This window comes from Sorangium sp. So ce834 (genome assembly GCF_051521425.1).
GTDB lineage: Bacteria > Myxococcota_A > Polyangia > Polyangiales > Polyangiaceae > Sorangium > Sorangium cellulosum_D.
The window spans coordinates 10,473,119-10,934,491 of record NZ_CP150351.1 but is presented as its reverse complement, the minus strand read 5'-3'; the positions used below and the strand labels follow the sequence as shown (position 1 = coordinate 10,934,491).

347 protein-coding genes, 1 tRNA gene and 2 pseudogenes (2 of these 350 only partly in view) are annotated in these 461,373 nt (G+C 71.9%); 169 read left to right on the top strand and 181 right to left on the bottom strand.

What is annotated here, in order from left to right:
- The 3 genes from WMF20_RS40235 to WMF20_RS40225 form a co-directional block, all read right to left on the bottom strand.
- A protein-coding gene (locus WMF20_RS40235; RefSeq protein WP_437607032.1) for a DNA polymerase beta superfamily protein crosses the window boundary here: on the bottom strand, positions 1 to 554 show its 5' portion. 748 nt of this gene lie to the left of the window's left edge; only the first 554 of its 1,302 coding nucleotides appear in the window; its start codon is at positions 552 to 554; its stop codon lies beyond the left edge, outside the window.
- A gap of 250 nt (positions 555 to 804) precedes the next feature.
- Positions 805 to 1,989, bottom strand: coding sequence for a hypothetical protein (locus WMF20_RS40230; RefSeq protein WP_437607031.1), 1,185 nt, complete (start codon positions 1,987 to 1,989; stop codon positions 805 to 807).
- A 448-nt stretch (positions 1,990 to 2,437) separates the two neighbouring features.
- Entirely contained in the window at positions 2,438 to 2,632 is a 195-nt protein-coding gene (locus WMF20_RS40225) for a hypothetical protein (RefSeq protein WP_437607030.1), read from the bottom strand.
- Positions 2,633 to 2,834: 202 nt separating this feature from the next.
- Here WMF20_RS40225 and WMF20_RS40220 point away from each other — a divergent pair, with 202 nt between their 5' ends.
- From WMF20_RS40220 to WMF20_RS40175, 10 genes are all read left to right on the top strand, one after another.
- Positions 2,835 to 3,590, top strand: a complete 756-nt coding sequence (locus tag WMF20_RS40220; protein WP_437607029.1) for a hypothetical protein — start codon at positions 2,835 to 2,837, stop codon at positions 3,588 to 3,590.
- Between the two features lie 338 nt (positions 3,591 to 3,928).
- Positions 3,929 to 5,068, top strand: a complete 1,140-nt coding sequence (locus tag WMF20_RS40215; RefSeq protein WP_437607028.1) for a PAS domain-containing protein — start codon at positions 3,929 to 3,931, stop codon at positions 5,066 to 5,068.
- An 851-nt stretch (positions 5,069 to 5,919) separates the two neighbouring features.
- Positions 5,920 to 6,222 carry a hypothetical protein gene (locus WMF20_RS40210; protein ID WP_437607027.1) on the top strand — a complete coding sequence of 101 codons (303 nt, stop codon included), beginning with the start codon at positions 5,920 to 5,922 and terminating at the stop codon, positions 6,220 to 6,222.
- 201 nt (positions 6,223 to 6,423) lie between these two features.
- Positions 6,424 to 6,723 (top strand): hypothetical protein, encoded by a 300-nt coding sequence (locus tag WMF20_RS40205; protein WP_437607026.1) that lies wholly within the window; start codon positions 6,424 to 6,426, stop codon positions 6,721 to 6,723.
- A 59-nt stretch (positions 6,724 to 6,782) separates the two neighbouring features.
- A complete protein-coding gene (locus WMF20_RS40200; RefSeq protein ID WP_437607025.1) occupies positions 6,783 to 7,484 on the top strand; it encodes a phytanoyl-CoA dioxygenase family protein in 702 nt (233 codons plus the stop codon).
- 394 nt (positions 7,485 to 7,878) lie between these two features.
- Positions 7,879 to 9,138: a pectinesterase family protein gene (locus tag WMF20_RS40195; RefSeq protein WP_437607024.1), complete on the top strand. Its 1,260-nt coding sequence runs from the start codon at positions 7,879 to 7,881 to the stop codon at positions 9,136 to 9,138.
- Positions 9,139 to 9,177: 39 nt separating this feature from the next.
- Positions 9,178 to 11,904 (top strand): hypothetical protein, encoded by a 2,727-nt coding sequence (locus tag WMF20_RS40190; protein WP_437607023.1) that lies wholly within the window; start codon positions 9,178 to 9,180, stop codon positions 11,902 to 11,904.
- A gap of 78 nt (positions 11,905 to 11,982) precedes the next feature.
- Positions 11,983 to 12,855: a DNA-formamidopyrimidine glycosylase family protein gene (locus WMF20_RS40185; protein ID WP_437607022.1), complete on the top strand. Its 873-nt coding sequence runs from the start codon at positions 11,983 to 11,985 to the stop codon at positions 12,853 to 12,855.
- A gap of 230 nt (positions 12,856 to 13,085) precedes the next feature.
- The gene (locus WMF20_RS40180) at positions 13,086 to 13,841 is read left to right on the top strand and encodes a glutamate ligase domain-containing protein (protein WP_437607021.1); all 756 of its coding nucleotides are present in this window, start codon (positions 13,086 to 13,088) and stop codon (positions 13,839 to 13,841) included.
- Positions 13,841 to 14,752 carry a cyanophycinase gene (locus tag WMF20_RS40175; RefSeq protein WP_437607020.1) on the top strand — a complete coding sequence of 304 codons (912 nt, stop codon included), beginning with the start codon at positions 13,841 to 13,843 and terminating at the stop codon, positions 14,750 to 14,752. The genes WMF20_RS40180 and WMF20_RS40175 overlap by 1 nt, the downstream gene beginning before the upstream one ends.
- A gap of 84 nt (positions 14,753 to 14,836) precedes the next feature.
- Here WMF20_RS40175 and WMF20_RS40170 read toward each other — a convergent pair whose 3' ends face one another.
- The gene (locus tag WMF20_RS40170; protein ID WP_437607019.1) at positions 14,837 to 16,009 is read right to left on the bottom strand and encodes a hypothetical protein; all 1,173 of its coding nucleotides are present in this window, start codon (positions 16,007 to 16,009) and stop codon (positions 14,837 to 14,839) included.
- 415 nt (positions 16,010 to 16,424) lie between these two features.
- On the opposite strand from WMF20_RS40170, the gene WMF20_RS40165 reads away from it, so the two are divergent.
- Positions 16,425 to 17,258, top strand: coding sequence for a LamG-like jellyroll fold domain-containing protein (locus tag WMF20_RS40165; protein ID WP_437607018.1), 834 nt, complete (start codon positions 16,425 to 16,427; stop codon positions 17,256 to 17,258).
- Positions 17,259 to 17,496: 238 nt separating this feature from the next.
- On the opposite strand, the gene WMF20_RS40160 is transcribed toward WMF20_RS40165, so the two are convergent.
- On the bottom strand, positions 17,497 to 17,898 hold the full coding sequence (locus tag WMF20_RS40160) for a hypothetical protein (protein ID WP_437607017.1): 402 nt from the start codon (positions 17,896 to 17,898) through the stop codon (positions 17,497 to 17,499).
- Between the two features lie 1,139 nt (positions 17,899 to 19,037).
- Here WMF20_RS40160 and WMF20_RS40155 point away from each other — a divergent pair.
- From WMF20_RS40155 to WMF20_RS40145, 3 genes are all read left to right on the top strand, one after another.
- Positions 19,038 to 23,048, top strand: coding sequence for a serine/threonine-protein kinase (locus tag WMF20_RS40155; protein ID WP_437607016.1), 4,011 nt, complete (start codon positions 19,038 to 19,040; stop codon positions 23,046 to 23,048).
- A 289-nt stretch (positions 23,049 to 23,337) separates the two neighbouring features.
- Positions 23,338 to 24,180 (top strand): hypothetical protein, encoded by an 843-nt coding sequence (locus WMF20_RS40150; protein WP_437607015.1) that lies wholly within the window; start codon positions 23,338 to 23,340, stop codon positions 24,178 to 24,180.
- A gap of 94 nt (positions 24,181 to 24,274) precedes the next feature.
- Entirely contained in the window at positions 24,275 to 25,177 is a 903-nt protein-coding gene (locus tag WMF20_RS40145) for a LysR family transcriptional regulator (protein WP_437607014.1), read from the top strand.
- On the opposite strand, the gene WMF20_RS40140 is transcribed toward WMF20_RS40145, so the two are convergent.
- The 3 genes from WMF20_RS40140 to WMF20_RS40130 all read right to left on the bottom strand — a co-directional run bounded on the left by WMF20_RS40140 (position 25,158) and on the right by WMF20_RS40130 (position 27,322).
- On the bottom strand, positions 25,158 to 25,475 hold the full coding sequence (locus WMF20_RS40140) for a putative quinol monooxygenase (protein ID WP_437607013.1): 318 nt from the start codon (positions 25,473 to 25,475) through the stop codon (positions 25,158 to 25,160). The two genes, WMF20_RS40145 and WMF20_RS40140, sit on opposite strands and share 20 nt — an antisense overlap.
- A complete protein-coding gene (locus WMF20_RS40135) occupies positions 25,472 to 26,134 on the bottom strand; it encodes an RNA polymerase sigma factor (RefSeq protein ID WP_437607012.1) in 663 nt (220 codons plus the stop codon). The genes WMF20_RS40140 and WMF20_RS40135 overlap by 4 nt, the downstream gene beginning before the upstream one ends.
- An 87-nt stretch (positions 26,135 to 26,221) precedes the next feature.
- On the bottom strand, positions 26,222 to 27,322 hold the full coding sequence (locus WMF20_RS40130) for an RNA polymerase sigma factor (protein ID WP_437607011.1): 1,101 nt from the start codon (positions 27,320 to 27,322) through the stop codon (positions 26,222 to 26,224).
- Between the two features lie 215 nt (positions 27,323 to 27,537).
- Here WMF20_RS40130 and WMF20_RS40125 point away from each other — a divergent pair, with 215 nt between their 5' ends.
- From WMF20_RS40125 to WMF20_RS40105, 5 genes are all read left to right on the top strand, one after another.
- Complete coding sequence (locus tag WMF20_RS40125) at positions 27,538 to 28,650, top strand: PEGA domain-containing protein (RefSeq protein ID WP_129579225.1); 1,113 nt, start codon at positions 27,538 to 27,540, stop codon at positions 28,648 to 28,650.
- A 17-nt stretch (positions 28,651 to 28,667) separates the two neighbouring features.
- Positions 28,668 to 30,314 carry a DUF1565 domain-containing protein gene (locus WMF20_RS40120; protein WP_437607010.1) on the top strand — a complete coding sequence of 549 codons (1,647 nt, stop codon included), beginning with the start codon at positions 28,668 to 28,670 and terminating at the stop codon, positions 30,312 to 30,314.
- Positions 30,315 to 30,357: 43 nt separating this feature from the next.
- Positions 30,358 to 31,923, top strand: coding sequence for a hypothetical protein (locus WMF20_RS40115; protein WP_437607009.1), 1,566 nt, complete (start codon positions 30,358 to 30,360; stop codon positions 31,921 to 31,923).
- 493 nt (positions 31,924 to 32,416) lie between these two features.
- The gene (locus WMF20_RS40110; protein ID WP_437607008.1) at positions 32,417 to 33,238 is read left to right on the top strand and encodes a hypothetical protein; all 822 of its coding nucleotides are present in this window, start codon (positions 32,417 to 32,419) and stop codon (positions 33,236 to 33,238) included.
- A 221-nt stretch (positions 33,239 to 33,459) separates the two neighbouring features.
- The gene (locus WMF20_RS40105; protein WP_129579222.1) at positions 33,460 to 34,179 is read left to right on the top strand and encodes a hypothetical protein; all 720 of its coding nucleotides are present in this window, start codon (positions 33,460 to 33,462) and stop codon (positions 34,177 to 34,179) included.
- Between the two features lie 28 nt (positions 34,180 to 34,207).
- On the opposite strand, the gene WMF20_RS40100 is transcribed toward WMF20_RS40105, so the two are convergent.
- Positions 34,208 to 35,068, bottom strand: a complete 861-nt coding sequence (locus tag WMF20_RS40100; protein WP_437607007.1) for an MBL fold metallo-hydrolase — start codon at positions 35,066 to 35,068, stop codon at positions 34,208 to 34,210.
- Positions 35,065 to 36,249 (bottom strand): thiolase family protein, encoded by a 1,185-nt coding sequence (locus WMF20_RS40095; RefSeq protein WP_437607006.1) that lies wholly within the window; start codon positions 36,247 to 36,249, stop codon positions 35,065 to 35,067. The genes WMF20_RS40100 and WMF20_RS40095 overlap by 4 nt, the downstream gene beginning before the upstream one ends.
- Positions 36,250 to 36,573: 324 nt before the next feature.
- Between WMF20_RS40095 and WMF20_RS40090 the strand changes: the two genes are divergently transcribed.
- The 3 genes from WMF20_RS40090 to WMF20_RS40080 all read left to right on the top strand — a co-directional run bounded on the left by WMF20_RS40090 (position 36,574) and on the right by WMF20_RS40080 (position 40,811).
- Complete coding sequence (locus WMF20_RS40090; RefSeq protein WP_437607005.1) at positions 36,574 to 37,437, top strand: DUF2515 family protein; 864 nt, start codon at positions 36,574 to 36,576, stop codon at positions 37,435 to 37,437.
- Between the two features lie 172 nt (positions 37,438 to 37,609).
- The gene (locus WMF20_RS40085; protein WP_437607004.1) at positions 37,610 to 38,311 is read left to right on the top strand and encodes a peroxiredoxin; all 702 of its coding nucleotides are present in this window, start codon (positions 37,610 to 37,612) and stop codon (positions 38,309 to 38,311) included.
- Positions 38,312 to 38,684: 373 nt separating this feature from the next.
- The gene (locus WMF20_RS40080; protein WP_437607003.1) at positions 38,685 to 40,811 is read left to right on the top strand and encodes a glycosyl hydrolase; all 2,127 of its coding nucleotides are present in this window, start codon (positions 38,685 to 38,687) and stop codon (positions 40,809 to 40,811) included.
- Between the two features lie 65 nt (positions 40,812 to 40,876).
- On the opposite strand, the gene WMF20_RS40075 is transcribed toward WMF20_RS40080, so the two are convergent.
- From WMF20_RS40075 to WMF20_RS40055, 5 genes are all read right to left on the bottom strand, one after another.
- Complete coding sequence (locus WMF20_RS40075) at positions 40,877 to 42,622, bottom strand: class II glutamine amidotransferase (RefSeq protein WP_129579217.1); 1,746 nt, start codon at positions 42,620 to 42,622, stop codon at positions 40,877 to 40,879.
- A gap of 21 nt (positions 42,623 to 42,643) precedes the next feature.
- Positions 42,644 to 43,678, bottom strand: a complete 1,035-nt coding sequence (locus WMF20_RS40070) for an alpha-E domain-containing protein (RefSeq protein ID WP_129579216.1) — start codon at positions 43,676 to 43,678, stop codon at positions 42,644 to 42,646.
- On the bottom strand, positions 43,675 to 45,348 hold the full coding sequence (locus tag WMF20_RS40065; RefSeq protein WP_437607002.1) for a circularly permuted type 2 ATP-grasp protein: 1,674 nt from the start codon (positions 45,346 to 45,348) through the stop codon (positions 43,675 to 43,677). Before WMF20_RS40065 ends, WMF20_RS40070 begins: the two co-directional genes overlap by 4 nt.
- A gap of 45 nt (positions 45,349 to 45,393) precedes the next feature.
- Positions 45,394 to 45,861 (bottom strand): response regulator, encoded by a 468-nt coding sequence (locus WMF20_RS40060; RefSeq protein WP_129579215.1) that lies wholly within the window; start codon positions 45,859 to 45,861, stop codon positions 45,394 to 45,396.
- Between the two features lie 347 nt (positions 45,862 to 46,208).
- The gene (locus WMF20_RS40055) at positions 46,209 to 48,056 is read right to left on the bottom strand and encodes a chloride channel protein (protein ID WP_129579214.1); all 1,848 of its coding nucleotides are present in this window, start codon (positions 48,054 to 48,056) and stop codon (positions 46,209 to 46,211) included.
- Positions 48,057 to 48,331: 275 nt separating this feature from the next.
- On the opposite strand from WMF20_RS40055, the gene WMF20_RS40050 reads away from it, so the two are divergent.
- A complete protein-coding gene (locus WMF20_RS40050; protein WP_129579213.1) occupies positions 48,332 to 48,700 on the top strand; it encodes a hypothetical protein in 369 nt (122 codons plus the stop codon).
- Positions 48,701 to 48,814: 114 nt separating this feature from the next.
- Positions 48,815 to 49,201, top strand: a complete 387-nt coding sequence (locus WMF20_RS40045; RefSeq protein ID WP_129579212.1) for a hypothetical protein — start codon at positions 48,815 to 48,817, stop codon at positions 49,199 to 49,201.
- Between the two features lie 177 nt (positions 49,202 to 49,378).
- Here WMF20_RS40045 and WMF20_RS40040 read toward each other — a convergent pair whose 3' ends face one another.
- A complete protein-coding gene (locus WMF20_RS40040) occupies positions 49,379 to 50,083 on the bottom strand; it encodes a hypothetical protein (RefSeq protein WP_129579211.1) in 705 nt (234 codons plus the stop codon).
- Between the two features lie 470 nt (positions 50,084 to 50,553).
- On the opposite strand from WMF20_RS40040, the gene glgC reads away from it, so the two are divergent.
- From glgC to WMF20_RS40015, 5 genes are all read left to right on the top strand, one after another.
- Positions 50,554 to 51,822 (top strand): glucose-1-phosphate adenylyltransferase, encoded by a 1,269-nt coding sequence (glgC, locus tag WMF20_RS40035; protein WP_061621780.1) that lies wholly within the window; start codon positions 50,554 to 50,556, stop codon positions 51,820 to 51,822.
- A gap of 236 nt (positions 51,823 to 52,058) precedes the next feature.
- On the top strand, positions 52,059 to 52,754 hold the full coding sequence (locus WMF20_RS40030; protein ID WP_437607001.1) for a metallophosphoesterase: 696 nt from the start codon (positions 52,059 to 52,061) through the stop codon (positions 52,752 to 52,754).
- Between the two features lie 122 nt (positions 52,755 to 52,876).
- On the top strand, positions 52,877 to 53,830 hold the full coding sequence (locus tag WMF20_RS40025; protein ID WP_437607000.1) for a 50S ribosomal protein L11 methyltransferase: 954 nt from the start codon (positions 52,877 to 52,879) through the stop codon (positions 53,828 to 53,830).
- Positions 53,827 to 54,585, top strand: a complete 759-nt coding sequence (locus WMF20_RS40020; protein WP_437606999.1) for an RsmE family RNA methyltransferase — start codon at positions 53,827 to 53,829, stop codon at positions 54,583 to 54,585. Before WMF20_RS40025 ends, WMF20_RS40020 begins: the two co-directional genes overlap by 4 nt.
- The gene (locus tag WMF20_RS40015; RefSeq protein ID WP_437606998.1) at positions 54,582 to 55,559 is read left to right on the top strand and encodes a hypothetical protein; all 978 of its coding nucleotides are present in this window, start codon (positions 54,582 to 54,584) and stop codon (positions 55,557 to 55,559) included. The genes WMF20_RS40020 and WMF20_RS40015 overlap by 4 nt, the downstream gene beginning before the upstream one ends.
- A gap of 60 nt (positions 55,560 to 55,619) precedes the next feature.
- Here WMF20_RS40015 and WMF20_RS40010 read toward each other — a convergent pair whose 3' ends face one another.
- From WMF20_RS40010 to WMF20_RS39990, 5 genes are all read right to left on the bottom strand, one after another.
- Positions 55,620 to 56,492 (bottom strand): RHS repeat domain-containing protein, encoded by an 873-nt coding sequence (locus WMF20_RS40010; protein ID WP_437606997.1) that lies wholly within the window; start codon positions 56,490 to 56,492, stop codon positions 55,620 to 55,622.
- Positions 56,493 to 56,591: 99 nt separating this feature from the next.
- Entirely contained in the window at positions 56,592 to 56,927 is a 336-nt protein-coding gene (locus tag WMF20_RS40005; RefSeq protein WP_437606996.1) for a DUF7668 domain-containing protein, read from the bottom strand.
- A gap of 15 nt (positions 56,928 to 56,942) precedes the next feature.
- Positions 56,943 to 63,680 (bottom strand): RHS repeat-associated core domain-containing protein, encoded by a 6,738-nt coding sequence (locus WMF20_RS40000; RefSeq protein WP_437606995.1) that lies wholly within the window; start codon positions 63,678 to 63,680, stop codon positions 56,943 to 56,945.
- Between the two features lie 446 nt (positions 63,681 to 64,126).
- Positions 64,127 to 65,005 (bottom strand): hypothetical protein, encoded by an 879-nt coding sequence (locus tag WMF20_RS39995; RefSeq protein ID WP_437606994.1) that lies wholly within the window; start codon positions 65,003 to 65,005, stop codon positions 64,127 to 64,129.
- Between the two features lie 1,236 nt (positions 65,006 to 66,241).
- Entirely contained in the window at positions 66,242 to 67,279 is a 1,038-nt protein-coding gene (locus WMF20_RS39990; RefSeq protein WP_437606993.1) for a hypothetical protein, read from the bottom strand.
- 266 nt (positions 67,280 to 67,545) lie between these two features.
- Here WMF20_RS39990 and WMF20_RS39985 point away from each other — a divergent pair, with 266 nt between their 5' ends.
- The 5 genes from WMF20_RS39985 to WMF20_RS39965 all read left to right on the top strand — a co-directional run bounded on the left by WMF20_RS39985 (position 67,546) and on the right by WMF20_RS39965 (position 71,398).
- Positions 67,546 to 68,427, top strand: a complete 882-nt coding sequence (locus WMF20_RS39985; RefSeq protein WP_437606992.1) for a hypothetical protein — start codon at positions 67,546 to 67,548, stop codon at positions 68,425 to 68,427.
- A gap of 876 nt (positions 68,428 to 69,303) precedes the next feature.
- Complete coding sequence (locus WMF20_RS39980) at positions 69,304 to 69,771, top strand: hypothetical protein (protein WP_437606991.1); 468 nt, start codon at positions 69,304 to 69,306, stop codon at positions 69,769 to 69,771.
- Positions 69,772 to 69,816: 45 nt separating this feature from the next.
- Complete coding sequence (locus WMF20_RS39975; protein ID WP_437606990.1) at positions 69,817 to 70,212, top strand: hypothetical protein; 396 nt, start codon at positions 69,817 to 69,819, stop codon at positions 70,210 to 70,212.
- Between the two features lie 443 nt (positions 70,213 to 70,655).
- Positions 70,656 to 70,859, top strand: coding sequence for a hypothetical protein (locus tag WMF20_RS39970; protein WP_437606989.1), 204 nt, complete (start codon positions 70,656 to 70,658; stop codon positions 70,857 to 70,859).
- An 89-nt stretch (positions 70,860 to 70,948) separates the two neighbouring features.
- Entirely contained in the window at positions 70,949 to 71,398 is a 450-nt protein-coding gene (locus tag WMF20_RS39965; RefSeq protein WP_437606988.1) for a hypothetical protein, read from the top strand.
- Here WMF20_RS39965 and WMF20_RS39960 read toward each other — a convergent pair.
- Positions 71,386 to 71,667, bottom strand: a complete 282-nt coding sequence (locus WMF20_RS39960) for a hypothetical protein (RefSeq protein ID WP_437606987.1) — start codon at positions 71,665 to 71,667, stop codon at positions 71,386 to 71,388. The genes WMF20_RS39965 and WMF20_RS39960 overlap by 13 nt on opposite strands.
- A 148-nt stretch (positions 71,668 to 71,815) precedes the next feature.
- On the opposite strand from WMF20_RS39960, the gene WMF20_RS39955 reads away from it, so the two are divergent.
- The 4 genes from WMF20_RS39955 to WMF20_RS39940 all read left to right on the top strand — a co-directional run bounded on the left by WMF20_RS39955 (position 71,816) and on the right by WMF20_RS39940 (position 75,666).
- Positions 71,816 to 72,460, top strand: a complete 645-nt coding sequence (locus WMF20_RS39955) for an RNA polymerase sigma factor (RefSeq protein WP_129579205.1) — start codon at positions 71,816 to 71,818, stop codon at positions 72,458 to 72,460.
- Positions 72,453 to 73,748, top strand: a complete 1,296-nt coding sequence (locus tag WMF20_RS39950) for a tetratricopeptide repeat protein (RefSeq protein ID WP_437606986.1) — start codon at positions 72,453 to 72,455, stop codon at positions 73,746 to 73,748. Before WMF20_RS39955 ends, WMF20_RS39950 begins: the two co-directional genes overlap by 8 nt.
- The gene (locus WMF20_RS39945; protein WP_437606985.1) at positions 73,745 to 74,953 is read left to right on the top strand and encodes a hypothetical protein; all 1,209 of its coding nucleotides are present in this window, start codon (positions 73,745 to 73,747) and stop codon (positions 74,951 to 74,953) included. Before WMF20_RS39950 ends, WMF20_RS39945 begins: the two co-directional genes overlap by 4 nt.
- A gap of 107 nt (positions 74,954 to 75,060) precedes the next feature.
- Positions 75,061 to 75,666, top strand: coding sequence for a hypothetical protein (locus tag WMF20_RS39940; RefSeq protein WP_437606984.1), 606 nt, complete (start codon positions 75,061 to 75,063; stop codon positions 75,664 to 75,666).
- Between the two features lie 67 nt (positions 75,667 to 75,733).
- On the opposite strand, the gene WMF20_RS39935 is transcribed toward WMF20_RS39940, so the two are convergent.
- From WMF20_RS39935 to WMF20_RS39920, 4 genes are all read right to left on the bottom strand, one after another.
- Entirely contained in the window at positions 75,734 to 76,657 is a 924-nt protein-coding gene (locus WMF20_RS39935; RefSeq protein WP_437606983.1) for a hypothetical protein, read from the bottom strand.
- A 123-nt stretch (positions 76,658 to 76,780) separates the two neighbouring features.
- Positions 76,781 to 77,296, bottom strand: coding sequence for a hypothetical protein (locus WMF20_RS39930; protein ID WP_437606982.1), 516 nt, complete (start codon positions 77,294 to 77,296; stop codon positions 76,781 to 76,783).
- Positions 77,293 to 78,078, bottom strand: coding sequence for a hypothetical protein (locus WMF20_RS39925; protein ID WP_437606981.1), 786 nt, complete (start codon positions 78,076 to 78,078; stop codon positions 77,293 to 77,295). Before WMF20_RS39925 ends, WMF20_RS39930 begins: the two co-directional genes overlap by 4 nt.
- Complete coding sequence (locus WMF20_RS39920; RefSeq protein WP_437606980.1) at positions 78,075 to 80,696, bottom strand: TonB-dependent receptor domain-containing protein; 2,622 nt, start codon at positions 80,694 to 80,696, stop codon at positions 78,075 to 78,077. The genes WMF20_RS39925 and WMF20_RS39920 overlap by 4 nt, the downstream gene beginning before the upstream one ends.
- Positions 80,697 to 80,978: 282 nt before the next feature.
- Between WMF20_RS39920 and WMF20_RS39915 the strand changes: the two genes are divergently transcribed.
- The 7 genes from WMF20_RS39915 (at position 80,979) to WMF20_RS39885 (ending at position 87,260) form a co-directional block, all read left to right on the top strand.
- Positions 80,979 to 81,395, top strand: a complete 417-nt coding sequence (locus WMF20_RS39915) for a hypothetical protein (RefSeq protein ID WP_129579198.1) — start codon at positions 80,979 to 80,981, stop codon at positions 81,393 to 81,395.
- Positions 81,396 to 81,461: 66 nt separating this feature from the next.
- On the top strand, positions 81,462 to 82,271 hold the full coding sequence (locus WMF20_RS39910; protein WP_129579197.1) for a ParA family protein: 810 nt from the start codon (positions 81,462 to 81,464) through the stop codon (positions 82,269 to 82,271).
- Positions 82,246 to 83,079, top strand: a complete 834-nt coding sequence (locus tag WMF20_RS39905; RefSeq protein WP_129579196.1) for a hypothetical protein — start codon at positions 82,246 to 82,248, stop codon at positions 83,077 to 83,079. Before WMF20_RS39910 ends, WMF20_RS39905 begins: the two co-directional genes overlap by 26 nt.
- Entirely contained in the window at positions 83,076 to 83,993 is a 918-nt protein-coding gene (locus tag WMF20_RS39900) for a hypothetical protein (protein ID WP_437606979.1), read from the top strand. Before WMF20_RS39905 ends, WMF20_RS39900 begins: the two co-directional genes overlap by 4 nt.
- Positions 83,990 to 85,297 carry a hypothetical protein gene (locus WMF20_RS39895; protein WP_437606978.1) on the top strand — a complete coding sequence of 436 codons (1,308 nt, stop codon included), beginning with the start codon at positions 83,990 to 83,992 and terminating at the stop codon, positions 85,295 to 85,297. Before WMF20_RS39900 ends, WMF20_RS39895 begins: the two co-directional genes overlap by 4 nt.
- Before the next feature lie 64 nt (positions 85,298 to 85,361).
- Positions 85,362 to 85,952: a Uma2 family endonuclease gene (locus WMF20_RS39890; protein WP_437606977.1), complete on the top strand. Its 591-nt coding sequence runs from the start codon at positions 85,362 to 85,364 to the stop codon at positions 85,950 to 85,952.
- A gap of 462 nt (positions 85,953 to 86,414) precedes the next feature.
- Entirely contained in the window at positions 86,415 to 87,260 is an 846-nt protein-coding gene (locus WMF20_RS39885) for a fibro-slime domain-containing protein (RefSeq protein WP_437606976.1), read from the top strand.
- Positions 87,261 to 87,336: 76 nt separating this feature from the next.
- On the opposite strand, the gene WMF20_RS39880 is transcribed toward WMF20_RS39885, so the two are convergent.
- The 4 genes from WMF20_RS39880 to WMF20_RS39865 all read right to left on the bottom strand — a co-directional run bounded on the left by WMF20_RS39880 (position 87,337) and on the right by WMF20_RS39865 (position 92,220).
- A complete protein-coding gene (locus tag WMF20_RS39880; protein WP_437606975.1) occupies positions 87,337 to 88,734 on the bottom strand; it encodes an MFS transporter in 1,398 nt (465 codons plus the stop codon).
- 335 nt (positions 88,735 to 89,069) lie between these two features.
- Positions 89,070 to 90,875 carry a fatty acyl-AMP ligase gene (locus WMF20_RS39875; RefSeq protein ID WP_437606974.1) on the bottom strand — a complete coding sequence of 602 codons (1,806 nt, stop codon included), beginning with the start codon at positions 90,873 to 90,875 and terminating at the stop codon, positions 89,070 to 89,072.
- Entirely contained in the window at positions 90,872 to 91,138 is a 267-nt protein-coding gene (locus WMF20_RS39870) for an acyl carrier protein (protein WP_012239660.1), read from the bottom strand. The genes WMF20_RS39875 and WMF20_RS39870 overlap by 4 nt, the downstream gene beginning before the upstream one ends.
- Positions 91,139 to 91,230: 92 nt before the next feature.
- Positions 91,231 to 92,220, bottom strand: a complete 990-nt coding sequence (locus WMF20_RS39865; protein WP_437606973.1) for a helical backbone metal receptor — start codon at positions 92,218 to 92,220, stop codon at positions 91,231 to 91,233.
- A gap of 232 nt (positions 92,221 to 92,452) precedes the next feature.
- On the opposite strand from WMF20_RS39865, the gene WMF20_RS39860 reads away from it, so the two are divergent.
- Positions 92,453 to 93,937, top strand: a complete 1,485-nt coding sequence (locus tag WMF20_RS39860; protein ID WP_437606972.1) for a serine/threonine-protein kinase — start codon at positions 92,453 to 92,455, stop codon at positions 93,935 to 93,937.
- Positions 93,938 to 93,994: 57 nt separating this feature from the next.
- Here WMF20_RS39860 and WMF20_RS39855 read toward each other — a convergent pair whose 3' ends face one another.
- Positions 93,995 to 94,594, bottom strand: a complete 600-nt coding sequence (locus WMF20_RS39855; protein ID WP_437606971.1) for a DUF2231 domain-containing protein — start codon at positions 94,592 to 94,594, stop codon at positions 93,995 to 93,997.
- A 487-nt stretch (positions 94,595 to 95,081) separates the two neighbouring features.
- Between WMF20_RS39855 and priA the strand changes: the two genes are divergently transcribed.
- Positions 95,082 to 97,523, top strand: coding sequence for a replication restart helicase PriA (gene priA / locus WMF20_RS39850; RefSeq protein WP_437606970.1), 2,442 nt, complete (start codon positions 95,082 to 95,084; stop codon positions 97,521 to 97,523).
- 64 nt (positions 97,524 to 97,587) lie between these two features.
- Here priA and WMF20_RS39845 read toward each other — a convergent pair whose 3' ends face one another.
- On the bottom strand, positions 97,588 to 98,163 hold the full coding sequence (locus WMF20_RS39845) for a hypothetical protein (protein WP_437606969.1): 576 nt from the start codon (positions 98,161 to 98,163) through the stop codon (positions 97,588 to 97,590).
- A gap of 441 nt (positions 98,164 to 98,604) precedes the next feature.
- Here WMF20_RS39845 and WMF20_RS39840 point away from each other — a divergent pair, with 441 nt between their 5' ends.
- On the top strand, positions 98,605 to 99,054 hold the full coding sequence (locus WMF20_RS39840) for a helix-turn-helix domain-containing protein (protein WP_437606968.1): 450 nt from the start codon (positions 98,605 to 98,607) through the stop codon (positions 99,052 to 99,054).
- Positions 99,055 to 99,066: 12 nt separating this feature from the next.
- Here the strand turns inward: WMF20_RS39840 and WMF20_RS39835 are convergent, their stop codons facing one another.
- On the bottom strand, positions 99,067 to 99,675 hold the full coding sequence (locus WMF20_RS39835; protein ID WP_437606967.1) for an RNA polymerase sigma factor: 609 nt from the start codon (positions 99,673 to 99,675) through the stop codon (positions 99,067 to 99,069).
- Positions 99,676 to 100,202: 527 nt separating this feature from the next.
- Between WMF20_RS39835 and WMF20_RS39830 the strand changes: the two genes are divergently transcribed.
- Positions 100,203 to 101,117, top strand: a complete 915-nt coding sequence (locus tag WMF20_RS39830; protein WP_129579179.1) for a prephenate dehydratase — start codon at positions 100,203 to 100,205, stop codon at positions 101,115 to 101,117.
- Between the two features lie 172 nt (positions 101,118 to 101,289).
- The gene (locus WMF20_RS39825) at positions 101,290 to 103,395 is read left to right on the top strand and encodes a hypothetical protein (protein ID WP_437606966.1); all 2,106 of its coding nucleotides are present in this window, start codon (positions 101,290 to 101,292) and stop codon (positions 103,393 to 103,395) included.
- Positions 103,396 to 103,556: 161 nt separating this feature from the next.
- On the opposite strand, the gene WMF20_RS39820 is transcribed toward WMF20_RS39825, so the two are convergent.
- The 5 genes from WMF20_RS39820 to WMF20_RS39800 form a co-directional block, all read right to left on the bottom strand.
- Positions 103,557 to 105,389, bottom strand: a complete 1,833-nt coding sequence (locus WMF20_RS39820; RefSeq protein ID WP_437606965.1) for a bifunctional metallophosphatase/5'-nucleotidase — start codon at positions 105,387 to 105,389, stop codon at positions 103,557 to 103,559.
- 172 nt (positions 105,390 to 105,561) lie between these two features.
- Positions 105,562 to 106,845, bottom strand: a complete 1,284-nt coding sequence (locus WMF20_RS39815) for a diaminopimelate decarboxylase (RefSeq protein ID WP_437606964.1) — start codon at positions 106,843 to 106,845, stop codon at positions 105,562 to 105,564.
- 226 nt (positions 106,846 to 107,071) lie between these two features.
- Positions 107,072 to 108,049 carry a protocatechuate 3,4-dioxygenase gene (locus WMF20_RS39810; protein ID WP_437606963.1) on the bottom strand — a complete coding sequence of 326 codons (978 nt, stop codon included), beginning with the start codon at positions 108,047 to 108,049 and terminating at the stop codon, positions 107,072 to 107,074.
- Between the two features lie 337 nt (positions 108,050 to 108,386).
- Positions 108,387 to 109,478, bottom strand: coding sequence for a hypothetical protein (locus tag WMF20_RS39805; RefSeq protein ID WP_129579175.1), 1,092 nt, complete (start codon positions 109,476 to 109,478; stop codon positions 108,387 to 108,389).
- 307 nt (positions 109,479 to 109,785) lie between these two features.
- Complete coding sequence (locus WMF20_RS39800; protein WP_437606962.1) at positions 109,786 to 111,129, bottom strand: glucuronyl esterase domain-containing protein; 1,344 nt, start codon at positions 111,127 to 111,129, stop codon at positions 109,786 to 109,788.
- A 526-nt stretch (positions 111,130 to 111,655) separates the two neighbouring features.
- On the opposite strand from WMF20_RS39800, the gene WMF20_RS39795 reads away from it, so the two are divergent.
- Positions 111,656 to 112,063 carry a response regulator gene (locus WMF20_RS39795; protein ID WP_437606961.1) on the top strand — a complete coding sequence of 136 codons (408 nt, stop codon included), beginning with the start codon at positions 111,656 to 111,658 and terminating at the stop codon, positions 112,061 to 112,063.
- Positions 112,064 to 112,128: 65 nt separating this feature from the next.
- Positions 112,129 to 113,022 carry a dienelactone hydrolase family protein gene (locus tag WMF20_RS39790; RefSeq protein ID WP_437606960.1) on the top strand — a complete coding sequence of 298 codons (894 nt, stop codon included), beginning with the start codon at positions 112,129 to 112,131 and terminating at the stop codon, positions 113,020 to 113,022.
- Positions 113,023 to 113,087: 65 nt separating this feature from the next.
- On the opposite strand, the gene WMF20_RS39785 is transcribed toward WMF20_RS39790, so the two are convergent.
- From WMF20_RS39785 to WMF20_RS39775, 3 genes are all read right to left on the bottom strand, one after another.
- A complete protein-coding gene (locus tag WMF20_RS39785) occupies positions 113,088 to 113,945 on the bottom strand; it encodes a Uma2 family endonuclease (protein WP_437606959.1) in 858 nt (285 codons plus the stop codon).
- Between the two features lie 124 nt (positions 113,946 to 114,069).
- On the bottom strand, positions 114,070 to 115,341 hold the full coding sequence (locus WMF20_RS39780) for a hypothetical protein (RefSeq protein WP_437606958.1): 1,272 nt from the start codon (positions 115,339 to 115,341) through the stop codon (positions 114,070 to 114,072).
- A complete protein-coding gene (locus tag WMF20_RS39775; protein ID WP_437606957.1) occupies positions 115,338 to 119,630 on the bottom strand; it encodes a VIT domain-containing protein in 4,293 nt (1,430 codons plus the stop codon). The genes WMF20_RS39780 and WMF20_RS39775 overlap by 4 nt, the downstream gene beginning before the upstream one ends.
- A 601-nt stretch (positions 119,631 to 120,231) precedes the next feature.
- On the opposite strand from WMF20_RS39775, the gene WMF20_RS39770 reads away from it, so the two are divergent.
- Positions 120,232 to 120,939: a thermonuclease family protein gene (locus WMF20_RS39770; RefSeq protein WP_437606956.1), complete on the top strand. Its 708-nt coding sequence runs from the start codon at positions 120,232 to 120,234 to the stop codon at positions 120,937 to 120,939.
- 603 nt (positions 120,940 to 121,542) lie between these two features.
- A complete protein-coding gene (locus WMF20_RS39765; protein WP_437617213.1) occupies positions 121,543 to 122,883 on the top strand; it encodes a cytochrome B6 in 1,341 nt (446 codons plus the stop codon).
- Here WMF20_RS39765 and WMF20_RS39760 read toward each other — a convergent pair.
- The 3 genes from WMF20_RS39760 to WMF20_RS39750 form a co-directional block, all read right to left on the bottom strand.
- The gene (locus WMF20_RS39760) at positions 122,880 to 123,278 is read right to left on the bottom strand and encodes a hypothetical protein (protein WP_437606955.1); all 399 of its coding nucleotides are present in this window, start codon (positions 123,276 to 123,278) and stop codon (positions 122,880 to 122,882) included. The two genes, WMF20_RS39765 and WMF20_RS39760, sit on opposite strands and share 4 nt — an antisense overlap.
- A complete protein-coding gene (locus tag WMF20_RS39755) occupies positions 123,275 to 124,426 on the bottom strand; it encodes a zinc-dependent alcohol dehydrogenase (RefSeq protein WP_437606954.1) in 1,152 nt (383 codons plus the stop codon). Before WMF20_RS39755 ends, WMF20_RS39760 begins: the two co-directional genes overlap by 4 nt.
- Before the next feature lie 623 nt (positions 124,427 to 125,049).
- The gene (locus tag WMF20_RS39750; RefSeq protein ID WP_437606953.1) at positions 125,050 to 125,394 is read right to left on the bottom strand and encodes a hypothetical protein; all 345 of its coding nucleotides are present in this window, start codon (positions 125,392 to 125,394) and stop codon (positions 125,050 to 125,052) included.
- Positions 125,395 to 125,943: 549 nt separating this feature from the next.
- On the opposite strand from WMF20_RS39750, the gene WMF20_RS39745 reads away from it, so the two are divergent.
- Both WMF20_RS39745 and WMF20_RS39740 read left to right on the top strand, forming a co-directional pair.
- Positions 125,944 to 126,300 carry a hypothetical protein gene (locus WMF20_RS39745; protein ID WP_437617266.1) on the top strand — a complete coding sequence of 119 codons (357 nt, stop codon included), beginning with the start codon at positions 125,944 to 125,946 and terminating at the stop codon, positions 126,298 to 126,300.
- Positions 126,301 to 126,740: 440 nt separating this feature from the next.
- Entirely contained in the window at positions 126,741 to 127,220 is a 480-nt protein-coding gene (locus tag WMF20_RS39740) for a YbhB/YbcL family Raf kinase inhibitor-like protein (RefSeq protein WP_437606952.1), read from the top strand.
- A 108-nt stretch (positions 127,221 to 127,328) separates the two neighbouring features.
- Here WMF20_RS39740 and WMF20_RS39735 read toward each other — a convergent pair whose 3' ends face one another.
- Positions 127,329 to 127,697, bottom strand: a complete 369-nt coding sequence (locus tag WMF20_RS39735) for an MmcQ/YjbR family DNA-binding protein (RefSeq protein ID WP_437606951.1) — start codon at positions 127,695 to 127,697, stop codon at positions 127,329 to 127,331.
- 424 nt (positions 127,698 to 128,121) lie between these two features.
- On the opposite strand from WMF20_RS39735, the gene WMF20_RS39730 reads away from it, so the two are divergent.
- Positions 128,122 to 128,766 (top strand): hypothetical protein, encoded by a 645-nt coding sequence (locus WMF20_RS39730; RefSeq protein WP_437606950.1) that lies wholly within the window; start codon positions 128,122 to 128,124, stop codon positions 128,764 to 128,766.
- 10 nt (positions 128,767 to 128,776) lie between these two features.
- On the opposite strand, the gene WMF20_RS39725 is transcribed toward WMF20_RS39730, so the two are convergent.
- On the bottom strand, positions 128,777 to 130,324 hold the full coding sequence (locus WMF20_RS39725) for a sigma-54 interaction domain-containing protein (RefSeq protein ID WP_437606949.1): 1,548 nt from the start codon (positions 130,322 to 130,324) through the stop codon (positions 128,777 to 128,779).
- A 177-nt stretch (positions 130,325 to 130,501) separates the two neighbouring features.
- On the opposite strand from WMF20_RS39725, the gene WMF20_RS39720 reads away from it, so the two are divergent.
- Both WMF20_RS39720 and WMF20_RS39715 read left to right on the top strand, forming a co-directional pair.
- A complete protein-coding gene (locus tag WMF20_RS39720) occupies positions 130,502 to 131,737 on the top strand; it encodes an RtcB family protein (protein WP_437606948.1) in 1,236 nt (411 codons plus the stop codon).
- Entirely contained in the window at positions 131,734 to 132,393 is a 660-nt protein-coding gene (locus WMF20_RS39715) for a peptide chain release factor-like protein (RefSeq protein WP_437606947.1), read from the top strand. Before WMF20_RS39720 ends, WMF20_RS39715 begins: the two co-directional genes overlap by 4 nt.
- 1,105 nt (positions 132,394 to 133,498) lie before the next feature.
- Here WMF20_RS39715 and WMF20_RS39710 read toward each other — a convergent pair.
- Complete coding sequence (locus WMF20_RS39710) at positions 133,499 to 133,882, bottom strand: hypothetical protein (protein WP_437606946.1); 384 nt, start codon at positions 133,880 to 133,882, stop codon at positions 133,499 to 133,501.
- Between the two features lie 79 nt (positions 133,883 to 133,961).
- Between WMF20_RS39710 and WMF20_RS39705 the strand changes: the two genes are divergently transcribed.
- The 5 genes from WMF20_RS39705 to WMF20_RS39685 all read left to right on the top strand — a co-directional run bounded on the left by WMF20_RS39705 (position 133,962) and on the right by WMF20_RS39685 (position 140,492).
- A complete protein-coding gene (locus WMF20_RS39705; protein ID WP_437606945.1) occupies positions 133,962 to 134,912 on the top strand; it encodes a glycoside hydrolase family 43 protein in 951 nt (316 codons plus the stop codon).
- Positions 134,913 to 134,951: 39 nt separating this feature from the next.
- On the top strand, positions 134,952 to 135,194 hold the full coding sequence (locus WMF20_RS39700; protein ID WP_437606944.1) for a hypothetical protein: 243 nt from the start codon (positions 134,952 to 134,954) through the stop codon (positions 135,192 to 135,194).
- Between the two features lie 14 nt (positions 135,195 to 135,208).
- Positions 135,209 to 137,518 (top strand): family 43 glycosylhydrolase, encoded by a 2,310-nt coding sequence (locus WMF20_RS39695; RefSeq protein WP_437606943.1) that lies wholly within the window; start codon positions 135,209 to 135,211, stop codon positions 137,516 to 137,518.
- A 180-nt stretch (positions 137,519 to 137,698) separates the two neighbouring features.
- Complete coding sequence (locus WMF20_RS39690; protein ID WP_437606942.1) at positions 137,699 to 138,847, top strand: multiheme c-type cytochrome; 1,149 nt, start codon at positions 137,699 to 137,701, stop codon at positions 138,845 to 138,847.
- A gap of 40 nt (positions 138,848 to 138,887) precedes the next feature.
- A complete protein-coding gene (locus tag WMF20_RS39685; RefSeq protein WP_437606941.1) occupies positions 138,888 to 140,492 on the top strand; it encodes a hypothetical protein in 1,605 nt (534 codons plus the stop codon).
- Positions 140,493 to 140,622: 130 nt separating this feature from the next.
- Here the strand turns inward: WMF20_RS39685 and WMF20_RS39680 are convergent, their stop codons facing one another.
- Positions 140,623 to 141,678 (bottom strand): hypothetical protein, encoded by a 1,056-nt coding sequence (locus WMF20_RS39680; protein WP_437606940.1) that lies wholly within the window; start codon positions 141,676 to 141,678, stop codon positions 140,623 to 140,625.
- Positions 141,679 to 142,104: 426 nt separating this feature from the next.
- Between WMF20_RS39680 and WMF20_RS39675 the strand changes: the two genes are divergently transcribed.
- Positions 142,105 to 145,047 (top strand): nSTAND1 domain-containing NTPase, encoded by a 2,943-nt coding sequence (locus WMF20_RS39675; RefSeq protein ID WP_437617212.1) that lies wholly within the window; start codon positions 142,105 to 142,107, stop codon positions 145,045 to 145,047.
- A 299-nt stretch (positions 145,048 to 145,346) separates the two neighbouring features.
- On the opposite strand, the gene WMF20_RS39670 is transcribed toward WMF20_RS39675, so the two are convergent.
- The 6 genes from WMF20_RS39670 to WMF20_RS39645 all read right to left on the bottom strand — a co-directional run bounded on the left by WMF20_RS39670 (position 145,347) and on the right by WMF20_RS39645 (position 154,651).
- The gene (locus WMF20_RS39670) at positions 145,347 to 146,774 is read right to left on the bottom strand and encodes a patatin-like phospholipase family protein (RefSeq protein ID WP_437606939.1); all 1,428 of its coding nucleotides are present in this window, start codon (positions 146,772 to 146,774) and stop codon (positions 145,347 to 145,349) included.
- Positions 146,775 to 147,256: 482 nt separating this feature from the next.
- Positions 147,257 to 148,420: an SUMF1/EgtB/PvdO family nonheme iron enzyme gene (locus tag WMF20_RS39665; protein WP_437606938.1), complete on the bottom strand. Its 1,164-nt coding sequence runs from the start codon at positions 148,418 to 148,420 to the stop codon at positions 147,257 to 147,259.
- A gap of 104 nt (positions 148,421 to 148,524) precedes the next feature.
- Positions 148,525 to 149,166: a LolA family protein gene (locus tag WMF20_RS39660; RefSeq protein WP_129579142.1), complete on the bottom strand. Its 642-nt coding sequence runs from the start codon at positions 149,164 to 149,166 to the stop codon at positions 148,525 to 148,527.
- Between the two features lie 34 nt (positions 149,167 to 149,200).
- Positions 149,201 to 151,816 carry a cytochrome c peroxidase gene (locus tag WMF20_RS39655; protein WP_437606937.1) on the bottom strand — a complete coding sequence of 872 codons (2,616 nt, stop codon included), beginning with the start codon at positions 151,814 to 151,816 and terminating at the stop codon, positions 149,201 to 149,203.
- Between the two features lie 411 nt (positions 151,817 to 152,227).
- Positions 152,228 to 153,802: a C45 family autoproteolytic acyltransferase/hydolase gene (locus WMF20_RS39650; RefSeq protein ID WP_437606936.1), complete on the bottom strand. Its 1,575-nt coding sequence runs from the start codon at positions 153,800 to 153,802 to the stop codon at positions 152,228 to 152,230.
- 24 nt (positions 153,803 to 153,826) lie between these two features.
- A complete protein-coding gene (locus tag WMF20_RS39645) occupies positions 153,827 to 154,651 on the bottom strand; it encodes a glycosyltransferase family 2 protein (protein WP_437606935.1) in 825 nt (274 codons plus the stop codon).
- Between the two features lie 12 nt (positions 154,652 to 154,663).
- Between WMF20_RS39645 and WMF20_RS39640 the strand changes: the two genes are divergently transcribed.
- From WMF20_RS39640 to WMF20_RS39630, 3 genes are all read left to right on the top strand, one after another.
- The gene (locus WMF20_RS39640) at positions 154,664 to 156,010 is read left to right on the top strand and encodes an MFS transporter (RefSeq protein ID WP_437606934.1); all 1,347 of its coding nucleotides are present in this window, start codon (positions 154,664 to 154,666) and stop codon (positions 156,008 to 156,010) included.
- A 12-nt stretch (positions 156,011 to 156,022) separates the two neighbouring features.
- The gene (locus WMF20_RS39635; RefSeq protein WP_129579139.1) at positions 156,023 to 157,018 is read left to right on the top strand and encodes a phosphotransferase enzyme family protein; all 996 of its coding nucleotides are present in this window, start codon (positions 156,023 to 156,025) and stop codon (positions 157,016 to 157,018) included.
- 238 nt (positions 157,019 to 157,256) lie between these two features.
- Positions 157,257 to 158,636, top strand: coding sequence for a glycoside hydrolase family 16 protein (locus tag WMF20_RS39630; RefSeq protein WP_437606933.1), 1,380 nt, complete (start codon positions 157,257 to 157,259; stop codon positions 158,634 to 158,636).
- A gap of 16 nt (positions 158,637 to 158,652) precedes the next feature.
- On the opposite strand, the gene WMF20_RS39625 is transcribed toward WMF20_RS39630, so the two are convergent.
- From WMF20_RS39625 to drmA, 4 genes are read right to left on the bottom strand one after another with little or no spacing between them, the layout of a single operon-like run.
- Entirely contained in the window at positions 158,653 to 160,359 is a 1,707-nt protein-coding gene (locus WMF20_RS39625; RefSeq protein ID WP_437606932.1) for an adenylate/guanylate cyclase domain-containing protein, read from the bottom strand.
- Positions 160,360 to 160,382: 23 nt separating this feature from the next.
- Positions 160,383 to 161,174, bottom strand: a complete 792-nt coding sequence (gene drmC, locus WMF20_RS39620; protein WP_437606931.1) for a DISARM system phospholipase D-like protein DrmC — start codon at positions 161,172 to 161,174, stop codon at positions 160,383 to 160,385.
- Positions 161,174 to 163,048 (bottom strand): DrmB family protein, encoded by a 1,875-nt coding sequence (drmB, locus tag WMF20_RS39615; RefSeq protein ID WP_437606930.1) that lies wholly within the window; start codon positions 163,046 to 163,048, stop codon positions 161,174 to 161,176. The genes drmC and drmB overlap by 1 nt, the downstream gene beginning before the upstream one ends.
- Positions 163,048 to 166,422, bottom strand: coding sequence for a DISARM system helicase DrmA (drmA, locus tag WMF20_RS39610; protein ID WP_437606929.1), 3,375 nt, complete (start codon positions 166,420 to 166,422; stop codon positions 163,048 to 163,050). The genes drmB and drmA overlap by 1 nt, the downstream gene beginning before the upstream one ends.
- Before the next feature lie 549 nt (positions 166,423 to 166,971).
- Here drmA and WMF20_RS39605 point away from each other — a divergent pair.
- Together WMF20_RS39605 and WMF20_RS39600 are read left to right on the top strand one after the other, a co-directional pair.
- The gene (locus WMF20_RS39605; RefSeq protein WP_437606928.1) at positions 166,972 to 170,802 is read left to right on the top strand and encodes an RHS repeat-associated core domain-containing protein; all 3,831 of its coding nucleotides are present in this window, start codon (positions 166,972 to 166,974) and stop codon (positions 170,800 to 170,802) included.
- A complete protein-coding gene (locus tag WMF20_RS39600; RefSeq protein ID WP_437606927.1) occupies positions 170,799 to 171,641 on the top strand; it encodes a hypothetical protein in 843 nt (280 codons plus the stop codon). Before WMF20_RS39605 ends, WMF20_RS39600 begins: the two co-directional genes overlap by 4 nt.
- Positions 171,642 to 171,756: 115 nt before the next feature.
- On the opposite strand, the gene WMF20_RS39595 is transcribed toward WMF20_RS39600, so the two are convergent.
- The 5 genes from WMF20_RS39595 to WMF20_RS39575 all read right to left on the bottom strand — a co-directional run bounded on the left by WMF20_RS39595 (position 171,757) and on the right by WMF20_RS39575 (position 182,516).
- Positions 171,757 to 172,455 (bottom strand): hypothetical protein, encoded by a 699-nt coding sequence (locus WMF20_RS39595; RefSeq protein WP_437606926.1) that lies wholly within the window; start codon positions 172,453 to 172,455, stop codon positions 171,757 to 171,759.
- The gene (locus tag WMF20_RS39590) at positions 172,452 to 173,717 is read right to left on the bottom strand and encodes an AAA family ATPase (RefSeq protein WP_437606925.1); all 1,266 of its coding nucleotides are present in this window, start codon (positions 173,715 to 173,717) and stop codon (positions 172,452 to 172,454) included. The genes WMF20_RS39595 and WMF20_RS39590 overlap by 4 nt, the downstream gene beginning before the upstream one ends.
- 56 nt (positions 173,718 to 173,773) lie before the next feature.
- The gene (locus WMF20_RS39585) at positions 173,774 to 177,772 is read right to left on the bottom strand and encodes an Eco57I restriction-modification methylase domain-containing protein (protein ID WP_437606924.1); all 3,999 of its coding nucleotides are present in this window, start codon (positions 177,770 to 177,772) and stop codon (positions 173,774 to 173,776) included.
- The gene (gene drmD, locus WMF20_RS39580; RefSeq protein WP_437606923.1) at positions 177,772 to 181,044 is read right to left on the bottom strand and encodes a DISARM system SNF2-like helicase DrmD; all 3,273 of its coding nucleotides are present in this window, start codon (positions 181,042 to 181,044) and stop codon (positions 177,772 to 177,774) included. Before drmD ends, WMF20_RS39585 begins: the two co-directional genes overlap by 1 nt.
- A 665-nt stretch (positions 181,045 to 181,709) precedes the next feature.
- Positions 181,710 to 182,516: a hypothetical protein gene (locus WMF20_RS39575; protein ID WP_437606922.1), complete on the bottom strand. Its 807-nt coding sequence runs from the start codon at positions 182,514 to 182,516 to the stop codon at positions 181,710 to 181,712.
- A 394-nt stretch (positions 182,517 to 182,910) separates the two neighbouring features.
- On the opposite strand from WMF20_RS39575, the gene WMF20_RS39570 reads away from it, so the two are divergent.
- The 5 genes from WMF20_RS39570 to WMF20_RS39550 all read left to right on the top strand — a co-directional run bounded on the left by WMF20_RS39570 (position 182,911) and on the right by WMF20_RS39550 (position 197,511).
- Positions 182,911 to 193,455, top strand: a complete 10,545-nt coding sequence (locus tag WMF20_RS39570) for a SpvB/TcaC N-terminal domain-containing protein (RefSeq protein WP_437606921.1) — start codon at positions 182,911 to 182,913, stop codon at positions 193,453 to 193,455.
- Between the two features lie 3 nt (positions 193,456 to 193,458).
- Complete coding sequence (locus WMF20_RS39565) at positions 193,459 to 194,013, top strand: hypothetical protein (protein ID WP_129579128.1); 555 nt, start codon at positions 193,459 to 193,461, stop codon at positions 194,011 to 194,013.
- A gap of 26 nt (positions 194,014 to 194,039) precedes the next feature.
- A complete protein-coding gene (locus tag WMF20_RS39560) occupies positions 194,040 to 195,293 on the top strand; it encodes an RHS repeat domain-containing protein (protein ID WP_129579127.1) in 1,254 nt (417 codons plus the stop codon).
- Positions 195,262 to 195,750, top strand: a complete 489-nt coding sequence (locus WMF20_RS39555; RefSeq protein WP_129579126.1) for a hypothetical protein — start codon at positions 195,262 to 195,264, stop codon at positions 195,748 to 195,750. The genes WMF20_RS39560 and WMF20_RS39555 overlap by 32 nt, the downstream gene beginning before the upstream one ends.
- 177 nt (positions 195,751 to 195,927) lie before the next feature.
- A complete protein-coding gene (locus WMF20_RS39550; RefSeq protein WP_437606920.1) occupies positions 195,928 to 197,511 on the top strand; it encodes an RHS repeat domain-containing protein in 1,584 nt (527 codons plus the stop codon).
- A gap of 381 nt (positions 197,512 to 197,892) precedes the next feature.
- Here WMF20_RS39550 and WMF20_RS39545 read toward each other — a convergent pair whose 3' ends face one another.
- Positions 197,893 to 198,027 carry a hypothetical protein gene (locus tag WMF20_RS39545; RefSeq protein ID WP_257792744.1) on the bottom strand — a complete coding sequence of 45 codons (135 nt, stop codon included), beginning with the start codon at positions 198,025 to 198,027 and terminating at the stop codon, positions 197,893 to 197,895.
- A gap of 197 nt (positions 198,028 to 198,224) precedes the next feature.
- Here WMF20_RS39545 and WMF20_RS39540 point away from each other — a divergent pair, with 197 nt between their 5' ends.
- A complete protein-coding gene (locus tag WMF20_RS39540; protein WP_437606919.1) occupies positions 198,225 to 199,235 on the top strand; it encodes a hypothetical protein in 1,011 nt (336 codons plus the stop codon).
- Between the two features lie 497 nt (positions 199,236 to 199,732).
- Here the strand turns inward: WMF20_RS39540 and tnpC are convergent, their stop codons facing one another.
- The 4 genes from tnpC to mscL form a co-directional block, all read right to left on the bottom strand.
- Positions 199,733 to 201,775 (bottom strand): IS66 family transposase, encoded by a 2,043-nt coding sequence (gene tnpC, locus WMF20_RS39535; protein ID WP_437605679.1) that lies wholly within the window; start codon positions 201,773 to 201,775, stop codon positions 199,733 to 199,735.
- A 257-nt stretch (positions 201,776 to 202,032) separates the two neighbouring features.
- The gene (gene tnpB, locus WMF20_RS39530) at positions 202,033 to 202,377 is read right to left on the bottom strand and encodes an IS66 family insertion sequence element accessory protein TnpB (RefSeq protein ID WP_165374362.1); all 345 of its coding nucleotides are present in this window, start codon (positions 202,375 to 202,377) and stop codon (positions 202,033 to 202,035) included.
- Complete coding sequence (locus WMF20_RS39525) at positions 202,374 to 202,787, bottom strand: helix-turn-helix domain-containing protein (RefSeq protein WP_129575099.1); 414 nt, start codon at positions 202,785 to 202,787, stop codon at positions 202,374 to 202,376. The genes tnpB and WMF20_RS39525 overlap by 4 nt, the downstream gene beginning before the upstream one ends.
- Before the next feature lie 186 nt (positions 202,788 to 202,973).
- Entirely contained in the window at positions 202,974 to 203,423 is a 450-nt protein-coding gene (gene mscL / locus WMF20_RS39520; protein ID WP_129579122.1) for a large conductance mechanosensitive channel protein MscL, read from the bottom strand.
- A 346-nt stretch (positions 203,424 to 203,769) separates the two neighbouring features.
- On the opposite strand from mscL, the gene WMF20_RS39515 reads away from it, so the two are divergent.
- Positions 203,770 to 204,375: a 5-formyltetrahydrofolate cyclo-ligase gene (locus tag WMF20_RS39515; RefSeq protein WP_129579121.1), complete on the top strand. Its 606-nt coding sequence runs from the start codon at positions 203,770 to 203,772 to the stop codon at positions 204,373 to 204,375.
- A 16-nt stretch (positions 204,376 to 204,391) separates the two neighbouring features.
- A complete protein-coding gene (locus WMF20_RS39510) occupies positions 204,392 to 207,103 on the top strand; it encodes a hypothetical protein (RefSeq protein ID WP_437606918.1) in 2,712 nt (903 codons plus the stop codon).
- 420 nt (positions 207,104 to 207,523) lie between these two features.
- Here WMF20_RS39510 and WMF20_RS39505 read toward each other — a convergent pair whose 3' ends face one another.
- Positions 207,524 to 207,853: a PilZ domain-containing protein gene (locus WMF20_RS39505; RefSeq protein WP_020740063.1), complete on the bottom strand. Its 330-nt coding sequence runs from the start codon at positions 207,851 to 207,853 to the stop codon at positions 207,524 to 207,526.
- Between the two features lie 155 nt (positions 207,854 to 208,008).
- On the opposite strand from WMF20_RS39505, the gene WMF20_RS39500 reads away from it, so the two are divergent.
- Complete coding sequence (locus WMF20_RS39500) at positions 208,009 to 208,185, top strand: hypothetical protein (protein WP_159397796.1); 177 nt, start codon at positions 208,009 to 208,011, stop codon at positions 208,183 to 208,185.
- Positions 208,186 to 209,331: 1,146 nt separating this feature from the next.
- Entirely contained in the window at positions 209,332 to 211,233 is a 1,902-nt protein-coding gene (locus WMF20_RS39495; RefSeq protein WP_129579120.1) for a hypothetical protein, read from the top strand.
- Positions 211,234 to 211,331: 98 nt separating this feature from the next.
- On the opposite strand, the gene WMF20_RS39490 is transcribed toward WMF20_RS39495, so the two are convergent.
- From WMF20_RS39490 to WMF20_RS39475, 4 genes are all read right to left on the bottom strand, one after another.
- Positions 211,332 to 213,209, bottom strand: coding sequence for a PEGA domain-containing protein (locus tag WMF20_RS39490; RefSeq protein WP_437606917.1), 1,878 nt, complete (start codon positions 213,207 to 213,209; stop codon positions 211,332 to 211,334).
- Between the two features lie 487 nt (positions 213,210 to 213,696).
- Complete coding sequence (locus WMF20_RS39485) at positions 213,697 to 215,751, bottom strand: M3 family metallopeptidase (RefSeq protein WP_437606916.1); 2,055 nt, start codon at positions 215,749 to 215,751, stop codon at positions 213,697 to 213,699.
- Between the two features lie 212 nt (positions 215,752 to 215,963).
- Entirely contained in the window at positions 215,964 to 217,148 is a 1,185-nt protein-coding gene (locus tag WMF20_RS39480) for an acyl-CoA dehydrogenase family protein (protein WP_437606915.1), read from the bottom strand.
- Between the two features lie 79 nt (positions 217,149 to 217,227).
- Entirely contained in the window at positions 217,228 to 217,785 is a 558-nt protein-coding gene (locus tag WMF20_RS39475) for a CAP domain-containing protein (protein WP_437606914.1), read from the bottom strand.
- 391 nt (positions 217,786 to 218,176) lie between these two features.
- Between WMF20_RS39475 and WMF20_RS39470 the strand changes: the two genes are divergently transcribed.
- Positions 218,177 to 219,370, top strand: a complete 1,194-nt coding sequence (locus tag WMF20_RS39470) for a hypothetical protein (RefSeq protein ID WP_437606913.1) — start codon at positions 218,177 to 218,179, stop codon at positions 219,368 to 219,370.
- Between the two features lie 28 nt (positions 219,371 to 219,398).
- Here WMF20_RS39470 and WMF20_RS39465 read toward each other — a convergent pair whose 3' ends face one another.
- Positions 219,399 to 220,442: an AraC family transcriptional regulator ligand-binding domain-containing protein gene (locus WMF20_RS39465; RefSeq protein ID WP_437606912.1), complete on the bottom strand. Its 1,044-nt coding sequence runs from the start codon at positions 220,440 to 220,442 to the stop codon at positions 219,399 to 219,401.
- A gap of 77 nt (positions 220,443 to 220,519) precedes the next feature.
- Here WMF20_RS39465 and WMF20_RS39460 point away from each other — a divergent pair, with 77 nt between their 5' ends.
- On the top strand, positions 220,520 to 221,545 hold the full coding sequence (locus WMF20_RS39460) for an aromatic ring-hydroxylating oxygenase subunit alpha (RefSeq protein WP_129579113.1): 1,026 nt from the start codon (positions 220,520 to 220,522) through the stop codon (positions 221,543 to 221,545).
- Between the two features lie 45 nt (positions 221,546 to 221,590).
- Here WMF20_RS39460 and WMF20_RS39455 read toward each other — a convergent pair whose 3' ends face one another.
- The 5 genes from WMF20_RS39455 to WMF20_RS39435 form a co-directional block, all read right to left on the bottom strand.
- Complete coding sequence (locus tag WMF20_RS39455) at positions 221,591 to 222,061, bottom strand: response regulator (protein ID WP_437606911.1); 471 nt, start codon at positions 222,059 to 222,061, stop codon at positions 221,591 to 221,593.
- Positions 222,062 to 222,535: 474 nt separating this feature from the next.
- The gene (locus WMF20_RS39450) at positions 222,536 to 223,918 is read right to left on the bottom strand and encodes a sigma-54-dependent transcriptional regulator (protein ID WP_437606910.1); all 1,383 of its coding nucleotides are present in this window, start codon (positions 223,916 to 223,918) and stop codon (positions 222,536 to 222,538) included.
- A gap of 51 nt (positions 223,919 to 223,969) precedes the next feature.
- Positions 223,970 to 225,514, bottom strand: coding sequence for a sensor histidine kinase (locus WMF20_RS39445; protein WP_437606909.1), 1,545 nt, complete (start codon positions 225,512 to 225,514; stop codon positions 223,970 to 223,972).
- Between the two features lie 132 nt (positions 225,515 to 225,646).
- A complete protein-coding gene (locus tag WMF20_RS39440; protein ID WP_437606908.1) occupies positions 225,647 to 226,651 on the bottom strand; it encodes a pyridoxamine 5'-phosphate oxidase family protein in 1,005 nt (334 codons plus the stop codon).
- Entirely contained in the window at positions 226,648 to 227,271 is a 624-nt protein-coding gene (locus tag WMF20_RS39435) for a glutathione S-transferase family protein (RefSeq protein ID WP_437606907.1), read from the bottom strand. The genes WMF20_RS39440 and WMF20_RS39435 overlap by 4 nt, the downstream gene beginning before the upstream one ends.
- A gap of 146 nt (positions 227,272 to 227,417) precedes the next feature.
- On the opposite strand from WMF20_RS39435, the gene WMF20_RS39430 reads away from it, so the two are divergent.
- Together WMF20_RS39430 and WMF20_RS39425 are read left to right on the top strand one after the other, a co-directional pair.
- Positions 227,418 to 228,317: a LysR family transcriptional regulator gene (locus tag WMF20_RS39430; protein ID WP_437606906.1), complete on the top strand. Its 900-nt coding sequence runs from the start codon at positions 227,418 to 227,420 to the stop codon at positions 228,315 to 228,317.
- A gap of 377 nt (positions 228,318 to 228,694) precedes the next feature.
- A complete protein-coding gene (locus WMF20_RS39425) occupies positions 228,695 to 230,680 on the top strand; it encodes a hypothetical protein (RefSeq protein WP_437606905.1) in 1,986 nt (661 codons plus the stop codon).
- Positions 230,681 to 230,770: 90 nt separating this feature from the next.
- Here the strand turns inward: WMF20_RS39425 and WMF20_RS39420 are convergent, their stop codons facing one another.
- The 4 genes from WMF20_RS39420 to WMF20_RS39405 all read right to left on the bottom strand — a co-directional run bounded on the left by WMF20_RS39420 (position 230,771) and on the right by WMF20_RS39405 (position 235,407).
- Positions 230,771 to 232,681: a PAS domain-containing protein gene (locus tag WMF20_RS39420; RefSeq protein WP_437606904.1), complete on the bottom strand. Its 1,911-nt coding sequence runs from the start codon at positions 232,679 to 232,681 to the stop codon at positions 230,771 to 230,773.
- A 91-nt stretch (positions 232,682 to 232,772) separates the two neighbouring features.
- On the bottom strand, positions 232,773 to 233,558 hold the full coding sequence (locus WMF20_RS39415; RefSeq protein WP_437617211.1) for an ABC transporter permease: 786 nt from the start codon (positions 233,556 to 233,558) through the stop codon (positions 232,773 to 232,775).
- A 5-nt stretch (positions 233,559 to 233,563) separates the two neighbouring features.
- A complete protein-coding gene (locus tag WMF20_RS39410) occupies positions 233,564 to 234,370 on the bottom strand; it encodes an ABC transporter permease (RefSeq protein WP_437606903.1) in 807 nt (268 codons plus the stop codon).
- A complete protein-coding gene (locus WMF20_RS39405) occupies positions 234,367 to 235,407 on the bottom strand; it encodes an ABC transporter ATP-binding protein (RefSeq protein WP_437606902.1) in 1,041 nt (346 codons plus the stop codon). Before WMF20_RS39405 ends, WMF20_RS39410 begins: the two co-directional genes overlap by 4 nt.
- A gap of 109 nt (positions 235,408 to 235,516) precedes the next feature.
- Here WMF20_RS39405 and WMF20_RS39400 point away from each other — a divergent pair, with 109 nt between their 5' ends.
- Positions 235,517 to 237,922 (top strand): protein kinase domain-containing protein, encoded by a 2,406-nt coding sequence (locus WMF20_RS39400; protein ID WP_437606901.1) that lies wholly within the window; start codon positions 235,517 to 235,519, stop codon positions 237,920 to 237,922.
- A gap of 61 nt (positions 237,923 to 237,983) precedes the next feature.
- Here the strand turns inward: WMF20_RS39400 and WMF20_RS39395 are convergent, their stop codons facing one another.
- On the bottom strand, positions 237,984 to 239,165 hold the full coding sequence (locus tag WMF20_RS39395) for an FIST signal transduction protein (RefSeq protein ID WP_437606900.1): 1,182 nt from the start codon (positions 239,163 to 239,165) through the stop codon (positions 237,984 to 237,986).
- Positions 239,166 to 239,297: 132 nt separating this feature from the next.
- On the opposite strand from WMF20_RS39395, the gene WMF20_RS39390 reads away from it, so the two are divergent.
- The gene (locus WMF20_RS39390) at positions 239,298 to 240,053 is read left to right on the top strand and encodes a PP2C family protein-serine/threonine phosphatase (protein ID WP_129579100.1); all 756 of its coding nucleotides are present in this window, start codon (positions 239,298 to 239,300) and stop codon (positions 240,051 to 240,053) included.
- 33 nt (positions 240,054 to 240,086) lie between these two features.
- Positions 240,087 to 240,350 (top strand): hypothetical protein, encoded by a 264-nt coding sequence (locus WMF20_RS39385; RefSeq protein WP_061607276.1) that lies wholly within the window; start codon positions 240,087 to 240,089, stop codon positions 240,348 to 240,350.
- A gap of 48 nt (positions 240,351 to 240,398) precedes the next feature.
- Here the strand turns inward: WMF20_RS39385 and WMF20_RS39380 are convergent, their stop codons facing one another.
- From WMF20_RS39380 to WMF20_RS39365, 4 genes are all read right to left on the bottom strand, one after another.
- Positions 240,399 to 242,456: a PrkA family serine protein kinase gene (locus tag WMF20_RS39380; protein WP_129579099.1), complete on the bottom strand. Its 2,058-nt coding sequence runs from the start codon at positions 242,454 to 242,456 to the stop codon at positions 240,399 to 240,401.
- 256 nt (positions 242,457 to 242,712) lie between these two features.
- Positions 242,713 to 243,906, bottom strand: coding sequence for a YcbK family protein (locus WMF20_RS39375; RefSeq protein WP_437606899.1), 1,194 nt, complete (start codon positions 243,904 to 243,906; stop codon positions 242,713 to 242,715).
- A 607-nt stretch (positions 243,907 to 244,513) separates the two neighbouring features.
- Positions 244,514 to 245,503, bottom strand: coding sequence for an L-threonylcarbamoyladenylate synthase (locus WMF20_RS39370; RefSeq protein ID WP_437606898.1), 990 nt, complete (start codon positions 245,501 to 245,503; stop codon positions 244,514 to 244,516).
- A gap of 717 nt (positions 245,504 to 246,220) precedes the next feature.
- Positions 246,221 to 246,385, bottom strand: coding sequence for a hypothetical protein (locus WMF20_RS39365; RefSeq protein ID WP_237244517.1), 165 nt, complete (start codon positions 246,383 to 246,385; stop codon positions 246,221 to 246,223).
- 1,571 nt (positions 246,386 to 247,956) lie between these two features.
- On the opposite strand from WMF20_RS39365, the gene WMF20_RS39360 reads away from it, so the two are divergent.
- Positions 247,957 to 248,211 (top strand): DUF6968 family protein, encoded by a 255-nt coding sequence (locus WMF20_RS39360; protein WP_437606897.1) that lies wholly within the window; start codon positions 247,957 to 247,959, stop codon positions 248,209 to 248,211.
- Positions 248,212 to 248,494: 283 nt separating this feature from the next.
- On the opposite strand, the gene WMF20_RS39355 is transcribed toward WMF20_RS39360, so the two are convergent.
- From WMF20_RS39355 to WMF20_RS39335, 5 genes are all read right to left on the bottom strand, one after another.
- Positions 248,495 to 249,508, bottom strand: a complete 1,014-nt coding sequence (locus WMF20_RS39355; protein WP_437606896.1) for a tetratricopeptide repeat protein — start codon at positions 249,506 to 249,508, stop codon at positions 248,495 to 248,497.
- A gap of 278 nt (positions 249,509 to 249,786) precedes the next feature.
- Positions 249,787 to 250,638, bottom strand: coding sequence for a hypothetical protein (locus tag WMF20_RS39350; protein WP_129579092.1), 852 nt, complete (start codon positions 250,636 to 250,638; stop codon positions 249,787 to 249,789).
- Between the two features lie 48 nt (positions 250,639 to 250,686).
- Positions 250,687 to 251,340: a hypothetical protein gene (locus WMF20_RS39345; protein WP_437606895.1), complete on the bottom strand. Its 654-nt coding sequence runs from the start codon at positions 251,338 to 251,340 to the stop codon at positions 250,687 to 250,689.
- Between the two features lie 257 nt (positions 251,341 to 251,597).
- Positions 251,598 to 253,175, bottom strand: coding sequence for a serine/threonine protein kinase (locus tag WMF20_RS39340; RefSeq protein WP_437606894.1), 1,578 nt, complete (start codon positions 253,173 to 253,175; stop codon positions 251,598 to 251,600).
- Complete coding sequence (locus WMF20_RS39335) at positions 253,169 to 254,101, bottom strand: hypothetical protein (protein ID WP_437606893.1); 933 nt, start codon at positions 254,099 to 254,101, stop codon at positions 253,169 to 253,171. Before WMF20_RS39335 ends, WMF20_RS39340 begins: the two co-directional genes overlap by 7 nt.
- Positions 254,102 to 254,814: 713 nt before the next feature.
- Here WMF20_RS39335 and WMF20_RS39330 point away from each other — a divergent pair.
- Positions 254,815 to 255,657, top strand: coding sequence for a hypothetical protein (locus WMF20_RS39330; protein ID WP_437606892.1), 843 nt, complete (start codon positions 254,815 to 254,817; stop codon positions 255,655 to 255,657).
- A 25-nt stretch (positions 255,658 to 255,682) separates the two neighbouring features.
- Here WMF20_RS39330 and WMF20_RS39325 read toward each other — a convergent pair whose 3' ends face one another.
- Positions 255,683 to 255,916 (bottom strand): hypothetical protein, encoded by a 234-nt coding sequence (locus tag WMF20_RS39325; protein WP_437606891.1) that lies wholly within the window; start codon positions 255,914 to 255,916, stop codon positions 255,683 to 255,685.
- A 269-nt stretch (positions 255,917 to 256,185) separates the two neighbouring features.
- Between WMF20_RS39325 and WMF20_RS39320 the strand changes: the two genes are divergently transcribed.
- The 3 genes from WMF20_RS39320 (at position 256,186) to WMF20_RS39310 (ending at position 258,200) form a co-directional block, all read left to right on the top strand.
- Positions 256,186 to 256,404 carry a hypothetical protein gene (locus tag WMF20_RS39320; protein WP_437606890.1) on the top strand — a complete coding sequence of 73 codons (219 nt, stop codon included), beginning with the start codon at positions 256,186 to 256,188 and terminating at the stop codon, positions 256,402 to 256,404.
- Positions 256,405 to 256,468: 64 nt separating this feature from the next.
- Complete coding sequence (locus tag WMF20_RS39315; RefSeq protein WP_437606889.1) at positions 256,469 to 257,179, top strand: hypothetical protein; 711 nt, start codon at positions 256,469 to 256,471, stop codon at positions 257,177 to 257,179.
- A 10-nt stretch (positions 257,180 to 257,189) separates the two neighbouring features.
- Positions 257,190 to 258,200 carry a Uma2 family endonuclease gene (locus WMF20_RS39310; protein ID WP_437606888.1) on the top strand — a complete coding sequence of 337 codons (1,011 nt, stop codon included), beginning with the start codon at positions 257,190 to 257,192 and terminating at the stop codon, positions 258,198 to 258,200.
- An 86-nt stretch (positions 258,201 to 258,286) separates the two neighbouring features.
- On the opposite strand, the gene WMF20_RS39305 is transcribed toward WMF20_RS39310, so the two are convergent.
- The 3 genes from WMF20_RS39305 to dnaB form a co-directional block, all read right to left on the bottom strand.
- A complete protein-coding gene (locus tag WMF20_RS39305) occupies positions 258,287 to 261,136 on the bottom strand; it encodes a CehA/McbA family metallohydrolase (RefSeq protein ID WP_437606887.1) in 2,850 nt (949 codons plus the stop codon).
- A 38-nt stretch (positions 261,137 to 261,174) separates the two neighbouring features.
- A complete protein-coding gene (locus WMF20_RS39300) occupies positions 261,175 to 261,603 on the bottom strand; it encodes a hypothetical protein (RefSeq protein WP_437606886.1) in 429 nt (142 codons plus the stop codon).
- A 200-nt stretch (positions 261,604 to 261,803) separates the two neighbouring features.
- Positions 261,804 to 263,306 (bottom strand): replicative DNA helicase, encoded by a 1,503-nt coding sequence (gene dnaB / locus WMF20_RS39295; RefSeq protein ID WP_129579079.1) that lies wholly within the window; start codon positions 263,304 to 263,306, stop codon positions 261,804 to 261,806.
- A gap of 342 nt (positions 263,307 to 263,648) precedes the next feature.
- On the opposite strand from dnaB, the gene WMF20_RS39290 reads away from it, so the two are divergent.
- Entirely contained in the window at positions 263,649 to 264,644 is a 996-nt protein-coding gene (locus WMF20_RS39290) for a PfkB family carbohydrate kinase (RefSeq protein WP_437606885.1), read from the top strand.
- Between the two features lie 140 nt (positions 264,645 to 264,784).
- On the opposite strand, the gene rplI is transcribed toward WMF20_RS39290, so the two are convergent.
- From rplI to WMF20_RS39260, 6 genes are all read right to left on the bottom strand, one after another.
- Positions 264,785 to 265,237: a 50S ribosomal protein L9 gene (gene rplI, locus WMF20_RS39285; protein WP_061629313.1), complete on the bottom strand. Its 453-nt coding sequence runs from the start codon at positions 265,235 to 265,237 to the stop codon at positions 264,785 to 264,787.
- Positions 265,238 to 265,247: 10 nt separating this feature from the next.
- Positions 265,248 to 265,568, bottom strand: a complete 321-nt coding sequence (gene rpsR / locus WMF20_RS39280; protein WP_012239546.1) for a 30S ribosomal protein S18 — start codon at positions 265,566 to 265,568, stop codon at positions 265,248 to 265,250.
- Positions 265,569 to 265,570: 2 nt separating this feature from the next.
- Entirely contained in the window at positions 265,571 to 266,110 is a 540-nt protein-coding gene (rpsF, locus tag WMF20_RS39275) for a 30S ribosomal protein S6 (protein ID WP_437606884.1), read from the bottom strand.
- A gap of 112 nt (positions 266,111 to 266,222) precedes the next feature.
- Positions 266,223 to 266,894, bottom strand: a complete 672-nt coding sequence (gene pth, locus WMF20_RS39270; RefSeq protein ID WP_020740022.1) for an aminoacyl-tRNA hydrolase — start codon at positions 266,892 to 266,894, stop codon at positions 266,223 to 266,225.
- A 138-nt stretch (positions 266,895 to 267,032) separates the two neighbouring features.
- The gene (locus tag WMF20_RS39265; protein WP_129579076.1) at positions 267,033 to 267,719 is read right to left on the bottom strand and encodes a 50S ribosomal protein L25/general stress protein Ctc; all 687 of its coding nucleotides are present in this window, start codon (positions 267,717 to 267,719) and stop codon (positions 267,033 to 267,035) included.
- Positions 267,720 to 267,923: 204 nt separating this feature from the next.
- The gene (locus tag WMF20_RS39260) at positions 267,924 to 268,886 is read right to left on the bottom strand and encodes a ribose-phosphate pyrophosphokinase (RefSeq protein ID WP_129579075.1); all 963 of its coding nucleotides are present in this window, start codon (positions 268,884 to 268,886) and stop codon (positions 267,924 to 267,926) included.
- A 157-nt stretch (positions 268,887 to 269,043) separates the two neighbouring features.
- Between WMF20_RS39260 and ribF the strand changes: the two genes are divergently transcribed.
- From ribF to WMF20_RS39245, 3 genes are read left to right on the top strand one after another with little or no spacing between them, the layout of a single operon-like run.
- Positions 269,044 to 270,045 carry a riboflavin biosynthesis protein RibF gene (ribF, locus tag WMF20_RS39255; protein ID WP_129579074.1) on the top strand — a complete coding sequence of 334 codons (1,002 nt, stop codon included), beginning with the start codon at positions 269,044 to 269,046 and terminating at the stop codon, positions 270,043 to 270,045.
- Between the two features lie 49 nt (positions 270,046 to 270,094).
- Positions 270,095 to 272,416 carry a tetratricopeptide repeat protein gene (locus WMF20_RS39250; protein WP_437606883.1) on the top strand — a complete coding sequence of 774 codons (2,322 nt, stop codon included), beginning with the start codon at positions 270,095 to 270,097 and terminating at the stop codon, positions 272,414 to 272,416.
- A gap of 57 nt (positions 272,417 to 272,473) precedes the next feature.
- Positions 272,474 to 273,454, top strand: coding sequence for a hypothetical protein (locus WMF20_RS39245; RefSeq protein ID WP_437606882.1), 981 nt, complete (start codon positions 272,474 to 272,476; stop codon positions 273,452 to 273,454).
- Between the two features lie 9 nt (positions 273,455 to 273,463).
- Here WMF20_RS39245 and WMF20_RS39240 read toward each other — a convergent pair whose 3' ends face one another.
- The 3 genes from WMF20_RS39240 to WMF20_RS39230 form a co-directional block, all read right to left on the bottom strand.
- Positions 273,464 to 274,393, bottom strand: coding sequence for a hypothetical protein (locus WMF20_RS39240; RefSeq protein WP_437606881.1), 930 nt, complete (start codon positions 274,391 to 274,393; stop codon positions 273,464 to 273,466).
- Positions 274,394 to 274,424: 31 nt separating this feature from the next.
- Positions 274,425 to 275,849, bottom strand: coding sequence for a protein-disulfide reductase DsbD family protein (locus tag WMF20_RS39235; protein ID WP_129579070.1), 1,425 nt, complete (start codon positions 275,847 to 275,849; stop codon positions 274,425 to 274,427).
- A 64-nt stretch (positions 275,850 to 275,913) separates the two neighbouring features.
- Entirely contained in the window at positions 275,914 to 276,828 is a 915-nt protein-coding gene (locus tag WMF20_RS39230; protein ID WP_437606880.1) for a tetratricopeptide repeat protein, read from the bottom strand.
- Positions 276,829 to 277,018: 190 nt separating this feature from the next.
- Between WMF20_RS39230 and WMF20_RS39225 the strand changes: the two genes are divergently transcribed.
- The 7 genes from WMF20_RS39225 (at position 277,019) to WMF20_RS39195 (ending at position 285,565) form a co-directional block, all read left to right on the top strand.
- The gene (locus WMF20_RS39225; RefSeq protein ID WP_129579069.1) at positions 277,019 to 277,399 is read left to right on the top strand and encodes a hypothetical protein; all 381 of its coding nucleotides are present in this window, start codon (positions 277,019 to 277,021) and stop codon (positions 277,397 to 277,399) included.
- Entirely contained in the window at positions 277,387 to 277,731 is a 345-nt protein-coding gene (locus WMF20_RS39220) for a hypothetical protein (RefSeq protein ID WP_437606879.1), read from the top strand. The genes WMF20_RS39225 and WMF20_RS39220 overlap by 13 nt, the downstream gene beginning before the upstream one ends.
- 214 nt (positions 277,732 to 277,945) lie before the next feature.
- Positions 277,946 to 279,052: a hypothetical protein gene (locus WMF20_RS39215; protein ID WP_437606878.1), complete on the top strand. Its 1,107-nt coding sequence runs from the start codon at positions 277,946 to 277,948 to the stop codon at positions 279,050 to 279,052.
- 79 nt (positions 279,053 to 279,131) lie between these two features.
- Entirely contained in the window at positions 279,132 to 280,787 is a 1,656-nt protein-coding gene (locus WMF20_RS39210) for a DUF2254 family protein (RefSeq protein WP_437606877.1), read from the top strand.
- A gap of 195 nt (positions 280,788 to 280,982) precedes the next feature.
- On the top strand, positions 280,983 to 282,602 hold the full coding sequence (locus WMF20_RS39205) for a protein kinase domain-containing protein (protein WP_437606876.1): 1,620 nt from the start codon (positions 280,983 to 280,985) through the stop codon (positions 282,600 to 282,602).
- Between the two features lie 609 nt (positions 282,603 to 283,211).
- Positions 283,212 to 283,784 (top strand): hypothetical protein, encoded by a 573-nt coding sequence (locus WMF20_RS39200; protein WP_129579065.1) that lies wholly within the window; start codon positions 283,212 to 283,214, stop codon positions 283,782 to 283,784.
- A gap of 275 nt (positions 283,785 to 284,059) precedes the next feature.
- A complete protein-coding gene (locus WMF20_RS39195; protein ID WP_437606875.1) occupies positions 284,060 to 285,565 on the top strand; it encodes a carboxypeptidase regulatory-like domain-containing protein in 1,506 nt (501 codons plus the stop codon).
- Between the two features lie 211 nt (positions 285,566 to 285,776).
- Here the strand turns inward: WMF20_RS39195 and WMF20_RS39190 are convergent, their stop codons facing one another.
- Both WMF20_RS39190 and WMF20_RS39185 read right to left on the bottom strand, forming a co-directional pair.
- A complete protein-coding gene (locus WMF20_RS39190; protein WP_437606874.1) occupies positions 285,777 to 287,357 on the bottom strand; it encodes a helicase HerA domain-containing protein in 1,581 nt (526 codons plus the stop codon).
- Positions 287,358 to 289,393: 2,036 nt separating this feature from the next.
- Entirely contained in the window at positions 289,394 to 289,831 is a 438-nt protein-coding gene (locus WMF20_RS39185; protein WP_237244511.1) for a hypothetical protein, read from the bottom strand.
- A gap of 937 nt (positions 289,832 to 290,768) precedes the next feature.
- On the opposite strand from WMF20_RS39185, the gene WMF20_RS39180 reads away from it, so the two are divergent.
- Together WMF20_RS39180 and WMF20_RS39175 are read left to right on the top strand one after the other, a co-directional pair.
- Positions 290,769 to 291,221, top strand: coding sequence for a nuclear transport factor 2 family protein (locus tag WMF20_RS39180; protein ID WP_129579062.1), 453 nt, complete (start codon positions 290,769 to 290,771; stop codon positions 291,219 to 291,221).
- Between the two features lie 128 nt (positions 291,222 to 291,349).
- The gene (locus WMF20_RS39175) at positions 291,350 to 292,222 is read left to right on the top strand and encodes a sulfurtransferase (protein WP_437606873.1); all 873 of its coding nucleotides are present in this window, start codon (positions 291,350 to 291,352) and stop codon (positions 292,220 to 292,222) included.
- 57 nt (positions 292,223 to 292,279) lie between these two features.
- Here WMF20_RS39175 and WMF20_RS39170 read toward each other — a convergent pair whose 3' ends face one another.
- Genes WMF20_RS39170 through cobT form a run of 4 tightly spaced genes read right to left on the bottom strand, consistent with a single transcriptional unit; the run spans position 292,280 to position 295,911 of the window.
- Positions 292,280 to 293,413, bottom strand: a complete 1,134-nt coding sequence (locus WMF20_RS39170; protein ID WP_437606872.1) for an arginase family protein — start codon at positions 293,411 to 293,413, stop codon at positions 292,280 to 292,282.
- Positions 293,414 to 293,435: 22 nt separating this feature from the next.
- A complete protein-coding gene (locus WMF20_RS39165; protein ID WP_437606871.1) occupies positions 293,436 to 294,044 on the bottom strand; it encodes a histidine phosphatase family protein in 609 nt (202 codons plus the stop codon).
- A gap of 17 nt (positions 294,045 to 294,061) precedes the next feature.
- Positions 294,062 to 294,829, bottom strand: a complete 768-nt coding sequence (locus WMF20_RS39160) for an adenosylcobinamide-GDP ribazoletransferase (RefSeq protein WP_437606870.1) — start codon at positions 294,827 to 294,829, stop codon at positions 294,062 to 294,064.
- The gene (cobT, locus tag WMF20_RS39155) at positions 294,826 to 295,911 is read right to left on the bottom strand and encodes a nicotinate-nucleotide--dimethylbenzimidazole phosphoribosyltransferase (protein WP_437606869.1); all 1,086 of its coding nucleotides are present in this window, start codon (positions 295,909 to 295,911) and stop codon (positions 294,826 to 294,828) included. Before cobT ends, WMF20_RS39160 begins: the two co-directional genes overlap by 4 nt.
- A gap of 196 nt (positions 295,912 to 296,107) precedes the next feature.
- Between cobT and WMF20_RS39150 the strand changes: the two genes are divergently transcribed.
- Genes WMF20_RS39150 through WMF20_RS39140 form a run of 3 tightly spaced genes read left to right on the top strand, consistent with a single transcriptional unit; the run spans position 296,108 to position 300,281 of the window.
- Positions 296,108 to 296,848: a hypothetical protein gene (locus WMF20_RS39150; protein WP_437606868.1), complete on the top strand. Its 741-nt coding sequence runs from the start codon at positions 296,108 to 296,110 to the stop codon at positions 296,846 to 296,848.
- On the top strand, positions 296,845 to 298,965 hold the full coding sequence (locus WMF20_RS39145; RefSeq protein WP_437606867.1) for a TonB-dependent receptor plug domain-containing protein: 2,121 nt from the start codon (positions 296,845 to 296,847) through the stop codon (positions 298,963 to 298,965). Before WMF20_RS39150 ends, WMF20_RS39145 begins: the two co-directional genes overlap by 4 nt.
- The gene (locus WMF20_RS39140) at positions 298,962 to 300,281 is read left to right on the top strand and encodes a hypothetical protein (protein ID WP_437606866.1); all 1,320 of its coding nucleotides are present in this window, start codon (positions 298,962 to 298,964) and stop codon (positions 300,279 to 300,281) included. Before WMF20_RS39145 ends, WMF20_RS39140 begins: the two co-directional genes overlap by 4 nt.
- Positions 300,282 to 300,437: 156 nt before the next feature.
- Here the strand turns inward: WMF20_RS39140 and WMF20_RS39135 are convergent.
- Both WMF20_RS39135 and WMF20_RS39130 read right to left on the bottom strand, forming a co-directional pair.
- A tRNA-Ala gene (locus WMF20_RS39135) sits at positions 300,438 to 300,510 on the bottom strand.
- Positions 300,511 to 300,677: 167 nt separating this feature from the next.
- Positions 300,678 to 301,847: an acyl-CoA dehydrogenase family protein gene (locus tag WMF20_RS39130; RefSeq protein ID WP_437606865.1), complete on the bottom strand. Its 1,170-nt coding sequence runs from the start codon at positions 301,845 to 301,847 to the stop codon at positions 300,678 to 300,680.
- Positions 301,848 to 302,146: 299 nt separating this feature from the next.
- Between WMF20_RS39130 and WMF20_RS39125 the strand changes: the two genes are divergently transcribed.
- Genes WMF20_RS39125 through WMF20_RS39110 form a run of 4 tightly spaced genes read left to right on the top strand, consistent with a single transcriptional unit; the run spans position 302,147 to position 307,618 of the window.
- Positions 302,147 to 303,196 carry a RimK family alpha-L-glutamate ligase gene (locus tag WMF20_RS39125; protein WP_437606864.1) on the top strand — a complete coding sequence of 350 codons (1,050 nt, stop codon included), beginning with the start codon at positions 302,147 to 302,149 and terminating at the stop codon, positions 303,194 to 303,196.
- Positions 303,193 to 303,948, top strand: a complete 756-nt coding sequence (locus WMF20_RS39120; protein ID WP_437606863.1) for an enoyl-CoA hydratase/isomerase family protein — start codon at positions 303,193 to 303,195, stop codon at positions 303,946 to 303,948. The genes WMF20_RS39125 and WMF20_RS39120 overlap by 4 nt, the downstream gene beginning before the upstream one ends.
- 2 nt (positions 303,949 to 303,950) lie before the next feature.
- Entirely contained in the window at positions 303,951 to 307,016 is a 3,066-nt protein-coding gene (locus WMF20_RS39115) for an ATP-binding protein (RefSeq protein ID WP_437606862.1), read from the top strand.
- Positions 307,017 to 307,045: 29 nt separating this feature from the next.
- Entirely contained in the window at positions 307,046 to 307,618 is a 573-nt protein-coding gene (locus WMF20_RS39110) for an AAA family ATPase (RefSeq protein WP_437606861.1), read from the top strand.
- Between the two features lie 62 nt (positions 307,619 to 307,680).
- Here WMF20_RS39110 and WMF20_RS39105 read toward each other — a convergent pair whose 3' ends face one another.
- Together WMF20_RS39105 and WMF20_RS39100 are read right to left on the bottom strand one after the other, a co-directional pair.
- Positions 307,681 to 308,421, bottom strand: a complete 741-nt coding sequence (locus tag WMF20_RS39105; RefSeq protein WP_437606860.1) for a Uma2 family endonuclease — start codon at positions 308,419 to 308,421, stop codon at positions 307,681 to 307,683.
- Between the two features lie 54 nt (positions 308,422 to 308,475).
- A complete protein-coding gene (locus WMF20_RS39100) occupies positions 308,476 to 309,642 on the bottom strand; it encodes an AAA family ATPase (RefSeq protein ID WP_437606859.1) in 1,167 nt (388 codons plus the stop codon).
- Positions 309,643 to 309,702: 60 nt separating this feature from the next.
- On the opposite strand from WMF20_RS39100, the gene WMF20_RS39095 reads away from it, so the two are divergent.
- Entirely contained in the window at positions 309,703 to 310,419 is a 717-nt protein-coding gene (locus tag WMF20_RS39095) for an RNA ligase family protein (protein WP_437606858.1), read from the top strand.
- Between the two features lie 17 nt (positions 310,420 to 310,436).
- Here WMF20_RS39095 and WMF20_RS39090 read toward each other — a convergent pair whose 3' ends face one another.
- Both WMF20_RS39090 and WMF20_RS39085 read right to left on the bottom strand, forming a co-directional pair.
- Positions 310,437 to 311,045 carry a hypothetical protein gene (locus WMF20_RS39090; RefSeq protein ID WP_437606857.1) on the bottom strand — a complete coding sequence of 203 codons (609 nt, stop codon included), beginning with the start codon at positions 311,043 to 311,045 and terminating at the stop codon, positions 310,437 to 310,439.
- A gap of 25 nt (positions 311,046 to 311,070) precedes the next feature.
- Positions 311,071 to 311,766: a DNA-binding protein gene (locus WMF20_RS39085; RefSeq protein WP_437606856.1), complete on the bottom strand. Its 696-nt coding sequence runs from the start codon at positions 311,764 to 311,766 to the stop codon at positions 311,071 to 311,073.
- 298 nt (positions 311,767 to 312,064) lie between these two features.
- On the opposite strand from WMF20_RS39085, the gene WMF20_RS39080 reads away from it, so the two are divergent.
- Positions 312,065 to 312,811, top strand: a complete 747-nt coding sequence (locus tag WMF20_RS39080) for a hypothetical protein (protein ID WP_437606855.1) — start codon at positions 312,065 to 312,067, stop codon at positions 312,809 to 312,811.
- A gap of 100 nt (positions 312,812 to 312,911) precedes the next feature.
- On the opposite strand, the gene WMF20_RS39075 is transcribed toward WMF20_RS39080, so the two are convergent.
- Positions 312,912 to 313,346 (bottom strand): YciI family protein, encoded by a 435-nt coding sequence (locus WMF20_RS39075; RefSeq protein WP_437606854.1) that lies wholly within the window; start codon positions 313,344 to 313,346, stop codon positions 312,912 to 312,914.
- A 9-nt stretch (positions 313,347 to 313,355) separates the two neighbouring features.
- Positions 313,356 to 314,036: a dihydrofolate reductase family protein gene (locus WMF20_RS39070; protein ID WP_437606853.1), complete on the bottom strand. Its 681-nt coding sequence runs from the start codon at positions 314,034 to 314,036 to the stop codon at positions 313,356 to 313,358.
- A 434-nt stretch (positions 314,037 to 314,470) separates the two neighbouring features.
- On the opposite strand from WMF20_RS39070, the gene WMF20_RS39065 reads away from it, so the two are divergent.
- A complete protein-coding gene (locus WMF20_RS39065; protein WP_437606852.1) occupies positions 314,471 to 316,972 on the top strand; it encodes a beta-glucosidase H in 2,502 nt (833 codons plus the stop codon).
- Between the two features lie 18 nt (positions 316,973 to 316,990).
- Here WMF20_RS39065 and WMF20_RS39060 read toward each other — a convergent pair whose 3' ends face one another.
- The gene (locus tag WMF20_RS39060) at positions 316,991 to 318,343 is read right to left on the bottom strand and encodes a sigma 54-interacting transcriptional regulator (RefSeq protein WP_437606851.1); all 1,353 of its coding nucleotides are present in this window, start codon (positions 318,341 to 318,343) and stop codon (positions 316,991 to 316,993) included.
- Positions 318,344 to 319,034: 691 nt separating this feature from the next.
- Here WMF20_RS39060 and WMF20_RS39055 point away from each other — a divergent pair.
- The 5 genes from WMF20_RS39055 to WMF20_RS39035 all read left to right on the top strand — a co-directional run bounded on the left by WMF20_RS39055 (position 319,035) and on the right by WMF20_RS39035 (position 325,182).
- Positions 319,035 to 320,792: a protein kinase domain-containing protein gene (locus WMF20_RS39055; protein WP_437606850.1), complete on the top strand. Its 1,758-nt coding sequence runs from the start codon at positions 319,035 to 319,037 to the stop codon at positions 320,790 to 320,792.
- Between the two features lie 7 nt (positions 320,793 to 320,799).
- The gene (locus WMF20_RS39050; protein WP_437606849.1) at positions 320,800 to 321,744 is read left to right on the top strand and encodes a hypothetical protein; all 945 of its coding nucleotides are present in this window, start codon (positions 320,800 to 320,802) and stop codon (positions 321,742 to 321,744) included.
- Complete coding sequence (locus WMF20_RS39045) at positions 321,741 to 322,703, top strand: hypothetical protein (RefSeq protein WP_437606848.1); 963 nt, start codon at positions 321,741 to 321,743, stop codon at positions 322,701 to 322,703. Before WMF20_RS39050 ends, WMF20_RS39045 begins: the two co-directional genes overlap by 4 nt.
- A gap of 460 nt (positions 322,704 to 323,163) precedes the next feature.
- Positions 323,164 to 324,234: a Kelch repeat-containing protein gene (locus tag WMF20_RS39040; protein ID WP_437606847.1), complete on the top strand. Its 1,071-nt coding sequence runs from the start codon at positions 323,164 to 323,166 to the stop codon at positions 324,232 to 324,234.
- Between the two features lie 78 nt (positions 324,235 to 324,312).
- Positions 324,313 to 325,182 carry an alpha/beta hydrolase gene (locus WMF20_RS39035; protein WP_437606846.1) on the top strand — a complete coding sequence of 290 codons (870 nt, stop codon included), beginning with the start codon at positions 324,313 to 324,315 and terminating at the stop codon, positions 325,180 to 325,182.
- A gap of 67 nt (positions 325,183 to 325,249) precedes the next feature.
- Here the strand turns inward: WMF20_RS39035 and WMF20_RS39030 are convergent, their stop codons facing one another.
- The 4 genes from WMF20_RS39030 to WMF20_RS39015 form a co-directional block, all read right to left on the bottom strand.
- The gene (locus WMF20_RS39030; protein ID WP_437606845.1) at positions 325,250 to 325,498 is read right to left on the bottom strand and encodes a PDZ domain-containing protein; all 249 of its coding nucleotides are present in this window, start codon (positions 325,496 to 325,498) and stop codon (positions 325,250 to 325,252) included.
- 566 nt (positions 325,499 to 326,064) lie between these two features.
- Positions 326,065 to 327,663 (bottom strand): FAD-binding oxidoreductase, encoded by a 1,599-nt coding sequence (locus WMF20_RS39025; RefSeq protein WP_437606844.1) that lies wholly within the window; start codon positions 327,661 to 327,663, stop codon positions 326,065 to 326,067.
- Between the two features lie 286 nt (positions 327,664 to 327,949).
- Positions 327,950 to 329,518 (bottom strand): SulP family inorganic anion transporter, encoded by a 1,569-nt coding sequence (locus tag WMF20_RS39020; protein WP_437617210.1) that lies wholly within the window; start codon positions 329,516 to 329,518, stop codon positions 327,950 to 327,952.
- A gap of 94 nt (positions 329,519 to 329,612) precedes the next feature.
- On the bottom strand, positions 329,613 to 330,281 hold the full coding sequence (locus tag WMF20_RS39015; protein ID WP_437606843.1) for a carbonic anhydrase: 669 nt from the start codon (positions 330,279 to 330,281) through the stop codon (positions 329,613 to 329,615).
- A 260-nt stretch (positions 330,282 to 330,541) separates the two neighbouring features.
- Between WMF20_RS39015 and WMF20_RS39010 the strand changes: the two genes are divergently transcribed.
- Positions 330,542 to 330,727: a hypothetical protein gene (locus WMF20_RS39010; protein WP_437606842.1), complete on the top strand. Its 186-nt coding sequence runs from the start codon at positions 330,542 to 330,544 to the stop codon at positions 330,725 to 330,727.
- A gap of 214 nt (positions 330,728 to 330,941) precedes the next feature.
- Here WMF20_RS39010 and WMF20_RS39005 read toward each other — a convergent pair whose 3' ends face one another.
- From WMF20_RS39005 to aroA, 11 genes are all read right to left on the bottom strand, one after another.
- Entirely contained in the window at positions 330,942 to 331,367 is a 426-nt protein-coding gene (locus WMF20_RS39005; RefSeq protein ID WP_437606841.1) for an HIT family protein, read from the bottom strand.
- Between the two features lie 126 nt (positions 331,368 to 331,493).
- Positions 331,494 to 332,435: a hypothetical protein gene (locus WMF20_RS39000; protein WP_437606840.1), complete on the bottom strand. Its 942-nt coding sequence runs from the start codon at positions 332,433 to 332,435 to the stop codon at positions 331,494 to 331,496.
- An 87-nt stretch (positions 332,436 to 332,522) separates the two neighbouring features.
- Positions 332,523 to 333,470, bottom strand: coding sequence for a hypothetical protein (locus WMF20_RS38995; protein ID WP_437606839.1), 948 nt, complete (start codon positions 333,468 to 333,470; stop codon positions 332,523 to 332,525).
- A gap of 124 nt (positions 333,471 to 333,594) precedes the next feature.
- Positions 333,595 to 335,061: an AI-2E family transporter gene (locus WMF20_RS38990; protein ID WP_437606838.1), complete on the bottom strand. Its 1,467-nt coding sequence runs from the start codon at positions 335,059 to 335,061 to the stop codon at positions 333,595 to 333,597.
- On the bottom strand, positions 335,058 to 335,606 hold the full coding sequence (locus WMF20_RS38985) for an HIT family protein (RefSeq protein WP_437606837.1): 549 nt from the start codon (positions 335,604 to 335,606) through the stop codon (positions 335,058 to 335,060). Before WMF20_RS38985 ends, WMF20_RS38990 begins: the two co-directional genes overlap by 4 nt.
- Before the next feature lie 177 nt (positions 335,607 to 335,783).
- Complete coding sequence (locus WMF20_RS38980; RefSeq protein WP_437606836.1) at positions 335,784 to 336,341, bottom strand: hypothetical protein; 558 nt, start codon at positions 336,339 to 336,341, stop codon at positions 335,784 to 335,786.
- 195 nt (positions 336,342 to 336,536) lie between these two features.
- Positions 336,537 to 338,342 (bottom strand): 30S ribosomal protein S1, encoded by a 1,806-nt coding sequence (locus tag WMF20_RS38975; protein ID WP_257792742.1) that lies wholly within the window; start codon positions 338,340 to 338,342, stop codon positions 336,537 to 336,539.
- Positions 338,343 to 338,512: 170 nt separating this feature from the next.
- Positions 338,513 to 339,649, bottom strand: coding sequence for a hypothetical protein (locus WMF20_RS38970; protein WP_437606835.1), 1,137 nt, complete (start codon positions 339,647 to 339,649; stop codon positions 338,513 to 338,515).
- A gap of 4 nt (positions 339,650 to 339,653) precedes the next feature.
- On the bottom strand, positions 339,654 to 340,619 hold the full coding sequence (locus WMF20_RS38965; protein WP_437606834.1) for a hypothetical protein: 966 nt from the start codon (positions 340,617 to 340,619) through the stop codon (positions 339,654 to 339,656).
- A complete protein-coding gene (cmk, locus tag WMF20_RS38960) occupies positions 340,603 to 341,436 on the bottom strand; it encodes a (d)CMP kinase (protein ID WP_437606833.1) in 834 nt (277 codons plus the stop codon). Before cmk ends, WMF20_RS38965 begins: the two co-directional genes overlap by 17 nt.
- Before the next feature lie 32 nt (positions 341,437 to 341,468).
- The gene (aroA, locus tag WMF20_RS38955; protein ID WP_437606832.1) at positions 341,469 to 342,836 is read right to left on the bottom strand and encodes a 3-phosphoshikimate 1-carboxyvinyltransferase; all 1,368 of its coding nucleotides are present in this window, start codon (positions 342,834 to 342,836) and stop codon (positions 341,469 to 341,471) included.
- A gap of 158 nt (positions 342,837 to 342,994) precedes the next feature.
- Here aroA and WMF20_RS38950 point away from each other — a divergent pair, with 158 nt between their 5' ends.
- Both WMF20_RS38950 and WMF20_RS38945 read left to right on the top strand, forming a co-directional pair.
- On the top strand, positions 342,995 to 343,933 hold the full coding sequence (locus WMF20_RS38950) for a nucleotidyltransferase domain-containing protein (RefSeq protein WP_437606831.1): 939 nt from the start codon (positions 342,995 to 342,997) through the stop codon (positions 343,931 to 343,933).
- Positions 343,934 to 344,146: 213 nt separating this feature from the next.
- Complete coding sequence (locus WMF20_RS38945; protein ID WP_437606830.1) at positions 344,147 to 344,425, top strand: cupin domain-containing protein; 279 nt, start codon at positions 344,147 to 344,149, stop codon at positions 344,423 to 344,425.
- Between the two features lie 40 nt (positions 344,426 to 344,465).
- Here the strand turns inward: WMF20_RS38945 and WMF20_RS38940 are convergent, their stop codons facing one another.
- From WMF20_RS38940 to WMF20_RS38930, 3 genes are all read right to left on the bottom strand, one after another.
- Positions 344,466 to 346,172: a CotH kinase family protein gene (locus WMF20_RS38940; protein ID WP_437606829.1), complete on the bottom strand. Its 1,707-nt coding sequence runs from the start codon at positions 346,170 to 346,172 to the stop codon at positions 344,466 to 344,468.
- A gap of 421 nt (positions 346,173 to 346,593) precedes the next feature.
- A complete protein-coding gene (locus tag WMF20_RS38935; protein WP_437606828.1) occupies positions 346,594 to 347,496 on the bottom strand; it encodes an MBL fold metallo-hydrolase in 903 nt (300 codons plus the stop codon).
- A 683-nt stretch (positions 347,497 to 348,179) separates the two neighbouring features.
- Complete coding sequence (locus WMF20_RS38930; protein WP_437606827.1) at positions 348,180 to 349,007, bottom strand: hypothetical protein; 828 nt, start codon at positions 349,005 to 349,007, stop codon at positions 348,180 to 348,182.
- Between the two features lie 530 nt (positions 349,008 to 349,537).
- Between WMF20_RS38930 and WMF20_RS38925 the strand changes: the two genes are divergently transcribed.
- The 4 genes from WMF20_RS38925 to WMF20_RS38910 all read left to right on the top strand — a co-directional run bounded on the left by WMF20_RS38925 (position 349,538) and on the right by WMF20_RS38910 (position 352,849).
- On the top strand, positions 349,538 to 350,509 hold the full coding sequence (locus WMF20_RS38925) for a hypothetical protein (protein ID WP_437606826.1): 972 nt from the start codon (positions 349,538 to 349,540) through the stop codon (positions 350,507 to 350,509).
- A 53-nt stretch (positions 350,510 to 350,562) separates the two neighbouring features.
- Positions 350,563 to 351,921: a protein kinase domain-containing protein gene (locus WMF20_RS38920; protein ID WP_437606825.1), complete on the top strand. Its 1,359-nt coding sequence runs from the start codon at positions 350,563 to 350,565 to the stop codon at positions 351,919 to 351,921.
- A 113-nt stretch (positions 351,922 to 352,034) separates the two neighbouring features.
- On the top strand, positions 352,035 to 352,361 hold the full coding sequence (locus WMF20_RS38915) for a hypothetical protein (protein WP_437606824.1): 327 nt from the start codon (positions 352,035 to 352,037) through the stop codon (positions 352,359 to 352,361).
- Positions 352,358 to 352,849, top strand: a complete 492-nt coding sequence (locus tag WMF20_RS38910; protein ID WP_437606823.1) for a hypothetical protein — start codon at positions 352,358 to 352,360, stop codon at positions 352,847 to 352,849. Before WMF20_RS38915 ends, WMF20_RS38910 begins: the two co-directional genes overlap by 4 nt.
- 312 nt (positions 352,850 to 353,161) lie before the next feature.
- Here WMF20_RS38910 and WMF20_RS38905 read toward each other — a convergent pair whose 3' ends face one another.
- On the bottom strand, positions 353,162 to 354,223 hold the full coding sequence (locus WMF20_RS38905; RefSeq protein ID WP_437606822.1) for a hypothetical protein: 1,062 nt from the start codon (positions 354,221 to 354,223) through the stop codon (positions 353,162 to 353,164).
- Positions 354,224 to 354,225: 2 nt separating this feature from the next.
- Positions 354,226 to 354,627 (bottom strand): hypothetical protein, encoded by a 402-nt coding sequence (locus WMF20_RS38900; protein WP_437606821.1) that lies wholly within the window; start codon positions 354,625 to 354,627, stop codon positions 354,226 to 354,228.
- A 381-nt stretch (positions 354,628 to 355,008) separates the two neighbouring features.
- Here WMF20_RS38900 and WMF20_RS38895 point away from each other — a divergent pair, with 381 nt between their 5' ends.
- From WMF20_RS38895 to WMF20_RS38885, 3 genes are all read left to right on the top strand, one after another.
- Positions 355,009 to 355,650: a hypothetical protein gene (locus tag WMF20_RS38895; protein WP_437606820.1), complete on the top strand. Its 642-nt coding sequence runs from the start codon at positions 355,009 to 355,011 to the stop codon at positions 355,648 to 355,650.
- Between the two features lie 96 nt (positions 355,651 to 355,746).
- Positions 355,747 to 358,539, top strand: coding sequence for an ATP-binding protein (locus WMF20_RS38890; RefSeq protein ID WP_437606819.1), 2,793 nt, complete (start codon positions 355,747 to 355,749; stop codon positions 358,537 to 358,539).
- A gap of 277 nt (positions 358,540 to 358,816) precedes the next feature.
- Positions 358,817 to 360,298, top strand: a complete 1,482-nt coding sequence (locus WMF20_RS38885) for a hypothetical protein (RefSeq protein WP_437606818.1) — start codon at positions 358,817 to 358,819, stop codon at positions 360,296 to 360,298.
- A 217-nt stretch (positions 360,299 to 360,515) separates the two neighbouring features.
- Here WMF20_RS38885 and WMF20_RS38880 read toward each other — a convergent pair.
- A pseudogene (locus WMF20_RS38880) lies at positions 360,516 to 362,045 on the bottom strand (ATP-dependent DNA ligase); the annotation flags it as partial.
- A 1,069-nt stretch (positions 362,046 to 363,114) separates the two neighbouring features.
- On the opposite strand from WMF20_RS38880, the gene WMF20_RS38875 reads away from it, so the two are divergent.
- Positions 363,115 to 364,152, top strand: coding sequence for a D-alanine--D-alanine ligase (locus WMF20_RS38875; protein WP_437606817.1), 1,038 nt, complete (start codon positions 363,115 to 363,117; stop codon positions 364,150 to 364,152).
- A gap of 96 nt (positions 364,153 to 364,248) precedes the next feature.
- On the opposite strand, the gene WMF20_RS38870 is transcribed toward WMF20_RS38875, so the two are convergent.
- Together WMF20_RS38870 and WMF20_RS38865 are read right to left on the bottom strand one after the other, a co-directional pair.
- Positions 364,249 to 368,352 (bottom strand): kelch repeat-containing protein, encoded by a 4,104-nt coding sequence (locus WMF20_RS38870; RefSeq protein ID WP_437606816.1) that lies wholly within the window; start codon positions 368,350 to 368,352, stop codon positions 364,249 to 364,251.
- 135 nt (positions 368,353 to 368,487) lie between these two features.
- Complete coding sequence (locus WMF20_RS38865; protein WP_437606815.1) at positions 368,488 to 368,973, bottom strand: hypothetical protein; 486 nt, start codon at positions 368,971 to 368,973, stop codon at positions 368,488 to 368,490.
- A 224-nt stretch (positions 368,974 to 369,197) separates the two neighbouring features.
- Here WMF20_RS38865 and WMF20_RS38860 point away from each other — a divergent pair, with 224 nt between their 5' ends.
- On the top strand, positions 369,198 to 370,220 hold the full coding sequence (locus WMF20_RS38860; protein ID WP_437606814.1) for an NADP-dependent oxidoreductase: 1,023 nt from the start codon (positions 369,198 to 369,200) through the stop codon (positions 370,218 to 370,220).
- 96 nt (positions 370,221 to 370,316) lie between these two features.
- Here the strand turns inward: WMF20_RS38860 and WMF20_RS38855 are convergent, their stop codons facing one another.
- Positions 370,317 to 372,695 (bottom strand): alpha-amylase family glycosyl hydrolase, encoded by a 2,379-nt coding sequence (locus tag WMF20_RS38855; RefSeq protein ID WP_437606813.1) that lies wholly within the window; start codon positions 372,693 to 372,695, stop codon positions 370,317 to 370,319.
- A gap of 353 nt (positions 372,696 to 373,048) precedes the next feature.
- Here WMF20_RS38855 and WMF20_RS38850 point away from each other — a divergent pair, with 353 nt between their 5' ends.
- Positions 373,049 to 373,756 carry a glutathione S-transferase N-terminal domain-containing protein gene (locus WMF20_RS38850; RefSeq protein ID WP_437617209.1) on the top strand — a complete coding sequence of 236 codons (708 nt, stop codon included), beginning with the start codon at positions 373,049 to 373,051 and terminating at the stop codon, positions 373,754 to 373,756.
- Between the two features lie 791 nt (positions 373,757 to 374,547).
- Here WMF20_RS38850 and WMF20_RS38845 read toward each other — a convergent pair.
- A pseudogene (locus tag WMF20_RS38845) lies at positions 374,548 to 375,198 on the bottom strand (right-handed parallel beta-helix repeat-containing protein); the annotation flags it as partial.
- Positions 375,199 to 375,804: 606 nt separating this feature from the next.
- On the opposite strand from WMF20_RS38845, the gene WMF20_RS38840 reads away from it, so the two are divergent.
- A complete protein-coding gene (locus tag WMF20_RS38840; protein ID WP_437606812.1) occupies positions 375,805 to 376,656 on the top strand; it encodes a glycoside hydrolase family 11 protein in 852 nt (283 codons plus the stop codon).
- A gap of 174 nt (positions 376,657 to 376,830) precedes the next feature.
- Positions 376,831 to 377,250: a peptidase inhibitor family I36 protein gene (locus tag WMF20_RS38835; protein ID WP_437606811.1), complete on the top strand. Its 420-nt coding sequence runs from the start codon at positions 376,831 to 376,833 to the stop codon at positions 377,248 to 377,250.
- A 331-nt stretch (positions 377,251 to 377,581) separates the two neighbouring features.
- On the opposite strand, the gene WMF20_RS38830 is transcribed toward WMF20_RS38835, so the two are convergent.
- The 4 genes from WMF20_RS38830 to WMF20_RS38815 form a co-directional block, all read right to left on the bottom strand.
- Positions 377,582 to 378,646, bottom strand: coding sequence for a glycoside hydrolase family 11 protein (locus WMF20_RS38830; RefSeq protein ID WP_437606810.1), 1,065 nt, complete (start codon positions 378,644 to 378,646; stop codon positions 377,582 to 377,584).
- A 556-nt stretch (positions 378,647 to 379,202) separates the two neighbouring features.
- Positions 379,203 to 379,502, bottom strand: a complete 300-nt coding sequence (locus tag WMF20_RS38825; protein ID WP_437617208.1) for a hypothetical protein — start codon at positions 379,500 to 379,502, stop codon at positions 379,203 to 379,205.
- Between the two features lie 99 nt (positions 379,503 to 379,601).
- Positions 379,602 to 380,783, bottom strand: a complete 1,182-nt coding sequence (locus WMF20_RS38820) for a cytochrome P450 (RefSeq protein ID WP_437606809.1) — start codon at positions 380,781 to 380,783, stop codon at positions 379,602 to 379,604.
- A gap of 181 nt (positions 380,784 to 380,964) precedes the next feature.
- Entirely contained in the window at positions 380,965 to 382,062 is a 1,098-nt protein-coding gene (locus WMF20_RS38815; RefSeq protein ID WP_437606808.1) for a sigma 54-interacting transcriptional regulator, read from the bottom strand.
- Positions 382,063 to 382,452: 390 nt separating this feature from the next.
- Between WMF20_RS38815 and WMF20_RS38810 the strand changes: the two genes are divergently transcribed.
- The 6 genes from WMF20_RS38810 to WMF20_RS38785 all read left to right on the top strand — a co-directional run bounded on the left by WMF20_RS38810 (position 382,453) and on the right by WMF20_RS38785 (position 390,977).
- A complete protein-coding gene (locus WMF20_RS38810) occupies positions 382,453 to 382,797 on the top strand; it encodes a DUF2934 domain-containing protein (RefSeq protein ID WP_437606807.1) in 345 nt (114 codons plus the stop codon).
- Between the two features lie 280 nt (positions 382,798 to 383,077).
- Positions 383,078 to 386,959 carry a protein kinase domain-containing protein gene (locus WMF20_RS38805; RefSeq protein WP_437606806.1) on the top strand — a complete coding sequence of 1,294 codons (3,882 nt, stop codon included), beginning with the start codon at positions 383,078 to 383,080 and terminating at the stop codon, positions 386,957 to 386,959.
- Positions 386,960 to 387,331: 372 nt separating this feature from the next.
- Positions 387,332 to 388,180, top strand: a complete 849-nt coding sequence (locus WMF20_RS38800) for a hypothetical protein (protein WP_437606805.1) — start codon at positions 387,332 to 387,334, stop codon at positions 388,178 to 388,180.
- 410 nt (positions 388,181 to 388,590) lie between these two features.
- On the top strand, positions 388,591 to 389,064 hold the full coding sequence (locus tag WMF20_RS38795; protein WP_437606804.1) for a hypothetical protein: 474 nt from the start codon (positions 388,591 to 388,593) through the stop codon (positions 389,062 to 389,064).
- Complete coding sequence (locus tag WMF20_RS38790; protein WP_437606803.1) at positions 389,061 to 389,774, top strand: hypothetical protein; 714 nt, start codon at positions 389,061 to 389,063, stop codon at positions 389,772 to 389,774. The genes WMF20_RS38795 and WMF20_RS38790 overlap by 4 nt, the downstream gene beginning before the upstream one ends.
- A 105-nt stretch (positions 389,775 to 389,879) precedes the next feature.
- Positions 389,880 to 390,977 (top strand): hypothetical protein, encoded by a 1,098-nt coding sequence (locus WMF20_RS38785; RefSeq protein ID WP_437606802.1) that lies wholly within the window; start codon positions 389,880 to 389,882, stop codon positions 390,975 to 390,977.
- A 43-nt stretch (positions 390,978 to 391,020) separates the two neighbouring features.
- On the opposite strand, the gene WMF20_RS38780 is transcribed toward WMF20_RS38785, so the two are convergent.
- Genes WMF20_RS38780 through WMF20_RS38770 form a run of 3 tightly spaced genes read right to left on the bottom strand, consistent with a single transcriptional unit; the run spans position 391,021 to position 395,151 of the window.
- Positions 391,021 to 392,550, bottom strand: coding sequence for a hypothetical protein (locus tag WMF20_RS38780; RefSeq protein WP_437606801.1), 1,530 nt, complete (start codon positions 392,548 to 392,550; stop codon positions 391,021 to 391,023).
- A gap of 37 nt (positions 392,551 to 392,587) precedes the next feature.
- Positions 392,588 to 394,228, bottom strand: a complete 1,641-nt coding sequence (locus tag WMF20_RS38775; protein WP_437606800.1) for a hypothetical protein — start codon at positions 394,226 to 394,228, stop codon at positions 392,588 to 392,590.
- Between the two features lie 20 nt (positions 394,229 to 394,248).
- Positions 394,249 to 395,151, bottom strand: a complete 903-nt coding sequence (locus tag WMF20_RS38770) for a PEGA domain-containing protein (protein WP_437606799.1) — start codon at positions 395,149 to 395,151, stop codon at positions 394,249 to 394,251.
- A gap of 444 nt (positions 395,152 to 395,595) precedes the next feature.
- Here WMF20_RS38770 and WMF20_RS38765 point away from each other — a divergent pair, with 444 nt between their 5' ends.
- Positions 395,596 to 396,681 carry a sigma-70 family RNA polymerase sigma factor gene (locus tag WMF20_RS38765; RefSeq protein ID WP_437606798.1) on the top strand — a complete coding sequence of 362 codons (1,086 nt, stop codon included), beginning with the start codon at positions 395,596 to 395,598 and terminating at the stop codon, positions 396,679 to 396,681.
- A gap of 124 nt (positions 396,682 to 396,805) precedes the next feature.
- Here WMF20_RS38765 and WMF20_RS38760 read toward each other — a convergent pair whose 3' ends face one another.
- The 3 genes from WMF20_RS38760 to WMF20_RS38750 all read right to left on the bottom strand — a co-directional run bounded on the left by WMF20_RS38760 (position 396,806) and on the right by WMF20_RS38750 (position 402,546).
- The gene (locus tag WMF20_RS38760; protein WP_437606797.1) at positions 396,806 to 398,275 is read right to left on the bottom strand and encodes a glycosyl hydrolase family 28-related protein; all 1,470 of its coding nucleotides are present in this window, start codon (positions 398,273 to 398,275) and stop codon (positions 396,806 to 396,808) included.
- A gap of 920 nt (positions 398,276 to 399,195) precedes the next feature.
- Positions 399,196 to 400,602 (bottom strand): sensor histidine kinase, encoded by a 1,407-nt coding sequence (locus tag WMF20_RS38755; RefSeq protein ID WP_437606796.1) that lies wholly within the window; start codon positions 400,600 to 400,602, stop codon positions 399,196 to 399,198.
- 441 nt (positions 400,603 to 401,043) lie between these two features.
- Positions 401,044 to 402,546 carry a hypothetical protein gene (locus tag WMF20_RS38750; RefSeq protein WP_437606795.1) on the bottom strand — a complete coding sequence of 501 codons (1,503 nt, stop codon included), beginning with the start codon at positions 402,544 to 402,546 and terminating at the stop codon, positions 401,044 to 401,046.
- A 234-nt stretch (positions 402,547 to 402,780) separates the two neighbouring features.
- Between WMF20_RS38750 and corA the strand changes: the two genes are divergently transcribed.
- From corA to WMF20_RS38735, 3 genes are all read left to right on the top strand, one after another.
- Positions 402,781 to 403,980, top strand: coding sequence for a magnesium/cobalt transporter CorA (gene corA / locus WMF20_RS38745; protein ID WP_437606794.1), 1,200 nt, complete (start codon positions 402,781 to 402,783; stop codon positions 403,978 to 403,980).
- Between the two features lie 304 nt (positions 403,981 to 404,284).
- A complete protein-coding gene (locus WMF20_RS38740; protein WP_437606793.1) occupies positions 404,285 to 405,355 on the top strand; it encodes a PHP domain-containing protein in 1,071 nt (356 codons plus the stop codon).
- Between the two features lie 393 nt (positions 405,356 to 405,748).
- Positions 405,749 to 407,110: an MFS transporter gene (locus WMF20_RS38735; RefSeq protein WP_437606792.1), complete on the top strand. Its 1,362-nt coding sequence runs from the start codon at positions 405,749 to 405,751 to the stop codon at positions 407,108 to 407,110.
- Positions 407,111 to 407,131: 21 nt separating this feature from the next.
- On the opposite strand, the gene WMF20_RS38730 is transcribed toward WMF20_RS38735, so the two are convergent.
- Genes WMF20_RS38730 through WMF20_RS38720 form a run of 3 tightly spaced genes read right to left on the bottom strand, consistent with a single transcriptional unit; the run spans position 407,132 to position 410,485 of the window.
- Positions 407,132 to 408,013 (bottom strand): LysR family transcriptional regulator, encoded by an 882-nt coding sequence (locus tag WMF20_RS38730; protein WP_437606791.1) that lies wholly within the window; start codon positions 408,011 to 408,013, stop codon positions 407,132 to 407,134.
- 21 nt (positions 408,014 to 408,034) lie between these two features.
- Entirely contained in the window at positions 408,035 to 409,501 is a 1,467-nt protein-coding gene (locus WMF20_RS38725) for an MATE family efflux transporter (RefSeq protein WP_437606790.1), read from the bottom strand.
- Between the two features lie 6 nt (positions 409,502 to 409,507).
- Entirely contained in the window at positions 409,508 to 410,485 is a 978-nt protein-coding gene (locus WMF20_RS38720; protein ID WP_437606789.1) for a phosphotransferase family protein, read from the bottom strand.
- A 442-nt stretch (positions 410,486 to 410,927) separates the two neighbouring features.
- On the opposite strand from WMF20_RS38720, the gene WMF20_RS38715 reads away from it, so the two are divergent.
- Positions 410,928 to 411,977 (top strand): PEGA domain-containing protein, encoded by a 1,050-nt coding sequence (locus WMF20_RS38715; protein ID WP_437606788.1) that lies wholly within the window; start codon positions 410,928 to 410,930, stop codon positions 411,975 to 411,977.
- A 112-nt stretch (positions 411,978 to 412,089) separates the two neighbouring features.
- Here the strand turns inward: WMF20_RS38715 and WMF20_RS38710 are convergent, their stop codons facing one another.
- From WMF20_RS38710 to WMF20_RS38700, 3 genes are read right to left on the bottom strand one after another with little or no spacing between them, the layout of a single operon-like run.
- Positions 412,090 to 413,316 carry a DUF790 family protein gene (locus WMF20_RS38710; RefSeq protein ID WP_437606787.1) on the bottom strand — a complete coding sequence of 409 codons (1,227 nt, stop codon included), beginning with the start codon at positions 413,314 to 413,316 and terminating at the stop codon, positions 412,090 to 412,092.
- Positions 413,303 to 414,784 (bottom strand): DEAD/DEAH box helicase, encoded by a 1,482-nt coding sequence (locus WMF20_RS38705; RefSeq protein WP_129578976.1) that lies wholly within the window; start codon positions 414,782 to 414,784, stop codon positions 413,303 to 413,305. Before WMF20_RS38705 ends, WMF20_RS38710 begins: the two co-directional genes overlap by 14 nt.
- A 54-nt stretch (positions 414,785 to 414,838) precedes the next feature.
- Positions 414,839 to 415,249 carry a 6-pyruvoyl trahydropterin synthase family protein gene (locus tag WMF20_RS38700; protein ID WP_129578975.1) on the bottom strand — a complete coding sequence of 137 codons (411 nt, stop codon included), beginning with the start codon at positions 415,247 to 415,249 and terminating at the stop codon, positions 414,839 to 414,841.
- 164 nt (positions 415,250 to 415,413) lie between these two features.
- Here WMF20_RS38700 and WMF20_RS38695 point away from each other — a divergent pair, with 164 nt between their 5' ends.
- Both WMF20_RS38695 and WMF20_RS38690 read left to right on the top strand, forming a co-directional pair.
- Entirely contained in the window at positions 415,414 to 416,010 is a 597-nt protein-coding gene (locus WMF20_RS38695) for a YqgE/AlgH family protein (protein ID WP_129578974.1), read from the top strand.
- Positions 416,011 to 416,169: 159 nt separating this feature from the next.
- On the top strand, positions 416,170 to 416,637 hold the full coding sequence (locus tag WMF20_RS38690; protein WP_437333322.1) for a Dps family protein: 468 nt from the start codon (positions 416,170 to 416,172) through the stop codon (positions 416,635 to 416,637).
- A 50-nt stretch (positions 416,638 to 416,687) separates the two neighbouring features.
- Here WMF20_RS38690 and WMF20_RS38685 read toward each other — a convergent pair whose 3' ends face one another.
- Positions 416,688 to 417,545 (bottom strand): CvfB family protein, encoded by an 858-nt coding sequence (locus WMF20_RS38685; protein ID WP_437606786.1) that lies wholly within the window; start codon positions 417,543 to 417,545, stop codon positions 416,688 to 416,690.
- A 418-nt stretch (positions 417,546 to 417,963) separates the two neighbouring features.
- On the opposite strand from WMF20_RS38685, the gene WMF20_RS38680 reads away from it, so the two are divergent.
- The 13 genes from WMF20_RS38680 (at position 417,964) to WMF20_RS38620 (ending at position 430,523) form a co-directional block, all read left to right on the top strand.
- Complete coding sequence (locus WMF20_RS38680; RefSeq protein ID WP_437606785.1) at positions 417,964 to 419,709, top strand: hypothetical protein; 1,746 nt, start codon at positions 417,964 to 417,966, stop codon at positions 419,707 to 419,709.
- Between the two features lie 196 nt (positions 419,710 to 419,905).
- On the top strand, positions 419,906 to 420,865 hold the full coding sequence (locus WMF20_RS38675) for a DUF4202 family protein (protein WP_437606784.1): 960 nt from the start codon (positions 419,906 to 419,908) through the stop codon (positions 420,863 to 420,865).
- A 17-nt stretch (positions 420,866 to 420,882) separates the two neighbouring features.
- Entirely contained in the window at positions 420,883 to 421,953 is a 1,071-nt protein-coding gene (locus tag WMF20_RS38670) for a CgeB family protein (protein WP_129578971.1), read from the top strand.
- Positions 421,954 to 421,969: 16 nt separating this feature from the next.
- Positions 421,970 to 422,698 carry a sugar phosphate nucleotidyltransferase gene (locus tag WMF20_RS38665; RefSeq protein ID WP_437606783.1) on the top strand — a complete coding sequence of 243 codons (729 nt, stop codon included), beginning with the start codon at positions 421,970 to 421,972 and terminating at the stop codon, positions 422,696 to 422,698.
- A 20-nt stretch (positions 422,699 to 422,718) separates the two neighbouring features.
- Positions 422,719 to 423,555: a TIGR04290 family methyltransferase gene (locus WMF20_RS38660; protein WP_437606782.1), complete on the top strand. Its 837-nt coding sequence runs from the start codon at positions 422,719 to 422,721 to the stop codon at positions 423,553 to 423,555.
- Positions 423,552 to 424,439, top strand: a complete 888-nt coding sequence (locus WMF20_RS38655; RefSeq protein WP_437606781.1) for a glycosyl hydrolase — start codon at positions 423,552 to 423,554, stop codon at positions 424,437 to 424,439. Before WMF20_RS38660 ends, WMF20_RS38655 begins: the two co-directional genes overlap by 4 nt.
- A 305-nt stretch (positions 424,440 to 424,744) precedes the next feature.
- Positions 424,745 to 425,611: a PIG-L deacetylase family protein gene (locus tag WMF20_RS38650; RefSeq protein ID WP_437606780.1), complete on the top strand. Its 867-nt coding sequence runs from the start codon at positions 424,745 to 424,747 to the stop codon at positions 425,609 to 425,611.
- On the top strand, positions 425,602 to 426,657 hold the full coding sequence (locus WMF20_RS38645; RefSeq protein WP_437606779.1) for a glycosyltransferase family 4 protein: 1,056 nt from the start codon (positions 425,602 to 425,604) through the stop codon (positions 426,655 to 426,657). Before WMF20_RS38650 ends, WMF20_RS38645 begins: the two co-directional genes overlap by 10 nt.
- 203 nt (positions 426,658 to 426,860) lie before the next feature.
- Positions 426,861 to 427,496 carry an HD domain-containing protein gene (locus WMF20_RS38640; RefSeq protein ID WP_437606778.1) on the top strand — a complete coding sequence of 212 codons (636 nt, stop codon included), beginning with the start codon at positions 426,861 to 426,863 and terminating at the stop codon, positions 427,494 to 427,496.
- Positions 427,497 to 428,114: 618 nt separating this feature from the next.
- Positions 428,115 to 428,414 carry an RNA recognition motif domain-containing protein gene (locus WMF20_RS38635; protein WP_437606777.1) on the top strand — a complete coding sequence of 100 codons (300 nt, stop codon included), beginning with the start codon at positions 428,115 to 428,117 and terminating at the stop codon, positions 428,412 to 428,414.
- 306 nt (positions 428,415 to 428,720) lie between these two features.
- The gene (locus tag WMF20_RS38630) at positions 428,721 to 428,903 is read left to right on the top strand and encodes a hypothetical protein (RefSeq protein WP_061628774.1); all 183 of its coding nucleotides are present in this window, start codon (positions 428,721 to 428,723) and stop codon (positions 428,901 to 428,903) included.
- Positions 428,904 to 429,319: 416 nt separating this feature from the next.
- On the top strand, positions 429,320 to 429,937 hold the full coding sequence (locus WMF20_RS38625; protein ID WP_437606776.1) for a sugar O-acetyltransferase: 618 nt from the start codon (positions 429,320 to 429,322) through the stop codon (positions 429,935 to 429,937).
- Between the two features lie 10 nt (positions 429,938 to 429,947).
- Positions 429,948 to 430,523: a TetR/AcrR family transcriptional regulator gene (locus tag WMF20_RS38620; protein WP_437606775.1), complete on the top strand. Its 576-nt coding sequence runs from the start codon at positions 429,948 to 429,950 to the stop codon at positions 430,521 to 430,523.
- A 181-nt stretch (positions 430,524 to 430,704) separates the two neighbouring features.
- Here WMF20_RS38620 and WMF20_RS38615 read toward each other — a convergent pair whose 3' ends face one another.
- On the bottom strand, positions 430,705 to 431,355 hold the full coding sequence (locus WMF20_RS38615; protein ID WP_437606774.1) for a trypsin-like peptidase domain-containing protein: 651 nt from the start codon (positions 431,353 to 431,355) through the stop codon (positions 430,705 to 430,707).
- 435 nt (positions 431,356 to 431,790) lie between these two features.
- Between WMF20_RS38615 and WMF20_RS38610 the strand changes: the two genes are divergently transcribed.
- Both WMF20_RS38610 and WMF20_RS38605 read left to right on the top strand, forming a co-directional pair.
- Positions 431,791 to 433,146 carry a hypothetical protein gene (locus WMF20_RS38610; protein ID WP_437606773.1) on the top strand — a complete coding sequence of 452 codons (1,356 nt, stop codon included), beginning with the start codon at positions 431,791 to 431,793 and terminating at the stop codon, positions 433,144 to 433,146.
- Positions 433,147 to 433,315: 169 nt separating this feature from the next.
- Positions 433,316 to 433,993, top strand: a complete 678-nt coding sequence (locus WMF20_RS38605) for an SIMPL domain-containing protein (RefSeq protein WP_437606772.1) — start codon at positions 433,316 to 433,318, stop codon at positions 433,991 to 433,993.
- Between the two features lie 121 nt (positions 433,994 to 434,114).
- Here the strand turns inward: WMF20_RS38605 and WMF20_RS38600 are convergent, their stop codons facing one another.
- Positions 434,115 to 434,540 (bottom strand): hypothetical protein, encoded by a 426-nt coding sequence (locus WMF20_RS38600; protein WP_437606771.1) that lies wholly within the window; start codon positions 434,538 to 434,540, stop codon positions 434,115 to 434,117.
- Positions 434,541 to 435,019: 479 nt separating this feature from the next.
- Positions 435,020 to 436,018, bottom strand: a complete 999-nt coding sequence (locus WMF20_RS38595; protein ID WP_437606770.1) for a formylglycine-generating enzyme family protein — start codon at positions 436,016 to 436,018, stop codon at positions 435,020 to 435,022.
- A 160-nt stretch (positions 436,019 to 436,178) separates the two neighbouring features.
- On the opposite strand from WMF20_RS38595, the gene WMF20_RS38590 reads away from it, so the two are divergent.
- Positions 436,179 to 436,817 (top strand): YdeI/OmpD-associated family protein, encoded by a 639-nt coding sequence (locus tag WMF20_RS38590; protein ID WP_437606769.1) that lies wholly within the window; start codon positions 436,179 to 436,181, stop codon positions 436,815 to 436,817.
- Between the two features lie 180 nt (positions 436,818 to 436,997).
- Positions 436,998 to 437,609 carry a GNAT family N-acetyltransferase gene (locus tag WMF20_RS38585; RefSeq protein ID WP_129578957.1) on the top strand — a complete coding sequence of 204 codons (612 nt, stop codon included), beginning with the start codon at positions 436,998 to 437,000 and terminating at the stop codon, positions 437,607 to 437,609.
- 26 nt (positions 437,610 to 437,635) lie between these two features.
- Here WMF20_RS38585 and WMF20_RS38580 read toward each other — a convergent pair whose 3' ends face one another.
- From WMF20_RS38580 to WMF20_RS38540, 9 genes are all read right to left on the bottom strand, one after another.
- Positions 437,636 to 438,949 (bottom strand): inositol-3-phosphate synthase, encoded by a 1,314-nt coding sequence (locus tag WMF20_RS38580; RefSeq protein ID WP_437606768.1) that lies wholly within the window; start codon positions 438,947 to 438,949, stop codon positions 437,636 to 437,638.
- Between the two features lie 76 nt (positions 438,950 to 439,025).
- A complete protein-coding gene (locus tag WMF20_RS38575) occupies positions 439,026 to 440,036 on the bottom strand; it encodes a UDP-glucuronic acid decarboxylase family protein (protein WP_129578955.1) in 1,011 nt (336 codons plus the stop codon).
- A 138-nt stretch (positions 440,037 to 440,174) separates the two neighbouring features.
- Positions 440,175 to 441,284, bottom strand: a complete 1,110-nt coding sequence (locus tag WMF20_RS38570) for a CgeB family protein (protein WP_437606767.1) — start codon at positions 441,282 to 441,284, stop codon at positions 440,175 to 440,177.
- Entirely contained in the window at positions 441,281 to 442,426 is a 1,146-nt protein-coding gene (locus tag WMF20_RS38565; RefSeq protein WP_437606766.1) for a CgeB family protein, read from the bottom strand. The genes WMF20_RS38570 and WMF20_RS38565 overlap by 4 nt, the downstream gene beginning before the upstream one ends.
- Complete coding sequence (locus WMF20_RS38560) at positions 442,423 to 443,559, bottom strand: CgeB family protein (protein ID WP_437606765.1); 1,137 nt, start codon at positions 443,557 to 443,559, stop codon at positions 442,423 to 442,425. The genes WMF20_RS38565 and WMF20_RS38560 overlap by 4 nt, the downstream gene beginning before the upstream one ends.
- Positions 443,560 to 443,562: 3 nt before the next feature.
- Positions 443,563 to 444,741 carry a glycosyltransferase family 4 protein gene (locus WMF20_RS38555; protein WP_437606764.1) on the bottom strand — a complete coding sequence of 393 codons (1,179 nt, stop codon included), beginning with the start codon at positions 444,739 to 444,741 and terminating at the stop codon, positions 443,563 to 443,565.
- The gene (locus tag WMF20_RS38550; RefSeq protein ID WP_437606763.1) at positions 444,734 to 446,035 is read right to left on the bottom strand and encodes a TIGR04295 family B12-binding domain-containing radical SAM protein; all 1,302 of its coding nucleotides are present in this window, start codon (positions 446,033 to 446,035) and stop codon (positions 444,734 to 444,736) included. The genes WMF20_RS38555 and WMF20_RS38550 overlap by 8 nt, the downstream gene beginning before the upstream one ends.
- Positions 446,032 to 447,150 (bottom strand): SDR family NAD(P)-dependent oxidoreductase, encoded by a 1,119-nt coding sequence (locus tag WMF20_RS38545; protein WP_437606762.1) that lies wholly within the window; start codon positions 447,148 to 447,150, stop codon positions 446,032 to 446,034. The genes WMF20_RS38550 and WMF20_RS38545 overlap by 4 nt, the downstream gene beginning before the upstream one ends.
- The gene (locus WMF20_RS38540) at positions 447,147 to 448,265 is read right to left on the bottom strand and encodes an NAD-dependent epimerase/dehydratase family protein (RefSeq protein WP_437606761.1); all 1,119 of its coding nucleotides are present in this window, start codon (positions 448,263 to 448,265) and stop codon (positions 447,147 to 447,149) included. Before WMF20_RS38540 ends, WMF20_RS38545 begins: the two co-directional genes overlap by 4 nt.
- Before the next feature lie 801 nt (positions 448,266 to 449,066).
- Here WMF20_RS38540 and WMF20_RS38535 point away from each other — a divergent pair.
- The 3 genes from WMF20_RS38535 to WMF20_RS38525 all read left to right on the top strand — a co-directional run bounded on the left by WMF20_RS38535 (position 449,067) and on the right by WMF20_RS38525 (position 451,384).
- A complete protein-coding gene (locus tag WMF20_RS38535; protein ID WP_061629153.1) occupies positions 449,067 to 449,423 on the top strand; it encodes an antibiotic biosynthesis monooxygenase family protein in 357 nt (118 codons plus the stop codon).
- Positions 449,424 to 449,598: 175 nt separating this feature from the next.
- The gene (gene pssA / locus WMF20_RS38530) at positions 449,599 to 450,576 is read left to right on the top strand and encodes a CDP-diacylglycerol--serine O-phosphatidyltransferase (protein WP_437606760.1); all 978 of its coding nucleotides are present in this window, start codon (positions 449,599 to 449,601) and stop codon (positions 450,574 to 450,576) included.
- A gap of 154 nt (positions 450,577 to 450,730) precedes the next feature.
- On the top strand, positions 450,731 to 451,384 hold the full coding sequence (locus tag WMF20_RS38525) for a TlpA family protein disulfide reductase (RefSeq protein ID WP_437606759.1): 654 nt from the start codon (positions 450,731 to 450,733) through the stop codon (positions 451,382 to 451,384).
- Between the two features lie 38 nt (positions 451,385 to 451,422).
- Here WMF20_RS38525 and WMF20_RS38520 read toward each other — a convergent pair whose 3' ends face one another.
- The 3 genes from WMF20_RS38520 to WMF20_RS38510 all read right to left on the bottom strand — a co-directional run bounded on the left by WMF20_RS38520 (position 451,423) and on the right by WMF20_RS38510 (position 456,380).
- Complete coding sequence (locus WMF20_RS38520) at positions 451,423 to 453,045, bottom strand: glycoside hydrolase family 30 protein (RefSeq protein WP_437606758.1); 1,623 nt, start codon at positions 453,043 to 453,045, stop codon at positions 451,423 to 451,425.
- 196 nt (positions 453,046 to 453,241) lie between these two features.
- A complete protein-coding gene (locus tag WMF20_RS38515) occupies positions 453,242 to 454,777 on the bottom strand; it encodes a lamin tail domain-containing protein (RefSeq protein WP_437606757.1) in 1,536 nt (511 codons plus the stop codon).
- Positions 454,778 to 455,057: 280 nt separating this feature from the next.
- A complete protein-coding gene (locus WMF20_RS38510; protein WP_437606756.1) occupies positions 455,058 to 456,380 on the bottom strand; it encodes an STAS domain-containing protein in 1,323 nt (440 codons plus the stop codon).
- A 390-nt stretch (positions 456,381 to 456,770) separates the two neighbouring features.
- Here WMF20_RS38510 and WMF20_RS38505 point away from each other — a divergent pair, with 390 nt between their 5' ends.
- Entirely contained in the window at positions 456,771 to 457,595 is an 825-nt protein-coding gene (locus WMF20_RS38505; RefSeq protein ID WP_437606755.1) for a tetratricopeptide repeat protein, read from the top strand.
- A gap of 91 nt (positions 457,596 to 457,686) precedes the next feature.
- Here WMF20_RS38505 and WMF20_RS38500 read toward each other — a convergent pair whose 3' ends face one another.
- The 3 genes from WMF20_RS38500 to WMF20_RS38490 all read right to left on the bottom strand — a co-directional run.
- On the bottom strand, positions 457,687 to 458,940 hold the full coding sequence (locus WMF20_RS38500) for a hypothetical protein (protein ID WP_437606754.1): 1,254 nt from the start codon (positions 458,938 to 458,940) through the stop codon (positions 457,687 to 457,689).
- Positions 458,941 to 459,088: 148 nt separating this feature from the next.
- A complete protein-coding gene (locus WMF20_RS38495) occupies positions 459,089 to 460,327 on the bottom strand; it encodes a cytochrome P450 (RefSeq protein ID WP_437606753.1) in 1,239 nt (412 codons plus the stop codon).
- A gap of 41 nt (positions 460,328 to 460,368) precedes the next feature.
- Positions 460,369 to 461,373, bottom strand: the 3' portion of a protein-coding gene (locus tag WMF20_RS38490) for a carbamoyltransferase family protein (RefSeq protein WP_437606752.1). 969 nt of this gene lie beyond the right edge of the window; 1,005 of the gene's 1,974 nt are visible here — the last part of the coding sequence; its start codon lies beyond the right edge, outside the window; the stop codon is at positions 460,369 to 460,371.

Here is a 461,373-nt window from a genome sequence, read left to right as displayed (position 1 = left end):
GCGAGGAGCCAGGCGCCGATCTCGTCGCGAGGCTCGGCGGTGCGGACGAAGAGGAGCTCGAGGGTGTTCGGGTCGGCGCGGAGGGCCTGGCGGATGGCCTTCTCGATCTCCCAGTACGACGCGCTGCCGTCGGTGCTCACGAGGTCGGTGGGCGGCTCGGCGAGGCCGGTGGTCCAGGGGAAGGGGAGCGCGAAGACGCCGCGTCGGTCGGTGTCGGACCCCTCGCTCGCGAGGCCCCAGGCGCGTGAGCCCACGACGGCCTCGAGGACCACGGCGGGCCGGAGGGCGTCCCAGGCGGCGCTCCGCCGCTCGGCGTGCCGCACCTGGCCGGCCTTGCGCGGGACGAGCTCGTCGCGGCGGTAGCGGACGACGCCGATGCCGATGAGCATCACGTCGAGCTCCGCGCCGGCCGAGCCGACGACGCGCCCGACGGCGCCCTGGGGGATGCGGCGGTCGCCGAGGAGGCGGTCAACCCGGGTGGTCACCTCGGTGCCGTGGGGAAGAGGGACGGCGAGCGGGTCAAGGCGGGTGAGGCCGCGCAAGCGGAGCTCCATGAGCGGACGCTACCACGTGAGCGGCGACTCGACCCAGGTTGGCACGGCGACCTGCGACCCGACCCAGGTTGAGCGGCCCGACCCAGGGTTGGGCGATCAGCGTTGCGAAACAACCTGGTCGAGGTAGCGGGGGTAGCATCGGCAGTAACCCCATACTACCCAGGTTGGGGTAGTACAGCCGTCCACCAGCGCCGACCGCCTGCCGGCCGCCACCCATGGCATGCGCGTCTCGCCTGGGTCGAGCCTCGGATCATCGCTCGACCAGCAGCACCGGGCTGCCCGAGAGGGCGAGCGTCACCTTGCCGTCGCGCGCGTCGGCTGATGTCTGCGCGCCGTCCCATGCATGGACATCGAACCCCGATGACGTCGCGAGCTCGACGTTCGCCGACGCATCCTCCGTGTCGCTCGGCGTCGCGGCCCAGAGGGCGATGCGGCGTTTGCCTCCCTTCTCGAACACCACACCTCGCGCGTCCCGTGGCAGCGCGAGCTCCTTCGTCGCGCCGTCATCGTAGGACGCGCCGAAGAGCACTTCGTTGAGCGTCGTGTATGCTTTGCCGAGGTCGGTCTTGGTCGCCTGATCCACGCTCGTGAGCGCGCCGACGTCATTGTAAAGTCCCATGTGCCCAAACACATCGTCGCTCCCCTCCTCGCCGTTGGACAGAATGAACCAGTCGACGCCGCCGATGCCGTGTGCCTGCGCCAGCGTCATCACCTTGATGAGGTAGTTGCGCGCATACTCCGGGCTCCCGACCTCCGGGTACTCCGGCGTGGGCGCGAGCGGCGCGCCGCTCTCCGAGACGTTCCACCCCTCCACCTGCACGCCGGCTTCGGCGAGCGCCGCGGCAAAAGCGTCCTTCGATGCGAGGAGGTCATCGACGGACGCGTCCGAGCTCTTCGGGCTGAAGATCGGGTAATAGTGGAAGTCGACGACGTCGATGTAGGCGCCGCCCTTCTCCGGGTAACTCGGCGTGATCGCCCCGCCCTCGGGATTGTCGGTGTAGCGCAGGATGGCCGAGAGGAACGCCGGGTATCCGATGCCCCCCGTCGCGATCTGCGCGCTCGGATCCGCCTTGCGCGCGGCCTCCTTCGTGACGCGCAACATTCTTATGTAATCAAATATCGATCCGTTGAACCGGGGGAGATCGGCGGCCTTCGGCGGCTCGGTGGCCCACGTCTGGGTGACGCGCCAGTCGGCCACCCAATCGGGCTCGTTCCACGCGTGCCACACATGGATCCAGGTCTTGTAGGTGTCCACCGTCCGGTACACGTAAGAGGCCCACGCGTTGTTCGGGTTCACCGTCCCGTCGGCCGCGAAGATCGGCTCGTAGAGGCTCTTCGGGATATAGTGCTCGTTCTGCCAGTCGGCCGCGCCGGGCGGCGCCGTCGTCAGCTCCACCGACTCGGATCCAATGAGAAACCCGATATGGTCGGCCATGCCCAGGGCCGCATACGACTGAATATCGCCGAGCTCGATATCGTATCCCCACGTAGCGAGGTGCGCCGCTGGGAGCTTGACGCGGAGGCTGCGGACGCCTGCTCGCGCCGCGAGCGTCCCCTCCTTGTCGTCGCCCCAAGCCGCATTGCGGTGACCGAGGTTGACGCCGTAGCGAAACGCGTGAGGGAGCCCACTGCTCCCTCCACCGCCGCTTCCCCCGGAGCCTGCATCGCTGCTGCTCGGCGACCCGTCCCCTGAACCACAAGCAACGACGGCTGAAGCGTACAGCAGAACGGACCATCGACGCATGAACACGCCTCCTCCCGGCTGATGCCGGGAGGTCAGCGTAAAGGATCCGGCGCAAACGCGGCTGTCCTGTTTCCGGCCGGCGAGCCGAGGTTGAGGATCCCACCCAGGTTGGCCGACCGACGCAAGGTAGGCGGCGATCTCAGGGCCCGACCGGCGCGAGCACGGCGGCCTTGTGGCGGGCGAGGAAGCTCCGCACGTCCTCCGCGGGCCTTCCGGTGAGCTCCTCCACCGCGTTCGTGGCCACATCCAGCGTCCCACGCGCGATCGCCTTGTTGCGCAGGACGGTGGCGCCGAGCCCGCTCTCCGCGAGCGCGTCCTCGGTGGCCTGGTTCACCGATTCGCGCGCGGCGATGGCACAAGCTGGCTGAGCCAACTTGAGCCACTGTCGCGGAGGCCCCTGGAAGCGAGCGCGGATCTCCCGCAATTTCAGGTTGGTTCGCGAATTGCTCCTGGCAGTGGTCGTGCTCGGGACCGCGGCAGACCGCGGCACACGCGACTGCTGGTCCCGAGCGGTAGCTTGTTGGGAGGATAGAAGAATGATGAAGATGTTCAGGGGGTTTGGGGCATTTGCGGTGGCCGGCATGGCGCTCGTGGCCGGGCTCGGCGGTTGCACCGCGCAGGCTGGCGATGACGAAGACGTGTTCGGCTCGATCAGCTTGCCGCTCGCGGCGGAGGCGCCGTCCGGAGCGCAGTATCGGCTGCGCAATGCCACGTTCGAGATCCGGAGCGGCTACTACTACTACTACGAGGACGAGAACGTCGGCGTCGGCGTCGTCACCAGCGGCGGCGGTGCCTCGTATCCCGGCAACCTTGTCTTGACGGTCAATAGCGAGGACGAAGATCCCGACGCGAGCTCCATCCTCGTCGATCTCGAGCAGGGCTCGTACAACGTCACCCTGCTGCCGGGCTGGACCTTCGAGAAGGTCCAAGGCGGGACCGTAACGCCGGTAGAGGCCACGCTGCTGTCGTCGCAGACGGTCTACACCTACGTCTCGCCGCACTCGACGACCTGGGCTCAGTATCAGTTCGGTATCGGGGACCGCGCGCTGTGGCTCAACGGCAAGCTGAACATCAACATCGACGTCTACGAAGACCCGAGCGAATACTACTACGGCCAAGGGGGCGCCGGGGGCGCGGGTGGCTTCGAGACCTCGACGGTCGGCGTGGGCGGCTCCTGGCCGGGGACCGGCGGCGCGGGTGGCTTCGAGACCTCGACCGTCGGCGTGGGCGGCTCCTGGCCGGGGACCGGGGGCGCGGGTGGCTATGCCGGGGCCGGTGGCGGCTCGCCGTAACGCGACGGCTCCCCCCGCGGCAGCGGCGATCGACGCCGGCCCGGAACGCTCAGCGACGCCGCTGGCCGCCCTCGGGAGCTCTGCCCCTCTCGAGCTCGTCCTGGCTTCGAGAGCCCCCAGGCGCGAGGCGCCGCTGCTCGTCGCGCGGAGCCGGGTCCCCCCGGCGCCGCGCCCCGCGCACGTTGTCGGACGAGCAGGGGCGCCGTGTTCAGAAGTGGTCTCCGCGCCCGCGCAGCCCTCCATCGGGGCTTGATCTGCCAACGGGGCCCAGGGTTACGCTGGCGCGTAGCCGAGCCGCCGGCACCCGGCGGACGGCGCTCCTGACGATGAGGGAACACGTGCACACGCTCGCCCGATCGCCGCTCGCGGTGGTCGAGTACGGCCTGGATCTCGCGATCACGGAATGGAACGAGAGCGCCGCGCGGCAGCTCGGCGTGCCGAGGCAGGAAGCCGTCGGCCGATCCATCGCCGAGCTGCTCCCCACGCCCGAGGACGAGGGCGTATGGCGGCGCCTGCTCGACGAGGACAGCGGCGAACGGCGCCTGCGCCACCCCCGGAGCGACGGCGGCCACGTCGCGTGCGCGTGGGCTCACCACCGCGTGCTCGATCCCCGCGGAGCGTCGGCCGGCGTGCTGTGCATCGGCCGCGACGTGACCTCCGAGGTCGAGGCGTCCCGGCGAAACGCCGAGCAGCAGGCGATCCTCCGCGCCCTGGTCGACAACCTCAGGATCATCGTCTGGGCCTCCGATGGCCGCGGCGTGTTCACCTACCTGGACGGCAAGGGCCTCTCGGGGACAGGCGTGAAGCCAGGCCAGCTCATCGGACGGAGCGTCTTCGACGTCTACAAGGAGCACGAGACCGAGGGGTTGCGCCGCGCCCTGCGCGGGGAGCAGCTCCACATCATCTCGGAGGCCAACGGCAAGCCCCTCGAGAACTGGTTCGTCCCGATCGAGGACGAGCGCGGCGAGGTGGGCGCCGTGGTCGGCATCACCCTCGATCTCACCGAGTCGCGGCGCGCGGAGCTGGAGCTCCGCGATCGGCTCGCCTTGATTGAGCGGCAGCAGCTGGTCATCCGCCAGCTCTCGACCCCCATCCTCCAGGTCTGGAACGGCGTGCTGACGCTCCCGATGATCGGCGTGGTCGACAGCGCGAGGACCGCGGAGGTGATGGACAGCCTCCTCCAGGCCGTCGTGCGCACCCAGGCCCGCTTCGCGCTCCTCGACCTGACCGGGGTCGAGGCGGTCGACACGAAGACCGCGAGCTACCTCGTCGATCTCGTCCGCGCGATCCGGCTCCTCGGCGCCGAGGGGATCATCACCGGGATCCGGCCGAGCGTCGCCCAGACGGTCGTCTCGCTCGGGCTCGACCTCGCCGAGATCACGACGCTCTCCGACCTCCAGGCGGGCCTCAAGCACTGCATCGGGCGCATGGTGGGCGAGGAGCGAGCGCGCGGCGGGAGGCCGCTCCGCGAGCGGTGAGCGGCCCCGCCGGGGAGGGCGCGCTCGACGCCCGCCCTCCGCGAGCGGGGTGCGCACGCCGCTCACCACCGGATCGCCGAGGACCTCGCGTCTCGCGATCCCTCCGCCGCATACGGCGCTGGGCCGTAAAAATATAGCGATAACGAAACGACAAGAATCGACACCGCTCCGTGCCCGAACCGGGCCCCCTGCGGTCTACCCAGGTTGAAGGGGCGAGCGACCCCCGGTTCCTTCCCGGGCGCCGCGCCATGGGACGGCAGGCGCCTCGCCGTCCGTCCACGAGAGCTCCGGCGACGACGACCGCCCCACGGCGGCGACGGCAGCGCTGCGCGCATCGCCCTCTCGCGGACGGCTGGCCCGCGCGCTCACCATCGCTCGTTGTCCTTTTCATTCACCCCGGAGAAGTGCCATGCGGCTTCGTTCGATCCTCTCGTTTGCTCTTCCGCTCCTGCTTGCAGCTTCGTTCGATCCTCTCGTTTGCTCTTCCGCTCCTGCTTGCCGCGTGCGGCGCCGTTACTTCGTGCGGGGTCGAGGCCCCGATTTCCTCCTCGAAGGGGGGATCGAGGCCGAGGCCGGGCAAACGATCGACGTGGGCGACGAGCGGCTGAGCCGCGTCATGTTCGCCCGGCTCGTGCGCAAGGGCGGCGGGGTCCGCGAGGTCGCGCACGGGCCCGTGGCCAGCTATCAGCTCAGGACGCCCCTCGTCGCGGGGGGACTCGCTCTGTCACGGCGGGTTCGTCGGCTACTGGATCGAGCTCCAGCAACTCGGCATCGCGCCCCATCTCAGCGCGTGCCGCAGCGGGTTCCAGAACGAGGGCCTCACGGCGCGCAACGACGAGCTCGGCCTGGACGTGCGCCTGTCCCACGCATGGGACCTCCCCGTGATCACCCTCGGCGTCGGCGTGGATCTCGGCCTCGCCGTCATGAGGCAGCGCTTCGAGACGTTCGGGCGCGCGCCCGAACGCCGCGGCCTCGCAGGCGCCTTCGGCGCCGGCGCCGGCGTCACCGTCGACCTCGTCCGAGGGCTTTACCTCCACCTCGAAGGGGGAGCACAGACGTACGTCCTCAAGCAGCGACGCGTGGGCAGCGAGGAGGCCGAGATGGCCCCTTCGTTGGCCGCGCGGCTCCGGGCGGGCATCGGCGTGAGCCTCTGACGTGCATTGACAGCGGCCTCGGTCCGGCGAATACTGCGCCTATCGGGCTGCTCCGAGCCCGGCTCCTCGCCTGCCGCCGGCACGGCTCGCGCGAGGGGCGAAGAGGGCGCTGCCCTTCGGGGTCCTGGCTCGTGATGCTGCCGCTCTCCGTCGGTGCCGGCCGACAAGGATCGATCTCGGCAGATCACCTGGACAGGCCCGATGGGGAACCGTCACCACCACAAGAAGCTGCGCGCGGACGTTCGGGCCAGGATGGCCAGGACCGGCGAGGGCTACCAGAGGGCCCTCGCGCGGATCCTCGACGAGCGCTCCGCGCCGGCGCCCGCGCGCGGCGTCGATCTCGTGCCGATCGAGTACTTCGGCGCGCCGGCCGCGCTCGCGACGTTCGAGATCGCGGGGCGGCTCGCGTGCCTCGTCGTCTCGAGCTCCCATCGTCCGCGGCCGTTTCCCCACGACCCCCTCGTCGCGCTGGCGATGCGTGGGCCTCGGACCGTCCATTGAGTGATCTTCGCGAGCTCGATCGCCGCGAGGTCATGATGAACACGTCAACGAGAGATCGAGTGGACGCCTTCCGCGCGCGCGGCTTCTTCGTCGTGCCCGCCTTCCTCGACGCCGAGGGCCGCGCCGAGCTCCGTCGCGCGTGCGACGCCGCGCTCCTTCGCACACGAGCGCTCTCCCAGGAGACGGGTCACTCGACCCCGAGGATCTCGCTCCTCACCGACGGCATCGTCTGCTTCCAGGACGACCCGCGCGCGCTTGAGCTCATCGCCGCGTTCGTCGGCTCCCCGCGCGTCTGCGAGCTGCTCTCCGGTCTCGCGCGTCCGAAGGAGGGAGACACGCCGCGCCTGAAGGACGCACACTACTACCACGAGCAGACCAGGCGCGACTGGGACGGGGACTGGCATCGAGATAGCCAGCTCGGCCAGCCCGATCCGGAAATCGAGCGCGCAGTCGTCGCGACGACGACATCGGTGCACTTCCGGGTGGCGCTCGAAGACGACGACCGGCTCGAGATCGTCCCCGGCTCCCACGCTCGCTGGGACACCCCGCACGAGCTCCGGATCCGGCGCGGCGCCGATCGGACCACGCCGGACATGCCGAACGCCGTGCGCGTCGCCCTGCGCGCCGGGGATGCGTGCGTCTTTCACGCGTGGTCCATTCACCGCGCGACCTACCTCCGCGAGCCTCCGCGCCGCACGCTCGACGCCCTCTACGCCTTCGGCCGTCCAACCGTGCGCCGCTGGGCGCCGCCGCGGACATGAGACGCGCCGCGATTCGCGCCGGCGGCGCTGTCACGCGCGGCTGTCAACTGTGTCAACCCGGAGTGGACACGGCGGGCGGGCCCGCGCGGCGTCGCGCCGCGTGGTGTGTGTCTTGCAGCGCCAGAGCTCCTCTCAACCTCAGAGCTTCTCTCAACCTCGGCAAAGGCAAGGTCGAACGGTGGACATGACCGGCAATTCCCGTCGGATGCTCTCGCTCCCTCTCGTGCTCGTCGCGCTCGGTCTCCCCGCGTGCGGCGGCGACGATTCGGGCGGCGGGGGCCCGGCAGACGCATCTTCCTCGGGTGGAGGTCCAGCCACTCCGGGCGCCTCCAGCAGCTCGTCCTCCGGCGGAGCCACCGGCTCTGGCGGCTCGTCGGACGGGGGCGCTGGCCCCGTGAGCAGCTCCACGGGCGACATGACCGGATCGGGCGGCTCCGGCGCAGGGGGCTCCGGCGCGGGCGGCGCCGGCGCAGGCGGCTCCGGCGCGGGCGGCTCCGGCGCAGGCGGCTCGGGCGCAGGCGGCTCCGCGCCAAGCACCGCGACCCGACCGCAGCTCACGAGCGCGCAGGCGGCGAGCCATACCGTCCTGAAGCACCTCGAGAAGGCCGGCGACCTCGCGTCGGGTCTCGTGACCGACCGCTGGGATCCCACCGCGGGCGCCGGCGACGTCGGCGGCTTCACGCCCAGGTACACGGTCGCCGCGAGCGGGGGCACCCACAGGACGGTGCAGTCCGCGATCGACGCGGCGGTGGCCGCCGGCGGGACGAGCCGCATCTACATCGAGGTCGCGGCCGGCGCTTACCGCGAGGTGGTCTGTGTGCCGGCGTCGGCCCCGCCGATCACGCTGTACGGCAAGAGCTCCGACGCCAGCCGGACGGTCATCGCGTACGACAACTACAACGGCAAGACCAAGCGGGCGGGCTCGCCCGCCAATCCCTGCAACCCGAACCTGAGCGGGACGACCTACGGGACCAGCGGCAGCGCGACCTTCGCCGCTTACGCCGACGATTTTCGGGCCAAGAACCTCACCATCGCGAACGACACCGACGAGGGCGCCGTCTCCGGCGGCGGCACGCAGGCCGTCGCGCTGATGACGCAGGCCGACCGGCTGATCTTCGAGAACGTGCGCCTGCTCGGCAATCAAGACACGCTCTACGTCAAGACGCCGAACGCAGGGACGGTGTCGCGCGCCTACTTCAAGGGCTGCCACGTGGAGGGCGACGTGGACTTCATCTTCGGGCGCGGCACCTTCGTGCTCGACGGCTGCACGATCAGGTACCTGACCGCGCGGCAGGGCAACAAGGGCGGGTACATCGTCGCTCCCAGCACGGATGCCCGCAACGACCACGGCATCCTCATCATCGACAGCGAGCTGACCGCCGAGGCCGGCACGCCGGCCGGGCTCGTCTACCTCGGCCGGGCCTGGGACGAGGGGCAGAACGACCTCGCGACGTACGCCGCGAGCGTCGCGAGCGGCGTCTACCCGAACGGCCACGCGATCCTCCGAAACTCGACCCTCGGCCCCCACATCCGCGCGGAGGCTCCCTGGCACGCCTCGACCGTCGATCGCCCCTACAGCTCCACGGCGGGCACCTACCCCGCGAACCGCTTCTACGAGCACGCCAACGCCGGTCCGGGCAGCGCGGCGCCCTGAGCGGCCGCGCGAGGGCGCCTTTCCTCTATCCTCGCGCCCATGGCGCCCCGCCAGCCCCTGCTCCTCCGCCTCGCCGGCGGGCTCGAGACCCGCCCCGTCAAGGCCGCGCTCTCGCTCCTGATCCTCGTCTCGGTCCTGCCCGTCCCGGGCCTCGAAGACGAGCTCCGCCCGTACTTCCTGGGGATCTTCGGCGTCGAGCTCCTCCTCCGGGCCGTCCTCCTGCGGCAGCGCGGGCGCGAGCGATCGCGCCTCGACGTCCTGCTCTTCGCCTTCGACGTCATCGCCTGGCTCAGCTTCCTGCCGCTCGAGCGGCTCCTCGACGCGCACGCGGCCCACGCCCTGCCGGTGCTGCGGCTCTCGCGGCTCTTCTTGCTCCTGCGCTTCACGCGCGAGATCGCGATCGACCTCTACGCGATCATGACCCGGCGCGAGCTGCTCGAGCAGTTCGGGCTCGTCACGCTGGCCGTCTGGGGGCTCGCGTTCGGCGCCTCCGTGCTGCTCAGCCACCTCGCGATCTCCCACGACTACGACGGCCGCGGCCCGGTCCCCGACACCACGTTCTTCGACCGGATCTGGTGGTCCTTCCGGCAGCTGGAGAGCGCCGACAACCTCGTCGCGAACCTCCACGTGCACCCCGTCGTCGCGGTCCTGTCGCTCGGCCTCACGGTGGTGGGCGTCTTCATCACGTCGTTCATCATCGGCATCGGCGCCAACGTGGTCGATCAGGTCGTGCGCGCGGCACGGCGGCGGCCGGTCGGCTACGCCGGGCACGCGCTCGTGATCGGGCCGGTCCACGAGGCGGAGATGCTGGTGCAGGAGTTCGTCCGGCTGTACGAGCGCCACCGGGCGCTGCGCAGCATCCGGCTCTCGGAGCTCTGGGTGTGGCTCGTCCGCCGCGGTCCGCCGCCGACCCGGCACGCGCTGCCGCGGATGGCGCTCCTCGGCGCGGAGGACGACCCGCCGGCGTACCTCTACGCGCCGAGGATGCGCTGGGTGGCCTACCGCAAGGGGGACAGCGCGCAGCCCGAGGCGCTCGAGCTCGTCGGCGCCGCCGGCGCGAAGCGGGCGCTGATCCTCGCGCGGCCCGACGCCGGGCCCGACGCGGACGCCGTGACGGCGATGGCCCTCTCCTCGTTCCGGACGCAGAACCGGCGCGGCCACGTGTTCGTCGAGGTGCAGGAGAGCAAGAACCGCGATCTCCTCCAGGCGGTGGGCGGGCCGGGGACCTATCCGCTCGACATGCAGCGGTTCCTCGGCTTCTTCCTGTGCCAGCACCTGATCACGCCGGGCGTGGAGGCGCTCTACACCGACCTCATGACCGCCGACGGGTCGGAGTTCTACACGCACATCTTCCTCGGCGAGGAGGCGGCCCGGACCGTCGCCGCGCTCGGCGAGGGGCCGGGCGGCGAGATCTCGTTCTCGCGCATGGCGCGCGCGGCCTGCCAGAGCAACGTCATCCTCGCGGGCGTCTTCCTCGGCGACGCGGCGCCGGAGCGCCGCGCGGGCGAGCTCGTGTCGACGGAGGGGCTCGTGCAGTGGCTGAACCCGCTGCTCGACCCGCCCGAGGGGTCGCCGGCGTGGGCGCTCGGCGCGCGGGCCGGCCGGGTGCCGGCGCGGCGGCTCCGGGGGCTCATCGGCGTGTCGGCCACCTACGCGCCGCTCCGGCGCTACGGGCGAGAGCTGCTGATGGGCCGGGGGATCGCGCCCGCCGAGGCGGCGAACGGCGCGGGGGCGCGCGCGGACGGCGCAGGGGCGGCGGCGAACGACGCAGGGCCGACGGACGGCGCGGGGGCGACGCGGGCGTGGGCGGCGACGCTCTCGCAGCGCCGCAGCCGCCTCGATCGGGTGCTGATCGTCGGGTACAGCCCCGCGCTGCCGTCGCTCTTGCACGCGCTCGCGCAGTTCGTCCCGGGGATCGAGGTGACGCTGGTCCTCGGCGAGCGCGGCGACGAGCGGATGCCGCTCGCCGATCGGCTCGCCTCGCTCGGCGTCACGCCCGCGCCGGACGGCGCGCCGCCGGGCCAGGACGGGGCCAAGCTCGCGCTTCCGCGCGGCGGCAGCGCCACGGTGCACACGCAGCACGGGCACGACCTCGCGTCGCTCGCGGTGCGCTGCGCGGCGCGCGGGGCGCCGGCCTCCGCCGCGGTGTTCCTGAGCGAGCCCGAGGGGCTCGACCGCGACGCGCGCACGGCGATGCGGCTCATCCGCTTCGCGCGGGCGCTGGAGAGCGGCGAGCTCGCGCACGGCGCGCGGCTGCACGTGCTCGCGGAGTTCTCCTCGGTGGCCAAGGGCGAGCACGTCCGGAGCCTCCTCGACGCCGGCAAGTGCGGCTTCGCCGGGCCCGATCGGCTGCGGCTCAGCCTCGTCAGCACCGAGCGCATCAAGAACTATTTCATGGTCCACAGCGCCTTCGTGCCGGGAGTAACGACCCTTTACGATGAGCTCCTCGGCGAGGGCGGGCAGGATCTCGTGCGCGTCGAGGCGCCGCCGTCCGGCCGCGGGGAGCGGGCGAACGGCGCGATCGCCTTCGAGGAGCTCCGGGCGGCGCTCGAGCCTCGGGGCGTGATCCCGATGGCGCTGGAGCTCGACGACGGCGCCGTGCTCCTGAACCCGGAGCCGGGGCCTGCCCTCGCGGCGGCGCGGATCCGCGCCGTGTACGCGCTCGCGCGCGGCCGGGATCTCGCGGCCCACGGCGATCGGCAGGCGGAGGAGGGCGAGGGGCGGGAGGCCGCGCGCGGCGAGCAGGCTCCGCGGATCAGCGCCTGAGCCGCTCGCCGCCTCATTTCTTTCCGCCAGGCCCGAGGTCGCGCGCGATCTCCGCGGCGAGATGGGTATCCTGGGCTCGTGCCGGAGCGACCCGACCTGGAGTACGTCGTCCCGATCCTCGCGCGCGAGCTCGCGGGCGCGACCGTGGCCGCGGCCCGGGCCGACAGTCCGGTGGTGCTGCGCGTCCTGCTCCCGGAGCGCCTCGACGCGCTCCTGCCGGGCGCGGAGATCCGGCGCGTGGGGCGGCGGGCGCACGCCGTGGTCTTCGAGCTCGCCGGGGCGCGGGCGCTCGATCTCGTGGTCGCCCCGATGCTGGCCGGGCGATTCTCGATCACGCTGCCCGGAGAGACGCGGATCCCGACCGATCTCGCGTTCTCGCTGGCCCTGAAGGACGGGCGCGAGCTCAGGGTCCGCGACGAGGTGCAGATGAGCAAGATCTACGTGCTCGCGCGGGGCGAGTTCGACAAGATCCCCGGGCTCGAGCGCGTGGGCCTCGACGTCCTCGATCCGCAGGTGTTCACGCAGGACGCGTTCCGCACGGCCGCGTGCGGGCGGCGCGGCCTGGTCAAGGACTTCCTGATGGACAAGGCGGCGCTCGACTCCCTGGGGAACGCGTACGCCGACGAGGTGCTCTTCGAGGCGCAGATCCACCCGAAGGCCACGGTCAAGGGCCTCTCCGAGGCGGAGCTCGACCGCCTGCACGCGGCGATCGCCCGTGTCCTCGGCGACGCGACCCGGACCATCGCCCAGCGGGCGCCGGCGCTCGACGAGAAGCTCCGCGACTTCCTCAAGGTCCGCGGGCGCCCGGGCCAGCCGTGCCCGCGCTGCGGCGACAAGCTCCGCCGCGCGAGCCTCCACGGCTACGACGCGATCTACTGTCCGACCTGCCAGCCCGAGGAGGGGAAGGGCGCGGCCGCGGAGCTCCGCCGCGCCAAGCGCACGCCGGGGTGAGGCGGGTTGGCGGCGGCGCGCGAGGTCGCGCGACGCTGCGCTCGACCATGCGCGCGACGCCGCATGCTCACCCCACGATCCTGGCGTGACGGGCTCTCGACTCTCGCCGGCAAGCAGCGAGAGCCGATGCAGGAGGCCGAGCAGGAGATCGGCAGTCAGCCGTGCGGCGGCAACGTCCGCAATCAGAATGCCAGCCTCAGCTGAAGCGGAGAGGGGCAATCGACCACCCTGTGGCAATTGGCCAGGGCGGCACGGGCTACGCGCTGAAGAACGGATCCATCGTGGAGCTCGAGGGCACCCGCGAGCGGCACATCGTCGGGGCGGCGGAGATCCCGGCGACCTTCGCGGGCGCGGCGCTCTTCCAGGTCCAGAACGCCATGGCGGCGATCGCCGCGTGCCGCGCCCAGGGGGTGCCGGTCGACACTATCCAGAGCGCCCTCCGGACCTTCGACGCGTGCGGCAAGAACCGCGGCCGCATGAACCTCTACCAGCTCGACGACAACTACGTGCTCGTCGACTACGGCCACAACCCCGGCGCCTTCCAGGCGACGTGCGCGCTCGCGGCCCAGTGGGAGGGGCGGCGGCTCACGGCCATCGTGAGCCTGCCCGGCGACCGCTCGAACGCGCTGCTCGAGGCGTGCGCCTGCGAGATCGCCAAGGGCGGCTTCCACCGCATCGTCGCGAAGGACGACGGCGACCGTCGGGGCCGCGCGCCCGGGGAGCTCCCGGCGCTCGTGCAGCGGGTCGTGGCGGAGGTGCGGCCCGAGCAGGCGAGCGCGGTCATCCCGGACGAGCACGAGGCCATCGAGCACGCGCTGGCCACCGCGGAGCCGGGCGAGGTCATCGTGCTGTTCACCGAGGAGGCGCCCGCGATGGAAGAGATGCTCACCCGGATGGGGGCAGTCGCGGTCAATGCGGTGCCCGAGCTCCGGTCCGGGACCCGGCTCCGCTCGCGCCGCCGCGAGGACGCGCTCCTGGCCGTCTGATGCTCGCGCTCATCGAGGGCGGGGAGGCCGTCGCGCCGGAGATGGTCGGAAGCAAAAGGAACGTTGAGGAGCCGGACAAGGGTCCTCCGGCGGGCGGGCCGCGCGCGCGGCCGGGCGGCGCGCTGGTGCTCATCGGGGGACACGAAGACAAGGAGGGCGCGCGGGAGATCCTGCGCGACGTGGTGGCGCGCGCCGCCGGGCGGCCGATCGTGGTGGCCACGGTCGCGAGCGACGTCGCCGGCGAGCTCTGGGTCGAGTACGAGCGGGTCTTCCGGGCGCTCGGCGCGGCCGAGGTGAGCCACCTCGACATCGCCCAGCGCGGCGACGCCGGCGAGGCGCGCTGGCTGGGGATGCTCGAGGGGGCAGGGTGCGTGTTCTTCACCGGAGGCGATCAGCTCAAGATCACGAGCAAGCTCGGGGGCAGCCGCCTCGCCGACGCGATCTGCGCGGTATACCGGCGCGGCGGCACCATCGCGGGCACCTCGGCCGGCGCCTCGGTCATGAGCGAGACGATGCTCGTGGGCGGCGCGGGCGAGGAGTCCGCGAAGGTGCGCGGCGCCGTGCGCATGGCGCCCGGCCTCGGGCTGGTGCGCGATCTCCTCGTCGACCAGCACTTCGCCCAGCGCGGCAGGCTCGGCCGCCTGCTCGGCGCCGTGGCCCACAACCCCCGCTTGCTCGGGATCGGCATCGACGAGGACACCGCCGCCGTGATCGAGCCGGATCGCCGCCTGCGCGCGCTGGGAACGGGCGCAGTCTACGTCGTCGACGCGCGCAATCTCAGCCATACGAACATCGGCGAGGAGGAGGGCGACCGCGTGCTCAGCCTCTTCGACGTGCGGCTCCACGTGCTGAGCGCGGGCGACTCGTTCGATCTCGAGAGCGGGCGGCCGGCGTGCGGACAGCCACGATGATGCCAGGCCGGTCGCGCTTCATCGCCATTTCTACGGTGGTGCCCGCGGGCTGAGCCGCTCGATCGCCTCACCCCCTCTCTGCCCTCAGCGCGCGGCGGCCGGCGGCGCCGTCGCCACCGCGTAGAGGCTGTCGAGGAACAGGGTCATGGTCAGGTACAGCTGCGCTCCGGGGCTGTAGAAGAAGGAAGGGCGCCGACCGTCCTCCGCCACGGTGGACGCGGTGTTGTCGTAACCGAGCTCGAACCAGGCGATGTCCGCGGCCGGGTAGCTCAGCGACACCCCGAACGTGGTGTACGCCAACGTCGCTGTCGACGAGCCGCGCGGCTCCACGGACACGCACCCGGTCACGGTCTGGACGCACTCGCCGTCGGACGGCGAATCGCGGAACCCGGCCCCGAGCCCCCATGTCGTGCCGACCGACAGGTCGCCCCAGACGTTGACCCAGAAGCTCAGCCCCGCGGAGAGCCGATCGCGCTCCAGGAAGCGACCCGAGAGCCGCTCGTCGAGGAGCACCTCGCCCGACGGGTCTTGCCGCGGGCGGTGGGCGCCGCCGTGCGCGGGCGTGGTGGCCTGCGAGAACAGGTGTTGCCAGCTGCCGCCGGCCGAGAAGAAGGCCCCGTTCAGCCACGCTCCCTCGAGCAGGGGGACGTTCCCGAGAGCGCCGAGCCCGAGCCGCGTGCGCGCGTAGACGCCGATGTGCTGGCTCGCCGCCGACGTCGGAAACAGGACGGCGAGCCGGGGCCCGCCGAGCAGGAGGAGGCCCCTGCCGTCCTGAAAGAAGGTGTAGTTGTACGCCGCCTGAAGGGGAAGGTCGGCCAGGGGGACGGCGCCCTCGCCGGGGACATCGCTGTCCGTGAGCTCCAGCGCAAGCGTGACGTCCGTGCCCACCCAGGCCCAGTGCTCCTTCGTGCTCACGAACGAGTACCGAGGAGCGAGCGAGAAGGACATGTCGGCGCGCTCGCCGTCGACCCCGTACAGCTCGCCGCCCAGGCCGAAGACGTCGGTGGTGGCGCTGGTGGTCCAGCCGAACCGGCTCGTGCGAAGCGCGTTGTCGCGCGCGCCGAGGTGGAGCAGCGGCGCCCCGCCCCGGAGCCCCGGCGCCCGCCCGGGACCCTGCTCGACGGGCGCCGGCTCCTCCGGGATCGGGGTGGCCGCCGGCTGGGCGAGCGCCGCGCCGCAGCGATAGACGACCGCCGCGGCGAGCGAGCCCGCGCGAAGCGCTGAGCCTGCGGCGCGACCTGAAGAGTGCCCCGGCATCCGGCGACAGCATACCTCATCGTCCGCTGGAATTGAACAGCCCGCGCCGCGATGTACGGGGCGCCCATCACCGAGGACGACGCCCCGTCGAGGCACATGAGCTCTCCCTTCATGGCCATGAAAAGTTATGCTCTCGATGTCCCAGAGACGGGTATTACAGAGAGGCTGTCCAGCGCCCCGACGCACGGCGATGGGCTCTCGAAGGGACGCGATTTCGGCGCGAGGCGCGCCTCAGGCAACCTGAAAGGGGGAGAGGCTCGGCCGGCGCGCCGGGCGGGCCCGGTGAGCGCGCTGCGTCGATCGAAGTCTCGTACGACTCTCGGTGACATGGCGCGGTCTTTTGGGATAGGCTGCCGGCCGCAGGAGACGCAATATGATTCATCCCTCTCGCCGGTCTCCACATTGCTTGGTCGGCATGGCCGCTCTGCTGCTGTCGCTGCCGGGCTGCGCCCTCGACGCGAGGGGCACACGCCAGCCAGAGCGAGCCGAGCCTCGACCGGAGCAACCCGCCGAGGAGCCCGCCGGAGACATCGGTGAAGCTCCCGCCGAGGCGCCGGTGGACGCGCCCGCCGAAGACCCCGTCGAGGTCCCTGGAGAGGAGCCCGCGGAAGAACCCGTCGACGAGCCCGCGGAGGAGCCGGCCGCGCTGTGCGACGCCGCGGATCCGTCGCTGATCGCGTGCTTCGCGTTCGAGGGGGACCCCGGCGACGGCTCGCTGCATCGCTTCAAGCCGGAGCAGGCGAAGAACCTGAGTTACGAGCCCGGCAAGGGCGGCCAGGCGCTCCGGGTGACGCGGGGGAGCCGCCTCCGATTCCGCCACGACGCCGCGTGGACCGCCCCGGCGATGACCATCGATGTCTGGATCAACCCGGCCTCCCTGCCGAAGAGCGGGCGATACGCCGTGATCGACAGCGGCGGGAAGCCCTCGATCTTCCTGATGCCGAGCGGGGAGATCCGCTGCACCATGGGGGTCGAGCGGAACGTGCCTTATTCCATCGTCCCCGGGGCGTGGACGCACATCGCGTGTCTCTCCGACGGCCAGACGCAGCGCCTCTACGTGAACGGCGTCGAGATCGACCGGAGCTCCTCCGGCGCGGTGCTCGCCTCGGGCGAACAGCCCATCTTCATCGGCTCGGAAGAGCCCTCGGGCGGAGACGAGTTCGACGGCCTGCTCGACAGCCTCCGCATTTTTGGCCGCACGCTCGCGCCCGAGGAGATCTGCGCGGCCGCCGGCGGCAACGCCTGCTGAGCGGCGCGGGCCGCGCGCCCGGGGGGAGCAGCGTCGATGGGGGGGAGCAGCGGCCCGCGCCCGCGGACCGAGGAGCGAGCCCCGGCCGATGGGCGGCCAGGGCCGGACGAGCGGCGTTTTGGCCGACAGCGGTTGCGGCGCGCCCTGGCGAGCGGTTGCGGCCAGGGCGGCCAGGAGAGCGCGCGCTGGGCGCGAGGGGTAGAGGAGGGAGGGGCGAGGGAAGGAGGAGAGAGACGCCTCAGAAGGCTGCGTCGCGGAGCTTCGCCTTGTACTCCGCCTTGTACAGATCGTGACAGGCCTTGCAGCTCGCCTTGGCGCCGTCGATGTCGCCCTTCTTGGCCTTCTCCACGCCGTCCTTCGAGATGGCGACCCACTTGGGCATCCCGGGCGGCGGCTTCGACGCGACGTATTCCAGCGCCGACGCGATCTTTGCGCCGTCGCCGCTCGTGGTCGCGGACTGCATGACCGTCTTCATCCAGCCCTGCATCGGACAGGCCTTCTGTCCCTTTGCACCGCAACCGAAATCCTTCCCCTCGGCAACAGAAGCGGGGACATCCGCAGCCCCACCCGCGGCCCACGCAGCGCCCGCAAAGCCAATGCCGACGGTCATCAACACGGCACTCATCAGCTTCATGCTCATCGACATCCGACGTCTCCTGTCAGGTAAGGGCAAGCTCCGCCCATTCATCGCAGCTCCATGGCTGGATGTCAATACACACCCTAGCCGCCGAGCGAGCCTGCGAACACCAACGGGGCGCAGACGAGGTCAGGGGGCAAAAACTTCAATCGCCGATCGAGTTCGCAAGCTCCACCGGTGCAGATAACGCCTCTGGGGGAAAACTTCATCCATGACGTTCGCCGCGCCATCTCACCCAGGCTGTCAGCGCGGCGCGATTGTGAAATATTTTGCTAAACATGCAACCGTCGCGGCGGCGCCCGCGGGTGCGCCCGTCCGCCGCCCTCGATGCACTCGAGGCGCCTGCTCGAGAGGTCGCCGAGCGGCGGTACCGCCCGGAGGGCGCGTCCGAGCGCTCCGATGAGCTCGTCCGCCAGGGGCGGCCAGGGGGCCGTCCGCGACGCGGAGCGCGGTCCAGGGCGCCGACGGAGGCCGGCCGGCCAACGAGCAGGCACGCAACCAGGTTGAGGTGACGCCAACGAGCAGGCACGCAACCAGGTTGAGGTGACGCAACCAGGTTGAGGTGGCGCGTGGACCGTGCATGAAAAATTCGCTGCAGCTGGAACCTGCGGCCGCCGCCGGCGCGCGCGTCCCTGCCGCCGAGCGGAGCACCAGGAGGTGGATGGCCCCCGCGCGGCGCGGCCGGCGATCCAGCAGCAGCCCCGGCGACCGCTCACCGGCGCTTTTCTTGGAAAACTGTGCCACACGAACGGAATGCCGCCTCCCGGGCGCGCGCTCCTCGCGACGAGGGTGTCTCGCGACATGGCGCGAGGTCACCCGACTCCGTCGCGTCCGCAGCGCGATGGCGCCGTCCACGGGACGCGACGGCGGGAAGGTAGGGAGAAAACCCGAATCATCGTCTCGCCTTCCCACCTGGGTAAGCGACCTCTCTGGCCAATGACCGCTTCACCCTGGCTGTGATCGCGGGAGGAACCATGAGCTGTCTTACGTAACGAGGCCCACCGGGGTCGTGATGACGCTCCGCGCCGGGCAGACGCGCTGACTCCGCATGTCGGTCGCTCGCCCACCCGCCATCGCGAAAGCAGGAATGCCCTACAGCGAAGCGAGCCTCGCGCGTGATATCGCTGGATCCACGGCCGCTGATGCGCGTGGGAGAGATCGTCGACGAGCGGTTCGAGATCGAGGGCCTCGCCGGCTCGGGTGGGATGGGTCACGTCTACCGGGCGCGCGACCTGGCGAGCGGCGACACGGTGGCTCTCAAGGTGCTTCGCCGCGCCGGCAAGGGCGAGCAGCGCCGCTTCTCCTGCGAGGTGGAGGCGCTCTCGGCGCTGCGCGTCCCCGGTGTGGTCCGGTACATCGCTCACGGCCTCACGGCCGGCGGCAAGCCGTATCTGGTGATGGAGTGGCTCTCCGGCGAGACGCTCGCCGAGCGCATGGTGCAGCGGGGGCTCACCGCCGCCGAGAGCGTCGATGTGGTCGCGCGGGTCGCCGGGACGCTCGGCGCCCTCCACCGGCAGGGCGTCGTGCACCGCGATCTCAAGCCGAGCAACCTGCTCCTCGCCGACGGGCGGCTCGACCGGGTGATGGTGCTCGATTTCGGGATCGCGCGCTTCCGCTTCGACCAGCAGATCACGATGCCGGGCACCGTCCTCGGGACCCCGGAGTACATGGCGCCCGAGCAGGCGCGCGGCGAGCGGAGCGTCGACGCCCGCGCCGACGTGTTCGCGCTCGGCTGCGTGCTCTTCAAGTGCCTCACCGGGCGCGCCGCGTTCCAGGGCGTCGGCGCGCTCGCCGTGCTGGTCAAGGTGCTCCTCGACGAGCCGCCGCACCTCCGCGAGCTCCGCCCCGAGCTGCCGGAGCCGCTCGACGCGCTGGTCGCCAGCATGCTCGCGAAGCAGCCGGACCATCGGCCCCGCGACGGCGCGGCCGTGGCCGAGGCGCTCGGCGCGATCGATCTCCGCAGCGCCGGCGCGGCGGCCGGGGGCGAGCCCGCCGCGCCGGTGCGCGTGCTGGAGCTCACGAGCAGCGAGCGGCGCGTCACGTGCCTCGTGCTCGCGCACGAGCGCTCGGAGCCCGACGAGGAGACGCGCTCGCACGAGGAGGAGCAGGCGCGGGCCCTGGAGCGCGCCGAGGAGGTGCGCGCGCTCGCGTCGCGCTACCAGGGCCAGATCGAGCTCATCGACGCGCGCTCGCCGCTCGTGGTGCTGACGAGCGCCGAGGCGGCCACCGATCTCGCGGCGCAGGCGGCCCGCTGCGCGCTCGCGCTGCGCGCGCTGCTCGGCGGCGCGCCGGTCTCTCTCGTCACGGGGCGGGCGGAGCTCACGTCGCGCATCCCGATGGGGGAGCTCATCGACCGGGCGGTGCAGCTGCTGCCCGCGCGGGGCGAGCCGGCGCCCGCGGCCGCGGTGCGCATCGACGACGTGACGGCCGGGCTGCTCGGCGGGCGGTTCGAGACGAGCTGCGAGGGGGGCGCGCGCTTCCTGCACGGGGCGCGCGACGACCACAAGGTGGCGACCGCGCCGGCGCTGCTGGGCAAGCCGGTGGCGTGCGTCGGGCGGGAGCGGGAGCTCGCGGTGCTGACCGCGGAGCTCGACCGGAGCATCGAGGAGTCGACCGCGGGCGCGATGCTGGTGGTCGCGGCGGCGGGGATGGGCAAATCGCGCCTGCGGCAGGAGTTCCTCGCCAAGGTGTCGGCGCGCGGCGCGAGCGGCGAGCGCGGGGCCGACGGCGCGAGCGGGGCCGACGGCGCGAACGGCGCCCACGGCCACAACGGCGCCCACGGTCCCAGCGGAGCCCACGGCGGAAGCGCAGCGCAGGTGGAGGTGTGGTTCGGCCAGGGCGACCCGATGAGCTCGGGCTCGGCGTTCGGGCTGCTCTCGCGCGCGCTGCGGGGCGTGATGGGCATCGTCGACGGCGAGCCGCTCGAGGAGCGGCGGCGCAAGGTGCGGGCGCGGGTCGAGCGCCACCCGGAGCTCGACGTGGGGCGGGTCAGCGCCTTCCTCGGCGAGCTCGTGGGCGCGCCGTTCCCGGACGACGACATCCAGGTCGGCGCCGCGCGGCGCAACCGGCTGCTGATGGGCGATCAGCTGCGGCTGTCGTGGGAGGAGTTCATCCGGGCCGAGTGCGCGAAGCAGCCGGTGATGCTCATCCTCGAGGACCTCCAGTGGGGCGACCTGCCCACGCTGACGATGGTGGAGGCGGCGCTCCGGAGCCTGAAGGACCTGCCGTTCCTCGTGCTCGGGCTGGGGCGCCCCGAGGTGCACGAGATCTTCCCCACGCTCGCGAACGGGAGGTTCGGCAACCAGCTGATGCTGCCGCCGCTCACGCGGCGGGCGAGCGAGCGGCTCGTGCGCGCGGCGCTCGGCGACGAGGTGCGCGCGGAGCTCGTGGCCACGCTGGTGGACCGGGCCGACGGCAACCCGTTCTACCTCGAAGAGCAGGTCCGGGCGGTGGCGGCCGGCCACGGCGCGGACCTGCCCGAGACGGTGCTGGCGATGGTGCAGGCGCGCATCGAGGCGCTCGACGCGGACGCGCGGCGCGTGCTGCGGGCGGCGAGCGTCTTCGGCCAGGCGTTCTGGCCGAGCGGGGTGAGCGCGCTGCTCGGCGGCGCCGGGGTCACGCGCTGGCTCTCCGAACTCGAGCGGCGCGAGGTGATCCACCGGCGCGGCCCCGGGCGGCTGCGGGGCGAGGTCGAGTACCGCTTCCGCCACGCGCTCGTGCGCGAGGCGGCGTACGGCATGCTGACCGAGGCCGACCGGCGGCTCGGCCACGCGCTGGCGGGCGACTGGCTGGAGGGCGCGGGCGAGCCCGACGCCATGGCGCTCGCCGAGCACTTCGAGCGCGGCGCCGTGCCCGCGCGCGCCGCGGCGGCGTACCTGCGCGCGGCGCAGCACGCCCTGGAGGGCAACGATCTCGGCGCGGCGATCGCGCGGGCCGAGCGCGGGCTCGCGTGCGCGCCGGAGCCCGCGGTGGTGGGGGCGCTCCGGCTGATCCAGGCCGAGGCGCATGTGTGGCGGGGCGACCTCGCGCTCGCCGAGGAGCGGGGCACGGCGGCGGTGGAGCACCTCACCCCCGGGTCGGCGCCGTGGTTCACGGCCGTCGCGCAGGTGGTCGCGCCGGCGAGCAAGCTGGGCGGCTTCGACCGCGTGGAGCGCTGGATGGGCGCGGCGATCGGCGCGCCCGCGCTCCCGGGCGCGGAGAGCGCGAGGAGCACGTGCCTCTGCGCGGGCGCCTCGACGCTGGCCTTCGCCGGGCGGCCCGCGGTGGTCGACGCGCTCATCGCGGAGGTGGAGCGCGCGCTCTCCGACGGGGCGTCGACCGGCGCCGGGACGGGCGCCGAGGTGGTCGCGGGGCTCCACCAGGCGCGCGCCTTCCGCGCCATGAGCGGGGGCGATCCCGGCGCCTGCGCCACCGGCCTGGAGGCCGCGCTCGCGGCGTTCGAGCAGGTCGGCGACCGGCGCAACGCGTGCATCACCCGCGCGAACCTGGGCTACTGCTACGGCGAGCTCGGCGACTTCGGCGGCGCCGAGGCGGCGCTCCGCTCCGTGATGGAGGCCGCGGAGCGGATGGGCCTCCACGAGGTGGCGGCGGCGGCGCAGGCCAGCCTCGGGCAGGTCCTCGCCTACCGCGGCAGGCTCGCCGAGGCGCGGGCCGTCGAGGAGGCGGCCCTCGCGTCGAGCCAGCGGCTCGGCGACCCGCGCGCCGAGGTGGTGTCGCGCTCCTACCTGGCGAAGATCGCCCTGCTCGCCGGCGATTTCGCGGGCGCGGAGCGCGAGGCGCGCCACGCCGAGGCGCTGGAGAGCGCGTCGCCGCTGCGCGTCGCGGCCACGGCGATCCGCGCCCGCGCGCTGATCGGGCTGGGGCGCGCGGCCGAGGCGCTCGCGGCCGCCGGCGAGGCCCTGGCGGCGCTCGAGTCGCTCGGCGGGCTCGAGGAGGGCGAGTCGATGATCCGGCTGGTCCACGCCGAGGCGTTCTCCGCGGTCGGCGACGCGGCCCGGGCCGCGGTGGCCATCTCCTCGGCGCGCGAAAGGCTGCTCGGCCGGGCCGAGAGCGTCCGCGACCCCGAGTGGCGCAGGCGCTTTCTCTCCCACGTCCCGGACAACGCCCGCACCCTGGAGCTCGCGGCGCAGTGGGTCGGGGCGGGTCGGAACTGAGCGCAGCTGAACGGAACTGCGCGGAATTACGCGGAACTGCGCTCAACTACGCTCAACTACGCTCAACTGCGCTCAACTGCGCTCAACTGCGCTCAAACAAGCGCCGCTTTCCTACGGGTGAATCTGCACGGGACGTCGATTTAAGGGCTGACAGACGACGTGAATCGCCGTACGATGTCCATAGACGTGGAGAGTTCCCGGTCGTCGTTGGGTTGAGCGACGGCCGGAGGGCGTGCTGCGATCGGGGAGCGTGAGCGCTCCCCTTGGCCCGCTACCGAGGTCTCATCACGTGAACATCAAAGCGGTACTTGGATGCGCTGGCGTCCTTCTCGTGGCGAATGGCTGCGTCGCGCCCGAGCTGGCGTTTGAAGAGGATGGTGAAACAGAGCAGCTCGGCTCGAGCGCTGACGCGATCGAGAGCGGCAATGCGCTGAGCTACAATGCGCTGAGCTACAACGCGCTCAGCTACAATGCGCTGAGCTACAACGCGCTCAGCTACAACGCGTTGAGGCCGGAGGCGGCCTCCGCCCTCAGGGCTCCCGGCGTGGGCGGCGATCTCTTTCGGACGCTGGTGAAGTACACGGTCAGCTGCGCGTTCAACGAGTCCCAGTCGTTCCGCTTCTCGTGGACCGACGCCGCGGGCGCGACCCACAACGAGGTCTACCCCGGGCACCTCGGCCTCGCCGACCGGTGGGACAGGCGCCCGCTCGACGAGGACGGCAAGCAGATGGTCTCCGCGTGCCTCGCGGCCCACACGAACCGTTACGGCGTATCGGTCCTCATCTCGATGCGCTCCCCGCAGAACCCGCTGCGCCACGAGGTCGAGTCGGGCGAGCTCGCCGAGTACCCGCATGTCGAAGGCGCCTTCTGGGGGAACCTCTTCGCGAAGACGCCCTACCTGAGCGCCTGTTACAACGACGCGAACGTCGGTGTCGCGCGCGCGGCGCGGCGCGACTGCGCCGCCGGCCACCCGGGCGCGGACGGGGATCTCGAGGGCTGCGGGATGATCGAGATCGTCGGGAGCTGCCAGGACATCTGCGGGAAGCTCCACCGGCCCGGACAGTATTACAAGCACTGCGATGATCCGGAGTCGGGCAAGACGCGGTATGTGATCACCACCGCGCTGAGGTGACCCCTGCCATCGCGACGAGCGGGCGGTCGCACCGAAGACGTCGAGATGGGCAACGGATGGCGCGGGCGGCGTCGCCGGGCGAAGATGCGCGGCCATGGAGATCCATCAGGTCCGGTACTTCCTGGCGGTGACCGAGACGCGCAGCTTCACGCGCGCGGCCGAGCGGTGCGCGGTCTCGCAACCCGCGCTCACGGCCGCCATCAAGAAGCTCGAGGAGGAGCTCGGCGGGCCGCTCATCCTGCGCGAGCGCGGCGGCGCCAAGCTCACCGCGCTGGGGCAGGGCGTGCTGCCGCGGTTTCTGCGGCTGCGGGACGAGCTGCAGGCCGTGCAGGTGATCGCGGAGAACCACCGGCGCCTCAAGCAGGTGCCGCTCCGGGTGGGCATCCTCTGCACCATCGGGCCCGCGCGGCTCGCGGGCTCGCTGGCGGCGTTCCGCGCGGAGGCGCCGGGGGTGGAGCTGGAGATCGCGGTGACCACGCAGGGCGAGCTCCTGCGGCGGCTGGAGGAGGCCGAGGTCGACGTCATCGTCTCGAACCTCGGCGACGCTGTCCCGGACTGGTGCGTGGTGGCGCCGCTCTACGAGGAGCGCTACGTCGTGGTCCTCCCGCCCGGCCACCGCCTGACCGCGCGCGAGGGCGTGCGGCTCGAGGATCTGGACGGCGAGCCCTACCTCGATCGGCTTGCCTGCGAGATGCGCGAGCAGGTCGCGGGCGCGTGCGCCGCGCGGCGCGTGGACCTGTATGCGGCCTACCGGACCGATCGGGAGGACTGGGTCCAGAGCCTGGTGCACGCGGGGCTGGGCTTCGCCTTCATGCCGGAGCACTCGCTGCTCCTGGCGGAGGCGTCGCAGCGCCCGCTCGTGGACCCGGCCCTGAGGCGCACCATCGCGCTTGTGCGCTCGGGCGATCGCGCGCCGGCGCCGGTCTTGCAGCTCTTCTGGGACGCGCTGCTGGCGCGCGCTGCCCGGCCGCGGCCGGTCAAGCCTTCGCGGCGATGATGTCGACGTGCTCGATGACGGGCGCAGCGGCGAGCAGCTCCGGCGCCTTGGCCATGAGCGCGGCCGCGATGCGGCCCTCGAGGTGCTCCTTGCGCCCCACCTCGTCCGCGAAGGTGTCGAAGACGCCGAACGTCGACGGCCCGAGGCGCAGCGCGAACCAGTGCACCGTCCGCGGCTCCTCGGCCGCGAGGCCGACGGCGGAGCGGAGGAGCGCCTCGACCTCGGCCTCCTTGCCGGGCTTGGCCTCGATGCGGGCCAGGAGGGAGAGTGTCACGGCCTTGGTGGGGTGAGCGGTCATGGGATCCTCCTCTTCGGCGGCGCACGGCGCGCCGCGCTTCGGTGAGGAGAGATATAACGGCGCGTCTCCGGCCGACCATTCGATGTTCTGGATGGATCCATCAGCGCCGTGGATGGTGCTCCCGGCGATCCCGCGCCGGCCACCGCCGGACGGCGCCTCCGCCACCTCCGGCGTACGCGCCGGAACCACAGCCGGCCGAGCCGCAGACGATTCCAGGTCGTGTTCGGGTTGTGCCCGAGCTCCGCGGCGATCTCCGCGATCGTGTATCCCTGCGCCGTGAGGGCGAGGACGGCTCGAAACCTGGGGTCGACGCGCCTCAGATCGTCCAGCGCTCTCCGGGCCTCGACCTGCTCGAGCGGCGCGGGCGCGTGATCCTGGCAGAGGCGACCCGCGCTCGGCACGAGGACCTCGTACCGCCGGTGTGCGCGCGTCACGTAATGGGAAGCGTGCCGCCAGCTGATGCCGACGATCCACCGCTTCAAGGCCACGGCGTCCGGGACCCCCGGCCGCGGCTGGAACCGCCCGGCGTGCATGCTTCGCCATGCGCCGAGCAGCACCTCCTGGACGATGTCGGCGCGATCCCCGCTCGGGATGCGCCAGCGCTGCAGTACATCGTCGATGGTCGCCGTGTGCCGGGCGATGGAGTCGATGTCCAGCATGACGGCGACTCGATGCATGCCTACAGTGAGGGGATTACCAATGAGGGGATTACGGCGCTGCCGTGCGCGACGCGATCACTCCTGCGCTCAGAGCGACCCGTGACGCTCGCAGCGCACCCGCCGGAGGAGCGCGTCGCGCTCCGCGGCGTGCTCTCCGCGACCACGACGCTCGCGGTGCTCGTGCAGGAGACGGCATGCCGAGAGCTGCCCCTCGGTGGTCCCGAGCTCGAGCATCGCTCGCGCGCGCTCGAGCCTCGGGTCGATCCGAGCGTGCTCCGCGCCGGTGCCTCCCCGGGACGACCTCTCGGCTGCGGCGGATGCCGCGCGGGCCGTCGTGGAGCTGCCCTGAGGGGCGGATACGACGGAGGCCGTCACGGCCTCTCGCCCGATCGCGCTCTCGGGCCCTCCCGGCCCCACGCCGCGCGCGTCCGCAGGCCCTGCCGGGATCTCGATCGCGGGCTGCGCGCGCCCCGAGGCGGCGAGCAGGGGCGCTTCGGCGGAGCCAGCCGCCGGGCCGGGCCAGGCGGCGCCCGCCCCGAGCACGAGCGCCGCTGCCGCCGCCCCATGCAGCTTGAATCGGCCAAGCCCGCGCAAGGCGTCGTGAAGCCAGGCACCGGAGAAGAACGGCACCAGGCACGGCACTGTGGCCTGCCCGCGCCACCGCTGCTCTGCCTGCCAGCGCGCCCTCTCCTGCTCGACGCTATCCCATGCGGCGGTGAGCCGTGACTTGACGGTGTTCTCCGAGAGCGCGTGCGCCAAGGCGATCTCGGCGAGCGTCCGGCCCAGGAGCTCGTGCTCGATGAAGACCGTGCGGCGCGCGTCGTCGAGCTTGTCGATGAAGCGCCAGAGGACGAAAGCTCGCTGGCGGGCGATCACCGAGGCTTCCGGGCCCGGCCGCTCGTCCGAAGGCTCCTCGTCCTGGAGCGGCGCGATCACCTCTTCCCGGCGGCGCGCTCGCCGCCGGCTGGTGCGCGCCTCATTTCTGACGATCTGGTCCGCATACGCCGCGGCGTCCCTCGCCAGGCCGACGCGCGCGCGGTTCTCCAGGATGCGAAGCCACGCCTGCTGGACGACGTCGTCGATGTCCTGAGCCGGCACGCGCATGGCGCGCGCGAGCCGGCGAAAGCGATCCGAACCGAGCGGACAAGGGGCTGTGACGTCCAGGCTCGTCGAGGTGGTCACGTCCATGCACGTCCAGATGCTTCAGGCCCGAAAACGGGTGACCCGATCGACCGGCGCGACGAGGAACGGTGCGCGAAGGTGCGCCCACACGGGGGTGACGATCGGGCGGCGTCTCGGTGGAATACGTTACGAGCGTGGCGTCGGATTTGTCATGCAAAGCGGAGCGCTCGGCGTGCAAGCGCGGTTGCTGGGCAGGCGGCTTCGTCGGTAGAGTCGGCCGCATGATGCGCTTGCGCTCGGTCGTGGGCGGGATTTGCTTTCTCGTCGCGCTGGGCAGCGGCGTCGGGCTCGCGCGCGCGGAGCCGGAGCCCGAGGGGTCGAGGGCGGCGGAGAGCGCGGCGACGAACGCGCACCAGCAGGCCCGGCGTGCCTTCTTCGCGCGGCGGTGGGCCGAGGCGGAGGCGAGCTTCGAGGCCGTCCTGGCGGTGCCCGGCGCGGCCTGGATGCCCGCGGCGCAGCGGGCCGAGGTGCTCGGGTATCTGGGGCTCTGCGAGCTGGAGCAGGGCAAGCACCGGGAGGCCGCCGAGCACCTCGGGCAGAGCCTCGAGCACGACGCCGCCCTGGATCAGGCGCTCCTTCGCAGGTTCACGCGCGCGTTCAACGGGGCCGTCGAGCGCGTCGGGAGGATCTACGTGGCGGCCTCCCCGCCGGACGCCGAGCTCCTCGTGGACGGGAAGCCCATCGGCACGGGCGCCGCGGCCCACGAGCTGTTCGTCGAGCCGGGGGCGTACACGCTCCGGGCCCGGCTGTCGGGCTATGGGGAGGCCTCGCAACGGGTCGAGGTCGCTGCGGGGTTGACGGTCGGCGCGGCGCTGCAGCTCGCGCGCGCGGCCGATGCGCCCGCGCGCGCACCGGATCCGGTCGCGGCGCGGAGCGCACCGGCCGCGCCGGCGGCCCCGCCGGACGCGCCGCCGGCGGCGCCGGGGCCGTGGGCGTCGTGGCCGGGGGCGCTGCGGATCGCGGGGATCGCCGTCGCGGCGGCCACCGTGTCGACGGGGGCGGTGTTCATGCTCCGGGCGAACCGCCTCGACGGGAGCCTCGACGAGCGCATCGACGGCCTCCACCGGGATCCGGCGTGGACCTCGGGCGCGTGCAGCGCAGCGCCGCAGCCCTCGGCGTGCCCGGAGCTCCGCCGCATGCGGGAGCAGCGCGATCTGTCCGGCGCCGTCGGAACGGCCCTCGTCGCGACGGGGGCCGTGGTCGGCGCGGTGACCGCCGCGTCGTTCTTCGTGGACTTCTCGTGGCTGCGATCGACGCCGGCGCGGAGCGGTTTTCAGGTCGTCCCGGCGATGGCGGCGCAGCAGGTCGGCCTGGTGGCGGTGGGGGTGTGGTGAGGGGCTTGGAGACCGGCATGGATGGCGAGGCGAGCGTGAGGCGGGCCAGGGCGGCGCGGAGGGCCGCGGTGTCGCTCGCGATCGCCGCGCTGGGCGCGTGCGGCGGGAGCGTGGTCTCGGGGTGCATGTACCTGGGGAACCACTGCTGGGAAGAGCAGACCTGCGACGAGCCCGCCCCCCCGGCGCCGCCGCCCGCGGCCTCGCCGTGCGACGGCGATCCAGGGAGGGCGCCGGCGCTGGACGCCTGCGGGGTGTTCGTGCGCGCGCAGGGCGACGACCGCAATCCGGGTACACGGGAGAGGCCCGTGAAGACCTTGCGGCGCGCCATCGTGCTCGCCGCGGGCGGACGCAGCGACGGGCAGGCGCCGACCCGGCGCGTGTACGCGTGCGGCGAGACGTTCGAGGAGGCGGTCGTGCTGCCCTCGGGCGTGGACCTCTGGGGGGGCCGCCGCTGCGCCGACGGGGACTGGTCGTTCGGGGGGGCCGACCAGCTGACCACGATCGCCCCGGGGCCGGCGGGGATCCCGGTCCGGGTCCTCGACGGGGGAGGGGCGAGGTCGACGGTGTTCGGGGTCCGGGTCGTGGCCGCCGAGGGGTCGGCGAGCGACGGGAAGTCGTCGATCGGGATGATCTTGAGCCAGGGGGCGAAGCTCCGGCTGTTGGAGAGCCACGTCCACGCGGCCGACGGGCGGGACGGGGAGCCGGGGGAAGACGCCCCGCGCATCCGGGCGAAGGACGGGGAGTACGGGGAGGACGGGGTGAACGCGTGCACGGCGGAGGTCGCGACGGGCGCGCCACCCGTCGTCACCGAGTGCGACGGGGGCATCGAGTCCACCGGCGGACAGGGCGGCGATGGCTACGTCGACGAAGGTGGCGACGGCCAGCCGGGCGCGCCTTCCTCGGCGGAGAATCCGGTGGAGTCCGGCGAGGGGGGGCTCGGCGCGGGCAGCGCGGGATGCACGGCCGGAGCGCCGGGCGCGGACGGTGAGCCCGGCCGGCATGGCCCCGGTGCGAGCGGCCTTGGCAGCCTCGACGCGACCGGGTGGGTGGGCGTTCGAGGCGCCGATGGCGGCCCCGGGGGCATCGGCCGGGGCGGCGGGGGCGGCGGCGGGAGTCGATCGAGGGTCGGCATGATCCAGTGCCGTCCCGGAGCGCCTCGGGGCGGCGCTGCCGGCGGCTCCGGAGGCAGCGGCGGCTGTGGTGGAAAGGCGGGCCAGGGAGGGGGCTATGGGGGATCGAGCATCGGGATCGTGGCGCTGGGGGGCGCCGAGATCACGGTCGAGGCCGGTACGGTGGTGGCCGGCCGAGGTGGCAATGGCGGGGCCGGCGGGACAGGCCAACTCGGTGGCGCTGGGCTCAAGGGCGGTCAAGGTGGGCTCGGCTATGGTCTCGACATGTGGGACGCGTGCCCCGGGGGCCATGGTGGCGACGGCGGCGAAGGCGGCAACGGCGGGGGTGGCCTGGGTGGACATTCGATCGGCATCGCCACCGTCGGTGTCACAAAGGTGAGCTTTGAACGAGGTGCGGATGTCAGGCTCAAGAGCGCTGGCGACGGCGGCCCCGGGGGAGGTGTCCGCGAGGACGAGGGCGGGGGTGAGCACGGCAGATCGGAAACCTGGGTCGTGTTCGCTGCGGCGGCCCAGGCCGAGGAGCCACCGCGATGAAGATTCCCACGCACGGCGCACGACATCGAGAGGCACCATGAGGATGGTTGAAGCCCAACGACTGCTTCTGCTGGTGCCGCTCGCGGCGGCGGCGTGCGGGATCGATCTCGGTCCCTATGAGGACGAGGAGCGCCCTCCGCCGTGCGGCGGCGCGACGTCGTGCGCGCCTGCTCCTCCGCCGGAGTCGGTCTGTCGCGCGTACCTCACCGCCGACCAGGCGGAGGCCGGCTGCGGCGTGTTCGTCCACTTTTTCGTGGGCGACGATGCACATCCCGGCACGCGGGACGCGCCGGTGCGGACCCTGCCGCGCGGCATCGAGCTCGCGCGCACGGGGAGCGGGCGCGTGTTCTTCTGCGGCGCGCATGACGGCGAGATCAAGCTGCCCTCCGGCGTCGATATCGTGGGGGGCTTCAACTGCTTGAACGACTGGAAGCGGGGGACCACGATCCCCGGTACCCGCGACCTCAACGATGCAATCCTCCAGACGACGCGCAAGGGGATCATCGCGCTGACCATCGAGCCCGCGAGCCCCGGCGACACAGGGGCCGCCGACGGCGTGTCCACGCTCGCCGACGTCCGATTGGACAGCGGAAACGAGGTCGGGCTCTTCGTTCGGTCCGGTACCGCCGTGGAGATCGTTCGTGGCGGGATCGAGGGGAATTACAGCTTCAGGACGGAGGGCGGGGAGGACGCGCCGCAGTTTCCGGTGGCGCCCGACGGCGCGGACGGCAATGGCGGTGTGGAGGGCTGCGCCGCGACCCCCGCGGCCGGCGGGGCTCCGGTGACGAGCCCATGCGACGACGGCGCCGTGTCGATGGGCGGCAAGGGAGGCGACGGCGGGATCGCCAGAGGCGGCGACGGCGGCGACGGTGCGCCCGCGCCGAGCCCCGATCCCGAGGATCCCTATCCCCGGGGTGCCGGGGGCATCGGAGACGGCGGCGATGGCCGCTGCGGGGACGGGGAGCAGGGGCGAAGCGGCGCGCCGGGCGTCGACGGGGCGCCGGGCCAGGGCATCGGGCGTATCGGCGAGGAGGGCTGGATAGGCGCCCGGGCCGGGGACGGACGCAGGGGGGCGCCGGGCCAGGGGGGCGGCGGCGGCGGCGGTCTTCGCGGGAGTGCCGCCCTCTGCGGCGCGGCCTCCCGATCGGGGCCGTCCGGAGGCTCGGGCGGCGGCGGCGGCTGCGGCGGCAAGGGCGGGAAGGGCGGCGGCAATGGCACGCCGAGCATCGGGATCCTCGCGCTCCACGCCAAGGTCACGGTGCGCGACAGCCGGATCGTCACGGCTCCGGCCATGCCTGGCGCGGACGGCGGGGAGCCTCGGAGCGGCGGCCGCGGGGGGCGCGGCGGGGGCGGCGCCTACTCGCCCAATGGGTACGACCGCGCGTGCAACGGCGGCGCCGGCGGCTTGGGGGGCCCGGGCGGTTATGGCGGCGGCGGGCGCGGCGGGGACTCCATCGGCATCGCCCACCTCGACGATACCGAGATCGTGCTGGAGAACGTCACGTTCGAGCTCGGCGAGCCCGGCAAGGGCGGCATCGGCAACCCCGCGGATCCCGCGACGTGGGGCGAGGACGGCATCGCGGTCGAGACATTGCGCTTCCCGGAGTGAGCCGCACGCACCGCCTGGGCGCGCGTGTCCAGCACGCGGGCCAGGGGCGGGCGCTCGGATAGAGCGACGCCCTCGATTCCTGGACGAGGCGGATCGGTTCCTGGACGGGGCGGATCGGTTCCTGGACGAGGCGGATCGGTTCCTGGACGAGGCGGATCGGTTCCTGGACGGGGCGGATCGGTTCCTGGACGGGGCGGATCGGTTCCTGGACGGGGCGGATCGGTTCCTGGACGGGGCGGATCGGTTCCTGGACGGGGCGGATCGGTTCCTGGACGAGGCGGATCGGTTCCTGGACGGGGCGGATCGGTTCCTGGACACCATCGCTGGATTCCTTCGTCGCTCCTTCACATTGCCACGCTCGCCAACTTCTTGCTTTGCTCGCGCCACCCCGTCTCGACCTCTTGTCGCTCCTCGCGAACGTCGTTAACCGAGGAACGCTCGGGGAGGACGTCACTCCCCATGAACAACCCTCTCGGTACATCAGGAGATTCCGATGCCCAAAGCCAAGACCGATCTGGACCTGTGGATGAACGAGGCGCTCGCCGCTCCGGGGAACGGCGAGCTCTCCCTCTCCGTGCCCCTTCACGTGCTGTTTGGCGAGGCGGTCGACGTCGCGAGGTTCCACAAGACCTACTGGAAGCCGGAGCTGAAGGACGGAAAGGTGGTGCGCCGCGGCCTCGAAATGGCCGCGAGCAAGAAGAAGAGCGCAAACACCCTGACCGCGAAGACCGGCGAGGAGATCCTCTCGCTCCAGCGCGCCGCCGTGGAGGCGGGCACGCGCTACCTGCTCGCCGTGGACCCGAAGAAGGCGAGCCCCTTCGAGCGCGGGCAGGTCGTCCTCGACGAGATCACAGCGACGCTCGAATGGCTGTTCGACGACGGCGTCGAGGACGAGAACGACAGGAGGCTCGCCAAGCTCGGACAGGCCCACGCGGACGACCCCGCCACCGCCGACGCGCTCGCGCTGGCCCTCGACGACTACGCCGCCCTCGCGGCGCCCCACCGCGAGGCGATGGACGGCCTCGGCGGGTTCGACGCGGCCATGCTCGACGAGGCCAAGGAGCTCGCGGCCGCGCTCCGGGCGCACGTCACCCAGAGCGCCGGGCTCGGTGAAAAGGCGCGCGACGCGCTCGTCCTCCGCAACAAGGTGATCGGGCTCCTGAACGCGCGGATATCGACGGTGCGCGCGGCGGCGCGGTTCGTGTTCCGGGACCGGCCGGACATCGTGCGCGAGTCGACGAGCGCCTACGAGCGGCGGCGCCGGGCCGAGGCCAAGCGCCGCGCGACGAAGGCCGACGCGCCCGTGCCCCTGTGAGCCCGACCTGAGCCGCCGTAACGCCGCCTCGTCCCGCGCGCGCCCGGCGGCGTTAGCGATGTGACGGTCCCGCCGAGAACCGCCGGATTTCCTGTACTTCCGTGCTGGTGCCTCTCTTGCTTGCGCCTCGATCACGGCGGGCGAGCACCCGCGAGCATGGCGCGCTCGCCGGAAACGACGTGGGTCGTCCACCCACGCTGCGTGGAGAGCGAGGAGCACCAATGAAAATATCCGCAATGGTTTCCACCCTCGTCGCGGTGTCCCTGTGCGCCGGGGTGGCGTTCGCCGAGGGCAGCCGCGCTCCGCGCGAGCCGCGGCACCTCCAGGTCCTCAGGTCGCGCGGCGACCTGGTCGATCGGGTCTATCACCACCGCGCGCCGCGGGAGCAGGCTGCCGGGCGGCACGCGCGCGCCGAGCGCCCCGAGCCGGTCCGCGTCGCCCGCGGGCACGCGCAGGAGCGGATCCGCTGCTCGGACACCGGCGTGGACTGCCCCTCCCGCGCGGCGATCCACAGGAGCCGCGCGGAGGCGCGCGCCGATGCGGCGGGGCGCAGGGCGGCGCAGCCGTCGCCGCTCAGGAGCAAGGCCGAGTCGCGCATGCGCTGCAGCGACGCGGGGGAGTGCTCCGCCTCGAGCGCCGGGGCGCGCCGCGCCTGGGCGGGTCGGTCGGCCGGGGCGCCGGCCGCGCAGGGGAAGGAGCGCGCGGCCGCGCCGCGGGACGCCGCGCAGCGGCAGAGCCCCCGCATGGCCTGCAACGAGGGCGAGGAGTGCGCCATGTCCAGCAAGGAGGCGGCGAAGTTCTGGGCCGCCCAGTCCATCAAGGCGGGCACCAAGTCCCCGAGCCAGATCGCCTCGGAGCGGTCCGAGCGGGCGCGCCGGGTCGCCGAGCGGCAGCGCGAGCGCGACGCGCAGCGCGCGACGAGCGACGCCGCCGCGAAGTGAGCCCTCCGTCAGGCCGTGCGGCCGGGCGTCATGCCCCGCCGCCGGCCGCTCGCCGCCATAGGCCGTCGCGGCGCGCGGCCCGACCCTCGCGCTCCAGCTTGATCAGGTGCGCCTCGAGGCTCAGCCGCGCGATCGGCCAGGCGAGGGGCGCCGTGTCCGCGTAGGCGACCGGCAGGAGCGCCTCGAGCGACGCGCCGCCCTCGCCGGCCGCCGCCTCGAGCGCCTCGAGCACCCGCTGCTCGCGCATGTGCCGGTGCGCGACGTAGCGCCGGAACAGCGCCTCGGGCGCGTCGATCGGCTCGCCGTGCGCGGGCAGGGCGACCCGGGCGCCGAGCGCCGCGAGCCGATCGAGCTGCGCCAGGTAGACCGCCATGTCCCCCTCCCGGGGGTCGATCAGGATGGTCCCCACGCCGGCTACCATGTCGCCGCAGACCAGGATACCCCGCGCCTCGTCGAGGAAGCAGAGGTGATCCGGCGCGTGCCCCGGCGTGTGGAGCACGCGCAGCGCCGTCGGCGCCGGCCCGTCGAGCCGCACGACCTCCCCGTCCGAGAGGCGGCGCGCGACCGGGACGCCAGGCAGGCGCGGCGCCGCCTCGGCGTGCGCCCAGATCGGCACCCCGAGCTCGGCCGCGAAGAAGCGCGCGCCCCCCACATGGTCGGCGTGGTGGTGGGTCACCGCGATCGCCACGATCGACCGCCCCTGGCCGGCGAGGCCGCGCGCCCACGCGAGCCACGCGCGGCGCTCGTCCTCGTACGGCGTGGCCGGCTCGACGAGCAGCACCTCGCGGCCGCCGAGCGCGTAGCTGTTCGTGTGGGTCGCCGGCGGCAGCGTCGGCGTGCGCGCGGCGAACGCCTCCGCGCCCGCCGCGATGGCCCGCGGCCGGATCACCGCTCCACGACGACCGCGAGCGCCTCGCCGCCGCCGATGCAGAGCGTGGCGAGCCCGCGCTTCGCGCCCCGGTCCTTCATCGCGAAGAGCAGCGTGGTCAGGATGCGCGCCCCGCTCGCGCCGATCGGGTGGCCGAGCGCGACCGCGCCGCCGCGGACGTTGACCCGCTGGGCGTCGATCCCGGCGAGCTTGTTCACGGCGAGCGCCACCACCGCGAACGCCTCGTTCACCTCGTAGAGGTCGATCTGGTCCGTCGTCAGGCCGAGCTTCTTCGTGGTGTTCGCGATCGCCGCGGCCGGCGCCGTGGTGAACCACTCGGGCGCCTGCGCGGCGCCGCCGTAGCCGACGATCCGCGCGAGCGGCGTGAGCTTGTGCTCCTTCACGGCCCGCTCGCTCGCCAGGACGAGCGCGCTCGCGCCGTCGTTGATCGACGAGGCGTTGGCCGCGGTGATCGTCCCGTCCTTCTGGAAGGCGGGCTTCAGCGAGGCGAACTTCTCGGGCTTGCCGGCCGGCGGGCCCTCGTCGTCCTTCACGACCACCGCGTCGCCCTTCTTCTGCGGGACGGCGACCGGCGCGATCTCCGCGGCGAAGAGCCCCTCGCGCTGCGCCGCGAGCGCCCGGCGGAAGCTCTCCCTCGCGTACTCGTCCTGCGCCTCGCGCGAGAAGCCGTGCTCCTTGGCGCACGCCTCGCCCGCCGTGCCCATGTGGAAGTTGCCGTACGGGTCCCAGAGGCCGTCGTGGATCATCCCGTCCACGAGCTTGCCGTCGCCCATGCGGTAGCCGGAGCGCGCCTGCGGGAGGTAGTAAGGCACGTTCGACATCGACTCCATGCCGCCGGCGACCACCACGTCGGCGTCGCCGAGCGCCACCGTCTTCGCGCCGAAGATGACCGCCTGGAGCCCCGAGCCGCACACCTTGCTCACCGTGGTGGCCGGGACCTTGCTCGGGATGCCGGCATAGATGGCGGCCTGCCGGGCCGGAGCCTGCCCGATGCCGGCGGACAGGACATTGCCCAGGAAGACCTCCCCGACGGCATCGGGGGAGAGGCTCGCCCGCTCGAGGGCCGCCCGGATGGCGACCTCGCCCAGGCGCGGGGCGGGCAAGGGCGAGAGCGCTCCCTGGAATGCGCCGATCGGCGTCCGGGCCGCTGCGACGATGTACACGGGGACGGGTAGGGTCATGATCTCCTCCGGCGGCGCTGGTGTCGTCTCGTTCGACGTCGCGTTCGACGACGCGCGATGACGCGGTCAGGCGCGTCGTGCGAACGTGCCTGTTGGTACCTCGGCTGCCCCGCTGCGGCAAGCCGGCCCAGGGCGCTCCTCCGCCGCGCCCCCAGGCGGCGTTCGCATCGTCACATCGGTTCGTCCTCCGCCACCCTCCGCCGCCCTCCGCGCTCCCCGCCGGCGCGCTCCCCGCCGGTCGGGCTCTTCCCTCCGTCGTCGACGCCGCGGGAAATCCGGAAAGCCGCGAAGTCGACGTGGCCGGCCTCATGCAGAGAGCCCGGCATGGTCGAGACGGTGTGCTCGGAAGCGTCGGGCCGCATCGGCACAGCGCGCCTCGCGGCGCTGCTCGACGAGCTCGACGCGCGAAACGTCGACAACGTGGCGCGCACGGAGAGCTACCTGGAGCTCTACGCGCTCACCCGCGCCCATCCGCCGGATCTGCCCTGGCTGCTCATGGCGCACCTCGTGTCGCGCAACGCAGGCGCCCTGATGACCGAGATCGCGGCGGCCCTGAACCGCGGCGACGGCGCGATCGCCCCGTCGGCGCTGCGGGAGAGCTTCCTCTTCCTGGAGCGCGCCAATCACCTCATCTTCTTCGACGCCTGGTATCATGTGCTCCACCACCTGCTCGGGCAGAGCGCCGAGCTCCGGCCGGGCCGGTGCTCGCAGTTCGTCCGCGACGCGTGGGCCAGGCACGAGGCCGCGCGGGGGGCCGGCCAGCCGCACCTCGCGCTCGAGCGCGCCCTCGTGCGAGATCTCGTGACCAACGAGCAGAACGTCATCGAGCGCCGCGTCGTGCACCACCCCCGGTTCTCCAACGCGCGGGCGCTCCTCGCGCTCGCCGAGGCGCTGGGGCAGGAGACCCCGGTCGTGCTGCCGTGCGCGCGGGCGCCGATCCGGGTCGGCGGCTTCGCGTTCCTCGACCGGCGCATCGCCGCCGGGATGCGCATCTACGGCGCCATGGCGGACCGCGCCGCGCGCGACGCGATGTACGAGTGGGCGCGGCGGCACCCGCACGACGGCTCGTGGGCGCCGTGGGGCGGCCCGCCGCGGCCGCGGCTCCGGGAGGCGTGGCCCGCGCCGGCCGTGCGGGCGCTCTGGGACGGAATTCACGCGCCGCCCGAGCCGGACCCGGGCTGGCCCTGACGCCCGCGCCTCGGGGGCCGAGGCCTCGCCGACTCGCCGCCTCGGACCGGCCGCGGGCGCGGCCCCGGGGCAGCTCTGTGGTGCGCCGGCGACGCCGCGTGTATCGTGCCCGCCGTGGGGCCGGAGGGGGTCAGTCCCCCCTGCGCCCGATCAGACAAGGAGCGAGCGAGCGATGGTGAATGTAGGCGACCGTGCCCCGGATTTCTCCCTCGAAAGCGACAGCGGCAAGAAGGTAGGCCTCGCGGATTTCCCGGGCAAGACGGTCGTCCTCTACTTCTATCCGAAGGACGACACGCCCGGCTGCACGCGGGAGGCCCAGGCCTTCTCCGCCGGGCTCGACGCGTTCGCCGAGGCCGGCGCCGTCGTGCTCGGCGTCTCCCGCGACTCCGTCGATCGCCACCGGAAGTTCAGGGACAAATACGATCTCGGGGTGACGCTCCTCAGCGATCCGGACCTCGTCGCGCACGACGCCTACGGCGCCTACGGCGAGAAGACGATGTACGGCAAGAAGGTGACGGGCACGATCCGGAGCACGTTCATCATCGGCCCCGACCGCGAGGTGAAGCACGTCTTCAGCGCCGTGAAGGTCGACGGCCACGCCGACGCCGTGCTCGCGCTCGTGCGCGGCGGCGACGCGCCCGAGGCGTCGCCCGCGCCCGCGCGCCGCGGAGCCACGAAGGGCGCGGCCGCGAACGGCGCCGCCAAGGCGCCCGCGAAGAAGGGCGCCGCCAAGGCGCCCGCGAAGAAGGCCGCCGCCAAGGCGCCCGCGAAGAAGGCCGCCGCCAAGGCGCCCGCGAAGAAGGCCGCCGAAAAGGCGCCCGCGAAGAAAACCACCGAAAAGGCGCCCGCAAAGCCCGCTGCCAAGCCCCGATGACGCGCCGCCCGGCGCGGGCGGGGACACGAGGGCGGGGATGTGCGATGAAATATCAATAAACTTGCCAGTTTACCGCCTTCATGCGAGCTGCCCTCCGGGCAGGCGCGATCGCGACCGTCGGACAATGACGTAGCGATTCGCGGCCTGTGGGACGGCGATCGCCTGATTGATGAGGTCGCGACGGCTTCCCGCGCGGCGTCCGCCGCGCGCGCCAAGCTGGACGGGCCCCGCGCTTCGTGAAAGAATCTTGCTCCGTTGCTTGCAGATCGATGAAATTACCACGACACCAGGGCTCATCTCTCGATCCGCTTCACATCAGGTGGAGCGATGAGCGCTGGAGCGAGGGAGCAAGAGAATGATGTTGAAGCATCCGATGCTACGGACTTTCACGTTGCTGAGCTGCCTGTGCGCCATCGCCGCCTGCGGCGACGACGATCCGCCGCCGCCCCCGCCGGCCAGCAATGACGGCGGCGGAGGCGGCGGAGGGGGCGACGGCGGCGCCGGCGGCGTGGTGATCGAGACGTGGGAGCTCGACCGCGACAAGCCGCTGTCGAAGGTCGAGCCGGAGTTCGAGCAGTCGGCGCACCCGCTCGAGCCGAGCGCTGCCCTGTCCCGCCTGAAGGCCCCGCTCCCCACGAACGCCACCTGGATGAACTTCGTGCTCGGCGCCGGCGATCAGCGGATCAACGCCGCGCCGTACGACCTCAAGGCGCTCGGACAGGGGCTGTCGATCGCCCGGCCGGACGTCGCGGTGGCGAGCAAGGCTGTCACGACGGCGGACGTCTCGCATCTCGGCCTCAGCGCGCGCGAGGCCTTCTCCGGCCACGCGGTCACGTCGTCCGACCTGCTCTCGGTCACCGTGGAGTGGAAGGCGCAGGGCGGCACCATGACCGCGCCCATCGTCTACGGGATGCCCTATGTCACGACCACCTACGCCGGGCTCCGCCCGTCCGTGCGCGCCGGCGACGGCGTGGCGATCACCTCGGTGAACGGCGAGTCGACGAGCCCGACCGAGGTCACGGGCGATCGATTCGAGATCTCGCTCAACAACGGTCAGACGTGGGTCCTCTACGCGTTCCCCGAGATCACCCTCGAGTGGGACGCGCTCTCCATGGTGGCGCGCGCGCCGTACGAGGGCTCGCTCCGCCTCGCGCTCGTGCCGGGGCCGAACGCGGAGGCCGAGCTCGACAAGCACGCCGCCGTCATCCCGGTCGGCGGCGACGTCGAGGCGACGGTCACCGAGGACACCGCCTCGGTGCGCTTCGTCTGGAAGACGGAGGGCGAGGGCGATCTCCTGACCATGGCCCTCCCGCACCACCTGGAGCGGCTCGAGATGGCGAAGGGCGCGGACATCGCGTATCCGACCGTGATCGGCAAGATGAAGGGCATCTCCGGGGCGAGCTGGGAGCTCGTGTACCCGCTCAGCACGATCGGCTGGGACTCGCCGCGCCGCGTCTCGGACGACTGGAGCGAGGCCGTCGTGGACGCGCTCGAGGACGAGAGGTCGTTCACGCCCGCTCAGGACGTCGCCGGCGTGGACCCCTATTTCGGGGGCAAGCAGATCGCGAAGCTGGCGCGCCTCGCGCAGATCGCCGAGGCGGTCGAGAAGGAGGATCTCGCCGAGGAACTCAGGGCGCGGCTCAAGTCGAAGCTCAACCCGTGGCTCAACGGCACGAACGAGAACCCCTTCGTCTACGACACGTCCTGGGGCGGCATCGTGACGACCAAGGGCCTGGAGAGCGAGACCGCCGACTTCGGCCAGGGGTATTACAACGATCACCACTTCCACTACGGCTACTTCCTCTATGCCGCGGCCGTCCTGGCGAAGGCCGACGCGGACTGGCGCGACGAGTACGCCGACAAGGTGCTCTGGCTCGTCCGCGACATCGCGAACCCGAGCGCGAAGGATCCGCATTTCACGCCGTTCCGCAACATGGATTGGTTCAGGGGGCACTCGTGGGCTTCGGGGCTGTTCCCGTTCGCGGACGGCCGCAACCAGGAGTCGACGTCGGAGGCCGTCAACGCCTGGTACGGCATGAAGCTGCTCGGCGAGGCGCTCGAGAACGACGACGTGAAGAACATCGGCCGGGTGCTCCTCGCCATGGAGACGGCCTCCGCGCAGACGTACTGGCAGATCACCTCGAACGGCACCGTCTACGACGTGCCCTTCAAGGAGAACGGCGCCGTCGGCGTCCTCTGGTCCACGAAGGCCGACTTCGGGACGTGGTTCGGGGAGAACCCGGAGTACGTCTATGGCATCCAGCTGCTCCCGATCACGCCGATCTCGGAGTCGCTGATCTCGAAGGCGTGGGTCAGCTACGCGTGGCCGGCGATGGAGGCTGTCTCGACGGGCGCGGAGGACCCGTGGAACGCCTTCCTCGTCGCGGCGCACGCGACCGTCGACAAGGAGGCGGCCTGGGAGGAGGCGCAGGAGCAGACCGCGCTCGACGACGGCCTCAGCCGGACGGCGCTCCTCTACTGGATCGCCACGCGGCCCTGAGCCGCGCCCTCTCAGAGCGGCCGTGAGCCGCGCTCTCCCTCAGCGGCCGTGAGCCGCGCCCTCCCTCAATCGATCGGCTCGACCCGCACGTCGACCTCGAGGCGCTCCGCACCACCCCCGACGAAGATGGTGCCCGACGTCGGCGTCGCGTCCATGTAGTTGCGCCCGACCGCGACGCGGATGTGCTCGGTCTGGGTGAGGATCCCGTTCGTCGGGTCGAAGCCCTTCCAGCCGATCTCCGGCAGGTACACCTGCACCCAGGCGTGCGACGCCTCGCTCTGCCGGTGGTTCTCGTGCTTCGGCCCCGTGTAGATGTACCCGCACACGTAGCGCGACGGCACGCCGAGCAGCCGCGTCAGGCAGATGAACAGGTTCGCGAAGTCCTGGCACACGCCGCGGCGGTTCGCGTACACGTCGAACGCCGTCGTGAACACGTTCGTCGCGCCCTGCTTGTACTCGTATTCGTCGAAGATCGACGCGTTCAGGTCGAGCAGCGTGTCGAGCAGGTCGTAGTCGTTCCGCTCGACGAACGTCATCGCGTACTCGCTGAGCTCCGCGAGCTCGCTCTCCGCCAGCTCCGGCGGCAGGAGGAACGGCTGCAGGATCTGCCGCTGCCACGGCATCCACACGAGCGGGATCGTCGAGCGGGCGCGCAGCGGGCGGAAGCTCAGCGGATCTGTGTCGAGGAGCTCCAGCCGCGACTTCGACTCGATGATGAGCTCCTTGAACGGCGTGTCGAGCAGCACCCGCCGCGCGCGGTTGCCGAAGACGTCGTCGTAATCGCGCTGCTGGCCCTCGACCGACAGGTTGATCTCGTTGTGGAGCAGCGTCTGCAGCCGGTCGTGCGCCGGCGTCAGCCGCAGGAGGTGCGTGCTGCGCTCGACCGCGGTCGCGTAGTGGTACGCCGTGCGGTGCACCACCTGGAAGCGGCGGATCGGCGCGTGCGTCGGGCGGCGGACCGGGCGCGACGAGAGCGGCGGCGTCGACGGCGCCGGCCGGCGGCGATCGACGTGCGGCGTCGCCGTGGCCCGCAGCGCGCCCTGCCGCAGCACCACGAGGTGGCCCGGAGGGACGCGCTTCCAGGTCGCGGGCTGCGCCCCCGCGTGGACCTTGAGCTCCTCCGACGAGACGATGACGCCCTTGCGGCTCTTGACCCCCCGGCGGGTGAGATCGACCTCGAGGTCCTCGTCCCCGAACGCGAGCCGCTCGTACGGCGGCAGCACCTCCCACAGGAACGCGTCCCCCTCGCGATCGCGGTCCGCGTAGACGACGAGGTCGCGGCCGTCGGCCAGCACCGACGTGAGCGGGCCGTGCTCGTTCATCTCGTCGAACCAGTCGCGCAGGACGGCCGGATCGATGTCGCCGAGGCTCCGGAGGCCCTCCGACGCCATCCAGCGGAGCAGCTCGCACAGGATGAGCTCCGTGTCCGTCGACCCGACCGGCTGGAAGAGCGACTTCGGATCGACCTCGATCCGGTCGACCAGGCTGCCGCTGTGCGCGAACAGCCAGTCGCGCCCGCCCCAGCTCCGGCTGAACGGCTGCGTGTTGGCGTCGTTGATGCTGCCCCACGTCGCCGTGCGGATGTGCAGCACGAGCAGCGACGACTCGAGGTGCTCCCACGCCTTCACGAGCTCGCTGCGGATGCTCCCCTGCGGCGGCGCCGGCTCCTTGAGCACCGTGGCGCTCGGCTCGCCGCCCGGGTAGTAGCCGATGCCCCAGCCGTCGGGCAGCTTGCCCCCGGGGCGCAGGCACGTGAGATCGAAGCACGGGGCGAGCTCGCCCTCGAACGACATCGCGAGGAGATTCGGCATGGATACGTCGGCGGGTCTTGGCTACTGGCTCGTGGCGGAGGGGCTGCTGTCGGGCGGCCCGTAACCGAGCAGCTCGCGACCGATACCGTCGCAGATCGTGGCTGTCTCGTCGACCACATGGGTGAGCGCCGCGTGGACCGTGAGCGGATCGAACGGCTCGGCCGCCCTGTCGGCGACCCACTGGTGCAGGAGGTGCAGCCGCGTGACGCTCTCGCCGCCGGGCAAGGTCGCGCTCTCCGGCGGCCGGATCTCGCAGAGCCGGGCGAACGCCGCGTGCACGCAGTGCCGGATCGAGCGCGGGAAGCGGGGCTCGAAGAGGAGGAACTGTGCGACCGCCTGCGCGTTCACCTGACCCTGATGCAGCTTCATGAACGGCTCGAACCCGGAGCAGGCGCGGAGGAGCGAGAGCCAGAGCGCCGTCTCCACCACCCGGTGGCGCCCGGGCACGCCGCCCTGCCCCGCGCCGTTTCCGTCGGACGTCGGCGGCTCCACGGCGGTGAGGGCGTGGTGGTGGACGTCGAGCGTGCGCGCGGTCTGCCCGACGCGCTCGAGCAGCACGCCGAGCCAGATGAAATCGAGCGGCGTGTCGTGGAGCATCGTGCTCTGGGTGAGCCCGAGGCAGAGCTGCGTGAGGTGCCGCACGCGCCGGTAGAAGGCGTAGCGGCTCGACCTGAACTCCTCGAGCGCCTGCTCGCCGTTCATCCAGAGGTGGAGCTCGTTGACGGCCTCCCACGCCTCGACGCTGACGACCTCGCGGATCGACCGCGCATTGAAGCGCGCCGCGGAGCTCGAGATGCGGAGGCTCGTCGGGTTGTCCTCGTCGAGGCTCATGTAGCGCTGCACGAGCTCGCCGTCGGCCGCGGCGTCCTCGCCGTGCACCTCGGCGAAGTGCGCCTTCTGCCCGGCCACGATGATGACCGGCAGCCAGCACTGCTGCGGCGAGAGCTCGGCGTCGAGCGCGAGGTTCTGCGTGACGGCGAGGATCCGGGCCACGCTCTCGATCCGCTCGAGGTAGCGGCCGAACCAGAAACAGTGATCGGCGACGCGGGAGATCACGGGGCCTCCGTGGGGTCGGACGGGGGCGGGGACGGTGGGGGCCGGGAGGGTGGGGGCGGGGAGGACGGCACCGGCGCGCTGGACGCGCCGTTGCTCGCGGCCCCGGGCGCCGGGCGCGGGGCGCCGACCGACGGGGGCCGCTCCGCGCCGTCCCCCGGGCCCTTCAGGACCCAGGTGTCCTTCGAGCCCCCGCCCTGGCTGGAGTTGACGACGTACGAGCCGGCCACGAGGGCGACGCGCGTGAGCCCGCCGGGCAGCACCCACGGGCCGTCGCGGCCCGTCAGCACGTACGGGCGGAGGTCGAGCCGGCGCGGGACCGCGACCCTGGCGGCCGGGTCCCAGGTGGGGCCGGTCGACAGCTCGACCCGGTGCTGCGCGATGTAGCGGCGCGGCGTCGCCTCGATGCGCGCGCGGAACTCCTCGCGCTGCGCGGCGGTCGACTGCGGGCCCATGAGCATGCCGTAGCCGCCGGCCTCGTCGACCGCCTTGACGACCAGCTCGTGGAGGTGCTCGAGCACGTAGCGGCGATCGTCGTCGCGCATGCACAGGTAGGTGGGCACCTGCTCGAGGATCGGCTCCTCGCCGAGGTAGTAGCGGATCATCTCGGGCACGAAGGGGTACACGGCCTTGTCGTCGGCGACGCCGTTGCCGGGCGCGTTCGCGAGCGCGACGTTGCCGGCGGCGTAGGCGCGCATCAGGCCGCGCACGCCGAGCAGGCTGTCGGGGCGGAAGGCCTCGGGGTCGAGGAACGCCTCGTCGATGCGGCGGTAGATGACGTGGACCCGGCGCGGGCCGCGCGTCGTCCGGACGAAGACCTGATCCTGATCGACGAAGAGGTCGGGCGCCTGGACGAGCTCGAGCCCCATCGTGCGCGCGAGGAAGCTGTGCTCGAAATACGCCGAGTTGTACGGCCCCGGCGTGAGCACGACCGCGCTCGTGCCGCCCGGGCTCACGGGGGACACCGAGCGCAGCGTCTCGGCGAGCCGGGCCGGGTAGTGGTCGACCCGCTGGACGCGCGCCTTGTCGAGCAGGTGCGGCAGCACGCGCTTGCTGATGAGCCGGTTCTCCAGGACGTAGGACACGCCGGACGGGGTGCGGAGGTTGTCCTCGAGGACGCGGAAGGTCCCGGCCGGATCGCGGATGATGTCGACGCCCGCGATGTGGATGCGCACCCCGCCCGGGGGCCGCAGGCCGTGGGCCTGCTTCAGGTACTGCCCCGAGCCGAGCACGAGGTCCCGGGGGACGCGCTCGTCCTTCAGGATGCGCTGGTCCCCGTAGACGTCGTCGAGGAACAGGCCGAGCGCGCGGACCCGCTGCTCGAGGCCGCGCTCCATGTGGGCCCAGTCGGCCGCGGAGAGCATCCGGGGGATGAGGCAGAGCGGGAAGATCTTCTCCGCGCCGCGCTGGTCCGCGTAGACCGAGAAGGTGACGCCCTGGTTGAGCAGGGCGAGCTCCGCGAGCTGCTGCGCGCGCGCGAACTCGTTCGGCGCGAACGCGCCGAGGAGCGTGGCAGTGCGCAGGAACTCGGGTCGTGGGGCGCCGTCTGGGCCAAACAGCTCGTCGTAGGCGCCGGGGAGGGGAGCGTAGCCGGCGAAGAGGCCGGCACCCGGGGTCTCTAACAACACTGGAGTGAAGCTACCGCCGGAGGGCCCTCGAGGTCCATGGGCCATTTGCGGTTTCGATTGGATGGAGCGCGCGCTCGCGAGCGGCGGGAGCTACTCGGCGCTGAGGATCTGACGCTCCCGGCAGTGCGTGAGCTCGTCGACCGCGGCCAGGAAGGCGTCGTAGTCGATCGGCTTGGGGAGCACGCGAGCGACACCGAGGCTCGTCGCGTCATGTTTTGAAGACGCGGATGAAACAATGACTGGTATACGCGCCGTCTTCTCGTTGTGCCGGAGCGCCGTGAGCAGGCCCCAGCCGTCCATCACCGGCATCATGATGTCGACGACGAGCAGGTCCGGCGGCGCGATCTGGTCGAGCAGCGCCAGCGCCTCCTCCCCGTTCGAGGCGCAGCGCACCTCGTAGCCGCCCTCGCTCTCCAGGATCATGCTCACGACCTCCTGGATGCTGGGCTCATCGTCGACGACAACCACGAGCTTGGCGCGGCTGTTGGGCGCGCTCGAGCGTGTTCGTACCTCTGCGTTGCGCCGCACCGTCCGACCTCCGAGCGTATCGACCAGCATGCCCACTCTCCCCTGCGCGCTCTCCGGATCGAATTCCAGGGATGAACCAGAGTATCCCCCACGCCCCTGGTTCCGTCGCTGCGTGGAATCCAAGATTGGTAGCTCAGGAGACTCCCGAAACGGGCCGCGGCCCTGCGCGTGGGCATTGCGCCCGAGACCGCGCTCGGCGGCGCGGCGCGACCAGGACATCCGCCCGCGTGCGCTCGTGAAGCCCGGGCGTTCGCGGCGAGGCCGCGCGGGCGCCGAAAAGTTGCCTTTTCCCGAGGGGCGCGCCCCGGGCGACGCGCGCGGATGACGCCCATGACGCGCGCGGATGACGCCCGTGACGCGCGCGACGCGCGCGGCTCCTACGGCGCCGTACCTTCGAGCTGCGCCGTGGTGTCGTGGTAGGCGCGCGTGATGTCGGACTCGTCCAGGATGCCGACGATCTTGCCGTCGCCGTCGGTGACCAGGAGCTCGCGCACGCGGAGCTCCAGCAGCACCTGGAGCGCGCGGTGCAGGTCCGCGGTCTCGCTGACCGAGGCGGGGCTCGCCATCATGTCGTGCGCGATCGCGAGCCCCGACAGCTCGGGGCTCATCGCGGTGGCGCGGAGGATCTCGGCGTCGATGGTCCCGATGACCTTGCCGTCCTCGGAGAGCACCGGGAAGGTGTCCTGCCACTCGCACGCCGCGATGCGCTCGACCACGACCGACGCGGGCGTCCGCGCCTCGAACGACACGAACGGGCGGCTGCGGATGACGATGTCGGCGACGCGGATGCTGCGGAGCACGTCGACGATGAGCTCGTCGCGGTGCGCCGGGGACTCGCGCTTCGTCGCGACCTGCGCGCGGTACAGGGTGCTGTGCCGCAGCGCCACGAAGGCGATGCCCTCGCACAGCATGAGCGGCACGAGCAGGTCGTAGCTGCCGGCGAGCTCGCAGACCATGACGAGCGAGGCGATCGGCACGTGCGCGATGCCGCCGTAGAACGTGCCCATCCCGACGAGCGCGAACGCGCCGGGATCGATGCGCGGGTCGCCGAGGAGGAGCTCCGCCGCGCGCCCGAACGCCCCGCCGGTGAGCGCGCCGAGCACGAGCGACGGGCCGAAGTCGCCGGCGCTGCCGCCCGAGCCCACCGTCAACGAGGTCGCGACGATCTTCGTGGCGAGCAGCACGAGCAGGAGCTGCACCGCCGTCCACCCGCTGGGCATCCACGAGGCCCCGGTGATCGCGACCTGGGCCGCCCCGTAGCCCGCGCCCAGCAGGCCGAACCCTTGCCCCGGCCGGTCGAAGCGCGGCCCGAGGAGCATCAGCAGCGGGGCCACGATCGCGCCGAGCGCGAGGCCGCCGAGCGCGGGCTTCGCCCAGATCGGCAGCCGGATCTGGTGCATCGTGTGCTCCACCGTGTGCAGCGTCCGGAGGAACACCGTGGCCACGAGCGAGACCACGAGCGCGAGGGCGGCGTAGAGCGGGAGGTGGCTCGGGATGAACGGGTAGCGGGGCGCGTGCGCGAAGAGGGTCGACTCGCCGAAGAAGTAGATGAAGACCGAGTACGAGACGACGCTCGCGAGGATGGACGGCACGAGCGCGTCGGCCTCGAAGTCGTCGCGGTGCAGCACCTCGACGGCGAGGAGCGCGGCCCCGAGCGGCGTCCGGAACACGGCCGACATGCCCGCGGCCGCGCCCGCGATGAGCAGGATCCGCCGCTCGCGCGGGCCCACCCGGAGGGCGCGCCCGATGATCGAGCCGATGGCGCCGCCGATCTGCATGGTCGGCCCCTCGCGCCCGCCGGAGCCGCCCGAGCCGAGCGTGAAGATCGAGGCGATCGCCTTCACCACCGGGACGCGGCGGCGCATGTTGCCGCCCAGCCGGTGGAACGCGTTGATGAACGCGTCGCTGCCGCCGCCGCGGGTCTCGGGCGCGAGCTTGGCCGTGAGCAGCCCGCCGACGAGGGCGCCGAGGGCCGGCACGAGGCAGACGAGCCACGGCCGGAACGGCCCGCTGCGCACGCCGGTGAGCACCGCCTCGCCCTTCGCGCGGAGCGGCCTGTAGCCGGTGATCGCGACGAGGAGCTCGTGCTCGGCGAGCTCGAGGGCGGCGAAGAACAGCGAGCCGGCGATGCCGGCCGTCACGCCGACGAGGATCGCGTGGAGCAGCACCCGACCGACGAGCTGGAACGCGATCAGCCCCTGCGCCCTGGGGATCGGCGTGCGCACCGCCGCTCCCATGCGGCTCGGGCGTGAAGCGTGGTCCTCGGGGGATGACATCGTGATCTCGGGGGCCCGCGCCCCCCCGCCGATGGGCCTGGCAGGGGCGGTAGCTTCCCTGATCTGGCCGCGGGTTGCCGCCTGAAATCGCCGCCGGGAGCGACTTCTCCGGCGGGGACGCCCCGGCGTCGGCTTCCGATCGGCGCTCCCCCGCTCCATAGCGTGGAAGGAAGGCCGTGCGGGTGCGGTCTGCGGACCGTTCCGGGCGCGGACGAGGTGGAGTCATGACGACCGATCGGAGCGCCGTCGAGTACGGCACCCTCATCACCGGAGACGAGAGCGTCGCGATGGGCGACGCGGCGGTCCAGACGACGGATGAGAGCGTCCGCACGACCGCCGAGACCGTGGTCACGCCCGTGGTGGCGCTGGACCTGGCGGCCGAGATCCTGACTGGCGCGCTGGGGCCGCTGATCGACGCGGACTACGTGCAGGGCAAGACGCAGTTCCGCGACGTGCTCTGCGACCGCATCGACATCTCGCAGCTCGAGGCGGAGGAGCTGGTCGACGACATGGAGCGGTCCGGGCGGATCCGCTTCATCGGCGCGGAGGAGGGCCGGGGGTGGCACGTGCATCAGGGGGTCGGCGCGCGCTGAGCGCCGAGGCGCCGCGCCCCGGGCGGCCGCGTCCCGGGCGGCCGCGCGCCGTGGTGTCCGATGAAACAATTCCCTTGCCGGCGTAGTCAAGACATGGCCTACGTTGAGGCGCCTATGGAGGACGGTACGAAGCCGCGCAGAGCCGTGGTGCCGAGCGCTCCGCCCATTCCGCTCGTGATCGTGGCCGGCTGTCCTGCCGAGTTCGTCGCCGTGTGCAGGGAGGTGGGGGCGCAGCTCGGGGTCGCGGTGCGCGAGTGCGATCTTCGCTCGCTCCGGCCGACGATCGCGGCCTCGCAGCCCTACGCGGTCATCGTGACGGAGGATCTGTACCGGTTCGAGCCGGCGTCGTTCGACGCGATCATCCGCCAGGCGCCGGCCTCGCTGGTGCGCATCGATTCCCGGGAAGCGCACGACGATGCGATGCGGCGGCTCCTCATCGACGCCATCTTCGAGTCCGCGGCGGCCGAGCCGGGCAGCGGGATCCGGGCGATCCTCACCTGAGGCCTCACCTGAGGCGCCGGCCGATCGGGGAGGCCGCGTCGGGGGCGGCGAGAGAGGAAGTCGCCAAAACGGAGAGGGCGCCAAGCGAGGAGAGACAGAGAAGATCGCTCGTCTCGCTCCGCTCGTGGCGCCCTTTCCGGTCCAGAGGCCCTCGCGCGAGCCGTCGACGTGTGGCCGTCAAGGCCTGCGCTTCATGCCGGGGAGGGTGGCCTTCTCGGTCGGGGGCTCGAGGTACTCGATCTGCTCGGCCGACATGATGCCGTACTTCGGGTTGGCCGCGGCGCCGCCGGTCGACTTCGTGAACGTCACGCCGTAGGTGCCGGTGACCTTCACCTTCGCGCCGACGGCCGGGATCGGGTTCGGCAGATCCTGGCCCCAGAACTCGTCGGTGAGCTTCGCCTCGTTCTCCTTGCCGCGCGGAGCCCGGTCGATCGCCTCGATCAGGCTGTAGATCTGCGCGAAGTTCGAGGCCCAGCCCATCACCTCGATCACGTCCTTCGTCTCGCCCTTCTCGTCGGCGATCGCGAAGCTCGGGACCGGCGCCTTGCAGTCCGGCGGGTCGGCCTTGCCCGTCTTGTGGACGGCGCAGGGCGGGGCCTCCGCGAGGTTCGTCTTGACGATGTAGCCGACGATCGAGAGCTTCTTGCCGTTCACGTCCTCGAAGTGGACGCGGCTCCGGAGGTCGTGCGTGACGCCCCACACCGTGTAGGCGTCGCCCTGCTTCTTGTTCTTCGCGGGGAGCGTCGGCACCGCGGGCAGGCTCGGCTTCTGGCCGCTGAATGCGGGCTTGGCCTGGTAGGGCTGCTCGTCCGTTCCGCACCCTGAAGTGCCCGCGACGAGGAGGATAGCGGCGGCGAGGGTTCGACCGAATCGGGCGTTCATGGCATCTCCAAGGTCAACGTGACGGGGGCATCCGGCAGGAAAGATCCAGCGCTGGAGTAGCCTCCGGACGGCGGTGCGCCGCGTGCGGATCAGGCGCCTCTCGCGTGCGCGCGCGGCGGCGGAAACGGCTAACACGGCCGCGAGCGGATCGTAAAGAGAAACGGAAACGTCCCCCTCTCTTCATCGGGCGGCGACGCGGCGGCGCGCCGCGGCGGAGGCCGACGCTCCCCCCGCCGGAGCGGCCGATCGCGGGCCGGCGAGGGAGCGCGCGGGGCGCCGCCGACGCGCGCGGGCTGGCCGCAGCGCAGGCCGCGCGGGGGAGGGCAGCCGGCTCGCTCGTTACGCACGTGGGCGCGCTCGTTACGCGGGCCTTCGCGGCGTTCTCCCGGCCCTCGGGTGTCCGTGAAACCGCGGAGGGCGCGTTTCCGCTCTTCGCGCTGGCAACATCGATCGAGTACCCTCTCCGTCCCATGCGCGAGACGACCCTGCGCGCCGCTTTCGAAGCGTCGAAGGTTTTGGTGATGATCCTCGCTGGCGGCGAAGGCCGCCGGCTCGGCCCCCTGACGCACGACCGGGCGAAGCCGGCCGTGCCGTTCGGCGGCCGCTACCGGATCATCGACATCGTCCTCTCGAACTTCGTCAACTCCGGCCTGCACCGAATCAAGATCCTCACGCAGTACAAGAGCGCGTCGCTAGACGAGCACATCGCCCGAGCTTGGCGCCTGTCGCCGATGCTCGACAGCTTCATCGAGACCGTCCCGGCGCAGCAGCGCACGGGCAAGAGCTGGTTCAAGGGATCGGCCGACGCCGTCTACCAGACGCAGCACGTCATCACCGACGAGTCGCCCGAGCACCTCTGCATCTTCGGCGGCGACCACGTCTACAAGATGGACGTGCGCCAGATGCTGCACGATCACCTCGCGCGCGGCGCCGACGTGACCGTGGCCGCCATCCCGGTGTCCAAGGAGGAGGCCCGCGCCTTCGGCGTCATCGAGTGCGACGAGGCGGGGCGCATCATCGCCTTCCACGAGAAGGTGCAGGATCCGCCGAGCATGCCGGGCAGGCCGGGCATGTGCCTCGCCTCGATGGGCAACTACATCTTCAAGACTCCGGCGCTGCTCGACGTCCTCGAGCAGGACGCCGCGACCGAGGACAGCGCGCACGACTTCGGCCGCGACATCATCCCGCGGATGGTGAAGAGCGGCAGCCGCGTCTATGTCTACGATTTCCACGAGAACCGCGTCCCCGGCGAGGACGAGGGCGCGGGGTACTGGCGCGACATCGGGACGATCGACGCCTACTGGGCGGCCCAGATGGATCTCGTCAGCATCCAGCCGGCGTTCAACTTCTACAACCCGCGCTGGCCCATCCGGACGGGCATCAGCCACGATCCGCCCGCCAAGTTCGTCTTCCGCGACGAGGCGAACGCGCGCGTCGGCATCGCGACGGACAGCCTCGTCTCGCTCGGGTGCATCATCTCCGGCGGCCGGATCCACCGGAGCGTGCTCTCGAACCGGGTCCGCGTGAACTCCTTCAGCCACATCGAGGAGTGCGTGCTGTTCGAGGACGTCAAGATCGGGCGCCACGTCAAGCTGCGTCGCTGCATCATCGACAAGGACGTCGAGATCCCCGCCGGCGCCGAGATCGGCTTCAACCTCGAGGAGGACCGCAAGAAGTGGTTCGTCAGCGAGGGCGGGATCGTCGTCATCCCGAAGCGCGCGAAGATCGACTCTCCGTAACGCTCCTGACCGGCGCGCCGCGCCGGCGCCCGGCGCCGATCCTGGGCCCGCCCGCCCGCCCGGCCGCGGCGGTGGAGGCCGGCGACACCGTCGTAGCTATCCGAAATTCAAGGAAAATGTGGCTCGTGACCCCCGGCGGCGGCGGGCGCTGCCGCTGGGAGGGCGCCGCCGAGCTCGGGGGGTTCCGGGGCCTGGAGGCCCCCTGAGCCGGGCGTCCCTGCTACGTTGGGTGTGCGATGCCGCGCACGATCATCATTGGTGACGTCCACGGCTGCCGGGATGAGCTGGCGCGGCTGATCGAGCACGTCGGCTTCGCGTCGGGCGATCGGGTGGTCATGGTCGGCGATCTGATCGTGCGCGGCCCGGATCCGTGCGGAACGCTCGATCTGCTCCGGGAGATCGGCGCGATCTCGGTGCGGGGCAACCACGAGGATCGGCTGCTCCGGTGGCGCGCCGGGCGCAGCGATCCGCGCGGCGAGCCGCTGGGGGAGCTCTCGAAGGAGACCGCGCAGCAGCTGCGCAAGCGCGACTGGGCGTGGCTCGAGACGCTGCCGTACTGGCTGGATCTGCCGGAGCACGGGCTCCGCGTCGTCCACGCGGGGCTGATCCCCGGGCTGCCGATCGAGCGGCAGGATCCGCACACGCTGATGTACGTGCGCTGCCTCGGCCGCTACGGCGAGCCGGTCGAGCGCCGCGGGGGCAAGACGCTGTGGGGCCAGACCTACCAGGGCCCGCCGCACGTGGTGTTCGGCCACAACGCGCGCAGCGATCCGCAGATGCACGCGTGGGCGACCGGGATCGACACGGGCGCCGTCTACGGGGGGCGCCTCACCGCGATGGTGCTCCACGACGGCGAGCGCGTGCCGCCGCCGGCGTTGCGCGGCGAGGTGCTCGTCTCGGTCCCCGCGCGTCGCCGCTACGTGGGCCGCTAAAAATGCTCCGTGTCCTCCAGGGCTTCCGCACGATCGGCGGCCCCGCCGCGCGGGATTTTCGTTAGGCTCGCGGCGCGCCGCCGCCGCTCTTCAGGCTGGCGGCCCGTCACGGAGCAAGCCAGGTGGAGCCTCGATACCCGTTCGTTGCAGTCGATGTCCCCGAGCCGGAGGCCGACGAGATCGCCGCCGCGCTCTTCGAGCTGGGCGCCTCGGGCGTCGAGCAGCGCGACGAGCAGACGCTCGTGCGCGGCGCGCGCTCGGGCCAGGTGACGCTCGTCGCGAGCTTCGAGGATCACGGCGAGGCGGAGGCGGCGATCGCGGCGCTCGGGGAGCTAGAGCCGCCGCTCGCCGCGCGGCTGGAGGAGGTGGTGGGCGACGCCTGGCGCGACGCGTGGAAGGAGCACTTCGCGCCGTTCGCGCTGACGCCCACGATCACGGTGGTGCCGCCGTGGGTGGAGCGCGCGCCGGAGCGCGAGGGCGAGCGGCTGCTCCTGCTCGAGCCGGGGAGGGCGTTCGGCACGGGCCTGCACGCGACGACCGGGCTCGTGGCGGAGCTGCTCGACGAGCACGCGGCCGAGCTCCGCGGCCGCGAGATCCTCGACGTGGGCACGGGCAGCGGGATCCTCGCGCTCGTCGCGCTGCTGCTCGGGGCGGAGCGGGCGGTCGCGATCGACAACGACGACGACGTGATCGAGGTGGTCCTCGAGAACGCGGCGCGCAACGGCCTCGAGGGCCGTATCGAGGCGAGCGCCGGCGTGGTCGAGCAGGTGATGCGGCAGTTCCCGTGGGTGGTCGCGAACATCGAGGCGCGGGTGCTCCGGCCGATGGCGCCCGAGCTCGCGCGCGTGCTCGCGCCGGGCGGCTGGCTGATCCTGTCGGGCATCCTCGAGAGCGAGCGGGACGATCTCGTGGCGCGGTACACCTCGCTGCCCGGCCCGCTCGCGCACGTCGCGACGCGGCCGGATCCCGCGTCGGGGCGGGGCGAGCGCGCGGCGGGGCGGGGCGACGCGGGCGGCGAGGGCTGGGTGGCGCTCCTGTTCCGCGCGCCGGGCGGCGCGGCGCCCGCGTCGGGATGAGCGGCCAGGGACTGCTGCGGGTGCCGCTCGGGTCGATCGCGGCGGGCGTGATCGCGCTGCCGCCGGACGCGGCGAGCTACGTCGTGCGCGTGCACCGCCTCCGCGAGGGGGACCGGTTCGTCGTGTTCGATCCGGAGCTCGGGGTCGAGGCGGACGCCACGCTCGAGTCGATCGGCCGGAAGAGCGCGGAGGCGCGCATCGACGCGCCCCGGCCGGCGGCGCTGCGGCCGGGCCGGCGGGTGACGTGGATCCAGGCGGTCGGCAAGGGCGACAAGATGGACGCGGTGGTGCGCGACGCGACCGAGCTCGGGGCGACCCGGATCATCCCGGCGATCTCGGCGCGCAGCGTGGCGCGCCCGGGCGAGGACAGGAGCCAGCGGTGGCGCCGCATCGCGGTCGAGGCGGCGCGCCAGTGCGGCCGCGGGGACGCGCCGCGCGTCGACGCGCCGATGAGCCTCGCGGCGGCGCTCGAGGCGGCGGGGGCGTCGCGGCCCGGCGAGGGCGGCGCGCTGGGGATGGTGCTGGATCCCTACGCGGAGACGCCGCTCGGCGCGCGGCTCGGCGCGCTGTCGCCGGGGGTGGAGGCGGCGTTCGCGGTCGGTCCGGAGGGCGGGTTCACGCCGGAGGAGCTCGGCGTGTGCGCGGCGCTCGGGTTCGAGCGCGTGCGCCTCGGCGCGCTGACGCTGCGCACCGAGACGGTGTGCGCGGCGGCGCTCGGGGCGCTGATCGCGGTGAGCGACGCGCGCGGGGGGTGATGGGCCGGCCCGCCGCGAGCGGCGCGCTGGCCGGCGTCGGCCTGCGCGTCATGGGGACCTCTTCTGGCTCGGCCGCGCGGTGGATCGCGCGGCTCGCCGCCGCGCTCGCGGTCGCCCCCTGCGCGTGCAACGGCGCGGCGGACGCGTCGAGGAGCGGGCGCGCGCCGCCGCAGGACGGCGCCGCGCTCGCCCCCGCGGAGCGAGGCCCGGCGCCGCCGCCGATCCCGACGGCCGCCGCGGCGCCCGCGAGCGCGCCGCCCGAGCAGGCGCCGTGGCCTCGAGCGCGCCCGCCGCGGGTCGAGACGGACTGGTGCATCGACGGCGTCGACGCGCTCGACGAGGAGACCTGCTACGTGCTGCCCGACGCGCCGACGCGCGCGCTGCTCATCTACCTCCACGGGATCGTCCCGCCGGGGAAGGAGAGCCAGCAGAAGACCAACTTCGAGACGGTCGTGTCGCGCGCCGCCCGGCGCGCGGGCGTCGCGGCCTTGATGCCGCGCGGCAAGGTCGGCCTCGCGCCGAAGGGGTACGCGAGCTGGTGGGGCTGGCCGACCGGCGGGCCGGCGTACGACGAGCACGCCGCCGCATTCGTGGCGACGTTCGCGGAGAAGCGGCGCACGCTCGAGGAGATCGCCGGCGTCGCGTTCTCGCGGGTGTACGTCGCCGGCTCGTCGTCGGGCGCGTTCTTCGCCGCGGCGCTCGCGCTGCGCGGCGGGATCGACGCCGACGGCTTCGGCGCGATGTCCGGCGGCGGAGGCCGGGCGACGCCCGAGCTCGCGACGCTCGCGCCCAGGCCGTTCTACATCGGCTTCGGCGCTCACGATTCGGTGGGCCGCTCGGCCCGCGCCCTCGCCGAGGTCCTGCGCGGCGCGGGATGGCCCGTGCGCGTCGCCGAGCACCCGGTCGGGCACGGCGCCAAGGAGGTCTACCTGGACGAGGCGTTCGCCTTCTGGCGCGAGCACGAGGCGCGGTAGGCGAGCGCCAGCGCGCGGGGAGGCGCTCGGGGGACGAGCGACCAGCTGAGGATCGAACTGTCACAGACCGGCCTCATGGCCCACGACCCGATCGGCAGAGCGGATCACGACTGGAGCGGTCCAGAATCCCCGCTCGGACCCCGTACCTGCCCTTCCACCACGCGGAGCGCAGCCCGTCTCGGCAGCCACGATGTTCATATCGGCGTCGGAGCGCGCCTCGTGCTCCGAGGACGGGACGACAATCAGCTTGAGTCCGATCGGCGACAGGTCGAGCACTTCCCAACGGAACTCCGCGCCGGCCGGCAGCGGTGAGCGAGCCCCGGCCTCCGGAAGCGCTTCTTGAAAGCCGCCCGGGTCGACGTACGCGAGAGGGTTGTTTAGCACGTAGCTGTACGGATTCCAGCTCTGCCCGAAGAACGGGAGGGAAATGATCGGGTCTGTGGTCAAGAACCGCCCGATGCTGGGATCGTAGAGCCTGCCCTTCATGTTCACGAGCCCGAGCTCGTCGTCGCTCTCGTGCCCGGTGAACCCCTGCGTCGTCTTGCTGGCGAACGACGCCGGCGCGGGCTGTCCCCACACGGGGTTTCTGCGCTGCCCGAACGGGTCGTAGCTCCGCCGTTCGATCACGTCGCCGTCCTCGTCGGTGAGCGCGTCGACCGAGCCGAGGTGATCGACATGCACGTAAGGGGTGCCGCCGTCCGAGCCTCCGCGGGTCACGATCGCCACCACGCGCTCCGGCGAGTGGACGTGGTACCGATGCTCCACGGTGCCCGATGCCGCCTTGGTGACCCGCTCGTACAGATCGCCGAAGTAGAGCGCCTCTCTTTCCGGCGTGGTCTTGTGGATCCGCTGCTGGTTGCCGTCGTAGCCGAACGTGATGGTGCTCGCGCCGTGCGTGCTCGTCGCTTCGCGGAGTCGGCCTGCGTCGTCCATGTCGGTCAGGCCAGTAGGGGAAGCGCGTGGCGCTGTCGGGCGGGTCGGTGCTCCTTCGGCGCGCACGTTGCCGAACGTACTGAAGTGCGTCGCCGAACGTCACAGGACGTGAAGATCATCGACGTGCAGAATCCACCTATCCGCTTGCTTAGTCGCGGTGAGCGACAGCGTAAGATCGCTGCGGCCTTCTTCCTTCGTCCACAGCGGCACATCGACGGCCACCGTGTTCGGAGCGTCAACTTGAGGGTATTCATCCACCAAATCCCATGCTCCATCAGGCAGGAGGAGCAACGTTCTTCCATATTGCTCTACAGCGGTGCGCAGCTCCTCGGCGGACAACCTCCCCGTACGCCCGTCCGCTGCTATTTCAGCGTAGCGTCCGGCGCTGAGGTCGGCAATCAATCGACTGATCTCATTCCTCAATTCGTTATTCATGGCGTCACCGGGTTCCTAGCGGCTACCAGGGATCCTCGTCGGCGTCGTTGGTGTAACGCCGATCGACTGGAAGTAGTTGTCTGCTTGCTCGATGAGTGCGCGCGCTTCGCTCGGGGACTGCCCTGCGCGTCTGAGCGCCTTATATCCGATGCGGCGCTCCGCCCCGTAGGTCCCGCCGCCAGGCTGGCGCTGAACCTGTGTTGCAGCGTAATGTGACGTTCCGACGCGCGTAGATGGTCCTGGAAGCTCAACGGCGGGCGCTGCGCTGCGGCTGTATCCAGGCAGTTCTCGGACGGCGGCGTCCTGAATCACGTGATGTGCGTCCTTAACGCCGGCAGCCCTCAAACCTCCATAGGTGCCCACCCTCGCAGCTCCCACGGCTGCAGACTCCTCTGCCAGCGTCCCCAGCCCTCTTCCCGCGCCGAAGACGGTGGCGGCTGCGAGGAGCACCGTCTTCGTCCCCGCCTCGCCCGCTGCCCGGTAATCGCCCCGGTCGATGGCGAGGGCCGTATCCGCGCCGCCCCGCCCGATCTGGTAGAGCGGGTTCACCGCGTTCAGCGCGCCGAGGAGCCCGCCCTCTTCGTACCCCGCCCACGCCGCGCTGCTGAGCTCGTAGCCGCTGTAGATCCCGAGCGTGAGCGCGCTCAGCGCCAGCGACCGCACGACCCCTGCCGCCAGCTCGACCGTCCCCTCCGCGGCGCCGAGCAAGCTCTGGCCAACCACGGCGTCGGCGCCCGTGTGCTCCGGCACCGCGATCACCGGCTGCGGCACGTACCCGGACGCGCTTCCGGTCGTGCTGACGTCGATCGGCGGCATGGCGCCGCCCGTATCGGCAGCCACGGTGTTTGTATCGGCGTCGGAGCGCGCCGCGTGCTGCGGGACGGGGCGGATGATCAGCTTGAGCCCGATCGGCGGCAGGTCGAGCACTTCCAAACTGAACTCCGCGCCGGCGGGCAGCGGTGAGCGGGCTCCGGCCTCCGGGAGCGCTTCCTGAAAGCCGCCCGGGTCGACGAACGCGAGCGGGTTGTTTAATACGTAGCTGTACGGATTCCAGCTCTGCCCGAAGGACGGGATCGAAACGATCGGGTCCGTGGTCAAGAACCGCCCGATGCTGGGATCGTAGAGCCGGCCCTTCATGTTCACGAGCCCGAGCTCGTCGTCGCTCTCGTGCCCGGTGAACCCCTGCGTCGTCTCGCTGGAGAACGACGCCGGCGCGGGCTCTCCCCACACGGGGTTTCTGCGCTGCCCGAACGGGTCGTAGCTCCGCCGCTCGATCACGTCGCCGTCCTCGTCGGTGAGCGCGTCGACCGAGCCCAGGCGATCGACATGCACGTAACGGGTGCCGCCGTCCGCGCCTCCCCGCGTCACGATCGCCACAACGCGCTCCGGCGAGTGGACGTGGTACCGATGCTCCACGGTGCCCGATGCCCGATCGGTGACCCGCTCGTACAGATCGCCGAAGTAGAGCGTCTCTTTTTCCGGCGTGGTCTTGCGGATCCGCTGCTGGTCGCCGTCGTAGCCGAACGTGATGGTGCTCGCGCCCTGCGTGATGCGCTCCGGCAGGTCGAACGGCGTATAGTGCACCGTCGTGCCGCCCGACCGCGCGATCTGGTTTCCGACAGCGTCATAACCAAAGTTGCTGCCTGTGCCCGCATCGGTAACGGCATGCGGGTGCAACGGATCGTCGTAGGCGAGCGTGCCGACGTCGGACTTGAAGATGAGGTTGCCGTTTGGGTGGTAGTCGTAGCGGAGCGCGCAAGGCGCCGACGCTCTCTCAACCTCGCTGAAGTACGCGCAGGTCAGCCGGTGGAGCGCGTCGTACCTGAAGCGCTCCGTCGTGTTCCGGGGCTGAAGCGCATCGGTGCGGCGCGTGAGATTCAGCAGATCGTCGAACCCATAGTCGAGGTCCTGCACCTCACCCGCGCCGCTCTGCGTCGCCACGTGCCTCAGGCGCTGCTTGTCGGCGAAATAGCTCCGCTCCGTGATGACGCCGTTGCCGAACACCTCCTCCTGGAAGCGCCCCGCGTCGTCCACGTCCGTCAAGCGCCAGTAAGCGGAGCCCGTTCCGCGGTCGCGCACGGCGATCACATGGCCATGCGTGTCGTGGTCGTAGGCCACGACGAACGGCGCCGCGCCGGCCGGCGCCGGATACGTGACCGCCTCGACGCGGCCGAGCTCGTCGTAGCCCAGCCTGGCCCCCAGGGGAGCGCGCTCGCCGTCGATGCGGAGCGAGATCGTGTCGAGCTGGCCGCGGTCGGTGTACCCGTACGTCTTCTCCGCGCCGGGGCTCGCGAGCGCGTGAAGCTTTCCGATCCCGTGCGCCGCGGTGTCCCAGGTCCACGTGGTCGTCACGCGCTCGGCGCCGTCCCGGTCCACGCGCGTGCGCGGTCGCCCGAGCGCGTCGTACGCCCACGTGGTTTCTCGCCCGAGCGCATCGGTCGACGAAACCAGCTCGCCGAAGCCGTCATGGATCGAGACCGTCGTGCCCCGATCGGGGTCGTCGAGCTGCCGGACGCGGCCGAACGCGTCGCGCGTCGTGCGCGTCACCGCATCGCCTGGATCGGTGACCGTGTGCAGCATGCCGAACGGGCCGTAACTGTAGCGGGTGCTCCCGTCGGCTGCGTCGGTGATGGACTCGGTTCGCCCCAGCGGATCCTGCTCGGTCACGGTCACGTGATCGAGCGGGTCGGTGACGCGCACGCGCGAGCCGTCGTACTCGGTCGTCGTGACCGCGTTCCACGGCGTCGTATGCCGCACCTCGCGGCCTACCGCGTCGTACTCATAGCGATGGTACAGCCTCTCGCGCTCGGGGGTATCTTCGCGGACCGGCACCGAGCGCCGCGCGATGTGCTCTCCGAGCGCGTCGTAGCCAATCTCTTGCAGGATGCGCTTCGCATCGCTCGCCCCCTGCGCCGGTTCCGGCTCGGGCCCGTACCACCACCACCGGATCGGGCGGCCGAGGCCATCGAGCTCGACCGTATCGTCGGCGCCGCCGGTCGTGGTGCTTCGCTGCCTCACCCGCCACGCGTCCTGCGCCGGGCCGCCGTCCTTGGTGCGGGAGAGCGCGACCGTCGTCGTCGTGCCGTCCGGGCGCGTCTCGACGCCGAGGCGCCCGAAGCCGTCGTGCGCCCACGTCGTCACGAGCTGATTCGGATCGACCCGCTCGAGGAGCACGCCGAGCGCGCCGTCGTACTCCACGAGCGTGGTGTGCCCGGCCGCGTTCACGTACTTCTCGGGGAACATGCCCTCCTCGTCGAAGTCCGTGCTGGATGTCCGCTGGTGCCCGAAGGCGTCCTTCGCCGTGACGCCGGTGATGTTCCCGAAGTCGTCGCGCGCATAGGCGATCGTCAGCTTCGTGTCCGGCAGGCCGTCGTCGCTCTCGGTGGACTCGGTCTCGACCTCGCCGTAGATCGTGGTCGTTCGCGTGACGTTCCGGCACTGCGACATCGCCGCCGCGGCGCTGCACTCCTTCTGCGTCTCGAGCTGGCCGAGGACCCAGCGCTTGGTGTCGTTCTTGAACGTCCGCGCGACCTTGAACGTCAGGTCGACGCCGCTCGTCGAGACCTCCTCGGCGCGCACATTGCCGAACGTGTCGAAGTCCGTCACCGTCGACACCGAGTCGCGCAGCAGCGTCGCGCCGTCGCCTCCGGCCTCGACTTCCCGCACGTACGCCTCGATCGTCGGCGTCGCGCCGTTCGGGGGTGGATAGATCCCTTGCGCTCGCCTCACCCGGCGCTCGGTCGGCAGCGTGAAATATGTCGCGCCGTCGTTCGTCGGAACGAGCGTCCGCATCACGTCGACGAACGAGAGCTCGATCTGCTCCGGCCTCGGCTGGCTCGGCAGCCCCGGAGCCCAGCGCCATGTCCGCTGGACGCTCCCCGCGAAAGGAAAGACCTGGAGCTCGTCGTCGAAGGTGACGTGATCGTACGCGTCGAGCGTCGCGGCGCCCGTATCCAGGTCGGTGACGATCCGCTCGCCGAAGCCGAGAAATCCCCGGCCCAGCCGGTGGTAGCGCCCGTCGCGGTAGCTGACCTTGAAGCGCCGCGGTCGGTCCGCCCCGTTGTTGAGGGCGTACGCGCTGACCACCCGCCGAGGCCCGACCACACAGCGCCGCGGGTAGCCGCAGTCGTCCGCAGCGCCGGAACGCGCGACGTACAGCGCGCTCTCCCGCGCCGGGTCCTCCGCCCTGTCGCCCGTCGCCACCGACGCGTCGGTCAGATGCCCGTACGAGATGCTCACGTTGGGCACGAAGCCCGGCTCGGTCGGGTCGTGCGCGTTCATCCCGTCGGAGACCGCGACCAGGAGATCTTGATCGGCCGAGAGGTTCTGGAAGACGTTGAACACGCCGCCGAGCGGCAGGATCACGTCCTGCGCGCCGTCGCCGTCGACGTCGCCGGTGCGCGGCCCGCGCGGATCGGCCAGGGTAACGGCATCACCGAGGCTGGCCTCGAACGGCAGCCCCGGGTCGACCAGCCTGAAGGGCGGCCCCGCGCGGTCGCCCGTCGCGAGCAGGACGGCCCACGACGGGAGCGCGTCGGAGCCGCCCAGCAGCATGCCTGGTGGAACCGGCATGAGGAGATCCTGCCGCCCGTCGCCGTTGACGTCGAGCGGCACGGCGAACCGGAAGAACGCGTCCTGATCGGGAAGACCGAACAGATCGCCAAAGCTGAACGCGTCGACGGTCCGGAACGGCGAGGCCACGAAGGTCGGCCCCGTGTTGAAGTAGGTATAGAGCTGGTGATCACCCGGGCCGGATTCGACGGCATCGGGCAGCCCATCGCCGTTCACGTCGAGAAAGACGACGCGGCCCCCGGGCCACACGACAGGCAGCTCGGTGTCGATCACCTCCCAGCGTCCCTCGCCCCGGCGCATGATCGCGTCGTAGCTCGATCCGAGGAGGACCGTCCCGTCACCGAACCGCCGCAGGGACGGCACGATGAGATCGATCTTGCCATCGGCGTCGATGTCGAGCGGTTGGAGCTCCGTATCGCAAGGATAGCCGGTGAGCAGCTCGATCGTTTCGCCCGCGGGGTCGAAGCCCGCGGGCGTCGCGCCGCGCGCAGGTCGCCAGGGGTGGACGGCCCACACGGCAGCGAGCGGGAGCGGCGCCTGTCCCAGGCGGTCGTGGTCCTCGCACTGGATCAGATCCGGCACGCCATCGCCGTCCAGATCGGCCAGGTGCATCGACGCGCCGGGGCTGCTCAGGCTCGGCGGCGCGGGCGTGACCCCGAGCGGGAAGGGCCTGCGGATGCCCGTGTCATGGAGCGCGAAGCTCCAGTCCGGTCGGGACAGGAGCACATGCCACGTGACCTCGGTGCCGTAGACGTCATGGAGCAGCACGTCTGCCCGCCCATCGTCGTCGTAGTCCAGGACCGTCCCGAGCTCGGGCTGAAGAAGGGCGGGATCGGAGGGCCCCATCGGATCGGCGACCGTGGGCCACTCTTCGAGAAAGGCGAGCTCCGCCCGTGCGAGAAAGGACGGCGAGACGCGGGGCCCGACGTTTCGCGCCACCCGCCATGCGGTGATCGGATTCCTCGGTGTGCTGAGACCCGCGACCATGTCCGGGATCACGAGGTCGTCGAGCCCGTCGGCGTCGATGTCGAACACCATCGGGCTCGCCCTCTCGGAGACCGGCTTGTCGATCTCCGTCGTCACCCGCTTGAATCCGGGCTTCGCGTGGCTGTACTGAAAACGTGTGGGAGGCTTGCAGACCCTGTCGCTCGCGCACTCTTCGACCTGGGTCAGGAGCGTGCGGCTCGTCGTCGGGCTAAGCTCATAGCGGAATCCGTAGCTCCGGACCAGCGCGTCGCCGGGACCGAGCATCTGGATCTCCTCCAGGCGAAGCGAGCGCTGGAGCGCCATGCCGCCCGAGTAGCCGGTGCGAATGGCGGCCGGGTCCTTGGTCCCATACACGAAGCGTACCGCCCGCGAAGGCTCGAGCGACGGCGTTCCCTCGAAAGCCGTGTAGCGGATCTCGTCCACCGCGTACTCCGCGGCATGCCCGTCCTCCGCCTCGGCGAGGCAATACGCGTAGTTCATGGCGTTGCCGCGGCCGTCGTGGGCCTTGTTCGCGAGCCAGGCGCGCGGGACGCCTCCCCGGGCAAGCGGCTTGCTGCCCTCGGTGCGCCCGTACTCGACGACGCGGCCGGTGGGCAGATGGGCCTCGAAGAAGAGCGCCTCAGCGGGCGCACCGCCTTCCGGGCCGTAGTGCCCGACCACCTTGACGAAGGTATCCGGGAACGTCCGGTACTCGATGGTTCCAGGTCCCTCTCCTACGGGGACGAGGCGCTGGCCGTCGAGGCAGAGCGCGTCGTCGCCGTCGTACCGCACGCCGCGGATCTCCCCATCCTGCGCGAGGCTCTTCGGACATCGCGTGATCGCGGACAGCCCGGCGATGGCGAAGCCGGCGCCGAGCACGCCGTCGCCGCCGTCGCTGCGATAGACGAGCTCGATCCGAGGACCCATGCCCGCGCGCGAGGGCGGGGAGGCCAGCTCCACGGTGTACACGGCCTCCCCGGTGCTCGTGATGGAGAACGTCCCCGGGATGGTGCCGGCGGCGACGGTCTCGACCGCCGGCGCGGGGCGAGCCGCGGCAGGGCTGCGTGCGCTCTGGGTCCGGCAGGCGACGAGGCCCGGCGGCTCCAGGGGCGGGTCGCCGGAGATGCACTGGCACCCCGCCTGCGCGAGCATGCAAGCGAGAAACATCACGAGCGGGGTGAGGGTCCGCAGCACATACAGCGGAACGAGCACCATTGCAGCCTCCGTCGCACCGAGGAGGCCATGGCGCCGCGACCCGAGTCAAGCGCTGATCATGAGCCGGTACCCCTTCCCTATGCCGAGCGCTAGGCATTCATCAGGGTGTCTGTGCTCGGTTGACGTCCATGCGGCAACAGGCCTTGCGCTGTGTCGAAAACGCTTTCGTCTGTCCGCGCTGCACGCTGGCTCCGCCCGCCCCTGTGCCCAGGAAGGGCCGCCCGGGGCCGCTATGTGGCTGAGGCGCGTCGCCGCGAGCGCCGAGGCAGGCGAGGAACTGCGCGTTGGGTTCGTGATGCTCGCCGCACGGAGTCGCTCCGTTCATCTTCGCCCGGTGTTGGATGGCCGAAGGCCGGGCGCGAGAGCGAGCTGACCAGGAGAGGCGGTGCGGTTCCAGCAAGTAGGCGGCGGCGCGTAGCGGGCGCGCCGACACCATGTCGCGCCGCCTACTCGCAAGGATGGCAGCTGGGCCCCCCGCAGTCCCAGCCTTTCTCGGGCCCGTTCCAGATGCCGTCGCCGCACCTCGGCGCCTGGCACACGCCGGCCAGGCAGACGGAGCTCCAGCAGTCGGCGCCGGATTGACAGCCGGCCCCATCGCCGCACAGCGTTTCGCAGGCGACCACGCCGCAGTCGACGTCGGTTTCCTTCCCGTTCTTGACGCCGTCGTCGCAGCGCGCTCCGGAACATGTCTTGCCAGGGCTACATACGCCTTCAGCGCAATCCGCCCCGGAGCTGCACCGGCTTCCGACGGGGCATAGATCGCAATCGCCACCGCAGTCGATAGCCGTCTCCCCACGATCCATGTCTACGGCGCCGTTGACGCACCACGGCGGGACACACTTCCCTCCGGGCGAGCACGACAGCGCCGTGTCCTCGCAGTCGGCCGTCGTGATGCACTCGATCTTGTGAAAGCCGTCGCAGAACCCGATCCCGTCGGGTGAAGGGCCTCTCGGTGTGCCAGGGAAGAACGGTACATCGCTGCGGCACGAGTCCACGGTGCAGGGATTGCCGTCGTCGGGCAGGTCCGCCGGGTCTGACGTCTCGCCGTTCGAGCCGTCGGCGAGGCAGGTGTATCTGATGCAATCGCCGCGCAGATCGCCCGTGAGCTTGTTGGCGATGACGAACCCACAGGTGCCGCTCTCGCACGCTGTCTTCTTGCAGAAATCGTAAGGGTATGCGACGCAGCATTCCTCCGTGGTGCTGCACGCCTCTCCTTGCTCGCGGCACTCCTCCGCCGGCGTCGGGGAGTAGGGGGTGCCCGAAGAGCACGTGAACGCGCTGCCGACAGCGGCAACGGCCAGGATCGCGGCGTAGATTTTTCTCACGGCGTAACCTCGCTCGCTACGGGTCTTGTCCTGTGTCGGTTTCGCAGTGGCAGGGGCCGCCGCAGTCGATCGAGCTTTCGCTGCCGTTCTCCACGCCATCATCGCACGATGGCGCGGCACACTTGCCGCGACGACAAACTCCGCTCGTGCAGTCGACGTGCGCTGCGCACCCTTGCCCGGCCGGGCACCGATCACACGACGGGCCTCCACAGTCGACGCCGGTCTCGGCGCCGTTTTGCTGGTGATCATCGCACACCGCGCGAGCACACCGGCCAGCGTCGCATACACGCTCCTCACAGTCCGTGCCGGTGTTGCATGGCTGCCCCGACGGGCACGGATCGCACGGTCCACCGCAGTCAAGAGCGGTTTCGCCGAGCATCGAATCAAATAATCCGTCTTCACAGTGGCGCAGGACGCATGAGCCTCCGTCGGAGCATACAAATTCCGGGTGTCCGCAGTCGTCGTCATGCAAACATTCGGTCCACTGCCCATTGCCGTCGCAGAAACCAGAGCTCTCTGGTGACGGACCTCTCGCGACAGGGGTGTGTATCCTCGTCATGAAGATCGGGTCGCAATGGTCGATCGTGCACTCGTTGCCGTCGTTGAAGACATCGTCGGGATCTGGTACGTCGTATCCCCTGCCCGTCTCGCTGCACGTGCGAACGGCGCAGTCGCCTTCTCGCTGGCTTCGAGCTTCGGGCACGATATCGAGGCCGCAGACGCCGTCGTTGCACGTTGCGATGCCACACTGCCGGTTGCTGGGTTTGGGGCAGTCCTCAGGCGTCTCGCACGTCGTCGGGGCCCCAGGCGTGGCCCCGGCATCCTGCGCGACGGCGCACTCGCTCGCGGGGCGGCACTCCCGCCCGCACGGCTCCTCATCGTGGAGGCAGCACACCCTGTCCCCCGCGGTCGGGCATAGGCAGGTTCCACGGATGCAGTCGAGGCCGAGGTGCGTCGCGCAGTCGTCCCGCGAGTCGCAGGGGCGCCCCTCGAGGTCGTCCACGCTCACGGACGTCTCACCGGCGCACGCGATCCACAGGACCGCGCTCACGACGAGCACCCCACCCGCTCCGAGCCTCCTCGACATGGGCCGGCAGATTACCAGACAACCGGAGAAGCGATCTCCCGGAACCGCTCAGCTCCGATCGATACGGCGGCACAGTGCGCATTGCGGATAGTGTTCGTAGATTCTCATCACAACGCCCGCTCTCGGAACGAATCGCGGCTCCTGCCTTGCTACCAGGACGTGGCGACTTGCACGTCGGCGCCCCCGGTCGTGACGCGAACCGGACCGGCAGCCAGGAGCAGGTAGGCGGCCGCCGCGCCCGCGGCGCTCAGGCCGGCCCCGACGAACGCGCCGGCCGAGAGCGCCGTCCAGGTCTTCGCGCGCCCGTCGGCATCCGTGAACTGGCCGCAGGCGGCGCCGCCGGGGCAGCCGCTCAAGCTGTCGGCCTGCACCCGCGCGAGGGCCGCGCCGCGTTCCTCGGCCGCGCCGCCGGCCACGCCGGCCGCGATCCCCCCGAAGACGACCAGCGCGGCCGAGGTGGCGGCCAGCCCGCCCACGGTCAGCCATCGACGCGCGGGGCCCGGCCCCGGCGATGGCGGGGCCAAAGGAGGCGCCCCGGCGGCGCCGCGAGGGCCGCGGGCCCTGTCGATCTGCGCCTCGGCGGGCGATGCCGGCAACACCAGCCGCACCGTGTGCTCGCCGCCCGCCGTCGCGGTGACGAGCTCCTCCTTCCGAGCGCCGCCGAGCCGCGCGCTCACCCGATGCTGTCCGGGCCACACGAACACCGGATCCCTGAGCGGCGACAGGCCGACCCGCCGTCCGTCCACCAGGACCTCGGCGCCCGGATCGCTCACGTTGATCTCCAGCGCGCCCACGTGCTCGCGCGCCGCCTGGAGATCCACGCGCGCCTGGCCGTGCTTCTGCCGGTCCTGCTCGGTCCAGGGCGCCGGGCCTCTCGGCGCTTCCGGCGACCCGACCAGGCCCAGCCAGAGCGTCAGGTACTCGGCCGCCGTCGGGTAGTCCCGGATCCGCTGCGACAGCGTCCCGACGTTGAACGCGTCCAGGGGGCGCCGGCCCACCCGCCACAAGGACAGGTGAACGTCCCGCGCCTCCGCGAGGTGACCTCCGCCGACGAGGCGCTCGGCCTGCGCGCGCATCTGCCGCTGTGCGGCCGGCTCCTGTGGCTCTGCGGGCGGCGGCGCGCCCATGGCCGAGCTCTCCATCAGCAGCGCGAGCGCGGGGATCAGCGTGTAGAGCGAGCTTCGCATGGTCTCGATCGGGGGGCTCAGGGGGAGGCGCGCCCCGTTCGTGGGGCGCGTCCTCTTCGCTACCTCCATCCGGGCCGGAGGCGAAGCGCTCTTTCCCTGTCGGCTCCGCCGCGCCTTATCTTCATCTTTCCGTCAGGTGCGGAGTCGCCGCGCGGACCGCCGGCTCACCCCCCGGCGCCGCGGCGACACGGGCGGCACGTTCCCGACGCACGCCGCCGATGACATGGGCTTATCCGCCCGTATAGCTTGCCACCCTGGAGGATCTCATGGGCAACCCCAAGACATCAAAGTCCCCAAAGGCATCCAAAGCTGACCGCACCGAGGCCGCGCCGCTCGACGAGGCGCTCGACGAGGCCACGCCGACGGAGCTCGACGCCGTGACCACGGCGTTCCTCGGACGTGTCCATACCTTGCTCTTCAACATCCCGAGGTACCTCGATCGGGCGCGGCGCCACGGGTACACGCAGAAGGAGCATGACCTCGGATGGGAGCTGTACACCACGGCTTCCGGCAAGAACCGCCGCTTCGAGCACTGGCTGGCGGAGAGCGACCAACGCGACGTCGCGGCCGGCGTCTCCGCGGAGCGGATGCGCCTTCTCCAGGAGATCGACGCGTTCGAGAACCTCTGGTTTCCGCGGATGCGGGCGCTCATCCCGCGGGTGCTGCCGCGCGACAGCGCGGATCGGTTCGCCGCCGCGTTCTTCAAGGACCTCGCGCAGCAGCCGCTCAGCCCCGCCGTGGTGGACTCGGTGAAGACGTTCCTGAACCGCGTCGACGAGCTCGCGTCGAGCGCCGAGCCCGGCGCGCGGAAGCTGTACGAGACGCTCGGCGAGCGTGGCCTCACGCCGAAGAAGATCGAGGCGATGCGCCGGCTGATCGCCGCCGCGGAGGAGCACAGGACGCCGGACAGGGCCACGCCCGCGCTGAGGCGGGAGGAGATCGCGAAGGCCAAGGAGGCGCAGCTCGCCGCGCTCGAGTCGCTCCGGCTCTGGTACAACGACTGGGCCACGACGTTCCGCGGCGTGTTCGGCACGCGCGCGCAGGTCACGCTCGGGCTCACGGCGCTCAAGCGAAGGAAGAAGGACGCGGCGCCGGAGGAGGCGGCGCCGGAAGGCGATGAGGAGGACGGCGACGCGGGCGACTTCTAGCCGCGCTGCCGATCGAGCTCGCGACGCCACCGGCGGACGAACGCGCTGACGAACCCCTCCCTTCGCATCGGCGCCGTCGACCGCGTTTCGGGCGCCATGACGACTGCTAGATAGCGTCTCCACCGCAATCCGGAGGGGTCCGGACTGCAATCCGAAGGGGTCCGGACTGCGATCCGGAGGGGTCCGGGCTGCAATCCGGAGGGGTCCGGGCTGCAATCGGGAGGCGTCCGGGCTGCAATCGGGAGGCGTCCGGACTGCGATCCGGAGGGGGCTGGACTGCGGTCGGGAGCGCTTCCACCGCAGTCCGGAGGCACCTCCGCCCCGATCCGACCGGCCTTCACTCCACATTGGACAGATCGACCAGCACAGCGCAGCACACGGCCTCCACGCAGGGCACGACCCCTCGCGGTCGAGAGCGGCGTCCCGCGTGCTCGCAGGCCACGAGCCGCGGCGCAGATTGACGCGGAGCGCTCGCCGGAGATACCGTCGCCGCGTGCGGTACGGTGCGCGTTCGATCTCGGTGTGCCGCATGCTCGGCGCGATGCCTTTCGCTCTCGGATCAGCGAAGGCGGCGGGCGGCCCTCCTGCGGCTGGCCGGCGCGATGGCGTAGAGGTCGGCGACCCGTCTGGCCACGAGCGGAGCGCGCGCGGTGCTCACCGGTGGACCCATGTGCAGGTCGCCCTCGAGCCGGCGCGTTCGGCGCTGCAGCTGCTGCGACAAGGACGGAACATGGGTGCACTGAGACCGCCGGATTGCCCGGCTGCGCGGCGGCCTCGTACGCGGTTGCGCCGGCCGACTCTCGCAGGCGCGCCGGCGAAGCGGACGATCTGGCGCCTCTCCGGCGCCGGAGGTGCGTGATGCGACGATGTGTCTCGTTGTTGCTGCTCGCTCTGCTGACCTGCTCTGTTCCAGACGACGGAGCGTCCGCTCGTGGACCAGCGTGGATTGCGTCGGTCGGTCCAGGCGCCGGCGCGATCGAGGGCCCGTACACCGGGACGGCCGAGGCGCCGCGCGGAAGCGAGGCATGGGAGGAGGACGAGCAACTCGAGCGATGGTTCGCTCGCGAGTCGGTGGTCGTCATCCATGGCGAGGTCGTCGACCACGAGGAGATTTTGGCGCGTCGCCGCGCCGCACGCCGCGAAGCCGACCGAAACGACCTCCCCGGATGGCTGTCCCGTACCGTCAGCGAGACGATGAGGGGGGTCAAGGTTCTGGGCTTCAAGATCTCCGATTGGGCCCAGGGGGTGCGCTGCGGGGGTAAACGATTCATGTCGGCGCGGCCGGCGCCGGCAGGCCACTGTCCGGACGGCGCCGAGGACTGCGAAGATGCCCCTCCGCGGTGACTGGCATTCTCTCGCTGTTCGCAGGATGTGAGCTGGGCTAGGGGTATGAGCGTTGAATGGTCAAAAGACATCCTTCTCATCTGGGAGATCGTGCGCAAGCTGCGGTCCAGCGGTATGTCGCCGGTGGAGCGGCGCGCTCTGGCCGAGCAGTTCGGCGTGAGCGAAGAGGTGGTGCTGCGTTACGAGCGTGCGAGAACCGCCTATAATGAGCAGATAGCCGACAAGCGGTGGCGCCAGGCCAAGCTGGAGACAATCCTTCGGATGACGGAGGGCGGAAAAACGCTCGAGCCCGAGAGATATGCGGATGAATTGGAGGCGACGTTGGAGCGTATGAGAGATGCGGAGCCGGAGAACGAGCTCACCCGCGAGCTCCGTGGCGCCAGGGACGCGATCAGGGCAGAGCTCGGGCTGCCGCCCGTACCGCCCGAAGACTACTCGTGAGTCCCCGCCCGCGAGCGCGTCGGAGCGATCGGGCTCGGACGATTTATCCACGTGCAGTGAGCCCATCGGGGTTGGCAGCGAAGCGGCAGATCTGGCGTGTCTGCAGCATCGGAGGTGCGTGATGCGACGTTGCGTGTTGTTGCTTCTGTCCGCTCTGTTGGGCTGTTCTGTTCCCGATGATACATCCGGTCGAGTCCGAGTATGGCTCGAATCCATCGATCCGAATGCTGACGTGGTCGAGGTCCGGTGCACCGGGAACCTTGAAGAACCCCCCCGGCAGCGGTACCTGGAAGCAGTATGAGCACGTTGACCGATGGACTGTTCGGGAGGTGCTCGGAGCCTTCAAAATAGATGGCATCGATTGGGCCGAGGTTGTGGCGCGTTGCATCAGCAACAGCGAGTACACCTTCCCTAAATGGCTTTTGGGTGAAATCAGCAAGGATATGTCGGCCGCGGATCGCTTGCTCTTCAAGATGAGCTTCCGGCTCGACGACGTGCATTGCGACGGCGAGCCGCTCAGGTCGCCGCCGGCGATGCCGGTGGGCAGCTGCCCGAACGACATCGACGGCTGCGACGACGCTCCTCCCATGGCGAGCGACCTGCCGCCGCTGCCGCTCCCGCCCCCGAGCGGGGGAGGGGATTTCTGAGCGACGGCCTCCTACAGCGCCAGGTCGCCGCCGCCGTCGCTATCGCCGTCACCTCGCTCCCCAGCGTCGCCCGTGCGGGCGGTTTTGACGTGGAGGCGGGCCTCGGCGTGGGCATCACGTCGCTGGGGCAGCGCCGCGCCACCGGCGGGATGACCCTGCAGCCCAGCGTATCGCTCGGCTGGCGGTTCGCCGAATGGGGGAGCCTTCGCTACCGCAATGCTGTCTCCTTCTTCAACCTGAAGGAGCTGCGCTGGCTCGGCGTCATCGACGTGAACGCCGCCCTGCTCGGGATCCACCTCCGCGATCTCACGCTGGAGATCGGGCCGAGCCTCGACGTGTTCGCCGTGCCGCTCTGCGCCGACACGTGGTGCCAGCGGGAGCACGGCCTGGCGCCGGCCGTCCATCTGGGCGCGATGCTGTTGCCCGCACGGGAGAGCGGGCTCGGCGGTAGAGGCACGGTACATACAACGTATATCCCGGGGATCGCATGGTCCGGGATCTCGGTCGGCGTGGCCGTCGAGGGCGTTTATCGCTTCTGAGGGTCCAACTCGCGTTGGAGCTCGGGAGCGAGCTTCGCCTCGAAGACGACGAGCCCGCCGTCCGTGCGGAAACGGCCATCCTGATCGAGCGCCATCTCGGCCTCGGCGTCGAGCCGGCCTTCCTCGGCGGCCAGCGGGTCCGCCGGTGCGTTCGGCAGCGAGACGAGGACGATCACCTCGGCCGGACCCACGGGCAGGTCCTCCGGGAGCTTCAGCTCGACGCGACGATCCACCGGGATCGTGATCTGGATCTTGGTCGCTGCCTGCATCGTGCCCTGAGTGTGCCATGACGGCCGGCGGAAGCCCGATCGAGGAACAGCCACCGGAGCGCCATCCGCGGCGCCGAGCGCGGCGATCGCCCCCTCGTCTCTTTTTTGAGCCACCCGGGCCGCCCCGCGACCACCTATTCCTGTTCCCGTGCTCCTGTCCAGCCCAGCCCTCGCCCCCCGGCTCACGCTCGTCCGCGCGAGCCCCCTGGCCGACCTGGATGACGCCGGCCTCGCCCGCGCGGCCGCCGAGGGGCAGCCGGGCGCCGCCGGCGCCGTGTGGGACCGCTACGGCGCGCTCGTGCACGGCCTGCTCCGCCGCGTGCTCGGCCCGGGCGGGGACGTCGAGGACCACGCCCAGGAGACGTTCCTGCAGTTCTTCCGCGAGGTGAAGAACCTGCGCGATCCCGCGGCCTTGCGCCCGTTCCTCCTCGGCATCGCCGTGCGCGTGGCGCGGTCGGCGCTGCGGCGCCGGCGGTTCCGGCGATGGCTCTCGCTCACCGACAGCGGCGTGCTGCCCGACGAGCCCGCCGCGGGCGTCGACGAGGGCGCGCGCGAGGCGGTCGCGCGGCTCTACGCGATGCTCGACGAGCTGGACGACCGGGCGCGGCTGCTCTTCGTGCTGCGCCACATCGAGGGGCTGGAGCTCGCCGAGACCGCGCAGGCGAGCGGGATGTCCCTGGCCACGGCCAAGCGCCACCTGGCCAAGGTGACCGCGCGCGTCCACGCGATGGCCGAGCGAGATCCGCTCCTCGCCGCCTACGTCGTGCCCGCGGAGGAGGCGAGCGATGGCTGAGCCGAAGCCCGAGGTTCCGCCGGAGGTCGCCCTGCAGCGGCTCACGGCGCTGGCGCGAGAGGCGGGGGCGGTCGCGCGGACGGACGCCGCGCTCGCCCGCGGGCGCGCGCGGCTCATCGAGGAGGTCGAGCGACCCGTGCTGCCGCTCGCGTCGCGGCGGGGCTGGCTCGTCCCCGCCGTGCTCGCGCCGCTGCTCCTGGTCCTCGGGCTGGTCTGGCTCCGCCCGGCGGCGCGCCTCAGCTACCAGATCGACGACGCCGCGCCCGCGGACAGCTACGTGCTCGCGGAGGCGAGCGGGGCGACGGCGCGCTTCAGCGAGGGGACGACCATCCGCTTCGCCCCGGGGGCGCGCGGGCGCATCGCCGCCGTGACGGAGCGCGGCGCGCAGATCCACCTCGAGAGCGGCGCCGCGCACTTCCAGGTCGTGCACCTGCCGGAGGCCGAGTGGGTCGCGGAGGCAGGGCCGTTCACCGTCACCGTGACGGGCACGGAGTTCGAGCTGCGCTGGCAGCACGAGCGGATCGAGCTGACCGTGCAGAGCGGCTCGGTCGCGGTCCGCGGTCCGCTCGTCTGGGGCGGCGTCACGCTCCAGGGCGGCCAGCGCCTGGTCGCCGACACCGGCCGCCGCGAGCTCACGATCGCAGGTCCGAGGGCCGACATCGATGCGTCTGCGCCGGAGGCCGGCGATCCCGTCGGCGCTCCAGTCGAGCCCGACGCACCGGCCGGGATCGATGCGCCCGCCATGGCCGATGCGCCCGAGCCCGATGCGCCGGCCAGGGTCGATGCGCCGGCCAGGACCGGCGCGCCGGCGGCGGCCGCGCCGGCCCCGCAGAGCTACCGCGAGCGCGTGGCCCGGGGCGATTTCGCCGGGGCCATCGCGGACGCGGAGGCCCGAGGCATCGACGCGACCATCGACGCGAGCCCGCTGCCCGAGATCGCCGCGCTGGCCGACGCCGCGCGCTACACGGGGCGGAACGACCTGGCCCGGCGCGCGCTGCTCGCCGCGCGTTCGCGCTTCGCCGGCTCGCCCGAGGCGCGCTCGGCCGCGTTCCTCCTCGGCCGCATGGCCGAGGCGGGCTCGCCCGCGGAGGCGATCTCCTGGTATGAGCAGTACCTGTCCGAGTCGCCCGGTGGACCGCTCGCGGCCGAGGCGCTCGGGCGGAAGATGATCGTGACGCGCACCTCTCGTGGCAAAGACGCGGCCCGGCCGATCGCCGAGGAATACCTCGCGCGCCACCCGCACGGGGCGTTCGCGGGCGCCGCGGTGGAGATCCTCGGTCCTCCATGAGGTTGTGCGGGCTCGCGTTCGCCCTGTGCGCGGCGCTCCTCATGCCCTGCGAGGCGAGCGCCGAGGAGGGCTTCCATGTGGTCGTGGTGCGCCCGCGGCGCGCTGGAAAGGTCGTCGAGGAGGCCACCGTCCGCCTGACGGGTGAGCTGCGCGCGGTCGGCTTCTCGGTCCGCTCCGCCGAGGGCACGTCGGGCACCGACGGGCGCGCGCAGGTCGAGGGGGCGGAGGGGACGCTCGCGGCGATCGCCATCCTCGAGTCCGATCGCGGCGCGGCGGCCGATATCTGGGTCGCCGACCACGTGATGAAGAAGACGGTCGTCCGGCGCGTGGAGCTCGGGGATCCGGAGGTGACCAACGCCGTGAGCGATCTCGCCGTGCGTTCGGCCGAGCTGCTTCGCGCCAGCCTGGTCGAGGTGAGCGGCGCGCGCAGGGGGGAGCTGCCGCCCGAGATCGCGCGGTGGATCGCGGAGGCGTCGCCGCCGGTCGAGCGAGCGTTGTCCGAGCCGGCGAAGGAGGCCGCCGGGGCGGCGACGGAGACCCCCGGGGCGAACGCGGATGCCCGGACGGCGCAGGAGGCCGCCGGGACAGCGCGGGAGGCCGCCGGGGCGGCGAAGGAGCCGACCGGGGGCGGACCTGCCTTGCCCGAGCGGCGCGGTCCTCACGAGGCCAACGCGGCGCCCCGCGTGGCCGAGCCACGCCGGGACAGCCTCGAAGCAGGCTCCGCGCACCTCATCGGCGAGCTCGGGGGCGTCTCCTCCGTGTATCTCCGGGTCGAGCACGCCTTGGCGGCGCGCCTCTCGCTGCGAGCGACCTTCGTTCCAGGGATCCTCGAACATCGCCTCGACGCACCGGCGGGCAGCGTGACGCTGCGGCAGACGCTGGCGACGGTGGGGCTCGCCTACGCCTTCGACGCGGAAGCGGCGCGGCTCTATCCCGTGATCGCGCTCGGGGTGGGGGCCTATCACGCCTCGATCGATGGCCATGCGAGCCTCCCAGCGGAGGGGAGGCACCAGGACTTCGTCACGGCGGGGGTCGCCCTGGGAGGCGGCCTCGGGGTCCGCATCACGCCCGAGCTCACCGCGCTGGCGCAGCTCGACGTGGTCATGCTCGCGACGGAGCCGGTCCTGGCCGTCGCGGGCACGGAGGTGGGGCGCACCGGCCGCCCCGCGCTGCTCTCCTGCGTCGGGCTCAAGCTGAGCTATTGAGGCGCAGAGCCTTCTTTCACGAGACTCGATTTTCGTGAGCCATCGCGGCGGCGTCACTTCCACTTACCGCTGGACGCCTCAAGCAACCTCACGACGGGGATCGGACCATGCGCAACTCTGCCTTTGATTTCCTCATGCGGCTCGCCGCGGCCGCGCTGTTCATCACGTCCGCGTGCGACGTCAAGGTGATCGATGTCGTCAATGTCACCGGCGGTGCGGGCACAGGGCCCTGCGTCGACAGCGGCTCACCGAGCGCCGGTTCGTGCTCACCCGACGCAAGCGGCGCCGTTGGATCCAGCGTGGTGAGCGTCGGCGTCGGCGGATTCGGCGGCGTCGGCGGCGTCGGCGGCGGGGTGGGCGGGCACGGCGGCGTCGGCGGGTACGACGGCGTCGGTGGGTTCGGCGGGTTCGACGGCGTCGGCGGCGCCGGCGGCGGGTTCGACGGCGTCGGCGGCGGCGACGTCGGCGGCGGCGGTGGATGGACGCCCGTGCCGAACTGCGACAGCCATGTTTACTGCGGAGGTGAAGAGAACGGCTGCTATTGCGAGGCCCCCTGCAATGGCCACTTTCTTAGCTTCACTTGCGAGTTCAACTCCGAGGACGTGCTCGAGTGCGAGTGCGTCGTGGATCGCGCCGTGGTCGGCACCTGCGAGGAACCGGGCCAGCTCTGCAGGCTCAGCCTCGGGTGCTGCGCACGGACGTTCCTTCGATGACCCGCTGATGCGAGGCCCAGGCGCGCCGCGCCGGTCGTGACCGGCGCGGCCGGGCACCGTCAGCCGATCACGGGAGCACCGCGCGCCTCGGGCACTCGCCGTCGCCCTGGAAGTCGCCGAGCGTGCGCGCTTGCGCGACCACGTAGTCGTACGCAGTCTCGATCTGCCCGAGGGCGCCGGCGAGGTTGTACTCCTGGCCGAAGACGTCGGCGACCTTCACCTCCTTGAGCTCCTCGATCGTCGTCTCGCCGTCGCCGTCGAGGTCGCAGTCGGCGACGTACTGCGCGTAGCGCTTCGTGAGCTCCACGCCCGCGGTGATGTTGTCGAAGAACCAATGATCGCCGTGGATGGTCGGCTTCACCGCGATCGTCCCGCCCGTCGGAACGCTGAACCCGGGCAGCTCGTCCTCGGTCGCGCAGTCGTCGAACGACGTGCCGGCCGAGAGACCCCAGCGGAAGCGCACCTCCTTCGCGGGGACGCACTCCCCGGAAGGCGGGCACGACTCGCCGTCCTCCTTCTCGATGGAGCCCTCGAAGAACACCGAGTAGCCGTTCTCGACCATGAAAGCGACGTCGTCCTCGGTGGTGGGCGCGAGCGTCTTCGCGCCCTCCCGCGCGTTCGGGAGGTCGAACCCGAAGCGGTCCCAGCGCACGGCGCTCACGCCCTCGAACTCCGCGATCACGTACCGCGTGGCCGGAGCGTTCTTGAGGTCGAGCACGAACACCGAGGGATCGCTCAGCGTCTCCTGCGCGTCCGAGCGCGCCGCGCGCACGTTGCCGATGGTCACGAGGAATCGATCGTAGGTGACCCTCCAGCCGTCCGCGATGTTCTCCGCCCCCGTGCCGGGCTCGAGGCCCTCGGGGATGGTGTCCTCCGGCTCCACGAAGATCTGCACGGTGCCGGTCCCGGACCCCGCGCCGCCGTCGTCGCCTCCGCACCCCGGGATGAGCGCGAGCGCGCACGCCGCGACCGCGATCGTTGCCTGTTCCATTCTCCGCATGATCCAGCTCCTCACTCGTTGAAAGTCCTAACGAGCGCGCACGGGCGCGCCCGGCGAGCGCAGCCCCGCGCCCCCCGCGCGCGCCGCGCCCGCATCACCCTGTCGCCTCGCCGATCAGGCCGCGGGCGGAGAGCTCTTCGGCGCCAGGATCAACAAGGGGATCGGGCGGACCTCCGGCGAGGGCCGGAGCGCGTCGAGGCAGAGCACCTCGAGCAGGGTGGCCTCCGCCACCCGGTGAACCGGCGCGCCGAGCTGGCCGCGCAGCGCGAACGCGTCGCAGTGATCGTGGTCGAGGTGGCGCAGCGCGCCTTCCTCGGCGACCTCATCGCCGGGGCCGGACGCCCGCCCGTCTGCCGGCTGCGGCGCCGCGGTCTCGGCGCGCGGCGCGGCGCGGGCGGCGCCCACCGCGTGGCCGGCGTGGACCAGCGCGCCCACGTGGACCAGCTCGCCGTGCTCGCAGCGGGCGTGCCGGACGAAGAGCGCGTGCGTCAGGCCGCAGAGCTGCGCGAGCAGCGCGAGCAGCACCAGGCAGAGCGCGCTGGAGCCCGCGCGAGGGCGCGCCCGTCGTGGGAGCGGCCGCGGCGGCGCCGGCGCGAAGGCGCGCGCGCCGGCGCCGCGGCGACCCCTCACGGCGACCTCGACCAGACGAGCTCGGGCGGGCTCTGCGCCGTCATGGCGATCACCAGCGCGTTGTGCGCGCGCGACCCCGGCGCGATCGCCGCACGGAGTGTCCTGCCGTCACCGCCAGCGCCGTCACCGCCAGCGCCGTCACCGCCAGCGCGCTCGGCCAGCGCGTCGAAGTCGACCCGCGCGACCCACGCGCCCACGTCGAAGCGGACCGCGAGGCGCACCGGCTCGGCGCCGACGGTCGCCGCGGCCGCGACGCTCGGGACCGCGCGCTGCCCCTGGAACTGCGGCACCGCGTCGACGTCGGCCACGAAGTCGAGCACGTCCGCGCCCCGCGTCGCGCGCCCGCGCAGGTGCGCCGAGTGGCCGCCGGGCGCCTCGGGCGACCGCACCGGCGCGGCCTCGGTCAGGAACCAGTGGATCCCATAGTCGAACGACGCGCTCCGGATCTCCCCCTCGAAGCCGCGGACCCGACCGAGCCGCTGCGGCCCGGGATCGAGCAGGTCGACGCGCGCGATCGAGAGCAGCTCGGCGATGGCGGTGCCGCAGAGCGTCGCCGAGCCCGACGCGGCCGCGCAGAACTGCACCGGCCCGAAGGCGACCGACGCCTCGTCGAGCACCACCGTCCAGGCGCCGGCGGCGATCTCGCCGGGCGGCGCGGGCTCGGCGACCGCGAGGTACGAGACCTCCGGCTGGCCCGTGCCCGCGCAGCCGAGCGCCGGCGCCGCGGAGAGCGCGAGGGCGAGCATGCAGCGGGCGGCCAGGCGGTCGTTGCGGGCGTTCATAGCGAGAGCGTCACGTTGCCGAGGAGGGTGAGCGGCGGCCCGGCGCTGATGTGCCGCGCCGGCAGCGACGACGGCAGCGGCGTGGTCTGCCAGTTCGAGACGAACGAGTACTCCGTGTCCGCGTGCTCGGCGTCGAGGAGGTTCTGCGCCTCCACGCCGACCTCGATCCAGGGGCCCTCCTGCGCCGGGTCGCCGCCCGCGCGCAGGCGGAGGCTGCGGCGAAGCGAGAGCGACGCGTCCATCACGAGGAGCGGCGCGGCGGTCTGCGCGTACGGCAGCGGCCGCGGCGAGAGGAACGTCGCGCCGTAGCCGAGCCGCCCCACGATCGGCCGGCCGGCGATCGTGACGAGCGGCCGCTTCACCGAGAGGTCGGCGCGCACCACCACGGGCGGCACGAACGGCAGCTGCTGCCCCTCGACGTACGGCGGCGTCGGGTTCTCGGGCGTCGGCGGCGGCGGCGCGTCCAGCGTGGCGTGGGCGAAGGTCGCGCTCACGCCCGCGGTCAGCGCCGGGCTCGGCGCCGCCTGCAGGTAGACGACGAGCCCGCGGCGGGTCGTCGGGCCGATGCGCGCGAGGCCGCCCTCCGCCGCGTCGAACGCGAGATCGTAGGAGAGGCGCGTCTCGTAGGCGGCCGCGGTCGCGCTCAGGCCGCCGCCGGGGCGCAGCGTCGCGCCGACCTCGTAGCTCCGCACGGTCGCGAACGGCGCGTTCTCGCCCTCCTCGAGCTGCCGCGCCTGCGGGGAGCGGTAGCCGTGGCCGTACGCGGCGGAGAGCCGCAGCTCGGGCAGCGGGTCGACCTCCAGCGTCACCCGCGGGCCGAGCGCGACGCCCGCCGCCGTGCGCCGGAACCCCTCGATGTGCGTCTCCTTCTGGAACGCCGGGATGAAGTTGCCGAGGCGGTCGTCCACGTCGAAGACGAGCACGTCCGCGCGCGCGCCGCCGCGCAGGCGCGCCCACCGCGACAGCTCGAGCTGCGCGTCGGCGTGGACGCCGATCCCGGTCAGCCGGATCGACGCGTCGACGCGCCGGTCCCACGTCTCGTTCTGCGGCGGCTGGAGGAGGTTCTGCGCCTGGTCGATGCCGTCGGTCTGCGCCTCGACCCCGACGGCGACCTGGCCGGTGAGCCAGGAGGCGAGCGGGACCCGCGGCGTGCGATAGGCGAGGCCGCCGCCGAGCGCGGCGTCCTCGTTCGACTGCTCGATGAGATCGCCGCGGCCGGCCCACGCGGGATGCACGCGCGAGCGCTGCGTGTAGCCGGTGAAGTTCATCCGGCTCCGGTACCCGGACGTCATCGCCCAGAGCCAGGCGCTCTTCTGCGAGCCGTCGTCGTCCGCCCGCTCGGCGAGGAGCGCGACCTGGAGCCGCGTCGACGCGGCCGACTGCGAGCGGGCCGACGGGTCGCTGTAGGTGTCGTAGAAGCCGACGCGCCCCGCCGCGATGTCGTCCCGCCGGAGCACGCCCGCGAGGTTCGCGCGGCTGCCGTGGGCCGCCACGTGGAGCAGCAGCGAGAACTCGTCGGGCAGGACCATCCGGTACTGGCCCACGGCGGCGCCCGAGACCGCCCCGCGCGTGCCGTCGCCGAAGCCGTCCGTGGCGCGCACCGCCGCGGCCCCGAACGTGTCCTCCGACTGCGCCTCCGGCGCCCAGATCGCGAGCAGCCGCCGCGTGCCGAACGAGCCGAGCGTGCCCTTGAGCGTGAGCCCGCGCTCCTCGACGCCGAGGTCGAAGTACGCGCTGCCCGCGACCGCGAAGTCGCCCTGCTGCGGGTCGTAGACGCCCTCGACGACGCGCAGCGACCGCACCACCTCCGGGATGATCACGTTGAGGTCCGCGTACCCCTGCCCGTGGAGGTGCGAGCGCTGGTTCAGCGGGATCGGCCCGACCCGGAGCTCGATGTCCTGGCCGTGCTCGGCGTCGAAGCCGCGGAGGAAGATGCGCTGCGCGACCGCCTCGCCCTCGGGGTGCGCGACGTGGACGCCGGGCGCGGTGCGGAGCAGGTCGGCGGCGCTCGCGTGCGGCGCGGCGGTGAGCGCCGCGCGGCCGATCCGGAAGTCGCTCGTCGCGCGCCGCGGCGGGTTCGGGCGGCCCTGCACGTGGATCTCGATCGGCTTGCCGGGCTCGGCCACGGCGTGCGGGCCCGCGACGCCCCCGGAGAACTCCACCGGCTTCGGCGCGGGCGGCGCGGGCGGCGGGGGCGCCGCCGGAGCGTCGGGCGTCGCGGGCGCCGGCTCGGGCGGCGCCTCGTGGGGGCCGGGCGCGAAGTGGAACGGCACCCGGATCCGCGCCCGCACCGGCGCGCCGCCGCGCATGGCCGGCGAGAAGCGCCACCGCCGCACGGCGCTCATGGCCGCCTCGTCGAACCCGGCGCCGCCGGACTCGGCCACGGCCGCGTCGCTGACGGTGCCGTCCTTCTCGACCGTGACGAACAGCGTGACCGTCGTGTCGACGCCCTCGGCGAGCCGCTCGGGCGGGTACACCGGGTCCACGTGCTCGAGGATCTGCGGCGCCACGGCCGCGTCGGGCGGCGGCGCGGGCTGCGCGAGCGCCGCCGGCGCGGCCAGCGCGGCGAGCGCGTTGGTCGACAGGCAGCAGGCGAAGAGCCAGCGGGGCGCGCGCATGGGCAATTGAGCCCCAGGTGACTACCACGGCGCACAGCGGTGCCGCAAGCGACGCCCCGCTGCGCGCGGCGCCTCGGAGCGGGCGCGAGCGACGGCGACGGACGCGCACGGAAGAGGCCGCGAACGACCGCGACACGACGGCGACGAAGTCGCCCACGGGCGCGCGTGTGCGAGCGACGGCGACGGGCGCGCGTGTGCGAGCGACGGCGACGGACGCGCGCGGCGCGCCGGCGGTGCAGCGGCGGCCTCCCCGCGGGGCGCCGGCCCGTGTATCGTCTCGTCATGGCGAATGAGGCGCTCGTTCAGGCGGTCAAGTCCATCGTCACCCACGCGCGCGGGGGCAATCTCGACGCCGCCTACCGGGGTTACCGCGATCTCTTCCAGAAGCCGGAGTTTCTCAAGCACCGGCCCGAGGACCAGCGGCAGGTCCTGCGGCTCATGATCCTCGCCAAGGGCGTCCCGTCGACGCCGACCGAGGCGATGATCGAGGCCCACCGCGCCGCGGTGCCCGCGCTGACCGAGCTCGTCTCGATCCACGGCGATCCCGGCGATCACGAGCTCCTCGGGCTCTGCCACGTGGTGCTCGGCAACCTCGAGAGCGCCGACAAGATCTTCCGCGCCGGCCTCGCGATCGAGCGCGAGCGGAACCCGCAGAGCGATCTGTGCGGCACGCTGATGAAGCGGATCTCGCTGCTCTAGCCCCTGGCGGCGTCCGTCCTGTTAGGATGCTCTCCGGCGCCGGCACTGCGCGCCGTCGGGGAGCCCATGTACGTCATTGCGGTCGCGAGCCAGAAGGGCGGCGTGGGGAAGACCACGATTTCCCTCAACCTGGGGCTCGCCCTTGCGCGCGCGGGTCACCGCGCGCTGATCCTCGAGCTCGACGCCCAGGGCAGCCTCGGGCTGTCGCTGGGCCTCGCCGACCGCGCGCGGCCGGGCGTGGCCGAGCTGCTCACGGGCACCGAGCGCCTCGAGTCGGTGCTGCTCCGGACGCGCGATCCGCAGCTCCAGGTGCTCACGGTCGGCCGGGTCGACCCCACGACGGTCCCGGGCTTCGAGGACGCGCTCGCCCGCGGGCCCGTGCTCCCGAGCGTGCTCGCGAGGATCGCGCCGGACTTCGACCTCGTGGTCGTGGACTGCCCCGCGGGGCTCGGCAAGGTCACGACGCGCGCGCTCGAGGTCGCGACGCACGCGCTCCTGCCGCTCCAGGCCGAGCCGCTCGCGCTCCGGTCGGTCGGCCAGCTGCTCGCGGTGATCGACCGCGTCCGCGCCGAGAAGAACCCGCGGCTCTCGCTGCTCGGCATGGTGCTGTCGATGTTCGATCGGCAGGCGCCCGCGTCGCTCGACGTCGCCGAGGCGCTCTGGACCCGGTTCCCCGACGGGATCATCCTCGATACCGTCATCCCGCGCGACGAGGCGTTCCTCGAGGCGTCTCTGCGCGGGGCGCCGCTCCTGCTCATGCAGAAGCGGCCTCCGCCGCTCGCGCGCGTCTTCGACCAGCTCGCGAACGACGTGCTGGTTCGCCTGGAGCCCACCTCGCCGGACGATGACGATGGCCCGATCTCGCTCCTCCTTTGACCTCGACGGCGCCGTCCTCACCGCGGCGGGGCTCGTCAAGCAGCCGAAGCCGCGGAAGCGGCAGGCGCCGTCGATCGCGCCCGCGGGCGCGCCGCTCGTGTCGTTCGACTCGCGGCCGCCGCCGACCGCGCGGGCGGACGTGGAGCCGGTGTCCGCGGCGCCGCTGTCGCCGTCGTTCGAGGAGCTCGCGCCCTCGAGCGACCTCTCGCCGATGTCGAGCGTGGGCGCCGGCGGCGAGCTCGGCCTGCGCAGCGCGCTGCCCCCGTCGGCCGACGACGGCGACGCGCGGCAGGCGCTCGATCTGCCGTCGCCCGCCTCGTCGGCCTCGTTCGCGGCGGCGCGCGAGCCGCTCGCGGATCGGCTCGACGTCGCCGTCGAGGCGCTCGCGGCGGGGCGCGCGGCGCCGCGCTTCCCGGACCTCGCCGCGGCGGGCGGGCCGGTCGCGCGCTGCGAGAAGGTGATCGAGTGGATCGCCGAGGCGACCGGCGCCGCCGACGTCTTCCTCGCGGACGCGGCCGGCCTCCCGTTCGCCGGCGCGATCCGCGACACCGAGGCGCGGCTCGCCGCCTCGGGCCTCATCGCGTCGGCGATCGGCTCGCTCGTGGCGGCGCTGCCGGGCGCGCCGTCGCAGCGGTTCGAGCTGTGCGTCGGCGACGGGCCGTTCTTCCAGCTCATCGGGTTCCAGGTGCGCTCGGCCGCGTACATCGTCGGTTTGATGCGCCCGGTCCCGCTCATGCCGCGCGAGGCGCACGCCGTCCGCATCGCGTGCCGGCACGCGCTCGACGCCGCGGTCGGGGTCGTCGGGTGAGCGAGGAGTACGGCGAGGCCTCGCTCGACCGTGAGATCGCGGCCGTCGCCGGCGCGCTGGACGACGACGATCCGCTCGCGCCGATCGCGCTCGACAGCATCGGCTACGGCGTCGACGGCCTCGACGGGATCGTCGTGTTCCACCTCAGCGACGCGCGCGTCCACGCCCTGTTCGTCCGCGAGGGCGCGGCCCTCTCGCCGGGCGACGTCGCCGCGGGGCTCCGCGACGCGTACCTCGGGAGCCAGCTCGCCGCGCAGCGGCTCGTCCCGGAGCGCGAGGCGTCGGCCCGCTCGAGCCGCGGCCGCGGCGCGCGGTCGTCGAGCAAGCCGCCGGGCTCGCACGGCCGCGGGGAGGAGCTGCCGGACCCGGTGGTCACCCTGGAGCTGAGCGGCCGGACCGTCCTCCTGCGCCGCGTCCGCGCGTGCGTGGTCGCGAGCCTGTTCGACGCCACGATGCCGCTCGGCATGGCGCGGCTCGTGGCGCAGCGGCTGGCCGCGGCGCTCGCGCCCGAGCTGCCGCTCGAGGAGCCGCCCGAGGAGATGCTGAGCGACCCGCCGGGGCTGTTCGAGGGGGCGCTCAGCGCGGACACGGTGGATGATCTCGTGCGGGGCGTCGCGCGCTCCGCGCCGCCGCGGGGCTCGTCGAGCATCCCGGCGCGCCGGACCGGGGGCACGCCGCCGCCGGCGGACCCGCCGTCGGCCGAGGTCGCGCGGATCGAGCGGCTGCTCGCGCTGCTCGAGGCCCGCGCGCCGGAGCCGCACGTCGCGCGGCTGCGGCTCGCCCTGCGCGCCGGGCTGACGCCGCTCGCGCTCGATCACCCTGGCGAGCTCGGGGCGGAGGCGACGGTGCTCATCGAGACGGCGGTGGCGGACATCCTGGGCCTGGAGCGCGCCGCGCTGCGGAGGCTCCTGTGACGGCGCTCCGGCGCGGCCTGCGGGGCCGCATCGACGGGCCGCTCGGCGATCTGCTCGGGCCGATCGCGCCGCACTGCCTGCTCCACGTGGCGGACCAGCTGGTGATCGCGCACTCGCACCACTTCTCGCTCTTCCTGGAGCAGACGATCTTCGACGCGCTCGGCGGCGAGAGCCGCGGCGTGCGCCGGCAGGCGGCGTTCGAGGCGGCGCACGCGCTGCTCGGCCCGCTGTACGCGGCGCGCCACGGCGCCTCGCCCGAGGAGAAGCTCGAGCTCGCGGCCGAGCTGTTCGCCGCGATGGGGCAGGGGCGGCTGCGCTTCGAGCTGAGCGCCGAGGGCGGCGCGGTGCAGGCGGAGGCGCTCTTCCACGGCACGAGCTTCCTCGCGAAGTACGGCGGCCTTATCCAGAACCGGATGGTCGTGGACGCGTTCGCGTCCGGCTACTGCTCGGCGGCGGCGAGCCTCGCGTTCCCGTCGGACTGGGGTCGGCTCGACGCCGACGAGGTGACGTGCGTCGCGCGGGGCGATGCGGTCTGCACCTTCCTGCTGGCGCGGCGCTCCGAGCGGCCGCGCTTCGGCGAGGCGCTGACGCGCAAGGTGGTCGAGTCGGCGCGGGTGAGCTGGGAGCCCGAGAGCGGCCCCGAGGCGCGGGCGCAGCGCACGGGGGACGCGATGCTGGAGGAGCTCGGGGTGCTCCGGTCGGACGAGCGCGGGCTCATCCCGGCGTACGGCGTGAACCTGGCGCTCTTGCCGGTGGGGTACATCGATCAGAAGACGTTCGACACGGTGCACCTCATCGAGCGGCGGACTCCGGAGCTGGTCCCGGTGTTCGAGGCGCTGGTGCGGGAGGCGGCGCAGACGGGCGCGTTCCATCTGCTCGGGGGGATGCTCGCGTCCGCGTCGTTCGAGGCGATGTGCGGTCCGGTGGGCAGGGATCAGCACGGGCGGCTCGAGCAGCTGCTCGGGCTCGCCCGCGCGCTCGGATGGGGGGCGCTCTCCGCGCCCGAGTTCCAGCCGGGCCGGGTGCTGGTGCTGCGGGCGCCGATCACGCACGAGAGCGCGTATTACGCGATGAAGCACGGGTCCACGGCGCGGCCGCGGCTCCTGTTCCAGCAGGGGACGGCGCTCGCGATCATGCAGCTGCTCCACCGCGTGGATTTCGGGACGGAGCGGCCGATCGACGCGGAGACGTACGGGGGGCTGTTCAAGATCGGGACGCGGTTCCGTGTGCAGGAGACGAAGTCGCCGCTGCGGGGGGACGACGCGTGCGAGGTGCGGGTGGAGGCGATCGAGGACCGGTGGTGATGGCGGCCAGCGCGGCTCGCCCGGCGTGCGGCGGCGCAGTACGCTGCGGGGGAAGGGGTTGATCATGGCCGAGCCGGTGCGGAAGCGGACGTTCACGTTCGTCGAGTACCTCGCCCGCGAGCAGGCGAGCGAGGCGAAGCACGAGCATGTGAACGGTGAGATCTTCGCGATGGCCGGGGGCACGCCGGAGCGCGGGCTCATGGCGGTCAACGTGGCCAGCGTGCTCCGCGGCCAGCTCGTCGATCGACGCTGCCGCGTCTACAACTCCGATGTTCGCGTGCGCGTCCAGGCGACAGGGCTCGCGACGTACCCGGACGTCAGCGTGGTGTGCGGTCGGCTGGAGCGCGATCCGGAGGACGAGAACAGCATCCTGAACCCGGTCATGGTCGTCGAGGTGCTCTCGCCGAACAGCGAGGCATACGACCGCGGGGAGAAATTCGCCCACTACCAGATGATCCCGTCGCTTCGCGAGTACGTGCTCGTCTCGTATCAGCGGCGGCGGGTGGAGGTCCTGCGTCGCAACGACGACGGCACGTGGACGCTCCACGACGTGCGGGAGAGCGGTGTCGCGGAGCTCGCGTCGGTCGGGTGCAGGCTCCCGCTCGACGAGGTGTACCGGGGCGTCTTCGATGGGCCGGAGGACGAGGCGGGCTGAACGGAGCCGAGGACGTCGCGCCGCGGGTGGCTAGAGCGGTTTTTCGCTGGGGCTGACACATCGTCCTCCGTCTCTCGTCCCCGTCCCCGTCTTCCGTCTATCGTCTTTGCTCTTCCGTGCGCGTGCGCGTGCGCGCTGATTCCGGGGAATCGCGCACGCGCACGAAGACGGGGACGAGAGACGGAGGACGGTATCTCAGTCGCAGCCGAGAACCGCTCTGGAACACCGATGTCGATGAACGACCGAGAAATAAACCGCCAAGAGCCCCAAGAAAAGAACAAGATCTCGGCGTCCTTGGCGCCTTGGCGGTTCGGTTTTCTGCTCCGTTGTATGCCGCCCAGGCCGCGTCGTTCCGGCGGAGCGCTCCGGTGCGCGTTGCCCGCAGAGGCTGCGGAGCAAGGACGCGCGCGAGCGCGCGTCGACCCGATATGCTATACGGCGTCACTGAAGATGAGCCGTGCCGTGTCAGGTCTTCCACCATCGCTAGCCGTCCTCCTCTCGGCGTTCGCGCTCGCCGCGTGCACCGCGACCCCCGAGATCATTGGGAAAACCATCGACCTCTCCGGGACGGGCGGCGGCTCCTCCGGGACCGGCCTGGGGGGCGACTTCTCGCCGGCCGGCGGCGGCTCCTTCCCGGGCGCGTCCTCCTCGAGCGGCGGGCAAGCCGGCTGCGCGCCGCGGCTCGAAGGGGTGGTGCGCGACTTCAAGGCCTACGACACGCCCGGCGGGCACCCGGACTTCGAGCGCTTCGAGGGCACGGGTTTACCGGGAATCGTCGAGCCCGTGCTCGGCCCTGACCAGAAGCCGGTGTACGCCCATGAGGGGGCCACGGAGTACACGACTGGGCCCGAGTACTTCGAACAATGGTTCCGGGACGTCCCTGAGGTCAACCGCTCGATCCGGTTCGTCGTCCCCCTCGACGTGAGCGATGGCGAGTTTCGTCTCTTCTCCAGCAGGGAGTTTTTCCCCATCGACGGCGAAGGCTGGGGCAACCAGGACAGGGACCACAATTACGGTTTCACGTTCGAGCTCCACATGAATTTCAGGTACAGGGGCGGGGACGACTTCATCTTCGGCGGCGATGACGACATCTGGGTGTTCATCAACAACCAGCTGGTGATGGATCTGGGCGGGGTCCACGGCGCCATGTTCGACACCCTCGATCTCGACGCGATGGCCAAGGATCTCGGCCTCGAGCTCGGGGAGGACTACCCGCTCGACATCTTCTTCGCGGAGCGCCGCAGCGGCGGATCGACGTTCATGATCTCGACGCTCAAGTACACGAACTGCGAGCCGATCATCCTGTAGCGGCGGAGCCGCCCTCGATCGCACGGGTGGGGTCGGATGAGGGCGCGCGTCCGTGCGCCGGAGCGAGCGCCGCGCGTCAGTGCGCCGCCGCCTGCCTCTGGGGCCTCGCGTTCCACACGCGCGTCGCCAGGGCGAAGCCGACGAGGGCGACCGGGAGCATGGCGAGGGGCCATGATATCCAGTTCCCCGGGTCCTTCGCCGCGTCGCCCGAGGGCAGGATGCTCCCGTAGAGGAACGATTGCGCCGCCGTGCCCAGGTAGACGAAGCCGTCGATGATGCCTGTCGCGACGCCGGCGTTCTTCTTTCCGCCGAAATCCATGCTCGCGGTCCCGGAGAGCATGCCGTGCACGCCGATCACGCACAGGGACATGAACACGACGGTCCACCCCGCGACGGGCAGGCTCAGCGTGAAGAGGACGATCGCCGCGCCGATCACGAGCCCTGCGTACAGCACCGACGCGACGGGGCCGCGGCGCGACTCGAACACATGGTCCGAGATGAAGCCGGCGAAGACGCCGCCCAGGATGCCGGCGATGCAGAGGAGCACGCCCCAGTGCGTCGACACGAAGCCCTTGAGGCCGGTCTTGTCGGCGAAGATGAGGTACCACTTCATGACGGCGTTGCGGAGGAAGCCGCTGCAGAACTCGATGGCGACGATGATCCAGATGACCCTTTGCGAGAACATGCGCCGCGCGACCTCGATCGCGCCCATGCGCTCGCCGGTGTCGCCCGAGGACGCGTCGGCCGTGTCGAAGTCCTGGAAGCCCGCCTGGCCCGGCGTGTCGCGGATGAGGAAGAAGTCGAGCACGAGGAAGCCGAGCAGCAGCAGGGCGGGGACGTAGAAGACCCACGGCATCGGCAGGTATCTGGCGATGAACCGGCTCCAGTCGTAGGCGAAGTAGAGCCCCAGCGAGATGAGGATGCCGAAGACGCCGCCGAGCATCCCGCGCTCGCGGACGTGGAACCAGGGCGCGTTCACCTTGACGATGGATACGGCGCCGAAGCTCTGGAAGTACATGTTGCCGGCGAAGAGCGCGGTCATCGCGGTGATGGCCGCGTCGTGGCCGAGCTGTCCATCCTGGGCGAGGCGGACGGCGCCCCCCATGAGCAGGTTCATGAGCGCGGAGCCGCCTGCGGCGAGGAGGATGGTGGCGCGCCCGCCCCACCGATCGGTGAGCGGCCCGTTCAGCAGGAAGGCGACCCCGTAGACGGCCGAGCCCCAGCCGTCGATGTTCCCGAACTCCTGCTTGCTGACGAGCTGCATCGCGTCGAGCGCCGACGCGTTGGCGGAGAAGTTGTACCGCCCCATGTAGAGGAAGGCGTAGGTGAGCCCGAGCGGAAACCAGTTGAGGAGCCGCCGGCGCTTGAACTCCTCCGAGTGTCCGAGGTCGATCTTCGGCAGCCGCCGCATGACGACCGCGATGGCCGCGAGCAGCAGAAGGATCGGCAGCAGCTGATTGAGCCAAGCAGGCATGGATCGCCCTCCGGCCGCCGACGATAACGGCCCCCCGCACCAGCGGCTACGCCTTCGCGCCCGCCCGCTTCACCGAGAGCCGTCGCGATCCAGCAGGCCGCCACTCTCCATCAAGCCGCGGCGCAGCGCCTCCCTGGCGGCCTCGAGCCGCCGGAGGGGGCAGGGAGCGCGTGCGGCGCGCGTGGGGACGGGCCGATGTCTGAGCACGCGCCCTGAGCCTTACCCGCAGGGTAAGGTTCAGGGCGCGTGCGAGTCCGGCGGGGCCCCGCGCGCGCCGCACGCGCTCCCTGCCCCCTCCGGCGGCCCCTGCGGTTCAGATCCCGCTGCCCCCCGGATCACCCCCCGCGCCCGCGGAAAATCGCGTGCCGGAAGTAGTTGATCTGGCTCTTGGCGAACTCCTTGGCCGCGTCCAGCCGGTCCCCGTCGCGCGACGAGCTCCGGATCAGGAGCTCCCCGTTCTCGTAGAGCTCCCGCGTCTTGCTCCGCTGGAGCTTCCCGCTCGACGTCTTCGGCAGAATGCCTGCCCCGACCGCCACCACGTCGTCGACCGTGAGCCCTATCGCCTGCTGCACCACGCGGCGCACCTCGCCCTTGAGCGATTGCTTCTCCTGCTCGTCCGACGCCGTCGTCTCGAACACGATGACCACCCGCTCGCGGTCGTTGTGCGGCTTCATCGTCCCGAACGCGATCACGTTCCCCTTCCGGACCCCGGCGACGCGGCTCGCCTCCCACTCGAGATCCTGCGGGTAGTAGTTGCGCCCGTTGACGATGATGACCTCCTTCGAGCGCCCACAGATATAGACCTTGCCCTCCGCGAGGTACCCGAGATCGCCCGTCCGCAGCCAGCCGCCCGCGAACGCCTCCTTCGTCAGGTCCGGGTCGTTGAAGTACCCGGGCATCACGCTCGGCCCCCGCAGCCGCAGCTCGCCGACCTCGCGGTCGCCGAGCGGGCGCGCGCTCTCCGCGTCGTCCGACGCGAACACCGCGATCTCGTGCCCCTCGAACGCCGAGCCGCACTGCACGAGCGACGACGCCCCGTCGCTGTCGGCCGGCACGGGCACCGCCTTGCCCTCCTTCCAGAGCGTCTCGCCGTCCACCGCGTCGGTCTGCAGCCCGGTCCCGAGCGCGCTGAACGACACCGCCAGCGTGCTCTCGGCCATGCCGTACGAGCAGACGAACGCCTTCTCGTCGAACCCGACCGGCGCGAACTTCTCGGCGAACGCGCGCAGGTTGTCCGCCCGGATCGGCTCGGCGCCGCAGCCGGCGACCCGCCACGTCGACAGGTCGAGCCCCGCCATCTCCTGCTCCCGGATCCGCTTCACGCAGAGCGCGTAGGCGAAGTTCGGCCCGAACGACACGTTGCCCCGGTGGCGCGTGATCGTCTCCAGCCAGCGCACCGGCCGCTTCAGGAACAGGAGCGGGGGCAGGAACGTCACCGTGTTCACGTGGTAGAGCGGCGCGATCACGAAGCCGATGAGCCCCATGTCGTGGTAGAGCGGCAGCCACGACACGCCGGTGTCCACCGACTCGCGCACCGCCAGGCCGAGCTCCACGATCGCCCGCACGTTCGCGGCCAGGTTCGCGTGCGTGAGCACCACGCCCTTCGGCCGCGACGTCGAGCCGCTCGTGAACTGCAGGAAGCACGCGTCGTCGAGCTCGACCTTCACCGGCTTGAGCTCCTCGCGCGAGCCCCGGATGCCCTCCACCGCCACGATCTGCTGGAGCTCCGGCGCCTGCGCCTGGATCGTGCCGAGCATGCGCTTGATCTCGCCGCTCGTGAGCAGGACCTTGGCCCCGCTCTTCGCGACGATGTGCAGCGTGTTCTCGAGGTAGCCGGTGAGCTTGCCGAGGCCCGTCGGCGGGTAGATGGGCACCGGGACGACGCCCGCGCGGATCGCGCCCAGGAAGGCGAAAATGAAGTCGGCGTTGTCCGGCAGGATCAACGCGACACGATCGCCCTTCTGCAGCCCGAGCGCCTGGAGCGCGCCGCCGAGGCGCGCGCTCGCCCGCTCGATGCCGCCGTGCGTGAAGAACGGCTCGTTTTCGCTCGACTCCTCGATGAAGCGATAGCCCGTCTTCGTGCTCGCCGCTGCGTCCTCGATCGCCTGTGCGACCGTCCGCGCTTTCCAAACAGCCGTCATCCCGAGAGCCTTCCTTCGTTCTTGAGCCTGAGCTCGATGGCCTTGACGACGTCGGCGACCGTGTCGACCTCGCGCAACATGTCGTCGGGGATCGAGAGGTCGAACTTATCCTCCATGTCCGCGACGATCTCCATCACCCCGAGCGAGTCGAGGCTGAGATCGGCGACGAGATGGCTCGACTCCTCGATCTTCACCTCGCCGGCCGTGTGTCCCTCCAGGAGCTGGATGATCTCTGCTCGCAACGTCTCCCGTGTCCACGTCATCGTACGGTCCTACCCCAACTGCGGCGTGGCGAGGAGGGGCTTGCTCGGCCGCGGGTGCTCGCGCGCCCCTGAACGGACGATCGCTCCGTGCATCAGGGACGGGCGGCGTCGATGATCTGTCGCAGCCGATTGAGCCCCTCGAGCGCCCGCGCGCCATACCACATGAGGTCCTTGCCATCGCATCGGATCACGCGGCCGCGGCGGGCGGCGGGGATGTCGAGGGAGCGAAATATTTCCGCGTCGGCGTCGGTGAAGGCGTGCGGCTCGTCGGGCAGCAGCACGAGCTCCGGGGCGCGGGCGACGACCTCGTCGAGGGTGACGCGGGGGTAGCGGTCGTCGCGGCCCTGGACGCGCTCGGGCGGGAGCGGCGGCGCCTTGCCCAGGTCGGCCGCGAGCGGGTAGCGCCGGGGCCGATCCGCGAAGACGTTCTGCGCGCCGGCGAGGCTGAGCATGTCGGAGATGAAGGTGTCGCCGTGCACGGTCATCAGCGGGTCCATCCAGATCGGGACGAAGGCGCGGAGCGGCGGGCGCTCGCCGCGCAGCGCCTCGGCCGCGGCGTGGGCGCGGTAGGCGGCCGCGACCTGCTCGCGCGCGGCGGGCGGCGGCTCCAGCGGGGCCGGGGCGCCGCCCTCCGGGGGCGCGGCCGGCGCGGCCTTCGCGCCGTGCCCGAGCAGGCGCGCCAGCCGGGCGAGGTGCGCCACGCCGTCGGCGACCCGCCTCGGGAACGAGACGAGCACGCGCAGGCCCGCCGCGTCGAGGCGCTCGATGTCGCGCTTGCTGTTCTCCTCCTGGTTCGCGACGACGACGTCGGGCTCGAGCGCGACGATGCGATCGACGTCGGCGTCCTTGGTGCCGCCGACGAGCTCGATGCCCTCGACGTCCCCCGCGGGCGCGACGCAGTAGCGGGTGCGGCCGACGAGGCGGCCCTGGGCGCCGAGCCGCACGAGCGAGTAGGTGTCGCTCGGCACGAGCGAGACGATGCGGCGCGGAGGGGTGCGCCACTCGTGCCGGCGCCCCCGGTCGTCGACGATGCGGATGAACGATCCGGCAAATGGCTGTCCCCAGCCTGCGCTGAACGTCATGCGCCGGATGTAGCCCGCCGCCGCGCGCGCTGCACGCGATCGGCGCCGCGCGCCGCGCGCTGCGCCGGGGGCGCGGGCGGGGGCGTCAGGGCGGCGGTGCTGGACGAAAAATCCACAGAGATCCGATAGTTACCGCCTCGCGCCGGCCCTCTGGGCCCGCGAGGCGGTGCCCGGGCATCCGGGCGGCGCGCGCTTAGTTGGCCCGTCCGCGCGAAGTCTGCGAGGAGGGGTCGTGCAGATCGATCGCCTCGATGTGCGTCGCGGAGGCACGCTCCCGTACCCGCCTTCCGGCCTGCCGCCGCTCGCCGGCGGCGCCGGCCGCGAGGAGCGCCCGCTGCGCCGGGCGGCGTCCCGCGGCGGGCGGCCGTTGCCGTGCCGGATCGGCCGCTACACCCTGTTCGACCACATCGGCCAGGGAGGGATGGCCGATCTCTACCTGGCGCGGGTGCGCACCGATCTCGGCGCCGCGCGCCTCGTCGCCATCAAGGAGGTCGCGCCGAAGTTCGCGCACGATCCGCGCTTCGTGGAGATGCTCGCGAGCGAGGCCAGGCTCGCCGCGGGGCTGCGCCACGCGTCCATCGTGCAGGTCGAGGACCTCGGCCGCGAGGACGACGCGCTGTACATCGCGATGGAGTACGTCGAGGGGTTCGACCTGCGCGAGCTGCTCCGCCGCTGCGCGCGCCAGAAGGTGAAGCTCCCGGTCGCGTTCTCGCTCCTGATCATCGCCGAGGCGCTGCAGGCGCTCGCCTACGCGCACCGGAAGGGCGTCGTGCACCGCGACGTCTCGCCGTCGAACGTGCTCCTGAGCTTCGAGGGCGAGATCAAGCTCTGCGACTTCGGCATCGCCCGCGCGCACGAGCGCTGCGGCGGGACGCTGGACGAGGCGCTGCAGGGCAAGGCCGGCTACATGAGCCCGGAGCAGGCCCGCGGCGAGGCGCTCGACGCGCGCTCCGACCTCTTCGCGGCGGGCATCCTGCTGTGGGAGCTGCTCGCCGGCCGGCGGATGTACAGCGCGGGCCCCGGGGCGGCGCTCTCCAAGGACGAGGCGCGCGTCGAGCTGCTCGAGCTCGCGCGGCGCGCGGAGATCCCGCCGCTCGCGGAGCGCGGGCTCCCCGACGAGGCGGCGCTCCACGCGATCGTGGCGCGGGCGCTCGCCGAGTCGCCCGAGGATCGCTACCCGAGCGCGGCGGCGATGCTGCGGGACGTCGCCGCCTACGCGGCGGCGGCCGAGCTGACGGCGAGCCCGCTGCGCTTCGGGGCGTGGCTGCGCGACAACTTCGGCATGGAGATGGTCGCGGCCCGCCGGGCGCGCGAGCGCGCGGTGCGCGCGCTGGAGCTCGGTCCGCCCGCGGTGATCGAGCCGGTCGCGACGGCGGCCGCCACGCCGCGCGCGATGGATGCCGGCGCGGCGCTCGCGCGGGATGTGGCGACGCCCGCGGCGAGGCACGAGGCGGCGGGGGAGGCGGTGGTGCCCGAGGCGAGCGAGGCGGCGCCCGCGGCGAGGGAGGCCGCCATGCAGCTCGCCTGGGCGGCCGGCGCGCAGGGCGGGGCGCTCGCCGTGCGGGCCGCGGTCGATCCGCCGTCGCCCTGGGTCAAGCCGCAGCGTCCGCTCGCTCCCCCGGAGCGGCAGGGGCTCGCGCCGCTGCTCCTGCACTGCGCGCTGCTGTTCGCCCTCGCCGCGCTCTGCATCGCGGCCTGCTACCTCGCGGCGCGATAGCTCCGCGGCCCGCCAGCCCGCTGGAGCGGCGCACCGGCGGCGCCCGTCGCCGCTCCGTCAACCGACCTCGGCGATCGGCGCCTCGGGCACGGGCACCTGCGTCTCCGGCCTCCGCTCGCACGCGTCCTGGCTGACGCCGACGCCGTAGCGGTAGATGAGCTCTCCCCCCAGCCAGCCGCTCGCGCCCGCGAGGCCGAACCCCGCGGTCGACAGCGCGATCCCGAGGGGCCGCAGCCCGACCGCGCGCGAGGCGAGCGAGGCGCCGTACACGCCAGCGATCGCCAGGTTCATGGCGCCGTGGACGAACCCGATCCGCTTCGCCGAGCCGAGCGTGGTGCTCCAGTCGGCGAGCCCCGCGAAGGCGGCCACGAGCGCCCCGCCGAGGCCGATGGCCGTGCTCGCGTCCGCTCCCCGGTGGAGCCGCCGCCCGCGGCGACCGAGGCTCGCAAGGTCGAGCACGAGCCCGCAGGACCACGCGCCGATGGGGATGGTCACCAGCACCGGATGCAGCGGGTGCCCGAGGAACTTGCCGTGGAGCACCTTCGCGACCACGGGCGCTCGCCTCAGGACGGACCGGATGCCGCGCTGAAGCGGGTCGGCGATCCGGTCGATCCAGTCCTGCCCCTCGATTCCTTCCAAGACCGCGGTTCCGATCATGTCCCCCCCTCGCAGGCGCCTCATCGCGCACATTTCCAGCGCATGGCGCCGGCCCCGCCGACCGTCCAGCGGTGAACCCCCTGACCCGGACACCGAGCAATCGGCGGACCCCGCGCGAGCGGCTCGGGCGTTCCCACCCCCTCGCGCGGTGCCTGCCGGCGCGATGCGCGGGCACGCCGGCGCAATTCGCTTCTGCAACGGTGCATCGCTGAAATTTCAGATTCGAAATCCAGGAGTGCCTCATCTGGAACGAAATCCGTTCAGATCGCGAACAGCAGAGATGGCACGGACGGTGCTCTATGTCCGGGCAGCGCTGCCGGCGCGGCCTTCCCCCCCCCGAGGCCCCGGCGGCGCTTTTTTTTGCCCGCTTTGCGGGGCTGCGGGACTGCACGGGCGCACCGTGCGCGCCCGTGCCGTGCATTCCTCGTCCTGAGCGGCGTTCTCTGGTATCTCGCCCGTGCCGCGCCGCGCGCGGCCTCCCGGAGCGATGCCCCTCCTCGCCGACGTCGCGGTGCCCGTCCCGCTCTCGCAGGCCTTCACCTACGAGGTGCCGGCCGCGCTCGCCGGCGAGGTGCGGCCGGGGGCGCGCGTGCTCTGCGAGTTCCACCGGCGCAAGCTGCTCGGCGTGGTGCTCGCCGTCAGCGAGCGCAGCGCGGCCATCGACCCGTCCAAGATCAAGCCGCTCGCGGCGCTCGTCGACGCGCGCCCGGCGCTGCCGGCGGAGCTGCTCTCGTTCCTGCAGGAGCTCGCCGCGTACTACTTCGCGCCGATCGGGGAGGTGCTCCGCCTCGCGCTGCCGGCGATCGAGCGCGAGCAGGTGCGGGCGCTCAAGGCGCAGGGCGAGCTCGGCGGGGTCCTCGATCTCGGCCGGGCCAAGCAGGTGGGCGGCCGCAAGGTGGCGTACGCCAGCGCGACGGACGCGGTCGAGGAGCCGGGCACGCTCCGCGGGCAGGCCGCCGCGGTGCTCGCGCTGCTCCGGGCGAACGGCGAGCAGCCGGTCGCGCGGCTCGAGGAGCGCTACGGCAACGCGCGCAGCGCCCTGAAGAAGCTCGCCGAGCGCGGCCTTGTCGCCCTCGACGAGCGCGAGCCGCCGCGCGACCCGTTCTTCCGCCTCCCCGAGGAGCGCGACGTGCCCCCCGAGCTCAACCCGGCGCAGGCCGAGGCCGCGGCGCGGATCGACGCGGCGCTCGCGGCGCTGTCCACGCCCGGAAGAGCGGCGCCGTCCGCGCCCGGAGGAGCGGAGGCGCGCGGGGCCGCCCCGCGCGAGCCGCGGCCCGCCGGGCCGAGCGCGTTCCTCCTCTTCGGCGTGACCGGCTCGGGCAAGACCGAGGTGTACCTGCGCGCCATCAAGAGCTGCCTCGATCGCGGCCGCGGCGCGCTCGTGATGGTGCCGGAGATCGCCCTCACCCCGCAGCTCGTCGCGCGCTTCCGCGCCCGCTTCGGCGACGAGCTCGCCGTGCTGCACAGCGGGCTGAGCGACGCCGACCGCCACGCGATGTGGGCGAGCCTCCACGGCGGCAAGGTGCGCGTCGCCATCGGGGCGCGCTCCGCCCTGTTCGCGCCGGTGCCGGATCTCGGCCTCATCCTCGTCGACGAGGAGCACGACGGCTCGTTCAAGCAGGAGGAGGGCGTGCGCTACCACGCGCGCGACATGGCGCTGCTCCGCGCCCACCGCGCCGGGGCGGTGTGCGTGCTCGGCTCCGCGACGCCCTCCATCGAGTCGGTCGCGCTGGTGCGCCGCGGCAAGCTCGTCGAGCTGCGCCTGCCGGAGCGCGCGCACCGCGAGGCCAGCCTCCCGGAGGTCACCCTGGTCGATCTCCGCCGCTTCGGCGCCGGCCCCTCCGGCGACCCGCTGATCTCGCTGCCGCTGCACCGCGCGCTCGAGCGGACGCTCGCGGCGAAGGAGCAGGCGATCCTGTTCCTGAACCGCCGCGGCTTCGCGCCGAGCGTCGTCTGCGGCTCGTGCGGGAACCTGACGACGTGCTCGGCGTGCTCGGTCGCGCTGACCTACCACCGCGGGCGGCGCCGCGACGCGCGCCCGCAGGCGCCGGCGGGCGCGCCGGCGCCGGGGCCGGCGGCGCCGCTCGACGAGCGGCCGCAGGGCGGGCTGCTGCGCTGCCATTACTGCGACTACGCGGGGCCGCTGCCGGAGCGCTGCGGGTCGTGCGGCTCGCGGACCCTGCTGCTCGAGGGCCTCGGCACCGAGCGGCTCGAGGCCACGATCGCCGCCTCGTTCCCGGAGGCGCGCGTGGCGCGCCTCGACCGCGACGTCGCGGGCAAGGACCGCTCGCAGGCGATCCTCGCGAGGATGCGCGAGGGCAAGATCGACATCCTGGTCGGCACGCAGATGGTCACGAAGGGCCACGATCTGCCCAACGTGACCCTGGTCGGCGTGGTGAACGCCGACGCCGCGCTGGGGCTGCCGGATTTCCGGGCGGCCGAGCGCGGCTTCCAGCTGCTCGTGCAGGTGGCCGGGCGCGCGGGGCGGCGCGACCGCCCGGGCCGGGTGCTCATCCAGACGCGCAACCCCGAGCACCCGGCGATCGCGTTCGCCGCGGCGCACGACGTGCCGGGCTTCCTCGATCGGGAGATCCGCGACCGCGAGGAGGTGGGCTACCCGCCGGCCACGCGCCTCGCGCTGATCCGGATCGACGCGGTCGACGAGGGCGTGGGCCGCGGCGCCGCGGCGAGGCTCGCGGCCCACGCGCGCACGTGTCCGGACGGGCTCGCGCGGCGCGTCGAGGTGCTCGGGCCGTCGGCGGCGCCGATCGCGCGCCTGCGCGGGCGGTACCGGTTCCGGGTGCTCCTCCGGGCGCGCGAGCGCGGGCCGCTGCGGGGAACGCTCGCGGCGCTCACCGGGCTGATGCGGGACGGGATCGACCGGAACGCGCGGGTGATCATCGACGTGGATCCGGTCGCGATGCTGTGACCGCCGCGCCGCGCGCGGCCCCGCGCGATGCCCAAGCGACCGCGCCCGCCGCGCCCGCTGCGCGCTACCCCGGCGCGGCGAGCTCGGCGAGCTCGCCGCGGGACGCGCTCGAGAGCCGCTCGAACTCCGCGCCCAGCCAGTCGAGGAACGCCGCGTCCCACGACGGCCCTTCCGGCCGGGAGGCGATCGCCTCGGCGAGCTCGCGGTCCCAGCGGCCGTACACCTCGCGGAGGAGCGCGTGCGCCCGGCGGCTCGCGGCCGAGGCCGGGTCGGCCTGGCCGTCGACGCGCTCGGCGAAGGCGTCCTCGCAGAGGAAGTAGTTGCATGTCGCCGCCCGCCGCTCGGCGGGGATCGTGCAGCCGCGCGCGCCGTGATAGACGCATTTCGAGCGCCGCGGGGCCGTGGGGCCCTCCCGCTTGCGCACGCGCCGGAGCTCGAGCCCGCGGCTCACGGGGAGCAGGTTGCCGGCGGCGATCTGCTCGAGCAGCCAGCCGCGGCCGGAGAGGGAGACGATGCGCCCGATGTCCGTCCAGTCGAGCTCGGGCGGGCTGACGCAGCACCCCGCGGGGCCTTGCGGGCACTGGCCGCACAGCGTCGAGTGCAGCCGGGTGTGCTCTCCTGATAGCTCCAGACGGATCATCGATGCCCTCGCCGTCCCCGAGGGGCCGAGACGGGCGCTCGGGATAGCGCACCTCCGGGACCACGGCTCGCCAGGAATGACAGAAGCGCCCCGCGGTCGCAACGGACGCTGGCCGAGCGGCGATCCGGCGCGGCCCGAGGCGGGGCCGGGCCGCGGCCCGATGTGGACCCGCGCGTCGGGCGGCGACCCGGCGAGAATCCCCCTCGAGCCGCGCGCGAGCCCGGCGCCAAGCTCACGTGCGCCGCGCGTCCGTCGTCGTCAACATGGTGTTCGAAAAGAGCGAGAACGCGCACTCCCGGGCGCTCGTGGAGGAGCTGAATCAGTTAAAGTAAGTAACGGCGCATCGACGCGCGCCGTCGCGGAGGGCGAGAGGCGGAGGGCGAGAGAAAGATGCGATCGTCCTTTTCTGGCCGCGGCGGGAGTTGATAGGCTGCGCCGGCCATGGGCGATGCGCTTCCCAAAGAGGTCGGTCGGGCCATTCGCGTGCTCCGGCTGCTGCACGGCCTCAGCTACGCCGAATTCGCCGAGAAGGCGCGCCTCTCTGCGACGTACCTGCGGCAGGTGGAGCGCGGGGAGCGCGATCTCGGGCTCGGCGCGCTGGCGCTCATCGCACAGGGGCTCAACTGCGATGCTCGGCTCCTCCTGCCGGGCGACGGGCGGAGCCCGGTCTCCGCCGTCGTCGCCGATCGCTTCGACCGCGCGCCCGAGGCGCTCCAGGAGGCGCTCCTCTTCCTGCTGATCGAGCCGGACGACTCGCAGAAGAAGAAGGCCATCCTCGCCCTCATCAACGATGATCCGGAGCGCGGGCGGCCGCGCTCCCGGCCGCGGCCCGAGGAGCGCGGCTCGCGCGGCTCCGCCCCCCCGTCGTCGAGCCGGAAGCCCGGGCGATGAGCCCATGCGCGGTCACGGCCGCGCGGACGAGATGAGGACGAGCACCGGCGGCGAGCGGGGCGCCAGCAAGCCGCTGCTCTGAAGGTCTATCCCTTCCATCGCCGCGAGCCGCTGCGCGGCCAGGAGCTGAAACGCCGCGAGGGCGCGCGTACGCCGCTTGTACGCCGTCGAGAGGGGGATTCCGGACTGGCTCGCGAAATCCGCCATCGGGACGCCCTCGATGTCGTGGGCCACGAGGACGGCGCCGAGCTCGGCGTCGAGCTCCCGGAGGATCGAGAGCGCAAACAGGCGATCGCACTCCGAGATGATCTGCTCCTCGGCCGACGGCTCCTCGAGCTCCGCGTCGAAGTCGTCCGGCAACGGCTCCTCCACGCGGCGCCGCGCGCGCTCTGCGTAGTGGGAGGCGGTGTGGACCGCGATCCGGTTGAGCCAGCGGTCGGGCGGGCCGCGCGCGGGGTCGTAGTTCGAGAAGCTCTCGTGCGCCGCGAGCATCACGTTCTGGGCGACGTCCCGGCGATCTCGGCGCGGCACCCCCAGGAGACGCAGCCAGCGCCGTACGAGCACGATCGTTTTCTTGTTGAAGAGCCGCCAGTAAGCCCCTTCCCTGTCGTTCGGCGGCATTCCACCGTCGCTTCCATGCCCTGTGCCCGGCATTGCGTAACGATCGTTATCACAAGAAACCAAACTTGCAAAACGCGACCGAAGCGATCCCAGGCAGAATTTCGCTCTTTCGGGTAGGCTAATGTGGGCGAGGGTGGGCGCCGTGTCGAGGGCTCGCTCTCGTGCGTATTGCGCAGATACAGGCCGAATCGTTCGGAAAAGCGTCGCTCGACGATGGTTTCTGAGATGTAACGATCGTTCATCGTCCGGCTCCGGCGGCGGGGACCGTGCGCCGCGCCGGCCGCGCTCGTTCAGCGGGCCGGCGGCGCGCGCTCTCGGTGGGCCGAGGGCGGACGCGGCCGGGCGCGGCGCCTTCGAAGCCGGCCGAGGCCCGCTTTCCTCGCTGGACGCCACGGCGCCGCGCCGGTAGACGGCGGGCTCGATGCATTCGCTCCACCGAAGGATGCCGGCCCCGCGGCGGGCGCTCGCGCCCCGCTGGGGGCGTGTCGCGATCGCGCGCGCGGGCTCTGGCGAGGCGCCCATCCCCCATGTCGGCTGACGCGGAGGGGCCGGGGGCGGCGCGCCGCGGCGAGGCGGCGGGGGCAGGCGACGCGGGGGAGGCCCCGGCGCCGCGCCCGCGGGTCGCCTACTTCGGGCGGCCGGGGACGTTCAGCCACGAGGTGGCGTCGCGGCGCTTCGGCGCGAGCGCGGACCTCACGCCCCGGCGCACCATCTCGGAGGTGTTCGACGCCGTGGCCGGCGGCGCGGCGACCTACGGCATCGTGCCGATCGAGAACGCGGTGGGCGGCCCGATCTACGACACCGTAGATCAGCTGATCCGCCGCGAGGGCACGGGCGCGCCGCTCGTCGTGTGCGAGGAGCTCTCGCTGCACGTCACGCTGTCGCTGCTCGGCAGGCCGGGCGCGGCGCCGAAGCGCATCTATTCGCACTTCGTCCCTCTCAAGCACGTCGGCGACTGGCTGCGCGCGAACTACCCCGACGCGCAGATCCTCGAGGCGGAGAGCACCGCCGAGGCGGTCGAGCGCGCGGCGCAGGACGGCGAGGCCTGGGCGATCGGCAACAAGGGCGCGGCGGCGATCTACGGGCTCGAGATCCTGGTGCCGAAGCTCGGGGTGAAGGGCGAGAACATCACGCGCTTCTTCATCGTCGGCAGGGCCGCCGAGCCGCCGCCCGAGGGCGGGCGGACGCTGCTCCTCTTCGGGCTCGACCACCGCCCCGGCGCGCTGGTGGCCGCGCTGTCCGCGCTCGGGAGACACCATATCAACCTCACGCGCATCGTCTCGCGCGCGCTGCCGGACAGCCCCGAGGAGTACCTCTTCCTGGTCGAGTGCGAGGGCAGCACGGAGGAGCCCGCGTTCAGGGACGCCCTCGCCCAGCTCGAGCAGCACGCGACGGGCGTGCGCTCGCTCGGCTCGTTCCGCGTCAGCCAGAAGTACGAATAGCCGAGTAGGCGCCCCCACCGGCGGGCGGAACAACGCCGCTCCGAAGCTGGAAATATCCTCGCGCGGGGTGGCCTGCGTGACTCCTCTGCTCTTTTCGATGGCCAGTTGCGCCTCGCCTGCGACTAGAACGCTCGCCGCGAGCGATCTTGCGTTCATCGACAGGCGAGGTGACATGAATCTACGTTGGCAATGGCTCTTCGTGGTTGTGCCGGCGCTCATGGGTTCCCTGGAAGCGTGTGATTTGGGCCCATGGAGGCTGGCGCCGCCGGGCGACGGCGACGGCGACGGCGACCTGCGCGGCGGGGCGGGGCCGAAGCGGAACCCCGCCGGCGCGCGCTGCAGCTGTGATGCGGATTGCGACGGCGACGCGGCCGTCTGCATGCTCGGCATCTGCATGCAGCGCGCGGAGGGGCCGTGCGCGGCGCCGAACAGCGAGGCGGGCTGCGCGCCCGGCTCGCGCTGCTTCGACACGGATATCCTGACGGACACGGGGGTGTGTTATCCCGTGTACGATCCCGAGACCTGCGAGGGCGTGGAGAACCGTCACGGCCTCTGCTCGCCTCGGCGCGGCGACGGGTGCAACGCGGCCTGCGGCGCGGCGTGCGCGGAGGACACGGTGGGCCCCGGGCGCGTGGGCGCGGCCTGCGACGCGGACGAGGCGTGCTCGCTGCCCGGCGCGACCTGCTACCGCGACGCGGACCCGGCGGCGCCGAACGGCTGGGTCGAGGGGTACTGCCTCGCGTTCGACTGCGAGAGCGACGACCAGTGCGGGCCGGAGGCGGGCTGCTTCCCTGCGGCCGAGGACGGCGCGCCCGTGTGCATGAACACCTGCGGCAGCGATCTCGACTGCCGGCCTGGTTACGTGTGCCACGTCATCGACGAGGCGCACGGGTCCGCGTGCTTCGCCGGCTGCGACGCCGCCGCGACCTGCCCGGACGGCGCGACCTGCCTCGGAGAGCTCTGCGTATCGGACGAGGTCGCGTGCTCGCCGGACGTCCCGTCCGGCTGGTGTCCGAGAGGCAGCCATTGCGACGACGGCGTGTGCCGCAAGGACGCCTTCGCCTGCGGGTCCGAGGGCGACGCGCTGGAGCCCAACGACGACGCGGGATCGGCGGTGAGCGCGCCCGTGGGCGTCACGAAGGAGCTCACCCTGTGCGAGGGGGACGAGGACTGGTTCAGGATCGTGGTGCCGGAGCGGACCATCGTCCGCGTGGGCATCCGGTTCCGTCACGCGGCGGGGGACATCGATCTCGTGGCGTACGACGGCGAGGGCCGCCTGCTCGGCTCGCGCTACGGCGAGCAGTACCCGTACTCGTACCGCGATCAGGAGACGAACACCGAGTTCTACGGGTTCTACTCGGAGCGAGGCGGCGCCGAGTACCTCGTCCGCGTCGTCGGCTACGACGGGGGGCAGAACGCCTATGATCTCGACGTGACCTCGTATCCTTATGTCGACGGCCCGAGCTGCGTGGGCGCCGGCTTCTCGCTCGACGAGTGCGCCGGCTTCGGCGACGGCGGCAGCGGGCTCTTGCCGTTCCCGTTCCCGGATCCGGACGACTCGGTCGTCGGCGGCGGTTACGTCTGGGAGACCTTCAGCAACTACCGCTTCGCGCGGCGCGAGCTCATCATGCTCGTCCGCGACGCGCTCTCCGAGACGCTGCGGGCGTTCCCTGGCACGGCGCCGCTCTCGCTGATCGACGTCTGCCAGATGAACGGCGTCACGCCCGGATACGACGTCGACGACCCGCGCCACCCCGAGTCGACGCACGACCAGGGGGGCAACATCGACATCGCGTATTTCCAGACGGACGGGTCGAACGACGGGCAGATCATCTGCGGGGACGGGTCGAAGCACGAGGACGGGTACTGCTCGTCGGCGGCGAAGCGGAAGCACATCGTCGATCTCGAGCGGGAGGCGTTCTTCATGGCCAGGCTGTTCCGCTCGGCGCGCACGCGCGTCATCGGGGTGGACAAGATCATCGCGCCGTTCCTCTCGAAGACCGCCGCGAAGCTGAACGCCCTTCCGGCCAGCGACCCGAGGAAGATCACCGACGGCGAGCTCGCGAGCTTCTCGGACCGGATGGCGTACGGCGAGGGGTGGCCGTACCACCATCATCACATCCACCTCAGCATGAACTGGTGGCCGAGGCGGGTCGCGGGCGACGGTGGTCAGGCGGGCGCGTCGTTCGCGGCGTCCCCTGGCATCCACCGCTCGCCCGAGCTCGCGGGCGAGCAGCGGATGGCGTGGCCTCCGCGTCCCGGCGCGATGAAGCGGTGAGCCGTTAGCTAAGAAGAACGACCACAGAAGCACAGAAGAGAGGGGAAATATCTTGTCCTATCTTCCTCTGTGCCCTCTGTGCCTCTGTCGTTCAGTCCCCTCTTCTCTCCCCCTGTCTCGCCGCTGACGAACGGCTCGTTCGTCGGCGGCGAGGCTCCCGCTCAGGGCACGACCGTGATCCGGTCGAGCGCGGGCGGCGCGACGGGCGAGCGCGCCGCGAAGTAGTCCCGCAGGGCGTCCAGATCGAGGGCGCCGCCGAGGCGATCGGCGCCGTCGTTGAGCACGGTGAAGCCGTCGCCGCCGGTGGCCAGGAAGCTGTTCACCGTCACGCGGTAGGTCCGCGCCGCCTCGATCGGGACGCCGCTTATCCGGATCGAGGCGATGTCGACCTTCGAGCCGATGGGCGCGCTCTGGCTGTACGTGTACGTGAAGCCGTCCGACACCTGGAGGATCAGGCTCCGCGGCGTGCCGGCCGAGTCCACCCGGAACTGCTGCTCCAGCAGCTGATCGATCTGCTCGCCCGTGAGGGTCATCACGACCAGGCTGTTGCCGAAGGGCTGCACGGTGAAGATCTCACCGAACGTGACCACCCCGTCCGTGGGCTCGGCCGGCGAGGCCGCGTAGGTCAGGTCGGCGCGGACGCCGCCCGGGTTCATCAGCGCGACCTCGGCCCCGCCTTTGCTCGCCTCGCGCGTGGCGGCGAGCTGGGCGTCGGCGATGACCGCGCCCATCGCGAACAGCCCCGCGCCCGTGGCCGGGACCGCGCGGTCGAGCGTCGCGGTGATCGTGCCGACCTGCACGTCGGCGAGCGGCGCCGAGAGGTCCTTGTAGCGCGTCACCAGGGCCTCCACGGCCGCGTCGGGCGTGTCGCGCGTCACGACGACGTTGTTCGCCGTCTTCGCCGTCACCTCGCCCGTGGTCCTGCTGATCTCCAGATCGATGTCGGTCACCAGCCGACCGAACGACGCCGCGCTCGTCACGATCTTGTCGCCGAGGAGGCAGTTGTACGCCTGGTGCGTGTGCCCGGTGACGAGCACATCCACGGCGGGGTCGACGTTCGTGGCGATCTCGATGATCGGGCCGGAGATGTCGGGGCACTCATTGAAGTGGCCTGTCGGGAGCCCCCCCTCGTGGAGCACCACCACGATCGCCTCGATGCCCTGCGCCTGGAGCTCCGGGACGATGTCGTTCACCGTGTCGACCTCGTCCATGAACGACAGCCCCGCGACGCCGACCGGCGTCACGATCGACGGGGTGCCCTCGAGCGTCATGCCGATGAAGGCGATCTTCACGCCGTCGAACTCGCGGACATCGTAGCGCGGGAAGAGCGTCTTGCCGGTCGTCGTGTCCACGACGACGTTGGCGGCGAGGAACTGGAAGCTCGCGCCGGCGAAGAACGAGCCGTCGGCGCAGCCGTCGACCGGGCTGCACCCGCCGTATTGCATCCGGAGGAGCTCCGCGGTGCCCTTGTCGAACTCGTGGTTGCCGACGCCGTTGATGTCGAGGCCGAGGAGGTTCATGGCCTCGATGGTGGGCTCGTCGTGGAACAGCGCTGACACGAGCGGGCTCGCGCCGATCAGATCGCCGGCCGAGACCACCACGGTGTTCGGGTTGGTGGCGCGGAGCGCGGCGACGCGCGACGCGAAGTAGGCGGCGCCGCCCGCGTTCACCTGCGTTTCGTCGGGCAAGGTGATCCTGCCGCTGCTACCCGAGGGGGGCTCCAGGTTGCCGTGGAAGTCGTTGAAGGCGAGGATTTGCACGCTCACGGTGTCGCCGCCGCTGGTGCCACCTGCGCCGCCGGTTCCGCCGCCCTGTCCGCCGGTGCCGCCGCCCTGCCCGCCGGTGCCGGCGGCACCGCCGGTCCCTGAACCACCGCCGCCCGAGCCGGTACCCGTGGTGCTGCCGGTGCTGCCGGTGCTGCCGGTGCTGCCGGACGCCTCGCTGGGGCCGATCGGCTCGTCGTCACCGCAGCCCGCGCCGGCGATCGGAGGCACGCACAGCAGGGCGCCAAGGAGCGTGACCCGCCACGCCCGCGCGCATCTCCCCAGGGCTCCGGAAGCACCGCTCGCTCTCATCTCCGCTCCTCCACTCCGCCGCGCTCGCCGCACCAGGCTCTCATATGCTGGGTTCGCGTGGAAACAGCCGTGTGAACGCACCGCGGCGCGTTCATGGCTGGCCGCGGCCACGGCTCCAGAACGCGACGACGTCCTCCGGCCGCTCGCGCTCCCGCAGGACCCGGATGTCGCCGCCGTCGACGCCGAGCACCGCCGGAATGCCGCGGCTGCAGTGGCGAGACCACATGCTCAACGTGTACGCGCCCGTGTCGCGGATGAGCACGAGATCCCCGGGCGACAGGTCCGGCAGCGGGAGGTCGCGGGCCAGCACATCGCCGCCGAAGCACAGCGGCCCCCCGAGGGTGCACGGCGAGAGCGGCCCCTCCTTCGGCGCGGCGTCGGGGTCGAGCGCCACGAAGTCGTGGTGCCAGTCGTCCGGGTGATAGGCGCGGCGCAGCAAGAAATCGGCCCCGAGGTGCAGGATCGCGGTGCGCCCGGCCGAGTCCTTCTTCACGTACTCCACGCGTGAGACGGCGAAGCCGCAGCCCGCCTGGACCCAGCGCCCGAGCTCGGTGATCAGCGTGGTCCCGCCCTCGAAGAGCGTCGGCACCTCGCGGCGCAGCGCGGCCGCGTACTCCTCCAGCGCGGGCGGGCGGTCCGTGCTCCGGTAGGCGACCGGCAGCCCGCCGCCGATATCCATGACCGAGGCGGCGTCCGACCCCCGCGCGCGCCGGATCTCCTGGCGCAGCGCCTCGACGCGGCGGATCCCGTCGATCAGCTGCGCCTGCGCGCACCCCTGCGAGCCGACGTGCACGTGCAGCCCGGCGAGCCACGGATACCGCGCGAAGGCGGCGCGCACCGCGTCGGCCTGCTCGAGGGGGACCCCGAACCTGGAGCGCCTGTCCGCCACGCTGGTGATGGCGATGCTGGACGCCCCGACCTGCGGGTTGATGCGCAGCCCGATGCGGCCGGCCGCCCCCTCGGGCCGGACGAGCGCGTCGATGCGCTCCAGCTCGTCGAGGTTGTCGGCGTTGAGCCGCACGCCCAGGCGGAGGGCCTCCGCGATCTCGGCGCGCGTCTTGGCGGGGGAGTCGTAGACGATGCGGCCGGGCGGGCAGCCGGCGGCGAGCGCGAGCCTCACCTCCTCGAGCGAGGCCGCCTCGAGCCCCGCGCCGCAGTCGACCGCCGCGCGCAGGACCTCCACGAGCGGGTTCGCCTTCATCGCCACCGCGTGGAGGGCGCCCGGCGGGAACGCCGCGCCGATCCGCCCGATCCGCGCCCGCATGCGCCCGAGGTCGTGGAACAGGACCGCAGGCTCCACATCCATCCCGCGGCGCCGCGCCTCGCGGAACGCGCGCGCCATGCTCGCTGGCTCCAGCCGATCCGTGTCGCTCATCGGACCTCCCTACCGCAGTCTGCCAGCCGGGAGAGCGATTGTCCGCCCCGCGCGACGCCCCGCGGCGCCGCGCGCGTGCGGCGAACAGGAGGGTTGCCTTGTTTCCAGGATGTCACGAGACGCCCGGCACACAGGGCCCGGGCGCCTCCCGGGCAGATCAAGGGAGATCCCGAGTCGGCCTCGGGCGGCGGCGCACCGCCCCGAGCACCGCCGGGGGCCCGTGCGCTCAGGCGCGGCCGACGACGATGACGATGTTGAGAATGCCGGTGACCAGGCCGGGGATGTACTGCATCCTCGGCATGGCCGGGCTGTCCGCCGGCGGGTGGAGGCTGGACGCCGGGATGTTCGTCGAGCGCCCCGCGTACGCCGGCTCTGCCTGGTACACCTGCCGGCTGAACTCGGCATCGAAATGGAGCTGCGTGGTGATCAGCCGGGTCGTCTGGCCGTTGATGCGAGCGACCAGGTGAACGTGGACGGGGCGCCTCCCGTCCCATCCGGGCCAGATCGACGTGAAGCCCACGATCCCGTTGCGGTCGGTGAGCTGGACGCCGCGGCAGAAGCGGTCCAGGTGCTCCGGCGCGCGCTCGAGCGCTCCCGTGTCCGGCGTGGAGGGATCCTGGTTGTTGAAGCCGCTGTAACGGCCGTCCGCGTCGCAGTGCCAGATGTACACCTCGGCGTCGGGGATCGGCTCGCCGTCGTTCCGGCCGTCGAGCAGGCGGAGATAGAGCCGGAGCTCGCAGCCGCGGTGACCGTCGCGGAGATCGCTGCGGAACAGGTTGATGTCGTTCGGAATCTCGCTGTCGTCGATGAAGAACGGCCCCTCGATGTCGGTGGCGGTCAGGTTGCAGCGCGCGCCGTTCTCGAAGATCCAAGGATCGATCGCGTCGACACCCCCTGCGCCCACGCCGCCGACGCCCGCGCCGCCGCCTCCGGTGCCCGCGCCGCCGCCTCCGGTGCCCGCGCTGCTGGTGCTCGCGCTGCTGGCGCCCGCGCCTCCGGTGCCCGCGCTGCTGGTGCTCGCGTCGCTGGTGCTCGCGCGGCCCATGCCGGTGCCTCCGCGGCCGGCGCCTCCGCGGCCGAAGCCCGCGTCGCTGGACACTTCGTCGCCCCACGACACGATCACGGGCGAGGTGACGGCGAGCGCCCCGAGCTTCATGAGGACCTGCCACCGATCGACGACCTCACCAGGACGATCACGTGTCACGGTATTTTTCTTGTCGCGCATAAGATAATCTCCTTGGATAAGTCGGTGACCTGCTAGGGAGCGCTGGTGGGCATCGGGGCCGGCGCCTCAGCGGGTGGTGCGGAGGCGAGGGGGATCTCGGCGCTTGCCGCTCGCGTGGCCGATTCAGAGAGCGCGGGGGCGCCTCCCCGACCGAGCTTCCCTTGCCTTTCAGCGCGGAGATCGCTCGAGCCAACGAAGACACGTTGTTCGTCTGGAGAGATTTCGAAAGGCTCGCGGCGCACGCACCACTTCGGGCGAGGGCGCCCAGGCGCGGGGGCATCGGTCTTGTTCTCGTCGAGAACAGCCGTGCCGCGCTCTAGGTCGGAGTCACGGCGATCTGCATCTGGGCGACCACGACGTCCCCTTCCATCCACGCCTTGGCACGAAGACCGCTGTTGCCCGGCTCGTCGGCCTTGATGGCGCCCGCGTACGCCGTCGCCAGATTGCCGGTGGTGCGCGCCTTGTACGGCTCGTACTTGGTATGAACGGAGTCGGTGAAGGCGGGATCGAAGTAGAACTGCGTCGTGAAAATGTGGTCTCCACCCTGGTAAGTGACGCGACCCTTCGACGTCGAGCCCTTCTTGAAGCAGACGAAGTGGATGTGGACATCGCGGCCGTTGTACCAGCCGGGGAAGATGCTTCGGAACGAGACGACACCGTTTGCGTCGGTGGTCTGCACGCCGCGACAGAAGCGTTCAGTGGTGTCGAGGTTGTTCTGACTCGGCCTGCCCGCGTACGGCGCGTCGGGGTTCTGCTCGTTGGCAGAGCCCCTGGCCCCGAAGCCGCTGTAGAACCCCTGTCCGTCCGTGTGCCAGATGTAGACGTCCACGTCCGGCACGCCCACGCCCTTGCCATCACAGTCGGGCTTGCTCAGGTCGAGCACGCGCAGGTGGAGATGCATCTCCACGCCGGGCGCGGCGCTCTCGTTGTAGCGACCACGAATGTCCTGTCGGACCAGGGAGATGTCGTCGTTCTTTTCGAGCTCGTGAATGAAGAAGGGGCCCTGACCGGCGCCGTCCGTCTTGTTCTGCGCCCTGCACATCGGCACGTCGTCGAACGGCGGCGGGATGAGGCTGTCGCCGCCGCCGCCGCCTCCCATGCCCCCCACGCCCGTGTCGCTGCCGCCCTCGCCTGCGCCGCCCGCGCCCCCGGTGCCCACGCTCGTGCTCGCGTCGGCGCTGCTCGCGCTGGTGGTGCTCGCGCTGGTGGTGCTCGCGCCGCTCCCGCCGGTGCCCCCGGAGCCGCCGGCGCCTCCGCCGCCTCCGGTCTCCGAGCCGGCCGACCCCTCATCCCCGCACGCGCCGAGCACGGGCACGGTGATGGCGAACGCGCCGAGCTTGATGAGCACCTGCCGCCGGTCGACCCCGCCGAGCAGATCACGAGCCGCGGGTTCTTTTTTTTCGCTCATACAGAAGTCTCCTTGACCTAAGTTATGTCCTGACCGTGGATCGCTCTCGTCGAGCTGGCGCGACGCGCAGAGGAGCGCCGTCTCCAAGGCGTTGAACCGCCAATGGGAATACCGTTGCGCTATTTTGTTGTCAATTAGAACTATTTCTTTTTGAGCGACGGCGACGCGAGAGTTGAATTTGCGCTGGTGCTCAGGTCGATTCGAATCGACGGTCGACCGGCGGGATCGGGCCGAGCGCCCGCGGGTATTCTGCTCGGCCTGTCGAGCGCTGCCCGGTCCTTGCCGGCCGGTACGGCGCGTGTCTCGTCTATGGCGCCGACCAAGAGAGGGTCGGCGGGCTGGCGCTCTCGTCCCATTGTTCCGTCGCCACGTCCTTTCCGAGCAGGAACTTCTCTGCGAAGCCGAGGATCGCGTTCGCCTCGCGGGTGGTCATCACGCCATGGCTGTGGTCGTCGGTGACCCAGCCGATGTGATCCTCGATGCCAAGAGCCGTGAAGACCTCTCTTGCGGCCCAGATCGCCTGGTAGGGGCCGCCGTTTCTGTTGTTGTTCCAGCCGTCGGACTTCCCCTCCTGCACGATGATCGGACGGGGCGCGACGAGGGCCACGATCGAGTGAGCGTCGAACGGGAGCGTCGTTGTCTTGCCGCTGAACGTGGCCCCGAAGCCGTCGCCGAACCACTGCGGGGCCTCGCCGTTGATCTGGCTGAGCGTCTGCACATCGGATTTGCCCTCGGCCGCTCGCCAGCTGCCGACGCCGCCGGCGCCCGACCCGGCGGGGACCGTGAGGGCGACGCGCTCGTCGAACGCACCGGCGACGAGCGCTGCCTTCCCGTAGCGGGAGTATCCGGTCACCGCGATCTTCGTCGGATCGATCCTGGCGTCGGGGGTCTTCTCGAGCGCGTCGATGACGCGGTGGGTCGCCCAGCCCCACGCCATCAGCGCGCCGGTCGTGGAGTCGCTGCCATAGAGGTCGTAAAACTTCCCCTTGCGCGGAGGCTTCGCGTCCGCGGCGATCCCGTTCGGGTCAATCGTGATGTACCCGATCCCCTTGTCGTTGACCGCCGAGGCCGTCAGTCCGGGCATCAGCGAGGAGATGACGATGAACGCGGGGAAAGGGCCGCTGCCGTTCGGGAGGGAGACGGTCGCATCGAAGGAGATCGATTTCCCTCCGTGCTCGACTTTCACCGTCAGCCTGTCGCCGTTCAGCGTCCCTGTGACGTTCTCGGGGGACGGCGGATAGGGGCCGTATTGGAAATGCTGGATAAGCTGGCTGAGCTCGGCGCGGCGGCATCGCCAGTCCGCTGCGCTGGCCATTCGTGTGCCATCGAGGAACGTGAACGGGTCTGGGGGCTCCGCGATGGGGGGCAGGGAGGAGACCTCGGGAACGACCGGAGCGGTGCAGGAAGGCTCGCTGCCGCCGGCGCCGGCGGATGCCGTGGTCGTCCCGCCGCCGCTCGTGGCGGCGGCGGAGGTGGCCGCACCGCCGCCTGCGGTGGCCGAGGAGCTGCCGGTGATCGTGGAGGCGTCAGCGCCGCCCGTCCCGCCGAGGCCGCCGCCAGCGTCATCTGCCCCCCCTGCGTCTTCGCCGCCGCAGCCCGCGAGGAGCAGCACGGCAGCCGTGACGAAGAAGTGCAATATGCTGGTACGCACTCGAGTCTCCCGTGTGACTCAGACGAATTCCCGGAGGGGGCGGGTGTGATCACGCGGGGCTCGAGGCGGAGCCGGATAGGCCGCCTCCCGGACCGATCCGCGGTGCCCCGAACCGGCCTGGCTCCCACGTCGGCGTGGAGGGTAGGCCCGAGAGGCCTAGTGCGTCGCGTCGCGCGGCGTGGGGAGGGCCGAGGCCCGAGCAGGGGGAGGGCAGGCCCGAGGAGGCCGAGCGCATCGCGCGGCGCGGGGAGGCCGATGTCCGAGGCCCGAGCGGTGGGCAGCTCGGAGCTCGGCGGAGCTCCCGCGACCTGCGAGAGCATGGATGGCGCCACACTCGGACCATGATGACGCGTTGTGTCATGACGCAACGCAGACCGACGGGCCCGCGAGGCGGGTGGGAGGACGGGATGGCGGCTGCCAGCGGGCGCGCCCGGGACGCCCTGGTGTCGGAAACGTGACGACCGCTTTTGCTTTTGCTGTTTCTGTTGTACCTAGGCGCCCCGAGAGCCCCTGCAGAGGCCCCGTGATGATCCGCATCCTTCTCATCGACGACTCCGCCGCGATGCGAGCGCACATGCGGGCCGCGCTCGCGCGGGCGCCCGAGCTCGGGCAGGCGGCGGAGGTCGCGGAGACGGCGAGCGGGTTCGAGGCCCTCCGGCTGATGCACCGCGGCGCGTACGACGCCGTGATCATCGACATCAACCTGCCGGACATCGACGGGCTGGAGCTCATCCGGTTCATCCGGCAGAGCCGGCATCACCGCGACGTCGCCCTCGTCGTCGTCTCCGCCCTGTCGTCGGCGCGCGAGCGCGAGCGCGCCTTCCGCCTCGGCGCTCACGCGTTCGTCGCCAAGCCGTTCTCTCCGGAGACCCTCGCGTCCGCCGTCCGGCGGGGGGTCGCGTCGAGCCAGCTGCGCCTGCGCGTCGCCACGTAGCCGGGCGTGGCCTCCCCGCGCCGAGGCTTCCGGCGCGCCGCCCCGAGCTGGTAGGGTGCGCGGCCATGACGCTCCGCCCCATTTTCCGCCGCCTGGCCGCGCCGCTCGCGCTGCTCGCGGCGACCGCCTGCTCTGCCTCGTCTCCCCCGCCTCCCGCCGAGCCGCCGCCCGGCGCCGCCGCCCCGGCGCCCGCGCCCTCCGGCGCCGCGGACAGCCCGACCGGGCTGCTCTCGGAGGAGGACTTCAAGGCGCTCCACCAGCTCCGGTCGGACAAGGCCCCGCCCGCGCGCGGGCAGACGGTCGACGTGGCCGGGACGAAGGCGTACCTGAGCCTGCCGAAGGACGCGAAGCCGCCGATCCCCGGCCTCGTGGTCATCCACGAGTGGTGGGGCCTCAACGAGCACATCAAGCACTGGACCGACCGCCTCGCGGAGGACGGGTACGCCGCCCTCGCCGTGGACATGTACGGCGGCAAGGTCGCGACCACGCCCGACGACGCGATGGCGGCGATGAAGGCCGTCGACGAGGCGAAGGGCCTCGAGGTCGTGCGCGCCGCGCACCGCTTCCTCTCGACCGACGCGCGCATCGCGGCGCCGCGCACCGGCTCGATCGGGTGGTGCTTCGGCGGCGCCTGGTCGCTCAAGCTCGCCCTGAACGAGCCGGAGCTCGACGCCGCCGTCCTCTACTACGGCCGGCTCGTCACCGACCCCGCGCAGCTCAAGGCGATCAAGGCGCCGGTGCTCGGGGTCTTCGGCAACCAGGACAAGGGCATCCCGCCCGAGGTCGTCAACGAGTTCGACAAGGCGCTCCACGACGCGGGCGTCGAGCACCAGGTGGTCCGGTACGACGCCGACCACGCCTTCGCGAACCCCTCGGGAGAGCGGTACGACACCAAGGCCGCGGCGGACGCCTGGGAGAAGGTGCGGCAGTTCCTGGCCGCGAAGCTGAAGGGCGGCTAGCCCTCCGAGGGCGTCGCCGTCGGCGGCTACGCTCTAAACACCACCGAGCGGCGGCGGCAGCGCGCTCAACGAGCCTTCAGCCGCTCGATCTCCGCGCGCGCCTGCTCGAGCTGCCGCTCCGCTTCCCCGCGCAGGCGCTGCTCCTGCTCGCGCAGGCGCCGCTCTCGGTCGAGCTCGGCCGCGAGCTCCTCGGCCAGGTGTTGCGCTTCTTCCTGGCGAGCGATGACCTGATCGAGCATGCCGCCGAGGCGCGCGATCATCTCGTCGGCATCCTCGAGGGGGGCGTTGCCCGCAAAGAAGCGGAGACGGGAGCCGTCGAGCAGCAGATCGAGGCCGAGCACCTCGGAGGCGAACCGGCCAGACTGGGGCACGATCCGCTGGTACACGCGCGGACGGGAGGGGTCGCCCTCCTGGGCCGCCGGCAGCCTGTAGGCGTGCAGGCGCAGGCGGGAGCGATCGAAGAGGAAGTACTCGCGGACGCCGAGCCGGGCGTAGCGCTCGACGTTGTCCTCATGATCCTTGGCGCGATTGCCGGCCACGTGGACCTCGAGAACGAAGTCGAGGCCCTTGCCCTCCACATCGACGACCCACCTCATGCGCTCGTGGGGCTCCACGTCGAGGACGGCGAGCACGTCGGGCGCGAAGCGCGGCTCGCCGGGGTAGAAGACGGCGAGCTCGGACGAGAGATAGATCTTGCGGCCAATCCTGCGGAAGAAGCCGTCGAGGGCGTCCAGCGCGTCGCGCTTGGCCTTGCGGTGCGCGTCTCCCTCGGGCGGCATGAGATCGAGCGGGACGTCGGCGGGGAGCATGTCCACGACGCGGGCGCGCTCGGCCGGGGTCATGCGAGACCACTGCTCGCTCGTCGGCGCGCGCGGATCTGCTGCATCGAAGACGTAGCTGGTGGTGGGGAACGCCTGAGCCACGAGCGAAGTCTACCCGACGCAACAGCCCTCCGCGAGGCTCCCGGAGCCGCTTCGCCGCGAGAGGAGCGCGTTACGTGCAGGCGTCCTCCGTCATTCGATCCAGGAGCGGTCGCCCGTCATTCCGTCACCGGAGCTCGCGCAGCGCCGCGATGAGCTCCGACAGCGACGTCGCGTCGCTCCGATCGAGCGCCAGCGAGCCCTCGGCGAGCGCCTCGGCGAGCGCGCGCGAGCCCCCGGCCTCCGGCGCGGCGGCGGCGACGGCCGACTCGGCCCGCGCGATCTCCGTCACGAGCGCGCCGAGCGCCGCCGGGTCGATCGCCGCGGCCCTCGCCGCCGCGGAGAGCGCGCCCGCGGCGCTCTCGACCTGCTCGACCGACGCGCGCGTCGAGGCGTGGAGCTCCGACAGGCGCAGCCGCTCGAGCAGCGCCCCGTACGCGGACTCCATCGCGGCGAGCTCGCCGAGCGCGACGGACGCCGGGCCCTCCGCCGCGCCCGAGCCGGCCCCGCCGCCCGCCGCGCGCCGCCCCGCGATCGCCGCGACCTCGGCGCGCGCCGCCCGCACCTCGCCCAGGAACGCCTCGATCGACGCCGCCGCCTGCGCGATCGCGCCCGCGCCCAGGGTCGCGAGCGCCTGCATGGCCTCGCGCGGCCGCCGCCGCAGGAGCCGGCGGAGCGGCGCGTTGCAGGCGATCCGCAGCGCCGCGGCCTCCGCGGCGGCGAGCACCCGCCGGCCCATCGACACCCTGGTCGCGGCCTCGTCGCACGCCCGCGCGAGGTCCTCGGCGAGCGCGCTCGCCCCCTCCGCCTGCTCCGCCCGCGGCCCGTCCTCAGCGCCGCGCTCGCCCCCGTCGCCGTCGTCGCCTCGGGCCGCGCCGCGCCTCGCCTCGAGCGCGGCGCGCGCGTCCTCCAGCCCCCCGACCGCGGCGCGCAGCCGCTCCACGGCGGCGTCGGCCGCCGCCGTCTCGGCGGCGAGGTCGTCGCCCTCGATGTAGGCGCGCTGGCTCGCCGCGAGCAGCCGGCGCCGCTCGTCGCCCGCCCGCAGCGCCGCGGCCCTCCGCCGGGCCCGCGCCGCCCCGAGCGCCGCCGCGCCGGCCGCGCCGAACGTCCACGCGCACGCCGCGGTCGCCCCGAGCGCCGCCGCCGCGGCGATCCCCACCGCGGCCGTCGACACGGCCGCGCCCGCGCCGGCGCCCACGCGCAGCCCGATCATCCCGGCCGCCAGCGCGCAGGCCGCCACGCCCGTGCCGATCGCGCGCGCCCCGCGCCGCGGGGGCGCGGCCGCGAGCGCGGTCACGCCGATGTAGGCCACCGACCCGAGCGCCACGACCAGCAGGACGAGCGACAGCGGCGAGGTCAGCGTGACGAGCAGCCAGCCGAGCAGCGAGACGTCGATCATGGCAGCGCGCCGCTCGCCAGCACCACCTCCCGCTCCCGCGCGCCGATCGACCCCGGCGCGCTCGCGACCCGGAACGCCGCCCCGTCCCACACGATCGTCGTCACCACGAAGCGCACGTCCCTGCCCGGCGGATCGCTGCGGAACCGCACGCGCCACTCGAGGCGCGCGAGCTCGGACGCGGGCAGCTGCACCGCCGCGAGCCCGACCGCCGGCGCGAAGAGGCCGTCGCCGAGCGCCGCGTCCACCTGGCCGTCGCGGGCCGCCAGGGCGAGCTCCGCCGCGTAGTCCTCCCAGAGGACGACGCGCAGCGCCCCCGGGCCGCTGAAGAGCTGCAGCTCCTTCAGCTTGCGGGCGAGGCTCTCGGCCTCGGCGCCCGCCGCGGGGGCCGCGGCGCCGTCGCCGGCGAGCAGCCGGCCGATGCGCGCCGCCGACAGGAGCCGCGCCCACGCGCGCGGATCGTCGGCCCCCGGCGTGCCCTCCGCGGCGGCGACCTTGCGCTGGATGCGGAGCGCCTCGTCGATGCGCCCGCTCCCCGCGGCCGCCGCGGCGAGCCGCAGCCAGCCCCGGGGCTCGGCCGGCGCGAGGTCCGTGAGCGTCGTGTACTGGCGGTACGCGGCCGCGTACCAGCCGTGCCGGAGGTGGACGTCGCCGAGCAGCTCGCGCGACGCGGGGCTCGTCGGATCGAACTCGACCACCTCCGAGTAGGTGCGGAGCGCGTCCGACGCGAAGCCGCTCGCGGCGAGCACGTCGCCGAGCTCCAGCGCCAGCGCCGGGCTCATGAAGCCGCGGTCGCGCAGCCTCCGCCCGTAGGCGAGCGCCTCGTCCTTCCGGCCCGCCTCGGCGAGCAGGCGCACCCGCCGGATCTCCCCCTCCGGGTCGTCAGGCCGCTCGGTGAGCGCCTGCCGCAGCAGCGCGAGCCGGTCCTCGACCGCCGGCAGCGCGGCGAGCCGCTCGTCGAGGAGCGCCCAGCTCGCCTTCGGATCGGCGCCCCCGAAGAGCGTGTGCCGCACCGCCGCGGAGATCGCGGGATCCACGCTCCGTCGGAGGAGCGCGTGCGCGATGAACCGCTGCGCCTCGGGCTCGCCGGCGAAGCGCGCGAGCAGCGCCTCGGCGCCGCCCTCGGTCGACACCTTCGCCTGGAGGAGCGACAGCAGCGCGGCCTTCGAGCGCCAGTCCGGCAGCTCGCAGGTCGAGAGCGCGCCCTCGTAGCGCGCGATGAGCTGCTCGGCCGCCGTGGCGCGGGCGAGGCGCTTCGACCAGACGACGATGCGCTCGGCGAGCGGCCGCCGCGCGGTGTCGCTGCACGGCGCCATCGCGACCGGCGGGGGCTTGGGCATCCCGATCGGACGTGGCCTCGGCGCGATCGCCGGCGCCGGCCTGGCCGCGGCGCCCGGCGGCGCGGCGCCCGCGGCCGGGACGACCGGCCCGCCGCCGCCGCGCTGCGGGGCGCTCGACTTGTTCGCGCCGGCCAGGCGGAGCGCCATCGGCTCGCTGGCCGCCTGGGGCCTCGCGGACGTGGGCCGCGCGTGGGCGATGGTCGTGCGGCTCGCCGCGACCTCCTGCGCCAGGGGCTCGGGCGGCAGCGCCGCCTCGTCCGCGGGCGCTGCGGCCGTGGGGGGCGGGGCCGGCAGCGGAGCTGCGGGCGAGGCGAGGTCCGCCCTCGGGGCTTCGTCCCGCCGCGCCGCGGTCTCTGCCATCGCCGGCGCCGGCGCCATCATCGGCGCCTCCGCCGCCTTCTGCGCGTAGCCGCCCTCTTTCCCCGGGCTCTCCTCGTAGCTCGGCTCGCTCCTCGAGCACCCGAAGGCGACCCCCGCGGCGGGCGGCGCGAGCAGCGCCGCGAGCTCGCGCTCCCGCTCGGGCGTGAGCGCCGTCAGCCGCTCGCCCCGGAGCGGCGAGCGCCGCCGCTGGATCCCCTGGTTCAGGTACGCCTGCTCGCTCTCCAGCGCCAGCGTGCTCGTGAACGGCGTGATCAGCCCGTAATCGAGCCCGAGCTCGACCACCTTGCCCCGGTGCGCCTCGATGTCGTCGCCGTCCGCGAGCAGCCGCCTCATCTTCTCGGCCGCCCAGAAGCGCGGCACCAGCGCCGCCCCGACGCCCCGGTCGATCTCGATCGGGTGCTCGCGGGCGTACTCCTTGCCGGCGAGCCGCCCCTTCACGACCGCCTTCGCGGGCAGCGCGTGGTGCGTGCGCGCGAGCAGCACGACCTCCTCGCCGCGCGACACCTTGCCGCTCGCGGTGAGCATCGGCTCGTCGAGCCCGGCGCCGAGGTCGATCGAGAGGTCGGTGATGGTCGGCGTCTTGATCGCGCCGGCGAGGCGCAGCACCTCGGACGTCGAGCCCTCGACCTCGTCGATTCGGAACGCCTGTCCGCCCCCGGCGCGCGCGAGCTCGCGGAGCAGCGCGTGGTTCGCGTTCTCGCCGACGCCGACGGTGAAGAAGCGCGCGCGCGAGTCCGTGAGCGAGCGGCGCAGGCGCTCGGCGAGGCGCGCGCCGGTCACCTCGCCGCTCGTCGCGAGCCCGTCGCCGATGTAGATGACGGCCGGCTGCTCCTTGCCGTGCACGCGCCCGAGCGCCGACTCGAACAGCGCGCCGAGGTCGGTCGCGCCCCCGGTCGCGTGCTCGGCCAGCCGCGTGAGCGCCGCGGAGATCTCCTTGTCCGACGCCTCGGCCAGCCCCTCCTTCGGGTGCAGGACCGCGGGGGCCGAGTCGAGCGCGATCAGCGCGAACCGGTCCGACGGCGACATCGTCCGCAGGATCGCCTCGGCCGCGGCCGCCTTCTGCTGCCGCGCCGTCTCGTCGGCCGACGCCGACGTGTCCACCACGACGACAAGGTCGGCGGGGAGCTCCTTGAGCTCGGCCCAGTCCACGTCGGGCACGTACCGCGCCATCACGTAGTCTGCGCGGTCCTCGCCCGCGGCGAAGCGCGACACGCGCAGCGGCGACGGCTTCGTCTTGACGGCGGCCTCGAGCTGGAAGTCCGCGCGCGGCTCGTAGCCGCTCCGCCGCATGCTCACCCGCCGCCCGCCGTCCTCGATCACCGCGTCGGCGAGGGTCGCGATCTGCATGCCCTGGCCGGCCTGGCCGAGGTCGACCGACAGGGAGAGCTCGCCGATCTGGACCGGCTCGCTCGAGCGCATCGGGTACACGTAGGTGAGCTTCCCGGCCGGCGCGCCCAGCATCTCCACGTAGCGCAGCACCACGCGCCGCGAGCCGCTCGCGGGCACCGGGAAGATGCGGGCGCGGTAGCTGCGCCCGTCGACCCACTCGAGCAGCGCCGGCTCGTGGCCGCTCTGCACGGCGGCCTGGTACCGCTGGGCCGCCTCCTTCCGCTCGATGACCTCCCCCTCGACGAGCACGCCGTTCGTCTCGACCGCGAACGAGCTCACGAACGCCCGTTCGGGCACGGTGAACCAGTACCAGCCCTCGACCTGTCGCCCGCCCGGGTTCGAGAAGGTCTGGTCCACCTCGGTCTCGGCGATGCCGTCGCGCACGACCGCGCGCACGGCCTGCCGGCTGATCTCGAGCGTGCGCGCCTGCGCCCCGGGGGCGCCCTGCAGGTCGACGCCGTAGATCCGGCCGGAGCCGCTGCCCTCGCCCGCGAGGGGCCGGTGGTCGCCCATGCCGCCGGTCCAGTCGTCCCAGTAGGCGAGCGGCGCGACCTTGGGCGCGGCGCCGCCGGCGACGGTGGCCTGTTCGCCGGCGTGCACCTCGACGCGCCCGCCGGGGGCGGTGACCACGGCGAGCCCGCGGGCCACGTACACGCTCACGGCGTCGCCGGCGCGCTTCATCGACAGGCCGGCGTCGGACGCCGTGACCCGGACCTCCCCGAGCGCGTGCGAAAGCTCGCCGCGCCCCTCGGGCGGGGCGTCGAGCCACACCTCGCCCTGGGCGACCGAGAGCCCCTCGGCGCCGAGCGCCACCTCCGAGTCCGCGCGGAGGAACACCGCGGAGCCGTCGGCGAGCCGCACGAGCGCCCGCGCGCCCTTTCCGGTCGCGAGCTCGGCCCCGACCGGGAGGGGGACGCCGGACACCACCGTCGACCTCCGGTCGTCCTGCTCCAGCGTGACCTCTCCCGAGGAGAGCTCGAGCCGGGCCCCGATGGCGCCGGCCCTCACGGGCGCCTTCTCCTGGGTCAGGACGAGCGCGGTCACGCTCGCGGCGAGCACGAGCGCGCCGGCCGCGAGCCGGAAGCGCAGGCCGCGCCTCTTTCGTGCCAGCTCGATGCTTGCCTCTGGCGCGCCATGTTCTGCCGGCGTCGCGGCCGGCTCCCTCTGTTCATGCGACGACATCCGAGACCTCCTCGCCGCGGTGGCCCTCGCCCCCGGAGCCAAGCGCGGGGCCGCATGCAGACGTCCCGTGCCCCGCCGCGATCTACCGAAGCGATCGCGTCGGTCATCGTAACGGGAAACGGCGCAGGAAGCGTAGCCTCCTCCCGGAGCCTGGCGGCGCGCGGAGGGCCCGCGGGCGGAGGCCTGCTGCGGGGACGGGAGGGGAGCGGCCAGGGGCACCTGCAGAAGAACAGAAGAAGAGAGTTTAACGCAAAGGCGCAAAGGCGCAAAGGCGCAAAGGCGCAAAGGCGCAAAGGCGCAAAGGCGCAAAGGCGCAAAGGCGCAAAGGCGCAAGGGAGAGAGAAGAAGAGAGGAATGATAATTTTTTTTTCTTCTTGCGCCTTTGCGCCTTTGCGCCTTTGCGTTGATTCTCTCTCTCTGCTCTCCTCCCGCCGCTCGGTGCTTCAGGTCACCTCCTGCCCCCCGGATCAGGGCTAGCGAGCTCTTTCAGCCGGCCCCGGCCCGGTCCATACCATGATGGAACAGGCCGCCTGGGCCGGGCGAACGTCCGAGCAACGCCGAACGTTGGTTTCTGGGAATCCATCCATCCTAGGAGGGGGCGATGACAGGACTGCTTCCGGGACTCCGGAGGTTCATCGGCTACGTGTCCCTTGTCTCCCGGCGGCGGGGGCTGCGCAGGGCGCCCGATTTGCCGGGCGCGAGCTTCCGCGCAGCGGTGGTCAGGACGGTCGATGGGGACACGCTCCACGTGCGGGACGAGCGGGGCGCGACGTATCCGATCCGCATGCTCTCGATCGACACGCCGGAGACGCACTTCCTCGGCGCCTCCCAGGGCCATTGGGCCGAGGCGGCGGCGGCGCGGCTCGCCGAGCTGCTCCCCGAAGGCGCCGAGGTCGAGATCCAGACGGATGAACAGCCGTTCGACGCGTACGGGCGCGTGCTCGCCTATGTGCTGTCACGAGGTCGGCTCATCAACCGCCTGCTCCTCGAGGAGGGCCTGGCGGTGACGTACACCGTCGCCCCGAACCTGCGCCACGCGCGGGATTTCTCGGAGGCCGCGCGGCGCAGCTTCACCGAGCGACGCGGCATGTTCAGCGATCCCGACCTCCTCCTCCCGTACGAGTTCCGGTGGAGCATGAGAGGTCAGTCGAGCGCGAAGCTCGTCGGCAGCCTGTCCCGAGGCGAGGTGTTCGATCTGTCGGAGCGCGAGCGCGTGCCGTGCTGGGATCGAGTGTTCTTCTTCGACGCCCGGGACGTCCGAGCTCCCTTCGTGCGCATCGCGACCGACGGGCGCGCGCGTGGCGGTTGATCGAGGACGTCCTCCACGTATGAGCTGCCCCTCTGTCCAGATCGTCTCAACGTGAGCGAGCCACCATGCCACGCCCTGTGGCAAAATGTCTCGTCCTGCGGGGCTCCTGCGCGCGACGACCCGCGCACCTGCTGAACCCGGGGCGCGGCGATCTCCGGCGGCTCGACGGAGGGACGGCTGCCGATCCACACGGGGAGGGAGAGGTTTCCCTCACCCGACGCCGCGCTCCGCTCCTGATCGGGATCCACGCGCATGGCGGACACGGCCTTGGCACAGGAGTCGCCTACGGGCGGAATTGCTCATGCGCCTGGCCTGCGAGCCCGGCGAGCCGCCATCTCATGTGAGCCGGACGGGAGCTCGGCGCGTCGCAGAGCGGGGCGCCCGTTCGGTCGTCCCCTGTCGACGTATTCCTTGCGAAGGAGCGCTTCTATGTCTGTGAAGAGAATGGATATCTCGTGCCTTGTCGCGTGCACCGCGGCGCTCTCGCTCGGCCTCGTGAATTGCGGCTCGGCGCCGGGCGCGCGGCCCGAAGACCCGACCGGCCCGCGGGACGCGCCCCCCGCGACGGCCGGAACGGTCGCGCCTGCGGGCCCGCGGGCGCCCATGAACGCGGACCCACCGCCCGGCCCCGAGACGCCGCGCACGAGCTACCTGCCGGTGGAGGACAAGGAGCCGTTCGCGGCCGTGGTCGCCCGCATGAAGGCCGACAAGCCCGCCGTGGCGAAGCGCCATCAGGCCCTGCTCGAAGAGCGGTACGACCTCTCGAACCGCGCCGCGCAGGGGGTCACCATGTCGCGCGGAAAGCCCGTCCAGGCCGGCGTGCGCGTGAAGCTCCCGAAGGGGACGACGTGGGAGGCGCTGGCCGCGCTCTCGCCCGACGCCATCCGGGAGCAGGGGCTCTGGCCGCGGGGCTTCCTGCCGCTGCCGCACGCGAACCACCCGGAAGGCGGCATGGTCTTCCCGAAGTTCCACATCGACGAGCTGAAGCGCCAGACGGGGCGCGACCTCACGCGCTTCGATCTCGATTTCGACCTGCCGGATCACATCGTCTCCGAGTTCCCGGCGCCCATCTATCTCACCACGCGGCCCGACCTCGGCGACGTCTCCAAGGGGCAGCTCGTCACGATCGACAACTTCTACGAGCTCTTCAACGGCATCCTGACGCCGAAGCAGCTCGAGGGGCTCCGGCTCCTCGTCACGCCGTTCCCGCAGATGCAGTTCAACGCGACCGCGGACCGGCGCTCGGAGAAGGCGAGCCTCGGCGTCGCCTGCTTCGATTGCCACGCGAACGGGCACACGAACAACGCATTTCACCTCGTGGGCGACACGAGGCCGCAGGAGTTCCGGCACCGGGTCGACACCCCCACCTTGCGCGGGGTGAACATCCAGCGCCTCTTCGGCTCGCAGCGCGCGCTCAAGACCGTCGAGGACTTCACCGAGTTCGAGCAGCGGGGCGCGTACTTCGACGGCGACATCGTCATCGCCGTCAAGAAGGGGATCAACATCCTGGACCGCGGGCACCAGGTCCACGCGATGGCCGAGTTCCAGGAGATCCTCGACTTCCCCCCTGCGCCGAAGCTCGGCGTGGACGGCCGCCTCGACCCCGCGAAGGCCACGCCGGAGGAGCTCCGCGGCGAGCAGGTCTTCCACGGCAAGGGCCGGTGCGGGACGTGCCATGTGGCGCCGTACTACACCGACAACCTGATGCACAACCTGCGGGCTGAGCGCTTCTTCAAGCCCGAGCTCATCAACGGCCGCATGGCCACCGCCGACGGCCCCATCAAGACGTTCCCGCTGCGCGGCATCAAGGACAGCCCGCCCTATCTGCACGACGGGCGCCTGCTCACGCTGGAGGACACCGTGGAGTTCTTCAACCTCGTGCTCGGCACGAAGCTGACGGCCCAGGAGAAGGCCGATCTCACGGCGTTCCTGCGGGTCCTCTAGCCCGTCCTGAGGGCCCGTCTCCTGCGCTTGAACAGGAGAGGGAGGCTCTCGACGATGTCGACCCGATCCGCGATCATCAGCAGGATCCAGTGCGGAAGCTTGTGATCCGGGACCTCGTAGGCGAGGCGACGCAGGACGCCGCTCGCTCCTCTCGGCGGCAAGGCCGTGCTGAACACCGGCGTGGGCCGGGCGAGCCCCGGGTGCCTGAGCACCCGGCCCTCGATCGGCTGCCGCTCGGGCTCTATCCAGTGCGCCCACGAGAGGAGGTGCGGCGGCGCCTCCCTCGGGACGCCGGGCCTGTCCTCCGGGCACAGATCGACCCCCCAGTACGGCAGCTCCTTCGGCTGCATGAACACGGCTTCCATGGTCGCCTCCTCCTCGGTGACAGCGCTCATTTGGCGTCCGACGGGATGAGCACGCATTTGATGATCCCGTCGGTCCTCGCCGCGAACAGGCGGTACATCTCCGCGGCCGCCTCCAGCGGGACGCGGTGGGTGATGAGCGCCCTCGGGTCGATGTTCCCCTTGCGGACGTGCTGGGCCAAGCGAGGCATGTACCGCTTCACGTCGCACTGCCCGGCCTTGATCGTCAGGCCCTTGTTCATGACCGCGCCCACGTCGACGAGGTTCCACGGCGGCCCGTAGACGCCGACGATGGAGACCCTCCCGCCGCGGCGGACCGACTGGATCGCCCAGTTGAGCGCGACCGGCGAGCCAGCCTCGAGCATGAGCGTCTTGCCCAGCAGGCCGTGCAGCGCGGAGCCGCTCGCCTCGAGGCCGACCGCATCGATGCAGACGTCCGGCCCGCGACCGTCGGTCATGTCCCGGAGGACGGACACGACGTCGGGGACCTTGGTGAAATCGAGCGTCTCTGCCTGGTTGTACCGGCGCGCGAAATCGAGGCGGTAGCCGACCGAATCGACGGCGATGACGCGGCGCGCGCCGAGGAGCCAGGAGCACCGCTGGGCCACGAGGCCGACGGGCCCGCAGCCGAAGACGGCCACCGTGTCCGCGGGGGTGATGTCGCCCATCTCCGCGGCCTGGTACCCCGTGGGGATGATATCCGAGAGGAAGAGCGCGTCCTCGTCCGAGAGGTCGTCGGGGATCTTCATGGGGCCGACGTCGGCGAAGGGGACGCGGACGCGCTCGGCCTGGCCGCCCTGGTAGCCGCCGGTGGTGTGGGAATAACCGAACATCCCGCCGGCGATCGTGGTGAGCGGGTTCGTGTTCTCGCAGGCGGAGGTGCGCTCTCGCTGGCAGAAGAAGCAGGTCCCGCAGGCGATGTTGAACGGCACCACGACGCGGTCGCCGCGCTGGAGGGTCTGCACGGATGGCCCGACCTCCTCCACGACCCCGGTGAACTCATGGCCGAAGATGGTGCCGACGCGCGTGTCGGCGATGTAGCCGTGATAGAGATGCAGATCAGATCCGCAGATCGCGGCGCGGCTCACGCGGAGGACCACGTCGTTCGGATGTTGAATCCGAGGCTCCGGGTTTTCCTCGACGCGGACGCACCTCGGCCCATGGTATGTAACCGCCAGCATTCGCAGTACCTCCCGCCCTGCTCGATGGGCGAAGCAAGGAGCGAACCCGGCGCGCGCGCTCGCGAGTGCGACCGGCGTAGACATCGGCCCTCCGCGGCTCGCCGAGCGGCGCCGAGGGAGAGCGGCTGTCCATCGTTTGCGGGAGCGCCCGCGCGCGGGCAGTTCTCCGTGGTCGCCATGCGAGGCATGGTCCCTTGCGACTCTCGCCGAGGTCGACGATGCTGGGCGCGTGGCGGCGTCGGCCGACGGCCCGGCCCCATGTCCGACCACGCTCGCCGCTCCACGCCGCTCGGTCAATCGTCTCACGCCGCTTCGCTCCAGAAGAAGCCGGACAGGGCCGCCTCGGCCGTCGCTGCGCGTCCGTGGACCGCCCCGGACGCCGGGGCGCCCTGAAGCCGGCCGACAGGATCTTGCCCGCGACGATCTCGAAGCAGAGCGCGCCGACCTGCTCGGTCGCCATGAGCTCGAGGACGCGGGGGAGAAACCAGCGGAAATCGCGCGGCTCGCCCCACGTGGTCATGGCCTTGAACGCAAAACGCCCGATGGCCTGTCGGATAAAAGCGAGGTGATGCCCCAGCCCTAGGACATGACCCCGGGATCCATCGAAGCCAGGGCAGGGCGGGTCAATCCCCGATCGCCATCCACGCGATGTTGGTCGTGTAGTTCGTCGCGGTAAAGTTCAGCGTCGTGGCCACGACCATCGCATCCTTGTTCGTCACGCTGTCGGTCTTGCAGAAGATCCAGTTGCCCGGGTTGTTCCACTCCGAGCAGAAGACGAGGGGCGGCGACGAGAAGGGGACTTTGAATTCCACGCTGGTGCGGGAATAAGCCGAGTTGGCGAACGCGGCCACGAACGACCCGGTGTCGACGCGTTGCCTGGTGGTGAAGTCGACCGTGTTGTTGGGCGAGGCGTCTGTGGCGAGGGCTGCTGCGAGCGCAAGGGTGGTGATATTCAGCAAAGAGCTCATGGTCCTGTTCTCCTCTCCTCGATTCCATCGAATCCAAGAGGTGGGCGCTCTCCGCGCGAGAGCACGCTCCAGACACCTTGGATCCGTTCACGGATCCTCTTGGGAAGTCGGGGGCCGATGTCGACTCCTGGCCACCATCGGGTGCCCGTTCTGCCCTAGCCGTGGCGAAGGCTTCGACCTCGCACCCCAAGGTCTCGGGGTGAGCAGCCGGTAGCGAGCCTTGCGACGGACGTGGTGACGCGGCCGGCGATGCGTAGGCGCGCGAGCGCGTTGGCCGTGGGGAATGCAGCCACGAAGACTATGTCTTCCCGGGCGCCGAGGGTGTTGTTTGTTCCGAAGGCGACAGCGGTCTCTCCGAGTCGGGCGAGGAGAGAGCGCACCCGGCGGGGTGTACGACCACGGCACGCAGCAAGAGGACGATCCAGGCACCTGGGAGGCCCAGGTTCCTCCTCGGCAATAAACGGAGCAACGGAGACCCGGTGATCCTCGACGTGCCGGCCCTGATGCGCGCCTATCGACGCATGCGAAAGGATGCGGCGGTGGGGGTGGATGGGGTCACGAAGGAGCAGTACGGACACGACCTGGAGAGGAATCTCCGCGACCTGCACGAACGGCTGGTGTCGAAGCGGTATCGGCACCAACACCATCCGACGTGTCCACATTCCCAAGGACAAGGGGAGCACGGGCCCGAAGAAGCTGCGCGCCCGGCTGGAGAGCATGGGCATCAATGGTCTGCCAGCGACGAGCACCATCGGCGAGCCGCTCAAGAAGCACCAGGGCAGCCGAGCTCGGCGTCCTGCCCTGAGGAGCGCCCGGCGGAGGCGTTCCGCGCGGGTCGGCCTCCGCGGCGGGCGCGACGCCGCCTCGCTCGGCTGGCCCGGCGCGGGCAGCACCTGGCGCTCGTAGAAGCGCAGGACCCTCGGCTGGTCCGGCCCGAACAACAGGCCGTGCCTGCGCTTCGATTGTCCCGAGCGCCCCTTGCCATGCTGCTGCGCGGCGCCAGATCGAGCGCGACTCCGAGAGGTAGCGTCCGCACCGAGGCCACGATGCGGGGGCGCGAAGGTCTGGCCGAACACGGAAATCAACCAATGCCCCTCGAGCGTTATCGACGCACCCGCATGGTGTTCCTCTCCACGACGAGGTTCGCGCGCTGCTTGAGCGCGCGGCGGCGGAGATCACGCCGGAGCCTGAGGTAGGCTCTGAAGCCTAGGAGATCTCACGTGTCCATTTCGTCCGCTCGGGTTCGGCAGGAACAAATCTGGGCACGCGTCCTCTCGCGCCTGCTTCGCACGTTGATCGCGCTGCTCTGGCCGCTCTGCTCCTGTAGCCCCGCTGGAGGTGCTCTCATGACGCTCTCGCTACGATCTCCCGACTTCCACGATGGCGGCGAGATCCCGATCAAGTACACCTGCGAGGGCGACGACGTGCCGCCCGCGCTCGCATGGTCGGGTGTCCCCGCCGGAACGAGGAGCCTCGCGCTCATCGTCGACGACCCCGACGCGCCCGATCCGCACGCGCCCAAGGTGACGTGGGTCCACTGGGTGCTCTACAACATCCCGCCAGACGCCGGCGGTCTGCCCGAGGCCGCGCGCAAGATCGAGCTACCGGCGGGCACGCGCGAGGGGCGGAACGACTGGAAGCGCACCGGCTATGGTGGCCCGTGTCCGCCGATCGGCCGGCACCGCTACTTCTTCAAACTGTATGGGCTCGACACGGTGCTGCCCCAGCGCGATGGGCTCGCGAAGGCGGAGCTCGAGAGGGCGATGGACGGCCACATCCTCGCACGCGCCGAGCTTGTGGGGACGTACCAGAAGAGGGGCACGTAGAAGACCGATTCGTGATCTTGACCCTTCTTTGACGGTCGAGGAGCGATCGAGCAGCACGAACTACCGCGCGGCCTCCGTCCGCCGGGCTCCCCACCGAACGGGCGCCCCTCAGGGGCGCTGCCGTCTCGGCTTCGCGGGCGCGCGCTGGTCGAGCTGCTTCACCAGGGTCTTCGGCGCCTTGAGGCGCCACGCGCGCTCGAGCCGCATGCGGCACTCGGGCGCGCGCAGCGCGGAGAGCCGCGCCAGGACCGCCGGATAGCCGCGGTAGTGGTCGGTAATGAAGTAGATGTCCGGCTGCGTCTCGATCAGGAATTCCTGCTCGTCCACGCTCTCGAGCGGGAAGACGACGGACTGGCCGTCCTCCTTGAGGCGCACGAACGCCTTGCCGCGGACCTTGAGCGCGGGCGTGCGGTACCAGACGTCCTCCACCGCCTCGGGCAGCGCGAGGCCGAGCTTGCAGAGCTGCTCCCAGTTCATGGCTCGTCGAGGTCGCTCACGTCGGGCTGCCCGCCTTCCCGCCGCGGCGGGTGGCACGCCACCACCTGCCGCCGCGGCTCCAGAAGGGAACACGAGCGGCCATCGACAGTCCAGATCGATGGGCGGCCCCGGCGTGCTCGCGGCGCGCCCCCGCGGCGTGCGCCGTGCCAGGGGCCGCGCGAAGCGCTGCCGGGACCGCGCCCTCTCGACGCGCCCAGGCGCGCCCCACGTATCGCAGATTCGCACATCGATTGGCCAATTCGCGCTATGGAATGTGCGAATGTGACCTGGCACCCTCGCGCGGGGGGGCCCAAGCTGCGCCGCGCGAGGTGCTTGGATGCACGGGGGACTGCGGCTTTCTTGGCGGGGTGCGCTGATGTTGAGCGCTGCGCTGCTCGGGGGCTCCGACGGCGCCGGCAGCGGTATGGACAGTCGCTCAGGCGCGCTCGGCGGCCAGAGCGGCGGCGTGCTCGGGCCGTGCACGGCGCGCTCGGAGATCGTCGGCGTGGAGGACGCCTCCCGGCTCGGCTTCTCGGCGAACGACGTGGTCTCCGCCATCTCCGGCGCGCGCTCCGCCACGCTCACGTGGGCGAAGGGCGGCAGCACGACAGTGACGGTCTCTGCCGGCGCGCCGCTCGCCGCGCGCTTCGTCCGCTTCACGAGGTCAGCGGTCGTGGCCACCGCGGGGGGCGCTGGGCCGCCCGACGACCCGGTAGACCTCAGGGCGACGGGCTGCCCCGGCGGCGATCCGCTCCTGGAGATCGACGTCCCGCTGCGCTTCTCGACGGAGGACGGCGCCTTCGCCGACTCGTTCCCGGTCACGCTCAGGGCCGTGCGTCGCGACGCTGTCGCGTACATCCACGTGATCCATCCGTCTCACATCCAGGGTTCCTACCGGATCAGCGGGATCGACCCCGCGGAGGTCGATGACGTGCGGCTCGTCCTCTTCGGCACGATCCGCAGCAGGATGATCACCGGAAAGCTGCAAGGGTTGGCCCCAGGCAACCCGAACGGGACCGGAGAGGGCCCGGACACGCACAGGCGAAGGCTCGACGTCGCGGAGTTCTGATCGCGGCGGATCAGGCCGCCTCGTCCCCGCGGAGGCCGTATGCCGCCATCTTGCGCTTGAGCGTGTTCCTGTCGATGGCGAGCGCGCGCGCCGCGCGCGAGATGTTGCCCTGATGCACCCTGAGCGCGCGCCCGATCGCCGCGCGCTCGGCCGACGCCACCGCCTCCGCGAGCGGCGTGACCTCCTCGCCCCCGGCCTCCCCCGCCGGCCCCCGCGCGACCCCGCTCGCGCCGCCCGCCGGCCCCGCGGCCGCCGCGGTGATCTCCGGCGCGAGGTCGCCGACGTCGACCGTGTGATCGCAGAACACCCCCCATCGGTGCACCTCGGCGCGCAGCTCGCGCACGTTGCCGGGCCAGGCGTGCTGGTACAGGCACCGGAGCGCCTCGCGCGTCACCTTGAGCCCGCGCCCCTTGCGCCGGGCCCGCACCTCGTCGAGGAACGCGTCGACGAGCATCTCGATATCCCCTCCGCGGGCGCGGAGCGGCGGAACGTCGATGATCGCGCCGCGGAGCCGGTAATAGAGATCCTCGCGGAACGTCCCTTGTTCGACCATCTTCGCCAGGTCGCGGTGCGTGGCCGCCACGACGCGCACGTCGATCTCGATCCGGGCCTCGCCGCCCACCCGGCGCAGCGTCCCGTCCTGGAGCACGCGCAGCAGCGAGGCCTGCACCCGCGGCGACAGCTCGCCGATCTCGTCGAGGAACAGCGTGCCGCCGTGCGCCTGCTCGAACACGCCGCGCCGCCGCCCCGCGGCCCCGGTGAAGGCGCCCGCCTCGTGGCCGAACAGCTCGCTCGCGAGCACCCCCTCGGCGAAGACGCCGCAGTTCTCCGCGACGAACGGGCCCCGGCCGCGCGGGCTATGCTCGTGGATCGCCCTGGCCGCGAGCTCCTTGCCGGTCCCCGTCTCGCCGAGGATCAGCGCCGGCACGTCGGTCGCGGCGACCCGGGCGATCCGGGCGCGGAGGGCGCGCATCGGCTCGCTCTCGCCGACGAGCACGGCGTCGCGCGTGCGCGCCTCGGCCCGTAGGCGCACGACCTCCTCGCGCAGCGCGCGGATCTCGGGGAAGCCCTCGATGTCCAGCCGGACCTCGCGCACCGGCCGCGGGTGCGGGTGCGGCACGAACGCCGCCGGGATCACCTGGAGCATGCGCGCGGGCAGGATCCCCGCCTGGACCAGGATGACCCAGAGCGTCTGCGCCTGCGGCGTGCCCGCCGAGAGCAGGACGTCCGTCGCCCACGCCGCCTGCGGAAAGGCGCGCTTGAGCTGCGCCGAGAGCTTGCCGAGCGCGCGGAAGAGCTTGGCGTGGTCCGACGGATCGTCGACGTCGACCACGCGGAGCTCGACCCGCGCGGCGCGCGCCCGCGCCCGCTCGACGAGCGCCCGCGACGGCGCCTCGCCGGCCGGGATGGTGAGGATCACGATCGCCTCGTAGCGGCTCTCCTCCTGGTCGAGGAGCCGCAGCACCGGCCCGCGATCGCCCTCCGCCCGGCGGCCGTGGTGCGCCGGCGCCGGCCCGAGCGTGCCCGCGTCCGACCAGGTGAGGAGGAGGCGATTCACCGGTGCACCGTACACCAGAAATGATGCGCCGTGCACCATGTTGTCTGGTGCATCGTGCACCATGTTGAAGCGTTCTGCGGGCGTCCCGGCGGGTCGCGCGCTGGCACGGGAGCCGCAAGGATCCGCCGCGTTCCCCCGCGCGGCCCGCCACGGGCTCGCGTTCGCCACGGAGATCTCATGAAAGCGCCCGCCGACAGCGTCGTTCTTCCCGCCCACGCCCGCCTGGTCGCCCGCGACGACGTCTGGCTCGAGGGCAACGCCGTCCAGCAGCTCGCGCGCGTCGCCGCGCTGCCCGGCTGCGTCCGCGCCGTGGGCATGCCGGACCTGCACGCGGGGCGGGGCATCCCGATCGGCGCGGCGTTCGCCTTCGCGGACCGCGTCGTCCCGCAGCTCATCGGCGGGGACGCCGGGTGCGGCGTGCGGCTCGTCGCGACGTCGATCGGCCGCGTGTCGGCGGACGTCCTCGAGCGGCGCGCCCGGCAGGCGATGGAGGACGATCCGCTGGCCGGCTGCGACCCCGCGGCCGTGTTCGAGCAGGTCTGGCGGCGCGGGGCGCGCGGCCTCGCCGAGGTCGACGGCGTGCCCGAGGCGCTCGCGCAGCTCGCGGCGGCGGAGCCCGAGGACGGCCTGCGCCCGAGCGGCGACGCCTCGCCGTACCGCGCGGGGTACGAGGGGGCGCTCGGCTCGGTCGGCGGCGGGAACCACTTCCTCGAGATCGCCCGCGTCGGCGCGCCGCGGGACGCTGCGGCGGCGGCGGCGCTCGGCCTCTCCGCCGGGGATCTCGTCGTCCTGGCCCACTCCGGCTCGCGCGGGCTCGGCGGCGCCCTCGGGCAGCGCTGGGGCGACGCGGTGCTCGAGGGCGACGCCGCCGAGCCGTACCTCGGCGAGCTCGCCGGCGCGTGCCGCTTCGCGCGGGCGAACCGGTTCCTGCTCGCCTACCGGATGCTGCGCGCGCTCGGCGCCGCGCGGGCGTCGAAGATCGCGGGCGGGCTCGACCTCACCCACAACGACGTCGCGCGGGAGACCGTGGGCGGCGCGCCGGCGTGGGTGCACCGGAAGGGGGCCGCGCCGGCGCGGGGCAGCGACTTCACCGTGGTGCTCGGGTCGCGCGGCGCGCCGTCGTGGGTGATGCGCGCGAGCGACGCGGAGGCCGGGCTGCGCTCGGTCGCGCATGGGGCGGGCCGCAAGATGGGGCGCAGCGAGGCGCGCGAGAAGATCGCGGCCAGGTACCGGCGGCGCGAGCTCGCCCGCACCGAGCTCGGCGGCCGCGTGGTGTGCGACGATCCGGCGCTGCTGCTCGAGGAGCACCCGGACGCGTACAAGCCGATCGCGCCGGTGATCGAGAGCCTCGTGGAGGCCGGCCTGGCGACGGCGGTCGCGCCGCTCGTCCCGGTGATCACGGTGAAGCGATGAGCCGGTCGTGGGTGCAGATCAGCGCGGGGCGGGGGCCGGTCGAGGTGCGGCGGTTCGTGGCGCGGCTGGCCGAGCGGATGGAGGCGCTCTGCCGGGAGCGCGGGCTGGCGGTGGTCGACGTGACGGTGCACGGCGACGAGGGCGCGCCGGCGTCGGTCGAGATCCTGGTGGAGGGCGACGCGCGGCGCTGCCTCGAGGGCGAGGTCGGGACGCACGCGCTGATCGAGAAGAGCGCGGACCGGGGGCGGGCGGCGCGCAAGCGGTGGTTCGCGGGGGTGGCGATCCACCCCGCCGGGGCGGACGCGGGCGCCGGGGCGGGGGCGGGGGCGGGCGTGGATCTGCGGGAGATCGAGATCTCGGCCTGCCTGGCCGGAGGGCCGGGGGGGCAGCACGTGAACAGGACGCGGTCGGCGGTGCGGGTCCACCACCGGCCGAGCGGGATCACGGTGCGCGTCGCCGACGAGCGCTCGCAGCGCGCGAACGTGCGCCGCGGGGTGGAGCGCATCGCGGAGCGGCTCGCGGAGCGCGCCGCGCGGCGCGCCGCAGAGGGGGAGGCCGCGCGCTGGAGCGAGCACGACCGGATCGTCCGGGGGGAGCCGGTGAGGACGTACCGGGTGGGGCGGAAGAGGGAGCTCGAGGTGGCGGGGGCGCGGTGAGGGGAGGCGCCCGCCCTCCTCGCCGGACTGCCCAGGCCGGCGTGCGACATGCGGGCGCGCTGGCACCTCAGGTCCACCGTGGTCCGCAGCGCCTTAGTACCGCGGGGCAGAAATCCCGCCAGGGACCGCTGGCGCGCGGTGGCGCGCGAAACCGGGGTCTCCGAGGTCCGTCCCCGATCCCCGCGAGGACCCGAGGCCCCGCCGATCCCGGCGTCTCTTTTTCAGGATGGCGGGATCGCATAGGAGAATGTTCTGTCAATCGACGACGCGCACGAAGATGGCGATGCGGTTGAAGTCCATCGTCGCCTCCTGCGGACGTATCGTTCGCGAGCGCCGTCCTAGTCCATCGGCGAGCAACGATGCATCTTCCTCCTCGCGACGCGCACCCCTGGGTGAGGAAGCGCGACGCGGACGAGTCGCCATGGCGCGATCGTGGGAGACTCCCCTGTCACGCTCGAAAGAGAGGGCCGTCTGGCCCGATGAAGCTACCGGCCTTTGTCCACCCGCAGGTGCTCGTTCAGCGAGGAGTGCATCGAGGTGGATGGGCTCCAGGGGAACGGCGGCCGTGAGCTCGTCGCCGGGCCATTTCGGTTGACGCCGCCGTTGTGAACGCTCACAATTGCTCTCCAACGACCTCTTCGCTTTGTCCAGGACAGGCCGTCGTGCGCGCAGGGCGCTCGTCCTCGGGCCCGATCCCGGCACGGCTCCGCTCGCTTGGTCATCGCGGACAAGGGTGCATGATTCACTGCGCCGCGCAACAAGGGTGGGCACTCCGTGGTCCGACATCGTCGCACGAAAGCCCGTGAGCTCCCGAGACGATCGGGATCAGGTTCAGCCATGAGAAGGCAAAGCCGGCCGAACCAGCTGTGGACCAGGATGTGCACGCCTCGCCCGCTTGAGCACCGGAGCACCTCACGCTAGCGCCCATCGGCGCAATAACTACGCGCGAACCGAGGAGCGAGATGGCACGTTTGGGAAGTAGCTCGAGAGCACGATTCCTAGTGGCGCTCTTATGGACTTCCGGGTGCAGCGACCCGGTGAAGACGACCGGCGGAGACGCAGGATCCGATGCCGAGCCCCCCGCGTGCTCCGAGGGCACCTGGGATCACGATGGCGATGGCGCGACGAGCTGCGTCGCATGGACAGGCTGCACCGCAGGCACCTTCGCGAGCGCCGAGGGCTCGCCTACGGCGGACCGGCGGTGCACGGCGTGCCCGGAGGGCACCTTCAGCGACACGATGAACGCGCCGAACTGCAGGATGCAAACGCCCTGCGCGCCTGGGACGAGGCAGACCGCGCCTGGGACGAGCACCACGCCCGCGCAGTGTGACGCCTGCTCGCCGGGCACGTACTGCGCAGGCGGGGCCGCCGCGCCTGTCGACTGCGCGGACGGCACCTGGGACGACGACGCCGATCCCGCAACGACATGCGTCGCGTGGACCGACTGCGTGCCAGGGGAGCTCGTCGGCACGGAGGGGAGCAGCACCACGGACCGCAGCTGCCTCAAGTGTACGAACGGCGAGCACACGGCCTCGATGAATGCAAGCAGCTGCTCCCCGGGTGCTTGGGTGCTGAGCTACTTCGGGCCGCATCAGGACGTGCCGAGCGATTCGCTGCATCTCGCCTACAGCACCGACGGGCTTCACTGGTCGACCCTCGCCGATGGACAGCCTGCGTACCAGCTCACCGGGATGGGAACGAATCACATCCGAGATCCGTTCCTGTTCCGCAAGAACGATGGAACGTACGTCTATATCGCCACGGACTGGACGCTCTCGATAAACGACTCGAACTACTGGAACAACCCGAGCTCCAAGATCTTCGTGGCGGACTCGACCGATCTCATCACCTTCACGAATCCCCGGTTGATCACGCTCACGAACCTTCCGGGCCCCGGGGCCACCCCGATGCACGCCTGGGCCCCGGAGGCTTACTACGACCCCGATCGTAAGCTCTATGCGATCATCTGGTCCGGAAACGACACCACGGGCGCGAACCACATCTACGTCAGCTACACCGAGGACTTCATCACCATCGTCAACCCGACACCCGACGTGCTCTTCGATCCGGGCTACAGCGTCATCGACGCGACGATCACGCAATGGAATGGCCGCAACTACCTCTTCTTCAAGGACGAGACGGACAGCAGCGGGAGCGCGCTCACCGGATCGGGCAAGGACATCCAGATCGCGCGCTCCTCGACGCTCGCGCTCGATCCGGCGACGTTCACGCGATGGAGTCCGGACTACATCACTCGCGGGTCGACCCAGAGCAGTAGACGAGCGACGGAGGGACCGTTTGTCATCAAGGATCCGCGGCAGAGTCGATGGTACCTGTTCGCCGACTACTACCTGAACGGCGGTGTGTTCGGGTGCTGGAGCACGACGGATCTCGACGCGGATCCGGGCTCCTGGACGGAGCTCCCGAGCGCGCAGTACCGCTTTCCGTCCGGCGTGCGCCACGCGAACGCGGTCCGGGTCACGCAGGCGGAGCTCGACGCGATCATCGCCCACTACTGAACATCCTACCGGATCCGCGGCACCTACAGCGAGGCGAGCGTGCCATTCTACGTCGCTCATTCGTGGTTACATGCCATCATCACCCAGGAGTCCGATCGCTCCGATGGACAGCTCGCGGACGATCTCCTCTGGAAGGCCGTCCCCGGGCTCGCCGACACGAGCGATCCGGATCTCGTGTCCTTCGAGGCGGTTAAACTCGACGCTATGTCAATAAAATATCTATTCGTCGAAGGGGCCGCACGCATGCCAGGCCCTCGTCTCGATATTTCCACTGATGGTTAGAGTCGCCCCTTACCATGCGCGCACCGAAATCTCCCCACCAAGAGTGCACTTCCCTCTCTGCGCCACGCGTTGCGCTCACGGCGGCAGCTTGCGCCTTCGCCGCGTCGCTCGTGGTGGTCGGGTGCTCGGATCGGCCCTCGACCGATGCGCCGGACGCGTCGACCAATTCATTGCGGATCATGACGGCGGGCACAGCGCTCAGCACCTCGGAGTCCGGCGGGCGGGTGACCGTGAGCGTGGCACTCGACGCCGCGCCGAGCGAGCCTGTCACGGTGCCGGTCTCGAGCTCGGATGCGACCGAAGGCTCCGTCTCACCGGCGACCATCTCCTTCACGGCGGAGGATTGGAGCATCCCTCGGGAGATCACGGTCACGGGCGTTGACGATGCGGAGAGCGACGGGGATCAGAGCTTCCGCGTCCGCTTCGGGCCCTCGGCCTCTGCAGACCCAGCGTGCGACGGCCTCGTCGCGGAGTCCGCTGACATCACGAACACGGACGACGACGGTCCAAGGACGGCAGCGATCGTCGTCAGCGACCCGTCGGGGACCCTCGCCGAGCGCGGCGCGCCCGTGACGTTCACCGTGCGCCTCGCATCGCAGCCGAGCGCGCCCGTGACGATCGCCCTCAGCGTCAGCGACACGACCGAGGCGACGCTGAGCCATGCGGACCTGACGTTCACGGAGGCGAACTGGAACGCGGCGCAGACCGTGACCTTGAGCAGCGTCGATGACTGGCAGGCCGACGGAGCTCAGCCCGTACGCGTCGTCTTCGACTCACCGGCCAGCGAGGATCCCGAGTATGCGGCCCTCGCCGCCCCCGCTGTTCTCGAGCTCTCCAATCTCGACGACGACGTCGGAGGGGGGTACCATATTCGCACGACGCACACGGAGGGCGCCCCGCTCTACGTCGCGCATTCCTATTATCATGCGATGATCACCAACCTCGACGACAGGGCGAACAACCAGGTCCCTGACGACTTCCAGTGGAAAGTGGTGCCCGGCCTCGCGAACCCGGATGACCCGACGCTGGTGTCGTTCGAATCTGTAGGTTTCGGCGGTCGCTACCTGCACGTCGACAGCGTGAATTCGACCCGATACCCGCCGCAGAATGAGACGTCCAACCGGGCTGGCGGGCTCTGGCAGACCCCACCCGAAGAGAGGAGTCACCTGCTGTGGCTCGACGTGTTCACGGATACCACCACGTTCCGGAGGGACGCCACGTTCCGGATCGTGCCCGCGCTGAACGGGGATCCGACGATGGTCTCGCTGCAGTGGTACTCAGATGCGACACGTTATCTCCGGCACCTGAACTACCAGATCCATGCGCACGTGCTCGACGGCACGGCGGTCAAGGGCTCGGAGGCGTCGTTCGCGCTCGAGCCGCTCGGCTATTTGATCTCGCAGCGCGCTGATCCCCACATCAATCGGCATACGGACGGTTACTACTACTACACCGCGAGCGTGCCGACGTACGATCGCATCGAGATCAGGCGCGCGACCACGATACGAGGCCTGGTCAACGCATCCCCGAAGGTCGTCTGGACGAAGCACGCGACCGGCCCGATGGCGGCGCACATCTGGGCGCCAGAGCTACATTTCGTCGACGGCAAGTGGTACATCTACTTCGCCGCCGGAAGCTCGACCGACATCTGGGCCATTCGCATGTATGTGCTCGAGAGCTCATCGGCCAACCCGATGGATGGCAGGTGGATCGAGCGAGGGCAGATCGTGACGGACTCGGACACCTTCGCGCTCGACGCGACGACGTTCGAGCACGACGGCAAGCGCTATCTCGTGTGGGCGCAGGAGGACCCCAGCGTCGCGGGCGACAACAGCAGCTTGTTCATCGCCGCAATGATGAACCCGTGGACGCTGGCCAGCCCCAACGTGCGGATCGCCAGACCCGAGCACGCCTGGGAGACGGCGGGGTTCGCGGTCAACGAAGGTGCTGCCGTGCTCGAGCGGAATGGGCGGGTCTTCATCAGCTACTCGGCGAGCGCGACGGACGCCCGCTACTGCCTCGGCCTGCTCACGGCGAGCGCGACGGACGACCTGCTGAGTGCCAGCTCGTGGACGAAGAGCGAGAATCCAGTGTTCGTCAGCGCGAACGGGCTGTATGGCCCGGGCCACAACTCGTTCACGACCTCGGCGGATGGATCGATCGACGTGCTCGTGTACCACGCGCGGAACTACGAGAAGATCACGGGGGACCCGCTCTACGACCCGAACCGTCACACGCGCGTCCAGCGGCTCGAATGGAATGCAGACGGAACGCCGAATTTCGGCGTACCGCTCCTGAACGGCGCGAATTCGATTGGCGATTGACTGTTTCGGTCCGCCATGGCGTTGCCAGGCATCATCGCGGCGCGAGGTTGAGCGCCGCGTACGCCCTCGCGCTCGCCTCCCCGGCACAGGCATGCTGCTTGCCGGTAGCACTTTGCGCGCGTCGCTCGGGGGTCTCGGACGTGACGCAGCGGCGGGGGCGTTGTAGCGGCAATGATCGCTGTGCGGCGCTCTGTCCCTGGCCTCGGCGTGCTGATCGCGGGCGCCCTCGTGGGCGCGTGCGCCGCCGCGCCGGACACGCCCGCGCGGCCGGGCGGCGAGGTCGGGGCGCCGGCTGGCAGCGCGCTGACGGGGGCCGCGGACGGGGCGCGGGTGCCCATGCCGAGGCCGGCGCGGGCGCGGCTCGGGGCGGCGGTGAGCGCGAACCAGGCCTGCGAGGGGTGCCACGAGGAGGTGGCGCGGGAGTGGCGCGCGTCGCTCCACCACCGGGCGAACACCGAGCCTGCCTACCGGCGGGCGTTCGCGATCGAGCCGATGCCGTTCTGCCGGGCTTGCCATGCGCCCGAGGCGAGGCCTGAAGCGCCAGAGCCGGAGGCGCTCGGGGCGCTCGGGGTGGGGTGCGTGACGTGCCACGTGACGAGCGACCGCGACGGCGAGCTCGCGGGGCCGGCGGTGGCGCCGGTGCTCGCTGCGCCGTGGGCGGGGAGCGGGGCGCCGCCGGCGGCGCCGCACGCGGTGATCCGGGACGCGCGGTTCGGGGGCGCGGACGCGTGCGCGGCCTGCCACGAGTTCGCGTTCCCCACGGCGCGAGGGCGGTCGACCGCGGAGCTGATGCAGTCGACCCTCACCGAGCACCGCGCGTCGCCGGCCGCGGACCAGCCCTGCGCGGCGTGCCACATGCCGCGCGGGCCGGGGCTGCGGCGCAGCCACGGGTTCGCGGGATCGCGGGACGAGGCGCTCGTGCGGAGCGCCGTGGCGGTGACGGCGCGGCGGCTCTCGGCGACGCGCGTGGCGGTGACGCTCGCGCCCGCGAACGCGGGGCACGCGTTCCCGACGGGGGACCTGTTCCGGAGGCTCGAGGTGTCGGCCGAGGCGCTCGGGCCCGACGAGCTGGTGCTGGGGCAGGAGGAGCGTTACCTGACGCGACACTTCGTGCTGCGGCCCGGGACGATCGGGCGGAAGCTCGTGGCCGACGATCGGGTGCACGCGGAGCCCGTGACGGTGGAGCTCGACGTCGGGGCCGCCGGCGAGGGGCGGACGATCGCGTGGCAGGTGGCCTACCAGCGGGTGGCGCACCCGAACGGGGTGGACCTGCGCGACGCGGAGATCGAGGGCGAGATCCGGGTGGCATCGGGGCGGCTCGCGCCGTGAGCGGACGCGGGATCGGCGCGGCGGGGGACAAGGAGGAGCGATGAGCGGGCGAAGGGCGTGGTTGGGGCTGGGCGGGCTCGTGATGGCGATGGCGGGGTGCGGGCCGGCGCCGGCGCCGCGGGCGGCGGACGGGCCGCGCGCGGAGGCGCCGGGGCCGGGCGCGGCAGGCGCGGCAGGCGCATCGAGCACCGCGGGCGCGGCGGGCGCGGCGGGCGCGGTGGAGGCGGACGACGCGGCGAAGCCGGCGCCGCCGCCGAAGTCGGCGTTCGCGCCGGTGGCGCAGGTCCCGGCGGAGATCGATGTGCGGCTGCACCCGGTGGAGGGGGCGCTGCTCGTGTCGACCGCCGACCTGATGACGCTCGAGGGGGAGCAGATGGGCTCCGCCGTCGGCGTGCTGAAGGATGGCAAGATCGAGTTCCCGAAGCGGCTGCACGTACCGGGGTGGGGGGTGGCCGTGGTCGGCGTCTACGGGCGCTATCCCGACCAGCTCGACCTGATCGCGACGGGCACCACGGGCCGCACCGGCGTCGCCGATCACTACGTGCTGGGGGCGCAGGGCTGGGTGCAGCGGGCGAGCGAGCCGGGGCTGTGGTTCACCGGGGTGGCGAGGATGGGCAGCTCGCTCGTGGGGCTGATGGGGCCGACGATGCTCGGCGTCCCGAGGTTCATCGCGCTGCGCGGGCCCAGGGTGGGGCTGACGATCACGCAGGCGCCCAGGAAGGAGCCGTGCCGCGGGTGGGAAGCGCCGCTGCCTTACCCGCAGGCCGAGATCCTCTCGCAGGCCTTCGGGGCGACGCGCGATGGGACCGCGCTGAGCTACGGGATCGACTGCGACGGGGAGAGCGCCCTGGAGGTATGGAAGCCGGGCGAAAACGGCGCGACCATCCTGCCCGTCCCGGCGCTGTCCGAGGGGCAGATCCCCGACGATGCGCGCACGCTGATCCTGCCGGGCCCCGGCGAGGGCGAGGCGTGGATCGTGGACGGGGGCGTGCTCCGCTACAAGGGCGGGCAGCCGAAGGAGATCGACCCGCCGGCGAAGGGCGCGCGCGTGCTCACGGCGTCGGCGGCGCCGGACGGGACGCTGTGGGCGATCGCGGACGGGGCGCTCTTCGCGCGCAAGGGTGAGGCCTGGGCGCAGGCGCCGCTGCCCGACGGGGTGAAGGCCCAGGACGTGGCCGTGGGGAGCGACGGGGCGGTGTGGGTGGCGGCCGGCGGGGCGATCCTGAAGCACGGCGGCGAGAGCGAGGCCGCGGGCGCGGCGCCGGGGACCCTCCCGCTCCAGAAGGGGCCGCCGCCGAAGCCCAAGCCGAACCGGCCCTTCCCCGAGCCCGGCGGGCCGAAGTGCCCGCAGAACCTCGTGGTGCTCTACACGTTCAGCAAGACGGCGCCGGACGACTACGATTTCCCGCTGACGCGAAAGGCGCTCAAAGGACGCACGGAGTTCTCTCCGGCGCGCTTCGTGGTGACGCGCGACATGGGGCAGCGCTTCTTCGCCGCGTTCGTGCCGAGCTGGGATCTCGCGAAGGAGCTACAGGAGCGGATCAAGGCCGATGTGAAGGGCTCGACGCCGCAAATCGTGTGCGCCGAGCCGGAGGTGGTGCGGGAGCTGAAGCTGGATCTGAAGACGGGCGAGGTCGCGCGGTGAAGGCGGGTGGCGGCGGCCGCCGCGGCCCAACGCCTCGGCGCGGCGCCGATTGGGTCGATCGAGCGAGAAATCGACCGCCGAGGCGCCAAGGACGCCAGGATATCGTCGTCTTCGTGCGTCCTTGGCCGGATCAGAACACGAGCCGGGCCGACAGCCCCGCAGGGCCGAGCGACGCGATGGGCCGGAGCTCGACCTCCACCTCGCCCCGATCGTGGGTGCGGTAGACCTGTGGCTTGTTCATGAGGAGCAGGACCGTCCCCGTGATCATCGTCGCTCCGCCGGCGACGAAGGCGCCGATCGCCGGGCCGCCGCCCTGATCGCCCTTGTCTGCCGCGCCGCTCAACATCAGCCCGCCGCCCGCGACGCCCAGGGTTGCGCCTGCCCCGAGCAGGGTCCAGGGGATCCACGCGGGCCACCGCGGCTGGCCGATGACGGTGTCGACGCGCCGCGCGAGCTGGCCGGACGCCTCTTTGCCGGCGATCACGAGGATGGGCTTGACGACCGTGGAGTAGCCGTCCCTCCTCACCATCACGACGTGCTCTCCGGGCGTGACCATCCGGCGCTCGGTGCCGGGGCCGACGAACCAGGGCTTGTCGTCGAGCAGCACGGAGGCGCCCGGCTCATCGCAGCGGATCTCGATGGCGGCGAGCTCGCGCTCCATGAGCGCGCGCATCGCCGCGCGCGCCTCCTGCTCCTTCTCGGGCGCGAGCGTGCCGGGCCCCCATCGCAGGACGAGCCGCAGGTTCTCATAGGCCAGGAGCGGCAGCCCGAGGCTCTTCAACACCCGCGCCAGATAAAGCCGGAGCTCGGGATGCTCCCAGGCGGCCAGCGCCTCTTCGTATTTGACCCGCGCCTCGGCGAACATCATGCGCCGGTGCAGCGCCCGCGCCTCGATGAAGAGCTCGTGCGCGCGCTGCTTTCGATCGTCGGAGATGCCCTGGTGCCATGGCCGCGGCGGCGGCGACGGACGGGGCGATGACGCCTCCACCGCCGCCGGCGGCGGCGACGGCGGATGCGGCGAGAGAGAAGGTGGATGCGGCGACAGCGACCCTGGCGGCGGGCTCGCCGTCCCCGGGCTCGTCCCTGTGCCCGTCCCTGTGCCCGTCCCTGTGCCCGTCCCTGTGCCCGTCCCTGTGCCCGTCCCTTGGGCCAGCGCAGGCGCGGCGCAGAAGGCGCACAAGGCCACGAGAGCGATCGATAATGAGAGCTTCGCTGCTGGAAGGCGGACGTGCATGGGTCGCGTGTGGGTCCTTTTGCTTTGCGGGTCGCCCGCGGTGATCCGCCGAGCCTTCACCCCGGCTCACCGGGCCGGCGAGCATGCCTCGCTCCCGAGGGTACGCCCTCGCATGTCCTCCTGTGAAGCGAGCTCGTCCCGGATCCGAGTACGCGCGCGTGCATTGGGCGCCTATGCTATCGTGATCGCTCTCGCAGCTCTCGCCATGGCAACCGCAGTTTCAGTGGCGGTGTTGTTTTATGCGCAGGGGGAAAGATGTCCACCGAGCTGATCATCCTGGGGCCGACGGGTCGATCGTCCGGCGCAGGCGAGCACCATCATGAGGGGTGCTTTCCAATGCGCACCGGAGCGCTCGAGGACGCAGGCTACACAAGCACGATGTTCGTCCGCGCAGCGCCCGCGCTGGCCGGCTCCGCGGCGGCGGCGGATGTCCTGCCGGCGGGCGCTCGCGCGATGAAGGCCGGCGGGGCGACGAGCGCGGGCGCTCCGCCGTCCTCGTCGCCTCCGCATCTCAAGCCGCTGCTCTCGGCCGGCGCCCGCATCGGGCACTACGAGCTCTTGCGCGAGCTCGGCCGGGGCGGCATGGGCCTGGTCTTCCTGGCGCGAGACACGAGGCTCGCGCGCCTCGTCGCGATCAAGCTCCTCACGAAGCTGAACAGCAACGGCGTGCAGCGCTTCCTGAACGAAGCGCAGGCGACCGCTCGCTGCAAGCACGAGCATATCGTGACGATCCACGAGGTGAACGAGCACGACGGATACCCGTACATGGTGCTCGAGTACATCGAGGGGCAGAGCCTCGGCGCCTGGATGAGGCAGCGCAGGCCCGCGGACGCGGGGGAGGAGGTGTCGACGGCGCCGGTGCCGCCCAGCCTCGCCGTGGAGCTGATGGTCCCGGTCGTGGGCGCGCTCTCGCGCGCGCACGCGTCCGGCATCGTCCACCGCGATCTCAAGCCCGAGAACATCATGCTCGAGGCGTCGGGGGCGATCAAGGTGGTCGATTTCGGGATCGCCAAGCTGCGCGAGGACGAGACGAGCCTCGCGCTCGCGGTCGAGCGCTCTGTCGCCGGCGCCGGCGCCGGCGCCGGCGCCGGCGATGCGCGCCTGACGGGCGAAGGAGCGGTCATCGGCACACTGCCTTATATGTCTCCCGAGCAGTGGCGAGGAATCGATATCGACCAGTCCAGCGATATCTGGGCGGTGGGCATCATGCTCCACGAGCTCGTGCTCGGCGCGCACCCGCTCGCGCCGGTCAGCATGGCGAGCCTCCTCCGGGTTCCGATCGTCGACGATCCGATGCCCGAGGTCGGCGCGCGCCGCCCGGAGCTCGGCCCGCTCGGCGCGATCATCGATCGCTGCCTGCGCAAGCGAAAGGCCGAGCGGTTCGCCTCCGCGCAGGAGCTCTTGGCCGAGCTGTTGCCCCTCCTGCCCGGGCGCCGGGAGGTCCGCCTCGCCGCCGACGAGAGCCCGTTCGCCGGCCTATCGTCGTTCCAGGAGGCCGACGCCGATCGCTTCTTCGGCCGCGCGCAGGTGCTCGCCGCCGTGATCGCGCGCCTCCGGAACCAGCCGCTGCTCGCGCTCGCGGGGGAGTCCGGCGTGGGGAAATCGTCGCTCGTGAGGGCGGGGGTGATCCCGGCGCTCAAGCGCTCCGGGGAGGGCTGGGAGGCGCTCGTCCTGCGGCCCGGGCGCGACCCCATGGCCGCGCTGGCGCACCTCTTCAGCCACCCCGCGGTGACGCCGAGCGCCGCCCCGCGCGCGCTCGCCGCGCAGGGCGGCGCGGCGACGGGCGCGGGCTTTGGCGAGCGGCTGCGCGCCGAGCCCGGCCTCCTCGGCGCCGCGCTGCGCGCGTGGTCGGACAGCGCGCAGCGACGCCTGCTGCTGTTCATCGATCAGTTCGAGGAGCTCTTCACGCTCGGCACCCCGGCCGGCGAGCGCGAGGCGTTCCTCGCATGTCTCGAGGGGGTCGCCGACGACGCCTCCTCGCCGCTCCGGGTCGTCCTGTCGGTGCGATCGGACTTCCTCGAGCGGATGGCCGAGCACGAGCATTTCATGACGGCGATGATCCGCGGCCTCGTGTTCCTCCGGCCGATGGGGCGCGAGGGGCTGCGTGAAGCGCTGATGAAGCCGGTGGAGGCGGCGCGGCACGAGATCGAGGATCCGGCGATGGTCGAGGGCCTCCTCGACGCCCTGGAGAGCACGCGCGGCGCGCTGCCGCTCCTCCAGTTCACCGCGGCGAGGCTGTGGGAGATGCGCGACCGGGAGCGCCGGATGCTCACGCGCGCGAGCTACGAGGCGCTCGGCGGCGTGGCGGGCGCGCTGGCGAGCCACGCCGACACGGTGCTGGCCGCGATGAGCGAGCGCCGGGCGAAGCTCGCGCGGGCGGTCCTGGAGCGCCTGGTGACGCCGGAGCGGACGCGGGCCGTCGCCAGCCTGGGGGAGCTGTGCGAGCTGCCGGGGGATCGAGGCGAGATCGAGCGGGTGGTGGGGCTGCTCGCCGACGCGCGGCTCCTGGCGATCGAGACGGGGAGCGACCGCGCGGGCACCACGGTGGAGCTCGTGCACGAGTCGCTCATCGAGCGGTGGCCGACGCTCAAGCGCTGGCTCGATGAGAGCCAGGAAGACGCGGTGTTCCTGGACCGCCTGCGCGCGGCGGCGAGGCTCTGGGAGTCGAGCGAGCGCGCCGCGGACACGCTCTGGCGTGGCAAGGTCGCCGACGACGCGCGCCAGTTTCGCAAGCGCTACCGGGGGGAGCTGCCCGAGCGGGAGCGGCTCTATCTGGACGAGGTGCTCCGGTTCGCCGATCAGCAGCAACGCGGGAGGCGCCGCCTCGTATCCGGGATCATGGCGGCGCTGTCGATCCTGATCGTCGCGGCGGGGGCCGGGATCGTGACGGTGACCCGCCAGAACCGGGTCATCTCGGCGCAGTTCCACGAGATCCAGAGCACCGAGCACACGCTGAAGGACGCGCTCGCGAGCGCGGAGGCCGCCCGGAGCGCGGCGGAGAGGGCGCGGCAGGAGAGCGAGGCCGCGCGGCAGGAGAGCGACGCGCAGCGGCGGCGGGCCGAGCAGCTGCAGCAGGAAGCCGAGGCGGCCCGGGACCGCGCGGAGGCCGAGGCCGAGAGGGCCCGCGTGGCGGCCAGCCAGGCACAGGCCGCGCGGGACGAGGCGCGGAGGTCCGAGGCGGAGGCGCGACAGGCCGAGCTCAAGGCCACCGAGGAGGAGCAAAAGGCCAGGGCGGCGTCCGAGGCGGAGCGTCGGAGCCAGCGCGAGCAGGAGCTGCTCATCGAGCGGAGCGTGGGGAAGATCGAGGATAAGTTGGACTAGTTCCGCCCGCCGAAGTTCGGCCAGGGATGGCCGGACTTCGGCGCCGCTTCGCGGCGGCCTCGCGCGGGCGGACCTGGCTTCATTTCCTCGGGGCTCCGCCCCGAGAGTCGATGTCCCAGAGGAGCACGGTGGGGCGCATGCCCCGCGTCGTCGGTCTGGCGCGCGCCGAGCGCGAGCGCCGAGGCGGTGCCCGAGGGCGAGCACGGGAGGGCGGCGGACGGCCGTCCGGCGGCCTCACCGCGCGACGCAGCAGGCGATCCGGGCGATGTGTAGCGGATTCAACCATGCAGTGCAGGCGACTAACGCACCTTGCATGACTCCACACGGACCATCTTCTCGTGCTGCCTCTTCTGCAGCACGTTCCAAAGCTTTTCCTCCGTATCGTCGCCTTCGCCGAACGTCTTGGCGTCTTCGATGAGCGCATCGGCGTCCTGGATGCCCGCCCGTATCGCGGCACTGATGAACAGTGGGTTGAACAGCACATAGCTGAGCACATCGGGACGGCTGTACGGGCTCACGGAGGTGAGCACGTAAAGGAGCCATAGGTCGCGATGCTGCAGCTTGCGCGTGCCACGCAGGATGTCCTCCAGGGCTCTCGCCGCCACGGAACCGACGGCTTCTTGCCCTGATGGGCCGCCGAAGATGATGGGGATGCAGGGGGGGCTGCACTCCTTCGTTTCGCCCTCCTGCTTCTGCAGGAAATCGGCGTTCACTTCCACCTGCTTGTGAACCTCCTCGATCATGCGATCGGAGGTGATCACGCGCATCACCTGCAATACGTGATCCTGCAGCGACGGCCACTCGTTGATGTTCACCGCTGCGGACGCCCCATATCGCCGTGAATCCGTCGAGATCACGATGATGGCCTCGGCGCCGAAATCGATCGCGGGCTGCAGCGGTGCGTTGAGGCGCACGCCACCGTCGACGTAGAAGCGGCCGCGAGCCTGCGAGCCGATCCGGATCGGAGGGAACAGGACCGGGATCGCGGCCGACGCCAGCACGTGCTCCGGGGACAGCCGGGTGGGGATGTATTCGATCGCCCGATCCTCGTCGTTCTTCGGTATTCTCGCGCAACTGTTGGCGCCCATCTGGTAGAATATCTTGGTTCGCCCCGACCCGGACTCGGTCGTGGCGACCGCGAGCACATCGACCTTGGCCCGTTTGCGGTCCACCGACCTGTCTCTCTTGCAGTCCTTGGAGCTGCCTTGCGGGTTGTCGCTGAGCTCGTTGCCGTCCACCGTCCCGTCGCCTTCGCAGTCCTTGGGGCTGACTTGCAGGTTGTCGTGGATGACATCCCAGTCGACCAGGGTCGGGTTCTCGAGGTTGGCCCGCAGCGGTCTCGTGTCGAGCAAGCTCGTGGGGCCGTTCGTGCCGTACAGCAAGCCGGCGAGGTACTTTGCGCCGGCGCTGAGCAAGGAGGGCACGACAGGGCCGAGGACCATCTCTTTGTGGATGCGTTGCCAGCGCTCCACGAGCTCGCGGCTGGCCTCCTCCGGGGTCCTGGCGGCCAGCGACGCGAGCAGGGCTGCGTTGATGGCGCCGGCGCTGGTGCCGATGAGGATGGTCGGTCGAGTTTCGAGCTCGGGCAGCAGCCTGGAAACGAAGCCGGCCTCGTATGCGCCGCGAGCCCCCGCGCCGGTCAACACGATGGCGATCGGAGCTTTGGGCCGTTTTACCTTCTGGAATGGCTGGATTTTGAATTGGGTCGTTTGGTGCTGCTCTGACACGACGTTCTACCTCCCCCCTGCCATCGCTTGCGATCGCTCCACGCCGAGCAAAAGCCAGGCCCCACGCCCCAGAGGAGGCGGCGTGGGCCCCACTGCAAAAGCTACCACGGTGAGGGTGGCTGTGGTAGCGACGCCATGACTCCTTCGAGTCCGCGCTCTCGTTCGTGCCCGGCAGATCGCCTCGGCGAGAGGGGCGCGCGGGCGTGCTTCACGGAGGTGAATCCGTCGATTTACGCCTTTGCTCGTCTGCGCCGAACTCTGGCAGCTCCGCGGGATCTGCGCTGTGCGTACGGAGAACGTCTCGGCCGGGGCCCGGCCCCGGTCCTGCGTCCCGTTGGGCCGCACCGGAGCCGCCCTCGGCGGCGAAACAGGCGGAAACTTTGAAGATCTCTGCTGGCTCTGGCGACCGCTCGTTATCGACCGGTTTTTCTGGCGGGATGTCTGACACGCGGAACTAGGCTAGGTCCGTGCGTCAGACAATCTCACCGCTTCTCGCCGCCCGTCGCCGGCGGCGCGCCGCCGCCCGGCGTCGCGTCCACGGCGTTGGGCCCGAGCAGCGTCCCGCACATCGTCTTGCACAGGATGTCCGTCGCCTTGCACTCGCACTTGCCCTGCTGCTTGAGCTCGAGCTTGCCGCGCATCTGCTCCACCGTGAACTGCGCGAGCCGCTCGACCCGGTCCATGTTCCACCCTTCCTGGATCTGGCGCGGCGTCCGCGGGTCGGTGGTCTTGCCGTCGGGCTCGGCGCAGCAGCGGAAGCTCAGGAAGTAATAATAGAACCCCTCGTCGTGCGTGTAGATCTTCGGCCGGCACTGGTTGCGCACGCCCTTGTACCAGGGGCCGCCGGTGTGGACGCTGTCGAACTTGCCGCGCCAGCCGCCGGTCGTCTCGCTCGCCACGACCTCATCGGTGTTCGCGGGCAGATCGGCGACGCCATAATCGCTGATGCACTGCGGCTGCGACCCGCTCCGCACCCCTTTCCAGAGGCGCGCCAGCTCGCCCGGGTCGCGCTTCGCCACCTTCTTCATGTCGGGATCGTCCCAGAGGTGGTCGCCGTTGCACTTCGTCGCGTCGCGCGAGTAGCCGTAGGGAAACGGCTTCAGCTCCGGCCCCTCGCAGGCGAGCGTCCACTCCGACTCGGTGCAGAGCCGTTTGCCGACGGCGGCGCACTTGACCTGCGCCTGGTGGAACCGGTTCATCACCTCGGGCCGCTCCCCCTTCTTGTTCGGCCACTCGTACGTGTCGATGCAATACCGCTTCTTCGTCTTGTCGCCGACGCAGCGGCCGGGGGTGGGGGCGAACTCCTCGCAGATCGTCTTCTTGTTCGACTTGTCGTACCAGCTGCGGAGGCAGCTGTGCTCGACCTCGGAGCAGTACTCGCCCTCGACGAGCTTCATGTCGGCCGGGCACGCCTGCTCCTCCGCGGCGGCGGTCTCCCCGCCGGTCGTCCCGGCCTCGGCGGCGGGCGCGCCGGGCTCTGCGGCCGGCGGCGTCGAGGCCGCGGGCCCGGCGGGGGACGGAGCGGCCGCGGGCGGGCGGTCGTCGTGCGCGCGCGGGGCGGCCGGCGTCTGGGCGGGCTCAGGCGGAGCGCCGGAGCAGGCCGCGGCGAGCGTCAGGGCGGGGAGGGAGAGGAGGAGGCGTCGCATGCCGGGCGTCATAGTCGAGATCGCGGCGAGAGGGCCAGGCGTCGCGCCCCGGAGCGACGCCGCGCCCGGCCGCGCCGCGGGCTCCTCCTCGCCGGCGCGCCCGCTCAGCCCTGCTTCGGCGCCCTCATCCGCGCCGGGTCCACGACCGCGTCCCGCGCCACCTTGCCGAACGCGATGACGCTCCGGTCGCCGTTCTTCTCCTCGATGACCACCCGCCGCACCGACCACAGCTCCGGCCCCGACGTCATCTCGAGGCTGCGCACGTGCTTCGCGACCTCCTCGGCCCGCGGCCGCGCCGCCAGCGTGATCCCGTCCGCGCGGCTCGGGATCGAGAGGTCGTAGCGCGCCCTGAGCTTCGCGAGGTCGCCGCCGAGCAGCACGAGCAGGTCCGAGAGCACCGCGCCGAAGCGCCCCGCCGCCCCCCGCCCCGCGCCCGCCGCGCCCTTCGGCGTCGCGAAGCCGAACCCCTCGGGCGTGATCCAGTAGGTGATCGCGTCCGGCGGCTTGAGCTCCCAGCGGAGCCGGTCCGGCAGGACCAGCGTCATCTCCCCGTCGCTCTTCACCGCCGTCGCGAGCAGCCCGATGCTCCGCTCCTGCGTGAACGGCGCGACCAGCGTCTTCACCGACGCGCGCGCCCTCGTGATCTCGGCGAGCGCGTCGCCCACCTCGTCCGCGCGCGCGCGGCCGGCGAGCGAGAGCGCGCCGCCGCACGCCGCGAGGCCCATCAGGAAAGATCGTCGCTGCATCCTCGTCCTCTTCCTTCAGACGGGCACGCCGCGCTCAGTCTGCAACCGGCTTCGGCGTGTTGGGCCCGCTCTCCGGCAGCGCCGGCTTCGCGATGTACTCCTTCGGGAGCTCGCCCGTCAGCGACTTGAGCCAGACCACGATCTGATGGACCTGGGCCTCGGCCAGATCCTTGCCGAGCTGGTGCTTCGCCATGAGCCGCACCGCCTCCTCCAGCGACGAGATGGACCCGTCGTGGAAGTACGGCGCCGTCGCGGCCACGTTGCGCAAGGTCGGCACCCGGAAGACCATGAAATCCGCCTGCTTCTTCGTGATCTCGAAGACGCCGCGGTCCATCGTGTCGGGCCACGACCGCACCAGGCCGAGCTTCTGGAACATCGTCGCCCCGACGTGCGGGCCGAAGTGGCACGTCACGCAGCCGACCTCGACGAAGGTGTTGAACCCCTCCTTCTCGGCGTTGGTCAGCGCGTCGCGCTCCCCCTCGAGGAACTGATCCCACCGCCCGCGCGTGAACAGCTTGCGCTCGAACGCGCCGATCGCCTTCGCCGTGTTGCCGACGGTCACGGGCCACGGGTCGTTCGGGAACGCCCTGCCGAACGCCTTCACGTAGTCGGGGATCGAGCGCAGCGTCGCCTCGAGCCGCACCGGCGTCATCGCCATCTCGCTCGGGTTCATCATCGGCCCGTTGGCCTGATCCTCGACGCTGTCGAAGCGCCCGTCCCACATGAGCGAGAAGAACCCCGCCGAGTTGTAGACGCTCGGCGTGTTGCGGCGGCCGCTCTGGTGGGCGTGCCCGATCGAGACCTTCGAGCCGTCGGCGCCGTAGCGGTCGAGCGGGTGGCACGAGTTGCACGACAGGTCGTGGTTCTTCGAGAGCCGCGTGTCGTAGAAGAGCATCCGGCCGAGGTGGATCTTCTCGTCCGTGAGCGGGTTGTTCGAGGACGTGACGACCGCCGGCAGCGGGTTGAAGCTCGCGAGCCGCTCCGGATCGATCTGCACGGCCGGCTCGGCCGGGGCCGACGCGGTCGCCCCCGGCGCGGCCGCGGTCCCGGCCGGGGCCACGGGCGCGGCCGGCGCGGCGCCGGCCGCGGTGGAGGGCGCGGCCGCCGTCGTCTTCTGCACGAGCCAGGCGCCGACGCCGGCGCCCGTCGCGGCGACCAGCGCCGCCGCCGCCACGAGCGGGGCCGCCTTGCTGCGGGGGCGCGCGGCCGCGGGCGGCGGCTCGCCCGCCACGATGATCGTCTTCTGGAACGGCACGGACGTGCCCGCGACCGTCCTCGACGAGGGCGGCCCGTCCGGCAGCCCGCGGATGACGGGGCTGCTGTGGCTCGGGTGCTGGCCGCTCTGGCCGAGGTGCTGGCCGCTCTGGCTCAGGTGCTGGCCGCTCTGGCTCAGGTGGCCTTGGCCGCTCTGCGAGAACGCCGTGACGTGCTCGGGCCAGCTGCGGGGCGTGGCCACGGGCGTGGGCGGGCGGCGGGTCGCGTGATCGCCGTGGTCCTGCCAGCTGCGGGGCGTGGCCACGGGGGTGGGCGGGCGCCGCGTCGGGTGATCGCCGTTGTCCGGCCAGCCGCGGGACGCGCTCCCGGGCGCGGGCGTGCGGGAGGTGTGGACGGGCGTCGGCGGGCGCCGCGTCGGCGCCTCGGGGTGCGCCGAGCGCGAGGGCGGCGGCATGTCGGCCTGCACCGACTCGGGCAGCGGCTGCAGCATGTCCTCCCGGATCGAGAAGCCGTGCGGCAGGAGGATCCGGCACTCCTCGAGCATCTCCTCCGCGCTCTGGAAGCGCAGGTTCCTGTCGATCTGGAGCGCGCGATGGACGATCTCGCCGACCTCGTAGGGGACCCAGGGCGCCAGGCTCTGGATGGGCGGCGCCGGCACCGAACAGATCGCGACGATGAGCTCGCCCAGCCCGCGCGAGTTCCGGTAGGGGGTGCGGCCGGCGAGCATCTTGAAGAGGACGATGCCGAGCGACCAGAGGTCGGTCCGGCCGTCGACGTCCTTCATGTTGCGCGCCTGCTCGGGCGACATGTAGATGGGCGAGCCGATCAGGTTGCTCGTGGCCGTGAGCTCCTGGTGGGACTCGAAGCTGTCGTCGGCCTGGATCTTGGCGACGCCGAAGTCGAGGAGCTTGACCGAGTAATCCCCCCCGTCGCGCCGGGTCAGGAACAGGTTGGCGGGCTTGATGTCGCGGTGGAGGACGCGCGCGTCGTGCGCCTTGATGAGGCCCATGCACGCCTGGGCCACGATGCAGAGCGCGAGCTCGGGCGACAGGGGGCCGAGCCGCCGGAGCAGCTGGTCGACGTCCTCCCCCGAGAGGAGCTCCATCACGAGGAAGGGCAGGCCGGTGGCCCGGTCCCTGCCGCTATCGAGCACGCTGGCGATGTGCTCGCTCTCGATCGCGCCGGCGGCCCTGGCCTCGCGCTCGAAGCGGGCCATCACCGCGTCGTCCTGCGCGAGCTTGCTGGTGATCACCTTGACGGCGACGCGGCGGCCGGTGCCGAGGTGCCGTGCCTCGTAGACTGCCCCCATCCCGCCCTCGCCGAGCAGCCCGAGGATGAGGTACCGTTGATCGAGGGTGGTGTTGATCAGGTTGATGTCCGTCATGGTCTGGTCGACCCGGTCGCCGCTCCGCTGCGGCGACCTTGCGCCCCGCATCGCATTGTCGGACGGAAGCTCCCGCTAGGCAATCTCGCGGTACGGGACCGCCGGACGAGAGGTGTCCTAGCCCCGGTGTACGGGCGTGGGAGAGGGGCCCTGTGAAACTGCGGCGAAACAGTTGCGCGCCGGGCTCGGCCATGTCTCAGGCGCGCCGCGGAGAGGACGGAAGCGGCGCGTCGACGGCGTTCGCCGCAGGACGGCGCGACCCGGACGGAGCGCCGTCCAGCCCGCCATGGGATGGACACGGCCCGGACGCAGCGCTGTTGCGCGGGCGCGGGGGGCGGCGTGGGGCTGTGGCGATCGGGCAAGGGAGGTTGCTTCGTTAAGTTGTTTGTCGTTGGGTGAAGATCGTTGGTTATTTAAGGAGCGTCGCGGCCGCCGCGCCCGACGAGCGACGCGGTCGTGCTTTCAGGGATCGCCCGGGTCGCGCTCGCGGTCCGCGGCGGAGGGGCCGGGGGCGTCGCTGCCGAGCTCGCCGCCCGCGTGGGGCGAGCCGGCGCGCTCCCAGGCGGCGTAGTCGCCGCTCGTGAGCAGCGGATCCTCGGGCAGGGCGACCGGCTCGGCGGTGTCGAGGGCGGGGTCGAACGCCGGGTCGAGCAGCCGCGCCAGGTCGAAGCGCAGGAAGCGGCCGGCGAGGTGGGGGCCCTCGCTGACCCAGAGGACGCGCGCCGTCGCGTCCATGACGACCGCGTGCGTCGCGATGAGGGCGTCGATCGCGCGCCGGTCGCCGAGCGGCAGCGGCGCGCCGCCGGGGCCGCGCCGGTCGCGCAGGACATCGACGGCGGCCTCGACGGTCGCGCCCTCGGGCAGCGCCGCGAGCCGCTCGTCGAGGCGGCGGCGGCGCGCGCGGGTCGAGGTCTCGGCCTGGACGCGGAGGTTGCGCGGGTCGCCGGCGAGCGGCCCCTCGAAGTGGTTGGTGAGCGGGACCTTGCCGCGGCCGCGGCGCGCGTGGAGCTTCGCGCCGGGCGCCCGCTCGGCGATCGCGACCTCGCCGGCCGCGTCGACGAGCATCACGAGGTGGGAGACCATCGGGGCGCGCGCCTCGAGGAGCGCGAGCGCCTCGTCGACGCCGCGCGCGCGGCCGAGCACCTCGCGCATCGTGTGCACGACCGGCTCGCCGGCGGCGCGCGGCTCGCCGGCGCGCCCGCCGTGGACGACGAGGGCGAGGCCGGCGGCGTTCATCCCGGTCACCGCGCCGACGAGGCCGGGCCAGGCCACCGAGGCGTACGGGATCTTGCCCTGCTCGTGGACGAGGAACACCGCCTTGCCCTCGTCGAAGACGGGCCCGGCCTCGAAGTCGAAGTTGCGGGCGAGCACCGCGTGCCCGCCCGCCGACGCGGCCCCGGTGAGGGCGAAGCTCGTGCAGCCGATGAGCGGGGAGTGCTCGAACGAGAGCGCGATGTCGTAGAGCGACTGGAGGAAGACGAAGCGGTGGTAGGTGGGGAGGACGCCGTCGAACGGGTCGGGCGAGAAGGCGCGGGCCTGGGCGGCGATCTCGCGCCGCGCGCCGTCGCTCATGCCCTCGTCGACGCCGCGGAACTCGAGGCGCGAGAGGTCCATGATGAGCCACCGGAGCGGGGCGACGGGCACGTAGCGGCGGAACTGCTCGTAGAGGGTGCCCTCGTTCTGGACCATCTCCGGGTAGAAGAGCCGGCCGTGCTGGTGGCCGATCTCCTCGGGCGTCCCGGCGAGGCGCGCCTCGAGGATGCGGCCGCGGCGGCGCGCGTAGGCGGGGCCGAGCACGCGCAGGCCCGCGGGACCTGCGGCGGGCTCGCCGGAGGCGGCGCGGATCGGCGGCGGCTCGATCCGCGTCGCGGCGGCGATGCCGAGGTGGGCGAGGACCGGCGCGGCGAGGAGCGCGGCGGCGGCGATGAGCTTGCGGCGGTGGCGGGCGAGGCGCGAGGGGCGTGGGGGCGCGGTCGCGCTGGCGGCGGGGGCCGCGGTGGCGGCGGGGGCCGCGCTGGAGCCGGCTGGGTCCGTCACGCGTTCCAGAGCGCTGGCCCCGGGTCAGGGAGGCGCGGCCGTCGGCTGCGACGGGTGGGGGTCGATCTCGGCGGCGAGGGCGCTCGCCACGGCGGAGCGGCGCGCGGCCGCGGGCGGCGTCGGCGCGGCGGGCACGTGGCGGAGGCCGCGCGTGAGCGCGAGCGTCGCCACCACGCGGCCCACGATCCGCGCCGGATCGCGCACGCTGTCGAAGTGGGTGAGCCGCTCCTCCTCGGGCGGGTAGATGACCCGGGTCGGCACCTCGACGATGCGGACATCGGCGGCGACGGCGCGCAGGAGGATCTCCGCCTCGAAGGCGTAGCCGTCGTCGCGCGCGCCGAGCGACAGCGTCGTCCGGAGCGGGTAGCGGCGCAGGCCGCACTGCGTGTCGGCGAAGGGGCGGCCGGCGAAGAGCGAGAGGAAGAAGTTCGAGATGCGGTTCGAGATCTGGTTGGCGCGCGGCGCGCCGGCCGACGCGAGATCCCGGATGCCGAGGACCAGCGCCTCGGGATCGGCGTCGGCCTCGATGAGGCGCCGCGCCTCCTCGGGCGGGTGCTGGCCGTCGGCGTCGATCGTGATCGCCACGTCGAAGCCGGCGGCGAGGGCGAGCTCCATCCCGGTGCGCAGGGCGGCGCCCTTGCCCTGGTTCTCGGGGTGGATGAGCACGGTGGCGCCGGCCGCGCGCGCGCGCTCGGCCGTGCGGTCGCTCGAGCCGTCGTCCACGACGAAGACCGCGCCGCCCAGGCCGTTGACCCGGAGCGCCTCCCGTGTGACGTCCCCCACGTTGCGCTCGGCCTGGTAGGCGGGAATGATGGCGCAGATCCGCATGAAGCAGAGCGCGATTACCATGGTGTGCCCTGGATGAACAGCGGCAGGCGCGATCCGTCCGCTGCGTCCGCGTCGCCACGCCCGAGCCTGCTCCGCCGCCGGCCCCAGTTCCGTCGCGTCTGGCTGAGCGAGATCGTCTCGCTCCTGGGCGACTGGATGAGCTTCGTCGCCGTGAGCTTGCTCGCGCTGGGCGGCGAGGGGGGCGGGGTCGTGGCGCTCGCGCTGGTGATGGTCGGGCATCACCTCCCGAACGCGCTGTTCGCGCCGGTGGCGGGCGTGCTCGCGGACCGGCTCGATCGGCGGTGGCTGCTGGTCGCGACGAGCGTGGTGCAGGGCGCGCTCACGGTCGCGATGCTCGGCGCCGCGGTGCTGGGCAGCGTGGTGGCGGTGCAGGTGCTCGTCTTCGCCCGCGCGTCGGTGGGGGCGCTGCGCCTGCCGGCGCAGAGCGCGGTCTTGCGCCACGTGGTGGAGGAGGACGAGCTCCTCGAGGCGAACGCGATCGCGTCGGCGACGTGGAGCGTGATGTTCGCGGTCGGGATGGCGGCCGGCGGCCTGATCGCGTCGCTCGGCCCCGCGGCGGCGCTCGCCCTGGACGCGGCGTCGTTCGGCCTGTCGGCGCTGTTCCTCTGGGGGCTGCCGCCGATGGTGGCCGAGGGGCGGCCGGCGGAGGGCGGCGTGCTCTCGGCGCTCGCGTCGGTGCGCCGGGACATCGCGCTCGCGTGGAAGCACGCGTGGGATCGGCCGCCGCTGCTCGACGCGGTGCTCGCGAAGACGCCGGTCCACCTGGCCAACGGCGGGGCGCTGCTCTTGCTGAACCTTGTCGCGGCGGAGCGCGCGTTCGCGGGCACGGCCGCGCTCACGCTGGGGGTGCTCCAGTGCGTGCGCGGCGCGGGGACCGGGGTCGGCCCGCTGGTCGGCGTCGCGCTGGTCCGCCGCGGGCTGCGGGGCGAGCTCGCCGCGACCGGGGCCGCCTGGATGACGTTCGCGGCGATCGCGGCGTTCTCGGTGACGGGGCACGCGGCGGCGCTGATCGCGGTGGCGCTCGTGTGGGGGCTCGGCAGCGGCGCGAACTGGGTGCTGTCGAGCGCGGAGATCCAGCGGCTGTCGCCGGACCGCTTCGTCGGCCGGCTGTCGGCGATCGACAACCTGGTGCTCACGGTCGGCCTGTGCGCGACGTCGCTCGGCGGGGCGGTGCTCGTCGAGCGGGTCGGGGTGCCCGGGGTGGCGGCGTGGCTGGGGCTCGGGGCCGGCGTGGTCGCGTGGCTCGGGTCGCAGTGGATGCTGCGCCGGCGGGCCGCGGCGGTGCGCGGGCAGGGCGCGGCGGAGGCCGCGGCGGAGACGGAGGCGCTTTCCTTGCGGCACGGGACGGAGCGCAGGTAGCTTGCCGAGTCGATGATCCCGGACGTGTGGGCGCCGCTGCGCGGTCTCTCGGTGGGCCGCTGCGACGATGAGGGCCTCATCAACGGAACGTGGTTGGCCGGCCTGGCCGGCGGTGGCCCGCCGCGGTTCGTGGTGCAGCGGGTGAGCCCGATCTTCGCCCCGGAGGTCCACGATGACATCGAGGCGGTGACCGCGCACCTGGCGCGCCGGGGCCTCGCGACGCCGCGGCTGCTGCGCGCGGAGGACGGCGCGCTCTGGGCGCGGGACGGCGCGGGCGCGGTGTGGCGGGTGATGGACTTCGTCCCTGGCCGCACGCACCACCGGGTCGGCTCGCTCGCGCTGGCGCGCGCGGCGGGGGCGCTCGTGGCGCGGTTCCACCGGGCGGTGGACGATCTCGAGCACGCGTACCGCCACGTGCGCGCCGGCGCGCACGACACCGCGCTGCACATGGAGCGGCTGGACGGCGCGGCGACCGGAGGGGAGGGGAGGCGGCAGGCGGACGCGATCCTCGACGCGTGGCGCACGTGGCAGGGGCGGCTGGATCTGCCGCTGCGGCACTGCCACGGCGACCTGAAGATCTCGAATCTGCGCTTCTCCGAGGCGGGGGAGGGGATCTGCCTGCTCGATCTGGACACGCTCGCGCTGCAGCCGATCGACGTGGAGCTCGGCGACGCGTGGCGATCGTGGTGCAACCCGGTCGGGGAGGACGCGACCGACGCGCGGTTCGATCTGGAGGTGTTCGCCGCCGCGGCGGCGGGCTACCGCGCGGTGCGGCCGTTCGGCGCGGAGGAGCGGGAGGCGCTCGCGGACGCGGTGGAGCGGATCGCGCTGGAGCTCGCGGCGCGGTTCTGCCGGGACGCGTTCGAGGACCGGTACTTCGGCTGGGACCCGGCGCGGTTCCCGACGCGGGTCGCGCACAACCTCCAGCGGGCGGCGGGGCAGCTCGCGCTGGCGCGCTCGGCGCGGCGGCAGCGCGGGGAGATCGCGCGGCTGCTCGCGGGCGGGTGACACGGGTCCGCGCCCGTCGGCCCGGACCTCGACCGCACCGCCCGGCGATCGCCCAGATCACCCGGGGGTGATCTCCCGGATCACCCGAGCGCGCGCGCGCGACCCCGTTTCCGCGTCGATCCGACCTCGGTGTTGGTCGCCATTGAATTTGTTGACCTCCACGGACCGGCACGGACGCTGCAAGTCGCAGCGACACGAGCGAAGCACGCGAGTCGCCGTGGAAACCAGAGGAGGACGCATGGATCGGAGAGACGGTTGCGCAGCGCTGCTGACCTGGGCTTGCCTCGGCGCCCTCGCGGGGTGCATCACGGCGGCCGACGCGCCAGGAGGCGCGGAGGACACGATGAGCCAGGAGCTCGCCGAGGTGTCCTACAGCCCCGGCGCGGGGTGGAACCTCGTGTGGTCGGACGAGTTCGATGGTTCGAGCCTGAACACGGCGAACTGGAACGTGCTCACGAGCAACTACGATCCGGTCACCAACAATTGCAACTTTGGCACCGGAGAGCTCGAGTACCCGCGCGCCGCGAACGTCGCCGTCCGCGATGGCAAGCTGATCATCTCCGCGCAGCGCACGAGCGACAACCCGGCCGCGCCCCAGTGTACCGGGTACGGTGGGCGCTCCTTCTATTCCGGTCGCATCCACACGAAGGGCAAGGTCGAGCGGCGGTACGGCAAGATCTCCGCGAGCATCAAGGTGCCCTCCGGCTACGGGATGTGGCCGGCGTTCTGGACGCTGGGCGCCAACATCGACTCCGGCGCCAACGCGTGGCCTCGCTCGGGCGAGATCGACATCCTCGAATGGAGATCCACCGAGCCCACCTGGATGCAGTCCGCGACCCACTGGTGGAACAATGGACAGGCGGACTGGGGGACCGGGGCGAACCGCGGCGCGAGCCTCGCCGACTCCTTCCACGTCTACGAGGTCGAGTGGTCGTCGAGCAGCATGATCTTCAGGCTCGACGGCAGCGTCGTGGCCAACAACACGTATTACCACAACGAGGCGGAGTTCCAGCAGAACCACTACATCCTCTTGAACCTCGCCATCGGCGGCAACTGGTACGGCAACCCGAGCCCCGCGAGCATCGATTTGCCGTCGGGCACCACGAAGACCATGGAGGTCGAGTGGGTGCGCTGGTACCAGCAGGGCGGCGGCGGCGGCGGCGGCTCGAGCGGCATCTCGCTCACCAACCCGAGCTTCGAGTCCGGGATGACCGGCTGGACCAACTGGAGCCCGAACGGCACCGGGGCAGCGGGCTTCAGCGAGACGTACAACGGCGCGCAGTCCGGCTCTTACCACCTCACCCACTGGACCAACGGCTCTCCGTTCGAGGTGTGGACGTACCAGACGCGCTCGGGGCTCGCGGCGGGCGACTACAAGGTCCGAGCGTGGGTGAAGAAAGGCGGCAGCTACGATTTCAGCCGGCTCCAGGCGAAGACGTGCGGCTCGTGCTCACCTACCTACACGACGATCGGGACCTACGGGGCCTGGACGCAGATCGAGACGCCGGCCATCCATGTCACCGGCGGCTATCTGGAGTTCGGCTTCCACACGAAGGCCACCACCGGCAACCCGGCCAACTTCATCCACATGGATAGCGTCGAGCTGATCCGCCTCTGACGGCCCAGCGCTGCCGTCACAGGTCCGCCACGGCGTAGGTCATCACCGGCTGCACGCGGCCTTTGACCGTGATTTCGCTGATGGGGCGCGTGTCGAAACGATCCTTCACGAGGCGGTGCGTGTCCTCGCTGAGGAGGACGCTCACGCCGAGCTCCTTCGTCGCGCTCTCCAGGCGCGAGGCGAGGTTCACGGCGTCGCCGATGACCGTGTACTCCATCCGCGCTTCGCTGCCGATGTTCCCCGCGACGACCTCGCCGGTGTGGATCCCGACACCGGTCTTGAGCGCCGGGGTGCCCCGCTCGGCGAGGCGCTCGTTGAAGCGCGCGAGCGCGGCGCGCATGCGGATGGCGGCGCGCACGGCGCGCACGGCGTCGTCGGGCCTGGGGACGGGCGCGCCGAACACCGCCATGATCGCGTCGCCGATGTACTTGTCGACGACCCCGCCCTCGTCGAGGATGATGGCCACCATCTCGGTGAAATACTCGTTCAGGAGCCCCACGAGCTCATGGGCGTTCATCCGCTCGCTGATGGTCGTGAAGCTCCGGATATCGGAGAAGAGGATCGAGACGGTGAGCGTCTCGCCGCCGAGCTGCACTTTGCCGGCGAGCAGGTGCTCGAGCACGGCCTCGGTCATGTACTTGCCGAAGGTGGTGCGGAGCTTGTCGCGCTCCTTGAGGCCGTCGACCATCGAGTTGAAGCCGGCGGCGAGGTCCTCCAGCTCGTCGCCGGTCTTCACCCCCTCCACGTGGACGTACTGCTGTTGCTCGAGCTGCTTGAGGGCCACGTTCACGCGGGAGAGCGCGCGCGACATCGTGCTCGCGAGGCGCGCGCCGAGGATCAGCGAGACGAGCGCCGCGAGGGTGAGCACGCCGGCCGCGAGCATCAGGTTCTGGCGCACGATCTTCCGGACGTCGCTCACGTCGAGCGCCATGACGATCGAGAAATCGCCGGCCTTGCCCCGCAGCGAGCGGGGCGCGAAACGGGAGAGGGCCCACAGCGAGCTGGCGTCCTCGACGATCGTGGGGTGGGTCTCGTCGCCGATGGAGGCGCCGTGGAGCAGCCCGGTCGGGAAGCGCGCCGTGCCCGTGATCCTCTTGCCCGACGGATCGACGAGCGCGATCTCCACGCCGAGCTTCGTCGCCGCCTCGTCGAAGTAGGTGTGGTCGATGGGGATGCAGGCGAGCAGCGATCCGGCGTCGCTCCTCGCGCGCTGGGCGACCATGTACGCGGGCGGCGCGCCTTGCTGTCCGTCGCATCCGTGGACGAGCACGTCCCGGAGGTCCTCCATCTCGTCGAGGTTCGAGAGGCCCTCGGCGAGCCCGGGGAGCTCGTCCGTGCTCGCCGGCGGCGCGTCGAGCCCTCGCGCGGCGACAAGGTCGCCGAGCTCGTCGAAAGCGGCGATGGCGACGTTGGGATGAGCGGCGATGACGGCCTCGAGCGCCGTCCCCACGGCCGCCTCGTCGCGGAGCCGGAGGCCGTCGACGAGCTCGCGCGTACGGGAGGCCTGGCGCGCGCTCGTCGAGATGGCGCGCTGCTGCTGCCGGAGCTCGAGGCGGAAGTTGCGGATCGCCTGCGGGACGCGCTCGCTGATCTGCGCGAGGAGCTGCCGGTGCATCACCCAGGACAGCACGGGGAGGGCCGCGAGGGTCGCGAGCGAGGAGAGCGCGACGAGGACGGTGAGCTTGGCGCGGACGGTGCCGAGGCGGAACATGAAGGGCTTCATCAAAGCAAATTTCTATTCGGCATTCATCGGGAGGCCGCCAACCCCTGAACGGGCACGAGCAGCCCTGCCGACACGAGATCATCGAACTGTTTCCCGAGCGCGAGGGCGAACAGCCGGTCCTCGATGAGCACGCCCGCCTCGATGTTCTCCTGCTGGGCGACCATCGAGGTGTTGGCCGACGTGACGAAGGCGATCTCATCGTCGATGACGATGCATTTGGCGTGGAAGCTGATTCTCTCGTCATCGATGGTACGCGGGTCATGGAAGACCTCGGGGACGCGTGCGCCCCGCCAGTGCCACTTACGGAAACGCTGGACGAAGCGCGCTTCGTACGCTTCGCGCGTGCGCGGCCCCGAGAGGCCATCGTCGCCGACCGTGAGGTCGAAGAACATCCGGACGCGCAACGCCGGGATTTCCGCCATCCTCGCGGCGAGCGGCGCAAACAGCGTCGCTCCTCCTCCGAGGCTGTAACTCGAGACGAGCACCGACCTCCGCGCCCGGGCGAAGAGCTCGGCGACGACCACCTTTGTATCGCGCGACGACGCGCCCACGCGCTCCGGTCCCGTCCACACCAGCTCCACCTTGGGCGCGCGCGCCATCGTGGCGGCCCGCTCCGCGACAACGAGGCGGCACATGGCGGCGAGCGCGGCCTCGCTCCCCGCCGTCTGCCGCAGCGCCTCCAACGCCCGCACTGCGCCCGCCGACGTCGTGAAGGCGCGCAGCCCGAATCTCGTGAGCGGGCCGCGCACATGGCCCGCCTCGAGCGCGTCGGCGAGCTGGAGCAGCGTCTCGCTGGGGATCTCGAGCGGCTCCATCACGCCTCCGTGAAGAAGGCAGCGCCGGAGTCCTCCACCGTGTCCACGACCAGCGATCGATCGAGCAGCTCGTTCGACCACTCGCACGACGGCTCCGAGATGAGCAGGCAGCCGTGGCACGCGGCGCCGTGGAGGAACCGCTCCTCGTGCGCGTCGTCCGGGTGATGCTGCGCGCACACCGGGTCGTTCGAGCAGAGCTTGCCGAGGTCGAGCGCCGCGTCGAGGTGGTGAGCGAGCTTCTTGCCCACCTGCACGAGGCCGCCCAGGGTCCCCTCGGCGTCGGGCGTGCCGGTGAACAGCAAGATGCCGCAGCGGTCCCCGTCGAGATAGATGCGCTCGCGGATCGAGCTGGCCGCGTAGCCGCACTCGAGCGAGACGGCCGTGAGCAAGAGGTGCGACAGCGAGTGCAGCATCACGTAGGTCACGCCTGGAAACCGTGCGTTCTTGGCCTGGCGGCGCTTCTTCCAGGCCTCGAACCCCGCGATGAGCTGCGTCTCCCGCGCCTTGACCTGAGGCCGCCTGTCGCGCCAACTGGCGATCGCGCCGGGGTCGAGCGCCAGGAAGATGCCCTCTCCTCGGTTCTCCACGGCGGGCAGCCAGGTCACCTCGCGCGCCAGCGGCGCCGTGCGCACGCCGAGCGACAGCTCGTAGTCGACGTCGCGCGCCGGCGCCTCGAAGCGCGTGAACCCGAGCTGGACGATCACCTCGCGCATCCGGTGAACGAGGACCACCCGCGAGATGGAACGCATGGCGCCGCGCCGCGCGGGATCGAGCGACAGCGCATGGGCGAAGAAATCCTGTTTATCAGGCGTGTCCTCGCCGGCCGACTCCGGAATCGTGAGGAACGTATCGAGCTCGGCCGCCTTGATCCCGCGCCGCTCCTCGCCCGTCCCCGACCGCTTGCGCTGCACCTCGGCCCACAGCTCGGGCGCGCTGAAGCGGTCGCGCAGGTGCTTGTACCTGGCCTTCTTCAGCTCGCGTGCGACGTCCTCCTCGCCCTCGGCCGACTCCAGATCTCCCCACGCCGCCTCGATCGCCTCGCGGAGCGCCTGCTTGGTCGCATCGGTGGGGATCGAGATCGCGCTCACGTTCTGCGGGAAATACGCGTTGGTCGCCGAGCGGACGAGGAGCTTGTTCCGGACCGGCTTCCCTTGCTCGTCGACGCAAGCGGGCTTTTCCCCGTCCCCCGGCGCCGCGTCGGCGAGCCAGGGCGTTTCCCCCCAGCAAGGCCCCAGGGGCGATTGCTCGCCCTTGAGCGTCGCGTCGACGAGCGAGCGGCTCGCCTTGCAGGCGCAGCGCACCATGATGTCGGCGAGATCGCCGCTCGTCCCGCGCTCGTCCAGGAAGAGCTCGCGCGTGCAGTCGGTGCGGCCTCCGTGGGCAAATCCACGCCAGTCGATGTCGCCGATGTGACCGTTCGGGCAGGCCCGGACGAACCGGATCGGGACGACCTTGCCGTAGCTGCCGCGCTCGATCGCCCTCCGGTGGAGCAGGCGGCGGGATCGGAAGCCGCCCTCGCCGGCCCGGCCCTCCGGCGGCTGCTCGATGAACCACTCCGGAAACTCGAAGGCCGTGATGCCGCGCGCCGGCGCGTCGAGCGCGTCCGGGCTCGACGGCGGCGCGAAGAGCCGCAAGCGGGGGTTCTGCTCGCGCGCCCGGAGGGCGGCCTCGAGCCGCTCCTCGAAGACCTGCTGAAAACCCTCCTTGTCCGGATCCCCCCACGACTCGAGCCCACCCATGATGGCGGCGTGCTTCGGGAAATCGACGAGCGCGCCGGGCCCGAAGGTCGTCAGCACCTGGCTCCGGCGTACCTGGCCCTCGGGGCGGATTCTCGCCTTGGGGGATCCGCTCGAACGCGGCTTGCGCGCTGCCATCAGCCGTCCTCCTGCCGGCGTCCGCCGGGCTTTCTCAGGTACACATCCACGCCGGGCTCGACGTCACGCAGCGAGCGCTGCGCCTTGAACTTGCGCAGATCGCGATCGTCCGGCTCGGGCTCGAGCGGATCGCGCAGCAGGTTCGGGTGGGCGGGCTCCTCGCGCTGGTACTGGAGGCTGGCGCTGACGGCGTGGTTCTTCTCGACCGTGCGCTGCCAGGAGTCGAGGAGATCGCTCGTCCGCTTCTCCACCCTGCGCCCGATCTCGGCGGCCTCGTTCGCGTCGACGTGCGCCTGCTCCGCACGCGCGCCCAGGCGCCGCGGGATGCGGCTCACGTGGTCGCGCAGCGCGCCCTTGCCGATCGCCTCGGCCCCGCGCGGCGGTGTCAGCTCCGAGATGCCGAGGCGCGCGAGCGCCACGGTGACGGCCGCGATCCCGCGGTCGATCGCGCGCGGCGAGAACGGGGTGACGCTCGTCGCCTCGACCGCGCGGTAGAACGACGCGTGGTACGCGTTGAACCGCTCGAAGTGTGAGCGGTCCCGCGGCTTGTGGCAGTTGAGCAGCGTGACGACGAGCCCCGGCCTCCTGTCGTCGCGGCCGACGCGGCTCGTCGCCTGGATGTACTCGGCGGTCGTCTTGGGCTGTCCGAACACGACCATCAGGCCCAATCGCTGGATGTCGAGGCCGACGGAGATCATGTTCGTCGCGAGCGCGACATCGACGTGCTCGGACCTGTCCATCGTGCACGCGAGGCGGTCCTTCGCGTTCGCGACGCGGTGCGTCGGCTCGCGGCTGGTGAGCTCGACCGGCTCGCCGAGCGAGCGCGCCGCGAAGTCGCCGGCCTCCTCTCCGACGCGCCGGCGCGTCTCGTAGCCGCGGACGCGGGAGGTGACCTCGTCCTCCACGATCCGGCGGCTCCCGCCGAGCTCGCGCAGGCTGTTGAAGTATCCGACCAGCGTCGTGTACGGGTCGGCGGCGAGCCCGGACTCGTCGTACGCCCTCTTTCCGGCCGCGAGGAGCGCGAGGTAGACGCGCAGCAGGGCCACCTTCACGCTCCGGCCGGGGGCGGCGACACCCACGTACTTCCGCGCGTGCCGCTCGGTCGCGGCCACCGTGCGCGCGAAGAACGAGTCGCGGCGATCCGGGCCGGGGGGCGGGAAGATCGTGACCGCGGAGCGGCCGAACAGGGCCTTGATCTGCGCCTCCGCGCGCCGCACGGTCGCGGTCGAGGCGACGATCTTCGGCCCGAACGCCTTGCCGGCCGCCGGGCGCTCGCAGAGCACGTCGATCGCCGTCTCGTAGAGCCCGACCATGGTTCCGAGCGGGCCCGAGATGAGGTGGAGCTCGTCCTGGATCACGAGGTCGGGCGGCGCGAGCTGCCCCCCCTCGATCGGGCGCCCGATCCCGGGATCGCAGGGGCCGTAGAACCCGGCCTTGTCGTGCCGGTCGACCCTGCCGAACAGCGCGCCCGTCCGGCCGACCCACGGCAGCTGCGCGAACTTGTCGACGGTCGCGATGAGGAAGCACGGCAGCCGCCGGTAAATCGGCTCATCGACGGTCAGCATCGGGAGCGCGCGCTCGCCGGAGAACGCGCAGTCGCGGTTCGCGCAGTAGACCTCGAGGTTCTGCGGGCGGGCCGGGGTCGGCGTCAGCCGGAACGAGCTTGGGACGAACTTCCTGTCGCACCAGGGGCACTTCTCGATCGGGATCGGCGAAGGGTTCCTGTCCGAGGCCTGCTGGTACGCGTTGACCTTCATCCGCGCCGTCGTCGGGTCATAATCCTTCTCGGAGCCCATCCGGTTCGGGGTCGCGCCCTTGCCGACCCAGAGGCCGATCTCGAAGGGCCACGCGCCGAGCCGCGCGTCTCCCTGCTTGGCGCGCTCCTGCCGCTCGAGCTCGAGGGCGCACACCAGCGCCGCGGCGCGGCCGAGCTGGTCGAGCGTCAGCAGCCGCAGCGTGTAGCGCATCACCACGCTGACGCCCGCCCCCGCGACCCCGCCGTTCCGCAGCCGGCGCAGGACCAGGGTGAACGCCGCGAGCCCGAGGTAGGCCTCGGTCTTGCCGCCGCCGGTCGGGAAGAAGAGCAGGTCGATGACGGCGCGGTCGTGGTGCGCCGGCTCGTGGATCGCGCGGAGGTTGATCAGCAAGAACGCGAGCTGAAACGGCCGCCACGTGGGCGGACCGTTCTTCTTCTCGGTGTCGCGCGCCCGCGCGGCCCGCGCCATCGCCCGGTTCGCGAGGCGGAAGGCCAGGAAGACGTCGTCGTCGTCCAGCGCGGCCAGGCCGTCGATCATCCGGCGCCGCACCGTCTCGGCCGCGTCGAGCAGCCCGGCCAGCACCTCGCGCTGGTGCTCGCCGACCGGCGTCCTCGCCTGGTCCGCGATCCACGCCGCGTACCTGGCCGGGAGCTCCTCGAGCATCGCCCGCACCTCGGCCGCCGACCCGGCGTCGGCGAGCGCCTCCATCCCGAGCTGGACCCCGGGGACGTCGCCGGGCACGACCTTCTCGACCTCCGCGGTCGGCAGCCAGGTGGTCCACACGCGCCTGCACGCCTGCCCCTCGACGACCTCGGCCTCGGCCGCGACCCCGTGCCCCACCGCGTGCTCGTAGACGTTGCGGTACTGGAGCTCCGCGATCTGCTCGTCGGGATCGTCCCCGTCCTGCCCTCGGACGTTCGGGCGCGGGAGGAACTGCTCCTCGGTGTGGAGCTCGAGCCTCGCCTGGAAGAGGAACGCCTGGTCCTTGGGCGCGCGCTCGGAGAGCTCCTTGTCGTTCACGAGGAACGCCGAGACCGCGCGCGCCCCCTTCTCGACGCCGGTGCCCTCCGGCACGCGCCGCACCGAGACGACGAGGTTCACGCCGTCGGCGAGCGGGTACGCCACCTTCCCGGTCGCCGGGATCGCGAGCGTCTGCGCGAACTCCCGGGGCGACCGCCGCCAGCGCTCCGGCGGGCGCGCGGCCGCCTGCGGCTCCGCGCCCTCTCCCTGCGGCATGGGACGGACCGACCCCTCCTCGCGCGCGTACTCGCCCCATGTAGCCCGCACCGACAGGGCGCGGGTCGCCGCCGGGACGAGCACGCTCAGGCCGATCGACGACGGGAAGAACGCCTTGCGCGCCGACGCGACCTCCGGGGGCGCCGCGTCGTCCCCGTCCTCGCCGTCCACGCTCGCGAGCTCCTCGTCCGGCTCCGGATCCTCGCGCACCTCGATGGGCGCCTCGCGCGGCACCAGGAACCCGGTCAGATACCAGCGGGACGGCGCCACCGAGAGCACCTCGTGCGGCGCGGCCCCCACGAGGTCGCGCCCGAGGACCTCCACGAGATGATCGCGGACCTGCACCGGCTCGGTGCGCTTCGTCCCTTCCGTCGTCGCCATCGGCGTCCTCCTCGTCGTCCCCCGGCGCCATCGCGCGGCGCGCCACCGCCGGCCCGCGCTCCCGCTCGTCCCCCGGTGCGTACGCGGTCGAGCTCGATTCGAGCCCTCCTCGCGAACCCACGGAATGGAGCCAGGATCCGCAGAATAGGAAGTACTAGGGGATTCACCCGAGTTATGTCCACCGGAAAGCCCGCGCCCCGGCGCCGCCGCCCGCGGTCCGGAGCGCGGGCTCGAACGACGTTGAAGCCCGGGGCGAGGTCCCGTTGATTTTCAGGTTCGAAACGCGCGTCGTGCCGGTCCCCACGACCCGGTGGTTCGGAGAACGCCTCGACCAGAAGCGCGGGGGCTGGATCTTCGGGCCGATGGGTACGGGGAAGTCGCACGCCGTGCGCATGGCGGTGCGCGACGGCATCCGGCTCGACGTGGCCTCGGGCCCATGCCACCCCCGGCGAGTGGCCCATCCGGCTCGAGGAGACCCATAGCGGTTATCGCAACTGGCCCACCCTGGTGGCTTGTCTCCGGGGGGACGTTCAAGCGAACCTCAAGGTTATGGCACGCACGGCCCCGGTCCCGAACATCCCGGCCATTCCCGGCATGAACCCCGGCGTCTTCGTGATGGGCGGCGGTGGCGGCGGGGGAGGAGCGGGAGGACCTGGCGGCGGCGCTGGAGCGGGCCGGCAGGGCGCGGGAGGCGGGAGCGGCGGGAACCAGGCGCAGGGCGGCGGCAAGGGCGCCCCGGATCCGCAGCGCTATCCGCTCTGCGGCACGAAGTCGCACCCGGTCGACGTCGCCACGGGGCGCGCGTTCACCCACCCGATCCTCATCGTCGAGCTGCCCGGCCCCTTGCCGCTGCAGTTGACGCGCAGCTACAGCTCCCACGCGCACCGCCGCGACGTCGGCCTCGGGTGGGGATGGGCCCACAGCCTCGGCTGGCGCATCGAGGAGCGCCGCCGCTCCGTCGACGTCTGGACGGACCAGGGCACGCGCGTCTCCTTCCCGAAGTCGCTGCGTGCGGGCGACGACGTGGTCTCCTCATTCGGCTTCCGCCTCCGCCGCGAGCCGTGGGGCTATGTCGTCGACCCGAACGATGGTCGACTCTACGCCTTCTCGGAGAAGCTCGGCGAGCACCTCTACCTGCTCACGGCGATCGAGGACAGGAACAAGAACCGTATCGCGCTCGTGTACGAGGACGGCCAGCTCGTCGAGGTGACGGACAGCGCCGGCCGGAAGCTCCGCGTGCGCAGGGACGGCGCTGGGCACATCGCCTCGATCGAGGTGAAGAACGCGCTGGAGCAGGGGCGGTGGATCGCCCTGGAGAGATACGATTACGACCCGCGCGGGCGGCTCGTCGGGGCGACCGACGCCGACGGCTTCTCCGCGCGCTACGAGTACGACGACGAGGCCCGGCTCACCGCCGACGTCGATCGGGCCGGCCTCTGCTTCCATTTCGTGTACGACGCCCAGGGGCGGTGCATCGAGTCCTGGGGCGACTACCTGTCCAGCCCCGATCCGAGCCTGGACCCGGACGTGCCCTCGGTGCTCGCGTCGGGCCGCCACCCCGCAAGGGGCGTCCACCACTGCGTCTTCGAGTACCTCGACGAGGACTACACGCACGTCATCGACTCGACGCACGTCGGGCATTTCGCGCACAACGCGCTCGGCCTGCTCACCATGGCGCACGACGCCGGGCCGTCGCCCGTGCGCGCCGTGTACGACGCGCGAGGGTTCCTCGCCGTCCTCGAGCATCCGGACGGCGGCTTCGAGCGCTTCGAGCGCGACGGGCGCGGGAACCTGCTCGGCTACACGAACCAGCTCGGCGCCCGCACGTCGATCGTCCGGGATGAGGCGGGCTCCCCCGTCGAGATCACCGACCCGCTCGGCGGGATGACCCAGATCTTCCGCGACGCGCGGGGCAACCCGGAGCACATCGCGAATCCGCTAAGGCAGACAACCACCTACCGCCACGACGAGCGGGGCTTGCTGCGCGAGCGGATCGATCCGAACGGCGCCAGGACATCGTACCAGTACGACGCGCAGGGCAACCTGACCGCGGTCGCGCCGCCGAACGGCGCGGTGTGGCGTTTCCGGTACGACGCGCTCGGCCGCGTCACGGGGCGCACCGATCCGGCGGGCGCAGAGACGCGCTTCGTCTACTCCGATCGCGGCGACCTCATCGAGGTGATCGACGCCCAGGGAGGCGTCTCCAGGTATCAGTACGACGGGGAGCGGCACCTCGTGCGGGCCCAGAACCCGAGCGGGCATGTCACCGAATGGGGGTGGGGCGGGTATCACCGGCTCTGCTGGCGCAAGGACGCGAACGGGCACGTGGCCCGCCTGCTTTACAACCGCGAGGGCGAGCTCACCACGGTCGTGAACGAGCTCGGGGAGAAGCACCAGCTTCTTTACGATATCTATGGTCGGTTGATCGAGGAGCGCACGTTCGACGGGCGCGTGCTGCGCTATCGCCTCGAGGCGGCGGGGCGCCCGACGCGGGTCACGACGGGCGGGTCGATGGCGGCCGAGGCGGCGGGGCCGGCCGCGCATACCGATCTCACGTACGATCTGGCGGGGCGCCTCGTCCAGCGGACGACCGAGGCGGGCGACGAGCATTTCGAATATGACATGCTCGGCAACTTGGTCGAGGCGCGCTGGCCCGGCGGGCGCATCGAGCTCGCGAGGGATCCGCTCGGCCGGATCGTCAAGGAGACCCAGGTCCTGGGGGGCGAGGCGCACGCAATCGAGGCGCGGTACGACGCTTTGGGCAACCGGATCTCGCGGCGCACCACGCTCGGGCACAGCGAGGCGATCGCGCGCGACGCGATGGGCTCGCGCGTGCGCACGGTGCTGGACGACGCGGCGTTGATCGAGCACGGGCTGGATCCGCTCGGACGCGAGGTCTTCCGGCGCCTCCCGGGCGGCGGTGCCATCGGAACCTCGTACGACCCGCTGGGCCGCCTGTCGCAGCAGCGCGTCACGCGCCCGGCGGAGCGCCCATCGACCGCGCCGGGCCACCCGGCGTGGGTGGGCGAGCTGCCCGACGCCGTCGTGGCGGTGATGAGCTACCACCACGACCCGACCGGCGAGCTCGTGGCGCGGAGCGGCGGCGCGCGCGGCGCGACGGAGCTCCGCTACGACCCCGTGGGCCAGCTGCTCGCGATGACGCCCGAGGTGGGGCGGCGCGAGGTGTTCCGGTACGATCCGGCGGGCAACCTGCACGAAGGAGACGGCGCTCCGGAGCGCAGGTACGGCAGGGGCGGCAAGCTCCTCCGGAAGGGAAACACGGAGTACCGCTGGGACGCCGAGGGACGGCTCGTCGAGCGGCGCGAGGACGCAGGAGGGGACAAGCCGCGCGTCTACCGCTACGGCTGGAGCGGAGCGGGGCTGCTCGACCACGTCGAGGCGCCGGACGGCGCCCGCGTCGAGTTCGAGTACGATCCGCTGGCGAGGCGTGTGCGGAAGCGAGTCCTCGCGTGGGACGAGGCGGCAGGCGCGCTGCGGCTCGCGCGAGAGACCCGGTTCGTGTGGGATGGTGACGTCCTGGTGCACGAGATCACGCGTTCTCCAGCGAAGAGCGCGGCCGCGCCTGGGGGCGCCGCGGCCTCGGTGCGGACCTACTGCTTCATGGACGACTCGTTCGTTCCGGCGGCGCACCGCGAGGCCGACGGGCGATGGGTCCATTACGTCAACGATCCTGTCGGCACGCCGGAGCGGCTCCTCGACGACGCGGGCGCGATCGTGGGCTCGCTGGAGCGGCGGGCCTTCGGGCTCGAGGCGCCGCACGACGGCGGCGCCAGCACCCCGCTGCGGTTCCCGGGGCAGTACGAGGATGCCGAGACCGGCCTCTACTACAATCGCTATCGCTATTACGACCCGGCCGACGGCATGTTCGTCTCTCCGGATCCGCTCGGCGTGGCCGGAGGGTCCGGGTACTACGGTTATGCGGTCAACCCGTTTGCGTGGATCGATCCCTTCGGCCTCGCGTCGCTGCGCGAGGCCGAGCGGCTGCTGGAGGACTCCGAGAACCGTAGCTTCGGGAACAACGTGGGGCACGCGCGCGCGCACGTGCCGGGCCCGGGGCAGGATCCGGCTGCGCTCGCGACCTCGCGACCGACCAAGCAGACGAACACGGTCTTCCGCTCGCGCAACCAGGCGCTGCGCTCGCTGCGGGACATCATGACCCGCGACGACGCGGCCCTCCGCTCCCTCGCGCCGGGGCAGGTGCATTCGGGCTCCTACACGCCCAGGGAGACGCTCGAAGGGCTGGAGTCCAGGTCAGGGCAGCCGGCGCAGCGCTCGTGCGTCAATCGCGTCACCTACTCGATCGGCCGCCTTCCGAACGGTCAGCTCCACCTGCTACATTTTGCCCCCCGCCAGTCATGAGCTCATCCAGCCAGAGAACCCTCGTCGTCCTTGACGAGCGCGGCGCCGCCGCGCGCCTCCCGTCGCAGATCGCGTCGCTCGTGCAGGGCTACCGCATCATCTACCTCTCCGACACGCGCCACGCCCCCTACGGCACGCTGTCGCGGGTGTCGGCGGCCCGCCTCGTGCTCCTCTGCCTCGACCTGGTGCGGGGGTACGGCATCTCCGCGGTGCTCCTGGCCAGCGCGGCGGCGGCCCGCGCGGCGCTCCCGGCCGTGCGGATCGGGTGCGCGCGCGCGGGAATCGCGCTCCACGAGGGCGCGTCGCTGGCCGCGAGGGAGGTGGTCCGCCGGCACCGCTTCGGCGACGTCGCCGTGATCGGAGGAGAGATCGTGGACGAGCGCGCCGTCGCCGAGGCGCTCGCCGAGGCTGGGCTCCCGGGCCGCACGCGGGCGGTGCCGCTCGAGCTCGCCGCGCTGGGTGAGGCGGGCAAGGACGCGCTGGGCCGGCTCGTGGAAGCGCAGCGCGCGCAGGTGGGGACGTACGTGCTCGGCTCGTCGTACGCCGCGCGTGTCGCGGATCTGATCCGCCGGTCCGATCCGGACGCCGCGATCGTCGAGGCGGACGCGGCGCTCGCGGCGGAGGTCGCCGTGGCGCTGGAGGCCGAGCCGGCGGTGGGGAAGACGGCGTCCACGGTGATCCGCTGCGCCACCGAGGCGTCCGAGCACTGGCAGGAGCGCATCGCGGAGCTCGCGGGCGTCGCGCCCGACGCCGTGGCCGGCCGGTGGGTGATGCCGGAGGGGCCGAGCGAGGGGCCCTTCGCCGTCGCCATGGACGAGGACGGGGATCCGCTCGACTGAGCCGGCCGCGCCCGGGTCGCGCGCCTCATTCCAGCAGCCGAGCGCGGTTCGAGCCCGATGGGCGCACCGTCGCGGCCACGCGCGCTCCCATGGGCCCGCGGGCGCTGCCCCGAGGTCAACGCGTGGATTCCCGATCTGCTGGCCGGAGGCGACCCTGGCGCTCGAGCTCGTGCGCCATGAACGGGCAATGACGGCGGATCCAGGCGAGCGGGAGCGGCTCGTCCGGGTCGTCGGGCTCCGTCTTCAGCCCGAGGTAGAGGTCGTGGTAACGGGTCCTGCTCGCGCAGAACGTCGGAGAGTTCAGCCCCAGCCGATCCCGCGTCGCGATCACCGCTGCGCGCAGGTCGTCGTCGAGCCCGTCCGCAGGCTCGACCTTGAACGTGCCCAGGTCGATGACGAACCAGCCGTCCTGGATCTCGAAGGGGTCGAGCACGTCCTCGTGGTCGCCCTTGTTCGTGTTGATCTGATGCGAGGCGAGCCGGAAGTTGCTCCATTCATAGGCGAGCGCCCTGTGATTCGACTTCGGCTTGAAGTGGTCGACCGTCGCGAGTCCGGTCGCCGGGTCGATGTACATGCCGAGATAGGCGCAGATGTCCCGGTAAGCCGCCCGCAGCTCCGGCAACGCCTGCGTCCAGAACGGGGGAAGCGCGTCGGAGGGGATCTCCTCGACCTTGTCGGCGAGCTTCGCCCGTGGGCGGCCGCGTCGTCTGGGCGCTTCGGCCGAGCCGATCAGCTCCTGGAGCGCCGCCTTCCCCCTCTGCCGGACCTTCGCGTCGAAGTCGGGGGGCTCGGCGGCTCGCTGGACGCGGATCACGCGGAGTCCCCGCCGGCGTGCTGCTGGACGTAGTACCGCCATCGCACCAGGAAGGGATCCATCTCGGGGAGCGTGCGGAGGAGGGCCTCGTTGACGCGCCGGAGCTCGGCCGCGTCGGGGCTCGATTCCCTGAGCAACCGCCGCGCCTGGCCGAGCACGGCCTCTGCCTCGGTGGATGTGGCGGCGTCGAGATCGAACACGTCGGACACCAGCCAGCGGTTGACGTCCCCGCGCTTGTGCCATGCGTCCCGTTCGATCTGCACGGCGCCGTCCACGAGATCAAGCTTCCAGAGCGCGTCGCACTCGGGATCGAACAGCGGCTCCACCGACGCGAGCACCAGCGGAGCGTGCGTGGCGGCGATCACCTGGACGCGCGGCGCATGGGCGCCCCACGCGCCGATGGTCTTGAGCAGCCCCGGGAGCACCGCGCGTTGCCACTTGGGGTGGAGGTGGGTCTCGGGCTCGTCGATGAGCAGGATGACCTGCTCCGAGAGCGGGAGCGCCTGCCGCCGCGCCGCCTCCTCGTGCTCCGAGAACGCCCAGGTGAGCAGGTACGCCAGCTTGAGCATGCGCTGCATCCCGGCCGCGGCGAAGATCACCGGGACCTCGTCGCCGTAAGGCATCTTGATGGTGGGGACGTCGCGGACGTCCTCCAGGAAGGGCCGTGTGGGCTTGCCGGCCTGCATGGGCCGCTCCGGATCCTCGGACAGCGCCTCGAGCATCCGGGAGAGCATCGCGAAGCGGGGGTCATGGGACTGCTGCCACCGCGTCCAGTCGTCGAGCAATCCCCGGCAGACCACCTGGTTGTCGCCGGCGCGGAGCTCATCGAAGACCTGACCCGGCGTGAAGTGGTAGGCGGGCAGCATCTCCCGCTCGCTGCCGTCCGCGCCGCGGTAGAGGCGGTAGTTCTTCGCCGGATCCCAGACCGAGAACGCCCCGTCCGAGCGCGCGTAGAGGACGAGGCCGGGGTTCGACGGCCGCCCTCGCTTGCGCTTCCAGTCCTGGGCCTTCGGGATCCAGGGGGACACGTCCTCGGTGAGCCCCTTGAGGCCGTCGAAGGCGAACCCGATGGACGCGTCGGGCCGCCTGGGGACGGCCGGGTACTGCGGCCAGGTCCGCGTGAGCGCCCACCAGGCGACGTCGAGGAGGAACGACTTGCCGAGGCCGTTGTCGCCGGTGATGAGGTTCAGCCGGGGGGCGAGCGGCCCGAACGTGAGCTTGTCGGCCGGACCGATGCCGTCGAGCTCCAGCCGTCTAAGCATGGCGTTCTCGGGGGGGCGGAGGGGGCGAGCTCCCGAGCGCGCGGAGCGCGCCTGCTTCAGCCGTCGCCATCGCCGTCCTCCTCCTCGTCCAGTGTGCGCGCGGAGCGCGCCACCGCCACCCCGCGCCTGCGCTCGTCCTCGGCGCGGACGCGGTTGAGCTCGATCAGCCGGGCCAGGACCTCGTCGCGCACGTCGTCGGGCCAGCGGTAGCGGTAGGGCTTTCGCTTCCGCTTCTTGCCGCCCTCGTCGTCGTCCTCGTCCCCGTCGTCGTGGTCGAGGAGGAACTCGCAGGCGGTCGGAATGTCCTGCCAGCCGTAGGCGTCGAGCACCGCGCGGTCCATCTCGGCGTGCAGCGCGCGGAGCTTCAGGATGTCGGGGGAGCGCTCGTCGGGGTCGTGGAAGCGGTTGTAGGTCTTGGTGAGGCCCTCGTTGTTCTTCACCATGAGGGCGGCGCGGAACTCGTAGTAGGTCTTGCCGCTTGCCTCGAGCACGGGATTGGACTGCCAGCCTTCGGGGAACGGGAAGGTCTCGAAGCAGTCGGAGGGGGTATAGCGGAGGTCGTCCTTCATTGACGAGGCGAAGAAGCGAGCCCAGACTTCGTGGATGCGCGATTGGAGGGTTCCGAGTGCCGCGTAAGAATCGAATGCGAGCACGATAAGCTGTTCGGAGAACACGCTGCCTGCAGGCACAAATGTGAACAGCGCATGCTGGCCAACTCTCGCGATAGCAATCACACGCGGCAGATCGCGGATGGCGTCTGTCAACTCACGCCGGACGCGCCAGAACTGCCACCACGGCCAGCGCGCCACTACCTGGGATTTTCGTTCACGCTCAGGTCTGACCTTGGTCTCCAAGAGTGCGACCAGGTCTGGCCATCTTCGTGCCTCGATCTCACTCATGTTCGCGAAGTTGATGACGAACCGATGGTGTGAGTGCGTGGGGCTCGTGTTTAGCTCTTCTCCGCCGAGGTAAGGGAAGATTCGTTCTGCGTTTTTGGGGTTTCTCTCAATCAAGCGCTTCATCGTGGCGACGCTGCTGGCGCGTCCCTTCTTGTCGGTGTCGTCGAACGTGAAACCCATGCCAAGCACGATGCTTCCCTGAAAGCTTCGATCCAGGTTTGCTGCGAGGCGTGTTGGGTCGTTGTCGACGTTGCCGGCTACCAAGAACGCGGAGATTCGCTCCACTTCATTGCTGTCGAGTATCGGAGTGAGCGTGCGTTCTGCTTTTTGAGTATGGACGATGCTCACGATGACCGCCGCGACTCCCGGCCACGTATGCCGACGGGTTGCGTTGTAGATCGTTCCGCCGTGCTGCGTAATCCAACGTAGTCCTGTGGCGCGCGTGTCTCCCTGGCTGATGGTGTTCGTTGCGATCAGGCCGAACGTTCCTTGATGCCGGAGCAGGGAGAAGGCGCGTCGAAAGAAATGCGCCACCAGGTCGGTGTTGCTGTTCGATTCCTGGTGGATCGTTGGAAGCCAATCCCGATATCCGTCGCCGTTGAATGAGCTTATCCGCTTTCCTCCAAGAAACGGCGGATTCCCCACGAACGCATCGAACCCCGGGTTCTCCCGCGCGAACGCCTCCGGGAACTCCAGCTCCCAGTGGAACGGCGTCACCGGCGGCGTGAGCGCCCTCAGCCCATCCGCCTGCTCGCGGAGCGTGTGCCCCGCGAGCCGCCCGGACAGGAACGGCTCCACCACGGTGTCGGCCAGCCGCTTCCGGTGCTTCTCCCGCACCGCGTCCTTCTTCTCGGAGAAGAACGCCAGCACCGCCAGATCGGCGATCGCCCGCACGTCGGTGACGAGGTCCTCCGCATCGCCCAGCAGCCGCGACTTCTCCGCCACGTCCGTCGAGTCGCCGAGCGCGTGGATCTCCGCGCGCTTCTGCTCGACCGCCTTCAGCGCCGTCGCGAGCCGCGGCCGGAGCAGGAGCGACGGCTTGCCCGTGTCCTTCCAGTCGAAGCACGCGATCTGCTCCTTCGACAGCCCGACCAGCGAGTCCCCCTGCCGGAGGGCGTGGTCGAGGAACGTGAACGGGTGGTCCTTGGCGAGCGTGAAGAGCCACAGCGACAGCTTGGCCAGGTCGACCGCGAACGGGTTCTTGTCGACGCCGTACAGGCACCGCTGCGCGACCAGCCGGCGCGCGTGGAGCTCGCGGTCCTCGTCCGGGGGGATCACCGGAGCGTCGCCGTGCTCGCCCCACGCGGCGTCGAGCGCGGCCGCGAGGAAGCGGCACGACTCGACGAGGAACGCGCCCGAGCCCATCGCGGGGTCGCACACCTTGAGGGCGAGGATCTGCTCGGCCCGCGGCGTCTTCCCCCCGGCGAGCCCGTCGAGCTGCGGCTGAAGGGTGGTCCGCACGATCGGCTCGGTGAGCTCGCGCGGCGTGTAGTGGCTCCCCGACCGCCGCCGCTCCTCGGTGGGCTGCAGGTAGAGCGCGCCCTGCGGCAGCACGTCCGGCGTCCGCGGCGAGACCTTGCGGCCGAGCGCCGCCAGCAGCGCGGCCTCGGTCTTCGCCGTCCTCCACGCCTTCTGCGCGGCGTCGGCGAGCTTGCAGCCGGCCTCGGCGAGGAGCTTGTCGCGCGCCGCCTCGGGCAGCGCGAGCGCCTCCTCCAGGTCGATCACCACGTGGTGCGGCAGGACCGGGATCGAGCGCCCCGTGGCCTGCTCGAGCGTGAACCCCATCATCGCCTCGTAGACCGACCCGATCTGCTCGACCTCGAGCGACCGGTACGAGAGCCGGTCCCCGTCGAGGTACAGCAGGAGCCCGAGCACCTCGTAGATCACCCCGTCCGACACCAGCGGCGGCGCGATCCGCTCGCCCTTCGCCCGGCGCGTCCCGTGGGGGCGCCCCTCGAGGAACGGGTACACGTCGGGATCGAAGAGGCGCCCCGCGCGCGCGGGGAGCTGCATGTCCCGGGCGCGCGCGCCGTCGTGCAGCACCCGGAACAGCGTGAGGAGCTGCGCCCACGCCCCGTACCGCGCGTGCATCGTGTCGGGGTGCCGGCCCGCGTCCTCGCGCAGCCGCTCGAACAGCCCCGTGACCGAGTAGCTCCCGGGGTAGATCCCGCCCGCGGGCAGGAGCTCGCGGTCCTCGGCGTAGAGCACGAAGACCAGCCGCATCAGCGTGGTGAGCAGCCCGCCGTACACCTGGGCGCGGTCCTCGACCATCACCTCGCGCAGGAGCTCGCCGCGCCCGCGCGGGTCGACCTCGTTCGCCGCCTGGAACCCGCGCACCAGGGCGTGGAGCGCGTCGAGCACCTGCCCGGCGAGCTGGGTCGAGACGGTGCTCTGGTACTTGCGGCTCTCGGCCACGATCGCCGGGAGCCGCTGCGCCTTCGGGCCGGTGAAGAGCCGGCTCTCGTGCAGCAGCATCACCAGGCCGGCGAGGATGGGGCGCCCGCCGACCTCGCACATCGCCCGCACCGGGAACGTGATGTACCCGGGGGTCTCCGCGCGCGGCGCGTAGACCAGCCGGATGCTGGCCCCGTTGAAGAGGATCCCGAGGGAGACCCCCGTGTCGCGCAGCAGCCGCTCGAAGCGCGTCTCGGGGCTCGCGCGCCACCCGCCGCCGTCCTCGCGCTCGGGCGGCGGCGCGTCGAGGTCGGTGTTCGTCGGCTCCTCCCGCACGAGGAGCAGCGGCGCGGCTGACGGATCGCGCGCGTCGGGATCCATCAGGACGTGCGTCGGCGAGAGCGTCTCGCGCTGCTCGCGGAGGTACACCGACCAGCGCGCGTCGTCCGGCGCCACCCGGCAGAGGTCGCCCGGCCGCCAGCCGAGCACCGCCTCGCAGAAGGGGCCGAGCCGCCGGAGGACCACGTCGCCGCTCTCCCCCCACCGATCGGCGATGGCGTCGCGGAGGTCGCGCGGCTTGTCGGTCAGGAGCGCGAGCAGCGCGTCCTGCGCGGGGATGACGTCGGCGTTCGCGTACGCCTGCGCCGCGACGAGGGCGGGCGGCGTGACGACGACGCCCACGCGCTGGCCCGCGAGGAGGCCGAGCCACGCCTTGTGGGCCTGGAGATCGCGGTTGTGGGCGGCGGTCGTGCTGCTTGCCATCAGCCTGTCCTCGGCCAGAGGTAGACGAGCCCGAGCGGATCGAGCCGGCGCGCCCGCACCTGGTAGGCGCGCTCGATGCGCCGCGGCTCCGACGTGATCTCGGCCTCGATGGTGCGCAGGCGCGCCTCCCAGAAGGCGCGCTCCGACGCGATCTGGCGCCGCTCGATCTCGGTGAACTGGAGCTCCTGCTGGGGCTCGTCGTGGTGCTTCCGGATGCGCGCGCGCTGCGCCTCGAGCACCTTGCGGATGTCCGCCGCCTCCTTCGCCGCCCGCTTGCCGAGCTCCTCCTCGGCGCGCTTGCCCGCGGACTCGCCGCGCTGGACGAGCAGCGGCAGGAGCTCCTCGACGTCGCGCTCGGCGGCGGCCGAAAGGTCCTCCCGCACCTTGTCGTGCGGCCGCTCCCCGCGCGCGAGCGCGTCGTCCATCTGCCGCAGGATCGCGTCGTGGTGGTCGAGCCCCATCCCGCGGAGCCTCGTCTTGCGCACCACGGGCGCGACCCAGGGCGCGGCCGCCAGGATGACCTCCTCGTGCAGGCGGGAGGCGTGGTCCCCGTACAGGCCGAGGCGCCCGAGCAGCACGACCTTCGGCTCGGCCTCGTCGATGACGACGGCGGTCGCGCGCGAGAGATCGTGGTGGAGGAACCCCTGGGACCGGAACCGGCCGAGCAGGCGCTGGACGATCCGGTGCTCCAGGTGGAGGTGGACGACCTCGGCGCCGAGCGTGCCGGTGTCCGCGAAGACGACGGGCCGGAGCGTCGCCTCCCGGCGCCATGCGCGGAGGTCGACGTCGCGCGGCCGCTCGGGCGCGCGCAGCGCGTCGAGGAGCTCGGCCCAGCCCGGGTCGGCGCCGGGCAGCCGGTCCAGCGCCGGGAACGCGTACGCGCCGGGCGGCGCCGGCTTGCCCGACGGGAGCCGGTCGCGCGCGGGGTCGAGGGCCCGCAGCGGCTCGGCGCCGAGCAGCCGGAGCGCCTCGGAGAGGGCGCGCTCCAGGTCCCCGCCGCGGAGGCCGAGGTGCACGCGCGACTCCTCGAGGAGCTGGCGGAGCGTGGCGAGCTGCTTCTCGAGCGGCGCGCGCCGCTCGCGCGAGGCCTCGAGCTCGTCGGGGGCGGGCGCCCCCTTCACCGCGCCGATCTTCCCGCAGAGCGCCGCCGCCTGCTGCAGCGGGATACCCGTCGAGAGCAGGCGCAGGAGCTCCCCCTCGACGACCGCCCCCAGGCTGCCGAGCTCCTTCTGGATCGTGCTCGTCTTCTGGACGAGCACCTCGAGCACGCGGTCCTCGGCGCGCTGCGCGAACAGGAAGTAGTGGCAGGTCACCACCTCCTCGCGCTGCAGCTTGCGGTCGATGCGCCCGTTGCGCTGCTCCATCCGGCTCGGGTTCCACGGGACGTCGAAGTGGAAGAGGTCCGCGCAGTGGCTCTGGAGGTTGACGCCTTCCCGCGCCGCGTCGGTGGCGATGAGGACGCGCACCGGGTGCTCGGCCGGATCGCCGTTGAAGGCCCGCTTGATCTCCTCGCGCTTGGCCTCGTCGGCGATCTCGCCGTGGAAGACCTCGACGCGCTCCTCGCCGCGGTCGGTGAAGGCGAGCGCGGCCTGGAGCTGCTGTTCCAGGTAGCGCTTGGTGTCGGTGTACTCGGTGAAGATCAGGACGCGCGCGGCGTGCTCCCGCCCCTTGCAGCGGTCGAGCCAGCGGGCGGGCCTCGCGGGCTGGACCCCGCGCGGGGGGAGGTCCGGGCAGAGGTTCTCCCGGATCCAGGCGAGGAGCCGCTCGATCCGCGCGTCGGGCGTGTTCGCGTGCGCCTCGGCGACCTCGATCATGCGGTCGAGCAGCGCGAGCTCCTCGGCCTCGGTCGCCTCGCTGGACGCGCGCGTCGCGGCCTCGACCTGCGCGCTCTCCTCGCGCCGCAGCTCGTCCTCGCCGACGCCGGCCCGCTCGTCGTCGGCGCCCGGCGCCTCGCGCAGGAGGTCGAGCCGCTCCTCGCGGACCGGCGCGGGGGGCCGGGCGCCCTGCTCCTTCTGCTTCTTCTCGCGCGCCTTGCGGAGCGAATCGCGGTGGGTGATCAGCGTGCAGCGGAGCGCCTCGATCGACGAGAGGAGCCGCTTCTGCAGCGAGATGTCGAGGAGCCCGGCCGCCGCCTGGGCGCTCCGCGACGCGCGCGCGAGCCGCCGCGCGCGCAGCTCGCGGTACTGCTCGAGCATGCGCGACAGCACGAGCTCGGGCGCGTCGTCGGGCAGGCCGTCGATGGTGATCTGCTTCACCTCGCGCCGCGGGAACGCCACCTTCACCTCGCGGAGGTCGGACTTGAGGCGGCGCACCATGATCGGCTCGAGCTGCCGCTGGGGCTCCTCGAGCGGGATCCCGCGCGTGAAGCGCTGCGGGTCGAGGATCTCGAGCAGGGCGGTGAAGCTGTTCGAGTGCCCGTTGTGCGGCGTCGCCGAGAGGAAGAGGCGGTGCTCGAAGAGCTCGGCCAGCTCGCGCACCGCGCCGGTGAGCTTGGAGTCGACGGCGTACTTCGCGCCGCTCGCGGGCGCCGCGTTGTGCGCCTCGTCGAGGATCATCATCGAGCCGCCGCCGTCCTTCTGGAGGCAGGCGCGGAGCGGCGCGACGTACGCCTCGTCGCGCGCGAGGGCGTGGGACACGATGAACAGGTTGTGGGTCAGCCACGGGTTGACGGAGTAGCCGCGCTCCCGGCGCTTCTTCGCGACGAAGTCGCGGTCGAGGGTCACGAAGGAGAGGCCGAAGCGGGACTCGAGCTCCTCGCGCCACTGGACGACGACCGAGGGCGGCGCCACGACGACGACGCGGCGCACGCGCTGGCGCATGAGGAGCTCGCGGAGGATGAGCCCGGCCTCGATGGTCTTGCCGAGCCCGACGTCGTCGGCGATGAAGAGGTTGACGCGCGGGAGGAGGAGCGCCTTGCGGAGGGGCTCGAGCTGGTAGGCGTGCAGCTCGATCCCGGCGCGGTGCGGCGCCTGGAACAGCCGGGGGCGCGTCGAGGTGACGCAGTGCCACCGCTGCGCGTTCAGGTACGCGGCGAACGTGCGGGGCGCGTCGAGCCCGCGGGCGGCGACCTCGCGCCAGCTCGCCGCATCGACGATCTGCGCGTCGACCTCGCTCTGCCAGAGCACGGAGAGCCGCGCGCCCTGCGCGTCGTCGTCGAGGCACGAGAGGTGGACGACGGCGTCCTCGTCGGGCGCGTCCTGCGCGACCTGGTCGACGAGATAGAGGCGCGAGCGCACGCGCACGAAATTGCCCTGCTGCGGGGTGACTGGCACCGGCGCATCCTAGGCCGCGGGGGCGCCGAGGAGGAAGGTGGTCACGAGCATCGAAGACCGTTCTCCTCGTGGGGACACGGCCGGACCGAGCGGGCGACGGGCGGATACGGGCAGGTGCGTCGGCGAGGAGGCGGCGGGCATGTCGGGAGTCGGGCGGTCGCCTCGCCGAGCAGGCGGCGGGCATGTCGCGATATGGGTGGGAGCCTCGCCGAGCAGGCGCCGGTAGTGGTCAAATTTGAACATGAAGGCGGGGAGGCGGGAAGAAAACCTTAATGATCTTCCCGCCTTCCCGCCTTCATGTGGACTCTCTCTGGGCAGAGTTGACCACTACCCAGGCGCCGGGCATGTCGGCACATGGCCAGTGCCTGGCCGAGCAGGCGCCGGGCATGTCGCGACATGGGCCGGTGCCTGGCCGAGCAGGCGCCGGGCATGTCGCGACATGGGCCGGTGCCTGGCCGAGCAGGCGCCGGGCATGTCGCGACATGGGCCGGTGCCTGGCCGAGCAGGCGCCGGGCATGTCGCGACATGGGCCGGTGCCTGGCCGAGCAGGCGCCGGGCATGTCGAGACATGGGCCGGTGCCTGGCCGAGCGGGCGCCGGGCATGTCGGCACATGGGCAGGTGCCTGCCGCGCAGGACCCCGCCCATGTCGACTGTGTGATGCGTGCTACAAATCCGGGTCGGCGACCACGATCGGCGCCGCGGGCGCCGGCTCGACCGGCGCCGCGGGCTGGTCGGGCGCCGCAGGACCGCCCGCCGCCGGCGCCGCGCGCCCGCGCGCCGCCCGCTCCCGGTCGGCGTTCAGCTTGTCGACGTACGCGAACAGCCGCGCCTCGTGGTCCGCCGGCAGCTTGCTACCGTCCTCCTGGACCTCGTCCCGGAGCGCCTCCCTGAACCGCCCCAGCAGCCCCACCACGGCGCCGCGGAGCGGCCCCGTGGCCGCGGCGTTCTCCCCCGTCGCGAGCAGCGTCGCGCGCCTGCGCAGCAGCTTGTCGATCTCGTCCCCGGCGCCGACGAACGCCTTCACCCACTCGTGCAGGCTCCCCCCGCCGGGCGTGGCCACGGACTTCAGCTCCGCCTTGAGCTTGGCGAGCTCGGGACGGTTGTCGAGCGCCGCCGACGCCTCGTCCGCGTAGGGCGCGCGCAGCACGTCGAGCCTCGGGACGAACGCCTGCTGCGCTCCGGCCGCCGCCGCCTTCACCTCCGGCGCCAGCGAGGGGTGCGCCTCGACGGCCTTGCAGAGGAAGAAGATGGCCGCCCCGAGGCCGTCGTGCCGGACGTCGGCCTCGGAGAGCTCCCGGGCGAGCGGCGCCTGCGTGCCCGCGGCGTCGGGGATCGCCTCGATCTCCTTCTGCCTCGCCCGGAGCCGCGGCTCGTACAGCCTGCCCGTGGCCGAGAGCCGCAGCTCCTCGACCCTCTCGTCGAGCAGGTCGCGCAGCGCGAGCTTCAGGTCTCCTATCGTGAGATTGCGCAAGGTCCCCTCCGTAAATGGCGTGGTTCGCTCGCCCCGTGAGGCACCGGCGGCCCAGAGAAGCGAGCTGCGGGTTGTTGCCGGAGCATGGCACGCTATCCGAGTTGCCAGCGGTTGAGTAGACGAATCCGGTCGCCCGGTGGAGGCACGAGGGAGGAGGCGCGGAAATCGTGCTGCGGATCGGGCGATGAGGGCGTGTTCATGGCGCTGCCTCGCGCCGACAAGATTTTGTCATTGCTATTTACATTCTCGATTGTTTCCCTCGCCGCCGCGGAGGGAAGCAATGGCATCCGGGTGGGTGAAATGGGTGTGGCGGTGGTGCGCGAGCTGCGTTGTCTTGCTCGTGGCGGTGAGCGCGCCGCTCGGCGCGTGGGCTCAAGCGCTGACGTTGCGTCGAATGGGCGATCCCCTTCGCGCGCGGCTCAGCGGCGCTCGCGCTGGCGCCGAGATGGCAGCTGCGCTCGCCGGCGGCGCCGCCACCCTCGCCCTCGCGACGCCAGGCGGGGCCTCGGAGGGCCCCGAGAACCGCGCCGTGGTCCCGATCGCCGCCCTTCCGGCGGACGTTCGCGCAGCCGGCGCCGGCCAGGGTGCGGATCCATGGGTCCTGTTCGACGGCCGCGCTGACACCGGGCTTCGCAGCGAGACCGGCGAGGTGATGCGGGTCCGCGTCTCGTTCCCGCAGCCGACCGCGCTCGAAGCGCTCGCGCTGTACGGGCGCATCGATGGCGCGCTCACGGTCTATGTGGAGCATGGCGCCGAGCTTCAGGCGGTGTCCGGCCTGGTCGACGTACCGCTCCACGACACGGGCGAGCGCTGGACACGCTTTCCGATGGCCATCACGGCGCAGCGACTCGTGCTCGAGTGGCTCCCTTCGGGCGAGCGCGGGCCGCAGGAGCTCGTGTTCTGGACCGCCGGCGCGCCCACGCGCAGCCTGGCGGAGGTGGAGCTGGCCGATCGCGTGCTCGCGGGGAAGCTGGCGGGCGCAACCCAGTTCCCGGCGATGTCCGAGCGGGCGGCGGTGACGCGCACGGGCGGCGAGCAGTCGCTGACATTTCACCTGGACACCGATCCACGGGCGCTCGCGCGCGCGTTCCTCGTCTACGAGCTCGAGGGGCGCGGGCACTGGTCGAGCGTGAGCCGGCGGCTGAACGGCGCAGCGCCGCGCGGCGGCTTCCGGGCGGATGCGCCTGCGACGGGAGGGCTTCAGGTCGAGGAGATCGCGCCCGCGTGGCTGAGGCGCGGCGATAACGTCGTGCGATTCCGGCCTCAGGCGGACATCGAGCAAGGATTCACCGTGAGCGCGCTCCGGGTGATCGGGATCCCGCACGCCGGCGTGCACGAGGCGCGCGCCGCCATGCGCTCCGCCGGGGGCGAGCGCGCGCGTCGCGATGAGCCGCTCCGCATCGATTTCGGCGCACGCGTGGCCCCGCACGCGCTCCTGTTCCAGCTGACGGCCGCGGGCGCCGGGGAGATCGAGATCGCGCCAGGCGCGGGGGCGAACGGGTTGCGCTTCGACCTGAAGGACCTCTCGCCGGGCTGGCATCGCCTCGACCTCCCGGTCCAATCGATCTGGCCGGAGACGGCCTCGGTGCAAATCCGGCCGGCGAAGGGCAGCCGCGCCGAGGTATCGGACGTCGCCGTGGCGGCCAGCCTCATCCCGTCCCGCTCCCCGAGGATCGCGCTGAGCACGCCGCTGCACGGCGAGTGCACCGACGGGAGAGCGTACGTGCGCGGTTTCCTCGACCTCCCCGGCGAGGGCACGCCGCGAGCGCGGCTCTTCGCCGACACAACGCCCGTGGAGCTAGGGGACGACGGCAGCTTCGAGCTCACCCTGCCGGAGCCCGAAGGCGCCCGTCATCGAGCGTGGAGGGCGCACCTCGAGGCGCGGCTCGAGGACGGCACGCGCCTCGGTCGAGCGGTGGAGCTCGGCCCGTGCGCCGAAAGCGCCGCCGCGAGCGCGCCGTCGGGCGGGCTCGTCGTGGATGAGGGCGCCCCGTACGGCGCGGTGGTGACCCCGGAGCAGGGCGGCGTGCTCTCGTTCGCGGGCGCCACGATCGAGGTCCCGCCGGGAGCGCTGGCGGAGGCGACGCGCATCACGATCCGGCCGCTGATGCCCGTCCAGGTGCAGCCGATGGGGCGCGCGATGCGCAACGTGACGCCCGAGGACCGCGCGTTCCGCTTCGGCCCACACGGCCTCAGGTTCAAGAAGCCGGTGAGGCTGACGCTCCCCATCGACGGCGAGCGCCTCCCGGACGGCGCCGGCGCAAGGGACGTCTTCGGCTTCTACTTCGATGAGACGGCGAAGCAGTGGACCAAGCTCGGGCGCGCCGACGAGGGCCGCACCCGCGAGCTCACGAGCCTGACGGACCACTTCACCGACTTCGTCAACGCGACGATCGCCATGCCGGACCAGCCGGGGGCGCAGTCGTTCGATCCCAACGCCATGAAGGGGATCGAGCTCGCGAGCCCCTCGGCCGGCGTGTCGTTCATCGAGCCGCCCGAGGCGAACAGCCGGGGCACGGCGCAGCTGACGTATCCGATCGAGGTGCCACCGGGCCGGCACGGCCTCGAGCCGGAGCTCGCCGTCACGTACGAGAGCGAGCTGAGCAATGGCTGGCTCGGCGTGGGCTGGGACCTGCGTATCTCCGCGATCGAGATCGACACGCGCTTCGGCGTCCCGCGCTACACCGGCGACGAGCTCTACACGCTCGACGGCCAGATGCTCCGGGCCATCCCCGATCAGCCGGGCCGATATGAACGGCGCGTCGAGGGCGCGTTCGATCGCATCGAGCGCCTCGGGGCCGATCCCCAAAGCTATCACTGGGTGGTCACGGACAAGAACGGCACCCGGTACACCTATGGCGAGAGCGCGGGCGCGCGCCTTTCGGACCCGTCGGGCGACGCCGGGATCTTCCGCTGGAACCTCGAGCGGGTGGAAGACACCTTCGGCAACCAGATGCGCGTCTCGTACTTCGAAGACGTGCCCGGTGGCGGGGAGTGGGTGCAGCTGTATCCGCAGCGGATCGACTACACGGAGCACGCGAGCGGCTCCCCCGCCGCCTACTACCACGTGCTCTTCATCCTGGACGACGGCGCGCAGCGGAGAGACATCCTCAGCTCGGCGCGCGCGGGCTTCGAGGTGCGGACGACGCGAAGGCTGGAGCGCGTCGACGTGACCATGGGCGAGGTGCCCGGCGCCGAGGAGATCATCCGGAGCTACCACTTCGCCTACCACGAGCCTGACACCCGGCATTATTCCAAGTCGCTCCTCAAGAGCATCGCTCTCCACGGGAACGGCGGCGCCGGGCAGCTCTACGAGCATACGTTCGAGTACTTCGGTCTCGAGCAGCAGGACGGCAGGCTTCAGGTCTTCTCCGCCCCGACCGAGTGGAGCCGTCCGGCGGAAGGGCGCGACGGCCTCGGGGCGACCAGCTCTATCGAAGGGGGGCTCAACGCGTTCGTCGGCGCGGGGCCGCCGGTCTGCGATCCGCACGGCGGGCTGGGCGTCGGCGTCTCGTTCGGCATGGACGAGGACGAGGTCGCCTTCACCGACATCAACGGTGACGGGCTCCCGGACTTCGTGGGGAGCAACGGGGTCTGGCTGAACGCGCTCCCGGATCGGTCGAGCCCGAACGCGTTCTCCCCGGAGAGCGCCGGCAGCACGCACCAGATCACGGCCAGCCTGCAGGGGGCGATCCACTTCTTCCAGGAGCTCGGGGGCGCCGGGATCAACCAGTCCTGGACCACCGCCACCGCGCAGCGCGTGCTGCTCGATATCAACGGGGACGGCTTCCCGGAGCTGTTCGGTCGGAGCGGGGCGACGCTGAACCCGAACAACGCGCGGCTCGGGTCGGGCGCGAGCGGCGCCGGCTTCACCGTCGACGAGGATTTCAGCGACGGCGAGCAGGTCGCGGAGCTCGGCAAGGCGTTCTACCGGACCAGCCCGCTGGTGAAGTGGACGCCGCCATTGGATGGCATCGTCGTCATCGACGGCGGCGTGTCGCTGGCCGGCGGCGGCGTGGGAGACGGGGTGACGGCGTCGATCACGAAGGCGATCTGGGCGGCGCGGCCGGGCGACCTGGGGCATCACGAGCAACAGCTGCTCTGGCAACGAGAGATCGGGCCGAGCGATGCGGCGTGTGTTCCCGAGGGCGAGGGTGGCTGCGGGAGCGGCATCCAGGTCCGCGTCCGTCGGATGGATGCGCTCTATTTCCGGGTGGATCCGAAGGAGGACATCGAGGGCGACAGCACGCGCTGGAACCCGCGCATCCGCTACACGGAGCGCTGCACGTCGGGGACCTGCGTGCCGATCGCCGGGCCCGACCTGAGGCGCCGCGACGCGCTCGGGCGTCGGCTGTACGTCTACACCTTCGCGGACGACTTCTCGGTGCTGGACCGGAGCGTGCCGGGCTGGGCCGCGGGCGCGGACGGGCAGGTCACGGTCCAGGCGAGCTTCGTCCGGACCGACGCGGACGATGCGTTCGACGTGCGGCTCGTGCGCCGGGACGTCGATTCGGGGGAGCGGGTCGAGCTTCACCGGACGACGGTCTCGGGAGCGCAGCTGAGCACCGAGATCGCCTGGCCTGTGGCGGTGCTCCAGGGAGACCTCCTGTTCCTGTATGCCGAGCTGAGCGACAACGCGGTCGACCCGTCGCGCGTCCAGTACCAGGGGTTCGCCAGGTACACCGAGGTGTGCGGCCACGACGCGGATCCGGGGAGGTGCCGCGCGGTCGAGTCGTGCGCGGAGAGGCCCGGCGCGCCCTCCGGAAGAAGGGAGTGCAGGCTCGAAGCGTTGCCGGGCGACGGCGGGCCGATCTCGGTGCCCGAGGCGTCGATCGTCGTGCCGGTGCAGCTGAGCGACAGCGGCCTCGGCGGGGCGCCGCTGGACCTGGCGCGGCTGGTCGTGCCCGAGGGCGGGACGGTCCGCCTGATCGGCGCCGTCTCCAAGGGCGAGACGCAAGGGCCGGTGAGCCTGCGGGTGGATCGGGGGAGCGAGCGGCTGTTCCGGGAGCTGCTCGGACGGGAGGCGATCTCGCCGGCCCGGAGCGTGCCTGATCCGAGCGATCCGGTGGTGTTCCCGGTGCAGGCGGGCGACGAGCTCGCGTTCACGAGGTTCTTCGAGCTCGACGAGGACATGGGCCCTGCCCTGCCGGAGCCCGGGGCACCGGTGTCGTGGCTGCCGCAGCTCGTGTTCGACGAGACGGGCACCGTGCTCGACGTGCCGACGGTGAACGCGCGGCTGACGCCGGACGGGCAGCTGGACGCCCGCATGGTGGGCGGGTTCCGGGGCTTCAGCTACGGCGAGTGGACGACGGAGTATCCGTTCGACGACAACCAGATCAACAAGCGGCCCGAGGAGAACAAGCCGCCTTATTTCACGCGCGTCGAGCCGCACTGGGAGGGCTATCACGCCGGCTGGTCGCCGGAGGACGCCGGCTTCCCGCTCGTGGGCAGCATCAGCGGCCCGGTGTTCCGCGGCTCGGGCGCGGACATGTACATCACGGCCGGGGAGCTCAAGCCGTCGCGCGTCGGCGGGGTCAGGCCGGAGGATGTGGCCAATGTGCCGGGGCTCCGGAAGAGCCAGAGCAGCTCGACGTCGCAGGATGTCGCGCTGATCGGGACGTTCCAGGTGACGACCGGGACGACGGAGTCGAAGCTGGAGCTGATCGACGTCAACGGCGACGGGCGGCCGGACGCGGTCACGCAGGGCAGCGTGCGCGTGCAGACGTGCGGCGGCGGCCGGTGCGACGGGCAGCAGCCGGGGGAGTACGGCGACCTGACGCTCGAGGGGCCGGGCGACTTCCGGGAGCTCGAGAACGCGAGCGCGCGGTTCGGGTTCGGCTTCGGGTCCGCGGCATCGTCGCTCGCGGACAAGATCAAGGCGAGCGGGAAGACCTCGGCGGTGCTCAGCGTGCTGCCCTCTCTCGGCAAGAGCTGGGGCACGTCGCAGACGACGCGCGACTTTTTGGACGTCAACGGCGACGGGCTCCCGGACAAGGTGAGGAGCGAGGGCGGCCTGCTCTACGCGCGCCTGAACCTCGGCTACCGCTTCGCGGACGAGCGCGCCTGGGCGGTGCTCGATCCGGGCGGAGATCCGTTCGAGCCCTTGCCGGAGGTCGAAGGGGATCCGCTCACCGCGCTGAGCCGGGTGTGGTCGGCGGCGCAGCTCGCGTCGGTGCGGGTGCAGGACAACACGACGAACAGCCTTCAGGTGGGCTACGCGGGGATCGGCGGCGGCATCGCGCACACGGTGAGCCGGACGCTGGCGGACTTCGTGGATCTGAACGGCGATGGGCTGCCCGACCGGGTGAGCAAGCAGCCTGGACAGGACTACTACCGGGTCCGGCTGAACCTCGGGGACGGCTTTGGGCCGGAGGAGAAGTGGAGCGCGCCGGCGGTGAGCGGTAGCCTGCCGTGGGGCGTTGCGCTGGAGAAGGACTTCACGAAGGAGATCAACGGCAGCAACGACGCGCTGTCGTTCTCCGAGACGACGGCGTTCAACGCGGGCTACGGCGTGCCGCTGAAGATCACGACGCCGTACGTGTGCATCATCGTCGAGATCGCGGCGCAGCTCGGGTTGAACGATGGTCGGACGGAGCTCGGATGGGACGACCTGGACGGCGACGGGACGGTCGATCACGTGCTGAAGCTGAGCGACGGGATGCTGCGCGAGAGCGACGGTGCGCTGCGGGCGCGGCTGAACCTGACGGGCAAGACCAACCGGCTGCGGCGCGTGGTCCGGCCGCTTGGCGGCAGCTTCCAGCTGGACTATGCCCGGGAGGGCAACAGGGTGTCGTATGCGAGCAGCCCGGACGAGCTGAGCGTGGACATGCCCGGCAGCAAGTGGGTGCTGTCGCGGGTCGAGGTGGACGACGGCATGGGCACGCCGGCGTATGTCCACACGTTCGATTACCACCAGAGCGGGTTCTACGACCGCGCGGAGCGCGAGGATTACGGCTTCGCGCAGGTGACGGCGACGCGCGAGGACGGCTCGCAGATCGTCACGCGGTACCACAACCAGGACTACTACCGCCGCGGGCTGGTGAGGGAGGTGCGCGAGCAGGACGCCGAGGGGCGGCTGTTCAGCCGAGAGCAGGTGGTTTACCGCTCGCCCGGGGCGTTGCCGACGATGACGGGCTCGTTCTTCCCCGAGGAAGAGCTGCGGACGACGTCCTGGTACGAGGGGAAGACCACGGACCCGAGCGCGCCTGGCAAGCAGACGAGCGAGGAGCGCGACTGGGACGACCGCGGCAACCTGATCCAGCTGACGGAGCACGGCGAGCCAGGCACGCTGGACGACGACGTCACGACCACGATCCACTATGTGACATTCGACGGGCCGCACATCGTGCGGGCGGACAGCGTCGAGGCGCGCGACGGCGCGGGCACGCTGCTGCGCAAGCGCACCGCGGGGTACGACGGCGTGACCGGGGCGGTGGAGTGGATCACGAGCACGGTGATCGGCGGCAAGGACCCGGCGACGGGCGCGCCGTACACGGGCGACGCGTCGACGAATCCAACATGGGAATTCTCGCACGACGCGTACGGCAACCTGGAGCAGGCGATCGACCCCGGGGAGTTCACGCTCACCTACGAATACGATGATGTTGCGGAGACGTACCTCGTTCGGGTGAGCGATTCGTTCGGGTACTCCTCGGAGAGATCACCGGATTATCGCTACGGCGCGATCAGCGCGGTCCAGGACGTCAACGGCCACGAGGTGCACTACGATTACGACGCGTTCGGCCGGCTGGCCGAGGTGTTCGGCCCGAACGACGCGCCCACGGCGGCGGAGGCGACGATTGCGTTCGAGTATGCGCTCCAGCCGGGGGCGAGCCCGGCTATGCCGGCGTGGGCGCGCACGCGGCACAAGGACGTGCAGCACCCGGGGGATCCGATCGACACGGTGACGTTCATCGACGGGCTCGACCGGGTGATCCAGACGAAGAAGGACCTCGAGAAGGATCAGGGCTCGGGGGCGGATCCGATCGTGGGCATGACCGTGAGCGGGCGGGTGGTGCTCGACGAGCGGGGGCGCGTCGCGCTGCAGGGGCAGCCGGTGTTCGATACGGGCGAGGCGACGGCGTTCGTGGACGTGCCGCTGAAGAACGCGACGGTGTTCGAGTACGACGTGCTCTCGCGGGTGATCGAGCAGCGGGAGCCGGATGACGAGGCCGGCGAGGCGGTGACCACGACGAGCTACGACATCGAGGAGCTCGATGGCGTGGCGATGTTCGTCGCGACGGAGGTCGACCCGAACGGGAAGGTGCGCAGGGCGTACCAGGACGTGGACAACGCGATCGTGGCGGTCGAGGAGCGCAATCGGCTGCACGGGTCGGAGGCGTGGGCCACGCTGGTGACGCGGTACGGGTACAATGCGGTGGACGAGCTCGTGCGGGTGACCGATGCGCGCGGGAACGTGACGACCGCGGAGTACGACTCGGTGGGGCGGATGGTTGCGCTCACGAGCCCGGACATGGGCCGTACCGAGTGGCGTTACGACCTGTCGGGCAACGTCGGCGCGCGGCAGACGGCGAAGCTGGCGGCGGAGAGTGCGAGCAAGCTGATCCGGTACGAGTACGCGTTCAACCGGCTCGAGCGGGTGGATTACCCGGACTCGACGGACGTGACGTACGTGTACGGCGCACCGGACGCGGAGGGCGACGAGCACGGCAACCGGGCCGGGCGGCTCGTCGAGGAGCAGAGCGAGGCGGGGACGAGGACGTTTGCGTACGACCGGCTCGGGAACGTCGCGCAGCTGACGACCGAGTTCCCCCGGATCCGCGAGCCGCACCGGGGGCCGTACGAGGCGACGATGGAGTACGCGTTCGACTCCTTCGGGCGGCTGCTGTCGATGAAGTTCCCCGGTTCCGGCGCGGAGGTGGTGACGTACGGCTACGACCGAGGCGGCCTGGTCCGGTCGGCTGTCGGGACGAACACCCAGCCGAACCCGCAGCACCCGGACGAGCCGGCGACGACGCAGTACCTGCTGCACATCGGCTACGACGAGTTCGAGCAGCGGGTGCGCGTGGTGCACGGCAACGGCATCGCGACGTCGTACAAGTACTTCGAGAAGTCGCGGCGGCTGGAGCAGATCAACGCCGATCACCGCGACCGGTTCCTCGTGGAACGAGGGTTGCCGGCGAGGCCGTTCCAGAGGATGCGGTATGCGTACGACGCGGCGGGCAACCTGGAGCAGGTGCGGAACGAGGCGCCGTACGACCAGGAGATGCCAGGCTCGGTGCTGGTCGGGCCGACGACGCACGATTACGGGTACGACGACCTCTACCAGCTGATCTCGGCGAGCGGGACGTACCAGGACCGGAGGGATTGGCAGTACCGGTACCGGCTGTCGTTCGACTTCGACGAGATCGGCAACATCCTGACGAAGGACCAGGCGAGCTACCGGTTCGTGCCGGATGGGAGCGGAGGATGGCGCGAGGACCACGCGATCCGGGAGCAGACGTACCGGTCGGTGTACCAGTACACGGGACCGCAGCCGCACGCGCCCAGGCACATCGACGAGCACCTCGTGGCGGAGTCGATGCCGTGGCCGCGGGTGATGAGCTACGACGCCAGCGGCAACCAGACGGGTTGGGTCTACCGGGACGCGACGCGGCGCACGACGGAATGGAACGAGGAGAACCGCGTCTCGCGGGTGAGCCAGAACGGGCAGGAGCTGTCGCGCGTGCTCTACGACGGCGAGGGCGAGCGGCGGGTGCACCTGCACCGCATCAGCGGCGAGGAGGAGACGGCCTACCACGACCAGCACCTGACGCTGCGGGACGGGCGGTTCATCACCAAGCACATCTACGCGGGGCAGACGCGCATCGCGAGCAAGATGGATCCGGACTGGTTCCGGGATCCGCCGACGATCTACTACCACCCGGACCACCTGGGCAGCACCAGCTTCGCGTCGAACAACGAGCAGACGCTGACGCAGCGGGACGAGTACTTCCCGACGGGCGAGCTGTGGATCGACGCGTCGGACTCGCGGTACGAGCTGCGGCGAGCGTACGTGTTCACGGGCAAGGAGCTCGACCAGGCGACGGGGCTCTACTACTTCGGGGCGCGGTACTACGACCCGCGGATCAACGTGTGGCTGAGCCCGGATCCGATCCTGGACGAGTACATGGCGGGAGGGCCGGGCGCGGGGGTGTTCAACCCGGGGAACCTCGGGCTGTACAGCTATGCGCTGAACAACCCGGTCAATCTGCTCGATCCCGATGGGCGGCAAGCGCAAGGGGGGCACCGGAACTTCCCGCCCGGCGGGGCTGGGATGGGAGGCTGCCGGAGCCCGAGCTGCTGGACCGGGCCCGAGGGCGCTCGCTTTCATCAGATGATGCAGATGCAGCGCATGGCGGAGCAGCGGGCGCAGGGCAAGGCGCCCGTCAGCCCGGCGGCGGCTCCTCCTCGGACGGTGCGCATGGGCGGCGTGAACCAGCAGCCGGTGCTGCCGCCGCGGCCTGCTGGCCAGCAGCAGGCGGCGGCGCAGCCGCCATCGCAGAAACCTGCGCAAGCGGCGCTGCCGGCGACGCCGCCGCAAGCGACAGCTCCATCGAAACCGGCGCAGGCGGGACCGCTCGCGAAGCCGGCGCAGGCGGCTGCCAAGCAATCGGAATCATCTAACGGACCCACAAGAGCGGCAGCCCTCAAGCCAGAGGCAAAGTATCTCGGGTCAAAGAAACATGGAATCAAATGGAAAGAGGGACCTGCCTTGGCAAGAACAGGCGGGCCGCAAGGTCAGTGGGGAAGCGAGGGGGATTTGCGATACGCAGGGGAGAAAGCAGCGACTCTCAAGCCAGGAGAAGGTGGTTGGTTCGAAATGCCGCCGGGGCACAGCTCCGTCGTCCATCGCCCTGATGGAAAAACCGTTCCAGCTACTAGGTTTTGGGTGAGAAACAACGGAACGGGAACGTTTCACGGATATCCAGCGGAGTGAGATATGGCAGTGGACTTTGTTATTCAAGCCAGCAACCCGCGTACACTTCGAGCGCATGATCAAGATGACTCAAGCCTGTCGGATGCTATTCAAACGGTGTTTCCTATGGAAACAGAGCGGGCAATATTGGTATGGAACCACGTATACCTGCCCCTGTCCTACAAATACGACATCAGCTTGATGGTTGACGATATCGTCAAAATTTGTGAAGACATGTTGTTGATGAACCATGGAACACGGCTCGTGCACTGGCCCTCGAACACCTTTGCCGCCGTTTGGGATATTGCATGGGAACCGATGGTGGTATCTGTTGAAGCTCAGTGGAGCCGCGTGATCGGCTCTACGGAATCGATCTTGGCATGCAGGCCGAGGATTTCGATTTCAAGAGAAGATTTTCTTGCCGAGTGGAAAGCACCGCTCGATGTGGTTCTCGTGGCCCTCGAAACGGCAGGTTACACGCCGAAGCAGATAGCTGAGCTTCACCGCTTGAAAACCGTGGTTGCACAGCTGCCGCAGTATGGTCATCTGTACCGCAACGACGATGCGTCTCGCGGGTAAGCCAGAACGGGCAGGAGCTGTCGCGCGTGCTCTACGACGGCGACGGCGAGCGGCGGGTGCACCTGCACCGCATCAGCGGCGAGGAGGAGACAGCCTACCACGACCAGCACCTGACGCTGCGGGACGGGCGGTTCATCACCAAGCACATCTACGCGGGGCAGACGCGCATCGCGAGCAAGATGGATCCGGACTGGTTCCGGGATCCGCCGACGATCTACTACCACCCGGACCACCTGGGCAGCACCAGCTTCGCGTCGAACAACGAGCAGGCGCTGACGCAGCGGGACGAGTACTTCCCGACCGGGGAGCTGTGGATCGACGCGTCGGACTCGCGGTACGAGCTGCGGCGAGCGTACGTGTTCACCGGCAAGGAGCTCGACCAGGCGACGGGGCTCTACTACTTCGGGGCGCGGTACTACGACCCGCGGATCAACGTGTGGCTGAGCCCGGATCCGATCCTGGACGAGTACATGGCGGGAGGGCCGGGCGCGGGGGTGTTCAACCCGGGGAACCTCGGGCTGTACAGCTATGCGCTGAACAACCCGGTCAATCTGCTCGATCCCGATGGGCGGCAAGCGCAAGGGGGGCACCGGAACTTCCCGCCCGGCGGGGCTGGGATGGGGGGCTGCCGGAGCCCGAGCTGCTGGACCGGGCCCGAGGGCGCTCGCTTTCACCAGATGATGCAGATGCAGCGCATGGCGGAGCAGCGGGCGCAGGGCAAGACGCCCGTCAGCCCGGCGGCGGCTCCTCCTCGGACGGTGCGCATGGGCGGCGTGAACCAGCAGCCGGTGCCGCCGCCGCGGCCTGCGGGCCAGCAGCAGGCGACGCGGCAGCCGGCGCAGGCAGCGCAGCCGGCGAAGCCCCCGCAGGCGGCACAGCCGGCGAAGCCACCCCAGCCAGCACAGCCGGGGCAGATGGCCGCGAAACCGCAGTCATCATCTGCAGGAGCCGCCAAGGGGGGACCGACCCGGCCCCTACCCGAGTTAAAGGTCGACAGCATTCAATTCGGAAAAAAAGTAGGCAAACATGCCAAGGATTTCGGGCTCGACGCAGGCAACCCAGCTCATCGCCAATGGGTTCGAGAGCGAATCAACACGGTAGTTCAGCAGTACGACGAAGTCCGTCAGGGACCGTGGAGCCCACGAGGTGGCGGAGGTAACGACTTCCTGTTTTTTAGGAAAGGTACCGACCTCGTGATCACCAAGCCGAGCGGCGAGTTTGTGACGATCTTTCCAGGAGGTCAGTCGAATGAGTGGTTCAAAGGCGCTTCCCCTCGCTAACCTTAAGTCGCTATGTGGAAAGCGACTTCGTCGAGTTGCGAGGATACTGTTCGAGCATGGCGGACAGATTGAGCCAGGCGACGGTCCGCTTGAACTCTACTTGGACGACGGAACCGTAGTTCTTTTTGACGGATCGGCGGACGGTGAGGGTCTTCGTGTTCAATATGCGCCATGGGTGGACCCATTCGAGCCACCGATTTCCGATGAAAACCGCGAATACATAGAGCAAAGCGGAAAGTGGAGTAGGGTCGAACAGTCGAGTATTCCGATGTTTGTTGGCATGCTCGGTGCGATTATCTCCTCTGTGACGATCTTGGAGAACGAGTTCGGTAGAGAAGCCGGAGTCCAGCTCTGTGCTGGGGGAACGGCCCTCTGGTTCGTAGTCGCAGGCGACGAGTGCCACGTCTATTGGGAGCAACCGATCGGATTCAGAAGAAGTGCCAGGTACGCTCAGTAGGTGCCGCGTCGCCCAATCGTGGCCATCCAGCGCAGCTCGGATTGAACGACGGTCGTAACGAGCTCGGATGGGACGACCTGGACGGCGCCGGAACGGTCGATCACGTGCTGAAGGCATGCGTACGACGCGGCGGGCAACCTGGAGCAGGCGCGGAACGAGGCGCCGTACGACCAGGAGATGCCAGGCTCGGTGCTGGTCGGGCCGACGACGCACGATTACGGGTACGACGACCTCTACCAGCTGATCTCGGCGAGCGGGACGTACCAGGACCGGAGGGACTGGCAGTACCGGTACCGGCTGTCGTTCGACTTCGACGAGATCGGCAACATCCTGACGAAGGACCAGGCGAGCTACCGGTTCGTGCCGGATGGCAGCGGCGGATGGCGCGAGGACCACGCGATCCGGGAGCAGACGTACCGGTCGGTGTACCAGTACACGGGACCGCAGCCGCACGCGCCCAGGCACATCGACGAGCACCTCGTGGCGGAGTCGATGCCGTGGCCGCGGGTGATGAGCTACGACGCCAGCGGCAACCAGACGGGTTGGGTCTACCGGGACGCGACGCGGCGCACGACGGAATGGAACGAAGAGAACCGCGTCTCGCGGGTGAGCCAGAACGGGCAGGAGCTGTCGCGCGTGCTCTACGACGGCGAGGGCGAGCGGCGGGTGCACCTGCACCGCATCAGCGGCGAGGAGGAGACGGCCTACCACGACCAGCACCTGACGCTGCGGGACGGGCGGTTCATCACCAAGCACATCTATGCGGGGCAGACGCGCATCGCGAGCAAGATGGATCCGGACTGGTTCCGGGACCCGCCGACGATCTACTACCACCCGGACCACCTGGGCAGCACGAGCTTCGCGTCGAACAACGAGCAGACGCTGACGCAGCGGGACGAGTACTTCCCGACGGGCGAGCTGTGGATCGACGCGTCGGACTCGCGGTACGAGCTGCGGCGGGCGTACGTGTTCACGGGCAAGGAGCTCGACCAGGCGACGGGGCTCTATTACTTCGGGGCGCGGTACTACGACCCACGGATCAACGTGTGGCTGAGCCCGGATCCGATCCTGGACGAGTACATGGCGGGAGGGCCGGGCGCGGGGGTGTTCAACCCGGGGAACCTCGGGCTGTACAGCTATGCGCTGAACAACCCGGTCAATCTGCTCGATCCCGATGGGCGGCAAGCGCAAGGGGGGCACCGGAACTTCCCGCCCGGCGGGGCTGGGATGGGGGGCTGCCGGAGCCCGAGCTGCTGGACCGGGCCCGAGGGCGCTCGCTTTCACCAGATGATGCAGATGCAGCGCATGGCGGAGCAGCGGGCGCAGGGCAAGACGCCCACAAGCCCGGCGGCGGCTCCTCCTCGGACGGCGCGCATGGGCGGCGTGAACCAGCAGCCGGTGCCGCCGCCGCGGCCTGCGGGCCAGCAGCAAGCGGCGCCGCAGCCGGCGCAGGCAGCGCAGCCGGCGAAGCCCCCGCAGGCGGCACAGCCGGCGAAGCCGCCGGAGCCGACGAAACCCGCTGGTCCCAGCGCTTCGACAGGATCTCGGCAAGCCTCCAGCGCGAAGCTTGTGGATCGGGCAAGAGCTGCGCGCGACGCGAAGGCTGCGGAGGTTGGAGGCTTGCGCTCACCTGCCCGGCCGGCGACAGTCACCGGCGGGTACAACAAAGAAACGGGAAAGTCGAAACAGGATGCTCAGGCGGCGGCCTCTGCGCCGAACAGCGTGTTGTCGAGGCACTCGGAGGAGATCCAAGCAAAGTAAAATTCACAGAAGCCGTGCGCCCACGAGCTGACGGACCTCCGTACAAGCAGGTTCCAGTGTGCACAAAATGTGAATCTCGATACGGTCGCGGCGCGTTTCCAGAGGGAACCCAATTCAAGAGTGATCAAGGGAAATGACATGATATGGGAGATTGAGCGCCATGATTGGTCAAACCTACGTGCTGAAGGCAGTGCATCTCAGATACCGCATGCCATCCGAGAGCTTCAGGCTGCCGCCACGGAATCGGAGGCGCTAGCTGCATACTGGAAGATCGATAATACGATTGTCGTACAGGGACAGGTTTACCAGGCGGCCCTTGCCGCGGTGCCATGCCTGTTAGGTGTTCTTCTGCGATGCCCCGATGCTGCTCGTCGGCATGTGCTAGAGCTCCTCGTCCAGATCGGCAGCGGAGAGGTGGCGGCGTGCGAGATCGAGCTTGGTGAGGCAGATCTTGTTCAGCGATGCTTGCGAGAAATCGCTAGAGGTTTGCCAATCTATGTCGATATAATTGAGCACGCGGCAAATGCTGATGAGTGCGCGTTTTGCGTTGATCTTTTGGGTCTCTCATGTGGGGTCGATCACGGTCTTCGAGAGAGGGTATTGTGGTACTTCGAGCGGGTTCGTGTTAATGCCTCGTTCGAGGGGGCACAGAGACTGATTCGTAGCTGGATGGAGGAGCTGAATTCATAGTTCGGTCATTCTGATTGACTTCGATGTCGGCCCATCGATCGCACTCCGATGGACGGGGTGGTGAGTTCTACTCCTTCGGGCGGCTGCTGCCGATCAAGTTTCCCGGCTCCGAGGCGGAGGTGGTGACGTACGGCTACGACCGAGGCGGCCTGGTCGGGTCGGCGGTCGGGACGAACACCCAGCCGAACCCGCAGCATCCGGACGAGCCGGCGACGACGCAGTACCTGCTGCACATCGGCTACGACGAGTTCGAGCAACGGGTGCGCGTGGTGCACGGCAACGGCATCGCGACGTCGTACAAGTACTTCGAGAAGTCGCGGCGGCTTCAGGAGATCAACGCCGATCACCGCGACCGGTTCCTCGTGGAACGAGGGTTGCCGGCGAGGCCGTTCCAGAGGATGCGGTATGCGTACGACGCGGCGGGCAACCTGGAGCAGGCGCGGAACGAGGCGCCGTACGACCAGGAGATGCCAGGCGCGGTGCTGGTCGGGCCGACGACGCACGATTACGGGTACGACGACCTCTACCAGCTGATCTCGGCGAGCGGGACGTACCAGGACCGGAGGGATTGGCAGTACCGGTACCGGCTGTCGTTCGACTTCGACGAGATCGGCAACATCCTGACGAAGGACCAGGCGAGCTACCGGTTCGTGCCGGATGGGAGCGGAGGATGGCGCGAGGATCATGCGATCCGGGAGCAGACGTACCGGTCGGTGTACCAGTACACCGGACCGCAGCCGCACGCGCCCAGGCACATCGACGAGCACCTCGTGGCGGAGTCGATGCCGTGGCCGCGGGTGATGAGCTACGACGCCAGCGGCAACCAGACCGGCTGGGTCTACCGGGACGCGACGCGGCGCACGACGGAATGGAACGAGGAGAACCGCGTCTCGCGGGTGAGCCAGAACGGGCAGGAGCTGTCACTTTGGGGCAGGGGATCGGACCGGGAACGCTCTTCTCCCATGATGAGGCCTGACCATCCACGGAAGCGCCTCCCTCACGGGGCGGTAGCCGCTCCGCAGAGCGCGTTCTGAAGCGTGCTTGTGGAAGGCGGCCACGTGCGTAGAGTCGCGGTGCGATGACGAAGCGACGGAGCGGGGAGGAGGGAGTCGAAGTCCCGAGCCTGACGACGGCGGTGCTGAAGCTGTCCGCGCCGCATGTCGCGTGGCAAGGCCGCGAGGACGCCCCCGCCCGCGCGAAGGGGCGCCCGCGTGGCGCGGCCGGGCAGGAGGAGCGCGCGGGATCTGCCGAGGCCACAGGCGTGCGGCGCCGCAAGAGCGCCGCCCAGCCGTCCGCGGACGAGGTGGGCGAACGGCGGCCGACCCGAGGCGCGGACAAGCAGCGCCGAAGCGAAGCGACCCGAAGGCGCCCCGCGAAGACGAGCTCGACGGTGGCGGGACGAAGCGACGACAGCACCGGCTCGACGCGCCGACGCACCTCGGCGCGGACGCGGAAAGGACGCGCGCCTGACTCGGCCGCTCCGGACGCGACGAGCGCTGTGGGCGCGACGGAAGCGGACGACGCGGCGCGATCAGCGGTCGCGGAAGGCGAGCCGCGAGCCGGTGATCCGAGCCAGGTCCAGGTACTTGAGCCGCCCCTCGGCGATGAGGCGTTGTCGCGTCGCGACCCAGTTGTTGGGACTCAGGTCGAGGATGCGACTGAGCGGATAGCTGGGAGCCACGGTCAGGATCTCCTGCAAGTACAGCTCGGGGTCGAGCCCGTGCATCTGGCAGGTCGCGATGAGCGACGTGATGGCACACGCCCGGACAGCATGCTCGTCGCTGCCGTGGAAGAGCCAGTTGCGCCGCCCCTTGACGACGCGGCGCAGAGCCCTCTCACTGGCATTGTTGTGGATGGGGATCTCCCCGTTGGAGAGGAACTCGCAGAGCGCCTCCCTCTGGTTGTGCAGGTAGACCAGCCCTTCGCGCAACGGCGAATGCTCCGGGACGACCTGCCGCTGCGCCTCGACCCAGGCGAAGAGCTTCTCAATCAGCGGTGCGGACTCGCGCTGCCGGAGCTCGAGACGCTCGTCCGGGCTGCACAGGGCGCATTCCTCCTCGACGCGGAAGAGCGCCTGGAGGGTCTGGAGCGCGAACGCCGCCTCCTTGCCCGCCCCGGCCTTGAACGCCTTGAAGAAGCGCCTTCGTGCATGGCTCCAGCAGCCGGCCTCGCGCGCCTTGCCCGGCCCGAACAGCACGTTGTGGTTGGCCGAGGCATCGGCGACCAGCGTCCCCTGGTAGCCGCCGAAGAGCTTCGCGACGGTGGGGCCGTCGTACGTCGGTGTGTAGCGAAACAGCACCCCATCGCCCGGCGCGACCAGGACGAAGACATGCCCATAGCGGTGCTTGTCCTTGGCCCGGATGGCGGTGCCCGTCGCATCCATGGCGAACCACGACCGCGAGAGCGCGTTGCTCCACATGGCATCGGCGATGCGCATCGCGATGCCACCGCAATCGTACTGCCAGCGTGTCATGTTGCCGCGGCCGATGCGGAAGCCGTGGCGATCCGACTCCACCTCTTGCCGGTAGTAGGGCATGTGGTAGTCGAGCTTGTGGACGAACAGGTGGGCCAAGAGGCTCGGGTCAGCAAGGCACCTGTCGATCGGGCGCTCCGGCAGCGCGGCGATCTTCACCGGTCCGCCGCTGTCCTCCGCAGCATCCGACTCGGGCGTGTAGCGTACGAGGACGCCGTCGACGAAGGGGCTTTGCTTGAAGCCCGTGTCCGCGGGGATCCCCAGAAGCTCGTGCTCTCGCACGACCAGGGGCTCGTCCAGCTCGTGCGTGAAGGCCGGTCCACCGGCTGGCGAAGGAGCCGGCTCCTCTTCAGCTCCGCTGCTCGCCGCCGGTGCCTCCGCCTTGGCCACGTACTTGGGGCGACGCGTGACGATCTCGATGGGGCCGCCACGCCGGTAGCCGATGACCGAGCTGTCTTCGGCGCCCACACGCTCGAAGCGCTCGATGCCTTTGAGCAGCACCTCCGGCGGCAGCGACTCGATGACCACCCTCGGGATGACACCGATGCGACGGCGCCCGTGCTCGTGGCGCTTGGCTCGCTTGCCGCCTCCGGGCTCCGAGCCGGAGGAGGACTCTGCCGCCGCCACGCGCTCCGGCGGGCTCGCGGGGCCCGGCGGCTGGATGCTGCCGTCGCTCGGGTCCGCATCAGGCGAGGCGCAGTGCTCGGCCTGCGACGAAGCTGGAGCCGGACAGCCGCCTGGCTCGCCGGCCAGCGAAAGCCGCAGCTGGTCAGGCGAGACCTGCTCGGAGACGTGGCGCCGGAACCCGATCTCCAAGGTCCGAATCGTCTCCTGCAGCTGTTGATTGTACGCCTTGAGCGACTCGACAGTGCGAGCGAGCTCTTGGGCCTGCTGCTCCGCCGTCGAGAGCTCGGCCAGCCTCGCCTCGAGCTCCTGCACCCGCCGGAGCAGCGCGTCGACCGCCGACCCGGGGTCGGCGGGGCTCCCCTGGGCTTGTCCCCTGGCCTGGAGGTAGCCGAGCACGAGCGCCGCACCGTCAAGGCGCTCTGGCTCCGCCGACTGCGGCAGCTCGGTCTCACCGGGGCGTGTCGTCGAGGTCAAGGCGCGCCATGGATGCCCCCTGCGCTTGCCCTTGACAAGTACCTTATGCAGCCGACTTGTCGCTACTTTCGATGAGAATCTCTCGCCGAAGACGGGAATGCAGGGCAGTCGTGGTGCGCCATCGGCGCCGCGCTCCCGCGAGGTCTTCGGGCGCGATGCAGCTCGCGCCCTGCTCCATCTCCGCATCCGGCTGCGCCGGCCGCCATCGGGCCGCGCTGGCGCCGGCAGCGTGGTGAACGAGCGCCGGCGCAGACGCCTCAGTGGACCAGCCGGCGGCGGCTTGCCAGCTCTTCCACGGGTAGACCGGCGAGCAGCTGCGCGAAGTCCTGTGCTGACAGCTCGATACACTTGCCGTCGGCCTCGGTGAACGAGGGCAGAGCAAACGCACCCTTCGAGAGACGCTTATACAGAATCGTATATCCGTTGCGGTCCCACCAAAGTGCTTTTAGCCGGTTGCGCCTCCTGTTGAGGAACAAGAACAGCGCGCCACTGGCCGGGTCCAGGCACAGCACCTGCCGGGTGATCGCGGCGAGCCGGTCGAATGCGCCACGCAAGTCCACTGGACCGACCGCCAGATAGACGGCTATCGTCGCGGGGGTCACCGTCCCCTCCGCAGCGCTTCGATCGCATCCACGAGGTCGCGCGCGCCTATCCCACATACCTGCATCCGCGTCCCATCGGCAAATGCGACGTTGAGCCGCACAGGCGGCGCTTCTCGGCGCTCCGGGCGCACCACGACGGGGAGAAACGGAACATGCTGAGCCGCATGGGTGGCTCTTGGCAACGCACCCTCCTCTGCGCGCTCACCGCCAGCTACCCATCGGTCGACGGTCATCTTGTGGACACCGAGCTCCGTGGCGATCTCGGTCGGCGTCGCCCCCGCGAGGGAACGCTCCTTGGCGTACGCCTCGGCTCGCTCCCGCAGCTCGCTCGGGTACTTCCCACGGCTCTTCTGCTCTCGATACCTCGACATCTCTGCACGCAGCTGCACCAGCTCCCTGCTTCCTGGCATCGCTCGCTCCTCTTCGCTCGGCGAGGGCGCGGCCCTCATCAGACGTCGCGTAGCGTGCAACCGAAGCTGGCTAGGGAAAAGACGCGGTCCGCGGAGCGGCTACACGGGGCGTGAGCGCGAAGAAGGGACGAGCGCGTTCCTGAGCCTGTTTGGTTACAACCCCCCGCCGCCGGCCCCTCCGCGGCCCTACGCCGCCTTCAGCGCCGCCGTGCAGTGCCCGCAGCGCACCGCCTTGATGGGGATGGTCATCGCGCACTCGGGGCACTCCTTGGTCGTCGCGGCCTCCTCGTGCTTTCTCTGGAGCTTCCCCATCAGCTGCATCAGCAGGAACACGCAGAAGGCGATGATGAAGAAGCTCACCAGGTTGTTGATGACCTGGCCATATTGAAGGAGGACCGCGCCCGCCTTCACCATCTCGTCGGGGTTCGCGTAGGGGCCGGGCCCGCTCGGCGCCTTCAGGACGATGTAGTGCCGGCTGAAGTCGATGCCGCCCGTCACCAGGCCTATCGGCGGCATGATCAGGTGATCGACGAGGGACTTGACGATGTTGCCGAACGCCGCGCCGATCACGACGCCGACCGCCATGTCGACGACGTTGCCACGAATCGCAAACTTCTTGAAATCATCCCAGAACATCGCTCACCTCCCATCGCCGAGGGCACCGGCTCGCACTGGCGACTCCGGCTCGGTCACCGCTTTATCGCAACTTCGGCGCTGCCAACAGCCTCCCTGTCCACGCCGTCCACGCGGCCGGCGCCGCCGAGCACAAACGGTGCCACCGAGCTCGTCCGTGCGCTCATCGCCTCCCGGCCCCAGAGCCCGCCGTCAGCCCCCTCTACCGCACCCGCCGCCTCGCCCCACCCCCCCGCAGAGCCGCCACACTCCTCGCCCCACCCTCCACCCCCCCGCCGATTTCTCACACACCGGTTCCCCGATCCCGCCTCGCCTCTCTAGGATGCCCCCCGGAGGACCCACCCCTACCATGGACCCCGATACCGAGGCCGCCCTGCGCTACCGCGCGAAAGCCGAGCTGCGGAAGCGCGCCCGGGCGGTCCGCAACTCCATCCCCCGCGACGCCATCCTCGAGCGCTCCCGCCGCATCGTCCGCGCCCTCGCCGAGCTCCCGGCGGTCGTCGCCGCCCGGCGCGTGGCGCTCTTCTGCCCGATCGAGGACCGCAACGAGGTCGACCTCCGCGAACTCGACCCGCTCCTGCGCGCCCGCGGCGTCCAGGTCGCGTACCCCGCCATCGACCCCGAGTCGCGCGCGATGACCTTCCGCTTCGTCGCCGACCCCGAGGCCATGCAGGAGCGCGGCCTCGGCTTCCGCGAGCCCGACCCCGCCGACGAGGAGGCCGCCGCGCTCGACGTCATCGTCGTCCCCGCCCTCCAGATCGACGCCCGCGGCCACCGGATCGGCTACGGCGCCGGCTACTACGACAGCACCCTGCCGCGCTTCTGCCCCCCGGCGCACGCCGTCGGCGTCGCCTTCGACTTCCAGCTCATCGCCGAGGTGCCCTCGACCGACGGCGACGTCCCGCTCGGGACCATCGTGACCGACGCCCGCGTGCTCGCCGCCGAGCCCGCCTAGGATGCCCAACGGACCGGTGCCCAAGAACCAGGTGGAAGGGGAGACCGACAGCGCAAGGCCCGTCCTCATCGCCGCCCTCGCGTCCGGCGCGATGATCGCCCAGCAGGTCGCCGGTCGGGCCACCCGCGACGCCCTCTTCCTCGCCGCCTTCGGCGCCGCCGACGTCCCCAAGGTCATGGCCGCCGGCGCGGCGCTCTCGTTCGCCGCGGTCCTCCTGCTCTCGCGCGCCCTCCTGCAGCTCTCGCCCGCGCGCGTCGTCCCCGCCACCTGCGCCGCGAGCTCCGTCTTCCTCGGCCTGGAGTGGGCCCTCGCCCTGCGCGCGCCCGGCGCCGCCGCCCTGGTCTTCTACCTGCACGTCGCCGTCTTCGGCGCGACCCTCATCTCCGCCTTCTGGTCGCTCGTCAACGAGCGCTTCGACCCCCACACCGCCCGCCACTCCATGGGGCGCATCGCCGGCGGCGGCACGCTCGGCGGCGTCGTCGGCGGCCTGTTCGCCTGGCGCGCCGGCCACCTCGTGGACGCCCCGACCATGCTCCTCGCCCTCGCCGGCCTGAGCGGGCTGGCCGCCCTGGCGACCTACCTCCTCGGCGCCGGCCTTCCGGCGGCGACCGCCACCGGCGCCGCCGCGAGCACCGCCGCCACCGGCGCCGCCGCGAGCACCTCCGCCGCGAGCACCGCCGGCGCCGACGCTGCCGCGAGCATCGCCGCCGCGAGCACCGCCGCCGCCGGCACCGCCGCCGCGGGGGCCGCCGCAGCCGGCACCGCCGCCGCCGCCGCCTCAGGCGCCGCCGCCTCCTCCACGGGCGCCGCCGCCTCCTCGGCCGCCGCCGCCACCGCCGCCAGCCCCTCCGGCCTCCGCGCCCTGCGCGAGAGCCCCCACCTGCGCGACCTCGCCCTGCTCGTCGGGCTCGGCGCCGTCAGCGGCGCGCTCTTCGACGTGGCCCTCAGCGCCGAGGCCGCCAACGCGATGCGCGACCGCAACGAGCTGCTCTCGTTCTTCGCCCTCTTCCACCTCTCGGTCAGCCTGCTCTCGTTCCTCGTGCAGTCGCTCGCCGCCACCTTCTCGCTCGACCGGCTCGGGCTCGCCGCCACCATCGGCATCCTCCCGGCCGCCGTCCTCACGAGCTCCCTCTCCGTCGTGGTCGCGCCGCGCCTCTGGTCCGCCTCCATCGTCCGCGCCACCGAGGCGGTGCTCCGGAACTCGCTGTTCCGGTCGGGCTACGAGCTGCTCTACACGCCCCTGCCCCCGGACCAGAAGCGGTCGATCAAGACCCTCATCGACGTCGGCTTCGACCGCATCGGCACCGCGGCCGGCAGCGGCCTCGCCATGGTCCTGCTCGCGCTCGCGCCGGACGCGTCGCTGCCGCTCCTCATCGGCCTCGGCACGGCGGCCGCGGGCGTCACCCTGCTCTTCACGCCGCGGCTCCACCGGGGCTACGTCGCCGCGCTCGAGGGCAGCCTGCGCTCCGGCGCCGTCTCGCTCGACCCGGCGAACGTCGTCGACGCGACCACCCGCCGCACCCTGAGCGGCACCGTCGACGCGCTCAGCCGCGACAAGGTGCTCGCCGAGCTCGCCGCCCTCCGGCGGGGGACGGCCGCGCGGGCCGACGCCGGGCGCGCCCACGGCGACGGCGAGCGCATCTCGTACGCCGGCCCGCCGATCTCCGCCCGGCCGCCCGTCTCCGCCCACGCCCCCGGCGACGGGCCGCGCGCCCCGGCGGGCGAGCGCAAGATCGCCGAGGGGCCGCTGTCGGCGCGCTCCGCGTCGGCCGCGCTCTCGTCCGACCCGGTGCTCGCGGCGGTCGCCGACCTCCGCTCGGGCGAGCCCGAGCGCGTCCGCCGGGCGCTCGCCCGGGAGCCCGACCCCGCCCTCGTCCCGCACCTCCTCCCGCTCCTCGAGCGCGACGGGCTCATCTCGGACGCGATCCGCGCGCTCCGCGCCGTCGCCCCCCGCGCGACCGGCCAGCTCCTCGACGCGCTGCTCGACCCGGCCGTGAGCCTCGCCGTCCGGCGCCGCATCCCGCGCGTGCTCCAGGCCTGCCCCACCCAGCGCGCCGCCGACGGGCTGATGCTCGGCCTCGCCGACGAGCGCTTCGAGGTGCGCTACCAGTGCGGCGTGGCGCTCGCGCGCCTGCTCCAGCAGCGCGCGCCGATCCACCTGCGCCGCGACGACGTGATCGCGGCGGCGATGCGGGAGATCGAGATCGACCGCCGGGTGTGGGACGCCCAGCCCCCGAACGCGTCCCCGCCGGCCGAGGCGCCCCTGGCCGCGCGCCTGCTGGTCGAGCGGACGAGCCGCAGCCTGGAGCACGTCTTCCGTGTGCTCTCGCTCTGCCTTGAGCGCGAGCCGCTCGAGATCGCCTACCGGGCGCTCCACGCCGACGACGCGCACCTCCGCGGGACCGCGCTCGAGTACCTGGAGAACGTGCTGCCGGCGCCCATCCGCGAGAGCCTCTGGCCGTACCTGGGCGCCCGCCCGGCCGCCCCCGCCGAGCCGCTGACCGCCGCCGAGCCCTGCGCCGGCGAGCCGGGCCCCGCGGCGCCGGCCGCCGCCGAGCCCCGCCCTGGGGAGCCGCGCGCCGCCGAGCCGCGCGAGCCGCGCGTGCCGCGCGTGCCGCGCGTGCCGCGCCTGCCCGAGGATGCGCTCGACGAGCTGCGCCGGTCTGCCGCCAAGTGGCCGCGGGCGTCGATCTCCGCCGCGCGCCGGCGCAGGGAGCCGCGCACGTAGCGCGTGCGCTCCCCACGTAGCGCGGGGCTATGTGGGCGGCGCTCCCCACGTCGCGCGCCGCTACGCAGCAGCGCGGCGCTCCCCTCCGCAGCGGCGCGCTCCCCCACGCAGCGGCGCGCCCCCTCGCACAGCGGCGCGCTCGGCGCCTGGCGGAGGCGTCACCGAGCGCCGAGCGGCCCGTCGATCCGGCGAGCGACAAAAAGAAAAAGCGTCGCCGGGGCCCGGGGGGGGAGAGGCCGCACCAGCAACGCTGCCCTATGAATTAGCAGCTCGCATGCCACCGCGAGAAGCTCAAAATTCGCTGCGAAATCGCATAGATGTCCCGGGCGCATTCCCTCGCGTTGCACTCCTGCGATTTCATCCTTGCAGGCGCGCATTGCGTCGGGGGCGGGCCGGCCAGCTCCGTGCTGACGCTCGGAGCTAGTGCAGCGGCTCGCGGCGCCGCGCTCTCTCGTCGAGGTGCTCGGCGATCGTGAGCCGGTCGGCGTCGCTCATGACCACGAAGCGGACGGCGAGCAGGTTGTCGCGGTCCCAGACCGGGCGGGCGCGCAGCCGGATGGGGCGCCCGACCCCGAGGTCGAGCTCGAACGGGGTGACCGCCGGCAGCGCCCGGCCCGCGAGCCCGGGCGTGCGCTCGACGACCATCCCGGTCGGGGAGAGATCGATCGCGCGGCACCGGTGCCTGTGGCCGTCGACGAGCGCCGAGACGGGGAAGTCGACCTGGGCGCGCGCGCCCTGCCTGCGATCCATGCGTTCCTCCTGGGTCCTCGTGAGGCGCCGAGCGTAGGTCGCGCGGCTCGTCCGGGCCAAACATCGGGCGGGCGAGCCCCGCCGGCACCCCGCAGCGCGGCGGCGCGATCCCGCCGCGGGTGCGATATGCTGGCGGGGCGAAAGGAAGGTCGGCGATGCCCACGTGCCGCGAGTGCGACAGCGAGGTCGACGAGCTCAAGACGATCAAGGTCGGAAGCAAAAAGAAGAAGGTCTGTGAGGACTGCGCCGATCGCGCGGCCCAGGAAGGCGCGATCGCCGAGGAGAGCGAGGCGGTGGTGCAGCAGATGATGGGCTTCAAAGGCAGGCGCTGAGCCCGCCCCGGCCCCCGCTCGGCCCGCCGGACGCCCCGAGTTCAGGAGGAAGACGGGAGTTCCCGAAAGGGAGCGAGATCTCCTCCTGAGCCCGATTCATCCTTTTCCGTATCCCTGCCAACCCGTTCAGTTTTCCCGCGAGGCCGGCGGCTTACTTTCCCGTGGCTGGCGGCGGCGGCGCGATGAACAACGACGCGGCCGTCGCGCGGACGCGCCGGATCTCGTCGTCGAACACCGCTCATTCGTGCCTCTCGGCGATCTCCCGCACGGTCGCCTCGGTCTCGCCGGCGAGAACGCACCGGCGAGCGCGCTCGGATTCCCCGGGAACGGGCGCGGCCGCCGGCCGAACGCGCGGCGCCTCGTCGAATCGCGAATGAGCCGACGCCCACGCGAGGTTGCGAGCGCCGCAATGGAATCTCTCCCCGGAGATCGGATCGGCGAATGACTCCGCTGCGCGAGCGCCGAGGCGCGCTGGGCAAAGCCGCGTCGCCGCGGAAGGAGCGCCCGGCGCGCGTGGCACCGCCGCGCGCGCTCGAGGCGCCGCGGCAGCGGCTCGAAGCGTGAAAGGCGCTGCTCCCATGCGGGCGCGATGAGATCGGCGCGACCACCGCGCCGCCCGTCGCTGGCGACAATCGCGGCGCGCTCCGGCGAAGAACACCGCACCAGCGCGGCGTGGACGTCGCCCGCGAGCGCGACAGATGCGGGGAGAGGTAGGCAGAGGTCGTTGGAGCGAATGGATATTTCGGTCGCAGTGCATGTTGGCCCACAATTCCACGGGATTTTGACCATGAAAGAGCGGGCGAGCGGGCACATCGCTCTACATTCCTCACATCAGCGGACGAGCTGCGCATTGCAGTTTTGCATCGAATTTTTGCAACCTTGATGTGAAAAGCGGCTGAGGTGTGCGACCTAATTGGCCGATCGTTTGATTTGCGAAAGCATTTCGTCTTGACCCTTTGCTCCAATCCAGGAATAAGTTGTCTCACGAGAGCGCCGGTATCCGCCCCTCTGGTGCTGAATGGTCTGCACCGATGGTTCGCGGCGCGAGGGTCTACAGCGGGAGGCTTCGCTTCTGCCCCCTGTAGCCTTCGGCCGTTACGGTCCTGTTCACCGCAGGGGTTCGACGACGCCGGGGGAGAAAAAGCCATGCATTCGATTTCTCAAGGCTTTGGGTCGCGGTCGTTCGCTGCCGGTAAGTTCATCGCCTCGCTGATGGCGATGTCGATCGTCGGCTCCGGCTGCGCGCCGCTCGACGAGGACGTGACCGCGGAGGACTGGGGCGCGGGGGAGCAGGCCGCCGGCACGACCTTCCTTGTCGGCCCCACGCGCACCTACAAGACCCTCAACGACGTCGTGGGCCAGCTGAAGCCGGGCGACATCGTGGAGGTCGACGGCAACGCGACGTACGCGGGCAATATCCGGATCACGAAGGGGGGCACGCCCACCGCGAAGATCACCATCCGTGGCAAGCGCGTCTCCGGGAAGCGCCCCGTCCTCAAGGGCGGCACCAACACCATCGAGATCAACGCGAACCACGTCGTGCTCGAGGGGTTCGATGTGACCGGCGGCACGACCCGGTGCGTTTTCCACCATGGTCACGACGTGACCATTCGCGACACGGTGGTCCACGACTGTCCTGCGCACGGCATCCTCGGCGCCGACAGCGACTCGGGCTCGCTGACGCTGGAGTACGTCGAGGTCTACAAGTGCGGGAACGGGACGCAGAAGCACCCGATCTACATGGCCACGGACGAGAGCGCGTATCCGGGCGCCGTGTTCCGGATGCAGCACAGCTACGTCCACGACGCAAACGGCGGCAACGCGGTGAAGTCCCGCGCGGAGCGGAACGAGATCTACTATAACTGGATCGAGGGCGGGCTCTACAAGGACCTCGAGCTGATCGGTCCGGACGGGCAGGATCCGGGGCTCGCGCGGGAGGACTCCGATGTGGTCGGCAACGTCTTCCGCAAGACGCACACGCAGTACGTGGTGCGCGTCGGCGGCGACGGCACGGGCGACACGAAGGGGCGGTACCGGTTCGTCAACAACACCTTCCTGCTGATGCAGGGGTCGAACGCGGCGATCCACCTGTTCGATGGGATCGAGAGCATCGAGCTGCACAACAACGTCTTCCACCGCGTCGGCGGCGGCAGCGTCCAGGTCTTCCGCGACGACGCGAAGTGGGCGACCGGCAGCCCGGTGATCAAGGGCGTCAACAACGCGGTGCCCACGGGCACGACCGTGCCTTCCGGCTTCGCGGGGACGCTGATCGTGGCCGATCCGGGCTTCGCGAGCGTCGCCAACCGCGACGTGACGCTGCTGCCGTCGAGCCCGCTCCGCAACGCGGGCGTGAGCCAGACGTCGGGGATCTCGGGGCGCCCGTTCCCGTCGCCGCTGGCGATGCCGCTCTTCCACCCGCCGAAGGGGGTGATCGGGGCCGTCGGCAGCGCGCCGCGGCGGACGGCCGTGGGCGCCGTCGACATCGGGGCCTTCGAGCTCGGCTCGGGGACGACGACGGCGCCGAGCGAGCCGACGCCGACGGAGCCGACGACGCCGACGCCCTCGGAGCCGACCACGCCGAATCCGGCGCCGTCGTGCCCGACGGTGAAGGCTGGCGAGTGGGTGAACACGCCGCTGACGACGCAGTGGGGCACCTTCACGGCGACGTGGGACGTGACGCCGAGCGCGGCGAAGATCGACGGGGTGGTCGGGCTGTCGAGCGGCGCGGCCGATCAGTGGACCGAGCTCGCGGCGATCGTGATCTTCGACGAGCAGGGCAACGTCCGGGTCCGGAACGGATCGAGGTACGAGGCGGCGACGGTGTTCCCGTACTCGGCCGGGACGACGTACACGGTGCGGATGGTGGTCGAGACGGCGTCGCGGCTGTACTCGGTGTACATCCAGCCGAAGAACGGCGCCGAGGTGCGGCTCGCGTACCGGTACGCGTTCAGGACCGAGCAGGCGCAGATCCGGTCGCTCAACAACTGGGCGATGACCCAGACGGTGGGGTCGGCGTCGCTCTCGGCGTGCAACTTCTCGATGAAGTGAGCCCCTCGGGAGGGGGCGGCCGGTGGGATGAGCGCCGGGGCCCCCTCCTCCTTTTGCTTTGCTGAGAGGCCCGCCCCGGGGGGGCGGACCGCGCTACGTCACCGCACGTTGAAGCCGTGGCGCAGGACCGGGAAGACGCCGAGGTAGAGGCTCCCCGAGGTCGCCCCGATGGAGGGCCAGTCCTGATCGGGCCGCATGGCTTCGAACTCGGCGACCTGACCGCGGAGGAAGTGGCGATAGAAGTACACGAAGTTGTGCTCGCCGTTGGAACCGTCGTAATAACCGTGGTTCGAGCTGCCGTGCAGCCCGTGGATCCCGTTGTACGAGCGCAGCACGTTGCGGTTGTACCCCTCGTAGTTATGAATCACCTCGTGGAGGAGCCCGGCGTTCGGGACGCCGATCCCTTCGCCGGTGTAGGTGGTGGGGATCGCGAGATACCGGTCGTCCCAAGCCCACGCGAGGTTGCTCTCATCATGCACCAACGATCCGTCGGCCCGGTGCTGCGGGATGTAGAGCACGATCATGTCGTAGTCCGAGAGCAGGTGCGCGGTCGGGTTCTCGCTCTGGAAGCGCCCGGTGTCCCACCCATCGTGGTTCGGCTCGTAGATCGGCACGTCCTCGACGGTGGGCAGGACATCGACGGTCCACTTGGCGAGCCCGTACGACAGCGGTTCGAGCCACCTGGCGCTGGTCGCCCTCGCCTGCGTCAAGAGCCTCTCGATGTCGCCCTCGGACAGCACGCCGACGTTCGACGGGTCCGCTCCACCGAGCGACGCGCGGTAGTTGATGCTCCTCCGGATGGGCAGGATCCCGATGCGCGTGTCCTCCTGGATCCCGAGTGGCGGGTTCGCGGTGACGTCGACGGTCATGGGCGACGCGCCGACGGTCACGCTCTGCTCCCGATAAGAGCCCGTGTAGTCGTAGGGCGGCGACTGGGTGCCGAGCCCGACGCCGATGGTGTAGTTGCCCGGCGGCAGCGAGAGCGTGGTTGGCGTGGCGCGCCCCGTGTAAACGTCGTTCACGTACACCTTGCCGGGCTGCGAGCTCGTCGCCGTCACGGTGACAGGCTGGAGCGCGGGCCGGTTCGGGGTGTCCACGGAGAACGTCCGATCCGCCACGATCCCCTGCCGCACCTCCTGGCCGTTGCACAGGGTCGCGGGGCACGTCGCGTTCACGACGCGCTGGTTGTCGACCCAGACCTCGACGCCGTAGCTCGTCGGGCCTTCGGTGTTGAGGGTCTGGATCCGGAGATCGTTGTCGCCGCTCCCGAACCAGTCGCTCACGTCGATGCGCTGGCCGATGCTCGGATCGGCGCTGTGGAACATCCTCCGCTGCAGGCCGTTCACGTAAAGGACGAGCCGGTCGTCCGCGCTCGAGACGCGCAGCTCCACCTTGGAATGGCCGGCCGGCGCGCCGCCCACGAAGCGGAGATTGTCGACCAGGTAATCGGTCGTCGTCTGCGGGACATTCAGGACGATCTTGAACGTCAGATCGCTGTACGTATTGCTCAGGGCGCTGACGACGCTCGCCGGCAGGCTGAACGATATCGGGCTGTACGTGCCCGCGGGCAGCCCGGCGAGGTTCACCTGACCCAACCACACGCTGTGCACCCCTTGGGACGGGATGTTCACGACGAGCTGCGCGTTGCCGAAGCCGGGCGACACCGGCGGCTTCAGGTCGAAGGCGATCGTCGAGGTCACGCCCGACACGGTGGTCAGCGGCACGGACTGGAGCTCGACGAAGTTGAAGTTCCGCAGGGCGAGCGCGGAGGTGCCCTCGGAGTGATCGGCGCTCGCGCTCTTCACGGCGCCGGAGGCCGTCCAGTCTGCGATGCTCTCGAACCCGAGCACCGACGCCGGGTTCACGAGGGCCTGCCCCACCTCATCAACGAACGGCTCGTCCGTGCTGGTCCCCTGTACGCAGGCAGCGAGCGCGAGCGCGCACGAGGTCGTGATCATGAAACGTAAACGTCGCATTCGATGATCTCCTTTGGATCGGCGGAGCGCTGGTGCTGCTCCGCCTCGCGCCGGTCCTGCGCGGCCCGCCTCCGTGAGGCGAGCCGCGCCCGTGGCAGCGCGGCTGGCAGGGCGCTATCGCAACCGGCGTGCCGCCCCGCCGCGCGAGGGGCATTTCCTGCGACGACGGGCGGCGAGACGCGCCGAGCGCGGCGCACGAGCGGCTGCCGCGCCATCGAGCTCGCCCACGGATCCAGCCTGCAGAGGCAAGCCTTGCCGCCCTGGCAAAGTTTGCCAGCGCTGAACAGCAGAGGCACGGCAAGGATTGCCATCCCGCCTCACGCCCGCGCCTCGGACACGCCAGGACGACGGCCGCAGCATCGCTCGCCCCGCGCCCGGACACGGACGCTGATATGAACCGGTTAAGAAAACGAGCGCGCGGGCTCTGGGAGGAGGCCGTGGAGAGCGCGGCGCCGGGCGGACCCCCGGGAGGGGCCGCCCCGGGGGCTCAGGCGAGGCCGCTGCGCTGGAGCAGGGCGTCGAGGGTGGGCTCGCGGCCGCGGAAGCTCTTGTAGAGATCCATCGGGTCCTGCGTGTCGCCGAGCGCGAGGATCTGGCTCCGGAACGCGTCGCCCACCTTCCGGCTGAACAGGCCCTCCTCCTGGAAGCGGGAGAAGGCGTCGGCGTCCAGCACCTCGGCCCATTTGTACGAGTAGTAGCCGGCGGCGTAGCCCACGGGGCTCGAGAAGAGGTGGGAGAAGCCGGCGATCATCGCGTAGCCCTCGGGCAGCGGGACCGGCGAGTAGCGCGCGAGGACCTCGCGCGCGAACTCGACGACGTCGCCGCGCTCGGGGGTCCAGTCCACGTGGAGCGCGAGGTCGATCTCGGCGAAGCCGAGCTGCCGCATCGTCACGGCGCCGGCGCGGAACGTGCGGGCGGAGCGCATCCGCTGGAGCAGGTCGTCCGGGATCGGCGCGCCCGTCTCGTGGTGGCGCGCGAACAGGTCGAGCGCCTCCCGCTCCCAGCACCAGTTCTCCATGATCTGCGAGGGGAGCTCGACGAAGTCCCAGGCGACGTTGGTGCCGGCGAGGCTCCGGATCGGCACCCGGCTGGAGGCGTGGTGCATCATGTGCCCGAACTCGTGGAACAGCGTCTCGACCTCGCGGTGGTTGAGCAGCGCGGGGCGGCCGCCGACCGGCGGGGTGAAGCTGCCCGCCAGGACCTCGAGGTGCCGCGCGTCCTCGCCGGCCGCGCGCCCGCCGTCGCTCGGCGCGCCCGTGACGAGCCCGTGCATCCAGGCGCCGTCGCGCTTCTGCTCGCGCGGCGTGAAGTCGAGGTAGAACGCGGCGCTCTGGGCGCCGTCCGCCTCGAGGAGCCGGTAGGCGCGGACGCTGGGGTGCCACGCGGGCGCGTCCTGCCAGGACACGATGCGCACGCCGTAAAGGCGGTGGGCGATCTCGAACAGGCCGGAGACGACGCGATCCAGCGGGAAGTACGGGCGGAGCGCCTCGTCGTCGAAGTCGTAGCGGGCGCGGCGCAGCTTCTCGGCGTAGTAGGAGACGTCCCACGGCTCGAGCGGCGGCGCGCCCGGGCCCTCGATCTCGCGGCGGAAGGCGGCGAGCTCCTCCTTTTCGCGGGCGAACACCGGCTCGGTGCGCTCCCGCAGCGTCGCGACGAAGCGGCGCGCCTCGGCGCCCGTCTTGGCCATGCGGTCCTCGAGCACGAGGTCGGCGAAGGTCGCGTAGCCGAGCAGCGCCGCCTTCTCGCGGCGGAGCTCGAGGATGCGGCGGATGAGCGGGCGGTTGTCGTGATCGCCCTCGGTCGCCCGCGTGTTGTAGGCGCGGTAGAAGCGCTCGCGGATCGAGGCGTCGTCGAGGTGCGTGAGCACCGGGATGTAGCTCGGCGCCTGCAGCGTGAAGCGGTAGCCCTTGACGCCCTTGTCCTGGGCGCTCTGGCGGGCGGCCTCGATCGCGCTCGGCGGCAGGCCGGCGAGGCGGGCCGGGTCCTCGACGACGAACTCGAAGGCGTTCGTGGCGTCGAGCACGTTCTGCGAGAAGCGCAGGGTGAGCGTCGCGAGCTCGACGTCGATCTCGGACAGGCGCTTCTTGCCGGGCGGGTCGAGCTCGGCGCCGCTCCGGCGGAAGTCGTCGAGGGTCTTCTTGAAGAAGCGGCGCCGCGGGCCGGTGAGCGACCCGGCCTCGGGCGTGGCCGCGAACGCCTTGAGCGCGCCGTAGACGCCCTCGTTGAGGGCGATGCCGCTGAGGAACTCGCTGACCTCCGGCTGGACGGCGTTGTAGGCGGCGCGCAGCTCGGGCGTGGTGGACGTCGACTCGAGGTGCGAGACGACGTTCATGGCGCGGTCGAGCCGCTCGGTGACGGCCTCGAGCGCGGCGAGGGTGTTGTCGTAGGTGCGGGGGCCGGGCGTCGCGATGAGCGCCTCGAGCCGGGCGCGGGCGTCGGCGAGCAGCGCGCGTACCGCGGGCTCGACGTGCTCGCTCCGGATGCGATCGAACGGGATCTCGAAGCCGAGAGAGAGCAGGGGATTGTCGGTCGCTTCGGTCATGATCGTTCCTGGTTGGGCGTGAGGGGGCCGACGGACGGGGCGCGGCGCCGGCACCCTCGGCCGGTCCGCGCAGCCCTCCCTTGGTAAAGGCGTCCGCGGGGGTTGGCTAGTGCCGGGCGCGCGAAGCCGCCGGGGCGCGGGGCGGCGATCCGGGCGTCGGTGGACGGACGCGGCGGGCGGGGCGTCTGAGGCCGGAGCTCCGGCGGGCGGCGCTAGACGCCCAGCCAGCGCGCGACGATCGTGGCGAGCACGTCGGACGTCCCCGAGTGGATGCTGCCGCCCAGCGCGTCGTCCACGGCGGAGGGGAGGCCGCTCTCCTCGAGGTAGCCGGCGCCGCCGCGGAGCTGGAGATCGTCCAGCGCGGACTGCACGGCCGAGTCCGCCGCGTGCCACTTGGCGAGCGCGGCCTCGGCCTGGCCGCGGTGGCCCTGGTCGAGCTCCCAGGCGGCGCGGTAGACGAGCAGCCTCGAGGTCTCCAGCCGGAGCTTCATCTGCGCGAGGCGGTGCGCGACGGCCTGGTGGCGCGCGATCGACTGGCCGCCGATCGCGCGCTCCCGGGCGAAGCGGACGGCCTCGCCGAGGGCGCGCTCCATGGCGCCGAGGCGGAAGGCGAGGATCAGCGCGCGCTCGTAGGTCATCGCGATCTGGAAGACGGCGAGGCCGGCGCCGGCGCGGCCGAGGAGCGCGTCGGGGCCGACCTCGCAGCCGGCGAACGAGACGGGCGCGAGCCGCGCGCCGCGGAGGCCGGCGGTCGCGAGCGGGGCGCCCGGGCGGACGCGCGCCGCGCCGTGGGCCGCCGCGTCGGCGGGAGCGCCGGACGCGGTCGCCCCGCCCGCGGCGTCGCGGGGGACGAGCAGCGCCGTGAGGCCGCGCGCCGGCGCGCCGCCGGCGCGGTCGTCGCCGCCGTTGCGCGCGATCGCGAGGTACACGTCGGCCCGGTCGGCCCAGGTCACGTACCGCTTCTCGCCGGTGAGCCGGTAGCCTGCGGCGGTGCGGTCGGCCGTGGCCTCGACCGACGCGACGTCCGAGCCGGCGCCGGCCTCGGTCGCCGCGACCGTGGCCATGCGCTCGCCGGTCGCCATCCGCGGCAGCCACGCGCGCTGCTGCGCGGGCGTGCCCACCCGGGCGAGCAGGAGCGCCACGCCGAAGAGGTGCGCCCCCGCGGCGAGCAGGACGCCGCCGTCGCGCAGCGTCGCGCCGAGGCCCTCGTAGGCGAGCGCCGTCGTGACGAGGTCGAGGCCCTCGCCGCCGAGATCGCGGGCGATCGGCAGGCCGAGGGCGCCGCCGCGGGCGAGGACGCGCATGCGGTCGTCCGGCGCCGCGGCGTCGGCCTCGGCGCCGAGGGCGCGCATGCGGTCGTGGACGGCGCGCTGGGCAGGGGTCCATCCGAAGTCCATCGCTCGTGCGATACCAGAGCGGGCGAGGGGCGGGGAGGACGCGCGGGCGGCGCGCCGTCCACGACCGCCCGCGCGGACCTCAGTAGGGGCGCTCGCCGACGAAGTTGCCGGGAGGGTCGTAGTTGCACACCCAGAGCTGCCACGACCCGCCGCCGAACGGCGAGTCGCCCGAGCAATCGGCGACCCCGCAGCCGAGCCGCACGGAGTCGGCCCAGACCACCTGCGTGTAATGGCCGCAGGTGGAGCTGCACGAATTGCTCGCAAGGTCGTAGTTTGCGGCCTCGTCGACCCACGCCGCGACGACCTCCTCCGGCGAGACCGCGGCGCCGCTCGTGGCATAGAGGTTCTCTCCGTAGCTGCTCTTGCTATGGCCGAACACACACCCGTCGGCGTAGGCCTGGGCCGCCGCGGCGATCTCGGGCGACCACGTGAGCCTGGGGAGCGGATCGTCGGCGGGCGGATCGACCGTGGCGCGCGCCGTGTTGTGGGCCGCCGTGATCCCGGCCATCTCGCGCGGCTCGCCGGCGGCCTGACCCGCCGTGCCCTCGTCGTCGGACGAGCCGCTGCACGCGGCCGTCAGGGCGAGGACGAGAGAGAGCCGCGAGGTTCGGGGGAGCCGTGGGCCGAGCGTGGTCACGGGGGCATTGTCCTACGGCTCGGCCTAGCTCTGCAACGGCTATTCGAGGATGGCTATATGTGAACCACGACGTGCCGTGTCACGGCGCGCCCGAGAGCGCCCCTGGACGGCCGCATCCAGGCGTCCTGCCCGCGGCGAGTCGCACATCAACAGATCACGTCATGCCTTGCTGGCGTGCTGACGGGCCTCGCCCTAAGGTGACGCCGAGAGCGGCAACAATTCCGCAGGATGGGCCTTGTCAGCCGGGTCGGTTCATGAGTTATTGTCGCCCTGCTTCGGCGGCGGCTGTCGCCCGAGCATCAAGGTGAGCGGCCGCCCACGTGGGCTCTCGCCGCCGCCGCGGCGATCCGGCACCGGATGCGCCCCCGACAAAGAACCAAGGAGTTTCCTGATGAACATCCGTCTGACGTGGCGAATCGCGACATTCCCTCTGGCGCTGGCGGCGCTCTCCGTCGTTCCGGTCATGGGGTGTGACAAGGCCGCGGAGCTGCAGAATGACCTCTGCTGTCGCGACTTCACGCCAGGCGCCGATCTCGCCACGGTGCAGTGGGGGCTCGAGGGCGAAGCCGAGCTCGATTATGGTGCCTTCATGCAGTCCGTGTCCGACTTCACCGGGGCCGCGGGCTCCATCGTGGCCGACGTGAGCGGCGCCTGTCAGGCGATCGCGCTGGATCTCGGCGCGGACGCGGCGACGGTCACGGCGACGAAGCCGAGCGAGCGGGCGACGCAGTGGTGCGAGCTCGCCATCGACGCGATCGGGGAGGCGGCGGCCGATCTGTCGATCTCCGTCCAGCCGCCGAGCTGCACGGTCGACGCGAGCGTGCAGGCGAACTGCGAGGCGAGGTGCAACGCCAACGCCGAGTGCCAGCTGACCCCGGCGGAGATCATCGCGCGCTGCAATCCTGCCCAGCTCTCGGGCCGGTGCGAGGGGCAGTGCACCGGCACCTGCGAGGGCTCGGCCAACCTGGCCGTCAACTGCGACGGCACGTGCGAGGGCACGTGCGAGGGCACGTGCGACGCGGAGTGCGGCGGGCAGCCCGCCGGCAGCGAGTGCCGCGGCGAGTGCAAGGGCAAATGCACGGGCCAGTGCCGCGGCTCGTGCTCGTTCGAGGGCAGCGCGAACGTGCAATGCAACGCCGACTGCTCGGGCACGTGCGACGTCGACTTCAAGGCGCCGAAGTGCAGGGCCCAGCTCAGCGAGCCGTCCGTCGACTGCAGGGCGAACGTGAAGTGCAACGGCTCCTGTGAGGCGAGCGCGAGCGCGAGGGCGAGCTGCAGGGAGCCCGCGGTCAACATCGAGGGCGGGGAGGACGTCGAGGCGGTGATCACGACCCTCAAGACGAACCTGCCGCGGCTCCTGGTCGCCGCCCAGGCGCGCGGCCGGCTGCTCCTCGACAGCGCCGAGGCCGTGGTCGCGGCCTCAGGCAACCTCGAGGGCGCGGTCACCGGCAGCGTGAAGGCGGGGGCGTGCATCATCCCGGCCACCAACGCGATCACGCAGGCGGTCGAGAACATCGAGGCGAGCCTCACGGCCAGCACCAAGGTGATGGCCGAGCTCAGGATCGCCCCCGCGGGCGACGAGTGAGCGCGCGCGCGGCGGCGGCGCGGGCCGCTCACCGCGGCCCGCGCCGCCGCGCGCGGAACGCCTCCGGCGTCGCGCCGGTCCAGCGCCGGAACGCCCGGTGGAACGCGCTCGGCTCCGAGTAGCCGAGCAGGTAGGCCACCTCGCCGATCGCCATGTCCGCCTCCAGGAGCGCCGCCGCGCGGCCGCGGCGGACCTCGTCGAGCAGGGCGTGGATCGACGTGCCCTCGTCGCCGAGGCGGCGCTGGAGCGTGCGCGGGCTCATCCGCAGGCGCGCCGCGAGCGCGCCCAGGTCGGCCCCCTCGCGCAGCCGCTCGCCGAGGAGCGCCCGCACGCGGTCGGACAGCGCGGACGGCGTCGCGCCCGGCAGGCTCGCCGCGATGACCTGCAGGTGGCGCTCCAGGAAGGCGGCGAGCGCCTCGTTGGCGTGGGGCAGCGGCCGGGCCAGCGCCTCGACGGGCAGGACCAGCTCGGTCTGCGGCGCCCCGAAGCGCACCGGCGAGCCGAGCCGCCGCGCCTTCTCGGCCGGATCGCCGGCGGGCGCATGGCGAAAGCGCACCGCGACCGCCTGGATCGGGCCGCCGCACATGCGGCCGGCGTTCACGAGCACGTCGAACGCGAACATCTCCGCCACCTGGCCGTGGGCTGGCCGATCGGGCCCGAACGGCGCGAAGGCGACGTGCGCAGCGCCGCCGCGGATCTCCAGGGTGTAGCGCTCGCCCTCATTCCAGACCTGCTGGTAGCGGAGCATCCGGTGGAACGCCTCGCCGAGGGTGGGGCTGCTCATGGCGAGGAAGCCGAGGGCGTCGAAGTGCTCCGGCTGGAAGCGCCCGGCGAAGTCGAGGCCGAGGTGCGGATCGGCGACGGCCGTCACGGCCGCCTCGACGAGCGCGTAGAAGGCCGCGAGCGGGACGCGGGCGTCGGGATCGGCGAGCGCTGCGGCCGGGAGCCCCGCGGCCTCGAGCAGCGCGGCGCGGTCGGCCCCGCGCTGCGCGGCGTGGTCGGCGAGCTGCGCGGCGGTGCGGGCCCAGATCGTCGGCGCGCGCGCTGGGGCCCGGGCGGGCTGGCGCCGCATGTCAGCCCTTGTGGCGCGCGCTGTCACTGCCCGTCCGCCGAGGGAGCCTCAGGCTTCCGGGCAATCGGAGGCGCATCATGCGAAGGCACGGCATCGAGGAAGGGCGCGGCGGGTTCGTCGAGGGCGCCTGGTACATCATCGCGAACGCGGCGCGCGTGGGCAAGCGGCCGGTCACGGTCGAGCGGTTCGGGACGCGCATCGTGCTGTTCCGGGACGAGCGGGGCGCGCTGGTCGCGGCGCGGGCGCGCTGTCCGCACCGGGGCGCGGACCTCGGCCTGGGGCGCGTCGTGGACGGGGCGATCGAGTGCCCGTACCACGGCTTCCGGTTCGCCTCGGACGGGCGCTGCGTGGCGATCCCGTGCGAGGGGCGCGGGGCGAGCGCGCGCGGCGTGGCCGAGACGCTGGCGCTGACGCGCTACGAGGTGCGCGAGCACCGGGGCTTCGTGTGGCTCTTCTGGGGCGAGCGGCCGGACGAGCTGCCGCCGGTGCCCTGGTTCGAGGGGCTGCCGGCCGACGAGCGGCACGCCCACACGGCGTCGCTGGACTGGGATGTGCCGTTCGCGCGGGCGATGGAGGGGATGCTCGATCTCCATCACGCGCCGTTCGCGCACCGGCCCTGGGTGCCGGGCATGGGCGCGCTGCTGGACCCCTACGACGTGCGGGTGGAGGGCGACGTCATCCACGCGATGGGGGTGCTCCGCCACGACGATGGGGAGCCGTGGGACGGCCGTCGGGGGTGGAAGTTCGAGATGGAGGTGCGCTTCCCGGGGGCGTTGCGGCTCTCGTTCGGGAAGCTGGTGGTGGGGGTGGTGGGGTGCGCGCCGATCGACGCGGGGCGGACGGCGATCGTGGGGCGGTACTACGTGCCGGTCCCGGCGATCGGGCGGCTGCTTGCGCGGCTCGGGCTGCTGATGGAGTTCCGGCTGATCCAGCCGGGGGACGAGCGGATGCTGGCGTCGTCGGAGCCGCGCGACGCGGACCTGGAGGCGTGCCGCTTCGTGCGCGCGGACGCGGGGATCCTCGCGTGGCACAAGATGCGTCGGGCGCGGCTGAAGGCGCAGCGGGAGGGGGAGCCGCGCCGGCTGCCGGTCGAGGCGGGGTGAGGCGCGGCGCGAAGGTGGCGGCGGCGGGCGCGGCCGCGGGGCGCGTCAGCCGCGCATCGAGGCGAGGGCCTGGACGACGACGCGCAGGTCGTCGACGTCGAGCGGCTTGTCGAGCACGGCGTCGGCGCCCAGGCGGTAGGCCTCGGCGTGGGTCTCCGGGTCTCCGAACGCGGTGATGAGGACCACGGGGGTCGCCCAGTCGTCGCGGCGCAGCCCGGCGAGCAGATCGAGGCCGCTCCTGCCCGGCATGCGGATGTCGCTGACGACGACGTCGGTCGTGGCGCCGCCGCCGGAGACCAGCGCGTTGCCCATCAGCTCGAGGAGGTGGTTGGCGTCGCGCGCCTCCAGGACCTGGTAGCCGTCGCGACGGAGGGCGGTGGCGAGCAGCAGCCGCAGCTCCCGGTCGTCCTCGGCGAGGAGAACGCGGACGGGCGTCGCGACGGGGTGGAGGCTCGGCAGGGGTTCAGGGGGCACGCTAGGGGACCAGGCACGTTCGCGGAGCTGCACGGGGATCATGGGGGGTCTCCTTCGACGGGTCCCCTATGCAGGCAGCGTGCCGCGGGCGGCGGCGGGACCGACCCGGGTTGAGGCGTGCCGCGGGCGGCGGCGGGACCGACGGTGAGGGCCAGGAACCGACCCAGGCTGAGGCGGCCGGAACCGACCCAGGTTGGGACGGCCCGACCCAGGTTGGGGCGGCCCATCCCAGGTTGGGGGGCGGCCCGACCCGGGTTGGGGCGCGAGGGCCGACCGACCCGGGTTGAGGTGAGGGCCAGGAGCCGACCCAGGTTGGGGCGGTCGGTCGGAACCGACCCAGGTTGGGGCGGTCGCTCGGAACCGACCCAGGTTGGGGCGGTCGGTCGGAACCGACCCAGGTTGGGGCGGTCGCTCGGAACCGACCCAGGTTGGGGCGGTCGGTCGGAACCGACCCAGGTTGGGGCGGTCGCTCGGAACCGACCCAGGTTGAGGTGGCTCCGGAGATGGCTCCGCGCCTCAGCCGCCCTTCGCCGCCCCGCCGGCCGGCTCCCACCGCTCGAGCTTGCGGTGCAGCGTCTTCCGGTCGAGCCCCAGGATCCGGGCCGCCAGCGTCTTGTTCCCGCCCGCCGCCTCCAGCACCCGCAGGATGTACCGGCGCTCCACCTCCTCGAGCGGCACGAGCTCCGACGGATCATCCCCCGCCACGAGCACGTGCGACGGCCGGTGCTCCCGCACCTTCGCCGGCAGATCGTCCACCGTGATCTCCTGGTACCGCGTGAGCGCCACCGCCCGCTCGATGCAGTTCTGGATCTCCCGCACGTTGCCCGGCCACGAGTACGCAAGCAGCCGCTCGGCGGCCGCGGGCGACAGGCCCACCACCTCCTTGCCCGAGCGCGCGGCGAAGTCCTCCAGGAAGCGCTGCGCGAGCAGCAGCACATCGCTGCCCCGCGCCCGCACCGGCGGCAGCTCCACGTGGAGCACGTTGATCCGGTAATACAGATCCTCCCGGAACCGGCGCTCCTCGACCGCCTCGTCCAGGTCGCGGTTCGTCGCGGCCACGATGCGCGCATCGAACGGCACCTCCGCGTTCCCGCCCACCGGCCGCACCCGGCGCTCCTGCAGGGCGCGGAGCAGCTTCGGCTGCACCGCGAGCGGCAGCTCCCCGATCTCGTCGAGGAGCAGCGTCCCGCCGTTCGCCTCCACGAACAGCCCGGAGCGCGCCGCGCGCGCGTCGGTGAACGCGCCCCGCGCATGCCCGAAGAGCTCGCTCTCGATCAGCGACTCCGGCACCGCCGCGCAGTTGATCGCCACGAACGGCCCCCCCTTGCGGCGGCTCCGCTCGTGCAGCGCCCGCGCGACGACCTCCTTGCCCGTCCCGCTCTCGCCCGTGATGAGCACCGTCGCCTCCGCGTCGGCGATGCGCTCGATCAGGTCCTGCACCGTCCGCATCGCCGCGCTCCGGCCGATGAGGTCCGGGAACGCGCCGGGCCCGGCCACCGCGCGGCGCAGCCGCCGCACCTCGGCCTTGAGCGCGTGGTGCGCGATCGCCCGCTCCAGCGCCAGCGCCAGCGCCTCGATGTCGACCGGCTTTGTCACGTAGTCGTACGCGCCCGCGCGGATCGCCTGCACCGCCGTCTCGATGCTGCCGAAGGCGGTGATCACCACCACCGGCAGGTCCGGCCGGATCTCGGCCGCCCGGCGGCAGACCGCGATCCCATCCATGCCGCGCATGTTCAGGTCGGTCAGGAGGACGTCGAAGCGCTCGTCCTCCTCGAGCAGCGAGAGCGCCTCCGCAGGTGAGGTCCGCGTGGTCGCCTCGACGCCCCGCGCGCGGAGATCCGCCGCGAGCCACGCGCACATCGCCTCGTCGTCGTCGATGATCAGCGCTCGCCGTCCCATCTCTCCTCGAACGATGACGTAGTACAGCGCCGGGCCTGCGACCAGCCGCCGCTAGGCCGCCGTCCCGGCCGGCCCGCCCTGCCCCGGAGGGGGCGCGCGCTCCTCCCCGGTCGCCGGCGCCTCGCCCCCCGGGCCGCTCGGGGCGAGGTACATCGTGAAGGTCGAGCCCTTGCCGAGCTCGCTCTCCACGTCGAGCCAGCCCCCGTGCTCGCGCACGATGCCGTAGGAGACGCTCAGCCCGAGGCCGGTGCCCTCGCCGACGTCCTTCGTGGTGAAGAACGGCTCGAACACGCGGAGGATGTTCTCGGGCGCGATCCCGTCGCCGCGGTCGATCACCCGGACGGCGACGTGCTCGCCCTCGGCGCCGCCGTGATCGGCCGGCGGGCGGGCGCGCGCGCGCTCGACGCGCACCGTGAGCTCGCCGCCGCGCCTCATCGACTGCATGCCGTTCATCACGAGGTTCGTGAGCACCTGCTGCATCTGCCCGGTGTCCACCTCGGCCTGCGCCCCCGGCGGGGCGAGGTCCGCCTCGTCGAGGCGGAGCGTCACGCCCCGCTTGCGGGCGAGGGGCTCCAAGAGGGCCAGCGTCTGGCGCGCGATCTGCGCCAGATCGGCCGGCGCCTTCTGCGCCACCCGGCGGCGCGCGAAATCGAGCAGCTGCCGGATGATCTTCGTCATCCGATCCGCCTGCTCGGCGATGATGCGCGCGCTGTCCGCCGCCTCCTCCGGCGAGAGGCCGCGGGCGATCATCTTGGCGCGGCCGCCCACCACGTTGAGCGGCGTGCCGAGCTCGTGCGCGATGCCCGACGCCAGCTTGCCCACGGTGGTGAGCCGATCGGCGTGCCGGAGCTGCTCCAGCGCGGCGATGCGCGCGGTCGTCTCCCGGGCGGCGCGCTCGCGCGCCTCGGCGAGGTGCTCGCACATCGCGTTGATCTCGCGGGCGATCTGCCCGAGCTCGTCGCGTTGCGACAGGATCAGCGGGCCGCCGAGGTCGCCTTCCCCGATGCGCCGGGTCTTGTCGACCAGCCGCTGCGTCGGGCGCCCGACGAGGAGCTGCCCGAAGGTCATCGCCAGCAGACCGCTCAGCGCCGCGAGGGCGATGATGGTGATCACCGTGTTGACCACGCCCGCCTGGACGTACGACTCCTCCTCCTCGAGCGACTCCGAGATCTCGATCGCGCCGACGCGCGCCGGGTCCACGGCGACCGGCGCGTAGGTGTAAAAGCGCCCGGTCTTGTCGCCCTCGCGCTGCATCCGGAACACCTCGGTGCCCCCGGCGAGCTCGGCGATCTCGTCGGCGGGCAGCGCCGGCGCGAAGCGGTCGCCGGGGGGCGCGTCGAGCCAGACCCAGCGGAAGTGCACGCCGTCATTGCGCTCGCTCGCCTCGTCGAGCACGCGGAGCGCCTCGTCGAGCCCGTCGCGCCGCCACCGCTCGGTCACCGCCGCGCGCAGGGCGATGCCGATGAGGTGCTCGTCGCGCCGCATGTCCATCTCGAACAGCGCCCGCTCGCGCCGGACCGAGAGGTAGCCGTAGAGGCTCAGCGCCGCGCACATGACGAGGACGAGGGCCAAGGTGAGCTTGCTGGCGAGCCGCATGGGATCCTGGAGGAGGATGCAGGACGCGTGCGCATTCTCAAGCCGGAGCGTCGCCGCGCGGGTCGTTCCGGGGCCGCCCCGGATCTCCCCGGTGGGGCAAAACTCCCCTGGGCAGGCCCCGCAGCGCCTCTGTCACGCGCGCTCCACGTCCTCCCACGAGCCGGTCGCCGCGAGCTGCGGCGCCGCCACCGGCGCCGACCAGCGCAGCGGCACCGCGTCGTCCGTCCACACGCCCTCGGCCACGCGGAACCGCAGCAGCCGCTGGGCCCCGGCGAAGGCGGCGAGCTCCGCCCCGTCCCAGAGCACCTCGGCCTTTCCGGTCAGCGACAGCACCCCGCCGGACGCGAAGTCCACGAAGAGCAGCCCGGCGCGCGGGTTCAGCGCCAGGTTGCCGAACGTGTTGAACGCGGAGTTCCCGGCGAAATCCGGCGAGGTCAGCAGCGTGCGGCCGCCCTCCTCGGTCACGCGCACGAAGCCGGGCTTGCCGCCCCGGTGGGACACGTCGGCCCCCTCGGTCGCGCCGCCCCCGCGCGCGGCCGGCGCGGCGGTCGCGATGAAGAACGTGTCCGCCCGGCGGATCAACGCCGCGGCGCCGGCGGACAGGATCGGCCCTTCCTTCTGCGCCGCCGGAGGCGCGGCGGCCGCGCCGGGCTCTCTCACGAACACCGGCTCTCGCGCCTGGATGTACTGCGGGCAGTTGCCGAAGCTCTGCCCGACCTCGACGACGAAGCCGCCGTCTCCGGCCTCGACGATCGTGCCGTTCATCCGGTTGCGACGGCGGGTCTCGAGCTGGATGCCGAGCAGGCCCACCGGCGCGCCCGCCACGAGGTGCGCGGCGAGCGGATCGTCGGGCAGCGGGCGCGCGTTCACGGCGAGCGTGCGCGGATCCGGCGAGGCGATGAACCCCGGCCGCCCCACGAGGAGCGAGGCCCAGGGCCTGCCCTGCGCGTCGAGGCTCCCGACGAGCAACAACGGCAGCTTCGCGAACAGCTCGCGGTGCTGGTCGGGCATGAAATCCCGGATGACCCTGCGTCCGGCCTTCTCGGCCCGCTCGCGCACGCCGGCCCGCTCCTGCACGGCCATCTCGCCCGGGTGATAGGGCGACCCCTTGCCGGGCCATCCGGGAAGGGCGTTCACAGGACCGTCCTTGTCATCGGCACGAAGCCGGGCAGCTCCTCCACGCGGGCGAGCCACGCGCGCACGTGGCCGTACGGCTCCAGCGACACGCCGCCTTCCGGCGCGTGCGCCGTGTACGTGTACATCGCGACGTCCGCGAGGGTCGGCGCGTCGCCCGCGAGGAAGCGCCGCGCCGAGAGGTGCTGATCGACCACCGTGAGGAGCTGGGCGGCGATCGCCTTGGCCCGCTCGAGATCCAGCTTGAAGCCGAAGACGGCCACGAGGCGCGCCGCCGCGGGCCCCGCCGCGAGCTGCCCCGCGGCCACGGAGAGCCATTGCTGCACGCGCGCCGCCGCCACCGGATCGCGCGGGAGCCATCGCCCCGACGGGTCGTAGCGCGCGGCCAGGTACACGAGGATCGCGTTGCTGTCGGCCAGCGTCACGTCGCCGTCCTCGATCACCGGCACCTGACCGAAGGGGTTCTTGCGCAGGAACTCGGGCGCCTTCTGGGCGCCGCTCTTCAGATCCACGTCGACGCGCTCGAACGGAAGCTGCAGCAGCGACAGGAACAGCTCCACGCGGTGCGCGTGTCCCGAGAGCGGGTGACGATAAAGACGGATGGGTCTGGCAGGGGTCGTCATCGCGGTGTCCTTGGGGAGGGATGGTGGCGAGAGGCGGCGCGGCCCGCGTGGGCTTCCCCGCCTCGCCAGCCGAAGATGCCCATTCCACCGGCCATGGGTAATACCCATCCTTGACAAGGGACCATTCCAGGAACTGGAATAGTTGGATGGATCGGCTGGACACCATGCGCGTGTTCGTCGCCGTCGCCGAGGAGGAGGGCTTCGCGCCCGCGGCGCGGCGGCTGTCCATGTCGCCGCCGGCGGTGACGCGGGCCATCTCCGCGCTTGAAGAGCGGATCGGCACGCGGCTCCTGCACCGCACCACGCGCATCGTCCGCCTGACCGAGGCGGGCGCCCGGTTCCTCGCCGACTGCAAGCGGATCCTCGCGGAGATCGAGGAGGCCGAGGCGTCGGCGGCCGGGTCTCACGCGGCGCTGCGGGGGCAGCTCGGCGTGACGGCGCCGGTCCTGTTCGGGCGGATGTTCGTCGCGCCGATCCTGTTCGATTTCCTGGCGCGCCATCCGCGCGTGTCGGCGCGGACGCTGCTCCTCGATCGGGTCGTGGACATGCTCGACGAGGGGATCGACGTCGCCGTCCGGATCGCCCATCTGCGGGATTCGTCGCTGACCGCGATCCGCGTCGGCTCGGTGCGGCGGGTGGTCTGCGCGTCGCCGGGCTACCTCGCCGCGCGCGGCGCGCCCGTGACGCCGGCCGACCTGGCGCAGCTCGACACCATCTCGTTCTCGCAGACGGGCTCACCCGAGGAGTGGTCGTTCGGGTCGGGCGCGCGGGTCGAGAAGGTCCTCCCGCCGTCCCAGCTCCTCGTCAACACGGCCGACGTGGCCATCGCGGCGGCCGCTGCCGGACGGGGGCTCGCGCGCGTGCTCTCGTACCAGATCGGCCCGGAGCTGCGCGACGGGCGCCTCGCCATCGTGCTCCCGGCGTTCGAGCCGCCGCCGGTCCCGATCCACGTCGTCCACTACGAGGGCCGCCGCGCGGCGGCGAGGGTGCGGGCCTTCGTCGATTTCCTGGTCGAGCGGCTGAGGGCCGAGGCGTGGCTACGCTGATCGCGGCCTGCACCCCCGCTCATTTCCCGTCGAGCACGAGGCACGTCGTGGTCGCGCGCGCGTAGCGCTTGCCGTCCTCCTTGCCGACCAGCCGCATTCCGCCGTCGCCACCCGCGACCCCACGTGGATCACGCCGCTCGCGGGGGGCTGACCTCCACGCTTTCATCTTTCCCCGAGGCCCCGCGCGATCTCGGCCTCGGATGAATTTCGTCGAGCCCCGGCGCACCCGACGTCCTGCAGCCCGACGCGGCAGGGGCCGGGGGGCGCAGGAGCTTACGAGAATGCGAGCGCTTCCGTTTCAACGATGCTCGGCGGACAGCGAGGGCGGCAGCGGGAGCAGCCTTGGCTCTCGGAGCGCTGCGCGGGGGGCCGGGGCCTTGCTCCTGCCCGTGCGGCCAGCGGCGATTGCCCTCTGCGCTGCGGCCCTGGCCGGCTGCACGCAGGGCGACGGCCTGGGCAGGGGGCCGGCCGGCTCCTGGCTCGACCCGCCCCTCCTCGAGACCGCGGGCGAGGATCCACCGGCCGACGCCGCGACCTCCACGATGCCCGAGCCCCGGGCCGACCACCACGCCGTCGGGCTCCACAGCGGCCAGGTCCTCGTCTTCGGTGGCGTGACGCGGACGACTCTGGAGCACTATCCTGACGGGTCGACCTCGGAGACGGCCCTCACCAGCACGGCGCTGTACGATCCGGCGACAGGGACATGGGCTCCTGCCGCGCCGAGGGCCATCACCGGGACCGCCCGGCGGGCCCGCGCCATGGTCCTCCTGGACGGCCGTGTGCTCGTCGCGTCGGGGGTCTCGTTCGAGCTCTACGATCCCGCGCTCGATGTGTGGACCTCCACGGCGCGGATGCCCACCCCCCGCGCGGTCTCGACGTGCGGCACGGCCGTGCTGGCCGACGGCCGGGTGCTCGTCGCCGGCGGGGGGGTCCTGGAGGGCCCCTCTCCGAGCCGCGGCGTCGCGGAGATCTACGATCCTGCCACCGACGCGTGGTCGGCGACCACGCCCATGCTGACCGCGATGCGCTCGGTTCGCGGCGCGATCCCGCTGAGGGACGGCAGGGTCCTCGTCAGCGATGGCATCTCCCGCTCCGAGCTGTTCGATCCGGTCTCGGCGACATGGACCCCGGGGCCGGCCCTCAGCTTCAAGGACATCGTGTTGCTGTCGGACGGGAGGGTGCTCTCGATCCGGCGCGGCTCTGGGCCCGGCGCCGGTTCCAGCGTCTATGACCCGGTCACGGACACCCAGACCGCGACGCCGCCGTTCGCCTTGCCGGCCGGGACCGAGTTGCCGGCGCTGACGGCGCTGCGGGACGGCCGCGCATTGTTCATCGGCGGCTACACGATCGAGTTCGACGGCGGGGAGTGTACTGGCACCGATCCGTGGGACTGCGATTCTGTCCACAAGTTCTCTGACGCTGCGTGGATGTTCGACCCGGTCGCGGAGCGCTGGAGCCCGGCCGCGCCGATGCGGCTCCCCCGGGCTGGTCACACGGCCACGCAGCTCCTCGACGGCGCGGTGTTGATCGCCGGCGGCGACGCCGGTGATCCGACGAGCGGGCCCGTCTCGATGGCCGACGCGGAGCTCTACATGCCTTCGTTTCCGCTCGGCGCGCCGTGCGACGATGGCGCCTCCTGCGGGAGCGGCTTCTGCGTGGATGGGGTCTGCTGCGATGCCGCCTGCGATGCCGGCCCTTGCGATGCTTGCGCGGTGGCCGCCGGCGCCTCCCAGAACGGTCGCTGTGCGCCGCTCACCGGCCCGGTCTGTGACGACGGGGATGCATGCACCGACGGCGACACCTGCCAGGCGGGCGCGTGCGCCGCAGGCGCCATCGATATTTGCGGCAGCGGAGGCGAGGGTGGCAGTGGCGGAGCCGGCGGCAGCGGAGGCGAGGGTGGCAGCGGCGGAGCCGGCGGCAGCGCTGGTGAGGGGGGTAGCGGCAGCGCTGGCGAGGGTGGCAGAGGCGGCGCCGGCGGCAGCGCTGGCGAGGGTGGCAGCGGCGGCGCCGGCGGCAGCGTTGGCGAGGGCGGCAGAGGCGGAGCCGGCGGCAGCGCTGGCGAGGGTGGCAGCGGCGCCGGCGGTAGCGCTGGCGAAGGCGGCAGCGCTGGCGAAGGTGGCAGCGGAAGCGCCGGCGCTGGCAGCGCCTCGCAGTCGTCCGGCGGCGGTTCAGCGCCAGGCGCCGGCAGCGGTGGAGACCACGCTGGAAGCGGCGGCGCTGACGCCGGAGCTCCGGACGGCGGCAGCCACACATCGATGGGCTGCGGCGTCGCGAGCCCTGGTGAGGCTCACCCGCAATGGCTCGGGGCGCTCGCGCTCCTCGGCGCGCTGGGCGTGCGCCGGCGGCGCTCCGGAGCCAGGTGATCGCGCCGTCTTCTCCTCGGCGAGCTCGTCCCGCCGGAGCGGCGGCGCCGCCCATCGCGGCACGGATCGCGCCCGCTCACGCGCCGCCCCTCACCCCTCGCGCTCGGGCAGCGGCTCCCGCGCGCGCGGCGCCTCGTCCGCGTCCTCGCGCAGATCCCGCCGCCTCCGGCGCCGCCGGACCGACACCCCGCTCGATTGCATCGCGAAGAGGAGCGCCTCCCGCAGGTTCGAGAGCGTCTTGATGTTCGACAGATCGAGCCCCAGCGACACCACCGTCTGCGCCACCTCGGGCCGGATGCCGACGACGATGCCCTGCGCGCCGAGCATCGCGACGGCGTCGATGAGCCTCAGCACGTGATCGGCCGTGGCCGCGTCCAGCGCGCTCACCCCGGTGAGATCGATGATCGCGTGACGGCACCGGGTCCGCGCCACGGCCTCGAGCAGCACCTCCATCATCTGCTGCGAGCGCTGCTCGTCCAGCACGCCGAGCACCGGCATCGTCAGGACCCCCTTCCAGACCTCGATGATCGGCGTCGACAGCGCCCGGATCGCCTCCTGCTGCCGCTCGATGATCTCGAGCCGCTCCTTCAGCATGGCCTGATGGCGCTTCTGCTCCGTGACGTCGGTCGCGCCGCCCGCCATCTGGAACGGCACGCCCCGCTCGTCCCACTCCGCCATGCCGCGGGTGAACATGTCGCGATACTCCCCGTCCTCATGCAGGAGCCGGTACTCGATCGCGAACGGCCGCCGCTCCTCGAGGTGCGCCTTGAGCGCGGCCTGCATGCGGCCCCGATCGTCGGGGTGCAAGCGCTCGAAGAAGCTCATGAACGTCCCGCCCCACGCCTCGCGGCCGACGCCCATCATCTCCAGCATGCGATCGCTCCACTCCGTCGTGTCCTCGCGGATGTTCCAGAACCAGATGCCCTCGTTCGTCCCCTCCGCGAAGAGCCGGTAACGTGCCTCGCTCCGCCGCAGGGCGGCCTCGGCCCGGCGCAGCTCAGCCACGTCGGTCGTGCCGCCGATCCACAGCACGATGTTCCCCGCCGCGTCGCGCTGCGGCAGCGCGCTCACCACGTGCTCGCGGTAGCTCTGGTCGCTCGCGCGCCGCAGGCGGAACTCCGTCTCGTACGGCTGCCCCGTCTCCAGGCTCCGCGTCCACACCGCAATCGTCTTCTGGACGTCGTCCGGGTGCAGCATGGCGAGCCAGCCCTCGCCGAGCATCTGGGCCTCCGTGCGATCGAAGTAGTCGAGCACGGCCTGGTTCACGAAGTTCAGCTTGCCGTCCGGGCGCGCGGTCCACACCTGGAGGGGCATGGCGTTCCCGAAGGTCCGGAGCTGCGCGTCCAGCTCGCCGGCCGGAGCGCCGTGCTGGGCCGCGGCGCCGTGCTGGGGCGCGGCGCCGCCCGCGCGCAGCCGGCTCGGCGGCGGCGCCTCGCGGCCGCCCGGATCGGCGAAAGCGGCCCCGAGCGCGCGGGCGAGCGGCTCCTCCAGATCGATGGCGCGCTCGGCCTCGGTCTCCGCGATCCGGGCGCGGACGAGGCGGAGGAGCTCCTTGCGCACCTCCTCTTCGATCCTGGCGCGCAGGTAGTCCTTCGAGCCGGCCTGCAGCTCGGCGAACAGCACCGACCCCGCCGCCGGCTCCGCCACGTCGAGGTAGATCCCGAGCGGCGCGCGCGGCCTCGGCGTGATGCGCAGCACGATCGTCGCGTCGAGCCGATGCTCCGCCGCGTCGGCCTCCCCGGCCGTATCGACCCGGACCGTCAGGACCTGCGGGATCGAGACGTCGAACGCGACGCTCACGCCGCGCGTCACCGTCGCGTCGCCGATCTGGAAGTCGACCGTGAGGCGCGACGGCTTCCCGAGGATCTTGAGCTCCCGCTCCTCGCGGCGCGCCAGCGGCAGGAGGGATATCGCTCGCCGGCGAATCACGTCGTCCGTCATCGTGAGATCGAGGAGGTTCCGGCCAAACTCCTCGAGCGTCAGCCCTCCGTGCTCCACCATGGCTCCTTCCCCATGCCGCCCCTCCTCGCGCCAGGAGGTCAAGTCGACGAGCCTAGTGCGCAGCGCCGCGCGCCGGAAGGCCTCACGGCGCTCAGCTCGACGCGGATGTATACCGCCCTATCGCCCGTTTCCACACCGCGCGGCCGACGGCGCCGAAGGCGAGCGCCCCGAGCGCCGCGGCGGCGGCCGTGCGCGGGGCGATGGTGCCGAGCATCGCCTCCGCCGGGTAGGTGGTCATCAGCGCGAGCGGGACGACGACGGTGAACGCGATGCGCCAGAACCCGTTGAAGATCGTGACCGGCCAGCGCGCGAAATCGAAGAGGGAGTTGAAGAGGTACGCCAGGTTGTCGAGGCGCACGACCCAGAACGCGGCGGAGATGACCAGGATGCAGATGGAGTAGAGCACCAGCGTCGCCGTCACGAGCAGGCACAGCGAGAGCGCCAGGTCGGCGGGCGCGGGGGCGCGGCCCATCTTCGTGAACGCATAGACGAAGATCGCCGCCGCGGCCGCGGCGTCCACGACCTTGCGGACCTCGAACCTGGCCGTGGACACGAGGAACTGCGCGTCCGCCGGCTTGAGCAGCGTGAAGTCGAGCGTGCCCTTCCGGATCTGGTCGACCACGCTGATGAGCGACGGGTTCACGGCCCCCTCCAGGATGCCCTTGAGGAGCGTGAACCACCCGACCACGACGAGCGCGCTCTCGTAGGTCCAGCCCTGGACCGGCGGGCGGGCGGCGAGCGCGATGTGGAGCGGGACGAGCCCGACCAGCGTCCAGACCACGGTCATCACCGCGCCGAGCAGGAAATCCCACCGGTACTGCATCCCGAGCGCGAGCGAGACGCGCAGCTGCGTCGCGAGGAGCCGGAGGTAACGCACGCCGCTCACCCGCCGAACGCCGAGAACCGCCGGACGCCCGCGCGCCACGCGACGAGCGCCGCCGCGGCGGTGAAGAGCGCGAACGCCCACTGCACCGCGAGCTCGGTGAGCGCGCGGCCCGGCGCGAGCAGGCCGGTGATGAGCTCGACCGGGAACGCGAGGCTGTACCGGAACGGCAGGGCCCGCGCGACGTCGCCGAGCCACGCGGGGAACAGCTCGATCGGGACGAGGTAGCCGGCGAGGACCATGAAGGCCGCGAGGTAGACGTCGAACACCGCGGTCGAGCTCTCGATCACGAACGCGAGCGAGCCGATCAGCGCCATCATGAAGAAGTTGATCATCCAGGCGCCGACCAGCGACGCCGCCCAGATCCCGAGCTCGAGGGGCGTCGGCTGGAACCGCTCGCCCGAGGTGACGGCGAGCGCGACGATCGCGATGGGCAGGCAGAGCGCCGCCCGCAGCGGGAGCGCGGCGAGGTTGTCGGCGGCGAAGGAGACGAGCGGGTGGATCGGCTTGAGCAGGCGCTGCGAGAGGGCGCCGCTCTTGATCTCCATGTTCAGCTCCCAGACGAGCCACGAGCCGGTCATCTGCCGGACGATGAGGATGGCCAGGAAATACGCGGTGAAATCGCTCGCCCCGAAGCGGCCGACCGGGGCGCTCGCCGCCACCGCCGACCAGAGCGCGAGGCTCACGAGCGGCATCGTCGTCGTGAGCATCCAGATCAGCATCTCGGCCCGGTACGCCATCGCGGCCGCGACCCCGACGCGGAGCAGCGTCGGGAACGCCCGGGCCGCCCTGGAGACCGCGCTCACGACGCGGCCCCGCCCGCGGCGCCCGCGGCGCCCGCCGGCTCGCCGGCCGGCCCCTCGCCCGCGAAGAGCTCCCGCATCACCTCCTCCAGGGGAGGATCCTCGACCGTGAGATCCGCGATGTCGGTCTGGCCGAGCAGCCAGGACATGGCCTGGCGCAGCTCCTCCTGCGACACCTGCAGCACCGCGCGGCCCGGCTCGAACGAGAGCACGGCGCCGACCCGCTCGAGGAGCGCCCGGTCGACCGGGCCGCCGAAGCGCAGCGCGATCCGCTTGTGAGGCCGCACGCTGCGGGCGAGCGCCGCGAGGTCGCCGTCGTAGCGCAGCCGCCCCTTGTCGATGACGATGACCCGAGGGCAGAGCGCCGCCACGTCGTCCATGTAATGGGACGTGAGCACCACCGTGGCCCGGCGCTGCTCGTTGTAGCGGCGGATGAACTCCCGCACGCCGAGCTGCATCGCCACGTCGAGCCCGATCGTCGGCTCGTCGAGGAACAGGATCTCCGGCCGGTGCAGCAGGGCGGCCGCGAGCTCGCACTTCATGCGCTCGCCGAGCGAGAGCTGCCGCGTCGGCTTCGAGGCGATGGCGGCGATCCCGAGCAGGTCTTCCAGCTCACCGAGCGTCTCCTTGAAGTCCGCCTCACTGATCCCGTAGATGGCGCGGTTCAGGGCGAAGGTCTCGGCGGGGGGGAGGTCCCAGAGGAGCTGCTGCTTCTGGCCCATCACGAGGGTGATCCGCTTGAGGAAGCCGACCTCGCGGTGCTGCGGGACGAAGCCCGCCACCCGGACCCGGCCGCCCGACGGGTGGAGCAGGCCGGAGAGGACCTTCAGCGTCGTCGTCTTGCCGGCGCCGTTCGGGCCCAGGAAACCGACGCGCTCGCCGGGCGCGATCGAGAACGACAGGTCCTCGACCGCGTGGACCACCCGGGTGCGGCGCCGGAAGACCGAGCGCACCATGGCCCCGAAGCCGGGGGCGCGCTCGTGGACCTGGTACGATTTGCAGAGCGATTCCACCGCGATCGCGCTCGACGCCTCTGCCATGGTCGGCGGACACTAGCACCTCCGCGCTGGAGCTCCCGCGGCCACCGAATGCTCGCTCGGCCGATCCGGGCTAACCTCAGGGCGCGGGGGGCAACGGCCCGGATCCCCTATGCCGCAGAGCTTCAAGGACGACACGATCCACGACACACCGCTCCCGGCGAGCGGCGCCCGGGCGGGCGCCGAGCCCTCGAACGCCGCCGCCGAGACCGGCCCGCGCCAGGTCCTCGCCGGCCGGTACGAGCTCCTCGGGCTGGTCGGCATCGGCGGCATGGGGAGCGTGTACCGCGCCCGCGACCTGGAGCTCGAGGAGGTCGTCGCCGTCAAGGTGCTGCGGCGCGAGCTCAGCGGCTCGCCCGAGGTGATCGATCGGTTCCGGCGCGAGGTGCGGCTCTCGCGCAAGGTGACGCACCCCAACGTGGCGCGCGTCTTCGACATCGGCGAGCACGAGGGCGACCGGTTCCTGACGATGGAGTTCATCGACGGCGAGCCGCTCGCCGCGCTCCTCGCGCGCGAGCGGCGGCTCGCCGTGGCCCGCACCATGGACATCCTCGAGAGCGTGTGCGCGGGGCTCGTGGCCGCGCACCGGGCCGGCGTCATCCACCGCGACCTCAAGCCGGACAACGTGCTGCTCGGGCGCGACGGGCGCGTCGTGCTGACCGACTTCGGGATCGCGCGCGCGATCGCGCCGGACGGCGAGGCGGGCAAGACGCTGGGCGCGGTGATGGGGACGCCGGCGTACATGGCGCCCGAGCAGGTGCAGGGCGCCACGGACATCGACGCGCGCGCCGACGTCTACGCGCTCGGCGCCATGCTCTTCGAGATGCTCACGGGCGAGCGCGCGTGGCAGGGCGACGCGCCGCTCGCCGTCGCCGCGGCGCGCCTCGTCTCCGACCCTCCGGACCCGCGGCGCCGGCGCGCCGACCTGCCCGACGCCCTCGCGCGCGTGGTGCTCCGGTGCATGGCCCGCTCGCGCGACGAGCGGTACGCGTCCGTCGAGAGCGTCGCGCACGAGCTCGCGTCGCTCACGCGCCCGGCCACGGTCGTCCCGCCGGCGTTCACGCCGCCGCACGAGCGGACGGCGATCTCCGGGGTCATCTCGGGGCCGATCTCCTCGTCGAACGATCCGGGCGGCAAGAGCGTGGCGGTCCTCCCGTTCGCGAATCAGGGCGCGCCGTCCGACGCGTACCTGGCCGAGGAGCTGACCGACGATCTCATCGACACGCTCTCGATGACCCGGGGCCTGCGGGTGAGGTCGCGCGGGTCGCTGCCGCGGCGGCCGGACGGTGAGGTCGACGCGCGCGAGATCGGGCGCGAGCTCGGGGTGCAGGTGGTCGTTGGCGGCTCGGTGCGGCGGCGCGACGGGACGGTGCGGATCAGCGCGCGGCTCGTCTGCGTCGCCGACGGGTTCCAGCTGTGGGCGAAGCGCTTCGACCGCCCCGAGGCCGAGGTGCTGCGGATCAACGACGAGGTGGCCGAGGCGGTCGCGGCGGCGCTGACCCTCGACGCGGCCGCCCCGAGCCGCACCGCGCCGAGCGATCCGGTCGCGCTCGATCTGTTCCTGCGCGGTCGCCACGAGTACCGGAGGTACTGGCCGGAGCACCAGGCGCGCGCGATCGAGCTCTTCGAGCAGGCGCTCGCGCGCGCGCCCGAGGATCCGATGATCCTGTCGGCGTACGCGCTCGCGCGCTCGCGCTTCTGGTTCTTCACGGATCAGGGCGGCGAGCTGGCCATACAGGCGGCGGCGCGCGCCGCCGCCGCGGCGCCCGGGCTGGCGGACGCGCGGCTCGCGATGGCGTCGGTGCGGCTCCAGCGCCTGGACGTGATCGGGGCGATGCGGGAGCTCAAGGCCGCGCTCGCGTCCCAATCCGGGAACGCCGAGGCGGAGGGCCTCATCGGCTCCATCCTGATCGAGTGCGGCGCGTTCGAGGAGGGCGCGCGGCGGGCGCGGTCTGCGCTTGCGCGCGATCCCGAGGTGTTGCTCGCCGCGTACGCGCTCGCGCGCGCGTACGCGCTCCTGGGCAGGCCATCGGAGGGCGACGACGTGCTCAGGGCGCTGCCGTCTTCGGGCAGCGGATCGGGAAACGCCGTCTTCCGGATGCGCATGGCGATGTGGCAGAGCGACCCGGAGGTGCTCGCGGCGCTCTCTCAGCGGCGCGTGCGCGACGCCTTCCCGTACGCCCCCGACCAGTTCTTCCCGATGATCGACGACGTCGTCTCGGATCGGCTGTCGGACGACCGTTCCGCGCTGGCGCCGGGCCCGAGCGCGCCCGTCACGGCGCTGCGGCGCACGTCGTTCATGCGGCAGATCCAGGCGGAGCTCGCGGCCTTCCTGGGCCGACCGGAGCTCGCGCTGCGCGCGCTCGAGCTCTCGCTGGCCGACGGCCTGTTCGACCTGATCTGGATGGAGCGCTGTCCCCTCTTCGCCTCGCTGCGCGCGGATCCGCGCTACGCGGCGATCCAGGCCGAGGTGGAGCGGCGGGCCTCCGCCGTGGTCGCGGTGTACCGCGAGCGCTGACGCGCGCGTCCGGGGCGGCGGGCGCGACCCGGCGCCGCGCGTGCGGCGGCTGGCGCGGCGCTCAGCTCGGCGCGCGGAAGAGCGCGAGCACGCCGGTGTAGAGGGCGAGCCGGGCCTGGCCCGGCGCCCACGGGGCGATCTCGAAGCTCGAGTGCATGCCGGCGATCGGGAGATCCGCGAAGCGGTGGCGCAGGATGCGCGCCTCGACGTCGGGCGCCCCGTACAGGCCCTGGCCGCGCCCGGCGCAGCTCAGGTAGAGCGCGAAGCGCGGGGCCGACCCGAGCGCGCTCTGGGACACCTGCCGGGCGATCCCCTCGAGCCCGGCGCGGCCGGCGGCGGCGTCGCGCACCGCGAAGGCGAGGCGCGCCCCGGGCCTCGCGTCGTCGCCGACCAGGAGCCCGCGCCGCGACGGATCGACGCCGCGGACCGGCCGCAGCACGTAGCGCGCGTCGCGGGGCGCCGCCGGCGTGGCGGCGTCGCCGCGCGGATCGGCGGCGTCGCCGCGCGGATCGGGCGGGTCGGCGAGCGCGGCGAGGACGAGGTGCTGGGGGCTGGGCTGCTCGCCGAGCGCGGCGGTCGCGGCGGACAGGAGGTCGAGCGCGGGCCGCCCGCCGGCGCGGAGCACGATACCGTTGCTCACCTCCTCGATGGGGTGGAAGCCGGAGAGCAGCCGGACGGCCGGCGAGGCGTCGACGAGGGGCGGGGCGAGCCCGGTGATGGCGAGGCCGACCGTCGCGCCCTCGAGCAGCTCGCCCTGGGACGTGACGCCGATGGCGGAGCCGGACGCGGTCCCGGCGCCGAACAGGCACGTGCTGGGCGCGGTGGAGGCGAGCGCCTCGAGCGTGTCGGGGGCGAACGCCCCGGGCCGTACGAAGAGGATCGCGGTCGCGGAGCGGCGGCCGACGATGCGGCCGAGGGTCTCGCGCAGGAGGCGCACCGGCTCCTCGGCGCGCTCGGGCAGCGCGAACGGCGTGACCTGCCCGCCGGACCAGAGCACCCCGCTCGCGCCGGTGTCCCCCTCGATCTCGCCGCGCTCGCTGAGCACGCCCGCGGCGGGCACGACGCAGGCGGGGATGCCGCGCCACGTGCTACGGACGAGCTCGGCGACGCCCGAGGCGCGCTGGGCGAGCTGCCCGGAGACGAAGACGACCCCGCCCGAGGCCGACGGGACGGCGCTGCGCAGGTCGGCCAGGTGGTGGAGGAGGCCATCCGGCCCACAGGTGGCGGAGAAGCTTCGTGCCATGGCTGGCGGGTCCATCCTAACCGAGCCGTCGCCCACTCGACAGGCCCCGCTGAAGAAGTTTATCGTGCGAGAGTCGCGCCGGCGCCTCGGGGCTTTCCCCACGGGCGGCGATCGAAGGACCGGGCAAGCTCGATGAGGATCCAGTCATTTGGCCGCACCGACGTCGGGCGCCACCGGCGCGCCAATGAGGACGCGTTCTTCCGGGACGACGAGCTCCGCCTCTACATCGTCGCGGACGGGATGGGCGGGCACGCGGCGGGCGAGGTCGCGAGCGCCGAGGCGGTCGAGACGATCTACGGCATGGTCAAGCGCGGGCTGCCCGCCATCGGCGATCCCGACGAGCCGCTCACGCAGCCCAAGGCGCGCGCCGTGCTGCGGATCCTCGAGGGCGCGATCCAGGCGGCGACGTACATGGTCTTCGCCATCGCCGAGCTCGACCGCGACAAGAGCGGCATGGGCACGACGATCAGCGCGGCGCTCATCGTGGGCGGCGCGCTCGTGACCGGCCAGGTGGGCGACAGCCGCATCTACCAGGTCCGCAACGGGACCGCGGTGCAGATGACCGAGGACCACACGCTGATCGCGTGGCAGATCAAGAACGGGCTCATCTCCCCGGACGAGGCCAAGAGCTCACCGCACCGCAACGTGATCACGCGCGCGGTGGGCAACCGGGACTACGTCGAGGTCGACACCTCGATCGTGGCCGTCGAGGCGGGCGATCGATACCTGCTCTGCTCCGACGGGCTGCACGGCTATCTCCACGCCGAGGAGGAGATCGCGAGCATCGCCTCGAAGGGCGGCGACGCGGCGGTCGACCTCTTCATCGAGCTCGCGAACCGGCGCGGGGGGCGGGACAACATCACCGCGGTCCTGGTCGAGGTGGGCTGACGCGCCCGCTCGAAAGTCGGCTAGGCTGCGCGCATGGCGCTCAAGGACAAACTGGTCTCCGAGGGGATGAAGCTCGCCGCGAACCCGAACGTGGCGAAGCTGATGCAGGACGAGCGGTTCATGCGGCTGTTCATGACGGCGATGAGCGTGCCCGGTCGGGTCTCCTCGTTCACGGCGGAGCAGAAGGAGACGTTCGCCAAGGCGATGGGCCTGGCGACCGCCGAGGAGGTCCGCGACCTCAAGCGGACGGTGGCCTCGCTGGAGCGCGAGATCGCCAGGCTCCGGCGCGAGGGGTGATCCCGGGGCGCGAGGGGCGCGGCGCGCGAGGCGCCGCGCCCGGGGCGGCTACTTCGTGTCGCCGCGCGCGTAGATGCTGGCCACGTAGTCGAGGACGTCGCGCGCCGAGACCTCGTTGTACCCGAAGTACTTGATCATCCGGGTCTTGATGATGTCGATCTTCTCCTGCGTCTCCTTGTCGATGACGCTCGACACCAGGGTCTGGAGCTTGATCGCGTCCTTCTGGTCCTCGAACAGCTTGAGCTCGAGGGCGCGGCGGAGCCGGTCGTTCGTGTGCCACTCGAACTTCTTGCCGTCGACCGCGAGCGCGCCGATGTAGTTCATGATCTCGCGGCGGAAGTCGTCCTTCCGGTTCTCGGGGATGTCGATCTTCTCCTCGATCGAGCGCATCAGCCGCTCGTCCGGCTCGACGTCCTCGCGGGTGAAGCGGTCCTTCACCTTCTCCTTCAGGGTGTAGGCCTTGATCGAGTCGATGTAGTTCGCGGCGAGCTTCTGGATCGCGTCCTCGTCGGCGCTGATCGCCCGCTGCACCTCGTTCTTGACGATCTCCTCGTACTCGCGCTTCACCATCCCGATGCACTCGGTGAAGCGCTTGCGCTGCTCGTCGTTCGTGATGAGCGAGTGGTGGCGCAGGCCCTTCTCGAGCTCGCTCATGACCATGAAGGGGTTGATCGTCCCCTCGCCGAGGTCGTTCACGAGCGCGTTCGAGATCTTGTCCTGCACGTAGCGGGGGCTGATCCCTTCCATGCCCTCGCGCGACGCCTCCTTGCGGAGCTCCTTCACGGTGTCCTGCGTGTAGCCGGGCAGGACCTTGCCGTCGTAGAGCTTCATCTTCTGGACGAGCGACAGGTTGTGCTTCTTCGGGTCCTCGAGCCGGGTGAGCGCGGCCCACATCGCGGCGACCTCGAGCGTGTGAGGGGCGATGTGCTTGCCGCGGATCTTCTCCTTGTTGAAGTCCTTCTCGTAGATCCGGATCTCCTCCGACACCTTGGTGATGTAGGGGATATCGATCTTGATGGTGCGGTCGCGGAGCGCCTCCATGAACTCGTTGTTCAGGAGCTTCTTGTACTCGGCCTCGTTCGTGTGGCCGATGATGACCTCGTCGACGTCGGTCTGGGCGAACTTCTTCGGCTTGATCTTGTGCTCCTGCGACGCGCCGAGCAGGTCGTAGAGGAAGGCGACGTCGAGCTTCAGGACCTCGATGAACTCGACGATGCCGCGGTTCGCGATGTTGAACTCGCCGTCGAAGTTGAAGGCGCGCGGGTCGGAGTCCGAGCCGTACTCGGCGATCTTGCGGTAGTTGATGTCGCCGGTGAGCTCGGTCGAGTCCTGGTTCTTCTCGTCCTTCGGCTGGAAGGTGCCGATGCCGACGCGGTCCTTCTCGCTGAGCACGAGGCGGCGCACGCGCACGTGCTGCATGACCTTCGACCAGTCGCCGCCGTACTTGTCCATCAGGCGGTTGAAGATGAAGCGGCACGCCGGGTCGAGGTCGCCCTCGGTGCGGACGTGGAACTGCGGGCTCGAGAGGCCGAGCTCGCGGAACGCGCGGTCGCGCCAGGACGGCGGCACGAGGCGCAGCGGCTCCTCGTGCATCGGGCACTTGAAGCGGGCGCTCTCCGTCCCGGCCATGCCGACGTCGTCGAGGTTCACCCAGTCGAACGTGTAGAGCGCGCCGTCGGGGGTCGTCGAGTAGTGCTCGATCCCCTTCTTGAGGAGCCGCGCGATCGTCGACTTCGACGAGCCGACCGGCCCGTGGAGCAGGATGACGCGCTTCTCCGGGCCGTACCCCTCGGAGGCGGCCCGCAGGACGTGGACGAGCCTCATCAGCGGGATGTCGAGCCCGTACACGGCGTCGGCGCCGCCGTTCATCTCATCCTTGAAGAAGTTGTACCGGATGAGCTTCTTCTTGTTGTCCGTGTACTCCTCGATGCCGTAGCGGATGATCATGTCGTACGCCCGCTGGAACGCGTTGCGCGTCACCTGCGGGTTCTGGCGCACGATCTGGAGGTACTCTTCGAACGTGCCCTCCCACGCGAGATCGCGGTAGAGCGCGAAGTCCTGCATCGCCGCGATCTTGTCAACCATCCCTGTCCGCAACTCGCCCATTTCGCACCTTTTTCTCCAGGCGACCGCGGGGCGGCCTTGGCCGCCGGAGGTGCGGGAGCGGAGCCCGGCGTACCGAGCTCCGCCTCCGTCGTGCGCCGCGCGCCCGGGGGGAAGCCAAGCTTAACACCGATCGCGGGGACGCAAGGCGGCTGCGCCCCGGAGCTCTCTCCATCCCGAACGGGAATGATCTGCGGGGCGGCCCGAGCGCGGCGGTGCAGCCCGGAGGAGGTGCGAGGGTGCCCGCGGGCAGGCGACGTCAGCGAGTGGACGGCGCGGGGGAGCGCGCGTCCTGCGCGCCCCAGGAGAGGCCTCCGCTCTCCACGACGCCGGGCCAGGAATCGACGTACTCCGACGGCTCGCCGGGCCTGGAGGCGTCGATCCAGAAGAGGCGGCCGGTGCCGGGGCGGCGCACGTCGACGTGGACGAACTTGCTGTTCGGGTAGAAGCCGCAGCCCACGTCGTCGAGCGTGCGGCAGAACTGGAACAGCGCCGTGTTCGGGACGCCCATGACGAGGATGTCCATCGCGCGCCCCTCGGCGTGCTGGCTGTGGTGGGTGCCGGAGGCCTTCCCCTTCGCCGGCGGTTCGCCGGCCGGGCGCGGCCGGTAGCCGCTGAAGATGTGGATCGCGCGGCGCGGGAAGGCGTCGGCGATCTGCTGGAGGAGCCAGAGCAGGCGCGGGTGGACGAGGCGGACCTGGGGCACCCACTCGAGGGCCTGCAGCCAGGTGCCTGCGTTGGGCTCGTCGGGCAGCTGCTCGCCCGGGTCCGGCGCCTCGGGGGGTCGCGCCATGATCGACAGGCGATCGAGCGCGCCGGGCGCGACGGAGCCGTCGCAGCGCACCAGCTCGAAGGCGTCGTGCTGGGCGCCGTACCGGGTGAACTGGACCGGGCTTCTGCGGCAGCGCCAGTCGGGCGGTTGCTTCTTGGGCGGGTCCCAGAGCAGGTCGAAGCCGTTCGACGAGAGGCTCGGCCCCGTGGTCGCGAGGAGGGGCGGGCCGAGGATCGGATCGAGGTGGCGGAGCCACGCGGGCGCGGCCGGATCGAGGTGGAGGGATCCTGGTAGATCGAGCGGGGAGGGGAAGGGGGAGTAGGCGCTGGCGAATGCGGGGGTGGCGGGGGCGGCGGCGGCGAGGTTGTGCTCGCCGAGGTTGGCCTCGGCGTCCGGGTGAGCGGCGCCCCAGGCGAGCTGCCACCACGGCTGGTGCTGCCATTTCCCGTAGGCGCTGCTCATGTAGAGCCGGAGCGGGCCGGGGCGCTCGACGGCGGCGTTGCGGAAGGCGCGGAGGAGGGGCAGCTCCGGCGCGACGGTCTCGTTCAGGTTGAAGGTCGCGCGCTTCGGCGGCTCGTCGAGCAGGCTGGCGCCGGCGTCCGGCGGGGCGGCGACGAGCAGGGCGGCGAGGCCGACGGCGGCGGCGAGGCGGTGGGCGGCGGCGCGGGACGTTGCCGGCATGGGATCGATAGAGGGCGAGGCGCGCGAGGGAAGGTAGCTCACCCGGCGGGCGGGCGGCTCTGATTTGCCACAAACAGGCATGGCGGGGGGTGAAAACCCACCTGCGGCCGGCGGGGGGGCCGAGCGGGCGGGGGGCGCGGGGGGGCGGGAGGCGCCGGGGGGGTGGCGCAACCCCGGTCGGGCGCGGGGCGCAACCTCGGTCGGTGCCGCAACCCCGGTCGGTGCCGCAACCCCGGTCGGGTGCCGCAACCCCGGTCGGGCGGCCGCAACCCCGGTCGGGCGGCCGCAACCCCGGTCGGGTGCCGCAACCCCGGTCGGGCGGCCGCAACCCCGGTCGGGTGCCGCAACCTCGGTCGGGCGGCCGCAACCCCGGTCGGGTGCCGCAACCCCGGTCGGGTGCCGCAACCTCGGTCGGGCGGCCGCAACCCCGGTCGGGTGCCGCAACCCCGGTCGGGCGGCCGCAACCCCGGTCGGGTGCCGCAACCTCGGTCGGGCGGCCGCAACCCCGGTCGCGCGGCGCAACCCCGGTCGCGCGGCGCAACCCCGGTCGGTCGCCGCAACCCCGGTCGGTCGCCGCACCCGGTCGGTCGCCGCAACCCCGGTCGGCTCAGGGCGCCGCGGAGGCGCGCGTCAGCCGGTCCCGCACGGCGTCCCACGCCGGATCCTCGGGGACGGCGGCGATCACGATCACATCGCACCCCGCGTCCTCGAGCCGGTGCAGCGCCGCGTAGAGCGCCGCCGCGTAGCCGGCCGGATCCCCGGGGAGGACCTCGGCGTGCGCCCCGTCCGCGGTGCGCCTCCCGCGCTCGATGGCCCCGGCGCGCGCGCCGCCCCTCACGGCGCCCTCCACCTCGTCTCGGACCGCCTCCGCGGGGACCAGCGCCACCTGCGCGCGGGGCGCGTAGTGGCGCGCGTGGGTCCCCGGCGCCGGGGCGCGCTCGGTCGTGGCGGTGATCAGCCCGGCGGTCGTCTGGATCGGCACGAGCGCGGCGATCGCCTCCGCGGCCACGTGCCCCGGCCGGAGCAGCCGCGCCGGCGAGGTCGTGACGTCGACGATGGTCGACTCGATGCCGACCGCGGTCGACCCGCCGTCGACGATGGCGTCGATGCGCCCGCCGAGGCTCTTCTCGACGTGGTCGGCGGTGGTCGGCGAGATCGCGGTGGACCGGTTGGCGCTCGGCGCGGCGATCGGCAGCCCGACCGCGTCGAGCAGGGCGCGCGCGACCGGGTGCACGGGCACGCGGATCGCGACGGTCGGCCCGCCGGCGGCCACCTCGTCGGCGACGCGGTCGGGCCGGCGCGCGACGACGAGGGTGAGGGGCCCCGGCCACATCGCCTGCGCGAGGCGCTCCGCGTCGTCGGGCCAGCGGTCCGCGAGCGCGCGGGCGGACGCGACATCCGGCACGTGGACGATCAGCGGGTTGCCGGGCGGCCTCCCCTTCGCCTCGAAGATGCCGCGCGCCGCGGCCGCGTCGTCGGCGCGCGCGCCGAGCCCGTACACGGTCTCCGTGGGGAAGGCGACGAGCCCTCCGCGGCGGAGGATCTCGGCCGCCCGTGCGATGGATGCCGCGTCAGCGGCGAGCCGCTCGGTTCGCATGCGCCGCGCTCCATGTTGCCCGGGCGGGCGGGAGGCAAACGAAAACCGACGGGGCACCTGGCCGAGCTTGCGAGCCGCGTGGGCGACGAGGCGCATGGGCGCGAGCTCGGCGCGGCCCCCGCCGGCGCTGCAGCCGCGGACGTCGCGGAGCACGGCGCATGCATGGTGCCGTCGCCATCGTCAAGAGGAATCGTAGTGGCGCCGGCACTCGTGGGCGACGAAGGTTCGCCGACGCATCGGTTGCGAGCACCCGCGTCGAGTGAGCTCTGAGCCCGTGTACCGCCTGCGCGGATCGACCCTCGTGCAGGATGATCGGCTGTGACCGCCGTTCTGTCGTAGACCCCTACACCTGCCCCTGGAATGATGCTGAGCATGTTGTGGGCTTCGAGCCGGAAGTCCCCCTCGCTGCGCCAGAGCCACCCGGCGAAGGGACTCACCGCAAGCCGGGGCTCGGTTCCGACCTGGATCCCGCCCACGCTCACGCCGCCGCTGAACTCGAGTGCCTGTGCCGGTGCCGAATCAAGGGCGAGCGCACCGATGAACAGCAGGCCGATCTTGCTGAGGGTGCGCATGGACATGGCGGAAGACCTGGCCGATACGCGGAATGCGACGTGAGGGCGGGTACTATTTGGGGGGACGTGGCGCGGGCGTCAACGAGGACGTCGGCGAGCCGATCTGCGGCACTGCCCGTCCGATCGCGCTGCCAGCAGCCAGCTCTCACAGCCGAGAGAGCCGTCCATCTTCGAGCAGCACCCAGGGGGCCGAAGGCGAGTACGCCTCGGTCCCAGCGATGGGCAGGCTTGGCGCATCCGTGAGCCGATCGAGCCCCTTGTCCCGGAGCTGCATCCCACGTTCCGTGAGGCGGTACACCTTCGAGCGCATAGGGGAGCCAGCGTTGGCCGGCCTCGGGCCAGGTGCGCGCTCCACAGCAGCGGAGCCGTGCTTTGCCCATTGGTCTAGACGCGCTCGCAGGAACAAGTCGCCTGTGCAGGAGAGGAGCTCTCGCAAATCCAGTCCAAACTGCGATTTGTGACAAAACACAGAGACGGCAGTCAGGTTCTCTTCTGTCGACAGGATGGTCAAAATGAGCTCATCGAGTCGGCTCAAACGTAGCGTACCTCCAGCGGCCTGTCGTGGAAAGAAGCATGATAGAAGCCCCCACAAGGGAGCGAGCTCCGGAAATCCATCAACGCCACGGATGCAGCTTTCGACGAACAGCAATGGGTTATCATCTACGTAACACTCCCAGAGGCGAACGGCGTGTTCGTAGCGTTCCACTGGCCAGGGGCACGCCGTATCGAGGCGATCCAGGAGAACCTCATTAGGATGGTGCGCCACGGACGCGGAGCAGTTGAACCGCGGCATGATCGGTGGCTCGTAAGACCTATTTATCGTGCCAAACACAAACTCGAACTCGGCGACCAAGACCTCGCCGCTCGCGATCCCGAGGTGCCGCAACCAGCGACAGGCCCTCCATAGGTTCACTCGTTCGCGGAGGCTCACCGATACCCACAAGACAACTGGCAGCCCCCAGCGGATATCCGGCGAATAGAGCCGATCCCACGGTTCGCCCGACTCGTCTCTGAACGAGCTCTCCTCGAACAAAGAACGCCATGTCTCACGTGTCCGGGCATGTTCGAGGGCATCCAGGCGGCTTGGTCCGACAATAAGGCAGTCGGAGGCTCGCACCACGTTGATGGCGCCGATGTTCAGAAGACTCTCTGTTGTAGCCGCATCGAAGGCTACATGCGTCGCCGCGCGGAGGAGGGCTGCTTTTGTCATGATCAATAAAACCCACACTGATAGCACTCGCTGTATTTATAGGGTCGCTTGTTCTGACAATCGTCACGACAATAATCGCAAAGAGTCCTGCCGGAATCGATCTCACGCGTACAGCGCCCCCGTTTATCCTCGCACTTCTCGTACATCTCGGTGCATGGGTGAACGGGCGAGCACCCCCCCGCCATCGCAAGCTGTGCGCTGCCCACATCGTCGTGTTCCGGCTCGTCTTCTTCGTCGTTGTTCGGGTAGTCTCCCGCCCCTACGGATTCTGTCGGGTATCCAGCACCCGCACCCCCCGGCTCTACCGTGTCGCAGTTGTAGGTCAAGTCGCATGCCGACGCGAGCACCATTGCGAGCCCGCCACATAGCACGAGCGCGATCGCCTTCAGCTTCAAGCTGTACCCCATATCTTCCTCCCCTTCCGGATGAGCGCACCGATCTCCCAGCAGAGAGGCGGCGTCAACAAGTGATCTGGACCACGTTACGTCACGCGGTCTTTGCGCATGGGAGCCGGGGCGCGACCGGCCGCTTCGGTAGGTTGAGGCGTTAAGCAGCGAGCTCGGCGGCATCTCGTCTACCCGCTGGCCCGCTACGTCCGCAGCGGAGCGACCGGCGGCTCCGGCCCTGGTTGCAGGCAGCCTGCCGGATTCGTCACGCCGTGTGACCTCCGTGTGCCCCGACGCCAGGGCACGGGGCTTCCAGAGTGCGATCCAGTGCCAGGCGGGAACTTCCGTGTGCTGGTTGAGATCGATAGATTCGATGAGAGGTTCTCTCGCCATTTCCACGGTGTCGACGAGCTCCAGGCGCTCCTTGAGGGATGCCGGATTGTGCCGCACATCCTGACCATGCTCGCCCCAGCCGGCGCCAAGTTGCAATGGCTCGGGGAGGACGACCTCGGCTTCGGGACGTCTTCTGCGATCCCCTGAAGGAGCGCTGAAAGTCACAGGGAAAGTAGACCAGGCGTCCCTTCCAAAGCGCCCAGGCGGGAGATGCCGCGACGTGGTGATCAGATCCAGCGCGCGCCGAGAGCCCCAGGACCGCCGCGGCCGTGCCGGCGCCGACGATCACCACGAGCGCGCCCGCCGCGCGGCGTCAGCCTGGCCGAGCACCTGCTGCTGGGCGTGCGAGCTCAGCGCCCCTGCGGCGAGACGCTCCAGGACCGGGGCGACCGCGTCAGCGTCGATCCTGTGGTTCCCCGGTCTCCGTCGTCTAGCTACTTTGCGACGGCGAGTTTGATTCACTCGTCCAGCGCTTTGAGAAATCTGGCGTTTCGCCACGGCCGATGGCGAGCGCCCACGTCTCCAGCAGGGATGCGCTCCTCTTCCAGAACCTCTTGCAACCGTCGATGTAGTCGATGACAGCGTCTCGCTGTCCGATGGAGAGCAACTGGGATGCGAGCTCGAAATCAGGTCCAAAGCTGTCAAGCTGCGGCGAGCCGCGGACGTCGCTCGCGGCCCGCAGGTGTTCTGCCGCGCTGGCACGCTCGTTGCGTGCAAGCGCGACCTTTCCCAGGACGATGTGTGCGCAATGTATGGCATTGCCGTACTGAAATGTGTCGACGTGATCCTCGGCGTCGGAAAGCAGTCGCTCTGCGGCTTCGGTCGCTCGCTGGTAGTCCTCGGACACGACCGCCGCCTGCGCGATGTCCATGAGGATTCCGAACGCTCCGAGCGTACAGCGCTCGAGGCTGAGCGCCGCTTCGTATTCCGCGAGTGCCTGTCGAGCTAGCCGTATACGTTCTTCGCGCGATGTGGATCCGATGCTGGACCTGAAGTGCAGACCGCCTAGGAGCTCTCGCCAGCTTGGGTTGTCCGGTTCGATCGTGGCTCCTCGTCCGTACAGCTCTTCGGCGATGTCTGGGTCTCCGGCCGAAAGAAATCCCCCGGCATTTCTGAGTATGGTGGGATCGTTGGGCCTATCGGATACCGTGCTCAGCCAGATCTTCTTTCCTTCATTGTACGCATCCAGGTGTTGTTCCGGGTGCATGCGCGCGAAGGCGCCGAGGTGGATCTCTGGATGATGTGCGATCAGCCAGTGAATGTGGTCTGCTCGTCGGTTCTGTGCGTCATCGTTAAGGTTCGTGAAATAGAAGCCCATCAACTTCACGCGCGCTTCGATGTCGTCAGGATGTTTCAGTAGGCGGGTCTCAAGGTCTGCTGCGTCTTGCGCTGCCAGGTCGACGGCGTCGGTGCATAGGGAGATCCAGTCGGGTGAGCGTTTCATGGTGCTGCGAGCATAGCGCGTCTGGCAGGCGCATGCCGGCAAGATCGGCGCGGTTGCCGTCCACCCGACCGAGCTCGGGCACGTCGCCGGTAATGGTAATGAGGACCGCCCGCGCGAACGCGGCGCAGCCGCCCTTCCAGGTGGCAGGCGGCGCCGGCGCGGACGTCGATAGACACGTTGGCGAAGCTCGGCGCGGCCGCCGTCCACCCGACCGAGCTCGGGCACGTCGCCCACCACGGCGGGCCGCGGCTGGGCTGGCCTCCAAGAAGGACGCACTTCTAGCGGTCGCAGCAGTACACGCGCGTCTCACCGCGCTCCAGCTTGCCGCTCACGATCTTGGAATCCGTCGAAGGGGTGCAGGTGCCAGGCTCGTTCTGTGTCCAGGCGGACCGCATTGTTGCAATCTCTCCATCGATCGCCTCCGTGCAAATCGGACGATCCGCATTGGAAATAGCGATGGATCCAACCTCGCGCGAGCAGTCTTCATTGCTATACAGCGTGGTTTGTGCGGTGCACTTGCCTCCGCGTGGCGCGCCGCACGAGCACGGGGTACACGTGCGAGTGTCCGTGTAGACCGGGAATTCGAAACGCGCCCGGTTTCCTCGCCAGCATTCGCCGTTCTCTTGTGGGAGATAACATTGGCGGAAGAAACTGGGGATAATCATGCTTGAACCTGGAAGACAAGCACGGACGAAGCTCATGTTCTTTCGCGACGGTGCGGGCACAGGCGAGACAGGTTGACAGTCGGCGAGCGTCGGCGGCTCGAACGTCACGGAATCGTAGGAGCTGCTCGTTACAGAGAAGGCCCCCGCCTTGCACGCACCGTCCCAGGAGTCGCCACCGATGAGCGTGACGACAGGGTCGCCGCCGGGGCAAACCACCCTGTTCGCGGACACCTCCGACGGCAGCACACAGGCCGCCGGGGTACATTCACAAGGCTCGCATTCGTCCGGCCCCGGATCCTCGGACCACGCCGTCCATCCTTCCCACAGCATTTGCCCATCTGGATCGCATCGTGGCGCGTTTTCCTGCCGTCCGCCGAAGACCAGAATGAGCTTGCTCGGGTCCGGCTCTGGCAGGTCATCGTCGGTGACCGGCGAAGAGCAGCCGATGAGTGCCAACGTGGCCAATGTGTAAAATGTAGCCGTCCGCATCGTGCGCCTCATCCTTTGCTTCGGTCAATCATCGTTGATGACTCTACGCTCGGTGCAGCAGAACACGCGGGTTTCACCGCTCTCGATCGTGCCTTCGACGCGGGACGTGGTCACTGTTGGCGAACAAGCGCCCGGCTCTTCGTGCGCGAGGATCACGCGTGCCGCTGCCAGCGACCAGTTCGGTTGTGTATCGATGCACGCAGGTGTCTCGACTCCGTTGGACAACGTTATCAGATCGGAGCAGCCTGTGTCGCGGAAGAGCACCACATCCGCCAGACATCTCCCACCCGAAGGATCTCCGCAAGTGCATGGAGTGCATGTGCGAGCATCGCTGATCCGCTCCTGAAACTCGAAGCGACCGGAGAAGCCCGGCGGGCACGATCCATCGGGATCGGGTGCGATGCACGTCAATCCGCCGAAGTCGGCAAAGTCGCCTTCGACCCACGGGCAAGCGCGCGCAAATATCCCGATAAGTGGCGGCGGGGTGAGCTGCTGCGAGGGCTCGCACCGGGGCGCCACCGCTGGCGGGTTGAGTGTGATTGAAGCGAGCTCCTCATCCGGGACGAGCGGATCGGCCTTGATGCACTCCCCTCGTTGGTACGTTGCGGTGTCGAACTTGACCGAGATCCCTTCGTCTGCGCATAGAGCCGCCTCGTGGGCCACAAACTCGGACGGCAACAGGCATCGGGCAGGTCCGCAGCTGCACGTCCCGCACTCTTCCTGAGGGCTCGCAGACACATCGGCCCATCCGTCCCAGTAGTCCAGCCGGCCCAGGGGGCATGGTGGAGGGTTCGGGTCCGAACCAGACCAAAGCAGTACCGAGTGATCCTCGGTTCGGGGTACGGGAATTTCGAGGCCTTCACCGCAACCGAGCAGCGCAGCCGCACCGAGAGCAAAGTAAGATGTTGATCGCATCGTGAACCCCTCCCCCTCGCTCAGTATTGGTGCTTCCCGCAAACGAGGAACCCGTCACAGACATCGCCGTCCTTCGACGGCGTGTTCATGGCCTGCCGCGTGACCGCGTCCTTTCGGTTCGTGACGGAGCGAGGCGCGACGGGCGGCGGCGCTTGCGGTGCATCGGACGGCCGCGGGGGAGGCGGGATGGTGGCTCGGACGGCTGCGCCCTGAACGAGCCGCGCCAGGTGCGGCGCTGCGACGCTGCGGGGGGGCTGCTCCCACCGGAGGAGGAGCGCTCCCGAGCTCCCGAGCAAGAAGGCGAGCGCGAGCACGGCACCGAGCCGGCGCGCGGGGGAGCGTCGCTCAGGGGTGCCGCTTGAACGCGGAGGGGCCGAGGGCGTCGGCGCTACCGGCAGCACCGGAGAACACGGAGGGGTCGAGGGCGCCGGCGCTACGGGCGGGCTCGGATCGAGCAAGATCGGAGCGAGGTCCGGTAGGTCGGGCGCTGAGGGCAACGGCGGTGCGACTGGAGGCGCGTTGGTGGCGTTGTCCCGCGCGTCCCGCGGCGGTACGGCGCTCTTGAGCGTGTCGGGCGTGTCGGGAGGTCGTGGCGCGGCGAGCGGCGGCGCGCTGGTGACGTCGCCCCGCGGCGGCATCACGCTCTTGACCGTATCGGGCGCTTCGGAAGGGCGCGGCGTGGGGAATTCGCTGGCTCGTCCCCCCGCTTCACCCGAGGCGAACGGCTTCGCCTCGTCCTCCTCCACGGAGATCGGCGCTCCCTCGGCCGGCTCGCACCGAGCGCCGGACGGCTCCGCGAAGATGGCCGCGTGGGGAAGCTCCGGCGGTCCGCCGAGCTCTTCCCACGCGCGCGCGAAGGGAGTCAGGACGGAGAGCACCTTGCCGATGCTCGGCTGCCGCCGCTTGGGGTTCTCCTCGAGGGCCGTCTGGATCACGGCCTGAAGCAGCGGAGGGAGACCGCTGGGAAAGCTCGGGGGCGTGGTCCACGGCGAGAGGGCGCGCTTGCACAAGAGCTCGTACATGAGCGTGCCGAAGCCGTAGACGTCCGCGCGGGGTCCCAGCCGACCCCCGGAGAGGAGCTCCGGCGGTGCGTACCCGTACGGGTCGTGACGCGCTTGTTCCGCGCCGAGCTGAAAGAGACGGACAAAGCCGAAGTGTGTGATCGCGGTTCGGCCATCGCCTACGACGAAGACCCGGTCCGGACTGAGGGCGCCGTGGATGACGGAGAGCTCATGAGCGCGCGCGAGGCAGCGCCCGACGTCGATCAGCACCTGGAGAGCATCCGGCCCGAGCTCGCTCCCGCGCGCAGCGTCGAGGAGCGGGACCGCGTCGCCGAGCACGGGCGACGCTGCCCACGCGACGGAGCCGCTCACCCCGCCGTAGAGCACGGGGACGACCTCCGGTACCTCGCCTGCGAGGCGCTGCAGGCGCGCGAGCTCCTCGGCGAACATGTCCTCGTCGAGGCGCGCGCCTTCGCGGAGGTGCAACCAGACGAGAGCTCCCGTGTCGCCGACCTGCCGCGCGAGGAAGTGACGGACAAGGCCGCGCTCCTCGTTGAGCAGCTCGTGGCCTTCCCAGAGCTCGCCGACGGCTACCATACGAGCTTGACCTCCGCGCCGGCGCCTCGCGGGCGGATCTCGGCCTTCCGCGGCCAGACGACGTAGGCGACCGTCGCGGCGCCGAGCGCTGCGCCGGCGACGAGCGCAGCCGAGCCGACGCCGCGGAACAGGCTCGCTCGACGGTCGGCCGCGTGGGCGTCGTCGTGAAAGCGGCGGAACTGCGCGCTGCTCGGGCGCATCGAGCCGTCGGTCATGCGAGCCACCTTGGAGGCCGCTTCGCTCTCCGCGGCGTCGCCGGCGACGTGAAGCCCGACACCCGCGCCGAGCAGGGCCGCCGAGGCGGCCGCGCCAGAGCCGATGATCCAGGGGTTCGACCTGGAGCGCGCCGGCGCGACCGGAGCCGGTACAGGGGCTCTCGAGGCGGCCGCCTTCGGGGTCTCGAAGGCGAGCGAGACGCGCCGCGAATCGCGCGCCGCCACCTTCACGAGCGCATGGGCCACCTGCCCCTGCTCGCCCATCGCCGTGATCTCGTGCTGTCCAGGCGTGACGAAGACCGGGCCGCCCGCGCTCACCTCGCGGCCGTCCACGAGCAGCCGCGCCGTGCCCGGCGGGGGGCTGATGTGGAGCTCGGCCACCCGCTGACGAACCGCCGCCAGGGCGGCGTGCCTCACCTCGTAGCGGCGGCGCTCGATGTCGCTGGTCGGCGCGGGCATCTGCTCGACGCACGTCTCGAGCTCGGCCGCGGCCTCCTCGAGGCGGTCGAGGCCGAGATCGAACAAGCCGAGCTGGCAGACGGCCATGGTCATGGGCTTGAGCGCGTTGACCCGCGCCCAGAGCTCGCGGGCGCGAGCGAGATCGAGCCGCTTGGCGGCCTTCTCCGCCTCGTCGATGAGCTCCTGGACCTCACGGTCCCGCGCAGAAGGGTCCGCGGCCGCGGCCTGGAGGGGGAACGTGGAGGCAAGCAAGACGGCCAGCGCCGCCGCTTGCCGAAGAGGGTCCCGTATAGAAGAGGAGCACGCACGGTTCACCTCGGCGCAAACGAGGGGGACCACGACGCCACGCTGGCCCATCCGGCGCGGCGTCGCCTTTCTACCACCGCGACGACACAGTCGAGCGCGCAGAAGCGCCGCGCGTTTCGCATGAGGGTCGCGCTGTGCATTGCGATGGCGCGCGGAAATTTCTCACCTTCAGTCGCGAAAAGCTCCGCGGCAGGAGCCGTCACCCGTCGCTGTCGTGCTCGCGCGAGGGGGCGTTGCTGTGCAAAGGACTCGAAGGCAAGCGCGATCGCGCTGGGCGCAGGGCGCACCGCACGCAGGGAGGCTCCCGCCCCGCGCGGTTCACAGCCGGTCGCTCGGATGCCCGCGGCGGGGTCTCGACCAACCGGGAGGCTCCTCGGGAGCCGGTGGACTGGTCGGGACCGCTTCGTTTGTATGAAAAAATTCAATTTCTTTGGTTGGGACCTTCATTCAGACCTGAAAAGATCCCCCCGCGATGGTTGGCGACCTCGCCTCGGCCTCGTAACGAGCGCCGGGATTGGTCGAGACCTCCGTGGCATCTCCTTTTGGGCCGGCCGGGTTGGTCTCGAGCCGTCGGAAACCGGCGGGTCGCTTGACGGGCTCGTCCGCCTCGCCGTCTCCTTGCCGGACACGCTGTACCCCGGTCAAGGAGGTCGACTGCGATGTTGAAGCACCTGATGATCGAAGAGATGGTGGCGCTCGTATCTCCGTGGGTCGAGAACGCGCAACGGAAGCGGCTGTTCCTCTCGATCCCCGAGATCACCGGCCTGCACCCCAAGGTGGTCTCGGCCCACGAGGCCGTGCTCGCGGTGCGGCCGAGCAAGGCGGGGCCGTCGGCCCAGATGAGCGCCTTGAACGACGAGCTCGGGCGGGTCGACGTGCGCCATGATCACCTCGCCAGGGCCGTGTGCTGGGGCATCGACGCGCACCGCGAGCATTGCCTCGGAGCGGACCCTCCGGAGAGAGAGCGCGCCGCGACCTGCGACCAGGTGCAGGCGAAGCTGTTTCCGGGCGGGCTCAACATCCTCAAGGCGTCGCCGACCGCCGAGGCGGGCAACACCGCGCGGATCGCCCGGCTCCTCGACGAGGAGCCGTCGATCGGCGAGTTCCTGAAGGGGATCCCGGCGCCCGGGAAGACGACGCTGCTCCACACGACGCAGCGGTGGATCAAGGTGGGCAAGGAGCTCGAGGCGATCGAGCACCGGCGGGACGAGCTCGCCGCGAAGGAGAAGACGGCGCCGGTGACCAAGGCGACGATCGCCGCCGCACGCAGCCAGTGGTTCCGGGCCGTGTCCGCGGTGCTCGCCAACCTGGAGCTCTCCGACGCGCCGGCCGAGGCGATCGAGACGATCCGCGGGCCCGTGCTGAAGGCCTCCGAGCGGGCCGGCAAGCGGTATGGCGGGGCGGCCGCCGGCGCGGGGGCGAGCCAGGAGGAGCCAGGGGAGACGGCGGCGGGTGAAGAAGAAGAGGAAGCGGGCGCCGGGGACGGCGAGCTCGTGAGCTGAGCCGCCGCTGCGGGCGCCGGCGAGATCAGCCGCCGAGCGGCTTGCAGCAGAACGTTTGGCCCCACCCGGGCTCGATCGTCTCGCCGAGCCCCACCCGCCCGCGATCGATGCAGTCCCCGTGGCCCTCCGCGAGCATGCGGAGCTTGATGCCGCCCAGGGCCGCGGGCTCCGCCAGATCGATGCAGACGCTCTCGGTCGTGGGCGTATGGGTCAGCAAGAGGTCGCTGCACGCCGGGTCGCTGTCGTACTCGAACTCCATCGAGCACGGCTCCCCGTCGAGCTCACAGTCGCACTCGCCGCAGCCGGAGACGATCTGCCAACAAATCCAACGGGTTCGCCCGTTCGCGGACGATGATTCGTACCTACGCTGGCCTCCGCCGCGCGATCGGCTGCTGTGCCCGTCCGGCCTGCCTGCGCCGGCATCGGTCCGCCGGGCGGCCTCGCGTTGCGTATGCCGGCGTCGAGCGCGTCCACGCTGAAAGGGAAACCGTGGTAGGGGTCAGGGCCGTGCATGCGAGCGCCGCTTCGATGTCCACGAGCGATCAGCGCCTCTCGATCGCCGTCTGGGCTGCGCTGCCGGAGGACGAGCCCGGCGAGCTGGTGGACGGCTGCCTCGTGGAGGAACAAGTGTCGAGCGCTGCTCACGAGGCCGCCGTCGTCTGGCTTATCGCCACGGCGTCGTCGAGCAACGACAACGATATGTCGCACAAGCTCCGGGTCCTGGCAGCGGCCATCGAAGCGTCATGAGGTTTGATCCGACCCAAGGCCCTATGGTGCTCTATTCGCGCCCGAAACAAGGAGAATTGTTGCCATGAGGAGAACCGTTCGTGCCAGAGTGCTCGCCTGCGGTCTGGCGATATCCGTTGGGTACTCGACGACTCCGGGTTGCGTCATCCGATTGGGCCCGATCACCGAGGAGGACACGACGGGCAACGAAACGGACACGGGCGCGACGCCGGAGAATCCGGTCGCTCCAGAGCCCACGCAGGAGGAGGAGGAGGCCGCCGAGGCGTTGGCTCAGGTGGATCCGGAACAGCTCGTGCTCGCCCAAGCGAAGGCGTCGCTGACCACGGCGTACCTGGTCGCCCAGGCGGAGTCTTCGGGCATCGATCCCAGCACGCTGGATGAGGCCGCGCTCGAACAGCTCATGCAGCAGTACCTCCCAGCAGCAGCGGCCTCGGCGGATGCATGGCTGGCGACGCTGGATCCGGCGACGTTTCCAGCATGGCGTGAAAAAAGCGAATGCGAATTCGATGAGGGCTGCGCCTCTCGCGTGCCATGCAAATACAATGCTCCGCCGGTAAGGCACTTGTGTTTCGTTACCGATTGTGGCAAGTCCAGATGCTCGATTTGTCCTGACTGGGTGTCCGATCTCCTGAAGAGCCTGGTGCTCACGTCCTGGTGTGCGTACGTCTGTGTCGAGCTCGGGAAGCCTTCGCAGACCAGCGTGGTCGCGATCGGAGCGGGGGGGATTTCCGCGTTCAAAGGGTATTTCGTGGGTCCTATCTGTAAGGACCCTTGAGGAACGAGCCATGACGGACGAGCTCAAGACGAATGCGCCGGATCGGGCCGCTGGGAGCGTGACGCCGAGCTCGCTGGGAGGGGCGGAGGATCAGGCAAGAGCGCTCGCGCTCGGGCTTTCGACCGCGCTGAACGTCGCGGCGCTCCTGGCAGCGCCGCGTCTCCTTGCGAAGGCGATGCGAACGCAAAAGGAGGCGCCGACCGGCGAGGCTCTCTCGGCGGCGCTCGAGAATGCCACGACGGCGTTTCGCTCCTCCGGCGACGCGACGGGGCTCGTCGCGTCGGTGTCCGAGCTGCGCGATCGGCTCTTGACCTGGGAGGGCCGGAGCCCCGCGCCGGAGCCGATCGTCGAGGCAGCGCGCGGGGTGCTTCGTGCGCTGGACATCGGGGAGCCCGAGGAGGGGTGGGACCGCTGGGAAGGCCCGACCGAGGAGCAGACGGTGCCGCCCGGCCGGCAGATGCCGCGCATCCTCCGCGTCGAGCCCATGACGATCGAAGCGTGGCTTGCATTCGACGGCCCCGGAGAGCTCTGCGAAGGCGTTCTCGTCGAGGAGAAAACCTCGACGGCGCTGGAGGACGCCGTCGCAGCCTGGCTTCTCACGGTGCTGCGTGCGTGGGCACTGCCGCGTGGAGGTGTCGTGTGCGGCCGGGGGCACAAGCTCGCCGTATCGACGGTGTCGGGTCGAAAGCCTGATGTCTGCGTTTACGTGCCGAACGATCCGTCTGCCGACACCGGCGCTCCCTCGACGCCGAGGCTGGTCCTGGAGGTCATCTCCGCAAACCCCGTGGACCAACGGCGTGCACGCTTGACGACCAGCAGGGAGTACGGTGCGCTGGGCGTACGATGGTACTGGCTCGTCGATGCGCGCAACCGCACGCTCGAGGTCCTCGAGCTCGGATCCGGAGGCCGCTACATCGTGTTCTTGGCTGCGATCGATGGGACGATGTGCCAGGTGGGTCCTGAAGGGCTTGCCATCGACCTCGACGCCCTCTGGGCCGCCGTCGCCCCGATGGGGCTTTGATACGCAGCCATCGTGCTTCATCGGCTGGCACCTTCGCTCCCGCGGGGCTGCGCTGCCGTGCCTGGCGCGCCACGAAGCTCGCCGCGCTACGGCGCCGCCGCTCGGCCGAGGGACCGGCCGTCGCCGTCGGCGTCGATCCAGAGCGGTGCCGTCATCGCGAACGGCAGGATCTCGCCCGGATCCCCGGTGAGCACCGGCTCGAGCGGCCGCCGCCCCCGGACGATCGCCACCACGAAGGTGTCCTCGACGACGGCGATCACACCGCGCCCGCCCTTCCCGCCCCGCCCGTCGCCGCCCGCCCCTCCGACGCGGGCGCCCGGCCGCGCCGGCCCTCGCCCGCCGCCGCCCGTTCCAAGCACCACCGGGATCTCGACCTCATCGACGAGCGCGCCCGCAGCCGTGGTGCGCGCGCCCTCCAGCGGAATCGCCTCGCCGCTCGCGACGCCCCCCACCAGCACATGCAGCTCGCGCGCGTCGACCCAGGGCGCGCGCTCGACCCGGATCGCGAGCGTCAGCGGCCCCCCGCGCGCCCCGCGCCGCACCGAGGCGACGCCCCCCTGGCGCGCCTCGCCGAGGCGCATCGTCACGAACGGCCCGTTCGTGATCACGACGTCGCGCCGCCGCCGCAGGCCCGCGACGAGGTCCCCCACGTCGAGCCGCCCCGGATCGTCGCTCCCCACCGCGACGTACGTGCGCGGCGTCCCCGCCTCCGCGCCGTGCAGCCCGTGCGTGTCGCTCGTCGCCGTCGGCGTGACCGGGCGGGACGCGCGGAGCAGCGCCCAGAGCTCCTCCAGCGCCCGGTCCCGCGCGGCCACCTCGCGCCCGGTCCACACCTCGAGCGCATCCGCGCCACCGCCGTCCCCGACGAGCTGCGCGAGCTGGCGCGCTCCCTCCTCCGGCGCGCCCTCCGGCGCTACGGAGCCGTGCAGCGGCGAGCCGCCGCCATGGCGCCGGCTCACCTGGACGACGCGCTCCCCGGGCAGCGCGCGCACCTCGCGGAGGATCTCGCCCGCGGTCTCGTCGCCCCACCGCAGCGCGCCCTCGCGGGGCGCGGCCGCCTCTCCGCCGAGCGGGAACACGCTGAGGCTCCCGAGCCCGGCGCCGCCCCGGCCGCTCGTGAGCTCCACGCCCGGCAGCATGCGCAGCTGCGCGTCGAGCTGCAGGGCGGCGACGTCCGGCTGGAGATCGGCGGCGAGGTTGTGCTCGGTCGCCACCGCGCACTCCACGCCCTCCGCCGCGCTCCAGGCGAGCCGCACCGCCGAGGGGACGCCCGCGTCGGCGCTCCGCGCCGTGTGCTGCCGCAGGTCGCACGCGATGTAGCCCGACGTGTCGACCACCCGCTGGAGCGTGAGCTCGAGCGGCGACCGCGCGCCTTCGGCGATGTCGACCGTCGCCTCGGCGAGCGCGTACTCGGGCCCGCGCGAGGCGACGACCCGGATGCGCCCGGGCGGCAGGGGAAGACGGAGCTCGCCCGCGAGCGCGAGCCGGGGCGGCGATACGGCCTCGCCGGTCGCGGCGTCGAAGAAGCCGACCTTCGCCGGCATGAGCGGGCCGAGGAGGCCCGGGGCCGCGGAGGGCGCGGGCGCCGCGGCGGGCGCCGGGGCGCCGCGCTCCTCCACCCGGAGATCGAGCTGGCCGACGCCGGACAGCGCGAGCCGCGCCGGGGCGATCTCGCCGGCGCGGATCCGGACCCGCGCGGTCCCCACCGCGCGGCGGCCGCTCCCCTCGAAGCCGACGAGGTAGAGGCCGGGCGGCGCCTCGACGGCGAGCGGCTCGCGCTCGCCGGTCCGCATCCACAGGTCGAGCGCGCCGGCGGCCGGCGCGGCGCCCCCCTCGGCGACCGGCGTCAGCGTGGCCCGGCCGGCCATGGGCCGGAGCGGCGCGCCGCGGGCGTCCACGAGCTCGAGCGCGACGCCGCCGGGCGCGCCCCCGCCGAGGAAGAAGAGCTCCGTCGCGACGGCGAGCGCGTCGCCGCGCGGCGCGATCGCGAGGATCCGCTGGTACGCGGCGCGCCCGCCCGGCGGCAGCGCGGCCTGCCGCGCGAACGTCGCGTCGCTGAAGCCCGCGCCGCTCCGCGCGCGGATCGCCCCGCCGCCCGCCGGGACGAGCGCGTACGCGACGCGGGATCCGACGCCGGCCAGGTACGGCGCCTCGTGCTCGCCGCGGAGCCCAGGCGCCGCGCCGGGCGCGACGTGCTCCGCCGCGCCCCAGTGGACGACGTCGCCGAGATCGAGCGCCTCGACCGGGCGGTCGCCGTCGTTCCGGAGCGACGTCGCGATCACGACCGCCCGGCCGCTCGGCGCGAGCGTGTAGCGGGTCGTGACGGAGAGCGCGCCGCCCTCGAGCTCGCGCCCGCGCACCACGCCGCGCGCCTCGATCCACGCCGCGCCGCCCTCGCCGGCGCCCGTCGCGATGTCGCGGTAGATCACCTGCCGCGGCGGCGCGCCGAGCCGCGGGACGATCTGCCCGAGCTCGTCGCTGCGCTCCCGCGCGTCCGCCGCGTCGATGAGGTGGCCGCCGCCCTCGGCGAGGCCCGTCCCCGGGCCGAGCTGCTCGATCACCACCGCGATCTCGTCGTTCTCGAGCACGTAGTCGCCCGGCCGCCCCGCCGCGAGCGGCCCCGAGAGCGCGTCCGCGGGCGCCGCGATCCGCCGGACGCGCGCAGGCCGCGCCGCGACCGCGTCGCCCGGGCAGAGCTCGCCCTGCTCGCCGCCGCCGTGCCCCCACCGGCAGAGCATGCCGAGCCGCTCGGCCGCGCCGGAGGACACGGCGACGCTGCCGCCCTGCACCGGCGGCGCGCAGGCGGCCGCGGCGAGCGCGAGCGCGGCGAGCCCGGCGCGCCGCGGCGCGCGGGGCGCGGCGCGACGAGCGCGCAGGAGGCTGGCAGGGGAGCGATGGGGCATCTCGCGACGGGGCATCTCGATCGAGCGGATCATCGGTGCTGTTCCGATGCGTGGCCGCGGCGCCGCTTGGGTCAGGAGCGCTCGGTGGCGAGGACGACGAGGGAGGCGATCCCCAGGCAGACGCCGAGCGCGCGGCGGGCGGTGAACGCCTCGCCGAAGAGCAGCGGCGCGAAGAGCGCGGCGAGCGCCACGCCGCCGGCGAACACCATCGGCCCGGTCGCGGACACCGGGCCGCCCATCCGGAGCGCGGTGAAGACGAGCGTGGTCACCCCGCTGATGAACAGGCCGGAGGCGCACGCCCAGAGCACCCCCGGCGCCGTCGGAGGCGCCTCCGCGCCCGGGCGGAGGACGAGCAAGACGAGGATCCCGGCGGCCGCGGTGCCCTCGACGCACAGCGCGCCGAGGGCGTCGCCGACGCGGCCCGCCGCCGCGCGCAGCATCAGGTAGTGGCCTGCCATGCAGACCGCGGCGAGGAGGGCGGGGACGTACCAGACGGACATGCCGCGCACGCTAGCGCGGTTTTCGCCCGTCGCTGGCACATGCGTTCCAGAGCGGCGGCCACCCGCACAGGAGACGGGTCCAGCTCGGCGTTTTCGGCGCGGAAGCGCACTCCGGTGCGCTGAGCACCGAAAACGTCGAGATGGGCCCGTATCCGAAGCGGGTGACCGCCGCTCTAGCAGGAGGCGCTCCGGACGGCGGGCTACTCGTCGTCCACCATGTCCGGATAGTCGCCGGGCGCGAGGTTGTCGAACCTCGTGCACGACGAGGTGAACCGCGTGAGCACCTTGCCCGTCGGCCCGTTGCGCTGCTTGGCGACGATGAGCTCCGCGATGCCTTTGCTGTTGGTGGTCTCCGGGTTGTAGTACTCGTCGCGGTAGATGAAGATGATGTTGTCGGCGTCCTGCTCGATGGCGCCCGACTCGCGGAGGTCCGACAGCTGAGGGCGCTTGTCCTTGGTGGTCCGGGTCTCGACCGCGCGGTTCAGCTGGGAGAGCGCGATGACCGCCACCTTGAGCTCCTTCGCGAGCTGCTTGAGCCCGCGGGAGATCTCGCTGATCTCCTGCTCGCGGCTGCTCACGCCGTCGCGCCCCTTCATGAGCTGCAGGTAGTCGATGACGACGAGCCCGACGCGCCGCCCCGAGTTGCCGTCGCTCGGCGGCCGGTCGTACTCGGCCTGGATGCGCCGCACCTTGGCGCGTAGCTCGAGCAGGCTGATCGCCGGCGTGTCGTCGATCCAGATGGGCAGGGTCGACAGGAAGGACGCGGCCTCGGTCAGGCGGCGCCAGTCGTCGGGCTGCAGGAAGCCCTGGCGGAGCTTGCCGACGTCGACGCGGCCCTCGCTGCAGACCATACGTGTGGCGAGCTGCTCGCGCGGCATCTCGAGCGAGAAGACCGCGGCGCCGAAGCCGGGCTCGTGCCGCTCGATGCCGTGCCCCGCCTGGTCGGGGCCGGGGGAGCTCACCGTGCGCGGCGACGCCACGTTCACGGCGAGGTTGAGGACGAACGACGTCTTGCCCATGCCGGGGCGCGCGGCGACGATCGAGAGGTCGCCGTCGTGCAGGCCGGCCGTCTTGGCGTCGAGCTTCTCGTACCCGGTCGAGATGCCCGTGATGCGATCGCCGCGCTCCGCGGCCGCGGTGATCTGCTCGAACGCGGCCTTGAGCACCTGGGCGATCGGCTGCGTCGACGTCCCCTGGGGCGTGCGCGCGAGCTGGTAGACCGCCTGCTCCGCGCCGTCGATGAACTCCTGCACCACGCCGACGTCGCCGTACCCCTCGGCCGCGACGCGCTGGCACGTGGCGATGAGCTGGCGCACGCGCCACTTCTCGTAGACGACGCGCGCGTGCGCGCCGACGTGCGCGACCGCCGGCGTCGCGTCCGCGAGCTGGGCGAGGTACGCCGCGCCGCCCACCTGGGCGAGGCGCTCCCGGTCGCGCAGCCAGGAGGCGACCGAGACGATGTCGATCGGCGTGCCGCCGGACGCGAGCTCCTGCGCGGCCTCGTAGATGCGGCTGTTCGCCTCGCTGTAGAAATGCTCCGCCTTCAGGATCTCGAGCACCCGATCGAGCGCGTCGCGGTGCAGCAAGATGGCCGACAGCACCGCCGCCTCGGCGTCGAGGTCGTGCGGCGGTACCCGTCCGGCGACGATGGGAGGCTCGATCCTCTGGGGCCGCTGGCCGCGGCGCTCCATCATTCTCATCATCCGTGCATCTCCTCCCCACCGATTGCCCCCATCCCGCCCCGAGCTTTTCCACAGGTGCCGAAATGGGCGACGCCCCGAAGGCGCAGCGGTCCTTCGGGGCGTCGGGTGCAGGGTCGAGTTCCGTCTATCAGAACATGGGCCGCGCTGAGAAAGATTTGTGTTTGCATTGCAGTGAGCGTTCGTGCGGTGGGCATCTCAATGCAGGTTCCACGTTCGAGGGGCGCTCCGCCGCGCCGCGCCGCGGGGGCGCGGCGCGGTGAGGCGCCGCCGGCGGCGGCGAGGTATGGAAATTGAGCAACCCCGGTCTCATCGCCATTTCCTTTCCCGCTTGACTCAGCTGCGATGACGCTTCGCGCCCGGGCATGCGCCGTCGCGGGAGCCGCCATTGTGGATCACAAAACGCGTCAAACAAGGATTGAACCCACCGAGGTGATCTGCGTGGGTGAAGCGCTGTGGGACCTGTACGCGCCGGAGGGCATTCCGCTCGAGCGGGCAAAATTGCTGCGCCGCGTACCGGGGGGCGGCGCGGTGAACACCGCGATGGCGCTCGCCCGGCTGGGCGTCCCGTCGGGGGTGTGCGCCGCGCTGGGCGACGACGCCCTGGGGCGCGGGCTCAGGGACGAGGTCGCCGCGGCCGGCGTCGATGTGGGGCGGCTCGCGCTGGGCGCGGCGCGCACCGGGCTCATGCTCGTGGCGATCGCGCGGGGCGAGGCGCGCTTCGCCGGCTACCGGCAGGGCGAGCTCGAGGCGCGCGAGCTCGCCGCGGCGATGCCCGCGCGATGGCAGACCCGGGTCGTGCACTTCACCGGGATCGCGCCGGTGCGCGGGGCGATCGGCGCGATCGCGCGGGCGGCCGCGGGCGCCCGCCGCGAGGGGTGCGCGGTCTCGATCGACGTCAACGCGCGCCCGCGGATGTGGCCGCGCGCCGGGCGCGCCGCGGCGCCTGCGGGGGCGGGCGCCGGGACGGGCGACGGCGTGCGCGGCTGCTTCCGGCTGTTCGCGCAGGCGGATCTCGTGAAGTGCAGCACCGGCGATCTCGAGGTGCTGGGGACGACGGCGCGCGCGCTCCGCGAGCGGCTCCGGCCCGAGGCGACGCTGGTCGTCACGGACGGCGCGCGGGCGACGCTCGTGCTCGGCCCCGAGGGCGAGCGCGCGGTCGCGCCGCGCCCGGTGCGGCCGCTCGATCCGACGGGCGCGGGCGACGCGTTCTGCGCCGGGATGCTGGCGAGCCTCGCCTGGGAGGCCCGGGCGCGGTGGGCCGATCCGGCGCTCATGCTGCGCGCGGTGGCGCGGGGGCACGACGTCGCGCGGGCGTGGGTGAGGCGGAAGCGCGGATGAGGCGGAAGCGCGGGCGAGCCGCGCGTAGCGGGCGAGGCGGAAGCGCGGGCGAGCCGCGCGTGGCGGGCGAGGCGGAAGCGCGGGCGAGCCGCGCGTGGCGGGCGAGGTGGAAGCGCGGGCGAGCCGCGCTTCCGGGGACGCTACTTCGCGGCGACCGTGACCTCGACCGACGCCGTGATGGACGGGGCGAGGCGGAGCGTCACGGTGTGGGCGCCGAGCGTCTTGATCGTGTCGCTCTCGATGCGGCGCCGGTCGACGCTGAAGCCCTGCGCGGCGAGCGCCTCTTCGATGTCGCGCGCCGTGACCGAGCCGTACAGCTTGTCGCCCTCGCCGACCGGGCGGCTGATGGTCAGCTTCACCTGGTTGAGCTTGGCCGCGAGCTGCTCCGCCTCGGAGCGCGTCTTCGCGGCGCGCGACTCGGCGACCCGCTTCTCGTGCTCGATGCGGGACACGTTCTCGGCGGTGGCGCCCACCGCGAGGCCGCGCGGGATGAGGTAGTTGCGCGCGAAGCCGGGGCGAACCTTCACGAGCTCGCCGCTCTTGCCGACGTTGTGGAGGTCCTCCGTGAGGACCACATGGATGTGGGTTGCCATGATCGACCTCCTACGCCGTCACGGTGAACGGCAAGAGCGCGATGTTGCGCGCGCGCTTGATCGAGAGCGTCACCTTGCGCTGATGGCGCGCGCAGTTGCCGCTGATGCGGCGCGGGACGACCTTGCCGCGCTCCGAGATGAAGTACTTGAGCGCCTGCGGGTCCTTGTAGTCGATGACCAGCGCCTTGTCCGCGCAGTAGCGGCAGACGCGCTTCCGGCCCGTGCGGCGGCGCCCGGGGGCGTCCGCGTTCAGGTCGGGCGTGCGCCCGAAGTCGCGATCGTCGTAGTCAGCGCCGCCGTTGCGGCCCATGTCGTTGTTGCGGCCGTTCATTGTCAGCTCTCCTCCTCGTCGGCGGCGCCTTCCGTCTCGCTCTCTTCAGCCTCGTCGAGGTCGCCCGCCGGGGCCGCCTCGGAGCTGCGGTCGACGCGGCGCTCCGGCTCGATGAGGCCGAGCTGCCGCTCGCGCGAGTCGTCGCGGTCGTCCTCGAGCGGCGCGAGCTCGAGGCGCTCGAACTTCACGTCCTCGTCGGCGACCGTGAGGCTCTGGACCTCGATGTCGTTGCGCACGAGCACCGTCTGGTACTTCAGCACGCCGTCGGCGAGGCGCAGGTTGCGCTCGACCTCGGAGACGACCTTCCCGCCCCCGAGGTACTTCAGGTACACGTACACGCCGCGGCGGTGCTTGGCGATGTCGTACGCGAGGCGGCGGCGCCCCCACGTCTCGACCTTGGTCAGACGACCGGCCTCGCGGCTCACGACCTCGGCGAGGCGCGTCCCGATCCGCTCGGCGCCGTCGGCGTCGATGTCGGGTCGCAGGATGTAAATGGTTTCGTACTCTCTGGCGCGCCCGGGCGCCGTTACTTGTCGGCTCATTCTTCGATCTTCCCTCTCGGCCTGTGGCCCCGGGGCGACGCCCCGGAGCGAGGAAAGGAGCAGCTTGCCGAGCGGCGCGAGCGCCGGCTCGACAACCTGTCTCCGTCGAGGATCAGGGCTTCTGCGTCGGGGGGAGGGGACCCCTCTCCCCCTTCGCGGCAGGGGCCGGGTCTGTCGGCCCGTCCCCTTCGCCCTTCTGCCTCTTGCCCGGCTTGGGCCGGGTATTTCGAACGTTCATCGCGGCGTCGAAGCCGCGGGCGGCGACTTCTAGCACACTTTGGACAGCTTGCTTCAAGCAGTCGGGCAGGCCCGCGCGCTCGACCGCGTCGAACCCCGACAGCACGTAGCCCGCGACCTCGCCCCGGTAGCCCGGCGGCGGCCGCCCGATCCCGAGGCGGACGCGCCCGAAGTTGCCCGTCCCGCAGTGCGCGATGATCGAGCGCAGCCCGTTGTGCCCCGCGTGCCCGCCGCCGACCTTCAAGCGAACCGTGCCGAACGGCAGGTCGAGCTCGTCGTGCAGCACGATCAGCGAGGACGGCGCGACCTTGAAGAAGGCCATCGCCGGCTGAACGCTGCGGCCCGACTCGTTCATGTAGGTCATCGGCTTGAGCAGGATCGCCGGCTGCCCGGCGATCTCCGCCTTCGCGTGCACGCCCGAGAACTTCTCGCGGAACGGATCGGCCCGGACCTCGTCGGCCAGCGCGTCGATGGCCATGAAGCCGACGTTGTGCCGGTGAGCGGCGTATTCCTTGCCCGGATTTCCCAGGCCGACCACGAGCAGCATGGCGAGCGGGTTCTGCTGGATCCCCGGAATCCTTGGGACAGAGGCGGGCTGCGATGCGCGGGGGCGCGGCGCAGGGCGGGGCGGGCCGCGCGCGCCTCGGGGGGCCGAGGCGAGGGGCGGCCCACGCCCGGTCCGGGGCTACTTCTTGTCCTTCTTGTCGCCCGCGGGGGCGGCGCCGCCCTTGGCGGGGGCAGCCGCGCCGCCGGCAGGCGCAGCGGCCGCGGCCGGCGCGCCGGCAGCCGGCTTCGCCTCGTCCTCGGCGCCGGCCTTCTCGGGCGCGTTGACGACCGCGATCGTCTGCTCGTCGGCGAGCAGGGCCTTCACGCCCTCGGGCAGCGTCAGCCCGCTCGCCTTGTACGACTCGCCCATGTCGAGCTCGGTTACGTCGATCTCGATGAACGACGGGATCTTCTCGGGCAGGCAGCGCACCGGGATCGTGCGGAAGATCTGCTGGAGCACGCCGCCGGTGACCACGCCCTTCGGCTTGCCCACGGTGCGGAAGGGGATATGCACGTCGACGGGCTGGTCGAGCTTCACCTGGATGAAGTCGGCGTGGACGAGCTCCCGCGAGATCGGGTGGTAGTCGTAGTCGCGCACCATGACGGTGAGCGTCTCGCCGTTCTCGATGGCGAGCTCGACCACGGAGTTCTTGCCGTGGTCGGAGCCGAGCACCTGAAGGAGCGCCTTCGGCGAGACGGCGACCGACAGCGGCGCGAGCTCGCGCCCGTAGGCGATGGCGGGAATCTGTCCGGCGCGGCGCAGGCGGCTCGACGCGCTCTTGCCGCTCTCCTCGCGCCTCGTGGCGTTGAGCTTGATGATCTCCATGACGACGGCTCCAGAAGTGATCCGGAGGCCCGCGGTGCGCGGTCCACTCCGGCGTAGGGTGCGGCGCTATAGCAGAACGAGAAAAGGAAAGTCGAGCCTTCGTCGCCGGGCAGCGGCGTTTTTTGTGGCGGGAGCGCGGGCGACCTGCGCCGCCGGGGTCCCTTTCGCAAGGTTCCGCCGGTTCCGCCGGACGCGCGCCGCCGGTCAGACGAAGAGCGAGCTCACCGAGTCCGAGTGATGGATGCGGCGGATCGCCTCGGCGAGCAGCCGCGCCACCGAGACGACCTTGAACTTACCGGAAGCCCTCGCCTCGTCCGAGAGCGGGATCGAGTTCGTCACCACGACCTCGGTGAGGGGGGAGTCCTTGATGCGCTCGACGGCCGGACCGGACAGGACCGGGTGCGTGGCGCAGGCGGCGACGCTCCTGGCGCCCTGCTTCATCAGGGCGTTGGCGGCGTTCACCAGGGTGCCGGCGGTGTCGATGAGGTCGTCGAGGATGAGGCACTGCTTGCCGGCCACCTCGCCGATGATGTTCATGACCTCACTCTCGTTCGCCCGCTCGCGGCGCTTGTCGATGATCGCCAGCGTGCCCTGGAGGCGCTTCGAGTAGGCGCGGGCCCGCTCGACGCCGCCGGCGTCCGGCGAGACGATGACCACGTCCCTGCCGTAGTGCTCGCGCAGGTGATGGTCGAGCAGCGCCGGCATCGCGAACAGGTGGTCGAACGGGATGTTGAAGAAGCCCTGGATCTGCCCGGCGTGCAGGTCGAGCGCGACGATCCGGTTCACCCCGGCGGCGACGATGAGGTCGGCGACCAGCTTCGACGTGATCGGCGTCCTCGGCGCGACCTTCCGGTCCTGCCGGGCATAGCCGTAGTAGGGGATGACCGCCGTGATCGAGCCGGCCGAGGCGCGGCGGAGCGCGTCGACCATGATCAGGAGCTCCATCACGCTGTCGTTCACCGGCGAGCAGGTGGGCTGCACGACGTAGGTGTCGACGCCCCGGACGTTCTCCTGGATGACGCAGAACGTCTCCCCGTCGGAGAAGCGCGACACGCGCGACTTCCCCATGGGTTGCTCGAGGACCTGACAGATTTCCTGGGTAAGTGCGAAATTGGCGTTGCCGGAGAAGATACTGACTCTCTTGAACACGGCGCGCCTCCAGCCCATTTAGGGGAGCGCGGCTCTATCAGCCGGACATGGGGCCGTCAAGCGGCTCTGTACATCGGATGCTTGGCTGTACATGCGTATCGTGCCGGGCGGCTCCCCTGACCCTGGCTTGCCCACCGGCTTTTCGTTGGGCGGTGCTTCGGGTTAGGTAGCGTCTGTGGAGTATTTTGCTGCCGCCGCTGGCGGGCAGGGCGGGCGCGCCGCGGTCGGGCCGCGGGGCAGCCTCGTCATCATCGGCAACTTCGACGGCGTCCACCGGGGGCACCAGGCGCTGCTCGCCGACGCGGCGCTCGACGCGGAGCGGCGGGGGCTCTCGCCGGTGGCGCTCACGTTCGCGCCGCACCCGGCGAGCGTCCTTGGCCGGACCCCGCCGCCGACGCTGACGGCGCTGCCGCGCAAGATCGAGCTCATCCGGCGCGTGCAGCCGGCGATCCGGGTGGACGTGGTGACGTTCGATCGCGCGTTCGCGGCGCAGACGCCGGAGGAGTTCGTGCGGCGCGTGCTGCTCGATCGGCTCGCCGCGCGCGTCGTCCTGGTCGGCGCGAACTTCCGGTTCGGCCACGGGCGCGCCGGCGACTTCACGACGCTCGGGCGCCTCGGCGAGGATCTCGGCTTCGAGACGCGATCGCACCCGCTCGTGGGCGACGCCGAGGGGGCGTGGTCGAGCACCCGCGTCCGCGCGGCGATCGCGCGCGGGGATCTGGAGGCGGCCGAGCAGATGCTGTCGCGCCCGCACATGCTGTCCGGCGTGGTCGCGCAGGGGGCCAAGCGGGGCCGGACCATCGGCTTCCCCACCTGCAACCTCGACGAGATCGAGGAGGCGCTCCCGCCGTTCGGCGTGTACGCGACGCTCGTCGATCGGGTGGCGCCGTCGGGCCGCGCGATCGCGCTCGCCCGCGGCGTGGCGAACCTCGGCGTGCGGCCGACGGTCGAGCCGTCGAAGCAGGCGCGGCCGAACCTCGAGGTGCACCTGTTCGACATCGACGAGGATCTCTACGGCGCGGCGCTTCGGGTGCACCTCGTCGCCCGGCTGCGCGAGGAGCGGCGGTTCTCGGGCCTGCCGGAGCTCAAGGCGCAGATCGCGCGCGACGCCGAGGCTGCGCGCGCGCGGCTCGCGCCGCTCGCCGCGGATCCGGCGGCGGAGGGCGCCTTTCGCTGAGCGGCCGCGCGCCGGTGGGCGCGCGGCGGATGTGGTAGCGTCCACGGCGATGGAGCGCCGGGAGCTCGACGGGCTGACGCGGGAGGAGCTGATAGCGCGCGCCGAGGGGCTCGGGGTGCCGCGGCCGCGCGTGCTCACGAAGGCCGAGCTCGTCGACGAGATCCTGGCGCGCACCGCGCAGGGGGAGCCGGAGCGGGCCCGGCTGCGCGGCTTCCTCGGGCGGGCGCGCGATCTGCTCTCGCGCGTGGTCGAGCGCGGCCTGCACATGCCGGAGACCGCGCGCGCGCTGCGCGGCGAGGCCCCGCCCGAGCAGTGGCCGCCGCCCCCGCCGCCGCCGCGGGCCACGACGACGCTGGCCGAGATCTACGCGTCGCAGGGGCACACGGACCGGGCGATCGCCGTGCTCGACGAGATCCTCGAGCGCGAGCCGCAGCACGAGGACGCGCGGCGGCTCCGGGAGCGGCTGATCGAGCAGGCGCAGCGCGCGCAGGGCGAGGGGACGGAGGCGCAAGGCGCAAGGGTGGGGGCTGCGGAGGCGGAGGACGCGGAGGCGGAGGACGCGGAGGCGGAGGACGCGGAGGCAGAGGAGGCCGGGGCGGAAAGCGCGGATGCGAAGGAGGCCGAGGCCGAAAGCGCGGATGCGGAGGAGGCCGAGGCCGAAAGTGCGGATGCGAAGAAGACCGGCGTCGAGGCCGCGGAGGAGGCCGGTGTCGAGGCCGCGGAGGAGACCGGCGTCGAGGCCGCGGAGGAGACCGGCGTCGAGGCCGCGGAGGAGACCGGTGCAGAGGCCGCGAAGGACACCGGCGCCGAGGACGCGAAGGACACCGGCGCGAGCGAGCAGCCCGAGGCCCCCATCCCGGGCGAGCAGGATCGTCAGCCCGAGCCCGTTTCCGCGGCTCCCGACCACGAGCCGGCACAGCCGCCGCGAGATCCCTCTCCCCCGGAGGCTCCGCCGCCGGCGGCCATCGCGGAGCGCGTCGTCGCGGGCGCGGCGCCGGGCCTCGCTGCGGCCTTGCAGGACGCGCGCGCGGAGCTCCCGGCGCGGTACGACCTCGACGAGGTCGTCGGCCTCGCGGTCGATCCGGAGACGCTCTACGTCTACTGGGAAGTGCGCCCGCGGACGCTCGCGCGAGCGCGCGCGCGCCGCCCGCGAGGGCAGCTCGTGATCCGCGTGGTCGCGGTGCTCCCGAGCTGGGAGAGGCCGGTGGTCGAGCAGCGGGATCTCGCGATCGACGCGCTCTTCGGCGACATGTTCGTGCGCGACATCCCGGCCGGCTCGCACCTGCGGATGTGCACGGGCTGGCTCGACGGCGACGTGTTCGAGCCCTTCGCGGTGGGCCTCGAGGTCGCTGCGCCGCGCGCGGTGCCGCTCGCGCCGAGGTCGCCCACGCCGGGGCCGGACGCTTCCGCGCAGGCGGCGCCGCAGGACGAGGTCCCGGCGGACCACCCCGCCGGGCCGACGCGCGACGCAGAGCCGCACCTCGAAGGCGCCGGCGGCCATGCGCCGTCCGCGGCGTCCGGCGCGCTCGACGCGGCAGCAGCGTCGCTGCCCACCTCGGGCGCGAGCGGTCAGGCTGGGGAGAGCGCCGCCGCGTCATACGCTGGGGGCGCGGGCTCCGCGATCGCACCTCCGCCGGCCCCGAGCGCGCCTGCCGTGAGCGTCGCCGCGCCACCCGGGGCGGCCGAGGCAGCGCCCGTCGCCGGCAGCGATGTGGCCAGGGCTGCCGCACCCGCGGCCCGCGACATCGCCGCGGAAGCTGCCGCGCCGGCCGCGGGCAGCGACGCCGCTCCCGAAGCCGTCGCGCCAACCCCGCTCGGCGACCCCGCGGCCGACGCCGTCTCGCCCGACCCCGGCGCGGCGATCGCCCCAGGACCAGCGCTCGCCTCGCCCCGCGAGGGGCCGCCCCGCTTCCCCTCGGGCGCGGCGCCGACCGCGGAGGCGCTCGCGCGGGCGGTCGCGGCGACCCGCGAGCCGCCCCTCGAGGGGCAGGTCGCGGCGACCCGCGAGCCGCCCCTCGAGGGGCCGCCCCGCTTCCCCTCGGGGACGGTGCCGACCGCGGAGGCGCTCGCGCAGGCGGTCGCGGCGACCCGCGGCGGGTCGAGCGACCTGCTCCGGGCAGGCGGCGGCAGCGCCTGGCCGGGGCCCGTCGGCCAGCCTCACGCCAGCGAGGCCTTCCGGCGCGCCGGCGCCGAGCGGCCACGGTCCCTTGGCGGTGCGAGCGAGCTGCGCGCCGGCGCCGACCGATCTCGGCCCCCCGGGGGCGCGAGCGAGCTGCGCGCCGGCGCCGAGCGCTCTCGGCCCCCCGGCGGCGGAACCGAGCTGTGGCGGAGCTTCGCCACCGCGGCGCGCCCGCCCTCGGGGAGCCGCTGAGCGAGCCGGACGACCCGTTCACGCAACTGGCGGCGCGCGGCGGTCGACCCAGCTCGCGTGCAACCGAACCACCGATCCCTCGCCACCCCCGTTCTCTCCCTCCTCGGCGCGCTCGCCTGCGCCCTGTCCGCGCCCGAGGCGCGCGCCGAGCTCCCCTTCGACGATGAGCCGACCGCGCTCGACCCGCGCGTGGACCGCATCGACGCCGCGCCCCACGAGCTCTGGGCCGCGTCCCCGGGGCGCGCGCAGCCGCTCTGGATCTCGCTCCAGCTCGGGCTCGCGCGGCTCGAAGGCGGCGAGCGCTCCCTCAGCGGCATGCTGCTCGCGAGCATCCCCCTGGAGCGGCTCTCCGATCGCCCTGGCGTGCCCCCTCCCTCCGCCGTCGCCGAATCCGAGGCGCCGCGGCTGAAGCCTGCTCCTCCGAGCCCACCCCGCGCGGCGCCGGCGCCCGATCCCGCGGGGGCGCCTCCCGCGACGCCTCCCCCACCGCCGCCGGCCGAGGTCGAGCCCGAGCTCCCGCTGCCGATCCGGGTCACGCCGGCGATGGCCCGCGCCGCCGTCGAGGCGGCGCTGCGGCAGTCGCGCCTGCTCGACCCCGAGGCGCGCATCGACGCCATCGCGTCGCGCGCCCGGACGTCGTCGCTGCTCCCGGAGCTCCGGCTCCGCGTCTCGCGCCTCGTCGACGAGGCGGAGAACCTGGCCCCCACCCAGTACGATCCGGCGCGGAGGACGGCCTCCGGCGGCACCAGCCTCTGGCTCGAGGCGCGCGCGACCTGGCGGCTCGATCGCCTGGTCTTCGCCGACGAGGAGATCGCCCTGGAGCGCCTCCGCCGCGATCGCGCCGAGCTGCAGGCCAAGCTCACGGCCCGCGTGCTCGACCTGCTCTTCGCCTGGCAGCGCGCCGTCGCGCTCTCGGCCGATCCGGGGCGGAGCCCCGAGGAGCGCCGCGCCGCCGCGCTCGCGGCCCTCGAGGCCGAGGCGTCCCTCGACCTGCTCACCGGCGGCTGGATGGCGCGCTGGCGCGCCGCGCGCGAGTGAGGCCGCGCGCTACAGGATGGTCTGCGAGAGCGTCACCTTGCGCCTGCCGGTCCCGGTGTCCCCGTCGGTGTCCGTGACGGTCACCTCGACGTCGACGACCTTCCCGAGCAGCTCGTCGATCGTCCGCTCCCCGTCGAGCCGGAACCGCAGCCCGGCGAGCTTGCAGAAGCCGCCCTCGTCCTGGTCCAGGGTGAAGATGACCCGGAGCGGCTCGATGGCGTAGTCGAGCTCGGGCACGGCGCCGTTCACCACCGTGATCGAGCCGGACTGCCGGAGGTTCTTGAGCCGGATGGCGACGAAGATGTGGTAGCCGCCCTGCGGTCCGGCCTCCACCTGGACCTCGTCGAGATCATCGAGCGCGAAGTAGTCGGCCTGCCCCTCGCCGACGACGACGACCGGCGCGCCCCCGCCGGCCGGCTTGCAGGCGTCCGGCGCGGCGTCCGCCTTCCACGAGTCGCTGTACGGCTCGAGCCGCCGGGGATCCACGTCGGGGGCGCTGCAGCCGCCGGCCACGCAGGTCCGCGGCGCCGGGCACGTGGGATCCCCGGGCGCGACGACGCACTCCTGCTCGAGGCGCACGCGGAGCAGCAGCGTGCGGCCGCCGATCACCCGCGTCGACGCGGCGCGGACGAGCACCGGCCGCTCCGCGTCCTCCGCCCCGAAAGCCTCCAGGGAGATCTCCACCGCCGTCCCGTCCTCGAGATCGCGGAAGAAGAGCTCCCTCGGGAAGAACAGCTGCCCGCTCCCGTGCGTCAGCACGTCGTCGCGGAGCAGCTCGCCGCCGGCGCGCAGGACCACGCGCAGCCGATCGAGCTCGGCGCCGGCGCGCAGCTCGCTCGTCAGCCCGATCACCACGGTCCCGATGGTCGGTCGCGGAGCGCCGCAGCCGGCGAGGACCAGGAAGCAGAGCGCGAGGGCGGCGAGCAGGGGAGGGCGCATCGGCGTGGGCGACCGGGCGGCGGGCGGGGCGCTACTCGATGCCCTCGAGCGCCGCCAGGAACACGTCCGGGCCGACGAAGTCGTTGAAGCGCTTCCGCTCGGCCCCGGTGGAGTCGTAGATCACCACCGTGGGCAGGCCGACGACCTTGTACTTGCCCTTCACCGCGTCGACCTGCGGATCCTCGTCGTCCGTCGCGTCGACCTTCACCGCGACGAAGTGCGCCGCCTTGGCCATGACGCGCGGATCCGAGAAGGTGTCCTTGTCGAGCTGCTTGCAGGCGCCGCACCACTCCGCGGTGAAGTCGACGAGCAGCGGGCGCTTCTCCGCCTTCGCCTTCGAGACGGCCACCGGCTCCTGGTGCAGCCACGTGAGCTGCCGCGGCGCGGCCTCGCCGGCCACCGCCGACGGCACGGGCGAGGCGAGCCTCGGCAGATCCAGGCTCGCGACGAGCAGGAAGCCGCAGGTCACCGTGAGCGCGATCCCGAGCCCCTTGCGGGCCTTCACCCCGACGCCGCCGTCGTCCCAGGACAGGTGCACCGCGCCGAGCACGAGGCCGACCACGACCAGCCCGGCCATCACCGCCATGAACTGCGGCGTGGGCTGCGCGAGCGACGACAGCGCCGGGAACGTCGTCTTCAGGAAATACAGCGCGACGATCAGCATCACGATCCCGAAGAACGACTTCACGCCGAGCATCCACTTGCCGCCCTTCGGCAGCGCGACCGCGAACGCGCCGACGAGCCAGAACGGCAGGCCGAGCCCGATCGCGAAGGTGGCGCCGACGAGCGCCCCGAGGCCGATGCTCTGGGTCTTCCCGATCCAGAGGATGATGCCGGTGAGGACGGGCCCGGTGCACGGCGCCGCGACGAGGCCGCTCACCAGCCCGAGCAGGAACGCGCCGCCGTAGCCGATGCCGCCGACCTGCGAGAGCCGCTGCATCAGCGAATCGGGCAGCGCCATGTCGAACGCGCCGAACATGGAGAGCGACAGCGCGATGAACACCGCCGCGATGCCGACGATGACCCACCGGTTCGAGAGCACGCTGCCGAACAGGCTGCCCGTGAGCGCCGCGACCACGAGCATCGTCGTGAAGAGCACGACGATCCCGAGCACGAAGCTCGTCGAGAGCAGCATCGCCTCGCGCCGGGACTTCGCCTCCCGCGCCCCGAAGATGCTCACCGTGATCGCGATCATCGGGTACACGCACGGCGTGAGGCACGTGAGCAGGCCGCCCGCGAGCGCGGCGAGCCCCGCGAACACCGGGCCCGCCTGGAGGCCGCGGGTGAACAGATCCGGCTGATCCGCGGCCAGGGCGAGCGCGGGGCACGCGAGCACCGAGAGCGCCACGAGCGCCGCGAGCGCGCGCCCGAGCGCCCCGGCCGCGCCGCGCGCGTCGCGTCGACGAACCGCCGGGGCGGCGCCGGCGCTTCCCATGAAACGAGTCGAAGCGGTCATCACGGAGGTTCTATAGCAAAGCGATCGCCCCCGTGCGGCGCGCGGCCGTCCGTTCAGGCCGGCATCAGCGCTTCGGGAGGGACGCCAGCGTCTGGCGCGCGGCCTCGATCTCCCCCCCGAGCGCGATCGCGACCGCGGCCCGCCCCGAGGTGCTCCGCTGGACGAAGGCTTCCAGGTATTTCTTGGCTTCGTCCCAGCGACGGTCGAAGTAAGCCATCTGCCCGAGCACGAAGCGGCCGTACCCCTGGCCCGCCGGCACCTCCGAGAGCCGGTCGATCAGCGCGCCGAGCCCCTCCACCGCCTTGCCGCTCTCGCACTGCACCACGGCGAGGTGCCCCTGGTAGAGCGGCTTGTCCCGCGTGCCCCAGCGCGCCGCGCGCGTGAGCGCGCCGATCGCCTCGTCGTACCGGCGCGCCAGGTGGTACACGCTGCCCAGCGTCCACCAGTGGAACGCCCGCCGGCTCGCCGGCCCCGTGCGCGCCGCCAGCCGGAGGTGACCCACCGCCCCGTCGATGTCCCCGAGCGCCTGCTTCGCGCGCGCCGCGTCCTGGTGGGCGACGTCGCGCAGCACGCCGAGCGAGAGGACCTGCTCGGCCACCTCGGCCGCCCGCTCGAAGCGGCGCGTCTCGAAGTAGGCGAGGTAGAGCTGGCGCAGCAGCATCGCCTGCGTCGTCCGATCGAGCGGCCCCCGGAGCGACAGGCCCCGCCGCGCCCAGAGCGCCCGGGAGCGCGGCGTCTCCGCGACCAGCGCCCGCCGCAGCATCTCCTCCGGCGTCAGCGTCTTCGCCGGCGCGCGCCGCCGCGGCGCATTGCTCGGCCGCTTCTCTCGTGGAGCGCCCCGCCCCGCGTCCTCCCCGCCGCCCGCAACGACGCTGCCCGCAACGACTTTCGCCGTCGACTTCGTGCGGCGCCCCCCAGAGCCCGTCCGGACGGATCGAGCGCCGTCCACGCTGTCACCGTGCTCGCTCGCCTTGCGCACAGAAAGCAATCGTAACAGACCTGCACACGCGTTCCAGCACGACGCGAGGTTTCCATCTTGACTCGGGCCGGCGAGGCTCCGGCGGCCCATGGCCGGGCGTCGGGGCCGGCGGCCGTCGGTTTCCGGCTGGGTTCCGGCCGGGAGCTGGACCCGGTTGCGCCCCACCGGGCGTGGCGCCATCGTCGCGGCCATGCCTCGCCGCCCTGGCTCTACTTCCCTTCTGCGGAGGCGGCGTTCCGTCTCCACGGTCACCGGCTGTCCGCGTCGGGGCCGGGTCCTCTGGCTCGCGTCGTGTCTGGCCCTCGTCGGCGGCGCGTCGCTCGCGGCCGGGTGCGGGCACCCGGCGAGCCGCGACGAGTGCGAGGCCATCTTCAAGCGGAGCGCGGAGATCGAGCTCCGGGCCCAGAACGTCGTCGACCCGAAGGTCGTCGAGGAGCGCACGGCGGCGGTGCGGGACGCCCGCGGCAAGGAGCTCATCGACCGGTGCGTCGGGCGGCGGATCACGGACGCCGCCATGGCGTGCGTCCGGCAGGCGACCACCCCGGAGCAGGTCGATACGTGCCTGGAGTGACGCGGCCGGCGACGCGCGCCGACGTGCTGGCGACGCTGGCCATCGTGCTGCTCGTGGTCGGGGTCGTCGCCGGGCGCGCCGCGCTCCGCCGCCTCTCGCCGCGCCCGACCCCCGAGGCGTGCGCCGCGCTCCTCGATCGCTATGTCGAGCTGGCGCTGCGCGCGGCCACGCCTGAGCCCGCCGTGTCCGAGGTGGCCGAACGGCAGGCGATGGCGCGGGCGGCCGCCGGCGAGCGCGGCTTCGTCCGCTGCGAGGCCGACCTCACCCGGACCGAGGTGGCGTGCGCCCTGCAAGCGGGCAACGCGGACGACCTGGAGCGCTGTCTGCCCTGATCCGACGGCCCGCCTCGCGCGGCGTGCGGCGCGGGGCGGAGCCCCGAGAGCGCCAGGCCAGCGGACGACCGGCTCCGACATGCGCCCCCACCGTGAAGGAACGGGGGGCACGTTGCGGATCGTTCCTGGCGCGCCGTGCTGTGATAGTCTCGGCCGTGGCGAGCGCTCCCCGGTGGCGCGATCTCCTCACCTCCCCAACCTCGGATTGCCTGTCGTGAAAGCCCCGTCGCCCTTGCTCGGCTTCAACAACAACGTCCGGCACAAGGGGCGGTTGTTCCACATACAGACCGAGGACTCGGGCATTCGCCACCCGCACATCATCACGCACCTCTTCGCCGACGGCGGGCGCATCCTCAAGACCACGAAGACGTCGTACGCGGAGCACGTCGGGCAGGCCTCGCTCGCCGAGACGGTGCGCGGCATGATGAAGGAGCAGCACAAGGCGATGTTCATCGCCCTGCGCGACGGCCACTTCGACTACCTCTTCGACGACAGCGCCGCGCCGCCCGTCTCGGCCCCCGCGGCCGCGGCGCCCGCCGCTCCCGAGCCGAGCAAGGCCGCGCGGCCGCCGGCCCCGTCGTCGCCCGAGGTCCCGAGCGCGCCGAAGCCGCCCCCGCCGTCCCGGCCCCTCGCGTCGCCCGTCGTGCCGCCCCTCGCGCCCGAGGCGGCGCCGCGCCCGAAGCCGGCCCCCGCGCCGACGCCGCCGCCGAGGCTCGCCGCGCCGCCCGCGAGGCCGGCGGTCGCGCCCGCCGCTGCGCCGCCGGCGCGCGCCGCGGCGCCCGAGCCGGCGCCCGCGCCGGCCAGCGCGCGCCCGCGGCTCGAGCTCGATCCGGTCGGGATCCAGGGGCTCGGCGGCGGCGGGCGCGCGGCCAGCCCGTTCACCGGCAGGGCCGTGCGCCCGGCGGCGCCGGAGATCAAGAAGTCCGAGCCGTCCATCGATCTCGATCTCGACGCGCTCGAGCGCGCCGCGGCCGAGGCGCAGACGCCGTTCTTCCAGCAGATCCAGGACCTCCCGCCGCCGCCCGCGTCGGTGATCGGGCGGCGGTCGGAGTCCGCGGCCTCCGGCGCCGGCGTCTACAGCAACGTCCACCCGGAGCAGCCCTCGCCGCCGCCCGCGGCCCCCGTCGCGGTCGAGCACTTCACGGGCAACCCCGGCTCCGGCCGCTACGCGGCCTCGCGCCCGGCGAGCATCTTCGCCACGAACCGGCCGCAGGAGGGCGCGTCGATCTTCGGTGAGGATCTCATCAGCGAGAAGTCGCTGGACGAGGTGATCCTCAGCTACCTCGCGGAAGATCTCGACAGCCCGCCGGAGAAGAAATAATCGGGCTGCCGCCTTTCGTGGCGGACGCGTGGGGCAGGCGCGTGGGGGTCAGGCGCGTGGAGCGAGCGGCGGTCACCTGATGAGCTCGGATCGGACCGCAGGGGACGACGAGGGGACGCGCCGCCGCGGCGCGGCCCTGGCCCGCATCTGGCTGCGGCCGATGTCGTATCTCCTCGGCGTCAGCATGGCGACCCTGTCGGTCGTCTACCTGCTCGACATCGCGCGGCACGGGAACGAGCGCCTCCCGATCCGGGAGGTGCTGTTGCACATGTCGCCGAGCGACGCCGAGCACATCATGGGCGGCATCGGCGAGGTCATCGCCGCCATCCTCGGCATCGTCATCACGGTCGCCTCCATCATCGTGCAGCTCGCCGCGAACCGGTACACGCCGCGGATCACCGAGATGTTCTTCCGCGACCGGACGAACATGGTCGTGATGGGCTTCTTCGTCGTCAGCGCGGTGTTCTCGCTGTGGGTCAACTTCTCGATCCGCGTCGGCGAGGGCTCGACCGAGCACGCCTTCGTCCCGACGTACGGCGTCCTCGTCACCATGGGGCTGCTCACCGCGAGCCTGCTCATGATGGCGCCCTACTTCCTGTACGTGTTCGACTTCGTCGAGCCCGACAACGTGGTCGGGCGGATCAAGCGGAGCGGCATCGAGCAGGCGCTGCGCCCCGCGGATCACGAGAGCGACGGCGAGGTCGACGAGCGGCGGGTGACGGCGCTCTCGTCGCTGGAGCAGCTCGCCGACGTGGCGCTCAACGCGATCGACCAGAAGGACAAGGGCATCGCGTCGAAGACCGTCGACTCGCTGTCGGAGCTCGTCGTCGCGTACCTGCCGCACAAGGCGACGCTCGATCCGCGCTGGTTCCAGATCCGCGACCGCCTCGCCAAGGACGCCGACTTCGTGAGCATGAACGCCGAGGCGCTCGGCAAGCTCTCGGCCACGCGGACCTGGCTCGAGTACAAGGCGCTCCGCCAGTTCCTGATGGTCTACCGCGAGGCGCTCACGGCGATGCCCGATCTCATCACGCGCGTCGCGATCGACACGCGCTACATCGGGCAGACCGCCATCGCCGCGGGGGACCGGGCGGCCGTCGCGGTCGTCGTGAAGTTCTTCAACACCTACATGCGCCGCTCGCTCAACGCGAAGGACATCGCCGCGGCCTACAACAACCTGAACCAGTACCGCTACCTCGCCGAGGAGCTGCTCAAGGCGGGCTGGGGGGATCAGGTCCTCGAGATCGCTCGGCATTTCAAGTACTACGCGCAGACGGCGCACGCGATGGGGCTCGCGTTCCTGACCGAGACCGTCGCGTTCGACCTCTGCGTGGTCAACGAGCGCGCGTACGACCTCCACGCACCTGCCCGGGATGAGCTGCTCCAGCTCTTCCTCGAGGTGGACAAGGAGGCCGAGCTCGACCAGCAGGAGCCGTCGCTCCGCGGCGTCCGCAAGGCGCAGGTCAAGCTCGCCACGTACTACCTGCAGAAGGGCGAGGAGGCGCTCGCGCGGCGGATCTACCGCGACATGCGCGACGAGCGGCCCGACCGGCTGCGCTCGATCCGCGCGGAGCTCCTGGCCGTGACGAGCAACGAGTTCTGGGAGATCAACGACCGGGGCGCGGTGTTCGAGTACATCGAGCCCGAGCGGCGGCAGCTCATCCACCGCTTCTTCGAGTGGTTCCCGGCGACGACCATGCGGGAGCCGATCCGCGAGGAGCAGACGCAGGAGTGACGGGGCGTCCGGCGCGCTCGAGCCGGAGCCGGGGCGCTGTACACGCAGGCTGGATCCGCGCCGGGCATCGACGCGACGATTCCTGCGGCGCGCGGGCGGCGATAGGATCGGGCATGCGCTCCCTGCACCCCCTCGATCCAGCGCAGGAGGGCTAGCCTCGACGAACGCCGAGGTCCCGCGCCGCACACACCCGAGATGCCCGCCTCACGCCCGCGTCGCAAGCATGCCGCGTCCGATCCTCCGCCGGAGCTGTTCGCCGGCAAGTACCGGCTCGTCCGGATGCTGGGCAAGGGCGGCATGGGGGAGGTGTGGCTCGCCGAGCAGGAGCAGCCGCCGGGCTCCCTGCGCCGCGTCGCGCTGAAGCGGCTGGCCCCGCGGCCCGAGCTCGGCGACGTGGCGAGGGAGTCGTTCTTCGCCGAGGCGGAGGTGATCGCGCGGCTCGATCACCCGAACGTGGTGCGGCTGATCGAGCTCGGCGACTGCGAGGGCTCCGTGTACCTCGCGCTCGACTACATCGACGGGCCCGCCGTCGATCGCGTGCTCAGGAAGGTGGGCGCGCTCTCGCCGCGCGCGGTGGCGTACCTCGGCCGGGAGATGGCGAGGGCGCTCGAGGCGGTGCACAGCCTGCGCGAGGCCGACGGGCGGCGCTACGCGGTCGTCCATCGCGACGTCTCGCCCTCCAACATCTTGATCGCGCGGGATGGCCGCGTTTGCCTGACCGACTTCGGGGTCGCGCGGATCCCGGGCCTCGCGGGCGAGCAGGCCGACGGCGCCGTGTTCAAGGGCAAGCTCCCGTACATGCCCCCGGAGCTCGCGCGCGGCGAGCCGTTCGACGGGCGCGCGGACGTGTTCTCGCTGGGGCTCACGCTCCTCGAGGCGCTGCTCGGCAGCCGGGTGCGCAAGGCCGACACGCAGGCGCAGCTGATCATGCGCGTCGCGTCGACGCCGGTCCCGCGCGCGCGCGAGCTCTTGCCCGACCTGTGCGCGCCGCTCGCGGACGCGCTCGACGCGGCGACCGAGTTCCGCGTCGACAAGCGCATCGCCAGCGCGGGCAAGCTGGCCGAGGAGCTCGAGCAGGTCCTCCGCGGGATGGGGCACGGCGCCGAGCACGAGGCCAGGAGCGAGCTGAAGGAGCACGTCGAGGCGTACATCGCGCGGGCGGGCTCGCTGAGCGGCGCCGGCTGCTACGCCTCGCCGTCGCTCCCGCCGGCGAGCGGGCCGGGGCAGAGCTCGCCGGATCTCCTGGGGAGGGCGCTGTCGGGCGTGCCGGACGCTGCGTCCGGGGATCGCCCGTCGGGCCGCCCGTCGGCGCCGGACGCGCGGCGGAGCGCGCCGTCGCTCCGTGGGAGCGGCGCCCCGCGTCCGCCCGGCGCCGCGAAGGGCTCGCTCTCGGTGCAGTACCTCGATTTCGACGGACCGGAGGACACGCCGCCGCGCCCGCGCGCGCTCGCGGCGTCGACCACGCCGGAGGGCGAGCTCCAGCGGAGCCGCGCCGCGGCGGAGGCCTCGGGCGGCGCGGCGGCGGGGCAGAAGACCGGCAGGGCGAGCGCGGCGGGCAGGGCGAGCGCGGCGGGCGCGGCGGGCGCGGCGAGCGCGGCGGGCAAGGCGAGCGCGGCGGGCGCGCCGGCGGGGGCGAGCAGCCTGGCTGGGGTGTCCGCGGCGCACGGCAGCGGGGAGAGCGCGCCGGACGAGGTGCCCGAGAGCGGCGGGCTCACCGCCGAGCAGCTGCGGCGCAAGCGGAGGATCTTCTTCGCGGGGCTGTTCGTGCTGGGGGCGATCGCGACGATCCGCCTGCTCGCCGTTTCCGGTTGCTAGAGCGCCGACCGATATCCAGGTGCGGCTGTAGGTACTAGGGCACAAGGTCGGTTCGTGGTTCGGACGTTCCGGCGGTGTACCGCGCGGCCCGGAGACCCGCCCGCAACGTCGAGGACGTCGCGCAGTCACATCGGTGCGGCTCACGCAAGCGGGAACATAGCTCGAGGTACGTACGCCGCGATGATTCCGACCGCCTACCACCTCACGTCACGCGCATGCGATCCGACCTCGGAGAAAGAAATTTGACCGCAGAGCCACAGAGAGCGCCGAGGACGCACAGTGTTTAATCGCTCCTTTCCTCGGTGCCATTTATGTCTGCATCTCCAATTGTTTCTCGCTGTCTCTGCTTTGGGGCCGACAACGGCAGCTCTCGCGGGTAGTTGGGCCGATACGTCCGGACGTGATGCGGCGGTGTTACCGCGCGGTCGATTCCACATGACAGACGCGCCCATCGGCGACGGACACCGCACATCCCTGACAATCTTCGGGAAGTGACTATATTGGAAAGCGCTTCGAACGGGCACTTCGCGAAGAAAGCCCTTGCGCTGGATCGTCTGTGGAACATGATGGGCCTCGTTGTCGCCGGACTGGCGCTAATTGGAGGTAATCATGAAGAAGATCCTTTCTCTGTCGCTTTGCGTCCTCGGCACTGTTGCGATCTCCGGCAATGCCATGGCGATCGATGTCAACAGGGCGCAGAACGTGACGCTCAGCTGGGACGATATCGAGGTCGAGGTGGGGAGGCTCGAGTTCAATCACTCGGCCTTCCGCTATGTCGATCTCTCCGCGCAGATCGGCAGCGATTTCGAGGCGTGCGAGATCGCGGTCAAGTGGATCGACGGCGGCGCCGCTGCGTTCCAGCAGAGCACCACGCTCTTCGTTGCCGAGAAGCTGACCTCGGGGAAGTTCGACTGCAACAACGACTTCGCTCCGCAAAACAAGACCACCGTGATCATCCTCTCCCCTCTGCACCGTAACCGGAACTTCGGGTTCGACATCTCGAAGCAGGTCCAGCCCGTCCTGGCGCTGTTCGCGGGGGAGTCGAGGGTCAACGGCGCCCTCACCGGCGCGATCACAGAGCGTCTGGCTGCCGGCGTTCAGGTCGACTTCGACTTCTTCACCACGCCTGCGCCTCTCACCGGGACTGAGCCTTCCGAGCCGTCTGAGCCTTCTGAATCGTGATCGATGCCTTGCCCGGACCGAGGCGCTGCGTAAGGCGCCCTCGGTCCGGGCGCGCTTCCTTGCACCGGACGACAGGACTGCTCGACCCGAGCCGGTCCTGACGGCAGACGCCGCCGGCGATCGCCGGCGGCGCTGAGCATTATTTACCAGGCACAAGGCGCGCGATCGCGGCCCTTCCTGGGCACGTTACCTGGAGAGAACACATGCAACCATGCAGCGTAAGGGATAAGCGTTCGCGAAAGGTCCCTGGCAAGGCCTGGCTCCTCGGCGGGCTCGTGCTCCTGGCCAGCGCCGTCTTCCTCATGGCTTGGCGCAACGACGAAGCGGCCCCCGCCAGGGCGCACGCCGTCGAGGGCGCGAAGGGCCGCTCCACCTATCGCAATCGTGCCCTCTTGCCGCCTCCGCCCGCGCCCAAGCAGGCCTCGGCGCCGAAGCCGACGATCTCCGGGTACGTCTTCAGCACCGAAGGCGATCCGGTCGCGGGAGCGACGGTCATCGCCATGACCTTTCAGACTGCGGGCAATCTCCTGTCGACGGCGGGCTCCGCCCAGAGCGACGAGCGTGGGCGCTTCCAGCTCGCCCTCCCGGAAGGGACGTACCAGCTCAGCGCCACCATGGAGGGATATGGCTCGACCTCGGCCCCGGCGCACAGCGGCGCGACGGTGAGCCTGGTGCTCCCGAAGAGCGGGGCGGTCATCGGGCATGTCTACGATGAGCGCAAGGAGCCTGTACGCCGCTTCACCATCACGGCCGTCACCTCGCTTCCCGAGATGCTCCCGGCGCCGCCGCCGCTCTGGACCAAGACGTTCGATAGCCCTGACGGCTCGTTCCGCGCGGACCAGTTCCCGAACTGGGCGGTGTTCCTCAAGGTGACCGCCGCCGGTCGCGCGCCGTCGTTTTCTCCGGCGCTCACCGTGGGGCCCGGGGAGACCAAGGAGGTGGATATCTCGCTCTCGAGCGGGTGCACCCTGGTGGGGAAGGTGGAAGATAAAACGGGCCTCCCGCTGCCCGACGTGCTCGTCGACGCGGAGTCGCGCCTGGGCGCCGGCTCGAACAGCGAGCTGTCCATGGCGTCGGCAGACGCGGTGCAGCAGGCGATGAGCGAGATGGATGGCGGCTTCCGCCTGGAGCATGTTCCCATGGGCGATGTCCGGGTTCGCGCGTACGACGGCGCCAACGCGGTGACCACGCTCTCGCTGAAGATCACGGAGTGCGACAAGCTCGATCCGATCAAGGTGGTCATGTCCCCCGGAGGCGGCATCGCTGGCGTGGCGCGCCGGGCCGATGGTTCACCGCTCTCCGGCGCGCGGCTCGTGCTCCATGGTCGCGCCACCGGGTTCGTGGAGAACGTGAGCGACGCCGACGGGCGCTTCCGCTTCGAGGAGCTGCCGCCTGGCATGGCGCGCCTCGAGCTGCGCTACGGCGAGCAGTCGATGATGCGGCCCGTCCGGGTCAAGGACGGGGAGATCACCGAGCTTGAGCTCAACCTTTACGAGGAAGGCACGGGCGAGATCCGCGGGCACGTCACCGCGCGGGACAAGCCCCTCGCCGGAGTCAAGCTCATGGTCACCGGCAAGCATGGGCAGAAAGGAGGGGTCAGCGTCTACTATCCGGTGACCGGCGAGGCCGGCGACTACCGCGTGCCATCGCTCCCCGATGGGGGGTACGTGATCACCGCATTGTCCACGATGGAAGGCGAGGTGGCGCACGTCAACGCCGGCGGCGTGACGACGGTGAATCTGGATGTGTCGACGAAGCCTGCCTCGGGGGATACGAAGTGATGCGTTGCAGGACGCTCCACCGACGCTCTCCGCTCCGTCGCTCGCGCACGCCGAGCACGCGGCGCGAGCAGCGCCATCACCTGCGATACTGACAACGACTGCGACCGCGGCGGCAATCGCGGTGCCGGGCAATGCTGCTATGCACGCCGCCGCGGGCGCGCTGCGAGCGCGGCCGGGCAGCGGCGAGGGCGTGAGCCGGCGTCGTTCCCCGTCAGCCGCTCTGCAGCGCGCGAAGCACGGCCGCCTCGTTCAGCGCGTGACGGCCGCCCTGGACCGAGGCGAATCCCGCGTGGGCGAGCGCGGCGAGCGCGTGCGCGGCGCGCCGGATCTCGACCTGGCTGCGCGAGCCGCCGCGCGCGGCGAGCTCCTCCGCGGTCAGCGCCGCGCCGCCGGCGAGCAGCTTCGCGGCCAGGGCGACGTGCGGCGCCGAGCGGGGCGAGCGCCGCCGCGCGTGGCTCCTCGCGGCGCTCACCAGCCGCTGGACGCCGCGCGCCTGGAGCAACGCCGCGGGCGGCATCGCGAGATCCCGGAGCGACGGCGAGGCCGGCCTCGCGGCGACCTTCACGGCCGCGCCGCCCGGCGCCGGCGCGAGCGGGGCCGCGGGCGACGCAGGGAGGTGGCTCCGCGGCGCGCCGGGAGCGGGCGCCGCCTGCGCGCGGGGCGCGGGCGCGGGGAGCGCGCCGGGAGCGGGCGCGGCGTGCGCGCCGGGAGCGGGCGCCGCCTGCGGGCGCGCGCCGTCGCTCTGGCCGGCGCGCGCCACGATCTCGTTCTGGATCACCACCTTGACCACGCCGGCGACCTGCAGCGCCGTGCGCAGCCGCCCGGCCTCGGCCTCGGCCGCCCTGCGCGCCTCGTCGGCCTGCTCGAGCTGCTGCTTGAGGCGGCGGATCTCGGCCCGCAGCGCGGCGCTCGGATCCGGCGCCGGCGGGCGCGCGAGCTCGCCCGCGAGCGCCTCGCGCAGCTCGTCGATGAGCGTGGTCAGCGCGGCGTCGGCGATCCGCGGCGCGCCGCCGACCTCGCCGGTCCAGCTCGGCGCGTCGCCGCCGTGGGCGGTGTGGCGGGCGCGCCAGCGCTCGAAGCGGCCGGCGGCGGGCAGGTAGAACTCGCCGGACGGGAGCGCGCGGAACTCCTCGAACGGGTGGCCGTCGACGAGCGCCTTCACCGCGTCGTAGTCGCGCTCGATCTCGAAGCCGCCGATCGCCGGGAAGTTGAGCTGGCTCATGAGCTCCTTCGAGACGGCCTGCGTGCGCTGGCTCGCGACGACGAGGAGGACGCCGCGCTTGCGGCCCTGCTTGGCGAGGCGGTGCAGGATCTCCGAGGTGAGCGACGCGCCCGACTGCGGGGCGAAGAGGTGCACCTCCTCGACCACGACGGCCGCCGGCGCGCGGCGCTCGGAGAGGAGCGCCCAGAGCCGCTCGAGGAACGGGAGCGCGGCCTCCTGCTGGGCGCGGCTCGTCGGCTGGTCGGACAGGTCGACGACGAGGCCGAGCCCTTCGTCGAGCACCCGCGCGAGCGCGAGCTCCGCCGCGCGCTCGCGGGACGAGAGCGGCAGGTCCGCGTGGGCGCCGCCGAGGACGAGCGCGCGGAACCGCTCCCGCAGCGTGTGGAGCTCCCCCTCGGGATCGATCGCGACGACGGGGATGCCGGCCGCGAGCAGCTCCTCGCAGAAGACCCCGACGCCGAAGCTCTTGCCGCGCCCGGACGAGGCCCAGATGCCGACGCGCAGGCCGGTGCGCGCGTAGTCGGAGAGATCGAGTCGGTAGCCGTCGCAGAGGGAGAGGATGGGGCTCAAGGGGTCGCCTCCCGTGGGGGCTCGGCGCTGGTCGCGCTCGCCTGCGGACTGTAGGCGAGCGCGGCGGGGCGGGCGAGCCGGGCAGGCGGCATCGCACGGAAGCGGCGGGCGCGCGGCCGGGGCCCGCGGCCGGCATCCTCGAAGGGGCGACCGCGCGTTCGAGGCACGCAGCGGGCCGGGGTGGCGCTCCGGGGTGGCGCTCCGCCGTCGGCGCTGCCTCGACCGCCTGACCACAGCGGCGGTCCGAAGCAGCTGCGGCGCCGGCAGGGGGTCGCCCCCCCGGGCGACCAGGCGCGATGCCAGGCGAGGCGGGGGTCGCCCCCCCTGGCCAAGGAGCAGCGCTTCACGGAGCTCGTGAAGCACTGCGACGCCGCGATCGAGCACGACTTTGTCAATGGCAGTTCGCCCGTCCGAATGCTGCTGCGATGATGTTCGTGTGCGGCTCCGCTCCGCGGGCGCCTGCGCTCCCAGCGCCCGCGCCGCGAGGATCGAGCTCGCTATTCATCGGACTCCTGGGTGGGGCGCTCTCCAAGACGCTGGAGGCGCTGCCCCGAGGGGCCACCCACCACGACCCAGGGGGCCGCCGGGTCGTACGCCGTAGCGCCCCATACCGGCAGCGGCGGTCCTTGAGCGATCTCAGCAAGACCGTGTCGCTTTATTTCATCACCGATAGCCGTCAACCTATAGCGAGCCTCTAGCATAGGTGGCCTGTCCGTCCTATAGGGCACACTCTCCAGTGCGGCCTCAGCCCCACGGTGCTCGGCCCACTGGCGCAGCCGCATGGCAAAATAGCAATCGCTGATGCGTATCATCCAATAATTTAGCAGCTCTGCGCCAGCCGGCGAGCGGTGCATCAATACGTCCACGGGCGTCGACCAGTCTTCGCCGAGACACGAGAATAAGAGCTCGTCAATCCGAGATAGGGTGAGCGTGCAGCCGTCCACCCGAGGAAAGAATGCCGCTTGGTGGGTGCCCAGCTCTACGAGATCCTTCCGTGCTCGATCTGCGCGCCCTCCCTCGGTGGACAGGACCGGAGACCGACCGGATACCTTTCGCCAAGAGCGCCCCATATGCTGGACGCGCGTCCGAGATAGAGCGCGCGCGTCGTCCAGACCGCGGCGCGCGTCAGCCGGCTTCACGTGGACGAACCCACGGCTAAACCCATCCTCCGGCGCATCTCCCAGGACGACGATGTCGAGATCCGGGCGCTCGGGCCGATAGCGGAGCCTCCATGCGCAGAGCGCCCACAGCATCAGCCTATCGCTCCACAACCCGGACGTCCATACGACGGTTCTCTGCCGTGATTTCAGCGCATTCATAACATCGTGAAATCGTGAGCAAAATCGCGTTCTTTCCCGCCCTTGAAGGCTCCAATAATCGCACCGTAGCGCACAATGGTCTTCGGGATCGGACGCGCACGGCCCTTCCAGCATATTATCGCGCACGAAACGTACAGGAAGGCGAAGCCCGCGCCGCACCGCTCTCCGAATGTCCTCATTTGTGGCGATGTGTATCGTCATTGAAACCTCAAAATAGACACTTTTTGCAGTCCGGCGATGGAGGATCCCCGGACTCGCACCGCCTAAAGCAGGTCCGACACTTCGTGCCATCGCTTCCAGAGCCTGGTCTTGCACAAGACCACGGACCGTGGTTTATGCAATCCTGATACTTCTCATCGCAGCTGCGATTGCTTGTCTGCTCGCAGCCGGCCCGACAGCTCAAATAGGTCGCGTGCGCGCTGTCCTGACATGCCCGTCGTTGCGCTTCGTCATCCGTTTTCCCACACTGAGCCGATGCGTCCTCGTAGTCCGCCTGGCACTTCTCGTTGCATGGGCTCTCGGCCGCGATGTTGCAGACGGCAGGAGGTGCATCCAGGCCGTCTCGCGGCTCCGGAGGAGCATCCCCGAAGCCGCCGGCCCCGCTCGGGAGGATGATGCCGCCGCCGGCCCCGTCCGATCCCTCACCGCGGAGATAACACTCGCCCATGTCGAAATTACAAGCGATCAGGGCAAAACATGGAATGAGAAAGACTTTCTTCACTTGGAGCTCCCCCCGAATCTCCAGATGGGTCCAGCGGTGACCATCACGACCAAGCTGCCGGGAAGAACGAGGCTGCTCCCGCCGGCCCAGTCCACGTTGGCGCTCATGGATGCGCCGAACCGCCCGGCAAAGTACCAGTCGGATTGGGCGCGACCACCTGGAGCGATCCCCATCACTCGGTCGCAGAACACCGCACCGCATACAGGCATCACGTAAATCGACAGGGACGGGCCGATGCTGACGTTGCGTGTCTCCGTCACGTACCCGAGAGTGACCGCCGTCCGGTCGTAGAACCCTACCCGTGAGCCCGGAACGATGCTGAACATGTTGTGAACGTCGATCCGAAAGTCCTTCTCCCTGCGCCAGAGCACCCCGACGAACGGGCTCACCGCGAGCTTGGGCTCGGTCCCGATCTGGATCCCACCCACGCTCACGCCGCCGCTGTATTCGGAAGCCGCTGCGGGCGCCTGGGCAACGATGAGCGCGCAGGCGCAACCCCACCGTGCGAACGCGGTTGTTCGCGTGGACGACCGGAACCCCATGCTCCCCCCGACCGTTCTGGATGCTCTGATACGATCCTTGAGCGATAACGCGGCGTCAAGGGGGGGAAGGTTCGGGCGCTGACAAAATCCGCGGAGCGGTCATCACACCGTGCCGCTATCATTGTCGGGTACGCCGGCAGGACGGCCTACCTCGCGGTAGAGCCCGAGCGCCGGTGGGGCTCCGCGAGCGGCTGAGCTCCGGCGCTGTTCTGCCCGGCGATTGGTGGCGCGGGCGCCATTCGGGAACCCAGCAATTCCGGGTGCTTGGACGTAAAGGCTCGCAAGCGAGCCTCGTTCGCACGCCGTGGTGCCCAATCAAGACACCCAAACGAGGAACGAGGCCGATGGGTATGATGTTCTCCGGTTTTTGACGCCGCCGGAAGCGGGTGCTCCAGCAGCGAGCCCGCACGGCGCGGCATGAAAGCCCGCACGGCACGGCATGAAGCCCGCTGCGGAGACCGTTCGAATCCGCTGAGAGTGGATCCCGGACGGACACCGGGATGCATCGATCGCCGTCGGGTATCATCCTTGCCGGGGACGTCAGCAGAGCGACTCATCGAGCGGGGTCCGCCGCCGTCACTCGTCGACTGGGGCCGAGGTCGCGCCGCGCGCGCCGAAGGGCAGGAGCTACTGCATGTCAGAGCCAGCCTGCGATGGCTCATTTCCCTAGCCCAGAACGACCTTGATCCCGGCGCGCCGCCAGAGGTACGACGCAGGAACCCCCCCATGAGCGCGCCGCCACGTCCCCACGACCGCCGACCAGGGCTGGCCGGGCGGTCCGTGCGAGTTGCACGAGGGGAGCGTGGCCTGCCGAAGAAAGGACCCGTCCATGTCCGAAGATCTGAAGGATGAGCGAGAGATCCGGAGCGTCATCACCCGTGTCGCTCACAACCTCGACCGGCGGCGCTGGGTCGAGCTCCGCGGCTTCTATGCGGATGTGGTATTGAACGATTTCTCGTCGCTCCTCGGCGGCGAGGCGCTCGCGCAGAAGGCCGACGACCTGCTGGCGTCCTGGAAGAAGTTCCACGGCGCCATCGATGCGTCGCAGCACTTCCTCGGACCGATCGACGTCGAGGTGAGCGGGAAAGAGGCCTCCGCCGAGTGCCACGTGCGCGCTTACCACCGGTTCGCGCGCGCGCCGGGCGGCGAGGAGTGGATGGTCGCGGGGCACTACCGCTATGGGCTGATCCGGGAAGAAGGCGGCTGGAAGATCAAGCAGGTGACATTCGAATTCGCATACCAGAACGGCAACACGAACATGTTCGCGGAAGCGAGTCAGTAAGCCGGCTGCTCCGCGCTTCGCCGGCGCCGGGAGGCGGCCGGCTCGCGGGCGAGCGCGACCCGGCCACGCGCCTCGGGGCGCTCGATCGCGAGCCCCGCCGGCGGCCGCGCAGCGCTACCCTGCCGCGCATGCGCGACCCCCTCCCCGTGCCCCCCGGCCCCCTCGTCGATGTCCCCTGGCTCGCAGCGCACGCCGGCGATCCCCGCGTCCGCGTGGTCGACTGCCGCTGGTATCTCAGCGGCCGCCGCGGCGCCGACGAGTACGCCCGCGGGCACATCGCGGGCGCCGTCCACCTCGACGTCGACGCCGACCTCTCCGGTCCGGCGCAGGCCGGCCCCGGGCGCCACCCCCTGCCCGACGCAGCGGCGTTCGCGCGCGTGCTCGCCCGGATCGGCGTGGCGCCGGATTTGCTGGTCGTCGGCTACGACGACGCGGGCGGCGCCATCGCGGCCCGGCTCTGGTGGCTGCTGCGCTACTTCGGCCATCCGGGCGGGCGCGTGCTCGACGGCGGGCTCCAGGCGTGGACCTCGGCGGGGCACCCGCTCTCGACCGACGCGCCCGCGATCGCGCCGGCGCCGCCGATGGAGCTCGCCGGCGGCGGCGCCCCGGTCGCCGACAAGGCGGCCGTCGACCGGCTGCGCCGCGAGCCGTCGGCGGTGATCCTCGATGCGCGCGCCCGCGAGCGCTACGAAGGGCAGACCGAGCCCGTCGACGCGCGCCCGGGCCACATCCCCGGGGCGCGCTCGGCCCCGTTCGCGGAGAACCTCCGCGCGCCGTCCGGGCCGTTCCGCGAGCGCGCCGAGCTCGAGCGGCGCTACCGCGATCTCGGCGCGCTCGAGGCGAGCACCGTGGTCTGCTACTGCGGCTCGGGCGTCACCGCCTGCCACGACCTGCTCGCGCTGGCGACGCTCGGCCGCGCGGACGCGATCCTCTACGAGGGGTCGTGGAGCGACTGGGCCCGGGACGCCGCCCTGCCCGCGGCGAAGGGCTCCGATCCCTGAGTCCCTGAGCGGCGCCCGGCGAGCGCGCGGCGCCCGGCGCCCGGCGAGCGCGTCAGGTCATGCGAGCGCGCGGCCGATGACGGCCTCGATCGTCTCGCGCAGGTAGCGCACCGCGAGCGCGAGCGTGCGGGCCGCGCTCTCCGGCGTCGGCTGGAGCGCCGGCGCCACCTCCATGACGTCGCCGCCGATCAGGCCGACCTCGCGCCCGAGGCGGCGGATGAGCGCGACAACGAAATCGGGCGAGAGGCCGTCCGGCTCCGGGGTCCCGGTGGCGTCGGCGTACGCGGCGTCCGTGCCGTCGATGTCGTTCGAGAAATACACGCCCTCGACGCCGGTGCTCTTCACGTGCGCGACGATGGCGTCGAGCGCCGCCTCGGGATCGGCGCGGCACTCGGCCGCCCAGAACTGCCGCACGCCGTAGCGGCTCTCCCAGTGCTCGCGCGGCTTCTGGGAGGCGCGGACCCCCACCTGGGTCAGCCGGCCGCCGTGGCCGACCAGCTCGTTCGCGTGGTACGACCAGGTGGCGAAGCAGTACGCGACCCCGAGCCGCTCCTCGAGGAGATCGGTGTGCGCGTCGGGCTGCACGATGCCCCACGGCCGCCGCCGCGCGCCTCGCGCGCGCGCGGTCGCGATCGCGCGCGCGACCGGCAAGGCCGTGGAGTGATCGCCGCCGAGCACGATGGGCGCGACGTCCGGGTTGATCGAGAAGACGAGATCGAGCGCGCGCTCGGCGATGGAGAGCGGCGAGACCGGCAGCCGCGCGGCCACGGGCTCGGGCACGCCGGGGTAGAGGGCGCGGCGCGACGCGGCCTTCTGGGCCTCCGAGAGCATGTCGTCGTGCAGGAGCTGCGGTACGACGAACACGTCGCCGATGTCGACGAGCCCGATGTCGCGCGCCCGCTCGGGGAAATCCGGGTGAGCGTCGAGGAGCGCGGTCCGGATCGCCTGCGGGCCCATGTTGGAGCCGCGGAGGAACCCGGCGCCGACGTCGGAGGGGACGCCGAGCAAGACGGCGCGCGCGCCGGCGATGCGGTCGAACGACGCGCGGAACCGGGCGAGGACCTCGTCCTGGGTCGAGGCGCCGTAGAGCCGCCGCTGGACCTCGAGCTGCTGCGCGCGCCCGGTCGAGACGAGGTAAAGGCCTCCGGCCGCCGGGCGCAGCAGGAGCGCGAGCTCTTCGTGCGGGGTCATGCCCGACGAGGGTACGCGCCCCTCAGGAGGCCGCCAGCGAAAGGGCGGGCGCGGGGAGCGGGAAGCGCTCGGGCGCGAGGTGAGGCGCGGGCGCGCTCATCGCTTCGGGCCAGGTCGCGCCGCAGGCGACGACGCGCAGCGCCCGCAGCACGCCCGCGTGCGCGACCAGGAGGTGCGGGGACGACCCGGACGCTGGCCCGCACGCCGGAGAGAGCGCCCGCCAGAACGACCGCACCCGGGCCTCGACCTCGATCGCCGACTCGCCCCCGGGCGGCCCGACGCGCTCCCAGCCGTCGAGCCACGCCGCGTACGCGCCCGGATCGCCGCGCTCGATCTCCGACCAGGCGCGACCCTCCCAGGCGCCGTAGGCGATCTCGACGAGGCGCGCGTCGATCGCGTGCGGCACGCCGAGGCGTGACGCGAGCTCGGCCGCGGGGAGCGCGCAGCGGGAGAGCGGCGACGACCAGACCACGCCGGGGCGGAGGTCGAGGTCGCGGAGCGCGCGCTCGATCGCGGCCGCGGCGTCCCCGGGAGCGAGCTCCGCGGCGACGTCGAGGCGGCCGTAGCAGACGCCGGAGAGCGCGACGGGGGCGTGGCGGAACGCGATGAGGGAAGGGGCGAGGGGATCCATGCCGGCGCGCCCGCGGCTCAGCCGCCCCGCGCGAGCGTGAGGGCGAGCAGCGCGGCGCAGTCGGCGATCTGCTGCGTCGCGCCGAGGAAGTCGCCGGTGATGCCGCCCGCGCGGGCGCGGAAGCGGAGGCCGCAGATCGCCGCGGCGGCGGCCGACGCGCCGAGCATGGCCGCCGCCTCGGCCGCCGAGATGGCCCCGGCGGCGTGCGCCGCGGCGAGCGAGAGCGCCGGCCAGAGCGAGCCGAGGAGCGCCTGCGGGAGCGCCGCCCGCGCGACCGGCCGGCTACGCGAGCCGCCCTGGGTCACGTAGGGGAGCGCGACCATGAGCCAGATCGGCGGGGTGCGCGAGAGGCACTGCGTCAGCACCAGGGCGACCGGCGCGGCGGCGTCGAGCCGCGCGAGCAGGGCGATGCGCAGCACGAGGACCACGATCAGCGCCGCGGCGCCGAACGAGCCGATGCGGCTGTCCTTGAGGATCTCGAACAGACGCGCGCGATCGAAGGCGCCGCCGAGCGCGTCGGCCGTGTCCGCGAGGCCGTCCTCGTGGAAGGCCCCGGTGAGGAGCAGGCCCAGCGCCACGACGACGCTGGCGGCGACGAGCGCGCCGCCCCGGTCGACGAGCAGCCACGCCGCGGCCTGGACGGCGCCGAGGCCGGCGCCCACGAACGGGAACCAGGCCGAGGCCCAGCGCCAGTCCGCGTCGGCGTACGGGAAGCCGCCGACCGGGACGCGCGTGAGGAAGGTCGTCGCCGCCCGGGCGCCGCGCAGGACCGGCGGCAGCGTCATGGAGTCCCGGGCGGCGCGCGGTCGGGCACGCTCGCGCTCGCGAACGTCGCCATGCCGGCGTGCAGGGCGCACGCGGCGTCGAGCAGGGGCAGCGCGGCCAGGGCGGCGCTCGCCTCGCCCAGCCGCATGCCCAGATCCAGCAAGGGGCGGGCCTCGAGCGCCGCGAGGACGTGGGCGTGACCGCGCTCGGCCGAGCGGTGCGCGAAGAGCATGCCCGCCCGCGCCCGGGCGTCCATCCGGACGAGCGCGAGCGCCGCGGTCGAGACGATGAAGCCGTCGACGAGCACCGCCATCCGCCGCTCGATCGCCCGCGCCATGGCGCCCACGAGCGCGGCGATCTCCTTGCCGCCGACCGCCAGCACGACGCGGCGCGGATCGGCGCGGAACGCGCTCGAGGCGGCCTGGACGCGCCGGGTCGCGTCGCGCACGACCTCGACCTTGCGCGACAGCGCGTCGCCCGAGACGCCCGTCCCCGCGCCGACGACGTCCTCCGGGGCGAGCCCGAGGAGCAGCGACGCCATGGCCGACGCCGCCGTGGTGTTGCCGATGCCCATCTCGCCGAGCAGGACGACGCGCGTGTCGCCCTCGAGCGCGTCGATCTCGGCGGCGCCGGCGCGGAGCGCGCGCTCGTAGACGTCCTCCGAGAGCGCGTCCTCGACCCGCAGATCGCCGATGGGATCGTCGGCGACCGGATCGCGCCGCAGCCGCGCGCCGGCGCCGCCCGCGCGCTCGTACGGGTGGGCGACGCCGACGTCCACGACCCGCAGCTCGACCCCGAGGTGCCGGCAGAGCACGCTGGAGGCGGCGCCGCCGCGCACGAAGTTCGCGACCATCGCCGCCGTGACCTCGGCCGGGTAGGCCGACACGCCGTGCCGGGCGACGGGGTGATCGGCGGCGAACAGCACCGCGGCCGCAGGCCGGCTCGCGGGCGGACCGCCCTGGATGCCCGCGAGCGCCACGGCGAGATCCTCGAGCGCCCCGAGGCTGCCGCGCGGCTTTGTCAGCGTGTCCTGCCGCGCGCGCGCCGCGCCCGCCGCGCCCGCGTCGAGCTCCGGGAACACCCAGGGAGGCGAGAGAGCCATGTTTCGGGTTTTCTACTCTCCCGCGGGAGGCCGGGGAAGCGCGTTGACCGTCCCGGAGGCCCGTGATAGCCGCCCGTGCGGCCGAAGAGGTCCCGTGCGCGGAGATGGAGAGACGCAGATCCTCGCGGGACCGAGGCAGGCCGGCTGGCGGCGACGTGGAGATGCCGCGGCGCGCGCTCGTTCGAACAGGTCCAGGATGTCGCTGCGTGCCCTCGTCGTCTGCCTCTGCTCCTCCGCGGCCGTCCTGTCCGGGTGCGGCGGCGCCGGCGCGCCCCCGGACGACGGCGCCGGCGAGCCCGCCGCCGCGGCGGGCGCGGGCGGCTCGTGCCTCTCCGGCGGCCACGGCGGCGCTCCCGGAGCGGACGCGGCGGCGTGCGACGGTCCGGGCGCGCGGTTCGCGACGAGCGTGGTGTCGGCCTGCTTCGGGCCGGGGCAGGGGTTCGGGCAGGACCGGTACCCGGACGTCGTCCTCGGCCCGCCGAAGGGCGCCGGCTGCTGCGGCGGCTCGCTGGACGTGCTCTCGCTCGGCGACGGCGGGTCGATCGTGGTGGCGTTCGAGGGCAACGCGATCGTCGACGGGCCCGGGGCCGATTTCCTGGTGTTCGAGAACGCCTTCGGGCGCGGCGACGACGCCGCGAGCGTGTTCGCCGAGCTCGCGACGGTCGAGGTGAGCGAGGACGGCGCCGCCTGGTCGGCGTTCCCCTGCGCCGCGGACCGCTATCCGTACGACGGCTGCGCCGGATGGCACCCGGTGCACGCCAACCCCGACGAGAACGACATCGATCCGCTCGACCCGCCGTCGGCGGGCGGCGACCCGTTCGATCTGGCCGAGATCGGGGTCCCGCTCGCGCGGTTCGTGCGGATCACCGATCGCGCCGGCACGCCCGACGTCTTCGACCTCGACGCCGTGGGCATCGTCCACGCGCTGTGCCCGTGAGGCGCTCCTGGGCGCTCGCCTGCGCGGCGCTCGTGGCCGCCGCCGGCCTCGCGCCGCGCGCGCGGGGCCAGGAGGCGGGCGCGGGCGGCCGGGAGGGCGCGGTGGGCGGCGGCGCGCGCGAAGGCGGCGGCGCGCGCGAAGGCGGCGGCGCGCGCGAGGAACGGGGCGACGGCGTCGCCGCGCCGGCCGAGAGCGCGCCGGCCCGGCCGCGCCGCCGGGCGCTCGAGGTGCGCGTCGAGGGGCAGCGCGCGTCGACCGTGGCCGCGCGGGATCCCACCGCGGCGTCCCACGTGATCCGCGGCGACGAGCTCCGCGCGCCGGGCGCCGCGGCGTCCGCGGTGCTGAGCCGCGTCCCCGGCCTCCAGGTCTCCCGCACGGGCGCCGCGTCGGACCTCGCGACCGCGTCCATCCGCGGCGCGAGCAGCGCCGAGACGCCGGTGTACCTCGCGGGCGTCCGGCTCAACGACGACGTGACCGGCACCGCCGATCTCTCGACGGTCCCGCTCTGGATGATCCAGCGCGTCGAGGTCTACCGGGGCAACGCGCCCGAGCACGCCGATCGCCTCGGGATCGGCGGCGCCATCTTCTTCGAGCCGTCGCTGCCGCGCGCGCCCCGCGCCTCCGTCGGGCTCGGCGCCGGCAGCTTCGGCGAGCGCTCCGCGTGGGCGTCGGCCGGCCTCGGCGACGACCGCGCCGGCGCCATGATCGCGATCGGCCGGCGCGCCGCCGACAACGACTACCTCGTCACGGACAGCCGGACGGGGCGCGCGCTGCCCAGGCCGAACGCCGACGCCGACGCCTACGACCTCTGGAGCATCGGCCGCTACCGCCTGCCCGGCGGCGGCAGCGTCACGGCGATCGGCAACGGCTTCGCGCGCGACCAGGGCGCGACCGGCCTCTCGGAGACGCCGGCGCGGGCCGCGCGCGCCCACGTGCAGCGCTGGCTCGGCGCGCTCGCCGCGGTCGCCCCGTGCGCCGGCCCGCCGGAGGGCGGCGTCGATCGGTGCCGCCTCGAGCTCACGAGCTCGTCGGTCCTCTCGAGCCAGGTCGTCCGCGATCCGCGGGGCGAGCTCGGCCTGCTGTCGCCGCTCGTCGCCAGCCGCGGCGCGCGCGGCGCCGGGCGGGCCGCCGTCCGCTACCGCCCGGCCGACGACCTCGCCGTCTCGGCCTCGGCGGCCCACGAGCGCGAGCTCCTCGCCCTCGATCGCGTGGGCGGCGCGCCGCTCCGCGCCTCGCGCGCCACCTCCCGCGCGTCGGTGAGCCTTCGCTACGCGCCCATCCCCTCGCTCGAGGGCTACGCGCTCGGCGCCCTGGAGCTCCACCGGACCAGCCACGGCGGCGCCGGCGGTCCGCTCGCCTCGCTCGAGCCGAGCGGCCGCCTCGGCGCCCGGCTCCGCCTCGCGGGCGGCGGCGTCTCGCTCTTCGGAAACCTCGGCCGCTACGTGCGCGTCCCCGCGCTCGGCGAGCTCTACGGCAGCTCCCCGATCGTCATCGGCAACCCGGAGCTCGCCCCCGAGCGCGGCCTCTCGGCCGAGCTCGGCGTGCGCCTCGCCGCGGCGGCGCCGGCCGCGCGCGCCGAGGTCTCCCTCGAGATCCTCGGCTTCTCGCGCTTCGCCTCGGGGCTCGTCGCGCACCGCCCCGCCTTCATCGGCGTGCTGCGGCCGTACAACGTCGCGAGCGCGCGCGTCCTCGGCCTGGAGCTCACCGCGTCCGCCTCGGCGCTCGACCACCTCCGCGCCGGCCTCGCGCTCACCGCGCTCGATCCGCGGGACACCTCGCCGGGCCGCGCGCTCGCGAACGACCTCATCCCGTACCAGTCGCGCCTCGTGGCGGCGCCGTCCCTGGAGGTGTACGCGGAGCCCGCGCGGCTCGGCGTCGACCGCGCCTCGCTCTCGGCGCGGGTCTTCTACCGCGCCTCGCGCGCCGCCGACCCCGCGGGGCTCCGGCCGCTGCCGGAGCAGGCGACGGCCGACGTGGAGCTCGCGATCCTCGCGCTCCGGCGGCGGCTCTCGGCGCGCTTCGCGATCGCGAACGTCTTCGCCGCGAGGACGTTCGATCTGTTCAACCTCGAGCTCCCCGGGCGGAGCTTTCACATAGCGACGGAGGTGTGGTGGTGACGGCTTCTCGCATCGACCTGGGGCGGGGGACGGCGGCCCTCGGGGCCCTCTCTCGGACGATCCTCGCCGCGGGGGCGGCGGGCGCGCTGATCGGGTGCAACGCGCCGGAGCCGCCGCCGAGCACCGGCGGCACGGACGTCGTCGCGGGCCCGTGCGGGCGCGGCGCGGTCGTGGTCAGCAGCGACTACCAGTCGACGAACGTCAGCCTGGTGAGCTGGGACGGCGCGGTGCTCTCCGCGTCGATCGTCTCGTCGGGCTCGAGCTCGCCCGGCCTCGCCTCGCCGCTCTCGGGGGACGTCGTGGTCCCGACGACGCCGGTCCGCGGGGATCGACTGGCGCTGCTCGACCGCTCCGCGTCCGTGCTCACGTGGATCGACGTCCGGAGCGGCGAGCCCGCGGGGCAGCTCACCCTCGCCACCGCGTTCCGCGCGAACCCGCAGGACTACGTCGAGGTCTCGCCGGGCAAGGCGTACGTCACGCGCCACGAGCCGAACCTCGACCCGGACGCCGCGCCGATCGACGGCGGGAGCGACGTGCTCGTCGTCGACCCCGGCGCCCGCGCGATCGTCGGCCGGATCGATCTCGCGCCCGCCCTGGCCGGGGAGGACCCGGGGTTCTACCCCCGGCCGGGCCGCGCGGTGCTGGTCGGCGACAGCCTCTACGTGCTGCTCACGGCGACCTCGCTCGACTTCGTCGCGTCGGCCGAGTCGCGCCTGGTCGAGATCGACGCGCGCAGCGACGCGATCCGGGAGGTCACGGTGCTCGAGGGGCTCCACGGGTGCGGGGGGCTTGCCGCGTCCGCCGGCGGATCGAGGCTCGCGGTCGTGTGCCCCGGGACGTTCGGCGGCGACGCCGCGTCGAACGCCGGCGAGGCCGGCCTCGTCGTCCTCGCGCGCCGCGACGGGCGCCTCGTCGAGGAGGCGCGCTGGACGGCCGCCGAGCTCGGCGCGGGGACGCCCGGCTTCTCCGTCGCGTTCGCCACCGAGGACCGCCTCCTGTTCTCGACGCTCGGCCGCGACGCGCTCAGCGCGGGGGGGCCGGTCGACGACACGCTCACGTCGGTCGAGCTCGCCGGCTCCGCGCCCGAGCGCGGCGACCCCGAGGTCCTGCTGCGCTCGAAGGAGCTCCCGTTCTCCCTCGGCGAGGTGCGCTGCGCCGAGGCGTGCGGGCGGTGCCTCGCCGCGGACGCCGAGACCGACGGGGGCGTCGTCCACCGCTTCGACGTCGGCGCCGACGGCCGCGCGCTCGTGCACGCGGGCGCCTTCCACGTCGACCCGCGGGTCGGCTTGCCGCCGCGGTACCTCGGCGCGTTCTGATCGGCCCCGGCGCCGGCCTGCTGCGCAGTCCGCGCCGCTGGTCGGCTTCAGGCCGCGCGCCGCGCGAGACGCGCGGTCAGAGGAGGTTCTGAAAAGGCACGCCGGCAGGCAGGCGCGGCGCGGTGGACTCCCGCGGGAGTCCTTCGGTCCTATCGGTGGAGCTGAGGGGGATCGAACCCCTGACCTCATGACTGCCAGTCATGCGCTCTCCCAGCTGAGCTACAGCCCCGGTCGTTGGGAGCGGCATATCTACAGCCTCTCGCTCCGCTTGTCTCTACTTTTTTTCGTCGGCGCGTCGTTTCCGTCCGCCTCACGCTCGCCGGGCCCGTTTTGCGGCCCCTGCGCCCCCGGCGGAGCTGCGCGCCCCGCCGGGGTGGCCGTTCGGGCGGGCGGCCCTCAGAAGTTCATCAGCTTCGCCAGGTAGTACTTCATCGTCTCGGTCGTCCCGCCGCCGATGCGGAGGAGCCGCTGGTCGCGCCAGGCGCGCGCGATCGGGAACTCCTCGATGTAGCCCCAGCCGCCGTGGAACTGCAGGCAGGTGTCCACGACGTCGTTCGCCACGTCGCCGGCCAGGATCTTCGCCATCGAGATGAGCTTCACCGTGTCGAAGCTGATCGGCACCTTCCGCACGTACCGCTCGTCGTTGTAGTGGTCGACGCACTTGTAGACGAACGCGCGCGCCGCCTCGCAGCGCGTGTACAGGTCCACGAACCTGTGCTGCCACGACTCGCGCTTGATGATCGGCTTGCCGAACGCCGTCCGCTCGCGCCCGTACTCGACCGACCTGTCGAGCGTCACGAACGAGCTCGCGATCGCGCCCACCGCGGCGACCAGCCGCTCGGTCTGGAAGTTCTGCATCAGGTACGCGAAGCCCTGGTCCGGCTCGCCGAGCAGGTAGCGCCGCGGCACCCGCACGTCCTCCAGGAAGAGCTCCGCCGTGTCCGACGACTTGTTGCCGATCTTCTTCAGCTTCTTCGCGACGTTGAAGCCGCGGAGCGCCGTCGGCACGAGGAAGAACGAGCAGCCGTGGGCCCCCTTGTCCGGCGACGTCTTCGCGAGCAGCGTCACGAAGTCGGCGCGCGTCCCGTTCGTGATGAACGTCTTCTGCCCGTTCAGCACGTAATCGTCGCCGTCCTTGCGCGCGGTGGTCCCGATCCCGGCCACGTCGCTGCCGGCCCCCGGCTCCGAGACGCCGAGCGCCGCGATCTTGTCGCCCGCGAGCGCCGGCCGGAGGAACTCCTCGATCTGCTCCTTCGTGCCGATGTCGCTGATCACCGGCGTCGCCATGTCGCTCTGGACGAGCAGCCCCATCGAGACGCCCGCCATCGTGCAGTGCACGAGCTCCTCGGCCTTCGCCGTCGAGAACCAGTAGTCGAGCCCGGCGCCGCCGTGCTCCTCCGGGAAGTGCGCGCCCAGGATCCCGAGCTCGCCGGCGCGCTTGAACACCCAGTTGGGGAAGCACTCCGACGCCTCCCACTCGTCCACGTGTGGAGCGAGCTCCTTCTCTGCGAAGGCCCGCACCGTTTTCCTGAACTGCTGATGTTCCTCTGTGAACGGCTGCCACATCGCGAACCCCTCCTCGCCGGCGGACCGAAAAAAATTCGTACACGAAACATTTTCCAGCGCAAGCGCCGCGCCGCCGCGCTTGCGCCCGCGCCCGGTTCGCCGTGTCGAGATCGAGCGGGCCCGCGCGTCGCCGCATGGAAAACGGGGGCCGATGGCGCGGCGCGCGACCGCGGCGCGGGCGGCACGGGCGGCGCGGACCGCTGGAGACGCCGCGCGGGCCGTTCGTCGAAGGCGCGAAGCATGAATCGGCTCGCGCACCCATCCACGCAGTCTGCGGGCTCTGCTAGCCTCCGGGCCACATGCGATTCCTCGTCCTGTCACGCAACGCGTCCCTCTACTCGACGAGCCGCATCGTGCTCGCGGGGCGCGCGCGTGGTCACGACGTCAGCGTCATCGATCCGCTCGATTTCCAGATCGTGGTGTCGCGCGGTCGGCCGTCGCTGCTCGTCGGTGGTTCGGCGGTGCCCCGCTTCGACATCGTGATCCCGCGCATCGGCGCCAGCATCACGAACTACGGCCTCGCCGTGGTCCGCCAGTTCGATCTCATGGGCGTCCCGGTCCTGAACGGCGCCGTCTCGATCGCGCGGAGCCGGGACAAGCTGCGCGCGCTCCAGCTGCTCACGCGCCGCAAGCTGAACGTGCCGATCACCGTCTGCGCCCGCAGCCCGGCCGGCGTGGAGGCGGCGCTCTCGCTCGTCGGCGGCTGCCCCGCGATCGTGAAGCTGCAGCAGGGGACCCAGGGCATCGGCACCATGCTCGCCGAGACGCCGCACGCCGTGCACGCGCTGCTCGAGACGTTCTGGGCCATGGGCCAGGACATCGTGCTCCAGGAGTACGTGCGCGAGTCGAAGGGGCGCGACATCCGCGTCATCGTCGTCGGCGGCCGCGTGGTCGCGTCGATGCGGAGGGTCGCGAAGCCGGGCGAGTTCCGCTCGAACCTCCACCGCGGCGGCAAGGGCGACCGGGTGAAGCTGCCGCGCGTCTACCGGAGCGTCGCGATCCGCGCCGCGAAGGCGATGGGCCTCGAGGTCGCCGGCGTCGACATGCTCGAGGCGCGCTCCGGGCCCAAGATCCTCGAGATCAACAGCTCGCCCGGGCTGGAGGGGATCGAGCGCGCGAGCGGCGTCGACGTCGCGGGCGCGATCATCAGCTACGCCGAGCGGTACGCGGTGGAGCAGCGCGGCCTGAGCCGCCGCATGCTCGAGGCGCGGATCGCCGAGGTGATCCACGACGAGCGCATGCCGCCGACGCGGCGGCTCAGCCGCGCGGCGGAGAACGGGGCCGGCGCGAGCCGCAGGAAGCCCGCGGTGCTGACGAACGGGAGGGGCGCGCGGAGGGCCGCCTCGTGACCCTCGGGGTCGAGGCGGCCGGCGACGCGGTCGTCCTGACCATCGATCGCCCCGAGTGCCGGAACGCCATCGACAGCGCCTTCGCGAGGCGCCTCGGCGAGGCGATCCGCCTCGCCTCCTCGGACCCGCGCGTGCGCGGCGTCGTGATCACAGCGGCGGGCGGCGACGTCTTCGTGGCGGGCGGCGACATCCGCGAGCTCCACGCGCTCGCCGAGGGCGGCGCGGCGGGCGGCGAGGTCCTCGCGATGTTCGAGGGCTTCTCGGCGTTCGAGGAGAGCGAGGTGCCGATCGTCGCCGCGGTGCAGGGCGACGTGCTGGGCGGCGGCTGCGAGCTGCTCCTGCTCTGCGATTTCGTCATCGTCGAGGAGCACGCCGCGCTCTCGTTCCGCCACGTCAAGATGGGCCTGTCGCCGGCGTGGGGCGGGCTGACGCGGCTCTGCGAGCGGGTGGGGCCGCTGCAGGCGTCGCGGCTGCTCCTGACGGCGGAGCGGATCGACGCCGCCGAGGCGCTCCGGATCGGCCTCGTGAGCGAGGTCGTCCCGACCGGCGCGGCGCGGAGCCGCGCGATCGCGCAGGTGAACCGCATCGCCGACAGCCCGCGCACCTCGGTCGCGGCGATGAGGCGGGCGCTGTGCAAGGCGCGCGAGGCGCTGCGCGCCTCCGCGGTGGAGGTCGAGCGGCGGGCGTTCGCCGAGCAGTGGAACGGCCCCGAGCACCGCCGGGCGATGGATGCGTTCCTGAGCAAGAAGTGACCGTGGCGCAGGGCGAGGGGCGCGGAGCGGAGGACCCGGGCGGCGCCGTGGCAGCGCCGAGCGCCGAGGCAGCGCCGAGCGCCGAGGCAGCGCCGGGCGCCGAGGCAGCGCCGGGCGCCGAGGCAGCGCCGGGCGCCGAGGCGGCGCCGGAGAGCGCCCTGCCCCCGCTCGTGCCGCCGACGATCGCGCACTTCATCGGCCGCCGCCCGCACCTGCGCGCCCTGCGCCGCGCCGCCGAGGCGCTCTTGCTGGAGCGGCCCATCTGCGTGCTCGTCCGCGGCGGCGCGGGCATGGGCAAGAGCGCGCTGATCCACCACTTCCTGATGGGGCTCCGCCACGACAGGGGGCCGGTCGTCCTGCGGGGGCGCTGCGCGGTCGGGTCGACCGAGTCCTACAAGGCGTTCGGGGGTGTCATGGAGTCGCTGTGCCGCTTCCTCCGGCGCGTCTCCGCCGAGGAAGCCGAGCGGCTCCTGCCGCGCGACGTCCGCGCGCTCGTCCGGGTGTTCCCGGCGCTCTCGCGCGTGCCCGCCGTCGCGTCGGCGCCGCGCGTGAGCGAGTCGCCCGACGCGCAGGAGCTGCGGCAGCGCAGCTTCGCGGCGCTCCGGCAGCTGCTCTGGCGCGTCGCCGAGCGCAGCCCGCTCGTCGTGGCGATCGAGGACCTCCAGCTCATCGACGCCGACAGCGTGGCGCTCCTGCTCGAGGTCACGCGCCCGCCCGACGCGCCCGCGATGATGTTCCTCGGCAGCTACCGGACCGAGGACGTCGCCGCGAGCGCGCCGCTCCGCGCGCTGCTCGACGGGATGGGGGTCGCGTTTCCGGCCCCCGCCGCGGCCGAGCCCGCCTCGCTCGACCTCGATCGGGCCCCGCCGCCGCGCCGGGACGGCGAGCTGCGCCAGATCGAGGTCGGGCCGCTCTTGCCGCTCGAGGCGGAGGAGCTCGCGCTCGCGCTCCTCTTCGCGCGCGACGAGGGCACCCGCGCGCGGGCGGACGCCATCGCCCGCGCCTCCGGGGGCAACCCGCGGCTGCTCGGCGAGCTCGTCCGCGACGCGCAGGAGCCGGCGGGCGACACGGGCGCGCGGGGCGACGCCGCGTGGGAGCGGGCGCTCGGGGCGCGCCTCCACCGCTTGCCGGAGCAGGCGCTCCGGCTGCTCGAGGTGGTCGCCGTCGCCGGGGAGCCGATCGACGCGGCGGTCGCCGCGCGCGCGGCGAAGCTCGACGGCGAGGAGCGCGCCCCGGCGATGGCGCTCCTTCGCGCCGAGGATCTGGTCGTCGCGCGGCCCGCCGGCGAGGGCGAGCTCGTCGAGGCGTCGCACGACCTCGTGCGCGCGTCCGTGGTCGGCCGGCTCGGTCCGGAGCAGCTCGCGGGGCGGCACCGGCGGCTCGCGCGGGCGCTCGAGGCGCTCGGGACGGCGGACGCCGAGACGCTGTCGCGGCACTGGCTCGGCGCGGGCGACGGGGCGCGCGCGGGGCGGCTCGCGGCGGTCGCGGCCGAGCAGGCGGCCGAGGCGCTCGCGTTCGAGCGGGCGGCGCGGCTCTACGAGCTCGCTCTCGGCCTGCTCCCGCGCGGCGTGGATCTCCCGGAGGCGGAGCGGCGCGCGCTCGAGGTGCGGAGCGCCGACGCCCTCGTCAACGCGGGCAAGGGCGCGGAGGCGGCGCGGCTCTACGCGGCGGCTGCGGAGGGGGACGACAGCGCGCGGTCGCTCGATCTCCGCCGCCGCGCCGCGGAGCAGTACCTGCGGAGCGGGCACATCGACGAGGGGCTGGAGCACGTGCGCGCCGTGCTGGCGGCGGTCGGCCTGTCGTTCCCGGAGACGCCGCGGCGCGCGCTCGTCGCGCTGCTCCTGCACCGGGCGGAGCTGCGCCTCCGGGGCCTGCGGTTCCGCGAGCGGCCCGAGGCGGAGGTGCGCCCGGAGGATCTCGCGCGCATCGACGCCTGCTGGACGGTGACGGTGGGCCTGTCGGCGGTCGACATGGTCCGCTCGGCCGAGTTCTCGGCGCGCGCCCTGCTGCTCGCGCTGCGCGCCGGCGAGCCGTACCGCATCGGCCGCGCGCTCGCGTTCGAGGCCTCGTCCGCGTGCATGATCGGGTCGCCGGGCCGGGCGCGCGCGGAGGAGCTCGTCGCCGCGGTGCGCGCGCTCGCGGAGCGGCTCGACAGCCCGCACCTCCTCGGCCTGTCGATGATGGTGTCGGGCATGCTCGAGGCGTTCACGGCGGGCCGCTGGAGGGCGGCGTCCGACTGGTACGAGCGGGCGGACGAGATCTTGCGCGACCGGTGCGCCGGCGTCGCCTGGGAGCTCGTGACGACGCAGCTGATGACGTCGTGGATGCGGTACTACCGCGGGCAGATCGACGCGCTCGCGCGGACGATGCCGGCGGTGCTCCGGGGGGCCGAGCAGCGGGGCGATCGCTACGCGGCGGCGATCTTCGGCGCGCAGGCGGCGTGGGTCTCGCTCGCGTCGGACGACGTGGCGGGCGCGCGCAGCGCGGTCGCGGGGGCGCTGTCGAGGTGGACGACGTCGGGGTTCCACCTCGAGCATTTCGTGGGGCTGCTCGGCGAGACCTACGTCGACCGTTACGCCGGCCGCGCCGGCGCGGCGCTGAGGCGGCTCGCGGAGGCGTGGCCGAAGATCGAGGGCTCGATGCTGCTGATGATGCAGAACAGCCGGGTGATGGCGCACGTGGAGCGCGCGAGCACGGCGCTGGCTGCGGCCGAGGGCGCGGCCGAGCCCGAGCCGCTGATCCAGGCGGCGCTGCGGGACGCGGCCGCGCTCGCCCGGGAGAGGACGGCGTGGTCCGACCCGTTCGTGCCGCTCCTCCGGGCGGGCGCCGCGGAGCTGCGCGGCGAGCGGGACGAGGCGATCGCGCAGCTGGAGGCGGCGGCGGCCGGGTTCGACGCGGCGGACATGCCGCTCTACGCCGCGGCGGCGCGGCGTCAGGCGGGCGAGCTGCTCGGCGGCGAGAAGGGGCTGCAGCGGATCCTCGTGGCGGACGCGGTGATGGCGCGGGAGCGGATCAAGAGCCCGGCGCGGTGGGCGGCGATGCTGGTGCCGGGGTTCGGGCGGAGGTAGCGCCGGGGGGCCGAGGAGGATCGTCCGTCATGACCGCGCGTGGGAGCCTGCCGGAGTCTCCGTCGATCGTCCTGATCACGGGGCTCATGGCCTCTGGAAAGTCGACGGTCGCCCAGCGGCTGGCCGAGCGGCTGCCGAGGAGCGTGCATCTGCGGGGCGACGTGTTTCGCCGCATGATCGTCGGTGGCCGCGCCGAGATGGGCTTCGAGCTCTCCGAGGAGGCCGAGGGGCAGCTGCGGCTCCGGTACCGCATCGCGGCGGCGGCGGCGGACCTGTATCTCGAGGCCGGGTTCACCGTCGTCCACCAGGACATCATCCTGGGCGCTGGGCTCGTCGAGGTGGTGCGGAGCTACGCGCATCGTCCTCTGCACGTGGTGGTCCTCTGCCCGCGTCCCGCCGTTGTCGCGGCGCGGGAGGCGGGTCGAGCGAAGCGCGGGTATCGGGACGCCTCGGCGGTCCTCGATTTCGACCGCGTATTGCGCGAGGAGACGCCGCGGCTGGGCCTCTGGCTGGACACATCGGATCTCACGGTCGAGGAGACGGTGGACGAGATCCTGGGGCGCCTGGGGGATGCGCGCGTGGACGGTGCGGGCAGCTCGTAGCAAGGCGGGCGGACTGGACCGCAATGGCGCGGGCGCTGTGGGACAAGAGAGGGGCTCGTCTCTCAGTCCGAGCTGCTGCCCGGCAGCGGTCCGAAGCGCTTTTCGTACTCCGCGAGCCGAGCGGCGAGCCGCTTCGCCTCGTCGCTGGCGGCGCGGGCTTGCTCTTCGGCGGCGCGGGCTTGCTCTTCGGCGGTCGGCAGTATGCGCCCCTGGGCATCGAGCCAGCGCAGCCAGCCGGCCTCGAGGCCGAGATAGGTGCCGTGGCGTACCCCGAGCCGCAGGCCGAGGCAGGCGCTCACGACGTCGCCGTTCGCCTCGGGGGGCACCGGCGCGTAGGACCGCGTGGCCCGATCGAGCGCGTAGGCCTCGAGCGCGCCCGAGAACGGATCGAACAGGTAATACTCCGGCACGTGCAGGAGCTTCGCGTAGACGCGCATCTTCTCGCCGCGATCGACGGCTTCGGTGCTCTCGGAGAGCAGCTCGATCACCACGTCGGGCGTCCTCCCGTCCTCCTGCCAGACGACCCATGATTTGCGCTCGCGTCGGTTTGTGTCGAGCACGACGAACACGTCGGGGCCGCGGAAGTCGTTCTTCTTCGCCTGCAGCTCGCTGAAGTAGATGGCCATGTTGCCGGCGACGTACACGTCGTCGCGGTCGTGCCAGAAGAGCTTCAGCACCTCGATGAGCATGTCCATCTGTGCGCGGTGGCGCTCGGACTCCATCGGCTCTCCATCGTCGTACGGGAGCTCGTCCTCGCCGGGCGGGGGAATCGGGATGGGAGAGTTCTCGCTCTGGAAGGGCATACGTCGCTCCGGACCGCAGCCTACCGCGTCGCGCCCGCGAGCGCAGCCGGCCGGTCAGCTCGGGAGTGCCCCCCCGCGCGCCTCCCCCTCTCCGCGCACCGCCAGCACGACCTCGTGCGCCTCCGTCTTCCCCGGGATCTCCCACCGCTCGATCATCCGCCGGATCGCCGCCTCCGGCACCGCCGCCTCCCGCGCCCGGTTCTGCGCGAGCAGCACTGTCCGAGGCACCTCCACGTAGACCACGCGGATCCTCGCCCCGTAGTCCGCCGCCATCTGCAGCACGGGCCCGCGCCGCTGCCGCGACAGGTTCGTCGCGTTCCACACGAACCGCTCCCCGCGCCGGAGGTGCTCCTTCGCCCGCTCGCGCGCCGCCTGGACCACCTGTCCCTGGGTGTCGGTCGGATCGACCTCCAGCTCGCTCCGCAGCGCGTCCAGCGAGACGACCGGCCAGTCGGCGAAGTGGCTCCGGACATACGTGTCCTTCCCGGCGCCCGGCAGCCCGCTCATCACCACGACCTCGGCGCGCGTGTCGTCATAGACCTCCACGTCCGGGTGGCGCCCTCCGGCGGGGTCGGAGCGGAAGTACACGAATCGCGTGTGATCCGAGGCGAAGGCGCGCGGCCCCCGGTAACACCCCTCCTCGCGGCAGAACTCGCGGAAGAGCTCGATATTGTCCACCACGCGGCCCATGTCCGCGCAGACGCGCCCCCGGATGTCGGCCTCGGCCACGAGCGCGAGCAAATCGCAGCGCGCGTGGAGGCTGATCTCGGCGGCCACGCGCTGCGCGTCGCCCCGCTCGATGAGGTAGAACGGGATCTGGTGGTAGCGCACGAGCGCGCACACGTGCTCGCGCAGCGCGAACGGCGCGCCGAGCTCCCAGAGCAGGCGGCGCGCGAGCAGCTCCCCCGCGCGCGAGTGGCCCTTGGCCGTGATCCGACCGCCCTCCTCGCGCGTGGTCGCCGGCTTCGCCACGTCGTGGAGCAGGCACGCGAGGTATACGACGCGCTGCTCCTCCGCCGGCAGCGCCCGCCACTCGGGCAGCCCGAGGAGCGTCTCCAGCACCATGCGGGTGTGAATCCAGACGTTGCCCTCGGCGTGGTGGATCGGGTCCTGCGGGCAGCCCTCGAGCGCGCGGACCCAGTCGAAGATCTGGAGCTCGTCCCAGGGGACACGCGCCGGATCGGGCGTGAGGAGATCGAGGAGCGAGGACGCAGCGGACATGGTGGAGCACCCCCTGGCGAGCGCGCTGGACGCGGGCGCGCAGCGCGCGAGGACCGTAGCATGTCCGCGCCTTTCGGCCGGTGCTACCCTGGCGCCGTCATGTCCGCCAAATACCCGCGCTCGTTCCACCTTCCGTGGTCGCCCGGCGGCACGTCCGACGACAAGAGGATGGCCGACGTGTCGGGCCTGCTCGGCGTGGAGATCGTCATCACCGAGAAGTGCGACGGGAGCAACCTCACGTACACGCGGAAGAGCGTCTTCTCGCGCTCGCACTCGGGCCCTCCGTCCCACCCGAGCTTCGACCTCGCGAAGGCCACCCACGCGCGCATCGCTCACCTGCTCTCGGAGGGCACGTCGGTCTTCTGCGAGTATTGCTATGCGGTCCACTCCATCGAGTACGAGGCGCTGCCGGGCTATTCGCTGGTCTTCGGCGTGCGCGACGACGCGCGGGGGCTCTTCTGGGAGTGGGACATGGTCGTGGCCCAGGCGAACGATCTGGGGCTGCCCACCGTGCCTGTCCTGTTCCGGGGCCGCGTCGAGGGCGAGGGCGAGCTCGAGGCGCTGACGAGCGCGCTCGCGCGCGAGCCTTCGGCCTTCGGCGGCCCGCGCGAGGGGGTGGTGGTGCGGGTCGCGGGCGAGTTCCCGGACGCGGCGTTCCAGCGGTGCCTCGCCAAGTGGGTGCGGCGCGGGCACGTGCAGACGGACGAGCACTGGATGCACCAGGAGATCCGGCCGCAGCGGCTCGCGGCGGGGCCGGCGGGAGGACCGCCGCCCTAGCTAGGCCGCCGGCGCGGCTACCGCCGTGAGGCCAGCGCCGCGAGCCGCGCGCAGAGCCGCTCGCGGAGCGGGCCGTAGGTCGCGCGGTACGGCTCCCAGTCGAGGCGCTCGTCCGCGAGGATCTCGCGCCAGTACGGGGTCGCGGCGCCGTAGTCGTGGATGGCGCCGGTCTCGACGATCTGCACGGCGAAGAGCGGCACCCGGAGCGCGTGGAAGAGCTTCTTCTTCGAGGCCTCCGGCGCCTCGTCGAAGCGGGCGCCGGCCTTCTTGAAGTCGGACGCGGAGCGGCTCGCGGCCGACGCGGCGAGCTTCTTCCGGTCGAGCTTGAACGGGAAGGGCGGCCTCGCCTCCTTGAGCCGGTGCTCGGGCGATAGGAACAGGCACTCCAGCGCGAAGACGCTGTGCTCGGCGATGGCGTCGCGGAAGGTGTCGAGGCCGTGGACGACCACGTTGACGCCGGGCGAGAAGGCGAGGTCCTGCTTCGCGTCGCGCCGCGTGAGGACGGCGACGAAATCCTCGTCGGACGCCGCGGTCGCGGTGCCGTACACGCGCGATCCCGTGCGGAACACGCTGTGGACCTCGCCGTCGTTGCGGCCGAGGACCCGGAGCACGGTCGAGAGGCTCATGGCCGAGGCACGCCGGCGGGCTCGCTCATTGCTCCACGAGAACGAGATCTCCCGCCCGGCGCGGCGCGACCTCGTAGGTCTCCTCGTACTGCGCGGCGAGGCCGGTCACCTCGATGGCCAGGCCGACCTCGAGCGAGGCGGTGTCGATGACGGGCTGGCCGTCCACGATATGCACGTAGACCTGGGTCTCGCCCGAGCCGTCGTCGATGTACACCTGGAAGCCGTAGGGCTGCTCGTCCTCCACGGCCGTGGTCACGCTGCCGCGCACGCGGACCAGCAGCCCCTCGACGGGCTCTCCGACGTCGCCGGTCATCACGTCCTTCGGCTCGATGGATCCGGTCCCATCGAGCACCGTGACCGAGGCCGCCGCGGCGTTGAGCACCGTCTGCTCGGCCGTCTGCCCGAGCTGCCCCGTGACGCGCACCCGGGCATCGAGGCCGAAATCGAGCGCGTCCGGCAGGCTCACGTAGATGCCCCCGGTGGCGTCCTGGAGGGCGAAGCCCTGCTCGTCGGTCGCCGAGTTGAAGGTGCCGGGCGCGACGGTCGCGAAGCCCTCGACCGTCGCCGTCGAGCCCTCGGCCAGGGCGCGGGCTTCGGCGACGGTGACCACGGCCTCCTGGTCCGGAGCGGGGGACTCTCCGCTGGAGCTGCAGGCTGTCGTCGCGAGGAGGCTCGTGACGGCGATCGAGGCGAGGTTGCAGCTGGTAAGGTGTCGACGCATTCCCAGCTTCCTACCGTTGCTGGGTTCAGGGGACAAGACATCGCCCCATCGATGACTTACCCACACATTCGATCGCTTACCTACGCATCTGCCCCGTCAGTCCGAGCAGCCGACCGATCGCATCGTGGGCGGCTCGAGCCTCCATGTCGTCCCCGAGGGCGACAGCGTGGCGTTGGCAAGCTCGGCAGCCGTGGCGGCCTCTCCCGTCCTCGTCCGGCGTGCGCGTGCTCCTGCGGTTTCTCTCGCGTTCCGCCCCCGAGGCCTCGACGTCCCCCGCGCGCGGCAGGAGAATCTCCCGGTGAGCCGCCTTGCCGTCTCCTGGCTTTCTTCTCTCGCCGTCCTCGTCGCCGGATGCCACCCCGGCGGCGGCTCGCGCAATGACGACGGGCTCCGGGCCCGGCTGGCGCGCGGCTGCAGGAGCGAGCCCGAGTGCCTCGTGCTGGAGCTCGAGGCGCGGGCCCGCGTCGACCGGTGCGCGTCGTTCTGCGAGGGCGCCGAGGCCGATCTGCGGGCCGCGAGCGCCCTCGTCGCCCGCTACCGGCGGGAGCGCGAGGCGCGCCAGGCGCGGATCGAGGCGCAGCGTCAGGCCGACGAGGCCGCGGAGGCCGAGCGCCGCCGCGCCGAGCTCGAGGCCGCCGAGGAGGCGCGCCGGCAAGAGGAGGCGGCCCACGCCGCCGAGCTCGAGCTCGCCGCGAGCGAGCTCGCCTGCGCCCAGCAGGGCGACGCCGCGGCCTGCGACGCGCTCCTCCGCCACCTCGCCGGCGCCGCCCCGCGCGACGAGCGCGCGGCCCAGGTGCGCGCGTCGCTCGTGAAGGGCCGGCGGCTGCTCGCCGAGCGCGAGGCTGCGATGGCGGCCGAGGAGCAGCGCGAGGCCGAAGGCGCGCCCGCCCCCGCGCGACGGGGCGGCGGCCCGTCTGCGCCGGCGCGACCGCGGCCGGCGTCCGAGGGCCGCGTCTGCTGCTGCGACGGCACGCTGTCGCCGACCTGCACCTACGTGAAGCGGGGTTGCTGCTCCCACCACGGCGGCGTCTGCGCGTGCCCCTAGTCGCGGGCAGAGTCCCGCCAGGATGTTCCCTCGGAGGGCTAGGAGCCGTGAGCCGCGGAACGTCACCAGATGCGCGTCGTGGACCACGCGGTCACGGCGTTCAGGATTTCCGCTGCCGCTCGATCTCGGCGCGCAGGCGCTGCTCCTGCGCGCGCAGCTCAGGCGTGAACTCCTCGCCGAAGTCCTCTGCCTCGAAGATCGGTCGAATCTCGAGCACCCATTCCCCGCTGGGCATGTAGTCGGCGCAGCGCCTGGCCCACTCGACCGCCTCGTCCAGCGACTTTACCTGCCAGATCCAATATCCGCCGACGAGCTCCTTGGTCTCGGCGAAGGGACCGTCGATGAGCGTCTTCTTGCCGCCCGAGATGTGCAGGCGCTTGCCTTTGCTGCTCGGGTGTAGCCCCTCTCCGGCGAGCATGACACCGGCCTCGACGAGCTCCTCTTTGAACTTGCCCATCTCGGCGATGACCTTCTCGTCCGGCATCATCCCCGCCTCGGACTCTCTCGTGGCCTTGACGAACACCATGACTTTCATCGCGCTCTTCTACCTGGTTTGAGGCTGCTTCGTCAGGACGACATGGGTGGCGTGGTCCGTGGAGGCGTGCTCCGTGCACCTGTAGCCGAGGCTCACCGTATCGATGCCGGCGAGGAGGTGCTCGCCCCGGCCGAGGAGCACGGGGGCGATCACGAGGTGGATCTCGTCGAGCAGCCCGGCGGTGAGGTACTGGCGAACGGTGGCGACTCCACCGCCGAGTCGGACATCCTTGCCCTGGGCCGCCTCCTTCGCGCGCTCCAGCGCGGCATGGATGCCATCGGTCACGAAGTAGAAGGTCGTCCCGCCCTCCATCGTGATGGGCGCACGAGCATGGTGCGTAAGCACGAAGACGGGTACGTGGTAGGGCGGGTTCTTGCCCCACCATCCCTTCCAGCTGTCGTCGGACCAGGGGCCCCGCTCCGGCCCGAACATGTTGCGGCCCATGATCCAGGCGCCGACGTTCTCGAAGCCGCGCGCGGCGAAGTCGTCGTCGACGCCTTCTCGGCCGACCCGGTCACCGATCAGCGATCCAGCGAAGTCGGCGCTCATTCTCTGGAACGTCTTCGTGCCGAGGACCCACTGGTGCAGCGCCATCCCTCCGACGCCCATCGGATTGGCCAGATCTTGGGCGGGACCGGCGCCATGCCCATCGATGGAGATTGCAAATGCATTTACCCGAAGCCTCGACATGAGCCTGACCCCTTTCGGCACAGGCATCGCCTGCGCCCCTTCTGACCACGGTTCTTCTGACGTGGCGACGAACGAGCCCCGGCCGGATCGACACGCCGACGAGCTTTTCTTTCGCCGGGCGGTCGTCACATGAAAGCACTGTCCTTTCAAGGATTTAGGGGGCCAGGCGGCGGACCGCCGCTCCCTCGACCGCGAGCGTCGTGGAGCGGCAGAGGCCGCGGTGGGGCGGGCTCGCACCACCGCGGCACCCGCGCCTGCCCCAGCCGCCCTGCGCGCACCCAGGCGGGCTCTGCGCCTGCCCCTGCATGCCCGCCAACACGCGCAGTCGCGGCGCTCCTGTGAACCTGGTGTTTCCTTGATGTTCTACGTACCGTTCTGGCTCGCCGCCGCGGGCGGCGTCTCTGCGCTTCGTCTCCGCGCTCCCAGGAGGGTCCATGGCCGTCGCCGACTCGCAGTCCGCTCATCCCCAGAAGACCGATCATTCTCCCGAGGCCGTCGAGCGGCGGGTGGCGGACGCCCTCGCCGCGCTGTCGCTCGAGCAGAAGGTCCGCCTGCTGACCGGCGCCGACTTCTGGAGCACCTACCCCGAGCCCTCCATCGGCCTGCGCCGCATGGTCGTCTCGGATGGCCCGGTCGGCGTGCGCGGCGAGCACTGGGACGAGCGCGACCCGTCGGTGAGCCTCCCCTCCGCCACCGCCCTCGCCGCCACCTGGGACGAGGCCCTGATCGAGCGCCTCGGCGCCCTCCTGGCCTCCGAGGCGCGGCGCAAGGGCGTCGACGTCGTCCTGGGGCCGACGGTCAACCTGCACCGCAGCCCGCTCGGCGGCAGGCATTTCGAGTGCTTCTCCGAGGATCCGCTGCTCACCGGCCGGATCGGCGCGGCCTACGTCCGCGGGCTGCAGGCCCACGGCGTCGGCGCCACCCCCAAGCACTACGTCGCCAACGACTCCGAGACCGAGCGGTTCACCGTCGACGTCCGCGTCGACCAGCGCACGCTGCGCGAGCTCTACCTCGCGCCGTTCGAGCGGATGATCGCCGGCGCGCGCGCGTGGCTCGTGATGGCCTCGTACAACGCGGTCAACGGGACCACCATGACCGAGAACGCCCTGCTCGATTCGCCGCTCAAGGACGAGTGGGGCTTCGACGGCGTCGTGGTCTCGGACTGGTTCGCGACCCGCTCCACCGAGGCCGCCGGCCGCGCGGCCATGGACCTCGCCATGCCAGGCCCGGAAGGGCCGTGGGGCCAGGCGCTCGTCGCCGCCGTCCGGAGCGGCGCCGTGCCCGAGCAGGCCATCGACGACAAGGTCCGCCGCCTGCTCCGGCTCGCCGCCCGGGTCGGCGCCCTCGAGGGCGTCGCGCCGGCCGCGCCCGCGCCGGCCCAGCTCCCCGCCGCCGAGGCCGCCCGCCTCGCCCGCGAGACCGCCGCGGCCGGCATGGTGCTCGCGCGCAACCACGGCGACGCGCTCCCCCTCGACGCGGCCAGCCTCCGGCGCGTCGCCGTGATCGGCCCGAACGCCGCGCAGGGCCGGATCCAGGGCGGCGGCAGCGCCAGCGTGCACCCGCACTACGCGGTCTCGCCGCTCGACGGGCTGCGCGCCGCGCTCGGCCAGCGCGCCGAGGTGCTCCACGCCGTCGGCGCCCGCATCCACGAAGGCCTCGTGCCCGTGGCCGGAGACCAGGTGGTCGACCCCGCGACCGGCGAGAACGGCGTGCGCGTGCGGCTCCTCGACGCGAAGGGCAACGTCGTGCACGAGGAGCATCGCGGCGTGGGGCGCCTCACGTTCATCGGGGACGAGCGCGCGAAGCGGGCCGCGACCATCGAGGTGACGGCGCGGTTCCGCGCCGCCGAGGCCGGCCGTTACCGGATCGGCGTGGCCGGGGTGGGCGCCTACCGCCTCACCGGCGGCGGGCAGGTCCTCGTCGACGAGGCGATCGCGCCGGACAAGGACGACCTCGCCGCGGCCCTGCTCGCCCCGCCGCACCGGGCGGCCGAGCTGTCCCTCGCCGCCGGCCAGGAGCTCGACCTCGCCCTCACGCACTCGGTCCAGCCGGGCGCGATCGCGGTGGCGTTCTCCCTCGGCGTCGAGGTGCCCGCGCCGTCCGACGACGAGGAGCTCGCGCGCGCCGTGGAGCTCGCGCGCTCGTCCGACGTGGCGATCGTGGTCGTCGGCACCACCGAGGCGATCGAGAGCGAGGGCTTCGACCGGAGCACGCTCGCGCTCCCCGGCCGTCAGGACGCGCTGATCAGCGCCGTCGCGGCGGTGAACCCGCGGACCATGGTCCTGGTGAACTCGGGCGGGCCGGTGGCCATGCCCTGGCGCGACGAGGCGGCCGCGGTGCTCCTCACGTGGTTCCCGGGCCAGGAGTTCGGGAGCGCCGTCGCCGACGTGCTGCTCGGCGCCGTGGAGCCCGGTGGCCGCCTGCCCACGACGTGGCCGTCGCGCCAGGAGGACGTGCCCGTGCTGTCGACGACGCCCGAGAACGGCAAGCTGATCTACGCCGAGGGGCTGAACATCGGGTACCGGGCCTGGGCCCGCGCCGGCGTCGCCCCGGCCTACCCGTTCGGGCACGGCCTGGGCTACACGCGCTGGGAGATCCTCGGGATCGACGCGCCGCCGAGCGTCGCCGCGGGCGAGGCGGTCGAGGCGCGGGTGCAGGTGCGCAACGTCGGGCCCCGCCGCGGCCGCCACGTGATCCAGCTCTACCTGTCGCGGCCGGGCTCCGAGGTCGAGCGCCCCGTGCTCTGGCTGGCCGGCTTCGCCCCCGTCGAGGCCGAGCCCGATCAGACGGTCGAGGTCGCCGTCACCGTCGAGCCGCGGGCCTTCGCGCACTGGGCGGCGGGCCGCTGGCAGGTCGAGCCCGGCGTGTTCACGCTGCACGCGGGGCACTCGGCCACCGTCCTGACGCGGCAGACCGCGGTGAACGTGGACGCCTGAGCGCGCGCCGCCCGCGGATCACCCCTCCGCGTCGTCGTCGTCGCCGGCGATCTCGTCGGTCGTCGAGCGCCGGCCGAGCCAGCGGCGGAGCTGGGTCCGGTGCACGCCCAGCGCGCGGGCCGTGCGCGCCACGTTCCCGCCCTCGCGGCGCAGCACCTCCTCGATGACCTCGTCGGCGGGCAGCGACGCCGCCCGCCGCGCCGGCCGCTCGCCGGCCGGGGGCAGCGACGACCGCCGGCCCCGGTCCGAGGGGTGCTCCGAGCTGCCCGTCTGCGGCGGGGCGAAGGCTTGCCCCGCCGAGGGCGACAGGTGCCGCGCCTGGACCACCGCGCTCTTCTCGATCTGCGCCTCCTGCGCCGCCGCGCGGATCTCGGCCATCAGCTCCCGCACGTTTCCGGGCCACGCCCGCACGAGGCACGCCTCGATGAGCGACGCGTGGGCCACGGGCGGCGCGCCCGCGTTGCCGCGCTCGACGGCGGCGCCCGCGCTCCGCAGCGCCGCGTCCACGAGCCACGGGACCTCCTCGGGCCGCTCGTGCAGCCGCGGGATGCGGACCGCCGGCTGCGCGATGCGGAAGAAGAGATCCTCGCGCAGCTTCCCTGCGGCCACCTGCGCGCGCAGGTCCTTGTGGGTCGCCGACACGAGCGCGAAGTCCACCTGCACCGGCCGCGAGGCGCCGAGCGGGATCACCTCCTTCGCCTCGAGCGCGCGGAGGAGCTTCGCCTGCACCCCGAGATCGAGCTCGGCCACCTCGTCGAGGAAGAGGACCCCGCCGTGGGCGGCTTGCACGTACCCCTCGGAGTCGGCCGCGGCGCCCGAGTACGCCCCCCTGCGCGCGCCGAAGAGGAGCCGCTCGGCGAGGCCGTCGGGGATGGCGGCGCAGTTCACGGGGACGAACGGCCCTCCGCGGCGCGGGCCGAGGGCGTGGAAGGCGCGCGCCGCGTGCTCCTTGCCGGTCCCGCTCTCGCCGGTGATGTGCAGCGCGGTCCCGAAGCGCGCCGCGCGATCGATCGCGTCCCACGCGCGGGCGAGGGTCGGCCCGAGGATCGTGCCCCCGGCCGTGGAGATCCCCGCCCGGAACGGCTCCACGTCGGCCTGGATCACGAACACCGACGAGCCGGTGCGCACGATGCGCAGCTCGCCGCCCGCGCGCGCCCCGGTCAGCGGGACGCCGTCGAGCGACGTTCCGTTCCGGCTATCGAGGTCTTCGACCTCCCACTGGCCCTGGTTCCAGCGCACGCGCGCGTGTCTGCGCGACATCCTCAGGTCGTCGAGGGGGACGCCTCCGACCTCGCCGCGCCCGAGCTCGAGCTCGCCGTCCTTGAGCGGGAGGACGTCGCAGCGAGGGCAATCCACGGAGAAGACGAGCACCAGCCCAGGCGTCGGCCTCCTGGAACGCAGGCGTTCCGAGGCCGTTCCGAGCGAATCGTCCAGGGTTGTCCTGGGTGCAGTGGTGGACACCACGTCGCCGTCGAGTGTAGCGCGGACCCGCAGCGATGAGGAACCTCCTGATGGGAATCGTCCTCGGGACACGTTGTCCGACAGCGTAGAGCCCTTCCTACCGGAGAGCGCCCACAGGGCACGTCGTCCGACAGCGCAGCGCTCTCCCCACCGAGGAGCGGCCCCGGGGCGGGGCGTCCAACAGCATAGGAATCTTCTTGATGAGGCCGCCCTGGAGACGGCTTCCCGGCCGGCGCTTTGACGTGTGCCGGCGGCGGGCCTGCCCGGTTGCCGGTGATGAGGAGTCGCGGGCAGCGCGCTGTCGCAGGGATCGAGTCGATGATCCCGGGATCGAAGCCCTGGAGATGGCCGGGCAGGGGGCCTCGCTCCCTCTTGCAATGTTCCGGTGCAAATTGCCCCAGCGTGACCGATGCGCATGGCCGATTCCCCGCGAAAAATAAGGATTCTTGCTTTATTTGCCGCGAAAGGTCGCGGCCGAGGGCCGAGCTCGCCGCGGGGGGCGCGGGCGAGGGGGCATTGGCCGGGGGTTTCGTCGATGCAGCGAAGGCTGAGGCCGGGGAACGGGGGATGGTTCGCCGCTTGCTTTCGTGGATGTCGACCCATGAACGGCGAGCACCGAGTCCCCGGCCAGAGCAGAGCGTTCGCCAGAAGAGGCGATGCGAGCACGGGGGGTGTCTCGTCCTGCGTCCGCGGGCTGCCGACGCGGGAGCGCGCCGTGGGCGAGGTCCTCGCCGGCAAGTACCAGATCGTGGGCCGGCTGGGCGCCGGCGGCATGGGCACCGTGTGGCGGGCGCGCAGCTTGTGGCTCGACGTCGACGTGGCGATCAAGGTGCTCCACGAGGAGCAGTTCGACGCGCACGCCGCAGAGCGCCTGCTCCGGGAGGCGCGCGCGACGGCGAGGCTCGGGCACCCGGCGATCGTGCGCGTGTTCGATTTCGGCGAGACCGACTCGGGCGAGCCGTTCCTGGTGATGGAGCTCCTCGAGGGCACGTCGCTCTCGAACTGGCTGGAGGCGAACGGCCGGATGCCGGCGGAGCAGGCGGTCCAGATGCTCTTGCCGGTGGCGTGCGCCCTCGCGGCGGCGCACGCGCAGAGCATCGTTCATCGCGACATCAAGCCTGCCAATATCCTCGTCGTGCCCGACGGGGCGGGCGGCCATGTGCCGAAGGTGGTCGATTTCGGCATTGCCAAGCTGGCCAACGCGGTGAGCCCCGCGATCACGCAACGGGGGATGATCGTCGGCAGCCCCGAGTACATGTCGCCGGAGCAGGCCGACGGCCAGCTGGAGGTCGGGGAGCAGACGGACGTCTGGGCGTTCAGCGTGGTGCTGTACGAGCTCATCACCGGGCAGCGGCCGTTCACCGGGGAGAGCCTCGGCGCGGTGATCTCGGCCATCTTCAGCAAGGAGCCGGCGCCGACGACGCAGCTCGGCGCCGGCGACGAGGAGCTCTGGTCGATCCTCCGCCGGGGTCTGGCCAAGTCGCCGGCCGAGCGGTGGCCCAACATGCGGTCGCTGGGCCGCGCGCTGGCGTCCTGGGCCGTCGAGCGCGGGGTCACGGCGGACGTGGCGGGCACGTCGCTCGCGCACCAGTGGCTCGCGCGGGGGCCGGAGTCGCCGCTCACCGCCGAGCGGCCCGCTCCGGTGTTGGCGACGACCGGCGTCGCCGGCGCCGTGTCCGGGCCGAAGGCGGCGGCGCCGCGCCTGCCCGGCGCGGGGAAGACGCTCGTCGCGTCGCCGGCCGCGGCGGCCACGCCTGCCGGGCGCCGGGGCGGCACCATCAGGATGCCCGAGGCCCTGCGCGGCGCGCCGATGGGGCTCGCGCCCCCGCTGCGGCTCCAGAAGGCGCTGCTGGTCGGGGTGCTCGCCGCCTTCGTCGCGCCGGTGGTCGTCGTGATGGGTCTGAGCCTGCGGGGCGGAAGCGCGGGCGCGGGCGCCGCGCGGCCGGCGGTCGCGGCCGCAGCGCCGGTCCTCGAGCCGGGCGCTGCCTTGGCGCTGCCGGGGGCGACGCCGGCCGCGCCTCCCGCCGACGTCGTGCCTGCCGAGGGCGGGGGGCCGCGCGCGAGCGCCCTCGACGCGGCCGCGCGGGGCGCGCCGGCAGGCAAGCCGCCCGCGCAGCCGGCCGAGCCGGCGGATCCCTGGGACGATCCGGCCGATCCGTGGGGCGAGCCGGCCGATCCGTGGGACGAGATCGCGCCGTCCTCGGCGCCGGCCGAGCCGCCCGTCCAGCGCGTCGAGGCGCGCCCGCAGCGGGACGAGGCGCGCCCGCAGCGGGCCGAGCCGCGCGTGCAGCGGACCGAGCCGCCGCGTCCGGCGCCTGCGTCCACGTCCATGCCGCTGCCGGCGGCGCCTGATTTCTGAGGTGATCATGCGCAATCGTGGGGTGAAGTTCCGCGCCATCCGCGCCTCGGGCGACCTGCTGCTCCTGCTGGTCGCGCTCGCTGCGGCCCCGCTTGGAGCGGGCGGCTGCTCCGCGCTCATCGGCGCCGAGCTGTCCGACAAGGACGAACCGACCGAGGACGCCGCGGTGCGAGAGGATCAGGCCGGCGACGGGAGCGGCGGTGGCGATCTGAGCAGGAGCGGCGGCACGAGCGCGAGCGGCGCCGGGAGCACCGGCGGTCCCGAGGGCGCGACGAGCAGCGCGAGCGGCGGCGGCGAGAGCGCGAGCAGCGGGAGCGGCGCGGGCGCGAGCGGCGGCGGCGGCGCGGGCGAAAGCAGCGGGAGCGGCGCGGGCGCAAGCAGCAGCGGGAGCGGCGCGGGAGAAAGCAGCGGCGGCGCGGGCGCAAGCAGCGGGAGCGGCGCGGGCGCAAGCAGCGGGAGCGGCGCGGGCGCAAGCAGCGGGAGCGGCGCGGGCGCAAGCAGCGGGAGCGGCGCGGGCGCAAGCAGCGGGAGCGGCGCGGGCGCAAGCAGCGGGAGCGGCGCGGGCGCAAGCAGCGGGAGCGGCCCGGGCGCAAGTAGCGGGAGCGGCCCGGGCCCGAGCGGCGGCGGCCCGGGCGAAAGCAGCGGCGGCCCGGGCCCGAGCGGCGGCGGCCCGGGCCCGAGCGGCGGCGGCGGTGCGAGCAGCGGCGGCGATGGTGCGAGCAGCGGGAGCGGCAGCGGCGCTGGCGGTGCGAGCAGCGGGAGCGGCGAGGGAGGCGGCGCGAGCAGCGGCAGCTCGGGCGGCGAAGCGCACTGCAATGGCCATTTCGCCGATTGCGACGGGGACGCGGCGCACCATTGCGAGACCAACCTATGGAACAACGACAATCACTGCGGCGCTTGCGACAACCGATGTCCGGACGGCACGGACTGCCAGCAGGGGGAGTGTCGATGAGGGCGCGATCTCCTGCGCGATCCGGGCGGACGCTCGCCTCTGTCGCCGCGGCGCTGCTCCTCGCCGCAGCCCCGCTCCCCGCGGCGGCGCAGGGCACGGGGGACGTGACTGCGGCGCGCGTGCTGTTCGTCCAGGGGGCGAAGTTCGCCCGGGAGGGGCGGTGGGAGGAGGCGCGGGCGCTGTACACCCGGTCGCTGGAGATCAAGGCGACGCCCCTCACGCGGTACAGCCTCGGCGTCGCGCAGAAGGAGACCGGGCGCCTCGTCGACGCGCTCGCCAGCTTTCGCGCCTTCCTGGCGGAGCCGGCGACGCCGACGACCGAGCCCTACGTCGGTCCGGCGCGCGAGGCCGTGGCAACGCTCGAGAAGCGCATCGGCCGGGCGACCCTCGCCATCGAGCCGGGCAAGGTCGACGGGCTGGCCCTGGCCCTGGACGGCAAGCCGGTGCGCGCGGCGCCGGGCCAGGTGCTCGAGCTCGACCCGGGCGACCACGAGGTCGTGGCGAGCGCTCCGGGGTACCGCGCCGCGGCGGCCCGGTTCCGCGTCGCCGCCGGCGGCTCGGTCGAGGTCCCGCTCGCGCTCGCGCCGTCCGCCGCCGAGGCCTCGCGGGCCTCGGCTGCCGCGGGGGGTCTGCCTCCCCTGGCCGACGCTTCCGAGGGGCCGAGCCGGACGCTCCCGGTCGTGATGATGGGCGTGGGCGGCGCGCTCTTCGCCGGGGGCGCCGTCCTCGGCCTCGCCGGCTTGAAGCAGGCGGGCGACGCGCGATCGGGCACGGGCTCGGACGCGAGCTCGGCGCGGGCCAAGGGGATCGTCGGCGACGTCCTCGGCGGCGTCGGCATCGCGACCGTGGGCGTCGGGCTCTACTTGCTGCTCAACGAATCAGCGCCGAGCCCCCCCAGGGCGGGCTCCGTGACCCCGTGGCTGGGCGCGTCGGGCGCGGGCGTCGAAATGCGGCTCTGATCCGCATCGCCCCGCGCCGCGGGCCGCTCGCTCTTCTCTCCTCCTTGCTCTGTGCCCGCTGTGCCTCTGTGGCTTTCCCCCTCTTCTTCTCACGCCAGAAGACGCGTCCCAGGCGCGCCCGTCCGCGGGTCATCGCCGGGCGCAATGCCCGAGCGTCGGAATCGTGCGCAAACCATTGTCCGGCCCCTCGGCGGCGCATTCGACGGGCGGTGATCGATTCTTGTTTTGTGCGATCGATCTCCGTAGCCTGTCCTCGGCGAGATCGAATCAGCGGCCGCGGCGCGAATGTTTCGAGCGGTGTGCCATCGAGCGGACTCGCCGCTGGAGGGTAGGGGGTATGAGGAATTTCCTGGCACAGGGCGTGTCCCATTCCGTCCATGGGGGGCGCCCGGGCGGCCTGGCTCCTGACGCAGCTCGTGCGCGCAATTCGTCGCGGCACCTCGTCGTCGCGCTGGCGGCGATGACGGTCGTTCTGTTCGCAGCCGAAGCCTGGGCTTCCGGCACGTGGACCCAGCGGGTCACGTCCGGTCCGGCGCCGACGGAGCGCTCGACCCCCGCGGTCGCCGCGATCGGCGACGCCGTTTACCTGTTCGGCGGCATGAAAGACGACTTCTCGACCTTCGAGAACACCTTCTACAACGATCTCTATCGATTCGACACCGCGCTCGATGCCTGGGAGCTCCTCGACCCGGCGGGGGCCCTGCCGCCGCCGCGCGTGTTCGCCGGCGCGGCAGCCGACGAGTGCAATGGCGTCATGCTCGTGTTCGGCGGGGCGACGTACAGCCCCGACTTCTCCGATTTCGAGGCCTACGACGATCTCTGGGCTTACGACGCCGACGCGGACGCCTGGGTCGAGATCCACCCCGTGAACACCGGGCCGGTCGGCCGATCCCGCCCGAACGTCTGGTTCGCCGGCGGGAAGCTGTATGTCTTCGGTGGAGTGACCAGCGCCTTCGAGTTCATGAACGATCTCTGGGCGTACGATCTGGCGTCGAACCGGTGGAAGGAGCTCGTTCCGGCCGGCGCTCCCGGCTCGCCGCGCGGCCGGCACGAGGCGATGGCGGGGACGGCGCCGATCCGGGGCAAGCTGACGCTGTACGGCGGCGAGACGATGGGCGCCGCTGGCTTCGAGATGCTGGACGATACCTGGGAGTTCGACCTGCGCACCCGCCGGTGGACCGAGGTGACGCCGCGCGCGCGGCGCGACATCACGCCGCCGCGCAACTACGGCGCCGCGGCGGTCATCGGCTGGGACCTGTACCTGCAAGGCGGCGACGTGTCGGGCGGCTCGTCGGGGTGCGGCGCGCCGTTCGAGCAGAACCCCGTCGAGGAGCTCTGGCGGTACAGCCCGATCCAGCGGAAGTGGACCAAGCTGTCGCCGGGCGGCGATCCGCTGGTCAGGCTCAAGCGACATGTCGCCGCGGAAGTGAACGGCACCATGTACCTGTTCTCGGGGTGGGATTTCGCGTGTGACGGCGGCGTGGGCCCCGGTCAGCTCTGGAACCGCGACGTCTATTCGTTCGATCCCTGAGCGGGGCAGGAGACCGCCACGCCGGCGGCGGGCGCGCCGCGCTACCCGGCGGCGGCGCGGACATGGTACTGCGCGCTCATGCGCTCGCTCGCGATGGTGCTGTCCCTGGCCGCGCTCCTGGCCGCGGGCGCGCCCGCTTCGGCCAGCGGCGACGGCGCCGGCCAGCCTGCGGCGGACGCGCCTGCGCCCTCGCAGGCCGCGCCGCCGCAGGCCGCGGCGGCGGCGCGGTGGTGCGCGCCGGAGCTCGCCGCGCTGCCCGGCGAGGTGTGCGCCTTCCTGCCGGCCGAAGCAGCGCCGGGCCCCCGCGTGCTCGTGATCTTCCTGCACGGCGTCGTTCAGCCCGATTCAGGGTGGCAGTGGGCGCAACAGCGGGGCGCGGCGCGGGCCGGCGCGCGGCACGGCGTCGCCGTGATGATGCCGCGCGGCCGCAGGGGGATCGGGCCGAAGACGATGGAAGACTGGTGGTGCTGGCCGACCGCCACCGCGGCGCAGGCGGCCCACGAGGACGCGCTGCTCGCCGAGTGGGACGCGGCGCGCGCGGAGCTCGAGCGGCGCGCGGGCGGACGCTTCGAGCGGGTGCTCGTGTTCGGCTTCTCGAACGGCGCGTACTACGCGACGTCGCTGGCGATGCGCGGGCGGCTGCCGGTCGACGGCTACGCGGCGTTCGCGGGCGGCTCGGGCGCGCGCTACCTGGAGCGGGCGGGCGCGCAGACCAAGGCGCGCGCGCCGATCTTCGTCGGCTGGGGCGGCAAGGACCCGGCGCACAGGGACCAGGTCGCGCTCGCGAAGATGCTCCGCCGGCTGAAGTGGCCTTCGAGGTCGCTCGCCAAGCCGCGCGCGGGGCACGCGATGACCGACGATCAGGTCGACCAGGCGTTCGCCTTCCTGAGCGGCAAGCGAGGCGGCGCCACGGCGCCCGGCAGGGGGCGCGGCGCTCAAGCGCGCTGACGGACGCGCAGGCCGCCGTCCGGCGGGGGCCGCTCGAGCGCGCCCGCGGCGGACGGCGAGGGCGCGGTCAGCCGCCGCCGGGCGGGCCCTGCTCCGCTGCGCTGGCCGGCGCCGGCGCGTCGTCGGCCGGCACCTGGAGCATCGCGTAGTCGATCGTGGTCTCGTTGCGCAGCACGGTGAGCACCACCATGTTCCCGGGCGCGCAGGCGCGCAGGTAGCTCTCCAGCCCCGCCATCGAGTGGACCGGCCGCCCGTCGACGGCGAGGATGACGTCGCCCGGCTCCAGCAGGGGGGACGTGAAGCTGCGGATATCCATGCTCGCGATCCTCACGCCGTCGCCAGCGGTCGGCTGGATCGTGAGGTGCCACGGCGCCGGGACGACGGTCGCCGTGGACGCGGGGCTCGACGGCTGCTCCCGTCGCGCGGTCTCCGCCGGGCTCGCCGACGCGTCTGCGCGCGGCTGCGCGGCGTCAGGGCGCGGGGCGTCTGCGCGCGGCTGCGCGGCGTCAGGGCGCGGCTGCGCGGCGCCTGCGCGCGGGGCGTTTGCACGCGGTTGCGCGGCGTCAGCGCGCGGCTGCGCGGCGTCAGCGCGCGGCTGCGCGGTGTCTGCGGGCTGCGTGGCCTCGACGCGCGGACAGTCGCCGCGGCACGCGGCGACCGCGAGCGGGACCAGCGGGGTGAGCATGCCCGAGAGCCGCCGAGCCCACCCGCACGCGTCGCGCGCACGGAAGGGTCGATCCCGCTGCTGACTTGCATGCATGGCCCCTCGGCGCCTCCCCGCCTCCTGACTCCTACGATGCAAGATCCCCACCAGCGATTCTCCGCCGCTATCCGGGCCGATGCTGGAACGCAGGGAGGAGGTTCACCTCCGGCGCGCCGCGATCACGCGCGGGCGAGCCGTGGCGCCGGGACGAAGTGCGCGGGGAACACCCGCTCGAGGAACTCGTTGCGCAGGAGCCCGTCGGGGTCGACGAGCTGCTTCAGCCGGACGAACTCCGGGAGCGCGTGCGCGTACATCGCCTGGAGGTGCTCCGCTGTCGCGAGGACGTTCTTGACCAGGTAGACCCGGCCGCCGATCTCGAGGCTGTGCGCGCTGAGCTCGGTGAGCCGCAGGCGGATGCGGTGCACGCTCTCCTCATCGCTGCCCGTGAACGCGACCGTGACCGCGAACCCGTCCGTCCCGTGGTTCGCCGAGAGGAGGAACTTGTCGCCCTGGATGTGGAGCACGTCGAGCAGCAGCGGCGGGGTTCCGTCTCGGGTCGCGATCTCGTCGATCCTGCTCAGGAAGCCGGCGAGCCGCCGCAGGCTGTCCTCCCGGGCGCCCGGGTCGTAGGGGATCATGAAGGTCTGCTGCGCCGTGATCATCGGCGCGCCGAGGGCCTGCCCGATGCGGTTCGCGAGCACATTGCCATCCATGAAGAACAGATAGCCCATGAGCTCGTCGACGTTCGGGCGCGAGACGTCGAAGACGAAGCGGTCGATGATCGTCCAGACGGCCCGGCTCACGACGGACGCGCGCATCAGCCACTCGATCGGGACGCGGAGCGGGTAGTTGCGGCGATGGTTCAGCAGCGGGCGGAGCGCGTGGGACGTCCCCGCGACGTACCGCGACCGCAGGACCATGCTCCTGCTGCCTTCGAGGGTGTGGAAGGCGATGGAGAAGAGCGCCTCGGGGATCCACCCGTCCTCGGCCGCGCTCCCGCCCTCCTCGGGCAGGAGCTGCTCGGCGCGCGGGAGCAGCGTCGCGGCGAGCTCCTCGAGCGATCCGCAGCGCGTCGCCTCGGTGACGACCCGGATCGGGGTCCCCGCCGGGGCGACGCGCGCGACGCGGTACGTGACGTCGATCACCGCGCCGAGGTAGCCGAGGCCGCCGATCACCGCGTGGAACAGCGCGCTCGTCCCCTCGTCGCGGCCGAGGGAGAGCAGCTCGCCGTCGAGGGTGAGGAGCGTCAGCCGCTCGACATAATGCCCTTCCTTGCCGCCGGTGCCTGAGAAGCGAGAGAGGCAGTCTCCGGAGACCGTGCCTCCCGCGGTGGCGTGGCTCGTCGAGACCACGGTGTACGGCACGAGCCCGCGGGCGGCGAGCTCACGCACGATCGCTCCCCACGTGGCGCCGGCGCCCACGGTCACCCGCGCCCCCTCCTCGTCGATCTCGATGGAGGTGAAGCGCGTCATCGAGATCACGATGTCGTCGTTCAGCGCCTGCCCGTCGAACGACTGCCCCCCGGCGCGGAACGTGATCCTGCGCCCCGTCCGCTTCGCCATGCGGAACAGCACCCGGAGCTCCTCGATCGACGCCGGCGTGTACAGGTCTCCGCACGACTGGTGCAGCCCGCTGTAGCCCTGGAGCAGGCAGAGCGGCTTTCGAGGGATCTCATCGAGCCTCGGCGGCGGCGGCGCGCCCCCGACGTAGGCGAGTCCAGCGTCCCCGGCCCCTCGCGCGGCTCGCCCGGGCGATCCGCTGACGAATCGAGCGACCACGATCAACCCGAGGAGGGCGGGAGGGGGATCTCGTCCATCGTGTCGATCGTCTCGAGGGCTGGGCGCATGCGCGCAGCGTCGCTCGAAACCGGCCAGGCGGGCAAATTCACGCCCCCCGCTGCGCTCCAGCGGTCCCCGCCCGACTCTGGCGCAGCAGACAAAGAGTGACGCTCACCCGCATAGGAGACGGGCCCAGATCGGCGTTTTCGGCGCGGAGGCGTACTCTCGTACGCCGAGCACCGAAAACGTCGAGGTGGGCCCGTATCCGCAGCGGGTGAGCGTCGCTCTATAACCCGCGGATCTCGACGTGGATATTCCGCCGGGCCGCGGTCTGCTGGAAGCGGCGGATGAGCTCCGCGACGTCGTGGTCGACATAGGACGCCCCCTGGGCGTCGACCACCACGTGGGTGTCGCTCGGCAGCCGCTCGAACAGCGCCACGAGCTTGCCCTGGGTGAAGAAGTAGGCCGCCTTGTTGAACCGGATCGTCACGCGCGCCCCCTCGTGGATCACGTCGAACACGCGGGACATCTGCGTCCTCAGCACGAAGAGGACGCCGACCCCGAGGCCGATCGCGATGCCCTTCAGGAGATCGGTCAGCACGATGGCCACGATCGTCACGACGAACGGGATGAAGTGGTTCCAGCCGAGCTTGCGCATCTGCGCGAAGATCGCGGGCTTGGCCAGCTTGTAGCCGGTGACGAGCAGGATCGTCGCGAGGCACGCGAGCGGGATGTGCGAGAGCAGCCCTGCGGCGAAGACCACCGCGAGCAGCAGCAGCGCGCCGTGCGCGAAGGCGGAGACCCGCGTGCGCGCGCCGGCGTTCGTGTTGGCGCTGCTGCGGACGATGACCGACGTGACCGGGAGACCCCCGGCGAACCCGGAGAGCATGTTCGCGACGCCCTGCGCGACGAGCTCCCGGTTCGGCGGCGACTTGCGGTGCCACGGGTCGATCCGGTCCACGGCCTCCAGGTTGAGCAGCGTCTCGAGGCTGGCCACGATCGCCAGGGTCACGCCCAGCACCCAGACCTCGGGCCGCAGGATCGCGGACCAGTCCGGCAGCTGGAGCGCGCTGGCCAGGTCGCCGGTGGGCAGCGTCACGAGGTGCTTCTGCTCGAGGGCGAGCGACGGGGCCGCCACCTTGAAGAGCTCGTTGCCGAGCGTGGCCACGAGCACGGCCGCGAGCGGCGCGGGCAGCCAGGAGATCTTCGCGAGGCGCGACTTCTCCCACCCGACGAGGATGGCCAGGCAGACGGCGCTGATGAGGAACGCGCCCCACTCGATCGCCTGCGGCGCCTGCGCCAGCATCGTGAAGGTGTTGCCGCCCTCGGCCTTGAACGACTCGGAGGCGAAGTTGTCCTTGTCGAAGCCGACGGCGTGCGGCAGCTGCTTCAGGATGAGCAGGACGCCGATGGCCGCGAGCATCCCCTTGATGACCGAGGAGGGGAAGAAGTGGCTGATCGCGCCGGCCTTGAGCACGCCGAGCGCGAGCTGGAGGGCGCCGCCGATGACCACCGCCAGCGCGAACGCCTGGAAGCTCTGCAGGCTGGTGATGCCCGCGAGCACGATGGCCGCGAGCCCCGCCGCCGGGCCGCTCACGCTGAGCTGAGAGCGGCTGATCAGCGGGATGACGAGGCCGCCCACGATCCCGGCGACGATGCCGGACAGGAGGGGGGCCCCGGACGCGAGCGCGATGCCCAGGCAGAGCGGCAGGGCGACGAGAAAGACGACGACGCCCGCGGGGATGTCGTACTTGAGGTTCGCGCTGAGGCGCGGATCCAGCGGCGGCGCGCTGTCCCCGTGCGCCTCCCCCCGGGGCGCGGCTGCGCCTTCTGCGCCGGCGGCGCGGGCACCCATGTGCTCCGACCCGGCGCTGGCTTGAATGGTATTTTGAAGCTCCATCGAAAGGCCCTCTCTTCCAGTGAGTCTTGGGTCAGTGCCAGTGAGGCGCTCAGCCCGCGCGCCGGTAGACCGCGGTCTCCGGCAGCGCGGACGGGGGCGCCGCCTCGCAGATGGGCGCGAACTGGCCGCTCGAATGCTCGAACTGGAAGACCTGACCGGTCTCGATCTTGTAGACCCAGGCGTAGAGCGAGAGCTCGCCGCGCGCGAGCCGCGCGCGGATCGTCGGGTGGGTGCGGAGGTTCTCGATCTGGGCGAGGACGTTCTCCTCGACCGTGATCGTCAGGCGGTTCTCCCCCTCGATGTGCGGATAGTTCTCCTGCACCAGGCGGCGCGTCAGCTCCGCGTGCTGGAGCCACGACTTGACCGCCGGCAGCTCGTCCAGGCCGTTGGGATCGAGCAGCCCGCGCATCGCGCCGCAGTGCGTGTGGCCGCAGACGATGACGTGCTTGATCCCGAGGTGCGCGACCGCGAACTCGATCGCCGCGGCCTCGCTGCCGTTGCTCGCGCCGTACGGCGGCACGATGTTGCCGACGTTGCGCACGATGAAGATGTCGCCCGGCTGGGTCTGCGTGATCAGGTTCGGGTTGATCCGGCTGTCCGAGCACGTGATGAACAGCGCCTCGGGGCGCTGACCCCTCGCCAGGTGCTGGAAGAGATCCTGATACGAGCCGCAGATATCCGTCTGGAACTTGTGCAACCCGTCAGCGAGCTTCTGCATTTGAACAAACCCTCTCGTTGACCGCGCCGATCCGGCGCGGCAGTCGTCGTGAACACCTCCGGTTTCCAGCTCCTCCGCGCCAGGCCGCGAGCGGCCTCGGCCACGGAGCTAGCCGATCAATTCAGGAAACGTGGTGGAGGGCGACGGACTGGAGGGTGGGGGACGGGGGAGGAGATGCGGGCGGGCCGGAGATCGGCCACGAGGGCGGCGCGAGGACGCCTCGCGCCGTCGCCGGGCAGCGAGCGCATAGCGCGAAGCCGGTGGGCACCGGCACGGATCGACGGCTGCAGTCCAGCGAGATCAGCCTGGTCGATCTCGGTGGATCCGGTTCGAAACGTCCCCGAAACATCGGAGTTGCTCGCTTCGATGATGCTGATATTCCCCCGCACCAGCGTAAGCGGCGCGAGGATCAGCGCGAAGAGCAGCGCGATCCGAGGGAGGAATGACCGGAAAACCAGCATCGTTCAGGGATGGATAGAGCGTCGGCCGTTGGAACCAGGGTCGAACGCCGTCTATTCCCTAACCTGGCAGCGGGCCCGGTTCGTCGCAAGACGCCACGCGGCCATACCATGTGCGGCAAAGTGTCGCGGTCGGGGGACGGATGCCTCGCTCCTGAGCCAGGCCGGCGCCCCGTCCAGATAACCGTTATAGCGACGAGTTTCAACCGTCAGCCAACGCCGTCACGATGGCGTCGCGCAGGGCGACCATCTCGTGCTCACCCGCATATTTGTGACGCGGCCAGAAGAAGCCCTTGAGACCGTCCTTCCGACGGCGCGGAACCACATGGACGTGCAAGTGGGGGACGCTCTGACTGACGCGGTTGTTGATGGCGACGAAGAAGCCGTCGGCTGAGCACGCCGACTCCACGGCGCGCGCGAGGCGCTGCGCGGTCGCGAAGAGCGGTCCGACGAGCTCAGACGGAAGGTCGGTGAGCACCTCGTGATGGGCGCGCGGGATGAGCACGCAGTGGCCGGGGAAGAGCGGGCGGTAGTCCAGGAACGCGATCGCCTCCGGCTCGTCGAGGACGACGTAGGCCGGCGTTTCGCCCCGGGCGATGCTGCAGAAGGCGCAAGGTCGAGCGGGCATGGCGGCCTCCCGGAGCGATGCCGCGCCGCCTGCCGGGCGTCAACGCCGGCCCGCGGCGGTGTGGCGACGGCCCGCGGGGGCGGGCGAGGGCCCGCGGGGGCGCGGCGCGGCGTGCGGCCGCCCCGATCAGTGGCTCGCGAGGATCTCCTCGATCGACCCGTGACCGGCGGGCTCGCGCGTCCAGTAGTCGAGGAGCCTCCCGCCGGCCGTCATCCAGGCCCGGTCGTAGCGGCCGTCCTGCGACGTGATCCGCACGATGTGGTCGCCGCCGTGGAACGCCCAGTGGCGGCCCGTGTTGTCGAAGTGATCGATGAGCGCCCCCTGCCGCGTCTTCACGTGCAGGGCGTCGGCCGGATGGTCCCAGGTCGTGTCGACGATGAGCTCGTAGACCTGCCAGAGGTTGCCGGACGGGAGCACGCCCCAGTCGACGTTGAGCCCGGCGTCGTTCGGGAGACCGAACACGAAGCAGTGCGGCATGCGCCTCGCCGCGTGCCAGAGGTCGCCGTTGCGGCTCGGCTCGTGGTGGAGCGTCACGAGCGTGTTGCGCGCGAGGCCGAACCCGTCGTTGTCGCCCGGGCTGTCCCACACGCGGCGGAAGAGGTGCTGGCAGAGCTGGTCGGCCCCGGCGGAGAACCCGACCGTGAGCAGGCCCCGCTGCCGGCGCTCGTGCAGGATGCGCCCGAACTTGCCGGGCTCCCCCTCGAACAGGGCGCCGAGCTGCTTGTAGCGAGAGAGCCCCGTCGTGCTGTAGCCGCCGCCGAGGATCACCACCTCGGACGACCCGAGGAGGTGCCAGAGCACGTCGACGTCCTCCCGCCGCAGGTCGCTGGTCCAGTAGAACGGCACGTGCTCGAGGCCGAACCGCTCGTAGAACTGGAAGAACCAGCGGAAGCTCTCGTACGAGAACTCCTGCCGCTCGCGCTCGTCGCCGTCGCGGGGCGCCTCCGACATCGGCAGGAACAGGACGCGCTTGTTGTCCCGCCCGCGGAGGGCGCGCTGCGCGATGTAGTCGTTGTGGATGACGTTGCAGCGGCTGTGCGAGCTGTAGATCAGCGCGGTCCCTCTCATCAGGCCGCGCATCTCAGCGGCTCGGCGCGCCCTGCGTCAAGGGGGCGCGCGCTGCGCGCGGGCGCGGGCGGCCGCGGCCGGGCGCGCTCAGCCGCGCCGCACCTGCTGCATCTTGCGCGGGACGGCGCCGGAGCGCATCAGCATCTCGAACGCCTCCTTCTCGAGCATCGGGTGCACGCCGCGCGGCGGGACGCCCATGGGGCTCTTCTTCTTCGTGATGAACCCGCTCAGGTACTGCGGGTTGAGCGCGCTCAGGCTCCGGAGCGTGCTCTTCATCTGCTTCGTGTTGTTCGCCCACGCGTAGGCGAACGCCCGCGAGCGGAGCAGCTGCGGCTTGAGCTCGGCGAACGCGTCGTCGTTCGGGTCGAACGTCTCGAGCAGCTCGACGGCCTTCGTGGCCTGCCCGGTGCGGGCCCACGCCTCGCCGACGATGGCGGCCATCATGGCGCGGATCCTCGGCTCCTTGTGGCGGGTCATGTCGATCTTGTCGACGAGCGCCCGCGCCTCGTCCGTCTCGCTCAGGATGAGGTGGATCATGCCGCGCTGCGCGCGCGCCTCGTCGGCCATGGGCGCCATCACCTTGTCGAGGTTGATGGTCTCGAGCGTCCGGAGCGCGGCGCGCGGGTCCTCCTGCATCTGGAGCTGCGCCTTCGCGAACGTCGCGGCCGCGTCGTCCTTCTTGAACTCCGTGTCGAGCTTGGCGATCGCGTCCTTGCGCGCCTCGGCGGAGTCGGCGGTCTGCACGATCTGCGCGACGGCGCGCGTCTTGGTCGCGAAGCGCAGCGCCCACAGGATGACGCCCGCGACCACGACCGTCAGGACGCCGGCGGTCGCCTTCGGCCAGACCCCGGGGATCGCCAGGGCGATGGCCCAGACGATGAGCGCCGGGATGCCGACGCGGAGGGCGAGCGAGCGCGGGTTCAGCTGGGAGAGGGGGTCGGCCGGCGGCTTTCCGCTGCGGAGCGCGGCGATGGCCTGCTCGCGCTGCTGCTTGGGGCTCTGCTTCTTCGGGGTGGGTTTGCCGGGGGTCTTCATCGAAGGTCGTGGATCTGGCGGATGTTGCGCCTCCGCGGGGCGCGGGGTCTCATAGCCGGCCTGCGGGAGAGCGGCCAGCGGAGGCGGGCGGACGAGCTGCCCGGCCCCCGGGGAGGGGGCGAGGCTAGCTCGCGGCGGCGTCGGGGTCGCCGGGGCGCGCGGGGGGGTCGCCCTCGGGGGCGGAGGCGGGGAGCGGGGTGATCGCAGGGCGGACGGTCTCGAAGCCGCGCAGCGGCGGGAGCGGCTCTATCGAGGGGGCGACGAGCGCGGCGCCGCGCGTCGGCGGGATCGAGGCCGTGGGGTCGGCGAGGCCGAGCGTGGACTCGCGGAAGTGAAGGAAGACCGTCTGCGCGATCGACAGGCACGGGACCGCGAAGAGCGCGCCGGTGATCTGGAAGAAGTGCTCGCCGATGAGCAACGCGAGCACCACGAGCACCGGATGGATCTTCGCCGAGTCGCCGATGATCTTCGGGTTCAGGAAGTTCGCCTCGAGCTGGTGGATGCCCACGATCCACGCGAGCACGCCGACCGCCGTGCCGAACGACTGCGTGAGGCCGATGACGACCGCAGGGATCGAGCTCAAGATCGAGCCGAAGATCGGGATCAGCGACATCACCGCCGCGAGGACCGAGAGGATCGGCCAGTACTTGAGGTCGAAGAGCCAGAAGCCGATCGCGGAGAGGACGCCGTTCACGAGGCAGATGAGGAGCTGCCCGCGCACGACGCCGGACAGCCCCCGGTCGAGCCGGCGCAGGAAGCGATCGAACGAGTCGCGCGAGCTCGGATGCCAGAGCTCGCGGAAGAAGCGCAGGATCTTCTCGTGCGTCAGGATGATGTACCCCGCGAGCATCAACGTCATGAAGAGGTTGAAGATGCCGCGCGAGATCGCGGTCGCGATGGCCTGGCCGATGCGCAGGACCGTGAGCGAGTTCTCCTTGAGGTAGGCGGCCGCCTTCTCGTAGCCCTCCTGGAGCATGTTCGCGCTCGAGAGCGGGTGCTTCGGGCGCGCCGGCGCGATCTGCCAGACGCCGTCGCCGGTCTCGCGGATCTCGACGTCCTCGGCGATGCGCAGGTCGAAGGAGCCGTCCGGTCCGGGGACGATGCGGACAGGCGAACGCTCGGGGCCATCCTCCCCGGCGGCGAGGGCGCCGGGCGGCGCGTCGAGGTCGTCGAGCGCCGGGTCCGGAGCGACGTCGTGCGGCGCGGGCGGCGCTTCGGGCGACGCCGGCGGCTCGCGGCCGGACCAGCGGCGGAGCCGCGCGTCGAGCGCGGGCAGGTACTCCTCGCGGAGCCGCGCGGCGAGCCGCGGCGCCTCGGCGGTGAGCGCCTTCCCCTCGACGACGAGCCGCGGGACGCTGAGGGCGAAGAAGCTCGCGACGCCGGAGAGCACGAGGGCGTAGACGACGAGGATCGCGGCCCACCGCGGGACGCGCGCGCGCTCGAGTCGGAGGACCGCCGGCGTGAGCACGTAGGACACGACGAGCGCGAGCACGAAGGGGAGCAGCACCGCGTGCGAGACGATGAGCAGCGCCGCCGTCAGGACGGCGCTCACCGTCAGGAACACGACGCGCCGCGAGGGCCCCTCGCTCACGGCGCCTCGCGCGCGGCCGGGCCCGGGACGCCGTCGTCGACGAGCGACGCGGGCAGGTCGGCGAAGAAGCCGAGCAGGTGGTCGCGCGTCGCCTCGAGCGCCTGCGGCACGACGCGCGTATCGGCGAGCACGGGCATGAAGTTCGTGTCGCCCGGCCAGCGCGGCACGATGTGCACGTGCAGGTGCTCGGCGATCCCGGCGCCCGCGGCGGTGCCGAGGTTGATGCCGACGTTCATGCCCTCGCACCTGAGCGCGGCGCGCAGGCGGGTCGCCGACTCGCGCACGAGGCGGAAGAGCGCCTCGTGGTCGGCCGGATCGAGCGCGTCGAGCGAGGCGACGTGCGCGTGCGGGACGACGAGGAGGTGCCCCGAGGCGAACGGGTAGCGGTTCAGCATGACGAACGCGCGGCGGGTCGCGGTCACGACCAGCCGGTCGCGCTGTTCTTGCTGGGTTGCGCGGGGGATGCCGCAGAAGATGCAGTCGGACTGGCCCTTCGGCGCAAGGATGTACTCGATGCGCCAGGGCGCCCACAGGGGGTTGCCCATGTCGCGGAGACGCTAGCACGGCGGCCACGCGCGCGGGACCACCGCCCGTGCTTCGCGCCCGCCGCGTCGCCCCATCGTCATCATCGCCGTCCGCGCCTCGCGCCGTCCTCGCGCGGCTCGCCCGGGGATTGCCTGCCCGGGGACGCCCGCGCTCGGCCGCGGGCCGCCGCGCGGACCTCAGAAGGCGACCGGCGTGGCGCCGAGATCGAACCAGACCGAGAGGGCAAGCCCGGCGGACGTGCCGAGCGCGTCCCAGACGAGATCGCGGAGCGAGGGGGTGCCGTACCCGGCGGCGTCGAACGCCTCCTTCACCAGGCCGGCGCCGAGCGCGACCGCGGCCCCCACCGCGATCCGTCCGTGGATGTCGTCGGTCGCGAGCGCGCCGAGCGCGTACCCGCCGCTGGCGAGGACGATTGACGCACAGAAATGGCGCGCCTTGTCATCGCCGAACCACGGGTCGGGGGCGCGCAGCGGCGCGTACGCGCGCACGAGCGGCCGCTCCGGGAACGTCACATGGGGCAGGCCGACCGGGAGGCGGGCGAGGGGGTCGCCGGCCGCGGGGCGGGCAAGGGGACCGGCGGGGCCGGGGGGAGCGGCGGGGCCGGCAAGGGGACCCGCGGGGACAGCCAAGGGGCGCGGGCCGGCGAGGGGGCCGTCGGCGCGGGCGGGGAGCGCGCCGAGCGCCAGGGCGGCAAGGACCGGCGCGGCGAGGGCGGAGCGCGCGAGGAGGCTCATCGCGGCGAGATCGTCCGCGGCGCCCCGGAAAAAGGCAAGAGGCGAGGCCCTGGGGAGGGCCTCGCCTCTCATCGACATCGGGTCCACACGGCGAGCCGAGCGGCACCGGGGCGCCCGCAGCCCGCCGTACCTTCGGTGCGGCGGAGTGAGCGCCTGGCGCGCGGCCGGATCAGGCGGGCCGCGCGCCGGGCAACGTCACTTCAGGTCGAGCTTGCCGCCGAACTTCTCCTTGATGAGATCGCCGATCGTCCCGGCCACCGGCTTGTCGTCGTCGTCCTTGCGCTTCTGCTGCTGGCGCTGGACCGGGGCGGGGCGCTCCATGCCGATGTTCTTCATCGTCAGGAAGAGCCGGCGGTCGACCGTGTCGAGCGAGGAGATCTCGGCCTTGACCTTGTCGCCGACCTTGAGCTTGCCGTCCTCGGGCTCCTGCACGTCGCTCTGCGAGATGAGGCCCTCGACGCCCTCGCGCAGCCGCACGAACACGCCGTAGTCGACGATGCTCACCACCTGGGCGTCCTCGATGACGCGGCCGGGCGGGTACTCCTGCAGCATGGTCGGCCACGGGTCGTCCCAGAGCTGCTTGATGCCGAGGGAGACCTTCTTCTCGTCGTGGTTGATCGAGAGGATGATCGCCTCGACGTCGTCGCCCTTGTGGTACAGGTCGCTCGGGTTGTTGACGCGCACCGACCACGAGAGGTCGCTCTTGTGGACCATGCCGTCGACGCCCTCCTCGATCCCGACGAAGACGCCGTAGTCGGTGAGCGACCGGACCTTGCCCGCGATCTTGTCGCCGGGGTGGTACTTGTCCGTGAAGAGCATCCACGGATCCGGCTCCAGCTGCTTGAGGCCGAGGCTGATGCGCTTCGCGCGCGCGTCCACCTCGAGCACCTGGCACTCGAGCTCCTGGCCCACCTCGAGCAGCTTCGACGGGTGCTTGACCTTCTTGGTCCAGCTCATCTCGCTCACGTGGATGAGGCCCTCGACGCCCGGCTCCAGCTCGACGAACGCGCCGTAGTCGGTGATCGACATGACCTTGCCCCGGACCTTCTTGCCCGCGGGGTAGGCCTCCTCGGCGTGGTTCCAGGGGTCCTCCTGGGTCTGCTTGAGGCCCAGGGAGACGCGCTCGGTGTCGGCGTTGTACTTGAGGACCTTCACGAGGACCTCGTCGCCGACCTGGAACACCTCGCTCGGGTGGTTCACGCGGCCCCACGACATGTCCGTGATGTGCAGGAGGCCATCGATGCCGCCGAGGTCGACGAACGCGCCGTACTCGGTGATGTTCTTGATGGTCCCCTTGACGGTCATCCCCTCGGTCAACGTCTCGAGCGTCTTGGCCTTCATCTCGTCGCGCTCGCGCTCGAGGAGCACGCGCCGCGAGAGCACGATGTTGCCGCGCTTCTTGTTGAACTTGATGACCTTGAACTTGTAGGTCTGGCCGATCAGCTTGTCCAAGTTGCGGATCGGGCGGAGGTCGACCTGCGAGCCCGGGAGGAAGGCCTTCACGCCGCCGCGGATGGTGACCGAGAGGCCGCCCTTCACGCGCTGGCTGATCGTGCCCTCGATGAGCTCGTCCGCCTCGCAGGCGTTCGAGATCTCATCCCAGACCTTCATCTTGTCGGCCTTCTCCTTCGACAAGGTGACGAGGCCGTCGTCGTTCTCGCGGCTCTCGATGTAGACGTCGACCTTGTCGCCCGCCTTGACGGCGGCCTGGCCCGCGGCGTCCGCGAACTCGCGCAGCGCGATGACGCCCTCGCTCTTGCCGCCGATGTCGACCACGACGGAGTCGCGGTTCACTGCGACCACGGTGCCGGAGATGATCTCTCCTTCACGCGCGAAATCGCCCCCTTCCACGCTCTGTTCGAAGAGCGCGGCAAAGCTCTCCATGCTCGCCCCGGACGAGCCTGCCTCCATATGGATGTTACTAGTCATGTTGTTCGTTCTTGTTTCCTTTCCTTCCCTGGGATTCGCCGCGCGGGCGTAGGCGTGGACCCTTGGTGCCACGCACGAGCGGCGGAGGGGCAGGCACACGCGTACCGATGCACCCGGCCCCTCGGGAGAGGCGAGCCTGTAGTCTGAGGAGGGGCCTCTGTCAATGCAACGACCGAGCCACGGCGGGTTTTTGTCGTTTCCCTGAGAACCGTCGAGCCCGCCGGATCAAAGCGGCGCGATCGTCAGGGCGCGGCGCGCGGGGCGCTGCCGGCGGCGCTCGAGGCGGACAGCGCTCGCTGTGCGAGCGCGGAGCAGGCGCGATCGAGGCCCTCGACCGGCCATTTCGTCCGGATCTCGACGCGATCGCCCTGCGCTTCGGCCTGGGCGCCGTCGATCGCGGCCCCGGCGCCGGCGACGTCGGGGAGCAGCGCGAGCGCGAGCTTGAGGCTGCCGAGGAACGCCTGGGCGTCCCCGGCGAGCGCCGCGGCGGTGTCGCCCGAGACGGGCGCGAGGCGCGTCGCGAGCGCGGGCTCCGCGCCGAGCGTGAGCGTGCCCGAGGCGTGATCGATGCGCCGGAACAGCGCGCCGGCCCGCGGGAGCAGCGGCGAGACCGCGCCCGCGGCGCCCGACCACGCGGCGCCCGTGAGCGCGAAGGCGACGGCGCCCTGCTCGGGCAGATCGAGGCGCTGCCACTCGTCCGACGCGGGCAGCGCGGCCTTCACGATCTCGACGTCCGTGCCGAGGACGAGCGTGCCGTCGTCGGCCTGCCCGATCACGGCCCGCGGCCGCGGGCCGCCGGCGCCGACGAGCAGGAGCTCGCCCTCGCGGCGGACGTCGGACCAGCCCTCCTCGCGGGCGACCTTCTCCATGCCGGCGACGAACCGGCCCTTCGGCATGCGCCCGCCCGCGAGCGCGACCCAGCTCGCGGCGTCGGTCGAGGCGATCACGATCTCGCGCACGTCCGAGAGGACGTCGACGCCGGTGGCCGCCTCGATGCGCGCTCGCCGCGACGCGCCCGCGGGCGCCTCCTCGACCAGCGGCAGGAAGTGCTGGCGCACGGGCCCGAAGAGCGCGAGCTCCGCGGTCTCGAGGCGGACCACGATGTTCGCGTCGCCAGGGATGTGGCGCCGGGCCGTCGGCTCGTAGCGCCAGAAGAGGAAGTAGACGCCGAGCGCGACGCCGGCGAGCAGCGCGACGCCGGCGATCGCCGCGGCGAGGCACGCGGCCCCCCGCGGCCGGCCGGGGCGCGGCGGGGCGGCGCCGCCGTCGGGCTGCGCGGGGGGCGCCTCGGCGGGGTCGGCCCCCGGGGCCGGCGCGGGCGCCGCGGCGTCGTCGATCACGGTCGGTCGGATCGGCTCTTCGATCAGGGTGTCGGGCATCGGTTCAGCCGGGGGAGCCCCGGGACAGCAGGGCGAGCACGAGGGGCGCCGGGAAGAGCCAGCGGAGCCGCACGGTGCGCTCCACCTGCTCGATCGAGAGCGCCTTCATCAGCTCTGCGTAACGCACATCCTCGACGTTGTCGCGCAGCACCTCGAGGAACCGCCGTGCGCGCCCGGCGCCGGCCGGGTCGACGCCGACGATCTCCGCGTCAAGGCGCACCCCCTCGTCGGCGAGGGACGCCACGGCGCGGACGCGCTCGACGCCGGCGACGAGCGCGAAGGCCGACGGGAAGCGGCGCGCGAGCGAGGCGGGGAGCCGGCGCGCGCGCAGGTCGAGGCTCACGAGCCCCTCGGCGGCCGGGTCGCCGCGGCGCTCGTCCGGGCCGTCGCGGAGGACGCGCGCGACGCTGCTCACCTCGGCCGCGGACACGAGCGCGACGGCGCGATCGCCGAGCGCGACGATCCGCGCCGTGTCGGCGCGCGCGGCGACGCCGTCGCCGCGGCGATCGAAGACGGCGACGCCGCCCTGCACGCCCTCTGCCACGGGCGACGGCGCCCAGCGGTCGGGATCGGGCGCGAGCCCGGCCATGCGGCCCTCCAGGACGACGACGCGGTCGCCCTCCTCGAGATCGGCGAGCCGCAGGCCGAGCCAGACGACGTCGGCGCGCCGGAGGGCGCTCTCGAGCGCCTCGTCGGGCGCCTCGTCGAGCGCGCGCTGCGCGAGCTCGTCCGCGGCCGCCTGGCCGAGGCCGGCGCGCATGCGGGCGACGTCGACGCGCACCACGAGATCGAGATCGGCCGGGAGCAGATCGGCGGGCTCGATGCGCCGGACGATCCGCGGGCCGTCCGGGATCCTCGCGCGCTGCGCCTCGGGCCGCGGCGCAGCGCCCCCGCAGGCCGGGAGCGCGAGCGCGATCACGGCGGCGACGACGGCAGCGGCGGCGGCGCGGGCGTCACGCGCCGCGCGCACGGATCTCCACGAGGGACGCCATCTCGTCGACGATCTCCTGCGGGCTCAGGTGCCCGGAGTCGACCAGGATCGCGTCGTCGGCCTTGCGGAGCGGCGCGACGGCGCGCTCGCTGTCGGCCTTGTCGCGGCGGAGCACGTCGGAGAGCGTCGCCTCGAAGCTGACGGAGATGCCGCGCGCGACGAGCTCGTCGTACCGCCGCTTCGCGCGGATCTCGGCCGGCGCGGTGAGGAAGAACTTCACCTCGGCGTCGGGGAACACCACGGTGCCGATGTCGCGCCCCTCGAGCACGACCCCGCCGCCGGCGCCGGCCTGCCGCTGCATCGCGAGCAGCGCCTTGCGCACCGCGGGGATGGCCGAGACCCGGCTCGCGCCGAGGCTGATCTCGGGGGCGCGGATCGCGCTGGAGACGTCCTCGCCGTCGAGCAGCACCCGCATGCCGCTGCCGCCCACGCTCGAGTGCGGCGGCCCGCCTTCCGGCGCGGCGCGCGCGGCGTCGGCGTGCGCGGCGACGGCGTCGGTGGAGTCGGGCGGCGCGCCGCGCTCCAGCGTGATGCGCCCGCCGCTCGCGAGATCCTCGGCGAGGGCGCCGATCGCGCCGGTCTCGTCCCACACGAGGCCCACGCGGTGGGCCGCGAGCGCGACGGCGCGGTAGATCGCGCCGGTGTCGACGAGGAGGTAGCCGAGCCGCTCGGCGAGCCCCCGCGCGACCGTGCCCTTGCCGGCGCCGGCCGGCCCGTCGATGGCGACGCGCAGCCGCCGGAGCTCGCCCTGGCCCGGGAGGTGGCGTGCGTCGTCCTGTCTCTGCCGTTCGGTCACCTGCGCTCCTCCTCGCTCGCCCGCTCGCCCGCTCACGCGGCGCGGGCGCCCTCGACCTCGATGCGCGCGCCCAGGGCGCGGAGCGTCCCGACGAAGAGGGGGAAGCTCGTCGCGATGCAGCCCGCGTCGCGCACGCGCGTCGGCCCGCGCGCGGCGAGCCCGAGCACGGCGGCCGTCATCGCGATGCGGTGGTCGCCGCGGCTGTCGACGTCGGCCGCGTCGAGCGGCCGGTCGGGCCTGCCCTCGACGAGGAGCCCGTCGGTGCGCTCCTCGCAGCGCAGGCCGAAGGCGCCGAGCACGGACGCCATCGCCGCGATCCGGTCGGTCTCCTGCGCGCGCAGCTCCCGCGCGTCGAACACCTCGGTGACGCCGCGCGCCCGCGCGGCGAGGCCGAGCAGGACGGGCAGCTCGTCGAGGGCGCGCGCCGCGAGCTCGCCGCCCGCGCGCCCGCCGCGCAGGCCGGCGCCGGAGGCGATGTGGAGATCGCCGGTCGGCTCGCCGAGGGCCTCCCCCTTGATCTCGACGGCGACGCTGCTGTCCATGTCGCGCAGCACCTCGAGCAGGCCGGTGCGCGTCGGGTTGAGGCCGACGCGGCGCGCGGTCACGCGGCTCCCCGGCACGAGCTCCGCGGCGGCGAGGAGGAACGCGGCGGCGGAGAGGTCGCCGGGCACGTCGACGTCGAACGCCGGCAGATCGCCGGAGAAGCGGGCCGCGTCGAGGCAGACCATCGCGCCGACCGAGTCGACCGGGACGCCGAGCGCGGTGAGCATGCGCTCGGTGTGATCGCGCGAGACGATCGGCTCGCGCACGAAGGTGGGGCCGTCGGCGAAGAGGCCGGAGAAGAGGAGGGCGCTCTTCACCTGATCGCACGGGACGGGGAGGTCGTACTCGATGGACGAGAGCACGTGCGGCTCGGGGAGCGGACCGACGTCGAGCGGCGCGGTGATCTCGCCGATCGTGCGCGGGTCGAGCTGCCCCTCGATGCGCCCGCCGCGGAGGCGGAGCGGCTTCGCGACGCGCTCCATGGGGCGGCGCGAGAGGGACGCGTCGCCGACGAGGCGGGCGGCGAAGCGCTGGGCGACGAGGATGCCCGAGAGGAGCCGCATGGTGGTCCCGGAGTTGCCGCAGTCGATGGGCCCGCCGGGGGCGCGGAGGCCGGAGAGCCCGGCGCCGCTCACGACGAGGTCGCCGGGCGACGGCTCCTCGACGCGGACGCCCAGGGCGCGCAGCGCGTCGACGGTCGAGCGGACGTCGCCGCCGAGCGTCCCGCAGCGGACGCGGCTCTGCCCGGTGGCGAGCCCCGCCAGGAGGAGCGCCCTGTGGGCGATGCTCTTGTCCGCGGGGACTGGCACGCTCCCGATGAGCGGCCGCTCTGCCGGGTGGACGATCAGGTCGGGCACGCGATGCCGTTTAGCAGAACGGCGGGCGCAGGCACAGCGGGCGGGGCGGGGTGCGGCGGGGGCGCGGCGCGGCGGCGCCCGTCCGATGTCCGGGCGCCCGGGCGCATCCTGATGGTACGCTCGGCGCGCCGCGGGGAGCGGCAGGAGGCGGTGTGGACGTGAGCGAGGCACTGGACGTGGCGGCGCGCGTTGCGGCGCGGCTCGGCGCGATCCCGGGCGTGGCGGCGGTCGTGCTGGGCGGCTCGCGCGCCCGCGGCGCGGGCCACCCGGACTCGGATCTCGACGTCGGCATCTACTACGAGCCGGAGCGCCCGCCCGATCTCCCGGCGCTGCGCGCGCTCGCGCGGGAGCTCTGCGCGGGTGGCGCCGAGGGCGCCGTGGCGCCGCTCGCGCGGGAGCTCGTCGCGGCGGACCCCGGGGACGTGGTGACGCCGATCGGCGCGTGGGGACCGTGGATCAACGGGGGCGCGTGGCTCGAGATCGAGGGGCACCGCGTCGACTGGCTGTACCGGGATCTCGCCCGCGTGCGGCGCGTGATCGACGAATGCCGCGCGGGGCAGGTCGCGTGCGACTACCAGCCCGGGCACCCGCACGGCTTCCTCGGCTCCATCTATCTGGCCGAAGTCCACGACTGCCGGCCGCTCTTCGATCCGGCGGGCGTGCTCGCCCCGCTCAAGGCGCTCGTGACGCCGTATCCGCCGGCCCTGCGGCGGGCGCTCCTCGATCGGTTCCTGTGGGAGGCCGGCTTCGCGATCGACACCGCGAAGAAGGCCGCGGGGCGCGGCGACGTGATGTACGTGAGCGGCTGCCTCTTCCGCGCCGCCGCCTGCCTGGTGCAGGCGCTGTTCGCGCTGAACGAGCGCTACGTCTCGAACGAGAAGGGCGCGCTGCAGCGGACGCGGGCGCTCCCGCGGTGCCCCGAGGGCTTCGCCGACCGGGTGGAGGCGCTGCTCTCCGCGCCCGGCCACGGCGCCGAGGCGCTGCTCGTGAGCCTCGGGCGCATGGAGGCGATAGCGCGCGAGGCGCGCGACCTATGCCGGCGGGATGGTAGTTCCACCCACCAGGAGTCCGGCCAGGGATCCGGAAAGAGAGTTTAACGCAAAGGCGCAAAGGCGCAAAGGCGCAAAAAAAAAGAACAATTCTTATGTATTTTTGCGTCTTTGCGTCTTTGCGTCTTTGCGCCTTTGCGTTGAATTTCTCTTCGCTCGCGAGTCAGATCCCTCGCGGGATTTCTGATCCGCGGTACTAGCATCGGCCGCGGCGGAGGGCGCCGCGGGAGCGGGGCCCGGGGACAAGCGAGGAGAGGAGCCATGGAGTCGATCAAGCTGGAGCACGGTCCGTCGGAGGAGCAGCTGGCGAAGCTCGGGGCGCGCGGCTGGCCCATCTGGACGAAGGAGGTGTCGACCTTCCCGTGGCGCTACGACGAGCCGGAGACCTGTTACCTGCTCGAGGGCGACGTGATCGTGACGCCGGCGGGCGGGGGCGCGCCGGTGCGGATCCAGGCGGGGGATCTGGTGACGTTCCCCGCCGGCCTGAGCTGCACGTGGGAGGTCCGCTCCCCGGTGCGCAAGCACTACCGCTTCGGCTGACCTGGGCCGCGGCGGGCGGCCGGCGGCGGCTCGCGCCGCGTCACGGCAAGTTGGCGTCGAGCCAGGCGAGCCGGGCCTTCAGGAAGTCGCGCATGACCTGCAGCTGCCCCTCCCACGTCGGCGCGGTGGGGCCGCCGAGGAAGCCCTCGCTCGACGCGATGATGTCCGACACCGGCCACCTGGCGAGGTCGCGGGCCGCCGCCTGCGCGAGCGGCGCGCTCAGCTCGTCCATGCGCTGATCGATCGCGGCCTCCGACAGGAGCGTCTGGCGCAGCGCCGTGTAGCGCGCCCTCACCTGCGCCATGAAGGCCGGATCCGCGGTGAGCTTCTGGTACCAGTTGTTGACGTTCCTCGTGCCGTTGAAGCGGAAGCCTGTGTCGTTGTTCGACGCTGGCGTCGCGCTCTGGGCGCCCACGCCGCCGAGCGCGAAGTTGTAGTCCCAGAGCGGGCCGGCCTTGAGCTTCTGATCGCGATCCTTGTGGTAGAAGGCGCTCCGCACGTAAGCGTCCACGTTGAGCGTCAGCTCGCTGATGATCAGGTAATCGATGAACGACGGCACGTCGATGTACGCCGCGTAGTCGCCGATCGGCGCCTGATGGAGGCTGTCGTGGAACTCCTGGATGTATTGGGTCAGCCAGGCCTCCTGCTCGTCGTTCAGGGGATCGGGATCCACGACCTCGAGATCGATCCAGCACGTGCCGCCCTCGCGGGGGCGCGGCCCGCCGCCGCCGAAGCCTCCGAACGACGGGAGCGGATCCGAGCCGGTGCAGGTGAGCATCGGCTCCTCGGCGGCCGCCTGATCGAACTTGAAGATGTAGCCGCCGCTGATCTTGGGCGCGTCGCGGTCCTCCTCCTCGAGCTGCTTGAGATCGGTGCGGGCCTTGTTGTTCTTGATGGTCTCCGAGATCCAGTAGATGCCCTGGTAATCCGCTTCGCCGATGACGCGCGCGTCGTAGTTCAGATAGACCTCGGCGAACTCGTTGCGCGGCGCCTCCAGGCCCATGTCGCGGCCGAGGGTGTAGGTGAACGGATTGCGGATCAGCGTGCGGTCGTAATACGGGGGGATCAGCGCCCAGTCCGAGTCGGCGGGCATGCCGAGCACCGGGTAGTCGAGGTCCTTGTCGTCGTTGCCCCACAGCTCGACCTTGTACGGTGTCTGGGGGAAGTTCATCGATGACTGGCCGCGCACGTGATAGCCGCCGCGCATCGCCATCGTGGGCAGCGAGGCGATCGAGGCGACGCCGTTGACCGGCTCCCAGATCATCACCGCCGCGTCGAAGTAGACCTCCTTGTCGGTCGGCTTGCCCTGGCCGTAGCCGTCGATGATCATGATGGGGAGGTCGGAGGTCGCGTCGATGGTGCGCGCGATGTAGATGCCCGTGCTCACCGCGCCGCGCGCGGCGCCCCCCACGAACGCCTGCGCGCGGACCTGCGTCGTGGCGGTGAGGGTCACGGGCTCGCCCGTGTACAGCGTGGAGGCCGAGGTCGGCAGCTGCCCGTCCAGCGTGTAGCGGATCTCGGCCCCTGCGACCGAGGTGGACATCTCCACCTGGATCTGATCCCTGAACGTCTGGCTCGGCGTGGAGAACGCGACATCCCCGCTCAGCGACGGGATCGCCTCCGGGGCGCCATCGCCGGGTTCGGTCGGCACCTGGCCACAGGCGACGCTCAGCGTGACGAGGGCGAGCGAGAGGGACCGGTGGAGCCCGGCGAAGCGTGCCCGTCGAACGATGGTGCTATTTTCCACTGCCAGCCTCATTGAAAGTTCAAGAAATCGTCATTGTACGGACACACAGGGCCGCCGCGCCACCCATTTCTCGAGCGGGACTGAGGGCCTCTCGGGTCCTCTGTATTCCTCTGTGCCTCGGTGGTTGCTCCGCTCTCTCCGCGGACCACGGGCGACCCGGGGGGACGCGGCGCCGCATGGCCGGCGCCCTCGTGGTCCCTCGCCGCGGGGCGCGCCACGAGGAGCTCCCTTCGTGCCATCCTCACCGGGAACATGGGCGTTGATTTGAACCGGATGGCGGTGTTCGTAGGGCGGCATCTTCGCCGTGGTGCCCTCGCGGCGCGACGCGCCCGCCAAGGTCAGCGAGTTCCTCCGCTTCCTCAGGGCCGAGCTGGGCGAGCGGGCGGGGCGGTGAGCGCCCTCGCGCAGCCTGGAGCGCCGGTCACGGCGCCTCGCTGAACGCCGCCTGGGCGCTCAGCTGCAGGATGATCGGGAGGTCGAGGTCACCATACCTCTCCAGCATCTCTTGCTCGACCTCCTCGGCGCTCGTGCTCGCGACGACGGCGCGGCTGAAGTCCTCGATGGATTCGCCCGTCTCGGCGATGGCCGCTGGGCCGTCGTCGCGCGCCGGATCCTTGTGTCCGGCGATCACGGTCTCGAGGGGGAGCGACGAGAGCTCCTCCAGGGTCTCGAGCCACGCGTCGCGCTGCTCTCGGTCGGAGTCCACGAGCCAGGTATGGACTCCGCTGTACACGGTGTCCCCGGCGATCACGGCGTTCAGCTCCGGCACGTGGACGGGGAAGCTATGCTCGATGTCGCCCTGCATCGGGCCGAGGATGCGGATCTCGTGGCCCTCCAGGTCGAGGGAAGGTTGCGTGGTGGGCTCGGCGTCGACCAGCGTGTCGGTGAGGTCGTCCTGGTACACCGGCTTCCACTGTGCCAGATCCTTGGGTCCCTCCGCCTTCATCTCCTCGGCCACGGCCGGCCTGGCGAGGATCTTCGCGTCGGGGAACCGCTCGCGGAGGATCTCGAGCCCGAAGTGATGGTCCGGATGTCCATGGGTGATGTACACGGTGGTGAGCCGCTTGCCGGTCTTCTCGATGGCGTCGCTCAGGAGCCGCGCCTGGCTGCGGGTGAACTGCGCGTCCACGAGGATGGCGTCGCGCTCGCCCGCGATCAGGGTGGAGTTGACGTTGAAGCCGGGCGCGTCGGCCGTGAAGACCTGCAAGGAGAGGGGGCCCTTTGCGTCGCCGTCGCCTGCGTCGTCGCTGCTGCACGCGGACACGGACATCGCCTGCGTCGTCAAGAGCGCGGCACCCATCAAGGACTTCATGAGCGTGTTCATGCGGATCGTCTCCAGGTAGCGAAAGGGCGCCGCGGGCCGGCATGGAGTCGGCCGAGGCGCGAGGTGCTGGGAGCGCTCGACCACCATTCCCGCGGGCTCTGCCGGGGAGCCGATCGGGCGCTCCGTCGTTCGACACGGGATGAATAGCCCGCCGAGGCCAGGCTGATTAGCCGGCGCCCCGCGCTCTGACCGTGTAGCCCGCACGAACAATCAGGGCGCGGCCGCCTCCCCGAGGGGGAGCGGCAGGCCCCGCCGGGGGGTGTCTCGGCGCGACCTGAACGCCGGCCAGCGCCGCTCGGGAGCGCATCGGCGTAAGAGATCTTACGTGAGATCGCCGACCGGCGGCGCTCGGCGCAAGTCCACTATCGGCGATCGCCGCCCGGGGGCAGATCGACGTAAGCTGTCTTACGAGCGATTGCTGCCCGGAGGCGTTTTGGCGTAAGGCATCTTACTGGATGTCGCTGCTCGGCGGCGTTTGAGAGTAAGATGTCTCACTGAGATTGCCACCCGCCACCCATTTCGGACGAGTGGACTGTCGCGCCCCGGCCGGCAGGCGGCGGATCGTGTAAGATTATTTACTTTTGTGCGGTGGAGGGCGGCTGATCGAGCAAGCTGGCTTACTGGCTTGCGTCGTGTTGCCCCGCGCGGGGATTCATCGCGGCGCGGTGTCGGGGGCGCTCGGTTCAGGCGCCGTCGAAGGGATCGTCGTCGTCGTCGCCGCCGGCGGTGGGCGGCGCGGTGTCGCCGGCCGGCGCGGGCTCGACGGCGCCCTCGGCGCCGCCCTTGCGACCGCGGCGGTCGGCCCGGGCGGACTCGCGGCGGAGCCGGCCGAGGAGGCGTTCGGTGATCTCTCCGGTCGCCGCCTTCTCGAGGGCGAGGTTCGTCTCGATGGCCCGGACCACGCGGATCCAGCCATTGCGGGCGTTCAGCACCTCGCGCGGCGTCGCGCCGTCGGTGTTCGCCGGGGTATTCAGGGCGAGCTGCTCGCGTTGCGCCTCCACCTTCTCGATCTCGAGCGCGGCGGCGACCCAGGCGTCCACCACCTGCGAGAGCGGCCCCTCGGGCGTCTTCAGCTTCTTGAGCAGCTTCTCCGACGCATCGTTGAGCCGCGACGGGAGCAGCTTGGCGTCGCCTGCCTGGTCGCCGTAGCTCCGCGCGACGGCCTTGAGCCCCGCCGGCGCGAGCCGATCGCGCAGGTCGAGGAGCGCCGCGGCGAACTCGGGATCGTCGGTCATCTCGGCGAGCGCGCCGAGGTAGTTGTACGCCCCGCGCAGCTTGCGATCGTGGGTTGCGTCGAGCGCGAGGACCTTCTCCATGAGCGCCTTGGCCTGCTGCTGGAGGCTGGTGCCGAGCCGCTGCGTGGTGAGGATCCGGCCGTGCGCCTCCTCGACGGAGGGCAGGAGCGGCGCGAGCAGCGGCAGCGACGTGAAGACCTTCCGGTCCTGCTCCGGATCGAGCCATGGGCCCGAGATGTTGACCATCGCCTGGGGGCTGAGATTGCGATAACCCATGAGATAACCCTCCTTGGTCAGGGGCGCACCGAGTGTCGGTCCTGGGTTGACGGAATGCAACCTGCCGCGAGCCCGGGAGGGCGTCGCGGTCGTGCTCTGTGATCGGCGGGGGATCCCGTCGCGCTCGGCCGCCCCGGGCTCGCGGGCGTCCTCCTCGACGCCCGCGGCCGCTCCGCGGTCGCTCTGACCGTGGCGACGAGCCCGCGCTCGAGGAGCTCGCCGGCGACGAGGCCGCGCGCGCTATCGCGCTCGATCGCACCGGAGTCACGGCGCAGCCAACCCCGCTCACGCATTCGTCAGGATGGCGAGCGAACTAGTCGCCGGCGATGAGAATTTTGGGTCGCGAATCGCAATGCGTTCCTGGCCAGCAATTTGCGGCATCAGGGATTCACAGCGCCAGGAGACCCGTGGTAACTCACCTCTGCGCGAGGAATGGACGCCGCTCCGGCCGAGGCTGGGCGGAGATGAGGGATGCCGCGCCGGACTGGGCCAGCGTGGCATTCAGTCCTCGCGTCGGGCCGAGGTGAAGCTTGCTGCGTTCTGCGCTGGTCGTCGGTGGGTCGAAGGCGGCGGCCGTCACGATGTTCCTCCTCGCGCTCCCGCTGGCCGCCGCCGCCCCGCCGTCACGACCACCGCCGCCACCCCGGTCGCCGCGCGTGGCCGCCTTGGTCAGGGAGGCGGAGGCGGCCCTCGATCGGCTCGATATCGCGCGCGCTCGCGACCTGTGGGCGCAGATCTACGAACTCGAGAGATCCACGGTGGCGATCTGCCAGCTCGGTCAGCTCGACCGCCGCCTCGGGCGCTGGGTGGACGCGGCGGGGGAGCTCACGCGCTGTGTGCAGGAGATGCGCCCGCCGGCCACGCCCATGGAGCGGCGGCTCCACGACACGCGGCACGCGGACCTGGCCGCGGCGCGCCGGCAGGTGGCGGAGCTCCGCGTGTTCGCGCCCGCCGGGGCGGCGCCCGTGCTCGTGGACGGCCGGATCGTGGACGAGAGCGGCCGGATCTACGTCGAGCCGGGGCAGCACGAGGTGACCGCGGCGCTGCCGGACGGCCGGAAGGCGCGCTCCAGCGTGCGTGTCACCGCGGGAGAATCGCGGGCCGTGCTCCTGAGCCCGGAGCCGGCGAGCCTCCGCCCGGCCGCGCCGCCGCCGGCGAGGCCGGCGGGCGCGCCGGCGAGGCCGGCGGCTCCGCCGGCGCCGTGGCTTCTCTACGCGGGCTCAGCGGCATCGGGGGCGTTCCTGGTGTCCGGGATCGTGCTGCACATCATGGCATCGCTCGAGGACAGCGCCCTGAGGACCGAGATGTGCAAGGCCGACTGGGAGGAGACGGAAGCAGCTCGAAGGGCGATGCTTGCCATCGACGTCAAGCAGCACATCAGCACGGCCGCCCTCGTCGCCGGGAGCGCGCTGGGAGCCGCGACGTTGGCAGTCGCGCTGCTGCCGAGGGGCGCCCAGGTCCGCGCGACCGCGGGCGGCGCGGAGGTGCGTTTCTCGTGGTAGAGCCCGGTACCATCTGGGAGGGTCACCGGATCCTCAGCGAGGTTCACGATGGCATGGTCCGCACGTTCCTCGCCCAACAGGTAGGTGACGAGGGCGCGACCGTCTGGTTGCACCTGCGCGAGGGGCAATCGATGGACCGGACGGCCTTCGCTTCCGAGCTTCCGCGCCTGCAGGAGATCGCGCGAGCGGTCCCGCAGGTCGAGCCCGTGCTCTACGGCGACGCGGGCGGCCTCTCCGCCTGGGTCGCGTGCCGGCGAAGCCACGGGATCAGCATCAAGGATGCGACACGTGGGGCCGATCTCGGCGTCACGGCGCTGCGGATGGTGATCGATATCGCCCGCGCGATCCAGCGGTGCCACGCGCTGGGCTGGTGCCATGGGGCGCTCGGGCCGGACCGCGTGTTCATCACGTCGAAGCGGGACTACAGCATCAACCAGTTCGGCCTGGTCCGGCTCTTCCGGATCGAGCCGCACGAGGCCGCACGGGAGCCGCTGGTGGCGCCTCCGGAGCTGCTGCGCGGCGACCGGGTGGGGCCACGGGCCGACGTCTACGGACTCGGGATCTTGCTCTACGAGCTCGTTTGCCGTCGCTCGCTCGACGCCGGTCAGGCCGGTACGCTCGGGGCGCAGCGGAGCAGGCCTGTGATCCCGGGCGAGATACCGCGCGCTGTCTCTGCCGCCATCGAAACGGCCTTGGAAGAGGATCCGCGTCGCAGGTACAGGAGCGTGGACCACTTCATCACCGTGCTCGAGGGCCTCGCGGAGGCATGGCCCACGCTGGACCTGGAACCGAGCGGCGGCGAGGAGCAGGCCTCGATCGCCGGTGGCGTGCCGTCGACCTTGCGCAGCTCCCATCTGGAGGGCCCGCGCTCGCCAGCGCCGGTGACGGAAGAGCCGGACGCCCGTTCATCCGAGGTCGACCCGGTGGCTTCGCTGCTGAATGACGATGAACCTCCGCTGCCGGAGATCCCCTCTCTTGACGTGCCATCGCGTCAGGCTCCAGCTCTGCAGGAGCTGATGCTGCTACCGCCGCCCTCCCTCGTCCGAGAGCCAGGGAGGGAGCCGATCATGGCCCCGAGCAGCCCCGCCGGCACGCGGCCGCGGAGGCTCGCGAGCCGTATCGCCGTTTCGGTCGCTACGATCGCCGCGCTCTGCGTCGGCGCGCTCTGCCTCCTGCGCCCCACTGGGGTTGTGCTCCGGGCGGACAAGCTCCCAACAGTCCTGGTGGACCGGGGCGCAATGCCACATGGGGAGCGTCTGCCGCCGGTGCCTTCGACGCCGGCCGCGTCGAAGGCACCGGACGGCCGCTCGCGCGCCGCGCTCTCGCGGCGAACGGGCGTGGCGGCGCGGCCCGACCTGCGCCGGCCGTATTGCGATGCCGGCGATGTGAGCTGCGGTCCTGCGTTGTACTAGGAGGGCTTCTGTCGATGCGATGTGTTCTTCTACTCATCGGCGCGAGCGCTGGGATCGGTTGTATCCCCGATCTGGACTGCCCCGGCCGAGGCCCCCACGAGGGGGATCCCGCCGTGTGGCTCTGGAAGGGCACACAGCACGAGGCGCAAGGCTGCGCCGAAGGCAGGGATATTCTCTGGGATGGGTGGAGGAAGGATTCCTCCACCGCCCCGGAGTCGCCGTCGTTCGCGCGCGCATGCGCCGGCGTGGTTCGAGACGATATCCCGGAGGGGTACACCCTATGCGTGATCCCCAGCCAAGCGGACGACATCTGCTGGGAGGGATACGAGGACAGCGCGACGTACGCCACAGAGGATGGCGCGGAGCACGTGATGTGCTGCACACCGAGGGGGAACCCGCCGACGGTGATCCCTCAGAGCCACGACGGATGCACGACATGAGCGAGACCATCGCAGGTGTCTTCGGGCGCACGCTCTCGCCCCTGTTCTGGGCTTTGGTCAGCGCATGGGGCAGCGGGTGTGTCGCGGATCCAGAGGTCGCGGGCAAGGTGATCGTCTCGCGAGACGGCGAAGAGCTGGTGATCGACACCGGCGGCAACGGTACGAAGGCCGTGGATGTCAGCGATGATGTCTCAGGGATGTGCATCGTCCGCGACCAAGGCGAGCTCAGCGTGACGGTGGCGAAGGATGGCGAGGCGCTTTCTTTCTTCGACGTGATGAACCAGGCCGAATCGCCTCACGCGTCCGCGAGGATCGACGGCGAGCTGTACCAGGGGGCGTGCGAGATCATCGTCGAGGAGCGGCAAGGCGACCCGTACGAGGCCGACGTGGCGGCGGGGCCGTGCGACCTCGTCCGGCTCTTCGACGGCGCCAAGGCGCGCCTCGAGACGGCGGTCTTTCACGTCTCGGACTGCAGCGGGGCCGACTAGCCGGGCGAGCTCTCCTGCGGCCAACGCGCCTGCTCCGGCCACGTCCCCCCCAGGACGACGTAAGCCGCCTTGACGCCGATCTCCCATCGCGCCGACGCGCGCATCGCGCCGACGCGCTCTCGTCCGCCCGGGCGCCCGTGGGCACGAGCGAAAGCGCGAGGAGGCCGACGCTCGGCCCCGTCAGCGCGCTACTTGCTCATCGCCGGCGGACCATCAGCCACCTCATGACCTATCTCCTGGCTCTCTTCCAGCCGTGGCCGCGGGCGCGCCGCTCGCGGGCGCCTTCGGCTCGGCGGCGGCGTAACGATGCCCTTACATCCGAGCGAGCCGTCCATCTTCGAGCAGCACCAAGGGGGCTGAAGCCGAGTACGCTTCCGTCCCCGCGATGGGCAGGCGTGGCGCGTCCGAGAGCTGATCGAGCCCCTTGTCTCGGAGTCGCATGCCACGTTCGGTGAGGCGATATACCTTCGAGAGCAGCGGGTAGTCAGGCGGCTTCGGGCCAGGAGCGCGTTCCACGGCGCCGCTCAAGTCGTGCTGTGCCCAGTGGGCAAGGCGGTCTCCCAGGAACAGGTCCCCTGTGCAGGAGACGAGATCTCGTAAGTCCAAGCCAAGTTGCGATTTGTTGCAGATGACTCTCACTGGAGTTTGCCACTCCTCTGCGGACAAGATGGCAAAAATTAGGTCGTCATATCGGCTGAGACGCAGGGTGCCTTCCGTGGTTCTTCGTGGGAAGAAATAAGAGAGGAGCGCCCACAGCGAAGCAAGCTCTGGAAAGTCCTCGGCACCGGCGATGCAGCGCTCCACGAATGGCAAGGGGTTCTCATCGGCGTAGCTTTCCCAGAGGTGAATGGCATGCTCGTAACGCTCCACCGGCCAGGGGCGCGCCTTGTCGAGGCCGTCCAGAAGGACCTCATCGGGGTGGTGGGCTACCGATCCGGAACAGTCGAACGGCGGGATTCTCGGTGGCTCGGGAAACCTCTTCATCGTGCCATAGATACGATCGAACTCGACGATGAGGACGTCACTGTGCTCGATTCCCAGACTTCGCAAGTAGCTGCAGGTTCTCCAGAGGTTTACCCGATCGTCGAGGCTCTTTGCTGCCCACAATACAGCGGGGAGCTTCCAGCGGGGCTCGGCTGAGTAGAGCTGATCCCATTTCTCGCCCGCGTCGTCTGCGTCCGAACATAGTTCGCACGAAGAGAACCACGCCTCACGCGTCCGGACGTGCTCTGCGGGAACCGGTCGGCTGGGTCCGATAATAAGATGTTCGTGTGCACGCACGATGTTGGTCGCGCCGAGCTGCGCGAGACGCTCTGCGGTCGGCGTGTCGAAGGTGACGTGCGTCGCATCCAGAAGGAACGGGGAGGGCGTCATACTCATTTGAATCCGCACTGAAAGCAAATTTCATATGTGTAGGGCTTGTCTTGCTGACATTCGTCACGGCAAATCTCGCAGTATGTATAGCCATGGCTGTTCCTGCGCGTGCACCGTCCGCCAATGTCTTGGCATTTCTCATACATGTCGGTACAATCGTGGACTGGCGTGCACCCTGCCATCAGCTCGAATGAGTCGCTGCCCACTTCTTCGTCTTCTTCGGCGTTTTCGCTGTTGCTCGGGTAATCCCCCGCCCCTGCGGATTCTGTAGGGTATCCAGCACCCGCGCTCCCTGGCTCCACTGTGTCGCAGGTGTAGGACAGGTCGCATGCCGAAGCGAGGACCATCGCGAGCCAGCCGCACAGCACGAGCGCGCTCACCTTCGCCTTCAGGACGTAGTCCATGGTCGCCCCCTCCGAATGAGCGCACCGTTCTCTCAGGTAAAAGGAGGAGTCAACGGTATTTTATGCTACGTTACGTCCTTGTTGTTCCTATGCCGGCGAGTCGAGCGCGGCGGGTTGAATCGGTGGATCGGAGCGCCCGCCAGCGACCATGGCGCCCCCTCCGGTCACCGGTTGACCGAGCACAACCTGCCCGGATCAGGTGAGGCCTCCTCGACCTCTGACACCGCTCGGGTACGTGCGACGCGGCGTTTGCGGTGTCTCGCGCGCATCTGCGCCGCAGGTTCGTCTCCGGGGTCGATCCTCGGCGCCTCGACGACGTCGAGGCGTGTGCGACGTGCGGCCCTACGTATCGCCCCCGAGTCTCGACTAAAATACGACCCCATGAGCTTTTTTCATCGCTCCGGGGAGATCGGTCTCTACTTCTTGACGAGCACCCGCGCGCTCGCACGCGCCGCCGGGATGCTCGGCGCCCTGCTCTGCGCCGCGTGCGCGGCCGACCTCGAGCCCGCGCCGCCCGAGATCTCGGTCGGCGCGGTCGACGGCACCGACGCCGTGCTCGCCGTCGTGCGCGGCGAGGGCGCGGTCACGCTCTACGTCTGCGGGGGCGCGAGCACCTACGCGACAATGACCCGCTGGTTCGAGGGACCCGAGGACCCGAGCGGCGCGTTCTCGCTCGAGAGCGGCGGGTGGACGGCGACCGCCGATCCCGGTGGCGAATCCGGCCGGCTGCGCACGCCCGAGGGCGCGGAGCTCGCCTTCCGCGCGCGCCCCGCGGCGCTCGACCGCATCGAGGGCCTCTATGCGGCAGACGACAGCGGCTGCCGCACCGGGGCCGTGGTCTTCACCCCCGAAGGCGCCGAGTCGCCCGCGCTCCAGGGCACCTGGTGCGCCGTCGGCGATCGCTTCGCCCAGGTGACGCCGCTCCGCCCGCTCTCCGTGCTCGATCGGCGCGGGATCCAGGTGCAGGTCGAGCTCGAGGGCGCACGGAAGAACCTGCTCGTGACGCCGCTCGGGCGACCCTGAGCCGCCGCCGCGCCTCGGCCGCCGCTCCCGCCGCACCCCCCGCCGCCCTCCCGCTCCGGCGTTGAGTTCCGCTCCCGCCTGATCGAGAGTCAGCCCATGGCCGACGCAGCCCGGCCGCGCAGGCGGCACCTCGCCGTGCCCGCGTCTCGCTTCCTCGGCCGTGAACGCGAGCTCGCCGCGATCGCCGAGCTCTTCCGCCGCGGCGAGCGGCTCGTGACCGTCTGGGGGCCGGCCGGCATGGGCAAGACGCGGCTCGCCCTGGAGCTCGCCAGCCGCTGGGACGAGGCGCGGCCGGCCGAGGCCGTGTGGCTCTGCGAGCTCACCGCCTGCCGCGACCTGCGCGCCGTCTGCGGCGCGGTCGCGCGCGCGATCGGCGCGCAGGTCGCGGCCGGGCGCCGGGAAGCGACGCTCGTCGAGCGGATCGGCCGCGCCCTCGCGACCGAGGGGCCGGCGCTCTTCGTGCTCGACAACCTGGAGCACGTGCTCGAGCAGGCAGCGCCCGCCCTCGACGCGTGGGTGCGCGCGGCGCCCGAGGTCCGCTTCCTCGCGACGTCGCGCGAGCGCACCCGCCTGCCCGGGGAGATCGGCTGCGAGCTCGGCCCGCTCGAGCTCCCCGCCGAGGGCTCGGCCGAGCGCAGCGCCGCCGTGGCCCTCTTCCTCGACCGCGCCGCGGCCCACCGCGGCGGCGCGCCGGCCGGCGACGAGCCGCTCGCCGACGTCGCCGCCCTGGTGCGGCGGCTCGAGGGCATCCCGCTCGCGATCGAGCTCGCGGCGGCGCGCGAGGGCGTGCTCGGCGTGCGCGGCCTGCTCGCGCGGCTCGGGAGCCGGCTCGACCTGCTCGCGGGCGCGGCGCGCGGCAGGGAGGCGCGGCAGGCGACGATGCGCAGCGCGATCGAGTGGTCGTGGGACCTCCTCGACGACCGCGAGCGACGGGCGCTCGCCTGCTGCTCGGTGTTCCGGGGGCCGTTCACGCTCGCGGCGGCCGGGGCCGTCCTCGCCGAGCCGGACGCCGCCGCGGTCGACCGGATCGAGGCGCTGCGCGACAAGTCGCTGCTCCGCGCGGCGCCCCCGGGGAGCGACGGGGCGACGCGCTTCGCGCTCTATGAGGCGGTGCGGGAGCTCGCCGCCGAGAAGCTCGCCGAGCGCGGGGAGCGCGGCGCCGCGGCCGAGCGGCACGCGGCGTTCTACCTGGCCGCCGGCGAGGCCGCCGCCGCGGATTTCGAGCGGCGCGGCGCGCTCGACGCGCTCAACCGCATCGCCGGCGACCTGGAGGAGCTGCTCGCCGTCGCCGAGGGCGCGCTCGCAGCGGCGGCGACGCCCCGCGCCGGGGACGGCGCCGCGGTCGAGGACGCGGTCGCCGCCGCAGCGCCGCGCGCCGCGGCCGAGCGCGCGCTGCGGGCGCTCTCCGCCATCGAGCCGGTGCTCAGCACCCGCGGCCCGTTCGGCGCGCAGCTCGAGCTGCTCGACCGCGCGCTCGCCGCGGCCGAGGCGCTCGCGGCCGATCCGGGCGTCGCGGCCCGCGCGCTCGCGGCGCGGGGGCGCGCGCGGCGGCTGCGGGGGCAGGCGGAGGCGGCGCTCGATGACCTCGAGCGCGCCCGGGCGCAGGCGGCGGCGCTCGGCGAAGCGGCGCTCCTCTCCGGGATCCTCGCGGACCTCGGCGTGCTCCACCACGGCCGGCGCGAGATGGAGCGCGCGCGAGACCACTACGAGCAGGCGCTCGCGCTCCACCGCGCCCTCGGCGACCGCCGCGCCGAGGGGCGCGCGCTCGGCAACCTCGGGGCGCTCCACCACGACGAGCGCCGCGAGGCCGAGGCCGCCGCCTACTACGAGCGGGCGATCGCGATCGCGGCGGAGATCGGCGACGGCCGGCAGGAGGGGATCTTCTCGACGAACGCCGGCCTGCTCGAGCAGGAGCGCGGCGCGCCCGCGCTGGCGCGGCGGCGCTACGAGCGCGCGGCCGCGATCCTCGGGGAGGTGGGCGACCTGCGGCTGCTCGCGATCACGCTCGGCAACCTCGGCGCGCTCCACCACGAGGAGGGCCGCCTCGCCGACGCGCGCGCCTGCCACGGCCGCGCCGTGGCGCTGCTCCGCGAGGTCGGGGATCGCCGCTCCGAGGCGATCGCGCTCTGCCGCCTCGGGGCGGCGCTCGCGTCGGTGGGCGAGGTGGGCGAGGCGCGGCGCGCGCTCGAGCCCGCCGAGCGGCTGCTCGCGCAGCTCGGCGACGAGCCCGACGTGGAGCTCGCGCGGGTGGCGTCGGGCTTCGTCGACCTCGCGCTCGCCCAGGCGGCGCGCCGCGCCGGGCAGGGCGACGAGGCCGCGGCGCACGTGGTCGCGGCGCGGCGCAGGATCGCGCGCGCCCGCGAGGGGGCGCCGTCGAGCGCGAGCCGCTCGGACGACGTGCGGTTGCTGCTCCGGATCCTGGAGCGCAGCCTGGCCGCGCTGGGCGGCCTGGCCGAGGCGCGGGCAGGGGCCGAGCGCGAGCTCCTCCTGACCGAGGGGGCGCGCTTCGTCCGCCCGCCGGGCAGCGGCTGGCACGATCTGCGCGAGCGCCACGCGGCGCGGCGCTTGCTCCTCGCGCTGGCCGAGCAGCAGCGGTGTGCGCCGGGTCGGGGGCTCTCCCTCGCGGCGCTGCAGGAGGCGGGGTGGCCGGGCGAGCGGATCTTGCCGGAGGCGGCGGCGAACCGGATCTACGTGGCGATGAACCAGCTGCGGAAGCTCGGGATGAAGCCCTGGCTCCGGAGAGACGCAGAGGGGTACTCGCTGGATCCGGCGCTGCCCGTCCACTACGTCGCGGTGGAGCCGGGCACGAGGGGAGGGGGCGATGCGCGCGGGGGGACGGGCGAGGGCGAGGGCGAAGGCGGGGGCAGGGGCGGGGGGAAGCGGCGGTAGGGGCAGTTGCCGGCTGGACGGCCCCCGGAGAGGGCGATCGTGGGGCGGGGCGGGGTGGGGGCCCCGCCGAACTCGGCAGAGACATGGCGCCGGAGGCGCCATGTCTCTGCCTCAAACATCGGCCCATCCCCCACCCCGCCCCGCCCCACGATCACCCTCTCCGGGGGCCTGCGGATAGCGGTGGGTGACGGCCCGGAGGAGCGCGCGAGTCGCTTTAAGAGAGGATTAAGGGGCGACGCTGCGGCGGGGACATAGCCTGTTCGGCGGAGGTCTCACCATGCGCATCACCACTTCTGCTCTGCTGATCCTCGGCCCTTCGATCATCCTCTCCGGCTGCAGGGAGATCCGTGAGACCGAGCTGGCCGCCAGCTCGAGCGGCAACACGAGCGCTGGATCGTGGGGATCCGGCGGAGGCGCGGGCGGCGACGCCGTGGGGGGCGGGGGCGCGGGGGGGAGCGGGGGATCGCCTCCGGCAGAGGAGGCATGGCACCGGCAGATCTCGGGGCCCGACATGGAGGACGCCATGGCCCTCGCGATCGACTCCGGCGCGAACGTCGTGCTGGCCGGCAGCTCGCGGGGAGCGGCCGACTTCGGCGCGGGCGCGACGCCGCTCGCCGGCTTCGAGGACCTCTTCATCGCCAAGTACGCGGACGACGGCGTCCTGCGCTGGGTACACCGCTTCGGCGGCAGCCTGGTGACGGCCACGGGGATCGCGGTCGACGCAAACGACGGCATCGCCGTCGTCGGCCACATCTCGAGCGGACCGCTCGAGGCCGGCGATCCCTCGCTGGATGAGCCGGAGCGAAACGACATCTTCGTCCTCGCGCTCGACCGGGCCGGCGCCCCGCGCTGGATGCACCGCCTGGGCGGCGCCGGCTTCGATTTCGGAGGCCGTGTGGCCACCGGTCCCGACGATGACATCGTCGTCGCCGCCCAGTCCGAGGGTCGCCTCACGCTCGCCAGGTTCGCCGCCGACGGGACGGCCCGCTTCGCGAGGGACCTGGGACACCTGTCCGGATACGCTTCGTCCTTCGCCCCGATCGGCGGGGTGGCCGTGGACCTGCACGGCGACATCCTCGTCGCCGGGAACTTCTCGGGCGGCGCCGATCTCGGCGGGGGCGCCATCACCGGGCTGAGGGGCGATCAAGCCTGGGTGGCGAAGTACTCGGGGGAGGACGGCGCCCACGTCTGGTCGAGGCACTTCGGCGCGCCCGAGGACCACGGCATGGGCCTCGGCGACAAGGCGCAGACCCTGCTCGTGGACGAGCGCGGCGACGTGCTGATCGCCGGCCAGTTCGCGGTGGGCGCCGATCTCGGGGAGGGGCCGATCGGCGAACCGGGCGGCGCGTTCCTCGCGAAGCTCGCCGGCGAGGACGGCGCGGTCCGATGGGCGAAGCCGCTCCCGGCCGCCGGCGTCGTCTCGACCAGCCTCTCGCTCACCCCCGACGGGCGGATCGCGCTCATCGCCTCGCTCAGGGCGCCCTTCGACCTCGGCGGCGGCACGGTGGACGAGCGGGGAAGCTACATCGCCACCTACGAGCCAGGCACTGGCGCGTTCGTCGCGCAGCGGCGGATCGTCGAGGTCGGCACGATGATCTGCGACACGCAAAACGGGTTCTTCGGCATGGGCGCCTCCGCGATCGACGCGAAAGGGAACCTCGCGATCGTGACGAGCTTCTACGAAGAAGCGCAGACCGGCTTCGGCGCCCTGAAGAGCGAAGGCTGGGGCGACATCCTCCTCGCGCACCTTCCGCTCTGAGGCGGACGGCGGTCATCAAGCTTCCTCCGTCCCCCCATCACCCGTTCCCCGTCTCCCGTCCTCCGTCTCCCGTCTTCGTGCTCGTGCTCGACTTCGCCCCCGTATTCCGTGCTCGCCCCCCTCTCACCTTCCGCTCATCCTCTCCCCCCTCCCTCCCACCCATCTCTTCTCCTCCTCCTCCCGCCTCCCTCCTCTCCGCCGCCTCATGCGCCAGCGCCCCCGCATGGATGGCCCTCACCTCGTCGATCGTGCTGGCCTCCCCCGCCGCCTTGTCAGGCCGGTACCGCTTCACCCGCGCGAACCGCAGCGCGACCCCCCCCGGGTACTGCGGGCTCGCCTGCACGCCGTCGAACGCAATCTCGACGACGACCTCCGGCCGCACATACACCGTGTACGCGTCGCGCGCGATCTCGAGCTCGAGGAACCGCTGCGTCTGCCATGCGAGCATCTCGTCGGTCATGCCCTTGAACGTCTTGCCCAGCATGACGAACCCGCCGGCGCCGGGATCGCGCGCGCCGAGGTGCAGGTTGCTGAGCAGCCCCCGGCGCCTGCCGCTGCCCCACTCGACCGCGAGCACGACGAGGTCGAGGGTGTGCGCCCGCTTCACCTTGAGCCACGAGCTGCCGCGCCGGCCGGCCTCGTAGGGCGCGGCGAGCGACTTCGCCATCACCCCCTCGTGGCCGCGGGCGAGGGCGTCGGCGAAGAACGCCTCGGCCTCGGCCCCCGTCGGCAGCTCGATGCGCGGGACGCGCAGCGACCGATCGAGCGCCTGCCGGAGCGCGGAGGCGCGCTCGCTGCCGGACCGATCGAGCAGGTCCTCGCCGTCGAGGTGCAGCACGTCGAAGAACAGGGCGCGCAGCGGCAGCTCGGCGCGCAGCGCGGCCACGTCGAGCGTGCGGCCGAAGCGGCGCATCGTGACCTGGAACGGGTGGGGCGCCCCGTCCGCGCGGAAGGCGATCGCCTCGCCGTCGAGCACGATCGAGCGGACCGGGAGCGCACGCACCGCCTCGACGACCTCCGGGACCGCCTTGGTGACGGAGTTCAGGCTGCGGCTGAAGACGCGCACCTCGTCGCCGGCCTTGTGCACCTGCACGCGCGCGCCGTCGAGCTTCCACTCCAGCGCCGCCGCGCGGAGCTCGCCGAGCGCCGAGGCGACGTCGTCCGCCCCCTGCGCCAGCATCGGCTGCACCGGGCGGAGCAGCTGCAGCGAGAAGCGCTGGAGGCCGGGCGCCCCCTCGAGCAGCGCGGCCTTGGCCACCTCGGCCGCGTCGCCGGCGAGCATGACCGCGCGCCGCAGCGAGGCCGGCGGCAGCCCCGCGGCGCGCGCCACCGCCTCGATCATGACCGCCTCGAGCGCCCCCTGGCGGAGCTCGCCGACGAGGAGCCGCGCGAAGAAGTCGCGCTCGAGCTCGGTGGCGCGCGCGAAGAGCCCGCCGAGCGCCGCGCGGCGCTGCGCCGCCGACCCCGAGCCCGAGGTGCGCGCGATCTCCGTGAACACCGCGTCGGCCTCCCCCAGGGTGAGCGCGGGCTCGACGGCGGACGGACCAGCGCGGCGGGCCTCGGTGACCATCGCAGGCCCGAGCCCGATCCGGCCCTGACGCAGCCGCCCGGCCAGCCAGTCGACGCCGATCCGCACCTCCTCGGGCGAGAGCCGGCGCAGGAGATCGGCGAGCGCACCGATCTTTTCGAGACGGCTGGAGGTCGTGGCGACACGATCGGAAGTGGCGACGAGATCGGAAACGAGCACGCAGGTATCCTACCGTGGCACCTCGAGGGCGCACGCTCGGGGTCCTAGGATGAGGCCGCCGCGGTGTGTCCTTTGCTACCGAGCGCTACCGAGCGCTACCGAGCGCTACCGAGCCGAGGAACTCCGCAGGATCAGACCTGACCCACAGGCGCCAAGAGCTCTCCGCATGGGCTGAGAGGGAGCCTACCAAAGGGTGTAAGGCCGCGGGACAGAAAAGCGCTCTTTCGTGCCCGATTCGCGGCCGTTCTCCTTTGCAGCCACTTACGGAGAATGGTGGCGAATTATCAGACTATCTCGGGCGGCTCGAACGACGACAGACACCTGAGCTGACGGCGGCGCCGGCGCCGCCGCGCGCGGGGCGCTCGACCCGAGCACGCGAGCCGACGGTGCTGTCGCGCAACGATTCAGCACGGAGACACGTAAGCAGGGAGGGCAACGAACGTAAGCCGGAACGCAGACCGGAGGCTGCGGTCCCGCCGGGGACCAGGCAATGGGGGCCTTCGCGCGGCTCTCGAGCGCCTTGCCGTACAAGTGACAAGAAGCATCTCCTTCTCCGTCGTGAGGTGGACCTTCTCGGTGCCCATGAGTGCCTCCGTTCCTCCGGTGACCGCGCCGTGAGCCGGCGAAGGTGCTGCCCACCTTTCAAAGATCCGGTGTGCCGCTCGTGGCGAGTCGTCGGGCGCGAAGCGCGCGACGCGCCAGCGCCGCCCCGCGGACGGCCGCGCGGAGCAGCCCCGCGACTCCCGAGCACGCCGCGAGCGGGGCCCGCGAGACGGCCCGGCCGCGTCCGCCCTCCGACGGCGCGATCGCTCCGTTTAGTTGACCTCCGCCGCCGGCCTTGATACCGGGTTGGGCGTCAGCGCGCCGTGGGCAGGTGAACACGGCGGGCGGGCGCAGTTTTCCTCAACCACAGCTCAGGAATACCGCCCTCCGCTGCAAGGCCGCCGATTTTGGGGCCTTGAAAGCAGCTGGCTTGGTTTTTGCGCGGCACCTCTCCGGCAGTTTGACTGGAACGGGAGGCGCTGGCGTGGCGTTGGTGTCCTCACGAGAAGGCGACGGAGGTTCTTCGATGGTGGAGCGGCAAGTCCGGAGGCGGGTCGGCGTCGTGATGGGCGGCTCGTCGGGCGAGCGCGAGGTGTCCCTGCGCTCGGGCGCGGCCGTCGCCGAGGCGCTCGAGGCGCGCGGGTACGATGTCGTCCGGATCACGCTCGGGGATCGGTTCGGCACGGAGCTCTGCGCCACCCTGCAGCGCGCGCGGCTCGACGCGGCGTTCCTGGCCCTGCACGGGCGGCTCGGGGAGGACGGGTGCGTGCAAGGCGTCCTGGAGCTCGCCCAGATCCCGTACACCGGGTCCAGCGTGCTCGCGAGCGCCCTCGCGATGGACAAGCTCAAGGCCAAGGAGATGTTCCGGCTGCACAACGTGCCGACGCCTCCCTACTACACTGTGGGTGCGCACCAGGACCTCGATGAGCTCGAGGCGATCCACGGCTCGTTCGGGTTCCCGGTCATCGTCAAGCCGCGCGGCGAGGGGTCGAGCCTCGGGGTGACCAAGGCCGGGTCGCTCGAGGAGCTCCGGTCGGCGATCGCCCTGGCGTTCGAGTTCGACGACGCCGCCATCGTGGAGCGGTTCGTGGCGGGGACCGAGGTCAACGTGGGGATCCTGGACGGGAAGGTCCTTGGCGCGATCGAGATCGTCCCGAAGAAGGGACTTTACGACTACGAGGCCAAGTACACGCCGGGGATGACCGAATATCACATGCCGGCGCGCCTCCCGCCGACCCGGTACCGCGGGGTCCTGAACCTGGCGGAGCGGGCGGCCCAGGCGCTCGGGTGCACCGGCGCGGTGCGCGTGGATCTGCTCGTGACCGGCGGAGAGAACGAGTACGTGCTCGAGGTGAACACCCTGCCGGGCATGACGCAGACGAGCCTCCTGCCGAAGATCGCGGCGGCCGCAGGCTACGAGTTCGGCGACCTGTGCGAGGCCATCCTGGCGAGCGCCCGGCTGCACCAGCCGACGCGGCGCCGCGCGCCCGCCGCGTCGGAGCTCCGGCTGAGCGAGCGGGGACAGGCCGAGAAGCGGCTGCGGCTCGTGAAATCGGCGATCTGACGGCGGACGCCCCCGCGGGGGGCTGAAGGCGGGCGCCCGCGCGGGGCGCCCGGCAGCATCTGGCACCGACCTCATGCCATTGCCCTCAGGGGCAGATCAGCGCGACGTCTGAACCGTAGGTCCGGGGGCAGGGGACCGCATCGCGTGTGGACCGCGGCCCGGGCGCCGCCGCCGCGTGGCGGCCAGGGCCACGGCGAGCAGCCAGGACGCGGCCGAGCCGAGGGGGCCAGGGCCGGCGTCGGGCGCCGCGGCGCAGCCGTTTCCGTGCAGGTGCGGCGGGCCGCTCCCCTCCGGGGTGGGCCTGGGCGGCGCGCCGCCGTCGCCGCTGGAGCCGCCGTCGCTGGAGCCGCCGGCGCCGCTGCTGGAGCCGCCGGCGCCGGTCGACGCGGCGGCGCCATCGCCGCCGGAGCCGCCGTCGCCCCCCGCGCCGCCGTCGCCGGAGCCGTCCGCGAGCAAGCAGCCCCCGGCGATGCACTCGCCGCCCGGACAGGGCGCGCGGTCGAGCTTGTAGCGCTGTCCGCAGTTGCCGGTGGCCCGCTCGCAGACGGCCACCCGGCAGACGGCGGGGTCGGGCTGCGGGCAGACGAAGGGATTGCCGCCGATGCAGGCGCCGTTCTGGCAAGTATCGGTCTGCGTGCAGGCGTTGCCGTCGTCGCAGGGGCTGCCGTCGGCCTTGCGCGGGCTCGCGCAATCGCAGGCGTCGCCGATCCCGTCGCCGTTGGCGTCGGCCTGGTTGGGGTTCGGGATGAGGGGGCAGTTGTCCGCCGCGTCGGGATGGCCGTCGGCGTCGTCGTCGTCGTCGCAGGCGTCGCCGAGAGGGTCGCCCGCGGACAGGCCACCATCGGTGTTGGCCTGGGACGTGTTCGGGACCTCAGGGCAGTTGTCCTCGTGGTCGGCGACCCCGTCACCGTCGCTGTCGCGCGCGCAGACGCCGGCTTGGCACAGGCCGCTGAGGCACTCCTTCGGGAGCGCGCACGCGGCGCCGTCGCGCTTCTTCGGCAGGCAGTCGCCGCCGGTCGCCGCGCAGTAGGCGGCCTCGGCGCACTGGGTGTCGAAGGTGCAGCCCGCGAGACAGGCGCCCGAGACGCAGCGGTAATCGCCGCAGGACCGGGTGTCGCTCTTGGCGCAGACGCCGAGCCCGTCGCAGAGGGGGGCTTCGACGACCTCGGTGGCGCCGTTGCACGAGGCCGCGCCGCAACGGGTGCCCTGCGCCTGCAGCTGGCAGGCGCCGCGGCCGTCGCAGAAGCCGGTGGCGCCGCAGGTGGTGACCGGCGCCGCGGCGCAGTCGCCGTCCGGATCGGCGCCGGCCTGGACGGGCCCGCACTTGCCGTCGGGGCCGTCGCCCTTCTTCGCGGCGGAGCAGGCCATGCAGGCGCCCGCGCAAGGGGCGTCGCAGCAGACGCCGTCGACGCAGGAGTCGCCGGCGCAGTCCGCGTCGGCGTCGCACGGAGCGCCGGGGAGGGCGGGGGAGTAGATCTCGGCGCTGGCGAGGATGCCGCCGGGGCCCTCACCGCCGGTGACCAGGATCTTGCCTTGGCGCAGCAGGGTCGCTGTGTGGCCAAATCGCTCGGAGTACATCGTCCCTGCCGGAGACCAGCTGTCCGTGGTCCGGTCGTAGACCTCAGCGCTCGCGCCGCTGAGGCCCTGGGTTACGGCCTTGCCCGCGACCAGGACCCGCCCGTCCAGGAGCCGCGTTGCCGTGTGCAGGTATCGCCTGGTGCTCATGGGAGCCCGCGCCGTCCAGCGATGGGTCGCCGGGTCGTACACCTCCGCGCTCGAGAGGTCGACGTACTCGGCCCCGTAGCCGCCGGCGACCAGGACTTGCCCGTTGTCGAGCAGCGTCGCCGTGTGGTGATAGCGCGCGGCGATCATCGGTTCTGCCGCCGCCCAGGTGCCCGTCGTGGGGTCGAAGATCTCCGCGCTCGCGCTGGAGATGTAGTCGGTCCCGTAGCCGCCCGCGACAAGGACCCGCCCGTCGTCGAGGAGCGTTGCCGTGTGCTGGTTGCGCGCGGCGTTCATCGGTGCTGCCGCCGTCCAGGTGCCCGCCGTGGGGTCGAAGATCTCCGTGCTCGCGATGGGGATGTAGTCGGCCCCGTAGCCGCCCGCGACAAGGACCCGCCCGTCGTCGAGGAGCGTCGCCGTGTGCTCGGAGCGCGCGGTGAGCATCGGCGCTGCCACCGTCCAGGTGCGCGCGTTGGGGGCGAAGACCTCCGCGTGCGCGATTGGGACGTAGCTGGACCCTTCGCCGCCCGCGACCAGGACCCGCCCGTCGTCGAGGAGCGTCGCCGTGTGCTCGTGGCGCGCGGCGAGCATCGGTGCTTCCTCCGTCCAGGTGCGCGTGATGGGGTCGAAGATCTCCGCGCTCGGGATTGGGGTGTGGTCGATCCCGTAGCCGCCGGCGGCCAGGACCCGCCCATCGGCCAGCAGCGTTGCCGTATGCCGGTTGTGCGAGCGGATCATCGGCGCTGCTTCCGACCACGGGCTCGCGCCCGACGGGTCGTAGACCTCGGCGTTCGCATCACCGCCCTGATTGCCGCCCGCCACGAGCACTCCGCCGCCCGGGAGCAGCGTCGCGGTATGACCGCTGCGGCCCACGGCCATCGCCGGCACATTCGACCACGACCCCGCCGTCGGATTGTAGATCTCCGCGTTCGCCAGGTACCCGGACCACTCGGACTCGCCCATGACCGTGGAGCCGCCCGCGACGAGGACCCGCCCGTCCACCAGCAACGTCGCCGTGTGCTGAGAGCGCCCGAAGCTCATCGGCGCCGTCAGCGCCCAGCTGCCGCTCACCGGATCGTAGATCTCCGCGCTCGCGAACTCGCCCTCTCTCGCCTCCTCTTCTTCCTCTCCCCAGTAGATTTCGGCGCCGCCCGTGACCAGGACCCGCCCGTCATCGAGCAGCGTCGCCGCGTGCCCTTGACGCCCTGCGCTCATCGGTTGCACCGGCGTCCAGCTGTTCGCCGCCGGGTCGTACAGCTCCGCGCTCTCCACCGCGTCCAAGCCGTCGTAGCCGCCCGTGACCAGGACCCGCCCGTTGCCGAGCAGCGTCGCCGTGTGCCCGTAGCGTCCGGTGCTCATGGGCGCCGCCGCGGTCCAGGTGCCCTCCCGTGGGTCGTACAGCTCCGCGCTCGCGAGATGGATGCCGTCTCTCCAGCCGCCCACGACGAGGATCAACCCGCTGTCGAGCCGCGTCGCCGTGGGGCCCTCGCGCGCGTCGCTCATCGGCCGCGCCGGTGTCCAGCGGTCCTCCGCCGGGTCGTACAGCTCGGCGCTCGCCAGCGTGCCCGAGCCGTCGGAGCCGCCCACGACAAGGACTCGCCCGCTGTCCAGCAGCAGGGCGGCGTGATCCTGGCGCCGGCTGCTCATCGGCTGCGCCGCCGCCCAGCCGTCGTCCGCCGGGTCGTACAGCTCGGCGCTCGCGAGATAGCCGTCGCCGCCCCTGCCGCCCGCGACCAGCACCCGCCCGTCGTCGCCGCCGAGCCGCGTCGCCGTATGCCCCCCGTCCCGCCTCTCGGCCATCGCCCCGACCGGGCGCCACAGCGGATCCACGAGCAGGAGCTCCCCCGACGCCTCGGTCAGCAGCGCGATCTCCGCCCCGCGCGCCTCGAGGCGCACCGCGACCGGTCGCCCGCCCTCCGCGAACGCTCGCGGCGCGGTGACGCGCAGCCGCGGCACCCCCGCCGCGTCCACCACCTCGACGGCCTCGCCGCGCTGCCGCAGCGCCGCGCCGTCCACCTCCCAGACGGCCGCGGGCGCGCCGGCCGGCGCGGCGCCGGGCTCCACGGTGAGCCATTCCTCGATGCCGCCGGCGGCCGCCCGCCAGAACGACGCGCCGCCAGCGCGGCCGTAGATCACCGCGCCGTCCACGATCGCCCCCGGGCCGGAGGCGCCGGTCTCCCGCACCCGCACCTCGAAGCCGCCCGGGCCCGAGAGCCGCACCCAGCCGCCGCCGTCGCGCGGCAGCTCGGCCTGGAGCCGTGGCCCGCGCCCGGCCGGGCCAGCCGCGCCCAGCGCGAAGCCTCCGTCCCTCACCGACGGCGCGTCGAGCGCGCTGCCGCCCAGCACCTCGGCGGCCTGCGCAGGGAACCGCTGCTGCACCTGCGCTGCCGCTGCGGCGGCGCGGTCGCGCCCCCCCGCACAGCCGAGCGCGCTCATCCACCCCGCAACAGCCAGCACCAGGACGACCACGGCCAGCACGCGAAAAGCCCACCCAGCTCGCATGCCAGCGAATGTCTCACGCCGGCCCGCCAGCCACAACGGCGCCGCGAGCGCCCCACCGCCCGAGCCCCGAGGCGCGCGCCGCTCACCCCCGAACGGCGCGGCACGCGCGGCTCACACGAGCGATGTGCAGATGCCGATCTTGGGATGATAGACGCCGACTCTGCGCTTCCCCCTCGTCGTCTCCGGCGTCACGAGCACCACCATGCTCTTGAGGAGCGGCGCGTCCGCGCGAATCCGCACGTGCTGGCCGGCGACGACGACGTGCCAGACGTTCACCGTCCCGAACCTCGTCACGACGACGCCCTCGTAGATCTGCGCGGCCGACGGCGCGCCGCGCAGCGCCAGGCGGCAGGCGGTGTAGCTGCCCAGCACCTGATACAGGAGCACGAACGGCATGACCGCGAAGGAGAAGGCGAGCAGCATCGCGACGAGATCGATGTGCCGGTAGAGCGAGCCGACCCCGAGGAGCCCCGCCCAGACGAGCAACGCGTAGCCCACGCCAGCCAGCTGGTGCCGGGCGTGCCGCAGCGCCGCCCAGGGGCGCGGGGGCGGCTCGCGGAGCTCCTCGGGCAGCTGGATCGCGTGGAGTGACTGCATCGTGCGGCTTCGGCATACTCGCGACGGCTGCGGAGCTCAATCGGACAGCGCGGGCGCGGCGCATTCCTCAGGTCCTTCGCCGCCCGCCGCCCGCCGCCGCGGGGCAGCCCGCCGGCCGCGAGCGCCGCTCCTCGGATCCCCGCGCCTCGCCGAGCTCGCCGGATCCCCGCGTCTCGCCGATGCGCTCTGGCAATCGCGCGCGGTTCGGCCAGGATCGACGGACCATGACCTCCCTGCGCAACCGCAAGATCGTCCTCGCCGCCCGGCCGGTCGGCGAGCCCAAGCCGTCCGATTTCAAGCTGATCGAGGAAGAGCTCGCCGAGCCCGGCGAGGGCCGCGCGCTGCTGCGCACGCTCTATCTGTCGCTGGACCCGTACATGCGCGGCCGCATGAGCGCCGGCCCGTCGTACGCGCCGCCGGTCGAGATCGGCGACGTGATGGTCGGGGGCACCGTGAGCGAGGTGCTGCGGTCGAGCGTCGACGGCCTGTCGCCGGGAGACCTCGTCGAGGGGCGGACCGGTTGGCAAGCGTACGCGGTCGCCGATGGGAGCGGCCTGCGCAAGGTGGATCCAGCGCTCGGCCCGATCTCGACGGCGCTCGGGGTGCTGGGCATGCCGGGGATGACGGCCTACACCGGGCTGCTCAACCTCGGCCAGCCGAAGCCGGGCGAGACGGTGGTGGTCGCGGCGGCCTCCGGGGCGGTGGGCTCGGTCGTGGGGCAGATCGCGAAGATCAAGGGCTGCCGCGCGGTCGGCGTCGCCGGCGGGCAGCGCAAGTGCGACTACGTGGTGCGCGAGCTCGGCTTCGACGCCTGCGTCGACCACCGCAGCCCCGACATGGCAGCGCGCCTGAAGGAGGCCTGCCCGGGCGGGATCGACGTGTATTTCGAGAACGTCGGCGGCGCCGTGTTCGAGGCGGTGCTGCCGCTCCTGAACCCCTTCGCCCGCGTGCCGGTGTGCGGCCTCATCGCGCACTACAACGACACCGCGCCGCCCCCCGGGCCGGATCGCCTTCCGGGCCTGATGAAGCAGGTGCTCGCGAAGCGCCTCTCGCTGCGCGGCTTCATCGTCGGCGACTTCGCCGAGCAGCGCCCCGAGTTCCTCCAGGAGACGAGCCGCTGGATCCGCGAAGGTCGCATCAAGTACCGCGAGGACATCGTCGACGGCCTGGAGAAGGCGCCCGAGGCGCTGATCGGGCTGCTCAAGGGCGAGAACTTCGGCAAGATGCTGGTGCGCGTGGCGTCGTGAGCGGCGCCGGCGCCCTCGCCCGAAGGCCGGGCCGGCGCGGGCGAACCGGCGTGAGCTCGGCCGGCGGAACGCCGGGCCGCCCGCCGGAGCCACGGATCACGGCGCGAGGATCACCGCCCCGCCCGGCGGGATGCTCATCGAGAGCATGCCGGTCTCGGAGACCACCTCGGCCCCACCGCCGAGCGCGTCCGTGAGCCCGGTGCCGGCCGGCAGGCCGAGCGCCTCCGCCACCTCGACCGAGATGCGCTGCGCCGTCGCCGCGCGCGTCAGCGCCACGATCGCGGACCTGCCCCCGGCGAGCCGGCGGCCGAAGACGAGCGTGTCCTCCGTGGCGGTGAGGTTCACGTAGGCGCCGCGGCGGAGCGCGGGGATGCCCCGGCGCGCGGCGCCGAGCTGGCGCACGAAATCGAGCGTCTCCCGCTCGTCCGGCGTGAGCTCCTCCTCCGGACGCCACAGGCTGCGGTTGTTCGGGTCGACGCCGCCCCACTCGCCGTACTCGTCGCCGTAATAGAGCAGCGGCGCGCCGGGGAGGCCCAGCAGCCACGCCATCGCGAGCCGCACGCGGGCATACGGCTCCGGCGACGCCGGGCTCCCCGCGGTGTCCGACCACTGGCGGCCCGGTACATCCCGGCCGTGCGCGATGTCCTGGCCCCGGTAGTCGGCCAGCGTCGCGAACCGGGCGGTGTCGTGGCTGCCGATGTACGGCGTCATGATCGCGCCCTCCGGCCACCGCTTCTGCCCGTCCTCGACCCAGTACGCGGCGTGCAGCATGCCCCGGTCGCCCCAGGCGAACGTGCGGTACGAGACCCCGTGGTAAAGGACGAAATCGAACTGGCCGTCCAGCCCCTGAGGGCCGATGTACCTCGCGATGGTCCCGTAGTTCTCGTCGTTGCACGGCGCGGCGCAGTCGTTCCAGCCCATCGCCGTCTCGCCCATCAGGAAGTAACGGGTGCCGGCCGGCTCGAACGTCTCCCGGACCTCCGCGGCGAGGTTGCGCGTCGCGATCTCCTCGACGTGCTTCACGGCGTCCACCCGGAGCCCGTCGAGATCGAACTCGTCGAGCCAGTAGAGCGCATCCGAGACGAACGCGGCGTTGGCCTCCGGCACCGTGTGGTTCACGTCGGGCAGATAGCCAGCAAACATGCAGTCGAGCGCGTGCGACGTCCAGTCGCAGCCGTCGGTGCCGCAGACGCACCCCGTCCGGAACCAGCCCGGGTGCGACGCGACGTACTCGTGGGCTTCGTGGACGTGGTTCACCACGAAGTCCTGGAGCACGCGGATCCCGTGGCGGTGCGCCTCGGCCACCACCGCGCGCAGCGCCTCGGCCCCGCCGAGCCGCGGATCCACCTCGCGCGCCTTGATGGGCCAGTACCCGTGATATCCGGTCACCTGGTGGACTCCATCGCTCGCCGGGTACGCGCCGGCCGGGTTCTCCTGGAACGGCGTGAGCCAGATGGCCCGCACGCCCAGCGCGTCGAGCGTGCCGTCCTCGATCGATCGCCGCAGCCCCTCGAGATCTCCGCCGGCCCAGTCGCCCCGCGGATCGGCGCCCGGCGTGGCGGGCGCGTTCAGGGCCGGATCGCCGTCGCGGTAACGATCGGTGACGACCATGTAGATGAGCGCGTCTTCCCAGGAGAACGGCTCGGCCTCGACCCAGAAGACGAGCCGGAGCGGCTCGCCGACACGGCCGCTCCGGGTCGCCCCGCGCAGGGTGATCCGGTACTTGCCGTCGTCGAGGCCCCGCACGTCGATCCGCACGTCGCCGCGCTCGTCCACCGAGAGCTCCTGCTCCGTGAGCGGGCGCGCGTCGCCGTCCTGATCCTGCAGCATCGCCTCGAACGCGTCCGCGTCCGGGCCCGCGCCGTCGATGCCGTCCCGGTACGCGAGCCGCGCCTCGAAGGCGCCCTCTCCGGCGGCGGCGCGGGCCACCTGGCTCGAGGCGACCGAGAACGCCGGAAGGCGGCAGTCAGGGACCTTGACGGCGGAGTTCTCGATCCCGTCCACGTACTTGCGGCGTCCTTCGGCCGGGTCGAGCACCCACGCGAGCTCGCCGCCGTATCGATACGTGATCTTGTAGGCGTGCAGCCCGGGCGGCAGATCGACCGTGGCCACGAGCTGCCCCTGTGCGCCGCCCTCGCGGAGCTCCGGGGCGGTGCCGAGATCGAAGCCGTTCCACTCGCCGGGGACGCGGACGTCCGTGGCGCCCGGGGGCGCGTTGAACGCGAACGACGTCGGACAGAGCACATCGCCCTGCCAGGCGGCGCCGCCGCTGCCGCCGGTCCCGCCGCTGCCGCCGGTCCCGCCGCTGCCGCCGGTCCCGCCGCTGCCGCCGGCCTCGCCGCTGCCGCCGAGCCCGCCGCTGCCGTCGGCCGCCCCGCCGCCGCCGGTGCCCTTTCCCTGACCGGCATCGAGCTCCTGATCGTCCCCGCACGCGAGCGGGACGGCGAGGAGCATGGCGGCGTAGACAGCGGACATCACGAAGGCATTGCGGCGGCCCGACATGGCCTCGAGGAGTATCCGATCACGGGAGGCGTGTCAGCGCATGCGTCGCGGAGAATCGCCCCAAACGGAGCGGAGAAAGGCGACGCTCCGCCCATGCTGTCGCGTCGCCAACCGGTGAGGCGCCGGTTCCGCCGGAGCTCCGCCCCGTACTCGGGCGTTCGCCTCGCGCCCCCGGCGAGTCAAGCCGGTGCGCGTCCCTCGGCGGGGGCTTGACGGCTCCGAACCGTTTCGATTTCCTCTCCCGCGGGCGCGAGAGTGCCTCGCGTCCCGGCCGCGAACCGGCCGACGTGGTTCACACCGGCGCTTCCAACAACAAGAGATCCCGTATGACCGATTTGTCTTCCTACCCCATCACACGCAAGTGGCCTGCGCAGCATCCCGATCGCATCCAGCTTTACTCGCTGGCCACGCCCAACGGCGTGAAGGTGTCGATCGCGCTGGAGGAGATGGACCTGCCCTACGAGGCCCACCTTGTCTCCTTCGATACGAACGACCAGCTCTCGCCAGAGTTCCTCTCGCTCAACCCGAACAACAAGATCCCGGCGATCCTCGACCCGCAGGGCCCGGGCGGCAAGCCGCTCGCGCTGTTCGAGTCCGGCGCGATCCTGCTGTATCTGGCGGAGAAGAGCGGGCAGCTGCTGCCGCAGGACGCGGCGCGCCGCTACGAGACGATCCAGTGGGTGATGTTCCAGATGGGCGGCATCGGCCCCATGTTCGGCCAGCTCGGCTTCTTCCACAAGTTCGCCGGCAAGGACTACGAGGACAAGCGGCCGCGCGACCGCTACACCGCGGAGTCGAAGCGGCTGCTGGGCGTCCTCGACCGCCACCTGCGCGGGCGCGCGTGGATGCTGGGCGATGACTACACCATCGCCGACGTCGCGATCTTTCCGTGGGTGCGCAACCTCGTGGGCTTCTACGGCGCGGGGGAGCTGGTGGGATTCGACGGCTTCAAGGAGGTGAAGCGCGTGCTCGACGCCTTCGTCGCGCGGCCGGCGGTGGTGCGCGGGCTGGACGTTCCGTCGCGCAACGGCTGACCGCCGGCCGGCGGGCGGCGCCGGCCGCCGCGCGCCACGACGGCCGCGCCGATCACGAGGCCCGCGATCCAGCCGAACGAGCCCCGAGCGCCGCCGCCGCCGACGACCCGGCACCCGCAGCTCCCATCCTCGCCGGCGCCTCCGTCGTCGCTTCCGCCCGCGCCTCCGCCAACGCCTCCGTTTGCGCCCGTGCCTCCGCCGCTGGCGCCGCTGCCTCCTCCGCTCGCGCCGGCGCCGCCGCTGCCGCTCGCGGCACCGCCGCCGCTGCCGCCCGAGCCTCCCTCGCCGCCGACCTCGTAGGCGCCGATGTCGATCGTGCCGACCGTCGTGCGCCCCGTGGCGCCGGCCGGGTGCACGTAGTGGAACTTGGGGGTCAGATCGATCCCGCCGCCCATCCCCGGCGCCTCGCCCTGATCCACGCAGGGCGAGCCGTCCTGCAGCCGGTAGTCGAACGCGGCCTGGTCGACGAACCTCGGATCTCCCTGGAAGTTCGCCCCGAGGCTCGCGTCCCCCTGGTTCGTCAGCGTTCCCGGCCCGGCGAAGATGTTGTTCCGGACGACCGCTGGGGCCGCGCTCGCGTCGATGTTGAGGAACGTGCCGCCGTTCGGGCGCTCGTTGACGAACGTGTTGTTCACGACGAAGAGCTCGGTGTTCGCGTTCGCCCCGCGCGACTCGAGGCGATACGCCACGATGGAGCCGTTGCCGGTGTTCGGCCCCTGCTGGACGAGGTTGCCGATGATGAACGTCAGGCCGCCGCTCGGGACGTCGATCTCATAGCTGCCAGTGCCGTCCTCCTGCGTGAGGCGGTTGTAGCGCACGTGGTTCTCGAGCGCGCGCGTCTTCAGCAGGTGGCCGGCGTTCGAGGCGTGCGAGTAGTTGTGCTGGAAGATCAGCTTGGCGACGTGGTTGATGTAGAGGTTGTGCGACTGGCCGTCGCCGGCGCCGTTCCTCGCGAACTCGGTGTGCTCGACGAGGATCGTGCTCGCCGCGTTGTCGCCCGCGAGGATGCCGTTCTCGTTGTCGTGGAAGAAGCAGCCGCGGACCGTGAGATTCGCGCCCTCCTGACGGATGCCCGCGCCGTTTTGATCCGGGACCGCGGCGCCCGTGAACTCGATGTTCTCGACGACCGTGTCGTCCCCGGCGATGACCCAGATCGCCTTGCCGCCCGAGCTCTTCCCCGCCGCGTCGATCTTCGCGAGCCCACCGACGCCGCGCAACGTGAGCCCGTCCTTCGACCAGCCGCAGACGTCGCCGGCGTAGCTGCCGGCCGCGTCGATTTCGATCGTGTCGCCGTCGCTCGCCGCCGCGATCGCCTGGCAGGGTGTCGCGTGCGTCTTCCCCGGGCCCACGGTCAACGTCGCCGCCGACGCCGCCTCCGCCGCGAGCGCGCACGGCGCCGCGACGAGGACCGCCCAAAGCTCCTTCGAACCCCTCCGCGTCATCATCGTCAAGACCTCCTGCTCACGCGTCGTCCGCCGCGCGCGCGGCGCCCTGCGCGGCACGCCGAGCTCGCCGACCAGCGCGCGCCTCGCGTTCGTCCGGAGAGCAGTCAGCCGTTCTCCCTGCCAATGAGGGTTCCCACGGGATCGTCCCCAGCCGTTCCAATCTCCAGCCGCCGTAGCACGGGCGCGCTATGCTGGGGAAGGCCTCGCGGGAGCGAGGCGGCTCGCTCGAATCGTTTTGCTTTTTCTACCCCCTTATGCCATCCGGTCGATCGCGGGCGGCTCGTCTCGGTAACTGTTAGTAAACCAACCTTAATCGGTTTTGCGGCCTTGTTCGCAGCTTGGCCAGGTCGAGCCCTGAGGGCGGGCCCTGGATCGGCGGCTGGAACGCCCCTCTGGGTCGTTGCGGCGCCAAGCGCTGGTGCCAGCCGTGATCACAAAGTCGGCTGCCGGGAATTAGCGTCATCAAGCCAAGGAGGATCTGTGCGTCTAGCTTCACTACAAACTTTTACTTTGGTTTTAGGGTTCGCTGTCGTGGGTTGCGCGGGGTCGGACGATTCCTCTGGGGATCCCGGGTCGGGCGGCAGCTCGGCTGGGCCGGGGAGCGTGACCACGGGCGGCGTTACGAGCAGCGGCGTAACGACGACGACGAGCGGGGCCGGGGGCTCGGACGCGTCGAGCAGCGTGACCACGGGCGTCACGACCAGCAGCGGCGCGACGACGACGACGACGAGCGGGACCGGGGGCTCGGACGGGACCGGGGGCGCGGGCGCGACCACGAGCGCGGGCGCGACCACGAGCGCGGGCGCGACCACGAGCGCGGGCGCGACCACGAGCTCGAGCTCGACCGGCGGCATGCCTGCGGCGTGCACGGAGCCCGACAGGGAGGTCTGCAACAATGGGACGAACACCCATTGCGGATACACCTACGAGTACTGGAAGGACTCGGGGAGTGGATGCCTGACCAACAAGAGTGATGGCTTCAGCGTAGATTGGAACAACATCAACAACTTGTTGGGTCGTAAAGGCCTGAGGCCCGGGTCCAAGGACCAGATCGTCACCTACGAAGCCAACTATCGCCCGAACGGAAATTCGTATCTGTGTGTCTATGGGTGGACCAAGGGCCCGCTCGTCGAGTATTACATCGTCGACAGCTGGGGCACCTGGCGTCCGCCGGGCGGCGAGGGGTTCATGGGTACCGTCGACAGCGACGGCGGCTCCTATGACATCTACCGGACCGAGCGGAGGAACCAGCCTTCCATCGAGGGCACCGCGACCTTCTATCAGTTCTGGAGCGTCCGCAAGGAGAAGCGCACGAGCGGCACCATCACCGTTGCCAACCACTTCAACGCATGGCAGCGCCTCGGGATGAACCTGGGGAGCCTGTACGAGGTCTCGATGACCGTGGAAGGGTATCAAAGCAGCGGGCAGGCCGATGTAAAATTCTCGATGGAATGAACGCTGGGCCTTGAGCGTCGCCGCGCGCGGCGCGGATCCCGCCCGCCGAACATCCCGCGTGTCTTTCCTGTCACGGTTTGATAACGGCCGTCGAAGGCCGGGAATGCGTGAATGGCCTCCGGTGCTGGTGCCTCCGTAGTACCTGCCCATGGGTGGGCAGGAGGAGGAAACCACATGCACTGGCTCGAGCACGTTCAGAACCTGCGTCGTCTCACTCCGTCCCGCTCCCTGGGCTTGCGTGCCCTGGTCGGCGTCGGCCTCCTCGCGGGGGCAGGCCTGCTGCTCCCCGAGGTGGCCTCGGCGCAGGAGGAGGACCCCGTTCCCTGCCCGTTCGACGGCGTCCTCTGTCTCTTCGAGGAGGAGGGCTACGGCGGGGAGATCTTCAACGTCCGGGCGCTGAACCCGCAGGTGGGCACGTGCGTCAACCTCCCGGAGCACGGCTGGGAGGGAAGGGCGCACTCGGCTTACAACACCAACGGCGTCGGCGCCGCGATGTTCCCGAACGAGGACTGCCTCGGCTACCCGTACCCCATCTCGGCGGAGAGCGGCCTCAGCCCGCTGCCGTTCATCCCCAAGAGCGTCTACGTCTTCTGACGCCACGATGGGCGGAGCGCCGCCTCCGCTAGAACGCTGAGGCGAAGATCCATTGATGAGAAGAGGACCGCGAGCGCGCCAGGGACGCGAGGGGAAGATCGGACGTCCCTTACAGCTGAACGCGACCAGGCGGCCCTCGCAGCAGCCCTCGCCCCGCAGCCCGATCACGACGCGCCCGCCCCGAAGACCTCCGGTCAACGGGACGGGCGCCGTGATCGCGCTCGGGTGTCAGGGAGCCCGGCCGATGTGGATGAGCCGGTTCGGGAGGCGCTCGTGATCGCGAGCGCCCAACCCGGTGAGGGAGAGGGAGTCCGAGCTCAAGGCCCAGCGCTCATCTCATGGAGAAGTGCACGTTGGCAGAGCCGCTGCTCTGATATCCTTCGACGAGCATCGAGACCTCGTACAGGCTCCCCAGGTTCATCCCCAGGCGCGTCCATGCGTCGAAGTGGTTGCCGACGGTGATGGTCCCGCTCGTGCGCTTGTCCTTGCGGACGCTCCAGTACTGATAGAAGGTCGTGTTGCCCTCGATGGAAGGCTGATTGACGCGCTGGGTCCGGTAGATGTCATAGGTGCCCCCATCGCTGGTGACGGTACCCATGAACCCCTCGCCGCCCGGCGGACGCCAGCTGCCCCAGCTGTCGACGATGTAGTACTCGATGAGCGGGCCCTTGGTCCACCCATAGACACCCATGTACGAGTTGCCGTTCGGCCGGTAGTCGGCGGTGTAGTTGACGACCGTGTTCTTCGTGCCGGGCCTGATGCCTTTACGGCCGAGCAGGTTGTTGATGTTGCTCCACGTCACGTTGAAGCCATCGTTCGTGTTGGTCAGGCATCCGGTCCCGGTGTCCTTCCAATATTCGAAGGTGTAGCCGCAATGGGTGCCAGTTTGATTGGAGCAGAACTGGTTGTCGGCAGCCGTGCACGTGCTGCCGCCGCCCGCGCCGCCGCCGCCGCCCGCGCCGCCGGAGCCGCCCGCGCCGCCGCCGCCGCCCGCACCGCCGCCGCCGCCCACGCCGGTGGTCGCCGAGGAGCTCGACGAGGAGCTCGTGGTCGAGCTCGAGCTGCTGCTCGACGAGGAGGACGTGGTCGTGCCGCTGGTCGTGCCGCCGCTGCCGGTGACCGAGACGATCGAAGGCCGCCCGGTGCCGTTCGCGCAGAACCCGAACTCCGTCGAGCGGCCCATGGGCACCGCTCCGTTATGGTCCACGTTCGTGGTGGTGATCTGCCCGCTCGATCCCGAGGGCTTCGCGTTCCACACGTTGTTCGTCGTCGAGCCGTTGAGCCCGATCCCCACGCTCCAGCCGGTGGTCCCCGGGTTGCGGGTGTTGTTCTTCACCGTCACGTTCGCGCAGTAGCCGCTCCCCCAGTCCGACGTGACGGCGACGTTCGCCGTCATCGAGCGGTCCGAGCTGTCCAACGCGGAGTCGAGGAGCGCGGCGTCCTCGTCGTCCGCGATCTGCTCAACGCTGCACGCCAGCAGGCTGCATGCGACCGTAGCGGATAAGTAGCCAAGTAAGGTAGCGATGCGCATTTAAGATTTCTCCATGATCGAACCGGTTGAGCCGCGGTCTTGTGGTCGAGATGGATTTGTGAACCATCAAGACGCCCGCGAACCCTCCGATTCTTTGGTTAGCGTTAACATTTTCCAGCCCGCGTGCTCGTGATCCGGTGATCACGAATGCTCCCGCGGGCCTGCGCCGACCACATGCCTGGCAATCACGATGTCTGTCGGACGGCTGCTCACATCCGAGTACCGAGTGCGATGGCGCCGGGCATCACTCGGAGAAAGCAAGAACGACTCGGACGAACAGCGACGAGAAGCAAGCAACCCCGGCAAGTAGCATCACTCGGAGTCGGCCCTCGGCGATCCTGCAACCGACTGCGCCGCCCGGCCGAGAACGGTCCGGACCGCCAAGAGGGATTAGGATATTCATACATACGTGGGGGGAAAGTCAAGAGTCTTTTCTATGCCCCCCCATCGCTTGTCCATGCAGCGCTCTCTGCAGCGCCGTGCAAGGTACAGTCCCGTTGCGCGCGTGGGGCCGATTCTCGAACCGGGGTAACCGGTTTTGTGGTGCAAATTCGTGCAGATACGCGCCGGATCGTCGGGGGCGGCCTGACGCATCCACCTCGGGGCCGACGCGCCCAGGGCGCTCCGGATCGAGCATCATCTCTCGAGCGCGGAGCCCGTCGATGCGATAGCGGAGCCGCCCGGAGACAATGTGGTTTACACCCCACACACCGGGTTTGATCGCATGGTTATTTTTCGCGGGCCGCTCGGGATCGAGCCTGCGTCGGACTCTGCCGTTCGCTCGTGCGCGACCGCCCCGTCGGGCACCGCCGGGCGCGGCTCAAAGCACGTACCGGACCCAGCACTCCTTCAGACCTCGCATCAGCAGCGAGAGGTTCCACGCCGGCGCCCTCCCTGTCCGCTCGAACCGCCCCGGGAGGGACGCCAGCACCTCGAGCCCGATCTTCGCCTCGGCGCGCGCGAGCGCCGCGCCGAGGCAGAAGTGGACGCCGTGGCCGAACGACAGCCCCACCTGCCGCTCGCGGTCGATATCGAACCGATCCGGATCCGGAAAGACCCGCTCGTCGCGGTTGGCCGAGCCGATGAGCGCCGCCACGAACGCGCCGGCCGGCACCTCGACGCCCCGGATCTCCACATCGGTCTTCGCCTGCCGCAAAGCGATCTGGCCCGGCGGCTCGAACCGCAGCGCCTCCTCGAGGAAGGCCGGGATCAGCGCCGGGTCCGCGCGGATCCGCGCGTACACCTCGGGGTGATCCATGAGGAGCACCAGCGCGGCGTCGAGCAGGTGGGTCGTCGACTCGAACCCGGCGGCCAGCAGCAGGAAGAGGAAGCTCACGAGCTCGCGCTCGGTGAGCGCGACGCCGTCGAGCCGGGCCGAAAGGAGGTCGCTCACGAGATCGTCCCGCGGGGCGGCGCGCCGCGCCGCGATGACCTCCAGGAGGTACCGCTCGAGCTCGACGATGGTGGCGCGGATGCCCGGCCTCATCTCCGGCGTGGCCGCGGCGGTGGCGACGAAGTCCGCGGTCCAGCGCTGGAAATGGGCGCGCAGCGCCGGGTCGAGGCCGAGGAGATCGGCGATGGCCGCCGCCGGGAGGGGCATCGCGAGCTCGGCGTAGAAGTCGAGCTCGCGCCCGGGCGTCAGCCGCTCGACGAACTCCCGGGTCACCGCGCGCAGCACGGGCTCGATCCGCGGGATCACGCGCGCGCTGAACGCGCGGGTCACGATGGCCCGCGTCTTCGTGTGCTCCGGCGGATCCATGAGCAGCAACGAGTCGGCTATCGGATTGCGATCGAGCCAGGGCGGGAGCACCCCGACCCGGCCGCCCTGCGCCGAGAACAGCTCGGTGTTCTTGAGGGCGAAGGCGACGTCGTCGTAACGGCTGAGCGCCCACAGACCTCCCGGATCGACCTGGCATACCGGAGCGGAGCGGCGCAGCTCCGCATAAAATGGATACGGGTTCGCGCGCAGCTCCGGAGAGAGCAGATTCAGGCGATGGCTCATGCATCCTCCCTGGCGTCGAGCAATTGACGAAGCCCCGCATGGTCCGCGAACGCGCGGACAGCGTCAATGCGCGCGGGCGTCCGGGACGAAGGAAATGACCCCTTCGAGCCAGGGGCGGTTATTGATACAGCGCCAATTTTTCAGGAGGGCGGCGAAACGCGTGGAAACGCGCGACGCGGCGCTAACGGCTGCTGAGCGGCTCCTTGTCGCGCGCCTCCGCGGCGAGGTATTGGCGCAGGTGACGGCGGAGCGAGACCCGCGTGATCCCGAGCGCGCTCGCCGTGCGGGTGACGTTGCCGCCCTGCGCGGCGTAGACCGCGAGGATGTGCCGGCGCACGGCCTCCCCGAGCGACGCGCTCCCCCGCGCCGGGGGCGACGGCCGCAGCGCGCCCGGCGGGCCCGAGCGCGGCGTCGCGGCGGCCGGCCGCGGCGCCGCGGCGATCTCGGGCGGCAGGTGCTCGAGATCGAGCGGCGCGCCGCGGGCGAGGAGGGACGCGCGCTCGAGCACGCTCCGGAGCTCGCGGACGTTCCCCGGCCAGGGGTACGCCTCGAGCTGCGCGAGGGCGCGCGGGGTGATCCCGCCCCGCGGGAGCCCCGCGGCGGCGCTCTGGCGCTCCAGGAAGTGCTCGGCCAGCCGGCGTACGTCGCCGTCGCGCTCGCGCAGCGGCGGGAGCGAGAGCCCGAGCGCGCCGACGCGCTGGTGGAGCCCCTCGTGGAAGGAGCCCTCCACCACGAGAGCGCCCAGATCGCGGGCCGTGGCGGCGATGACGCGCACGTCGGCGACCAGCGCCTCCCCGCCGCCGATCCGGCGGAACGGCGCGCCGTCGAGCACGCCGAGGAGCGGCGGCTGGAGCTCGAGCGGGAGCGCGCCGATCTCGTCGAGGAACAGCGTGCCCCCGTCGGCGAGCTCGAGCAGCCCGGGGCGCGCCGCGTGCCGCCCGTCCGCCCCCGCCTCCACGCCGAAGAGCTCCTCCCGCAGGCGCTCGGCCGGGAGGCGCGCCGCGCTCACCGCCACGAAAGGCCCGCCCGCGCGCGGGCTCGCCGCGTGGAGCAGCCGCGCGCAGAGCTCCTTGCCCGTGCCCGGCTCGCCCGCGATGAGCAGCGACGCGCGCGCGTGCTCCGAGAGCTCGCGCAGCCGCTCCATCGCGCGCGCCCAGCGCTCCGAGGCGCCGACGACGCGCACCTCGCTCTCGTCCTCGATCCACAGGACGCGCGTCATCCCGCCACCGAAGGAGCAGAGGTGTCCGGTGCGCCGGGAAGGGGCTGCGCTTGCTTCCACATCGCATCTCCTCGATTCGTGAGCGACTCGTGGCAATTCGCGGGCAGACGGCGAGCGGCGCGTCTGCCGTTGTCGACGTCACCGCGCTGCCCTCGGCGCAGGCGGCGGCCGGGGATGAGCTACCGGGGACGACGACGGACGCTGGCGGACGATCGGCCGCCAACGGACGCTGGCGGGCGGCCGGCCACAATGATCAACGAAGGACGGTGACTGACAGATGCCGGATGATGTCACCCGGACAGCGACAACCACTCTACCGCGGATCAAGGTCGTGTGGGAAGGGAGAACCCGAGGGGGGCGACCGGCGACGAAGAACTACGTGCTCAAAATTTGTGCGTGCGCGCGGACCTGGGTTAGTCGACCCGTGTACCCGAAAGGAGAGACGACGAGATGAGCTCGAAGCGCAAGACCCCGGCCCGCACGAAGACCACGAAGGTCCCGAGCCCGCTCGCTGCCCCGGCCGCCGCGACGCGGCCGGCCAGCGCGGTCTCCGCCCCCGCCGCCGTCGAGAGGCCCTCTCCGGCCGTGGAGCCGCTCGCGGCCGAGCGCGCGCGCGTCGAGGCCCCGAAGGCCGCGCCTCCGCCCCCGCGCCCGTCGCGCGAGGAGCGGCACCGCCAGATCGCCAAGGTGGCCTATGGATATGCCGAGAGGGCCGGCTTCCGGAACAACCCCGTTGATGACTGGCTGAACGCCGAGCGCGAGGTCGACGCGCGGCTCGAGCGCCTCGCCAGCTGAGATCCCGCGCGGGCGGCCCGCGGCGCCGCCGCGCGCCGGCCCGCGCGCGGTCGACCGGCACGCTGGCGAGATCCAGCGAGGGTGTCCGCGGAAGGGGGAGGAAGGGGGGAGGGGAGGGAGCGCTGCGCGACGCCGCCGCGCTCCGGGGGCCGTCGAGGCTCGTAGAGGCGCCGCGGGATGGGTATCCTCGCGATGGACGTGGGCGATGGGCCCACGGATCGCGGTCTACGCGCGCGCCGGTCGCCTGGACCGCGAAGCTCCGCACCCCGATACTTTCGCCATGCATTCAGGTCACGTCCTCGCCAACCGCTTCCAGCTGGAACGCCTCGCGGGCTCCGGCGGGATGGGCGCGGTGTGGCGGGCGGTCGACCGGCAGAGCGGCCAGGCGGTGGCCCTCAAGGTGATCTTCAACCAGGGCCGGGAGCACGTCGTGCGCTTCCAGCGGGAAGCGCGCCTGCTCGCGGAGCTCGAGCACCCCGCCGTCGCCCGGTACATCGACCACGGCGTGACGGCGGACGGGCTCTACTACCTCGCCATGGAGTGGCTCGAGGGCGAGGACCTCGGCGCGCGGCTGTCGCGCGGGCCGCTCGGGATCGAGGCCAGCCTGATGCTCGTCGGCCGCGTCGCCGAGGCGCTCGCCGCCGTCCACGCGCGCGGCATCGTGCACCGCGACCTCAAGCCGACGAACGTGTTCCTGCCCCGCGGCGACATCGGGAGCGCGAAGCTCATCGACTTCGGCATCGCGCGCCAGGCGGACGCGACCTACGAGCTCACCCTCACCGGCTCGGCGATCGGCACGCCCGCCTACATGGCGCCGGAGCGGGTCCGCGGCGATCTCGACGTCGACGCGCGCGCCGACCTCTACTCGATCGGGTGCCTCCTGTTCGAGTGCCTCACCGGGCGCTCGCCGTTCGTCGCCCAGCACCCGCTGTCGGTCCTCGCCAAGGTGCTCTTCGAGGCCGCGCCGCGCCCGAGCACGTTCTGCCCGAACATCCCGCCGCCGCTCGATCTGCTCGTGACCCGGCTGCTCGCCAAGAACCCCGCGGAGCGCCCCGGGGACGCGGGCGAGGTCGCCGCCGAGCTCCGGATGCTGAGCGTCGTCGAGGGGAGCATGTCGAGCGGCACCGGCCTGCCGACCCCGGCGCTGACGAAGAGCGAGCGCCGGCTCGTCAGCGTCGTGCTCGCGGCCGAGATGAGCGCGGGCAAGCGCGGGCCGCCGTCGGGCCGTCCGCACGCCGCGGCGAGCCCGCCCCCGCGGGCCAACGACACGGTGCTGTCGGGCCACCACGCCACGGTCGTGTCCGGCAGCAGGGAGGCGCTGCCCGCGGACCTGCTCGCGCCGGCGCCCCCGGCGCGGCCCCGGCCCGCGCCGCCGCCGAGCACGCCGTTCCACGAGGTCCGGCAGGCCGCGCAGTCGCACGGCGCGGTCCTGGAGGTGCTCGCCGACGGCTCGGTCGCCGCGGTCGTCGCCGGCGCGGGCTCGCCGACCGATCTCGCCGCGAACGCCGCCCGCTGCGCCCTCTCGATCCACGCGCTCCTGCCCGGGGCGTGGGTGGCGCTGGCGACCGGCTGGGACGTCATCGCCGGGACGCAGGCGGTGGGGCAGGTCATCGACCGCGCCGGCGCGCTGCTCGACGCGCGGGTGCGCCACGCCTCGGACGACCCGTCCTCGGGCCGGCCGGTGCTCATCGACCAGATGACGGCCGCGCTCCTCGGCGATCGCTTCGAGATCGCCGCGGGCGGCCAGGGCCCCACGCTGCTCGGCGCGCGCGAGCCGCAGGACGGCGGGCGCCGGGTGCTCGGCAAGGCGACGCCCTGCGTGGGGCGCGAGCGGGAGCTCCGGGCGCTCGAGGACCTGCTCGACGAGTGCGCCGCCGAGGGGGTCGCGCGCGTCGTGCTGGTCACGGCCGGGGCCGGCGTCGGCAAGTCGCGGCTCGGCGGCGAGCTGATCCGGCGGGTCGAGGCGCGCAGCGAGCCGATCGCGGTGTGGCGCGCGCACGGCGATCCGATGCGCGGCGGGGCGCCGCTCGGGCTGGTCGCGGAGCTCGTGCGGCGGGAGGCGGGCCTCGTCGACGGCGAGCCGCTCGAGGCGCGCCGGGAGAAGCTCGCGGCGCGGGTCGCGCGGAACGTCGGCGCCGCCTCGCGGGAGCGGGTCGCGGAGATGCTCGGCGAGCTCTGCGACGCGCCGTTCCCGGAGAGCCCGGCGCTGCGCGCGGCCCGGCAGGACCGCGCGGTCCTCGAGGAGCAGATGCGGCGGGCGTTCCTCGATTTCCTGCGGGCCGAGTGCGACGCGCAGCCGGTGCTGATCGTGCTCGACGACGTGCAGTGGAGCGACCGGAGCTCTGTGGACGCGCTCGACGCGGCCCTCCGGCACCTGCGGCACCAGCCGCTCCTCTTGCTGGCGCTGGCGCGCCCCGGGGTGCGCGAGGCGTTCCCGGATCTCTGGGAGGACCGCGAGGCGACGGAGATGCGGCTCGGGGAGCTGTCGCGCCGCGCGTGCGAGCGGATCGTGCGCGAGGTCCTCGGCGACGCGCTCCCGGCGCCCGAGCTCGCGGCGCTGGTCGACCGGTCGGCGGGCAACGCGTTCTTCCTCGAGGAGCTCGTGCGCGCGACGGTGGAGCGGCCGGCGGGCGGGCTGCCGGAGACGGTGCTCGCGATGATGCAGTCGCGGATCTCGGCGCTCGAGCCCGAGGCGCGGCGGGTGCTGCGCGCCGGGGCGGTGATGGGCGAGGTGTTCTGGCGGGGGGGGCTGGAGGCGCTGCTCGGCGGGGGCGGGCAGGTGCCGCAGCTCGAGTCGTGGCTGCTCACGCTGGAGAAGCGCGAGCTGCTCGAGCCGCGGCCCGAGTCGACGCTGCGCGGGGAGGTGGAGCTCGCGTTCCGCCACGCGCTGGTGCGGGACGCGGCCTACGAGATGCTGACGGACGCGGATCGGGCGCTCGGCCACTGGCTCGCGGCCGAGTGGCTGGATCGCGTGGGCGGGGACGATCCGAAGGGGCTCGCGATGGTGGACCGGCACCTCGGCCGGGCGGCGGAGGAGGCGCTCGCGCTCGGCAACGCCGACGGCGCGGCGGGGCACCTCGCGCGCGCGGCGGGGGTCCGGGCGCGCCTGGGCCAGTTCGATGGGGCGATCGCCGCGATGACGCGGGCGTTCGAGCTGGCGGACGTGGCGCGGCGCGACCCGGGCGAGCTCGGCGGGTGGGTGGAGATCCTCTCGAAGGCGGTCGGCCACGGGCGCCGGGCGCCGTCGCTCTCGGCGGTCGCGGACCGCATCCTGTCGCGGGTGGACGCGGGCGCCTCGCTCGAGGTGCGGGCGAAGGTGCGCATCGAGCTCGCCCGCGCGCTTGGGGCGACGAACCTGTTCCGGATGTCGCACGACCTGCTCGACGACGTTGTCGAGATGGCGGTCGGGCGCCGCGAGCTCCTGCGCGAGGCGCTGACGGTGGACGTGGAGGTCTCGTGCCTGCAGGGGCAGTTCGCGCGCGCGCGGCGCGCCGCGCTCGACCTCGGCGCGCTCGGGCCGATCGAGGATCTGCGGGGCCTCCTGTCGGTCGCCCTGGCGCGGGCGACGTCGGGCGACCGGGCCGGCGCGATGGAGGCGCTGTCGCGCTCGGAGGCGGCGTCGGAGCCGGGGGATCGGGTGGCGGAGGCCGTGCGGGCGAAGCTGCTCGCGATGATCGAGCTCTACGCCGGGGATTTCCGGGCCGCGGTGCGGGCGTGCGAGCGCGCGCTCGAGCTGGATCGGGCGCTCGGGCTCCGCTTCGACGGGGTCGTCAATTTGCACAACCTCGCGTACGCCTGCGTGCGGCTGGGCGATCACGAGCGGGCGAGGGCGCTGTTCGCGGAGTCGCTGGAGCGGGCGGACGAGGCCGGGTACGACCGGGTGGCGGCCTCGAACCGGATGTACATCGCGTACCTCGACGGGGTGGAGGGGGTGGGGGACGCGCGCGAGCGGCTGAGGGAGCTCATCGCGCGGGCGGAGGAGCAGGGCTACTGGCACGACGTGCTGCAGGGCCGCTGGGCGGCGGCGATGCTGCTGAAGAACGCGCGCAACGACGCGCTCGCGCGGCGCGAGTTCGAGGACCTGCTGGAGCTGTCGGTGCGGCTCGGGGATCCGCTGCTGGAGAAGGACGCGCGCGCGTGGCTCGACCGCGCGGAGCGGTGAGGGGCGGGCGGGAGCCGGCGGGTGAGGGCGGGGGGTGGTGAGGCGCGGCGCCCCTGGCACCTCGCAGAATGACACTACGTGTGTCCGGACGTTTACAGGAGGGCATCCGGAGTGACACTACGTGTGCTCGGACGTTTACAGAAGAGCATCCGAAGTGACACTACGTGTGCCCGGACGTTTACAGGAGACCGTCCGGAGTGACACTACGTGCGCTCGGAAGTTCACAGCCAGGGGGGCCGGCGAACCTGCGCGCCTGGTCCGAGAGGTGCGGAGGCTTCCTGCCGGGGACGCGCGCGTTCCTTTCTTGCTCCTGGCGGTGGCGATCCGGCTCCGAGCTTCACGGCCGCGCTCGGCTGCGGGTACACCCTCAGAATGGCCAAAGCCAAGACCAACAACAAAGACACGGGGAAGGCGCCTGCGTCGCCTCCGATGGGGAAGCACTCCTACCGCGCTTGCTACAAGCGCTTCGCCTCGGCGGCCCTCGCGCTTCCGGACCGGGAGGTCGAGCTCTGCCGCGCCGACGTCCGGATCGCCTTTTCCAACGTGAAGCGGGGCGTCGCGGCGGCTTGCGCCGATCCGGCGCGGATCCGCAGGGCGCTGCCCGAGCTGCCGCTCGATGACGTGCTCGCGCTGCCGGATCTCGGCCGGGCGCTCGTGTTCGCGTCGACCCTCGTGACGGCCAGGCCGGCCAGCAGCCGCGAGATCGAGGCGAAGCTCAGGATCGTGGCCGAGCTGCGGGAGCCGATGCTCTCGCTCGCCGAGACCCTCGCCAGGCGAGGTCTCCTGCCCAGGGACGTCGTGGCGGAGATCCGCGCCGGCAGCGGCAAGTACGACATGGCCAGCGACGGCATGGCGCTGGCCCACCTGTATGAGGAGCACGCGGACGCGCTCCGCGGGAAACACCCCTTCAGCCGGGAAGAGTTCGAGCTGCTGCGGGAAGCGAGCGAGTGGCTGCTCGACACCCTCACGCCCGACGGCGCCCGCCGGCCCGCCGCGAAGCAGCGCGGAGAGGCGGAGGCGATGCGCGACCGGCTCTGGACGCTGCTGGTCCGGCGCCACGCGGATCTGCGGAAGATCGGATACTACTTCCACGGTGATGCCTTCGAGGATGTGACTCCGAAGCTCCAGTCGCGGGTCGTCAAGGGCGCGGCGGAGGAAGCAGAGGAGGAGGCCGGCGAAGAGGAAGAGGCCGACGAGGAGCCCGAGGAAGCGTCGCCGTGAACGGCTCGCGACCTGAGGTTATGGTTCATCTCGCCTGATAACTCACCGAGGCGGGCCGGTCTCCGCCGCCTGCCTCGGGAGCTCGCCGCCGCCTGCCTCGGCGGCGAGCGCCTTCCACGAACCAGCTGCCCGGCTCGATGCTGCGGAGGTCGTACCGCTGCCAGGAGGCCGACAAGCGCTCGCGCCTCGCAGGTCGGTGCGCGACGGCGCACGCTCTGGACGGTACGACCCAGGTTCGTGGTGGTGTTCTCGTCCAGATTCCGTTTGACGCCGAATCCTGTCATCCGAAGAATGGCCCGCGTCGCCGCGTTGCTCGCGTGTTTCGGCAGAGGGGGACGGAGGCGATGAGGACGACAGGCCGGCAGATCCCATCGGCGGCAGGGCTCGCTCTCGTTCTCGGTAGCGTGCCGATGCAGGCAGACGCATCCGAGCTGAGCGCCGGTGTGAGCCTCGGGTGGATCCAGGCCGGGACGGCGTCGCGCCTCGCGGTCGGGCCGCATGCGGGGATCTCGTGGCGCATCACGAGGGAAGTCCTGTTCAAGATGCACGACCTGTGCAGCGTCGTGCCCCCGATCCAGATCGGTGGGGCCGGCGTATACAACCACGCCTCCGTCGCCATCGGATATGCCTGGGCGGACGGCGATTTCAGCGCGGGGCCATCGGCTGCGATCTATTTCATGCCAGCGTGCGGCAAGGCCCTGTGTGGGCGGGTCGCAGGGATGGCCGTGGGCGGTCACGTGCAAACCAGCGCGTACGTTGCCGGACCGCTCGCCGTGTCGGTGAGCGCCAATGTGGATTGGGTCGGCGGGAGCAGTCTTGTGCTTCCAGGTCATTGGTTGGTGCTTGTCGTTGCCGGTCCCGTGCTTCGGTGGAGCGTGAAATGAACATGAATAGAAGATGTTTGCTGGTGATTGTGGTTGTCGCCGTCTGGGTGCTGTCGGCGTGCAACTGGACGGTAGGGGACTGCTATCCCCGCGAGGAGTGGGAAAAGGGCGGCGGTGCAGGCGGACCGGTCGGCCCGCCCGTTCCCGTCATCACCTCCGTCGCGTCGGGGGACTTCGGGGCGGAGCCGCCGGATGGCAGGAAGGAGAAGATCCAGTGCAACAAAACGGAGGACGAAGACGAAGACGAAGAGGAAAGCCCGAGCGACAGCTCGGGGAGGCCGACAGCTAGCCCGACGAGCCCGCCAGATCCCTGCCAGCAGAGCGGCGCTCCGCAGATGGGTTGCAACATCTCGGTGTTCGAACCGTCGATGTTTCAGTTTGTTACGATCGTCGCCTACGACGGTACCGTGGCAGGCGGCTGGCAGGAGGCGACGACGGGGTTGGTGTTCAGACGAAATGGCCGAGGCGTCGACGCGTGCACGGTTCACATCGGAATGCCATTGCGATCTGCGGCTTGGGGGGATATATCGGCGGAGAGGGCAGCGCTCATCAGTTCCGATATGGTGAATCAGATAGCTGCAAAGTTTTATGAAGAAGGGCTCACCGATCTTCCGCCTGGTGTATTCTGCGACAAATTCAAGGGTGAGATGCGCGCACGGTTTGAGAAGGGTGAGGATTACAAGGGCCTCGGTGCCAGGCTTATGAATTGATCCTGCCCTGCTTCCCCGGACGCCCCGAGGTCAATAGGAGGCAGGGATGGGACGGAGAAGGAGGAAAGCATTCGCGCCCGAACTCAAGGTGGAGGCGGTACGGCTATGAAGCACAGTGTTAGAGAACTGCTGGACGTTGTCTACAGATATTACCCATGTGGGATTGACGGGATCGAGCAAGCCGACATTCAGCGCTACAAGGAAACCGAGGAGTACGGCCGTCTGGTGGCCGCGCGGCGGCGCGCGGCAGCGGACGAGCGTTGGCCTGCCTTGCTGCGTCGGATCGAAGAACGATTCCCTGATAGCCCTGTCATGAACGATTCGTTGCACCTGCCTACGGGGTCCTTGGACGCTTGCTACTCTTTTTCGTTTTCTCTGCCAGGTGCGGCCAACGGACGAACGCTGTGGTTTAAAATTAGTTTCCTCGTTCCCTACTATATTGTCTATGGTTATCGCCTGGTCCAGTTTGTGAGGCAGCCAGAGAGATTTAGGGTTGTCTTTGGTGGCATAAATTTCTTTATCCCACGAAGTCCGCGCGATCCGGAGCTCGTGACAAATCCGGATGATGAAAGGCTAAGGAGTGTCACGTTTAATGAGTCGTACATCGACTTCGAGCTATCGGCCGACGAGCTGCCGTACGCAGAGTGGATCGCCCGCGACATTGAAGCGACCTTCGGTTGTGAACGCATGCCGCCTGAGGTCGGCGTCGTGCTCGTGCCGGACGTGACGGTGAACTTAGGGACTGTCGGGGAGGCTAGACTCTACGACTGCTTCTTTACGGCAGGTAATGAATGGGTGCCCCCTTCGCCACGTGAAGCGCGGACACCTGGCGTAGAGGTCGATGCGAGCAGCCTGACAGGGCGATTCGCCGCAGTCCTCAAGGTATTGGCTGCGCTCTACAAGATATTGTGGAGCTTGATGCGAGAGGCGCAGGGCGCCTTCTTCGGGGGGGTGACAACAGATGGGGTCCTGCGCAAAGAGGAAGTGTTGAGGGTGCTTGCAGAGATTCGGGGGTTCATGGATCCGCCGAAGACTCCCCGCGGCATCGCTTCCAAGCGTGAGCTCGAAGGTGCCATCCGCGAGCTCGAAGCGCTGGTCGCTTCGTGGGACGGTGAGGGCGCGCCGCCCTCAGCCATGGTCGCCTGGGCCGCTCGCTTCCTGGATAGCTGGCTCGTGGACGCAGATCCCGGAGCCTCCTCGTAGCCGTCGCCGAGATCCGCGCCGTCCTTCCGGGGCGTGACCGCGACTATTCAGGAAACCGAAGCGTCTCGTGGGCCTCGCCGCTCTCCCCCACCGTCGTGCTGCCATCGTAGTTCCAGCTGGTGCCGCCCTTGCCCGGCTGTCCGAGCTCGATGGTGACGCCCTCGAGCGTGAGCCGGTCCTCGTCGAGGTAGGCGACGCCGATCGAGTCGCCGCCGCGCCCCGGGCCGCCGTAGCCGCCGGGCCCACCCTGGCCGCCCCGGCCGCCGGAGCAGGCGGCGAGTTGATTCCCCAGCGTTCCGCCCGGTGCGCCTCGTCCGCCTCTGCCGCCGTCCTGGGGTTCCCCGCCGTCGCCGCCTGTGCCGCCGAAGTCCGCCGTGATCTTTGTGTCACGCACGGTCACCCGGGCGTGGAGCGCGAGGAGGCCGATGGACGGTTGTGCGTTCGCTCCCCCGCGGCCCCCGCGGCCTCCGCAACCCCCGCCCCCGCCCGAGCCTCCTCCCGGGCCTCCCTCGGACGCCACGCCGCACCGGGCGAGCCCGCCCCGGCGACCGCCGCCGCCGCCGCCGCCCTGGCCCGGCGTGCCCCAGGTTCCCTCGCCCCCCGTGTCGCCCTCCCATCCCGTCTCGGTGAGGCGCCCGATGCCCTTGCCGGGCGCGCCCTGCGTCCCCGGCGCCCCCGGGCCGCCGCTGAATCCGTCCTCGCAACTGCGGTTGTCCTGCTCCCCGATGCCGCCGTGTGCGGGCGACAAGAGGTCGGCGGGCTCGCCGTCGCCTCCGTCCTCGGCGCTGTCGGGCCGCCCGTCCCCTCCCTTGCCCCCGGTGCTCGTGACCCCGTTCTCGCACCGATTCACGACCGCAGGCCCGCCGGCGACGACGGCCGCCGAGCACGCGTCCCCACCGAACATGCCATCCGGTCCGTCCGGTTGGAGGTGCTCCCAATCCTTGCCAGGCTGGCCTCCGTCTCCTCCGCCGGCGGAGATTTCGCTCCGCAGGATCTCCACCTCCGTGTTGGACTGAACGAGCACGCCGACCGAGTACCATGATGGGATGTAGAGATCGGCGAGCGTCGACACCCCGTCCGCGGCGCCGCTGTCCTCGGGGCCTGCGGGCTCGACGATCACCTCGGGGCCGAGGAACGCCCTGTGGTTCAACAGGGTCCGCGGGAGCCGGGCGTCGCGCACCCAGTCCCAGCAGTTGAAGCCCCCGCGGAGATCCACGCCGGAGGGCACCCGGATCTGATACACGATGAATCCCTCGTTGCAGAGGAACACGCGCCCTCGCCCAACGCGCGCGAGCTCGATGGCGCGCTCGATGGTGTACACCGGGTTCGCCTTCGTGCCGGGGTTCCTGTCGTCGCCGCCTCCGACGTTCCCGGCGACGAACACGCCGCAGCCGTCGTCGAGGATGTCGGCGGCGACGTGCTCGACGCAGACCGACTCCGGGGGCGGCTCGTCCTCGCACGAGGTGCCTTCGCAAGGCGTCGCGCCAGGGTCGTTCACGCTGGGCGCAGTTCCGCAGCCCGTGGCCCACGGGGACAGCAGAAGGACCAAGGTCGCCGCGGTGCTCTTTCTCATGTGGGTCTCCTGATGGGTGCCGCCAGCGCAGGGCGGATCATCGAGGCGGTTCCGGGGCTGGCGCATCGAACCGGTACCAGAACAGCGCAATCCCGTCTTCCCCCTGGCCGAGCCCGCTTTGCGGGGTTGCGTTGGCGCCGAGCCCCCCGGTGCCGGCTTGGCCGGGCGAGACCGTCGCACGCTGCATGATGGCCACGGAGGCGCCCACGGAGCCGATGCCGAGCGAGTGGCCCCCGAGACCGCCGCCGGCGTCGCCCCCGCGGCCGCCGTCGCCGCCAAAGCCGCCGCGGCACCCTCGCGACGTGTCCGTCAGAAGACCGTTGCCCCCGAGACCGCCGTCGACGCCAAAGCCTCCCCACTGGCCCGTTCCGCCGACCCCGCCATCGCCGCCCTTGGCCCCGAGGACCTCGCCGGACTCGATCGTGAGCTCGCTCCCCTGCAAGGCCACGATCGCGATGCTCGCGCCGCCGTAGTCGCCCCCCCGACCGCCCTTGCCCCCGCAGCCGCCGCTGCCCCCCGATCCGCCGGCCGCGCCGCCCTGGGGCCGACCTGCCGGACACGCGTTCCTGGTGGAGTTGCGCCCTTTTCCGCCGCCACCCCCGCCGCCGCCCTGACCGACGCCGCCCTTCTCCCCGTCCTTCCCGCGGACGCCGACCCATCCGTCGAAGCCCAGACGGCCAGGGCCGACCGCTCCGGCAGCGCGCCCCGCATCGGCGCCGCTGGCTCCGTTCTCCCCATCCTTGCAGGCCATGCTGACCGCGCCGGAGCCGCCCAGGCCGCGCTCGTCCGGATTCCCGACCGGTTCCGGCAGCCCCGAAGCACCATCGCCGCCCCTCTCGAGCCCGCCGTCGCCCCCGTAGCCGCCCGTCGACTCGATGCCGTCGTCGCACACGGTCACGGCCGGAAGGGGGCCCCGCGCCACGTCCGCGGTGCAGGCGTCCGCGCCGGCGTTCCCCACCACACCGTTCTTCGCCCGCTCGGCGGGCGCGTCCTCGCCCGGCGCGCCATCCTTGCCATCGCCTGCGAGGATCGCGCTCTCCCGCACGATCGCCCTGGCCCCGGGGCTCAGGATCATCGCGATCGACGACTTGCCGTCGCTCGCGGAGGCGTCCGCCGCCATCGCGCGCACGCCGAAGATCATGGACCTCGCGTCGTTCCCCGCAATGACCGCATCGTCTCCCCCGAGGACCCGCAGCGGGATCCCCACCGGCGGAGCGATGATCGTCGGATGATCCGGCCCGCCGAACGACCCCTCATAGGACCACTCCCCGCCGTCACACAGACGCCCGCCCCAGAGGTCGACCCCCGAGGGCAGCGCGATCGCCTCCTCGAACGCGCCGCCGCACGCGTACACGCGCCGGGTCGGCGCCTCGCCGTTGCCTCGCCCGCGCGCGGCCAGCCCGATGGCGTGCTGCAACGTCCTCACCGGCGCGCCCTTCGTGCCGGGGTTGTCGTCGTCGCCGCCCTCGCTCACGAACACCCCGCATTCATCGAGCGCCGGCGCCGTCTCAGGCGCTCCCTCGCACGGACCGGGCGGTGGCTCCGGATCGGGCGCGCACGCCTCCACCTCCCAGCAAGGGTCGGAGTACGGGCACCCTGCCAGCGTGCTCGCGCCGCACGCCCAGATCGCGACAGCGACGGCGGACCTCGCCGCGCGCCGGCCTTGCTTCGAACACATCCGCTCGGCTCCCGAAGCCCTCACCACAGCCCCTCGATCCTCACGCCGAGCTCCCGCCCGGTCGCCACCGGCGAGGCGTGGATCCGATCCCGAGCCGGCGCGAGCCCCAGGAAGGAGAAGTCCGTGAAGAACGACGCGGCGGTCGCTGCCCCGAGCACTCCCCCGGCGATGAGCATGCCCACGCCCACGCCCGCGGACAGGTTGCGCTCGTCTCGGAGGCGGAGCAGGTCAGCGCACGCCGGGCGGTCCGACGCTTGCCAGCACCTCGATCCGCTCGGCGCGGCACCGCGGTTGAGCCCGTCGCGCCGTTCGCTCAGATCGCCGTCGAGGCTGGTGGCCCGGATCATGAGAAGGCTGCCCGCGGACAGCGTGGCCGTCGTGACGGCGATCCCCGCGATGCGCAGCGCCGCCGGCCACGACGCTGGCTGCCGGGGAGCCTGCGGGCGCAGCGGGGGCGGTGCGCTCGCGGGCCTCGGCGCCGCGGGCGGAGCGTCCTTGGCGCTGCTCACCGCCGCGCGCGGGAGTTGCATCGAAACGTTGTACTCCGTCTTGGCGACGGCGCCGAACGACTGAAACGCTTCCTCGCGCCCCGGCGCCCGGGCCCGCACCATGTGCTGGCCGGGCTCCAGGAACAGCGTGTAGGTCCGCGCGGTCCGGCCGAGCGCCTTGCCATCGACCAGCACCTCGGCGTCCGGCGGATTGACGGAGAGATAGAGCTTGGCGACGTGCGGCGCCGCGTCGCGCTGCCCCGCCTCGAACCGCTTCTGCATCGCGACCGGCAGCGCCTCGCGCTGCTCGAGGCCAAAGGCCAGGTGCTCGGCCGCATCACGGTACTTGCGCAGCGCGAGCTCGCAAAGGCCGAGCTCGCCGGCGAGCTCTGCGCGCTCTCGCTCCGTGACAGACCCCGGAGCGGCTGCCTCCAAAGCCGCCTTGTACGCGGCGTACGCCTCGGTCCACCGCCCCGCGTCGCGCGCTCGGCGGGCACGGCGAACATGATCCTTGAGCGTGGAAACGTCGCTCCCTCCCGGCGACGGACGCAACTCCGCTGCGCCGGCCGCGCTGGCCAAACCCGTTGACGCGAAGGCGGCCAGCAACATCGAGAGCACGTGCACACGGCAACGCATGCAAGGACGGTACTGACGCCCGGCGCTCGGCGTCAACCGACGCGAAAAAGGCCTCAACACCGCCCTCTGAGCGGGAATCCGAGGCCAGATGACGGAATGCCCCCCCCGGCCCGTTCCGTCCGGCGGCGATGGTGCAACCGAGATCGAACATCGGGTGGCACGTTGTACTACGTCGTCCGACCAAAGTGAGCTCGTCCGTGCACTTTGCTGACTCCGAGGGGGCCGCTCAGGTGTGCTACCGGCGTGGGCAAGCCATCGGGCATCTCCAGCTGCTTCGAGCTCCTGCGGCGCATCGCGAGGCGTCATGGTGTGCCGGCGCGGAACGCCGAGGACGTGGCGCAGGACGCGCTCCTGCGCTGGCTGGAGGCGGACCAGAGGCTCGGGCCGGGCGGAGACGCGGCGGCGTACCGCGCCGTGATCGCGCGCAATCAGGCGCGCAACCATGTCCGCGATGCGCGCCGGCGCGGAGAGGTCCTGACGTCGTTCGAGGAGCGCGAGATCCGAGCCGAGTGCCCGACGCCGGAAGAGCTCCTCCGCTGCCGGCAGCGCGAAGAGCTCACGCACCGCCTCATTGGCGAGGTCGACCCGAAGTACCGGGACATCTTGATCAAGCACGACCTGGAGGGCATCCCGCTCGTCCAGATCGCCGCGGAGCTGGATCTCCACCCCGATGCCGTCAAGACGCAGCACCGTCGCGCGCGCGAGCAGCTCGATGCGGCGGCGCAACGCTTGAGAGCGAAGCAACGCTCGCGCGGGTGGGAAGACGCCGCCTGCGTCGCTCCGCTCGGGCTCTACCGCCGCGAGGGGCGGATCCGCCGCCTGGGCCGCTGGAGCCTGAGGGTCGTGGTTCAGGGGGCGACCCTCGTGACCACGAGCGCCATCGTCGCTGCGCTCACCTCCCCGTCGAGCCTGGAGCCGTGGCTCCGTTGGGCCGTCGGTGAACGCTGGGCGGAGCCGACGGAGCAGGCCTCCGTGCCGCGCTCCGAGGAGCCGAGCGACGGGCGGTCTGGGGCGCCCATCGCGGCGCCTCCGGGGACAGGCATGGTGCCGCTCCCGATAGAACGAGGCGACGGGCACGCCGGCGCCGAGCCGAACGGGACACAGGCTCCGTCGCTCGCGACATCCCGTGTTGCCTCGCGGCCCGTGAGCTCGATGCCGAACATCAGCGCGCGCGAGAGGAGCTTGATCAGCCAGGCCCGAAGGGCCATGGAGGCTGACACGGCGGAGGCGGACCTCGAGGCGCGACGGCTGCTCGAAGCCCACGCGCAAGAGTTTCCGCGAGGTCGGCTCGCCGCGGAGCGCGAGGCGATGCTGAGGCAGCTCCGCTGAATCGCCGGCTGTTCAGCGACCGCCGAGCAAGGGGCATGTGCAGGCGCTGATCGAAGAAGGGCTCAATACGTGCCACAGCGCCCGCCGGGGCTCGATGACGCGCAGAACCCGTGGGCTGCTCGGCTCAGTCATAAGGACAATCCGCTATCTCTGGATCGGACGTTTCGGTCGTGCTCACGCCCGACACGAGGTTGTCCGTCGGGTAGAAGATCGTATTGTCCGGGCCTGCCCTCCAGCAGATCTGTTGGACGGACTTGCCCTGCTCCACGCGCGCCATGTTACAACGCGCGACATCGCCGTCGAGGACGGTGACGTCGCTGGCCTCGATCCTGATCCCCGGGTTGTTGGGACCCGACCCGAAGATGAGGTGGTTGTCGAAGACGAGCGGGTCCTCCAGGAGCACGTCGCCGATGCGGAACGTGCTGGCGGGCAGCGTCGACTTCGCGGTCAGGTACATGCCGTAAGATCCATTGCCCCAGGACCAGACGTCCTTCATCTCTACGTCCGTGCCCGCCTGGATGTTCACGCCGTAGTACTTGTTGTAAGCGGACTTGACCCTATCGAACCGGATCCCCGTCGGAACGTAGCCCGGCGTGGCGCTCGCCAGCACGACGCCGGAGCCGGCGTTGTGGTGAAAGTAGGTGTCCTCGATCCAGATGTCTTCGGGCACCGCGACCGGGAGGTTGAGCGGCGCCTGGGTGAATATCTGTATCCCGTGCCCGCCGTTCGCCCCGATGGATCCATCGGCGGGATGAAGCTGGTTGTGGTGGATCTCGCAGTTCCTCACGATCGCGTTGGCGGCGATGATCTTGAGCGCGGTGGCTCCGACCGGACCGTTGATGTTCTTGAGCTCGCAGTTCTCCACCTCGATCGATGGCGCGCCATGCGCGGCAGCGTCCGACGCCAGGTAGATGCCGCCCTTCGGTACGCCGTCCACGATGACGTTGCGGATCGCGCCGCCGGATCCCAAGGCGAACGTGATGCCATCCAGGTTGGACGGCTTGCAGGAAGGCAGCTCTTCCACGAGGGGCTCGTATCGCATGATGATGTTCTCCACCAGGCAGTCCGAGCATCTGTTGACGTGAATGCCGCTGTTGGCCCTCAGCCGTGGACCGTCCGTGAGCGCGACCTGGAAATTGCGAATCCAGACCTCGTTGATGACCTCGGGGATGGTATTGTCCGCCCTGAGGGCCGTGTCGACCTGGACTACCCCGGGAAATTGCTCCGGATTGCAGGGGACCGCCACCAGGGTCGCGGTGTCGGGATCGCCAGAGACGGCGTCCGCGGACAGCTCCGGTCCCGTGAGGGTCAGATCGTCGTAGTGAGGTCTGATCGGAGTGCGCACCACGTATCGCCCGGCAGGGAAATATACGGTGCGCCTCGGGGTCGAGAGCGATGCTGCGCATTCGATGGCCGTCGCGATGCCCGGGCTGTCGTCGACGGTGCAGCTATGGTCGACGTCGGCGTCGGCAGAGAACGGCCATTCCGTCGGCCTCTGCAGGTAGGGCAGGACATTCACCACGCCATTCGAGAAGTCGACGGACCCCGGCTCGCAGCAGTCCTCCCCATCGCAGCCGTTATTCCTCTCATGCACCTCCACGGTCCCCGGGCACTTCGGGGTCGGGGTGGCAGGCGAAGTGCAGCACTTCTGTTCGCATGTGGAGGGCGCCTCGTTGGGCTCCGCGCAGGGCGAACACGTGACCGTGGGGCAGAAAGGTCCCTCGCACGTCGGCGATATAGCAGGAACACCAGCGCATCCGATTCCAGTGAAAGAATCTCCAGTGAACGGCGTCTCCTCGTAGTCGTGGTAGCTGCACATCGCCTCGTACGTGGTGCTTTCCACCGTGGGAGGGTCGTAGCCCCAGGCGGCCGGAGGCGGGTCCGCCCCGGCTGGGGCGGAGGCGAGCGCGAGCGAGGCTCCTGCGCAGATCGTTGTAAGCCGCTGCGTCAAGCGCATAGGTTCTTCGGTTCCTTGATGAGGGTCGTACGGTTATCGTCAATATCACGGCAGAGAGCACCGACGAGCCGGTGCACGGCGGCCGTGCGCCGTGACGATGCCGCGGTGCATGGGCGCATGCCCCTGGCATGCGCAGGCGGCACCCCGGGCCGCGGCGCGCGCTTCGCGGCGCGCAGACCATTCAAGGTCGTCTTCTGTCTGTCCCTTTGGCATCGCCCGGAGGGCTCGTCAGGCAACGATGATGCCATCCGACGCTGCCTGGCCTCGCGGCGGTGCCCGGCGCATGAGCGTAAAGCCCGCGAGGCAAGGGCCGCGAACCCAGCCCAGGAGCACGGTTCCAGCGCGGCAGCGCGCCCCCGCGCGCGGCGAGCCCATGGCAGGAGCGCGCCGCCGATGTCTCATGTCACGTGACATGTCACGCCGCCGACGTCTCATGTCACGTGACATGTCACGCTGGGCGAGTCCGGTCTTTCTGCTGAACCGGGGCGACTTCCCGCAGTAGCGCTGGCGCGTCCTCGCGCTGCCTGCGGAGCCGCCGGGTCGCAGCCTCCCGGAGGTCACGCGCCGGTGCCGGAGTCGACGTCGGACGCGCGCGCCGCCTCGGCGCTCGCCTTGGGCAGCTCGAACCAAAAGAGGCTCCCCTTGCCCACGACCGTGCGGAGCCCCACGCGGCCGTCGTGCGCCTCGGTCAGGCGTTTGACGGTCGCGAGGCCCAGCCCCATACCCGGCACTCGAGCGCCTTGCGCTCGGACGTAAGGCTCGAACACCAGCGGCTCGATGGCTGGCGCGATGCCGGGCCCCGTGTCCTCCACCTCGATCCGCACGGCATCTCTGACATCGAGCACCCGGATGACGACGCGACAGTCCGCCGAGTCGCCGAGGTACTTGAGCGCGTTGCGGATCAGGTTGGCGAGGATGCTGGTCAGCACGCCGGGGCTCGCGGCCACCGCGCACGGGGCGAAGGGCTCGACGCGGAGCTCCGCGCCGAGATCCACCGCGACGGGGACGAGCTCGACCATGAGGTCGTCGATCACGGGGCGCACCTCGGCGCGCGCGCCCGGCTCCGGCCTCGCGCCCGCGCGAGCGAACTCCAGGAGCCCGTTGGTGATGAGCTTGACCCGCATGACGGCCTGCCGGCCACGCTCGATCGACCTTCGCGCCGGCTCCCCCTCGCCGCACCGCCGCAGGGCGAGGTCCAGCGCGAGCGCGACCGCGCCGAGCGGGCCGAGCACGTCGTGCGCGACCCGGCCAGCGAACTGCTCGAGCTCATCCGCTCGACGCTCCAGGAGCACGCCCTGCTGCCAGAGCAGCCTCACGTTGCGCCGGATCTGCACGGCAGCCGCCGCGCAGGCCAGCAGCGCGAACGCCACGCTCGCCGTGTTGAGCGCCAGCGCGATCCCGCGCGAGCGAACGCGTTTGGCCGCGATCTCGACCGCCATGCTGCGTACGTGCTGCGCGTTGAGCTCGATGCTCGCCATCACGGCCTCGCTCGTCGCGTCGAAGTCGGCTCGCAGCGCGTCGTCCATGAGCTTGCTGGCCTCGTCCGGATGGCCGCTCGCCGTCAGCGAAAGGACCCGGTCGATGTCCAGGCCGAGCTTGCCGAGCTCCTGCGCGACGGTCTGCCACTGCTTGCGCTCTCCCGGATAGACGGGCAGGACGAGGTAGGCGTCGAGGCTCCGGGATAGATTGTCACGCGCCTCATCGAGCTCGTGGCGGTCGAGCGGCCGGCCCAGCACGGCGTTGCTGACGAGGTCGCTCAGGAGCGCCTGGGTATGCCTCAGCTCGGCGCGGGCGGCCGCCAGGTACATGACGCTCGGCGCGGCGTTCTCCGCCAAGCTCGTCGCCGCCGCGTCGATCTCGGCGGCTCGGTGCTCTGCGTAGGCGGCCGAGATCACGAAACTCGCGATAGCCACGAAGAACGCCGCAAACAGCGACAGCAGGATGGACGGCAGCCGCTCGATCATGAGAGAAGATTTCGACTTCGTCGGTTCCTTCGGCCACCGCATCCCCATGCTGGAATCCTGTTACGGCGTCCGCGCGAGCGCAACGCGGGAAGCGCGCCGGAGCCGCGGCGGAGCCGCGGCGGAGCGCACTCGCCGCATCGGCGGATGTCTGCCGGGCTCGTGTCGCGTGCGAACAGCGCGACCGGAGCTCGTTGGCGCATCCGCTCGCGCCGCCATTCTACGCTCGGGATTGAGCTCGAATTACATCTGCGGCGGCTCAGGAAGACTCGCTCCCTTTGCGCGCGCCACAAGGAGGCCGGCATCGTCCGAAGCGCTCCTCCCTCGGGCGACGATCCGTCGCCCAAGCGAGAGCCTGGCGCCGTGGCGCCTCTCTCCTCGTCCAAGCGCCGAGCCGATGGATGCTTCGCGGCCTGGCCGTCGTGAGGGCGCTGCCCGCGCCGCTCAGCGGTTCACGCTGGTGTCCGGTCCGGCGCCCTTCGGGGGCTCATACGGTTCGGGGCTCTTGCCGACGGTCCTGAGGTTCACGAGCTTGTTGAGCAGGTCGAACCAGAACGGCGCGCCGAGGGAGGCGGCGGCCGCGGTGATGAGGATGCCGGGGCTCAGGAGCCGGTCGAGCACCCCGCGGATCCAGGCGACGACGGCCTGGCCGAGGATGGCCGAGAGCGCGCTCCAGAACCTCGGCGCGCTCGTCTGCTCGGGGGCCTGCACGCCCCAGGCGATCTTGAGATCGAGCCCGGTGAGCTTGCCGTGCGCGCTCCCGCCCTGGGCGAGCGCGGCCATGAGGTCCTCGTCCTGGTCGAGGCCGCCCTCGTGCGGCGCGGCGCGGGGCGCCGTCTTCGCCAGCTCCTGCGCCGCGGCGATCATGTGGGCGCGGACCACGGCGTCGCGCGAGAGGGCGCCCGCGAGCTTGATGCTGTCGGCGTTGAACCCGATGCACAGGACGAGCGCCGTCGCGCTGATGATGAGCTGCGCGCGGCGCTTGTATCGCCCGGCGGCCCGGTCCATGGCGTCGTTGAACCAGCGCTCCAGCCGGATGTTGGCCTCGCGCATGTCCCGGACCGTGCTGTCGACGATCGTGGCGAGCGCGCGCCGGAGATCGCTCTCCCTGGGCATGCGCTCGATGATGCCCTTCAGCTCGTCGAGCGGCGCCTCGTCGCAGCCCGGCAGCGCGGCCCCGCCGCCCGGCGGAGCCGCCGGGGCGCCGGCCGGCGCGGGGGCCTCGCCGACCGCCGGCGGGGAAGGCGCGGCGGCGCTGTCCGGCGATGCGGGGGCGGCGTCGCCGGCCGGCGCCGGCGCGGGGGCGGCGTCGCCGGCCGGCGCCGGCGCGGGGGCGGCGTCGCCGGCCGGCGCCGGCGCGGGAGCGGCGTCGCCGGCCGGCGCAGGGGTCGCGGCGATGGCGAGGGCGGCCCTCGCCAGCAGGGGCGACGAGGCGGCGCCCGCCTGGGGGAGCGACGGCGTCGCGGCGCCGGCCTGCGGGGGCGACGGCGCGTCGCTCGTGGGCCAGTCGATGTGCCGCAAGGTGTCGACGAGCGCGGCCACGAACGCGTGCGAGGGGATGTAGGACGGCCCCACCCACCCGTACTTGAGGTCCTTGATCAGCGGGTGCTGCCGGAGCGCATCGGCGAGCGGGCTCGGGGGCGGCCCCGGCATCAGCCGCACGCGCACGAGGTCGGCGGCGCGGCGGAGCACGCGCGTCGTCAACGGCTCGCCGGGGGCGGTCCCGCGCGCGGCGACGTCGCGCGCGGCGGCCTCGCGGGCGGCGAGCGACCGGAGCACGTGCCGGTCGAGCGCGTGATCGGCCAGCATGATCTCGATGCTCTGCGCGAGGTTGAGCGCGCGCAGCCGGAAGACGCCGGCGAGCGCCTCGTGGATGGCCGAGCTGAGGACGCTGAGCAGGAAGAAGACGCTGACGAGGCCGATCGCGATGTCGAGGGTCGTTCCCATGGGCACCCGGGTGGGCAGGGCGCGCGGCGGCGCGAGGCGCAGGCCGGCGCGCCTCGCGGTGCTCCCCCTGCCAGCAGGACAAGGAGGAAGACGTGGCCTTGCGAGCGCCCGGCCCCCTCCGCGGCCAGATCAGCATACGCCACGCGGCGCTGCGGAGCGAGCGCCACGCGCGCTCGGGAGAGAGCGCCAGAGCGCGCTCGATGCCGCGGGATCTTGGTCTACCATCCCGCCCCCGTGACGAGCACCACGCTACCCCCCGACTCGCAGCGCAGCAGCGACCCGCCGCTGCGCACCTCCTGGGCCCAGGAGCGGGCCGACCTCGACCGGACGCAGCGGCCGAGGCGCGATCGGCTCATGCACGAGCCGCCGCCGGCGTCGCCGCCCGGGACGCTCGTCATCGAAGACACGCGGCGGCCGAAGATCTTCGTCATCGACTACGACGCCGAGGTGGTCTCCGAGCAGGAGATCCAGACCCTCGACGAGTGCATCCCGTACCTCACGGACGACCGCCCCTCCATCACGTGGGTCGATGTCCGAGGGCTCGGGCACAAGGCCACCTTCGAGCGGCTGGGCGAGATCTTCAAGATCCACCCGCTCGCGCTGGAGGACATGGTCAACGTGCCCCAGCGGCCGAAGGCGGACGTCTACGGCGGCGAGCACGTCCTCATCATCTCCCGGATGGCGCAGGTCACCGAGCGCTGCGCGCTGCGCACCGAGCAGCTCGCGATCCTGGTCGGCAAGACGTTCGTCCTGACGGTCCAGGAAGAGGCCGACTGGGACGTGATGGAGGCCGTGCGGGAGCGCATCCGCACCGGCCGGGGCACGACGCGGATGCGGGGCGCCGACTACCTGGCCTACGCGCTGCTCGACGCGGTGGTCGACGGCTTCTTCCCGGTGCTCGAGCGGCTCGGCGAGCACATCGAGGACCTGGAGGTCGAGGTCATCGACGCGAAGCGCTCGATGTCGAAGCCGATCCACGACCTGAAGCGGGACCTGCTCACGCTGCGGCGCGCCATCTGGCCGCAGCGCGACCTCGTGAACGCGCTGCTCCGCGAGGACAACCCGATCTTCACGAAGGACACGAGGCTCTACCTGCGCGACACGTACGACCACTCGGTGCAGCTGATGGACATGGTCGAGACCTACCGCGAGCTGAGCTCGGGCCTCATGGATCTCCACCTCTCCGGGATATCGAACCGGATGAACGAGATCATGAAGGTGCTCACGATCATCTCGACCATCTTCCTGCCGGTCACCGCGATCGCGGGCATCTACGGGATGAACTTCCACCACGAGAGCTCGCCGTACAACATGCCCGAGCTCGACTGGTATTACGGCTATCCGCTCGTCTGGTGCCTGATGCTGGCGAGCGTCGTCGGGCTGCTCTTGTACTACCGCCGCAAGGGCTGGATCGGGAAGGACGACGGCCGCTGAGCGGCGGCGGCGCGGTGAGGGCGGGGCCGCGGCGTCGCGGCGGGAGAGGTCGTGGACGATGTGGGCGTCGGGGACCCGGATCCGAGGGGGGCGGCTCGCCTTCCCGGGTGAGCACCTCGTGGGTGGCGCCGACGTAGCGCCACCCGGCGGAGGCGCGCCCCTGGCGCGACGATTTGAGCAGGAATGAACGGACGGAGGACGGGCGCGCCGGAGCGCGGGTGAGGGGCGCGCGGAGGTGCGATTGCGCTGCGCCGGAGTGGTCGCGGCCGAGGCGTCCTGTATACTCTCCATCGTCGCTATGGGGATGCGCAGACGCTGGAATGCTCTCCTGGTCATCGGCGCGGCGGCCCTCCTCGCGTTCGCCTCCTGGAGGGAGCTCGCCTGGTCCTCCTCCGACCCCCCGGATCCCCCGGGCGGGCCGCCGGGGCGCTTGCGGTTCGAGCAGACGCTCGACGTGGAGGTGTTCCAGCGCGGAAATCTCCACACGCACACGTCGCTGAGCGACGGGGACAGCGCGCCGCGCAAGGTCGTCCGCTGGTACCGCGACAACGGGTATGCGTTCGTGGCCCTGACGGATCACAACCAGCGCGCCGATCCTGCGACGTTCCGGGATCTGGAGGTACCGTCGAAATTCGCCGTCCTCCCCGGTGAGGAGATCACGATGTCGGCGGAAGGGCGGCCGGTGCACGTGAACGCGCTCTGCACGCGGGCGACGATCGGGGGCGGCGATTTCCCGACCAAGGGCGAGGCGCTGAGCTGGGCGGTCGGGCGGGTGCGGGCGCAGGGGGGCGTGGCGCTCATCAACCATCCGAATTTCGACTGGGCGCTCACGGCCGGCGACCTCCTGGGGGCGCCTGCGGCGCAGCTCCTGGAGATCCACAGCGGGCACCCTTACGTGCACACCGAGGGTGACGCGGCGCGGCCGTCGCACGAGGCGCTCTGGGACACGGTGCTGACGGCGCGCGGCCTCGTGGGCGGGGGGATCGCCGGCGTGGCGGTGGACGACCTGCACCAGCTCGTGCCCGGGTCGAACGCCCCGCCCGCGGGGCCCGGCCGGGGGTTCGTCGAGGTGTTCTCGCGCGAGGTGTCGCGCACGGCGATCTGCAGCGCGCTCGCCGCGGGGCGGCTCTACGCGTCGTCGGGCGCGCGGCTGCGGCGGATCGCGATCGGCGGCGACGCGTTCTCGGTGTGGCCGGTGGCCGCGGGCGCGGTGGTCGAGTTCGTCGGGCGGGGCGGGCGCGTGCTGGAGCGGCAGCAGCCGCTGGCGGGGCGGGCGACGTACCGGCTCCGCGGCGGGGAGCGCTACGTCCGGGCGCGGATCACGCGGCCGGACGGGAAGCGGGCGTGGACGGCGGCGTACGCGACGGTGGAGTAGGGGCGGCGAGGGCGGGAGCTCGCGGCGCTGCGCCAGAGCGACCCGGGGACGATCGCCGGCGGGCTCAGGATGCCGGCGTCGGGGGGCGCCGCGTTCGGTCCAGGGTCGGGGGCCCGCCCGGCCTCGGCGGCCTTGCTGCGCCCACCTCAGCTTCCCTGAGGGCCGACCTACGAAAAGGCGATTGGATCGTTGGCGGCCCGACGAGGCAGACTCCTTCCCATGCTAGAGCAGACCCTGCCCGACTCGAATCGACCGCCGGCCTCGCGAGGGCACGGCATGCATGGTCCCCGATCGGGCCCGTGTCGACCGCGTGGACAGAGCGATGAGGTGGTCGCTGGACGCGCTGAGCCGTCAAGCTCGGTTCGAGGGGCGCTGGCTGGCCTTTCGCTATCCATGTTGCTGTCCTCGCTCGGCACGAGCATCGCCAACGTCGGCCTGCCGACTCTGGCGCACGAGTTCTCCGCCTCTTTCCAAGAGGTCCAGTGGATCGTCCTCGCGTACCTCCTCGCCATCACCGCGCTGATCGTCACCGTCGGCCGACTGGGCGACATGACCGGACGTCGGCGGCTGCTGCTCGTCGGGATCTTCTGCTTCACGGCCGCCTCGGTCCTGTGCGGCGCCGCGTCCGCGCTGTGGCTGCTGATCGCCGCCCGAGCGGCGCAGGGCGTCGGCGCGGCCATGATGATGTCCCTCGCTGTGGCGTTCGTCGGCGAGACGGTTCCGAAGGCGAGGACCGGTAGCGCCATGGGGGTGCTTGGAACGATGTCCGCGATCGGCACCGCGCTGGGCCCCTCGCTTGGCGGCGCCTTGATCGCCGCGGCGGGGTGGCGGGCAATCTTCTTCGTCCAGGTACCGCTGGGTGTCCTCGCGTTCCTCTTCGCGCATCGCTACCTGCCCCTCGACCGCCGGGGGCGGCGCGCCGGCTTCGACGTCGTTGGTACGCTGCTGCTCGCGCTGACGCTCGCTGCCTATGCGCTCGCCATGACGATGGGGCGCGGCCGTTTCGGCGCCGTCAACGTCGCGCTGCTGCTGACCGCCGCAGTCGGCGTGGGGCTCTTCGTGCTCGCCGAGGCCAGCGCGACCGCGCCGCTGATCCGGCTCACGATGTTTCTCAGCGCGGGGCTGAGCGCGAGCCTCGCCATGAGCATGCTCGTCTCGACGGTGATGATGGCGACGCTGGTCGTCGGACCATTCTATCTCTCTCGTGCGCTCGGCCTCGACGCGGCGCTCGTCGGAGCCGTCATGTCGGCTGGCCCGCTCGTCGCCGCGTTGACGGGCATGCCGGCGGGACACATCGTGGACCGCGTCGGCGCGCAGCGCATGACCATCGTCGGCCTCGCCGGCATGGCCGCCGGCTCGTTCCTTCTGTCCATGATACCAGCGAGGCTCGGTGTCCCAGGCTACGTCGTCCCGACCGTCGTGAGCACCGCCAGCTACGCGCTGTTCCAGGCTGCGAACAACACCGCGGTCATGACGGGCATCCACCCGGACCAGCGGGGGCTCGTCTCCGGGATGCTCAATCTGGCGCGCAACCTGGGCCTCGTCACCGGTGCATCCGCGATGGGCGCCGTGTTCGCGCTCGCCTCGGCGACGAGCGACATCACGAAGGCGAGCCCCGAGGCCGCCGCCTTCGGGATGAGGGTCACGTTCGCGGTCGGGGCGATTCTGATTGTCGTTGCGCTCGCAGTCGCGTTTGCATGCCGTGCCTTCGCGACGCGCCCGTACGAGCCTGCTCGCCCTGGGGAGACGTCGTAAAGCGGCCGAGCGCGAGCCCAATTACGATATCTCCCCCGCTCGAATGATCGATGCGGCGGCGGTCAGCAAGGGGTCGTGCGCACGGGCCGCCAGATGCGCGAACAGGACTCGCACCCATGTCGGGCACTCAAAGAGGAGCTCGACCTCTCCCCGGGCTTGGGCCTCCTTCGCGGTGTCGGCGTGCAGCAGGCCAACTCCGGTCCCACCGGCGATCAGCGTCCGCGTGACGTCGTTGCGATCGACGCTGATGATCCGCTTGGGCCGGATTTGATGCATCTTGAACAGGCTCTCGGCGGCCCGCCCGCAGCAGGCGCTGAGGGTGGGATAGATCCACGGCAAATCCGCGAGAGATCTCCAGTCCGGTCGTCCAGAGATCGCGGCGAGCCCCGGAGGCGCTACGACGTAAATTCTGAATCGAGACACTTCGATGGTCGCCAGCTCCGGATCGAGCTCGCCGGACTCATTGTAGAAGCCGGCGTCCAGGCTGCCGTTGCGTATGCCGGCGAGTATATCGAGCGAAGTGCCGTGTTTGAGGACCACCTCCACTTCAGGGCAGCGCTCCGAGAGGACCGCGAGGAGCCTCCCGACCGCCTCATCGTTCGAGTTGCTGCCCGCGCCGAGGCGGAGCTTCCCAGCGAGACGCCCCTTGATACGCGTGGCCTCGTCCATCAATTCTTGATGCGCGGCAAGCGCCTGTTCCGCCTTGGCGAGGAGCCGCTCGCCATCACGGGTCAGGCTCATGCCCCGAGCCGTGCGTTCGAACACGGCGAGGCCAAGCGCGTCCTCGATCGCCTTGATATGCGCGCTCACCGCGGGCTGGCTCAGGTGCAGCAGCGCTGAGGCGCGCGTGATGCTGCCTTCGCGAGCTACGGCGACGAAGGTCTTGAGCTGGTAGATGTCCATCTTATCCTGTTCTGGCTTCCCCTAGCCGTCCGACCGTGGGCGGTTGGGTGTCGTGGGCACGCCGCTGCCCGGTCGGGCACGACGGCGCTCGCCGTGCCCGGTGACCATCCGGGACACCGGCGGGAGGTGCGACGGTGGAGCAGGGGCGGCGAGGGGGGAGCCCCAGGGGGGCGACTTCTTCAGCAGGAAGAAGGAGACGAGGCACAGGATCAGCTCCGAGCTCGCCTCCGCGGCCCAGATCCCGGTCAGGGAGAACAGGCGGGAGGCCAGCAGCAGCACCGGCAGCTTGACGAGGAGGATGCCCCCGAGGGTGAGCAGCAGCGCCTCCCTGGCCCGGCCGACCGACTGGAACGAGGCCGCCGTGACCATGACCACGCCGGTCAGGGGATAGGAGAGCGCCAGCAGCCGCAAGGCGGTCTGCCCTTCGGCGACGATCGCGCTTTCCTTGGAGAGCAGGGCGATGAGCACCGCCGGGTTCAGCAGGCAGACGCCGCAGACGAGCGATCCATAGACGACCGCGGCGCCCAGGGAGAGCCGGATGGTCTCCCGCACCCGCTCGAACTGCCTCTGGCCGAAGTTGTACCCCAAAAGCGGCTGCATCCCCTGGACGACGCCTGTCTGCGGCGTGATCAGCCCGGAGTAGAGCCGGCTCACGATCGCGAACACGCCGAGGGCGCTGTCGCCGCCGCTCATCCTGAGCAGGTTGTTCGTGGCGATGGCGACCAGGCTGACGCTGAAATTCTTGATGAGCGAGGGGAGCCCGATCGTCAGCACCTGGGTGATGATGGGCCAGTCCGGCTTGAAATGAGCCGCCTTGATGCGATAGGAGCGGTTCTTTCTGAAAAAGAAGAAATAGACGCTCATGCCGGCCGAGATCGTCTGGCCAGAGACCGTCGCCAGGGCGGCCCCCGAGACGCCGATCCGCAAGACGATGATGAAGAGCCAGCACAGGACGATGTTGACGCTGACGGGGATGATCCAGATGGCGGTCGAGTACCTGGCATTGCCGTCCGCCCTGATGATGGCCGAGTAGCCGGTGCTGGTGATGGCGCCCAGGAAGATGATCCGCCCGTACTCGATGGCATAGGGGGCGATGCTGTCGGTGGCCCCGAGCAGGTAGACGATCGGCTCGATGAAGACCGAGCCCAGGACCGTGATGGCGAGCGCCGCCGTCCAGAAGATCAGGAACGTGTTCGCGACCGTCCGGGAGGCCTTCTCGATGTCCTGCTCGCCGAGCGCCCGGGAGACCACCGAGGCGCCGCCGGCCCCGACGGTCGTGGAGACGGCGCCGAGGGCGATCAGGACCGGCGAGACGATCGAGGCCCCGGCGGCCGCCAGCGAGCCGATGCCCACCGAGAGAAAATAGATATCCGTGATGCTGTAGGCGGCATAGACGAGCAGCGAGAGGGTCGTCTGGGAAGACATCTCCACGAGCAGCTTCCCGATCTTCTCCGTCCCCAGGCGCTCGACCCTGGAGTTGCCGACCATGATCGTTCAGCTGGCCTTCAGCCAGTCCATGCTCGCGCTGATCATCTGCCTGGAGAGGTTGTAGACGGAATCGGTGTCGTAGTTCCGGTAATAGCACTCCGTGTTCATGACCAGGGCGAGGTGCAGCGAGTACAGGCAACATCTTTGTTCCTCTTCGCGGGTGAAGGAGGTCTTGCCGTAGCCGCGCATGCTGTTGGTGATGCCATCGCTGAAGAGCGACCGGAACTGGGACTCCATCAAGGGATCGGCCCAGAGCACCCTCTCGAAGTCGATGATGCCGGTGACTCTGCCGTCCTTGACGAACAAATTGGGATCCCATGCGTCCCAGTGGACCAGGCGGGGCGTGGTGATCTCCTCCAGCGCGGAGGCGTGCTTGAGGACGGCGGCGCGGATCTCGTCGTAGCCGTGATCGTACGCCACGTTCTTCCTTGCGCCGTCGTCGAGCACCGACTCCATGATCTCGAGGAACGCCTCTCTCCAGGTGCTCGCGCGCAGGTCCGGGTTCCCGTCATAGCCGAAATAGGTGCCGGTGAAGCCGTTGATCTCCCGGATGATCTTGCCGATGTGCCGGTCGACGGACGCCTGAGCCTCGGGGGGCAGGCTCGACCTCACGTGCTCGAGGTTGTCCCCGGCGATCTTCTCCATGAAGAAATAGTCCGAGTCGCACAGATCGCGGGCGTCGTCGTAGAAGTAGACCTCGGGCACCGGAATGGCAGGGTTCTGCCGGACCAGGCGCATGGCGGCGACCTCGGTGGCCATGATGTTCTCCTCGTACGACAGGACCTCCGCGCCCCTCGGCGGCGCGATCTTGAGGATGACCTCGCGGCCGTCGGCGAGCCGGACGTCGTAAGCCGCGTTGAACCAGCCTTCCTTCAGCTCGCGCACGGCATCCTCGCCGTCCGCGAGCGCCGCGCCGCCAAAGGCCCTGGCGGCCATGGCCGCGATCTGCGGGCGTGTCTTCGTGTTCTTTGTCTTGCTCTCCACGGCTTTCCCTTGGTCGTCGACGGCCGGTGTGATCAGCGCAACAGTGCCCGTCGTGCTGGACTTGGGCCGCTGTCGGGGCGCGGCCGGGAGTGTACCAGGGCACGGAGCAGGGGGACCGGCTCTTTGCGGCAAACCATGGGTGCTGCGCGTGCGCGCCGGTCGCCGGGAGGGGCTCCCGGACCCAGCCTTCTCGGTGTGGCCGGCGGCGGCGGGCGCGTGCTGGAGCGGCAGCGGCTCCTGACCGGCCGCGCGAGCTACCGCCTCCGCGGCGGCGAGCGGCCTGTGCGGGCGCGGATCACACTGCCGGAGGGAACGCGGGCGTGGACGCACGCCTGCGGGACCGTGGAGCGACGAAGCTGCCAATTGACTTGGGATCGCCGCAGCAAGTATCTCAGAGTGCGTGCGTCGCTTGATCTCCTGGCTGCTGCCATGTGCTCTCGGGATGTCCGTCGCTGGTGTCGGGAATGCGGCGAGCGCGGACGAGCCCTACGCCGATCCGGACGCGCGCGCGGCGTCGATGACGGCGGGGCTGCTGCGCCGCGCCAGGCAGGCGCAGGCGGCCGGGCGGCAGGTGGCGGCCGCGGCGACCTACGAGCGGGCGCTGGAGGCCGCGCAGGGGGCGTGGACGACCGACGCGGAGCGGGCGACGATCGCCGGTGAGCTCGGGCTGGTCGAGCTCGCGCTGGGGCGGCATCGGGACGCGGCGAGCCACCTGGCGCAGTGCCTCCAGCACCGGGGCGTGATCAGCGGGTGGCTCCGCGGCCAGGTCGATGATGGCCTGCAGCGCGCCGCGAAGCGCGTGGCGACGGTCTACGTGACGACAAATCCGCCGGGCGCCGAGGTCCTGATCGACGGACAGGCGCTCTACCCGCCGGAGCCGGTCCACGAGGTGTTCGTGGAGCCGGGAGAGCACACCGCGCGGGCGCGGCTCGAGGGGCACGAGGAGGCGGTGAGCTCGTTCACCGCCGAGGCTGGCCTGACGCACCCGATCGCCCTCAAGCTGCGGCGCCTTCCGGAGCGCGTCGCGCGCGCGCCGGAGGCGGCCCCTGCTGCGCCGCTCTCGGCGGCTCCGGCTGCGCCTCCGGCGGGGTCGACCTTCCCGCTGGCGGAGCTGCGCATCGGCGGGGTGGCGCTCACGACGGCGACGGTGGCGGCCGGCACGGTCTTCCTCCTGCGGTCTGGCGTCCTCCGCGACGACCTCACCGCGCAGGAGGCCGCGCTCCGCCGCGGGGGAGGGGACCCGTCCGCGTGCGGGGGGGCGGACGCGCCGCTGGCCTGCACCGAGCTCCGCGACACGGCCGAGGCGCGGGACCTGTTCCACGGGCTCGGGGTGGGGATGCTGGTGGCGGGCGGCGTCTTCGCGGCCGTGACGGTGGCCGCGTTCCTCACGGATCCGTCGTACCTGGCGAGCGAGCCGGCCCGCCAGGGCGTCCGCGTCGTGCCGGTGATGACGGCAGAGCGGGCAGGGGTCTTCCTTCAGGGCACGTGGTGACAAGGCACGTCCTGCAGGGGACGGAGCTCTGTATCGGTGACTGCGCAGTTGGCAGGCGACGTTCCAGGTTGAACCATCGGAGGTTCCCCCTCGGCTCTCCCCCCGGGCCCCCTCAGCCCTCACGCCCCCCGCGCTTGCCGTCCAGCCGCGCCAGCACCGCCCGCGGCGACATCGTCGCACGGTACACGTAGATCTCCCCCGCCTCGTCCTCCCCCAGCACCTCCTCGCTCACGCGGAGCTGCTTGCCGACCGCGAGCAGGATCCTCGCCGGAAACCCCTTCCGGATCAGCTCGACGCGCCGCCACACCGCGTCTCGGCTCCAGAAGCCGAACGCCTCCAGGTACACCTCCTCGCCGGTCTCCGCGTTCAGGAACACGAGGTCCGGGACGCACACCACCTCTCCGGGCAGCGCGAACAGCCGCTCGTTCGGCGACACGGTCCAGGGCGATCCGAGCTTTTTGAACCCCTCGCAGAACGCGTCCAGCTCCGGCGTCGTGTCCGCGAGCTCGCGCCCGTGGAACACGAGCCCGTCCGACGGGCCCATCTCGACGGCGAGCGGCTCCTTGTCGCGCCCCCAGCGCAGCTCGGCGCGCAGCCGGAACGAGGCGCACGAGAGCACCGACGGCAGGAACATCGCGAGCCGCAGGCCGTAACGCTGCACCGCATCGAACAGGCTGAACGGGCCGTCGAGCACGATCGTGTAGCCGGAGACCGGATCGCCCTGGACCACGTGGATCAACCCGTGAAACCGGGCCGCGCGGAAGATCCGCCGGTACCGCGGGGCGCTCTCGCCCTCGATGCGGATCGTCACCTGCGTCGCCTTCAGCAGGATCGACTGCGCCAGCGACAGGTTGTACCGGTCGAGCAGGATCTCCGGCGCGTCCGCGGCGGCGCGCCGGAGGATCTCGGCGCCGCGCAGGTCGGCGTAGAGGCCCGCGTCGATCGCGGCGGGCGTCGTGCCGAGCCGGGCGGCCACCTCGTCGAGCACCGCGGCGCGATCGAAGCGGGCGCGGACGTCGAGGGCGCGGTGCGCCGCCGCCGCGGCCAGGAACAGCTCGCGCCGGAGCGCCTCGGGGTCGACGCCCTCCTGCACCTCGTACTCGCAGCCGTCCTCGAGCACCTTCCGCAGGCCGAGCGCGGCGACGCGATCCCGCGCGGGGACCTCGACGGCGTCGAGCGCGGCCTCGACGTCGTCGCGGCGCTCGCCGACGCGCTGGGACAGGATGTCGATGTACGCGCGCGCGACCGGGAGCAGCCGCTCGGCGGCGGCCCCGCGGAGGTACTGCGGGACCAGCAGCCCGGCCCGGCGGCGGACGCGGACGAGATCACTGGTAAGCAACGTGCTCCCGGCGCTTGTCGCTCACGCGCTGCTCGCTCGTGCCGAGGGCCACGAGCTCGTAGAGGATCGCCGTCTTGTTCTCGCTCCGCCGCAGGATGCGGCCGAGCCGCTGGACGTGCTCCCGCACCGACCCGCTGCCCGACAGGACGATCGCGACGTTCGCCTCGGGCACGTTGACCCCCTCGTTCAGCACCTTCGACGTGACCACCGCCGACAGCGCGCCGCGGTTGAACGCCTCGAGGATGGCGCTGCGCTCCTTCACCTTCGTCTGGTGCGTGATCGCCGGCAGCAGGAACTGCCGCGAGATCTGGTAGACCGTGGCGTTGTCCTCGGTGAAGACCAGCGTGCGATCCGCGCGGTGGGCGTGGAGCAGCCGCGCGAGCACGTCGATCTTGCCGGGCGCGCAGAGGGCGAGGCTCCGCTGGCGGCGGTACGCCTCGAAGGCGCGGCGGCCGGCGTCGGACTGCGAGCTCAGCAGGATGAACTGCCCCCACCCCTCGGGCATGCGGATGCCGTTCGCGCGCAGGAAGCCGATGTACACGGCGCGCGCCGCCTCGTACGCGGCGCGCTCGTCCTCCGAGAGCGGGACGTCGAGCCGGACGACGTCGTAGGCCGCGAGGTACTGCCCGGAGAGCTCGGTGATCTCCCGGCGGAAGACGATGGGACCGATGAGGTCGTCGTAGCCCCGGCCGTCCGCGCGCTCGGGGGTCGCGGTCAGGCCGAGGCGGAAGGGCGCGAGGCACATCTTGGCGGCGAGCGCGTACGACGGGCTCGGCAGGTGGTGGCACTCGTCGAAGATCACGAGGCCGAAGCGGGCGCCGAGCCGGTCCATGTGGGCGTGCGCCGAGTCGTAGGTGGTCACGGTCAGATCGAGGACGTCATGGTAACCGCCGCCGAGCAGGCCGATCGGGACGCCGAACGCGGCGGAGAGCCCGTCGTACCACTGGTTCAGGAGATCGAGCGTCGGGACGACCACGAGCGCGCTGCGCTGCCGCGCGGCGATCGCGAGCGTCGCGACGAACGTCTTGCCCGCGCCCGTCGGGAGCACGACGACGCCGCGGCTGCGGCGCCCGGCCCACGCCTCGAGCGCCTCGCGCTGGTACGGGAAGGGGTCGTGCTTGGCGAGCGGCTCGAGCGGCAGCGCCTCGTACTTGCGGGCGGCGTCGGTGAAGGGGACCCCGCGGGCGCGGAGCCGGAGGACGAGCTCGGCGTAGTCGATGGCCGGCACCCGGTAGACGCGCTCGCGCGCGTCCCAGCGGCAGGACGCGGGCAGGCACGCGGGGTCGAGCGGCGCGCCCTCCGCGGCCGAGCCCGGCGCCCCGTCGCCGCCCGGCGCCTCCGCCGGGAGGGCGCTGCCGTCGAGCTCGCCGGCCGGCGCCAGCGCGGGGCGCGGCGCGACCCCCTCGATGCGGAGGGTGCCGCCCTGGAAGCTCAGGACGATCGGCGCTGTGCGGACCGGCTCGGTCATCGGCGCCCTCTTTTGCCGCGGGCGGGGCCGCGTGCCAAGCCCGGAGCGCGACGATCAGGCCAGCTCGGTCGGCATCATGGACGCGCCGCGGATCGGCGCGCGGTAGCGGACCCACACGAGCGGGGACTCGTGCAGCGTGATCGTGAGGGTGGTGCCGGCGTTCAGCGGGAGCCGGCGGCCGAGCTCGCGGTGGATGTGGCGCGCGATGAGCTCCGGGGTCGAGCGCTTGCCCTCGAAGGCCGGGTGCTCGTCGAGGTTGCGGTAGTCGATCTCGGCGAGCACGCCGCGCAGGCTGTCCCGCAGCACGCTCGTCTCGACCACCTGGCCGAGCGGCGACAGCTCCTCCCGGTCCACCTCCACGCTGACGGTGTAGGTCGCGCCGTGCAGGCGCTGCGCAGGGCCGAACTGCTCCCCTTTGAGGCTGTGGGCCACCATGATGTGATCGCGGACGCCGACCGTGTACATGCTCGCACTATACCCGTCGTTCCGGGGCTGGAGGGAGATCCCAATCGCCTGCCGCGGCGCGCGGGAGTAAGGTGCGGACGGGTCCCCGCTCGGCCCGCCGCGGCGGCGGGCGGGTTCGTGCGGGACGCAGTGACCGGTCGACCGTTTGCGAGGGAGGATCGCCGATGAACAGCGAAGCGAGCGTGCTGGCCCCTGGGTTCCTCATCGCGTCGCCGCCCCTGGGCGATCCGAACTTCGATAAGACGGTCGTGCTGCTGGCGGTCCACAGCGACAGCGGGGCGCTGGGGTTCGTGGTGAACCGGCCGGCGCCGATGACGCTCGGCGAGCTCCTGTCGTTCGCCGGCTACGGCAACGAGCTGAAGGACCCGGCGCCGGTCTACCTCGGCGGGCCGGTCCAGCCGAGCTCGGGGTGGATCCTGTGCCTCGATCCGGCGCTCGGGGCCGAGGAGACGGGCGTGATCCCGGTGGGCTCCCGGGTGCGGGTCACGTCGTCGCGGAGCGCGTTCGACACGCTCGCGGCCGACGCGGTGCGCGGCGCGGCCTCGACGGACCCGCGGAGGCGGACGGTGCTCCTCGGCTACAGCGGGTGGGGGCCCGGGCAGCTCGAGCGGGAGATCGCCGCGGGCGCGTGGCTGCCGGTGCCGCTCGACGAGCGGATCCTGTTCGACGTGGCCGCGGAGCAGCGCTGGGAGCAGGCGTATGGGCTGCTCGGGCTGCGCCCGATCGAGGTGCTGTCGATGCGTAGCATCGGAGAGGCGTGAACGCGGACGGCCGGAAGGCTCCTCCTGATTGACTCGGCCCCGGCACGCACGAACCTTCCCGGTCGCGCCCCGCCCCCCGGGGAGGGCGCCGTGCGGGCCTTCACCTCCGCAGCAGCCGGCCCATCGATGCAGAGAGCACACGCCACGAGAGGAGCCATCATGGAGATCAACATCGGAATCGACGCCAAGACCCGCGAGCAGATCGGCGCTGGGCTCGGCCGTGTCCTCGCCGACACGTACACGCTTTACCTGAAGACGCACAACTTCCACTGGAACGTCACGGGTCCCATGTTCCAGACGCTGCACCTCATGTTCGAGCAGCAGTACAACGAGCTGGCGCTCGCGGTGGACCTCGTCGCCGAGCGCATCCGGGCGCTGGGCCTGCCCGCGCCGGGGACCTACAAGCAGTTCGCGGCGCTCTCCTCCATCAAGGAGGAGGACGGCGTCCCCAAGGCGACCGACATGATCAGGCGCCTCGTCGAGGGTCACGAGACCGTGGCGCGCACCGCGCGCGAGATCTTCCCGGTGGCCGAGCAGGCCAACGATCAGCCCACCTGCGATCTGCTCACCCAGCGGCTGCAGGTCCACGAAAAGACCGCGTGGATGCTGCGCAGCCTGCTGGAGTAGCCCCCGGCGCCCGGGCTCGGCCGGCGGCAGGGCGGGCCTGGGCGTCCGGCTCAGCGCCGGTGGGGGACGAGGAACCCCTCGGGGTCGACGGCCACCGCGCGCTGCTTCAGGAGGCGGCCCACGGCGCGCTTGAACGCCTTCTTGCTCAGGCCGAAGATCGCCCGGATCTCGTCCGGGCTCGAGCGGTCGCCGACCCGCGGCGCGCCCGGGCGGGCGAGCCGCGCGAGGATCGTCTGGGCGTCGTTCTCGAGCTCCTCGTGGGCGTGGCCGCGCAGAGAGAGCTCGACCTTGCCGTCGGACAGCACGCTCGTCACGCGGAACCGCGCCGCCTCGCCGCGCGCGAGCGCGTGCGGCTCGTCCGCGGGGACCAGGCCGACGAACCTGCGCTCGATGATGACGAACAGCCCGAGCTCCGGCTCGTTGCGCCACGCCTCGCCGTCGACCCACTCGTCCAGATCGAACTCCCCCTTGTCGCGCAGCATCTCGCTGACGCGCATGGTCCCCGCGAGGCGGCCGGTCCTGTCCACGATGAGCCCCACCGGGTGCCGCTGCCCGACCCGCAGCTCGCGGGTCTGCTCCGCGTGCGGGACGAGCAGCTCCTTCGGCAGACCCCAGTCGACGAACGCGCCGAAGCGCGTCACGTCGGTCACCTCGAGGAAGGCGACCTCGCCGAGCGCGACCTTCGGACGGCGCGCGGTCGCGATCGGGCGATCCTCCGAGTCGAGGTGGACGAAGACCTCGATCTCGTCTCCCTCCTGCGCCCCCTCGGGCACCTCGCCGCCCGGCAGGAGGAGCACCGGCGCGTTCGGGCGCAGGTCGCCCGGGTCGGGCGAGAGGAACGCGCCGGGCGGGCCGAACCGCCGTATCGGCAGGGTGACCACGCGTCCGAGGAGATCGTCGTACGGCATCGGCGCGCAGTCTTGCACAGGCGGGGCCGCGCGTCGTCAGCGCGACGGAGGCGAGCGGCTCGGACTCCCGATCTCCGGGGCGAGGCCTGGTGGCGCCACGACGAGCACGCGCACGTCGAGCTCGCGCTCGCGGTCGGCGCCCCGCGCTGAGCGAGGCAATCGACGGGGCGAGAGAGCAATGGGCGGCGCCGCGACAGGGCCCGAAGCGGCCGCGCTGCTCGCGCCGCCGGAGGGCTCCGCGCTGCGGCGCGCCCCGCTTGGCATCGGCCCCCGTCCGCCCCACGCAGGGCTGGCAGCCCGGGAGACCGAGCACCATGCCGGTGCGCGGGCCGGGCTGCGCGCCCCGCTCCTCGCGGCTCGGGCGCGCTCCTGCGAGCCAGCCCGGCCCCTGCGAGCCGCTCCCCGCGGAACCTCCTCCATGACAGACAGCTCCGGATACCGCATGTACGTGTTCCGCAGCGGCCGCCGCGACGTCCCCGGGCCGCGGCTCGTCGCCGAGCTCGCGGACGACCTCCGGGCGCTCGCCGCCCCCGCGGGCGCCGATCGCGATCGCGGGGGCGTGCTCCGCGCCTTGATCCGCGCCGGCGAGCTCGAATCCATCCTCGCGGACGCCGGCGCACTCGGCGCCTCCCTGCTGGCGCGGCTCACGGACGAGCTCGCCGCCATGCTGGTCGGCGGCGACGGCGCGGGCGCGCTCGCGATCCCGGACGGTCCGACGTCGGATCACGGACAGCCAGACGCCTGGCCACGGACGGCCAGCCGCCCGACCACGCCCGAGGCCCTCGCGGCGCTCGCGGCGATCGACGTCCCCGCGACGGTCCCGACCTCGCCGCCCGAAGGGTTCTCCTTTTACGCGCTCCACCCGCTCGATTTCGCCCAGCTCGCCGAGCGGCTCGCGTCCCCGCCGGCGCCGGTCCGGGTCGTCGGGATCCGCAGCATCGGCACCACCCTGAGCGCGGTGACGGCCGCGGCCCTGCGCCGGCGGGGGATCCCGGCCGGCCGCATCACCGTGCGCCCGTCCGGGCACCCCTATGATCGCCGCGTCGAGCTCGGCGCCCGGGAGCGCGCCTGGGTCGAGGACGGCATCGCCGAGGGGGCGCAGTTCTGGGTCGCCGACGAGGGGCCGGGCTTCAGCGGATCGTCGTTCCTCTCCACCGGCGACGCCCTGGTCGGCGCCGGCGTTCCGCGCGGCAACATCGTTTTCCTCGGCTCCCGCGCGGCGGACCCGGACACGCTCGTCGCGCCCGACGGCGCCCGCCGCTGGCGGTCGTTCCGCGCCGAGCGCGTCGTGGGCGGGAAACAGGTCCCGGCCGATGCTGGCGAGTTCATCGGCGTCGGGACCTGGCGCCGCCGCTTCTATGACGACGAATCGCGCTGGCCGCCCTCCTGGACGTCCATGGAGCGATTCAAATCGCTTTCCCGCGACGGCAGCCGGATTCTCAAGTTCGAGGGCATGGGCCGCTATGGGGCCGAGTGCCTGGAGCGGGCCCGCGGCGTCGCTCAGGCCGGCTTCGGTCCGGCGCCGCGCGACGAGGGCGAAGGCTTCCTCTCGTATCCATGGCTCCCGGGCCGGCCGCTCGAGGCCGGCGACCTCTCCGCCGCCGTGCTGGAGCGCCTCGCCGATTACTGCGCCTTCCGCGCCTCGGCCTTCCCCGTCCCGAGCCCCGCGACCGACGAGCTCGTTGCGATGGTACGCACCAATTTCTCAGCGGAGATGGGAAATGAGCTTCCGGGGGAGCTCCACCTGGAGATCGCCCGTCCCGTGCTCGTGGATGGCAAGATGGATCCTCACGAGTGGCTCGGGTCGGCCTCAGGCGAGCTCTTCAAGGTGGATGCGGCCGGGCACGGCGACGATCACTTCCTCCCCGGCCCCACGGACATCGCCTGGGATCTCGCCGGGGCCATCGTCGAGTGGCGGATGGCGCCCGACGCCCGCCGCGCCTTCCTCGATCGCTACCGGCGCCGCTCGGGCGACGACCCCGAGCGGCGCTTGCCCGCATATCTGACGGCCTACGCGCTCCTGCGCCTGGGATACGCCGCGATGGCCGCGGCATCGCTCCCGGACGAGGGCGAGGCGCGGCGCCTGACCGCGGCGCGGCATCGCTATCGCGCCGCCCTGCTCGAGGGCCTCGCCCCCGCGGCCTCTCGGGGCGCGCTCGGGTAGCGCCGCTGGGCCGGCTACGGAACGCACGTCTCTCGGTCCCTTCTTTCCTGACGCTGCTGTACGGAATTTCCGCGATGGTGCAAAGGCCGATGCGGAGATAGGTTCACGGCGCCGTATCCATGATTCGTCCGCGGCAGCCCTCGCGCGGAAGCTGGTTCGAGCTCGACGCCCGTCGCTGACCGAAGAACGCACGCTCATGCTCAAGCGCCTGATCCTCATTGCCGGCTCCTCTTCGAGCAGCGATGAACCATCGGCCCGCGGGACACCGCTGCTCTCCACTGCCGACAAGGCGGCGCTCTCCCGGGAGTTTCCCGGCGTGGAGATCGACGCGCCCTGTCCGCCCGGGAACGCGCCCCACGCCGCCGTCGACGCCCGCGCGTGGCGCGCCTCGCAGCTCGATCTGTGGGCGCTCGACACGCACCTGCACGCGCTCGACGCCCGCGGCCTCTTCGATCTCCGGCTCGAGGGGCTCGATCGCGGGAGCGCGGCGCGCACCGCCTACGAGGTCCTCACCCGCTGCCAGCGCTTCCTCCGGAGGAGGAATGTCGCCTCCGCGACCGCGGTCTTCGCCCGGGTCCTCGGGCGGCACCGGGAGCTTTACGATCTCGACAGGCCGCTCGTCCGGGCCGACTACGATCATGCGATCGACGTCTGGCAATGGATGCTCCGGCTCGATCCGCGCGCGTCGGTCGCCGCGCAGGCGGCGGCGCTGTTCCACGACGTGGAGCGGCTCGTCTCCGAGGCGAACGTCCGGATCGAGCACCGCGCCGCGGACTACCAGGCCTTCAAGGACGAGCACGCGCGGCGCGGGGCGGCCCTCGCGCGCGCCGCGCTCGCCGGGGTCGGGCTCCCGCCCGAGGTCCTCGATCGGGTCGGCGCGCTGGTGGCGTCGCACGAGCGGCCGGGGGACGACGCCGAGCTCGCGCTGCTCAACGACGCCGACGCGCTCTCGTTCTTCTCGCTGAACAGCGCCGGGTTCCTCGATTATTACGGGCCCGAGCACACCCGCGCCAAGGTGGCGTACACGCTCCGCCGCCTCCGGCCGGAGGCGCGGGCGCTCTTGCCGCGCGTCCGCTGCCGCCCCGAGGTGGAGGCGATGATCCTCGGCGAGCCGAGGCGGACGTCGGCGCCGGCCCCGGCGGAGACGCAGGCCTAGAGGAGGTCCGGTTCGCGATGAGGCTCGTCATCTTCGGTCTGACGATCAGCTCGTCCTGGGGCAACGGCCACGCCACGCTGTGGCGCGGCGTGATCAACGCCCTCGGGCGGGCCGGGCACCGCGTCACCTTCTTCGAGCGCGACGTCCCGTATTACGCCTCGCACCGGGATCTGTCGTCGCTCGCGCACGGCAACGAGCTCCGGCTCTACGGCTCGTTCGACGACCTCCTCCCCGAGGCCCGGCGCGCCGTCCGGGAGGCCGACGCGGCGATGGTGACCTCGTATTGCCCCGACGGCGGCCCCGCGACCGAGGTGGTCCTCGAGTCGCGCGGCCTCAAGGTCTTCTACGACCTCGACACGCCGGTGACGCTGGATCGGCTGAACGCCGGCCAGCCGGTCGGCTACATCGGCCCGCGTGGCCTCGTCGATTTCGACTGCGTGCTCAGCTACACGGGCGGCGCGGCGCTCGACGCGCTCCAGGCGAAGCTCGGCGCCCGGCGGGTGTTCCCGCTCTACGGCAGCGCCGACCCCGAGGTGCACCGCCCGGTCGCGCCGCGGGAGGAGCTCCGCGGGGACCTCTCGTACCTCGGGACGTACGCCGCCGACCGGCAGGAGGCGCTCTCCGCCCTGTTCCTGGAGCCGGCGAAGCGGCTGCCGCAGCGGCGGTTCGTCATCGGCGGCTCGCTCTATCCCGACGATTTCCCGTGGGCGGAGAACATCTATTACATGCGCCACGTGGCGCCGCCGGATCACCCGGCGTTCTACTGCTCCTCGCCGATGACGCTCAACATCACCCGTGGGGCGATGGCGGCGATGGGCTACTGTCCTTCCGGCCGGCTCTTCGAGGCGGCCGCGTGCGGGACGCCGATCCTGAGCGACAGCTGGGAGGGGCTCGACCGGTTCTTCACGCCGGGGGAGGAGATCCTCGTGGCGAGGACGACGGACGAGGCCGTCGCGGCGCTCTCGCTCTCGGCGGCCGAGGTCGCGGCCATCGCCCGCGCGGCGCGCGAGCGGGTGCTCGCGGAGCACACCGCGGCGCGGCGCGCGGCGGAGCTCGTGGCGATCCTCGAGTCGGTCTCGGCGCGATGAAAGGAGGCAAAGGGCGATGTGGGGAGTGATTCCGGCGGCGGGCCTGGGGAGCAGGATCCAGCCGCTCGCGTTCTCGAAGGAGCTGCTCCCGGTGGGCACGCGCCGGGACGGTGACGTGGAGCGGCCGCGCGCGGTCAGCGAGTACCTCATCGACCGGATGATCCTCGCCGGCGCGACGCGGATCTGCATGGTGATCTCGCCCGGCAAGTCGGATATCGTCGAGTATTACGGCGCGAGCGTCGGCCCGGCGCACATCTGTTATGTGGTGCAGCCGGTCGCCGCGGGGCTCTGCGACGCCATCTTCCGGGCGCTCCCCTGGATCCAGCCGGAGGAGGAGGTCCTCGTGGGGCTCCCCGACACGGTCTGGTTCCCGGAGCACGGGCTCCGCGCGCTCGACGGCGAGGGCCTCTCGTTCCTGCTCTTTCCGGTCGAGCACCCGGAGCTCTTCGACGCGGTGGTCACCGACGAGAAGGGCAGGGTGCTCGAGATCCAGGTCAAGCAGCGGGACGCGCGCTCGCAGTGGGTCTGGGGCGCCTTCAAGCTCACGGGGGTGGTGATGCGCGAGCTCCACGATCTCTGGTGCGAGCGCGGGCAGACGGACCCGTACATCGGGACGCTTGTGAACGAGTACCTCGCGCGCGGCGGCAGCGCGCGGGCGGTGCGGGCTGGCGAGGCGTACGTCGACGTGGGGACGCTGCATGGCTACCGCGAGGCCATCCAGCTCCTCAGCGGCGCGGCCGTGTGAGCCGTGTGAACGGAGGAGCCATGGAGCGGAGCGTGGGGAGCGTGCGGGACGCGCGGAACGTGCAGAACGTTGATGACGCGACGAAGTTGACCCGGGAGCAGATCCAGGAGCGCGTGCGCGGGCTCGGGCAGTGGTTCCACAACATCGATCTCGGCGGGGTGAAGACGGCGCCGGATCATTTCCTGGGCGATTATCCCGCGTTCAAGTGGAAGGGCTTCGCCCACGCGATCCCGGCGGATCTCACGGGCAAGACGGTCCTCGACATCGGCTGCAACGCGGGCTTCTACGCGCTCGAGATGAAGCGGCGCGGGGCGGCGCGGGTGCTCGGGATCGACAGCGACGACGATTACCTGGCGCAGGCGCGGTTCGCCGCGGAGGTCTCCGGCGTGGACATCGAGTTCCGGAACCTCTCCGTGTACGACGTCGGGAGCCTCGGAGAGCGCTTCGATCTCGTGCTCTTCATGGGCGTCCTGTACCACCTCCGCCACCCGCTGCTCGCGCTGGATCTGCTGCATGAGCACGTGGTCGGGCACACGCTGGTCTTCCAGAGCATGCAGCGCGGGAGCGCCGAGGTGATGCCGCTGGACGGGGACTATCCGTTCTCGGAGAAGCGGATCTTCGACGAGGCGGGCTATCCTCGGCTGCACTTCGTGGAGCACAGCTACTCGCACGACCCGACCAACTGGTGGGTGCCCAACCGGGCCTGCGCGGAGGCGATGCTGCGGAGCGCCGGCTTCGAGATCGTGAACCACCCCGAGCCCGAGGTCTACATCTGCCGCCGCCGCGAGCGGGCGGACGGCGTGCCCGGCGCGGTCTACCCGGCCAGGCGAGCCGGCGTGAATGGAGAGCAGGGATGATCGAAGCGGTGATGCTCTGGAACGAGCCCAACAACAAGTCGCACTGGGATTTCGAGATCGATCCCGAGTGGACGACGTACGGCGCGATGGTGAAGCTCGCCGCGGACGCGATCCGGAGCGAGCGCCCCGAGCTGCCGCGCGTGCTGGGCGGCATCTCGCCGATCGATCCTGCCTTCATCGCCAACATGGGCCGTCAGGGCGTGCTCGATCACGTCGACGTCGTCGCGGTGCACGGCTTTCCGCTCGACTGGAACCACTGGCAGATCCACGAGTGGCCGAGCAAGCTCGAGGAGATCCGCGCGGTGACCGACAAGCCGCTCTGGATCACCGAGATCGGCGTCTCCACGTTCGGCGCCGAGGAGGTGCAGGAGTTCGGCCTGAAGCGGAGCGCCGAGCTGCTCCGCGGCAAGGTCGATCGGGTCCACTGGTACAGCCTCTACGATCTGCCGCGCGCGTGGCCGGCGACGACGCGGCACCGCGAGGCCGAGGGCTCGTCGTACTACCGCCATTTCTACATGGGCCTGCTCCGCGAGGACGGGACGCCCAAGCGCGCGCTGCGGCTCTTTCCGGAGTGCACGCCCGATTTCGGCGTGTGCCAGTGGTTCCATTTCGAGGACCACCGGCTGGACGACGCGGTGGAGTGGTTGAAGAAGCTCGGGGTGCGCCATCTCCGCACCGGCCTGAGCTGGGCTGACAGCTTCCGCCCTGGCGCGGACGCCTGGTTCGACCGGCAGATGAGGGCGATCGAGGCGTTCGATGTGACGCTGACCTACTGTTTCACCCCGGAGCACGCCGGGGTCCGGCCGCACCACACGAGCCCCCCGCTGCGGCTCGAGGAGTTCGCGGAGTTCTGCGCCCGCATGACGCGGCGTTATGTGGGGTAGGCGGCGGCCGTTCGGCGGCCGGAGCCATCTCTCCCTGCGCGGATGCGGCCTGTCCTGAACGCGCCGTCGAGGGGCGCCTGCTCGTCCGTCCGTGAATGACGCGCCCATCTGGCGCGCCGCGTAGCCGTTTGGTAGGCTGGATGTCGCGCGTGTTCTGCGCCCGGACGACCGGACGTCGCGCACGCCAGGTGGCTCATGTCGCACGTCACGAGCAGCCCGAAGCGAGAGAGACCCGAGGCGCACGGCGGCGCCTCGGGGGGCTCCGGCCGGCGCGGCAGGCGCGCGGAGGGGCGGGAGGCGCTGCCGTGAACCTCGCCTCGCTCCGCCGCCAGGGCCGCACCCCGCCGGACCTCGCGTGGCCGCCGTTCTCGTGGCTCTCGTCGGGCCGGCCGCCGCGCTGTCTCGTCGTGGTCGCCCATCCGGACGACGAGACCCTCGGGCTCGGCGCGCGCATCGGCCGGCTCCAGCCGATCGAGGTGGTGCACGTGACCGACGGGGCGCCCCGCGACAGCCGGTTCATGCCGGCAGAGCTCGCCGACATCGGGCGCGAGCGCTACATCGCCCTCCGGCGCGACGAGGTGACCCGCGCGCTCGCCCTGGGCAGCGTGCCGGCGTCGCGGCTCAGGTGCCTCGGCGCGGTGGACCAGGAGGCCATCGAGGAGGCCCCGAGCCTCGCCCGGAAGCTCCTCGAGCTGTTCGCCCGGACGCGGCCCGAGGTGGTGATCACTCACCCCTACGAGGGCGGCCACCCCGATCACGACGCGGCGGCGCTCGCCGTCCATGCGGCGGCGGTGCTCGCCCTCTGGAACGGCGTCACCTCGCCGCTGATCTTCGAGGCGGCCTCGTACCACGCCGCGCGGGGTCACCTCGTCACCGGCGAGTTCCTCGCGCAGCCGCGCGTCCCCGAGATCGCCCTCCGGCTCTCGGGCGACGAGGCGTCGAAGAAGCGCGCCATGCTGGCCTGCTTCTCCAGCCAGAAAGAGACGCTCGCCCCGTTCGGCGCCGATGTCGAGCGCTTCCGGCCGGCGCCCGCCTACGATTTCCGCATGCCTCCGCACGAGGGGGCGCTCCATTACGAGCGCCTCGGCTTTCCCATCGACGGCGCGCGCTGGCGGAAGCTCGCCATCAAGACGCTGACGCTGCTCGGCCTCGATCGAGAGCGATGCCTCTGACGGTCCTGCACGTCGGCTATCCGCTCGCGCCCGTGGGTCCGGACGCCGTGGGCGGCGCCGAGCAGGTGCTCTCGATGCTCGACGAGGCGCTCTCGCGCGGCGGCCACCGGTCGATCGTTGTCGCGCCGGAGGGCTCCGCGTGCGCCGGGACGCTGGTCGCCACGCCGGCGCCGCCGCCGGGCGCCGTCCTCGACGAGGCCGCCAAGGAGCGGGCCTGGCGCCACCACCGGAGCGCCATCGCGCGGGCGCTGGATCTGTATTCGATCGATCTCGTCCACCTGCACGGCGTCGATTTCGATCGCTACCTGCCCGAGCCCGGCGTGCCCGCGCTCGCGACGCTCCATCTGCCGCCGAGCTTCTATTCGCCGGCGGTGTTCCGGATCGAGCGCCCGAGGACGTTCCTCCATTGCGTCTCCGCGACGCAGCGGCGCGCCTGCCCGCCGGGGGCGCGGCTCTTGCCCGAGATCCCGAACGGCGTCCGGCTGGAGCATTACCGGCCGAGGCGGTACCGGCGCGGCTTCGCGCTCGCGCTCGGTCGGATCTGCCCGGAGAAGGGGTACCATGTCGCCGTCGAGGCCGCGGTCCGGGCCGGGTCGCCGCTGTTCATCGCCGGACAGGCGTTCGGCTACGAGGAGCACACGCGGTATCTCCGGGAGGTCCTTTTGCCGATGCTGGGCGGCGCCGGGCCGGCGCGGCGCTTCCTGGGTCCGGTCGGCCTGGCCCGGAAGCGCCGGCTGCTCGCGGCGGCCCGGTGCCTGCTGGTGCCCAGCCTGGTCCAGGAGACCAGCTCGCTCGTCGCCATGGAGGCGCTCGCCTCGGGCGCGCCGGTGATCGCGCTCCGCGGCGCCGGCGCGCTGCCGGAGATCGTGGAGCACGGCCGGACGGGGTACCTGGTGGACGATGCCGCGGAGATGGCCGAGGCCATCGCGATGGCGGACCGGCTCGACCCGGCGGCGTGCCGCCGCGCGGCCGAGGAGCGCTTCTCGGCGGCGAGCACGGCGGCGGCGTATCTGGAGACGTACCGTCGGATCCTGCGCGAGGGGTGAGCGGGAGGCGCGGGGAGGGATTGTCGTGCTTTCCTCACCTCTGTATTTCATTCTTCCCGGCAAGGCACAGGCGGACCTGGTGAACAGCACATCGGGTGTGTCGTTGACCGCAGCTGGCGGATCCTTCCGATGGTGGTCACGCCTGGTCGCCCGCAGGTTGTTCGGCAAGACCGGGCTCGGCGCCACACGAAGGAGAGAGGACCGTGAAGAACGAGATCGCTGGCATCTGCATCCCTGACAGCCACCTGGCCGCGGAAGCGACCGAGCTCGCGCGGGAGATGTCGGCGCCCTTCCTCTTCAACCACGTCATGCGCACGTACCTCTTCGGCGCGCTGCTCGCGAAGCGGCGCGGGCTCGAGCTCGATCTCGAGCTGTTCTACCTCGGGGCGGCGCTCCATGACCTCGGCCTGGTCGAGAGGTTCCGGGGCCCGGAGCGGTACGAGGTCGAAGGCGCAAACGCGGCGAGCGAGTTCCTGAAGCAGCACGGCGTGCCCGAGGAGGCGGTCGGCCTCGTGTGGGACGCAATCGCGCTGCACACCGTGAGGGGGGTCCCGCCCTACAAGCGGCCCGAGGTGGCGCTGCTCCACGTCGGAACCATCATGGACATCGCTGGCACGGACCTGAAGGAGCTCTCTGCGGACGAGGTGGATGAGGTGCTCCAGGCGTACCCGCGTCTCGATTTCAAGCGCGCATTTCCACAGGCGATCGCTGACATGCTCGCCAGCAAGCCTGAGACTGCCTTCTACAACTTCACGGCCGATATCGCCGAGCGCCTGATCCCGGGCTTCCATGCCCCCAATTTCTACGACGTCATCCTGGCGGCGCCGTTCAAGGAGTGACCGGACCCAGCGCGTCGAGATCTGTAGCCTCCGAGCGCCGCGCCCGCGAGCATCAGCGCCGCTGCGCGCAGATCGTGGCGCCGCTGCCGGACGCGGCGGCGGAGGGCGCCCCGTTGGGCCACACCAACCGTCGCCATCCGTCAGAGCCTCCGGGATTTTGGGAGAGCCCACGCCACAGATCTCGCCGCTGCTCCCGTTCGCCAGCGGCGTCACCGTGACGTTGGGTACAAGGGAGTACTTCTGGAGCCCGGCCACGGCGGCGGGCTCATCACCGGCGGCTCGGCGCCGCCTTCTGCGAGGGCCGTCCGCGCCTTTGCCCTGACTTCTCGCAGATCATCCGGGACGCGCCGCGCATCGAAGAATCCAGCATGGTACCCCTTGCGCACCACGCCGTGCCGGAGTACCCTGCCTTCCTCACGACGTCACTGGCTCTCGACACGATGCTTTTTCTCCCTCTGCACGAGGGAGGCGTTGCTCGCGCGGATGACTGGACGACGCACCGTGTGCCTGCGCGGGATTCGCCGCGCGGCACGTCACCGTTCGATCCGCAACGGCTTCATCGAATGGCAGGCGAAGAGCGCTCACGAGCGCAGCTGCAGGCCGTGAAAGTAACGTGTCATGGGTAATCGTCTTTACGTCGGCAATCTCTCGTACAACACCACGCGCGAGTCGCTCGAGAGCGCGTTCGCCGGCAGCGGCGAGGTCCGCGAGATCTCGATGCCGACCGACCGCGAGACCGGCCAGCTGCGCGGGTTCGCGTTCGTCACGATGGGCTCGGCCCAGGATGCGAACAGCGCGATCTCGCAGCTCAACGGCTTGATGCTCGACGGGCGCGCGCTCAAGGTCAACGAGGCGCAGGAGCGCCCCGGCGGCGGGCGCGGCGGCTTCGGCGGTGGCGGCGGGCGCGGTCGTTACTGATCGCGCTGCTCGTCCAGTCGAAACAGGGCGGCGGACCCCCAAAGGTCCGCCGCTTTTTTGCCACCCCGTGAGCCTGCGCACGAGCCAGCCGAGCTCGAGCGGGCTACCGAGCGCGCAGGAGAGGGCCTCTCCGCGTGCTCGTCTCGTCGAACGTGCCAGAGAAACCAGGCTGCTCGTGTAAAGTGTGGGACACGCTCCGGCACGACCGCAACCACATGTCGGTCTGTCCGGGCGTGCGCCGACAGATCTCACCGAGAAGCCTATTTCAGGACGCCCGATCAAAGGCGTCCTGAGGCTGGAGTCATCATGCAACGACAGACCGCGTTGAAGCGCCAGAAAGAGCGCGCCCGTATCGAGAAGCAGCGCGAGAAGACGGCGAACCGCCTCGAGCGCCGCAATGACAAGGGATCGAGCGGCGGTCTGGCGCCGGGTGAAGATCCGGACATCGCCGGCATCGTCCCAGGGCCGCAGCCGCCCGCCGTCGATTGAGCCCGGTCACCGCGCCGCGCTGCTCCGCGCGGCGCAGGTCGCGAGCCGATGCCCTGCCGGGATAGCCCTTCCTGACGGCTCACGCCCGGCTCCTCGCTCTCCAGCACAGGCTCTCACTTCCACCCTCTCGGCGGGTAGGAAGTCCAAGCGCTTTTGTGGAATTCATCTTCTCCAGCCTCTAGGGCCGGGCGACCGCCGCAAGGCTTTCGCGGGCGGCGAAGTCGTCGCGGCGCGGCTGAGGCTTCACGCCTGCGCCTGGACAAGGGTCATGTCGACGCCCCGCCGATCGGGGTCGTTTCCTACTGGGGAATCCCGCATGTCGCCCTTGCAGCAACGGCTCGGTCGAGGCCGGTCGCGACCTCAAGGAGGGCCACGATGCGTGGACACCCGTTCCTCTCATGCGTACACTCGTCCATATGACGGACCCCGACGACACGCGATCCATGCGCGAGCGGATGCTCGCGGGAGACCCCTACATCGCCGACGATCCCGAGATCGCCGAGCGGAGCGCAGCGGCGCTGGATCTGATGGCGGCCTACAACGCGACCTCGGTGCGCCAGCGCCCGCTGCGCCGCCGGCTGCTGGAGCAGCTGCTCGGCTCGATCGGCGAGGGCACGGAGATCCGCCCGCCGTTCCATGTGGATTACGGCGCGCACATCACCATCGGGGCCCGCTGCTTCGCGAACTTCGGGCTGGTGGCGCTCGACGTGGCGCCGATCACCATCGGCGACGACGTGCAGATCGGGCCCAACGTGCAGCTGCTCACGCCGACCCACCCGCTGGACCCCGAGCCGCGGCGCCAGAAGTGGGAGGCCGCCAAGCCCATCACGATCGGAAACAACGTGTGGCTCGGCGGCGGCGCGATCGTGCTGCCCGGGGTGACGATCGGGGACAACACCGTGGTGGGCGCCGGCTCCGTCGTGACGCGCGATCTGCCGGCCAACGTCGTCGCGGTGGGCAATCCCGCGCGCGTGATCCGCACCCTCGACAGCGCCGCAGCCGCGCCGGCGGCGGCGGGCGACGCGCGCGGGTGACGGGGGCGCGATGGGCAGAGCCAGCGCGAGGCGCGCCGCGCCGGCGCGGAGGGCGCGCCGCCACGACCCGGGGCGCAGGGATCGGCTGGTGATGACGGCGCTCGACGTCATCGCCGAGCAGGGGATCGCTGGCGCCTCGCATCGCTCCATCGCGCGGGCCGCCGACGTGCCGCTCGGCTCGACCACGTACCATTTCGCGTCGATCGACGAGCTCCTCGCCGCGGCGTTCACCCGGCACGCGGAGGACGCGGCGGCCCGCTTCGAGGCGCGGATGCGCGCCGCTTGCGACCGAGAGGCCGCGGTCGATCTCCTGGTCGAGCACCTCACGGCGGACCTGCTCGGCTCGCCGCGCGACCTCGTGCTCAGCGTCGAGCTCTACGTCGCCGCCGCCCGGCGGCCCGCGCTGCGCGCCGTCACCCAGGCCTGGATGCTGCGGAGCCGACGCGCGCTGGAGCTCCACTTCGACCCGGTGACCGCGCGGGAGCTCGACGCGCTGATCGAAGGCCTGGTGCTGCACAGCGCGCTGTCCACGGAGCCGATGACGGCCGAGCAGATCCGGCACGCGATCTACCGGTTCACCCGGTGAGGACACGCATGCCGCATTCGAGGCATGGTCGCCGGAGCTCAGCGACGCGCTCGATGGATCCAGGTTCCCGGCGCGCCGTCCTCACAAGCCCGGACGCGCTCGATGCGATCTACCGCGTCGTCGATGTCAGCGCCCGGCGACTGCCGAGACAGAGCTCGATGCGCCCTTCGTTCAATCTACGCTACTTCGCCGCCGACAGCCCTCTCGTGAGGTGGGCGCGCACGCTCTCCACGGGGTGGGCATTGCCCCACAGGATGTCGCCCTCCGGGCCGCCGGAGACCTGCAAGCCGACCACCTCGCCTCCGGCGTTCACCACCGGTGCTCCGCTCGTCGCGCGCAGCTCGAGGGTGGTGTCCTCGAACTGGTAGGCGAGCAGCGTCGGCCTGGAATGGACCACCCGTGCCCGGTGCAGGCGCTGACCTGCGGACTTTCCGCCGAGGACCTCGGCCACGAGCCATACGTCCTCGCCCGGCGCCGCGTTCCTGGGCGCGAGGCGCAGCGCGCGGGCGTACAGGCTCGCCGGGGCGCGGAACGCCGCCACGTCGGTGGACCAGTCCCCGGCCTCCCGAGCATGGCCGGCCGACGGCAGCACCACCATCGGGCCAGCCCGCAGCGGCTCCTCCTCGCCCTCGCCCAGGTCGATCTCGGACAGGTACACGGCCCGGACGAGCTGGCCGAGCTCCGTGGCGCTCATCTCCCGTTCGAACCCGCCGGCTGTACCAAACAGATGGTGGGCCGTGAGCCCGAGCGGGCCGGCCTGTCCTGGGATGGAGACGAAGAAGGCCGTGCCAGCGCTGATTCGCCCTTCTGCCGTGTCGAACGTCGGCCGCACGATGGAGCCCTGGGGCAGCGAGGGTGATGTCGCAGCCGCGGACAACCTGCCGGGGGCGGACGTCAGGCCCGCGTCGCTCTGCGCTGCCGGCGGGGGGGGAGCTGCGGCAGGCGCCGAGGAAGGCGATGACGAGCAGCGAGAGCCAGGGCGTGGATCTCATGACCGCCCTTCTATCTCCAGGAGTCGAGCGCGCGTCAATGGCGCGTCTCTGCCCTGCGACGGGCCAGGGCGACGGCGCGGCCGTCAGCCGTTCACCCCCGCCGCAGGGCCGCCTCCCGGGGCGCGCCTCGGCCCGCCGCGCTGGAGGAGGCGGGCTCGGCGGACCGCGCGGGATGTGTCCGAGGCGTCGAGATCTCCAGCGCCCACGATGACGCCGCCGTGTCGGCATGGCCGCCCGTTTGACACCCCCCCTTCGCGCGTCCAACAGATCCTCTCATGAAGACGCTCTATGCATTGCTCACGTTGCTCGTCCCGAGTCACCTCCTCGCCGAGGAGCCCGCCGCGAGCGCCCCGCCCGACAGTGCGGAGCCCGCGCGCTGCGGCTGCGCGGGCGACGAGCCTGGCCCGCTCGCGGGGCAGCTCGATCCCTCGTTCGGAGGGGCGGGGACCGGGATCGCGCGGGTGCGCTTCGGCGCCGACGACGACGGCGGCTTCTTCGATGTCGACGTCGCCGAGGATCGGATCATCGCGGCCGGCTGGGGCCAGGGCGGGCTCGGCGCGACCAGGTTCCGCGTCGTCCGGCTGACCGGAGCCGGCGCGCTCGATTCCACCTTCGGCGACGGCATGGTGACCACGGGCTGGGCCAACTCGACCGGCGACCTGGCCTATCTGGCCGCCACCGGCCGCCAGCACCGCGGCGAGGTCGTCGCCATCGGCTGGCGCGACAGGTTCCGGGGCGCCTCGGCGGACGTGGCGCTGGCGCGCTACGCGGAGGACGGCTCGCTCGACCCCGGCTTCGGCGACGGCGGCAAGAGCCTGCTCGACCTCGGCGGCGACGAGGAGATCCGGGGCGGCCTCGTCGCTCCGGACGACGGCATCGTGGCCGTGGGCCAGCGCGACGGGCGCCTGCTGATCGCGCGCGCCACCGCGGACGGCGCCCTCGACACCTCGTTCGCCAGCCCGCGCGGCTACCGGACCGTCGCGCTGGGCACGGCGTCGGTCGCCGAGGCGGTCGCGCTCGATCGCCGCGGCCGCGTCGTCGTGGCCGGCTCGGTCGAGCGGGACGGCCAGCGCGACATGATCGTGATCCGCCTGCGCCGAGACGGCGCGCTCGATCGCTCCTTTGGCCGCGGGGGCGCGATCGTCGCCGGCGATCCCGGGATCGACGAGCGCGCGGTCGCGCTCGCGGTGTCGCCCGACGGCGGCCTCGTGGTGGCCGGCGACGCGGGGGCCGAGGGGGCGCGCGACTTCCAGGTCCGCCGCTTCCACCCGGACGGCGCGCCCGACCTCGAGTTCGGCGACGGGGGCGTGGCCGCGTGGCCGACCACCGGCGGCGACGACGTGGCCGAGGACATGGCCCTGCTCCCGGGCGGCGCCGTCCTCGTCGCGGGCAACGGCGGCGAGCGCGGCGAAGGCGGCACGACCACGCCGCTGCTCGCGCGGTACACGTGCGACGGCGCGCTCGACCCGGCGTTCGGCGACGGCGGCGTGCTCCCGGTCGATCTCGGCGAGTTCGGGCAGCTGCACACCGTGAAGGTCGTCTCGGACGACAAGGTCCTCCTCGGCGGCGGCGACGTGGGCATGTCCCCGGGGCCCGGCACCTACGGCGTCGTGGCGCGGATGTGGATGTGACGTCGCCGGCCGGCGCCGGAGAGAGCGCACCTGCGAGCCGCTCCCTCGTCCCGGATTCCACGCGTCTCCCTTTGTCCTGCCTGCCCTTGTTGCCACGGCGACGCGTCGAGCCTCCCTGAGCGAGCCTCCCGGCCTTAGGTTCTCCTCACGGAGGGGGCGGATGAACACCATGGCAAAGTCTACGGATCTGCAGGTCGTGGAGGTCGAGGGGGCCGGCACCGTCTCGCTTCCGCCCGACTCGCTTCGCACGAACGTGTCCGTGGAGGTCCGCTGCGAGAGCCTGGAGGCCGCGCGCGAGGAGGCCGCGGCCAAGACACGAGCGATCATCGAGGCGCTGGAGAGGCTCCAGATTCCGTCGCTCCAGGTCAGGAACGTGGATGTCTCGGTGAGGCCGATCTCGGAGGGCGAGACGGAGCGGGAGCGCGTCGCTCCGCCGCGGATCATCGGATACGAGGCGACGAGCACGGTCTCGGTGATCCTCGAGGGGGCGCCGATCGACGTGCTCCGCGTCGAGAGCTCGAGGATCCTCGATGCGGCGCTGTCCGCGGGCGCCAACCAGACCAGCGGGATCCGCTTTTTCCTGCGCGCGCCGCAGGAGGCCTACCGAGCGGCGCTCAAGGCCTCGATCGCGGACGCCGAGCGCAACGCCGGCGCCATCGCCCAGGCGGCCAGGATCAAGCTCGTCGGGTGGCGATCCGTGTCGAGCGCGGGCGACGAGGACGGCGGGCGCGCCTGGCAGATGGCGGCCGGCCGCATCGGCCCGCGTTCGACCACGTTCCCGATCGAGCCCGGGGAGATCCAGGTGACAGCCACGGTGAGGGCCCGCTTCCGCTTCGCGAAGCGGTAGAGCACCCGTCGCCACCGAAGCTGATGCTCGCCGCAACATGGCCGGCCACGACCACCTTCCCGGCCGCGTCGACGGCGATGCCGGTCGCGCGCTGAGGGACATCGGAGCCGAAGCTCTTGCTTCAGAGGTGCTCCCCCCCGCAGGAGGCGTTCACGCCGTCGCAGTTCTCGTCCGCCTCCGTGTGGCAGTCATCCGAGGTCGGGAGCACTTCGCCGATGCAGGGCCCGTAGCCGGTCCCCTGGGCGTTGCAGATCTTCGTGCCTCCCTTGCAGGTCCCGACGCCCGCGGTTCCGGGGGAGCCCGTATAGCACGGCGCAGCCGCGCCGGGGACACAGATACAGCCGGGGCCCTCCTCGTTGGCCTGACCATCGCAATCTTCGTCGGCCGGATCGATGCAGGTCTCAGCCGCTGGAGTGACCTCACCGATGCAGGCGCCGAGCTCCGACCCGTCGGCGCTGCAGGTCGCGACGCCCCGCCGGCAAATCCCGACATCCGCGGTGCTGGGCGCCGCCGTGTAACACGGGACTTGAGCCCCAGGCTCGCACACAGTGCCTCCTCCTCCACCGCCTCCCCCGTCGCCCGCGCTTCCGCCGTCGCCCGCGCCCGCGCTTCCGCCGTCGCCCGCGCTTCCGCCGTCGCCCGCGCTTCCGCCGTCGCCCGCGCCCGCGCTTCCCCCGTCTCCGCCCGCGCCGAGACCTCCGCCGGATCCCGTTGTGGCACCGCCCTCGCCGGCTCCGCTCTCGGCGCCGGCGGATCCGCCGCTCCCGCTGGGGGCACCGCCTGCGGCGCCGTGGCCGCCGCCCTCGCCGTTGTCACAGGCAGAGCTCATCAGCCAGAGCAGCGCGATCCAGGCCATTCGACGAACCGTGAGCATCCGTTTACCTCCCTGAGCCGACGGCTTCCTTGGGGCCGACGCTCGAACGCTTGCCGCTCGATGCGACCCGCCGCAACCCCGTTCACCGCGCCACGTGAGATCCACCACGGCCGAGGCGAGGCGGGCGTCGCGTCTCCTCGGTCCCGCGGCGCTCACGGCTCCCGCGCGCACCGGGCCCCGATGCCGGCCGCGCGGGTCGTCGGGGAGCGGTGGTCGCGGGTGGAGAGGTGCAGCGCCTCCGCGGCGCTGCGCCAGCCGCCGCCGCGCATCACCCGTTCCGTGCCGCCCGTCGTGACGGCGCAGTCCACGCACTCGGGCGGGTAATCTCCATGATAATCGAGCATCCACTCCCACATGCCCCCCGCCAGATCCGCTTGCTCGAACAGCCCATCTCCCTGCGGTGACTTCGACCCGACCGGCAGGAGGTCCTCGATCACGCACCCCGCCACGTCGCTGCCATTGCACGCATACACCGCGTGGTCCCGATCGAGCGTCTCATCGTCCGCCGAGGTGGACCACGGATACGGACGCTGCTCGGCGCCTCCGGCCGCCGCGTACCCCAGCTCCGCCTCGGTCGGCAGTCGGCCGCCGTCCCACGCGCAGAACGCAAACGCCATGTACCAGCTCAGGCAGTTCATCGGCAGGCGCTCGTTCGCGCCGGGCTCATCCGTCCACGCCCATGCCGTTTCCTCCGAATCGCAGAACAGCCCTTTCAGGAGCTCGGCCCGGTCCGGCGGCAGCCGATCTTCCCACTCCGCATCCCAACCGCTCCCCGGGATGAGCGGGTGCGCGCCGGCGCCTGCTGCCGGCCGGCTCCCGGGATACGCGTCCACGAACGCCCGGAACCGCCCCAGCGTGACCTCGAACCGGTCCAGCTGGAAGTCGCTCACCGTGGCCGGGAAGGCCGCGTCGTTGCTCCGGTTGAACGTACCCCCCACGACCAGCTCGCTCGCGCAGCAGCTCTCGTCTTCCGTGGGCCCGCACGTCGCAGGCAGCCCGGCGCAGCGACTGCCTGTCTCCACGCCGCCGCCGCCGCCGCCGCCCTGGTCCTCCATCGGATGATAGGGCTTGTCCAACCCGACGACCGTCGTGCACCCGACGCCCGGCAGGCACAGCGCCGCCCACAGCCATCGCCCAGATCGTTGTCTCATGCTCCTCGTCTGTTACCGAGGCGAGAGTGAGGGATCAACAGAACGGCCGCTGGACGACCGGCGGAGCCCGCCACCGGACCGCATTGACGCAGCGCGGCCCCGGGGCTAGAGGGTCGAACGCCCCGGCGCTCACAGATGGACACGCTGCGAGGCAGGCTGCATGGCGCCGATCATCCCCGACAAGAAGAAGATCAAGAGCTTCCGCACCGAAGCCGAGCTCGAGGCGTGGATGGCCGCGAACCACGCGCAGGAGACGGAGTTGTGGCTGAGGATCTACAAGAAGGGCTCCGGCGTGCCGACGGTGACGCAGGCGCAAGCGCTCGACGTGGCGCTCTGCTGGGGATGGATCGACGGCATCCGAAAAGCCCTGGATGAGAGCTCGTTCTTGCAGCGGTACACGCCGCGCAAGCCGAGGAGCGTCTGGAGCCAGATCAACCGCGACAACGTCGCCCGCTTGACCGCCGCGGGGCGCATGACGCCCCACGGGCAGCGGCAGGTGGACGCGGCCAAGGCCGATGGCCGCTGGGAGGCGGCGTACGCGCCGATGCGCGGCGCGACCGCGGCCACCCTCCCCGACGACCTTCGCGCCGCGATCGAGGCGAACCCACGGGCGCGTGAGACGCTCCAGCGGCTGGGGCGTCAGAACCTGTTCGCGCTGGCGTTCCGCACGAGCAACATGAAGACGCCCGCCGGCCGCGCAAAGAAGATCGCCGAGCTCGTGGCGATGCTGGCGCGCGGGGAGACCATCGTGCCGGAGCGGCGTAGAGAGCCGAAGGCGGCCCGGCCCCCCACGGAGTGAGTCGCCCTCCGCCCGATCTGGCTGCGCGCAGCCCGGCATGCCGCGCCCGGAAGGGCTCGGGTCAGCAGGTCAACCGGGGTGACGCTCGGCGCGGACGAACGGGCAGAGGCATTGTTGCGGCTGTCTTGACAAGCAGCCCCGTTGCGTGAAATGTAGTCGTTCCACCCAATAAGGAATTCCATGTCCTGGCCGGAACCCGTCACCTTGCGCGGGCGCCATGCCGCGCTCGAGCCGCTGACCCACGCCTACCATGATGATCTCGTCGACGCGGTGCGCGACGGCGAGCTGTGGGATCTCTGGTACACCTACATCCCGCGCCCCGAAGGCATGCGCGACGAGATCGAGCGTCGGTTGTCCCTCCAGCGCTCGGGTTCGATGCTGCCCTTCGTCGTGATCGACGCGCGGAGCGGACGCGCGGTCGGCATGACCACGTACATGGACATCGACGCAGCCAATCGGCGCGTGGAGATCGGCTCGACGTGGTACCGCAAGAGCGTACAGCGCACCGCGATCAACACCGAGTGCAAGCTGCTGCTGTTGCAGCACGCGTTCGAGGCGCTGGACTGCATCGCGGTGGAGTTCCGAACGCACTTCTTCAACCACCAGAGCCGCCGCGCCATCGAGCGGCTGGGCGCGAAGCTCGATGGCGTCTTGCGCAACCACCGTCGCGCGTCCGACGGCACGCTGCGCGACACGTGCGTCTACAGCATCATCGCTCCGGAGTGGCCCACGGTGCGCAGCCACCTCAATCATCAGCTCGCGAGGCCTCGCGAGCCGATGACCGCGCGCTGAGACCTCGGCGTCGCGGCGCCGCCGCCTCAGTCGTAGTACTCGTTCCCGAGGTGCGTGATGAGCTCTTCCCCCATCATCCACCGAAGCGTGTTCTTGAGCTTCATCGACTGGATGAACAGGTCGTGCTCCGGATAGAGCTCCGGCGCCGTCATCGGGCTCTTGAAGTAGAAGCTCAGCCACTCCTGCGTCCCGCTGAACCCCGCCCTCGCCGCGAGATCCAGGAACAGCGCCAGATCGAGCACGATCGGCGCCGCCAGGATCGAGTCCCGGCAGAGGAAGTTCACCTTCATCTGCATCGGATAGCCGAGCCACCCGAACAGATCGATGTTGTCCCACCCCTCCTTCGCGTCCCCGCGCGGCGGATAATGCTCGATCCGCACCTTGTGGTAGAGCTTCGAATACAGCTCCCTGTAGAGCTCCGGCTGGAGGATCTGCTCGAGCGCGCTGAGCTTCGAGGCCTCCTTCGTCTTGAACGAGTCCGGATCCTCCAGCACCACGCCGTCGCGGTTGCCGAGGATGTTCGTCGAGAACCACCCCGAGACGCCGAGCATCCGCGCCTTGAGCGCCGGCGCGATCACGGTCTTCATCAGGGTCTGCCCCGTCTTGAAGTCCTTGCCCGCGATCGGCACGCCGTGGCTGCGGGCGAGCTCCCAGGCGGCAGGGAAATCCACGGTCAGGTTCGGCGCCCCGTTGGCGAACGGGACCCCCTCCTTGATGCACGCCCAGGCGTAGATCTGCGAGTTCGAGATGGCCGGGTGGTTCGAGAGGAGCCCCGCCTCGAACGCGGCCGCCGACCGGTGCACCTCCGACGGCGTGATGAAGACCTCCGTCGAGCCGCACCACACCGCCACCGCCCGGCTCGCCCCGCGCGAGCGCACGAAGCCGCGGATGTCGTCCCGCACCTGCTCCACCATGTCGGCCTTGCTGCGGCCGGCCTTCACGTGCGGCCCGTGCAGCCGGCGCACGTAGTCCGGGTAGAACACCGCCTTCATCGGCGTGACGGCCGCGAGCTCCTCGCGGACGGCATCGAGGTGCGCCGCCTCGAGCACCTTCGCCTCCACCGCCGCCTCGTACGCGTCGTCGGGGAAGATGTCCCAGCCGCCGAACTCGAGATCATCGAGCGACGCCAGCGGGGCGAAATCCTTGATCTTCGGAGAGCGGTTCTCCGTCCGCTTCCCAAGCCGGATCGTCCCGAGCTGCGTCAAGGCCCCCACCGGCGCGGCGACGCCCCGCCGCGCGAGCATCACGCCCGCGATCGTCGTCGTCGACACCGCCCCGAGCCCCGGGAGGAGCACGGCCAGCTTCCCCTCAGGCTTCGTCAGCTTCTGCGGCTGCTTCATCAGATCTCTCCTCACTCGCGACCAGCTCGGCCGCTCACGGCTCGCCTCGACGAACGCTCGGCGCGCGCGGCGCTGCTCAGCCGTTCGCGGCCTGAGGCAGCGGCGCGTCGCTCTCCGACGCCGCCAGCGCAGGCGCGTGCCGGCCCAGCCCGAGCACGCTCCGGAAACCCTCGATCGTCCGGCGCAGCCCCACCCGCAGCGGCACCTTCGGCTCGAACCCGAGCACCCGCTTCGCATGATCGATGACCGGCTGCCGCTGCCGCGGATCGTCCTGCGGCAGCGGGCGGAACGCGATCCGGCTCCGGCTCCCGGTCAGGCGAATCACCTCCTCGGCGAGCTCCAGCACCGTGAACTCCTCCGGATTGCCCAGGTTCACCGGCCCCGTCTCGCTGGGGTGCTCCATCAGCCGCACGATCCCCTCGACGAGATCGTCCACGTAGCAGAAGCTCCGCGTCTGCGAGCCGGCGCCGTAGACCGTCAGCTCCTCGCCCTGGAGCGCCTGGACGATGAAGTTCGACACAACGCGCCCGTCGTCGAGCGCCATCCGCGGACCGTAGGTGTTGAAGATCCGCGCCATCCGGACCTCGACGCCGCGGCGACGGTGGAAGTCCATCACCAGCGACTCGGCGCAGCGCTTCCCCTCGTCGTAACAGGAGCGGATCCCGATCGGGTTCACCGAGCCCCGGTAGCTCTCCGGCTGCGGGTGGACCTCGGGATCGCCGTAGACCTCGCTCGTCGACGCCTGGAACACCCGCGCCCCGCAGCCCTCGGCGAGCTTCAGCGCGTGGAACGTGCCGACCACGTTGATGAGCGTGGTCCGCACCGGATCGCGCTGGTAATGCGGCGGGCTCGCCGGCGAGGCGAGGTTGTAGATGCGATCGACCTTGAGATCGTACGGCTGGGTGACGTCGTGCTCCACCAGCCGGAAGCGGCGATGGTGGAGGAGGTGGGCGACGTTGCCCCGGGAGCCGGTCGAGAAATCGTCGAGCGCGATGACCTCGTGGCCGTCGCGGATCAGCCGATCACACAGGTGGGAGCCGACGAAGCCGGCGCCTCCGGTCACCAGGATGCGCAGCGCAGCGCTCATGTCTCTCTGACCTCCTCTCCAGGCGACAACGACCGGACGACCGCCCCGGCACGGGTGGGCGCGATGGGGTTCCTCCACGCCACGGTCGCCTCGTCATCCTTCATTGGCAGCACGCGGTTTCGAGCCGACACCACACGTTCACGATCCCCGGTCCCCTGGGAGCTCCCGCTCGTCCTGTTCATCGAGCAGCTCCCGGGCGTATCTCTCCAGCGCCTCGGCGCGGTGCGCCGCGGTGTGCCGGGCGAGCACGCGCTCGCGCGCCCGCTGCCCGATCGCGACCCGCTCCCGCTCGGGGAACTCGCGGAGCAGGCGCAGCGCCTCCTCCGAGGAGCGGGCCACGAGGATCTCCTTGCCCGGCTCGAAGAGCTCGTCGAGCCCGGGCCAGTCGTCGCTGATCACCGGCACGCCGCAGGCCGCCGCCTCGAACAGGCGCACGCTCGGCGAGTACCCCGCCTCGATCATGTCCCGCCGGGTGACGTTGAGCGTGAAACGCTGCGCGCCGTAAAAGGCGCGGTGCTCGCCCGGCGGGATGTGATCCGTCCGGTCGACGTTCGCCGGCCAGGCGATCTCCGCCGGGTACTGCGGCCCCGCGACCGCGAAGCGCCCCTGCGCCCAGCGGCGCGCCGGCTCGACCAGGAGGCGATCCAGCGTGGGCTGGCGATCGGGGCTGTAGGTGCCGAGGTAGCCGAGATCCCACCGGGGCGAGAGGCGCTCCGGGAAATACGCGTCCGGATCCACCGAGCAGTAGAGCGGGCGCGCCCGCTTCGCCCCGTAGCGGCGCTCGAGCAGGTCGAGCGTGGGGCCGCCGGTGAACGAGAGGTAGAGGTCGTAGCGCGGGATCAGCGCCGCAGACAGGTACTCGGTGTCGCCCCGCTCGAGCTTCTTGAGCGTCACCGGCGTGTCGATGTCGTAAAACGCGGTCTTCCCGCGCGCCGTCTCCGTCACCCAGGCGCCGACCTCGACCCCGTCGGGCACGTAGGACCCGACGACCACCATGTCCGCGTCGCGCACCGCGTCCCCGAAGCGCGCGCGGAGGTCGTCGAGCCCCTGATAGAGCTCGGTCCGGCCGTACGGAGGGTCCGGCAGATCGCGGTTCTCCGCGTAGAACCAGAGGTCCCGCTCGAGGAACAGCACGCGGTGCCCGCGCTGGGCGAGCCGCTTGAGGAGCCCGCGGTACGTGGTCGCGTGGCCGTTGCCCCACGACGAGGTGATCGACAGGCCCAGGAAAACGAAGGAGATGGTCTTCACGGAGCGATCGCGGTGAGGGTTGCGTCGGCGGCGTCGGCGGCGTCGTCGGGGCGGCCGAGCAGCGCCTCGACCTGCTTCGCCCGCTCCGCGTAGGTGTGCTCGGCGAGCACGCGCTGCTTCGCCGCCTCGCCGATGGCGCGGGCCCGCTCGGGCGTGAGCGCCCGGAGGATCGCCGCGACCTCGTCGCCGCTGCTCGCGACAAGCACCTCGCGCTCGGGCTCGAGGAAGAGCTCGATCCCCTCCCACGCGTCGGTGATGAGGCACGCGGCCGCGCCCGCGGCCTCGAAGACCCGGGTCGCCGGGGAGAAGCCGACCGACGCCATGCTGTCGCGGGCCACGTTCAGCACCGCGCGGGCGCTCGCGTTGAAGGCGTTGTGATCCGCGGTGTAGACGTGCCCGACGTACCGGACGTTCGAGGGCATCGCCTTGTCCTGCCAGCCGTTGCCGCCGAGCAGGAACCGGAGCTCGGGGAGCGCGGCCGCGGGCCGCAGGAAGAACTCCTCCACGCGCCGCTCCCGGTCCGGGAGGCGGTTGGCGAGGAGCGCAAAATCACAATGAAATCGCGGATCTGGCGCGACCTCGAAGTGGGTCTCGGGGTCGAGCGCGTTGTAGATCGGCACGCAGCGCCGGGCGCCGAGCGCCTCGTAGCCGCGCACCACGGGGTCGCCGCCGCCGTAGGTGAAGACCAGGCCGTAGCGCGGGATCTGCGCGCGGAACGGGTCCGACGGGTTGGTGCGGACCCGCTCGAGCGTGGCCGGGGCGTCGACGTCCCAGAAGATGGTGGTGAGCCCCGGCCGATCGAGCGCGGCGACCTCGGCCTCGAGGAGCTCGTCGAAGACGCCGACGCCGCTCGCCTTGACGACGACGTCGGCGCTCCGCGCCTGCTGGACGAGCCGCCTCGGCTCGTCGGCGTCGGTGCCGGAGTAGACCACCACGCGGGCCCACGGCGGATCGTCGATGTCGCGGTGCTTCTGCCGGTCGTACGCGTCCGGCTCGTAGAAGGTGACGCGGTGCCCCCGCGCGGCGAGGGCGCGGATGATGCCGCGGTAATAGGTGGCCGCTCCGTTCCAGTAGGCGGAGACGAGGCTCGATCCGAAGAAGGCGATGTCGAGCGGTCGGCTCGAGGTCGGGCGTCGGTTCATGCGGTGGCTCGCTGGGTGGTGGCGGCGGGCGCCGGGCGGTCGACCTCGATGCCGAGGTCGGCCGAGATGCAGAGGAGCTCGTTGACGCGGTGGGCGCAGGTGTGGCGGGCGAGGACCGTCTTGCGCCCCTGCTCCGCCAGCTCGGCGGCCATGGCGGGCTCGGCGAGGAGCGCGCGCAGGTGCTTCTTCATCTCCTCGCCGTCCCGGGCGACGAGGTAGTCGAGCCCGGGCGAGAACAGCTCTTCCGCGTCGCTCCACGGCGAGCAGACGAGCGGGATGGCGCACGCCATGGCCTCGAACGGCCGGATGGTCGGGATGCCCGGGAGCGACGCGACGTAGGGCCGCCTCGGCACGTGGACGGTCACCCGCGCCCGCGCGAACGCGTCGGGCGCGCGGTAGTTGGGGAGCCAGCCGCGGTACTCGAGCCCGGCCGCCGCGAGCGCGGCGCGGGCGTGCTCGGGGTAGCGCACCCCGTGCACGCGGGCGGAGAGGCCGAGATCGCGCGCCGGGCCGATGAGGAACTCGTCGAGCTCGCGGGTGCGCTCCTCGTCGCCCCAGTTGCCGACCCACACGAGATCGCGCTCGGGCTGGATCTCGCGGCGCGGGCGGAAGACCCGCGCGTCGGCGGCCTCGTGCCAGACGAACGCCCGGCGGGCCCAGCGGCGCTCGAGGTAGAGGTCGCGGATCACCCGGCCGAAGGCGAGGACGCCGTCGTAGTGGGTGAGATCGTAGCGGGCCATGGCCCCGGGATCGGTGACCGACCGGTGGTGCGTGTCGTGGAAGAGCAGCCGGTACGACGCGCCGGCCCGGTGGGCGCCGACGCGGGCGACCAGCTCCGGCTCGCTCCACTCGTGGACGATCACCAGCGCGGCGCCCTCGAGCGCCTCGTCCAGGTCGAGCGAGGCGAGGTCGTAGCGGATCGGGTCGACGTGCGGGTAGACCGCGCGCACCTCGCGCAGCGGGGCCTCGCCGTGGTCGGCGACGAGGTTCTGGAGGCTCCACGCGTCGCGCGGCTCGAAGACGCGGACCTCGTGCCCGCGCTCGGCGAGCTCGGTGACCACGCCCCGGAGGAAGTGCGCGTTCCCGTGGTTCCAGTCGGACAGGAGCGAGTGGCAGAACAGGACGATGCGCATGGCTCACTCGCCTCCCACGGGGGCCGCTGCGGCGGCGTGCGGCGCCTCGCGCGACGGCGAGCGCCTCGTTCGCGAGCTGCCCCGGAGGAGCTCGCCGTAGAGGTGCAGGTAGCTCCGGGCCATCCGCCGCGGCGAGAACTCGAAGGCGCGGGCGCGGGCGCGCGACGCCATCTCCTGCCGCCTGGCGGGATCGTCGATGAGCGCCTTCAGCGCGCGCCGGAGGGCCTCTGTGTCGCCGGGATCGACGTAGAGGGCCGCGTCCCGCCAGACCTCGCGCAGGCTCGGGATGTCGCCGAGGACGAGGGCGCAGCCGGAGAGCGCGGCCTCCAGGACCGACAGGCCGAACGGCTCGTAGCGGGCGGGGTGCGCGTAGATCGAGGCGCGGGCGAGCGCGGCGGCGACGCCGGCCGGCGAGAGCACGCCGAGGTGCTCGAGCGACGGGATGGGCCGGCTGCCCCCGCCGGGGTGGACGTCGCTCCCGGCCACCTGGATCGGCCAGGGCAGGCGAGGGGCCACCTCGCCGAGGGCCGCGATGTTCTTGGCCTGGTCCCAGAGCCGCCCGACCGCGACGATGACCTCGTCCTTCGGGCCCGGGGCGAACCGGTCCGGGTCGGCCGCGTTGGGGATCACCACCGCCCGCGCGCCCCGGGAGGGCGCGAGCGCGCCGTGGTGGCGCACGAGGGCGTCGAGCATCGCCTGGGTCGGCGCCACCACCGCGGACGCGGCGGCGAGCCCGCGGGCCACCTCGCGCCGGTAGCGATCGTACTGCGGCGGCGCCTCCCCGCCGAGGACGGCGGTCCACCAGGAGAGGACGCACGAGTGGGCCACCACGAGCTTCGGGGCGCGGAAGCCGAGGGCGCCGTGCGCGTAGCCGTTCAGGTGGACCACGTCCGGGCGGACGCGCTCCTCGAGCTCGAGGAGCCAGTCCCCGGCGCGCGCGACGTCGTCCCAGGGGTCGTCCATCCACTCGAGCCGGAAGGAGCTCTCGAAGACGGCGAGCCCGGGCACGCGGCCCGGGGCCTCGCGCTGGGGCGCCGAGAGCGGCCCGCCCATGGTGGCGAGCGACGTCCGGACCCCGCGCTCCGCGAGCGCGGCCGCGAGCTCGATCGCGTACGAGAAGACGCCGCCCACCGTGTCGGCGGTCATCAACACGGAGCTGGGGGGGGGCGGGGCGTCAACCATGGCCGGGCGCCGCGACCTCGAGCTCGGAGAGCGGGAGCGGGCGGCTCTCCTGGATGTCGCTGAAGTGATCGAACTGGCCGAGGTAGTGCGCGACCGAGCGCTCCCACGCCTGATCGTCGGGGAGGCCCCAGCGCATCGTGTAATCGGGCGAGCCGGGGTAGGGGAACATCGGCACCGGCTCGTTCGCCCACACGCCGTGCTGCCGGAGCCGCTCCCGGAAGGCGGCGACGTCCGCGGGATCGTCGGTCTGCGACTGGATCAGGTTCGCCTGGACGAAGGGGACGCTCTTCTTGGCGTGGATCAGGAGATCGCTGAGCTGCTCGGTCGAGAGCTTGCAATGCTTGGCCAGGAGGCTCCTGCCCTCCTTCGTGATGCTCTCCACCCCGGCCTCGATCGAGACGCACCCCGCCTTCCCGAGCAGGTCGAGCATCTCGCGGTTCCAGTTGTCGACGCGCATCTGGACGCCGAACGACACCGGCCGATCCACGAGCGCCTCGAGCAGCGGGCGGTCCGGGAGGAAGATCTCGTCGACGAAATAGACGTAGCGGACGCCCTGCGCGACGAGCCCGTCGAGCTCGTCGAGGAGCACGGCGAGCGGTCGCTTGCGGTAGCGATCGCGGAAGTTGTCCTTCGCGCAGAAGGTGCAGTGATACGGGCACCCGCGGGACGCCTCGATCTCGGCGCCCGGCCCGACCGGCGCGGTGTCGAAGCGGTGGTGGTGGTGGGCGTGGCGCGCGACCGTCGCCTCGTCCCAGCGGAGGGCCGGGAGCCGCGCCATGTCGGACGCGTGCGGCCCGCCCTGGACGCGCGCCTCCTCGCCTTCCACATAGGCGATCGAGGCGATCTCGCCCCAGCGCGCGCGCGGCAGATCCGCGAGCTTGACCAGGACTTCCTCGCACTCGCCCATCACCACCGCGTCGACCCCGAGCTTGTGCAGGGTGGCGCGGGGGGTGGTGGAGGCGTGGGGGCCCACCGCGAACCGGAGCCCCGGCAGGTCGCGCAGGGCGTGGAGCGTCTGCTGCGGGACCCGGAGCTCGGGCGGAGCGCAGCGCCAGAAGAGGTAGCTCGGCGCGGTGGTCACCACGATGGCGTCGGGGCGGAGCGCGGCCACCTCGTCGCGGAGGGCCTCCAGGGAGAGGTTCCGGGCCTGGGCGTCGACGATCGCCGCCTCGTGCCCCGCCGCCTCGAGCAGCGCCCTGGCGTAGCCGTACTCGAGCGGCAGGTGGGGCTCGCGGCAGCCGAAATAGATGCTCCCCTCGAAGCTCCAGGGCGGGTTGACGAGCGCGAACCTCACTCGGCGCCCTCCATGCAGAGCTCCTCGGCCGCCTGGCCTGCGGCCTTGCCGGCGCCGGTCATCTCGCGCAGCCAGCCGTACAGCTTGCGCACGCCGTCGCGGAACCGGACGCGCGGCCACCACCCCGTCGCCGCGTTGAACCGGCGGCAATCGGAGACGTAGTAGCGCTGATCGCCGGGGCGCCACGCCTCGAAGCCGGTCGCCGGGCGCTTGCCGTCGAGCTCCTCGATGAGGTCGAGCAGCTCGAGAAGGCTGAGGGTGTTCTCCGGGCCCCCGCCGATGTTGAACGCCGTCGCGGAGATCTGCCGGATGCTCCTGCGGGCGAGGAGGAAGGCGTCGACGAGATCGTCGATGAACAGCACGTCCCGGACCTGCATCCCGTCGCCGTAGAGGGTGATCGGCTCGCGCCGGAGCGCCTGGAGGAGGAAATGAGCCACCCACCCCTGGTCCTCGGTCCCGAACTGGCGAGGCCCGTAGATACAGCTCATCCGGAACACCGCCGCGGGGAGCCCGAAGGTGCGGGCATAATCGATCACGTACTGATCCGCCGTGCCCTTCGAGCACCCGTAGGGGCTGTGGAAGTCGAGCGGCCGCGCCTCCGAGATGCCGGAGGCGCGGAGCCTCGGATCCTCGGGCGCGTACTGCCGATCCCTGCACTGGAGCGCGACGTCGGGGAGGCCGCCATACACCTTGTTGGTGGACGTGAAGAGGAGCGGCGGCGGGGCGCTCTGGGCGCGGATCGCCTCGAGGACGTTGAGCGTCCCCCGGGCGTTGATCTCGAAGTCCTCCACTGGCCGGACCAGGCTGGTGGTCACCGCGACCTGGGCGGCGAAATGAAAGACGCTGGAGGCGCGCTGGACCACGTCGGCGACCGCGCCGGCGTCCCGCACGTCGCCGGTGACAAGCGTGACGCGGTCGCCGTGGACGCGCTTCAGCCAGTCCACGTTGCGCGCCACGGAGGGCCGCGAGAGGTTGTCGAACAGGATCACCGACTCTCCCGCCTGGAGCAGGCGGTGGGCCACATTGGACCCGATGAAGCCGGCGCCGCCGGTGATCAGCGCCGGCCGCCCCGGCTCCCCGGCCGCGCCGCGGGGATCGAGATCCGCGGCGCTCATACCGTCAGCCCCCGGGATTCCAGCTCGGCGCGGGCCTGGGCGACAGCGTCCTTCGCCACCTGGCCCTCGAGCCAGCCGGCGAGATCGCGGAGCCCCTCCTCGAGGGTGACCTGGGGCTCATACCCGATCTTGCGCTGCGCCGCGCCGATGTCGGCGAAGCAGTGCCGGATGTCGCCCAGCCGCGATTTCCCGGTGATCTCGGGCTCGATCCGGTCCTTGCCCATCACCTTGCGGACGTGATCGGCGACCTCGCGCACGGTGTACGAGTGCCCGCTGCCGATGTTGAGCACCTGGCCCACCGCGGAGTCGGCGCTGAGGACCCGGACGCAGGCGCGGGAGATGTCGGCGACGCTCACGAAGTCGCGCCGCTGCAGGCCGTCCTCGAAGATGAGGGGCGGACGATCGTTGAGGAGCCGGGAGGCGAAGATGGCGAGGACGCCGGTGTACGGGTTGGAGAGGGCCTGGCGGCGGCCGTACACGTTGAAGAAGCGGAGGGCGACGGTCGGGATGTTGTAGGCGCGCCCGATCGTGAGGCAGAGCCGCTCCTGGTCGTACTTGGAGAGCGCATAGACCGACTCGAGCGCCGGCGTCTTGGACTCGGGGGTCGGGATCGGCACGAGCGCCTCGCCCGTCTCGCTCCGGACCTCCCAGTCGCCGCGCTTCAGCTGATCGAGCGGGCGGCTCGCGCCGGGGACCACGGCGCCCGAGGCGGTCCGGTAGAGCCCCTCGCCGTACACGCTCATGCTGGAGGCGACGATCAGCCGCGAGACCGGCCTCTCGGCGAGCTCTTCCAGGAGCACGGCGGTGCCGAGGTTGTTGACCGAGGTGTACTCCTCGATCTTGTACATGCTCTGTCCGACCCCGACCATGGCCGCGAAGTGGTAAACGACGTCCACGCCGCGCAATGCCGACTTCACCGCGTCCCGGTCCCGGACGTCACCCACGATGAGCTCGACTTCCGGGTTGAGGTACGCCGGGCGCCGGCGCTCGGGCCCGTGCACCTGCGGGATGAGGCTGTCGAGCGCCCGGACGCGATGCCCTTGGCGCAGGAGATCGTCGGCGACGTGCGAGCCGATGAAGCCCGCTCCACCGGTGATGAGGACGTGACTGGCCATATTCCTCTGTGTCGATGGTCAATGCGTGGCAAAATGCCACGAGTCGTCAACGCGCGTGGCAAAACGCCACGCAGCTGAGCGGACGAGACTAGGCTAAATAAGAGGGCGCCTTCGCGACGGCGCCGCGCTCGGGACAGCTCACTGCGCCACCGTGTCCGGTTCTGTTCAGCGCGGACATCGTACAATCGACGCCCGGGACGCCATCCGAGTAACATGTGACTCACGATCCTGCAAGAGCGGTTCGTGAGAGATTTGACAATATCACCCGCAGTACGATCTTCGAGTCGCGCTGGCGAGCACTCGAATCCCGCCGAACCCTCCGTGATTTCCCGGACAATCTTCGGGCTCTGTCCGCGGCGCTCCGGCGCGTGGGCGCGCGGTCTGCGGACGACGGAGCGTTCGATACTCCACCTCACCATGGTATCAGGCGAAACCGGCGCTCTTCTAGGGAGAGCCCGCATTGACCACACCATCATGTTCCGCGGCGCGCGCTCGATCTCCTCCGTTGAACGGCTCGAGGCCGGGGATGACGCCCAGCCGTCTCGGAACCGTTCATGAGCGCATCTCCCGAGATGAGGGCTCCGAAAGGCCGACTTGTCAATCCGTTTTCGTCGGAGCTGCCGCACCGGCCGTGACCGGTCGCGCGCGATGGACTGCATTACGATGAGCTCTGAGAAATTCCACGATTATCTGCAGCGAACGGGCGCAACGTGCGCGGCGCGGTCCCGGCCGGGCGGGCGCGCTGCTAAGCTCGCCGTCGCCCGCGCCGGGCGGGTCCCGGGGTACCAGCAAGGAGGAGCCATGATCGTCGTCACAAACCGCATTCCCGTCGCCGAGGGCCACGAGGCCGAGTTCGAGGACCGCTTCAAGAACCGGGTCCACCTGGTCGACCGCGCGCCCGGCTTCATCCGGAACGAGGTGCACCGGCCCAAGCCGATGAAGCTGGACCACGCGACCGGCGCGTGGAGCCCGGATCCGGACGCGCAGGGGTTCTACGAGGTCAAGACCTGGTGGAGGTCGATGGACGACTTCATCGCCTGGACGAGGAGCCCCGCGTTCGCGGAGGCGCACCGGAACCGCGCGCCGAAGGAGATGTTCGCGGGCCCGAGCAAGCTCGATATCCACGAGGTGTTCCTCAGCACCGATCTGCAGGGCTAGCGATCCTCGGCGCCGGTCGGGGGCGCCGTGCGCGCGGGGGCGCCGTGCGCGCACGGCGCGCGCTCCCGGCTTGAAGGCGCGTGGCCTCGTGTACTACGAGGCCGGGCGAGCGAGCCCGTCGGGCCGCGGGCCAGGGGCCGCGCGGTCAGGCGGCGCCTCGCCGACCTCGCCCATCATGTCAGCATTCACTCCAGCAAGACGGGACGCCGGCGTCGAGCGCTTGCGCCCCGCGGGCCCACGGCCAAGCCGAGGCGCGGGGCCCGAGCGGCCGCGCGTCGAGGCGGCGCGGGGGCGGCCGCGGCGGGTTCCGGGGAAGGCGCTGTTTCTCCTCCCCAACCTGATCACGCTGTCATCGATCTTTTGCGGCCTCGACGCGGTACGGCGCTCGGCCGCCGCGCGGTCGGACGACGATTTCCGGCGCGCCGCGAGCCTCATCCTCCTCGCGATGCTCCTCGACGCGCTCGACGGCCGCGTCGCGCGGGCGACCAGGACCGACAGCGCGTTCGGGCGGGAGCTCGACGCGCTGGCCGATCTCGTCTCGTTCGGCGTGGCCCCGGCCGTCCTCGTGCACCAGTGGGCGCTGCACCGCCTCGGCCTCGCCGGCGTGCTCGGCGGGTTCGTATTCGCGGCGTGCGGCGCGATCCGGCTCGCTCGCTTCAACGTCCTCTCCCTCGCCGAGGCGGGCTGTTCGTCGGCGCCGCCGCGGTACGTCGTCGGCCTCCCCGTCACCGGCGCGGCCGGGATCCTTGTCGCGATCGTCATGACCCACGGCGTCGCGGACGGGCAGCTCGCCGGGGCCGGCGCCGCGCCGGCGGTCCTCGCGACGACGCTGCTCCTCTCGCTCCTGATGGTGTCGACCCTGCGGTTCCGCTCGTTCAAGGATGTCCACCTCGACGCCCGCACCGCGCTGTCGATTGCGCTCGTCATCGGCTCGAGCGCGCTCATCTCGGCCCGCTGGGCGCCGGGGTTCGTCCTTGTCTGGCTGATCGGCGCCTACGTCCTGCTCGGCGTGGTCGAGTCGCTCTGGCGCCTTCCGGCGCGGCGCCGGGGCGCGCCGGTCGAGCCCGAGCGGAGAGGATCCGGCACGGGCGGTGGGTCGCGTGGGGGCGGTGGACGGGAGTCTTCGCGATCGGCTCCGCGACAACCTTCGTAGAGCGGTCGCGCCTACCTGCGGAAGGAGCGGTTTCAGCGTTCGCAGCGTTCTTCACGGACGGAGACCGCGGCGGCGGGACGCGGTCCGGCCCCGATTGACGCGCCCGCGCCGGGCTGCCATCGTCGCGCGCGGAGATATCGCTATGCTCGCTCGCTTGCGTTTGCTTCCTCTCGCCGCGCTCGCCCTCGCGTGCGCCGCCTCGCCGGAGCCCGTGCCCGCGGCCGCGCCCGCGCCCGCGGAGCCCGCCGCGCCTGCGCCGTCTCCGGAGAGCGCCCCCCTCACGTCGGGCGGCGACCCGGGCTTCGACCACGATGTGTCGGGCGTCGTCGGGGCGCCTCCGCCGGCCTGGGACGTGGGGCCCTGGTACAACTCACCACCGCTCACGCCGGCGGATCTGCGTGGCAAGGTCGTGCTCGTCCGCTGGTTCATGTCGCCGAACTGCCCGTTTTGCAGCGCCACCGCCCCGGCGCTCAAGGCGCTGGACGAGCGCTATCGGTCACGAGGGCTCGTCGTCGTCGGGATGTATCACCACAAGGACGACGAGCCGCTCGATCCGGCGGCGGTCAAAGGCTACCTGTCGCATTTCGGGTACAGCTTTCCGGTCGCGATCGACCCGGACTGGCGCACGCTCAAGCGCTGGTGGATCGATGGCCATCCGAAGCGCCAGTACACGAGCGTCAGCTTCCTCCTCGATCGCGCGGGGCTGGTGCGGCACGTGCACCTCGGGGGCCAGCTTGCGCCCGGTACCCCCGAGTTCGCGACCGTCGAGGGGCGCGTCCTCGCGCTGCTCGACGAGCCGGCGCGGTGACACCGCGCCGAGCATCGTCTCGACCCGCCTCGCCGGCGTCACTGCCAGTTGACGGTGGCCCACCCGTGGGCAGGGACGCTGAACTGGAGCTTCTTCCCGGCCACATCGAGGACGGTCATCTTCGCCGCACTGCCGGAGTTGTACAGGATCGTGACGATGGTCCCGTCGGGATTCTTGAACGCCAGCGCATCGCCGCCGGTCGTGGCGACGCGCATCGCCCCGGGATCGACGTACTCGGAGAGGTGGCGAAAGACGTGGTAGACGGGGGTCACGTTCAGCGTCTTCGCCGCCGTGTCCACGATGAGCAGCGCGTTCTGAGGCCAGGGCCGCTGCGAGTCCAGGTTCTTCCCCGCCGTGTCCAGCACCATGTTCCAGGCGCTGTACGAGGTCACCCCTGCCTTGATCCAGTCGCGGATGAGCCCCCAGCTCTCCTCCGCGTACGCGTGATCGTTCGGCGCCTTCTGCGCGTCGAACGGCGGTGAGCCCGCGGGGTTCCAGGGGTAGTTGCCGCACTTGTGCTCCGTCTGCACGATCGGCAGATTGCGCGATCTCAAGCCGGATACGCTGCTCAGCATGTTCCACTGCAGCCCGAAGCCCTTGACGTACCCCATCGCGGTGGCGTCGCCGGTCACGGCGCTGATGATCGCCCCGTCCTTCCCGCTTTCGTTGTTGGACATCGTGCCGAGATAGATCTGCGCCGTGAGCCCCCGATCGGCGAACGTCGGCCCGAGGTAGGTGCCGATGAACTTGGCCATGAGCGGCCCCGTCCAGATGCAGCTCGGGTACCTCGTCTCGTAGTTCGGCTCGTTCTGAGGGTGAACCGCCTCGATGGCGATGCCCTCTCCGGCGTACGCCTCCACGAACTTCGCGAGGTACAGGGCATACGCCTGCAAGGTGCTCGCGTCGTCCTTCATGTGGCCGCCGTCGAAGGCGCCGTTGCTCTTCATCCAGGTGGGGGGCGTCCAGGGGCTGGCCCAGAGGTGGAGGCCGGGTTTGACGGCGAGCGCCGCCTTGATGTACGGGATCAGCCGCTCCTTGTCCCGCTCGATGGAGAAGCTCGCCATCGCGGTATCGTTCGGCGTCTCGTCGAGGGTGTAGCGATCCATCGCGTAGTCGCTGGCCCCGATCGGAATGCGCCCGTAGACGAACGCCGCGCCCTCATGCTTGTCGAAGAGGAGCTTGATGGCTCGCGCCCTCTCCGCCTCGCTGAGCATCGAGAGCACGTTCCAGCCCACCTCGTTGAAGGTGCCGCCGAACCCGTCCCATCGCTGGTGCGTCGTCGCGTCGTCGACGGTCACGTCGGCATTGCCGCTCGTCACCTCCGTCGGCGTCCCCGTCTTCCAGTAATCGTTCGGACCGGACGTGATCAACGCGGGCTCGACCACGGGGGGCCCGCCGCCGGTGGACGAGCCGCCAGCGCCGCCGTCTCCGGTCGGCTCGCCGCCGGCGCCGCCCAACCCCGTGGAGCCGCTCGCGTCCGTTCCGCCCGACCCGGTCGAGCCACCCGAGCTCGTCGAGCTGCCCGCCCCCGACCCCGAGCTGCTCGCCCCCGACCCCGAGCCGCCCGAGCCCTCGGGCTCCGTGGCGCTGGTCGAAGGGCCGCAGGCCATGAAGAAAAATGCGAGCAAAACTGCGGTGGTCGAACCTCGTGCCCTGTTCATCACTAGAATCCTCGCTCCTGGGTGCAAACCCGCGGCGGTGCCCGAAGCACACGACCGATCGTCGTCGGACTATATGCCCGAGAGGCCCCGCGATGATCTGAGCAGCGCCGCGGTTTCCGAGGGCGTCATTCGCGCGGGCCCCGCGGGGCCGCCGGCGGCGAGCGCGTCGACGCTTCAATGCGTTCGGTGTTCTCGGCTAGAACGGCGCGCCGCTCGCGCGCGTGCCCGGCGAAGAGCTCCTCTCGCCGAGGGCGCTGTGGAGGACGAAGGATGTGCTCCCGTCGAGATCGATGCTGCGGTTCATCGAGACACCGTCCTGATCCGAGAGCGCGGACGTGTACGTGACGCTGCTCACGGTCGCGCCCGCGGCGTTTCGCAGCGTGACCGTATCGCTGCTGTTGTTGAGGCCCAGGGCTCCCGTGGAGGCGCCGACGGCTCCGAGCACGCCAGCTGGCACCGCCGAGGCGTGGCCGTACACCACGACGGCCGTGAAGGGCGCGAGCGACGCTCCGGCGGGGAAGGTGTGCCGCGTCCCCGTGCTGTCGGCGAGCTTCCAGCCGCCGATCGAGGCCGTCGCCGTACCGACATTGACGATCTCGACGAACTCGCCGTCCGGATCGCTGCCCGGCTCGTTGGCGAGGACCTCATTGATGATCACGTTGGCGGTGCCGCCGCCGCTGCCGCCGGCGCCACCGCCGCCACCGCCGCCGCCGGCGCCGCCGGCGCCACCGCTGCCGCTGCTGCTACTGCTACTGCTGCTGCTGCTGCTGCTGCTGCTGCTGACGCTGCTGCTGCTGCTGCCGTCGGGGATCATGAAATCGCGCACGACGCCCATGTGCTGCATGTTCGAGGCGCCGCTGTCCGACGAGTGCGCGGGGCTGATCTCCGAGAGCGGAGAATAGACGCGCGTGTCCACCACGAGGCCGTTCGCGAAGCTGCTCCCGCCGATGACGACGGCGGTCTCGAGCGGCTCCAGATCGCTGTCGACGAGCACCCAGTCGTAGGGCTTGGTCCTGCCGGCGTTGGTCTTGTCGTTCCCGTTCTTGTCGGCGGGATGGGGGCCGGACGTGACGACGACGCTCGAGAGCGTCGTGACGCACGCCTCGGTCCGGCTCCCGGTGTTGAAGTCGCCGCCGATCACCAGGTAATCGTCCTCGTCGACGTGCGCCTGGATGAACGAGACGAGCTGCGCTGCCTCCGTGTTGCGCGCCCCCGCGCCCGACGTCAGGAAATGGACGCTGATGGCCCAGAGGTCGGCGGGGCCGGGGATGTCGATCTGCGCCCAGGCGAAATCCCGGTTGCCGACCGACGCGTCGTCCCACTCGCCAGACGCGACGATCGGCCACCGGCTCACGATCCCGTTCGGGATCTGCGCCCCGCTCTCCCGGTAATAACTGAACCCGGTGCCGAACGTGTCGTCCACGAAGGTGCGAATGTCGGACGTGGAGTTGCTGCCGTAGTTGAATTCTTGCAGCAGGACGACATCGGGCTTGATCCCCAGCATGATGCGCTGGCCGTGCCCCGGATCGTAGCTCTGGTTCGTGCCGCTCGTGAGGTTCGCGGCCATGAGCCGGACGCGCGTCGAGAGCGCGTCGCCGTGCTCGCCGAGGAGGGCCGCCTCCGGGCCTACCTCCCCGTCGAGCGGCGGCTCGGCCGCGCACGCGGCCGCGGCCAGCGCCCACACGAGCAAAGGCACCCGAACCCCCACGAGCCGCGCCAGCATGGAAGACATCGATCGCATATCGCTGCACCGGACCTTTCTCGGGATCGTCGCATTACACCACGAAACAGGGGCAATGCGGGGGTCATGCTCGCTCGTGTCCCATGCTGCGATCGTGCAGTTCCGGTTGAGAACGAACGACATCGGGCTCGGGCCGCGGCCGCCGGAGGCCCCGGGGCGTTCAGGGCGGCCGCGCTCGATTCCGCTCGTCTACGCTCGATTCCGCTCGTCTACGCTCGATTCCGCTCGTCTACGCTCGATTCCAGCGATCCGCCGCGCCCGGCTCCGGGGCTCAGCGGCTCCTCATGGCGAACGCGATCCCGCTCTGCAGGGAGCTCTTCACGGCGAGCCGACCGAGGTCCACGCCGCTCTCCGCGAGGCGGTGGGCGACCTCGGGGCGGATCCCGGTGAGCACCGCCCGCGCGCCGAGCAGGCCCACGACCCGCACCACCTCGAGCAGCGCCCCGATCGCCGCCGGATCGAGCGCGTCCACGCCGGTCAGATCGAGGATCGCGGTGCGCGTGCGGCGCTCCGCGATGCCGCGCGCCAGCGCCTCGGCCACGCGGCGCACGCGCCCGGCCTCGAGCGGGCCGATGAGCGGCAAGACCACCACATCGTCGCAGATGGGGATGAGCGGCATGGTGAGCTTCGCCAGCGCCGCTTCCTGGGCCTGGATCACCTCGTCCTGCAGCCGCGCGCGCTCCTGCTCGGCGCGCTTGCGCTCCGTCAGGTCGATGCCGGTCATGATGACGAACCGGAGCCCCTCGTCCTTGCCGGGCAGCACCGCGCCCGACCAGGCCGTCACCCGGCGGGCGCCGTCCCTCGCCGTCCACGGGACCTCCACTTGCTTCCGCGGCGCGCCGGCGCCGAGCTCCTCGAACAGGCCCTCGAGCTGCGCCGACGCCCCCGGATCGGGCGTGAGCTCCCAGAGATAGCGCGGCTCCAGAGGCCCGCGCCCGCTGCCCAGCGCCCGCTCGGCGGCGCTGTTCATGCGCACGATGCGGCCGCGCGCGTCGAGCACCACGATGAGGCCGTCGACGAGATCCATGACGCCGGCCATGAAGTCCCGCTCCCGGCTCAGCATCTCCTGCGCGTGCTTGCGCTCGAACAGGCGGCCGAGCTGCCGCGCGATGCGGCCGATGGTCGCGGTGAACTTCCCGTCGTCCGCGTACTCGGCGTCGGAGAAGAACTCCAGCACGGCCACCACCTCGGCCCCGACCACCACGGGGAACGCGAACCCCGCCTTGACGCCGAGGTTCTTCGCGAGCCGGGCGCGCGGGAAGTTGGCGTCTTCGGTCACGTTGCGCACCCAGACCGGCTGCTTGCTGGCGAGCACCCGCCCGGGCAGCCCGACCCCCGGGGTGAACTGCGTCGCCTCCGTGACCGCCTTGAAGGTCGCGAACTTCACCTCGTCGTTGAGGTACCAGAGCGCCGTGGGCAGGAGCAGCGAGGGATCGTCCGCCGCCGGCACGTAGGCGTGCCCGACCGGCCAGCTCAGGTGATCGCAGATGTGCGCGATGGTGCGATGCAGCGCCTCCTCGACGCTCGCCGCCTCGTGCACGTCGACGGTGACCACCCGGAGCAGCTCCACGAGCGAGCGCTCATCGGTCAACACGTTGTCGAGCCTCCATCGAGCTCTCGTCGAGGTCTCCTCCGACCGTTTGATGAGACCGGTCATGATTGAAGGAGTACCACGCCCAATGTATCCAATCGGTTTCCGCGGCGAGGCGATCTCGGAGGTGACGCGCCGAGCCGCCGCGCGGTCGGCGCGCCGGTCCTGGCCGCGGCGTCACGGCGCCGCGACGCCGCGGTGACCTCGCCGGGCCGGGCCACCGGCGCGCCGGGATCCGCGCGGATCGCGGCCTGGACGTCCGTGTCATCGCTGGACGATGGCGCGCGGTTCCCCTTAATGTGTCCGCCGCGCCGGCGAGCTTCGTGGGCGGGCGCGCAGGGCCGCGCCGCGGGCAACCCGTGGGGCGTTCACTTCTGCTTCCGACGAATTCCGATGAAACGAACGACGATGCTCTCGACCTGTCTTCGCCGGTGCGCGTTCGCGGTGACGTTGCTGGCCGCGGCGCCGGCGCTCGCGGCGAAGCCGCCGGAGGGCGCCTCGGCCGAGGCGCAGCAGCTCGCCCGGACCAAGGCGCACGAGGGGCTCAAGCTCTACGGCGCGGACCGCTGGCAGGAGGCGTTCGAGGTCTTCAAGGAGGCGGACGGGCTCTATCACGCGCCGACGCTCGTGCTCTACATGGCGCGGTGCCAGCGCAAGCTCGGCCAGCTGGAGGATGCGCGCGGCCTGTACGAGCAGGTCCTCGCCGAGCCGCTCCCGGAGGACCCGCCGGCGGCGTTCCTCGACGCGCGGAGGGACGCGGAGACCGAGCTCGCGGCCGTGCGCGCGGCGCTGGAGGCGCCCGCGGCTCCGGGGCCGGCGCCGGCCGCGCCGGCCCCGGGCGGCGCGGAGGGGGGGCGCGGCTCGCTGCTGCCGGCGGGGCTCGCGTTCGGGCTCGGGGCGGTGGGCCTCGGCGTCGGCGCCGCGACCGGGCTCGTGTCGCTCTCGAAGGTGTCCGACATCGAGTCGCGCTGCGACGGCAAGCGCTGCCCGGCCGAGCTGAAGGGCGACGCCGACGCCGCGACCACGCTGGGCCATGTGTCCACCGTGAGCTTCATCGTGGGCGCCGCCTCGGCCGCGGCGGGGGTCGTGCTGCTCGTGGTCCGGCCCGGCGGCGACGCGGCGCCCGACGCCGCGGGCGCGGCGCCGCAAGCCCGGCGCGGCGTGGTCTGGCGCGCCGGGGTGGGCCTCGGGCGGGTCGAGATCCAGGGGACGTTCTGAGGAGCGGCGCCGCGGCGCAGGGCGGCGCCGAGGCACAGAGCAGCGCCGCGCGGCGGCCGAGAGCCGCCCCGCGGCGCCGCGCCCGTTCAGGTCAGTCGCACGTGGCGGCCTCGCAGGCCTCCATCTCGTCGGCGCACGCCGCGAGGATGCACGTGTTGCACGCCTCGGCGCCCTGACTGCAATCCTCGTCGCACGCGCCGTAGGCCCCGTTGATCTGGCAATTGAGCGCCTCCGAGAGCTGAGGCCCGACCTTCTCGCAGCTGTTCACCACGCAGCCATAGAACGCGGCATCGTCTCCGGCGCTGTTGATGCACGAGAACGCCTCGGCGCACGTGGACTTCCCGGTGCCGAACCACGTCGAGGCGCGGTAGCCCTCCTCGCTCGCGCAGTTCTCGTAGGCCTCGGACCGCGGGAAATACGGCCCGATCAGCATGCACATCTCGTCCTTCGTGGTCAGGCCCTGCGCGATGTTGCGATCCTCGGTGTTCTTGAAGTCGCAGCGGTAATCCAGGGACTCTCCCGCCTTGACCTCGAGGAACGGCGAGAACTCCTGCGACGGGACCCCCTCCCACCTGTCGTGGGCGTACAGCGCCGTCATCTCGCCGTCGAGATCGACCTTGTTGGCGACGTAGCCGACGCCGCGGCGGTGCATGTGCGACTGGATCCTCACGACCGAGATGTCCTTCTCGGTGGTGCAGCGCATCCGCGCCGAGGACGCCCCGTGCGCCGGCACGCTGATGAACGGGTTGTAGTGGAAGAGCATGCCCGCCTCGACCTTCACCTCCTCGTCCGGGATCGTGTAGAGGTTGATGCGCGCGTCGGTCTCGAGCGGCGCGCTCGAGGCGTTCAGGTAGTGGGTGTTCATGAGGAGCACCGTGCCCGGGGCGACCTTGAGCGCCACGCCCTCCGGGAGCTCGCCGAGGAAGGAGTTGCCGTCGGGGGACTGGGAGCCCGCGACCACGCCCTTGGCGTCCCAGTCGGCCTGGGGGCCGTCGTTGCAGTCGTGGACCTGGCTCGCATCGAGGGCAACGCCACGGCGCGTCTCGGTCGGGATCTCGGTGTACGGCGTTGTGTAGAGGAGGACGTGGTGGCTCCCGCCCGAGTACCGGACCACTTCCCGGTTGACGTTGAGCCCCTCCGGCGGCGCGACGAAGAGCTGGCAGCGCTCGATCTCCTGCCCCGGCTCGATCGTGGAGGTCATCCGATACTGCACGCCGGCGCCCTGGGCCGGCGGCTCCAGCATCTGGTCCTCCGGTGTCTCCTTCTCGGGGCCGGTTTCCGAGGAGGAACAGCCGAAGAGCGCGACGGCGCCGAGGAGAGCGATGAGCGAGGTACTTGTGCGCATGAGTCGATCCCTGCTGTGTGGTGGTCTCACATCCTGCGCGCGCAGGTGAACGAGCGCGCGCATTGTTCCCGGGTCGCGGCGGCGTCGCGCTCGCCCAGGGAAATCGGTCGACGCCGGCTGGCCGGCGCCGGAGTGTCCGCGTTCGCCCTCATGCACGGGCGGGGCGGAGGCGGACGGGTAACGAGGTCATCTTCCGGATCGAGGGGTGCGGAGCGAACACCGCCGGCCCCACGAGCTCCATCTCGGGGAAACGGCTGACGAGCGTCTCGATGGCGATCCGCCCCTCGAGGCGAGCCAGCGTCGCCCCGATGCAATAGTGGGCGCCGCCCCCGAAGGCAACTCCCGCGTCGGCGCCTCGCCGCAGATCGAACATCGAGGCGCGGGGATAGGCCGCCTCGTCGCGCAGCGCGCTGCTCAGCATGGCCATGACCATCTGTCCCTTCCGGATCCGCGCCCCCCGGAGATCGACGTCCTCGAGCGCATACCGCGGGATTCCCAGCTTGCCGAAGTTGTCGTACCGGAGCGTCTCCTCGACGACGTTCTTCACGAGCGTGGGCTCGCGCCTGACCGCGGCCAGCGCCTCGGGCGATCTCAGGAGGTTGTGCATCGCGAAGCAGATGAGGTGAACCGTGGTCTCCGTGCCGCCCACCAGCACCGCGGCGACCAGGGCGACCAGCTCGTCCTTGCTCAGCCGGTCGCCCTGCTCCTCGGCCTGGATCAGCAGCGTCAGAACGTCATTGTCCAGGGGCCTCCTCCGGCGCTCCTCGACGGTATCGCTCACCACCTCGATCCCTACGTCGAGCGCCGCCTCGAGCTTCCCAATTTCTTCCGGCGAGAGCTGCCCCGCCATCGACAGGCGATGAATCGCGTCCGTGAAGCGGAGAAATGACGCGTCGTGTCGTCTCGGGATCTTGAACATCGAGGCGATCCCGCGGATCGGGATGGCCTCGGCGTAGTCGCGCGCCACGTCGAGGGGATCCCGGCCGCCGGCCGCGGCGAGGGTCTCGTCGACGATGCGCTGGATCTCGGGCGCGAGGCGATCGATCTCGCGGGACGTGAACGCCGGGCCGATCAGCTTGCGCATCCGCACGTGATCGTGCCGGGAGAGCGAGAACAGGCTGTGCTTGCTCAGCCGCTCGAACCTGCTGTTCAAGGAGAGGAGCGGGTCGCTCGCGGCGAATTCCCACGCTGCCCGATCGGTCGTGAATCGGCCATCGCGCAGCAAGGACACGACGTCCTCGTGCCGGAAGACGAGCCACGCGCGCCCTTGCTCCCAGTAGAAGACGGGGGCTTCCTCCCGGAAGCGCGCGAAGACGGGGTAGGGGTCCTCGTCGAACCCGGGGACGTACGGGTCGAACTCGAGGGCGGCGCCGCGCTGTTCTGCCATCGCAGGGTCCTGTTGCTCCTGTCGCACCGGGGCTCCTTCCTTCAGCCGGCCGTCAGCCGCACCACCCGCTGCGACCAGAGCTCGACGAGCTCTGCGACCACCGCCTCCCGCCGCGGTTCCCCGGAAAGCAGATCGCCGAGCCGCGTCCGGCCGTCCGCGCGCCAGAGGACATCGAACGCCTCGTCCGACAGCGCGTATGTCCGTTCGCTGTAGGTCGTGGCCAGGGCGCGCTCGACCGAGGCTCCGCCCGGCGCCGTGCCCTTCATCGCGAGCAGCTTGACGTACACCGGGAGCGCCGGGACGAGCGCTTCGTAGGCCGACGGCGCCACGGGCCTCTTCTGGACGAGGAAGTCGCCGACCACGAGGCTATTGAGCTGCGTCGTGAGGAAGCACGCCACGCAGTCCTCGACGGAGTCGACGATCGGCTCGGCGTTGTTGTTGAACGAGGTGTTGAGCACCACGGGGACGCCCGTGATGGCGCCGAACTCCCGGATGAGCCGCCAGAATCGCTCGTTCGTCCGCCGCGACACGGTCTGGACCCGCGCGCTCCCGTCCACGTGGGTGATCGCGCCGAGGAGCTGCCGCTTCGACTCGTGGACTGGCACCGTGAAGATCATGAACGGCATCGCCTCCGCCCCGCCGAGATCGAAATAGTCGCGGGCGGCCTCCTCGATGACGGACGGCGCGAAGGGCCGGAACTCCTCGCGCTTCTTCACCATGGCGTTGATGATGTCCTTGTTCTCCGCCGGCCGCGCGTCCGCGAGGATGCTGCGGTTGCCGAGCGCCCGGGGGCCGAACTCGGAGCGGCCCTGCGCCCACCCGATGACCTTGCCGGCCGCGAGCAGCTCGGCGGCGGTCCGGGGCGCGTCCTCGAGCTCCTCCACGGTCACGAGATCTCGCCACCCGTCGAGCGCCGCGCGGATGGCGTCGCGCTCGCCGATGTGCCGGCCCCAGTAGAGGTGCTGGATCGCCGCGGGACGGCGCTCCGGCGTCCTCTGCATGTGCACGGCCATGGCGGCGCCGAGCGCGCAGCCCGCGTCGTGCGC

What these genes read in the sequence shown, in the direction of transcription:
- WMF20_RS39070 (WP_437606853.1), bottom strand. Translation starts at nt 314,036, where the DNA reads ATGTCGAGGCTTCGGGTAAATGCATTTGCAATCTCCATCGATGGGCAT.
- WMF20_RS38780 (WP_437606801.1), bottom strand. Translation starts at nt 392,550, where the DNA reads ATGAGAAAGAGCACCGCGGCGACCTTGGTCCTTCTGCTGTCCCCGTGG.
- WMF20_RS38725 (WP_437606790.1), bottom strand. Translation starts at nt 409,501, where the DNA reads ATGGTCGGCAACTCCAGGGTCGAGCGCCTGGGGACGGAGAAGATCGGG.
- priA (WP_437606970.1), top strand. Translation starts at nt 95,082, where the DNA reads ATGCCCCTCCTCGCCGACGTCGCGGTGCCCGTCCCGCTCTCGCAGGCC.
- WMF20_RS39635 (WP_129579139.1), top strand. Translation starts at nt 156,023, where the DNA reads ATGATCCCGGACGTGTGGGCGCCGCTGCGCGGTCTCTCGGTGGGCCGC.
- WMF20_RS40060 (WP_129579215.1), bottom strand. Translation starts at nt 45,861, where the DNA reads ATGCTGGTCGATACGCTCGGAGGTCGGACGGTGCGGCGCAACGCAGAG.
- WMF20_RS40120 (WP_437607010.1), top strand. Translation starts at nt 28,668, where the DNA reads ATGGATGGCGAGGCGAGCGTGAGGCGGGCCAGGGCGGCGCGGAGGGCC.
- WMF20_RS39420 (WP_437606904.1), bottom strand. Translation starts at nt 232,681, where the DNA reads ATGGTGGAGCACGGAGGGCTGACGCTCGAGGAGTTTGGCCGGAACCTC.
- WMF20_RS39265 (WP_129579076.1), bottom strand. Translation starts at nt 267,719, where the DNA reads ATGGAGATCATCAAGCTCAACGCCACGAGGCGCGAGGAGAGCGGCAAG.
- WMF20_RS38905 (WP_437606822.1), bottom strand. Translation starts at nt 354,223, where the DNA reads ATGACGCCCTCCCCGTTCCTTCTGGATGCGACGCACGTCACCTTCGAC.
- WMF20_RS38565 (WP_437606766.1), bottom strand. Translation starts at nt 442,426, where the DNA reads ATGAACCGACGCCCGACCTCGAGCCGACCGCTCGACATCGCCTTCTTC.
- WMF20_RS40040 (WP_129579211.1), bottom strand. Translation starts at nt 50,083, where the DNA reads ATGAACGCCCGATTCGGTCGAACCCTCGCCGCCGCTATCCTCCTCGTC.
- WMF20_RS39945 (WP_437606985.1), top strand. Translation starts at nt 73,745, where the DNA reads ATGAGGTTGTGCGGGCTCGCGTTCGCCCTGTGCGCGGCGCTCCTCATG.
- WMF20_RS39865 (WP_437606973.1), bottom strand. Translation starts at nt 92,220, where the DNA reads ATGACGTTCAGCGCAGGCTGGGGACAGCCATTTGCCGGATCGTTCATC.
- WMF20_RS38800 (WP_437606805.1), top strand. Translation starts at nt 387,332, where the DNA reads ATGGCCAAAGCCAAGACCAACAACAAAGACACGGGGAAGGCGCCTGCG.
- WMF20_RS39555 (WP_129579126.1), top strand. Translation starts at nt 195,262, where the DNA reads ATGAGTGGTTCAAAGGCGCTTCCCCTCGCTAACCTTAAGTCGCTATGT.
- WMF20_RS39795 (WP_437606961.1), top strand. Translation starts at nt 111,656, where the DNA reads ATGATCCGCATCCTTCTCATCGACGACTCCGCCGCGATGCGAGCGCAC.
- WMF20_RS39090 (WP_437606857.1), bottom strand. Translation starts at nt 311,045, where the DNA reads ATGAGCCTCTCGACCGTGCTCCGGGTCCTCGGCCGCAACGACGGCGAG.
- WMF20_RS40145 (WP_437607014.1), top strand. Translation starts at nt 24,275, where the DNA reads ATGGAGATCCATCAGGTCCGGTACTTCCTGGCGGTGACCGAGACGCGC.
- WMF20_RS39890 (WP_437606977.1), top strand. Translation starts at nt 85,362, where the DNA reads ATGGCCGAGCCGGTGCGGAAGCGGACGTTCACGTTCGTCGAGTACCTC.
- WMF20_RS39130 (WP_437606865.1), bottom strand. Translation starts at nt 301,847, where the DNA reads ATGTGGCAGCCGTTCACAGAGGAACATCAGCAGTTCAGGAAAACGGTG.
- WMF20_RS39875 (WP_437606974.1), bottom strand. Translation starts at nt 90,875, where the DNA reads ATGACGGCTGTTTGGAAAGCGCGGACGGTCGCACAGGCGATCGAGGAC.
- WMF20_RS38980 (WP_437606836.1), bottom strand. Translation starts at nt 336,341, where the DNA reads ATGAGCCTCCTCGCGCGCTCCGCCCTCGCCGCGCCGGTCCTTGCCGCC.
- WMF20_RS40155 (WP_437607016.1), top strand. Translation starts at nt 19,038, where the DNA reads ATGCGCGTGGGAGAGATCGTCGACGAGCGGTTCGAGATCGAGGGCCTC.
- WMF20_RS38500 (WP_437606754.1), bottom strand. Translation starts at nt 458,940, where the DNA reads ATGCGCACAAGTACCTCGCTCATCGCTCTCCTCGGCGCCGTCGCGCTC.
- WMF20_RS39330 (WP_437606892.1), top strand. Translation starts at nt 254,815, where the DNA reads ATGTTGAAGCACCTGATGATCGAAGAGATGGTGGCGCTCGTATCTCCG.
- WMF20_RS39485 (WP_437606916.1), bottom strand. Translation starts at nt 215,751, where the DNA reads ATGACCGAAGCGACCGACAATCCCCTGCTCTCTCTCGGCTTCGAGATC.
- WMF20_RS39835 (WP_437606967.1), bottom strand. Translation starts at nt 99,675, where the DNA reads ATGCCGCCGAACGACAGGGAAGGGGCTTACTGGCGGCTCTTCAACAAG.
- WMF20_RS39020 (WP_437617210.1), bottom strand. Translation starts at nt 329,518, where the DNA reads ATGGGTGCCCGCGCCGCCGGCGCAGAAGGCGCAGCCGCGCCCCGGGGG.
- WMF20_RS39525 (WP_129575099.1), bottom strand. Translation starts at nt 202,787, where the DNA reads ATGCCAGGAAGCAGGGAGCTGGTGCAGCTGCGTGCAGAGATGTCGAGG.
- WMF20_RS38735 (WP_437606792.1), top strand. Translation starts at nt 405,749, where the DNA reads ATGTTGCTGTCCTCGCTCGGCACGAGCATCGCCAACGTCGGCCTGCCG.
- WMF20_RS38590 (WP_437606769.1), top strand. Translation starts at nt 436,179, where the DNA reads ATGGCGCCGATCATCCCCGACAAGAAGAAGATCAAGAGCTTCCGCACC.
- WMF20_RS38795 (WP_437606804.1), top strand. Translation starts at nt 388,591, where the DNA reads ATGCAGGCAGACGCATCCGAGCTGAGCGCCGGTGTGAGCCTCGGGTGG.
- WMF20_RS39385 (WP_061607276.1), top strand. Translation starts at nt 240,087, where the DNA reads ATGGCGCTCAAGGACAAACTGGTCTCCGAGGGGATGAAGCTCGCCGCG.
- WMF20_RS39165 (WP_437606871.1), bottom strand. Translation starts at nt 294,044, where the DNA reads ATGGATCCCCTCGCCCCTTCCCTCATCGCGTTCCGCCACGCCCCCGTC.
- WMF20_RS40165 (WP_437607018.1), top strand. Translation starts at nt 16,425, where the DNA reads ATGGCCGCTCTGCTGCTGTCGCTGCCGGGCTGCGCCCTCGACGCGAGG.
- WMF20_RS38790 (WP_437606803.1), top strand. Translation starts at nt 389,061, where the DNA reads ATGAACATGAATAGAAGATGTTTGCTGGTGATTGTGGTTGTCGCCGTC.
- WMF20_RS39570 (WP_437606921.1), top strand. Translation starts at nt 182,911, where the DNA reads ATGGGCGATCCCCTTCGCGCGCGGCTCAGCGGCGCTCGCGCTGGCGCC.
- WMF20_RS40115 (WP_437607009.1), top strand. Translation starts at nt 30,358, where the DNA reads ATGGTTGAAGCCCAACGACTGCTTCTGCTGGTGCCGCTCGCGGCGGCG.
- WMF20_RS38675 (WP_437606784.1), top strand. Translation starts at nt 419,906, where the DNA reads ATGCTCAAGCGCCTGATCCTCATTGCCGGCTCCTCTTCGAGCAGCGAT.
- WMF20_RS38730 (WP_437606791.1), bottom strand. Translation starts at nt 408,013, where the DNA reads ATGGACATCTACCAGCTCAAGACCTTCGTCGCCGTAGCTCGCGAAGGC.
- WMF20_RS39320 (WP_437606890.1), top strand. Translation starts at nt 256,186, where the DNA reads ATGTCCACGAGCGATCAGCGCCTCTCGATCGCCGTCTGGGCTGCGCTG.
- WMF20_RS38865 (WP_437606815.1), bottom strand. Translation starts at nt 368,973, where the DNA reads ATGCAGTCACTCCACGCGATCCAGCTGCCCGAGGAGCTCCGCGAGCCG.
- WMF20_RS39340 (WP_437606894.1), bottom strand. Translation starts at nt 253,175, where the DNA reads ATGGTAGCCGTCGGCGAGCTCTGGGAAGGCCACGAGCTGCTCAACGAG.
- WMF20_RS38830 (WP_437606810.1), bottom strand. Translation starts at nt 378,646, where the DNA reads ATGACGGCGAACGTCGCCGTCACGTCGGACTGGGGGAGCGGCTACTGC.
- WMF20_RS39395 (WP_437606900.1), bottom strand. Translation starts at nt 239,165, where the DNA reads ATGGCACGAAGCTTCTCCGCCACCTGTGGGCCGGATGGCCTCCTCCAC.
- WMF20_RS38875 (WP_437606817.1), top strand. Translation starts at nt 363,115, where the DNA reads ATGGTGGAGCGGCAAGTCCGGAGGCGGGTCGGCGTCGTGATGGGCGGC.
- WMF20_RS38610 (WP_437606773.1), top strand. Translation starts at nt 431,791, where the DNA reads ATGAAGACGCTCTATGCATTGCTCACGTTGCTCGTCCCGAGTCACCTC.
- WMF20_RS40220 (WP_437607029.1), top strand. Translation starts at nt 2,835, where the DNA reads ATGATGAAGATGTTCAGGGGGTTTGGGGCATTTGCGGTGGCCGGCATG.
- pssA (WP_437606760.1), top strand. Translation starts at nt 449,599, where the DNA reads ATGTCAGCATTCACTCCAGCAAGACGGGACGCCGGCGTCGAGCGCTTG.
- WMF20_RS38545 (WP_437606762.1), bottom strand. Translation starts at nt 447,150, where the DNA reads ATGAGCGCCGCGGATCTCGATCCCCGCGGCGCGGCCGGGGAGCCGGGG.
- WMF20_RS39935 (WP_437606983.1), bottom strand. Translation starts at nt 76,657, where the DNA reads ATGGAACAGGCAACGATCGCGGTCGCGGCGTGCGCGCTCGCGCTCATC.
- WMF20_RS38585 (WP_129578957.1), top strand. Translation starts at nt 436,998, where the DNA reads ATGTCCTGGCCGGAACCCGTCACCTTGCGCGGGCGCCATGCCGCGCTC.
- WMF20_RS39505 (WP_020740063.1), bottom strand. Translation starts at nt 207,853, where the DNA reads ATGGATCGCAGGCAGGGCGCGCGCGCCCAGGTCGACTTCCCCGTCTCG.
- WMF20_RS40080 (WP_437607003.1), top strand. Translation starts at nt 38,685, where the DNA reads ATGCTACGGACTTTCACGTTGCTGAGCTGCCTGTGCGCCATCGCCGCC.
- WMF20_RS38695 (WP_129578974.1), top strand. Translation starts at nt 415,414, where the DNA reads ATGAACAGCGAAGCGAGCGTGCTGGCCCCTGGGTTCCTCATCGCGTCG.
- WMF20_RS39825 (WP_437606966.1), top strand. Translation starts at nt 101,290, where the DNA reads ATGAATCTACGTTGGCAATGGCTCTTCGTGGTTGTGCCGGCGCTCATG.
- WMF20_RS39515 (WP_129579121.1), top strand. Translation starts at nt 203,770, where the DNA reads ATGGACCCCGATACCGAGGCCGCCCTGCGCTACCGCGCGAAAGCCGAG.
- WMF20_RS38575 (WP_129578955.1), bottom strand. Translation starts at nt 440,036, where the DNA reads ATGAGCGCTGCGCTGCGCATCCTGGTGACCGGAGGCGCCGGCTTCGTC.
- WMF20_RS38750 (WP_437606795.1), bottom strand. Translation starts at nt 402,546, where the DNA reads ATGGGAACGACCCTCGACATCGCGATCGGCCTCGTCAGCGTCTTCTTC.
- WMF20_RS38890 (WP_437606819.1), top strand. Translation starts at nt 355,747, where the DNA reads ATGGCCGACGCAGCCCGGCCGCGCAGGCGGCACCTCGCCGTGCCCGCG.
- WMF20_RS39315 (WP_437606889.1), top strand. Translation starts at nt 256,469, where the DNA reads ATGAGGAGAACCGTTCGTGCCAGAGTGCTCGCCTGCGGTCTGGCGATA.
- WMF20_RS39310 (WP_437606888.1), top strand. Translation starts at nt 257,190, where the DNA reads ATGACGGACGAGCTCAAGACGAATGCGCCGGATCGGGCCGCTGGGAGC.
- WMF20_RS40085 (WP_437607004.1), top strand. Translation starts at nt 37,610, where the DNA reads ATGGTGAATGTAGGCGACCGTGCCCCGGATTTCTCCCTCGAAAGCGAC.
- WMF20_RS38705 (WP_129578976.1), bottom strand. Translation starts at nt 414,784, where the DNA reads ATGACCGAGCCGGTCCGCACAGCGCCGATCGTCCTGAGCTTCCAGGGC.
- WMF20_RS39460 (WP_129579113.1), top strand. Translation starts at nt 220,520, where the DNA reads ATGCGAAGGCACGGCATCGAGGAAGGGCGCGGCGGGTTCGTCGAGGGC.
- WMF20_RS39905 (WP_129579196.1), top strand. Translation starts at nt 82,246, where the DNA reads ATGGCCCGATCTCGCTCCTCCTTTGACCTCGACGGCGCCGTCCTCACC.
- WMF20_RS38595 (WP_437606770.1), bottom strand. Translation starts at nt 436,018, where the DNA reads ATGAGACAACGATCTGGGCGATGGCTGTGGGCGGCGCTGTGCCTGCCG.
- WMF20_RS39050 (WP_437606849.1), top strand. Translation starts at nt 320,800, where the DNA reads ATGCGCAATCGTGGGGTGAAGTTCCGCGCCATCCGCGCCTCGGGCGAC.
- drmB (WP_437606930.1), bottom strand. Translation starts at nt 163,048, where the DNA reads ATGGCAGCGCGCAAGCCGCGTTCGAGCGGATCCCCCAAGGCGAGAATC.
- WMF20_RS38495 (WP_437606753.1), bottom strand. Translation starts at nt 460,327, where the DNA reads ATGGCAGAACAGCGCGGCGCCGCCCTCGAGTTCGACCCGTACGTCCCC.
- WMF20_RS40190 (WP_437607023.1), top strand. Translation starts at nt 9,178, where the DNA reads ATGGCGCCCCGCCAGCCCCTGCTCCTCCGCCTCGCCGGCGGGCTCGAG.
- WMF20_RS39660 (WP_129579142.1), bottom strand. Translation starts at nt 149,166, where the DNA reads ATGCAGCGACGATCTTTCCTGATGGGCCTCGCGGCGTGCGGCGGCGCG.
- WMF20_RS39260 (WP_129579075.1), bottom strand. Translation starts at nt 268,886, where the DNA reads ATGGGCTGGAGGCGCGCCGTGTTCAAGAGAGTCAGTATCTTCTCCGGC.
- WMF20_RS39540 (WP_437606919.1), top strand. Translation starts at nt 198,225, where the DNA reads ATGTCGGCCCATCGATCGCACTCCGATGGACGGGGTGGTGAGTTCTAC.
- WMF20_RS39470 (WP_437606913.1), top strand. Translation starts at nt 218,177, where the DNA reads ATGAACATCCGTCTGACGTGGCGAATCGCGACATTCCCTCTGGCGCTG.
- WMF20_RS40205 (WP_437607026.1), top strand. Translation starts at nt 6,424, where the DNA reads ATGGGGAACCGTCACCACCACAAGAAGCTGCGCGCGGACGTTCGGGCC.
- WMF20_RS39960 (WP_437606987.1), bottom strand. Translation starts at nt 71,667, where the DNA reads ATGCAGGCAGCGACCAAGATCCAGATCACGATCCCGGTGGATCGTCGC.
- rpsF (WP_437606884.1), bottom strand. Translation starts at nt 266,110, where the DNA reads ATGAGCCGACAAGTAACGGCGCCCGGGCGCGCCAGAGAGTACGAAACC.
- WMF20_RS40125 (WP_129579225.1), top strand. Translation starts at nt 27,538, where the DNA reads ATGATGCGCTTGCGCTCGGTCGTGGGCGGGATTTGCTTTCTCGTCGCG.
- WMF20_RS38715 (WP_437606788.1), top strand. Translation starts at nt 410,928, where the DNA reads ATGTCCGTCGCTGGTGTCGGGAATGCGGCGAGCGCGGACGAGCCCTAC.
- WMF20_RS39585 (WP_437606924.1), bottom strand. Translation starts at nt 177,772, where the DNA reads ATGGCAAGCAGCACGACCGCCGCCCACAACCGCGATCTCCAGGCCCAC.
- WMF20_RS40140 (WP_437607013.1), bottom strand. Translation starts at nt 25,475, where the DNA reads ATGACCGCTCACCCCACCAAGGCCGTGACACTCTCCCTCCTGGCCCGC.
- WMF20_RS39055 (WP_437606850.1), top strand. Translation starts at nt 319,035, where the DNA reads ATGAACGGCGAGCACCGAGTCCCCGGCCAGAGCAGAGCGTTCGCCAGA.
- WMF20_RS39735 (WP_437606951.1), bottom strand. Translation starts at nt 127,697, where the DNA reads ATGAACTGGGAGCAGCTCTGCAAGCTCGGCCTCGCGCTGCCCGAGGCG.
- WMF20_RS40005 (WP_437606996.1), bottom strand. Translation starts at nt 56,927, where the DNA reads ATGAATAACGAATTGAGGAATGAGATCAGTCGATTGATTGCCGACCTC.
- WMF20_RS38805 (WP_437606806.1), top strand. Translation starts at nt 383,078, where the DNA reads ATGCATTCAGGTCACGTCCTCGCCAACCGCTTCCAGCTGGAACGCCTC.
- WMF20_RS40020 (WP_437606999.1), top strand. Translation starts at nt 53,827, where the DNA reads ATGAGCGGCCAGGGACTGCTGCGGGTGCCGCTCGGGTCGATCGCGGCG.
- WMF20_RS38690 (WP_437333322.1), top strand. Translation starts at nt 416,170, where the DNA reads ATGGAGATCAACATCGGAATCGACGCCAAGACCCGCGAGCAGATCGGC.
- WMF20_RS39645 (WP_437606935.1), bottom strand. Translation starts at nt 154,651, where the DNA reads ATGGTAATCGCGCTCTGCTTCATGCGGATCTGCGCCATCATTCCCGCC.
- WMF20_RS39805 (WP_129579175.1), bottom strand. Translation starts at nt 109,478, where the DNA reads ATGAGCGAAAAAAAAGAACCCGCGGCTCGTGATCTGCTCGGCGGGGTC.
- WMF20_RS39455 (WP_437606911.1), bottom strand. Translation starts at nt 222,061, where the DNA reads ATGATCCCCGTGCAGCTCCGCGAACGTGCCTGGTCCCCTAGCGTGCCC.
- WMF20_RS39915 (WP_129579198.1), top strand. Translation starts at nt 80,979, where the DNA reads ATGGCGAATGAGGCGCTCGTTCAGGCGGTCAAGTCCATCGTCACCCAC.
- WMF20_RS38665 (WP_437606783.1), top strand. Translation starts at nt 421,970, where the DNA reads ATGTGGGGAGTGATTCCGGCGGCGGGCCTGGGGAGCAGGATCCAGCCG.
- WMF20_RS38580 (WP_437606768.1), bottom strand. Translation starts at nt 438,949, where the DNA reads ATGAAGCAGCCGCAGAAGCTGACGAAGCCTGAGGGGAAGCTGGCCGTG.
- WMF20_RS39950 (WP_437606986.1), top strand. Translation starts at nt 72,453, where the DNA reads ATGGCTGAGCCGAAGCCCGAGGTTCCGCCGGAGGTCGCCCTGCAGCGG.
- WMF20_RS39110 (WP_437606861.1), top strand. Translation starts at nt 307,046, where the DNA reads ATGACCGCGCGTGGGAGCCTGCCGGAGTCTCCGTCGATCGTCCTGATC.
- WMF20_RS40110 (WP_437607008.1), top strand. Translation starts at nt 32,417, where the DNA reads ATGCCCAAAGCCAAGACCGATCTGGACCTGTGGATGAACGAGGCGCTC.
- WMF20_RS39765 (WP_437617213.1), top strand. Translation starts at nt 121,543, where the DNA reads ATGAACGCGGACCCACCGCCCGGCCCCGAGACGCCGCGCACGAGCTAC.
- WMF20_RS39365 (WP_237244517.1), bottom strand. Translation starts at nt 246,385, where the DNA reads ATGCGCTCGAAGGTGTACCGCCTCACGGAACGTGGGATGCAGCTCCGG.
- WMF20_RS39405 (WP_437606902.1), bottom strand. Translation starts at nt 235,407, where the DNA reads ATGGCAGAGGCGTCGAGCGCGATCGCGGTGGAATCGCTCTGCAAATCG.
- WMF20_RS38540 (WP_437606761.1), bottom strand. Translation starts at nt 448,265, where the DNA reads ATGGCCAGTCACGTCCTCATCACCGGTGGAGCGGGCTTCATCGGCTCG.
- WMF20_RS39370 (WP_437606898.1), bottom strand. Translation starts at nt 245,503, where the DNA reads ATGCGAACCGAGCGGCTCGCCGCTGACGCGGCATCCATCGCACGGGCG.
- WMF20_RS39495 (WP_129579120.1), top strand. Translation starts at nt 209,332, where the DNA reads ATGCATTCGATTTCTCAAGGCTTTGGGTCGCGGTCGTTCGCTGCCGGT.
- drmC (WP_437606931.1), bottom strand. Translation starts at nt 161,174, where the DNA reads ATGGAGCCGCTCGAGATCCCCAGCGAGACGCTGCTCCAGCTCGCCGAC.
- WMF20_RS38635 (WP_437606777.1), top strand. Translation starts at nt 428,115, where the DNA reads ATGGGTAATCGTCTTTACGTCGGCAATCTCTCGTACAACACCACGCGC.
- WMF20_RS39300 (WP_437606886.1), bottom strand. Translation starts at nt 261,603, where the DNA reads ATGTCCGTCTGGTACGTCCCCGCCCTCCTCGCCGCGGTCTGCATGGCA.
- WMF20_RS38660 (WP_437606782.1), top strand. Translation starts at nt 422,719, where the DNA reads ATGGAGCGGAGCGTGGGGAGCGTGCGGGACGCGCGGAACGTGCAGAAC.
- WMF20_RS39880 (WP_437606975.1), bottom strand. Translation starts at nt 88,734, where the DNA reads ATGCCTGCTTGGCTCAATCAGCTGCTGCCGATCCTTCTGCTGCTCGCG.
- WMF20_RS38850 (WP_437617209.1), top strand. Translation starts at nt 373,049, where the DNA reads ATGACCGATTTGTCTTCCTACCCCATCACACGCAAGTGGCCTGCGCAG.
- WMF20_RS39695 (WP_437606943.1), top strand. Translation starts at nt 135,209, where the DNA reads ATGCGCGCACCGAAATCTCCCCACCAAGAGTGCACTTCCCTCTCTGCG.
- WMF20_RS39490 (WP_437606917.1), bottom strand. Translation starts at nt 213,209, where the DNA reads ATGCGACGTTTACGTTTCATGATCACGACCTCGTGCGCGCTCGCGCTC.
- drmA (WP_437606929.1), bottom strand. Translation starts at nt 166,422, where the DNA reads ATGGCGACGACGGAAGGGACGAAGCGCACCGAGCCGGTGCAGGTCCGC.
- WMF20_RS38755 (WP_437606796.1), bottom strand. Translation starts at nt 400,602, where the DNA reads ATGATCGAGCGGCTGCCGTCCATCCTGCTGTCGCTGTTTGCGGCGTTC.
- WMF20_RS39550 (WP_437606920.1), top strand. Translation starts at nt 195,928, where the DNA reads ATGCCAGGCTCGGTGCTGGTCGGGCCGACGACGCACGATTACGGGTAC.
- WMF20_RS40065 (WP_437607002.1), bottom strand. Translation starts at nt 45,348, where the DNA reads ATGGCCCATGGACCTCGAGGGCCCTCCGGCGGTAGCTTCACTCCAGTG.
- WMF20_RS39750 (WP_437606953.1), bottom strand. Translation starts at nt 125,394, where the DNA reads ATGAGCTCTTTGCTGAATATCACCACCCTTGCGCTCGCAGCAGCCCTC.
- WMF20_RS39975 (WP_437606990.1), top strand. Translation starts at nt 69,817, where the DNA reads ATGAGCGTTGAATGGTCAAAAGACATCCTTCTCATCTGGGAGATCGTG.
- WMF20_RS39355 (WP_437606896.1), bottom strand. Translation starts at nt 249,508, where the DNA reads ATGAAACGCTCACCCGACTGGATCTCCCTATGCACCGACGCCGTCGAC.
- WMF20_RS38670 (WP_129578971.1), top strand. Translation starts at nt 420,883, where the DNA reads ATGAGGCTCGTCATCTTCGGTCTGACGATCAGCTCGTCCTGGGGCAAC.
- WMF20_RS40075 (WP_129579217.1), bottom strand. Translation starts at nt 42,622, where the DNA reads ATGCCGAATCTCCTCGCGATGTCGTTCGAGGGCGAGCTCGCCCCGTGC.
- WMF20_RS38860 (WP_437606814.1), top strand. Translation starts at nt 369,198, where the DNA reads ATGACCTCCCTGCGCAACCGCAAGATCGTCCTCGCCGCCCGGCCGGTC.
- WMF20_RS39100 (WP_437606859.1), bottom strand. Translation starts at nt 309,642, where the DNA reads ATGTCCGCTGCGTCCTCGCTCCTCGATCTCCTCACGCCCGATCCGGCG.
- WMF20_RS38520 (WP_437606758.1), bottom strand. Translation starts at nt 453,045, where the DNA reads ATGAACAGGGCACGAGGTTCGACCACCGCAGTTTTGCTCGCATTTTTC.
- WMF20_RS39065 (WP_437606852.1), top strand. Translation starts at nt 314,471, where the DNA reads ATGGCCGTCGCCGACTCGCAGTCCGCTCATCCCCAGAAGACCGATCAT.
- WMF20_RS39015 (WP_437606843.1), bottom strand. Translation starts at nt 330,281, where the DNA reads ATGCAGAAGCTCGCTGACGGGTTGCACAAGTTCCAGACGGATATCTGC.
- WMF20_RS39925 (WP_437606981.1), bottom strand. Translation starts at nt 78,078, where the DNA reads ATGAACGCCCGCAACGACCGCCTGGCCGCCCGCTGCATGCTCGCCCTC.
- WMF20_RS39170 (WP_437606872.1), bottom strand. Translation starts at nt 293,413, where the DNA reads ATGACCCCGCACGAAGAGCTCGCGCTCCTGCTGCGCCCGGCGGCCGGA.
- WMF20_RS39755 (WP_437606954.1), bottom strand. Translation starts at nt 124,426, where the DNA reads ATGCTGGCGGTTACATACCATGGGCCGAGGTGCGTCCGCGTCGAGGAA.
- WMF20_RS39445 (WP_437606909.1), bottom strand. Translation starts at nt 225,514, where the DNA reads ATGCGGCTCGCCAGCAAGCTCACCTTGGCCCTCGTCCTCGTCATGTGC.
- WMF20_RS39815 (WP_437606964.1), bottom strand. Translation starts at nt 106,845, where the DNA reads ATGAGCGACACGGATCGGCTGGAGCCAGCGAGCATGGCGCGCGCGTTC.
- WMF20_RS39970 (WP_437606989.1), top strand. Translation starts at nt 70,656, where the DNA reads ATGTCGGCCGCGGATCGCTTGCTCTTCAAGATGAGCTTCCGGCTCGAC.
- WMF20_RS40135 (WP_437607012.1), bottom strand. Translation starts at nt 26,134, where the DNA reads ATGCTGGACATCGACTCCATCGCCCGGCACACGGCGACCATCGACGAT.
- WMF20_RS38945 (WP_437606830.1), top strand. Translation starts at nt 344,147, where the DNA reads ATGGAGTCGATCAAGCTGGAGCACGGTCCGTCGGAGGAGCAGCTGGCG.
- WMF20_RS39715 (WP_437606947.1), top strand. Translation starts at nt 131,734, where the DNA reads ATGAGCCGGTCGTGGGTGCAGATCAGCGCGGGGCGGGGGCCGGTCGAG.
- WMF20_RS39000 (WP_437606840.1), bottom strand. Translation starts at nt 332,435, where the DNA reads ATGAGAGGGACCGCGCTGATCTACAGCTCGCACAGCCGCTGCAACGTC.
- mscL (WP_129579122.1), bottom strand. Translation starts at nt 203,423, where the DNA reads ATGTTCTGGGATGATTTCAAGAAGTTTGCGATTCGTGGCAACGTCGTC.
- WMF20_RS39045 (WP_437606848.1), top strand. Translation starts at nt 321,741, where the DNA reads ATGAGGGCGCGATCTCCTGCGCGATCCGGGCGGACGCTCGCCTCTGTC.
- WMF20_RS39500 (WP_159397796.1), top strand. Translation starts at nt 208,009, where the DNA reads ATGCCCACGTGCCGCGAGTGCGACAGCGAGGTCGACGAGCTCAAGACG.
- WMF20_RS39565 (WP_129579128.1), top strand. Translation starts at nt 193,459, where the DNA reads ATGGCAGTGGACTTTGTTATTCAAGCCAGCAACCCGCGTACACTTCGA.
- WMF20_RS40175 (WP_437607020.1), top strand. Translation starts at nt 13,841, where the DNA reads ATGCTCGCGCTCATCGAGGGCGGGGAGGCCGTCGCGCCGGAGATGGTC.
- WMF20_RS38560 (WP_437606765.1), bottom strand. Translation starts at nt 443,559, where the DNA reads ATGCGCATCGTCCTGTTCTGCCACTCGCTCCTGTCCGACTGGAACCAC.
- WMF20_RS39655 (WP_437606937.1), bottom strand. Translation starts at nt 151,816, where the DNA reads ATGCGGGGCGCAAGGTCGCCGCAGCGGAGCGGCGACCGGGTCGACCAG.
- WMF20_RS39770 (WP_437606956.1), top strand. Translation starts at nt 120,232, where the DNA reads ATGACAGGACTGCTTCCGGGACTCCGGAGGTTCATCGGCTACGTGTCC.
- WMF20_RS39625 (WP_437606932.1), bottom strand. Translation starts at nt 160,359, where the DNA reads ATGAAGCCCTTCATGTTCCGCCTCGGCACCGTCCGCGCCAAGCTCACC.
- rpsR (WP_012239546.1), bottom strand. Translation starts at nt 265,568, where the DNA reads ATGAACGGCCGCAACAACGACATGGGCCGCAACGGCGGCGCTGACTAC.
- WMF20_RS38900 (WP_437606821.1), bottom strand. Translation starts at nt 354,627, where the DNA reads ATGGACTACGTCCTGAAGGCGAAGGTGAGCGCGCTCGTGCTGTGCGGC.
- WMF20_RS38605 (WP_437606772.1), top strand. Translation starts at nt 433,316, where the DNA reads ATGGCAAAGTCTACGGATCTGCAGGTCGTGGAGGTCGAGGGGGCCGGC.
- WMF20_RS39675 (WP_437617212.1), top strand. Translation starts at nt 142,105, where the DNA reads ATGTTCGTCCGCGCAGCGCCCGCGCTGGCCGGCTCCGCGGCGGCGGCG.
- WMF20_RS39630 (WP_437606933.1), top strand. Translation starts at nt 157,257, where the DNA reads ATGGATCGGAGAGACGGTTGCGCAGCGCTGCTGACCTGGGCTTGCCTC.
- WMF20_RS38810 (WP_437606807.1), top strand. Translation starts at nt 382,453, where the DNA reads ATGAGCTCGAAGCGCAAGACCCCGGCCCGCACGAAGACCACGAAGGTC.
- WMF20_RS39685 (WP_437606941.1), top strand. Translation starts at nt 138,888, where the DNA reads ATGAGCGGGCGAAGGGCGTGGTTGGGGCTGGGCGGGCTCGTGATGGCG.
- WMF20_RS40090 (WP_437607005.1), top strand. Translation starts at nt 36,574, where the DNA reads ATGGTCGAGACGGTGTGCTCGGAAGCGTCGGGCCGCATCGGCACAGCG.
- WMF20_RS39830 (WP_129579179.1), top strand. Translation starts at nt 100,203, where the DNA reads ATGTCGGCTGACGCGGAGGGGCCGGGGGCGGCGCGCCGCGGCGAGGCG.
- WMF20_RS38700 (WP_129578975.1), bottom strand. Translation starts at nt 415,249, where the DNA reads ATGTACACGGTCGGCGTCCGCGATCACATCATGGTGGCCCACAGCCTC.
- WMF20_RS39005 (WP_437606841.1), bottom strand. Translation starts at nt 331,367, where the DNA reads ATGCCCGCTCGACCTTGCGCCTTCTGCAGCATCGCCCGGGGCGAAACG.
- WMF20_RS39870 (WP_012239660.1), bottom strand. Translation starts at nt 91,138, where the DNA reads ATGACGTGGACACGGGAGACGTTGCGAGCAGAGATCATCCAGCTCCTG.
- WMF20_RS39435 (WP_437606907.1), bottom strand. Translation starts at nt 227,271, where the DNA reads ATGACGACCCCTGCCAGACCCATCCGTCTTTATCGTCACCCGCTCTCG.
- WMF20_RS38895 (WP_437606820.1), top strand. Translation starts at nt 355,009, where the DNA reads ATGAGCTTTTTTCATCGCTCCGGGGAGATCGGTCTCTACTTCTTGACG.
- WMF20_RS39760 (WP_437606955.1), bottom strand. Translation starts at nt 123,278, where the DNA reads ATGAGCGCTGTCACCGAGGAGGAGGCGACCATGGAAGCCGTGTTCATG.
- WMF20_RS40160 (WP_437607017.1), bottom strand. Translation starts at nt 17,898, where the DNA reads ATGAGCATGAAGCTGATGAGTGCCGTGTTGATGACCGTCGGCATTGGC.
- rplI (WP_061629313.1), bottom strand. Translation starts at nt 265,237, where the DNA reads ATGGCAACCCACATCCATGTGGTCCTCACGGAGGACCTCCACAACGTC.
- WMF20_RS39210 (WP_437606877.1), top strand. Translation starts at nt 279,132, where the DNA reads ATGAGCTCGGATCGGACCGCAGGGGACGACGAGGGGACGCGCCGCCGC.
- glgC (WP_061621780.1), top strand. Translation starts at nt 50,554, where the DNA reads ATGCGCGAGACGACCCTGCGCGCCGCTTTCGAAGCGTCGAAGGTTTTG.
- WMF20_RS39075 (WP_437606854.1), bottom strand. Translation starts at nt 313,346, where the DNA reads ATGAAAGTCATGGTGTTCGTCAAGGCCACGAGAGAGTCCGAGGCGGGG.
- WMF20_RS39605 (WP_437606928.1), top strand. Translation starts at nt 166,972, where the DNA reads ATGGCACGCACGGCCCCGGTCCCGAACATCCCGGCCATTCCCGGCATG.
- WMF20_RS38820 (WP_437606809.1), bottom strand. Translation starts at nt 380,783, where the DNA reads ATGAGCCATCGCCTGAATCTGCTCTCTCCGGAGCTGCGCGCGAACCCG.
- WMF20_RS38775 (WP_437606800.1), bottom strand. Translation starts at nt 394,228, where the DNA reads ATGTGTTCGAAGCAAGGCCGGCGCGCGGCGAGGTCCGCCGTCGCTGTC.
- WMF20_RS39040 (WP_437606847.1), top strand. Translation starts at nt 323,164, where the DNA reads ATGACGGTCGTTCTGTTCGCAGCCGAAGCCTGGGCTTCCGGCACGTGG.
- WMF20_RS38625 (WP_437606776.1), top strand. Translation starts at nt 429,320, where the DNA reads ATGACGGACCCCGACGACACGCGATCCATGCGCGAGCGGATGCTCGCG.
- WMF20_RS40105 (WP_129579222.1), top strand. Translation starts at nt 33,460, where the DNA reads ATGAAAATATCCGCAATGGTTTCCACCCTCGTCGCGGTGTCCCTGTGC.
- pth (WP_020740022.1), bottom strand. Translation starts at nt 266,894, where the DNA reads ATGCTGCTCGTGGTCGGCCTGGGAAATCCGGGCAAGGAATACGCCGCT.
- WMF20_RS39745 (WP_437617266.1), top strand. Translation starts at nt 125,944, where the DNA reads ATGGGGTCACGAAGGAGCAGTACGGACACGACCTGGAGAGGAATCTCC.
- WMF20_RS39035 (WP_437606846.1), top strand. Translation starts at nt 324,313, where the DNA reads ATGCGCTCGCTCGCGATGGTGCTGTCCCTGGCCGCGCTCCTGGCCGCG.
- WMF20_RS40030 (WP_437607001.1), top strand. Translation starts at nt 52,059, where the DNA reads ATGCCGCGCACGATCATCATTGGTGACGTCCACGGCTGCCGGGATGAG.
- WMF20_RS39790 (WP_437606960.1), top strand. Translation starts at nt 112,129, where the DNA reads ATGACGCTCCGCCCCATTTTCCGCCGCCTGGCCGCGCCGCTCGCGCTG.
- WMF20_RS39240 (WP_437606881.1), bottom strand. Translation starts at nt 274,393, where the DNA reads ATGCGCCCTCCCCTGCTCGCCGCCCTCGCGCTCTGCTTCCTGGTCCTC.
- WMF20_RS40010 (WP_437606997.1), bottom strand. Translation starts at nt 56,492, where the DNA reads ATGGACGACGCAGGCCGACTCCGCGAAGCGACGAGCACGCACGGCGCG.
- WMF20_RS39920 (WP_437606980.1), bottom strand. Translation starts at nt 80,696, where the DNA reads ATGCGCGCGCCCCGCTGGCTCTTCGCCTGCTGCCTGTCGACCAACGCG.
- WMF20_RS38740 (WP_437606793.1), top strand. Translation starts at nt 404,285, where the DNA reads ATGCGCAGACGCTGGAATGCTCTCCTGGTCATCGGCGCGGCGGCCCTC.
- WMF20_RS38970 (WP_437606835.1), bottom strand. Translation starts at nt 339,649, where the DNA reads ATGCCCGACACCCTGATCGAAGAGCCGATCCGACCGACCGTGATCGAC.
- WMF20_RS39910 (WP_129579197.1), top strand. Translation starts at nt 81,462, where the DNA reads ATGTACGTCATTGCGGTCGCGAGCCAGAAGGGCGGCGTGGGGAAGACC.
- WMF20_RS38515 (WP_437606757.1), bottom strand. Translation starts at nt 454,777, where the DNA reads ATGTCTTCCATGCTGGCGCGGCTCGTGGGGGTTCGGGTGCCTTTGCTC.
- WMF20_RS39225 (WP_129579069.1), top strand. Translation starts at nt 277,019, where the DNA reads ATGCCTCGCCGCCCTGGCTCTACTTCCCTTCTGCGGAGGCGGCGTTCC.
- WMF20_RS39465 (WP_437606912.1), bottom strand. Translation starts at nt 220,442, where the DNA reads ATGCGGCGCCAGCCCGCCCGGGCCCCAGCGCGCGCGCCGACGATCTGG.
- WMF20_RS39780 (WP_437606958.1), bottom strand. Translation starts at nt 115,341, where the DNA reads ATGATCGACGTCTCGCTGCTCGGCTGGCTGCTCGTCACGCTGACCTCG.
- WMF20_RS38630 (WP_061628774.1), top strand. Translation starts at nt 428,721, where the DNA reads ATGCAACGACAGACCGCGTTGAAGCGCCAGAAAGAGCGCGCCCGTATC.
- WMF20_RS40095 (WP_437607006.1), bottom strand. Translation starts at nt 36,249, where the DNA reads ATGACCCTACCCGTCCCCGTGTACATCGTCGCAGCGGCCCGGACGCCG.
- WMF20_RS39375 (WP_437606899.1), bottom strand. Translation starts at nt 243,906, where the DNA reads ATGCCGGCAACGTCCCGCGCCGCCGCCCACCGCCTCGCCGCCGCCGTC.
- WMF20_RS39450 (WP_437606910.1), bottom strand. Translation starts at nt 223,918, where the DNA reads ATGGGACGGCGAGCGCTGATCATCGACGACGACGAGGCGATGTGCGCG.
- WMF20_RS39180 (WP_129579062.1), top strand. Translation starts at nt 290,769, where the DNA reads ATGTCCGAAGATCTGAAGGATGAGCGAGAGATCCGGAGCGTCATCACC.
- WMF20_RS39740 (WP_437606952.1), top strand. Translation starts at nt 126,741, where the DNA reads ATGACGCTCTCGCTACGATCTCCCGACTTCCACGATGGCGGCGAGATC.
- WMF20_RS39160 (WP_437606870.1), bottom strand. Translation starts at nt 294,829, where the DNA reads ATGACGCTGCCGCCGGTCCTGCGCGGCGCCCGGGCGGCGACGACCTTC.
- WMF20_RS39250 (WP_437606883.1), top strand. Translation starts at nt 270,095, where the DNA reads ATGGAGCGCCGGGAGCTCGACGGGCTGACGCGGGAGGAGCTGATAGCG.
- WMF20_RS38505 (WP_437606755.1), top strand. Translation starts at nt 456,771, where the DNA reads ATGAAACGAACGACGATGCTCTCGACCTGTCTTCGCCGGTGCGCGTTC.
- WMF20_RS38930 (WP_437606827.1), bottom strand. Translation starts at nt 349,007, where the DNA reads ATGGGTTATCGCAATCTCAGCCCCCAGGCGATGGTCAACATCTCGGGC.
- WMF20_RS39380 (WP_129579099.1), bottom strand. Translation starts at nt 242,456, where the DNA reads ATGGGCGAGTTGCGGACAGGGATGGTTGACAAGATCGCGGCGATGCAG.
- WMF20_RS38655 (WP_437606781.1), top strand. Translation starts at nt 423,552, where the DNA reads ATGATCGAAGCGGTGATGCTCTGGAACGAGCCCAACAACAAGTCGCAC.
- WMF20_RS38885 (WP_437606818.1), top strand. Translation starts at nt 358,817, where the DNA reads ATGCGCATCACCACTTCTGCTCTGCTGATCCTCGGCCCTTCGATCATC.
- WMF20_RS39400 (WP_437606901.1), top strand. Translation starts at nt 235,517, where the DNA reads ATGCCGCAGAGCTTCAAGGACGACACGATCCACGACACACCGCTCCCG.
- WMF20_RS38855 (WP_437606813.1), bottom strand. Translation starts at nt 372,695, where the DNA reads ATGTCCGCTGTCTACGCCGCCATGCTCCTCGCCGTCCCGCTCGCGTGC.
- WMF20_RS39105 (WP_437606860.1), bottom strand. Translation starts at nt 308,421, where the DNA reads ATGCCCTTCCAGAGCGAGAACTCTCCCATCCCGATTCCCCCGCCCGGC.
- WMF20_RS38685 (WP_437606786.1), bottom strand. Translation starts at nt 417,545, where the DNA reads ATGCCGTACGACGATCTCCTCGGACGCGTGGTCACCCTGCCGATACGG.
- WMF20_RS40000 (WP_437606995.1), bottom strand. Translation starts at nt 63,680, where the DNA reads ATGGTGCTCGTTCCGCTGTATGTGCTGCGGACCCTCACCCCGCTCGTG.
- WMF20_RS38680 (WP_437606785.1), top strand. Translation starts at nt 417,964, where the DNA reads ATGACAGACAGCTCCGGATACCGCATGTACGTGTTCCGCAGCGGCCGC.
- WMF20_RS40130 (WP_437607011.1), bottom strand. Translation starts at nt 27,322, where the DNA reads ATGGACGTGACCACCTCGACGAGCCTGGACGTCACAGCCCCTTGTCCG.
- WMF20_RS39205 (WP_437606876.1), top strand. Translation starts at nt 280,983, where the DNA reads ATGCCCGCCTCACGCCCGCGTCGCAAGCATGCCGCGTCCGATCCTCCG.
- WMF20_RS38910 (WP_437606823.1), top strand. Translation starts at nt 352,358, where the DNA reads ATGAGCGAGACCATCGCAGGTGTCTTCGGGCGCACGCTCTCGCCCCTG.
- WMF20_RS40230 (WP_437607031.1), bottom strand. Translation starts at nt 1,989, where the DNA reads ATGGCCGACCATATCGGGTTTCTCATTGGATCCGAGTCGGTGGAGCTG.
- WMF20_RS39150 (WP_437606868.1), top strand. Translation starts at nt 296,108, where the DNA reads ATGTCGCTGCGTGCCCTCGTCGTCTGCCTCTGCTCCTCCGCGGCCGTC.
- WMF20_RS39855 (WP_437606971.1), bottom strand. Translation starts at nt 94,594, where the DNA reads ATGATCGGAACCGCGGTCTTGGAAGGAATCGAGGGGCAGGACTGGATC.
- WMF20_RS39095 (WP_437606858.1), top strand. Translation starts at nt 309,703, where the DNA reads ATGTCCGCGCCTTTCGGCCGGTGCTACCCTGGCGCCGTCATGTCCGCC.
- WMF20_RS39840 (WP_437606968.1), top strand. Translation starts at nt 98,605, where the DNA reads ATGGGCGATGCGCTTCCCAAAGAGGTCGGTCGGGCCATTCGCGTGCTC.
- WMF20_RS38785 (WP_437606802.1), top strand. Translation starts at nt 389,880, where the DNA reads ATGAAGCACAGTGTTAGAGAACTGCTGGACGTTGTCTACAGATATTAC.
- WMF20_RS39665 (WP_437606938.1), bottom strand. Translation starts at nt 148,420, where the DNA reads ATGCGACGCCTCCTCCTCTCCCTCCCCGCCCTGACGCTCGCCGCGGCC.
- WMF20_RS39290 (WP_437606885.1), top strand. Translation starts at nt 263,649, where the DNA reads ATGACGCTTCGCGCCCGGGCATGCGCCGTCGCGGGAGCCGCCATTGTG.
- WMF20_RS39325 (WP_437606891.1), bottom strand. Translation starts at nt 255,916, where the DNA reads ATGGAGTTCGAGTACGACAGCGACCCGGCGTGCAGCGACCTCTTGCTG.
- dnaB (WP_129579079.1), bottom strand. Translation starts at nt 263,306, where the DNA reads ATGATGAGAATGATGGAGCGCCGCGGCCAGCGGCCCCAGAGGATCGAG.
- WMF20_RS39480 (WP_437606915.1), bottom strand. Translation starts at nt 217,148, where the DNA reads ATGGACTTCGGATGGACCCCTGCCCAGCGCGCCGTCCACGACCGCATG.
- WMF20_RS39390 (WP_129579100.1), top strand. Translation starts at nt 239,298, where the DNA reads ATGAGGATCCAGTCATTTGGCCGCACCGACGTCGGGCGCCACCGGCGC.
- WMF20_RS39590 (WP_437606925.1), bottom strand. Translation starts at nt 173,717, where the DNA reads ATGCTTAGACGGCTGGAGCTCGACGGCATCGGTCCGGCCGACAAGCTC.
- WMF20_RS39985 (WP_437606992.1), top strand. Translation starts at nt 67,546, where the DNA reads ATGGGCAACCCCAAGACATCAAAGTCCCCAAAGGCATCCAAAGCTGAC.
- WMF20_RS39845 (WP_437606969.1), bottom strand. Translation starts at nt 98,163, where the DNA reads ATGATCCGTCTGGAGCTATCAGGAGAGCACACCCGGCTGCACTCGACG.
- cobT (WP_437606869.1), bottom strand. Translation starts at nt 295,911, where the DNA reads ATGGCTCTCTCGCCTCCCTGGGTGTTCCCGGAGCTCGACGCGGGCGCG.
- WMF20_RS39720 (WP_437606948.1), top strand. Translation starts at nt 130,502, where the DNA reads ATGAAAGCGCCCGCCGACAGCGTCGTTCTTCCCGCCCACGCCCGCCTG.
- WMF20_RS40050 (WP_129579213.1), top strand. Translation starts at nt 48,332, where the DNA reads ATGACGACCGATCGGAGCGCCGTCGAGTACGGCACCCTCATCACCGGA.
- WMF20_RS39730 (WP_437606950.1), top strand. Translation starts at nt 128,122, where the DNA reads ATGGACAGTCGCTCAGGCGCGCTCGGCGGCCAGAGCGGCGGCGTGCTC.
- WMF20_RS39640 (WP_437606934.1), top strand. Translation starts at nt 154,664, where the DNA reads ATGAACAGCGGCAGGCGCGATCCGTCCGCTGCGTCCGCGTCGCCACGC.
- WMF20_RS39430 (WP_437606906.1), top strand. Translation starts at nt 227,418, where the DNA reads ATGGATCGGCTGGACACCATGCGCGTGTTCGTCGCCGTCGCCGAGGAG.
- WMF20_RS38535 (WP_061629153.1), top strand. Translation starts at nt 449,067, where the DNA reads ATGATCGTCGTCACAAACCGCATTCCCGTCGCCGAGGGCCACGAGGCC.
- WMF20_RS38555 (WP_437606764.1), bottom strand. Translation starts at nt 444,741, where the DNA reads ATGGTTGACGCCCCGCCCCCCCCCAGCTCCGTGTTGATGACCGCCGAC.
- WMF20_RS38645 (WP_437606779.1), top strand. Translation starts at nt 425,602, where the DNA reads ATGCCTCTGACGGTCCTGCACGTCGGCTATCCGCTCGCGCCCGTGGGT.
- WMF20_RS38985 (WP_437606837.1), bottom strand. Translation starts at nt 335,606, where the DNA reads ATGGGCAACCCCCTGTGGGCGCCCTGGCGCATCGAGTACATCCTTGCG.
- WMF20_RS38620 (WP_437606775.1), top strand. Translation starts at nt 429,948, where the DNA reads ATGGGCAGAGCCAGCGCGAGGCGCGCCGCGCCGGCGCGGAGGGCGCGC.
- WMF20_RS39940 (WP_437606984.1), top strand. Translation starts at nt 75,061, where the DNA reads ATGCGCAACTCTGCCTTTGATTTCCTCATGCGGCTCGCCGCGGCCGCG.
- WMF20_RS39775 (WP_437606957.1), bottom strand. Translation starts at nt 119,630, where the DNA reads ATGTCGTCGCATGAACAGAGGGAGCCGGCCGCGACGCCGGCAGAACAT.
- WMF20_RS39990 (WP_437606993.1), bottom strand. Translation starts at nt 67,279, where the DNA reads ATGCGAAGCTCGCTCTACACGCTGATCCCCGCGCTCGCGCTGCTGATG.
- WMF20_RS39200 (WP_129579065.1), top strand. Translation starts at nt 283,212, where the DNA reads ATGAAGAAGATCCTTTCTCTGTCGCTTTGCGTCCTCGGCACTGTTGCG.
- WMF20_RS38935 (WP_437606828.1), bottom strand. Translation starts at nt 347,496, where the DNA reads ATGAACACGCTCATGAAGTCCTTGATGGGTGCCGCGCTCTTGACGACG.
- WMF20_RS38995 (WP_437606839.1), bottom strand. Translation starts at nt 333,470, where the DNA reads ATGAAGACCCCCGGCAAACCCACCCCGAAGAAGCAGAGCCCCAAGCAG.
- WMF20_RS40170 (WP_437607019.1), bottom strand. Translation starts at nt 16,009, where the DNA reads ATGCCGGGGCACTCTTCAGGTCGCGCCGCAGGCTCAGCGCTTCGCGCG.
- WMF20_RS40045 (WP_129579212.1), top strand. Translation starts at nt 48,815, where the DNA reads ATGGAGGACGGTACGAAGCCGCGCAGAGCCGTGGTGCCGAGCGCTCCG.
- WMF20_RS39125 (WP_437606864.1), top strand. Translation starts at nt 302,147, where the DNA reads ATGCGATTCCTCGTCCTGTCACGCAACGCGTCCCTCTACTCGACGAGC.
- WMF20_RS38835 (WP_437606811.1), top strand. Translation starts at nt 376,831, where the DNA reads ATGCACTGGCTCGAGCACGTTCAGAACCTGCGTCGTCTCACTCCGTCC.
- WMF20_RS39305 (WP_437606887.1), bottom strand. Translation starts at nt 261,136, where the DNA reads ATGATCCGCTCGATCGAGATGCCCCGTCGCGAGATGCCCCATCGCTCC.
- WMF20_RS39030 (WP_437606845.1), bottom strand. Translation starts at nt 325,498, where the DNA reads ATGGATATCCGCAGCTTCACGTCCCCCCTGCTGGAGCCGGGCGACGTC.
- WMF20_RS39235 (WP_129579070.1), bottom strand. Translation starts at nt 275,849, where the DNA reads ATGACCGCTTCGACTCGTTTCATGGGAAGCGCCGGCGCCGCCCCGGCG.
- WMF20_RS39085 (WP_437606856.1), bottom strand. Translation starts at nt 311,766, where the DNA reads ATGCGTCGACACCTTACCAGCTGCAACCTCGCCTCGATCGCCGTCACG.
- WMF20_RS39600 (WP_437606927.1), top strand. Translation starts at nt 170,799, where the DNA reads ATGAGCTCATCCAGCCAGAGAACCCTCGTCGTCCTTGACGAGCGCGGC.
- WMF20_RS39175 (WP_437606873.1), top strand. Translation starts at nt 291,350, where the DNA reads ATGCGCGACCCCCTCCCCGTGCCCCCCGGCCCCCTCGTCGATGTCCCC.
- WMF20_RS38920 (WP_437606825.1), top strand. Translation starts at nt 350,563, where the DNA reads ATGGTCCGCACGTTCCTCGCCCAACAGGTAGGTGACGAGGGCGCGACC.